The sequence below is a fragment of the Clostridium omnivorum genome (genome assembly GCF_026012015.1).
In the GTDB taxonomy this organism is placed as follows: Bacteria; Bacillota; Clostridia; order Clostridiales; family Clostridiaceae; genus Clostridium_AX; species Clostridium_AX omnivorum.
Genome location: NZ_BRXR01000001.1, coordinates 568,357 through 1,029,729 on the forward strand (window position 1 = coordinate 568,357; position 461,373 = coordinate 1,029,729).

419 protein-coding genes, 6 tRNA genes, 4 pseudogenes, 4 riboswitches and 5 other annotated features (2 of these 438 cut by a window edge) are annotated in these 461,373 nt (G+C 32.4%); of the genes and pseudogenes, 92 read left to right on the plus strand and 337 right to left on the minus strand.

What is annotated here, in order from left to right:
• A protein-coding gene (locus bsdE14_RS02585; protein WP_264848378.1) for an SPFH domain-containing protein crosses the window boundary here: on the minus strand, positions 1–124 show its beginning. The gene continues 818 nt to the left of window position 1, outside the view; only the first 124 of its 942 coding nucleotides appear in the window; it begins with the start codon at positions 122–124; the stop codon falls past the left edge of the window.
• Between the two features lie 35 nt (positions 125–159).
• A complete protein-coding gene (locus bsdE14_RS02590; RefSeq protein ID WP_264848379.1) occupies positions 160–618 on the minus strand; it encodes an NfeD family protein in 459 nt (152 codons plus the stop codon).
• A gap of 320 nt (positions 619–938) precedes the next feature.
• Between bsdE14_RS02590 and bsdE14_RS02595 the strand changes: the two genes are divergently transcribed.
• Positions 939–2,849, plus strand: a complete 1,911-nt coding sequence (locus bsdE14_RS02595) for an NAD(+) synthase (RefSeq protein WP_264848380.1) — start codon at positions 939–941, stop codon at positions 2,847–2,849.
• A 67-nt stretch (positions 2,850–2,916) separates the two neighbouring features.
• On the opposite strand, the gene bsdE14_RS02600 is transcribed toward bsdE14_RS02595, so the two are convergent.
• The 4 genes from bsdE14_RS02600 to bsdE14_RS02615 form a co-directional block, all read right to left on the minus strand.
• Positions 2,917–3,342: a YaaR family protein gene (locus bsdE14_RS02600; protein WP_264848381.1), complete on the minus strand. Its 426-nt coding sequence runs from the start codon at positions 3,340–3,342 to the stop codon at positions 2,917–2,919.
• 142 nt (positions 3,343–3,484) lie between these two features.
• The gene (locus bsdE14_RS02605) at positions 3,485–4,579 is read right to left on the minus strand and encodes a Gfo/Idh/MocA family protein (protein ID WP_264848382.1); all 1,095 of its coding nucleotides are present in this window, start codon (positions 4,577–4,579) and stop codon (positions 3,485–3,487) included.
• A gap of 26 nt (positions 4,580–4,605) precedes the next feature.
• Entirely contained in the window at positions 4,606–5,478 is an 873-nt protein-coding gene (locus bsdE14_RS02610) for an SDR family oxidoreductase (RefSeq protein ID WP_264848383.1), read from the minus strand.
• An 87-nt stretch (positions 5,479–5,565) separates the two neighbouring features.
• Positions 5,566–5,967: a hypothetical protein gene (locus bsdE14_RS02615; RefSeq protein WP_264848384.1), complete on the minus strand. Its 402-nt coding sequence runs from the start codon at positions 5,965–5,967 to the stop codon at positions 5,566–5,568.
• A 329-nt stretch (positions 5,968–6,296) separates the two neighbouring features.
• On the opposite strand from bsdE14_RS02615, the gene bsdE14_RS02620 reads away from it, so the two are divergent.
• Positions 6,297–8,957, plus strand: a complete 2,661-nt coding sequence (locus tag bsdE14_RS02620; protein ID WP_264848385.1) for a cation-translocating P-type ATPase — start codon at positions 6,297–6,299, stop codon at positions 8,955–8,957.
• 70 nt (positions 8,958–9,027) lie between these two features.
• Here the strand turns inward: bsdE14_RS02620 and bsdE14_RS02625 are convergent, their stop codons facing one another.
• The 6 genes from bsdE14_RS02625 to bsdE14_RS02650 all read right to left on the minus strand — a co-directional run bounded on the left by bsdE14_RS02625 (position 9,028) and on the right by bsdE14_RS02650 (position 18,157).
• Entirely contained in the window at positions 9,028–9,525 is a 498-nt protein-coding gene (locus bsdE14_RS02625) for a GAF domain-containing protein (protein ID WP_264848386.1), read from the minus strand.
• A gap of 59 nt (positions 9,526–9,584) precedes the next feature.
• The gene (locus tag bsdE14_RS02630) at positions 9,585–10,427 is read right to left on the minus strand and encodes a ComEC/Rec2 family competence protein (RefSeq protein WP_264848387.1); all 843 of its coding nucleotides are present in this window, start codon (positions 10,425–10,427) and stop codon (positions 9,585–9,587) included.
• A gap of 241 nt (positions 10,428–10,668) precedes the next feature.
• Positions 10,669–15,741, minus strand: coding sequence for a pullulanase X25 domain-containing protein (locus bsdE14_RS02635; protein WP_264848389.1), 5,073 nt, complete (start codon positions 15,739–15,741; stop codon positions 10,669–10,671).
• Positions 15,742–16,036: 295 nt separating this feature from the next.
• A complete protein-coding gene (locus tag bsdE14_RS02640; RefSeq protein ID WP_264848391.1) occupies positions 16,037–17,194 on the minus strand; it encodes an MFS transporter in 1,158 nt (385 codons plus the stop codon).
• 189 nt (positions 17,195–17,383) lie between these two features.
• On the minus strand, positions 17,384–17,590 hold the full coding sequence (locus bsdE14_RS02645; RefSeq protein ID WP_264848392.1) for a DUF350 domain-containing protein: 207 nt from the start codon (positions 17,588–17,590) through the stop codon (positions 17,384–17,386).
• A gap of 57 nt (positions 17,591–17,647) precedes the next feature.
• Positions 17,648–18,157, minus strand: a complete 510-nt coding sequence (locus bsdE14_RS02650; RefSeq protein WP_264848393.1) for a gamma carbonic anhydrase family protein — start codon at positions 18,155–18,157, stop codon at positions 17,648–17,650.
• A gap of 212 nt (positions 18,158–18,369) precedes the next feature.
• Here bsdE14_RS02650 and bsdE14_RS02655 point away from each other — a divergent pair, with 212 nt between their 5' ends.
• Entirely contained in the window at positions 18,370–21,426 is a 3,057-nt protein-coding gene (locus bsdE14_RS02655; RefSeq protein WP_264848395.1) for a vitamin B12-dependent ribonucleotide reductase, read from the plus strand.
• A gap of 207 nt (positions 21,427–21,633) precedes the next feature.
• Here bsdE14_RS02655 and bsdE14_RS02660 read toward each other — a convergent pair whose 3' ends face one another.
• Positions 21,634–22,020: a hypothetical protein gene (locus tag bsdE14_RS02660; protein WP_264848396.1), complete on the minus strand. Its 387-nt coding sequence runs from the start codon at positions 22,018–22,020 to the stop codon at positions 21,634–21,636.
• Between the two features lie 187 nt (positions 22,021–22,207).
• Between bsdE14_RS02660 and bsdE14_RS02665 the strand changes: the two genes are divergently transcribed.
• Complete coding sequence (locus bsdE14_RS02665) at positions 22,208–22,681, plus strand: Lrp/AsnC ligand binding domain-containing protein (RefSeq protein ID WP_264848397.1); 474 nt, start codon at positions 22,208–22,210, stop codon at positions 22,679–22,681.
• A gap of 50 nt (positions 22,682–22,731) precedes the next feature.
• Here the strand turns inward: bsdE14_RS02665 and bsdE14_RS02670 are convergent, their stop codons facing one another.
• Positions 22,732–23,256: a protease complex subunit PrcB family protein gene (locus bsdE14_RS02670; protein WP_264848399.1), complete on the minus strand. Its 525-nt coding sequence runs from the start codon at positions 23,254–23,256 to the stop codon at positions 22,732–22,734.
• A gap of 298 nt (positions 23,257–23,554) precedes the next feature.
• Between bsdE14_RS02670 and bsdE14_RS02675 the strand changes: the two genes are divergently transcribed.
• The 5 genes from bsdE14_RS02675 to bsdE14_RS02695 all read left to right on the plus strand — a co-directional run bounded on the left by bsdE14_RS02675 (position 23,555) and on the right by bsdE14_RS02695 (position 26,881).
• The gene (locus bsdE14_RS02675) at positions 23,555–24,409 is read left to right on the plus strand and encodes a Rossmann-like and DUF2520 domain-containing protein (RefSeq protein WP_264848400.1); all 855 of its coding nucleotides are present in this window, start codon (positions 23,555–23,557) and stop codon (positions 24,407–24,409) included.
• Positions 24,410–24,471: 62 nt separating this feature from the next.
• Entirely contained in the window at positions 24,472–25,299 is an 828-nt protein-coding gene (gene panB / locus bsdE14_RS02680) for a 3-methyl-2-oxobutanoate hydroxymethyltransferase (RefSeq protein WP_264848401.1), read from the plus strand.
• A 30-nt stretch (positions 25,300–25,329) separates the two neighbouring features.
• Positions 25,330–26,169 carry a pantoate--beta-alanine ligase gene (panC, locus tag bsdE14_RS02685; protein ID WP_264848402.1) on the plus strand — a complete coding sequence of 280 codons (840 nt, stop codon included), beginning with the start codon at positions 25,330–25,332 and terminating at the stop codon, positions 26,167–26,169.
• Between the two features lie 34 nt (positions 26,170–26,203).
• The gene (panD, locus tag bsdE14_RS02690) at positions 26,204–26,587 is read left to right on the plus strand and encodes an aspartate 1-decarboxylase (protein WP_264848403.1); all 384 of its coding nucleotides are present in this window, start codon (positions 26,204–26,206) and stop codon (positions 26,585–26,587) included.
• Between the two features lie 72 nt (positions 26,588–26,659).
• Positions 26,660–26,881 carry a DUF378 domain-containing protein gene (locus bsdE14_RS02695; protein WP_264848404.1) on the plus strand — a complete coding sequence of 74 codons (222 nt, stop codon included), beginning with the start codon at positions 26,660–26,662 and terminating at the stop codon, positions 26,879–26,881.
• An 82-nt stretch (positions 26,882–26,963) separates the two neighbouring features.
• Here bsdE14_RS02695 and bsdE14_RS02700 read toward each other — a convergent pair whose 3' ends face one another.
• The 3 genes from bsdE14_RS02700 to bsdE14_RS02710 form a co-directional block, all read right to left on the minus strand.
• Complete coding sequence (locus tag bsdE14_RS02700; protein WP_264848405.1) at positions 26,964–27,482, minus strand: hypothetical protein; 519 nt, start codon at positions 27,480–27,482, stop codon at positions 26,964–26,966.
• An 82-nt stretch (positions 27,483–27,564) separates the two neighbouring features.
• Complete coding sequence (locus bsdE14_RS02705; RefSeq protein WP_264848406.1) at positions 27,565–29,313, minus strand: phosphoenolpyruvate carboxykinase (ATP); 1,749 nt, start codon at positions 29,311–29,313, stop codon at positions 27,565–27,567.
• Positions 29,314–29,667: 354 nt separating this feature from the next.
• The gene (locus bsdE14_RS02710; RefSeq protein WP_264848407.1) at positions 29,668–30,588 is read right to left on the minus strand and encodes a S66 peptidase family protein; all 921 of its coding nucleotides are present in this window, start codon (positions 30,586–30,588) and stop codon (positions 29,668–29,670) included.
• A gap of 248 nt (positions 30,589–30,836) precedes the next feature.
• Between bsdE14_RS02710 and bsdE14_RS02715 the strand changes: the two genes are divergently transcribed.
• Positions 30,837–31,295 (plus strand): ferritin-like domain-containing protein, encoded by a 459-nt coding sequence (locus tag bsdE14_RS02715; protein WP_264848408.1) that lies wholly within the window; start codon positions 30,837–30,839, stop codon positions 31,293–31,295.
• A 187-nt stretch (positions 31,296–31,482) separates the two neighbouring features.
• The gene (locus bsdE14_RS02720; protein ID WP_264848409.1) at positions 31,483–31,671 is read left to right on the plus strand and encodes an H-type small acid-soluble spore protein; all 189 of its coding nucleotides are present in this window, start codon (positions 31,483–31,485) and stop codon (positions 31,669–31,671) included.
• 73 nt (positions 31,672–31,744) lie between these two features.
• Here bsdE14_RS02720 and bsdE14_RS02725 read toward each other — a convergent pair whose 3' ends face one another.
• Positions 31,745–32,035 carry a hypothetical protein gene (locus bsdE14_RS02725; RefSeq protein WP_264848410.1) on the minus strand — a complete coding sequence of 97 codons (291 nt, stop codon included), beginning with the start codon at positions 32,033–32,035 and terminating at the stop codon, positions 31,745–31,747.
• A 165-nt stretch (positions 32,036–32,200) separates the two neighbouring features.
• On the opposite strand from bsdE14_RS02725, the gene bsdE14_RS02730 reads away from it, so the two are divergent.
• The 3 genes from bsdE14_RS02730 (at position 32,201) to bsdE14_RS02740 (ending at position 34,639) form a co-directional block, all read left to right on the plus strand.
• Positions 32,201–32,452: an SHOCT domain-containing protein gene (locus tag bsdE14_RS02730; RefSeq protein ID WP_264848411.1), complete on the plus strand. Its 252-nt coding sequence runs from the start codon at positions 32,201–32,203 to the stop codon at positions 32,450–32,452.
• A 73-nt stretch (positions 32,453–32,525) separates the two neighbouring features.
• A complete protein-coding gene (locus bsdE14_RS02735; protein WP_264848412.1) occupies positions 32,526–33,242 on the plus strand; it encodes a response regulator transcription factor in 717 nt (238 codons plus the stop codon).
• Positions 33,239–34,639, plus strand: a complete 1,401-nt coding sequence (locus tag bsdE14_RS02740) for a HAMP domain-containing sensor histidine kinase (RefSeq protein WP_264848413.1) — start codon at positions 33,239–33,241, stop codon at positions 34,637–34,639. The genes bsdE14_RS02735 and bsdE14_RS02740 overlap by 4 nt, the downstream gene beginning before the upstream one ends.
• A 127-nt stretch (positions 34,640–34,766) precedes the next feature.
• Here the strand turns inward: bsdE14_RS02740 and bsdE14_RS02745 are convergent, their stop codons facing one another.
• Positions 34,767–35,147 carry a hypothetical protein gene (locus bsdE14_RS02745; RefSeq protein WP_264848414.1) on the minus strand — a complete coding sequence of 127 codons (381 nt, stop codon included), beginning with the start codon at positions 35,145–35,147 and terminating at the stop codon, positions 34,767–34,769.
• Positions 35,148–35,389: 242 nt separating this feature from the next.
• Between bsdE14_RS02745 and bsdE14_RS02750 the strand changes: the two genes are divergently transcribed.
• Entirely contained in the window at positions 35,390–37,222 is a 1,833-nt protein-coding gene (locus tag bsdE14_RS02750; protein WP_264848415.1) for an urease accessory protein UreH domain-containing protein, read from the plus strand.
• Positions 37,223–37,673: 451 nt separating this feature from the next.
• On the opposite strand, the gene bsdE14_RS02755 is transcribed toward bsdE14_RS02750, so the two are convergent.
• The 16 genes from bsdE14_RS02755 to bsdE14_RS02830 all read right to left on the minus strand — a co-directional run bounded on the left by bsdE14_RS02755 (position 37,674) and on the right by bsdE14_RS02830 (position 50,913).
• A complete protein-coding gene (locus bsdE14_RS02755) occupies positions 37,674–38,261 on the minus strand; it encodes a TlpA disulfide reductase family protein (RefSeq protein ID WP_264848416.1) in 588 nt (195 codons plus the stop codon).
• Positions 38,262–38,337: 76 nt separating this feature from the next.
• Positions 38,338–39,042, minus strand: a complete 705-nt coding sequence (locus tag bsdE14_RS02760; RefSeq protein ID WP_309298132.1) for a cytochrome c biogenesis CcdA family protein — start codon at positions 39,040–39,042, stop codon at positions 38,338–38,340.
• A 79-nt stretch (positions 39,043–39,121) separates the two neighbouring features.
• Positions 39,122–39,337 carry a heavy-metal-associated domain-containing protein gene (locus bsdE14_RS02765; RefSeq protein WP_264848417.1) on the minus strand — a complete coding sequence of 72 codons (216 nt, stop codon included), beginning with the start codon at positions 39,335–39,337 and terminating at the stop codon, positions 39,122–39,124.
• A 44-nt stretch (positions 39,338–39,381) separates the two neighbouring features.
• Positions 39,382–41,835, minus strand: coding sequence for a heavy metal translocating P-type ATPase (locus bsdE14_RS02770; protein WP_264848419.1), 2,454 nt, complete (start codon positions 41,833–41,835; stop codon positions 39,382–39,384).
• A 112-nt stretch (positions 41,836–41,947) separates the two neighbouring features.
• Positions 41,948–42,214 carry a metal-sensing transcriptional repressor gene (locus tag bsdE14_RS02775; protein WP_264848420.1) on the minus strand — a complete coding sequence of 89 codons (267 nt, stop codon included), beginning with the start codon at positions 42,212–42,214 and terminating at the stop codon, positions 41,948–41,950.
• A gap of 347 nt (positions 42,215–42,561) precedes the next feature.
• Positions 42,562–43,833 carry a CYP152 family fatty-acid peroxygenase CypC gene (gene cypC / locus bsdE14_RS02780; protein WP_264848422.1) on the minus strand — a complete coding sequence of 424 codons (1,272 nt, stop codon included), beginning with the start codon at positions 43,831–43,833 and terminating at the stop codon, positions 42,562–42,564.
• A 39-nt stretch (positions 43,834–43,872) separates the two neighbouring features.
• Complete coding sequence (locus bsdE14_RS02785) at positions 43,873–44,058, minus strand: PA2169 family four-helix-bundle protein (RefSeq protein WP_264848423.1); 186 nt, start codon at positions 44,056–44,058, stop codon at positions 43,873–43,875.
• 15 nt (positions 44,059–44,073) lie between these two features.
• The gene (locus tag bsdE14_RS02790; protein ID WP_264848424.1) at positions 44,074–44,274 is read right to left on the minus strand and encodes a hypothetical protein; all 201 of its coding nucleotides are present in this window, start codon (positions 44,272–44,274) and stop codon (positions 44,074–44,076) included.
• Positions 44,275–44,343: 69 nt separating this feature from the next.
• Entirely contained in the window at positions 44,344–45,066 is a 723-nt protein-coding gene (locus tag bsdE14_RS02795) for a YetF domain-containing protein (RefSeq protein ID WP_264848425.1), read from the minus strand.
• A gap of 16 nt (positions 45,067–45,082) precedes the next feature.
• Positions 45,083–45,781 carry a YetF domain-containing protein gene (locus bsdE14_RS02800; protein ID WP_264848426.1) on the minus strand — a complete coding sequence of 233 codons (699 nt, stop codon included), beginning with the start codon at positions 45,779–45,781 and terminating at the stop codon, positions 45,083–45,085.
• Positions 45,782–46,070: 289 nt separating this feature from the next.
• A complete protein-coding gene (locus tag bsdE14_RS02805; protein ID WP_264848427.1) occupies positions 46,071–46,787 on the minus strand; it encodes a hypothetical protein in 717 nt (238 codons plus the stop codon).
• A gap of 94 nt (positions 46,788–46,881) precedes the next feature.
• Positions 46,882–48,246 carry a sensor histidine kinase gene (locus bsdE14_RS02810; RefSeq protein ID WP_264848428.1) on the minus strand — a complete coding sequence of 455 codons (1,365 nt, stop codon included), beginning with the start codon at positions 48,244–48,246 and terminating at the stop codon, positions 46,882–46,884.
• On the minus strand, positions 48,247–48,933 hold the full coding sequence (locus tag bsdE14_RS02815; protein WP_264848429.1) for a response regulator transcription factor: 687 nt from the start codon (positions 48,931–48,933) through the stop codon (positions 48,247–48,249).
• Between the two features lie 206 nt (positions 48,934–49,139).
• Positions 49,140–50,243 (minus strand): C40 family peptidase, encoded by a 1,104-nt coding sequence (locus tag bsdE14_RS02820; protein ID WP_264848430.1) that lies wholly within the window; start codon positions 50,241–50,243, stop codon positions 49,140–49,142.
• 50 nt (positions 50,244–50,293) lie between these two features.
• Complete coding sequence (locus bsdE14_RS02825) at positions 50,294–50,425, minus strand: FeoB-associated Cys-rich membrane protein (protein WP_264848431.1); 132 nt, start codon at positions 50,423–50,425, stop codon at positions 50,294–50,296.
• 248 nt (positions 50,426–50,673) lie between these two features.
• A complete protein-coding gene (locus bsdE14_RS02830) occupies positions 50,674–50,913 on the minus strand; it encodes a CDGSH iron-sulfur domain-containing protein (RefSeq protein WP_264848432.1) in 240 nt (79 codons plus the stop codon).
• A gap of 381 nt (positions 50,914–51,294) precedes the next feature.
• Here bsdE14_RS02830 and bsdE14_RS02835 point away from each other — a divergent pair, with 381 nt between their 5' ends.
• Positions 51,295–51,816 carry an acetylglutamate kinase gene (locus tag bsdE14_RS02835; RefSeq protein WP_264848433.1) on the plus strand — a complete coding sequence of 174 codons (522 nt, stop codon included), beginning with the start codon at positions 51,295–51,297 and terminating at the stop codon, positions 51,814–51,816.
• Positions 51,817–51,958: 142 nt separating this feature from the next.
• Here the strand turns inward: bsdE14_RS02835 and bsdE14_RS02840 are convergent, their stop codons facing one another.
• Positions 51,959–52,378 carry an HD-GYP domain-containing protein gene (locus bsdE14_RS02840; RefSeq protein WP_264848434.1) on the minus strand — a complete coding sequence of 140 codons (420 nt, stop codon included), beginning with the start codon at positions 52,376–52,378 and terminating at the stop codon, positions 51,959–51,961.
• 192 nt (positions 52,379–52,570) lie between these two features.
• Positions 52,571–52,809 (plus strand) — a binding site (T-box leader).
• 93 nt (positions 52,810–52,902) lie between these two features.
• On the opposite strand from bsdE14_RS02840, the gene bsdE14_RS02845 reads away from it, so the two are divergent.
• Both bsdE14_RS02845 and bsdE14_RS02850 read left to right on the plus strand, forming a co-directional pair.
• The gene (locus bsdE14_RS02845; protein WP_264848435.1) at positions 52,903–54,222 is read left to right on the plus strand and encodes a dicarboxylate/amino acid:cation symporter; all 1,320 of its coding nucleotides are present in this window, start codon (positions 52,903–52,905) and stop codon (positions 54,220–54,222) included.
• Between the two features lie 25 nt (positions 54,223–54,247).
• Complete coding sequence (locus bsdE14_RS02850) at positions 54,248–55,183, plus strand: ATP-grasp domain-containing protein (protein ID WP_264848436.1); 936 nt, start codon at positions 54,248–54,250, stop codon at positions 55,181–55,183.
• 340 nt (positions 55,184–55,523) lie between these two features.
• On the opposite strand, the gene bsdE14_RS02855 is transcribed toward bsdE14_RS02850, so the two are convergent.
• From bsdE14_RS02855 to bsdE14_RS02865, 3 genes are all read right to left on the minus strand, one after another.
• A complete protein-coding gene (locus tag bsdE14_RS02855) occupies positions 55,524–55,922 on the minus strand; it encodes a (2Fe-2S)-binding protein (protein WP_264848437.1) in 399 nt (132 codons plus the stop codon).
• 75 nt (positions 55,923–55,997) lie between these two features.
• Entirely contained in the window at positions 55,998–56,189 is a 192-nt protein-coding gene (locus bsdE14_RS02860; RefSeq protein WP_264848438.1) for a DUF1858 domain-containing protein, read from the minus strand.
• Between the two features lie 95 nt (positions 56,190–56,284).
• On the minus strand, positions 56,285–56,731 hold the full coding sequence (locus tag bsdE14_RS02865) for a MarR family winged helix-turn-helix transcriptional regulator (protein WP_264848439.1): 447 nt from the start codon (positions 56,729–56,731) through the stop codon (positions 56,285–56,287).
• Positions 56,732–57,125: 394 nt separating this feature from the next.
• On the opposite strand from bsdE14_RS02865, the gene bsdE14_RS02870 reads away from it, so the two are divergent.
• Together bsdE14_RS02870 and bsdE14_RS02875 are read left to right on the plus strand one after the other, a co-directional pair.
• Positions 57,126–58,589 (plus strand): FTR1 family protein, encoded by a 1,464-nt coding sequence (locus tag bsdE14_RS02870; RefSeq protein ID WP_264848441.1) that lies wholly within the window; start codon positions 57,126–57,128, stop codon positions 58,587–58,589.
• Positions 58,590–58,615: 26 nt separating this feature from the next.
• Positions 58,616–59,653 (plus strand): hypothetical protein, encoded by a 1,038-nt coding sequence (locus bsdE14_RS02875; protein WP_264848442.1) that lies wholly within the window; start codon positions 58,616–58,618, stop codon positions 59,651–59,653.
• Between the two features lie 98 nt (positions 59,654–59,751).
• Here the strand turns inward: bsdE14_RS02875 and bsdE14_RS02880 are convergent, their stop codons facing one another.
• Positions 59,752–60,558, minus strand: coding sequence for a TIGR00266 family protein (locus bsdE14_RS02880; RefSeq protein ID WP_435382407.1), 807 nt, complete (start codon positions 60,556–60,558; stop codon positions 59,752–59,754).
• 66 nt (positions 60,559–60,624) lie between these two features.
• The gene (locus bsdE14_RS02885) at positions 60,625–61,527 is read right to left on the minus strand and encodes a DMT family transporter (RefSeq protein ID WP_264848443.1); all 903 of its coding nucleotides are present in this window, start codon (positions 61,525–61,527) and stop codon (positions 60,625–60,627) included.
• 264 nt (positions 61,528–61,791) lie between these two features.
• Between bsdE14_RS02885 and namA the strand changes: the two genes are divergently transcribed.
• Positions 61,792–62,829, plus strand: a complete 1,038-nt coding sequence (namA, locus tag bsdE14_RS02890) for an NADPH dehydrogenase NamA (protein WP_264848444.1) — start codon at positions 61,792–61,794, stop codon at positions 62,827–62,829.
• Between the two features lie 57 nt (positions 62,830–62,886).
• Here namA and yfcE read toward each other — a convergent pair whose 3' ends face one another.
• From yfcE to tkt, 12 genes are all read right to left on the minus strand, one after another.
• The gene (yfcE, locus tag bsdE14_RS02895) at positions 62,887–63,432 is read right to left on the minus strand and encodes a phosphodiesterase (RefSeq protein WP_264848445.1); all 546 of its coding nucleotides are present in this window, start codon (positions 63,430–63,432) and stop codon (positions 62,887–62,889) included.
• 174 nt (positions 63,433–63,606) lie between these two features.
• Positions 63,607–64,572: an ABC transporter ATP-binding protein gene (locus bsdE14_RS02900; protein ID WP_264848446.1), complete on the minus strand. Its 966-nt coding sequence runs from the start codon at positions 64,570–64,572 to the stop codon at positions 63,607–63,609.
• Positions 64,573–64,595: 23 nt separating this feature from the next.
• On the minus strand, positions 64,596–65,567 hold the full coding sequence (locus tag bsdE14_RS02905; RefSeq protein ID WP_264848447.1) for an ABC transporter ATP-binding protein: 972 nt from the start codon (positions 65,565–65,567) through the stop codon (positions 64,596–64,598).
• A gap of 22 nt (positions 65,568–65,589) precedes the next feature.
• Positions 65,590–66,507: an oligopeptide ABC transporter permease gene (opp4C, locus tag bsdE14_RS02910; RefSeq protein ID WP_264848448.1), complete on the minus strand. Its 918-nt coding sequence runs from the start codon at positions 66,505–66,507 to the stop codon at positions 65,590–65,592.
• A gap of 12 nt (positions 66,508–66,519) precedes the next feature.
• Positions 66,520–67,482: an ABC transporter permease gene (locus tag bsdE14_RS02915; RefSeq protein WP_264848449.1), complete on the minus strand. Its 963-nt coding sequence runs from the start codon at positions 67,480–67,482 to the stop codon at positions 66,520–66,522.
• A 105-nt stretch (positions 67,483–67,587) separates the two neighbouring features.
• The gene (locus bsdE14_RS02920) at positions 67,588–69,315 is read right to left on the minus strand and encodes an ABC transporter substrate-binding protein (RefSeq protein WP_264848450.1); all 1,728 of its coding nucleotides are present in this window, start codon (positions 69,313–69,315) and stop codon (positions 67,588–67,590) included.
• Between the two features lie 267 nt (positions 69,316–69,582).
• Complete coding sequence (locus bsdE14_RS02925; RefSeq protein WP_264848451.1) at positions 69,583–70,236, minus strand: LuxR C-terminal-related transcriptional regulator; 654 nt, start codon at positions 70,234–70,236, stop codon at positions 69,583–69,585.
• A 30-nt stretch (positions 70,237–70,266) separates the two neighbouring features.
• Complete coding sequence (locus tag bsdE14_RS02930; RefSeq protein ID WP_264848452.1) at positions 70,267–72,069, minus strand: hypothetical protein; 1,803 nt, start codon at positions 72,067–72,069, stop codon at positions 70,267–70,269.
• Between the two features lie 79 nt (positions 72,070–72,148).
• On the minus strand, positions 72,149–73,507 hold the full coding sequence (locus tag bsdE14_RS02935) for a sensor histidine kinase (RefSeq protein ID WP_264848453.1): 1,359 nt from the start codon (positions 73,505–73,507) through the stop codon (positions 72,149–72,151).
• A 40-nt stretch (positions 73,508–73,547) separates the two neighbouring features.
• Positions 73,548–74,198, minus strand: coding sequence for a response regulator transcription factor (locus tag bsdE14_RS02940; protein WP_309298108.1), 651 nt, complete (start codon positions 74,196–74,198; stop codon positions 73,548–73,550).
• 142 nt (positions 74,199–74,340) lie between these two features.
• Positions 74,341–75,402 (minus strand): magnesium/cobalt transporter CorA, encoded by a 1,062-nt coding sequence (corA, locus tag bsdE14_RS02945; RefSeq protein ID WP_264848454.1) that lies wholly within the window; start codon positions 75,400–75,402, stop codon positions 74,341–74,343.
• 116 nt (positions 75,403–75,518) lie between these two features.
• The gene (gene tkt / locus bsdE14_RS02950; RefSeq protein WP_264848455.1) at positions 75,519–77,501 is read right to left on the minus strand and encodes a transketolase; all 1,983 of its coding nucleotides are present in this window, start codon (positions 77,499–77,501) and stop codon (positions 75,519–75,521) included.
• Positions 77,502–77,899: 398 nt separating this feature from the next.
• Here tkt and bsdE14_RS02955 point away from each other — a divergent pair, with 398 nt between their 5' ends.
• Positions 77,900–78,157 (plus strand): YkuS family protein, encoded by a 258-nt coding sequence (locus tag bsdE14_RS02955; protein ID WP_264848456.1) that lies wholly within the window; start codon positions 77,900–77,902, stop codon positions 78,155–78,157.
• 61 nt (positions 78,158–78,218) lie between these two features.
• On the opposite strand, the gene bsdE14_RS02960 is transcribed toward bsdE14_RS02955, so the two are convergent.
• The 3 genes from bsdE14_RS02960 to bsdE14_RS02970 all read right to left on the minus strand — a co-directional run bounded on the left by bsdE14_RS02960 (position 78,219) and on the right by bsdE14_RS02970 (position 81,043).
• Positions 78,219–78,947, minus strand: coding sequence for a class I SAM-dependent methyltransferase (locus tag bsdE14_RS02960; RefSeq protein ID WP_264848457.1), 729 nt, complete (start codon positions 78,945–78,947; stop codon positions 78,219–78,221).
• A gap of 81 nt (positions 78,948–79,028) precedes the next feature.
• Positions 79,029–79,940, minus strand: coding sequence for a ribonuclease Z (locus tag bsdE14_RS02965; protein WP_264848458.1), 912 nt, complete (start codon positions 79,938–79,940; stop codon positions 79,029–79,031).
• Positions 79,941–80,101: 161 nt separating this feature from the next.
• Complete coding sequence (locus bsdE14_RS02970) at positions 80,102–81,043, minus strand: type II CAAX endopeptidase family protein (protein ID WP_264848459.1); 942 nt, start codon at positions 81,041–81,043, stop codon at positions 80,102–80,104.
• 179 nt (positions 81,044–81,222) lie between these two features.
• On the opposite strand from bsdE14_RS02970, the gene bsdE14_RS02975 reads away from it, so the two are divergent.
• Positions 81,223–82,476: a C40 family peptidase gene (locus bsdE14_RS02975; protein ID WP_264848460.1), complete on the plus strand. Its 1,254-nt coding sequence runs from the start codon at positions 81,223–81,225 to the stop codon at positions 82,474–82,476.
• A gap of 82 nt (positions 82,477–82,558) precedes the next feature.
• Here the strand turns inward: bsdE14_RS02975 and bsdE14_RS02980 are convergent, their stop codons facing one another.
• The 20 genes from bsdE14_RS02980 to bsdE14_RS03075 all read right to left on the minus strand — a co-directional run bounded on the left by bsdE14_RS02980 (position 82,559) and on the right by bsdE14_RS03075 (position 103,760).
• Positions 82,559–83,107 (minus strand): hypothetical protein, encoded by a 549-nt coding sequence (locus tag bsdE14_RS02980; protein ID WP_264848461.1) that lies wholly within the window; start codon positions 83,105–83,107, stop codon positions 82,559–82,561.
• A gap of 233 nt (positions 83,108–83,340) precedes the next feature.
• Complete coding sequence (locus tag bsdE14_RS02985) at positions 83,341–84,105, minus strand: ABC transporter permease (RefSeq protein WP_264848462.1); 765 nt, start codon at positions 84,103–84,105, stop codon at positions 83,341–83,343.
• Positions 84,102–85,019, minus strand: a complete 918-nt coding sequence (locus tag bsdE14_RS02990; RefSeq protein ID WP_264848463.1) for an ABC transporter ATP-binding protein — start codon at positions 85,017–85,019, stop codon at positions 84,102–84,104. Before bsdE14_RS02990 ends, bsdE14_RS02985 begins: the two co-directional genes overlap by 4 nt.
• Complete coding sequence (locus bsdE14_RS02995; protein WP_264848464.1) at positions 85,019–85,222, minus strand: PLDc N-terminal domain-containing protein; 204 nt, start codon at positions 85,220–85,222, stop codon at positions 85,019–85,021. The genes bsdE14_RS02990 and bsdE14_RS02995 overlap by 1 nt, the downstream gene beginning before the upstream one ends.
• Entirely contained in the window at positions 85,222–86,340 is a 1,119-nt protein-coding gene (locus bsdE14_RS03000) for a helix-turn-helix domain-containing protein (protein WP_264848465.1), read from the minus strand. The genes bsdE14_RS02995 and bsdE14_RS03000 overlap by 1 nt, the downstream gene beginning before the upstream one ends.
• Positions 86,341–86,563: 223 nt before the next feature.
• Positions 86,564–87,277, minus strand: a complete 714-nt coding sequence (locus bsdE14_RS03005) for a 5'-methylthioadenosine/S-adenosylhomocysteine nucleosidase (protein WP_264848466.1) — start codon at positions 87,275–87,277, stop codon at positions 86,564–86,566.
• 379 nt (positions 87,278–87,656) lie between these two features.
• Positions 87,657–88,586, minus strand: a complete 930-nt coding sequence (locus bsdE14_RS03010; protein ID WP_264848467.1) for an alpha/beta fold hydrolase — start codon at positions 88,584–88,586, stop codon at positions 87,657–87,659.
• 61 nt (positions 88,587–88,647) lie between these two features.
• Positions 88,648–89,295 carry a carbon-nitrogen hydrolase family protein gene (locus tag bsdE14_RS03015; RefSeq protein ID WP_264848468.1) on the minus strand — a complete coding sequence of 216 codons (648 nt, stop codon included), beginning with the start codon at positions 89,293–89,295 and terminating at the stop codon, positions 88,648–88,650.
• A 24-nt stretch (positions 89,296–89,319) separates the two neighbouring features.
• The gene (locus bsdE14_RS03020; RefSeq protein ID WP_264848470.1) at positions 89,320–90,204 is read right to left on the minus strand and encodes a class I SAM-dependent methyltransferase; all 885 of its coding nucleotides are present in this window, start codon (positions 90,202–90,204) and stop codon (positions 89,320–89,322) included.
• 60 nt (positions 90,205–90,264) lie between these two features.
• Positions 90,265–91,092: an MBL fold metallo-hydrolase gene (locus tag bsdE14_RS03025; protein WP_264848472.1), complete on the minus strand. Its 828-nt coding sequence runs from the start codon at positions 91,090–91,092 to the stop codon at positions 90,265–90,267.
• Positions 91,093–91,288: 196 nt separating this feature from the next.
• Complete coding sequence (locus tag bsdE14_RS03030; RefSeq protein ID WP_264848473.1) at positions 91,289–92,092, minus strand: class I SAM-dependent methyltransferase; 804 nt, start codon at positions 92,090–92,092, stop codon at positions 91,289–91,291.
• 182 nt (positions 92,093–92,274) lie between these two features.
• Positions 92,275–94,017 (minus strand): methyl-accepting chemotaxis protein, encoded by a 1,743-nt coding sequence (locus tag bsdE14_RS03035; RefSeq protein ID WP_264848474.1) that lies wholly within the window; start codon positions 94,015–94,017, stop codon positions 92,275–92,277.
• A 25-nt stretch (positions 94,018–94,042) separates the two neighbouring features.
• A complete protein-coding gene (locus bsdE14_RS03040) occupies positions 94,043–95,239 on the minus strand; it encodes an ABC transporter permease (protein WP_264848475.1) in 1,197 nt (398 codons plus the stop codon).
• The gene (locus bsdE14_RS03045) at positions 95,236–95,952 is read right to left on the minus strand and encodes an ABC transporter ATP-binding protein (RefSeq protein ID WP_309298109.1); all 717 of its coding nucleotides are present in this window, start codon (positions 95,950–95,952) and stop codon (positions 95,236–95,238) included. The genes bsdE14_RS03040 and bsdE14_RS03045 overlap by 4 nt, the downstream gene beginning before the upstream one ends.
• A gap of 45 nt (positions 95,953–95,997) precedes the next feature.
• Positions 95,998–97,269 (minus strand): efflux RND transporter periplasmic adaptor subunit, encoded by a 1,272-nt coding sequence (locus tag bsdE14_RS03050; RefSeq protein ID WP_264848476.1) that lies wholly within the window; start codon positions 97,267–97,269, stop codon positions 95,998–96,000.
• 190 nt (positions 97,270–97,459) lie between these two features.
• The gene (locus bsdE14_RS03055; protein ID WP_264848477.1) at positions 97,460–98,851 is read right to left on the minus strand and encodes a sensor histidine kinase; all 1,392 of its coding nucleotides are present in this window, start codon (positions 98,849–98,851) and stop codon (positions 97,460–97,462) included.
• On the minus strand, positions 98,851–99,528 hold the full coding sequence (locus bsdE14_RS03060; protein WP_264848478.1) for a response regulator transcription factor: 678 nt from the start codon (positions 99,526–99,528) through the stop codon (positions 98,851–98,853). Before bsdE14_RS03060 ends, bsdE14_RS03055 begins: the two co-directional genes overlap by 1 nt.
• 124 nt (positions 99,529–99,652) lie before the next feature.
• Entirely contained in the window at positions 99,653–100,282 is a 630-nt protein-coding gene (locus bsdE14_RS03065) for a TetR/AcrR family transcriptional regulator (protein ID WP_264848480.1), read from the minus strand.
• Positions 100,283–100,441: 159 nt separating this feature from the next.
• Positions 100,442–101,365, minus strand: coding sequence for an alpha/beta hydrolase (locus tag bsdE14_RS03070; RefSeq protein WP_264848481.1), 924 nt, complete (start codon positions 101,363–101,365; stop codon positions 100,442–100,444).
• Between the two features lie 49 nt (positions 101,366–101,414).
• Entirely contained in the window at positions 101,415–103,760 is a 2,346-nt protein-coding gene (locus tag bsdE14_RS03075) for an ATP-dependent DNA helicase (protein WP_264848482.1), read from the minus strand.
• 152 nt (positions 103,761–103,912) lie between these two features.
• On the opposite strand from bsdE14_RS03075, the gene bsdE14_RS03080 reads away from it, so the two are divergent.
• On the plus strand, positions 103,913–104,443 hold the full coding sequence (locus bsdE14_RS03080) for a putative ABC transporter permease (protein ID WP_264848483.1): 531 nt from the start codon (positions 103,913–103,915) through the stop codon (positions 104,441–104,443).
• Positions 104,444–104,479: 36 nt separating this feature from the next.
• Here bsdE14_RS03080 and bsdE14_RS03085 read toward each other — a convergent pair whose 3' ends face one another.
• From bsdE14_RS03085 to bsdE14_RS03105, 5 genes are all read right to left on the minus strand, one after another.
• Positions 104,480–105,730, minus strand: coding sequence for a helix-turn-helix domain-containing protein (locus tag bsdE14_RS03085; protein WP_264848484.1), 1,251 nt, complete (start codon positions 105,728–105,730; stop codon positions 104,480–104,482).
• A 20-nt stretch (positions 105,731–105,750) separates the two neighbouring features.
• Positions 105,751–107,055 (minus strand): helix-turn-helix domain-containing protein, encoded by a 1,305-nt coding sequence (locus bsdE14_RS03090; RefSeq protein WP_264848485.1) that lies wholly within the window; start codon positions 107,053–107,055, stop codon positions 105,751–105,753.
• 311 nt (positions 107,056–107,366) lie between these two features.
• Positions 107,367–107,537, minus strand: coding sequence for a YtxH domain-containing protein (locus bsdE14_RS03095; protein WP_264848486.1), 171 nt, complete (start codon positions 107,535–107,537; stop codon positions 107,367–107,369).
• 74 nt (positions 107,538–107,611) lie between these two features.
• Positions 107,612–108,058, minus strand: a complete 447-nt coding sequence (rnhA, locus tag bsdE14_RS03100; protein WP_264848487.1) for a ribonuclease HI — start codon at positions 108,056–108,058, stop codon at positions 107,612–107,614.
• Complete coding sequence (locus bsdE14_RS03105; protein WP_264848488.1) at positions 108,033–109,013, minus strand: YkvA family protein; 981 nt, start codon at positions 109,011–109,013, stop codon at positions 108,033–108,035. The genes rnhA and bsdE14_RS03105 overlap by 26 nt, the downstream gene beginning before the upstream one ends.
• Before the next feature lie 229 nt (positions 109,014–109,242).
• Between bsdE14_RS03105 and bsdE14_RS03110 the strand changes: the two genes are divergently transcribed.
• Entirely contained in the window at positions 109,243–111,009 is a 1,767-nt protein-coding gene (locus bsdE14_RS03110; RefSeq protein ID WP_264848489.1) for an ATP-dependent metallopeptidase FtsH/Yme1/Tma family protein, read from the plus strand.
• A gap of 52 nt (positions 111,010–111,061) precedes the next feature.
• Here the strand turns inward: bsdE14_RS03110 and bsdE14_RS03115 are convergent, their stop codons facing one another.
• From bsdE14_RS03115 to bsdE14_RS03130, 4 genes are all read right to left on the minus strand, one after another.
• Positions 111,062–112,063, minus strand: a complete 1,002-nt coding sequence (locus bsdE14_RS03115) for a rhomboid family intramembrane serine protease (RefSeq protein ID WP_264848490.1) — start codon at positions 112,061–112,063, stop codon at positions 111,062–111,064.
• A gap of 133 nt (positions 112,064–112,196) precedes the next feature.
• Positions 112,197–113,255 (minus strand): HD-GYP domain-containing protein, encoded by a 1,059-nt coding sequence (locus bsdE14_RS03120; protein WP_264848492.1) that lies wholly within the window; start codon positions 113,253–113,255, stop codon positions 112,197–112,199.
• A gap of 143 nt (positions 113,256–113,398) precedes the next feature.
• Positions 113,399–115,192, minus strand: coding sequence for an oligoendopeptidase F (gene pepF / locus bsdE14_RS03125; protein ID WP_264848493.1), 1,794 nt, complete (start codon positions 115,190–115,192; stop codon positions 113,399–113,401).
• Positions 115,193–115,209: 17 nt separating this feature from the next.
• Complete coding sequence (locus bsdE14_RS03130; protein ID WP_264852212.1) at positions 115,210–115,608, minus strand: DUF6762 family protein; 399 nt, start codon at positions 115,606–115,608, stop codon at positions 115,210–115,212.
• A gap of 185 nt (positions 115,609–115,793) precedes the next feature.
• On the opposite strand from bsdE14_RS03130, the gene bsdE14_RS03135 reads away from it, so the two are divergent.
• Positions 115,794–116,147, plus strand: coding sequence for a hypothetical protein (locus bsdE14_RS03135; RefSeq protein WP_264848494.1), 354 nt, complete (start codon positions 115,794–115,796; stop codon positions 116,145–116,147).
• A 22-nt stretch (positions 116,148–116,169) separates the two neighbouring features.
• On the opposite strand, the gene bsdE14_RS03140 is transcribed toward bsdE14_RS03135, so the two are convergent.
• Positions 116,170–117,063 (minus strand): metal ABC transporter substrate-binding protein, encoded by an 894-nt coding sequence (locus bsdE14_RS03140; protein WP_264852213.1) that lies wholly within the window; start codon positions 117,061–117,063, stop codon positions 116,170–116,172.
• A 231-nt stretch (positions 117,064–117,294) separates the two neighbouring features.
• On the opposite strand from bsdE14_RS03140, the gene bsdE14_RS03145 reads away from it, so the two are divergent.
• Both bsdE14_RS03145 and bsdE14_RS03150 read left to right on the plus strand, forming a co-directional pair.
• Positions 117,295–117,942, plus strand: a complete 648-nt coding sequence (locus bsdE14_RS03145; RefSeq protein WP_264848495.1) for a metal ABC transporter ATP-binding protein — start codon at positions 117,295–117,297, stop codon at positions 117,940–117,942.
• Between the two features lie 129 nt (positions 117,943–118,071).
• Positions 118,072–118,869 carry a metal ABC transporter permease gene (locus bsdE14_RS03150; protein ID WP_264848496.1) on the plus strand — a complete coding sequence of 266 codons (798 nt, stop codon included), beginning with the start codon at positions 118,072–118,074 and terminating at the stop codon, positions 118,867–118,869.
• 62 nt (positions 118,870–118,931) lie between these two features.
• Here bsdE14_RS03150 and bsdE14_RS03155 read toward each other — a convergent pair whose 3' ends face one another.
• Complete coding sequence (locus bsdE14_RS03155) at positions 118,932–119,342, minus strand: Fur family transcriptional regulator (RefSeq protein ID WP_264848497.1); 411 nt, start codon at positions 119,340–119,342, stop codon at positions 118,932–118,934.
• A 136-nt stretch (positions 119,343–119,478) separates the two neighbouring features.
• On the opposite strand from bsdE14_RS03155, the gene bsdE14_RS03160 reads away from it, so the two are divergent.
• A complete protein-coding gene (locus tag bsdE14_RS03160; RefSeq protein WP_264848498.1) occupies positions 119,479–121,632 on the plus strand; it encodes a methyl-accepting chemotaxis protein in 2,154 nt (717 codons plus the stop codon).
• Between the two features lie 45 nt (positions 121,633–121,677).
• Here bsdE14_RS03160 and bsdE14_RS03165 read toward each other — a convergent pair whose 3' ends face one another.
• From bsdE14_RS03165 to bsdE14_RS03180, 4 genes are all read right to left on the minus strand, one after another.
• Positions 121,678–122,973 carry a hemolysin family protein gene (locus tag bsdE14_RS03165; RefSeq protein ID WP_264848499.1) on the minus strand — a complete coding sequence of 432 codons (1,296 nt, stop codon included), beginning with the start codon at positions 122,971–122,973 and terminating at the stop codon, positions 121,678–121,680.
• A gap of 148 nt (positions 122,974–123,121) precedes the next feature.
• On the minus strand, positions 123,122–123,679 hold the full coding sequence (locus bsdE14_RS03170) for a manganese efflux pump MntP (protein WP_264848500.1): 558 nt from the start codon (positions 123,677–123,679) through the stop codon (positions 123,122–123,124).
• A gap of 227 nt (positions 123,680–123,906) precedes the next feature.
• Complete coding sequence (locus bsdE14_RS03175) at positions 123,907–124,947, minus strand: inorganic phosphate transporter (RefSeq protein ID WP_264848501.1); 1,041 nt, start codon at positions 124,945–124,947, stop codon at positions 123,907–123,909.
• Positions 124,940–125,563, minus strand: coding sequence for a DUF47 domain-containing protein (locus bsdE14_RS03180; RefSeq protein WP_264848502.1), 624 nt, complete (start codon positions 125,561–125,563; stop codon positions 124,940–124,942). Before bsdE14_RS03180 ends, bsdE14_RS03175 begins: the two co-directional genes overlap by 8 nt.
• A gap of 386 nt (positions 125,564–125,949) precedes the next feature.
• Here bsdE14_RS03180 and bsdE14_RS03185 point away from each other — a divergent pair, with 386 nt between their 5' ends.
• Positions 125,950–126,441 carry a LiaI-LiaF-like domain-containing protein gene (locus tag bsdE14_RS03185; RefSeq protein WP_264848503.1) on the plus strand — a complete coding sequence of 164 codons (492 nt, stop codon included), beginning with the start codon at positions 125,950–125,952 and terminating at the stop codon, positions 126,439–126,441.
• Positions 126,442–126,512: 71 nt separating this feature from the next.
• Here bsdE14_RS03185 and bsdE14_RS03190 read toward each other — a convergent pair whose 3' ends face one another.
• From bsdE14_RS03190 to bsdE14_RS03265, 16 genes and pseudogenes are all read right to left on the minus strand, one after another.
• Positions 126,513–127,391, minus strand: a complete 879-nt coding sequence (locus tag bsdE14_RS03190) for a diacylglycerol/lipid kinase family protein (protein ID WP_264848504.1) — start codon at positions 127,389–127,391, stop codon at positions 126,513–126,515.
• A gap of 164 nt (positions 127,392–127,555) precedes the next feature.
• Complete coding sequence (locus tag bsdE14_RS03195) at positions 127,556–129,544, minus strand: fructose-1,6-bisphosphatase (protein WP_264848505.1); 1,989 nt, start codon at positions 129,542–129,544, stop codon at positions 127,556–127,558.
• Positions 129,545–129,669: 125 nt separating this feature from the next.
• Complete coding sequence (locus bsdE14_RS03200) at positions 129,670–130,884, minus strand: glycosyltransferase family 4 protein (RefSeq protein ID WP_264848506.1); 1,215 nt, start codon at positions 130,882–130,884, stop codon at positions 129,670–129,672.
• Between the two features lie 196 nt (positions 130,885–131,080).
• Entirely contained in the window at positions 131,081–131,896 is an 816-nt protein-coding gene (proC, locus tag bsdE14_RS03205) for a pyrroline-5-carboxylate reductase (RefSeq protein ID WP_264848507.1), read from the minus strand.
• 33 nt (positions 131,897–131,929) lie between these two features.
• Entirely contained in the window at positions 131,930–132,580 is a 651-nt protein-coding gene (gene nth, locus bsdE14_RS03210) for an endonuclease III (protein ID WP_264848508.1), read from the minus strand.
• Positions 132,581–132,787: 207 nt separating this feature from the next.
• Entirely contained in the window at positions 132,788–133,744 is a 957-nt protein-coding gene (locus bsdE14_RS03215; RefSeq protein ID WP_264848509.1) for an L-threonine 3-dehydrogenase, read from the minus strand.
• Between the two features lie 40 nt (positions 133,745–133,784).
• Positions 133,785–134,981 carry a glycine C-acetyltransferase gene (locus bsdE14_RS03220; RefSeq protein ID WP_264848510.1) on the minus strand — a complete coding sequence of 399 codons (1,197 nt, stop codon included), beginning with the start codon at positions 134,979–134,981 and terminating at the stop codon, positions 133,785–133,787.
• A 460-nt stretch (positions 134,982–135,441) separates the two neighbouring features.
• Entirely contained in the window at positions 135,442–136,146 is a 705-nt protein-coding gene (locus tag bsdE14_RS03225; protein WP_264848511.1) for a lysophospholipid acyltransferase family protein, read from the minus strand.
• Between the two features lie 39 nt (positions 136,147–136,185).
• Positions 136,186–137,157 carry a tRNA epoxyqueuosine(34) reductase QueG gene (gene queG / locus bsdE14_RS03230; RefSeq protein WP_264848512.1) on the minus strand — a complete coding sequence of 324 codons (972 nt, stop codon included), beginning with the start codon at positions 137,155–137,157 and terminating at the stop codon, positions 136,186–136,188.
• Positions 137,158–137,274: 117 nt separating this feature from the next.
• The gene (gene epsC, locus bsdE14_RS03235; protein WP_264848513.1) at positions 137,275–137,859 is read right to left on the minus strand and encodes a serine O-acetyltransferase EpsC; all 585 of its coding nucleotides are present in this window, start codon (positions 137,857–137,859) and stop codon (positions 137,275–137,277) included.
• A gap of 97 nt (positions 137,860–137,956) precedes the next feature.
• Entirely contained in the window at positions 137,957–138,868 is a 912-nt protein-coding gene (gene cysK, locus bsdE14_RS03240; RefSeq protein ID WP_264848514.1) for a cysteine synthase A, read from the minus strand.
• Positions 138,869–139,046: 178 nt separating this feature from the next.
• Positions 139,047–139,287, minus strand: a binding site (T-box leader).
• A gap of 123 nt (positions 139,288–139,410) precedes the next feature.
• A pseudogene (locus bsdE14_RS03245) lies at positions 139,411–139,512 on the minus strand (cell wall hydrolase); the annotation flags it as partial.
• Between the two features lie 252 nt (positions 139,513–139,764).
• Positions 139,765–141,162 carry an L-arabinose isomerase gene (gene araA / locus bsdE14_RS03250; RefSeq protein ID WP_264848515.1) on the minus strand — a complete coding sequence of 466 codons (1,398 nt, stop codon included), beginning with the start codon at positions 141,160–141,162 and terminating at the stop codon, positions 139,765–139,767.
• Entirely contained in the window at positions 141,159–141,857 is a 699-nt protein-coding gene (locus tag bsdE14_RS03255; protein WP_264848516.1) for an L-ribulose-5-phosphate 4-epimerase, read from the minus strand. Before bsdE14_RS03255 ends, araA begins: the two co-directional genes overlap by 4 nt.
• Positions 141,851–143,521 (minus strand): ribulokinase, encoded by a 1,671-nt coding sequence (locus tag bsdE14_RS03260; protein WP_264848517.1) that lies wholly within the window; start codon positions 143,519–143,521, stop codon positions 141,851–141,853. Before bsdE14_RS03260 ends, bsdE14_RS03255 begins: the two co-directional genes overlap by 7 nt.
• A gap of 75 nt (positions 143,522–143,596) precedes the next feature.
• On the minus strand, positions 143,597–144,841 hold the full coding sequence (locus bsdE14_RS03265; RefSeq protein WP_264848518.1) for a sn-glycerol-1-phosphate dehydrogenase: 1,245 nt from the start codon (positions 144,839–144,841) through the stop codon (positions 143,597–143,599).
• A 144-nt stretch (positions 144,842–144,985) separates the two neighbouring features.
• On the opposite strand from bsdE14_RS03265, the gene bsdE14_RS03270 reads away from it, so the two are divergent.
• Positions 144,986–145,846, plus strand: coding sequence for an AraC family transcriptional regulator (locus bsdE14_RS03270; RefSeq protein WP_264848519.1), 861 nt, complete (start codon positions 144,986–144,988; stop codon positions 145,844–145,846).
• A 73-nt stretch (positions 145,847–145,919) separates the two neighbouring features.
• On the opposite strand, the gene bsdE14_RS03275 is transcribed toward bsdE14_RS03270, so the two are convergent.
• On the minus strand, positions 145,920–147,806 hold the full coding sequence (locus bsdE14_RS03275; protein WP_264848520.1) for an alpha/beta hydrolase: 1,887 nt from the start codon (positions 147,804–147,806) through the stop codon (positions 145,920–145,922).
• A 336-nt stretch (positions 147,807–148,142) separates the two neighbouring features.
• On the opposite strand from bsdE14_RS03275, the pseudogene bsdE14_RS03280 reads away from it, so the two are divergent.
• Positions 148,143–148,926 (plus strand): annotated as a pseudogene (locus bsdE14_RS03280) (transposase); the annotation flags it as partial.
• A 280-nt stretch (positions 148,927–149,206) separates the two neighbouring features.
• Here bsdE14_RS03280 and sleB read toward each other — a convergent pair.
• From sleB to bsdE14_RS03295, 3 genes are all read right to left on the minus strand, one after another.
• Positions 149,207–149,938 carry a spore cortex-lytic enzyme gene (gene sleB / locus bsdE14_RS03285; RefSeq protein ID WP_264848522.1) on the minus strand — a complete coding sequence of 244 codons (732 nt, stop codon included), beginning with the start codon at positions 149,936–149,938 and terminating at the stop codon, positions 149,207–149,209.
• Positions 149,939–150,171: 233 nt separating this feature from the next.
• Positions 150,172–151,398 (minus strand): Nramp family divalent metal transporter, encoded by a 1,227-nt coding sequence (locus bsdE14_RS03290; protein WP_264848523.1) that lies wholly within the window; start codon positions 151,396–151,398, stop codon positions 150,172–150,174.
• Between the two features lie 15 nt (positions 151,399–151,413).
• Positions 151,414–152,676, minus strand: a complete 1,263-nt coding sequence (locus bsdE14_RS03295) for a magnesium transporter (RefSeq protein ID WP_264848524.1) — start codon at positions 152,674–152,676, stop codon at positions 151,414–151,416.
• A gap of 261 nt (positions 152,677–152,937) precedes the next feature.
• A riboswitch (M-box (ykoK) riboswitch) is annotated at positions 152,938–153,102 on the minus strand.
• A 321-nt stretch (positions 153,103–153,423) separates the two neighbouring features.
• Here bsdE14_RS03295 and bsdE14_RS03300 point away from each other — a divergent pair.
• Positions 153,424–155,346, plus strand: a complete 1,923-nt coding sequence (locus bsdE14_RS03300) for a BMP family ABC transporter substrate-binding protein (RefSeq protein WP_264848525.1) — start codon at positions 153,424–153,426, stop codon at positions 155,344–155,346.
• A gap of 60 nt (positions 155,347–155,406) precedes the next feature.
• Here the strand turns inward: bsdE14_RS03300 and bsdE14_RS03305 are convergent, their stop codons facing one another.
• The 5 genes from bsdE14_RS03305 to bsdE14_RS03325 all read right to left on the minus strand — a co-directional run bounded on the left by bsdE14_RS03305 (position 155,407) and on the right by bsdE14_RS03325 (position 159,053).
• Positions 155,407–155,997: a metallophosphoesterase family protein gene (locus bsdE14_RS03305; RefSeq protein WP_264848526.1), complete on the minus strand. Its 591-nt coding sequence runs from the start codon at positions 155,995–155,997 to the stop codon at positions 155,407–155,409.
• A gap of 106 nt (positions 155,998–156,103) precedes the next feature.
• A complete protein-coding gene (locus bsdE14_RS03310; protein WP_264848527.1) occupies positions 156,104–156,751 on the minus strand; it encodes a hypothetical protein in 648 nt (215 codons plus the stop codon).
• Between the two features lie 66 nt (positions 156,752–156,817).
• Complete coding sequence (locus bsdE14_RS03315) at positions 156,818–157,702, minus strand: YegS/Rv2252/BmrU family lipid kinase (protein ID WP_264848528.1); 885 nt, start codon at positions 157,700–157,702, stop codon at positions 156,818–156,820.
• 109 nt (positions 157,703–157,811) lie between these two features.
• Complete coding sequence (locus tag bsdE14_RS03320) at positions 157,812–158,240, minus strand: CBS domain-containing protein (RefSeq protein ID WP_264848529.1); 429 nt, start codon at positions 158,238–158,240, stop codon at positions 157,812–157,814.
• A gap of 120 nt (positions 158,241–158,360) precedes the next feature.
• Positions 158,361–159,053 (minus strand): TVP38/TMEM64 family protein, encoded by a 693-nt coding sequence (locus bsdE14_RS03325; RefSeq protein ID WP_264848530.1) that lies wholly within the window; start codon positions 159,051–159,053, stop codon positions 158,361–158,363.
• A 280-nt stretch (positions 159,054–159,333) separates the two neighbouring features.
• Between bsdE14_RS03325 and pssA the strand changes: the two genes are divergently transcribed.
• On the plus strand, positions 159,334–159,846 hold the full coding sequence (pssA, locus tag bsdE14_RS03330) for a CDP-diacylglycerol--serine O-phosphatidyltransferase (RefSeq protein ID WP_264848531.1): 513 nt from the start codon (positions 159,334–159,336) through the stop codon (positions 159,844–159,846).
• A 41-nt stretch (positions 159,847–159,887) separates the two neighbouring features.
• Here pssA and bsdE14_RS03335 read toward each other — a convergent pair whose 3' ends face one another.
• From bsdE14_RS03335 to bsdE14_RS03385, 11 genes are all read right to left on the minus strand, one after another.
• Positions 159,888–160,217, minus strand: a complete 330-nt coding sequence (locus bsdE14_RS03335; protein WP_264848532.1) for a hypothetical protein — start codon at positions 160,215–160,217, stop codon at positions 159,888–159,890.
• Between the two features lie 68 nt (positions 160,218–160,285).
• Positions 160,286–161,332, minus strand: coding sequence for a calcium/proton exchanger (cax, locus tag bsdE14_RS03340; protein ID WP_264848533.1), 1,047 nt, complete (start codon positions 161,330–161,332; stop codon positions 160,286–160,288).
• A gap of 136 nt (positions 161,333–161,468) precedes the next feature.
• The gene (sdaAA, locus tag bsdE14_RS03345; RefSeq protein WP_264848534.1) at positions 161,469–162,344 is read right to left on the minus strand and encodes an L-serine ammonia-lyase, iron-sulfur-dependent, subunit alpha; all 876 of its coding nucleotides are present in this window, start codon (positions 162,342–162,344) and stop codon (positions 161,469–161,471) included.
• 12 nt (positions 162,345–162,356) lie between these two features.
• A complete protein-coding gene (gene sdaAB, locus bsdE14_RS03350) occupies positions 162,357–163,034 on the minus strand; it encodes an L-serine ammonia-lyase, iron-sulfur-dependent subunit beta (RefSeq protein WP_264848535.1) in 678 nt (225 codons plus the stop codon).
• Between the two features lie 191 nt (positions 163,035–163,225).
• Entirely contained in the window at positions 163,226–163,432 is a 207-nt protein-coding gene (locus bsdE14_RS03355; RefSeq protein WP_264848536.1) for a DUF1657 domain-containing protein, read from the minus strand.
• 21 nt (positions 163,433–163,453) lie between these two features.
• A complete protein-coding gene (spoVAE, locus tag bsdE14_RS03360) occupies positions 163,454–163,807 on the minus strand; it encodes a stage V sporulation protein AE (protein ID WP_264848537.1) in 354 nt (117 codons plus the stop codon).
• Positions 163,808–163,876: 69 nt separating this feature from the next.
• Positions 163,877–164,878: a stage V sporulation protein AD gene (gene spoVAD / locus bsdE14_RS03365; RefSeq protein ID WP_264848538.1), complete on the minus strand. Its 1,002-nt coding sequence runs from the start codon at positions 164,876–164,878 to the stop codon at positions 163,877–163,879.
• Positions 164,879–165,358: a stage V sporulation protein AC gene (spoVAC, locus tag bsdE14_RS03370; RefSeq protein ID WP_264848539.1), complete on the minus strand. Its 480-nt coding sequence runs from the start codon at positions 165,356–165,358 to the stop codon at positions 164,879–164,881.
• A gap of 17 nt (positions 165,359–165,375) precedes the next feature.
• Positions 165,376–166,236, minus strand: coding sequence for a DUF421 domain-containing protein (locus bsdE14_RS03375; protein ID WP_264848540.1), 861 nt, complete (start codon positions 166,234–166,236; stop codon positions 165,376–165,378).
• A gap of 9 nt (positions 166,237–166,245) precedes the next feature.
• Positions 166,246–166,452, minus strand: a complete 207-nt coding sequence (locus bsdE14_RS03380; RefSeq protein WP_264848541.1) for a DUF1657 domain-containing protein — start codon at positions 166,450–166,452, stop codon at positions 166,246–166,248.
• 157 nt (positions 166,453–166,609) lie between these two features.
• Positions 166,610–168,268: a nucleoside kinase gene (locus bsdE14_RS03385; protein ID WP_264848543.1), complete on the minus strand. Its 1,659-nt coding sequence runs from the start codon at positions 168,266–168,268 to the stop codon at positions 166,610–166,612.
• Positions 168,269–168,449: 181 nt separating this feature from the next.
• Here bsdE14_RS03385 and bsdE14_RS03390 point away from each other — a divergent pair, with 181 nt between their 5' ends.
• The 4 genes from bsdE14_RS03390 (at position 168,450) to bsdE14_RS03405 (ending at position 171,452) form a co-directional block, all read left to right on the plus strand.
• Positions 168,450–169,139, plus strand: a complete 690-nt coding sequence (locus bsdE14_RS03390; protein ID WP_264848544.1) for a DUF421 domain-containing protein — start codon at positions 168,450–168,452, stop codon at positions 169,137–169,139.
• Positions 169,136–169,516, plus strand: coding sequence for a DUF4363 family protein (locus bsdE14_RS03395; RefSeq protein WP_264848545.1), 381 nt, complete (start codon positions 169,136–169,138; stop codon positions 169,514–169,516). Before bsdE14_RS03390 ends, bsdE14_RS03395 begins: the two co-directional genes overlap by 4 nt.
• A 244-nt stretch (positions 169,517–169,760) precedes the next feature.
• Positions 169,761–170,684, plus strand: a complete 924-nt coding sequence (gene fba, locus bsdE14_RS03400) for a class II fructose-1,6-bisphosphate aldolase (RefSeq protein WP_264848546.1) — start codon at positions 169,761–169,763, stop codon at positions 170,682–170,684.
• Between the two features lie 231 nt (positions 170,685–170,915).
• On the plus strand, positions 170,916–171,452 hold the full coding sequence (locus bsdE14_RS03405) for a peroxiredoxin (protein WP_264848547.1): 537 nt from the start codon (positions 170,916–170,918) through the stop codon (positions 171,450–171,452).
• A 65-nt stretch (positions 171,453–171,517) separates the two neighbouring features.
• Here the strand turns inward: bsdE14_RS03405 and bsdE14_RS03410 are convergent, their stop codons facing one another.
• The 3 genes from bsdE14_RS03410 to bsdE14_RS03420 all read right to left on the minus strand — a co-directional run bounded on the left by bsdE14_RS03410 (position 171,518) and on the right by bsdE14_RS03420 (position 174,809).
• Positions 171,518–172,552, minus strand: a complete 1,035-nt coding sequence (locus tag bsdE14_RS03410; RefSeq protein WP_264848548.1) for a nucleoid-associated protein — start codon at positions 172,550–172,552, stop codon at positions 171,518–171,520.
• Positions 172,553–172,670: 118 nt separating this feature from the next.
• A complete protein-coding gene (locus tag bsdE14_RS03415) occupies positions 172,671–174,185 on the minus strand; it encodes an alpha-amylase family glycosyl hydrolase (protein ID WP_264848549.1) in 1,515 nt (504 codons plus the stop codon).
• 126 nt (positions 174,186–174,311) lie between these two features.
• The gene (locus bsdE14_RS03420; RefSeq protein ID WP_264848550.1) at positions 174,312–174,809 is read right to left on the minus strand and encodes a DUF6106 family protein; all 498 of its coding nucleotides are present in this window, start codon (positions 174,807–174,809) and stop codon (positions 174,312–174,314) included.
• Positions 174,810–175,028: 219 nt separating this feature from the next.
• On the opposite strand from bsdE14_RS03420, the gene bsdE14_RS03425 reads away from it, so the two are divergent.
• The 4 genes from bsdE14_RS03425 to bsdE14_RS03440 are packed head-to-tail and all read left to right on the plus strand — an operon-like array spanning position 175,029 to position 177,571.
• Positions 175,029–175,574 (plus strand): class IV adenylate cyclase, encoded by a 546-nt coding sequence (locus bsdE14_RS03425; protein ID WP_264848551.1) that lies wholly within the window; start codon positions 175,029–175,031, stop codon positions 175,572–175,574.
• On the plus strand, positions 175,574–176,449 hold the full coding sequence (locus tag bsdE14_RS03430; RefSeq protein WP_264848552.1) for a DUF5685 family protein: 876 nt from the start codon (positions 175,574–175,576) through the stop codon (positions 176,447–176,449). Before bsdE14_RS03425 ends, bsdE14_RS03430 begins: the two co-directional genes overlap by 1 nt.
• Positions 176,433–177,044: a J domain-containing protein gene (locus bsdE14_RS03435; RefSeq protein ID WP_264848553.1), complete on the plus strand. Its 612-nt coding sequence runs from the start codon at positions 176,433–176,435 to the stop codon at positions 177,042–177,044. Before bsdE14_RS03430 ends, bsdE14_RS03435 begins: the two co-directional genes overlap by 17 nt.
• A gap of 26 nt (positions 177,045–177,070) precedes the next feature.
• Positions 177,071–177,571 (plus strand): hypothetical protein, encoded by a 501-nt coding sequence (locus bsdE14_RS03440; protein WP_264848554.1) that lies wholly within the window; start codon positions 177,071–177,073, stop codon positions 177,569–177,571.
• 24 nt (positions 177,572–177,595) lie between these two features.
• Here bsdE14_RS03440 and galE read toward each other — a convergent pair whose 3' ends face one another.
• Positions 177,596–178,606, minus strand: a complete 1,011-nt coding sequence (gene galE / locus bsdE14_RS03445) for a UDP-glucose 4-epimerase GalE (RefSeq protein ID WP_264848555.1) — start codon at positions 178,604–178,606, stop codon at positions 177,596–177,598.
• A 133-nt stretch (positions 178,607–178,739) separates the two neighbouring features.
• Positions 178,740–179,303, minus strand: coding sequence for a nucleotidyltransferase family protein (locus tag bsdE14_RS03450; protein WP_264848556.1), 564 nt, complete (start codon positions 179,301–179,303; stop codon positions 178,740–178,742).
• Between the two features lie 67 nt (positions 179,304–179,370).
• Here bsdE14_RS03450 and bsdE14_RS03455 point away from each other — a divergent pair, with 67 nt between their 5' ends.
• The gene (locus bsdE14_RS03455) at positions 179,371–180,012 is read left to right on the plus strand and encodes a DUF4397 domain-containing protein (protein ID WP_264848557.1); all 642 of its coding nucleotides are present in this window, start codon (positions 179,371–179,373) and stop codon (positions 180,010–180,012) included.
• Between the two features lie 73 nt (positions 180,013–180,085).
• Here bsdE14_RS03455 and bsdE14_RS03460 read toward each other — a convergent pair whose 3' ends face one another.
• The 6 genes from bsdE14_RS03460 to bsdE14_RS03485 all read right to left on the minus strand — a co-directional run bounded on the left by bsdE14_RS03460 (position 180,086) and on the right by bsdE14_RS03485 (position 193,574).
• A complete protein-coding gene (locus bsdE14_RS03460) occupies positions 180,086–181,153 on the minus strand; it encodes a DMT family transporter (RefSeq protein ID WP_264848558.1) in 1,068 nt (355 codons plus the stop codon).
• Positions 181,154–181,213: 60 nt separating this feature from the next.
• Entirely contained in the window at positions 181,214–181,753 is a 540-nt protein-coding gene (locus tag bsdE14_RS03465) for a 2'-5' RNA ligase family protein (RefSeq protein ID WP_264848559.1), read from the minus strand.
• Between the two features lie 42 nt (positions 181,754–181,795).
• Entirely contained in the window at positions 181,796–182,722 is a 927-nt protein-coding gene (locus tag bsdE14_RS03470) for a GNAT family N-acetyltransferase (RefSeq protein ID WP_264848560.1), read from the minus strand.
• A 12-nt stretch (positions 182,723–182,734) separates the two neighbouring features.
• The gene (locus bsdE14_RS03475) at positions 182,735–183,364 is read right to left on the minus strand and encodes an alpha/beta hydrolase (RefSeq protein ID WP_264848561.1); all 630 of its coding nucleotides are present in this window, start codon (positions 183,362–183,364) and stop codon (positions 182,735–182,737) included.
• 193 nt (positions 183,365–183,557) lie between these two features.
• Positions 183,558–184,562, minus strand: coding sequence for a tryptophan--tRNA ligase (gene trpS, locus bsdE14_RS03480; RefSeq protein WP_264848562.1), 1,005 nt, complete (start codon positions 184,560–184,562; stop codon positions 183,558–183,560).
• Between the two features lie 59 nt (positions 184,563–184,621).
• Positions 184,622–184,855, minus strand: a binding site (T-box leader).
• Positions 184,856–184,928: 73 nt separating this feature from the next.
• Entirely contained in the window at positions 184,929–193,574 is an 8,646-nt protein-coding gene (locus bsdE14_RS03485; RefSeq protein ID WP_264848563.1) for a glycoside hydrolase family 94 protein, read from the minus strand.
• A 188-nt stretch (positions 193,575–193,762) separates the two neighbouring features.
• Positions 193,763–193,980, plus strand: a binding site (T-box leader).
• 53 nt (positions 193,981–194,033) lie between these two features.
• On the opposite strand from bsdE14_RS03485, the gene leuS reads away from it, so the two are divergent.
• On the plus strand, positions 194,034–196,472 hold the full coding sequence (leuS, locus tag bsdE14_RS03490) for a leucine--tRNA ligase (protein WP_264848564.1): 2,439 nt from the start codon (positions 194,034–194,036) through the stop codon (positions 196,470–196,472).
• Between the two features lie 95 nt (positions 196,473–196,567).
• Here leuS and yjbM read toward each other — a convergent pair whose 3' ends face one another.
• Positions 196,568–197,356 (minus strand): GTP diphosphokinase, encoded by a 789-nt coding sequence (gene yjbM / locus bsdE14_RS03495; protein ID WP_264848566.1) that lies wholly within the window; start codon positions 197,354–197,356, stop codon positions 196,568–196,570.
• Between the two features lie 159 nt (positions 197,357–197,515).
• Between yjbM and bsdE14_RS03500 the strand changes: the two genes are divergently transcribed.
• On the plus strand, positions 197,516–198,391 hold the full coding sequence (locus bsdE14_RS03500) for a DUF2225 domain-containing protein (protein WP_264848568.1): 876 nt from the start codon (positions 197,516–197,518) through the stop codon (positions 198,389–198,391).
• Between the two features lie 78 nt (positions 198,392–198,469).
• On the opposite strand, the gene bsdE14_RS03505 is transcribed toward bsdE14_RS03500, so the two are convergent.
• From bsdE14_RS03505 to tyrS, 6 genes are all read right to left on the minus strand, one after another.
• Positions 198,470–200,947, minus strand: a complete 2,478-nt coding sequence (locus bsdE14_RS03505) for a CoA-disulfide reductase (RefSeq protein WP_264848570.1) — start codon at positions 200,945–200,947, stop codon at positions 198,470–198,472.
• Between the two features lie 87 nt (positions 200,948–201,034).
• Complete coding sequence (locus tag bsdE14_RS03510; RefSeq protein ID WP_264848571.1) at positions 201,035–201,316, minus strand: ArsR/SmtB family transcription factor; 282 nt, start codon at positions 201,314–201,316, stop codon at positions 201,035–201,037.
• A gap of 202 nt (positions 201,317–201,518) precedes the next feature.
• On the minus strand, positions 201,519–202,205 hold the full coding sequence (locus tag bsdE14_RS03515) for a metallophosphoesterase (protein WP_264848573.1): 687 nt from the start codon (positions 202,203–202,205) through the stop codon (positions 201,519–201,521).
• A gap of 4 nt (positions 202,206–202,209) precedes the next feature.
• Positions 202,210–202,476, minus strand: coding sequence for an EscU/YscU/HrcU family type III secretion system export apparatus switch protein (locus bsdE14_RS03520; RefSeq protein WP_264848574.1), 267 nt, complete (start codon positions 202,474–202,476; stop codon positions 202,210–202,212).
• Positions 202,477–202,495: 19 nt separating this feature from the next.
• Complete coding sequence (locus bsdE14_RS03525) at positions 202,496–204,793, minus strand: hypothetical protein (RefSeq protein ID WP_264848575.1); 2,298 nt, start codon at positions 204,791–204,793, stop codon at positions 202,496–202,498.
• 105 nt (positions 204,794–204,898) lie between these two features.
• Complete coding sequence (gene tyrS, locus bsdE14_RS03530; RefSeq protein WP_264848576.1) at positions 204,899–206,119, minus strand: tyrosine--tRNA ligase; 1,221 nt, start codon at positions 206,117–206,119, stop codon at positions 204,899–204,901.
• Between the two features lie 208 nt (positions 206,120–206,327).
• Between tyrS and bsdE14_RS03535 the strand changes: the two genes are divergently transcribed.
• Positions 206,328–207,152, plus strand: coding sequence for an RMD1 family protein (locus bsdE14_RS03535; protein ID WP_264848577.1), 825 nt, complete (start codon positions 206,328–206,330; stop codon positions 207,150–207,152).
• A gap of 73 nt (positions 207,153–207,225) precedes the next feature.
• Here bsdE14_RS03535 and bsdE14_RS03540 read toward each other — a convergent pair whose 3' ends face one another.
• The 16 genes and pseudogenes from bsdE14_RS03540 to bsdE14_RS03615 form a co-directional block, all read right to left on the minus strand.
• Positions 207,226–207,642, minus strand: coding sequence for a hypothetical protein (locus bsdE14_RS03540; protein ID WP_264848578.1), 417 nt, complete (start codon positions 207,640–207,642; stop codon positions 207,226–207,228).
• 127 nt (positions 207,643–207,769) lie between these two features.
• Entirely contained in the window at positions 207,770–208,912 is a 1,143-nt protein-coding gene (locus bsdE14_RS03545; RefSeq protein ID WP_264848579.1) for an AlbA family DNA-binding domain-containing protein, read from the minus strand.
• An 85-nt stretch (positions 208,913–208,997) separates the two neighbouring features.
• Entirely contained in the window at positions 208,998–210,083 is a 1,086-nt protein-coding gene (locus bsdE14_RS03550) for a GGDEF domain-containing protein (RefSeq protein ID WP_264848580.1), read from the minus strand.
• 135 nt (positions 210,084–210,218) lie between these two features.
• Positions 210,219–211,397 (minus strand): cation:proton antiporter, encoded by a 1,179-nt coding sequence (locus bsdE14_RS03555; RefSeq protein ID WP_264848581.1) that lies wholly within the window; start codon positions 211,395–211,397, stop codon positions 210,219–210,221.
• Positions 211,398–211,412: 15 nt separating this feature from the next.
• Positions 211,413–213,176, minus strand: coding sequence for a MutS-related protein (locus bsdE14_RS03560; protein ID WP_264848582.1), 1,764 nt, complete (start codon positions 213,174–213,176; stop codon positions 211,413–211,415).
• 64 nt (positions 213,177–213,240) lie between these two features.
• Complete coding sequence (locus bsdE14_RS03565; protein ID WP_264848583.1) at positions 213,241–215,715, minus strand: glutathionylspermidine synthase family protein; 2,475 nt, start codon at positions 215,713–215,715, stop codon at positions 213,241–213,243.
• A gap of 1 nt (position 215,716) precedes the next feature.
• Positions 215,717–216,019, minus strand: a complete 303-nt coding sequence (locus bsdE14_RS03570) for a hypothetical protein (RefSeq protein ID WP_264848584.1) — start codon at positions 216,017–216,019, stop codon at positions 215,717–215,719.
• Positions 216,020–216,046: 27 nt separating this feature from the next.
• A complete protein-coding gene (locus tag bsdE14_RS03575) occupies positions 216,047–216,694 on the minus strand; it encodes a hypothetical protein (RefSeq protein ID WP_264848585.1) in 648 nt (215 codons plus the stop codon).
• Between the two features lie 10 nt (positions 216,695–216,704).
• Positions 216,705–216,875: a hypothetical protein gene (locus bsdE14_RS03580; RefSeq protein WP_264848586.1), complete on the minus strand. Its 171-nt coding sequence runs from the start codon at positions 216,873–216,875 to the stop codon at positions 216,705–216,707.
• Positions 216,876–217,065: 190 nt separating this feature from the next.
• The gene (locus bsdE14_RS03585; protein WP_264848587.1) at positions 217,066–217,242 is read right to left on the minus strand and encodes a hypothetical protein; all 177 of its coding nucleotides are present in this window, start codon (positions 217,240–217,242) and stop codon (positions 217,066–217,068) included.
• A gap of 92 nt (positions 217,243–217,334) precedes the next feature.
• A pseudogene (locus bsdE14_RS03590) lies at positions 217,335–218,303 on the minus strand (ABC transporter ATP-binding protein); the annotation flags it as partial.
• A gap of 18 nt (positions 218,304–218,321) precedes the next feature.
• Positions 218,322–219,344, minus strand: a complete 1,023-nt coding sequence (locus bsdE14_RS03595) for an ABC transporter ATP-binding protein (protein WP_264848589.1) — start codon at positions 219,342–219,344, stop codon at positions 218,322–218,324.
• An 11-nt stretch (positions 219,345–219,355) separates the two neighbouring features.
• On the minus strand, positions 219,356–220,267 hold the full coding sequence (gene opp4C / locus bsdE14_RS03600; protein WP_264848590.1) for an oligopeptide ABC transporter permease: 912 nt from the start codon (positions 220,265–220,267) through the stop codon (positions 219,356–219,358).
• Between the two features lie 15 nt (positions 220,268–220,282).
• Positions 220,283–221,248, minus strand: a complete 966-nt coding sequence (locus bsdE14_RS03605) for an ABC transporter permease (RefSeq protein ID WP_264848591.1) — start codon at positions 221,246–221,248, stop codon at positions 220,283–220,285.
• A gap of 146 nt (positions 221,249–221,394) precedes the next feature.
• Positions 221,395–223,122 carry an ABC transporter substrate-binding protein gene (locus tag bsdE14_RS03610; protein ID WP_264848592.1) on the minus strand — a complete coding sequence of 576 codons (1,728 nt, stop codon included), beginning with the start codon at positions 223,120–223,122 and terminating at the stop codon, positions 221,395–221,397.
• Positions 223,123–223,225: 103 nt separating this feature from the next.
• Entirely contained in the window at positions 223,226–224,497 is a 1,272-nt protein-coding gene (locus bsdE14_RS03615) for an MDR family MFS transporter (protein ID WP_264848593.1), read from the minus strand.
• 233 nt (positions 224,498–224,730) lie between these two features.
• Here bsdE14_RS03615 and bsdE14_RS03620 point away from each other — a divergent pair, with 233 nt between their 5' ends.
• The 3 genes from bsdE14_RS03620 (at position 224,731) to bsdE14_RS03630 (ending at position 226,571) form a co-directional block, all read left to right on the plus strand.
• Entirely contained in the window at positions 224,731–224,949 is a 219-nt protein-coding gene (locus bsdE14_RS03620) for a hypothetical protein (protein ID WP_264848594.1), read from the plus strand.
• Between the two features lie 2 nt (positions 224,950–224,951).
• On the plus strand, positions 224,952–225,263 hold the full coding sequence (locus tag bsdE14_RS03625; protein WP_264848595.1) for a spore coat protein: 312 nt from the start codon (positions 224,952–224,954) through the stop codon (positions 225,261–225,263).
• Positions 225,264–225,437: 174 nt separating this feature from the next.
• Entirely contained in the window at positions 225,438–226,571 is a 1,134-nt protein-coding gene (locus tag bsdE14_RS03630; protein ID WP_264848596.1) for an HD-GYP domain-containing protein, read from the plus strand.
• Between the two features lie 59 nt (positions 226,572–226,630).
• Here bsdE14_RS03630 and bsdE14_RS03635 read toward each other — a convergent pair whose 3' ends face one another.
• Both bsdE14_RS03635 and tsaD read right to left on the minus strand, forming a co-directional pair.
• Positions 226,631–227,923, minus strand: coding sequence for a glycoside hydrolase family 18 protein (locus tag bsdE14_RS03635; RefSeq protein WP_264848598.1), 1,293 nt, complete (start codon positions 227,921–227,923; stop codon positions 226,631–226,633).
• 70 nt (positions 227,924–227,993) lie between these two features.
• Positions 227,994–229,013 carry a tRNA (adenosine(37)-N6)-threonylcarbamoyltransferase complex transferase subunit TsaD gene (gene tsaD / locus bsdE14_RS03640; protein WP_264848599.1) on the minus strand — a complete coding sequence of 340 codons (1,020 nt, stop codon included), beginning with the start codon at positions 229,011–229,013 and terminating at the stop codon, positions 227,994–227,996.
• A 252-nt stretch (positions 229,014–229,265) separates the two neighbouring features.
• On the opposite strand from tsaD, the gene bsdE14_RS03645 reads away from it, so the two are divergent.
• Positions 229,266–229,883 (plus strand): RusA family crossover junction endodeoxyribonuclease, encoded by a 618-nt coding sequence (locus bsdE14_RS03645; RefSeq protein WP_264848600.1) that lies wholly within the window; start codon positions 229,266–229,268, stop codon positions 229,881–229,883.
• A gap of 26 nt (positions 229,884–229,909) precedes the next feature.
• Here bsdE14_RS03645 and bsdE14_RS03650 read toward each other — a convergent pair whose 3' ends face one another.
• A complete protein-coding gene (locus bsdE14_RS03650; RefSeq protein WP_264848601.1) occupies positions 229,910–231,169 on the minus strand; it encodes an NAD(P)/FAD-dependent oxidoreductase in 1,260 nt (419 codons plus the stop codon).
• Positions 231,170–231,454: 285 nt separating this feature from the next.
• Between bsdE14_RS03650 and bsdE14_RS03655 the strand changes: the two genes are divergently transcribed.
• Positions 231,455–231,649 carry an alpha/beta-type small acid-soluble spore protein gene (locus bsdE14_RS03655; protein ID WP_264848602.1) on the plus strand — a complete coding sequence of 65 codons (195 nt, stop codon included), beginning with the start codon at positions 231,455–231,457 and terminating at the stop codon, positions 231,647–231,649.
• A gap of 212 nt (positions 231,650–231,861) precedes the next feature.
• Complete coding sequence (locus bsdE14_RS03660) at positions 231,862–232,047, plus strand: hypothetical protein (protein WP_264848603.1); 186 nt, start codon at positions 231,862–231,864, stop codon at positions 232,045–232,047.
• A 20-nt stretch (positions 232,048–232,067) separates the two neighbouring features.
• On the opposite strand, the gene bsdE14_RS03665 is transcribed toward bsdE14_RS03660, so the two are convergent.
• Both bsdE14_RS03665 and bsdE14_RS03670 read right to left on the minus strand, forming a co-directional pair.
• On the minus strand, positions 232,068–232,223 hold the full coding sequence (locus tag bsdE14_RS03665) for a hypothetical protein (RefSeq protein WP_264848604.1): 156 nt from the start codon (positions 232,221–232,223) through the stop codon (positions 232,068–232,070).
• Positions 232,224–232,274: 51 nt separating this feature from the next.
• Positions 232,275–233,027 (minus strand): MBL fold metallo-hydrolase, encoded by a 753-nt coding sequence (locus bsdE14_RS03670; RefSeq protein ID WP_264848605.1) that lies wholly within the window; start codon positions 233,025–233,027, stop codon positions 232,275–232,277.
• A gap of 142 nt (positions 233,028–233,169) precedes the next feature.
• Between bsdE14_RS03670 and bsdE14_RS03675 the strand changes: the two genes are divergently transcribed.
• Complete coding sequence (locus bsdE14_RS03675) at positions 233,170–233,541, plus strand: VOC family protein (protein WP_264848607.1); 372 nt, start codon at positions 233,170–233,172, stop codon at positions 233,539–233,541.
• Between the two features lie 64 nt (positions 233,542–233,605).
• On the opposite strand, the gene bsdE14_RS03680 is transcribed toward bsdE14_RS03675, so the two are convergent.
• The gene (locus bsdE14_RS03680; RefSeq protein ID WP_264848608.1) at positions 233,606–233,977 is read right to left on the minus strand and encodes a hypothetical protein; all 372 of its coding nucleotides are present in this window, start codon (positions 233,975–233,977) and stop codon (positions 233,606–233,608) included.
• Positions 233,978–234,236: 259 nt separating this feature from the next.
• On the opposite strand from bsdE14_RS03680, the gene bsdE14_RS03685 reads away from it, so the two are divergent.
• Both bsdE14_RS03685 and bsdE14_RS03690 read left to right on the plus strand, forming a co-directional pair.
• Positions 234,237–234,764 (plus strand): hypothetical protein, encoded by a 528-nt coding sequence (locus tag bsdE14_RS03685; RefSeq protein WP_264848609.1) that lies wholly within the window; start codon positions 234,237–234,239, stop codon positions 234,762–234,764.
• Between the two features lie 151 nt (positions 234,765–234,915).
• Positions 234,916–235,278, plus strand: coding sequence for a YndM family protein (locus tag bsdE14_RS03690; protein WP_264848610.1), 363 nt, complete (start codon positions 234,916–234,918; stop codon positions 235,276–235,278).
• A gap of 343 nt (positions 235,279–235,621) precedes the next feature.
• On the opposite strand, the gene bsdE14_RS03695 is transcribed toward bsdE14_RS03690, so the two are convergent.
• The 16 genes from bsdE14_RS03695 to bsdE14_RS03770 form a co-directional block, all read right to left on the minus strand.
• Complete coding sequence (locus tag bsdE14_RS03695) at positions 235,622–237,379, minus strand: HD domain-containing phosphohydrolase (protein ID WP_435382408.1); 1,758 nt, start codon at positions 237,377–237,379, stop codon at positions 235,622–235,624.
• Positions 237,380–237,456: 77 nt separating this feature from the next.
• Positions 237,457–238,092 (minus strand): oxygen-binding di-iron domain-containing protein, encoded by a 636-nt coding sequence (locus tag bsdE14_RS03700; RefSeq protein ID WP_264848612.1) that lies wholly within the window; start codon positions 238,090–238,092, stop codon positions 237,457–237,459.
• A 105-nt stretch (positions 238,093–238,197) separates the two neighbouring features.
• Positions 238,198–238,461 carry a cupin domain-containing protein gene (locus bsdE14_RS03705; RefSeq protein ID WP_264848613.1) on the minus strand — a complete coding sequence of 88 codons (264 nt, stop codon included), beginning with the start codon at positions 238,459–238,461 and terminating at the stop codon, positions 238,198–238,200.
• A gap of 357 nt (positions 238,462–238,818) precedes the next feature.
• A tRNA-Trp gene (locus bsdE14_RS03710) sits at positions 238,819–238,893 on the minus strand.
• Between the two features lie 74 nt (positions 238,894–238,967).
• Entirely contained in the window at positions 238,968–240,044 is a 1,077-nt protein-coding gene (locus bsdE14_RS03715; protein WP_264848614.1) for a DUF871 domain-containing protein, read from the minus strand.
• A 31-nt stretch (positions 240,045–240,075) separates the two neighbouring features.
• On the minus strand, positions 240,076–240,828 hold the full coding sequence (locus bsdE14_RS03720) for a copper homeostasis protein CutC (protein ID WP_264848615.1): 753 nt from the start codon (positions 240,826–240,828) through the stop codon (positions 240,076–240,078).
• Entirely contained in the window at positions 240,821–241,939 is a 1,119-nt protein-coding gene (locus tag bsdE14_RS03725; RefSeq protein WP_264848616.1) for a Sapep family Mn(2+)-dependent dipeptidase, read from the minus strand. Before bsdE14_RS03725 ends, bsdE14_RS03720 begins: the two co-directional genes overlap by 8 nt.
• Positions 241,940–241,947: 8 nt before the next feature.
• Positions 241,948–242,904, minus strand: coding sequence for a glycosylasparaginase (locus bsdE14_RS03730; protein WP_264848617.1), 957 nt, complete (start codon positions 242,902–242,904; stop codon positions 241,948–241,950).
• Positions 242,905–243,037: 133 nt separating this feature from the next.
• A complete protein-coding gene (locus bsdE14_RS03735; RefSeq protein WP_350339554.1) occupies positions 243,038–243,565 on the minus strand; it encodes a GrdB-related putative oxidoreductase in 528 nt (175 codons plus the stop codon).
• A gap of 13 nt (positions 243,566–243,578) precedes the next feature.
• On the minus strand, positions 243,579–244,937 hold the full coding sequence (locus bsdE14_RS03740) for a PTS sugar transporter subunit IIC (RefSeq protein ID WP_264848618.1): 1,359 nt from the start codon (positions 244,935–244,937) through the stop codon (positions 243,579–243,581).
• An 88-nt stretch (positions 244,938–245,025) separates the two neighbouring features.
• Positions 245,026–245,349: a PTS sugar transporter subunit IIB gene (locus tag bsdE14_RS03745; RefSeq protein ID WP_264848619.1), complete on the minus strand. Its 324-nt coding sequence runs from the start codon at positions 245,347–245,349 to the stop codon at positions 245,026–245,028.
• Positions 245,350–245,427: 78 nt separating this feature from the next.
• Positions 245,428–245,754, minus strand: a complete 327-nt coding sequence (locus bsdE14_RS03750; protein WP_264848620.1) for a PTS sugar transporter subunit IIA — start codon at positions 245,752–245,754, stop codon at positions 245,428–245,430.
• A 74-nt stretch (positions 245,755–245,828) separates the two neighbouring features.
• Positions 245,829–246,419, minus strand: coding sequence for an RDD family protein (locus tag bsdE14_RS03755; RefSeq protein WP_264848622.1), 591 nt, complete (start codon positions 246,417–246,419; stop codon positions 245,829–245,831).
• A 20-nt stretch (positions 246,420–246,439) separates the two neighbouring features.
• Complete coding sequence (locus bsdE14_RS03760) at positions 246,440–248,374, minus strand: BglG family transcription antiterminator (protein ID WP_264848623.1); 1,935 nt, start codon at positions 248,372–248,374, stop codon at positions 246,440–246,442.
• Between the two features lie 169 nt (positions 248,375–248,543).
• Complete coding sequence (locus bsdE14_RS03765; protein ID WP_264848624.1) at positions 248,544–249,164, minus strand: CBS domain-containing protein; 621 nt, start codon at positions 249,162–249,164, stop codon at positions 248,544–248,546.
• A 103-nt stretch (positions 249,165–249,267) separates the two neighbouring features.
• Positions 249,268–250,221, minus strand: coding sequence for a metal ABC transporter substrate-binding protein (locus tag bsdE14_RS03770; RefSeq protein WP_264848625.1), 954 nt, complete (start codon positions 250,219–250,221; stop codon positions 249,268–249,270).
• 205 nt (positions 250,222–250,426) lie between these two features.
• On the opposite strand from bsdE14_RS03770, the gene bsdE14_RS03775 reads away from it, so the two are divergent.
• The 4 genes from bsdE14_RS03775 (at position 250,427) to rimI (ending at position 253,413) form a co-directional block, all read left to right on the plus strand.
• Positions 250,427–251,665 carry an HD-GYP domain-containing protein gene (locus tag bsdE14_RS03775; protein ID WP_264848626.1) on the plus strand — a complete coding sequence of 413 codons (1,239 nt, stop codon included), beginning with the start codon at positions 250,427–250,429 and terminating at the stop codon, positions 251,663–251,665.
• 140 nt (positions 251,666–251,805) lie between these two features.
• A complete protein-coding gene (gene tsaE, locus bsdE14_RS03780; protein WP_264848627.1) occupies positions 251,806–252,264 on the plus strand; it encodes a tRNA (adenosine(37)-N6)-threonylcarbamoyltransferase complex ATPase subunit type 1 TsaE in 459 nt (152 codons plus the stop codon).
• Positions 252,261–252,974: a tRNA (adenosine(37)-N6)-threonylcarbamoyltransferase complex dimerization subunit type 1 TsaB gene (gene tsaB, locus bsdE14_RS03785; RefSeq protein ID WP_264848628.1), complete on the plus strand. Its 714-nt coding sequence runs from the start codon at positions 252,261–252,263 to the stop codon at positions 252,972–252,974. Before tsaE ends, tsaB begins: the two co-directional genes overlap by 4 nt.
• A complete protein-coding gene (gene rimI / locus bsdE14_RS03790) occupies positions 252,967–253,413 on the plus strand; it encodes a ribosomal protein S18-alanine N-acetyltransferase (RefSeq protein WP_264848629.1) in 447 nt (148 codons plus the stop codon). The genes tsaB and rimI overlap by 8 nt, the downstream gene beginning before the upstream one ends.
• 33 nt (positions 253,414–253,446) lie before the next feature.
• Here the strand turns inward: rimI and bsdE14_RS03795 are convergent, their stop codons facing one another.
• Positions 253,447–254,082 (minus strand): ECF transporter S component, encoded by a 636-nt coding sequence (locus bsdE14_RS03795; RefSeq protein ID WP_264848630.1) that lies wholly within the window; start codon positions 254,080–254,082, stop codon positions 253,447–253,449.
• A gap of 132 nt (positions 254,083–254,214) precedes the next feature.
• A riboswitch (FMN riboswitch) is annotated at positions 254,215–254,340 on the minus strand.
• Positions 254,341–254,411: 71 nt separating this feature from the next.
• On the minus strand, positions 254,412–256,571 hold the full coding sequence (locus tag bsdE14_RS03800) for a Tex family protein (protein WP_264848631.1): 2,160 nt from the start codon (positions 256,569–256,571) through the stop codon (positions 254,412–254,414).
• A gap of 344 nt (positions 256,572–256,915) precedes the next feature.
• On the opposite strand from bsdE14_RS03800, the gene bsdE14_RS03805 reads away from it, so the two are divergent.
• Entirely contained in the window at positions 256,916–258,250 is a 1,335-nt protein-coding gene (locus bsdE14_RS03805; RefSeq protein ID WP_264848632.1) for a M28 family metallopeptidase, read from the plus strand.
• A gap of 55 nt (positions 258,251–258,305) precedes the next feature.
• On the opposite strand, the gene bsdE14_RS03810 is transcribed toward bsdE14_RS03805, so the two are convergent.
• The 13 genes from bsdE14_RS03810 to recD2 form a co-directional block, all read right to left on the minus strand.
• Complete coding sequence (locus tag bsdE14_RS03810) at positions 258,306–259,301, minus strand: LacI family DNA-binding transcriptional regulator (RefSeq protein WP_264848633.1); 996 nt, start codon at positions 259,299–259,301, stop codon at positions 258,306–258,308.
• 43 nt (positions 259,302–259,344) lie between these two features.
• Positions 259,345–260,274, minus strand: coding sequence for a DMT family transporter (locus tag bsdE14_RS03815; RefSeq protein ID WP_264848634.1), 930 nt, complete (start codon positions 260,272–260,274; stop codon positions 259,345–259,347).
• A 17-nt stretch (positions 260,275–260,291) separates the two neighbouring features.
• The gene (locus bsdE14_RS03820) at positions 260,292–261,977 is read right to left on the minus strand and encodes an amylo-alpha-1,6-glucosidase (protein ID WP_264848635.1); all 1,686 of its coding nucleotides are present in this window, start codon (positions 261,975–261,977) and stop codon (positions 260,292–260,294) included.
• A 32-nt stretch (positions 261,978–262,009) separates the two neighbouring features.
• On the minus strand, positions 262,010–265,108 hold the full coding sequence (gene ebgA, locus bsdE14_RS03825; protein ID WP_264848636.1) for a beta-galactosidase subunit alpha: 3,099 nt from the start codon (positions 265,106–265,108) through the stop codon (positions 262,010–262,012).
• 14 nt (positions 265,109–265,122) lie between these two features.
• The gene (locus bsdE14_RS03830) at positions 265,123–265,947 is read right to left on the minus strand and encodes a carbohydrate ABC transporter permease (protein ID WP_264848638.1); all 825 of its coding nucleotides are present in this window, start codon (positions 265,945–265,947) and stop codon (positions 265,123–265,125) included.
• Complete coding sequence (locus bsdE14_RS03835; RefSeq protein WP_264848639.1) at positions 265,944–266,882, minus strand: carbohydrate ABC transporter permease; 939 nt, start codon at positions 266,880–266,882, stop codon at positions 265,944–265,946. The genes bsdE14_RS03830 and bsdE14_RS03835 overlap by 4 nt, the downstream gene beginning before the upstream one ends.
• Before the next feature lie 67 nt (positions 266,883–266,949).
• The gene (locus tag bsdE14_RS03840; RefSeq protein ID WP_309298110.1) at positions 266,950–268,194 is read right to left on the minus strand and encodes an ABC transporter substrate-binding protein; all 1,245 of its coding nucleotides are present in this window, start codon (positions 268,192–268,194) and stop codon (positions 266,950–266,952) included.
• A 469-nt stretch (positions 268,195–268,663) separates the two neighbouring features.
• A protein-coding gene (gene prfB / locus bsdE14_RS03845) for a peptide chain release factor 2 (RefSeq protein WP_264848641.1) occupies positions 268,664–269,783 on the minus strand; the annotation gives its coding sequence in 2 pieces (ribosomal slippage) (positions 268,664–269,704 and positions 269,706–269,783; 1,119 coding nt in all).
• A 119-nt stretch (positions 269,784–269,902) separates the two neighbouring features.
• A complete protein-coding gene (gene secA, locus bsdE14_RS03850) occupies positions 269,903–272,407 on the minus strand; it encodes a preprotein translocase subunit SecA (protein ID WP_264848642.1) in 2,505 nt (834 codons plus the stop codon).
• A 173-nt stretch (positions 272,408–272,580) separates the two neighbouring features.
• Positions 272,581–273,117 (minus strand): ribosome hibernation-promoting factor, HPF/YfiA family, encoded by a 537-nt coding sequence (gene hpf, locus bsdE14_RS03855; RefSeq protein WP_264848644.1) that lies wholly within the window; start codon positions 273,115–273,117, stop codon positions 272,581–272,583.
• A 618-nt stretch (positions 273,118–273,735) separates the two neighbouring features.
• Complete coding sequence (locus bsdE14_RS03860; protein ID WP_264848646.1) at positions 273,736–274,416, minus strand: ComF family protein; 681 nt, start codon at positions 274,414–274,416, stop codon at positions 273,736–273,738.
• Positions 274,389–275,414, minus strand: coding sequence for a hypothetical protein (locus tag bsdE14_RS03865; RefSeq protein WP_264848647.1), 1,026 nt, complete (start codon positions 275,412–275,414; stop codon positions 274,389–274,391). Before bsdE14_RS03865 ends, bsdE14_RS03860 begins: the two co-directional genes overlap by 28 nt.
• A gap of 3 nt (positions 275,415–275,417) precedes the next feature.
• Positions 275,418–277,670, minus strand: coding sequence for an SF1B family DNA helicase RecD2 (gene recD2 / locus bsdE14_RS03870; protein ID WP_264848648.1), 2,253 nt, complete (start codon positions 277,668–277,670; stop codon positions 275,418–275,420).
• A 267-nt stretch (positions 277,671–277,937) separates the two neighbouring features.
• Between recD2 and nagA the strand changes: the two genes are divergently transcribed.
• Positions 277,938–279,068, plus strand: coding sequence for an N-acetylglucosamine-6-phosphate deacetylase (gene nagA / locus bsdE14_RS03875; protein ID WP_264848649.1), 1,131 nt, complete (start codon positions 277,938–277,940; stop codon positions 279,066–279,068).
• A 49-nt stretch (positions 279,069–279,117) separates the two neighbouring features.
• Here the strand turns inward: nagA and bsdE14_RS03880 are convergent, their stop codons facing one another.
• The 8 genes from bsdE14_RS03880 to bsdE14_RS03915 form a co-directional block, all read right to left on the minus strand.
• Entirely contained in the window at positions 279,118–279,384 is a 267-nt protein-coding gene (locus bsdE14_RS03880; RefSeq protein WP_264848651.1) for a hypothetical protein, read from the minus strand.
• A 154-nt stretch (positions 279,385–279,538) separates the two neighbouring features.
• The gene (gene metK / locus bsdE14_RS03885; RefSeq protein WP_264848652.1) at positions 279,539–280,714 is read right to left on the minus strand and encodes a methionine adenosyltransferase; all 1,176 of its coding nucleotides are present in this window, start codon (positions 280,712–280,714) and stop codon (positions 279,539–279,541) included.
• 72 nt (positions 280,715–280,786) lie between these two features.
• A riboswitch (SAM riboswitch) is annotated at positions 280,787–280,890 on the minus strand.
• 208 nt (positions 280,891–281,098) lie between these two features.
• Positions 281,099–281,184, minus strand: a tRNA-Tyr gene (locus bsdE14_RS03890).
• Between the two features lie 4 nt (positions 281,185–281,188).
• Positions 281,189–281,263 (minus strand) — tRNA-Thr (locus tag bsdE14_RS03895).
• 21 nt (positions 281,264–281,284) lie between these two features.
• Positions 281,285–281,360 (minus strand) — tRNA-Val (locus tag bsdE14_RS03900).
• A 13-nt stretch (positions 281,361–281,373) separates the two neighbouring features.
• A tRNA-Tyr gene (locus bsdE14_RS03905) sits at positions 281,374–281,459 on the minus strand.
• 4 nt (positions 281,460–281,463) lie between these two features.
• A tRNA-Thr gene (locus bsdE14_RS03910) sits at positions 281,464–281,538 on the minus strand.
• Positions 281,539–281,805: 267 nt separating this feature from the next.
• Complete coding sequence (locus tag bsdE14_RS03915) at positions 281,806–282,606, minus strand: hypothetical protein (protein ID WP_264848653.1); 801 nt, start codon at positions 282,604–282,606, stop codon at positions 281,806–281,808.
• A gap of 148 nt (positions 282,607–282,754) precedes the next feature.
• On the opposite strand from bsdE14_RS03915, the gene yyaC reads away from it, so the two are divergent.
• A complete protein-coding gene (gene yyaC / locus bsdE14_RS03920; RefSeq protein WP_264848654.1) occupies positions 282,755–283,285 on the plus strand; it encodes a spore protease YyaC in 531 nt (176 codons plus the stop codon).
• A 36-nt stretch (positions 283,286–283,321) separates the two neighbouring features.
• On the opposite strand, the gene bsdE14_RS03925 is transcribed toward yyaC, so the two are convergent.
• The 20 genes from bsdE14_RS03925 to bsdE14_RS04020 all read right to left on the minus strand — a co-directional run bounded on the left by bsdE14_RS03925 (position 283,322) and on the right by bsdE14_RS04020 (position 301,201).
• Positions 283,322–284,359 carry a rod shape-determining protein gene (locus bsdE14_RS03925; protein ID WP_264848655.1) on the minus strand — a complete coding sequence of 346 codons (1,038 nt, stop codon included), beginning with the start codon at positions 284,357–284,359 and terminating at the stop codon, positions 283,322–283,324.
• 105 nt (positions 284,360–284,464) lie between these two features.
• On the minus strand, positions 284,465–284,719 hold the full coding sequence (gene spoIIID, locus bsdE14_RS03930) for a sporulation transcriptional regulator SpoIIID (RefSeq protein ID WP_264848656.1): 255 nt from the start codon (positions 284,717–284,719) through the stop codon (positions 284,465–284,467).
• Positions 284,720–284,831: 112 nt separating this feature from the next.
• The gene (locus tag bsdE14_RS03935) at positions 284,832–285,551 is read right to left on the minus strand and encodes a M23 family metallopeptidase (RefSeq protein ID WP_264848657.1); all 720 of its coding nucleotides are present in this window, start codon (positions 285,549–285,551) and stop codon (positions 284,832–284,834) included.
• Between the two features lie 208 nt (positions 285,552–285,759).
• Positions 285,760–286,827 carry a stage II sporulation protein D gene (gene spoIID, locus bsdE14_RS03940; RefSeq protein WP_264848658.1) on the minus strand — a complete coding sequence of 356 codons (1,068 nt, stop codon included), beginning with the start codon at positions 286,825–286,827 and terminating at the stop codon, positions 285,760–285,762.
• Between the two features lie 134 nt (positions 286,828–286,961).
• A complete protein-coding gene (gene murA / locus bsdE14_RS03945; protein ID WP_264848659.1) occupies positions 286,962–288,221 on the minus strand; it encodes a UDP-N-acetylglucosamine 1-carboxyvinyltransferase in 1,260 nt (419 codons plus the stop codon).
• A gap of 25 nt (positions 288,222–288,246) precedes the next feature.
• Positions 288,247–288,945, minus strand: coding sequence for a YwmB family TATA-box binding protein (locus bsdE14_RS03950; protein ID WP_264848660.1), 699 nt, complete (start codon positions 288,943–288,945; stop codon positions 288,247–288,249).
• 143 nt (positions 288,946–289,088) lie between these two features.
• Positions 289,089–290,267, minus strand: a complete 1,179-nt coding sequence (locus bsdE14_RS03955; protein WP_264848661.1) for an acetyl-CoA C-acetyltransferase — start codon at positions 290,265–290,267, stop codon at positions 289,089–289,091.
• A gap of 113 nt (positions 290,268–290,380) precedes the next feature.
• Positions 290,381–291,532 (minus strand): non-hydrolyzing UDP-N-acetylglucosamine 2-epimerase, encoded by a 1,152-nt coding sequence (gene wecB, locus bsdE14_RS03960; RefSeq protein ID WP_264848662.1) that lies wholly within the window; start codon positions 291,530–291,532, stop codon positions 290,381–290,383.
• 79 nt (positions 291,533–291,611) lie between these two features.
• Complete coding sequence (locus bsdE14_RS03965) at positions 291,612–292,640, minus strand: MraY family glycosyltransferase (protein WP_264848663.1); 1,029 nt, start codon at positions 292,638–292,640, stop codon at positions 291,612–291,614.
• 52 nt (positions 292,641–292,692) lie between these two features.
• On the minus strand, positions 292,693–293,181 hold the full coding sequence (locus bsdE14_RS03970) for a deoxycytidylate deaminase (RefSeq protein ID WP_264848664.1): 489 nt from the start codon (positions 293,179–293,181) through the stop codon (positions 292,693–292,695).
• Between the two features lie 145 nt (positions 293,182–293,326).
• Positions 293,327–293,956 carry a uracil phosphoribosyltransferase gene (gene upp, locus bsdE14_RS03975; RefSeq protein WP_264848665.1) on the minus strand — a complete coding sequence of 210 codons (630 nt, stop codon included), beginning with the start codon at positions 293,954–293,956 and terminating at the stop codon, positions 293,327–293,329.
• A gap of 11 nt (positions 293,957–293,967) precedes the next feature.
• The gene (rpiB, locus tag bsdE14_RS03980; protein WP_264848666.1) at positions 293,968–294,417 is read right to left on the minus strand and encodes a ribose 5-phosphate isomerase B; all 450 of its coding nucleotides are present in this window, start codon (positions 294,415–294,417) and stop codon (positions 293,968–293,970) included.
• 161 nt (positions 294,418–294,578) lie between these two features.
• On the minus strand, positions 294,579–295,034 hold the full coding sequence (locus bsdE14_RS03985) for a low molecular weight protein arginine phosphatase (RefSeq protein WP_264848667.1): 456 nt from the start codon (positions 295,032–295,034) through the stop codon (positions 294,579–294,581).
• A gap of 56 nt (positions 295,035–295,090) precedes the next feature.
• Positions 295,091–296,140, minus strand: a complete 1,050-nt coding sequence (locus tag bsdE14_RS03990) for an L-threonylcarbamoyladenylate synthase (protein ID WP_264848668.1) — start codon at positions 296,138–296,140, stop codon at positions 295,091–295,093.
• A gap of 36 nt (positions 296,141–296,176) precedes the next feature.
• The gene (locus bsdE14_RS03995) at positions 296,177–296,893 is read right to left on the minus strand and encodes a ZIP family metal transporter (protein ID WP_264852216.1); all 717 of its coding nucleotides are present in this window, start codon (positions 296,891–296,893) and stop codon (positions 296,177–296,179) included.
• 153 nt (positions 296,894–297,046) lie between these two features.
• Entirely contained in the window at positions 297,047–297,622 is a 576-nt protein-coding gene (locus tag bsdE14_RS04000) for a hypothetical protein (RefSeq protein WP_264848669.1), read from the minus strand.
• A gap of 25 nt (positions 297,623–297,647) precedes the next feature.
• Positions 297,648–298,727, minus strand: coding sequence for a peptide chain release factor 1 (gene prfA / locus bsdE14_RS04005; protein WP_264848670.1), 1,080 nt, complete (start codon positions 298,725–298,727; stop codon positions 297,648–297,650).
• Positions 298,728–298,788: 61 nt separating this feature from the next.
• Positions 298,789–299,643 (minus strand): peptide chain release factor N(5)-glutamine methyltransferase, encoded by an 855-nt coding sequence (prmC, locus tag bsdE14_RS04010; RefSeq protein ID WP_264848671.1) that lies wholly within the window; start codon positions 299,641–299,643, stop codon positions 298,789–298,791.
• The gene (locus bsdE14_RS04015; RefSeq protein ID WP_264848672.1) at positions 299,606–300,574 is read right to left on the minus strand and encodes a DUF1385 domain-containing protein; all 969 of its coding nucleotides are present in this window, start codon (positions 300,572–300,574) and stop codon (positions 299,606–299,608) included. Before bsdE14_RS04015 ends, prmC begins: the two co-directional genes overlap by 38 nt.
• A 27-nt stretch (positions 300,575–300,601) precedes the next feature.
• Positions 300,602–301,201, minus strand: a complete 600-nt coding sequence (locus tag bsdE14_RS04020) for a thymidine kinase (RefSeq protein ID WP_264848673.1) — start codon at positions 301,199–301,201, stop codon at positions 300,602–300,604.
• A gap of 269 nt (positions 301,202–301,470) precedes the next feature.
• Here bsdE14_RS04020 and rpmE point away from each other — a divergent pair, with 269 nt between their 5' ends.
• Positions 301,471–301,683: a 50S ribosomal protein L31 gene (gene rpmE / locus bsdE14_RS04025; RefSeq protein ID WP_264848674.1), complete on the plus strand. Its 213-nt coding sequence runs from the start codon at positions 301,471–301,473 to the stop codon at positions 301,681–301,683.
• A gap of 27 nt (positions 301,684–301,710) precedes the next feature.
• On the opposite strand, the gene rho is transcribed toward rpmE, so the two are convergent.
• The 10 genes from rho to bsdE14_RS04075 form a co-directional block, all read right to left on the minus strand.
• Entirely contained in the window at positions 301,711–303,255 is a 1,545-nt protein-coding gene (gene rho, locus bsdE14_RS04030; protein ID WP_264848675.1) for a transcription termination factor Rho, read from the minus strand.
• A 163-nt stretch (positions 303,256–303,418) separates the two neighbouring features.
• Positions 303,419–304,114 carry a Yip1 family protein gene (locus tag bsdE14_RS04035; protein ID WP_264848676.1) on the minus strand — a complete coding sequence of 232 codons (696 nt, stop codon included), beginning with the start codon at positions 304,112–304,114 and terminating at the stop codon, positions 303,419–303,421.
• Between the two features lie 17 nt (positions 304,115–304,131).
• On the minus strand, positions 304,132–305,403 hold the full coding sequence (locus bsdE14_RS04040) for an ABC transporter permease (RefSeq protein WP_264848677.1): 1,272 nt from the start codon (positions 305,401–305,403) through the stop codon (positions 304,132–304,134).
• A 2-nt stretch (positions 305,404–305,405) separates the two neighbouring features.
• Entirely contained in the window at positions 305,406–306,233 is an 828-nt protein-coding gene (locus tag bsdE14_RS04045; RefSeq protein ID WP_264848678.1) for a COG1361 family protein, read from the minus strand.
• Between the two features lie 17 nt (positions 306,234–306,250).
• Positions 306,251–306,922: an ABC transporter ATP-binding protein gene (locus bsdE14_RS04050; protein ID WP_264848679.1), complete on the minus strand. Its 672-nt coding sequence runs from the start codon at positions 306,920–306,922 to the stop codon at positions 306,251–306,253.
• 131 nt (positions 306,923–307,053) lie between these two features.
• Complete coding sequence (locus tag bsdE14_RS04055) at positions 307,054–307,398, minus strand: hypothetical protein (protein WP_264848680.1); 345 nt, start codon at positions 307,396–307,398, stop codon at positions 307,054–307,056.
• 370 nt (positions 307,399–307,768) lie between these two features.
• Positions 307,769–310,789 carry a beta-galactosidase, LacZ type gene (gene lacZ, locus bsdE14_RS04060; protein ID WP_264848681.1) on the minus strand — a complete coding sequence of 1,007 codons (3,021 nt, stop codon included), beginning with the start codon at positions 310,787–310,789 and terminating at the stop codon, positions 307,769–307,771.
• Between the two features lie 101 nt (positions 310,790–310,890).
• Positions 310,891–311,709: a carbohydrate ABC transporter permease gene (locus bsdE14_RS04065; RefSeq protein ID WP_264848682.1), complete on the minus strand. Its 819-nt coding sequence runs from the start codon at positions 311,707–311,709 to the stop codon at positions 310,891–310,893.
• On the minus strand, positions 311,706–312,593 hold the full coding sequence (locus tag bsdE14_RS04070; RefSeq protein ID WP_350339555.1) for a carbohydrate ABC transporter permease: 888 nt from the start codon (positions 312,591–312,593) through the stop codon (positions 311,706–311,708). The genes bsdE14_RS04065 and bsdE14_RS04070 overlap by 4 nt, the downstream gene beginning before the upstream one ends.
• Before the next feature lie 132 nt (positions 312,594–312,725).
• A complete protein-coding gene (locus bsdE14_RS04075; RefSeq protein ID WP_264848683.1) occupies positions 312,726–314,042 on the minus strand; it encodes an ABC transporter substrate-binding protein in 1,317 nt (438 codons plus the stop codon).
• A gap of 289 nt (positions 314,043–314,331) precedes the next feature.
• Here bsdE14_RS04075 and bsdE14_RS04080 point away from each other — a divergent pair, with 289 nt between their 5' ends.
• The gene (locus tag bsdE14_RS04080) at positions 314,332–315,924 is read left to right on the plus strand and encodes a response regulator transcription factor (protein WP_264848684.1); all 1,593 of its coding nucleotides are present in this window, start codon (positions 314,332–314,334) and stop codon (positions 315,922–315,924) included.
• On the plus strand, positions 315,917–317,689 hold the full coding sequence (locus bsdE14_RS04085; protein WP_264848685.1) for a sensor histidine kinase: 1,773 nt from the start codon (positions 315,917–315,919) through the stop codon (positions 317,687–317,689). The genes bsdE14_RS04080 and bsdE14_RS04085 overlap by 8 nt, the downstream gene beginning before the upstream one ends.
• Positions 317,690–317,743: 54 nt before the next feature.
• On the opposite strand, the gene pyrG is transcribed toward bsdE14_RS04085, so the two are convergent.
• The 13 genes from pyrG to ypeB form a co-directional block, all read right to left on the minus strand.
• Positions 317,744–319,345, minus strand: coding sequence for a CTP synthase (gene pyrG / locus bsdE14_RS04090; protein ID WP_264848686.1), 1,602 nt, complete (start codon positions 319,343–319,345; stop codon positions 317,744–317,746).
• A gap of 225 nt (positions 319,346–319,570) precedes the next feature.
• On the minus strand, positions 319,571–319,879 hold the full coding sequence (locus bsdE14_RS04095; RefSeq protein ID WP_264848687.1) for a ribose-5-phosphate isomerase: 309 nt from the start codon (positions 319,877–319,879) through the stop codon (positions 319,571–319,573).
• A gap of 183 nt (positions 319,880–320,062) precedes the next feature.
• The gene (locus bsdE14_RS04100) at positions 320,063–321,433 is read right to left on the minus strand and encodes a sigma-54 interaction domain-containing protein (protein WP_264848688.1); all 1,371 of its coding nucleotides are present in this window, start codon (positions 321,431–321,433) and stop codon (positions 320,063–320,065) included.
• An 18-nt stretch (positions 321,434–321,451) separates the two neighbouring features.
• On the minus strand, positions 321,452–321,865 hold the full coding sequence (locus bsdE14_RS04105) for a YwiB family protein (RefSeq protein ID WP_264848689.1): 414 nt from the start codon (positions 321,863–321,865) through the stop codon (positions 321,452–321,454).
• An 18-nt stretch (positions 321,866–321,883) separates the two neighbouring features.
• Positions 321,884–322,915: a D-alanine--D-alanine ligase family protein gene (locus bsdE14_RS04110; protein WP_264848690.1), complete on the minus strand. Its 1,032-nt coding sequence runs from the start codon at positions 322,913–322,915 to the stop codon at positions 321,884–321,886.
• 200 nt (positions 322,916–323,115) lie between these two features.
• Entirely contained in the window at positions 323,116–324,294 is a 1,179-nt protein-coding gene (locus tag bsdE14_RS04115) for a MalY/PatB family protein (protein WP_264848691.1), read from the minus strand.
• A 10-nt stretch (positions 324,295–324,304) separates the two neighbouring features.
• The gene (locus tag bsdE14_RS04120; protein WP_264848692.1) at positions 324,305–325,375 is read right to left on the minus strand and encodes a M24 family metallopeptidase; all 1,071 of its coding nucleotides are present in this window, start codon (positions 325,373–325,375) and stop codon (positions 324,305–324,307) included.
• A 54-nt stretch (positions 325,376–325,429) separates the two neighbouring features.
• Positions 325,430–326,665 (minus strand): PTS fructose transporter subunit IIC, encoded by a 1,236-nt coding sequence (locus bsdE14_RS04125; protein WP_264848693.1) that lies wholly within the window; start codon positions 326,663–326,665, stop codon positions 325,430–325,432.
• Positions 326,666–326,789: 124 nt separating this feature from the next.
• Positions 326,790–327,107 carry a PTS fructose transporter subunit IIB gene (locus bsdE14_RS04130; RefSeq protein ID WP_264848694.1) on the minus strand — a complete coding sequence of 106 codons (318 nt, stop codon included), beginning with the start codon at positions 327,105–327,107 and terminating at the stop codon, positions 326,790–326,792.
• 25 nt (positions 327,108–327,132) lie between these two features.
• The gene (locus tag bsdE14_RS04135; protein ID WP_264848695.1) at positions 327,133–327,588 is read right to left on the minus strand and encodes a PTS sugar transporter subunit IIA; all 456 of its coding nucleotides are present in this window, start codon (positions 327,586–327,588) and stop codon (positions 327,133–327,135) included.
• A gap of 15 nt (positions 327,589–327,603) precedes the next feature.
• The gene (locus tag bsdE14_RS04140) at positions 327,604–329,505 is read right to left on the minus strand and encodes a BglG family transcription antiterminator (protein ID WP_264848696.1); all 1,902 of its coding nucleotides are present in this window, start codon (positions 329,503–329,505) and stop codon (positions 327,604–327,606) included.
• Between the two features lie 87 nt (positions 329,506–329,592).
• A complete protein-coding gene (locus bsdE14_RS04145; protein WP_264848697.1) occupies positions 329,593–330,960 on the minus strand; it encodes a Sapep family Mn(2+)-dependent dipeptidase in 1,368 nt (455 codons plus the stop codon).
• 267 nt (positions 330,961–331,227) lie between these two features.
• Entirely contained in the window at positions 331,228–332,601 is a 1,374-nt protein-coding gene (gene ypeB / locus bsdE14_RS04150; protein ID WP_264848698.1) for a germination protein YpeB, read from the minus strand.
• Between the two features lie 237 nt (positions 332,602–332,838).
• Between ypeB and bsdE14_RS04155 the strand changes: the two genes are divergently transcribed.
• On the plus strand, positions 332,839–333,963 hold the full coding sequence (locus tag bsdE14_RS04155; RefSeq protein WP_264848699.1) for an MGDG synthase family glycosyltransferase: 1,125 nt from the start codon (positions 332,839–332,841) through the stop codon (positions 333,961–333,963).
• Positions 333,964–333,991: 28 nt separating this feature from the next.
• Here the strand turns inward: bsdE14_RS04155 and spoIIR are convergent, their stop codons facing one another.
• The 10 genes from spoIIR to bsdE14_RS04205 form a co-directional block, all read right to left on the minus strand.
• The gene (gene spoIIR, locus bsdE14_RS04160; RefSeq protein WP_264848700.1) at positions 333,992–334,693 is read right to left on the minus strand and encodes a stage II sporulation protein R; all 702 of its coding nucleotides are present in this window, start codon (positions 334,691–334,693) and stop codon (positions 333,992–333,994) included.
• Positions 334,694–334,765: 72 nt separating this feature from the next.
• Complete coding sequence (locus tag bsdE14_RS04165) at positions 334,766–335,953, minus strand: Ger(x)C family spore germination protein (protein ID WP_264848701.1); 1,188 nt, start codon at positions 335,951–335,953, stop codon at positions 334,766–334,768.
• Complete coding sequence (locus bsdE14_RS04170) at positions 335,943–337,046, minus strand: GerAB/ArcD/ProY family transporter (protein WP_264848702.1); 1,104 nt, start codon at positions 337,044–337,046, stop codon at positions 335,943–335,945. The genes bsdE14_RS04165 and bsdE14_RS04170 overlap by 11 nt, the downstream gene beginning before the upstream one ends.
• Before the next feature lie 208 nt (positions 337,047–337,254).
• Positions 337,255–338,718: a spore germination protein gene (locus bsdE14_RS04175; RefSeq protein WP_264848703.1), complete on the minus strand. Its 1,464-nt coding sequence runs from the start codon at positions 338,716–338,718 to the stop codon at positions 337,255–337,257.
• Positions 338,719–338,846: 128 nt separating this feature from the next.
• Positions 338,847–339,044 (minus strand): CLC_0170 family protein, encoded by a 198-nt coding sequence (locus bsdE14_RS04180; RefSeq protein ID WP_264848704.1) that lies wholly within the window; start codon positions 339,042–339,044, stop codon positions 338,847–338,849.
• A 117-nt stretch (positions 339,045–339,161) separates the two neighbouring features.
• Positions 339,162–340,004, minus strand: coding sequence for a 4-(cytidine 5'-diphospho)-2-C-methyl-D-erythritol kinase (gene ispE / locus bsdE14_RS04185; RefSeq protein ID WP_264848705.1), 843 nt, complete (start codon positions 340,002–340,004; stop codon positions 339,162–339,164).
• Between the two features lie 100 nt (positions 340,005–340,104).
• Positions 340,105–342,729, minus strand: coding sequence for a cyanophycin synthetase (gene cphA / locus bsdE14_RS04190; protein ID WP_264848706.1), 2,625 nt, complete (start codon positions 342,727–342,729; stop codon positions 340,105–340,107).
• Positions 342,710–343,549 carry a cyanophycinase gene (locus bsdE14_RS04195; protein ID WP_264848707.1) on the minus strand — a complete coding sequence of 280 codons (840 nt, stop codon included), beginning with the start codon at positions 343,547–343,549 and terminating at the stop codon, positions 342,710–342,712. The genes cphA and bsdE14_RS04195 overlap by 20 nt, the downstream gene beginning before the upstream one ends.
• 364 nt (positions 343,550–343,913) lie before the next feature.
• A complete protein-coding gene (gene aspS, locus bsdE14_RS04200) occupies positions 343,914–345,203 on the minus strand; it encodes an aspartate--tRNA(Asn) ligase (RefSeq protein ID WP_264848708.1) in 1,290 nt (429 codons plus the stop codon).
• Positions 345,204–345,437: 234 nt separating this feature from the next.
• Positions 345,438–345,663: a binding site (T-box leader), on the minus strand.
• A gap of 63 nt (positions 345,664–345,726) precedes the next feature.
• Positions 345,727–347,028 carry a M18 family aminopeptidase gene (locus bsdE14_RS04205; RefSeq protein WP_264848709.1) on the minus strand — a complete coding sequence of 434 codons (1,302 nt, stop codon included), beginning with the start codon at positions 347,026–347,028 and terminating at the stop codon, positions 345,727–345,729.
• A 215-nt stretch (positions 347,029–347,243) separates the two neighbouring features.
• On the opposite strand from bsdE14_RS04205, the gene bsdE14_RS04210 reads away from it, so the two are divergent.
• On the plus strand, positions 347,244–348,428 hold the full coding sequence (locus bsdE14_RS04210; protein WP_264848710.1) for a cation diffusion facilitator family transporter: 1,185 nt from the start codon (positions 347,244–347,246) through the stop codon (positions 348,426–348,428).
• Between the two features lie 79 nt (positions 348,429–348,507).
• On the opposite strand, the gene bsdE14_RS04215 is transcribed toward bsdE14_RS04210, so the two are convergent.
• Entirely contained in the window at positions 348,508–349,065 is a 558-nt protein-coding gene (locus tag bsdE14_RS04215) for a DUF1003 domain-containing protein (protein WP_264848711.1), read from the minus strand.
• 263 nt (positions 349,066–349,328) lie between these two features.
• Between bsdE14_RS04215 and bsdE14_RS04220 the strand changes: the two genes are divergently transcribed.
• Both bsdE14_RS04220 and bsdE14_RS04225 read left to right on the plus strand, forming a co-directional pair.
• Entirely contained in the window at positions 349,329–349,655 is a 327-nt protein-coding gene (locus bsdE14_RS04220) for a hypothetical protein (protein ID WP_264848712.1), read from the plus strand.
• A gap of 22 nt (positions 349,656–349,677) precedes the next feature.
• Positions 349,678–350,469: an Atg14 domain-containing protein gene (locus bsdE14_RS04225; RefSeq protein ID WP_264848713.1), complete on the plus strand. Its 792-nt coding sequence runs from the start codon at positions 349,678–349,680 to the stop codon at positions 350,467–350,469.
• A gap of 71 nt (positions 350,470–350,540) precedes the next feature.
• Here bsdE14_RS04225 and bsdE14_RS04230 read toward each other — a convergent pair whose 3' ends face one another.
• The 4 genes from bsdE14_RS04230 to bsdE14_RS04245 form a co-directional block, all read right to left on the minus strand.
• The gene (locus tag bsdE14_RS04230) at positions 350,541–351,776 is read right to left on the minus strand and encodes a DUF2705 family protein (protein WP_264848714.1); all 1,236 of its coding nucleotides are present in this window, start codon (positions 351,774–351,776) and stop codon (positions 350,541–350,543) included.
• A 12-nt stretch (positions 351,777–351,788) separates the two neighbouring features.
• A complete protein-coding gene (locus bsdE14_RS04235) occupies positions 351,789–352,964 on the minus strand; it encodes an ABC transporter permease (protein WP_264848715.1) in 1,176 nt (391 codons plus the stop codon).
• The gene (locus bsdE14_RS04240; RefSeq protein ID WP_264848716.1) at positions 352,951–353,874 is read right to left on the minus strand and encodes an ABC transporter ATP-binding protein; all 924 of its coding nucleotides are present in this window, start codon (positions 353,872–353,874) and stop codon (positions 352,951–352,953) included. Before bsdE14_RS04240 ends, bsdE14_RS04235 begins: the two co-directional genes overlap by 14 nt.
• Before the next feature lie 219 nt (positions 353,875–354,093).
• Positions 354,094–355,044, minus strand: a complete 951-nt coding sequence (locus bsdE14_RS04245; protein ID WP_264848717.1) for a TDT family transporter — start codon at positions 355,042–355,044, stop codon at positions 354,094–354,096.
• Between the two features lie 202 nt (positions 355,045–355,246).
• Here bsdE14_RS04245 and bsdE14_RS04250 point away from each other — a divergent pair, with 202 nt between their 5' ends.
• Positions 355,247–355,735 carry a C-GCAxxG-C-C family protein gene (locus tag bsdE14_RS04250; protein ID WP_264848718.1) on the plus strand — a complete coding sequence of 163 codons (489 nt, stop codon included), beginning with the start codon at positions 355,247–355,249 and terminating at the stop codon, positions 355,733–355,735.
• Between the two features lie 125 nt (positions 355,736–355,860).
• On the opposite strand, the gene gnpA is transcribed toward bsdE14_RS04250, so the two are convergent.
• From gnpA to bsdE14_RS04275, 5 genes are all read right to left on the minus strand, one after another.
• A complete protein-coding gene (gene gnpA, locus bsdE14_RS04255; RefSeq protein WP_264848719.1) occupies positions 355,861–358,026 on the minus strand; it encodes a 1,3-beta-galactosyl-N-acetylhexosamine phosphorylase in 2,166 nt (721 codons plus the stop codon).
• 50 nt (positions 358,027–358,076) lie between these two features.
• Positions 358,077–358,241: a DUF6903 family protein gene (locus tag bsdE14_RS04260; protein ID WP_264848720.1), complete on the minus strand. Its 165-nt coding sequence runs from the start codon at positions 358,239–358,241 to the stop codon at positions 358,077–358,079.
• A gap of 5 nt (positions 358,242–358,246) precedes the next feature.
• On the minus strand, positions 358,247–359,128 hold the full coding sequence (locus bsdE14_RS04265) for a carbohydrate ABC transporter permease (protein ID WP_264848721.1): 882 nt from the start codon (positions 359,126–359,128) through the stop codon (positions 358,247–358,249).
• Between the two features lie 80 nt (positions 359,129–359,208).
• Positions 359,209–360,099 (minus strand): carbohydrate ABC transporter permease, encoded by an 891-nt coding sequence (locus bsdE14_RS04270; protein ID WP_264848722.1) that lies wholly within the window; start codon positions 360,097–360,099, stop codon positions 359,209–359,211.
• A 157-nt stretch (positions 360,100–360,256) separates the two neighbouring features.
• The gene (locus bsdE14_RS04275) at positions 360,257–361,621 is read right to left on the minus strand and encodes a carbohydrate ABC transporter substrate-binding protein (protein WP_264848723.1); all 1,365 of its coding nucleotides are present in this window, start codon (positions 361,619–361,621) and stop codon (positions 360,257–360,259) included.
• Between the two features lie 226 nt (positions 361,622–361,847).
• On the opposite strand from bsdE14_RS04275, the gene bsdE14_RS04280 reads away from it, so the two are divergent.
• Entirely contained in the window at positions 361,848–362,711 is an 864-nt protein-coding gene (locus bsdE14_RS04280; RefSeq protein ID WP_264848724.1) for an AraC family transcriptional regulator, read from the plus strand.
• 59 nt (positions 362,712–362,770) lie between these two features.
• Here the strand turns inward: bsdE14_RS04280 and fsa are convergent, their stop codons facing one another.
• The 5 genes from fsa to bsdE14_RS04305 are packed head-to-tail and all read right to left on the minus strand — an operon-like array spanning position 362,771 to position 368,694.
• Positions 362,771–363,418 carry a fructose-6-phosphate aldolase gene (fsa, locus tag bsdE14_RS04285; protein WP_264848725.1) on the minus strand — a complete coding sequence of 216 codons (648 nt, stop codon included), beginning with the start codon at positions 363,416–363,418 and terminating at the stop codon, positions 362,771–362,773.
• 32 nt (positions 363,419–363,450) lie between these two features.
• Positions 363,451–364,125: a DUF4867 family protein gene (locus bsdE14_RS04290; RefSeq protein WP_264848726.1), complete on the minus strand. Its 675-nt coding sequence runs from the start codon at positions 364,123–364,125 to the stop codon at positions 363,451–363,453.
• Positions 364,122–366,122, minus strand: a complete 2,001-nt coding sequence (locus bsdE14_RS04295; RefSeq protein WP_264848727.1) for an alpha-glucosidase — start codon at positions 366,120–366,122, stop codon at positions 364,122–364,124. The genes bsdE14_RS04290 and bsdE14_RS04295 overlap by 4 nt, the downstream gene beginning before the upstream one ends.
• Before the next feature lie 13 nt (positions 366,123–366,135).
• The gene (locus tag bsdE14_RS04300) at positions 366,136–367,452 is read right to left on the minus strand and encodes an L-fucose/L-arabinose isomerase family protein (protein ID WP_264848728.1); all 1,317 of its coding nucleotides are present in this window, start codon (positions 367,450–367,452) and stop codon (positions 366,136–366,138) included.
• A gap of 15 nt (positions 367,453–367,467) precedes the next feature.
• Positions 367,468–368,694, minus strand: a complete 1,227-nt coding sequence (locus bsdE14_RS04305) for an ROK family transcriptional regulator (protein ID WP_264848729.1) — start codon at positions 368,692–368,694, stop codon at positions 367,468–367,470.
• A 319-nt stretch (positions 368,695–369,013) separates the two neighbouring features.
• On the opposite strand from bsdE14_RS04305, the gene bsdE14_RS04310 reads away from it, so the two are divergent.
• The 3 genes from bsdE14_RS04310 to bsdE14_RS04320 are packed head-to-tail and all read left to right on the plus strand — an operon-like array spanning position 369,014 to position 371,383.
• Positions 369,014–369,490 carry an RpiB/LacA/LacB family sugar-phosphate isomerase gene (locus tag bsdE14_RS04310; protein ID WP_264848730.1) on the plus strand — a complete coding sequence of 159 codons (477 nt, stop codon included), beginning with the start codon at positions 369,014–369,016 and terminating at the stop codon, positions 369,488–369,490.
• 18 nt (positions 369,491–369,508) lie between these two features.
• The gene (locus bsdE14_RS04315) at positions 369,509–370,627 is read left to right on the plus strand and encodes an iron-containing alcohol dehydrogenase family protein (protein WP_264848731.1); all 1,119 of its coding nucleotides are present in this window, start codon (positions 369,509–369,511) and stop codon (positions 370,625–370,627) included.
• An 18-nt stretch (positions 370,628–370,645) separates the two neighbouring features.
• Entirely contained in the window at positions 370,646–371,383 is a 738-nt protein-coding gene (locus tag bsdE14_RS04320) for a sulfite exporter TauE/SafE family protein (protein WP_264848732.1), read from the plus strand.
• 47 nt (positions 371,384–371,430) lie between these two features.
• Here bsdE14_RS04320 and bsdE14_RS04325 read toward each other — a convergent pair whose 3' ends face one another.
• From bsdE14_RS04325 to bsdE14_RS04345, 5 genes are all read right to left on the minus strand, one after another.
• On the minus strand, positions 371,431–372,372 hold the full coding sequence (locus bsdE14_RS04325) for a transketolase family protein (protein WP_264848733.1): 942 nt from the start codon (positions 372,370–372,372) through the stop codon (positions 371,431–371,433).
• A gap of 12 nt (positions 372,373–372,384) precedes the next feature.
• Positions 372,385–373,206: a transketolase gene (locus bsdE14_RS04330; protein ID WP_309298111.1), complete on the minus strand. Its 822-nt coding sequence runs from the start codon at positions 373,204–373,206 to the stop codon at positions 372,385–372,387.
• 75 nt (positions 373,207–373,281) lie between these two features.
• Positions 373,282–374,190: a carbohydrate ABC transporter permease gene (locus bsdE14_RS04335; protein WP_264848734.1), complete on the minus strand. Its 909-nt coding sequence runs from the start codon at positions 374,188–374,190 to the stop codon at positions 373,282–373,284.
• A 41-nt stretch (positions 374,191–374,231) separates the two neighbouring features.
• Complete coding sequence (locus bsdE14_RS04340) at positions 374,232–375,092, minus strand: carbohydrate ABC transporter permease (protein WP_264848735.1); 861 nt, start codon at positions 375,090–375,092, stop codon at positions 374,232–374,234.
• A 71-nt stretch (positions 375,093–375,163) separates the two neighbouring features.
• A complete protein-coding gene (locus tag bsdE14_RS04345) occupies positions 375,164–376,453 on the minus strand; it encodes an ABC transporter substrate-binding protein (protein WP_264848736.1) in 1,290 nt (429 codons plus the stop codon).
• A 493-nt stretch (positions 376,454–376,946) separates the two neighbouring features.
• Here bsdE14_RS04345 and bsdE14_RS04350 point away from each other — a divergent pair.
• Positions 376,947–377,231: pseudogene (locus tag bsdE14_RS04350) on the plus strand (P-loop domain-containing protein); the annotation flags it as partial.
• A 150-nt stretch (positions 377,232–377,381) separates the two neighbouring features.
• On the opposite strand, the gene bsdE14_RS04355 reads toward bsdE14_RS04350, so the two are convergent.
• The 9 genes from bsdE14_RS04355 to bsdE14_RS04395 all read right to left on the minus strand — a co-directional run bounded on the left by bsdE14_RS04355 (position 377,382) and on the right by bsdE14_RS04395 (position 388,386).
• Positions 377,382–378,320: a DMT family transporter gene (locus bsdE14_RS04355; protein WP_264848737.1), complete on the minus strand. Its 939-nt coding sequence runs from the start codon at positions 378,318–378,320 to the stop codon at positions 377,382–377,384.
• 40 nt (positions 378,321–378,360) lie between these two features.
• Positions 378,361–379,227 carry an NAD(P)/FAD-dependent oxidoreductase gene (locus tag bsdE14_RS04360; RefSeq protein WP_264848738.1) on the minus strand — a complete coding sequence of 289 codons (867 nt, stop codon included), beginning with the start codon at positions 379,225–379,227 and terminating at the stop codon, positions 378,361–378,363.
• Between the two features lie 137 nt (positions 379,228–379,364).
• The gene (locus bsdE14_RS04365) at positions 379,365–379,829 is read right to left on the minus strand and encodes a hypothetical protein (protein ID WP_264848739.1); all 465 of its coding nucleotides are present in this window, start codon (positions 379,827–379,829) and stop codon (positions 379,365–379,367) included.
• A gap of 92 nt (positions 379,830–379,921) precedes the next feature.
• The gene (locus bsdE14_RS04370; protein WP_264848740.1) at positions 379,922–382,843 is read right to left on the minus strand and encodes an insulinase family protein; all 2,922 of its coding nucleotides are present in this window, start codon (positions 382,841–382,843) and stop codon (positions 379,922–379,924) included.
• 146 nt (positions 382,844–382,989) lie between these two features.
• Positions 382,990–383,304 carry a thioredoxin family protein gene (locus tag bsdE14_RS04375; RefSeq protein WP_264848741.1) on the minus strand — a complete coding sequence of 105 codons (315 nt, stop codon included), beginning with the start codon at positions 383,302–383,304 and terminating at the stop codon, positions 382,990–382,992.
• Between the two features lie 2 nt (positions 383,305–383,306).
• Positions 383,307–384,254, minus strand: a complete 948-nt coding sequence (locus tag bsdE14_RS04380) for a trigger factor (protein WP_264848742.1) — start codon at positions 384,252–384,254, stop codon at positions 383,307–383,309.
• Positions 384,255–384,391: 137 nt separating this feature from the next.
• Complete coding sequence (locus bsdE14_RS04385; RefSeq protein WP_264848743.1) at positions 384,392–386,140, minus strand: ABC transporter ATP-binding protein; 1,749 nt, start codon at positions 386,138–386,140, stop codon at positions 384,392–384,394.
• Positions 386,137–387,900 (minus strand): ABC transporter ATP-binding protein, encoded by a 1,764-nt coding sequence (locus tag bsdE14_RS04390; RefSeq protein WP_264848744.1) that lies wholly within the window; start codon positions 387,898–387,900, stop codon positions 386,137–386,139. The genes bsdE14_RS04385 and bsdE14_RS04390 overlap by 4 nt, the downstream gene beginning before the upstream one ends.
• Positions 387,901–388,071: 171 nt before the next feature.
• The gene (locus bsdE14_RS04395) at positions 388,072–388,386 is read right to left on the minus strand and encodes a thioredoxin family protein (RefSeq protein WP_264848745.1); all 315 of its coding nucleotides are present in this window, start codon (positions 388,384–388,386) and stop codon (positions 388,072–388,074) included.
• A gap of 384 nt (positions 388,387–388,770) precedes the next feature.
• On the opposite strand from bsdE14_RS04395, the gene bsdE14_RS04400 reads away from it, so the two are divergent.
• Complete coding sequence (locus bsdE14_RS04400; protein WP_264848746.1) at positions 388,771–390,156, plus strand: sodium-dependent transporter; 1,386 nt, start codon at positions 388,771–388,773, stop codon at positions 390,154–390,156.
• A gap of 81 nt (positions 390,157–390,237) precedes the next feature.
• Here the strand turns inward: bsdE14_RS04400 and bsdE14_RS04405 are convergent, their stop codons facing one another.
• From bsdE14_RS04405 to bsdE14_RS04430, 6 genes are all read right to left on the minus strand, one after another.
• Positions 390,238–390,984 carry a LytR/AlgR family response regulator transcription factor gene (locus tag bsdE14_RS04405; RefSeq protein WP_264848747.1) on the minus strand — a complete coding sequence of 249 codons (747 nt, stop codon included), beginning with the start codon at positions 390,982–390,984 and terminating at the stop codon, positions 390,238–390,240.
• A gap of 24 nt (positions 390,985–391,008) precedes the next feature.
• Positions 391,009–391,668, minus strand: a complete 660-nt coding sequence (locus bsdE14_RS04410; protein WP_264848748.1) for a sensor histidine kinase — start codon at positions 391,666–391,668, stop codon at positions 391,009–391,011.
• A gap of 972 nt (positions 391,669–392,640) precedes the next feature.
• Positions 392,641–393,921, minus strand: a complete 1,281-nt coding sequence (locus tag bsdE14_RS04415) for an L-cysteine desulfidase family protein (protein ID WP_264848749.1) — start codon at positions 393,919–393,921, stop codon at positions 392,641–392,643.
• A 310-nt stretch (positions 393,922–394,231) separates the two neighbouring features.
• Positions 394,232–395,080, minus strand: coding sequence for a MurR/RpiR family transcriptional regulator (locus bsdE14_RS04420; RefSeq protein ID WP_264848750.1), 849 nt, complete (start codon positions 395,078–395,080; stop codon positions 394,232–394,234).
• 259 nt (positions 395,081–395,339) lie between these two features.
• Positions 395,340–396,251 (minus strand): N-acetylmuramic acid 6-phosphate etherase, encoded by a 912-nt coding sequence (gene murQ, locus bsdE14_RS04425; RefSeq protein ID WP_264848751.1) that lies wholly within the window; start codon positions 396,249–396,251, stop codon positions 395,340–395,342.
• A 302-nt stretch (positions 396,252–396,553) separates the two neighbouring features.
• Positions 396,554–397,243, minus strand: coding sequence for a DUF624 domain-containing protein (locus bsdE14_RS04430; RefSeq protein ID WP_264848752.1), 690 nt, complete (start codon positions 397,241–397,243; stop codon positions 396,554–396,556).
• 241 nt (positions 397,244–397,484) lie between these two features.
• Between bsdE14_RS04430 and bsdE14_RS04435 the strand changes: the two genes are divergently transcribed.
• The 6 genes from bsdE14_RS04435 to bsdE14_RS04460 all read left to right on the plus strand — a co-directional run bounded on the left by bsdE14_RS04435 (position 397,485) and on the right by bsdE14_RS04460 (position 404,172).
• Positions 397,485–398,900, plus strand: a complete 1,416-nt coding sequence (locus tag bsdE14_RS04435; RefSeq protein ID WP_264848753.1) for an ABC transporter substrate-binding protein — start codon at positions 397,485–397,487, stop codon at positions 398,898–398,900.
• A gap of 106 nt (positions 398,901–399,006) precedes the next feature.
• A complete protein-coding gene (locus bsdE14_RS04440) occupies positions 399,007–399,903 on the plus strand; it encodes a carbohydrate ABC transporter permease (RefSeq protein WP_264848754.1) in 897 nt (298 codons plus the stop codon).
• A gap of 21 nt (positions 399,904–399,924) precedes the next feature.
• Complete coding sequence (locus bsdE14_RS04445) at positions 399,925–400,785, plus strand: carbohydrate ABC transporter permease (RefSeq protein WP_264848755.1); 861 nt, start codon at positions 399,925–399,927, stop codon at positions 400,783–400,785.
• Positions 400,786–400,808: 23 nt separating this feature from the next.
• Positions 400,809–401,798, plus strand: a complete 990-nt coding sequence (locus tag bsdE14_RS04450; protein WP_264848756.1) for a GNAT family N-acetyltransferase — start codon at positions 400,809–400,811, stop codon at positions 401,796–401,798.
• Positions 401,799–401,873: 75 nt separating this feature from the next.
• A complete protein-coding gene (nagZ, locus tag bsdE14_RS04455) occupies positions 401,874–403,451 on the plus strand; it encodes a beta-N-acetylhexosaminidase (protein WP_264848757.1) in 1,578 nt (525 codons plus the stop codon).
• 91 nt (positions 403,452–403,542) lie between these two features.
• Positions 403,543–404,172, plus strand: coding sequence for a hypothetical protein (locus tag bsdE14_RS04460; protein WP_264848758.1), 630 nt, complete (start codon positions 403,543–403,545; stop codon positions 404,170–404,172).
• Between the two features lie 154 nt (positions 404,173–404,326).
• Here bsdE14_RS04460 and bsdE14_RS04465 read toward each other — a convergent pair whose 3' ends face one another.
• From bsdE14_RS04465 to bsdE14_RS04515, 11 genes are all read right to left on the minus strand, one after another.
• Positions 404,327–405,517, minus strand: coding sequence for a GNAT family N-acetyltransferase (locus bsdE14_RS04465; protein WP_264848759.1), 1,191 nt, complete (start codon positions 405,515–405,517; stop codon positions 404,327–404,329).
• A gap of 38 nt (positions 405,518–405,555) precedes the next feature.
• Positions 405,556–406,470, minus strand: a complete 915-nt coding sequence (locus bsdE14_RS04470; protein WP_264848760.1) for a BadF/BadG/BcrA/BcrD ATPase family protein — start codon at positions 406,468–406,470, stop codon at positions 405,556–405,558.
• Between the two features lie 67 nt (positions 406,471–406,537).
• Entirely contained in the window at positions 406,538–407,935 is a 1,398-nt protein-coding gene (locus bsdE14_RS04475; protein ID WP_264848761.1) for a glycosyl hydrolase family 18 protein, read from the minus strand.
• A 79-nt stretch (positions 407,936–408,014) separates the two neighbouring features.
• The gene (locus bsdE14_RS04480) at positions 408,015–409,166 is read right to left on the minus strand and encodes an exo-beta-N-acetylmuramidase NamZ family protein (RefSeq protein ID WP_264848762.1); all 1,152 of its coding nucleotides are present in this window, start codon (positions 409,164–409,166) and stop codon (positions 408,015–408,017) included.
• 20 nt (positions 409,167–409,186) lie between these two features.
• Positions 409,187–410,251, minus strand: coding sequence for a serine hydrolase domain-containing protein (locus tag bsdE14_RS04485; RefSeq protein ID WP_264848763.1), 1,065 nt, complete (start codon positions 410,249–410,251; stop codon positions 409,187–409,189).
• A 50-nt stretch (positions 410,252–410,301) separates the two neighbouring features.
• Positions 410,302–411,003, minus strand: a complete 702-nt coding sequence (locus tag bsdE14_RS04490; RefSeq protein WP_264848764.1) for a PIG-L deacetylase family protein — start codon at positions 411,001–411,003, stop codon at positions 410,302–410,304.
• 2 nt (positions 411,004–411,005) lie between these two features.
• Positions 411,006–411,998 carry a GNAT family N-acetyltransferase gene (locus bsdE14_RS04495; RefSeq protein WP_264848765.1) on the minus strand — a complete coding sequence of 331 codons (993 nt, stop codon included), beginning with the start codon at positions 411,996–411,998 and terminating at the stop codon, positions 411,006–411,008.
• Between the two features lie 303 nt (positions 411,999–412,301).
• Positions 412,302–413,870 (minus strand): recombinase family protein, encoded by a 1,569-nt coding sequence (locus tag bsdE14_RS04500; protein WP_264848766.1) that lies wholly within the window; start codon positions 413,868–413,870, stop codon positions 412,302–412,304.
• Positions 413,871–413,970: 100 nt separating this feature from the next.
• On the minus strand, positions 413,971–414,099 hold the full coding sequence (locus bsdE14_RS04505; protein WP_264848767.1) for a hypothetical protein: 129 nt from the start codon (positions 414,097–414,099) through the stop codon (positions 413,971–413,973).
• A 142-nt stretch (positions 414,100–414,241) separates the two neighbouring features.
• Positions 414,242–415,144 carry a Gfo/Idh/MocA family protein gene (locus tag bsdE14_RS04510; protein ID WP_264848768.1) on the minus strand — a complete coding sequence of 301 codons (903 nt, stop codon included), beginning with the start codon at positions 415,142–415,144 and terminating at the stop codon, positions 414,242–414,244.
• A gap of 298 nt (positions 415,145–415,442) precedes the next feature.
• Positions 415,443–415,988 carry a histidine phosphatase family protein gene (locus tag bsdE14_RS04515; protein WP_264848769.1) on the minus strand — a complete coding sequence of 182 codons (546 nt, stop codon included), beginning with the start codon at positions 415,986–415,988 and terminating at the stop codon, positions 415,443–415,445.
• Positions 415,989–416,192: 204 nt separating this feature from the next.
• Between bsdE14_RS04515 and bsdE14_RS04520 the strand changes: the two genes are divergently transcribed.
• Positions 416,193–417,071, plus strand: coding sequence for an ATPase (locus bsdE14_RS04520; protein WP_264848770.1), 879 nt, complete (start codon positions 416,193–416,195; stop codon positions 417,069–417,071).
• A 106-nt stretch (positions 417,072–417,177) separates the two neighbouring features.
• Here bsdE14_RS04520 and bsdE14_RS04525 read toward each other — a convergent pair whose 3' ends face one another.
• From bsdE14_RS04525 to bsdE14_RS04550, 6 genes are all read right to left on the minus strand, one after another.
• On the minus strand, positions 417,178–417,846 hold the full coding sequence (locus tag bsdE14_RS04525) for a hypothetical protein (RefSeq protein ID WP_264848771.1): 669 nt from the start codon (positions 417,844–417,846) through the stop codon (positions 417,178–417,180).
• 55 nt (positions 417,847–417,901) lie between these two features.
• The gene (locus bsdE14_RS04530; protein ID WP_264848772.1) at positions 417,902–418,471 is read right to left on the minus strand and encodes an indolepyruvate oxidoreductase subunit beta; all 570 of its coding nucleotides are present in this window, start codon (positions 418,469–418,471) and stop codon (positions 417,902–417,904) included.
• A gap of 1 nt (position 418,472) precedes the next feature.
• Positions 418,473–420,257 (minus strand): indolepyruvate ferredoxin oxidoreductase subunit alpha, encoded by a 1,785-nt coding sequence (gene iorA / locus bsdE14_RS04535; RefSeq protein WP_264848773.1) that lies wholly within the window; start codon positions 420,255–420,257, stop codon positions 418,473–418,475.
• Between the two features lie 26 nt (positions 420,258–420,283).
• Positions 420,284–421,189: a bifunctional enoyl-CoA hydratase/phosphate acetyltransferase gene (locus tag bsdE14_RS04540; RefSeq protein WP_264848774.1), complete on the minus strand. Its 906-nt coding sequence runs from the start codon at positions 421,187–421,189 to the stop codon at positions 420,284–420,286.
• Positions 421,190–421,363: 174 nt separating this feature from the next.
• Positions 421,364–423,247 (minus strand): sigma 54-interacting transcriptional regulator, encoded by a 1,884-nt coding sequence (locus bsdE14_RS04545; RefSeq protein ID WP_264848775.1) that lies wholly within the window; start codon positions 423,245–423,247, stop codon positions 421,364–421,366.
• 185 nt (positions 423,248–423,432) lie between these two features.
• Positions 423,433–424,695 (minus strand): DNA polymerase Y family protein, encoded by a 1,263-nt coding sequence (locus tag bsdE14_RS04550; RefSeq protein ID WP_264848776.1) that lies wholly within the window; start codon positions 424,693–424,695, stop codon positions 423,433–423,435.
• Between the two features lie 204 nt (positions 424,696–424,899).
• Here bsdE14_RS04550 and bsdE14_RS04555 point away from each other — a divergent pair, with 204 nt between their 5' ends.
• The 3 genes from bsdE14_RS04555 to bsdE14_RS04565 all read left to right on the plus strand — a co-directional run bounded on the left by bsdE14_RS04555 (position 424,900) and on the right by bsdE14_RS04565 (position 427,223).
• Positions 424,900–425,457 (plus strand): beta-class carbonic anhydrase, encoded by a 558-nt coding sequence (locus bsdE14_RS04555; protein WP_264848777.1) that lies wholly within the window; start codon positions 424,900–424,902, stop codon positions 425,455–425,457.
• 175 nt (positions 425,458–425,632) lie between these two features.
• Entirely contained in the window at positions 425,633–426,442 is an 810-nt protein-coding gene (locus tag bsdE14_RS04560) for a DUF2935 domain-containing protein (protein WP_264848778.1), read from the plus strand.
• Positions 426,443–426,554: 112 nt separating this feature from the next.
• The gene (locus bsdE14_RS04565) at positions 426,555–427,223 is read left to right on the plus strand and encodes a TetR/AcrR family transcriptional regulator (RefSeq protein ID WP_264848779.1); all 669 of its coding nucleotides are present in this window, start codon (positions 426,555–426,557) and stop codon (positions 427,221–427,223) included.
• Between the two features lie 84 nt (positions 427,224–427,307).
• Here bsdE14_RS04565 and bsdE14_RS04570 read toward each other — a convergent pair whose 3' ends face one another.
• Positions 427,308–428,204, minus strand: coding sequence for a DMT family transporter (locus bsdE14_RS04570; RefSeq protein WP_264848780.1), 897 nt, complete (start codon positions 428,202–428,204; stop codon positions 427,308–427,310).
• Between the two features lie 242 nt (positions 428,205–428,446).
• The gene (locus bsdE14_RS04575; protein ID WP_264848781.1) at positions 428,447–429,301 is read right to left on the minus strand and encodes a YitT family protein; all 855 of its coding nucleotides are present in this window, start codon (positions 429,299–429,301) and stop codon (positions 428,447–428,449) included.
• A 391-nt stretch (positions 429,302–429,692) separates the two neighbouring features.
• On the opposite strand from bsdE14_RS04575, the gene bsdE14_RS04580 reads away from it, so the two are divergent.
• The 3 genes from bsdE14_RS04580 to bsdE14_RS04590 all read left to right on the plus strand — a co-directional run bounded on the left by bsdE14_RS04580 (position 429,693) and on the right by bsdE14_RS04590 (position 432,617).
• The gene (locus tag bsdE14_RS04580) at positions 429,693–430,487 is read left to right on the plus strand and encodes a hypothetical protein (protein ID WP_264848782.1); all 795 of its coding nucleotides are present in this window, start codon (positions 429,693–429,695) and stop codon (positions 430,485–430,487) included.
• Between the two features lie 238 nt (positions 430,488–430,725).
• Positions 430,726–431,799: an LCP family protein gene (locus tag bsdE14_RS04585; protein WP_264848783.1), complete on the plus strand. Its 1,074-nt coding sequence runs from the start codon at positions 430,726–430,728 to the stop codon at positions 431,797–431,799.
• 158 nt (positions 431,800–431,957) lie between these two features.
• Positions 431,958–432,617 (plus strand): DUF2238 domain-containing protein, encoded by a 660-nt coding sequence (locus tag bsdE14_RS04590; protein WP_264848784.1) that lies wholly within the window; start codon positions 431,958–431,960, stop codon positions 432,615–432,617.
• A 47-nt stretch (positions 432,618–432,664) separates the two neighbouring features.
• Here the strand turns inward: bsdE14_RS04590 and helD are convergent, their stop codons facing one another.
• The 3 genes from helD to crcB (bsdE14_RS04605) form a co-directional block, all read right to left on the minus strand.
• Positions 432,665–434,965 carry an RNA polymerase recycling motor HelD gene (gene helD / locus bsdE14_RS04595; protein WP_264848785.1) on the minus strand — a complete coding sequence of 767 codons (2,301 nt, stop codon included), beginning with the start codon at positions 434,963–434,965 and terminating at the stop codon, positions 432,665–432,667.
• A gap of 52 nt (positions 434,966–435,017) precedes the next feature.
• Complete coding sequence (gene crcB, locus bsdE14_RS04600; protein ID WP_264848786.1) at positions 435,018–435,374, minus strand: fluoride efflux transporter CrcB; 357 nt, start codon at positions 435,372–435,374, stop codon at positions 435,018–435,020.
• A 78-nt stretch (positions 435,375–435,452) separates the two neighbouring features.
• On the minus strand, positions 435,453–435,881 hold the full coding sequence (gene crcB, locus bsdE14_RS04605) for a fluoride efflux transporter CrcB (protein WP_264848787.1): 429 nt from the start codon (positions 435,879–435,881) through the stop codon (positions 435,453–435,455).
• A gap of 293 nt (positions 435,882–436,174) precedes the next feature.
• Here crcB (bsdE14_RS04605) and bsdE14_RS04610 point away from each other — a divergent pair, with 293 nt between their 5' ends.
• Positions 436,175–436,414 (plus strand): hypothetical protein, encoded by a 240-nt coding sequence (locus bsdE14_RS04610; protein ID WP_264848788.1) that lies wholly within the window; start codon positions 436,175–436,177, stop codon positions 436,412–436,414.
• A 134-nt stretch (positions 436,415–436,548) separates the two neighbouring features.
• On the opposite strand, the gene bsdE14_RS04615 is transcribed toward bsdE14_RS04610, so the two are convergent.
• The 12 genes from bsdE14_RS04615 to bsdE14_RS04670 form a co-directional block, all read right to left on the minus strand.
• Complete coding sequence (locus tag bsdE14_RS04615) at positions 436,549–436,761, minus strand: hypothetical protein (protein WP_264848789.1); 213 nt, start codon at positions 436,759–436,761, stop codon at positions 436,549–436,551.
• A 110-nt stretch (positions 436,762–436,871) separates the two neighbouring features.
• Positions 436,872–438,167: a VanW family protein gene (locus bsdE14_RS04620; RefSeq protein ID WP_264848790.1), complete on the minus strand. Its 1,296-nt coding sequence runs from the start codon at positions 438,165–438,167 to the stop codon at positions 436,872–436,874.
• Positions 438,168–438,381: 214 nt separating this feature from the next.
• Entirely contained in the window at positions 438,382–440,556 is a 2,175-nt protein-coding gene (locus tag bsdE14_RS04625) for a heavy metal translocating P-type ATPase (RefSeq protein WP_309298112.1), read from the minus strand.
• A 24-nt stretch (positions 440,557–440,580) separates the two neighbouring features.
• Positions 440,581–440,946: an ArsR/SmtB family transcription factor gene (locus bsdE14_RS04630; RefSeq protein ID WP_264848791.1), complete on the minus strand. Its 366-nt coding sequence runs from the start codon at positions 440,944–440,946 to the stop codon at positions 440,581–440,583.
• Positions 440,947–441,209: 263 nt separating this feature from the next.
• Positions 441,210–441,665 (minus strand): PTS sugar transporter subunit IIA, encoded by a 456-nt coding sequence (locus tag bsdE14_RS04635; protein ID WP_264848792.1) that lies wholly within the window; start codon positions 441,663–441,665, stop codon positions 441,210–441,212.
• Position 441,666: 1 nt separating this feature from the next.
• The gene (locus bsdE14_RS04640; protein ID WP_264848793.1) at positions 441,667–443,625 is read right to left on the minus strand and encodes a BglG family transcription antiterminator; all 1,959 of its coding nucleotides are present in this window, start codon (positions 443,623–443,625) and stop codon (positions 441,667–441,669) included.
• Positions 443,626–443,694: 69 nt separating this feature from the next.
• Positions 443,695–444,009 carry a PTS fructose transporter subunit IIB gene (locus tag bsdE14_RS04645; protein ID WP_264848794.1) on the minus strand — a complete coding sequence of 105 codons (315 nt, stop codon included), beginning with the start codon at positions 444,007–444,009 and terminating at the stop codon, positions 443,695–443,697.
• A 37-nt stretch (positions 444,010–444,046) separates the two neighbouring features.
• The gene (locus tag bsdE14_RS04650; RefSeq protein ID WP_264848795.1) at positions 444,047–445,093 is read right to left on the minus strand and encodes a PTS fructose transporter subunit IIC; all 1,047 of its coding nucleotides are present in this window, start codon (positions 445,091–445,093) and stop codon (positions 444,047–444,049) included.
• A 473-nt stretch (positions 445,094–445,566) separates the two neighbouring features.
• Complete coding sequence (gene rpsA, locus bsdE14_RS04655; protein ID WP_264848796.1) at positions 445,567–446,745, minus strand: 30S ribosomal protein S1; 1,179 nt, start codon at positions 446,743–446,745, stop codon at positions 445,567–445,569.
• A gap of 53 nt (positions 446,746–446,798) precedes the next feature.
• Complete coding sequence (locus bsdE14_RS04660) at positions 446,799–448,940, minus strand: HelD family protein (RefSeq protein ID WP_264848797.1); 2,142 nt, start codon at positions 448,938–448,940, stop codon at positions 446,799–446,801.
• Positions 448,921–450,777, minus strand: a complete 1,857-nt coding sequence (gene ftsH, locus bsdE14_RS04665; RefSeq protein WP_264848798.1) for an ATP-dependent zinc metalloprotease FtsH — start codon at positions 450,775–450,777, stop codon at positions 448,921–448,923. Before ftsH ends, bsdE14_RS04660 begins: the two co-directional genes overlap by 20 nt.
• A 33-nt stretch (positions 450,778–450,810) precedes the next feature.
• Complete coding sequence (locus bsdE14_RS04670; protein ID WP_264848799.1) at positions 450,811–451,899, minus strand: dipeptide epimerase; 1,089 nt, start codon at positions 451,897–451,899, stop codon at positions 450,811–450,813.
• Between the two features lie 366 nt (positions 451,900–452,265).
• On the opposite strand from bsdE14_RS04670, the gene bsdE14_RS04675 reads away from it, so the two are divergent.
• Complete coding sequence (locus bsdE14_RS04675; protein ID WP_264848800.1) at positions 452,266–452,823, plus strand: sigma-70 family RNA polymerase sigma factor; 558 nt, start codon at positions 452,266–452,268, stop codon at positions 452,821–452,823.
• A gap of 64 nt (positions 452,824–452,887) precedes the next feature.
• Here the strand turns inward: bsdE14_RS04675 and bsdE14_RS04680 are convergent, their stop codons facing one another.
• The 6 genes from bsdE14_RS04680 to bsdE14_RS04705 all read right to left on the minus strand — a co-directional run bounded on the left by bsdE14_RS04680 (position 452,888) and on the right by bsdE14_RS04705 (position 457,708).
• Positions 452,888–453,613: a creatininase family protein gene (locus tag bsdE14_RS04680; protein ID WP_264848801.1), complete on the minus strand. Its 726-nt coding sequence runs from the start codon at positions 453,611–453,613 to the stop codon at positions 452,888–452,890.
• Positions 453,614–453,714: 101 nt separating this feature from the next.
• Positions 453,715–454,719, minus strand: a complete 1,005-nt coding sequence (locus bsdE14_RS04685) for an ABC transporter substrate-binding protein (RefSeq protein WP_264848802.1) — start codon at positions 454,717–454,719, stop codon at positions 453,715–453,717.
• Positions 454,716–455,459 carry an ABC transporter permease gene (locus tag bsdE14_RS04690; RefSeq protein WP_264848803.1) on the minus strand — a complete coding sequence of 248 codons (744 nt, stop codon included), beginning with the start codon at positions 455,457–455,459 and terminating at the stop codon, positions 454,716–454,718. The genes bsdE14_RS04685 and bsdE14_RS04690 overlap by 4 nt, the downstream gene beginning before the upstream one ends.
• The gene (locus bsdE14_RS04695; RefSeq protein WP_264848804.1) at positions 455,456–456,208 is read right to left on the minus strand and encodes an ABC transporter ATP-binding protein; all 753 of its coding nucleotides are present in this window, start codon (positions 456,206–456,208) and stop codon (positions 455,456–455,458) included. Before bsdE14_RS04695 ends, bsdE14_RS04690 begins: the two co-directional genes overlap by 4 nt.
• Positions 456,208–456,870, minus strand: a complete 663-nt coding sequence (tenA, locus tag bsdE14_RS04700; protein WP_264848805.1) for a thiaminase II — start codon at positions 456,868–456,870, stop codon at positions 456,208–456,210. Before tenA ends, bsdE14_RS04695 begins: the two co-directional genes overlap by 1 nt.
• A gap of 76 nt (positions 456,871–456,946) precedes the next feature.
• Positions 456,947–457,055: riboswitch (TPP riboswitch) on the minus strand.
• Positions 457,056–457,093: 38 nt separating this feature from the next.
• Positions 457,094–457,708, minus strand: a complete 615-nt coding sequence (locus bsdE14_RS04705; protein WP_264848806.1) for a TetR/AcrR family transcriptional regulator — start codon at positions 457,706–457,708, stop codon at positions 457,094–457,096.
• A 204-nt stretch (positions 457,709–457,912) separates the two neighbouring features.
• Between bsdE14_RS04705 and bsdE14_RS04710 the strand changes: the two genes are divergently transcribed.
• Positions 457,913–458,746, plus strand: a complete 834-nt coding sequence (locus tag bsdE14_RS04710; protein ID WP_264848807.1) for a hypothetical protein — start codon at positions 457,913–457,915, stop codon at positions 458,744–458,746.
• Between the two features lie 63 nt (positions 458,747–458,809).
• Here bsdE14_RS04710 and bsdE14_RS04715 read toward each other — a convergent pair whose 3' ends face one another.
• The 3 genes from bsdE14_RS04715 to bsdE14_RS04725 all read right to left on the minus strand — a co-directional run.
• Positions 458,810–459,673: a YjjW family glycine radical enzyme activase gene (locus tag bsdE14_RS04715; protein ID WP_264848808.1), complete on the minus strand. Its 864-nt coding sequence runs from the start codon at positions 459,671–459,673 to the stop codon at positions 458,810–458,812.
• Positions 459,642–461,168, minus strand: coding sequence for a YjjI family glycine radical enzyme (locus bsdE14_RS04720; RefSeq protein WP_264848809.1), 1,527 nt, complete (start codon positions 461,166–461,168; stop codon positions 459,642–459,644). Before bsdE14_RS04720 ends, bsdE14_RS04715 begins: the two co-directional genes overlap by 32 nt.
• Before the next feature lie 168 nt (positions 461,169–461,336).
• Positions 461,337–461,373, minus strand: the 3' end of a protein-coding gene (locus bsdE14_RS04725) for a DUF6774 domain-containing protein (RefSeq protein WP_264848810.1). The gene runs 176 nt beyond the window's last position; the window shows 37 of its 213 coding nt (coding positions 177–213); the start codon falls outside the window, past its right edge; its stop codon occupies positions 461,337–461,339.

The window sequence follows — 461,373 nt, forward strand, 5'->3', positions numbered from 1 at the left end:
CTCTATGGAACTGACCTAATCTTTCAACTACATAAATTGATCCTGTATTAACTATTTTAATAGATGTTAATACGCCTAAAAGTACTATAAAAAGTATAACTAAGCCTAATATTTTTAAACCCATTTCCCATACCTCCAAAATAATATTAATAAATTCTATTATTGCTCATTTGAATTGTTCTCTAATTGTATTTCATCAGTTTTTTTCACTACAATTTTATTTCCTTCTATACCAACAATTCTCACTCTATCTCCTTTTTTAATAGGTGAACCAGAGTTTTTAACAGTCCAGTATATTCCGTCAATTTTAATTGATGCTTTTTCCATAACATCTTCATCAACACTAAGTTCTCTTCCAATGTAGCTTTCTTCCATTGTAGCGGTTTTCTTAATACTACCTTTCAATGCGTTTTTTGTAAGTGGATAACCTATTGCCATTGAAATTGCACTTACAGCAATAAAGGTTATAAGCTGAACCGTAAAGGAAGCTTGTAATATCAAAGCAATTATTGCAGCTATGCCCCCAACTGTAAACCACACAAATAAAAAGGCACTGGTAGCTATATCAATAACTAAAGCTACTACTGAAATTATTATCCACAAAAATAAATAGCCCATAAATCCCCCTCCCTTCACCACTAATTATATAACATTCTTTAGTAATTTAGTAGTAAAGTAACATATATTGATATAATTACTTTTAAGCTATATCTTGTTTTGTACCCTATGAATATATATTACATTCTTTTTCCTATATATTAAAGTTTAATTTATCATTATATGAGTTAATTTATAACACTTATCATTGAATTTTATACCATACTTCATTTTATCTTAGAATTTCTATTGTTTTCTTTTAATCTCATAACTCAAGTGTTATAATAAATACGAAATATTATCAAATTATAATATATTACTACCGAACTGGAGTGATTATAATGAATTTAATTAGAGTAGCAGCTGCATGCCCAGTAACTAATGTGGCTGACATATGTTTTAATGTGGAAAATATAAAAAAATGTATTGATAAAAGTATAGATGAACAATCCAAGCTAGTGGTTTTCCCTGAACTATGTATAACTTCCTATACTTGTGCTGATTTATTCCTTCATGAGCAGCTCATTGAAGGTTCAATTGAAGCACTAGAACATTTATGCAATTATACTAAAAATAAAGATATTCTAGTTGCCGTTGGTGCTCCTCTGCACCTTAATAATTGCCTTTATAATTGCGCATTTATACTATTCAATGGAAAAATACTTGGTATAGTTCCAAAGAGTTATATCCCTAACTATACCGAATTTTATGAAAAAAGATGGTTTACTAGTGGAATAAATATAATTGACTCCACTGTAGATTTATCTTTTCAAAGTGAAATTCCATTTGGAACAAACTTAATTTTTACCTCTGGAGTTTTTAAATTTGGTTTTGAAGTATGCGAGGACCTTTGGGTAACTATACCTCCAAGCAGCTACTTAAGCCTTATGGGAGCTAATATAATTGGGAATCTTTCTGCCTCTAATGAGGTAGTTAGTAAAGCTGATTATAGAAAAAGCCTTGTGGAATCTCAAAGTGCAAGGTGTATGAGTTCCTATATATATGCATCCTCAGGAGTATTTGAATCCTCTACAGATTTAGTTTTCAGCGGTCATCTGCTCATTGGTGAAAATGGTGGTATATTAACAGAAAATAATAGATTCCAGCGAGAAAATGAAGTTCTCACTTACATAATTGATATTGATAAGCTAAATAGTGAACGACTTAGAAATGTTAGCTTTAGAGAAAGTGTCACTCTTTGTCCTCATAAAGCTAAAATTATAAACTTTAGCTTTTGTAATAGTTCTTTTGGAACCTTTGATAGGTATGTAGCTAAACACCCTTTTGTACCTTCTGGAGAAAAACAAAGGGAAGAACGCTGCAAGGAAATCTTTAATATACAAACTTCTGCACTTGCTAAAAGGCTGGTACATACTGGAGCAAAAAAGGCTGTAATTGGTATTTCCGGCGGACTTGATTCCACTTTAGCATTGCTAGTTGTAGTTAAAACCTTTGATATGCTTAACATACCAAGAGAGAACATAATAACAGTAACAATGCCTGGCTTTGGAACTACAGATAGAACCTATACAAATGCAGTAAGCTTATGTAAAAATCTACACACTGATTTTAGAGAAGTAAATATTGTCGCAGCCTGCCTGCAGCATTTTAAAGATATTAATCACGATGCTCTTATACATGATGTTACTTATGAAAATGTTCAAGCAAGAGAAAGAACCCAAATACTAATGGATATAGCAAATAAAGAAGGTGGGCTATCAATAGGTACAGGTGACTTATCAGAGCTTGCCTTAGGATGGGCTACCTATAACGGGGATCATATGTCTATGTATTCAGTAAATTGCTCTATCCCAAAAACTTTGGTAAGATATCTTGTTAATTACGTAGCAGCTAAAGAAGTAGATGAAGAGACTTCTCATATACTTATAGATATCCTTGACACCCCTGTAAGTCCGGAACTGCTTCCTAAAGATAAAAATGGTGACATAGCTCAAAAAACTGAAGACATAGTAGGGCCATACGAACTTCATGACTTTTTCCTTTATTACTTTATGAGGCAGGGAGCTTCTAATGAAAAAATTCTTTACTTTGCTAAACAAACCTTTAAAGATGATTATGATGATGCTACTATAGAAAAATGGTTTGATAAGTTTGTAAGAAGATTCTTCACTCAACAATTTAAACGTTCAGCATTGCCTGATGGACCTAAGGTTGGTACAGTGAGTGTATCTCCAAGAGGAGATTTAAGAATGCCATCCGATGCCAGCTATAGAACATGGATAAATAATTAAAAGAAATTAATTCACAAAAATTATAAGTAAAAAATCCTCTTGTGCTTATTAATCACAAGAGGATTTTTTACTTATAAATATCAACAACCAAGCCTGAGATTTCATCAATTGTAGCAGCAACTTTCAAGTTGTCCTTCTCCTCAGAGAGCAGCATATCGGTAAGTTCCCTTAACTTATCATCTATAACATCCACTGTCATAAAATATTGAGTCTGCCAAAAACTTATATCTTTTTTTACATCATACATATGTTCAAGCACGGATTTTAAATATTCTCTTATCATATTTTTATACGCATGCACATCTGAATAGCATTTTGTTACAGCAAGCCTATTGCCTTTTTTCTTAATGTCCTCAAGCATCATTTTGAGTTGTTCTTCATTTTTCTTATTTTTTGCAAAGCTGAAGCTTTGAGAAAATTCCTTTTTAGATGTTATGGCCTTCTTATCCTCAGTAGTAACTGGAGTACTTCCTTTAATTCTAGATATCTCCATTAACTCACCCCCAGTACAAAATACTAATTATCCATAAAATATTAATTTTGAAACCTAATAAATCTTATACTTATTATATCGAAAAATAAATAAAATATATACCTTTTTATAAAAAATACCGTGTTTCCACGGTATTGATATACTATATACTATCCACTTCTATAGCTTTATTTGCTGCTGCAGCTTTATAACATGCTTCCACCACTCTTTGTGCCCTTAGTGCATCTTCGAAGGTTGGCATCAATGGATTTTTTTCGTAATCTGCTACAAAATTTGCAAAATTAATCAGACTTGAGGTATGGCAATCTTGAAGAAATCCCAAAGAAGTTTTCTCTCCTGGGTAGTATTTCATTAAATGAGGCATGCTGCTTGCATTCTTTATCTTAGTGCTACCATTTTCAAAATCATATACCTGAATACTGTATGGCTTATGGGATGAAAATCTTATACTCCCTTTGCTGCCATATATTTTAAAAGCAGTCTCTTCTTCAGCCTCTGCAAATATTCTTGATACTTCTAAACTTCCTGTTATCTCATTTTTAAGTTTAAAATCACAGCTTGCTATTTCATCAACCTTAGTTCTATCTTGGAAAAAAATTTTAGCAGCACAATTTACAGTTTCTATCTCCCCTAAAGTATATTCAATCATATCTACCAAGTGTATTCCTAAATCCAGCAGAGCCCCTCCCCCAGATTCTTCAAGAGTTCTCCATGCCCCTTTTTTCTTTGGACTTAAATAACTCTTGTGATAGAGGGTCACTTTAAAATCTATTATTTGTCCTATTGTTCCATCTTCTATTTCCTCTTTAAGCATTCTCAATGCTGGTAAATATCTATAAATTAGTGCTGTAGCATTTTTAATCCCGCTGCAGCTTACATTTGTTGTCATTGCCAAAGCTTTTTCATAGCTAGAGGTAAGAGGCTTTTCACAATAAATTGGCTTGCTATATAATAATGCTTTCATTGTAATTTCTTCATGAGAATCATTTGGAGTACAAATATCAATAAAGTCTATATCCCTATTTTCTAATACCTCATTAATACTTAAGGAATTAATAACACCCTTTGGTACTGATTCGAGTTTTTTTCTTGTAACAATGCTATGTAAATTTAAATTATAGGGAAGGTTAAAATTTAAATTTGCAATATATGCAGCTAAGGCATGTGTCCTTGCTATGCCGCCAAAACCCACTATTGCAAAATTAATTTGTTTTTTAGTACCCATATCTAAATTCATACTTATGTATACCCCCTAATACAGTTTTATCCAATGTTATAATTAAAATCTTTTATGCACTTTTCTATTGCTTCTGAAGTCTCCATAAATTCAATACCAACACTTTTAAATTTTGAATTATCTATTCTTAAATCTCTAGGCTTATCTTTATATCTATCTTCATCCTTTATAATAATTTCATCAATTTTATAACCAAGGCCCATTTTGTCAAGAACTAAGCAGCCAGCCTCATAAGTACTCATATCATTTTCACTGCCTGTATTATATATTCCATATGGAACATCTAAAACAGCTTCAATATTCCTCAAAACATCATATACATAGGTCATACCTCTAAATTCATTACCTGGAAGTCTAAGGCTTTTTCCTTTAAGAGCAGCAGAAATTATATTCCATACTATATTGGAATTTACCTTGCAGCCTCTTTCAGGAAGCCCAAACATCCAAGTTAATCTCATAACCCAAGCTTCTTCTATAATACTCAGAAGTTCCTTTTCTGCTGTAAGTTTGTGCTTTCCATAAACAGTATCAGGCTTTGGAAGGTTTTTATCTTCACTATAAGGCCCTCTCTCTATATTTCCATTATAAAGCTGCTCAGTACTCAAATGTATAAGCTTAGCCTTAATAGAACTACAAGCTTTAGCAATATTTTTAGTTCCCAAAACATTTATATCATAAGATAGCTCTGGATTATCTTCACACTTTTTGGTATCTGCCACAGCTGCTGTGTGGATAACTAAATCTGGTTTGTGGAAATTTAATAGTTCTAAAGCTCTATTTTCATCTCTTATGTCTAGGTCTGCTCTTCTTAAGGGAATTATCTCATATTTACTTTTATAAAATTCATAAAATCTTGAAGCAAAAAAACCATCTGCTCCAGTTAATAATACTTTTTTCATCATATCCTCCTCATTGGTTACATTATAAACACTTAGCTATTAAATTAGTTTAAGTTTCTAAAAAATATTTATATACATTATATCACATTATTCTATGCGATTGACTTCCTCACATATCTTGTTAAAAATCATTTCCCTCTCAGCCTTTATTTTAACTTGTTCTCCAACATTCGGAATAGCTCTGATTTTTTCTGCTCCAGATTGCGGCTTATCATACATTTCTTCATAATCTCCACCATATTTCATATTTATATATTCAATTGAGGAATAGTAAATTACTGCAAACAAAAAAACTGTTAATACAATAGCTCCAAATATTTTTACAGTATGTCCTATTAGTGCTTTTAGTTTGCAGTCTAAAGCGCTTGTATACTGAAATTTATTTATTTTTTTTAACTCTGTTGTCTTTTGCATTAAGCTCTTATACTTAGGAACTTCAACACAATAGGATACATCATTAACATTTATTTTCTTTTCAAAACTACTCAATTTCTCATCCCCTATACACTAAAATCTTTTATATGCTTGCAATCTAATATATGAATATATATTTCTAGATATACATAACTTTAATTGATGAAAAATAAATAAGAACACTTGTTATTTCAAAAATAATATGGTATAATTTATTACATAAAGGGGAGTAGCAAAGCATATAAGCTTCTAGTTGTTCGTCAGTACGGCTTTATGCCCGGGCAATTAGCTCTTGAGGAGTTTGCAAGACCTTTGTTCTATTTTGTATAGAGCAAAGGTCTTTTTTGCATACTTTTTTATGAATGGAAATTATTTAATAAAATTTTATTGGAGAGGTGAAGTAAATGTGGTTCAAAAAAAATTCTGAAGAATTACTCAAAGAGTTTTCAGTTAACCCACAAAACGGTCTTTCCTCAGCGGAAGCAAAAGAAAGATTATCAAAGTATGGAGAAAATAAGCTTGCTACAAAAAAAGGCAAAACCTTATTTCAATTATTTCTTGCTCAGCTAAATGATGTTATGATTTATATTCTTTTAGCAGCAGCCATAGTTTCAGGCTTTGTAGGTGAAATAAGTGATGCTATTATTATTGCAGTGGTAATTTTAATAAATGCAGTAGTAGGAGTTATTCAAGAATCAAAAGCAGAAAAAGCTCTAGAAGCTTTAAAAAAGCTTTCAACTCCAAAGGCTGTTGTAAAGAGAGATGGAGAACTTTTAGAAATTCCTTCAGAAGAAGTTGTACCCGGCGACATTGTAGTAATCGATGCGGGTAGATATGTTCCTTGTGATTTAAGACTTGTAGAAACTGCCAACCTAAAAATTGAAGAATCAGCTCTTACTGGAGAGTCAGTGCCTGTAGACAAGGATGCACAATTAGTGCTTAATGAAGATAATACACCACTAGGTGATCAAAAAAACATGGCCTTTATGTCTACACTGGCTACTTATGGAAGAGGTATTGGAGTAGCAATAGGTACTGGTATGAATACTGAAATTGGTAAAATAGCCAAGATGCTTGATGAAGGAGAGGTTGAACAAACACCACTTCAAAAGAAGCTTGCTCAGCTTGGTAAGGTGCTTGGCTTTGCAGCCTTAGGTATCTGTGCTGTGATGTTCGTTGTTGCTGTTATTCAAAAGAGAGACTTATTTGAAATGTTTTTAACTGCCATAAGCCTTGCAGTAGCAGCTATACCAGAAGGACTTCCTGCTATAGTAACTATTGTACTTGCCATGGGAGTTCAAAAGATGATAAAAGAAAATGCTATAGTTCGAAAACTCCCAGCAGTTGAAACTTTAGGTTCAGTAAATGTTATTTGCTCTGATAAGACAGGAACTCTTACTCAAAATAAAATGACTGTTACAAAGTTTTATTGTGATAACGCATATGGTGATATAAGTTCCTTAAATATTGAAGAACCTGAGCATAAATTACTTATTGAATGCTTAGTTCTTTGTAATGATGCTACTTACTCAGAAGCTTCAAAAACTGGAGATCCAACTGAAATAGCTTTACTTGAAGCTGGTGTTAAGTACAATATATTCAAGGATGAGCTTCAGACTAAACATCGTAGAGTTGATGAAATTCCTTTTGATTCAGACAGGAAGCTAATGACTACCGTTAATACTTATGGTGACCATTGTTATGTCTTAACAAAGGGTGCTATCGATAATCTTCTTAAGATAACTAAAAGTGCATATATAAATGGAGAATTAGTTCCATTAACAGATCAAATTAAAGCTGAAATAATGAATGCCTCAAACTCCATGTCGGATGATGCATTAAGAGTATTAGGAGCAGCTTATAAGCAAATATCTAGTCAACATATTGAAATAGATTCCCTTGAACAAGATCTCGTATTTGTAGGTCTTGTGGGTATGATAGACCCTCCAAGGTTAGAAGTTAAGGACTCCATTGCAGAATGCAAAAAATCAGGAATTAAAACAATAATGATAACTGGCGACCATAAGAACACAGCTTTTGCTATAGCAAAAGAACTAGGTATAGCCTCAGATATGTGTGAAACTATCTCAGGAGTGGAACTTAATGAATTATCTCAAGAGGAGCTAAATAAAAAAGTTAATAATCTAAGAGTATTTGCAAGAGTTTCTCCAGAACACAAGGTTAAAATTGTTAAAGCCTTTAAAGCTAATGGAAATATCGTTTCTATGACTGGTGACGGTGTAAATGATGCTCCATCTTTAAAAGCTGCTGATATTGGCGTTGCTATGGGAATAACAGGTACTGATGTTGCTAAAGGTGCCTCTGATATGGTTTTAACAGATGATAACTTTTCAACTATTGTCTCAGCTATAAAAGAAGGAAGAAACATATACAATAACATTAAAAAGGCAATAATTTTCCTTTTATCCTGCAATACTGGTGAGATTATCTCCTTATTCTTTGCAATATTATTGGGCTGGGCAACACCATTAAAACCTATCCATATTTTATGGGTCAATCTTATTACTGATACATTGCCTGCTTTAGCCTTAGGAGCAGACCCTGGAGATCCTGATGTAATGAAAGAAAAGCCTCGTAATCCTAAGCACAGTCTCTTTGCAGAAGGAGCTGGTGTAAGCTTAATATTGAATGGTATTTTAATAGGTGTGTTAACACTCACTGCCTTTGTAATTGGGGCAAGAGTGTATACTGGAACTACATCATTATTCCCAATCTTCCCAGAAAATATTTCAGAAGCTGCATTAACTCATGCGCAAACTATGGCTTTTGTAGTATTAAGTGTGTCTCAGCTAATTCACGCTCTTAATATGAGACATAGTACAAAATCAATTTTCCAGGTAGGTCTATTTACAAACAAATACCTGATTGGAGCTATAATCATAGGTATATTCCTTCAGGACATAGTAATTACTGTACCTTTCCTAGCTTCAGTATTTAAGGTATTTGATCTTGGATTAAGGGATTGGGGTTTTGTAGGCTTATTGTCCATAGTTCCATTAATAGTTAATGAAATAGTAAAAGTCTTTAAAAGAAGTAAGAAGTAAGAAGTAAAGACGGAATTTCGCCTAAAGCAAAATTCCGTCTTTTTCACTATTCACTATTACCTTTTATCTTTTATATTTCATTCCATGTGATATACTTTATAAGCTTTTCTACAAACTTCACTAAATACTTTTCCTCAAGTTCAGTAAATCTATTTAGCTCTGGACTATCGATATCAAGAACTGCACACACCCTATCATCAACTATTATTGGTACTACAATTTCTGAATTGGATGCTGAGTCGCAAGCAATATGGCCAGGAAAATCATGAACATTTTCTATCCTTTGAACCTTTTTTTCTGCTGCAGCGGTACCACATACACCTTTACCAAATTCAATTCTATTGCATGCAGGAAGCCCTTGGAAAGGTCCCAAAATCAACACTCCATCTCTGTTTATATAAAATCCAGCCCAATTTAATCTATCCATTGCTGCATTAATTATTGCACTAGCATTGCAAAGATTTGCGAGAGAATCCTTTTCAGAGCTCAATTGTCCTTCTAACAAGATTAACATATATTTATATTTTTCTTCAGTTGTCATCTTCTTAAGTACATCTAATTTAAACATATTTACCCCCACTTAATTTATAGAATTAATATACTAAAGCTTTAAAATGATTTGCATTTTCATTTTATCACTTTATGGCTATTAATTTCAATTCCTTTTATATTACTATTATCATTAATTGAACTGCGCTTTATCGTGATATTTCCTTGCTTATCAGTTCTAAATATTACAGTCCCCTGTTTTGCAATTCTGCTTAATATTTCCTTGCTTGGACTTTCGCCTCCATTACAAGTAATAATCGCAACCCTTGGTTTTACTTGTTTTATAAATGCATCACTAGTACTTGTATCTAAACCATGATGACCAATTTTTATAACATCATACCTTGATAGATTATTTGATTTTATAAGTTCCTTTTCTCTTCTCTCTTCTGTATCTCCCATAAAAATATACTTTAAACCACCAATGCTTCCTTCTAAAATAATTGAGTTATTATTTTCTATTTTTTTATCTTCTTTTTCAGGCAACAAAGCCTTTATTTCAATATCGCCATTTTCTATTTTATAGTCTTTGTCTATATAATCAATTTTTATATTTAAGCCCTTTAAACCATCTAAGATTTGTTTTTTCAATTCATTTGTGTGTTTTGGAAGTATAACTCTATTTACATTAATGCTGAGCAAAATTTTTTTAAGTCCCCCATAATGATCATCATGATAATGGGTAATTATAATGTCTTCAATATTCTTTACTCCAATGGAATTTAAATAGTTAATTGATTTTTCTGCAGCTTCACTAGCTCCAGTATCAATTAGATAATTTTTATTTAACCCTTTAATCAAAATACAATCGCTTTGCCCAGTATCTAAAAAATGTACTTCACTGCCTATTTCAGCTGCAGCCGTATTAAAAAAGAAAAATAGAAATATGAATATTAGCACACCTGATACTTTTTTCAACATAATATACCTCCATTCACTGGTCATACTCAGCAACCTAGCCCTGCCAGCTGTTGCCGATGGATGTGTTGGTTAACTTAGTACTTTTACCTCTTCATTTAGTTTTTTTTCTCTTATATTTATTGATAATATTTTCTACTATTTTCACCATTATATTACTGGTAAAACTATGAAAATCAATACAAAAATTAGCTGTAAACCTGCACGAAAAAGCGAGCCTAAATAGACTCGCTTTTAATAAATATTAAGCTTTCTTTCTTCTAGAAGTAAAGGCTCCAGCTGCTATAAGAAGTGTACCTATATACATAAAGTCATTGAATGGTACCCCACCTGTCTTTGGAAGTTCTGTTTCTGTTACAAAATAATCACTGCAGTGGTCAAGTAAAAATTCTACATAGCCATTTTCATCAACCTTAACCTGATTTTGTCCTGATACATTTTCATAAGTATTTTTATCTTTGAAATATCTTCTTAATGTAACAGTTTTTCCTGCCCAATCCTTTCCTAGGAACATTTTAATCTTTGCAGTACCTGGAAGTGGGCCCTCATGATTAAAGGAGAAAACAAATACTTTTTCATCTTTGCCAGTAGCAGCTTTAACTTTTGCAGCTATCTTATCCTTTAAATCCTTTGAAACCTCTTTTAAGGACAAATCCATATCCATTGAAGTACTTATATCCTTACCGTTAAAGGTCCAACTGATGTCGCCAGCATTAAAGGTAATTTCCTTATTCATTCCTTTTATAGCTTCAAAAATGGATTTATCTACTTTTGTATTATCTTTTGCTTCTACCACAACTTTGGTTATATTATTATCTTTAATTGCTTTATTAACATCTTCTGTATTATTAACTACTTGCGTAGTATTATTAACAGGAGCTGTTGGATTTTGTGGCTGAGTTGGCTCCGGCTTTTGAGGCTCTGGCCCATTCGGTTCCTCAGGTTTCAGAGCTTCAGTTACCTTTAAAGTACAGCTTGCTTTAAAGGCCCCATCTAATGTTGTAGCAGTTATTACTGTTTCACCAGTTGTTAATGCCTTCACAGTTCCGTTTGCATCAATCTCTGCCACTGCTTTATTGCTTGAGGACCACTGTACGTTCTTAAGTGTAGCATTTTCTGGAGCTACTACAGCTTTTAATGTTGTACTATCACCAACTTTTAAGGCTGTTTGTGCACTTTCTAAAGTAACTCCTGTTACTCTAACTTTATCCTTAACTAAATAGCTTGGATCATATGCATCCTTTAAAGCTGAAGCATTAATATTTACTTCCTTGTAGTTAGTTACAAGAATTATACCCGATTGCTTAGGAACATTTACAGTAACTTTTCCAGCATTTACAGTATACTTTTCATTGTTGTTTAAAGCATTGGTCAATACTGTTCCATCAGGAATTTCTTTAACATCAAGCTGTAGTGAAGAAATCTCAGAAGTTTTTCTATTTACAGCTATTACTGCACTATCCTTTGAGTCTTTTCTTACATATGCCATAACATCATCTTTATTGCTATCAGTTATTGTAATTGGTGCTATGTCTCCTGTTCTTAAAACTGAATATGCATTTCTTATGTTTGTAAGCTCTGCATACCACTCAACTAAATCCTTATTTCCTTTGCCCCAATAAGTACCTCTTCTGTCATCAGGATCATCAGCACCTGGCATACCCATTTCATCACCATAATAGATTGTTGGTGCCCCAGGATATGTCATTTGGATAAGAGGTATCAGTTTCATTTTTGCTATAGCCTCTAAAGTAGGCTCCTTTGCAATAGCTCTACCAGTAGTATCGTTTTTCTCAATTCCATCAAAGGTTGATATTGCCCTTTGGGTATCATGTGAATCAACTAAGTTCATCATAGCCTCAAATGCTTCCTTTGGATATTGTTCTCTCATAGCTTCTAATTGATTCATTGCATCAACAGCATTTGTAAGTGTCTTGCTATCAGTAGAAGTTCCCTTTACAAAATAAAGCACTGAATTTCTAAATCTATAATTCATTACTGAATCATACATATCTCCAAGTATATATCTTGAAGCATCAGTCCAAATTTCACCTATTATTGCGTTGTCCCCTTCTTCTTTAACAGCAGTTCTAAAATGCTGCCAAGTTTCATCAGAAACTTCATTTGCAACGTCAAGTCTCCATCCGCTAGAGCCATTATTTAACCAATATCTTGATACCGAATTTTGTCCATCAATTACTTCATCAGCCCAAGTTTTAACTTGATATTCTGATCCATTAAATGCTTGAATAACTGGCATACTATCGTATCCCCACCAGCCTTCATATTCATAGTGAACTGGTACAGCATTTCCATCCTTATCTTTTTCTATTACATTATTTTTAATAATAAACCAATCTTTATAATGAAAATCAGTAATTCCTATGGAATTATAATAAGCTACAGTTTGCTTTTCAGCTTCGTCCTGAGTTATATTCTTTTCCTTCATTAAGTCATAAACTTTTTTCCAGTATTGATATCCGCCTAATGGCTTACCTGCTTGTACAAACTTACCATATCTATCAAAGTATATAGAATCGTCTGAAACATGATTAAATACACCATCAAGGATTATGTGCATTCCCCTCTTCTTAGCTTCATTAGATAAGTTTACAAAATCATCTAACTTACCAAGTAATGGGTCTATAGTTTTATAATCAGTTGTATCATATCTATGGTTTGATATAGACTGACCTACTGGATTGAAATATAATATATTTACTCCTAAGGATTGAAGGTAGTCAAGCTTTTTGTTAACACCGACTAAGTCTCCACCATACATTTCATTGCCCCAGTTTCCATCACCTTTAAAACCAGTATAATCGCTCTTTGGAATTTTATTTCCATTTGCATCTAATTTAAAGGAACCATTTGAATTAGTTTCATATTCAAGTGCTGGGTCCTCTGGTGCTTCATACCATTGTGGAAACTCATAAGGCATATTTCCTCTTGCATATTTTTGATTATAATCATTTGTTAAATCTCCATTGAAGAATCTGTCTGGGAATATTTGATATATAACCCCATTCTTGATCCAGTCTGGAGTTTTGAAGTTTTTATCATATACATTCAAGTCATACTGCTTAACTTTTCCTAGGTCATCTGCTATACCTAAGCCAAAATAACCGTCATCATCTCCATAAGCCTTTACCGTAGAACCATTTGAAACTACAAAGTAGTATTTATTCATTCCTAGCTTTGAGAAGGTATATTTTGCAGTCCACTTATCATTACTTTCGTCAAAACTGCCACTCTTCACCATATCAACAACCTTTGTTCCATCTGGTGTCAATAGAATTAGTTTTGCTTGAGATATATCATCCTTTGCAGCCCTTAAATTAAAGGTAACTTCCTTATCAGTAGGTACTGCTCCATAAGGATCTTTATATTCTAAATCTCTTGAATCAAATCTAATAGCATTTATGTTTATTTCTTTACTAGAAGCGTCATTAAATACTATCTCAGTTACTGGATCATAGCTTATAGTAACACTTTTGCTATCTTCTGTAATATTTATAGTTCCAACTGGCATAGCTTTATTATTAACAACTACTGCTAAATCAGCGTAAGTTCCTTTAACTAAATTAACTGTTGCTCTATAAACTCCTGATAGTGTCTCATCTTTTAAAATGGTATTATCAGGTATGCCTTGTCCTTGAAGCTTTGGCTCAAGGAATTTATAGGATATTGAATCTACTATTGCATGGCTGTCATCTGAATAAATAAATTTAACATCCTGTTTACTTGGAACTATTAAAGGGATGTTTGGTCCATCCTTTTTTCTCTCTGCCCCATAATTTTCTGTCCATGATCCCATAGCTACCTTATATTCATAGCTACCTTGTGGAACATCCTTTATTGTTATACTATACATTCCATTGCCATCATATTTTAAAGTTGTCTTGTCTGAACCCGGTGACCAAGCTGCTTCACCTACAACAGTTTGTATTGTTCCAGCAAGTACGACTTTTCTACCAGTATATTCAGGAAACTCAAGCAATGAATTACCATTTGAAGTTTTTGAATTTACAGGGTCTGTAATCCATTTCCCGTCAACTATAAACTTATATTCATAATTTTTAGCTGCATCACCTAATCTTAAGGTTATGGACCAAACACCATCAGCATTTTTAGTCATAGCCTTTTTGCCAGCTTCCCAGTTTGTCATGCTTCCAGCTAGATATACTGCTGCAGCATCTGCATTCTTATAATTGAAGGTAACTGTACCATTACTATTGATAACAGGACTTTTTAATTCTACAGGCGCTGCCTTTAATCCAAGGGCAGTGGCTACTTCATTTGGATTATTAATAGAATCCTTAAGTGTTTTTGCCTTTTTGTCTAAAACAAATACTACATATTTTCCACCCTCTGGAATAGTAATGTTGACATTACCTGTAGAAGGTATTCCCCCACTATCCCAGCTATAATTTTCAATAGCTTTGTATTCATAGCTGCCTGCTTGGTAAAATCCACTATAAATATATTGGCCTTCTCCATTTATATATGAAAACTCATATCCATGCTTATCTACTGTCCAATCATCTTGCCCACCACGAATTGTTCCTATTAAAGAAGCGTTTCCATTAATGCTAGGGTTGTTTATAGAGTCTGTTGCAAATCCTAAAAGTGGATTAGCTACAAATTTTACATCTGCGCCACCTGCTGGTACAGTACAAGCTATATTTCCACCTGAATTTCCAACTTCTCCATTATCCCATGCATGATTAAATGCTACCTTGTATTCAAAACTTCCAGCATTTAAATGAAAAGTCTTGCTGTAGAATCCACCGCCTATGTAATCCATATCAAAGGCTGCATCAGCAGGATTCCAATTCTTTCCCCCAGTTGCTACAAGATCTAGCGAACCAACAACTGTTGCACTAGCTTTAAATTGAGAAGGATCATTTATTGAATCATATACCTTGCCAGAAATAGCATCAACTCTAAAAATAACCTTTCCTGGCGCAGCAACATTTAATACCTTATTTTCACCATTATTACCTAGGGCTTTTGGGTTATCCCATTGACCATTAAAAGCAACCTTATAGTTGTAACCTTTAGCAACTTTAAAGTCAACTGTTAACTCGTAAATGCCTTTACTGTATTCTTTCATAATAGTGCCAGTATTTTTAGGTTCCCAATTCTTACCTAATCCCTGGTCTTCAACAAAATCACCTACTAAAACAGCCATCATATCTGCTGCTGGAAGATTCGTAGGCTCTTCTGCACTAACTTTTATTCCAAACCTAGGAACAAGAGTTACTAGAAATAGAAAAGTAAGCACTAAGCTTAGAGCTTGTCTAAACTTCTTCAATTTTAAAACCCCCTTAATATATTTGTGCACACGTTTGCGTAAAGCGCAAAAAATAATAGGCTTTAGCCAAATTAATTTATGCAACTTTGTGCAATCGTTTGCAATCCTAACAATTTTATTATATTATATTTCCTCAAATTAATCAATGAGGTTTTTGAAATTTTTTGAAAATTAATCTACATATACTATTATTTGCCTATAGTTCCTAATTAATAATAACCCTGAAATTTATTATAAAAAAACAGCTTCTGCAATAAAAAAACAGAAGCTATATACTGTGAATTAATAATATTAATTACTTATTGAGTTTTTCATATTTCTTAAGAAATGCTGCAGTTATTAAAGCTAAAAAAGCAGCCACAGCCATTAATCTAAATAGTGCAAATACACTAAAATGCTCAAGGAATAAACCACCACCAAAATTTCCGATAAACCCGCCTATTCCACCGCCTATAGCTGCATATAATGTTATAGCTGAAGTTCTTAGTTTGGGCTCACTTATTCTATTTATATACTGCATTGTAGCTGTTAAATATAAGGTAAAAGTTATTCCCTGTAATATTTGCACTGCAATTACTCCTATATAGGAACTACAATAAGAATCTAATAGATATCTAAATATATAAATAATCATACTTATAATGTATAAATTCAAATCACCGTATTTTTTTAATAATTTGTTCCCAAAAAAGAAAACCGGCAATTCGCTCATAGCAACAATAAACCAAAGTAGACCAAGTCTTGAAATATCTCCACCTGTTTTTTCAATAAGTACAGCAATATAACTTCCATTTGCACCCAAAGCAATACTAATAAATACTACAGAGGTTATAAAAATAGTGTAGTTTTTATTTTTTAAAAGATATTTTATGTCAGAAATATCAATTTTATTACTTCCATGCTTACCTTCAAACTTTATTGACCTTATGATAAGTATAACAACAACTGAAACAATAAGATAAGTATAAAAGGCCATATCTATACTGGTTTTCTGAATTGCTATTCCAAGTAGAAGTGAAGTTACAGCATATCCTACTGATCCCATGAGCCTAACTTGTCCATATTGCAGGTTTTTATCTATTTCCATAAAATCGTAACAATAAGCATCAGTCACTGGAGACACAGAACTTTGAAACCATATAAATAAAATAATCAGTGTCATAATCATATAATATTGGGAAGCAAAGATAAAACCAAGAGCTGCAATGCTGCTGGCAGTTAAAGTTATCACGATAGTCTTTCGCTTGCTTAGATATTTATCTGTTAGGTAACCCCATATAGGTTGTGCTGCTACTGATATTATAGAATTAAGTGCAAAACCAATTCCTATTTCGGTGTAGCTCAATCCTTTTCCTTTGAAATATACTGCCAGAAATGGATAATAACAAGCCATAGTACCATATATCATTAAGTAAATAAGTTTTAATTTTAGCCCCGCTTTTTCTTCTCTCATATGTGTTACCTCAACTTAATACAAATCTTCTTTACTTTACCATTATAAAGCATATAGAAGTATATATCTACTACTAGAATAGATAGTAGTGAAGAGGTAAGAGTGAAGAGTGAAAAAAGACGGAATTTTGCCAATGGCAAAATTCCGTCTTTACTTCTTACTTCTTACTTCTTACCTATTCTATATGTTCTATGCCGCCACTACTCTTGAAACTATTATTGCTATTCCTATCAATAGTCCTGCAATTAATATACCTACAGCCATATTTCCCTTTTCAAGTTCTTTATTAAAATCTAATGGTATCATTTTATCAAAGATTAAATATCCCAATGCTAGTATAAGTATTCCAAGCAGACCAAATACAGCACTTAAGCCTAAATTATTTAATACAGTCATGTTATAACCCCCTAAGTAATCTTATTATTATAATTATTTCATAATTATGTAAATTATTCAACAATTTCTTTTATATTTTTCTGCAAGCTCAATATATTTTTCCGATGATTGTTTTAAGGATAACTTTTCTTCTTCAGAAAGTTCTCTTACCACCCTAGCTGGCGTACCTAACGCTAATACTCCTGAAGGTATTTTAGTTCTATATGTAACTACACTGCCTGCTCCAATAATAGAGTAATCCCCTACTTCTGCACCGTCTAATACAATAGCACCCATACCAATAAGGCTATAACTTCCAACCTTACAAGCATGAACAATTGCACCATGTCCTATAGTAACATACTCACCTATCACGGTGGGATATTCACTGCTAATATGAACTGTACAATTATCCTGAATGTTAGTTCCATTGCCAACTGTTATACTTTTTCCATCTGCCCTAATTACAGTTCCAAACCAAATACCGCATTGTTCACCTATGAAAACCTCTCCTATTACATCAGCACTTTCTGCTATAAAAGCACTTTCTGAAATTTCTGGTCTTTTATCTTCAAAATTATATATCATGAATAACCTTCTCCTTTTTAGGTATATTATATCAAAATAAAAAAACTTTTTTAAGCTTCTTTCCTTGAGTGTTCATTGTTTGCCGAACTTTTTACAATTTATCTCTTAATATTAATTCTTGATTTGTTTCACATTTTCTTTTATAATACAACATATGGTATTTTATTCTGAATATAATACTACATATAGTGAAAATTAGTGGGGGTAGGACAATGTCACATAATAATATGAAAAACAGCGACAAATCCATTAAAACTATTATTAAGAGATTTTATACCAATGAACTAGAACTAGATAAGGATAAAACCGTCTATGATTTATTTTCATGGAAAAAGGTTGATGTAGTTCTTAAAGATTATAAAACTGGCAAAGTACTTGTGGATATGAAAGATTTAGAATTTCCTGAGAACTATTCACAAAATGCTTGCAATATAATAGCATCAAAATATTTTAGAAGAGCTGGCGTTCCAAATGAACTTGGTTATGAAAACAGTATGAGAATGGTAGCGCACCGTTTAGTAAGCTTTTGGCGTGATGCTCTAGTTGAAGAAGGAATTATAGAAACTGAGGAAGAAAAGAATATTTTTTATGATGAAATGGTCTATGGCCTATTAAATCAAATGTATGCTCCAAATTCTCCTCAATGGTTTAATACAGGACTTGCTCAAAGTTATGGCATCAAGGGTGCTAAGCAAGGAAACTTCTATTACAATGAAGAGCTTAAAGCTGTAGTAGAATGTGAAGATACATATTCAAGAACACAAGCCTCAGCTTGTTTTATATTATCCATAGAAGATAAATTATTAGGTTCTCATTCTATTTCAGATCAATTTGTAGCAGAAACAAAGTTATTCAAAGGCGGTTCTGGTACAGGTACTAATTTCTCAGTTATTAGAGCTAAGGGTGAAAAACTCTCTGGTGGAGGTGTATCCTCTGGGCTAATGAGTTTTCTAAAAGCACTAGATAGAAATGCAGGTGCAATTAAATCTGGCGGAACTACAAGAAGAGCTGCTAAAATGGTTTGTCTAGATGTAGACCATCCTGAAATAATGGATTTTATAACCTGGAAAGCCAAAGAGGAAAATAAAGTTAGGGCGCTTGGAAAAATGGGTTATGATACAGACATAGATGGAGAAGCTTATGAAACAGTTTCTGGACAAAATAGCAATAATTCTATAAGATTCTCTGATGAGTTTATGACAAAAGTTAAGAACCTTAGTGATAACGAAAATGAGGTTATTAAAATAAAAGGTAGAGTGGACAGTAGACTAGACCGTGAAATAAAGGTAAAAGAAATATGGGATGCATTCAATAATTCTGCTTGGCAATGTGCAGATCCAGCCCCTCAATTTGATGATACTTTTAATGCATGGCATACTTGCCCTGCTGGAGAGGATGGAAATTACAATGCTGTACACAATAGAATAAATTCCACAAACCCATGTGGAGAATATGCCTTTTTAAATGATACCTCCTGTAATCTTGCTTCTATAAATATTTATAAGTTCTATAACCATGATAGAAGAAGCTTTGATATAGATGGCTATGTTCATTTAATAGGATTTATTCAATTGGCACTAGAGGCATCTATTTATTGGGGACAATTCCCTACTGAAGATATTGCCAGAAAAACCTACATGTTTAGAACAACAGGTCTAGGTATTTCTAACATAGCTTCATTATTTATGGTTATGGGTTATCCATATAATTCAGAGGAAAGCAGAAATCTAGCTGCTGCATTAGTTGGAATAATGACTGGCCATTCCTATTATGTATCATCACTAATGGCAAAGAAAATTGGAACCTTTGAAAAATATCCTATAAATAAGGATTATATGATGAGAGTAATCAGAAATCATGCTCGAGTAACAGGAGCACTTAATTCTAAATATGAAGATTTAAATTATACTCCAGTAGAAGTAAACCATGAGCTTTTAGGTGCCAACAAGCTTCAAAAGCTAAGTGACATATTAAAATCAGCTTGGATAAATGCATTAGAGTGCGGCAAGGAATACGGATTCAGAAATGCTCAAGTTTCTGTAATTGCTCCAACAGGTACTATTTCCTTTGCTATGGACTGCGTAGCTACTTCTATTGAGCCTTTCTTCAGCCATATAGTGTATAAAAAATTAGTTGGCGGTGGTTTCATGACTGTAGTTAACCCAGTTATAGAGCAGTCGCTTGAAAACCTTGGCTACAGCAGTGAAGAAATTTCAGATATTCTTGCATATGTGCTTAGGATGGAAACAGTATCTGAAGGTGATTTTTCCTATGAAAAAATATTAGATGGCAAAATTGAAGGTGCACCACATTTAAAAGAAGAGCATCTTCCAATATTTGATACTGCTAATGTTTGCGGAACTGGAAAAAGATATATAAGTGCTATGGGCCATGTTAAAATGGTAGCAGCAATAACTCCGCTAATATCTGGAGCTATATCAAAAACTGTAAATGTTCCAAAAACCGCAACTATTGAGGATTTTAAAAATGTAGTTTTAACCTCCTGGGAGCTTGGAATAAAAGGAATAACTCTTTATAGAGATTCATCCAAAGCGGCTCAACCTTTAAATACAAGCTTAACTGCTGAGGACTCTAATGTAGATTTAGATAGTCTTACTTATGCACAACTTTTAGCTAAGGCTAAAGAACTTCAAGCTGAACATCATTATTCCAAGAGGGATAAGCCACTTGGAATTAGATATGGTACCACACATCCTGCTCAAATTGAGGATGTTAAGATATACACAACAGTAAACAGAAGAGAAAACGGCGAAATATCAGAAATATATATAACTACAGATAGAGAAGGTACAATTATAACTGGATTATTAAATTCATTATCTAAATCAATATCAGTTATGCTTCAGTATCATGTACCGCCAAAGGATATAGCAAGAATGCTTAGAGGTCAAAAGTATGAACCCTATGGTTTTGTTCAAAAGCATCCTTATATAAAGTCTGTAAGCTCAATTTCTGACCTTATTAGCAAGATAATTGATATAGAATTAGGTGATTTTTCAAGATGCCAGGTTAAGCCTGACGATTATATAAGCAGCACCGTTGAAAACAGCCCATTTAATCACCATCCAATAAATAGCTCAGCTGTTGAAGCTGAACCTATTAAAGCTTCAGAAGAAAGCAAGAAAGCAGTTGTAGAAGGAGAAAAACTATATGGTGTCTCCTGTCCTAGCTGTTCAGGAACGAGGATGGTTACAAATGGTACTTGCAAAGTATGCTTAGACTGTGGTTCTACTACTGGATGCAGCTAAAAATATAATTTGCTTGTTTAATATTACGTAAGCTGTCAATAATTTAATTCAGGGACTTCAATAAAAAAGATATAATGTGTTTGGCAACAGACATTATATCTTTTTTACTTTTTCTATTATATTTTATGTGATTTCAAATTTATAAAGCAAAACAAAAGTTTGTATATACTCTAAATATAAAAATAGAGATGCCCGTAAAGAGTATCTCTATTGTTCTTTATTATTTTTAATTCTATTAGGCTTTGCTTTAGGTTTTATAACTACGTCCTTTTTATTCTTATCTTTTTTATAAGGCACTATTTTATAATCAGGCTTGTTATTCTTATTTGCTCGACTGCTAGCACCTATTTTAGTCATATCAAAGAACCATAAAAACAACACTATAAAAACAAATGAAAATGCATAATCTAAAATAGTATTTTTATATGTAGTTCCGAAAATGGTTTGTAAAAATAATACTCCAATTGCAATTCCTAATATAATCCACTTGTTAACCTTAAGCTTTGAAAACACGTAGACTCTTAAAACATTGTAGACAATTAAAGCAACTGCAGCATAGACTATAAAAAATAAAATTGTTCTGCCCCAGTTCATCGTATCCCTCCTCTATAGTTTATTACTATAATATTATGATATATTTTTGGAAATATATCAACACAATAAAAATAACATTAAATTTATTGATAATAATTATTGGAAATATTTCTTTTTCTGTTATAATGATTATATGCAAAATAAAGAATAAGTAATTTTAAACAGCTTAATGTTAACGGGAGTGGGAATGGATATGGAATCAAATACAAGTCTTAAATTAGATGACTTAGATTTTCAAATTTTAAACATATTATTTACTGATTCGCGTACACCTTTTTTAGAAATTGCTAGGCAGTGTGATGTTAGTGGCGGAACGATTCATGTGCGAATGAAAAAGATGGAAGACCTAGGAATAATTAAGGGAACTAAACTTATTGTAGACCCATCAAAGCTCGGTTATGATGTGTGCTGTTTTATTGGTATACATCTAGAAAAGGCATCTTGTTTTAATTCTGTTCTTGATGAGATGAAAAAAATAAATGAGATAGTTGAGCTTCATTATACCACTGGAAGCTATTCAATATTAATGAAAGTACTATGTAAAAATATGAGTCACCTCCAAGATTTAATTATGAACAAAATTCAATGTATAGATGGAGTTCAAAGTACAAATACATTTATTTCTCTTTTAAAGCCTATTGATAGAAATCTACAGTTATAAATTATAATATATATTTGTTCTTAGTATTAAAGACCTCATAATGAGGTCTTTTAATATTCCTGCCATTCTTTCTTCATTTCTTCAAAGCTCTCCCCTTTAGTATTCTTTACAACAAAATTAGGAGTAATTTGTGAAGCTTTTATAATTGTATAAGGATAAGTTATCACTTGAGTTACCATTGCATTGGTCTTTGGTCCATATTCTTCTACTGTAATATTTGTGATGCCTTCTATATCTTCAACTGACTTTACTTTAATACTGTAACCGCCTGTTGATCTTTTTCCTAAAAATATTGCTATATAGTAAGTATTATTTTTTTCTTCATAAAAGTATCCCCTATTTGGCATTAGTAATTTAATAGAGTTTGCCATATTAGCTGGAAGTTCATTTTCTCTTGCCTCACTGAATTCAATTTCATTATTAGTTAATCCCTCAGGAATTTCTTTTTTCTTCTCACTATCTTTTTCTATATTCACTGGTGAAGTATTAACTTTATCACTTACTGGCTTACTCCCGCAGCCAGAAATTATAGCAGTGGACATAATTACTGCAAATAAACTTACTATTTTTTTCATACCCTATCTCCTTAACTTTTATCTTTCATTTTATGCTATATCTTAATTTTAACTAAAAATATGAAATTTATAACCAAATTCCAACAAATTTAACAAAACCATAATTTTTTCTCCTCTACTCTTTTCCAATTAGCTGTGATAAAATAACTTTGGGTAGTATCTTTAGGAACTGCACCGAATTGTTTTTTGAATTTATTTAATCTGCTCATATCACGGGAATGAGACAGCTATATCAGCGCAAGTTTAAGCCTCTGTATAGCAGAGGCTATTTTGTTTATTTTATTAAGGTGGTGAGGCTTTGAACATAGGCTTTATAGGAGCCGGAAAGGTTGGTTTTTCATTAGGCAAATATTTTTCTATTAATAGTATAAACTTATCTGGGTATTACAGTAGAAGTTTTACATCCTCTAAACAAGCTGCAGAGTTTACCGATTCTAAGGCTTATGAAAATATAGAGGAATTCTTAAATGCTACAGATATTATTTTTATAACCACTCCCGATGATATGATATTAACTGTTTGGAACGAAATATATAAATATAAATTGCAAAATAAATTCATATGCCACTGTAGTGGTTCACTTTCTTCAAAAATCTTTTCAAACTTAAACAATTCAGGTGCCTTTGGATATTCTATTCACCCTATATATGCATTTTCAGATAGATATAATTCCTATAAAAATTTAAATGAAGCCTTTTTCTCAATTGAAGGCGATGATAAACATATTGATACTATGAAAAATATCTTTAAAGTACTAAAAAACAAATATTTTGTTATAGCTGCTAATAATAAGCCACTATACCATCTTGCCAGCGTAACAGTGTCTAATTTAGTATTATCTCTAATAGATACTGGTTGTGAAGAATTAGTAAGCTGCGGTATAAATGGTGAAGATGCACTAAAAGCACTACTTCCTCTTATAGAAAACAACATAAAAAACATAAGCAAAAATGGTATAATCAATTCCCTTACTGGTCCAGTTGAAAGAGGGGATCTAAATACTATAAAGCATCACGTGGAAATTATTCCATTTGAATTTAGAAATACCTATAGTGAATTATCTTTTAATCTATTAAAGTTATCTGAAAAAAAGCATCATGATAGGGACTATTCCGCATTAAAACAATACTTTAATGAGATAAAAAATCACTGAATAATTTGTGAATATTAGCACGGTAAGTTACTCCGTGCCATTGGTGAAGAGGAGGAGCTAAATTGAAAAATACTGTTGCAACCTTTAAGCAGTCAAAATTAAAGGGTGAAAAACTATCTATGCTTACTGCATATGACTATTCAATGGCAAGACTTATGGATAGCTCAGAAATAAATGGCATACTAGTTGGAGATTCTCTTGGAATGGTTTGTCTAGGATATAAAGACACACTTAGTGTAACCATGGAAGATATGATACACCATACTAAAGCAGTTTCAAGAGGTGTAAAGAATGCTTTAGTTGTTGGCGATATGCCTTTTATGTCTTATCAAACCTCTACTTATGATGCTGTAAAAAATGCAGGCAGACTTATTCAAGAAGGTACAGCTGAAGCGGTAAAGCTAGAAGGTGGAGCTTCAGTAGAAGAGCAAATCAAAGCTATAGTAAAAGCACAGATTCCTGTAATGGGTCATATAGGTCTTACTCCACAATCTATAAATATATTTGGAGGCTTTAAGGTTCAAGGAAAAGATAGCAGTTCAGCAAGACAGATAATAGATGATGCTAAGAAATTAGAAGAAGCAGGTGCTTTTTCTATAGTACTAGAATGTGTACCAGCTGAACTTGCTAGCCGCATTACCGAATCAGTATCAATTCCAACCATTGGAATCGGTGCAGGTCCAGGTTGTGATGGGCAAATATTAGTGTACCAGGATATGCTTGGGATGTTTTCTGATTTAAAGCCTAAGTTTGTAAAAAATTATGCTAATGTTGGTGAAATAATGATAAATGCCTTTAAAAATTACATTGAAGAAGTTAAGCAAGGTGTATTTCCACAAACAGTACACTCATTTTCAATGTCAGAGGGTGAATTAAATAAATTATATTAAAATTTTACTATTTGAAGGGAGATTACTAAAATGCATATTGTTCATACTATTAAAGAAGTAAGAGCTCAAATTAAGCTTTGGAGAAATGAAGGTTTGTCAGTAGGTTACATACCAACTATGGGATTTCTTCATGAAGGTCATGCCAGTCTTATAAAAAAGGCATCAGAAGAAAATGATAGAGTTGTGGTTAGCATATTTGTAAATCCTATACAATTTGGTCCTAATGAAGATTTTGAAAAATACCCTAGAGACCTTAAAAGAGATTCATATATTTGCAGCAGTAATGGAGCCCATCTAATATTTGCTCCAGAACCCTCCGAAATGTATGTACAAAATAATTCTACATTCGTAGATGTAGAAAACATAACTGAAGGTCTATGTGGAGCAAAAAGGCCAGGTCATTTTAAAGGAGTTTGTACAGTTGTATCCAAATTTTTTAATATTATTTCTCCAGACAGAGCCTACTTTGGTGAAAAAGATGCTCAACAGCTTGCAGTTATTAGAAAAATGGTAATAGACTTAAACTTTAATATAGAAATTGTTGGGTGCCCGATAGTCCGAGAACCTGATGGACTTGCTTTGAGTTCAAGAAACACTTATCTATCAGCTGAAGAAAGAAAGGCAGCTCTTATATTGAATAAAAGTCTTAAATTGGCTAAAGCTTCACTTGAAGCAGGTGAAAAAAATCCATCTGAAATCAAAAGAACAATTATTGATGAACTAAGCAAGGAGCCTTTAGCAAAAATAGACTATGTAGAAGTGGTAGATAGTTTATCCTTAAAACCTATAGACTCTATTAATAATAAGATTCTAGTTGCAATAGCTGTTTATATCGGAAAAACCAGATTAATTGATAATTTTTCGTTCTAATAAAAAAATAATGGAAAACTTTAGGGGGATTCACATGCAATTAAATATGTTAAAATGTAAAATTCACAGAGCTACTATTACTGAAGCAAAATTAAACTATGTTGGAAGTATTACTATAGATACTGCGCTAATGGAAAGCTCAGGACTTTTAGAATATGAAAAGGTTCAGATAGTGGACATAAATAACGGAAATAGATTTGAAACTTATGTTATACCAGGGGAAAAAAATAGTGGCATAATATGCCTTAATGGAGCTGCTGCTAGATGTGTTCAGCCTGGAGATAAGATAATAATAATGGCATACTGCCAAATGGATGAAATTGAAGCAAAATCCTATAAACCTACTGTGGTTTTTGTAGATTCTAATAATAAAATAAAAGAAATAACTTTTTATGAAAAACATGGAGAAATAAAATAGAATTCTACTTATAATTTTCTAAAATCTGAAGATACTATTCTTGAATAAATAAATTAAAAGGAGATGTATTCTATGAGAGCATTAGATACAATTGCACTATTGTTAGTAATAATAGGTGCAGTTAATTGGGGATTAATAGGATTTTTCCGTTTTGACTTAGTTGCTGCTCTGTTCGGAGATATGTCAACATTTTCAAGAATAGTATATGCTCTAGTAGGTATTGCAGGTCTTTATGCTATATCCTTCTTAGGAAGAGATAGATATGGTGATAGAGATGTAGAAGTACACAGATAATATCTTAATCTAAAAGTAATAAGCTGCAGCATATTTGCTGCAGCTTATTATTTTTTATAACTTTATAGGCTTAAACTAGCTATCAAAATCTAATTTTGAATCTTTGTCTTTGATATCTATCCCTTTCATTGTATCTTACAGTTAACCTCATAATATAATTTAGCTGCTCCATTTCACTGGATTTAACTCCATAAAGCAATCCTTTATATTTATCTTTATAATACTGAGAGTAATCAATAATTATTTCCTTTTTAATTAGGAATAGCTCTTTTGTTACTTGATCTCCCCATCTCCATCTAAAAGAATCATGCAAACTCTCTAAATCCTTAGAGGTAGCTGCTAAATTATCTATCATCTGTTTTTTTGTGATTTTGTTATTGTTATAATCTTTAGTATATATATCAGCATTCTTTATTATATCTTGAAAGGATACATTCACTTTTGCTTCATATGCTTTATATCTCTTATAGTTTATCTTATCAACATTAAAGTAGAGAAAAATGATGACTAAGATAATGATCGCTAATAAATAAGCTCCTGCTACAAAAGGTAGGCTTTTGTTATTTTTTCGCCTTCTAACGCGATAGCCATATAAAGACAATTTTATCTCTCCACTTATTGCTATATATATATTTATAAAGCAATAAGTTAAAAATAGAACTTATTTATCATTTTATTATTATTTATTTAAAATTTTTTATTATATTAAACAATTTGATTGCTGCATTTTTAGGGCCTTCCTTTTCCTTGCCTTCTATTCCAAGACAAGTTCTTATTTGTCCAACCTTAACCCCAGTATCAAACATAGCTTTAAAGTAATTTTCAATGAGTATATCAGTTTCTTTAATTTTTTGAACAGGTCCAAAAGGATTTGCAAAATAAGATTTTACAAGACCTTTTTCTGAAGTAGTTCCTTTGGCCATTCTGGCACCATCTTTAAATACCTCTATTGCAGCTTCTGGATTATTAAAATATTCTATTTCTTCCATTCCATCAGTTACTTCTTCATAGTTATTTGCGTACAAGAATAAATCTACAGGATATCCTTTAATTATTTCTTTATAAGTAGCAACCGGCATTACAAGTCTAGCATTTGTTTTGTCAGGATTCATAAAGATACTTCTGTCAATTTCCTTAAAGGCATAGCCCTGATCTAAATCATCAAGCCTAACGAATGCACCTATTTCCGTACCATAACCAAACAGCTTGCTGTTTTCATCTAATTTAACTACTCCCATATCATCAAATACTATGGTCATATCACTTATATAATCTTCACTAAGCCCTCTAAATGCCTCAAGGCTTTCGGATTTTCCTGCACCACTATCCCCCATTATTATTACGTTTGCTGACTTTCCATTTTTCATTACTATATTTACCATGGCACCATGTATTGGTAAGTATCCTCTTTTTATCATTATTAAGTTATGAAGAGTAAGTGTCATTTTCTTCATATAGCCAAAATAATCTATAGCATCTCCATAACTAACGAGCCCCATCATTATATCATTCAAAGTATCATCATAAAATACAGTTCTTATATCAGTATTATTATCTCTTGCTCCAAATACAAATACTATGTCAGGTTTAGTGCCTTTATATTCTTCTACCCTTGCCATTTCAAACAAATTGCACAAGGTTACACCGTGAGCCATAAAATCTCTATGAAAATATATATAAGCAAGTAGCGATCCTACCTTAGCAGGATAGCAAAAGAAGTGATCTTTATTAATTGTACAATCTTTAAGTGGATTTTCATAACATTCATTGAATACTCCTGCCCTGGTATTTTTCTTTGGATAAGATATGAAAGGTGGATCTATCATAATTGATCCTATAAAAGGAATGTCCTTCAATGATTCGTAGCCATTAGGAAGTCTCCATCTATTATCATTAACAATAATTCCTGCATTTCCGCCAGCTGGCAGCTGTCTATAAACAGAAGGCTTATAGCCTAATACATTTTCTTCTATTTTTCTATAAAGGCTTAAAATAAGCATGGAAAATTGGTTATTTGCATCAAGAAAACTTGTACTTTCTAGTCCCTCATTCATCCTAGTACTATGAACTATTGAATATCTCTCAAGCTTTCTCCAAAATGAATACAAATCTTCAATAAAATTAATAAAGTAATCCTTATTGCTTAAAAGATTTTCATATTTTGTACCTATCTTTGAAACTTCCTCTGCATTAACTACAGTTAACAATTTAAATAAATTAGTAATATCTTCTACTATAAGTTTGCTTTCACTATGGAAGCTTTCAACTAGGTATTTATAAACGTTTGTGTTTCTGGCTTTTATTCTATCGTAATATGCACTTAATATTCTTTTAAATCCATCACTGTCTAAGAGTTTTTCATTAGTATCACAATATTTAGCTGTGAAGTTTATCATTACTTTCTCATTGCTTAAAGAAAATTCCTTTTTCATTTTTTTCTCCTTTCACTGGTCACACTGGGTAATTTATTCATGCCATTCCCGTCGGCAGGCTAAACATAAAATATCAATTAGACCTTTTATCTACTGTCACAAGAATTAAATCAAAGATCTTATTTCTTTCACTATTATATATTATCATACTTTTGCAACATTGACATACAAAAGTATTCATTTTTTTGTTGGTATTTTATAACTACACAAAAAAATATTAAGCATTGTCCCTTTTAAACAATGCTTAACACTAATATCATTTCCATTATATTATATATAGAATTGAAATATAACTGCAGTATTTTAAAATTATGCTTGCACAACTTAATACTTTTCAGCATATTATAATGAACTTTATTTTACAACAGGTTCAAGTACATCTACACTGCCTTTTCTATAATTGAGTTCAACTCTAGCTCCTATAGGCAGAGTAAGTTTAGGATAAGAATGACCTGACATAAGATTCAACATTACTGGTTTGTTTAGACTCAATATTCTATTTTCAATAACCTGCCAAAGGGTAAATTCATTTTCTTTTTCACCATTTATATCACAATCCGTAAACTGACCAAGAATTATCCCCTTACACTGCTGAAGTTTTCCAGCTAAAAGTAGTTGAGTCAGCATTCTATCTATTCTATAAGGTTCTTCTCCTACTTCTTCTAAAAATAATATCTTATTTTTTGTATCTATTTCATAAGGAGTTCCTAAATTGCTTGTTATTAGACATAGATTCCCACCAACTAATTCACCCTGAACATTTTCTTTTCCATAGCATTCAAGTATAATTGAAGAAGGATTCATAATACTATATGGCTTAAACCCATCTTTTAATGTATTTAATAAGCTCATAAGTGTATTCTTTTCTTGAAGATCACTGCTTAGAGTAGGCCCATGAAAAGTGATAAGACCGCACCTTTGATTTATAGTATTGAGAAGTACTGTAATATCGCTATAACCAATAATTATTTTGGGATGTTTTTTAATTAAGTCGAAGTCAATAAATGGCAAAATTCTCATGCTGCCATATCCGCCGCGGACGCATAAAATCATATCTATGGAATCATCTATAAACATTCTCATTATATCCTCAGCTCTATCTTTATCTCTTCCTGCAAAATATCCCCATTTGTCATAAACATGCTTGCCTTCAGCTATATTAAAGCCTAGATCTGCTATTATTTTCTTGCCATTGTTAATATTTTCTATACTTTCGATGCTAGCTGGTGATATAAGTCCTATAGTATCTCCATTTTTTAATCTTTTACCTATCATATATTGTCCCCTCTAAAAATTATACTCAATTATTTTTATAAGCAATTTTATTAACTTATGCATATTTTCTATTATATTTTTAGACATACTTAAGCTATAGTCACACCTACATTTTAATTTTCATAGTATATATAGGAGTGCTCTTAATTTACAAGGAGGTTAAAGATTTTAATTACCTTTAACAGGCAACTAGCCGGTGGAACCAGCATAATAAGTTGCCCACAGATCCTAGTGATAAGGAGGAAAAAATGTATTATTCACCAAATATGAATTACTACAATAGAGCTATGAACATGCCAAAGGAGGATAATGTTCTGGAGCTTATAAAAGAGGCTATGAAAGATGAAAGACATGACCGTATTAAATACAAAAACATGATGGATATGGCTAAAAGTGAAAAAGTAAGAAAGCAAATAGAGTTTGCTTATAATGATGAAGGAAAACACTACAAGATGTTCCAGAAAATTTACTTTATGCTCACAGGAAAAACTATTGATATACCGGCTCCAAAGGTAGAAGAATATTCTAAACTAATTGATGCAGTTGAAACTAGTATAAACGGAGAATTAGCAGCTGTGGAGCTCTATAGAAAAATTCAGTCCATGCTGCCAAATATGCAATTAAGAGATATGCTATTTGAAATACTTACCGACGAGCAAGAACATGCAGCTAGATTTATATATATTTATTCAATGCTAAAAGATTAACATATTTTATGCGGGCACTTTAGCCCGTTTTTTCATACATATTATAGGTTTATATTATTAATACTATTTATATAAACAATTTTTTAATAAAGAAAGTTAAAGCCTTAAATGAACTTTAACGGACAATCTACTTATGTAAATTGGAATGAATAGATTGCCAAGTGTTTAAACGAAGGGAGAAATTTATATGATAATTGACAGAGCTCTTGAAATACTTAATTCAAAGGATAACATTAGAGTCCTTTATGAAAATGATCCAATTTGGATAGAATCTGTAGACACTGAAAATAGAAAGGCTACTATATCCATAGTTGGTACAGCACAAACTATGGAAGTTCCAATTTCCAGTCTTACAGACACTGGTTCACCTTCTTAAATTTAAACTAAAAAATTATCTTAAAGGAAATAGCACCTAGTCAAATTGACCAGGTGCTGTTCTTTTATTTAAATTAGTTTGATAATTCTTTATTATTAACATCACTATTTTTATTATCACAGCAATTAGCCTTATGATTTCCCCCAAACATCATTGGCAGCATTGCAAGCATCATTATTGGACATAAAAATGGCACTATCTTAGAAATTGCAGTGCTAGCACTAGGACTAACTCTTGATATGATTGGTAATAGTGCTACCATAACTATTGGAAGTCCGCAGCAAATAATCATGTGCAGCATGTGCTTCATTGGGTTATGCTTATGTTCGTTTTGGTTTTTTTTATTATCTTCATGGCAATTCATACTTTTTCCTCCTATATACTTTTCTTAACTAATAACTTAAATAGATTGTATTTCATTCGTATGAAGATTGTATGAAGAAACTAAAGAATTTTTTATCTCCATAATTCCTCCATAATCTATCTATATAATTATTCATATAATAAATTTTTAAAGGAGGAATCATTAATGTTTTGTGGAGGTTTTGGTAGATACGGTTTTGGCCCTTCAGGTTCAATAGGAGCTGGTTGGATGTTTTTAGCTGCAGGATTTAGACTTTTAATATTTATAGGATTAGTTGTGCTAGCTGTTAAATTATTTAAAAAATATGCTAATACATCTTATAATTCTCTTAGAATACTTGATGAAAAATTCGCTTTAGGTGAAATAAGCGAAGAAGAATACTTAAAAAGAAAAAATATTTTAATCAGCAGAAACTAGGGCTTCACCCTAGTTTTTTTAATATTAATAACCTATAATAAATTTATAACTTTTCTAGTAAGAGGTGATACTGGTGAAAGATAAATTTAAAATACTAGTTGTAGATGATGAACAAAGCATAGTTGATGTAGTTAAAGCTTATTTAGAAAAAGATGACTTTGAAGTAATTACCGCTCTGGATGGAGAAACAGCGCTAAATATAATTAATAGTGAAACCATTCATTTAATGATACTAGACTTGATGCTTCCTAAACTATCTGGAGAAGAAGTATGCAGGAGAGTAAGAGCCACTTCTAATTTGCCTATTATAATGCTTACTGCAAAGGCTGATGAAGATGAGAGAATTGAAGGTATATCAATTGGAGCTGATGATTATTTGACTAAGCCCTTTAGCGTACGTGAACTTGTAGTTAGAGTAAGAGCTCTACTAAGAAGAACCTACAGAGATATTACACCTATGGCTGATATTTTAGTATATAACAACGGTGATTTAGAAATAGACATAAAAAAAGTTACTGTAAAAAAACAAGATAAAATTGTAAATTTAACAACTAATGAATTTAAGGTGCTTACAGTGTTACTTACAAACCCTGGTCAAGTATTTTCTAGAGAACAATTAGTAGAAAAGGCTTTTGGAATGGATTATGAAGGCTTTGACAGAACTGTAGACACATATATTAAAAACATACGCCAAAAAATAGAAGATAATCCTAAAGAACCAAGGTACATAATAACTGTATATGGCATGGGTTATAAATTTATTTCAAATTTCGCTGAGGTAGAAATATGAAAATATCATTAATGAAAAAGTTATCTCTAGGTTTTCTTATTGTAGTATTAGCTTCTATTATAATAGCAAGCATTATTTCAAATTATACAATTCAAAGAAAATTTAATAACTACTTAGTTGATGAACATAAGACAAAGGTAGATAATGTAGTAAAAATTATTAATAATTTATACAGTAAATCAAGTAATCTTTCAATAGTAGACACTGATGAAATACAAAGAAACGCTGAACTGCAGGAATTATATATTGAAATTAAGGACATAAATAATAACACCATATATTCATCTGGTAATTCATATTTAAAGCATAACACAATGATGGATAATATGATGGGATCTATGATGGGCAACTTTTCAAGAATGAATATAGGCGAGTATTCCGAAGAAAAATATCCTTTATTATCTAACAATAAAAGTATAGGTACCATAACAGTAGGCTATTACGGAACATCGTATTTATCGTCAGCATCTGTAGCCTTTATAAGCACCTTGAATCATTCCTTTATGTTATCAGCTATAGCAGCTTTAATATTGGGTTTATTTATAAGTATGGTTTTCTCAAAACAACTTTCTAAGCCTCTTGTAAATATAACTGAAACGGCAAATAAAATGAGAGATGGAAACCTAGAAGTTAGAGCAAGTACCGATACAAATACTAAGGAAGTAGCTGAACTATCTCATTCTATAAATTATTTGGCTGAAACCCTTAAAAATCAAGAAATGCTCAGAAAAAGGTTAACCTCTGATATGGCCCATGAATTAAGAACTCCATTAACTACTTTAAAAACACATGTAGAGGCATTTATTGATGGAGTTTGGGAACCTACACCTGAAAAACTAGAAATTTTTTATGATGAAATAGAAAGAATTACCAAAATGGTAGATAATCTTCGTGACCTCTCAAAATTAGAACAAACTAATTTAAATCTGAATAAAAGTAATTTTGATATTTCTAGCGAACTAAAAAAAATTATTAATACCTTCAAACCATTATACTTAGAAAAAAATTATGAATTAAATTGCAGTATAGTTCCAGAACTAAAAGTAATGATGGATAAAGATAAATTCGTACAAATTATAAACAATCTACTTTCAAATTCTTATAAATATTTAAAGCCTAACGGAAAGGTTAACGTAATATTAAAAAAGGAAAACCAAAATATAATTATTCAAGTAATTGATAACGGTATAGGTATACCAGAAAAAGACTTACCATATATCTTTGAACGTTTTTATAGAACTGATTTATCTCGCAATAAAAATACAGGTGGTTCAGGTATAGGCCTTACTATAACTAAAGCTTTTGTTGATGCTCATGGTGGAAAAATAACTGTTAAAAGCAGCATAAATATAGGAACTACATTTACTATTGAATTTCCAAATATAATAACTTTTTAAAATTTAAGGAGTGTAGACAGACTAAAATCTATCTACACTCCTTTTAAAGCATTTCTTCCTTAAATAATAAAAGCATATAGTTCTGCTTTGTACAAAACTATATGCTTTCCTTGCAAGCAATAAAAATTTATCGTACCATAATGGAGTTGTGTATATTAACCATTTCTTGTCTGTTCAAAGAGCCCATCATCTTAGCCATACTGTCATATCCATTGCTCTTCATTATATTTATCATTTTATTATACTGTTCATCAGTAATATTATTCATAAAGTTGCTCATAGCTTTATAATCTCTATTTTCCATAGCTTTAGCGCCTTCTTCGAAGCCATTTTCTTTCATTAGATCTATCATTTTATTGTAAACATCATTATTATTTATGTTATTTTGATACATCATTCCTCTTCCAAACCCAACGTTGTTAATATTATTACCCTTTGCATATGCAACTGTCATTACTCCTACAGCTAATATAGCTGTTATCATTATTACTAATATTTTTTTCTTCATAATATCTCTCCTTCTATATTTGATTTGCTTTCTATGTTTACATTCTACATTGAGATTATGGAGGAATTATGAAGTTTTAAGAAGCTTTTATTGTTTTACTTATTTTTGCATTTGTAATATTCAATTCAGTTGTTTATTTCATTTACGTAATATTTTATTTTCTTTACTTACCTCAATCTTCATAAAATCAACATATCTATTTTATATAATTTTTTCTATAAGTAGATATAGGGAGGAAATTTATGAGTATTAAGAATGAAAAAATTAAAGTATATGAAATGACCTGTACCTCTTGCGAAAATAGAGTTGAAAAAGCCGTAAAAAAGTTAGAAGGCGTATTCAATGCCAAAGCAAGTTATAGTGAACAATTTGTTGAAGTTGAATATGATAACGAATTATGCAGCACAAGCAAAATTAAAGCCGCAATAAATAATGCTGGCTATAGTACCCAGAGTTCAAATGATTATAAATTCATGGGAATCCTTATAATAGTTGCTGCAATAATACTCCTAGGTTTAAAAACTAGCGGCTTTGACATGGAAGCAAAGCTTACTAATGCTTCCTATGCAGTTCTTTTTGTAGTAGGAGTTCTTACATCAATACACTGCGTAGGCATGTGCGGGGGAATTATGCTTTCTCAAAGCTTATCAAAAGAAAGTAATAATAAGCTTGAAGCTATTAAACCATCGCTTTTATATAACTTAGGTAGAGTTATATCCTATACTATTTTAGGCGGTATAGTTGGTGCTCTTGGTTCAGTATTTTCCCTTTCAATAACTGCTAAAGCCATAATGCAAATACTTGCTGGAGCCTTTATGATTATAATGGGCTTTAACATGGCTGGCTTTAGTGCCTTTAGAAAGTTCAGTATAAAGCTGCCTCATTCTGTATGTAGAGTAAAAAATAAATCTGGTTCTCCTTTAATTGTGGGACTTTTAAATGGACTTATGCCATGCGGTCCTCTTCAAACAATGCAGCTTTTTGCTCTTGGAACAGGAAGTGCAGCTAAAGGTGCTTTATCAATGTTTGTTTTTTCTATAGGAACAGTACCTCTTATGCTTACCTTTGGTGCTTTATCAGGCCTTTTAAGCAAAGGCTACACTAAAAAGATACTAAAATTTAGCGGAGTACTTATCATTGTACTAGGATTAATTATGGGAAATAGAGGCTTTGCCTTAGCTGGTGTAAATGTTAATCCACTATCAGCTCTATCTAAAGGTTCAAGCTCCGTATTAGGTGGAGGTACTAGTGCAAATGTTGCTAAAGCTACCATTAAGGATGGAGTTCAAATTATAAACATGACCGCTGACAATAATGGATATACCCCTAATGCTTTTTATGTTCAAAAGGGAATCCCCGTAAAGTGGGTAATCGACGGAAAACAAATTAACTCCTGCAATAATGCAGTTGTTGCTCAATCCTTAAATATACAAAAAAAATTAAAAAGCGGTGAAAATATTATAGAATTTACTCCTGGAGATAAAGATATTAATTTTAGCTGCTGGATGGGTATGATACGTGGTGTAATAAAGGTTGTTGATAAACTAGATACCGTAGATACATCAAAATCTGATCCATCTTTACCACCAGCTAGTACAGGTCCAAGCTGTTGTGCAGGTCCTGTAGCAGATGGGTCAAGCTCTGGTTCCGGTTCTGGCACTACTAGTCAATCAAGTATTTATGGCAACGATATATCAAAAGTTCCTACAGGTACTTTAGTAAACATAGCTCTAAAACTTGGCAATAATTACAATGCCAAATTCAAAGGGACTGGCTATGAGCTACAGCCATTAATCGTTGTAACAGGAAATAGTACTAAGACAAAGCTTACATTCGATTTAAGTGCTTTTGATAATGCTGAAGGAAAATATTCAATTGTAGATGCCACAACAGGAGAAGAGTTGTCCTCCTTTAATGGAAAAAAAGGTATAAATGAAGTTGAATTTAGTCCTAAAAAAGTTGGTGGATATGCTATTGTTAAAGATAATGGAGCTCTAGGTATAATTGAGGTAGTTGATAATTTGAAAAATGCTGATATAGAAAAAATCAGAAATAAATATCTCAATCAGCAATAACTTAATAAAATATTTAAAAAAAGAGAAGTGCTTATAAGCCTTCTCTTTTTTTACTTAACATTCTGTTTTATTTTTATATTAATACATACAGAAATTATAAATTGTAATCTTTCATAAAATCTACATAACTTTATTGTATACTGATTATAGCCAACAGATAATAATACACATAATTCATAATTCACATAATTCATAATTCACAATTCACAAAATGACATTTAATTTAAGTTAGTTCTTAAATAATATTAAGTGAGGTGATAGCATTATCTAAATAATCTATAAGGTTTAATTTATTAATGCCTATTACATCTTTAACAAGGTTAATGTATATACTCTTAATCAATTGTTACGTTACAAAATAATGGTCTATCTCAAAGATAATTTGAGATAGACCATTATTTTAATTATAACGTATAAGTAGATTTTAATTTAACTTTATCTAGAAAATTGATTATTTATTTAATAAACTTACATTGTCTCTCATTTCTTCAATGGACATTGCTCCAACTTTTTTATAAACTATATTACCTTCTTTATCTATAAAAAAAGAAGTTGGTATGGAAACAATATTGTATTTTATAGCAACAGCCTGGTCAGAATCTAATAAAATGTTAAAATTATACTTATTTTTATCAATAAAAGATTTTACAGTTTGTGTATCTTCTCCTAAATTTATACCTAAAATAACTAGGTCAGAATCTTTATTTTCCTGATATAATTTTTCTATGTCAGGCATTTCAGCTCTACAAGGAGGACACCATGTTGCCCAAAAGTTTAACAACACTTTTTTACCTTTAAAATCGCTTAGCGAAACATTTTTACCGTTCAGATCCTTTAATTTAAAATCAATGGCTTTTTCTTTGGTTATGGTTTCTTGGTTTTTTTTATTTATGCTATTTTTTGAATCTTTAACAGATAAAATGCTATTACTAACCGAAGTATTGGAGCCAGTTGTTTTATTCTTATTATAACTTATTACAGTATAAACGCTTATACCGAATAATATAATAATTGCTAAAGTGAAAGCATATTTTTTCATAATATTCTCCTCATTTTAAAGCATTCTTATATTTTGAAACTATTAGCTTTTATTATAAATATAAATAATACTATTATTAAAAATTGAAAAAGTATAGATACGTACTTAATATGTTAACTGTATTTGTAAATACCATAATTCCCATAATTATAAGTAATAAACCACTAATAGCTGAAATAACAGGAGTATATTTTATTATTTTAGTTTTATATATCATAAACCTATCTATTGCCATTGCCGTAAGCATAAAAGGTACTGCTAATCCTAGTGAATAAATACATAAAAGTAATATACCTTTATAGATAGTATCTAAACTGCTGGAATAAATCAATATTGAAGATAATATAGGACCAACACATGGAGTCCATCCTGCTGCAAAAGACATTCCCATAATTATCGAACTAATTTTTTTATTAAAGAAGTTAAAATGCAAAAATTTTTTTTCATAATAAAATAATTTTATTTTCATTATACCTGTGATATGGAATCCAAAAATAACCATTAGGGCTCCACCTATTTTTCTAAAAAAACTTTGATTTTTAATTAATACTTTGGTTAAAGTAGTAGCAGATGCCCCCATAATAATAAAAACAATGGAAAAGCCTAAGACAAATCCTAAAGCTTTATAAAAAGTATACAATTTTGATTCAGCAACTTTATTATCATTTATAGCAGCTCCAGTGAGGTAGCTTATATAAGCTGGTACTAGTGGCAGTACACATGGAGATAAAAAAGAAAGTAGGCCAGCTGAAAAGGCTAAGATTAATGAAATATCACTCAGTTAAACCACCTCCATTATATAGCTAGTGTAAACATTAAAGAGCCTTGATAAAATTTATTCAAGGCTCTTTTAATTAATATTATAGTGTTTCTATTCCTACAACTTCATAACCTGCATCATCTATAGCTGCCTTTATTTTTTCATCATCCACTTCATGAGCAAGCTCAACAATCGCATTCTTTCCTGCTAGGTCAACATTTACAGATTTTACTCCGCATATTTCCTTTAAAGCCTCAGTAACATGATTAACACAATGTCCACAGCTCATTCCTTCAATTAATATTTTCTTTTCCATTATTAATTCCTCCTATATGAAATTATATATAAATATTTATATATTTACTTAATTGGTTTAAATCCTTTAAGTCTTAATGCATTTAATAGAACTGAAACTGAACTAAAACTCATTGCCGTTGCTGCAATTATTGGATTTAGAAGCGGTCCACCAAATATATAAAGAACTCCCATTGCTACTGGTATTCCTAGTGTATTGTAGCCAAAGGCCCAAAATAGATTCTCTTTAATATTTTTTATAGTTTTTTTACTTAATTGGATGGCTGTTGGTACATCCATTAGGTCACTTCTCATAAGAACAATATCTGCAGATTCCATAGCCACATCTGTACCTGATCCTATAGCTATACCAATATCAGCTTGTGCTAGTGCTGGAGCATCATTTATGCCATCCCCAACCATTGCAACCTTCTTACCTTCAGCCTGAAGCTTTTTAACTTCATTAGCTTTATCCTGTGGAAGAACCTCAGCTAATATTCTATCTATACCAACCTGCTTTGCAATTGCTTCAGCAGTTCTCTTATTATCCCCAGTAATCATAGCAACTTCTATACCCATCTTATGGAGCTGTTCGATTGCTTTCTTGCTGTTTTCTTTAACAGTATCTGCAACAGCTACAATACCTGCCATCTTATTGTCTACAGCAATGTACATTGGTGTCTTACCTTCACCAGCTAGCCTATTTGAGGTTTCTTCAAGGTTCTCTAAAGATATATTGCTTTCTGTCATAAGCTTTCTATTTCCCGCTAAAATATCTTTGCCATCTATTTTAACTTCAATTCCATGACCAGGTATTGCCTTAAAGAAATCTATGTTCTTAAATTCTAATCCTTTTTCTTCTGCTCCTTTTACAATAGCTTCTCCAAGCGGATGCTCAGAACCCTTTTCTGCTGAAGCAGCTATTTGTAATAGTTCATCTTCTGACATTCCATTAAGAACAACTATATCAGTAACCTTTGGCTTACCTTCTGTAATTGTACCTGTTTTATCAAACACAATTGTTTTTATCTTATGTGCAGTTTCTAGTGCAACTCCACTTTTTATAAGTACTCCATATTCTGCTCCCTTTCCAGTACCAACCATAATAGCTGTAGGTGTAGCTAACCCTAGAGCACAAGGACAAGCAATTACAAGTACTGATATGAATATTGTAAGAGCAAATACTCCAGTTTCACCTGACATATACCACGCTGCGCCTGAAAGAACAGCAATTGAAATTACTACTGGTACAAAGTATCCTGAAATAATATCAGCAAGCTTCGCTATAGGAGCTTTGGAACCTTGAGCATCCTCCACAAGTTTTATAATCTGTGCTAAAGCTGTGTCTTTACCAACCTTAGTAGCTTTATACTTTATTGTGCCGTTTTTATTTATACTTGCACCAATTATCTTATCTCCCACATTCTTTTCAACTGGTATGCTTTCTCCTGTAAGCATGGATTCATCTACTGAAGTCATACCGTAAGTTACTTCTCCATCTACAGGCATCTTTTCTCCTGGTTTAACTATAATAATATCTCCAACTTCAACTTCATCTATAGATATTTCTAATTCTTTTTCATCTCTTATAATTGTAGCTGTCTTCGGCGCTAGTCCCATGAGCTTTTTAATAGCTTCAGAAGTTTTGCCTTTAGTAACTGACTCTAAATATTTTCCTAGTGTTATAAGTGTAATAATAACTCCTGCAGATTCAAAATATAAATCATAGGCATAATCCACATTGCCGCTAAAAATCTGTACTATAGCAAATATTCCATATAAAAAGGCTGCGGAAGTACCCATTGCAATAAGCGAATCCATGTTAGGACTTCTTCTTATTAATGACTTAAACCCAACTCTGAAAAATCTATTGCCTGCAATCATAACTGGTATAACTAAAACTAACTGAACAATTGCAAAGGTTCTAGGATTTATCATAGGATCAATGATACTAGGAAGACTAAACCCTAACTTTTCCCCTACCATATGCCCCATTGAAATTGTAAGTAAAGGAACTGTGAAGATTAAAGAGATAATAAACTTCTTCCATAATAATTTTATTTCTTTTTCTTTCTTCTCCCTATCTTCATCAACAGTAACTTCATCCTCTAGAGCTTTATACCCAGCCTTTTCTATAGCTTTTTTAATATCTGATATTCTTACTTTTGAAGGTTCATAACTTATACTTAATTTTTCTGTTGCAAAATTAACATTTGATTCAACAACACCATCTAGTTTTTTTGTTACTCTCTCAATTGTTTTTGCACAAGCTGCACAAGTCATTCCATCTATCTTAAAAGTTTTGCTGCTTGACTCTATAATTGCTTTGTAACCTGCTTTTTCAACAGCAGCCTGAATATCTGGAATAGATACTTTGGTTTCATCAAAATTTATATTTAATTTTTCAGTAGCAAAGTTTACACTTGCTTCATTAACTCCTTGAAGCTTTTTGGATGCTCTCTCTACAGCTTTTGCACAAGCTGCACAAGTCATGCCTTCTATTTTAAGACTCTTTTCCAATAATGACACCTCATTTCATTACTTCATATTCGTATTATTTGTTATATTTAAATCACAGCGATAAATTTTATCATCACTATAACTTCAAACTTTATATACTTATACAAAAAATTTATTTTTGTATAAGTTTTTCTAAAATATCTATTATTTCATCTATTTTTTCTTCTCCATTATCATTTTTCACAGCATCTTTTACGCAATGGTGTAAATGCTGCTTTAAAATCATTATGTTTGCTTTCTTAAGAAGTGCCTGTGATGCAATAATCTGGTTAGAAATATCTACACAGTACCTTCCATCTTCCATCATTTTTATAATTCCTTCAATTTGCCCTTTAGCGGTCTTTAATGATGTAAGCGCGCTGGTCTTTTCTTGATTCATAAAATTCCTCCTTTCAATGTAGGATAAATTATTATGATGATATACATATATTATTTATTGCAATAAATTTAATTATAATAATATTTTCATATCCCCCGACCCTACTGGGGTGTTATATAGATAAATAAAAAAGGTTTTTATCTATATTGATTTTATCTATGTACTTATAATAACTGCAAGTTATGAAGATAATATGAAGAAAAAACTTTTAATTATTTTTATGATGTATAAAATGATATTAATAAATACTATAATGCTTATATAAATTCTTCTAAATGTTCATTTAAATATAAAAATCTCTTCAATACAGCATTTTAAACTGGTGAAGAGATTTCTTTGTATTTATTTTAATTTTGGGTTTCAGCTTTAAGCCTTATATTATTCATTATAAATCCACTTTCAGGGAAGGTTGGTATTCTTGCTAAACTAAAACTTAAATCTTGCTTTGGTACTTCATACTCAATTTTATTCACAAGAAAATCCAGGCTAGTTTTCATAATTCCCACTGTTATACCTTCGCCAGGACAGCGGTGTCCCGTTGAACTATTGCCTCCACCTTGTGGTATGAAATCAAACAAGCTATTTTTCCGTTCTTTAAACCTTTCAGGATAAAATTTATCAGGGTTATCCCATACCCGTGTATCTTGATTTGTACCATACAAGTCAAGAATCACTAACATTCCTTGCTTGAATTGATAATCATGCCAGCTAAAATCATTTCGAACTCTCGCACCTATGAAAGGGGCAAATGGATAATAGCGGCGAACCTCCTGTACAAACATTTCATAATAGCTGTTATCTCTTAAAAGCAGCTTATTCTTACACTCTGAATGCTCATGTAGTGCTAAAGCAGAAAAGGTAATAAATGTTGATATAGCAACAATTGGCCTAATCAAGTTAATAAGCTCAATAGCAGCCATTTTGCTATCCATTAGACAGCCATCTTGTTCTCTGTGAAAAGCCATTGTATAGAGTGCCGAATCTTCTTCAACTTTCAGCTTACTGGATCTTACCTCATCAATTATATCTTTTATCCAAGCTTCTATTCTGTTTCTTGCTGTTCTGCCCTTCCAATGTCTGGGGCCGATTGCTGCAAAAGAATCAATCATTGCACTAAAATCCTCTGCTCTATCCTTAACTTCAGATTGTGATAGAGGAACTCCTGCCCACTGGCATGCTGCTTTGCATAAAATTTCCTTTGCTTCATCAAAAAGTATAACTTTCTCAGCATCTTCCCATTTATAAACAGATGCCTCCCAATTTTTCATTGTTAGTTCACTCAACCGTCTTTCATTTAATGTATTTGTTAATGATATGAAAAGCTGCTTTCTGTAACTATGAGTTTCACCGTCCGTAGTCTGAATTGCATTCTCACCTAAAAGTGTCTCTTGGACTCGATTAGGTGCAGCGCCCTTACGTTGAAATAATTCTTGGTTGTAGAATATCCTAGCTGCTTCTTCACCAGTCATACAAATTACTTTTTGGCCTAGCAAATGTGTTTCAAACATATCTACCTGGTAGATTTTAGACCTGTTACTTATAAACAAATATCCTTCTTTCAACAGATCAAATGTATTATCTATACCCTTATCTTGTGCAACACACTTATTTACTAGCATACATTTAACTTCCCTTCTATTCTACTTAGGTTCAATTTATCACTGACCCATCATATTTTTAATTTCTTGCTGCAACTGTGAAATGTTTTTCATTTTTGAATCCCTTAATTGTGTAAAAAGCTGACGTACCTCAGGATTGCTGATTTCCATCATGTACTTATTATACATAGCCTGAAGCATCATTTCATTCTGTAGAGAATCCTGTACATAATCTATAGTTTCCATATAGCACCTCTCCTTTTAAACAATTGAAAACTTTGACATAGTTTCTGATAATGTTTTGAAGTTATTACGTGAACCCTGTTCCATTCCTTTTAACATTTGCTTTATCTTTGGATCATTTATTTCATCCGACATACAAGCATATTTTTTTGCCATACTATCTTCATGAAATTGCATTTCCTTAAAAGCATTGTTCATTATTTCTTGTTCAGTAAGCATTTCTATATTACCTCCTAGTTCTCCTTATTTAGGTTATAATAGCATTAATTGATATATCTTTAATATTACTTATTTTTCTGTGACAACAGAATAGTATAATTCACCACTAGAATCTATCAATGCAGCATAAACATCTCTTAAATTTAAAATACCCTTTTTAAGTAATTCACTTTCAAGCCACTTCTCGTCATATCCTAATTCTGTTAAGTTTTGTTTTATAATTTTTCCCTCATTGATAAGTACGGTTGGATATCCACCACCCATTGTCTCAATGTTTAAATCCTTTGGAGTTACTGGTTGACTATCCGATTTTTTCAGAACACTTACATGACCACTAGTTTCTAATACTACGGCCTCTGCATCACCTATGTTATGAACATCTACATTTCTCATATCAGATAGCAGTAATTCTAATGGAAAAAGAGCTTTTGCCATGTTAGGTCTAAGAATCTTCCCACCTGATACCAAGATTATTGATTTTCCAAAAGCAACTTTTGCAAAGGTTCTATTTTTCACAGCAATATAGGATATAAGATAATGAAGTATATATATGGTAATAATTACAGCGATAGTGTTTAAAAAGCTTATTTTAGGCTCAAATAGTGGTGCTGCGGTTACACCACCCATCATCCAGAAAAATGCAAAGTCATAACCTGCAAACTGACCGCCAGCTCTGTGTGGTAGAATCTTTCCTTCAAGGAATAACAAAAACCCAACAAAAATAGTGCGTATAGCAAATATGAAGGGACTAATTTTTTCAACTGATCCAAATATTTCTTTTAATAGCTCCATTATCATACCTTCTTTATTACATACTCATATAAACAGTTCCATCTGATTCAAGCATAGCTAAAAATACATGTTTTAGATTGATATTGCCCTTTTCTCTTAATTTTGTCATTAGCCAATCGTGGTCTAGCCCCAGTGAATGAAGATTTTTTTCCTCAATCTTTCCGTCATATACAAGAATTGTAGGAATTGCTGATATTTTATGTGGCAAATTCATCTGTTTTCTTGTAAGCGGTAGTGCTTCAGGTTTTTTAATAACATTTATTTTCCCATAGGGCTCTAGTATAACAGTGTCAATTTCCGATAGATTGTGAGCTCCCTTTAGTCTTAATTGTCCTAATAGATTATCTATGGTTATATGACAATCTAACATATTTTCCCTAAGTATTATTCCACCCTTCATAAGAATAGTAGCATGCCTATCAATTGCCCTAGGCCATTTTATATCTAAATAAGATAAAAATACATTTACAAAGGCATATACAAAGATAATTACTATTCCAGATGTAATGGAAGATTCAGAATTTAACATTCTAGTAGCAGCTAAGCTGACTATTCCAGCAGCTACCAAATAGTTATGTCCCGACAATATTCCTACTTGGCGGTGCCCCATCAATCGAGTTGCAATAATTAATGCTATATAAAGGATAACAGCCCTTATCATCAATGCATAGGTCGGTAAGGTTTTACTTCCTTCCCAAAATGAATTCCAATCCAAAGCAAATCCTCCTTATTCCTCAAAAGTACATGAAGGTTATTAATTTTCATGCCTGTTAAATTACCTCTTTGATAATTATTATTCAGCTATCACAGAATATAAATCATATTTAGTATTTAACTCTCCTGAGACTTTATGCAGAAAACTTCTGTACATATAAATAGTTTATTTTTTTAAATAGAGTATGAAAATTTTTATTTATATCAAAAAGTTTTTATAAAAAACAAAACAGATTACCTACTTTTAAGATAATCTGCTTCTTTTTTTAATAATACTCTCTTATCTATATTTATTTTTTTATATCATATATTTTAACTATTTGGTCTGGATTTTCTCCCATTCCCATATTATCTTTACTTGCTTCTCTAAATACCCAACCAGTTCCTTCAAGCTTTTTAACATCAAGTCCTGCTTTTATAAGCGGCTCTGCTTTAAGTACAAATATCATATCAGCATCATTTAATCCTAGCTTTTCTGTCCACTGAACTTCATTTCCTTCTCCTAGAACTAATCTATAGTGCTGCTGTGCTTTATGGTACTTAAGAATGCTTGGGTCTACTTTTAGGAGCCTTCTCATAGAATCCTCAGAACCATTGGAGTTTTCTTTCTTATCACCTACATTATAGATTTTTACTAATCTGTTAGGCAAATCTTGTCCTTCCTCTTTTTCTGCTGGCTTATATAACCATTCATTTTGGTCTAATTTACTTACATCCAAACCAGCCTTAACTAAAGGGTCTGCTAACATAACCATAGCAAAGTCAGCCTTATTAGCGGACATATCCTTGCTCCACTCAAACTTTTCGCCTGTAGGAAGTTTAAATCCCCAATGCTGCAATGCCTTATGGAAACCTTTATTATCAGGATATGCTTTCACAATTTCATTAAAAGCTTTAAGACCATTATCTGCTTCCTTACTTCCTGTCACGGTTCTACTGCATGCTGATAAAGAAATTACTAGAATAGAAGAAGATAATAATGCCACTATTTTTCTGGTGCTTTTCATATAATTACAACTCCTTTAATATTTTTGTATATCTTACAAAAATATAATAATTGATTGTTGTGAAGACTATATGAAGAAAAACCAAATTTATAAATTATTTATTTAGAGTAATCTTAAACTTAGTTCCTTTACCTTCTTTACTTTCAACATCTATACTTCCTGAATGAAGCTGTATTATATTTTTAACAATAGTTAAGCCTATTCCACTTCCTTCAATTTCGTGTCTACTCTTATCTCCTCTATAAAGCCTTTCAAATATAAATGGCAAATCTTCTTCCTTTATTCCGATACCATTATCTTCAACCTCTATAATGATATTTTCATTATTCTTATACATTTTGATAAGCACCTTACCATTACACGTAGTAAATTTTAAAGCATTTGATATTAGATTTATAAAAACCTGTTTTAACTTATCCTTGTCACCAGTAAGACTATAGTCCTGATTTGGCTCAAAATCATAACTGAGCACAATACCTTTATTTTTTGCTGTCATATAATATTCTTCACATATACCTTGAATAAGCTCATCTAAAACCACATTTCCAAAGTTGAGTTTAATACTCTCGGCTTCAAATTCTTTTAGAACATCTAAATTATTTAATAATCTTCCAAACCTAACTACTTCTTCATTTAAATAATTTAGTCTTTCTGTTGAAGCCGGAAAGAGACCATCTATAATGGCTTCTAGATTATTCTGCAGTACATTCAAAGGTGCTCTTATCTCATGAGATATATCAGAAACCAACCGCTTTCTAAGCATATCCTGATATTTAAGCTTTTCTGCTAAAATATTTACACTTTTACGTAGATTTTCTAGTTCCTCAATATTAGACTTTGTGCTAGATTTAGTGTTAAAATTACCTTTTGACAGGCTTACTGACAGATTTGCCACATCCTTAATTGGAATGGAAAACTTTTTAGAAAAATACAAGCTAATCAAGATAATAATAAATAAAGTTATTACCCCGCTAGTTATAATACTCTTATTTATTGATAATTTAAAATTCACGTCTTCGTCGGACAGCAATACAGAGGAGTATTGACCTATATCAACATATCCAACTACTTCTCCGTTAACTTTAATTTCAAATCTTTTAGAGGTATAAATGCCTTTTTCATTAACAACCATAGTATTCAAATGCTGCTTATCTTTAATATCATTTGGATCCATACCCCATATAGATTTTTTATTTTTATCAAGCAATGTTAAGCAATAATTTCCCATATAAGCTTCATGTAATAATTCTGTACCCGAATCATTAGTCCACTTTCCATCCCTTTTATATATTTCTTGAAGAATTGATACAATTCTCTCATATCTCTTGTTTTGAGTGTCTACCATATATTCATTAAACTTACTATTTACAGTTATATTAACAAAGACAGTTATCAATGTAATTGCAATAATTGAGCATATTATTAATAAAACACTTAATTTACTTCTGATTGACTGCATCTATATATCACCACCGAATTTATATCCTACTTTCATAACTGTTATAACATACTTAGGATTTTTTGTATCCTTCTCTATCTTTTTACGTATATTTTTTATATAAACATCTACAGTTCTATCATAGCCTTCAAAATCTATACCGAATACCTTATCTATAAGCTGTTCTCTAGATAATACCTTACCTTTATTTACTAGTAGTGTATATAATATATCAAATTCATTTGGAGTAAAGGACACTTCCTCTCCATTTATTTTTACTGTTCTTTCACCATAATCAACAATTAGCCTTCCATCATTAAATATAGTAGAATCCTTCTCATTTTCTGCATTTACTCTCCTAAAAAGTGCATTCACTCTTGCAGTTAGCTCCCTTGGGCTAAAGGGCTTAACTAAGTATTCGTCTGCTCCTATATTAAGACCCTCTATTCTATCATTTAATGCTCCCTTTGCTGTAAGCATAAAAATATGCACTTCTGAGCTTTTCCTTATTATCTTACAAATATCTTCCCCATTTATATCTGGAAGCATTAAATCAAGTATTATCAATTTAAAATCTATTGTTTTAAAAAGTTCAATTCCTTTAAGTCCTCTTGTAGTACAATACACCTTATACCCTTCTTTTTCTAAATAGGCCTTTAAAACCTCAGATACTCTTTCTTCATCCTCAATTATCAAGATGTTATACATATATTAATACACCTCCCGTATATTTAATAAAACACTAAAATATAGAAAGTAGAATACATTCACTTTTTACTTAATTGAAATAATTATAACAGAATCTTTTAAAAATTATATAAAGATTTTCTCTATCAGCTTCAGTTTATAATTATTTTATATCTTTTATAATAATTTTATAAAAGCAAAAAAACAAGAGACAGAAATCTGCCTCTTTATCTCATAACTCTTCTTGCTGTAATATAGTCTGATCTATCATATGAGGATATTTTAATAACATCACCAGTTCTTGGAGAATGTATATACATACCATTGCCAATATATATCCCCATATGACTTGGGCTTCCACCTTTTCCATAGAACACTAAATCACCTGGTCGAAGCTGATCTCTTGAAACCCCATATCCATCATTTATTTGATCGTAGGTAGTCCTTCCTAGTGATATTCCAAAATGCCTATACACATATTGAGTAAACCCAGAGCAATCAAAGCCTGCTGGTGTAGTTCCTCCCCATAAATATGGTGTTCCTAAAAAATTTGATGCATATGCTACTACAGTATTACTTGATACTGATACTGCACCTCTTGAAGGAGTATACTTAGGTGTTGCATTTCTTATTGATTCAATTTGCTTCATAGTTTCATTAAGCTTTGCTTGCGATTCATTTACAGCGGAAGCATATACTCTTTCTTGGCTTTGAGCCTCTTCAATTAATTTACTTTGATCAACTTTATCTGATTTTAACTTGGACAGTTTTTTATTATTTTCATCATTCAACGAAACTAATTCTTGATTTTTTTTATTTAAATTTTGTTTAACTGCATTTAATTGTTCTTGCTTTTCTTTAATATTTTCAGTAATTTTTTTATCAAGCTGCATTATGCTCCTAACTGCCTCTACTCTCGATATAAAATCACTAAAACCATTAGCCTCAACCAAAACCTGTAGATATGCCGCTGCTCCATTTATGTACATAGCTCGTACTCTTTTATTAAATACATCTTGCTCATTTTTCATATCTTCTTCTGCTTGCTTGTACTGTTTTTCATTAGCTTTAATATCTTCTTGTACCTTCAATATTTGATTTTTATTTTTTGCAATCTGATTCATTACTTCTTCAATTTCATTGTCAAGGTTCTCTATCTTTTGCTCAACTTCAAACCTATTACCTTGTGCTTTTTTTAATTCATTTTTATCTGCTTGTAATTGTTCCTTTTGACTTTGTACTTGTTCTGATGTAGGCTGTGCAAAAACAGGCTTTTGAATAAAAGCTACTAGCACAAACATCACTACAAAGTATTTCAGTACTCTTTTCATCGCCTTCCTCCTAAGCTATTCAATAATATATTGCAATTAAAAGTTAATGCTTATTTAATCTTTCTTCTTGATTCTTTACAATTACCACAAGAGCATGATCCGGCTGATTTACTTCTAAATCTACTAAAAATAATATAAACAGAGAATCCAACCAATGCAGCAGTAATTAATATCTCATACATTTAATTATTCACCTCCAACTATGCACTTAAAATGCTAATTATAAGAAAACATAACTTCGTCTGTTTTACTTTACATGCGTTTGATTTTATCAATTTTATATGTAGATAATATGAAGATTGATAAAAACATGCTAAATTACTGATAGAATTATCAACAAACTTCATCCAATAATTAAAAATGCTAAATACCGAAAGTAAACGCAAAACAGCACCCTGTCAGCTAGACATGGTGCTGTTATTTATTTATATTATAAATTTTTGTGAGAACCATCACAATAAGGCGGATTCTTAGTTTGCTTGCAAGTACAAAGATAAACTGTTTCATCCTTCTCAGCTGTAAATGCTAATGGTTCGAAAGAAGTGCCTTTATGTGATCCGTCACAAAACGGCTGCTTGCCGCTCCTGCCGCATGAACACCAATAATAGGTCTCTCCTTTTTTTACATCGACAGCTATAGGTTCTTTTCCAGCTATTATAGGCTTTTCCATAAACATCTCTCCCTTTAAATTTTCTTATTAATAATTTATAATGATATTTTTCATTTTATTTTGTGTATAAATTCACACTTTATACCGCATATGTATTTGAGGAAGTTATATATGTTATGCAATATTAAAACTCAAAGCTTATATAACTTTAAGTAGCATTATTGCTATTGCAAACATAATATAGTAATAAAATTATAAAAAGTGGTGATAGTTACGTACTTATATGAATCGGATCCCCAGTATAATAATGTTTATCCTTATAATTCTTCAGGTTTTCAAACACCGTGGTACTGTGATGCTAATTTTTTCTGTCCCTTATACAGATACAATTTTCAAAGAAGTATTTCCCCTTCACAAGCAATAAGCAAATCAAAACTAATATTGTCAAATAAAATTCGTGAACTATGGGAACAGCATACTACATGGACTAGAGCTGCCATCGTAAGCCTTGTATTTGGCCTTCCGGACGTAGATTTTGTTACTAATAGGCTCCTTCAAAACCCTGAAGACTTTGGAAATACGTTTAGAGTATACTATGGCAACAAAATTGGTTCAAAACTAAGAGATTTGATAAGAGAACACCTTGTAATTGCCGCGCAGCTTGTCAAAGCAGCTAAGGCAGGAGATAACAAGGCTGAGTCTGAAATTGAAAAGAGATGGTATGCTAATGGTGATGAAATTGCCGCTTTCCTTAGAAGCATAAACCCTTATTGGTCCGAGGAAGATTGGAGAAAGATGTACCGTACACACCTTGGACTTGTTAAATCCGAAGCTGTTATTTTGCTTACTAAAAACTACTCAACTGAAGCTTCTATATATGATAAACTTGAAACTCAGGCATTGGAAATGGCTGATATGATGATACAGGGCATTATTAAGCAATTTCCAGAAAAATTTAAATAAAATGCTAAAAGGACAAACGGCGTTTTACATCGTTTGTCCTTTTGACGAATACGTTATACGGATTCCATTTTAAAGTTATGATATCTAAAAGCTAGACACTAAATGATCTATCTTGGAACATTCGTGTATTATCATTAATTATTTAAGACTTAATATTAAATACATTGTCTATATCCTGAGTTATTTTACTATCAATAAATCCTTCTTCTTTCATCTTGTTCAAAATATCCATTGCTGACCTATGGCTTAAGGCTCTTCTATAGGGCCTTTCCTCAGTCAGCGCTTCATATATATCAAGGCAAGCTATAAGACGAGAATTAAAATCTAATGCTTCTGCTGTCTTTCCAAAAGGGTACCCTTGTCCATTAAGCTTTTCGTGATGATTTGATGCCCACTCTGTAATATCCTCAAAGCCACTAATTTCCTGTAGAGCTTGCCTGGTATAGAAGGAAGTATAAGCTGTTCTCTTTCCATGGTTTGAGGACACGCCCAGTATATCAATCTCTACAAAGTCCAGCGCAAAAGATACAGCTCTTAAAAATTCATTTAAATTAAATAACAATTTATATCCCTCCTAGTATTTCATTGTATTCTACTATCAATCTGTTATCATGATTATAAAATAAAATGATGAAGATTGCATTATAAAAGAGATGGCTATAGTAGCTAGTTTTATAAAGCTGTCAAAAAAAACCTGTTGCTTTTTTAAAATCCTTTAATTATAATCAAATTCAGATATATTTTATATGAATTAATAAATGCTTAGATCAGGAAAAGTAAATTGCAGAAAACAGACAGAGAAAAGTTCCTTGGGTGAGAGAGCTTTATGGCAGAATGCAGTTGAAGTGCCCCTGTGAGCAGTTAACCGAAATTTAGTAGGCTTATCCGGATTTCTCCCGTTATAGAGATATGGTATGTAAGTACCAGATGAAAGATAGGCATTTTTATGCCTAACCAGAGTGGAACCGCGGAAGTCAACCTTCTGCCTCTGAATTTTATTCAGAGGCAGAAGGTTTTTTGTTTTTCTCTGACAGGGCCCGTTTGAGAAAAAACTTGTAATTTAAATAAAAAATTGGAGGAAGAAAAATGAATTTACAATATATTTCCCTGTTAATATCAGCTTCAATCTTAGGTATTTTATTCTTTATGAAGACTAAAAAAAATAATTTTGGAATTAGAGTTTTAACTGCAATGATATTTGGAGTTGCTGTTGGCATAATTCTAAAAAACAACGCTTTAATAATTGAACCTCTTGGAACTATTTATGTTAACCTGATTAAGATGCTCGTTATACCTCTTGTTATGGCATCTTTAATTTCAAGTATAACTACTCTAGACAACACAGAAAAACTTAAAAGAATAAGCTTTAAATCTCTTGGATTTTTAATTGCTACCACAGTGCTTGCTACTGGTATAGGCTTAATTGTTGGAAAGGTAATGAATCTAGGCTCAGGCATGCAGTTTGTAAAGGATGCAGCCTTTAAGGCTAAAGAAGTCCCAAAGTTTTCTTCTGTTATAGTAGACATGTTCCCTATTAACCCAATTAGCGACATGGCAAATGCAAAGATGATTCCTGTTATTATTTTTTCGATATTAGTTGCTGTTGCAATAAATGTGGAGGGTACAAAGCAACCTGAAGCAGTTAAACCTGTTAAAGACTTCATTAGCTCATTCTCAAAAATAATGTTTAGTCTAACAAGGATGATAATAGAACTAACCCCTTATGGAGTATATGGTTTGATGGTGCCTGTAGCAGCTAAATATGGAGTTGCATCACTGCTTCCTTTAGGCAAGTTTATACTGGCTATGTATATAGGCTGCCTTATTCATATAGCTTTAGTTCATGGAAGCCTGATAGCTTTAATTGCCAAGGTTAATCCAATAAAATTCTTTACGAAAATTTCTGAAGCTTTAGTAGTTGCCTTCACAACAAGAAGCAGTTATGGTACATTACCAATAACTATAAGAGTATTAACAGAAAAAGTAAAAGTCTCTGACAGAATAGCCAGCTTTACAGCCTCCCTTGGAGCCTCCATTGGAATGAACGGCGGAGGCGGAGTTTACCCAACTCTTGTAGCAATATTTGTAGCAAGACTATTTAACATTGAGCTTACCTTTGCTCACTATATACTGCTCTTTGTAACAGCAGCAATAAGCTCTATAGGAATTGCAGGAGTACCTGGGGCCGCTACCATATCAGCGACAGTTGTTCTTTCAAGCCTTGGACTTCCAGTAGAAGGTCTAGCTATGATTTTAGGTATTGATGTGGTTGTAGATATGATAAGAACAATGACAAATGTTACAGGTGCTGCAGTAGCCTCAATTCTTGTGGCAAGCACTGAAAATGAACTAGATGTTGATGCCTTTAACAAGAGTGATGTAAAAAATGAGCTAACCGTAGCTTAATATAAAAGAAAGGACTGAATTAAACATGAAAAAAATATATGTTATCCATGAAAATGACCAATGGTTAGTACCACTAAGAAAAGAATTTGAGAAGTTAAACCTTCCCTATGAAGAATGGTTTTTAGCTAAAGGAACACTTGATTTAACCAAAACACCTCCTGAAGGAGTTTTCTATAACAGAATGAGTGCCTCATCCCACACAAGAGATCACCGTTATGCTGCTGAATATACATCAGCTGTACTGGCTTGGCTTGAAGCTCACGGCAGAAGAGTGGTAAACAACAGTAACGCACTAAAGCTTGAGGTAAGCAAGGTGGCTCAATATGTTTCCTTAAATATCTTTGGTATTCGTACACCTAAAACAATTGCCGCAATTGGAAAAGAGGAAATAATTAAAGCCGCAAAAGAATTCGAAGGTGCCTTTATTACTAAACATAACAGAGCAGGAAAAGGTCTTGGAGTACAAAAGTTTGAGAATATTGAAGCTCTTGAAAAGTACGTTTATGGATCAGATTTTGAGGAACCAGTAGATGGAATAACCTTAATCCAACAGTACATTGATTCGCCTGCTCCTTTTATAGTAAGAAATGAATTCATCGGTGGAAAATACTATTACTCAGTACAAGTAAATACTTCAGAAGGCTTCCAGCTTTGTCCTGCTGATGCCTGCCAGGTAGGAGATGCCTTCTGCCCTGCTAGCGAAAGCTCCTCTTCAAAGTTTACTGTACTTGAAGGCTTTGAAAATCCTATTTTTGAAAATTACGAAAAATTTCTTGCTGCAAACGGAATTGAGATTGCAGGCATAGAAATGATAACTGATAGAAAAGGTCAAATATACACATATGATGTAAATACTAACACTAACTATAATTCTGAAGCTGAAAATAAGGCTGGAGTTTCTGGAATGGGTGCAATCGCCAAATTCTTAGGTGAGGAATTGGAAAAATTAAAGACTAATTAAGACTTTTAAATTCATCTAAATCCTATGAAATAATTTTATCTATGAATTTTTATGTACGTCTCCATGAATAAATAGGAGCATTCAAAAATGAAGCACGTGCAAAGTAATAATTACTGATTTTAGATTCTTTAAAAAATCTATAGCTGTATTCACAATAATTAAAAACTCCTGGAGTAGTATTTCAGGAGTTTTTATATGTCATTTACACAATTATTTTAGTTACTCATATATCATTATTAATTTTTTGTTTGCTTTTAACCGTTATTTTTAAAGAACCATAATTCAGAAATATGAATCATGGCCTCTAGCATCTCAATATTATATGTTTTATCTTAAAATATTATTTTTTTAATAAGTAATCAACCAATGCCTTATTACCAGCTATACATCCGCCACATCCTGTACCAACTTTAGTAATAGCTTGTACATCTTCAAAGGACTTAGCTCCATTTTTAACAGCAGCCACTATATCTCCTGCTGTAACCTTAAAACATCCACATACTATTTGGTTTTCATCGATTTTTTTTCTAATTATTAATTCATTTACTAATTTCTTGTTGCCTTCTACACAACGACCGCATCCAGTACCCACTTTTGTAACGGCTTGTACTTCTTCAAAGGACTTAGCTCCATTTTTAACAGCATTTTTTAAATCCTCTTCAGTAACGTTGTAACATCCACACACTACTTTATCCTCTGCTTTAGATTTTATAAATTTTGAAATTATTGATTTAAACATCCTCTTTATCTCCTTATCATATTAAAATAATTAACTGAATTTATCATTAATTTATTTGTTTTATATATCTTAACTTTATTTAACTTGGTTCAATCTCTCAAGTAATTTTTCAACATCAATTCCATGAACCATAGCTGCTTGTTCAATACTTTCAGCTTGTGAAGCAGGGCATCCAATACAACCCATTCCAAAATTCATAAGTACTTGTACAGCTTCTGATCCCATCTTTACGATATCTTTTATTAATGTCTCTTTTTCTACTTTCATTTATATATATCATCTCCTTTACTGATACTAATTAGTTACTTACTAATTAGTTAATTACTAATTAGTAATATTATTTCAAAATAATTGGTGTATATTTATACACCAGATAATTTCTTTAATAAACTTATTAAGTTATTCTTTTCCTCTGTTGTTAGGACACTAAAAATTTCGTTTATATTCTCTACATGTTTAGGAAAAATATCACCTATTAATTGTCTACCTTTTTCTGTAATACTAATTAGGTTAACTCTTCTATCCTTGGGATCAACACATCTTTTAATTAAGTCTTCCTTAGCCAAGTTATCTATAACAACAGTCATATTTCCACCAGTAGCTAATGCTTTCTCGAGTATTTCACAAATTTTTAGATCGCCTTTGTGGTACAGCATTTCAAGTACAGCAAACTGAGAAACCGTTAAACCTCCCTCTTTAATTGTTCTTTGTTCCCTTTTGCGAACTGTCTGGCTAGTTCTGCTTAATGCTATTAGTGTCTTTAAATTTAAATCACTTAATTCACCATAAGATATTTTTTCTTTACCCATACAGATAATATATTACTAATTAGTAATATTGTCAAGTGTCTTAAAATAGACTTTTTGTTCAAGAAAAATTTTAGATATAGCACTTTCATTACCAATAACCTGAATACTGCAGCTTCGAGACAAAAAATATCCTAAGCTGCAATGATACACCAAATCCCTCAATTTTTAATGCATACATATTGGTGCAATTATTTCAAGAACGTAGTGAATATTTTAACAATATACTCCTTCCCTGGAAAAATATTATTATTTATTTTATTAAGCATTCAATCATTTCTTTTTATTTACCTCTTGATTTTCAGTGTTAAACAACTTATAATGAAAACCGTAATCACTCGATAATGATTTTCATTATCTGTGAATTATATAACAAAATTCAATAGGAGTGGTGTCAATGCGTAAATTCTTTTCAGTTTTTCTAGTAACACTTTTACTACTTCCCCTATTTTCAATACAAGTATTAGCTGCCGATGCAAAATCAGAACTAACAAAGGCTAATATTTTCATTGAAAATTCAAAGGAATCCCTGAAAACAGGAGATATTTCTAAAGTCATAGATTCATACAACCAATTCAACGAAGCTTGGGGCGATTTTGAAGATGATATTAAGCAGCAATCTAAACAAGCTTACGGTGATATTGAAAGCAAAATGGGTATGGTCCGTTTTCTATTGTCACAAGATCCTATTCAAAAGGATAAACTTCTTGATGCTTTAGAGGATTTAGAAAAAACTAATAAATTATTTATATCTGATAGCTATAAAAACATTGAACAAAAATCCAATGGAAAAGCAACCACAGTAAAAGACTTAGTTGTACTATTAGAAAAAGCAAAAGGTCAAATTCAAAGTGGCAATTCCATAGCTGCGGCTAAAACCATGGATACCTTTAGCTCATCTTGGCTTGATATTGAAGGTGTGGTTCTAACGCAATCTAAGAAGGTATATGATGATGCAGAGAAAGATATGGTTAGTGCTAAAGCTTATCTTACAGTAAATCCCGTTCAACAGGATAAGGCTATAAAAGTTATAGATAGAATGCATGGATACCTGTCATTGTTAGCCGGTGATACCTCCTACAGTATAGTGGATGTAATTACAATAGTCCTTCGTGAAGGACTAGAAGCTCTTTTAGTAGTAATTGCACTTCTAGGTTTCCTAAAAAAGTCCGGTCAGGAAAATAAAAAACCTTGGATTTATGGCGGTGTAATTATTGGGCTCATAGTAAGTATTACTTTGGCTATAATTGTTAAACTTCTATTTACTTCAGGAACCTTTGGAAACAATAATTTTCTTATCTCAGGATGGACAGGCATATTTGCAGCTGTAATGCTTATATACGTAAGTTATTGGCTACATAGTAAGTCTAGTGTTTCCACACGAAATTCTAGTTTAAAAGAAAAAAGCGCAGAATCTTTAGCAACTGGCAGCTTATTCTCTTTAGGATTCTTGGCCTTCCTGGCAGTTTTTAGAGAAGGAACTGAAACTGTTCTCTTTTACATAGGAATGGCTTCTTCTATAAAATTAACAACTTTATTTTTGGGTATAGCAATTGGGTTCTTCATTCTTGCAGTAATAGCTGTATTAATATTAAAAGTTGGTTTGCGCATTCCAATGAAACCATTCTTCCTTGTGTCTAGTCTTCTAGTTTTCTATTTAGGTTTTAAATTTACAGGCATGGGGATAAACGGGCTTCAGTTAGCTGGAGTTTTACCTGCAACTACTAGTGATGTTATACCAACTATAGCTTCACTTGCCATATACCCTACTTGGCAAGGCTTTATACCTCAAGTCTTACTAATTATTGTAGCAATAGTAGTAACCCTTAAAAATAAAATCAAAACAAAATCAACACTATAACGCAAAACAAATAGGAGGAATTATTTATGAAATTATTAAAAATTTTAGCATTGGCAATAACTCTAAGCAGCATTATTACAGTTACAGGATGCGGCACCCAAAAAGTACAGCAGTCTACACCACAATTAAGCACACAATCATCTTCCACAGATAAAAATACATCCAAGGAAGAAAATAAGGTAACTTCTATCGATGCTGCAAGTCAGAATATGAGGAACCTACTTAAGGACATGAAAACTCAATTAGCTAACAAAGAAGATGCTAAAGTTACTGAAGGTGGCACAAAGCTCGAAGAAGCTTGGAAACAATTTGAAGACAAATTCGAAGAAGACCTTAAGGATAAATATCTAGACCTTTATGTAAAAATAGAAGATCCTTTAGAGATAATTGAAGCTGCTGCTAAGGTAAAACCTCTTGATACAAATGTAATTAACAGCTCTATAGACAGCCTTAATAAAGAATTAGTAGAATTACAAAAAAGAAACGCAACTACAACAGGTATTGAAAACATGAAAGCAGCACTTAAGGAAATGAGTGCTCAGCTAGCCAATAAAGAAGATGATAAAGCAATTAAAACTTCTGATAAGCTAGAAGAAAATTGGAAGTTATTCGAGGATGGAATAAAGGATAATTATAAAGATCTTTACGAAAAAGTAGAAGCTCCTCTAGGAACTATTAAGGCAGCTGTAAAAGTAAAACCACTTGATACAAAGGTCTTATCAAGCGGAATAGCTGAGTTAGATAAAACTTTAGGACAACTTCAAAATGCTATAGCCTTTTCTACTGCTCCACAAGACATGAAAACAGCACTAAAGAAAATAAATAAATTTGTTTCACCACTTAACGAAGAGAAAGTTACAAAATATGCTGATAGATTAGAAAAATATTGGAGCAGCCTTGAAGATACTGTAAAAGCGAAGAATCCTGCTCTATATGAGAAAGTAGAAGGTCCTCTTGGAATAATTGAAGCAGGTGTAAAAGTGAAACCAATTGACGGAAAAGCTATCACTGCTGCAATAGAAGCACTAGATAAAGTATTAACTGAAGTACAAAATCTAAAATAAATATATTTCTATTTGAAAAGCTTAAAACAAGGTAGAGAGTTTTCTACCTTGTTTTTTATTACAAAAAAGACACTTTCAATTCTTTACAGCTATATTATTTAATTACCATCAAACAAATTTCCAAGGCCTCCTAATATACTTCCTTCATCTTTTCTATGCCCATTGAAGGATGCAGCAGATAATACTTTATCTGCAAGTCTGCTAAATGGTAAAGACTGTATCCAAACTGTACCAGGCCCCTGTAAACTAGCAAAAAATAATCCTTCGCCTCCAAAAAAGGCTGTCTTTATTTTACCTACATATTGAATATCATAATTAATATCTTTAGTCATAGCTACAAGGCATCCTGTATCAACTCTTAGTGTTTCACCATACTGAAGCTTTTTTTCAATTATTGTTCCGCCTGCATGCAGAAATGCCAGTCCATCGCCTTCAAGCCTTTGCATTATAAAACCTTCGCCTCCGAAGAATCCTACCCCAAGTTTTTTCCTAAAATCTATACCTATTGATACACCTTTTGCAGCACATAAAAATGCATCCTTTTGGCAAATTATTTTTCCACCTAGAGTACTTAAATCCATAGGTATTATTTTCCCTGGATATGGAGCCGCAAAAGATACTTGCTGCTTACCCTGTTCTGAATTAGTAAATAGTGTCATAAATAAACTTTCTCCTGTGATGACCCTTTTCCCTGCACCAAAAAGTTTACCCATGAGTCCTCCTTGATCAGCTCCAGAACCATCTCCAAAAATGGTTTCCATTTGGATTCCTTGAGTCATCATCATCATTGCCCCAGCTTCAGCAATTACACTTTCCTTAGGATCAAGTTCAATTTCTACAAATTGCATATCATCCCCATAAATTTTAAAATCAATGTCATGCGCATTTATGTATCTACCGTCCATAAAAAGCCTCCCTTTATTATATTATTTTAATGAAATAAAGTATCTCATTATATATTTTATTTCACATTAATTAGATTTATTTGAATGTCTTATAGAAACTTTTAATTGAGATAATAGCATACCACAAAGCATAAGCGAACATCCTAAAAATCCTCTTAAATTAAGACTCTCATTCAGTAGCAATATTCCTCCTATGCACGCAAAAACAGACTCAAAACTTAAAATAATAGCAGCGTGAGAAGGCTTTGCATGTTTTTGTCCTACTGCCTGAAGAGTATAAGCAATCCCAACTGAGCATATGCCGCCATAAAGAAGTGGTATTATTGCCTTGGTTAATCCATACATAGTTATATCTTCTGTTAATAGAGCTATAATCATGCTTAATATAGAGCAGGTGGCAAATTGAATAAAGGATAACTTCACTGCGTCTACCTTTTTTGTAAAATAATCTATAAGTAATATATGAGCAGCCCAAAAAAATGCACCAACTATTTCTAAAAAATCTCCTCTTGAAATAAAGAAACTTTCATTTACACTTAAGAAGTATAAACCAATTACAGCCAGTATTGCACCAATCCAAGTGTTCAATTTAGTATGATGCTTTAGAAACAAACCTAATATAGGCACAAGGACAATATATAAGCCTGTTATAAAGGCTGCTTTTCCAGCTGTAGTTTCATAAATTCCCAATTGCTGCAGCGTAGAAGCTAAAAAAAGTATGCAGCCAGCTATAGCTCCTGCCTTTAGTTCATATTTATAATTAACTTTCTTTTCATGAGTTTGCTTTTCATTCTTCTTAAAATAAATAAGTAAGGGTATTAGCGAAAGACTTCCCATAGCAAATCTAACACCATTAAAAGTAAATGCACCTAAATATTTAGCCCCTACCCTTTGCGCTACAAAGGCAAATCCCCATATTGCAGCCGCCAGAAAAAAGTAAATGTTTGATTTTAATTCCTGCTTATTCACACAAACTCTCCCATCCTTAAATATAAAAAATCTACACTAATAAATAGCCTTCAATAATATTCTATCAGATTAATTGCAGCATTGTCATTCTTAAATTACTTATAATATTTTTTCTTTACTTGTTAGACTTTAATATGAATTCGTCTGAATAATTAAAAATTATACTTCTATCATAAAGGTAAGTATTTTACTCTGAATTCAACAATGCTATACTTAAGATAAACAGACAATAATTCTATTTAAAAAAGGAGGTCAACAACAAACATGTCGAAGTTATTTTGTAGTTATACACTTAAGGATATTGAACTTAAAAATAGAATAGTAATGGCTCCCATGTGCATGGATTCATCAGAAGATGGATACGTTAATGACTGGCACTTTATACATTATGGCACAAGAGCTATTGGTGGCGTAGGGCTTATTATTGTAGAAGCTACCGGAATTGAGCCAGGTGGCAGAATCACTGATAAGGATTTAGGTATTTGGGATGATTCTCAAATTGATGGACTAAAAAAAATAGTTGATAACTGTCATAAAAATGGTTCAAAAATAGGTATACAAATTAATCATTCTGGGAGAAAATCAGAGGTTACTTCACACCCAATAATTGCACCTAGTGCTATAGCCTTTAATGACAGCTATAGGGTTCCTTCTGAAATGACTAAAGCTGATATTAAAACTACTGTTCATCAATTTAAAGCAGCATCAGAGAGAGCTCTTAAAGCAGGCTTTGATTTGCTTGAAATTCATGGAGCTCATGGCTACTTAATAAGTCAGTTTTTATCACCATTAACCAATAAGAGAACTGATGAATATGGTGGAACACCTGAAAACAGAGTAAGATTTCTTAGAGAAGTTATAAGAGAGGTTAAAACTGTGTGGCCAGAAACTAAGCCTCTACTTTTAAGAATCTCTGCTGAAGACTATAATGAAGGCGGAAATAACTCTAAAGTAATGGCACAACTTATAAATCTTATAAAGGCTGAAGGAATTGATATGGTTGATGTGAGCACTGGTGGTGTGGTTCCTGCCAAAATCAATACATACCCTGGATATCAAATTAAGCCTTCTGAAATTATAAAAAACAATTGCGGTATACCAACTATTGCCGGTGGTCTTATTACTGATGCTCTAATGGCGGAGGAAGTATTAAATAATAACAGAGCAGATCTAGTATTTCTTGGCAGAGAGCTTCTCAGAAACCCTTATTGGCCACTAACAGCTGCTAAAATGCTTGATGAAAATATCACTTGGCCTATTCAGTATGAAAGGAGTAAATCAGTTAGAAAAGGCGGATTCTAAATATCAATGTTTAAAGGGAGCTTAATGCTCCCTTTAACTTAAACTTTATATACACCGCTATGATAAATCTAAAGTTTTATATACCTTTCCCTCCAAATCCTTTATAGTAAATGTATTATTCTCAAGTACAGCATATGTATTAGGACTATCCTCTTTTGGAAATGTTATGGAACCAGGGTTTATTATATAAATATCCCCTTTCTTTTCAGCTTTAGGAACATGATAATGTCCATACAAGAACACATCCCCAGGATTAAGCTTTGGAAGATTATCTTCATCAAATATATGACCGTGAGTTAGGAATAAACGCCTGCCATTATACAAAATTATAGAGTAATCCGCCATCATTGGATATTCTAAAACCATTTGATCTACCTCACTATCACAGTTACCTCTTATGGCAATAATTTTATCCGCATATTCATTAAGGAGCTGTGTAACTTCCTTTGTATTGTACTCTGGCGGCAAAGGATTTCTTGCTCCATGATATAACTCATCACCTAATATAACAATAAAATCTGCATTTTCTTTTTTAAAGTTCTCTAAAGCTTTTTTTGTGTAAAATGCTGAACCATGTATATCTGATATAAAAAATAGTTTCATAGTGTTATCCCTCCTTGTTTCTTTTATTATAATTATATATTCACTCATATATTCACATCAATACTTATGCTGCAATTTGGTTGTAACAGAAGCTTAGTACTATTATTTTTAATCAATGCCCATAAAAGTTAAAGTCCAGGATAAACAAATAGTTTAATTCCTGGACTTTAACTTTTATACAATATGACATGCTACAAAATGATCTCCTGCTACTTCTCTATATTCTGGAACTTCACTTGCGCATATTTCTTTAGCATAAGGGCACCTAGTATGGAACTTGCAGCCCTTTGGCGGATTGGCAGGGCTTGGTATATCTCCTTTTAAAATTATTCTATCCCTCTTTAAGGTAGGGTCCGGTATTGGAACTGCTGAAAGTAATGCCTTTGTATAAGGGTGCAGTGGATTTTCATAAAGTTCGTCCTTTCCAGCAAGTTCTACTAAAGATCCCAAATACATAACCCCTACTCTATGACTTATATGCTTTACTACACTTAAATCATGAGATATAAATAAATATGAAAAGCCCATTTTTTGCTGTAAATCACTTAAAAGATTTATGATTTGAGACTGAATTGAAACATCTAGTGCAGATACTGGTTCATCTGCAACTATAAATTCTGGATTCAATATAAGTGCTCTTGCTATACCAATTCTCTGTCTCTGTCCTCCTGAAAATTCATGTGGATATCTTTTTACATGGTATGGTGCTAGGCCACAGAGCTCAATAACCTCCATCACTCTATCAGTAATTTCTTTCTTTGATGCCATACCATGGTCTATAAGAGCCTCACCGATTATTTCACCTACTGTCATTCTTGGATTAAGTGAACTATATGGATCTTGAAAAATTATTTGCATCTTTGGCCTTAATTTTCTTAATTCATCTTTTTTTATTTTAAAAATATCATTATTCTTAAAATATACACTTCCTTCAGTTTTTTCTAAAAGTCTTAAAATGGTTCTTCCAGTAGTGCTTTTTCCACAACCAGACTCTCCAACAAGCCCTAAAGTTTCTCCTTTTCTAAGTGAAAAAGAAACATCATCAACCGCCTTAACATTTCCTACGGTCTTCTGAAATACTCCTGCCTTAATAGGAAAATACTTTTTTAAATGATCTACTCTAAGAATTTCTTCACTCATAATGCTTCCCCCTTCTATAAGTTCTAGCGTTGATAAAGCCAACAAGCTACCTTATGATTATTTCCTACATCTATTAATGGCGGAATCTTTTCAGAGCACATTTTTATATTTTTACTGCACCTGGTACAAAAGTGACAATCATTTGGAAGTCCAATAGGATTTGGTACCTGCCCAGGTATAGAATAAAGTCTTTCTCTATTTTGATTTAAAATTGGCTTTGACTGAAGCAGTCCTAAGGTATAAGGATGCATAGGATTTTTAAATAGTTCAATAACTGGCGCTTCTTCTACTACTTTACCCGCATACATTACAACTACATAATCTGCCATTTCAGCTATTACACCCAAATCATGAGTTATTAACATGATTGAAGTACCTAGCTTTTCTTTTATCTCTTTCATTAAATCTAATATTTGGGCTTGAATTGTAACATCAAGTGCAGTGGTTGGTTCATCAGCTATTAAAAGCTTTGGGTTACATGCCATTGCCATAGCTATCATAACCCTTTGCCTCATACCTCCGCTTAATTCATGTGGATAACATTTTATAATCTCTTCAGCTCTAGGTATTCCAACTAGCTTAAGCATATCAATCGATTTTTTCTCTGCCTGCTGTTTATCTAGTTTTTGGTGAAGTATTATAACCTCACTTATCTGCTGACCTACCGTAAACACCGGATTTAGAGACGTCATAGGTTCTTGAAATATAACTGATATTGCATTTCCTCTAATTTCTCTCATTTCATCTTCACTTATGTTTAAAATACTCTTTCCATCAAAAATTATTTCTCCTCCCACTATTTCACCTGGAGGATTTGGTATGAGTCTCATAAGTGACATTGCTGTTACACTCTTTCCACAGCCTGATTCACCAACTACACCTATAGTTTCTCCTTGCTTTATCTTAAAGCTAACATCATCTACTGCCTTTACAACTCCATCTTCAGTAAAAAAGTGGGTTTTTAAGTTTTTAAATTCAACTAATGTATTACTCATATTACCACCCCATTCTTAAATATTATCTTTTTAGCTTAGGATCTAATGCATCTCTTAATCCATCACCAAATAAATTAATAGCCATAACAGTTAAAAAGATACATATTCCAGGCGGCATCCATATCCAAGGCTGATGTCTTAATACATAAGTATTACTAACAGCCTGAATCATAGTCCCCCAAGACGGTGTTGGTGGTGTAACTCCAAGTCCAAGAAAGCTAAGTGAAGATTCTGTAAGAATTGCTCCAGCTATTCCTAAAGTTGCAGCTACTATTATGGAAGCAAAAGTGTTAGGCAATAGATGTTTGAAAATTTTTCTTCTATCCCTTAGTCCTAGTGCTTCAGCGGCCTGCATAAATTCTTGCTCTCTCAGTGATAATATCTGAGCTCTAACAATACGGCACAATCCAGCCCAGCTTAAAAAGCCAATTATAAGCATAACCACATACATTCTATACTGCGGCGGCACCTTTAAGTCGGACATAACTGCTCCGAGCATTATAAGCAGTGGCAGATGTGGACAGCACATAAACACGTCCACTATTCTCATTATAATTCCATCTACAATTCCTCCATAAAATCCTGATATTGCTCCAAGTATACTTCCAATAAGTACTTCAATCAAAACTGCAACTATACCTACTGAAAGTGATATTCTACCTGCATACATTAGCCTTGTAAATAAGTCTCTTCCAACTTCATCAGTTCCTAAAAAGTGTCTTAAAGAAGGTTCCTTCATAGCATCAGCCAGATGAGTTGTTTCATTCTTATATGGAGAAAGAAACGGGCCAACAAAGGAAAAAAGAATTATAAATATTAATATATAACCTCCTACTACTGCCAGCTTATTTCTCTTTAGTCTCCTCCAAACTACTTTCCATGGGCTTAGAACTTCATCCTTTGACTTTACCTTAGTACCAGCATTAAGCTTAACCTCCATTTTTATCCCCCTCTACTTAAGTCTTATTCTAGGATCTACCAAAGCATAGGTAACATCTGCTATCAAATTACCTAATAATGTAAGTACAGCAAGCAGCATGTTTATGCCCATTAACAGTGGATAATCTCTTCCATATACCGATATTAAGGTTATAGGTCCTATTCCAGGCCAATTGAAAATTTGTTCAGTCATAATAGCTCCTCCAAATAACGCAGGCAGCCACATTCCCAAAATTGTTATAACCGGGATTAAGCCATTTCTAAGTGCATGCTTATAAATAACAACCTTTTCCTTTAATCCCTTTGCTCTTGCTGTCCTTATATAATCTTGCCTTATAACTTCAAGCATACTTGAACGGGTATACCTCATTATTTCCGCCACATTTATAAGTGTTAACACTATAAACGGTAAGAACATGTGGTGCATTACGTCTCCAGCTTTAGCTACCCCTGTTAGTGCACTTCCTGGCGTTGTCATACCTGATACTGGAAATAGTTTTATATCTACAGCAAACCATTTGATAAGCATATAAGCAAAGAAGAAAGCAGGTATGGAAATGCCTACCAAAGCCAAAATAGTAAATAAGTAATCAAATCCAGAATATTGCTTAGTTGCAGATACAACTCCAATAGGAATTGCAATTAAAATACTAACCACAAAAGAAAGCAAGGATAAAATAAAAGAATTCCATATATAAGTATTTATTACTTTTGTGACAGGTTGTTGATATCTAAAAGAATCTCCTAAATTTCCCTTTAAGGCACCTGATGCCCAATAGCCATATTGAACTAATTTTGGTTCATCCAAATGCATTTTATGTCTAAGTTCCTGTTTTGCTTCTGGAGACATCTTTAAGTCTGCGCTGTCAGAAAGTGCATCTCCAGGAGCCATTGCAAAAATTAGAAATATAACCAGCGATACACCTACAAGCACAGGTATCATCTGCAATAATCTTCGAACTATATACTGCCTCATGTTAATACCCCCTATCTTTTTACAAAACCATATGAATGTTAGCTCATATTAATAGTCACTATTTTAAATTGGCCTGGCAAAAGCCAGGCTCAATTAATTTTTAATTTAGTTTGCTAACTCTACTTTTTCTATTCCTACCCACCATTCAATATAAGGAGAAACATTCATATTCTTAACTCTTGAGCTTACAGCCCATAAATCCTTTCTTTGACAAAGGAATAGATATGGAAGATCTTCATTGGCTATCTTATACCACTTTGTATATATTTCCTTTCTCTTTTCTCTGTCTGTTTCTATTGAACCTTGAACAAGTAACTTTTCAGCTTCTTCATTTCTCCAGCCTACACTATTTGAACCACCAAGTGTATCTTGTGCTATAGCAAAAATACCTGAAGGATCTGGGTCAATATCTAGTGACCATCCCATTGAATACATCTCAAATTCTTGCTTATCATAAACCTTCTCTGCCATTGTAGAGAACTCTACTATTTCAGGAATAAGTTCTACACCTACTTTATTCCAGTTTTCTTTTGCCAGTGGCACAAATATATCTGAGAATCTCTTGTTACTGTTAGAAAGCATAAGATGAATTGTAAACTTCTTTCCATCCTTATATCTAAAGCCATCATCTTTTTTAACCCATCCTGCTTCATCAAGGAGTTTATTAGCTTTATCTAAATTTAAATCATATTTATTTACATCTGTGGTATATGCCCAGGATACTACTGTTTGTGGTATATTTATTACTTCTCCATATCCCTTATAAAATGCATCTGTAAAGCCTTTTCTATCCAAGGAATACATAAGAGCTTGACGTACCTTTTGATCCTTAAACATATCTAATCTCATATTCATTCCTATATATGTGTATCCATTGTCTGGAAACAGCTGCATATTTAAGAAGCCAGCATCTTTTATCATTTGGATATTTTCAGGATTTGCAGTTATTAAATCCATATCTGTTCCGCCTGCGCTTAATTCTTGAATATTTGTTTCTGCAGTAGTAACTTTCATTATTATATTTTTAATCTTTGGTTCACCCTTAAAGTATTTTGTATTTTTCTCAAAGTCCACTTCTTGACCCGCTTTATAGCCTGTCAATGTATATGGTCCTGAGCCTATAGGCTTTTGAAATAAATCCTTAAGTTTTTTTATTCCACCTTTTTCAAAGCCATAATACTTTTTAGACATTATGCCGTAGGTAAAGTCAGAAGTGATTGCATTTGCTTTTGGCTGTGAATAGGTAAAAGTAATAGTATTAGGATCCACTACTTTTATTCCTGAAAACTCTTTTGAATCACCTTTATTATATTCTTTATATCCAACTATTTTTTCAACAGCATCCATTCTAGGTCCATCATACTTTGGGTCTGCAATGGATGTATAAGTGAAAGCTACGTCGTCTGCAGTAAGCTCATCACCATTTGAGAATTTAACACCCTTTTTCAAATGGAAGGTGTAAATCTTACCATCCTGGGATATTTCCCACTTTTCAGCTAGGTCTCCCACCGGGTTACCTTTTTCATCATTTAGCATTAATCCATTGAACACAAGCCTATTTACATATTGATCATAAGTGCTGTCTGCATAGATTGGACAGAATTTACCTTTAGGTGCTGTTGTACCTATTATGAACGTATCCTTTCTATTCTTTGCAGCAGCTGGCACAGAGTCAGGTTTTTCTGCCTTAATAACTTCAGTGATTCTTGTCTTTGATTCACTTCCAGCAGATCCTTCATCTGAAGAAGTGGTCTTGCTTCCCCCACTGCACGCTGAAAAAATCAATGTACAAGACAATAGTGCAATTGCAAGAGTTGTTAACTTGCTTTTCATTTTTCTTCCCCCTTCATATTTAATGAGTTCACAATCTTAATAATATGTTGTGAACTTTTTCAGCCCCACACCTATGTTGTTTATAACTATATTTTACTCAACACTGTATTTAAAGGTAAGTTACCATAGTAATCACTTTAGTCATATGACTCTTAATTTAAAATTTTATTCAATTATCAGAAAATTAAATAGCCATACACCTATTTAAAAATCAATAGGTGTATGGCTATTTATATATTTTTAAAAAGGGGACCAAACAAAATTATATTACTGCATTCCAAGCTGTCTAAGATATAAAACCGCCTGAGTTCTATCATTTATTCCAATTTTGCTATATATATTGCTTATATAATTCTTCACAGTACCTTCTGTAATGTAAAAAACTGAAGCAATTCTTTTATTAGATAAACCTTGTACCATGAGTTGGGCAATTTCTTTCTCCCTATCTGATAGATCCATAATGCATATCTTTTCTTTTTCCTGAAGTTTAGAACTTAAATTAAACAGTTTATTTGTAAGCTTTATTGATATACTTAAAGGGAGTGATACATTTCCATTTACGCAGTCCCTTATTGCCTGCATAAAGCTGCAGCTCGGCATATTTTTCAGAAAATAACCTGAAGCCCCTGCCGCTAGTGTCTGAAGTATTATTTCATCATCCTCTATAGTTGTTAAAACAATTATTACAATATCCCTATACCTTTGTTTTAACTGCCTTATTGTCTCTATCTGGAGTTCGCCCTGCATTAGAATATCCATCAAAACCACTTTTGGAGAAATCTGGTCTATAAATCCATGAATAAGTCTTCCGTTTTCACAAGTTCCTACAACGTTAAAGTTTTCCTCCATATTCAGCATTATTTTTAATCCATCTCTTATTATAGCCTGATCATCTGCTAATAAGATACTTATATCACTCATGGTCTTTCTCCTTTCTACTAGGTTAAATATTTATTCTACTTTTTTCAAAAGTACTGGTTCCCAAGAATTTTTATCATTTTTGTTTATCAAAAGGCTGTAAACTGTATCTTTAGCTCCTTCCTTGGTTTTAAGATACACCTTTATTGAGTCAGCTTCTTTAGCATCTACAGCTAAGTTTGCTTTATTCTTATCCCAAAATTGTATCTGCCCAATTTCTATATCTTTATTTTTCAAGCTGCCTTCAAAGAGACCGCCATCCTTTAAAGCTTTAACAAAATTCTCAGTCATAAGCTTCATCTTTTTAAACTCCTCGGAATATGGAAATGTACTAAAGCCTACTACATACCATTTTGCATTTTTATTTACTAGTTCTAAGGCTAAATCTTCTTCCTTACTTCTATTATCATAATCTTTTACATTACACTTCAGCTTAACAGAGGCTGCTTGTTCTCCATTCTCCGTATACCTTTTGTAGTCAATTAAATAAATATCATAGGTATTTTCATTGGTTGCAAGTTGTTCTATTCCTTTTTTGTTCCATACGTTTAAAATATCAAAATATGCCCATTGCTCAGGATTTGATGCATAGCTAAAATACTTTTCTACCATGCTATTATCCTTATCTAGACCCTTTGAAAATTTATAGTATGTATCCACTGCACCCCTTACTGCTTTTAATATTCCCTGCTGTTCACTATCAATATCAATGTTAAGTGATTCTTTTCTTTCTATTCCAAGGGATATAAAATTAACTTTTTCTAAATATTCTCCCCCTATATATCCGCACTTTCCATCTGGCTGCATAGCTATATAGCAGCCGGAAACAGGTAATTGTATCAATGTATTTCCATCTTTATTTGCAATGCATAAAATATAATCATTTTTTTCTATATCACTATCTTTTATTGTGTAAGCCACTCTTCCGTCAGCAATAAACTTACAATCATACACATACTCTTTTGTTATTAATTTTCTATCCTTAGGCTTATTTATATCCGATATTAGGAATAAGCCGTCCTTTTTCTCATTTTGAAGAAGTATAGATTTGCCAAAGGCTTCCCTAAATCTTCCCTGCGGAAAATCTTTAACTATTTCTCCTTTATCATCTACCGCCACAGTCTTAGTAACCATTCCCTGAGAAGTCTGAATACTTTTGGTTCCGTAATAATGGTGCTCATCAAGATTTCCTTTATAGAATAATATTTCTTTTGTTTCATAGGAATTAGCTATCCTCCCAGATTCTATATACCATATGCTGTCGTTTGCTAATAACATATCTTCTAAATAAAGCTTTTTACCGTCAGGAGACCATCCAAAATAATTAATCTCCTTATCTTTCATAAGTGGAGGATTTAAAAGCTCACATTTTATCAAATCATACACAAAGACCTTGCCTTCACCACCAAAGGCAACCATGCTTTCATCCTTATTCCACCTTACTAAAGATATGAACGGCATATTTTCAGAAATAATTTGAGTACTTTTATTTTTTCTGTCAACTTTTTCTAGCCTAACTCTTTCTTTTGGTTCTCCTTTAATAACTGTAGTAGAATTCTTATCCCATATTCTTTTAATAAAAAAAGCTATATTTTCATCTCTGGATATTGCAATTAGCATATTATTATCTATCTTTTCCATTTCATTTATAAGCTTTATTTCAGAAAAAGGATTGATTCCATCAGTTACTACTGCAGGATAAGAATTTACTAAAACATGGCTTTCATCATTTTTTTGCGTTACATATATATGGTTATTTTTTATTTTTTCAGAACAAGATGAAAGCAAGAATATATTTAAAATAATTATTACTAGTTTAAAATATCTTTTTTTCATTCCCCTTCTCCTTATCTAATACTTTACTACGATAAATTTTCAGACAAATAACAGAGTTGTAAAAAAGTTGTAAAAATAATCAAAAAATTATTCTTACAACCGTACCTTGTCCAAGTTCACTTTCTACTTTAAACTCTGCTCCATGTGCCTTTATTATCTCATTACAAATAGATAATCCAAGTCCCATGCCTCCTGCCTTTCTAGCTCTAGATTGATCTACTCTATAAAAAGGCTCAAATATTTTGCTTATATCTTCCTCGGAAATGCCCTTTCCTTCATCTCTTACATATACACAATTTCTTTTGTTGTATATTTCTGCACCAATAGCAATATTTTTTCCAGCACTTGACACATTTAAAGCATTATCCACTAGATTTAGCAGCACTTCTTTAAATAAATCCAGATCAATCTCAAGTTCCAGTTCTCTTCCCTCTCGAGTTATGCTCACATTCTTCTTTACAGCCTTCACTTTCATTATATCCATAACTTCTTCCAGTAAAGGCTGAATATTATATTTTTCAAAGGAAAGTGTATTTTCTCTAAGCAATATCATATTCATCATACTATTTACCATTTTAAGCATTCTCTTACCTTCAGAATTAATATACCCTACTCCTTTTTTTATCATCGCTTCATCATAATTTGTAGTTTCAATAAGCTCTGAATAGCCTATTATGGAGGTTAGTGGAGTTCTTAATTCATGAGTTAGATTATCAATAAATCGCTGTTTGCTTTCACCCTCAAGTTTTAGCGCTTCAATTCTTCTCTCAATTTCATCTGCCATCTTATTGAATTCATTAGCAAGTACTCCAATTTCATCCTTAGATTTTAAATCTACTCTCTCCTTATAATTACCTGAAGATATATTTTGTACTGCTCCACTAAGTGAGCCTATAGGGCTTGTAACGACCTTTCCCATTATTCTAGCTAATGCAGCCACAATTATGAGGCCAAGCATTCCTGCTTGCAAAAAAAACTTATATTCGTTAACTCTCTGCTGTTTTACAGCGGTGATATCTTTAATAAAAGCCAAAACAATTTCTTCCCCATCAGTCTGAATAGTTTCTGTTATAAATATGTAGTACTTTCCTCCATAATTTCTTAAAACATAATTTTTTCCTTCTTTTAGGGCTACCTTAATTTCATCTCTTTGAAATATCATTTCCTTAGGAACATTAGTTGAAAGTAGTCTTAAATCATAACTATAGAGTTCTATAAAGTTGTCTTTAGTCCCAAACATATCAATAATTGTATCCGTAAAGTTTTTAATCTCCATTTTTTCTTTTAAAAGTCTCTTATTAGTGATAAGATACAGTGATATATTTGAACCCACATACTCCTCTTCTTTCAAACTTCTCTCAATCTCGCTTTTTAAAAGATTATTATAACTTCTTTCAGTAACAACAACTGCCACCGTGCTTAAAGATATGATATACACACTAATACATAGCCAAAATATTCTCCATAAAAACTTCATATCATATTTCCAGCCTATACCCAATTTTATATACAGTTTTAATTTTATCTGTGTTTAACTTTGTTCTAAGTCTTTGAACGTGTATATCAACCGTTCTTGTATTTCCTTCATAGTCATATTCCCATACTATTTCAAGTAGTTTTTCTCTAGTTAAAACTATACCTTTATTTTCAATAAATACATTCAGAAGTTCAAATTCCTTAGGTGTAAGTTCTACATCACAGCCATTCTTTAAAACTCTTCTGCTATCTAAAAGAATTTGGACATCATCAAATCCCTTAACTTTCTCTTCCTTTACTATTCTTCGCAGTACTACTTTAGTTCTAGCTATTAATTCCATACCTTCAAAAGGTTTTGTTATATAATCATCTGCCCCCATATTTAATCCAACTACCTTATCTCTCAAGCTGTCCTTAGCTGTAAGAACTATTACCGGTATATCCTTTTGCAGTATCTGTGGCATCAAAGCATATCCATCTATTTTAGGAAGCATAATATCTAATATCACTAAGTCAACTTTTCCTTCATTTATTATTTTTAGACCCTCTTCCCCATCCATAGCTTGAATCACTTCGTAGCCTGCCATGTTAAGATTTATTTTTACAAGTTCAGAAATTGGCTCTTCGTCCTCTATTATAAGTATTTTCTCCAAGATAAATTACCCCCTTAATTTACCCCAAGACTAGTGTAATTTAATACACAAACTAAAATCAGAGTAATACCATTATATTACATTATATATCATTTTTAGAAAATATGATATATAAAAAGACTCCATTTTTAATTTGGAGCCTTTAAAGCCACTTTTTTCTTTTAAAATACCTTAACATTATATAAATTATAATAACAGTTAAAAGCCAAAACACTATATAACCATATCTCCATTTTAATTCTGGCATATTTTCAAAATTCATTCCATAAATCCCCACGAGAAAAGTTAACGGAATAAACATAGTTGAAAATATGGTTAAAACTTTCATTACATCATTAGTTCTATTACTTATACTTGATAGATAAGTGTCCAGCATTCCTGAGACCATATCTCTATAGGATTCAATAATATCAATTACTTGAATAATATGATCGTATACATCCCTAAAATACAAGGAAGTATTTTTATCGAATACTGAAGATTCAGTTCTAGCAAGCGCGCTTACCAATTCCCTTAATGGCCATATAGAGTTATTTAGGAATATCATTTCTCGCTTTAACTTATAGATACTCTGAAGTAATTCTTTCTTTGGATCTTCCATAAGTTCCTGCTCTATATCTTCTGTATTGTCTCCTATTTTCTCAAGTATAATAAAATAACTATCAACAATAGCATCAATCAATCCGTATATTAGATAATCTGCACCAAGTTTTCTCACATTTCCCTTTGCTGTCTCAAGTCTTTCCCTTATTCCATCAAATACATCACCGCCAAATTCTTGAAAAGTAAATACATAGTTATCCACATAAACAAAACTCAATTGCTCAGAACTTATTTCATTATTTTTTTCATTATAATATAGCATTTTTAATACTATGTATATATAGTCATCATAGTCATCCATTTTAGGTCTTTGAGAAGTATTAAGTATATCCTCCAGCATCAATGGATGAAGCTTAAATTCTTTTCCTATCTTTTCAATTATACTTACATCATTTAAGCCTTCAACATTCACCCATTTTACAGTATCTGAATTTCTTAGCTTAAAGCAATCTTCAATGTTATTTAACTTTTTTCTGTGATAAATATCTTTATTATATTCAATTAAAGTTATATCAATTACGTCATTTTTATAATTGCCAGTGTGAATTAAGCTCCCTGGAGCTGTTCCAACTTTTTTTGTATTTTTAACAAGTCTAGCCATACCAATGTCCACCTTTAATAATAAAATGTTGCTTTAATATACAACAATTTTACTGCTTTATAATAGCTTTTTCAAATAAAATTTATAGGCCTTAGGTTTTAACCTAAGGCCTAATATTATTTAACTAAATTTAATGCTTTTTCTACTACATTTTCAGTAGTTATTCCAAATTGTTTAAATAATACACCTGCAGGTGCTGATGCTCCGAAGGTATCAATAGATACTACTTCTCCATCAAGTCCTACATATTTATACCATCCAAAAGAACTAGCAGCTTCTACAGCTAATCTCTTTCTTACTGATTTAGGAAGTATTCTTTCCTTATACTCTTCACCTTGAGCTTCGAATAACTCCCATGAAGGCATACTTACTACTCTAGCATCTACTCCCTTTTCCTTTAATACTTTAGCAGCTTCATAAATAAATTCTACTTCTGAACCTGAAGCCATAAGAATTATATCTGGAGTTTCCTTTTCACTATCTTTTAATATATAAGCTCCCTTTAATGCTTCCTTTGAAGTTTCAGCATATAGTGGAAGATCTTGTCTTGTTAATACTAAAGCTGTTGGACCATCTTTTCTATTAATTGCAGAATACCAACCTGCTGCAGTTTCCTTTGAATCTGCTGGTCTAAATACATGGAAATTTGGTATACTTCTTAAAGAAGCTAATTGTTCAATAGGCTCATGAGTAGGTCCATCTTCTCCAACACCTATACTGTCATGAGTTAATACATAAACTACAGGAAGTTTCATTAGAGCTGAAAGTCTCATAGCTCCCTTCATATAATCTGAGAATACGAAGAAAGTTGATACAAAAGTTCTAAATCCTCCATGAACAGCTATACCATTAGCAATAGCTGCCATAGCATGTTCTCTTACACCAAAGTGCAGATTTAAACCGCTTCTATCTTCAGCAGAAAAGTCTCCCTTATCCTTCATATAAGTTTTGTTTGATGGAGCAAGGTCTGCAGAACCTCCCATTAAGTTTGGAAGTATCTTTGCAAGTCTGTTTATTACTTCTCCTGAGGAAGCTCTTGTAGCCATCTTCTTATCAAACTTCCAAAAGTCTTCATCATTTAACAGATCTACTGGAAGCTCTTCACTATGCCATACTTCCCACTCTTTAGCAAGCTCTGGATATTCATTTTTATAGTTTTCGAACATTTTATTCCATTCAGCTTCTGACTTTTCGCCTTCCGCAATTAAAGAATTCATATGCTCTCTAACTTCCCCAGGTACATGGAATTCTTCATCAAAGTTATATCCTAAAAATTCCTTTGTCTTAGCTATGTTTTCTTTTCCTAAAGGCTCTCCGTGAGCTCCTGATGTTCCAGCCTTTGGTGAACCATAACCTATTTGGGTTTTAACAATAATAATACTTGGTCTCTTTTTATCTGCTTTTGCAGCCTTAATAGCATTTGATATTTCTTCAACATCATTTCCATTTTCTACTGTAAGTACTTGCCAATTATAGGCTTCATATCTCTTTGCAACATCTTCTCTGAAAGAAATGTCTGTATGTCCTTCTATAGAAATCTTATTGCAATCATATAATAGTATAAGTTTATCAAGAGCTAGAGTACCTGCTAATGAACAAGCTTCTCCGCTGATACCTTCCATTAAGCAGCCTTCTCCTGATATTGCATATGTATAATGGTCCACAATGTCATAACCTGGTCTGTTAAACTTCTTAGCTAAATGTGCTTCTGCCATTGCCATACCAACAGCATTTGCAATACCTTGACCTAGAGGTCCAGTTGTAGTTTCAACTCCAACAGTATGACCATATTCTGGGTGACCAGGAGTCTTGCTTCCTTGTTGTCTAAAGTTTTTTAAATCTTCAACTGTAACTCCATATCCAAAAAGGTGAAGTAAGGAATATAAAAGCATTGATCCATGTCCTGCTGATAATACAAATCTATCTCTATCTGCCCACTTTGCGTTGTGTGGATTGTGCTTCATATGCCTTGACCATAGAGTATATCCCATTGGTGCAGCACCAAGTGGTAGTCCAGGATGTCCTGAATTTGCTTTTTGCACTCCTTCAACAGAAAGTATTCTGATTGCACTTACTGATAATTCATCAATTTGTTTCATAAATAATACTCCTTCTCTTTAAATTAATTGTATAGATTTTATTGTCCATAGGACAGTAATAGTTTATACAAATTTAAGACTTTTAACCTTTTGCTGTATTGCATATTTTCGTCGCTTACCTATTATATTATAAACTATTAAAATAATCCAATCTTTATTATATATCAAAAATTTAAAAAAATCCAACTATAGCGCTAGTTTTATCATCTAGGACTCTAATACATTGCTAAATTCCATGTAAAATTATTCTAAGCATAGGTTTTAATATGAAGTAAATAATAAATCTTATACGGAGGTAAAAGTCCTAAATAGACTTTTACGGATAACTTGTCTGTGGGAGCCGACACGAATAAGTTACCCAGTGTTTCCGACGATTATTATTTTAAGGAGGAATAAATATGAAAAGCATAGGAATACAAAAGGGACTAAATACAGTTAAAGACTACCTTCAAAATAGCGGTTATCAAACTTATGAAGTAGATACCACTAATAAAAACAATCCTACTACTCTTAAGAGTTTTGATGCACTAATTGTTACTGGTATGGATGACAACGAAATGGGGTATGACAATACTTCCACAAAAATACCTGTAGTAAATGCTAATGGAATGACTCCAGAAGACGTAAAAAAATTCCTTGATACGAATTTGAAATAAGAAAGAGTTATCCCTAAGAAAACATCTAACATTTTCTTAGGGATAATCTTTTTACTTTGTTTTATTTATTGGCCTTAATCACTAACGCCATTGTTTTATCATTATATTCTTCTCCCTGGAATCCTCCAAATAGTTCTATATTGGAATAGCCAGCTTTTTCAAGCATAGCTATAAGTTCTTCACTTTGAATAGCTAGTAGTTCAACTGAATTCTCTAATTTTTCTTCTTTGCCATCTTTTAAAATTACAAGCTCAGTATTAAAATCAACCTTTGAGCTCTTTTCATTATAAACATAATTTCTTATAAACTTTAAGCCCTTTTCAGCTCTATTAATAGTAGGCAATGAATCTATATTATATTTTATTATTCTATCATAATTTATAATTTGAAGAAGAATTGAACCTTCGTAGTTTAGCATATCATGCATATTTTTAAGCAGCGTTTGAACTTTTTCCCTATTTTCTAAATGCACCAAGGAATTTCCAATGCAGAATATAAAGTCATATTTACTGCCTTGAAAAACTTCTTTAACCTTTGTCATATCAGCAAGAGCAAAATTTACATAAAGCCCGCCTTTGCTTTTAGCAATATTAATCATTTCCTCTCCTAAATCCACTGCATCAACTCTATGCCCCTTTTGTGCTAGTGCAATAGCATAACTTCCAGTACCACAAGCTAAATCCAGTATTTTAGAATTAACCTTTAAATTCTTGCATAAAAACTCTAAGGTATTCTCATCTTTAGGAAATACTACATCATAAACCTTACTTAATTCTTTATAAAATTTCATATAAACCCTCCTGTATTCCTTTTACTACTAAGTATTCCAATATATATTACGAAATAATTTTAATTTTTTGTTCCACTTAATCTACTTTGAAAACATAAGTTTTTTAATCATTCTATCCTGACCAGTCACTGTATTTGAAAAGATTTTTCTTGCATCTTCCAAATAATCCTCTGGACATGCTAGTGCTGGGCTATAATGCGTTAACCATAGCTCATCCACAGTACCTTCCTTTGCTAGCATTGCCGCTTCACTAAAAAGCATATGTTTATTTTGCAATGCCTTATCTAAATTACTATCATCTCCATACATGCCCTCACAAATAAATAGTTCTGAATCTTTTATGAAGTCCACTAATTCATTTATAGGCCTGCTGTCAGTGCAATAACATACTTGGAGCCCTTTTCTTGATTCGCCCAGTACCATATCTGGAGTAAATACATTATCCTCAAATTCAATCTCTTCACCCTTTTGAAGCCTATTCCAAAATTTCATAGGTATTTTTAAACTTTCTGCTTTTTCCCTATTGAATTTTTTAGTTCTTAAGGCTTCAATTTTATAAGCCAAGCACGGTAAAGTATGCTCCACAGGAAGAGTACTTATAGAAAACTCACCTATTCTAATATGTTCAGGCGTATCAGTTGATATCTCTATTAAGTTTAATTCAAATGGCAGCTCTGGACAAATTACCCTTAGCCCATTTACAACATTTTTTAACCCTGGAGGTCCTAGTACATTAAGAGGAGCAGTTCTTCCTGAATTCCCCATAGTTAATAGAAGTCCTGGAAAGCCTATTATATGATCTCCATGATAGTGGGTAAAAGCAACAATATCTATAGCTTTAAAGCCCCACTTAAGCATTTTTAGAGAAACTTGTGTACCTTCTCCACAATCTATAAGCATCATGCTGCCATTAAACGCTGCCATCATAGATGTAAGGTATCTATTAGGTACAGGCATACTTCCCCCACATCCAACAAGTGCTATATCAAGCATAGTTTTTCCCCTTTTCCTGCTTTACGAAATAAATTATATAATCACTTTACTAATTATAACCATATAATAGTCTATTTATTTGCATTGGACAATAAGAAAATAAAAAATACTTCTATATACAAATCTAGAAGTATCTCAATTATCAAGAATATATTTATCATCTATTTTGAATCTATTTTTGTTTCTGCAGAAGTTGGTACTGAAATACTGCCTGACCTTATTAATAATTCAAAGCTTCCCATTGCAAAAAGAAATAAAATAGCTATCGCTAGTGCAATATAAGCATTCCCCTTTTTTCTTTCATTGGGTAAATATTCACCAAAGTATATATCAGTACCCTTAATATTATTTCTTCTAACTCTCCTTAATAAATATACACATAAGCATATTCCCACAAATGCAGCAATATGAAACCAAATAGGAATCTTTGTTATATCCATACTTGTTAAAGCAGAGCTAAACACTATTGCACTGAAATTCATAGCTGCATGTGCACTCATGGATGTGAAAATGGAATCCGTTCTATACACAAGATACCCAAGCACTAACCCCATTATTGTTGCTGAGAATATGCTGCTAACTCCATTTAGAACATGGAATAGTCCAAAAAGTACACCAGCTATTATAAAGCTATACTTTTTGCTGCAGCTTTCGTATGCTCTTTGAACAAATCCTCTAAAAAATAATTCCTCACATAATGGGGCTAAAATTACCATACCTATAAGCATAAGGATACCTTGTAAAGGTGTGGTTGATATCTTTGATAAATCTACACTTAATTTTCCTACCCCTTTATCTAGCCCAGTTGTAATTATTATTGAAATATAGGCAGCAAAAAACCATATTGATATTCCAGATAGTATTCCTAAACCTATATTGCTTTTAGATGTGCTTTTATATCTGTATGTTTCTCTAAATGACCAACCATTAAGCTTACATAATACAGCCACTGGAAGCAAAAGGTATATAAGTTCATTTACCCAAAGATTACCTCCTAGTCCTAATATAGGCTGAAGTATCGCACTTCCTATTGTAATTATTATTACCAACAGTAAGTAAATTATATTAGCTTGCCTAATGCTAGGTGAAACTTGTTTTCTCATATAATACTCCTTTTAATATTGATAGCTGTTATAAATATATTGAACATCACACTGCTATATTACAGCTTTCAAAATATAACAGTGGTTATGACAATTTATACTAAATTTTAACTTAACAAAGACGATAATAAATATTAGGTGTCAAAAAAAGTTAGCATATTAATAATGGGGGTATATTAATGAAATTAAAGAATAAAATAACAGGAGTTGCTTTGTTAATAACTTTAATAATGTCAGTTAATACAACTGTATTTGCTGATCCAACGGTAGATTCTCTAAACAAGCAAAAACAACAGCTGGAGAATCAAAAAAATCAATATAATAAGGATATTAATCAAAACCAATTAAATGCTGACAGCGCCCAAAAAGATATTGAAAATATTAATTTGCAGATTGAGAAACTAGATTCTAAGATAGAAGGACTTAATAGAACTATTAAAGATACAAATGTAAAAATTTCAGCAAAAGAAGCGGATATACAAGTAGCTCAGAAAAATATTGAAATAGCCGAGGCTAATATTGCAAGTGAACAAGAATTATTCGGCAAAAGAATGAGAGCTATGTATATGGACGGTGGTTTTCCTCAATATATTAGTATACTACTATCCTCAAAAAATTTTGGTGACCTTGTTACCAAAGCTGAGAATATTTCATTAATAATTAAGTATGACAATAAAATAATAAAAAACTTATCAGATAATGAGGAAAAACTCAAAGTAGCTCAAATGGATTTAAAAAAAGATAAAGATGAATTATTAGCATATAAACAAGATAATGCAAATAAACTAGCTGAGCTTAAAAGTAATGTGCAGAATCAACAGCAGCTAGTAGCAGAAGCAAAAAGAAGACAAGCTTATTATCTGAGTCAGATAAGCGATTATAAAAATAAAATTGCTGCTGCAGATAAGCAAGTTCAAGATACAGTCAAACAAATGCAAGCATTAGCTTTAGCTCAGGCTAAAAATAATCAACAAAATAATGGAGTAAATATACCAGCAACTTCAAATGCTATAGTGGCATATGCCTATAAATTTTTAGGATGTCCTTATGTCTGGGGAGCTGAAGGCGAAATATTTACTCAAGCTGATATTGATATGTACAAAAACACAAATCATGACGTAAGTGACATGAAAAGTTTAATAGGTAAACAAGCCTTTGATTGCTCTGGTCTTATGCAGTATGTATATGCACACTTTGGAATACATATAGGAAGAACCACATATGAGCAAATAAACAATGGAACCCCTGTAGATAGAAGTAATTTAAAGCCTGGAGATTTAATTTTATTTGGAACTTACAGCGATCCTCATCATGTTGGTATGTATGTAGGAAATAACTGCTATATACAGGCACCTTATAGCGGAGATGTAGTGAGAGTGTCATTATTGACAGATTCAGATGAGTACTTATGTGCTAGAAGAATATTAAATTAGCTTAAACTTATCTAATAATTTTAATGAAACCTTCATTAAAGTATATTTCTTTTAATTATAAGCTTGATAACTATATATCTAATTATATAGTTGTCAAGCTTGAATTTTTATACCTTTTATATTTCAATATAATTTTACTTACAACGAAGGAAGCAATGTATGGAAATGAAAAAGAAAAAGTTAAAAAATGAGCCAATTGATACGGCGGCCTGCTCCATATGTCATATTCATTTCCTTTAGATATTAATGGCTTTAAATAAAATTCTAATATATCATTTGGCAAAACTTCTATAAGTGCCATAAATAACATAAATATTATAGCTACTGCTCCTAATACAATATACATTGATAATTCAACTTTCTTTTCCTCACCATATAAAGCAAAAAATATCCACATACATATAAAAATAGCGCAAGTTATAAACAATACAATTATATATTCATAAAAATCTAATGAACTATTAGTTATTATAAAATATAAAAATAAATAGCTTAACATTGGAACTAGTCCTATTAAGAGTATATAAATAGGAATTCGTAGGTTCTTCTGTTTTACTTTGTCTTTATACTTGTACCAAAAGTAATAAAGAATAACCCCAATAACAACTAATAAAAAACTAATACCCCCCATAAATTATAACTTAATGAGATTGTTTGCTTAATTACCAAATTCTCACTAAGTCTCCCCTCCCTTTTCTTTTTAAAACTAATAAAAATTAATTATTTCAGTTCATTATAGGCTTCTATAAGCCATTCAGCACTTATTACCTACATATATATTATAAGTAATATTTTTACATAAAGCCATATAAAAAATCCGCCATTTTTAGACGGACTTTAGTGCTTCTTTATTAAATTTATATCTTATAAAAGCTTTTTATTAAAAATGACTATGGATAATCCAAGTGAGCATAGAGTAATAATAATCAATATAATTATGGAATTTCTTATATCAGAAAAGGTAAGTGCACCCTGTAATATTTTCATATTACTGCTTGCCAGCTGCAGCGGGTTCCATTTTACTGCTTTAGGAAACAGATTAATGATAAAAAGTACTGCTGTAAAAATAGCTGTAAAAAGCAGGGAACCATAGGTATTTTTAAAACTTATAGCGCCTAGGGTAACAATTAAAATCAGCATTATACCAAATAAGTAAAAGCCAAAAACAGCTAAAGTCAGGTTTGTTGTTTTTCCTTCTGGAAAATAATACAGGGTGTATGCCCATGTAATAAAGAAGCATACCCAGTAACTTATAGTCCATAATACAAGTGCTATAGTATATTTTGCTGCAATAATAGACTTTCGTGATAACCCTTTTGTTACTAGATTCACTAGAGTTCCCTTTTCATATTCATTTGACATCATTCCACTAAAAATAATAACCATTACTATAGATCCCATCTGAGATACATTTTTAAAGAACTGAGTCCATGAGTCTATGTTAGATGGCTCTGGCAACTGAATAGACATCCCTGCAGGCATAAATTCCTTTAGTATATCAGGCATAAACTTAGCACTTAGCGGACTCATAATACCTAAGATTGCAAATACGATTATTAAAATCATTGCCTTATAATTTCTTAAATAATCCATCCATTCTTTCTTTGTAAAAGCAATATATGACCTCATTTAATCGCCTCCATAAAAATATCTTCAAGGCAAGGCTCAACTACTTCAAGTTTCAATGGAGTGATTGAAAGCTTAACTAATAGTGCCATTATCATATTCATGCTTTCCTCAACTTGACTTGTCTTTATATAAATAGAATTGCCTTCCAAATCAACCTTTTTGTCTAATTTCGCTATTGCTTCAGACCTTACGAAAACTTTTAAATCACTATTAGTTGCAAGTGTTAAAACTACAGTATTATCTTGATATTGATGTTTTATGTCATTTAATTTTCCTGATAAAACAATTTCGCCATGATTTAATATTCCAATATGATCGCAAATAGTCTCTACATCACTTAAAATATGAGTGGAAAATATTACAGTAGTGTGCTTTTTAACCTTGAACAAAATATCCAATATTTCTTTTCGTCCAACAGGATCTAATGCTGAAGTAGGTTCATCGCAAATCAAAAGTCTAGGATCATTTAATAGCGCTTGAGCAATTCCAAGACGCTGCTTCATTCCTCTTGAGTAAGTACCTATTCTTTTCTTTACATCTGATAAGCCTACAAGATTTATTAAATCCTCACTTTTCTTTTGAATCAAGTTAGCTGACATATCAGTGATTTCTCCACAGAGCTTCAAGTATTCTTTAGCTGTCATAAAGTTATAATACTCTGGAACATCTGGCAAATAACCAACAAATTGGTTTGCCACTGAGGATCCAAATTTAACTTTACTATTACATATAGTTATCTCACCGGAATCTGCTTCTAATAATCCTAAGGATATCTTCATAGTAGTTGTTTTACCTGCACCATTCTTTCCGATAAAACCATATATGGAGCCTTCCGGTACACTCAAATTCAACCCGTTCAACACTTTATGATTACCAAAGCTTTTATACAGATTAGAAATTGAAAGTATATCCACTACTCCTCACCCTTCCCAAATAGAAAATACAAAATTGGTCCAATGATATTTATACAAACTACTATGATAATCCATATGGGTTTACTGCCTCTGCGCACTGTACTATGCCTTAATATATGAACTAATGCAGTGACCATTAATATTAATTGTAGAATAATTAGTGGTAGTAAAACTGGTAAATACTGAGCAAACTTATCAAGCATTATTTTTCACCTAACTTTCTTTTAATTTTATTTATAAGTTGTTTATACTTTTCATCTTCTCTAATTTCTATAAATGCAGGATTTTCAGCAATCATACTAATAAAATTCTTTTTATTTGTTATTTCATCTTGAGGACTGCTGGTTCCAATACTAATATTATCCTCCAGCCACTCATCTACTTGATTAAAGAATTCATTTCCTTTTAACTTTAATGGGTATTCAAATCCGCAAACTATATCTACATATTGCTCTAATGCATTTAATGCCTTTTCTTTTTCATGATGTATCATATAGCCTTGAGCTGCAACAATATGAATTGCAAAAACCGCATTTGTTAAAACTTGTTGCATCTGAAAGGAGTCAATAATCTGAGTTCCCTGAGAATAAACTTGTTCAAGCAAACTTGGTTCCATCAAATGCAGTGTAAGATAATTTGTTAAAAGTGATAGTGTGTTTATAACATTTTGGTATAGTAATATTTGATTGACCTTATTTGCTTCTGCAATATTTCCCTGCATTTGAAAGGCATTGATAAGAATTAAATCCTCTCCACTGTAAGGATCTAATTTATCATTTAATAAACTTATTACTACTTCACCATTTCCAAGTGCCATTTCTGCTATTGCTTCCATGGTATTAGCTTTTTTTATATCAGATAAATCTTCAGATTCCTCTTTCACTCTACGACTTAATAAAACACATTGCTGAAGAATATCTTTTTTTATCTCCTCTGCATTTGCTAACATAAAATGATTTAACAATAATTGAATCATTGCTAAAAGCAGCGAAAAACAAGAGTAGTATTTTTTAATTGTTTCATTGCATAATTCCATTACTTCATCAAAGGGCTTTGTAGCAAATTCATGTGAGAGCTTATTATATAACCTTTTTATATCTTGCTTTGTAAGCTGAGGGGAATATCCTAGCAGCTCATCCACTGAAACATTAAAATAAGTTGCTAGGTCAGGAAGAAGTAAAATATCAGGATAGCTCAGCCCAGATTCCCATTTTGACACAGAAGCCTTAGAAACTCCAATATATTCTGCCAGCTGTTCCTGAGTTATTCCCTTTTCTTTTCTTTTTTGAACGATACACTTGCTTATATTTAATTCTTTCATCCTTATCACCTCTAATTTTATTTTACACATTACTATATATTCGGTCTATGGATTTATAGTTGATTTTAGTTGAATAAGTTAACCAATAAGAAACTTAATTTAATAAAAAAGCCTTGCTTTAATTTATTAAGCAAGGCTTTTATAATATTAACTTTAGGCTATGTTAAAGAATAATGTTGATATTTTTAAGGAACCTATCAGTTCCTTAAATTTTACAACTTATTTATAATTTTTCTAATATAATGTTTAATACTGTAAATAGATTTTCCAGTGAGTTACCCCAGTTAGTATAAAAATCTTTGTCCATATTTTCATCAGCATTATCAGTAATCACTCTAATGGAGATTCCTACAATATTATTTAGATTTGCAGTTTTAATAACAGAGGATGTTTCCCAATTGCATGCATGTGCTCCTAATTTACTATTCAACATATTTCTAGTTTCTCTATCTTTTATTGTCTTTTCACCACTTGCAATATCTCCGAACTTAATCCTTTGATTAGTGAGGCTTTCTAAACAACTTATAGTTTCATTAAGATATTTAGCGTGTTCATTTGACATATCCTTAAAAATTGTCTTGCTTGTCAAATCATCTTTTAAAGTTTCATAATCCTTAATTTCACAAATATCAAATTCATATACTTCTCTTGCAATAATAATATCGTTGTAGTTGAATTCATCACATAATGAACCAGCACCACCAACATCAATTACTAAATCGCAATGAAACTTGTCGATAACGAGTTGCGTTGCCGATGTACATTGTATTATCCCCGGCCCTGCAAATATAGCAAACACCTCGCATTTATTATACCTTTTAGAGCAAATATTTCTTCCACTCAAAATCATTTCTTTGTCTAAGTTTAGAGTACTTTTACATTTATCATATTCAATTTTACAGGGACAAATAAGTGCTACTCTAGAAAATGATTCCAATAAATCCCCCTCCTCATTATAGTATTCCTTGTTTATAGAAAACTTTTGAATATTAACTGCTTCACTTAATTATATTGAATCCCAAAACAACTTTTAGATATCTAACAAAAATATATAAAAATTGCTGTTCTTTCCTTAAAATCCTCTATTTTGGTCTTAATATATGATGTATGTGACTGTAATATCATGGTGAGCGTGTGAAATCAGTAAAAGTTCTCTTACAGGCTTTAAATATGTAACGTTAATTTCCATTGTACTTGCCGTTTCTTGATACTTCCTCATGTTCACAAAGAGGACAGACTTTTCCCTTTGAAAATCTATTTTCCTTCACATTATTAGTTATATCAGCGGCTACAAAGCCTAACTTTATAATAATTATCTAATTCTCATTAATATCAATCATATATATTTCAGATAATATATCATTAATTGCTTTAATAACAACTTCGGGATTAGTGCGATAAATTGAATGCCTAGAACCTTTTACTTCTATAAACTGTCCCTTTGCAGAATTATTTGCTTCTTCCCTTACCAAACTACTCCATAAGCTTTCAAACTGAACTGCCTCCTCTTGTGGTATTCCCATATCAACATTCCACTTAATACCTAAAGCCTTATCCCGCCCTAATACTATTAGTGGTACATCTAATTGTTTAAAACGCTTTTCAATTTCTTGCCCACTCTGAGACATTAATTCAAGCTCAGATGCCATAGCCGAATACATACCCGGATTAATTTGGAATTCTAAAATACACTTCTGTATTTCTTCTATTAACTCTCTCTGTTCAATCAAAAGTTCAGGTGAAATAATTGTCTTTAGCTCATCTTTACTCTTTTGAGATAAGCCTCTCCAATTATCAATTATTTTGTTCTTAGAAAATGTATTTTTAAAATTTGGTAGCTTATCTCTTAGTTTATCCATTTTATACTCACCCGATGAGTTGGAATCAATTAAAACCATAGCTGCAACCTTTTCTGGAAAAAGGCACGCAAAGTGCTGTACACATAGTCCTCCAAAGGAGTGACCTACTAGGATTATTGGACAATTTATACCTTCTATCTCCAGCAACTCATTGAAATCCACTGCAATTTGTTTTGTTGTTCTCTCTTCTTTTCCCAACGTGCTTTTTCCATAGCCCGACCTATGGTAGGTTAAAACAGTTGCATTTTTACTAATTTCTTCTATAACTTTACTAAAGTCATACCAGGAACATCCCATTCCGGTTTCAATAACAACTATAGGCGCTCCATCACCATGAATACTAACCTGTAACTTTTTTGTTCCTATATCTACCAGCTTCTCAATCATGATTCTATTCCTCTCATTTAAATAATCTATTTTATTACCATTTCAAATGTCTTAAAATAAATTATTTAATCTCAAACTCTTTTGAAGTTAGGTTTACAATTCGAGTTCTTGTATCCGATTTTGAGATATAAATTGCTTCTCCATTACTGTCAATACAATAAGCTATTGGAAGTGATACTCCACAATTTCTATATGATCCATCTGCGTGGCTTGTACCAATTACCATTGTATTGTATGCTTTAGCAATGTTTTGTGCCTCACTTATCCATAGTTCAAACTGTTCATCACTAAACATACCAACACCGATAGGATGTACAATAAAGTCCATATGCTCTTTTACTATTTCTAAATCTCTTCTACCTTTTAGAATTTCCATACATAATAAATATCCTATTTCACATCCATCAATATTAATCGAAGTTGGACCATATAATTTTATATTTTCATCAGGCAGAGTTTTAGCTCTTTCTAACACTATTTCACCTAGATTATTAATTATCAACGCTCTATTCTTGTTATCTCGCTTATATGATGTAGCTATAGCAACTTTATATTTTTTAGCAATTTCTCGAGCACTCACTAGAGCCTTTTCATTTGCTAAATATCCTTCTGGGAAAAATACAAAATCAATATCTTTATTACTTTTTATTTCATTTTCAAGCTGCTCTATTTTATCCTCGTGCAACGGTTGCCCAATTAAAATTTTCACTTTTGTTCCCCCACAATTGTTAATTTACTTTTTACACTCTGCAACAACTACTGAAAACCATTCTCCTTCATATGGTATAAGGTCTGTATCACATTTTTGCCCATTATCTTCTGCTATAGTTATCAGCTCAACATTTTTAAAACTTGCAGCTTCGTGTACATTTTTAAAACCTAAATTAGTAAATACCTTCTCTGCTTCATAAATTTCCTGGGAATTAAACCATTCTTTCATTGCTTTATACCCTTGTGAATTCTCCCTAATATTTGTTCCACAATTCAGCAATGACTTTTCTTCTTTCAAAACTCTCTTAGCTTCAACTACACCTAAAGGTATCTTGTCTAACATATTTGCAATTCCATGAAATGATACAGCTAAATCAATTGAGTTTTCTTTTATAGGTAAATTTGTTGCATCACAAGCTATATAATTAATCTTTAAATTAGGATTTATCTTTTTCACCTTTAGTCTATCATATTTTAATACTTCGAAGCTTAAATCAGCACAAACTACTTGCGCATCAACAGTTATTTTTCTAGCCAGCTCCGTTAGCAGCATTCCTCTTCCTGTTGCTATATCTAGTATTACTTTATTTTCATGATTATTAATTCTATTTATAATAAAGTCTTTTGTCATTTCATTTATTCTTATCATATTTTCAGGTGTACTATCTAATATTTTTTTATCTAAACCCTCATAACCATTTTGTATAAACATCTCTTCCCAGTTATTAGATAAATCTTGTTCCTTTGATCCAAAATTGATAACCCCTTCTTTTATTGCCCAATTATGATTATTATCACAGCATAGCTTTCCATCTATTACTTCTCCATTTTCTTCTTTATTTATTGATAACTTTAATTTTCCTTTACATTCAGGACATATTAAAATATCGGATAAATCTTTATACATAATACCTCCCCCTTATAGTTTTATTTATTCTTTTGGCACATTTAATCTTTTTATTTAGTACTATACTTCAATTATCATTCCTGTTTTTATTTCACTTAGATTGTCCATCTTTTGATTTAAATAGCTATATGCATCTTCTCCAGTACAATGACAAGTGTAATACTTCCCTACCTTGGCACTTTCTAGACACGTTGAAAGCTCATTTAAATACTCCATTGTATTTATTTTCTTAACATCCATCCCCATCAAATGAAATCCACCTATTACTGTTTTTATATTCCCACCAGTAATAATTTTAGCTTTATCAATTATATTAATTATTCCATTATGAGCACATCCGCAAAATAAGCTGTACATATCATTTTCATTAACAAGCAAATTTATTTCATGATCAAAATCATCTTTATTAATAGATTTATCTCCATATTTTTTTAATAATCTATTATTACCCTTTGGTTTTAATTTATTTCCCTTCACATCTCCAAATATAGTAAGCTCATCATCTATTCTTACTGTATCATCTACAAATACTAATCTATTATTGTTCTCTAATTTCTTGTTTAATCCTATACTATACTTAATAAGCCCAAATATCTTTACTAAATGATAGTCAAATGCTCCTTTCCCAATATAAACCTTAGCAGTATTATTTATTTTTAAAAATGTTTCAAGCCCACCTCCATGGTCATAGTGTCCATGAGATATTACTGCTATGTCTATATCCTCAAGGTTTACACCCAGCTTACTAGCATTTCTTGCAAATGTATCGTCTGTTCCAGTATCAAATAAAATTTTGTGATTAGTAGTTTCTATATATAGTGATAAACCATGCTTATTCTTATAATCTTTTGATATAGTTCTATTTTCAAATAATGTTACAACCTTCATAGATATTTTCCTCCTACATATTCTACTGTAAATATATATTCTTTAATTGCATCCCAAATCCTTCAAATTTTGTAAATATATCAATTTCTCACTATTTTATCTCACTTTAATAAACATAGACAATGCAAAAATAACTGAGTTGAAATTCAACTCAGTTATTTTTAGTGTTGTAATTATTAATGCTAATTCTAAAAACCTATATGGTGTCTCCCCAAAGAATTTTGTACTTATCTACCTTATATTTATTAGCTACAATAGTAAAACTGCCTGGAATATGTTTATGATTATCATATCTTGGTGTTTCCACAAGCTGCTCAATAACGAAACCAGCCTTTGCAAACGCCGATACTATTTCTCCCATAGTCCAGTATCTCATTAAACAATCTGGAAACTCTGCTTGCTCACCCTCTGGAAAGTATGATTTATAAGCTACATCGCCATACTTATAATTATCCTCAAAATAGTTTCCCTCAAGTTCTAATTTATCCTCATTAACCTTGATCATTTTTCTTACTGGATGAAAATCATCTAGTACTAATTTTCCACCGTAGTCCAAAATTGTATATAGCATTTTAGCTAATTCCTCTATATCCGAAAAATAATGAAGAATTCCACCTTCTAAATATGCTATATCAAAATAGTATTTCCTACTTTCATAATCGTATTTAGTAAGGTCGGATAGAATATAATTAATGTGCGCTCCGGCCTCTTTTGCAAGCTCAAGTGCGTATCTTTTATTTTCTGGTGAAATATCAACTACTGTTACCTCTGCACCAAGCAGAGCTAATGGTACTGCTTTTCTTCCATTAGAGCCCAATAAATTAGCAATCTTCTTACCTTTAACATTACCTAAATATTCCTTGTGTCTTCTAATATAAACCTCAGGATCTTTGACCATATCCTGAGCTACCTCACAAGGTGTACCTTTAATTTTATTCCAAAATTCATAAGATCTATAAGACCAAGCCTTTTTATTGATTTCACTCATTTTTTCTTGCATCGTACTCCCCCTTGTAAACGTTTTATATAATATAACAAGTAATATATTCTGCACTCAGCCGTCAATTCCTTCATAATGATGAAATTTTTCTTTCATATTTGCATTTACTATAATATTTTATTCTTCATATTACAAAAAAATAACTGAGCTAATCTTAGCCCAGTTACTTAAAGTAATTATAACTATAATTTAAATCCGGAGGTAATTGCACTTAATTTATTAGTCATCTCAGATAGTCTTACAACATTGCTCTCAATCTCATTCATGGTGCTTAACTGCTCCTCTATACTTGCACTAATATTTTCTGTTCCTCCAGCTATTTCACTAGAAGTTACAGCTATATTACTTATAGCTTTTTCAATATCTTTAGTACTTTGAGCTTGTTGTTCATTTGAACTTTCAATATTCTCTATTTCGTTTACTATTTTTTGGATGTTCTCAATTATATTTTTTATACTTTCTCCAACCTCTGAAGCTTTTTCAACTCCTAGAGATACTTTATTCTCAACTTCACTAACTGATTTTACTGCTGAAGCCGACTTCAATTGATTGTCATTAACTAATGTGGCTATTTCTCTTGCTGCGTTGTTGCTTTCATCTGCAAGCTTCCTAATCTCATCAGCCACTACATTAAAGCCCTTTCCTGCTTCTCCAGCACGGGCAGCTTCTATAGCTGCATTTAATGCTAGCAAGTTAGTTTGTTCTGAAATTGATGTTATTATTTTAATTATATCTCCTATCTTCTTTGAAGAATCATTTAACTCATTTATCATTACTGAAACTTCTTTTGAAGAATCAGCTATATCTGTTATTGATGAAACTATTTCTGTTATTTTTTCAGCTCCGCCTTCAGCAGCTTCCTTAGCTATTTTACTATTATTTGTAGTATTTTTACTTGCCTCTGAAGTAGCTTCAGAGAATCTTGCAAACTCAGTTAGGCTCGCTGTAGTTTCTTCTGCAACCGCAGCACCATCTGATGTACTTGAAGCTATTTCTACAACAGTACTAGATATTTCCTCTAATGCATTGGTTGTAGTTTGTGCCGCTCTATCTAGCTCCATTATAGATGTAGTAATTGTATCTGTAGATTGAGCTACCTCTCCTATAATAGAGTGAAGTTTGTCCATAAATATATCAAAGTCACGGCTTAGTTGTCCTATTTCATCCTTACTTTCATATCCTATTCTTTGTGTTAAGTCACCATTGTTATCTGATATTTCTTCAAGCTTTGATGTAACCTTCTTAACAGGAACTATAATTGATCTAATTATAACAACAGATAATGCTAGTATAATTACAGCACATACTCCAAGTATCCCCAATAGAGCCCCTATTGTCTTTTTATAAGTTGTCTCACTATCTGTATAAGTTTGTTTAGCAGCGGCTACATGCTTATTAATTATCTTGTCCAAATCATCAACTAGAGTAGTCTTTGCTTTATCAAAGTTTTGAACGTCGGTTGGAGCTCCTGGTTGTCCTTGCTTACCTGGCTGCCCTTGCGGTTGTCCACTTTGCTGTTGAGCTTGGCGCTCTTCCATAGACTTTATAAACGTGTCCTTTGCTTCAACATAACTTGCATAATCATTTAATACTGTTTTAAATTCTGAGTTATTCTTATAATTTGCCATTTTTTTATCTAAAGTAGCAATGCGATTTGAAATGTTATTTAATACAGTTTGCCTCGAAGTATCATCACTACTATCCATATATGAACTGCCTTGATTACGAATAAAATCAATATCAGACTTAATATTTTCAAGATCTATAATTGGAGTCATTCTGGAATTATTCAGCTCCATAATTTTAGAATTAACGTTAGATATTTGCTTTATAGAGGCAACACCTATAATAAGTAAAAATACCAAAAAACTTAGTGATAATATGCTGATTTTTTGTGCTAATTTAAAGTTCTTAAAAAAATTCATTGTCTTCCTCCCCCGCACGTCTATTTTATTCAAATCTTAGAGCGTCTATTGGATTCAATCTAGAAGCCTTATTTGCAGGATAGATACCAAATACTATTCCTACAGTAATTGAAAATACAAATGCAGCAATTACTACATTATTGGAAATAAGAATAGTCGTACTGAAGAAATGCTGTCCAACATATGCGCCTAAATAGCCAAGCAGAACTCCGATAATTCCTCCAAGCCCGCTAACACTTGCAGCTTCAATTAGAAACTGCATAAGTATTGTCCTTCTCTTTGCTCCAATTGCTTTTCTAGTTCCTATTTCTCTAGTTCTTTCTACCACAGATACAAGCATTATGTTCATTATTCCTATCCCCCCTACAACTAGAGAGATAGCTGCTATTCCAGCAAGCATAGTAGTCATGCTCTTATTAGTAGAAGTAGCAGTTTCTAAAATACTTGTTTGATTCATTACTCTATAGTAATTTCTAGTAGCGTTACTATTAGAAGTATCTGTTATTTTGTATTTCTTATTTAAAAATAGTGTTAGATAAGACATTGCAGTATCAACTTTTTCCTTGCTTTCTGCTTCTATATAGAAAGTCTTAGCATTAGCTGTCTTTAAAAGCCTTTCTCCAGAGGATATTGGAATAATAATTCTATCGTCACTTGAGCCTGATGAGGAAGTACCCTCAGAATTTAGCACTCCTACTATAGAAAACTCTATTCCATTAACATACATGGTATTTCCCACAACATTTGTTGTATCAAAAAGATTTTTTGCAGTCTCAGGTCCTATTACAAGTACATTGTATCTATTATCAATATCCCTTTCAGTAATAAATCTACCGGCACTTACTGTTAACTTTCTTATTTCTGCATAATTTGGGGTTGAAGCCTCTAAAGTAGTTGTATCAGATTTAGTTCCATACTTTATATTTACACTCCCTTGAGATATAGCTGGAGCTATTTCCTTAATACCTGGTTTAGTTTTAAGGTCAGCCAGTTCTTCGTCAGTTATGGTAGGTGTTCTATTTCCCATTATATTTACAGTAATTAAATTTGTACCCAACTTTTCAATTTGATCACTAACCTGCTTTTGAGTTCCCTGCCCCATGCCAACTAATATAATTACAGAGGATATGCCTATTATAATACCCAGCATAGTCAAAAATGATCGCATTTTATTGTTCCATACTGAAGATAAGGCCATTTTAATTAGCTTTGAAAATCTCATGCTTCCACCTCACTTTTGTTTGATGAATCAGAGGTTATCTTTCCGTCTTTAACTGTAACTTCTCTTTTAGCATAAGAAGCTATTTCTCTATCATGGGTAATCATTATTATTGTGTTCCCTTCATTATTTAAATCAGTGAGCATTTTCAGCACTTCTTTTCCTGTTTTACTATCTAATGCACCTGTAGGTTCATCAGCTAATATTATCTGTGGCTCTGTAACTAATGCTCTAGCTATTGCCACTCTCTGCATTTGACCGCCAGAAAGCTCTGTTGGCTTATGTTTTACATGGCTGCTGAGACCTACTTTTTCAATTGCAGCCAATGCCTTTTCTCTAATTTTATTATTAGGATATCCTGAATATAATAAAGGCAGTTCAACATTTTCTAATATATTTAGTTTCGGAAGTAAATTATAATTTTGAAATATAAACCCTATTTTTTTATTTCTTATTTCTGCAAGCCTATTATCACTGCAGTTTGTATCTATACCATCTAAAAAATATTGCCCATTAGTTGGTGTATCTAAGCACCCAATAATATTCATAAGTGTTGATTTTCCAGCACCTGAGGGACCTACGATGGCCACATATTCCCCTTTACGTATGTTTAGATCTACCTCATCAAGCGCTTTAAAGCTGCTGTTTCCCATTTTATAAATTTTATCTATATTAGTCATCTTAATTATTTCTTTATCATTAAAATTCTCTTCCATATACTTCCCTCCTCAAGGCTCTATGATGTTCTAGCGTATTTACAACTAGTTCTTAGTTGACCCACTGCTACCGCTATTTCCATTACTGCTTGAACGAGTTCCTCCGCCATTGTTTCCTCCAGGAGCTCCACCCATGTCTCCAGGGCCTCCACCCATATTGCCTCCGAAGCCACCTAAGTTATTTTTATTGTTATTATTTGTATTGCTGCTTGTTGAAGGCATTTTTATTAGAACCTTTTCACCCTCAGTAAGACCTTCTGTTACCTCAATATAATTTTCAGTTTCAAGTCCAGTCTTTATTGCAACCAATTTACTGTTGCTTGAGCTTACCTGTGCATTATTTCTAGGGGTTCCATTTTGATTATTGCTAGTCTGCTGATTTGATGAATTCTGATTATTATTTGTAGAGTTTGTAGTGCTATTTGTTGCTTCAACCCTAACAAACTTTTGTCCATTATTTTCGACCAAAGCTTCAGCAGGTATTACCAATGCATTTTCTTTACTTTCTACAGCAATAGTTACATTTGCATTCATACCAAGTTTAATTCCAGTAGGATTGCTTACTGCAACTACAACATCATATGTAGTTACATTATTTGAAGTAGTTCCTGTTTGCGCTATAGTCTCAACAGAACCTTCAAAGCTTTTATCTTTAAGAGCATCAAATTTTATAGTTGCCTTTTGACCTGCTTTTATTTTACCAATGTCCAATTCATCAACAGATACTTTTACTTTTATTGAATTCATGTCTACTACAGTTAAAACACTCTTTCCGGATTGTACACTGTCTCCATTACTATTATTTATAGCAGTTATAGTTCCTCCTATTGGAGATGTAACTGTCATCTTACTTAATTGAGTATTAGCATCAGCAAGCTGAGCAGTTGCATCGCTTACGGATAGCTTATCCATCGCTACTTTATTATCATCTACTTTTTCTGCACTTTCATCACTTGTTAATGTGAGGTTTTGCTTAGTTAAGTTATTCTTTGCTGTTGTCACATTTTTTCTAAGATCGTCACTATCTGAAGTAAATAACTTTTGACCTGCAGTAACAGTATCTCCCACTTTAAGGCTCAAGTCTTTTAAATTACCGTTGTTGCTTGGAGACACATCTTTAGTTGTAGCTGCATATGCTGTGCCAGTTCCCTGAACTGTTACTTGTAAGTTCATTTTTCTAACACTTGTATTCAAATACTGAACTGATGCTGCAACTGTTTTCTTTGTGAAAAAGGCATTATAGCCATAGTAGCCACCCACACCAATAACTGCAACAACTACACATGCTATAATTGCTTTAATTAATTTGCTTTTCATTAATTATTCCTCCCTCAATTTAAAATAAAATATAAATATTCCTTTATAATTCTCTTATCTTCTTGCTTTCCATATTTAGAATTATAAATGGAAATTGTAGCATGAGTATCGAAAATTTATGTGAACTTTATGTGATATGGGAAAAATAAAAAACCAGCTTTACTGCTGGTTTTTTATTTAAATAAGCTATTTATTTTATAGGTAATTTAATTATAAAGCTGACGCCCTTTTCTCTATTTACTGCTTTTATATTTCCGCCATAAAAATCAATTATTTTTTTTGATATTGCAAGTCCAAGTCCAAAGTTTCCAGTTTTATCTTTATAAAAATTATCAAAAATACGGTGAATATTTTCAGCCTTTATATTGGGGCCGTCGTTGTATATATCTAATACTGCATAGCCGTCTTGTTCTCTCAAGGTTACAGCTATTTTTTCATTTGCATATCTTAATCCATTTTCTAAAATATTTTCAATTGAAACCTGTATTTTATCAAGATTTCCGTTAATAGCTATTTTATCCATGGAAAGATCCCATTCAATCTTACTATTTACCACTTCAAATCTATTAATAATGTGCATCAATAAATCATACAGGTTAATTGAAGTGCTTTCACTATTATTAGTGAGTACATAATCCAGAGTATTTAAATAAAGTAATTGCTTAATTTTCTTTTCTAGGCTCATGGCCTCATTTCTAATGATTTCAGCAGTTTTCTCAACTGAATCTATATAAACACCATCAATAATTGCATCAGCATGGCTCATAATTACCATAACAGGTGTTTTCAAATCATGGGATATACTCTGTAAAAACATTTTTTCTTCCTCATCGGCATGCTTTAATTCCTTTTGCATGCGATTCATTGAATCTACTAGTCTCCCTATCTCATCTTCATTATTAATGCGCAATGGCTCTTTCCAATCCTTATGAGCTATTCTCATTGTATAGTCTTCTAGTTCCTTAAGAGGCTTAGAAATATAGTTTGCAACCACCTTAGCTGTTATAAAGCCTATTGCTATAAAAACTACACCTATTATTATTATTGTGTACAATATCCCATTATCATTTATAATTGGCAAATAGGATATCAAATAGGACTTTCCAGTGCTATCACTTGGTATCGAACTTATAATAAAAATATACCTTGTATTATTGTGTGTTGCACTAAACTGTTTTTCATTTAGTTTTTCATTATTTATAAAGCTTGTCATCCAAGTTCTTGTTTCAACACTATCATTATCCTTCATATGTGCAGGTAATCCTTCAGGGGGAACATCTGGAAAACCAGGCTTTCTATTTACTTCCTTAAATATAGGATTGCTACTGTCACCTAGGTTTACTGTAAAATGTCGACTTTCTTTCAAATTAGCAAATTCATTTGACCTATTATGTTCATCATAATTATTGTTCTGCAGCAATATATCATGTGCCACTTTTAAATCCTGTGCTTTAGATTTATCACTTATTTGTCTAAAGACAAATAGGTATAATAATGATAGACTGCATATTATTATAAGAATTACAGCCGTAAAAGTGGTCCAGATTCTCATTGTTAATGATTTAAATCTTAGCTTTTTCATTATTTTACCACCAACTTATAACCATATCCATATACAGTATCAATACTTAATGCTGCTAGCTTTCTTCTTAGCCTTCTGATAGTATCATCAACTACACGGTCTGAACCGAAGTAATCTTCACCCCATACACTTACTAAAATCTGTTCTCTTGAAACTAAGTTATTCTTGTTTTCAATAAAATAAGATAATAATTCAAATTCTTTATTTGTAAGCTGAATTTCTTCGCCCTCAAAAAACACCGTTCTCTGCTTTTTGTTAATGATATATCCTTCAATATCAATTACAGATTCCAAAGGCTGACTGCTTTCTTTTCCATATATTCTTTCCATTAGCTTGTTTGTTCTTATTACAAGTTCTCTTGGTAAAAATGGCTTTGATAAGTAATCATCACTGCCAAGTTCCAAACCTACAACTCTGTCCAATTCTTCATTTCTAGCAGACATAAAAATTACAGGAGTGCTTTTATTATTGCTTTTTACAGCTTTAATAATCTCATATCCATCTGTATCCGGAAGCATAATATCAAGTATCCATAAATCCGGCATATCTTTTATTCTTTCTAAAGCAGAACTGCCATTTTCAAAAGTTGTAACTTCGTATCCTTCTCTTTGCAAATACTTTTCAAGTAATATATTTAAGCTCTTCTCATCTTCAACCAAATAAATCCTTCTTGACAAGTTCATCACCTCATTACATCAAAATACGTAATATACTTTACTTTAATCATTATTGTAACACATAACTTTAGAAAAAATATAGAATAAATGTGTGAAAAATATGTGATATAATATGGTGATATTATTACTTTAATAAATTATCACAATAGGTTAAACAAGTTTTTTTAAATACATCAGCAAACCTCTTATCTGCTTCTTCTTTACTGACATTGTAAAAATCAGCCCACTTATCTCCAAGAGTAAAGTAAACTGCTCCAGGTATTAACCCAAAGAAAAATGAATATATCATAATATCCATAGAGTCGTCTATTTTAGCTCCACAGCTTTCCATATTAGCTATCATTTTAGGCAACGAAGGAAGTAAAAGCTTAAATATAGAGGTATCTTCAGAACCACTTTTTAGTGCTTCAATAGTTATTATCCTTAAAATATCTTTTCTTTCTTCAAGATGTTTAAATACTTTATCAAAAAATACTTCAATATCTTCTTTATTAAAGCTTTTAATTTCTTTTAGTACCTTTTCTTTTTTATTCATCGTTTGATTTATATTATCTCTAACAAGCTCTTCTAATAGCTTTTCCTTATTTTCAAAGTAATAATAAAGTAGTGCCTTATTCACCTTTGCTTTTTTAGCTATTTCGTCTACCCTCGCCCCGTCAAAACCCTTTTCTGCAAAAATAGCTTCTGCAGCTTTTAATATCTTTGTTTTTGCTTCCTTACTTTTTTCAGGATCATTTTTTATCTGAATTCTCATAGCTCCTCCATTATATTTTAAACTGACCAGTCAGTTAATTGTATCAAACTTCTCGCTCTTTTTCAATAAGCACTATACTTATTTAGTCATAATTTTTATTTTGTACTATTAAAAAAACGTGATTTGCTCTATATTGAGCTAAAATCACGTTTTTAAATCCTAATGAATTTTTAACCAGTCTATTATATCTCTTGTAACTTCATCTCTATTTAATTCATTTAGCATTTCATGCCTGCCATCCTTATAAAACTTGTAAGAAACATCTTTAATTCCAAGTGCTTTATAGGTATTAATAAGCTGGTTTACAGTTTTTGTATTGCTTCCTACAGGGTCTTTGTCTCCACTAAACAGATATATAGGCAGCTCCTTAGGAATTTTGTTCATATTTTCTATCTTATGATTTTCCTTTAGACCTTTAAGTAAGTCGTAAAAATAACCCGCACTAAAAATTCCTCCACAAAATGGATCAGCTATATATTTATCAACTTCCTTCTCATCCCTGCTAAGCCAATCGAACTCAGTTCTCGAAGGTTTAAAGCACTTATTATAGCCTCCAAAAGATAGATTATTTAATTTAGGACTTTTTGTTTCTGCCCCTTGTTTTTTTACTTCTCTCTTAGCTATCCATGTTGCTAAATTTATTATTGGTCCCATTTTTCCTGCAGTACCTGATAATATTGCTCCATTTAATTGATTACCATATCTATAAATAAAACTTTGAGTGAGAAATGATCCCATACTGTGTCCCATAAGGAATACAGGAAGATTTTCATTTTCATTTCTTATTAAACAATTTAGCTCATATAAGTCTTTTACCATCCAATTGAATCCATCTTCTCCCATATAGCCTACCTTTTCAAGAGTACCTGCAGTTTTACCATGTCCTCTATGATCATTCGCATAAACTATGTACCCCTCTTTTGTCAATGCTTCTGCAAATCTCCTGTATCTTGCGGCAGTTTCAGCCATTCCATGCGCAAGCTGCAAAATCCCCTTGGATGCTTCCAGATTTTCTGGTACCCACTTATAAACAAATAATTCTACTCCCTGCGAATCTTTAAAAGTAAAAACTTCCTCTTTCATACCCATGCCCCCTAAAATATTTATATATTTATATATTTATATTTTTATATTATTTATTACCCCAAAAAATTCTTAGCTGCTGCTTTAGACTTTTCATCTCCTTAATTTTTAAATTAGGAAACCATTCTTTAGGAAACAGACTCTGATAGCTGCGACTTGAAAATCTTTCATCTATTAGCATAATTATACCTTTATCATCTTCAGAGCGTATAACTCTCCCAGCAGCTTGAAGCACTTTATTCATGCCAGGATACATATAGGCATATTCATATCCCATTTCCTTTGTATCATTAAAATAATCTCGTATTATGTCTCTCTCAAGGCATAGCTGTGGCAAACCAACCCCTACTATTATTGCTCCTATTAATCTATCACCTTTTAAATCTACACCCTCTGAAAATATACCTCCCAGAACTCCAAATCCAACAAGAGTAGTCTTTGATTTTTCATCAAAGTTTTTTAAAAATTCTTCTCGCTGTTCCTCTGTCATAGATGGTTCCTGTATAATGGTATTAATATTATCATATCTGGTTTTAAATCTTTCTGAAACCTCACGCATATAACTATAAGATGGAAAAAACACCATATAATTGCCCTGCTTAACTTTTACTGCCCCATTTATATAGTCAGCAATCACATCATAGCTTTTTTCCCTATATGTGAATTTTGTCTTTACATTATCTAATACCATAATAGCTCTATTATCGGTATCAAAAGGCGATGTTAGTCTTATGCTATAATCCTCCAAATCTCCACCTAGAATTGCTTTAAAATATTCCATAGGAGTTAAGGTTGCTGAAAAAAATATAGCGGGATTCCCTTTTTCGATAGATTCCTTTAATAACTTTGATGGATCAAGACAAAATAATTTTATCTTAACATCCTCCTTGGTCTTCTCTACATAGGTTACAAATCTTTCATCATATAATTCAGAGATTCTAAGATAATTTAGCGCATTAAAATACATTTCTAATAATTGTTCATAATTTTCTGTTCCTTCGTTGATTAAAAGCCATTCTTCAGCAATAGTTGTAAATTTTCTAAGTAAACCATAAATTTCTTTATTCTCTTCCTTTGAAATAAAGTGGTCTTCTTCATTGCATTGTTTTTTTGCTTCAATCATGGCTGAATTTATTTTAGTCAGAACATTAGATAATTTTTTATCCTTGTCTTTCATAATTCTTTTCATTTCAAGGATAGGTTTTTTATATATTTCAGCAGAAAACATATCTCTTGCTCTGTCCACAAGGTTGTGAGCTTCATCTATTAAAAAAACGTATTTATCTCCACTCTCAGCAAAAAACCTTTTCAGATTAACTCTTGGATCAAATACATAATTATAATCACATATAACACAGTCTGCAAAAAGACTTAAATCTAAAGAAAATTCAAATGGGCATACCTTGTGTTGTATAGAGTATTTCTCAACTATTTCTCTTGTAATTATATCTTCACACTGTAAAGTCTCCAAAATTGCATCATTAACTCTATCAAAATGTCCCTTGGCATACTCACACTTTTCTGGGTTACAGATAGCCTTTTCCTTAAAGCAAATCTTTTCCTTTGCAGTAAGGGTAATTGTCTTTATTTTTAGTCCTTTATTCTTCATTAATATAACTGCTTCTTCTGCCACTGAACGCGCAATAGTCTTAGCAGTAAGGTAAAATATCTTAGAAACCTTCCCCTCTCCGATGGCTTTTATTGCTGGAAATAAAGTAGATATTGTTTTCCCCGTGCCAGTAGGTGCATTAGCAAAAAGCTTCTTTTCTTCAATTACAGTCTTATATACTGCTACTGCCAATTCCCTTTGACCTTTTCTATAATTTTCAAAAGGAAAGCCCAAACTTTTAATAGCTTCATCCCTGATATTTACCCAGTCCCTGGTGTAATTTGCCCATATTAAATATCTATCTATAAGTCCAAAGAAAAATTCTTCTAGTTCTCCTTTTGTGAAACCTCTTCTTATATATTTAACTTGCTCACTGTCTAAATGAAAATAGCTTAGCTGTACCTCAATTTGTTCTAGTTCCTTTTGATATAGGTATATATACGCATAGCATTTGGCTTGTGCCCAATGCAGCAAATTATAATCATCATTAATAAGTTCAAGAGGATAAGTGGTACTTTTAATCTCATCAATAACTATGTAGTCACCTTCATGAATTATTCCATCTGCTCTTCCTTCTAAATTAAATAAAAATTCCTTATATTCAAATTTATGCTTTAATGCTACTTCTTTTTCGTACTCCTCACCTTTGCTCTTTTGTAGTTTTTGATGAGCCCTTGTTCCTTCCAGTGCTCTGCTGCTTCCTGTAAATCTGCTATCTAAGTTTCCAGCTCTAAGCACAAATTCCACAAGGTTTCGTACAGATATCTTCACTTCTCTGTTTTCCATAAGATCAACCTTTTCTCTTTTCTACTGTATTGCTTTTATTATATCAGAACTTAATATAATAAATCTCACAATATTATCAAAAAATTAATAAACATTTTACAGCATTTAACATAAATATAATCTTAGATAGTAATATTCAGGAGGGGGGGCATATGCATAATTTAAAATTACTAGGTTTTAAGCTCTACAACTTATTATTTTACTTTACGGTCTATTCCTTCTTAGGCTGGGGAATCGAAACCCTTTATATGTCTGTACAAGCAGGTCATTTCATAAAAAGAGGCTTTTTATTTGGCCCCTTTTGTGTAATTTATGGCTTTGGCGCACTAATTCTTATTGTTTTATTAACCCCAAAATGTAAGAATTTTGTCCAGTTCCTATTTGGTTCTATGTTATTAACTACTGCTCTTGAATATATTACAGGTTATGCTTTAGAAAAAATATACAACAAAAAGTGGTGGGATTACAGTGACCTTTTTCTTAACATAAATGGATATATAGCTTTAAAGTGCACCTGCTTTTGGGGTATACTTTCTATTTTCTTAATTTATTTACCTAAACCTCATATTGACAAACTCATTAATGAGATTCCGCTAAGAATAGGTACTATATTTTTCTATATACTTTCTATTTTTTTTATAATAAATGGAGCAGCTTCAATAGTACTTAATTTCTTTAATTAAGTAAAAAAAGATGTAGACTTATGATAAATTCAAAGTCTACATCTTTTTTTCAAGAGTTACAGCAAGATTAAAATATTTAACTGCATCTCTAGTTTGTCCAAGTTTATGGTACATATTTCCCATCTCTATATATCTTTTATATATTTGAATTTTTGTACCAAATTTAAATAGTGCATCAAGGGATAAATTCATATACATCTCAGCGGAAAAAAGATTATTTTGTTTTTGCAAAATTATTGACTTGTAGTAATACCCCGTTTCAATAAACTTCACATCATCTAGTTCAATAGCAAAATTTAGTGCGTTATCACAAATACTCTGAGCTTCTTCTAAAACTCCATTTTCATAAAGTTCGTTAGTTGCCAGCAGCATAAATTCAACTAAATCTTCCTTATCATCATCCGGATATAATTCTAAAGCTCTTTTTATATATTCAATAGCCTTATCCTTCATCCCTACGTCAAACATAGCTGTAGCATAATTATAAATTGCAGTAGCCTTAGGTCTTATATCTGATTTATAAAGCTCATAAGATTTTTGTTCATACATTTCAAATTTACCCTTGTCCATACTTATTGAAAGCATAGCAAGCATATGATAAGCCTCGGCTTTTCTAAAGTCACCTTCCAAATATTGAACTAAATCCTCTAATCTAACAGCTATCTCATAAGCCCTATCATAATTCTCCACCATTATATGACATGCAGCCTCATTATAAGTAGCCTTTGCCAAAATAATAAAATCGCCCTTTTCTTTTGCAGACTTTCTTATATTATTATAGTAGTTAGATGCTTGAGCATACTCTCTAGTCCTAAATAGAAATCTTGCCATATCCATGTAATAAATTAATTCATTATCTTCTTTCTGACACTTTTGAAAATAATCATAATATTGAGAATTAATGGATTGTATCTTCTCATTCATATTATGGTCCAAATAATAGTTGAACAATATGTGCATTAACTGAAAGCAAATATCAGTATAGTTACTGCTTTCGGCATAACCTAAGTTGTATATAACTTTTTCTTCAAAATTGTCCAAGTTTCTATTATTAAGCTGCTCAACATTTTTTTCAAGCTGCTCCCTAATACCTTGACTTAAATAATCAACGTCTAAATTTAGCTTTTTTGCTATTAGTTCTAATATCCATTCTTCAGCCTTTACCTTATCATTTTCAATACAGCTCATTTTTGAAACTGAAACTTTATCGCCGCATATATCCTTTAAGGTATACCCATTGTAAACTCTTGCTCTTTTAATTTTTTCTCCCGTGGATAATATCTCCATGATTCATCACCTATCCGTAGTTAAAAATCTTTTATTACACCAAGTTTCTTAAAAAGCTCCACTCCTTGATTAAGGTATTTTGCTGCCTCTTTATCGTCACCATAATCAACATAGAATTTACCTAAAATAACTGAAATTTCAGCAGCTTCTTTGTTATACTCCATGTTAGTAACAAAATTCAATGCCATCAAAAGAGTATTCTCTGACTCTTTAATATTATCATCTAATATATCTACTCTATATTTTAATAGATAATAATCTACTAGAGCTTTATGATTTCCATTTCCAATGTTATTCATTATATCTTTAAGAACTTCCCTAGAATTTTCAACATCCTTAAGCTTTATATAATTTTCACACAAATTAATAAGTGTCTCCACCAATCTATCATCCTTATTAATTTCTCTTAATTCCTTTGCCTTATTTAAATGTAAAAAGGACTCTTCTAGATTTTCAAATTCATAAAACAATTTCCCCAAATTGTTCTCTATTTCAGCCATATAATTTGCATCATTTAGTTCTTTAAAAACATTCAATGTTTTCTTGGAGTACTTAAGAGCATTATCCATATCTCCTTTTTCTCCACACTCTTTTGCAAGAAGCAGCATTGATTTTGCATATTCCTTTTTCTCATCTAGCTGTCTAAACTTTTCCTTTGCTAAAAATGAATATTTCATAGCCTTATCAATATTTTCTACCTTAAAATAAGTATATGAAATATAATAATATATTTCTCCTAGCAGAAAATCATTTCCAATATCGTTATCTGAGAATACTTTTTCAGCTTGATTAAAATAACTTGAGGCTGACTGATAAGATTTAAGACTTAAAGTAATAATTCCTAGCTTTAGAAATGTATTTATTATATCTTCATAATTATTATGTTTAATAAATATTACATTTGCAGAAAGCAAAGCCTGCTGGGCAGCTGCATTTTCTTCTTTATCCATATATATTATGCCTCTGAGATAAAGATTCTTTGCCTTTTTATATTCCAAATTATATTTTTCAGCATAATGCAGAGCTCTTTCAATATATTGCTCACCTAAATTTAAATCTCCATTTAATATATAAGATTCAGCTAAATTTTCATAATAGGTACATATATTCTCGGCCTGAGTTTCCTCGGATTCCATCAAATATTCTATTGATGTATTAAGTGCAATAGCCAAATATTCAAGCAAATCCATACTTGGATTTGACTTTCCTGATTCTACAAGGCTTATTTGTCCTGGAGTTATTCTATCCCCCGCCAAATCTTTTAGTGTCATATTAAGTTCTTTTCTTTTCCTTTTAATTTTTTCTCCTAAAGACAATATTTCCATACTCACTCTTCCTTTACATAGAACTATAATAATTTATAAACCTAAAAAATAGCTACAAATAATGTCACTCATTATTAAGAGCATGTACAAAATTTTGTAGAAACTTCACCTAATACAATAAATTATTAAATATAATTAATATCTTCACATTTTTTTAATAACATTATAACATAGTTTTTAAGTTTGTTCTAATTTTTCAAGATTAATTTTCTAAATATACTCTAAAATAATTTTATGCGTCATAAAAAAACTCTTTTTTCTAAAAATTGATAAAAAAGGTTCCAGGTTTATACACCTAGAACCTTTGTAATTTATCTCATTTTTCTCATCATGTCGTCCATCATATTTCCAATGGCACCCATCATCATATTGCTTGATCTTCTTATTCTTTTTTTTGTATGTCTATCTAGCTGGGGAGATATTAACATTCCTGCTGCAGCTCCAATCATAGCTCCTGTTGCAATTCCTTTAAAATAACCCATATTCTAAACACTCCTTTCATAATTTATAGTGTTAGAATATGCAATTTTGTATTATTTAAACATTGAAATTACTGTTAACTGATTTCATCCATAGCTTCGTTTGCTAGTGCATCACATCTATTATTATATTGGTTATCTGAGTGACCTTTAACCTTAATAAACTGCACTTTGTGGTATTTTAACTGTTCTAACAACTTTACCCACAATTCTTTATTTTTCACAGGTTCCTTGCTAGAATTCTTCCATCCGTTTCTTTGCCAATTTTCAAGCCACTTTTGATTAATTGCATTTATCACATATGCAGAATCGCTATATAGTTTAACTTCACAAGGTTCTTTTAACATACTCAATGCTTCAATTACCGCAGTTAGTTCCATTATATTATTTGTTGTATCTATGGTAGCTTTTTTAACTTCCTTAGCAACACCGTTGTACATTAAAACTATTCCATATGCACCAATAGAATTTTCCTTGCCATTTCCTCTGCATGCTCCATCAGTGTATATCGTTACATTCTTCATACTCTTTCTCCTCAGGTACATTCTTTTTTCCAAGCTTTTTAATAAAATCTATAAGTTTTCCAACATTTTCACTTCCAACCATCTTGGAAATATAAGCTACACCATTTTTGATAATTTCTATTATATTCTCTTTACCATTCCAATTCTCTAATATTATTTTTTCATCTATTTCATTTATAAGTTTATTCATTACAAAAAAAGCAATAGCAACATCATCAATTTTTCCAATCATAGGTATAAAATCAGGAATTATATCAATTGGTGATGCAAGATAAGCAATTGCACCTCCAATTAAAATCTTTGTATCTATTCTAACCCTTTTATCTCTAAATAATCTCCAAAAAAGTGCAACAATATCTGGAATAATCATTGCATACTCTACTATACTTTTATACTTTTCCGGTACCTTTTCTGTAGCATTGTCTCTAAGTTTTGCATAGTTATCAGAAATTCTATCCATAGCCTTTTTTTCTTCTTTTTTATTTTTCTTGATGCTAGTTACTTCTTTATTAGGAGCATAAATTAAATCCTCCACTTCAGCCTCAATTGTGTTATTTATTGATTTTAAACTTTTTAGTTTAAAGTAAACATAAGGCACAACTTTTGTAATTAAATTTAAATCCAAGGTTACAACATCTTTGTCTACAAATATCCCATTATCAGAAAAATCACTTAGTATCTTTTTTAAAGCAAAGTTCTTAACCGGAGTAAAAATACCTAGTTTTGAAATCTTTATACTAAATATTTTAATATTTATATTATTTTCATATATATTTCCAAAGCCTATTTGGGCTTTAAAAGGAATTTCTACACCTTTTTTATAGCTCCCTTTTACAGTAATAATATCTGCTAACTCTATATCACTTATTATTAATCCTTCAACTTGCACATACTCATCAATGATTTCCATTATATCTGCTGCAGTTAAAACAGCTTTAACTGATGATAACTTCATTATCCCTTCCCCCTATCTTATTCCATGTAGAAGCATACTTAAAGTATATAATAAATCAAAATTAATGCAATAACCATTTCAATTATTAACAGAAATTACTATACCAACTTTTATGATTTTCGTTAGACTATAAATTTAAAACCACTATAATAATATTATGACGGAACAATACAGAAGACTTAGCAATTAATAATTGTTACGCATCTCAAAGGAATACAGGAGGGAAAATATGAAGAAATTAAAGAGCAAATACCTAGCTATTCCTATAATTATAGGAGTTCTATCCTTAGTACTTTTAGTTATTGGAAATATAGCCTTTCAAGATAAAGATTATAAACTCTATGTGGACTTTCAAAGCGATGTAGCTGCTAAAAAAGTATCTACTGTTTATGTAACTAACTCACCTAAAATAAGAGTTAAACTAAAAGATGGTAAGTCCTATGATACTGACAATCCTAGAACTGATAAATTTAAGGAAGAATTACTTAATAAGGGTATAAAAGTTTCTGAACAGTCTCCTACTTACCTCTATGAAGTAATTCCAGCTGCTATGCTTAGTTTTTCAATAGTAACAATAGCTATATTATTAATGAGATCCTCTAAGGTAGCTTCAAAGGGCTTAAGAGGTGTAGACTCGCTTGATGCCACAGCAGTAGATAATGTTCCTTTTACTTTTAATGATGTAGCTGGAAATGAAGAAGCCAAGGAAAGTGTAAAAGATTTAGTAGATTTCCTTAAAAATCCTGATAAATTCACTTCATACGGTGCAAGAATGCCAAAAGGAATTATCTTATATGGTGACCCTGGTACAGGTAAAACCTTACTTGCCAAAGCTGTAGCAGGCGAGGCAAATGTTCCTTTCTATGCTATGTCAGGTTCAGACTTTGTACAAGTATACGTAGGAGTTGGAGCTAGCAGAATAAGACAATTATTCAAAAAAGCAAGAAGCCATGGTAAGGCTGTTATATTTATTGATGAGATTGATGCTATAGGTAAAAAACGTGATAATTCTACCGCTGGAGGTTCTGAAGAAAAGGATCAAACCTTGAATGCATTACTTACAGAAATGTCCGGTTTTAATGAAAAGGAAGGCATAATAGTAATGGCTGCTACAAATAGACTGGATATGCTTGATTCTGCACTACTTAGGCCTGGAAGATTTGATAGGCATATTGAAATTACTCTTCCAGATATTGCTGCTCGTGAAAAGATACTGGTACTTCATTTGAAAAATAAGCCTGTAGGAGAAATCAATATAAAAGAATGGGCACAAAAGACGTCTTACTTTTCCGGTGCGAAAATTGAGAGTTTGGTTAATGAAGCTGCAATACTAGCTTGTAAAGAGGATAGTGGAAGTATTGAGGACAGACATATGGACAAGGCATTCTCAATTGTGCTTGCTGGACATGAAAAAATAAATAGAGATCATATAAAAGATAAGGACAAGCAAATTACTGCTTATCATGAATCAGGGCATGCACTATTATCACTTAAAGTGCTTCCTATGGATAAGCTATCTAAGGTAACTATTATACCAAGTACTAAGGGTGCTGGTGGGTACACATTAAGCATTCCTGAGGACTCTCTGTACCAAAACAAGGATTACCTAAAGAGAAGAATTATGGTACTGCTTGCTGGAAGAGCTGCTGAAGAAATAACATTTGGGCCAGAAAGTATTACTACCGGTGCTTATAATGATTTTCAGCATACCACAAAAATGATATACAATATGGTGACTCAATATGGTATGGGAAATACACTTGGGCTGCTTAATTTATCTGAACTGTCAAGCTCAGTTAATGTAAACCATGAAGCAATAATAGAAGAATGTAAGGACACTATCGACTCACTTTATTCTGAAGTAAGATCAATCTTAACTGAGAATAAAGAACTTTTAGAAAGAATGACGTCTGCTCTGATAGAAAAAGAAACTCTTTTTTATGAGGATATCATAGAACTAACAGCTGATAATAATTCAGTAGTTCAGGTTAGTTAAAAAGTTAAAGCACTGCGGATTTATATATGCAGTGCTTTTATTTATAATAGCTTTACACCTTTTTTCTAAAAAAATTCATATAAATTTCACCTAAGACAACTCCGCTAAGCGCTCCCCCAATATGAGCAAAATTATCTATATTGGCAATACTTAAGCCTATTATCAAGTTAGCTATTAAAGTTGATAACACACTTCTTAAGAAATCCTTTCCTATGTTATTTCTTTCTTTAAAAGCATAAGCCAGCACCGCTCCAAGTAATCCAAAAATGGCACCTGAAGCACCTACAGATAAACCTGTAGAAAAAATATAACTAGCTAAAGAAGCAATAATTCCAGTTACAAAATATATTGTTAAGTATTTGCTTCTGCCATAGATTCTTTCAACCAAAGGTCCTATTGAGTACAATGCATACATATTTAAAGCTATATGTATTATCCCCCCATGAAGAAACATGCATGTAAGTAGTCTAAAATATTGGCCGCTTTCAATGGCCGGATTATACTTTGCTCCAAACTTCACCAAAACATCATCGTTAATATTGAATAAGCTATTTGATAAATAAGCTGTTATGAGAAAAACCAATATATTTATACCAATAAGAATAAAAGTAGCTGTAGACTTTTTTCTCTCTTGATTTTTGGGTCTGTTATAATTTATTACATTAGCTAGTTCATTAATAACTTCATTAACACTCTCATCAAAGTAGGTTATGTAGTTTTTTTGCAAATCAACAATTATAGTTTTTTCTCCATTTTGCTGTAAACTTGCGCTCCAATCACCAGACTCACCAAGTCCTTTAAGATTGTGATCTAATAAAACAACTGTAACTATTTCAACATTATTAAGCCCTTGATTATTCAAATATCTTAGCAAATATACTTTATCAATTTTTTCATGGAATTCTGTAAAAACAATGAGCCTTTTTTGATGTCCTATTTCCTTTATTATTGCCCACTGTGACAATAAACCTTCTATATTTCCTATTTCAAGCAAGTTATATCCGTAATATCTCATCATGCTATCCAAAACTTTCTTTATGTATTTTTCCTGCAATTTTAAGTCCTCCTGCTATTCTCTAGGATAGGTAAACATTATTAATCTCTACGTTCCCTGTATTTCTGTTACATACCATTTTGTTAAGAGGTTTTAATAGTTAAAAAGTTTAAGAACACCTTCATAGGTGTTCTTAAACTACGGATTCCACAACTAAGTTTGTATTTTCTAATAAATTTATTTCATAGAAAGGCACTGGTTCTCTTGATTCTGAATCGTAAAGTACTCTTATTACAGGTCTATCCGGAAAATTCTTATTTTGTTTAATTACGTAGCCTTCTGTAGAATCAGAAAGCTTAACACAACATCCCAATGGATATACGGAGAATGTACTTCTGAAGTCTTGAACATAACCAGTATCAAATAATGTTCCACTGCCAGATAATATTAATTCATAAGCTTCATTAGGACTAAACTTTCCCCTATATACTCTATCGTTACTTACAGCATCATAAACATCGCAAATGGATACTATTTTGCCGTACTTTGATATCTGATTTCCAGTTAGTCCATAGGGGTATCCTCTTCCATCAACCCTTTCGTGATGCTGCTCTACTGCACTAATTACTTCATCAGAAATTCTTATATTTTTTCTTAAAATTTTTCCACCATAAATAGGATGCTTTTTTATCTCAAAATATTCTTCTTCTGTAAGAGGTCCATCCTTATTAATTATAAAGTAGTCAATCTTAGTTTTACCGATATCATGTAATATAGCTCCTACAGCTAGTTCTTTTAGTTTATATGAATCAAAACCTGCAGCTAAGCCTAAAAAAGAAGAAATTATGGACGTATCTAAAGAGTGTATGTAAGTATAATTATCATAGGTTTGTATATCATAAAGACTTTTATTTACATCGCCCATATCAATTATATACTCTACCATTTCTTCTACAACGCTAATAGAATCTTTAACACCTCTTCTATTACATTCACTTACATTCTTAATTATTCTTGACATATTTTTCATTGCGCATTGCTTTAGTTCAGTTAGCTTATTATCTTCAACTAAAACATCATCAAGCCTATGGTCTTCTACATAAACATAAAAAACTCCCAGCTCCTTAAGCTTATCTATATAAACGCCACTAAGTTGTACTCCTGCTCTTAATAGGACTTTTCCATCACTTGATAGTATACTTTTTCCTAGAACTTCGTTTCCACTTAGTCTGTCTAAAAATTCAAGTCTCATAATTCACCTCAATTTACAATTGTACCTAAAACATATTATACTATTATTTATTATAAAATTCATCATAAATTGAGAAATAATTCGTGTAAAATACCATAAACTTTAGATATAGCCAATTTTCGACAGCTAAGTTATTTGTAAAATTACCTATCTAACATATTTAATAATTCTTCAAATCTTCTAATAGTATCTTCCAGCGGCTTTGAAGTAGTCATGTCTACACCAGCATTTCTTAGGATATTAATAGGGTAATCACTTCCACCACTTTTTAAGAAGCCTCTATACTTTTCCACAGCACTGTTTCCATTATTCATTATCATAGTTGCAAAGGAATTGGCTGCAGCATATCCAGTAGCATACTGATAAACGTAAAAATCTGAATAGAAGTGCGGAATTCTTGCCCATTCCATATCTATTTCACTGTCAATGATCATTTCTTCTCCAAAGTATTTCCTATTTAGCTCATGCCATATAGAGCATAAATCGTCACTTGTTAATGGTTTTCCTGTCTCCAAACTCTCATGAGTAATTTTCTCAAACTCAGCAAACATAATTTGCCTAAATACTGTGGTCCTTATCTGCTCGAGCTCCTGGTTTATTAAATATAGCTTCTTCTTTTCATCAGTTTCCTTCTGGATTAAATGATGTATAAGTAAGCATTCATTTGTAGTTGAAGCTACTTCTGCACAAAATAAAGTATAGTCTGAATAAATATATGGCTGATTTTTTCTTGAGTAATAAGAATGAATTGAGTGGCCCATTTCATGTGCAAGGGTTGATACATCATTTAAACTATAATTGTAATTGAGTAATACATATGGCATTGTATCATAACCACCCCAAGAATATGCTCCTCCTCTTTTTCCCTTATTCTCATAAATATCAATCCATCCTTCATCAATGCCTTGCTGGAAAATATTAATATATTCCTGTCCCAAAGGTTTTAAACCTTCTTTTGCTATTAGAGCACCTTTTTCAAACTCAATGTATTCTTTAGGTGAATCAATTATAGGAACATATAAATCATACATATGTATTTCTTCAAGTCCTAACAGCTTCTTTTTTATACCCACATATCTATGAAGTGAATCCAAGTGATTATTAATTGTAGCTATAGAATTATTATACACCTCAAGTGGTATCTCATTTGGTTTCAAAGATGCCTCCAAGGAACTCTTGTACTTTCTGGTCTTTGCATTAAATATAAAATTTTTAATTGATGAAGTTAACGAAGTTGCAAATGTATTTTTATATTTACTATAGGTTCCGAAAAGTGCTTCAAAAGCTTCTTTTCGGACTCTTCTATCCTTAGACCTGATAAATTCAAAGTAGTTACCTTCTGTAAGTTCTACTTCATTATTATCTTCATCCTTAATAATTGGGAAAGTCATATCAGCATCTGCAAGCATGCTAAAAATATTTTCAGGTGCCTCTAAACAATCTGACACAGCTGCCATAAATTCTTCTAACTCCTTACTTAAGGAATGAGGCTTGAATTTAAGTATATCCTTCAACAAAAATTCATATTTTTCAAGTTCTGGAACTTGCTTTATTTCTTTTTCTATCTCATCTTCGGGTAGTGCCAATATTTCAGGTTTAAAAAATGCAGTTATACTCTTAAGTTCTGCCATATATGCATTGATCTTATCGTTTATGGCTTGATAAGTAGAATTCCCCTTATCTTCGTCCGATTTTAAATGAGCATATAGGAAAAGTTTATCGGAAAGTCTTGAAACTTCTTCATCAAACTTAAAAAACTGAAGTAACTTTTCTGCATCTCCGAGTTTTCCAGCATATTCAAAAAGCTTTGGTGCCTCAGCTTTTAATATTTTAAAGTCCTTCTCCCAAGCTTCAACGTTCTCGTATATTTTCTCTATTTTCCATTTGTACTCACCTGGTATCTCGTTTCTACTTTTTAACTTTTTAACTTCTCCCATAATTCTCAATTCCTCTCTTAAATATATTCATTCTCCTTACCTTTAATATTTTCAAAGGTTTTTTCCAGTTCTTCCTTTATTACTACACATGCTAAATTTATTTTTTCTTCCATAACTTCATATTCTTCGTTATAATCAAACTTTAGCACCCATGTTGGATTATATTCATCATCTACCTCTTCTATTACAAACCCTTCCTCAGTAAAGGCTTCTAAATCAATTAAATCATATAATGCGCTGTATTCCCATTCTTCAACGTCTTTATTTGTATCAAAAAACATATTAACCTTATCACCATCATAAAATAATTTTGTAATATATTCTGAACCCTCGCCTACTTGATAACTTCCTAACTCCTTTATAAAATGGTTGTTTTCTTTATCTCTTTCCATTAGCACTAATGAAGAAAAATTCAAAATAATCATCCTTTCCTGATCCAATTTAATTACATACTTATAAATATAATATCTCATAATTACCACAATTAAACAAGAAAATTTCACCAGAAAAAATATAATAACATTTACTATTTTACATTTTTTGGATATTATTTTATTAGAGATAATTTTAGATTTTATAATTAATATAGGAGTGAGTATCAATGTATAAAAAAACAAAGAAATCTAGGCATTTTCCATATAACAAATATTTTGTTTTAATAATATTTTCTATAATCTTTATTGCTGCGGTTTCAATAAAACTAAAATATGATAAAACTAAGTATTCTGATATAAACAACGTAGTATCTAAAAGAGTAACCTCTGGAGTATTTAATTCCTATAAGCTTTATAGCGCAAAAAATCTTAATTTGGCATTCTCAGATGGAAATGTAGCTATTGTTACAGTATCTGGAATACAAAAAAAGTCCCCCCATCGTACAGTAACCTACAAGCTTTATTTAGAAAAAGGAAAAAATGGTGTTTGGAAGGTTAAAAAGTTTTATCCTAACATATAAAAAAGTGTAGAATATCTACACTTTATTTTAAACTATTATATATATTATCTAGATTCTCCCTCATAGCATCCATGTAAGTTTTACTATCTTCTTTACTTTCAATAGTATATATTTTTTGAACTTTTGCATTTACTTCATTAGCAAGAGTTTCTGATACTTTTGGGCTTGCTAATTCTTCAACGAATATAGTTTTGACATTGTTATTCTTAGCATATTCCACTAACTCCTTCAGTTTTGCAGCAGTTGGTTCACCTTCAGCAAATACACCTTCTACGCTTTGCTGATTAAGGCCAAAATCTCTGCAGAGATAAGCAAATGCTGCATGCCCTGTAACAAAACTTTTATTTTGCAGGCTTCCAAGTTTGCTTTTATACTCAGTATAAAGGCTATCTAAAGATTTACTAAACTCTTCATAATTCTTTTCATAATAATCTTTATTCTTTTCATCAACCTTTACTAAAGCATCCTTTATATTTTTTGCCTCAACCTTTGCTTCTTGAAGGCTTAACCATATATGTGGATCATATTGTCCATGCTCTTTTATTACATCTTCACTTGTATTCTTAATTAAGTTACTTCCTTTAGATGCATCTACTACATTAAGATTTTTGTTATCTATTGATGATAGCGACTTATCAACCCAGTTCTCCATACCTAATCCATTATAAACAAAAACTTTTGCTTCAGTAAGCTCTAGTAAATCCTTTACCTTTGGTTCAAAGTCATGTGGTTCTACTCCTTCGGGAACCATTGTTACAACCTGAATTTTATCCTTTCCTACAGCCATAGCAAATTCTCTAAGTGGATTAAAGCTTACTACTACTTTTATCTTATCACCTTTATCACTACTGATAGTGCTTTTTTCCTTTTCATTTGTACTGCAACCTACTAAAGTGCTTAAAACTATTGCAGTCATAAGTAATAACGTTATGAATTTCTTCAATGTGTTTCCTCCCTGTATATTGTTTATGCATTTTGATAAAACTTTAATATTCATTTGCTAAAAAAATTATAATATTATTTTATCCTCTTGCAAATAATTTGCATTTACATATATAATAATATTATCTGTATTTATTTTTGTCAATACTTTACACTTGCTTCGAATTTTAAATTATATTGTTATCTTATGGGAGGATATTTTATAATGTTAGAAATCAATAATTTATATTTTTCATATAATTCTAAAGCTCCCTTAGTACTAGAAAATGTAAGTTTAAGCATACACAAAGGAAGCTATGTATCAATACTTGGAGATAACGGAAGTGGTAAAAGCACTTTAATCAAATTAGTTTTAAAGCTCCTTAAACCTACTTCTGGTAAAATATTAGTTAAAACAAATAATATTGGATATGTTCCTCAAAGAATGGAAAGCTTTAATGCCCAATTTCCAATTACGGTTTCTGAGCTTTTAGGTTGTCACATGAAGATACTTAAAATTAAGGATTCTTCAGCCATTGATAGAAGTCTCCAAATGGTTAATATGCTGGAATATAAAAATACTCTTATTGGAGGCCTTTCTGGAGGGCAGCAGCAAAAAATATTTATAGCTAGAGCATTAATGGGTATGCCTGAACTTCTTATCCTTGATGAACCTTCCACTGGCATTGATATTGAAAGCCAAAAAGAAATCTATGGGATTATTAAAAACTTGAATATGAATCAAAATATTACAGTTGTTTCTGTTGAGCATAATTACAATGCTGCTATTAATAATTCTACTCACATATTTAGAATGGATAAAGATAGTTCAAAGTTATATACCATCGAGGAATATAATAAACTCAATAATTAATAATTATTGTACACCTATAAGGAATACTGGTGACATAACAATTATTGATTATTATGCTTCAATAAGGAATACTGGAGACACAATGATTAATAATTATTGTGCACCCCAGAGAACTACAGGAGGGAAACAATGTTACAATATAGCTTTATGCGAAATGCCTTAATGGCAGGAGTACTTATCTCCATATTATGTCCATCGGTGGGAGTTTTTCTTGTGCTTAAAAGATATTCTATGATGGGCGATACTCTATCGCACGCATCTTTTGCCGGAATCGCTTTAGGGCTTATACTTGGATTTAATCCAGTTATTTGCGCATTCATATTTACTTCAATATGTGGGCTTCTTATAGAATATCTAAGAAATTATTATAGTAAATATGCGGAACTTGCAATGTCTATTGTACTTACATTAAGTGTAGGTATTGCCATTATATTAATAAGTACTGGCAAATCTGGTGCAAATGTCAATTCATTTTTGTTCGGAAGCATCCTTACAGTTACAAAAAGTGACCTATACATAATTGCTCTTTTAAGTGTAATATGCTATATAATGCTTATTACTCTTTACAATAAATTGCTCTATATAACCTTTGATGAACAAGGAGCATACGTGTCAGGTGTAAAAGTTAAACTTATCAATTATCTTTTTACTCTATTAGTTGGAGCTACTATTTCTGTTTCAATACGTGTAATGGGAATTCTCGTAATTTCTTCTATGATTGTTATTCCTGTAGCTACGGCTCTTCAATTAAATAAAGGCTTTAAGAGTACACTAATTTATTCAATTATATTTGGTTTTATGGATATACTTATCGGTCTTATTAGTTCATACTATATTAATAGTGCACCAGGGGGAACAATCGCAGTTACATCCGTAATTATTCTACTACTAGTATTGATTTATAAAAAATTCAAGCATTCAACTTAATAAAAAAGCAGCCTTAATAGTAGGCTGCTTTTTGTCACATTATCAATCAATTAAAATTCCTATTATTTCTTCTTGCATTCTTCACATACACCTTTAATCTTTAACTCATGTTCTGTTAAAGTAAATCCTGTTTTATTTTTAATTATCTCTTCTATTTGCAGCATAGGACATTCTATTTCAATTTCCTTATGACAAAGGCTGCACTCTAAAATGTGTTTGTGAACTTCTTTCTTCAATACGTAGTTATACTTTCCATTTCCCAAGTCAAATTTATCTACAATATTTTTACTTTCAAGCAATTCCAATGTTCTATATATAGTGGACAGATCAACACTAATATTCTCTTCTTTAAATTTTTCATAAATAAAATCTGCACTAACTGCATGCTCAATATTCAGTAATAAATTCAATACTTCTATTCTTGCTTTTGTAACCTTTATATTTTTATTTTTTAAATAAAGCTCACTATTCATAGTTATCACCTTACCCTACATTATACCCCTATTATAACATATTATATAAAAATTCCCCAATTATTTTTATGAATTCTTCTACTAGTTTAATTGCATTTTTTGTATTATAATACAGTAAGGGGAGGGATTATGACACATGAAGAAGAAAATATTAAAAACCAAAGAGAATATTGTAAAAGGAGACAAAAAACCGAAAAAAATTAAGAAAGATAAAAAAATTAAGAGTAATTTGTCATTTAAGAATTCCTTTAAAACTCTTTTTAAAAGAAATACATTATTAAATCGTTTAGTTTCTACTACAACAGCTGTAATAGTTTTTTCTCTTTTATTTTCTGGAATAGTAACTTTTTTTATAACAAAAACTAAGGTTGAACAGGATTTCAAAAATTCTACTACTCAGATAATGAATCAAAATAAAAATTATATTCAATTAGTTAATCAGAGTGTAGAAAGTATATCCATGCAATTATTTTCTAATTCTAATTTTACAAAAATTTTAAACAGTAATTATGACAGTGTTTATGACAGATTTACAGCTAAGACTCAAGTAGAAGACACTCTTAAAAACATAACTAATGCTGGAAACGTTAATCTAGTTAAAAGTATTTATCTATTTAATGACAACGGTTTCTCAACGACCTCCAATGGTACATACTTAAGCGATGATATTCTTAGTCAAGTTAAAAATGAAACTTGGTATAAAGAAGCAATACAAAACAAAGGAAAGTCCTATTGGTCAATTCCTCATAAAGATACTATTGCAAATGATAATACAGTAAATACAATAAGCTTGACAAGGCAATTAATAAGTTCTTTAGATTTTAAGCCTGCAGGAGTAGTTAAAATAAATGTGGATACAGAAGTAATCACATCGGCATTAAAGAATACAAAAGTAGGAAAATCTGGACTCATTATAATAGTAAATAAAGATGGTTATGTAATTTCTCACAAAGATAGTAAATTACTTGGTACTCAACTAAAAGACAGCTATTTTAAAGATATAGCTGCAAAGGATAGTGGAGACTTTAATTATAAAATGGGTTCAACACCTATGTATGGTGTATTTACAACTTCTCCAGACACAGAGTGGAAATATATTGCTCTTGTACCAACTGCAGAGCTATACTCCACAGCTACTAATATTGGACTATTTACATTGTTAATAGCCTTATTATGTATAGTGGTATCCTTCTTTTTCTCATTATTTACTACAATACAAATTACAACACCTATAAACCACATTATAGATATAACAAAGGAATTATCAAAGGGCAATTTCACTATTACATCAAACTCAAATAAAATATTGGAATTAAATGAGTTAAGCGTTAATTTTAATAATATGATTAATAATTTAAAAGGTGCGCTACTCGGAACCTTCCAGCTTGCCAATGAAACAGATGCTGCGGCCAAAGATTTGTTAGAGATTTCTCATGGTATGAATCTGTCTTCTAAAGAAATAAGTGGAGCTGCAGATGAAATAGCTGCAGGTTCTACAGAACAAACTGAAAGCGCAGTTATGTGTGTTGAAGTATCAAACAGCTTTAATTTGGAAATTGAGAGTGCTATAAGCACATTGCAACAGGTTAATGAAGCTACCGACACTTCCACAAATATTATTAATGATAGTACAGTAACAATTAATAACCTTAGGAAAACTTCAAGCAATAACTCTGATGCAATGGACAAAGTTGCAGAGACTATTTCAAATCTAAATAATAATACTAAGGATATTATAACTATACTTAATAAAATTAATGAAATTACTGAACAAACAAATCTATTAGCCCTTAATGCTTCTATAGAAGCAGCTAGAGCCGGAGAAGCAGGTCGTGGATTTGCAGTAGTTGCCAATGAAATAAGAATTCTTGCAGAAGAATCTCAAAAGGCTTCATTAGATATAAAGAAAATAATAGATAATGTTAATTTATCTATTAGTACTTCACTAGATATATCAAATTCAGCTAAAGAAGCATTTAAAGAAGAGCTAGATCAAGTAACTATAACTATAGATTCTTTCGATAGTATCAAAGCTTCCATTAATAAGATACTCTCCTCAATGGAAGAATCGATGTCTTCTATAAAACTTTTAGATAACGGTAAAGAGATACTTGGAAAATACATTAATAATATAGCTGAAATATCTCAAAGAAACACCGCTGCTACAGAAGAAGTTACTGCATCTATTCAAACTCAATCTGTGTCAAATGATGAGATGTATACGTTAGCTCAAAGTTTAAATGAAAAAGCTGAGCATTTAAAGCAACTATTAAACAGATTTACATTTTAATTTTCACAAAACTATAAAGAGAATGGATTAAACCCCCATTCTCTTCTATTTTTCCAATTTAGTTATAAGTATTCTTTTAATTCTTTTATTATCTAATTCTAACACTGTAAATCTATAATTTTCAAGCTCAATGCTTTCTTTTTCCTTTGGAAATCCCCCTAGATAATCCAAAATTAACCCACTAGCCGTATCATAATTTTCCGGATAGTCTGCTTCTAACAATTCATTAAGCTCTGTCATATTTATTCCACCATCAATTTCAAATTCATTTTCTCCTCTTACTGCTATTTCCACCTCGATCTCATCATATTCATCATATATGTTTCCCACAATTTCTTCCAGCATATCTTCTATAGTTACCAGTCCAGCTGTACCTCCGTATTCATCAATTGCTATACTAATATGAACACCCTTCTTTTGCATCTCCTTTAGTAAAACATCTATCTTCTTGTATTCAGTAACAAAAAAAGGTTCCTTTACAAAATCCTTCAGGTTAAATTCTGTGTTATCTTTTTTATAAGCCATGTAGTCAATAATATCTTTTGTATATAATACTCCTATAATGTCATCAATATTTTCTTTATAAACTGGGACTCTTGAATACTTTTCCTCTGTAATTACTTTTAAAACCTCTTCTAGATTGTTTTCCACATCAAGTGCTACTATATCTGGACGAGGAGTCATGATATCACTTACAGTTGTATCATCAAATTGAAAAATGCTATTAATCATATCTGTTTCAGCTTTTTGAAAAATTCCCTGCTCTTCACCTACATTAATCATCATTTTTATTTCTTCTTCAGTTATTTCATCTTCACTATCATTATCGCTTCCTACAATTAGATTCACAAAAAAGTTAGTACTTTTTGTCAGAGTTATAACTAGCGGCTTTGCCATAGTGTCAATAATTTTTATGACTCCTACAGACAAATTAGCAATAGTCTCTGCTTTTCTCAGAGCAAGTCGCTTTGGAATAAGTTCTCCAAACAATAGTGATAAAAAAGAAATAAGAATTGTAATTATTATAAAAGATAACTTTGAACTAAGTTTAACCAATAGTGGAATGTCTGTGGTTATAAGCAGCTTTTCAAAGCTTTTTGATAACCCTACTGCAGCCGACGCTGAGGTAAAAAAGCTGGCTAACGTAACTCCAACTTGTATTGTAGCCAAGAACTTGCTTGGTTCTTTTATTATTTCTAAAAGCTGAATAGATTTTTTATCACCTTCACTAGCTTTTTTCTCTAGTGCTAATTCCTTAACAGAAATTATGCTTATTTCAGCAGCAGCAAAAAAAGCATTTATACTTATTAAAATGATTAAAATGATTATATCTCCAGTCAAGCCTTAATCACCACCGTTAACTAAGTAACAACACCTGTAAGTTAGATGTTTATAGACCTTAGTATTACCATTTTATAAGGCTTTAATGTTGAAAAACAAAAAAATTGCAAATGAATTTAATGAGTAAATTTATTATTTTTCATTGTGTCTATAAAAAGATCATCTTTAGCCCAAATAAAATTAAAATTATACCACCTAAATAATCCGCATATTTGCCAACTGGTTCAATTCTTTTTAAGTATTTGGCAATAAGAAATGCAGTAATAGTCATTACTAGGGTTACTATTCCAATAAAAATTGTGTATTTTAATATAACTAAAGTATTTGTTATATTATCTAATGCAGTAAAACCTATTACCATGGCATCTATACTTACAGAAACCCCAAGTACAATATACATCTTTGGCCTGATTAGAGGGCATTCTCCCTTATTTTCAAAGCCTTCCTTTATCATCATAACACCTACTATAGCAATTACTATTCCTCCTAGTATTTCAGGAACTGCAGCAATATAGGTATTAAATAAAAGCCCCGCATATGCACCTATTAGTGCAAAGAAAAACTGAAAAAATCCAAAAGAAAATGAAAATCCTATTTTATTTTTTCTTTTTACAGCCCCATTAAGACCTATGCAAATAGCTACTCCAAAAGCGTCTAACGATAGAGCTAAGGAAATTAAGAATAACGAATATAAAGATAAATCCATTTTGCTCCCCCTTTTTTTAGCACATTTAGTTTAAAATTAAATACCTATCATCTTTATATTATATATACTTTTTTATTGTTTTTATTCTATTTTTAATTAAGTTTGTCCCCATATAATTAGCTTAAAATAAAAAGTTCACTTAGCAGTGAACTTTTTTCACATAAATAACAGAATAACTTTTAATTTGAGTAATAAAAAAAGAGTAGTTTGCAAACTACCCTTTAATCTTAAAATGCATGAATTAAAAATGTTACTATTCCTCCAATAAGCGCTGTTACTGGAATTGTAAATACCCATGCCCATACTATATTCTTAGCAACTATCCATCTTACGGATGAAAGTCTTTTAGATGCTCCAACTCCCATGATGGAAGTAGAAATTATATGTGTAGTACTTACTGGAGCATGCATCATGGATGCAGTAAATATTACAGCTGCTGCACCTGTCTCAGCTGCAAAACCATTAACCGGTGCAAGTCTTGCCATGTTCATACCCATAGTCTTTATAATCTTCCAACCACCTATTGATGTACCTAAAGCCATTGCTAGTGCACAGGAGAATTTAACCCAGGTAGGTATATAAAAGGATTGAATAAGTCCCCCTGTTGTAAGTGCCATTGCAATTATACCCATAGATTTTTGAGCATCATTCATACCATGGTTTAATGCCATAGCAGCTGCAGAAGCAATCTGAGCCTTTGAAAAAACCTTTGTAACAGTTTTTGGTCTTACACTTCTTAATAGCCACTGAAGAGCTACCATAACTAAAAATCCTACTATAAAGCCTATTACTGGTGAAAGGAAAAGCCATAGTACTACTTTATCCCAAAAGTTATGCCAATTTACTATTGAAAATGCTTTCATAATGGAAATTCCGCCTGCTTGCTTAGCAGTCATTGTCACCTCATAAACCATAGCTGAACCTATAAGGCCGCCTATAAGAGCATGTGATGAGCTACTAGGAATACCAAAGTACCACGTAATAAGATTCCAAATGATTGCTCCAATAAGTGCTGAAATTACAACTTCTTGAGTAACAGATTGTGGAGCCACAATTCCGCTACCTATTGTTTTAGCAACTTCTGTACTTAAAAATGCACCTACAAAGTTTAACACAGCAGACATAAGTATAGCAGCTTGTGGTGTTAGAACTCTTGTAGAAACTGATGTAGCTATAGCATTAGCAGTATCATGGAAACCATTAATAAAATCGAATACTAATGCCAATATAACAACAACTATTGTTATAATTACTGCATAACTAAGCATGTTTCATTACAACTCCTTCAACTGTATTGGCAACTTCCTCACAAGCATCTAGCGTTTGTTCTATAAAATCATAGATTTCATGCCACTTAAATACGTCAAGAGCTGGAGTTTCTCCATTGAATAAAGTTGTTACTGCTCTTCTGAAGATTTGGTCTCCATCATCTTCTAACCTATTTATTTCAATTATTTTTTCTGATAACTTAGTGCTCTTTCTAGCATTCTTTAATTCTTCCATAAGGCTTATTAATTCTTTGCAGGAACTAACAATTAATTTTCCAAGTATTAATGAATCCTTTGTAGCAGTAGATACATTAAACATTACAAATCTATGTGCAGTTGCTTCGATATTGTCAATAATATCATCCATTTGTTTTGCAATTAAGTAAATATCTTCTCTATCTAGGGGTGTTATAAAACTTCTATTAAGCTGTTCTAGTATATCATGAGCTTGTTTGTCCCCTTTATGTTCAATTTCTTCGATTTGTCTAACCTTATTTTGTACATCATCCAGATTATTTAAAAGGTCGTCTAATCTCTCTGCAGCCTCATATATTAGGTGAGCTGTGTCAATAAACATATCGTAAAACTTATCTTCCTTTGGACTAATTCTAGCCATTTTAAAATCCTCCTCTTAATAAAAGACTTTATTTTGTAAAATTTTTGTCATATTACGCACCATTTTTGATTATAACACATTCTTAAAAAAAGTTAAACAGCTTGTAATATACTTAACATAGACTTAACATAGAACGTTTTCAATGTAAAATGCACTACTTTTATTTTAACAAAAATGCACTTAAATTAAACGTCGTTTTTTGTCAAAATAAAAACAATTTTATCTGTAAAGCATCTTATTGCTTAGTTGATTAATCAATATATTTGTTAATATTTTTACTTAATCCATTATACATATTTAACAAAATATACTAAAATATAATTACAATTAATATATATTATGGTAATATATAAATTGTAACAATAATTACTTAAGGAGGGCTAACTTTGAAAAAATCTAATCTCTTTTGGGGTTTACTATTAATTGCTATCGGTATTTTCACACTAATAGACAAAATTTTTAACATACATTGGTTTACTATGAATAACCTATGGCCGCTTTTCATTCTAATTCCTGGATTGATTTTTGAATTCAGTTTCTTTGTTACTAAAAGAGATCCAGGTGTCCTTGTACCAGGAGGTATTTTAACTACAATAGGCTTGCTATTTTTATTTGAAACTTTCACTGATTGGGGTTTTGCAGCATATACTTGGCCTATTTATCCTCTAGCTGTTGCAATAGGTTTATTTCAACTGTACCTTTTTGGAAGAAGACAATCTGGCTTACTAATACCTGTTTTCATATTAGGTGGAGTATCAATTATAGCTTTCTTATCTATGTTTTTAGGCAACATGTTCTATTGGTTAAATTACGGGCTATTATTACCTATAGCTTTAATAATTGTTGGTATACTACTTTTATTTAGAACCTTTTCCTAAGTAACTTAAAGCCAGCAGTAATTTTTACTGCTGGCTTTTTATTTACTAAAGCTACTTCTATTTATAATCAATTAAGGCATAACTACTTTTATACCCTTAGGTATTATTTCAAATTCCACTTCCCTAACTCTTAGAATTTCACCATCTATATTAAGCGATACTTCTTCATCACAGCTAATTTTCACCTTTCTGCCTCTATAAAAAGACACCTCCTTAATTGAGGCATGCTGCCCTTTTATGGCTTTCGGGAATAGTCTTAATATCTTTAATTTATTTACCTCTTCTATTATGCATACATCAAATACTCCATCATCCAATATAGCATCTGGTGTCATTAAAATACCACCACCATAACACTTTCCATTTGCTATTGCAGCCAAAAGAGATTTAATATTTAGCTTTTTTTCATCAATGGTAATATTTAAATGTACAGATTTATATTTAAATACAGTTTCTATTATTCCAAAAATATAAGCTAAACTTCCTCCAACAAAGGGAAGCTTCTTAAAATTAGCAGTATTATATGCTACTTCCGCATCAAAGCCTACAGACGCAATATTAATAAAATATCTATCATTTACTCTTGCTAAATCTAAAAAAACATCCTTTCCATTTATAGCTTGTTCAAGACTTGTAAGTACATCGCTGTACTCATATATATTCCTTGAAAAATCATTTCCTGTTCCACTTGGGATTACGGCAAGAGTGCTATTGCTCCCCACTATTCCGTTTAAAACTTCATTAAGAGTTCCATCTCCACCTACAGAATATACTCTATAATCATCGTTCTTAACATAATTTTTAACTATTTCAGTAGCATGTCCAACTCCTTTTGTTACTTCTACAAAATATTCTTCTTTTTTAACTTCAAGTATTTTTTCTATTTCAGGAATCAAGCTTAAATTCTTCCCTTTTCCAGCAGTAGGATTTATTATAAAAAGATGTTTCATACCTGCACCTCATTTATCTAAAGTTGTACTACATAAATACTGCGACTAATTATATTTTATTATAATTACTATATTTAGTACAGAACAAATGCAGAAATAAAAGAGCTTTGGATTATAATCCAAAGCTAAAAACCATATTTATTATTTAAAAAACTGTGAGCAATCTATCTTTGCTCTTTGATAAGACCTTTTCTATAAGCAGCTAGTAATGCTTCTAAATCCTTTATTTGACTCTTAAGCTCTTCTCCTATATCAGTATCTCCTACTCTTTTTCTTTCAACCACCTGTTCTAAAACCACTGTAGTAGATAGTATATCTGTTTCCTCTTCAATAGCCTTCTGAGTTGACTCAAATGGTTCATGAGAAACTAATAATAATCCATAGGAGTTATATATTAAAGTATATCCAGCTATACCAGTTTGACCTTGATAAGCCCTTGAAAAACCTCCATCTATAACTAGCAGCTTTCCATTAGCCTTAATAGGGCTTTCACCCTTCTTACTTTTAACTGGTACGTGTCCGTTTACTATATGTGAAATATCAGAGCTTAATCCAAACTCTTCTAGTATCTTATTACAGGTTTTTTCATCATCTCTAAATTTGTAATAAGGATTTTTCGTCTCGTTATGACTTTCAACATCATTTATAAAGTATCTTTCAAAGGTGGTCATTCTATTTTTACCAAACAGTGGTGAATTTGGCCCTGTCCATAAGTACCACATTATATCCATACCATAAAGTTTTGCTTTTGGATCTTCCTTGTAAAAGTACCCTTCTCTTGCTAACATCTCCATTCTATCTAAGAAGGTCTTTCCACTGTACTCTTTACCATTACAATTAATCCTGCTAAAACCGCCATCATCATCTAGAGGAATGCAGCCGTGATAAAGCAAATTAGAATTATATCTTAAATATATACTGCCCTTTGCAAATAAAAACCTAACATGTTTTTGCAGCTTATCGCTATTTAAGAAGGAAGACTTTAATTTATCAACAAGGTCTCTTTCTTCTTTCGTAAGCTTATATGGGTCTTTGGGATCTATAGTTGGAAAATTAGTATCATTTAAAGCATAAGTCTTTCCATATATATCTATAGTTCCATCTTTATAATTTATTTTTTCTAATAACAGTCTATCATTCATATTAAACTGAGGTCTTCTTTTAATTATTTCCCCTTCAAGCTTAAATTGTATTATAGCTATTGCCTTATGCATTTGCGCAATAAGCATGTTTTCCTTATCAGTTAATTCAATATTGTCTGGCTTTGGTTTAAAGCTTTCACAAGGGTCATTCTTATAAAACTCAATTGCAAAGGTAGCTAACGGTAGCATATTAATACCATACCCATCTTCTATGGTATCTAAGTTAGCGTATCTAGCAGAAATACGAAGTACTGTTGCCATACATACTTCTGACCCAGCAGCAGCTCCCATCCATAAAATATCATGATTTCCCCATTGTATGTCTACAGAATGATAATTCATAAGTGTATCGAGCACAATATTTGCTCCAGGACCTCTGTCAAATATATCTCCAATTATATGCAGTCTGTCAACAACAAGTCTCTGTATAAGCTTTGACAGTGCAATTATAAATTCATTTGCCCTATCAATTTTAATAATTGTTTTTATTATCTCTCTATAATATTCCTCTTTATCTCTCCTATTTGGATACTCATGGAGCAGCTCTTCAATGATATATGCAAAATCTGGAGGAAGTGCCTTTCTAACCTTAGATCTAGTATATTTAGCTGAAACATGTCTGCATATTTCAATTAATCTATATAGTGTAATCCTATACCAATCCTCTAAGTTAGTCTCATCTTTTAATATTAGGTCTAATTTTTGTTCAGGGTAATATATCAAAGTAGCAAGACTCTTAATTTCCTTTTGACTTAAAGTGGTTCCAAAAATATCTCCTATCTTACGTTTAATAACCCCGGAAGCATTCTTTAATACATGGTTAAATGGTTCATATTCTCCATGTATATCTGTTAAAAAATGTTCTGTTCCTTTAGGTAAATTCATTATAGCTTGTAAATTAATGATTTCAGTACAAGCTGAATGTATAGTTGGGTATTGATTTGATAGTAGTCTCAAATAACGTAAATCCTTTTCTAGATTTTTTTTAAGTCCATTATCTAAAATGTTCATTGTTATCCTCCATATCCCGAAATAGATTACATTATTTATTTCTACATTTATAACAAAAATCCTTCCTATTCTTTATATATACTATACAAATTATATTTTAAACATCAAATGTAATATACTATATATTATCTTCTTACTACGGCATGGCGGATAAAATTTTTTATTTTAACTTCTCTGGGTATTAAATCTACACACTTGCTATAGTTTTTTAGGTATACATTACTTATATTTTGCCCAAAGTTTTCTGCAGAATATTCTTCTGCCATTTTTATAGCTCCGCTGCTAAGTCTTTTTCTTAATTCATTATCATAAAAAATTCTTGTCATATAGGAGGTAAATTCTTGTTCATTTGTATAAGTAAATCCTGTTTCATTGTTTACAATCAATCCATCTACACAGCTATCATACCTGCAAACTACTGGCAATGAACTGGCTAGTGCTTCGATATAAGTCAGTCCCTGAGTTTCACTAGTAGAAGCTGTAGCAAACACTTGCCCAAGCTGATAGTATTTATATGTTTCTTCAGGAGACACCATACCAACAAAACGTATATCTGGCTGTAAATTTAATTTACTTGCTTTTTCTCTAAGTATTTCTAAATATGGACCTCCCCCAACAATTACAAGTTTAAGTTTTTCTATTTTATCTCTTGCTGCCGCAAAATACTCCATTACTTCCTCAATATTTTTCTCTTCTGCTATCCTACCTATATAAACAATAATATTGTCCTCTTCAGTGAGATTCAGTTCTTGAAGCATGGATCTTTTTTCTTCCATTGATACTTTTTTCTTAAATCTACTTATATCTATTCCTGTAGGAACTATAAACATATTAGTTTTGACACCATAGCCTTTAATTACCTTATCAACCTTTTTAGTGGGGACAACAACACCATCCATACTATTAAGCATATATCTAGTAATTGCTGCATTAGTTCTCTTATTTATAAGTTTTCCGTTCATTATATAAGTAAGATAATCCTCATATAGTGTATGATACGTATGAATTTGAGGTATATTTAATTTTTTAGCTATATACTTTGCTGCAAATAGTGTTGAAAATTCAGTCTGAGAATGTATTATATCCGGCTTCCATTCTAATAACTGCTTTATTAAATTTCCTGTAAATGGTATTCTAAATCTTGCATCAGGGTATATTCCTGTTTTTAAAGACTTTAAATAATATACATCTCCATTAATACATTCCTCACCGGTGCTTGATAAAGCCATTATTCTAACATCGTGCCCTTGTCTTTTTAATTCTTTATATAAATTATTTATAGATATTACTACACCATTTATCATTGGATAATATGTATCTGTAGTTATCAACACCTTCATATAAATCTTCCCCCATTCTAATAATGTTCTCAGCCTTTATTTACCATACACTAATATTACTATTGATATCTTAAAATAAATATATATATTTGTTTAAGATTTCCTTAATATTTTTTTATTCCTTATTATTTTAATTATGCAAAAAATCTTCGTGATTTAAACCACGAAGATTAAAAAAATTAGCATTTATTGCTCTTTATTTATTATTATTTGACATTAGCTTGGTTTTATTTGTACAACTTTGCATAGCAGATATTACAGTACCTCTAAAATTATTTTTCTCTAAGGTGTATACAGCCTCTATTGTTGTTCCACCTGGAGAACATACACTATCTTTTAAAGCCCCAGGATGTATTCCTGTTTCCAGCACCATCTTTGCGGCTCCCAATACTGCTTGTGCAGCAAGTTTATAAGCCTTTTCTCTTGGTATTCCATCTAATACTGCCCCATCGGCTAGAGCTTCTATAAACATATAAACATAAGCAGGTGATGAACCACTTACTGCTGGTATAGCATCCATAAGCTTCTCATCTATTAACTCCACCTTGCCAAAGCTCTCAAAAATCGCCAATACTTCTTCAAGATCCCCAGATTTTACATTACTATTGTGACAAATTGCACTCATACCTTCTCCTACTAAGGCTGGGGTATTAGGCATAGTTCTAACTACCTTAATATTCTTTTCAAATGCTTCTTCAATAAATTCTATAGTTATTCCTGCAGCAATAGTTACTATAGTAGCTTCGGGCTTTATTTGATCCTTTATTTGGTTAATTACTGCTGCATACATATTTGGCTTAACAGCAAGTATTATTATATCTGCGTTTTCTGCTACCTCTATGTTATTCTCAGCCGCTTTTATTCCATACCTTTCTGCTATTTCAACTAATTTATTCGAATGAAGATTACTTGCTATAACTTGTTCAGCTTTTACGAGACCTGAGTCTACGATTCCACCGATCATTGCTTGAGCCATATTTCCACAGCCTATAAATCCTATAATTTTATTCATATGAAATTTACCTCCTTTTAAATATGACACTTATTACTTTGCTTTTTTATCCTCTGTAAGACCATTATTAAAATCACAGTAAGGTGCTAATGGACATTCATCGCACTTAGGCTTTCTTGAATTGCATATTTTTCTTCCATGCCAAATTATATAATGATGTGCATCGCTCCACAGCTTTTTAGGAATATTCTTCATAAGCTGCTCTTCAACTTCCTCTGGAGTATTTCCCTTTGCAAGTCCCAATCTATTAGAAACTCTAAACACATGAGTATCCACAGCAATAGCTGGTACCCCATAAGCATTTGAAAGAACTACATTTGCTGTCTTCCTCCCTACTCCCGGAAGTTCAATAAGCTGCTCCATAGTTCTTGGAACTTCTCCATTATACTTTAGTAGCAGCTCTCTAGACGTAGCTAGTATATTTTTGCTTTTATTTTTGTAAAAACCACAACTTTTAATTATTTCTCCCAATTCTTCTTCAGTCAATGCCACCATTTTTTCTGCTGTATTATAATCCTTAAAAAGCACTGAAGTAACTATATTAACTCTTTCATCTGTACATTGGGCACTTAACATTGTAGCAATCAGAAGCTCATAGGGTGAATTAAAATTTAATGCACATTTAGCTCCGCTGTAATTTTGCTGTAAAATTTCCACTGCTTTTTTCATAGTAGCTTTATTCATTTTCTCACCTGCTTACAACTGTTATTATCAATATACTAAAAAAGTATATTTTAATAATATGTTATCATTAATAATCCTAAAATCAATACTCTAGGTTTATCCTACACTAAATAATTATTATTTATTCAATATAGGTTCTTTGTTTCAATATAAATAAAAGGCCTTTGGCAAAACATCATTTTGTCAAAGGCCTTTAAAATATTTATATTATTTTATGTTTAACTTACCACTTAATTTATTTAACATATCAGTAGTCATAGAAGCTAAATCGTATTTTGAACTAAAGCCCCATTCTTGTCTAGCTGCAGTGCAATCTATTGAATCTGGCCATGAATCAGCTATTGCTTGTCTAACTGGGTCTACATTGTAGGAAATTTCGAAGTCTTTTATGTGTTTCTTAATTTCAGCTGCAATTTGTGAAGGCTCAAAGCTCATAGCAGTAATATTAAATGCATTTCTATGCACTAGTTTTGAAGGATCTGCTTCCATTAAAGTAACTATTGCATTAAGAGCATCTGGCATATACATCATATCCATATAAGTTCCTTGTTTAATGAAACTTGAATATTTATGATTCTTTAATGCTTCATAGTATATGTCTACTGCATAGTCAGTAGTTCCTCCTCCAGGAAGAGTTTCATAGGAAATAAGTCCTGGGAAACGAACTCCTCTTGTGTCAACTCCAAACTTTTTGAAGTAATAATCACATAGTAATTCTCCAGAAACCTTTGTAACTCCATACATAGTTTGTGGACGTTGAATAGTATCTTGTGGAGTATTTACGCTTGGAGTAGATGGACCAAATGCACCTATTGAACTAGGTGTAAAGAATGCACAATTAAGTTCTCTAGCAACTTCTAGCGCATTAAATAGTCCTCCCATGTTTATATCCCATGCAAGTACTGGTTTAGCCTCTGCAACAGCAGATAATAGTGCTGCTAAGTGAATTATAGTATCTGCATTATATTGTTTTGCAATTTCAGCCATTCTTTTTGCATCTTTTACATCTAATATTTCAAATGGACCTGACTCAACTGCTACATTTCCATCAATTCTTCTTATATCAGTAGCTATTACATTATCGTTTCCATATATACTTCTCATGTGCATAACAAGTTCAGAACCAATTTGTCCTAATGCACCAGTTACTAGTATTTTTTTCATCGTTAGACCCTCCACACAATTAGTTTAATTTTATTTTTTATTATTTTATTATACCTAATCTTCTTCCTACTGTTGCATATGCTGCTAATGCTTGATCAAGCATTTCCTTTGTATGAGCTGCAGTAGGCATATTTCTAACTCTTGCAGTTCCTAGTGGTACTGTTGGGAACACTATTGATTTTGCATAAACTCCTTCTTTACGAAGCTCTCTACTAAATTCTTGAGCCTTATCAGCATCACCAATTATACATGGAGTAATTGGAGTTTCGCTATGTCCTATATCAAATCCTAAATCTTTAAGGCCTTTCTTTAAGTAGTTTCCATTTTCCCAAACCTTTTTAACAAGCTCATCACTTTCAGTTAAAATGTTAATTGCTTCTATGCAAGCTGCAGCAGCTGCTGGAGTAATTGAAGTTGAGAATAGGAATGGTCTTGCTCTAACTTTTAACCAATCTATTAAATCTTTTGATCCGGCTACATATCCACCCACAACTCCTATAGCTTTAGAAAGTGTTCCTATTTGGAAGTCTATCTTTCCTATTAAGTTATGATGAGTTGCAGATCCACTTCCATCTCCGCCTAATACTCCTGATGCATGTGCATCATCCACGTATGTAATTAGGTCAAATTCTTCTGCTATCTTTACTATTTCTGGCATTAGAGCTATATCTCCGTCCATAGAGAAAACTCCATCAGTTATAACCATTATTTTTTCATACAGACCTGATTCTTTAGCTTCTTTAGCCTTAGCTCTTAAATCTTCCATGTCTGAATGTTCAAATCTTATAATCTTAGCTCCAGAAAGTCTGCAGCCATCAATTATGGAGGCATGATTTAAAGCATCTGATAGTATTGCATCCTTCTTAGTCATAACTGCTGAAATTGCACCCATATTGCAATTAAAACCAGATTGGAATACTATTACTGCTTCTGAATGTTTAAATTTTGCAAGTTTTGCTTCTAATTCATCATGTATATCTAAAGTTCCGTTGATTGTTCTAACTGCTCCAGCTCCAACTCCATACTTCTCAGTTGCCTTAATTCCAGCTTCAATTAGTCTTGGATTTGTAGCAAGTCCTAAATAATTGTTTGAAGAAAGATTTATAAGTCTCTTTCCATTGATCTCAATAACAGGACCATTTGAGCCCTTAATAGTATCAATTTCATTGTATAATCCCTTGCTTCTTAAGTCCTCAAGGTTCTCAGTTAAATATTTTTGTAATGCTTTACTTCCCATGGTATATACCTCCTATATCCATTTAAATAAACAGTACCATAATATTTGGTGCTGATTCTAGACACTTTACTTTGCTAATGAATTATTGTTTACACCTATAGTATATAAAACTGAAGCAAATTTTGCAATAGAAAAAATTAGATGATGGTTATACTTCATTTATTCTTCTATTATCGTTTTCATTTACTAATATTCTATATAAAATAAATTTGCCCTTTTATCTATCTTGCTAATATTTTAAGTTATTTTCTTTAATAGATTAGCACAAAGCACCTATTTTTACTTTACATAATCGGTCATACTATTTGGCAATTTGGTCAACTGATTTTATCATCAACTTTAAGTTATTATTAAATAAGTTATCGCTTCATAGAAGTATTATATCTACACAATAGGTCTTATTATTATCTATAAAACTTTTATCATATATAAAAAACAGCCAAATTAGCTGTTTTCATAATCAATCCTTATATTCACCTTTATATTCCTCAGGAATTAACTTAGCTATTTCCTTCATCATTGTGTTTAAAGCTCTAGTTTCATATTGAACTTTGTCCTCTCCCTGAAGCCTTTTTGGAATTTCCATAGCATCTCCAATAGATACTCCTATTTTAGAATAACTAAACTTTTCCGAAGCCATATCTCCATCCTTTGCAATAGGCAGCAGTTTTTCAGTTCCCCAAATGCCTATTGGTACTATGGGCACCTTCGTAACCTTTGCTATAAGCAAAATTCCTTTCTTTGCTTGTATCATACTACCTGTCCTACTTCTAGTTCCTTCTGGAAATAATAAAATATTACCTCCACCCTTTACTATTTTAATTATTTTTTCAATACCTTCCTTATCGGCGGTATTTGGCCTTACTGGGGTTGTTTTAATTATATTAATACCAAGATTGGTTGTAGCATTCTCGCTTAATTTCACTCCAGCCACAAAAGTGACGTCTTGTGCTTCAAGTACCTTATTTAAAATAAGCGCATCAGAATTACTTAAATGATTGCATATAAAAATAACTGGGCCCTTAATACTTTTTAAATTTTCTCCACCATAAATATTAATATCTGCATATTTTTTTATTATATGATTTAGAACTGCTTTTGACATATACTTCACAAAACTATCAGGCATATAACTGATGAGCTTTGCCATTTTAGGAGATATCACTTATAACTCCACCTTTCTAATGGATTAGCTATGCTTATATTATAGTTTGAAATAATTTAAAAGTCTATTATAATAATCCATTACGTATGGTGAATTTATCTTTCTAAAATCTATATTTTCAACTTTCTTTGACATAAGGTAAATCAAAGCATTCCTCTGCAATATTGCTTTACCTCTCCATCCACAGGAAGTAAGCTTATACTTAGCATTAAAATTTTTATTATCTATATAAACTAATTCTAATAAATTAGGATTTATCATATAGTCATTTGGCTTGAAGAGATTAATATTGGATTTTATTACGCTTTCATTATATGGGCATAACCTTTGACAGCTATCACACCCAAAAAGCCTTCCATTAAGTTTTGAAAACCAAAAATCCTCAATATGCTTTTTTTGGGTTATATAAGATAAACAAATATTAGAATGGCTACTACTTACAGCCTTTGTAGGGCATTGCTTAGCGCAAATGTTACAGTCTCCGCATCCATTTTCTAATGCCTTATCTTCTTCAAAATATAAATCAGTTATAATTTCTCCTAGAAACACGTAAGAACCATACTTTTGGGTTATTAACATATTATTCTTTCCTATGAAGCCAATACCAGAAAGCTTAGCGATATATCTCTCAGGCAATGCATTATTATCCACAAAATAAATTGCCCTTCCTCCTATGCTGTTTATAAAATTACATATTTGTTCAAGATACTTACTTACTACTTTGTGATAATCAGATCCCCAGGTATATTTAGAAAATCCTTCTTCAGAACTTATAATATCATCATAAGAATAAGGAAAAGCAATAGATATTATAGTTTTTCCTTCCTTCATATATAAGAAAGGGTTAACTCTTTTCTCCACATCCTTTTCCTCAAATTCATTTTCCAATTTGTCCAGTTTTCTTTCTAATAAATAAGGCCTAAGTTCTTCAAAAACTCTGCACCTTATAAACCCTAAAGTATCTATTCCAATACTATTACAAAAATCAATAATTGTGTTTTTGCAATCCATATTAAAAATTCCTCTTTCTCAATGAATTATAAAATTTATATAAAATCTTAAAAATTACTATTTTTATCTATTGTACACCTGTTTTTTATCCTTTGTAAAAGAAAATATCGCTATAAGCTATATAACCATATCATTATAAATATGCTTTTGTCTACCTTGATAATCTTTTATTTCAATAATTGTGCGAGCTCTTCTTCCTATAATCTTTGCTGGTATCCCCACTGCTGTAGCCCTAGAAGGCACATTTTCCAATACAACTGCATTAGCTCCAATTTTAGCATCATCCCCTATTGTTATCGGTCCTAATATTTTTGCTCCACTCCCTATTACCACATTATTCCCAACTGTAGGATGCCTTTTTCCCTTTTCCTTTCCAGTTCCACCAAGAGTGACACCATGATATATAGTTACATTATCTCCTATTTCTGCAGTTTCACCAATTACTACTCCCATACCATGATCAATAAATAGTCCCTTTCCTATTTTTGCACCTGGGTGTATCTCAATTCCAGTGAAAAATCTTGCTATTTGGGATATGGCTCTTGCTATAATAAACCATTTGTGCCTATAAAGCACATTTGCAATTCTATGATAAATTATAGCATGTATAGAAGGATATAATAACAATACCTCTACTCTACTCTTTGCAGCAGGATCATTTTTTAAAATGTTATCTATATCGTATTTTAATTTGGCAAACAATTTTATCACCACCCTTTTAAAAATAAATGCACAAGAACAAAATAAATGCCTTTAAGTTATATAGTCAAAGCCTCATTAGTCCTTGTGCTTAGATTAGTTACTCATAAAGTCCCATTGACAAATACTTTTCTCCTCCATCACAAGCAATTGTGACTACTTTAGAACCTTTTCCAAGTTTTTTAGCCATTTTTAAAGCTATAGCTACATTTGCTCCAGAAGATATCCCTATAAGCACGCCTTCTTTGCTAGCAACCAATCTTGCAGTTTCAAATGCCTCTTCTTCTGTAACTGTTACTATGTCATCTATTACATCCTTATTAAAGTTATCAGGCACAAAGCCAGCCCCTATACCTTGTATTTTATGTGGTCCTGGCTCTCCTCCAGATAAAACTGGAGACTTAGCTGGTTCAACTGCGACAACTTTAATTAATTTATTTATTTCCTTAAGTCTCTTTCCAACTCCACTTACAGTTCCACCTGTACCAACTGCTGATACGAATACATCTATATCCTTTAAATCTTCAACTATTTCTTCAGCTGTTGTTTCATAGTGCTTGTTAGGATTTGCGCTATTTATAAACTGCTGTGGAATATATATTCCTTTTCCTTCTTCAGAAATCTCTTGAGCCTTTGCTATTGCTCCTTTCATGCCTTTAGCACCTTCAGTTAAAACAAGCTCAGCTCCGTAAGCCTTAATCATACTTCTTCTTTCTAAACTCATTGTTTCAGGCATTACAATAATTACCTTATAACCCTTTAGTCTTCCTATCATAGATAGAGCAATACCTGTATTCCCGCTAGTAGGCTCTACGATTGTATCTCCAGCCTTTATTATTCCATCCTTTTCAGCCCTCTCAATCATACCAAGAGCAGCTCTATCCTTAACACTTCCTGCTGGATTTTTATTTTCAAGCTTTAAATATACTTCTCCCATATTTTCATCTATTAAGTTGTTAAGTTTAAGAATTGGTGTCTTACCAATCATTTCTAAAGCACTGTTATATATCATTTTCTTTTCTCCTCTCATTTTTTGCTTATATATAAAGTTGATCACTCTTTATATATTTAACATTCATCTAAATTCCATTTTCATTTCTAATTTTTGATAGTATACTATATAACCTGTAAAAAATTAAGCAAATTTTAATATGCCAAGGCAAATAAAAAAACTCCATCTCTTATATATATAAAGAGACGAAGTTGTTACTCCGCGGTTCCACTCTAATTGGACATAAGTCCCACCTTGTTCAAGCACCTGTATGCTCTATCTCTATAACGGGAGAATCCGATGTAACCTACTAGACAAAGGTCTTTCGGTACACTACTCCGAAGGGCACTTCATATAAGCTTCATATAGAAATCCTCTCAGCTGTGGATTTCCTCTCTGGATAATTCCCTTATATTACTTTCCTTCTTCACTGTATTTCCGACTGTTTTACTATGGATTATATATTTATTATATTACATTAATTATTTTTGTCAACTATGTTTCAAATAATTTATCAATTTAATTTAGTAAAATAGGAGCACACAATTGCGTTCCTTAAAATACTATTTACAAAATCTATGATTACCAATAACCTTTATTAAAGGTCGAGACCAAATCCATTGGTTAGTAATCTTTGCTGGATTATAATAGAATACAGCCCCACCGGGTTTTAAACATATGTACTTCCCTAATATGTAGTTTCTATTCGTCATACCAGAGTTTTGCCGCTGACTTCCTTCAGATTCCACTTCACGGTGGACACCCTTGTCTTAAGCTAACGGTTGGCACTATCAACCCCAGTATCGGACTTTCACCGACAAGATTACGCTCATGCCGGGCGCACATGATAATAGCGGTTTCAACACGAAACCGCTATTTAAATCAAAATGTCAGGTGCCAGCCAAGTGACATTTTCCTTACCTAATTAATATAAATTCTGTATCTGTAAGTTTTGCAAACATGGCAATGTCTTCACTTGTAAGGGCAGTAGAGACCACTGTATGATGTCCACCGCCAGCTTCCAGCCATGCTTTTACACCACTTTTGAAGTCCGGTTTAAGTTTCCACATTAGCCTAGCCACAGGGAGTTTTGGCATAGGCTTAGTTTGGCTTACAAGTTCTATTTCTGCACATATGAGCCTGAATCTGTCTCCCATATCCGTCATACATACAGCTACTGCATCTCCCTTAACTCCTTCAAAAACAAGGCGTGCAGGGGGTTCTTTTCCACCTATACCAAGAGGATGTACTTCTATTTGTGGCTTTGTAGCGGCAAATTCCGGGGAAACCTCCAGCATGTGAGCAGCCAGTACAAGCTCCTGTCCTTCTGTTAAGTCGTAGGTATAGTCTTCCATAAACCCAGTTGCTCCTTTTCTTCCTTCAGCCATTTTGTGCATAACTGATGTGAGGCAAGCAGTTTTATAGTCACCCTCTGCACCGAAACCTATTCCTCTTGCCATTTGCCTCTGAACAGCAATGCCTGGTAACTGCTTCAAACCGTATAGATCCTGAAATGTGTCTGTGAATGCAACAATACCGTTATTATCCAAAAATTTGTCCAGAGCAATTTCATATCGAGCCTGAACCTTTACGGATTCTGTATCCTTTTCAGACATATTGTAAAGTAACTTGTACTCATGAAGTTTTTTAGCAACTTCTGCTTCTGTAACAGCATCAGTTAGGGCAACAAGTTCACCGATGCCATAATAGTTGACTTCCCATCCATATTTTATCTGACTTTCAACCCTGTCTCCATCAGTAACAGCAACTTCACGCATATTATTTCCAAACATTGCAGCCTTAAGATTTTTAGAAAATGCCATAGCTTTAGCAACCTGTGCAAATCTTTGTATCTCACTGATGGTGCTTTTGTGCTTATAGTAACCTGCCACAACTTCATGCTTGATTCCAAGCCTAGATAGTATAAATCCAAATTCCCTGTCACCGTGAGCTGATTGATTGAGGTTCATAAAGTCCATGTCAATGGTATCATAGGGCAGTTTTTCATTATATTGTGTATGAAGGTGCAGTAAAGGCTTCGTAAGCAACTGGAGCCCCTTTATCCACATCTTAGCTGGTGAGAAAGTATGCATCCATGTAATGACGCCGATACAATCTTTGTCAACAGTAGCCTTCTGGCACACATCAACGATTTCTTCACTATTTCTAACCGTTGGTTGCCAAACAATTTCTGCGGTGTCACTAAGACACTGGTTAAGATACAAAGCAATATTCTTACTATCTTCAGCAACCTGATCTAATGTTTCTTTCCCATATAAATCTTGACTTCCTGTAATAAAATATAATCTATTCATTTCTTCTCCTTCTGCCCGTAATAAGCGTTTTTTCCGTGTTTGCGTTGGTAATGCTTGTCTAATAGGTACTGATCTATCATTTGGGTACTACCATCAAGGGTAAGCGTGTTAAATGCCATCCTTGCGCTTTCTTCTAGATATGCTGCATTCATCACCGCCGATATACTGTCCAGTCCCCAAATAAATGGTCCGTGGTTTGAGACAAGTATTGCAGGAACCTTCATGACATCCTTGTCTCCCAAGGTTTCAATAATAACCTTACCGGTATTCTTTTCATACTCTTTCTCAACCTCATCCTTAGTCAGTGCACGTGTGCAAGGAATATCCCCATAAAAATAATCTGCATGGGTAGTACCAAAAGCAGTAATCTGCTTTCTGCACTGGGCAAAACTAGTAGCATATCTGCTATGAGTATGTACCACTCCCCCTATTTCCTGATACTTTTTGTATAGCTCCAAATGTGTCGCAAGGTCAGATGAGGGACGTAAGCCACCTTCAATAATATTACCGTCCATATCTACCACTACCATATTGTTAAGTGATAACTTATCATAGTGAACGCCGCTTGGCTTGATTACCACCAGATTACTTTGCCTGTCAATACCACTAACATTTCCCCAAGTAAAGCAAACTAGGCCCAGTTCCTTTAGCAAGAGGTTTGCACTGAGAACTTTCTCCTTGAGCTCTTCTAACATCCTTCCACCTCCGACTTAATTTTTTTAAGGTGCTTCATGACGTTGTTTTCACCTGTACCGAAATAATCATGCAGTGTTAGATATTCTGCATACAGCTTGTCATAAATCGCAACATTTTTTTCAATAGGATAATATACTTTATCTGTCTTACCGATAGCCTTTGCACAATCTACAATGCTATCGTATCCACCTGCAGCCTTTCCTGCAGCCACTGCACCAAACATAGCAGCCCCCAGTGCAGGAGTCTGTGAACAGGCAGAGATTCTTATGGGCCTGTTTGTTACATCAGCATAAATCTGCATCATAAGACTATTTTTTGCCGCTATGCCTCCGCAGGCATACAATTCCTTAATAGGCACCTGCGATTTCTCAAAAGATTCGATTATTACTCTTGTACCATAGGCAGTTGCTTCTATAAGTGCCCTGTAGATTTCCTCAGGTTCAGTTTGAAGTGTCATGCCAAGCAACATACCTGTAAGATCTGTATCAACAAGAATACTACGGTTCCCATTCCACCAATCCAGTGCAATTAGGCCGCTCTGACCTGGTTTCAGCTGTGCCGCTTTGTCCGTTAAGTATTGGTGGACATCGAGGTTCTGTTCAAGGGCTTTTGAAAAGTAGTCCTGCTTTAGGAGGGTATTTACAAACCAGTCAAAATGGTCACCAACACAGCTTTGCCCAGCTTCATACCCAAAATAGCCCTCTATGACACCATCTTCAACTACTCCGCACATCCCTTTGACATATTTCTCTTCACTACCAAGAAGAATGTCACATGTGGATGTCCCCATTATCATTAGCATCTTGCCTTCATCGGTGACTCCCACTGCTGGTAAAGAAACATGGGCATCTACATTACCCACGGCCACTGCTACATTTGTGGTAAGTCCAAGCCGTGATGCCATTTCATCTGTCAGATAACCCTGCCTGCGGCCTATTGGCATTAATTCACCTTTTAATTTTTCTGCAACAATGTTTTCCATTTTGGGATTTAGAGCTTTAAAAAACTCTGTATCAGGGTAGCCATGCTTCTTGCTCCACATTGATTTGTATCCTGCTGTGCAGGTGTTTCTGACCATTTTGCCGCATAATTTCATAGGTATCCAATCTGCAGCTTCCATTAATGCATATGCGCTATCATAGATTTCTGGTGCTTCTTCAACAATCTGCATGATTTTAGGAACAAGCCATTCTGAAGAAATCTTACCTCCATAACGCTTTAAAAAGCTTTCATCACGCCCCGCAGCAATCATATTAAGCCTGTTTGCTTGCTCCTGTGCTGCGTGATGTTTCCAAAGTTTTACGTATGAATGAGGCTCCTCAGAGTATCTGTTAATCATACATAATGGCGTGCCGAATTGGTCTATTGGTAATATTGTACATGCTGTAAAATCAGTGGATATACCAATTACATCATTCTTATCCACACCGCTTTTTGCAATGACGCTGGGTATGGTCTCATATAGTACTTCCAGATAATCAGCAGGGTGTTGCAGCGCCCAATTTTCTGCCAGCTTTTTTCCGCTTGGCAGACACCTGTCCATTACACCGTGTGTATATTTTTTTTCAGCTTGTGAGACAATTTCGCCACTTTTAACATCCACCAGCACTGCCCTGCCGCTTAGGGTTCCATAGTCCACACCAATACTATATTTTTTACTCATATGTTCACCTATCCTTTCATTTATGTTGTTTCATAGAAATCAAGCATTTTCCGTAATCTTTTATTCTAAAAAAGTTTAAGGCACAATTATCTGCTTCATAATCCTTGCTAAAGTCAGTCTGTTTCGTACTAGAGGACAAAGAAAAACTAGTTGATTCTTTTTATTTTCATCAACTCCTATATCCTGCAGACTGCATTTCATACCAAGGCTTTCATAAAAACTTTGTAAAACATCTGGTTTAGGGATTGTATCTATTACCTGGCATATATCGCTCCATTTATCATGAATACTGCTTGGATTCAGCAGCATCAGGCAGTCTGATTTATTCTCTTCCAAAATACCATCTGTTAAGTTCCCAAAAAAAGAAAAAACATTTTCTTTTGTAATAGGCGTGAAGGAATAGTGTATCTTGTCCAAAGCTTTGTATTCGGCAAACCGGTGATATGCCTCAGACATGATGATTGTTCCAACACCTACCTTTTCTCCGTGAAGTGCCGTGCTACTTAGTCCCAGCGGCAAGGGATGCATTTCTATCAAGTGAGATATATGGTGCTCCGCACCAGAAGCTGGCCTGCTGTTTCCAAACACCTGCATAGCCAATCCACTGAGCAGTAAGCCATATATCAACTTTTCGTATGCATCAAAATTTCCTATTAGTATCTCTCTTGAGTAATTATTAATTATTTTCAACACCGATTCCATGGTTTCTGCTATTCTTTCAGTATATTTCTCCCCTATCAAAATATGAGCTATCTTCCAGTCGGCCAAAGCGATATATTTACCTAAAATGTCACCTATACCGCTTTTAGCCAGCCTAATTGGCGCTGCGGCAATGACACTAGTATCCGCCAGAACCAAGGTTGGAGCTACGGCTGGTAGAGTCTTTTTGCTACCGTTCCATGTCATTGCTGCAACATTAGAACAAAATCCATCTACGCTAGCTGCTGTAGGACAGGAAATCAGCTTCAGAGACCTTTTATATGCACAGCATCTGGCAATATCATGTATTGTTCCAGAACCCAAGGCCACAATGACCTTTACATCTGGATTTAATTTGTTCAATACTTCTCCCACAGCTTTTTCATCTGCTTGCAGTCCATCCGCAGCCAGTATAATCTCTTGATAAGCAGAAGGCCTCACAAGGTTATCTGCACAGAAGGTATTTGTATCATACAACGCCATTATGGGACCGTTTATGCCTAATTGCTTTATGTAACTGTCAAATTGAGAAAGGCATCCCTTTTCAATAACCATAAGTTCAGTTGTTATACAGCATCCAACGCCAAAAGCACGTAGCAAATCAGATTGATCAATTAACATGTTATAGCCATCCCTTTCCTTCCCTAATTCTATTAATAATTTATAATAAATTGTTTTACATTGAAAGCATTTTAATTGTTACTTATGGACATTTATTGCCCAATATGCTAACATTATTATATGAATTGGAGGTATTAAAGAAAAATGTTAGCCAAGTATGAAAAACGAAATTACAAAGGAGACGAGCTGACCTGGGTCGGTGTATATAAAAATCTGCACAACATATCACATTGGCACCTTGAGCATGAAATTATAGCTTGCCAGAATGGAAATGCCAGGATAATGATCACCGATAAACTTTTTATCATTCATGAGGGACAGTGCGTTATTTGCCCGGGAAGCAGTGTACATTATGTAGACGCTGACGAGGACTGTATTCTAATGGTCTGCCTTTTTGATAACCGCCTTACAAAAAACATTACTAATAACTATGAGCTCAAGACTCCTGTATATGAGGATAAATATGATACTATTAGCAAACTTGCGGCAATCCATAATGAGCTAATCTCCAAACTTCCATACTATACTGATAAGACAAATTCAATGCTCACTGATCTTGTTATAAACATCTTCAGAGGGGAAGAACTATCAGAAAATGGAACTATAAATCATGATTCTCTAATAAAATATAAAGAACTCCTGAACTGGATTGATAAAAATTTTGAATTTATCTCCTTCAGTGATGCTGCAGGTTTCATGAATCTGTCAGAAACATATTTTTCACGTTATTTTAAAAAAATATCTGGTATGACCTTCTCGCAATATTTAAACACTGTAAAAGTTGAAAAAGCTGTCAATATTCTGTCCACAGAACGCAATATACCTATGACTACTCTCATGAACAAATGCGGTTTCAATACCATTCGAAACTTTAACAGAACCTTTAAAGAAATCACCGGCTACTCTCCTAAACAGCTGCCAAACGGCTTTTCTCTTAATATAAGGTCGTTGCCAACTGTGCAGGACCCCTTTGACCCAACAATTGATTCTTCAATATTGTTGTAATGAGACAATAAACAAAAAGTATATGCCGCCGCACTTATTAATTAGTGAGGCGGCATTAATTATATGGTATAACTTATGAAATTATACTTGTGTTTATACTTACCTGTGTAATAATCATCATTGAGTACAATAAGCTAATTGTAAAGGAACCAAGATATATATTTCCAGTTTCTTTGAAATACTTTCTTGTAATAATTGTAGCAACAGGTACTTGTACAAGGAATGGGAAAAGATTAATAGTACGCATTGCATTATATGGGAATATACCAGTTCTAGCATACGTAAAGTACTGAATGAATATTACAACTGCTATTCCACCAATGTTAGCAATGCAGCTAATAAGTGTTATAAGCCATTCTGGCATACCTTCCACTCTGTTTCCACCATCCACAAGCATGGAGTTAATAAGATAGAAAATTGCAAAAGCAGGGAAATAAGCAATAAGGAACAATACCTTGTCTTTGCTGAATACACGCATTGCAATAAGCCATATACGAAAATCTGTAGTGAAGAAAAAGTCAGCAGTAAATAAAATTAAATATGCAACTCCAAATGTCATCACTGCTAAAAGTAAACTCTTCCAAAGAGCTTTCGGTGAAATTTTAATTCCCCAGCTATCTGTCTTTGCTCCAAATTTTTTACCGAATATGAAGTAGTTAAATAAGAATATTGCAAGAATGCATAATGAAGAAATAACTGCCCAACCTGCAATTTCATTTACAGATCCTTCACCAAACCACTTGGTTACAGTAACTGGTGTAAATGACTGCTTACCAATCCAGTAATGCATAACTGGCATAGCAAGTATACCAGGAATTGCCATACATACTACCCATGAAATCCAATAAACCAGCTTTTTCTTTGTTGTATCTAGTGCTGGTGCAGCAGGTGCTGCATTCTTGGCTTTCAGTTCTGAAAAATATGGTACTGTGTTCATTATCCATTTTGCAAATGGAAATAAGAACAAAAGAACACCAACTAAACCAAGAAAGTTAAAAAACTGTTTCCACTGCCATACCTGATTATTAGGGTCTATTTTTTCATGACCAGCAGGAACACCTAAAGAATCATAGAAGAAGCTAACAGCATCAGCTGCACTTTGTGATGAAAAAATCTCTTGAGGATGGTCTGCAGATATCTGGTAAAAAACTCTGCTGCATTCTTTACCGTTAATCTGGCCTTTATAAATCTTTCCGTTCTCCACAGGCCCTTGAGCACTGCTGTCCACCTGCTTTACAAAATCTAAAGCAGCCTTGCTTTGTAAAATTTTCGCAGGGTCATTATTGACATCCTTTTGTTTAAAGAAGAATTCATCATATTTTCCTGCAATAACACCCCAATTTGCATCTGCTAAAACAGGTTTGTCAACTCCTTTAAAAGTATATGGAATGTATGAAGGATCATATCCTATCTCTAAGCAAGCAGCTATTTTGTTCTTTCCTAGTCCACGAGCTTCTTGCTCAACATAATGCTGCAATGTACTGGTAACAATAGCCGCTCCCATAGAGTGCCCTGCTATACCAATTTTATCAGTATCTACTATATTAAGACTGTTACATACATAGTCTATGACAGAAATCACGTTATTGAATGCTTCAGTAGGTGGCACAACGTCACGAGCAGTTGATGATCCATGACCATAGGCATCAGTTGAAATAACTATATATCCACGACGGGATAGTTCCACCATATTCATGTCCTGCATTTCAAGGTTATGCTGACTTCCATGTTGAACTACTACCATTGGCAGTTTATTTTTGGTACTTGCATCTTTTGGTATATACATTTGACCATTAATTTCATATCCACCGCTGACAACAAGTTTAAAACGACGTACTTTTATTGATGTACCAGAAGTCTGAACCAGAAATGCGCCTATCATACTGATTAACATACATGCCAGCGCAATACAAAGCCAATTTCTGAATGTTAGACGTTTTTTCTTTTTTATTTGTTCCATACTTTACACCCCTTCTAACAATTAGTTAGTTATGATCTAGATTCCCCCAATTTTCTTTACACTGCACCTCCTTTTATTCCGAAAAGCAAGAGTTAAGTATATAGTAACTGTAAATATTAAAAAGTCGTTTCATACTTTACTCAGGTTAATCGATTACACGCACCGGCCGCGCTCTTATTCTTTGCTTATACTAGTACTTTACAACAAAGCATTATGTATTGAAAGCATTTTATTTGTCAATTATGGACATTTATTGTCTTTTATATCAATAAGACCTTAACAAGTTAATATTTTAAGGAATTATTTTAGCCAAAAGTAAGTATATCACGTGCCAGCCAAGTGACAAGTGACATTCAACATTATATCAATCGATTTCTATCCTTTGCGAGGATACTGGATCCGAAATCAAAACTCGGAACATTTGACAGACTGGGGACTTATTATGAAAAACCTTCGTTTGAATATCATCAGCTTCTGCGTTTTATGGATATCCTTGAGGAAAACTACGGCAGTTATCTAGAGCACCTGTTTTTAAACATTGGAAACATCATAAAAAGAAACACCTCTGTATGCTATTTCGATTGTACAAACTATTACTTCGAGGCAGAAGATGAAGACGATGAATATCACGAAGATGTTCAAAAATAAGCAGTTTATTTACTGCTCAGATGAAGGACTTGGTTCTCTTAACATTAGAAAATATAATTCCATGGGTGGCCGAGCATTCATTGTAACGCAGTCCATCAAGAAACTTTCTAACAAGCTGCAGGAAGCTGTCTTTAACGACTATGCTTTCCAAAGGCTTTCCAATGATGCTCCCATAGCGATAAAATTTATGAAGGAGTTCCACCGGTTCGAAAAGGATAATCTAACACTTTATAATGATATTATTTATAAGATACTAGATGCGGACAGTGCTGTGGATGTCGGGCTGTACGAGGAAAAGGTCTTTAAGAACAGAAAGTCCAAGATGGTTAAATCCAAAGCAGTTCTTAAGCAGAAAATTATTGTAACTTTCTCTAGAAAAATGATGGAATACCAGCGTCACATAAGAAACGCGCAGATAGAAAGGGCAAAAAATATACTCTACACCAGAAATGTAGCAGATATAAAATATGGTAGCCAGGTATGTACTTCCCTAAATGGAGTATTTGATTTAGTATTGGATAAAAAATATTATCTCTCAAAAGATCTAAATAAAAAAATTTAAAAATTATCAAAGCAAGATTTTCATACAACATTTTTTAATATAAAAAGAGAAGAAAACCCACTGTTTACAGGAGGTCACTTCTCTTTATCCTTTTACATGTGTCGAAAACGGAATTTTGTCAACTATCCTATAAAAAATTTAACAATTTAATTTAATAAAATAAGAGCACAAATATGTGCTCCATAAAATTTTATTTGCAAAACCTATGATTACCTATTACTTTTATTACTGGTCTTGACCATATCCATTGATTTGTAGTTTTTGCAGGATTATAGTAGAATACGGCTCCACCAGAAGGATCCCAACCATTTAGCGCATCTCTGGCAGCTTTTATTGAACTTGGATATATTTCAGCGTTAATTTGCCCATCTACTATTGCTGTGAATGCTCCTGGCTGATATATAACCCCAGCTACTGTGTTAGGAAACCTTGGATCTCTTACTCTATTCATAATAACTGCCCCTACTGCTACCTGTCCTTCATATGGTTCTCCTCTAGCCTCACCATTTATGAGCCTTGATAAAAGAGTTACATCATTGTTATTAGATTGATACTGTGTATTTCCACCTTGGGCAGCCGCAGCTGTTCCCTCTGAGTACTGTCCTGCATTTATTCCAAGTGCAGTTAATGTTCTATTTCCAGCTATGCCATCCGCGGTTAGGCCATTTGCCGCTTGAAAATTTTTAACACCTAAATAAGTTCCATATCCATACGCTCCATCTAAACTGCCAGTATAATACCCCCATGCCTTTAGTCTTCTTTGAATTTCTACAACAATATTGCCACTGGAGCCATATTTGTATACCACAGCCTTTACAGCTCTATTATAAGGCTCGAAGTAGAAAGTAGTTGCAGCATATGTAATTAAAATAACTGACAGATATAATGCTATTTTTTTAAAGCTAAATACCTTCTTAAACACAAAATCACCTCCTTATATTTTGTATATGAGCACCATTTCCATGGCTCATAATATCTGCAAATATTCCAAACAATTTAGACTCTTTTCTAGTATTAAGGCCTTTTATCATTTTCATATGTATTTTGTGCTTATATAAAAAAAAAATACATCCATTAATACTGAATGTAAAATAAAAGCATAGCTTTATCTTATAAAAAATAAGTTCTACAGTGCCTTAACACTGTAGAACTTATTTACATAAATGTTCCAATAAAAGCGGCAATGGTTAAAATAATTATCAATGCTACTGTACCCTTTGCAATTAAGTTTTGAAGTGTACTGTTCACGTATTCTCCCATAACCTCTTTGTCATTCACTAAATTGAGCATAAATATAAGAACTACCGGACATAATACCCCTGCAATCTGCTGTGTTACTAAAATAATTGATATTAATGATACCTTTGGAATAAGCACCACTACAGCACTTGTAATTATCATAAATAAGAATAAACCAAAGAATACTGGTGCTTCCTTAATTTTGTTATTAAGTCCACTTTCAAAACCAAATGCCTCACATACTGCATAGGAAGTTGACAATGGAATTATACAGCATGCTAAAAATGAAGCTCCAAATAATCCTACTGCAAATAAAATAAATGAATAATTCCCAGCAAGAGGGCCTAGTGCGGATGCAGCATCTTGTGCTGTATCTATAAGGATACCTGCCTTATGTAGTGTTTCTGCAGTACATACCGTTATAAATAGGGCTGTAAGTATTCCCCATACAGTTCCAAGATACACATCTAACTTTTCATATTTATAATCCTTAAGGGATATCCCTTTATCTACTATTGAAGATTGCAGATAAAACTGCATATAAGGAGTAATAGTAGTTCCAACCATTCCAATTAAAGTCAAAAAATAATCCTTTGTCATTGGTGCATTAGGTTTTACAATGCTTAAAGCTACATTGCCCCAATTAGGTTTTACTAAAAAGGCTGTTATGACATAGCTAAAAAAAGTTAACGTGAGGCCTAAAAACACCTTTTCAGCAGTAGAATAGTTTCCTTTAGTCATTATAAACCATATAAAAAATGTAATCATTGGTATTGAAATATATTTACTAATCTTAAATAACTCTAAACTTGCTGCAATTCCAGCAAAGTCACCAATGCAAACTCCAAGATTAGCAATTATAAGAACTAACATAGCAAAGAATGCCCACTTTACACCAAATCTTTCCCTTATCAAATCTGAAAGCCCTTTTCCAGTAACAATGGCCATTCTTGCATTCATTTCTTGAACTACTGCAAGCCCTATACCAATAGCAAACAATCCCCATAGCATGGAGTATCCGTAATGTGCACCAACTACAGAGTAGGTTGTAACCCCTCCAGCATCATTTCCAGCATTTGCAGTTATAAGCCCAGGTCCTAAAATACTTAAAATAAATAAAAACTTGTTCCAATTCTTTTTCATAGGTACACCTTCTCTCTAGCTTACTTTCTTAGAGCTTCTTCTCCATGTAGGCATTAGTACTTCATCAATAATATCGCTCATAATTACTATTCCACATAATTTATCATTTTCATCTACAACAGGAAGAGAAAGAAGGTTATATTTTACTGCCGTTTCTATACTATCTTCTATACTTTCATAATCTCTTACTTTAATTACACTGTCATCCATGATTTCCTTCAGCTTGCTGCTAGGAGGTGCAACTACAAGATTTCTCAACGAAACTACTCCTTGAAGTTTTTCTTTATCATCAATAAGATAAATATAATAAGCAACCTCTGCTTCAGGTTTAAGTTCTCTTAAAAGTTCAATAGTTTCTTGAGTTGAAATATTCACATTGAAGCATATAAAATCCTTATTCATTATGCTTCCCACAGTCTCTTCTTCATACTCCATAAGAGTTCTAACTTCGTCAGCATCTTCTTTTTCAAGATTCATCAATATCTTTTCTGCAGTCTCCTCATCCACTTCATCTAATATATCAGCAATTTCATCATTAGGCATGCTGTCAAGAACTTCTGCTGCCTTTGATTGACTCATTGCTTCCAAAATATCTGCTTGAATCTCTGGCTCAATTTCTTCTAGAGTATCCGCAGCCAAGTTTTCATCAAGACTTTCAAATACTTTATTTCTATAATTAACATCCATTTCTTCAAGAATATCTGCTAAATCCGCTGGGTGCAATTTAGACAGTTTTTTATATGGTACTGCTAATTTCAAATTATCATTAACCATCTCTAAAGATTCAACATTATCCCACATTATAAGGCTGTCTGAAGCTTTTTTATTCATAAAGGAATAGATTCCTTTTAAAGCATTCTCCACGCCTAACCTTCTTCCTAAAGCCATTACTCCTGTATCTACAGCAACTACTCTAAGCTCACCAGCTATTTCGCTTATTCTTAAATCATTGACCCTTACTAGCTTCTTACCATTTATATCTACAATTTGTTTATCCAAAAGATGCTTGGATAGAAGATAGGAATAATCTCTTGGAATTATTTCCTTTGCATCTTTAACTTTTATCTCTATTTTTCCATCAACTTTGTAAAAATTAATATGTCTAAATTCGCAGCTTATCATTTCACTAGCTGTTTTAACTTTATAACCAATTATTTTTGGATATCCATCTTCAGTGGTTACGTAAGCATCCCATAGCTTTCCTAAAACATCTCCATCTTCATCATAAACCTTCTTATAAAGAACTTTGCTTAGAAAAAAACTAACTAATCTTTCCATAATATTCCTCCTTTTTCCGTACAGAGGAAAATCTATCCGTGGAAAGCAATAGGTATTTTTCAATTTGCTTTATACAATTCCACTATCTAGATTGCATGCTTATAAAACGGACAAATGTCCCTCTGTACTGTATTAAATTGTCAATCGTATCTGAGCTCCCACTTTGAGGGCCACCTTCCATTAAACTCACCACCTATAATAAAAATTATTCTCAAAATAGAAACAAAACAAAAAAGAGCATAACAAAGGCTCCTAAAATCAACTGAAATTTTTTCGTTGAGTTTTAGCACTATACAGCTTTAGACATTGTCCAGCTACATTAAGTAAAACCTTAATTCGGTAGTACCTGTTGACCCATTGGCATCTCTCGATGTTTCCGGGCAGTAGCGTATATCCATATAGGAGCCTCACCTAACAAATTATATTCTCTTTACACTATAAATTATATTATAAAATTCTTGAAATGCAACTATATTTCACAAATTTTAATCAAAAATCTTTATTATTTTATATTATTTCAGTATTCTTAGGTATTATACTCTGTTTGCTCTTAAAACATTCTGTTTTTACAGTTTTAGAGTAAACTTATTTCTTTAAGACAAAATGCATTTATCTTCTCATGGTATATTATATATCAAAGAAAATTTATTTTTTATTTTTTTACATTTTGGATATAATTTTTGTATAAATGCCTAATTTTTTTGTGATATACTTTAAATAATATATTGAATTTTTTGAGGTGCAAATATGAAAGAAAATTCTGGTAGAGAATTTTTTGAACAGGCTAGAAAGCTTGGACTTAAAGAATACAACAAAAATATTTCAAGAGGTGAAATTGGTTATCTCACATCTCTTGAAGGAATAGTTAAAAATACAGAAATAGTATCCCATGTTGATTTGGGCTTAATTGAAATACCCTTAAAAAAAATTATTGGAACCTATACGCATTTGAGAAGCTTATCCTTTGCTAAAAACTTTATGCCTATCATAGAAGCAGGTACTGAATTTGAAAAAAAATGGTCTGCACTCTGTGAAGCACATCTGGATGAAGGTATTAAACATTCAATTAAGGTATATGAATATATGAACTTCTTTTACGTGATAGAAGGTAATAAACGGGTAAGTGTTTTGAAATTTTTCGATGCCTATTCAATATCTGCTAAAGTTACTAGACTTATACCTAAAAAGGATGAAGCAAATAAAGATATACGCATTTATTACGAATTCTTAGAGTTTAATAAAATAACGGGTCTCAACTCTATTTGGTTTTCATCAGAGGGCAGCTTTAAAACTTTGCTTCACTATTTGGATCAGTTAGACCCTAATATATCAGACTTTCATGATAAATATAAATATTTTGAAGTATATATATACAATAGTTTTAGAGATATTTACCTAAATGCAGGTGGTGATGAGTTACCTATTACTACCGGTGATGCTTTCTTAGAGTATATTAAAATTTATGGTCTTCCACATAAAATAAATTCAGATGATCTTTCCTCAAGTATGAAAGAATTTATTAAAGAACTGGCAGCCCTAAATAACAGTAAAGAAATAGATATTCTCACGTCTCCATTGGAGAATTCTCAAAACAGGATGCTTTCTACTCTAACCTCTTTAGTTATACCTAAGAAAAAACTAAGAGTTGCATTTGCATATGCAAGAAAAATAGAGAGTTCTGGATGGACTTATGCTCATGAACTAGGAAGGCGGCATATTGAAAAGGTGCTGCGTGATCAAGTATCAACTACTTATGTAGAAAATGTCCCTGAAGATGAAAGAGCATATGACGTATTCGAAATTCTTGCAGAAAGCGGCTATGATATTATCTTCACTACAAGCCCTATTTATTTTAATGCTACTTTAAAATGTTCCTTGGAGTATCCACATGTTAAATTTTTTAACTGCTCTGGAGCAAATCCATATACTCATGTAAGTAACTATTATGGTCGTACTTATGAGCCTAGGTTTTTAACAGGAATTATAGCAGGAGCAATGACTCAAAGGAACATTTTGGGATATGTTGGTACTAGTGTTAATCCTGAAGTTATAAGTTCAATAAATGCCTTTGCTCTTGGAGCAAAAATGGTTAATCCCTATGCTAAAGTCAAGGTAGCGTGGACAAATGAATGGAACAGCAGAATAAAATTCAATGATGCAGGTAATAAACTGATTAAACTAGGTGCAGACATCATTTGCAATAGAACATTAGATGTACCCCATCCAGTATCCACTGACTATGGTGTTTATTCGATGCTCTGCAGCATTGATAAAAAACGTGGAGTTCCTGATAAATATTTAGCTACTCCTATATGGAATTGGGGAATATTCTATGAAAAAATACTTAGAAACATTTTAAACGATACCTTTAAGACCATAGTTGATATGTTTAGTAGTAATTCGCAGCTTATAAACTTTTGGTGGGGCATAGATACTGGTGTGGTAGATATCTTTTACTCTGATGAGGAAGTTCCTAAAGATACTCAAAAGCTAGTAAACCTTTTAAAAACTATGATAATAACAGGTGCTTACCATCCATTTACAGGTCCTATTTTAGATCAGCAAGGAAATATAAGAATAAGCCCAAATGAATCAGCCTCACATGAAGAAATTTTGTCAATGAACTGGTTTGTAGACAATGTTATAGTAGAAGATTACAATAATCAATAATTATTTTTATTTAATCTTATGTAAGTAAGGAGTCTCAAACTGAGACTCCTTATAAATTATTTAATATTCAACAATATAATATTCAAAGGCATTAACTATTTTAGTAGTGCCATGCTGTAGTATTCTTGGTTTTAAACCATAGTTAAGATGCTGATGTCCATGAAAAAAATATTTTGGGGAATACTTGTTAAGCAGATCATTAAAGCACTTAAATCCTATATGACATAAATCTTTACCGTCTCCATATCCATAAGAAGGAGAATGGGTAACTAATATATCAAAGCCTTTATTCCACCATAACTTAGCTTTTAACTTGAATATTCTTTTCTTCATTTCTTTTTCTGTATATTGATAATTTCCTGCAGCATTATATCTCATACTTCCACCGAGCCCAAGTATTCTTACACCTTTATACACTACAAGCTTTCCATCAATGGATTCACAACCCTCAGGCGGACTCTTTAAATATTTTTCATTATGATTTCCCGGAACATAATACAAAGGAGCCTTAATCATTGTAACCAAAAAAGATAGGTAGTCCACTTTAAGATCTCCACAAGAAATTATTAAATCTATATCATTAAATTTATCTGGCTGAAAAAAGTCCCATAAATATGGTGTTTCAACATCAGATACCAGTAAAATCTTCAACTCTATTCCCACTTTCATTTGTTTAATACTTGAAATGGATTTCATAAATATATTAATATTATACCTGTAAAAAGCATATTTACAAAGAAAAAAAGTAGAAATAATTCTACTTTTTTAATCTGCTAATAGCATAATTCAGAGCTAACATCCATATCAAATCACTAATAATAGGACTTGGCAATAATTTTATTCCATTTAGCATTAATAATGCTTCAACAATAGTTATTAATGCAGAAACTATAACCAATATGAGCCCAGGCTTATTAGCATACTTATTGTCTAGCAGCAGTATTGAACCAAACAATATAAGAGTGTTGATTACTATATATAAACCAAACACAATAATTTGCCTGTCTAAATACATATTATAACCAAAGTTTGCATCCAGAACTATATAGCAAGGAAGCTTGTAAAGCATAATTGTATAAGCTGCTAAAAATAAAGGCAGTAAAATAAATATAAAACTAATCTTTATTTTATCATTTCTTGCTAAAATATATAAAATTATAAAAGCTGCCATTGGAAGTGCAATTAAATTTATAAAATATACCGATTTAAGAACATAGAGATATTTTATATTTTTTACAGCAAGCATCACAACAAGAGTTATGTATCGCAAAGTCATAGCTAGTAAAATACCTATACTAAGATATTTTATTTTTAAAGGAGCATACTTGACATTTAATTCTATACCTTTATATAGAATTAGTAATACTACAAGTAGTAAAACCAAGTAAATAAGATATAATTGCATATTCACTCCAAAATAAATTGTTACTACTTATATCTATTATATGAAAATCAAATTTATTCTTATATCTTAATCTTTTATTCCAAGTATATCTAGGCCGCCTTTTACACATTCTATGTGAAGTGGAAAATCAGGACCTCTTTCTCCATCTATATCTGTTACAATATCTTCATTACATATTATATCTAGCTTATCAGTTTTAAAATAGATAAGGTTATGTACATCTTCTAAATGCTCACCCTTTAGCATCTTAATGAATAAGGAAATCATGTCCTTTATCATCCCAGCTTTAATTATAATTACATCGAGATATCCGTCATCTACTATTGACTTATAGGCAAACTTAAGGTTTCCTGCAGTCTGACCGTTAAATATAAGCATTAAATACATCTTGCCATCAAAAGTTCGCTCTTCTGATTTTACTTTTACTTTTAACTTTCTAAAGTTAGGCAGCTGTTCTAGTCCCTTAACATAATAAGCAAGCTTCCCAATTGTATTTTTTAAGTTTACATCAGTTTTTTGAGATACATCTGTAAATAAGCCTGTACTTGCTACATTTACAAAATATTTGTCATTAATTTTACCAATGTCAACAGTTTTTTTGGTGCTTGTCAATATTTGTTCACATGCTCTTTCAATATCCTGTGGCATACCAATAAACTTAGCAAAGTCATTAGCAGTTCCTACTGGTAGTATAGCTACAGGTAACTCTATATTTAATTCCTTCATGTGATTTACAACATTATCCACGGTTCCATCTCCACCAGCTATAAGCACATATGAATAACCTTCATCTATATCTTCAAAAGCCTTGGTTAAACCATATTCCATATTAATTCTATAAGGTATCACCGTATAACCATATTTTTGATGAACCATAATTACTTTGTCTATATCTGCTATAATTGCATTTTCTCCCGAATACGGATTATAAATAAACTTTACCTTATTCATATCAAACTCTCCCATTGAACTATTTAATCATAAATCAATCCTATTATACCACTTTATATGACAAATCCACAAGAATTACTAAATTCTTGTGGATTTAGATTATTTTTTATTAAATATTAGGGCTGCTGGGCTCAGAAATGCTGCTTAGTGCATTTCCTGCATCATCAACAAGCTTTGTTTCAACTGCTAAGTCTCCTAAAGCAACTATTCCAACAATATTTCCATTTTCAACTATAGGAAGTCTTCTTATTTGTCTTTCACTCATTATTCTAGCAGCATCATGAATATCCATATCTAAATTTCCTACTACAGGATTTGATGACATTATATCTCTTACAGTTTGACTGTGGGTATTTCCGCCTTGGGCTACAGATCTAAGAGCTATATCTCTATCAGTAATGATTCCTATGCATTTTTCTCCATCACATACAGGTATAGAACCTACATTGTGTTCATTCATTAGCTGAGCCGCACGTTCAACTGAATCTGTAGAATTTAATGTAGCCACATCTTTAGTCATTATATCTCTTACTTTCATAAAACACCCTCCTTAAACAGTTATCAAAGATTTCTATCCTTCAATTTTCATATTTATTTTTAACAACCAAGGTGTATTTTATGTTAGTATATATTTCATTATAAGAGAAACAAAACCATGTTAAGAAGCTTTTTTATAGCTGCGATATGACATAACTGCAATGAATGCAACTATACATACTGGTGCCACAAATTTAAGTATAGAAGGATGCTGCATGTTATGTCCTACATAGGAATATGCTATCATTTCAGGCAAAATTCCTATTAAAGTACCTAAAATAAAGTCTCTGTACCTCATTTTTGTAAGCCCAGCTGCATAACTAAGAGGATCATAGGGAAATATAGTTGATAATCTCATTAGCAGCATAATTCTAAATCCATGCTGTTCAATACTATTGTCCAGCTTTAGCGCCTTTTCTCCCAGGATCTTTTCTACAAAAGACTTTCCAAGCATACGTGCTAAATAAAAAGCTAAGGTTCCAGCAAAAAAACAGCTTACCATACTTAAAAAAGTAGCTTTTACTGGGCCAAAAATATTGCCCGCCATGATGGAAAGTAATGAAGCCGGAACCACTAACACCACAGGTTTTAATGAATATATAAGAACAAAAACCACCGCTGCAAATGGTCCATAGCTTATTATAAATCTTCTAAGATTATGTACATTAATAATTTTTTTAAAACTGTGTACATTAATAAATCTCATTCCTGGCCTTCGAGTAAAAATAAAAAAGAATATAGCTGCAATAATTAAAATAAATACTATATATTTAAAATATTTACCCTTTAAATCCTTCTTGCTAGTTTTGTCCATCTACTCAATCCTCATCTCTTCAAATATGATTATATTATATTAAACATTGTCTTCATAATACAACAATAAATATAAATTATTTTAAATAAACTTAGTGGATAACGTACTTATAAATATTTTATTAAAAAAACTATTAAATATTCTATAGAAATATGCTATAATATATTAACTGGTCTAATTTATATATAATAAATATCTGTTTAATGCTTAAAATAATCAATAACAGATACTATTCTGCTTTGATTGTATTTAAGCATATAATATTTTAGGAGTGATTTTAATGGCTAAAAGTACTGTGCCGAATCTGTTTACTTTCGCAAATTTAGCATGTGGCATACTTTCTCTTATCATGACATTTAACGGTAACTATACATGGGCTTGTTTATTTATAATTATTGCTGGATTAATAGATAGATATGATGGTAGAGTAGCAAGATTTCTTCAAGTTTCTAGTGACATCGGTAAAGAATTGGATTCATTAGCTGACTTAGTATCTTTTGGAGTAGCACCTTCAATTTTATTATTTAGTCTTTATAATTTTATGAGTTTCGGGATCATAGGATACTTCCTTGTAGTAATATTTCCAATAGCTGGTGCATACAGACTTGCCAGATATAACAGTACACAATTTAACAATATATTTATGGGTGTACCAATAACAATCGCTGGTGTTCTTCTAGCATTATATGGCTTAATAACTATTAATCATAATTTAAATCCTGGACTTACAGTTATTCTTATGTTGCTTTTATCTTATTTAATGATAAGTAAACTTCAAATAAAAAAAATATAAAGAGAAATATATTAAACCTCTGTGTACATTCACAGAGGTTTTTAATCTTCCAATTTTAACTCTTCATCAATTTCAGTTAATATATGTTTTGCTTCTAGCTTACATTTTATAACTTCAGCTTTTACATTACAGTAATCTGTATAAGTACAGGCTGCGCTATCTAGTACGATAATTATTCTGTCTATTATCTCCCCTACTTCTTCTGCTCTTTCTATTGCTTCCTTAACATCCTTTTTTTTTGCTATGGCAATTTTGTTTAATTCATCCGCTCCTCCAATAAGCAATCTATAGGAATTCGTAAGTGAATTTAAAAGCAGCACTAAATTATTCAAATCAGCATAGTATTCTTGAATAAGTTTTCTTCGTCCCACTTAATCACCCTTTAATTTTGATGTCATAATATTTATATTTTGCATTTTAACTATTTATTCTTAAAATACTAGGATATATGATAATATGCCAAGGTAATCATTATATATATTGCAATCAAAATAGCTCCTTCAAGCCAATAGGTTTTACCATCTTGAAATACAAAGAAAGACATCCCTACTGCAATTATACTTATAATAATTTGAAAAGTTGAAAATATAAAGGTCATTGGTACTCCAGAAAAATAAGCAAACATAACTAATAGAGGAGTAACAAATAAAGAGATTTGTATACTTGAACCTATGGCTATTTCAAGACTTAGGTTCACCTTATTTTTTAAGGCACTCATTATCGCAGAAACATTTTCACCAATATTCCCCAGTATAGGTATCAGTATTATTCCTAAAAACTCTTGAGATACATTATAGGTATTTATTAATTCTTTCATACTTGTAATGAGCCTTTCGCTTAAAAAAAATAATATTATGGAGCATAATATTAGGCCGATTACAATAAATTTAGGACTTTTACTTTTATCCTCTCCAAGTTCTTCCTTATCCTCACTAACTATAAAAAGATTGCTATGCGTATAAAGAGAAAAAATAAGACCTAAAACATAAATTAATACTAATACTAAAGAAACCTTTAGGCTTATGGATATCATAACTGAATTTTTAAGATTAGCATACCTATTGAGAGAAGCCATAACTACTAATGCTGACATTGCAAGCAGCAGCATATTGAAATTGGTTCTTGCAACAATCTTGTTAAATTTTTGATCTCTATATTTAATTCCTCCAAAGAATATTGAAATTCCAAGTACTAAAAGCATATTGCTTATTATAGAACCAATTAATGCGGATTTCACCATTGGAATCATACCTAATTGAATGGACCACAAGCCCATCATTAGTTCAGGAAAATTCCCAATGGTGGCCGCTAGAAGACCGCCTTTCTTATCTCCTATATATTGCGATATTTCAGAAGTAAAATCTCCAAGCAAAATAGCTAAGGGAATAACAGCTAGAGAATACAGCACAGTGTTTAAAATATTATATGGTGTGCTTATAAAAGTTAAAATCATAGATAGTATTAAGAACAGATACGTCTTTTTCATAATACACCTGCACATTTTTTATCTTAATCTCTTTAATAATCTATTCATCACCCATTAATATGTTACAGTTACTTTTATGGGCAAAATAAAAGAACCATAATCAGCAGTTTGCCATCATGATTCTTTTTTCTATATTTTATTGCCCTAAAACCTTTTTTCTTATTTCTATCCCGGTTGGAGTTGTAGCGAGTCCACCTAATGCAGTTTCTCTTAACTCACATGGCAGCTGCTTTCCAACTCTATACATAGCATCTACTACCTCATCAAATGGAATTACACTTTTTACTCCAGCCATTGCCATATCTGCTACAGTAAGAGCACTAACTGTTCCTGATGCATTTCGCTTTGCACAAGGAGCCTCAACTAACCCTGCTATTGGGTCGCAAACCAGACCTAATATATTCTTTATTACTATTGCTGCAGCATTAAATGCCATTTGAACTGTACCACCCATCATTTCTACAGTGGCTGCTGCTGCCATCGCTGATGCTGCCCCTACTTCTGCCTGACATCCTCCTTCTGCTCCTGAAATTGTAGCATTTTTAGCTATTAATATTCCTACTCCAGCAGCTGTAAATAGAGCCTGAACTAATTCATCCTCTGATTTATAAAGTTTTTCACCTGCTGTAATTACAGTTGCAGGAAGTACTCCGCATGAACCTGCAGTAGGTGTAGCAACTATTCTTCCCATAGCAGCATTTACCTCTGAACAGGAAATAGCTCTTGCCATTGCTTTCATCATAAAGTTTCCGCATAAGGAATTATCCCTTACAATATATTTTTGAAGTCTATAGGCATCTCCACCTATGATTCCGCTTACAGAAGTAACTTTGTGTCTAAGTCCATACTCTGAAGCTTCTTTCATTATCTTTAAGTTCTTTTTCATCTTGTTCCAAATTTCTTCTCTATCTAAGCCAGTTTCTTTAATTTCTTCTCTAAGCGTATATTCCCAGATAGTTAAATTTTCTTTGCTGCAAATATCAATTAATTCCTTTGCTGTATTCACAAACACTGCTTCTCCCCCCTATATTTCTGTTACAGGATTTACAATTCTAATACTGTTTATCTGCGCTAAACTTGACATCTTACCTACAACAGACTGAGGTATAATATTGTCTGTTTCAAACATCATAGTTGCCTGTTCTCCCTTGCTGCTTCTAAAAACTCTCATAAATGCAATGTTAATATTATTTTCATACATTAAAGTTGTAACTTTAGATACCATTCCCGGAATATCTCTATGCTTTATTAATAGAGTAGGATATTGTCCGGTAAATTCTAATGGATCACCATCAATCTCAGTAATAATAATATTTCCTCCACCAATTGATGAACCCATAATTTCTACAACTGAATCATCATCCTTAGTTATAATAAACTTTACCGTATTAGGGTGAACATCTCCAAGATCTGACCCAATAAATTCTAATTTTACATCTAAACTTTTTGCAATTTCTAATGCATCTCTAAGCCTTTCATCGCATGGATCCATCCCAAGAATACCAGCTGCTAAAGCCCTATCTGTACCATGTCCTTTATAAGTCATTGCAAAAGATCCATGAAGCAAGAATTTAACACTCTTTATGTCATAACCTGCAATAGTTCTAGCTACTTTCCCAAGTCGCGCCGCACCTGCGGTATGTGAACTTGAAGGTCCTATCATTGCAGGTCCAATTATATCAAAGGCACTATATTTTCTCATTATTGCACCACCTTATATAAATTGTATTAATATGTCTATTGTTGTATATTTAACTATATTAATGTGGAAACTTCCCTATAATATAATGTACATGATTATGCACCAATTTGCAAAGGTATTTGCTTACAAAAATAAAAACCTCTGTATGTTGAATACAAAGGTTTCACAAAGAATTTATGGTATTAAATATATTATTTTTGGCTATATTGAGGTTCTTGTTCTTCTATATACTTTTGTCTGCCTTCTAAAACCTTTAAAGCATCATCAAGCTTACATGCTATGTCTTGAAAATCCGCTTTAGCAGTCTTATCTTCTGTTTCAAGAGCAAAAGTTTTCATTGTTGCTGCTGCACTTTGAATTCCAGCAATTGCCTGCTGCATTTGAGTTCCTACTGTCATATTTTTCACCTCCTTTACTAACTAACCCTTAGGTCTAAATACTATTGACGCTATAAATCCAAATATTATAGCTGCAGAAATACCGGCACTAGTTACTTCAAAAATACCAGTAAGTACGCCTATTATTCCATATCTACTTGCTTCCTCTAAAGCTCCCTTTACCAAGGAATTCCCAAAGCTACTTATTGGAATAGATGCACCAGCACCTGCAAATTTAATAAGAGGGTCATATAATCCGATCCCTCCAAGAATCGCACCTATTACTACTAGAGTACAAGTAGTATGAGCAGGTGTAAGCTTAAAAACATCCATCATTAATTGTCCTATAACACATATTCCTCCACCTATAATAAATGCCCATATGAATTTTCCCATTTTACCCTCCTGGATTCCTTATCTGTGCTGATAGACTAACAAGCTTTCAGTGTTTTAATCTTCTTATAGCTACATTTCTATTGATACCGCATGAGCAATACAAGGTATGCTTTCCTTCTGTTGATATGACATAGGTGAAAGCAATGCACCTGTTGCAACTATAAGTACTTTTTTAAGCTCCCCATTTCTTATTCTTTTCATGATATGTCCATAGGTAACAGCAGCGGAACATCCACAGCCGCTTCCTCCCGAAAATACCGGTTGAGTTGGCTTATAAATCATTAGTCCACAATCATTAAATATATCCGGCGGCATATTTACTCCATGCTTTTCTAATAAGTCCCATGCTATTTTATGCCCAACCGCACCTAAATCGCCAGTAGCTATAAAATCATAATAATCAGGTTGTATTTCCAAATCCCTAAAATGTGCTTCTAATGTATCCACCGCTGCAGGAGCCATTGCGCTTCCCATATTAAATGGATCTGATAGTCCCATATCTACAACCTTTCCAATAGTTGCAGAAGTAACCTTTGGTCCAGCTCCATTTCTTGCTATTATCCCAGCCCCTGCACCAGTAACTGTCCACTGAGCGGTAGGTGGCTTTTGCCCTCCATATTCAGTTGGATACCTATACTGTTTTTCAGCAGAGGCATTGTGACTGCATGCCCCGGCTACTACATAATCAGCAGCTCCACTTTCAACTAATATAGAAGCTAACGCAAGTCCTTCCATAGAGCTTGAACATGCACCAAACACTCCAAAGTATGGTATTGCCAATGTTCTAGCAGTAAAGCTACTTGAAATAATCTGATTCATTAAATCCCCGCTTACGAAAAAATTTATATCTTCTTTTTTTATATTGCTCTTTTTTATAGCTGTATCACATGCTTCTTCTAAAAGCTTTTTTTCTGCTTTTTCAAAGCTATTCTGTCCTAGCCAGATATCATCATGAACTATATCAAAATCATTAGCTAATTCTCCTGCTCCCTCAAAGGGTCCGACCACTGCAGAAGATGCTATTATTTTAGGCTGGCTTTTAAATTTCAAAGATTGATGACCTATTCTCATTTACATCCCACCTAACCACTGTAATGTGAGCTTCACTATAGCAACAACAAAAGCTGAAAAAACACCAAATGCTATAACTGAACCAGCAAGCTTAAACATATTTCCTCCTACTCCAAGTACAAAGCCCTCACTTCTATGTTCAATAGCAGCTGAAGCAATTGAATTTGCAAATCCTGTCACAGGAACAGCAGTTCCTGCACCTGCCCATTGTCCAATGTGGTCGTATACTCCCAGTCCAGTTAAAAGCACAGATATTATTATTAAAACTGCAGCAGTAGGATTGCCTGCTGTTTGTTCACTAAAATTAAAATATTTTATAAAAATCATTTGTAGTCCTTGGCCAAAGGTACATATAAGACCTCCAACTAAAAAAGCACGCAAACAATTTACTGCAATTGGTCTTTTAGGTTCTCTTTCTTTCGCAAAAGCTTGATATTCCTGCTGCATTGGAGTCAATTTTTTCTTCTTTTTATCTGACATGGCTATCCTCCAATCATTTATTTAAGTAGATAAGGCTGCAATTTATCCATAACCTGCTTTAATTTTGCTGCATTTTTCCTATACATAGCCTTTGCTTCAGCATTATTGCATTCCATGGAATAAGTTTCAAGGTCAGCTTGACACTTTTCTATGCTTGCATAAAGCAATTCTCTATCCTGAGGCTTAGGCATTTGAATTAAATCATCAAATAAATCTACATATAATTCACCATTTGAATCAACTTGACCTACGAACACATTATCTAACGATACTCCTATATTTGACAGCTGTTCATTAAGCCAACCTTGGCTAAGCCCCAAATTATTTAAAGCTTCATTTATTACACTGCCGTCTAATATAACTGTTTGAGTTTCTATTTTAGGTGATACCTTCTGCCCCATATCCTTTGGACTAAGCGGTTTTTGATCTGACTTTAAAAGAACATTTATATCCCCTGTGTGCTCCATAACAGCAAATTCAACTTCAGATATAGCAAAAATATTTTTATCGCGAAGGCCCTTTAGAAGCTCTCCCCCAGAAAGTTTAACCTGTTTTAAGTTATCCTCCATTACCTTTCCTTCTTTTATTAATATAGTTTCTTTACCATTTATTAAGTCATTTATTTTTTTGCTCTTCATAGCCGCATAATCTAAAGCTATTGGTATTAAGCTCCAAATAAGCAATGCCATTAATCCAAAAGCAAAATTTGTTATTACATTCAAGGATGTCAAACAGGCAATAATAGCAATGACTATATAATTAATTAAATTGAAGGAAGTCATCTTTGAAATATTTTTTTTTCCCATAATTCTAGTAAGGATTAAAGTCAAAAAAAACAGAATTAAAGACCTTAAAAAAATAATTAAAGCACCTTTCATTATTATCACCTATTTCCCTTTATACTGCGGCTCTTGAGATTCCAATGTTTTTACTCGTTTTTCAACATCCTTAACTATCTGATTTGTAGTTTTTAGGGCTTCACTATAAACTGCTTTTGACTCTTTACTCTGGGACTTTATTGAATAAGTCCTTAAGCTTGCTTCTATACTCTTTAAACCATTAAGAGTTTGTTTTACTTGAGAGGCAACTGTCAAATATACCACCTTCTTCTTTTAATCTCGCTTTTTTTAGTTTTACTATTACTTCATAAAAAATTCTTAATTTTTTAAGGAAATTCTTCATAAATTTTCCACATAGCTTTGCAAAAAAAACTGCAGTGCCCTTAAATAAAAATTAAGGCACTGCAGTTTTTTAATATTTGTAAAAGAAACTTCCACCAATAAATTCTCTTAATATTGATATATCAGGCACATATTTTGTATCTACTTCCTTAAAGAAATTTAAGAAGCTCCTTAAGCGTAAAGCCTCGTAATATGCTGGGCTTTCTGGTCCTATTTTATTTAACTCCTCCAAGGCAAACTTTTTAAGTACACATAATTCATACACTAAAGTGGAGTTAAACATAACATCAGCTTCCTCTTGAAATACGAATATATTTTTTTCTTCTCCTCTTCTAATAGATGGCCACATCTTTAAAGTCTGCTCCCCGCCATATCCTCTAGATAAATAGTCTCTCACTATTCTCCTTAGTATCCTAACATCAGTAGTAGCAATTCTATTATGGTCATCTAAGTTTAATTGAGTAAGAGCACTGATGTATATTTTAAATTTATTCTCCTTAGGTATTGAAGTTGTCAGCATTTCATTAAGCCCATGAATACCTTCTATTATTAGAACACCATTCTTCGGAAGCTTTATTTTATCTCCATTCCATTCCCTTGTGCCGCTCTTAAAATTAAAGGTAGGAATATTCACTTCTTCCCCTTTTAAAATTTGCTCTAAATTCCTGTTAAACAGTTCTAAATCAAGAGCATAGATAGATTCAAAATCATATTCTCCATTTTCATCCTTAGGTGTTTTTTCTCTATCAACAAAATAGTCATCTAATGAAATTGGAATAGGTATTAAACCATTAGCTTCCAGTTGAATCCCCAGCCTTCTCGCAAAGGTTGTTTTTCCTGATGAAGATGGTCCAGCTATAAGAACCAGCTTAGTTTCTTTTCTGTCGTTTATCATATCTGCTATATAAGCAATTTTCTTTTCATGGAAGGCCTCTGCAACTCTAATTAGATTCACTATTTCGCCACTTACTACCTTATCATTTAAAGACCCTACATCTCCAACTCCAAGTATATTACCCCATTGTTCCGTTTCATAAAAAATTTTTGAAAGCTTCTTTCTCTCAACAAACTTTGGAATTACTGTTGGATTTTCTTCTGAAGGATGTCTTAGTATAAACCCAGATTGATAGCACATTAGATCAAAATACTTTAATACTCCAGTGGAAAATGCCATTGAACCATAAAAATAATCATATCTGCCATCCAGCTCATATAGCTTTACATTATCTGCTGTGACATGCCTTAAAAGCCCAAGCTTATCTTTCATATTATACCTAGTAAAAATTTCAACAGCTTCATCCTTAGTAACAGATATCTTTTTAATTGGAATATCTCTATCTATAAGCTCCTGCATTCTTATCTTTATTTTCTCTATTTCATCACAATTCAGTGGCGTAGCCTTGTGGATTTCACCAAATATACCCTTACTTAAAGAGTGTTCTAGCGTTATAACGGCTTCAGGATATAAATCCATCACAGCCTTTATGAAAACATATTGTAGAGTTCTTATATAGGTTCTCATCCCCATATTGCTGCTAATATCTACAACTTGAAAAGTTCCTCCACTTTCTAAATTGGAGGTGAGCTCAACGTATTTGTTATCAATTTTACTCAGCACTACTGGTAATTCATTCTCCAAGCTAAATTCCTTTATAATTTCATGTATACACTTACCCTTTTCAACATCAAATTCTCTACCATCCTTTAATAGCAATTTAAATTTTTCCATGGAATAACCCCCTAAAATATCTTTGTCATTAAAAACTTAATAATAACTTGGATATTTATTATTATATTTTTATTTGAAGAAAATTCTACTTTTTTTACTCATAATTTTTATTATTTTTACAAAAAATATACGCTGTATTTATCTTCTTATGGTAAATAGTATTTATTAAAGGAGTGATTTTATGTTTATATCTCTAATTAGAACAATGATACTGTATTTCGTAGTTGTGTTTACAATGAGAATTATGGGAAAACGTCAAATAGGGCAACTGCAGCCTTTTGAGCTTGTAATAGCAATTATGATATCAGAACTTGCCTCACTTCCTATGCAAGATAACAGGATTCCACTGTTTCACGGTGTAATACCAATAATAACCTTATTAGCTCTTCAAGTTATAATATCTGTATTACAGCTGAAAAGTGAGAAGGCTAGAGTAGTTTTTTGCGGCAAACCTAGTATTCTAATTAAAAATGGAATAATAGATATACAGCAGTTAAAAGAGCAAAGATATAATATTAATGACTTAATGGAAGAAATTAGACTACAAGGATATTATAACTTAGAAGACATCCAATATGCCATACTAGAAACAAGTGGTCAACTATCCATAATACCGAAAACAGGCCTAACTTTTCCTTCTAAAGATGATCTAAATATAAAATACTCCCAAGATCAGCTTCCTGTAACTTTAATTTTGGATGGAAATATTAATAAAAACAATTTAAATATTATAGGTAAAAATCAGTCCTGGCTTGAAAGTCAATTAAAAAAGAATAACGTCCCGTCTTCCAGTAGAGTATTCATAGCATTAATAGATTCAAAAGGAAAATTCTATTATCAATTAAAAAATAATGGAGGATCAAATAAATGAAAAAAATAATTATTTCCCTAGGCATTTTTGTAATAATGATTGTCGGGATGATTTTTTCTATTCTATATTTAAATAAGGTATGTAAGGACTTAGAAGATATCACAAGTAATATAGAATCCTATATAAATGAAGATAATATGAAGAAAGCCTATGATACTTCACAAAGTCTAACAAAGAAGTGGAAAAAGTATTCAGAATCTATATCTATTTTTGTAAACCACCAAGAAATTGATAATATTGAGACTGAACTTTCAAAGATACCTCAATATATTAAGGAAGACAGTAAGGATGAAGCACTAGCCAGCGTACGGGTGCTTAATTTTTTCTTGAACCATGTAAAAAACATGGAAAAGATAACTATTCAAAACATTTTTTAATAAACACTTGTATTATTTGTGTAACTTTTATAAAATATATATATAATTAGAATATACTATTTAGCCTATTGTGTTACATTATTGATTACTATTTTAAGTCTTTTTCTAAAGTTTTAAGCAGTGTCAGTTAAATTATGCTAACCTATGAAAAACTTTAGTATAATATAATGTGACACAATTGGATACTGCTGTGTCTGTGTGACCTTCAATATCCATATTATATTTATTGAAAGGTGGAATAAAAATGGCATTAGTTACTACCAAGGAAATGTTTAAAAAAGCCTATAAAGGCGGGTATGCAATTGGAGCATTTAACATTAATGATATGGAAATAATCCAAGGCGTTGTAAATGGAGCTAAAGCTCAAAATTCACCAGTAATATTACAAGTGTCCTCCAGTGCAATTAAATTTGCAGGAGCTAAATATTTAAGGCATATGGTAGAAGCAGCTTCAGAAGAAACTGGTATAGATATAGCTCTTCATCTTGATCATGGTGCTAATCTAGATATAGTTAAGCTTGCTATAGAAAATGGTTTTACATCAGTAATGTTTGATGGTTCACATTATGAATATGAAGAAAATGTTAGATTAACTAAGGAAGTAGTTGAATATGCCCATGCTAGAGGAGTTGTAGTTGAGGCAGAACTTGGACAACTTGCTGGCGTAGAAGATGAGGTTTCTGTTGAACACAGCAAATATACTGATCCGAGTCAAGCTGAAGATTTTGTAAAAAGGACCGGTGTTGATTCTTTAGCTATTGCCATAGGAACAAGCCATGGTGCTTATAAATTCGCTGGAGAAGCTAAATTGAGATTTGATATTCTTGAAGATATCCAAAGTAGATTACCTGGCTTCCCAATAGTTCTTCATGGTGCCTCTGCTGTAGATCCAAAATATGTTGAAATGTGTAATCAATTTGGAGGAAACATAGCAGGAGCTAAGGGAGTACCTTTAGATATGCTTAGAAAAGCTTCATCAATGGCTGTATGTAAAATAAATATGGACACTGATTTAAGGCTTGCAATGACAGGTATTCTTAGAAAGTTCTTAGCAGAGAATCCAAAAGAATTTGACCCTAGAAAATACATGGGTGCTGCAAGAACTGCTATTCAAGAGTTAGTTGAAAACAAAATTAAAGATGTATTAGGCTCTGGAAATACACTTTAAAAGCCTAGAGAGGATAACTTGATTAAGTTATCCTCTTTTTTATTTTACAAATGTATTATCTATAAAATAATTATAAAAAAATGCAAATTAAATATTGACAAAACTGGAAAGCAGCTATACAATTAATACATAATCAATAATAATTATTAATTAATATTGATTATACATACAACTCACATTATATTAATAAAAGATAAATATATTTGTTTAAATAAAAGGAGGATTATTGTAATGGAAAGATTTGTTGGTAAGGCAGCACCAAGTTTTAAAATGACTACAGCAATTGGTGACGGATCAGGTTTTGGAGAAGCAAAACTTGATGATTATAAAGGAAAATGGCTGGTAATGTTCTTCTATCCTCTAGACTTTACATTTGTATGCCCAACAGAAATTACTGGATACAGTAAAAGAGCTGAGGAATTTAAGAAGCTTGGGGCAGATTTATTAGCTGTAAGTATTGATAGTGAACATTCTCATAAAGCATGGATTAATCTTGAAACTGAAAAGGGTGGGCTTGGAAAGATCAATTTTCCAATAGCTTCAGATATTACAAAGAATGTTGCTCGTGACTACGGCGTTCTTATAGAGGAAGAAGGCATAGCTTTAAGAGGCCTATTTATAATTGACCCTGATGGATTAATTAGATATTCTGTAGTTCACGATTTGAATATTGGTAGAAGCGTAGATGAAACTCTTAGAGTACTCCAAGCACTACAGGCAGGTGGATTATGCCCAGTAGATTGGGAACCAGGAGAAGCATTGCTATAATACATTCTAACCCCAATTAGAATATATTAATTTCATTTAAAAAATAAACCGCTTAATATAGCGGTTTATTTTTCTATATAATTTATTACATGTTTTATTACAATATTTATAGATCCATCCCCATTTCTCTGAATTTCCATGCGTTCATTATCGTTATAGGTTTCTTCATTGATATATAAATCTATATCCTTATCTATCTTTAATCTAACCCTCTTAAGTTTCTTCTCAACCCAAGCCTTATCAACGGGTACTTGTTCTTCAACACCATGAGCTGCTACAAATTCAATAAAATCCTGCTTTGTCTGATGTTCCTCTTTAAATAAATCTTCTGAAAGCGCCTTAACATCTATATGTTCATCTTCTTTAAGCCTTTTTTTAATTGTACTTCTAAGTTTTTCAGCACTGTCAGCATCTTCACTAAGCCTATCTCGTGTCCAATTTTCTGCAGCACTTACAAAATTTCTTGTCATATCTCTTTCATTATTAACAACACTACATCCAAGATAACTAGTAATAAAATAATTGGTTCCATATTCCTCTTTATCTTTATTATTTGATTTATCAATAACCATAAGATTAAATTCCTGCTCTTCTCGAATAGGCTTTATAAAAGCACATTTTTGAATCTTTTGAGAACTTACTGGAAGTCCTGTTACTTGTGGAATAATGTTAATATCTATTTTATTATCTTGAAAATCAACACTATGAGTATAATTTTTAATATAATCCAGCTTAAGTATTCCAAGCATTGGTCCAAATTCTGTTGAAATAGAAACAATAAGTAAATCACAGGATGGTATACTTCCTTTTGACTTCATTAGAATAAACATTTGCCTTGAAAGTTCTTTTGAAACTTCTAACAAATTGTTCATTCCATTTAAATATTCCTGAGATAATTCTTTAACAATATTCCGTTCTGGATTGAAACAGGCATATTTTAGTTCTTCATCTTTTAAACATCTTTCTATATGTCTTAGTAAAAACTTGTATGTCTCCTCATTTAGATCTAAATAGAATTCATTTAATAAAGGCTCTTCAGAGCTATTGTCCAATATGTGTAGTACTGCCTCATTTATAGTAATTTCCTTAATGTATTCCAATGCGCTTCACCTTCCACTATAAGCTAAATTCTTAATTAATTTTAATATAAAATTATAAAATGTCAATAAAAATAGCATGATAGTCTTATAAGTAAATAATCCTATCATGCAAACTAATTTATTTTTCTATTATTAATATTTCACCATCTATTAAATTCACATTGCCATTAAATTTAAGTTTTTTATCTTTTCTTTTATTTGAATAAATAACCTTTGCATTTTTTAAATCTATAGATTGCTTCACACTTTTATCCCCTAAATTAATTAGTACATATACGCTATCATTATTTAAGGTTCTTTTAAAGGCAAATACGCTTGCTTCATCTGATTCAATCGTTCCAAAATTTCCATGCTTTAAAACTTCGCTATTATTTCTAATTGCTATCATCTGCTTATAAAAATTTAAAATTGAACCTTTATTTGACTGCTCTATATTTACTGCTACATCGTCAACTACATTATTTATGGGTTCCCAGGATGTATTTTGTGCTTTATCTTTATTATCCCATATAAAAGGTTCTCTTATTTTTTCATCTGGTTTTCCACCCATCATACCAGTTTCTTCTCCATAATATATGAATGGAGTACCAGGCAATGTTAATAAAATGGCTGCTGCCTTTTTCATTTTATCTGAATCACCATTGCATTTGTTAGCTACCCTGTCCATATCATGGTTTGTTAAAAAAGGACTATCTATATAATTTTTATTGAACTTATCGTAGTACTCATAAGCGCTTTTTATCTGTTCAGACACCAAGAGGCCATTTGAACTGTTCACCATGTTTATTATCGCATCTCCTAAAGGAAAGTTAAAAGTAGAGTCTAACCCTTTAAAGTATGGTGCTATAGTTTTTGTATTGCTCCATACTTCCCCTAAAAGTACAGCATTTTTATTCTGAGCTTTTACATAATCATTAAATTCTTTCCACCACTGTACATTCTTATCGCTTTCTTTATAGATGTGCATTGCAGCATCTAGTCTAAACCCATCAACACCCATATCCAAATAAAATTTAGCAACCTTTTTCATTTCATCACGAACAGCACTGTTATCATAGTTTAAATCCGGCATTCCGCTCCAGAAAATAGAATAATAATAGTCATCATTAAGCTTAGTCCATGGAAAAGTATTTATAGAAGACATTTCATTTACATCTGTATTCTTATCTGCCCAAATGTAATAATCCCTAAACTTACTGTTTTTATCCTTAGAAGCTTCTTTAAACCATTGATTTTCTAAGCTTGTGTGGTTCATAACTAAATCCATAAGTACCATAATTCCTTCTTTATGTGCCTCTTTTATTAGCTCTTTAAAATCATCCATAGTTCCATACTCAGGATTAATTTTATAATAATCCGACACATCATATCCGTGATAGGATGGACTAGAATTTATAGGAGTTAGCCATATCCCCTTAACTCCCAAGCCTTTTATGTAATCAAGCTTTTGAGTTATTCCTTTTATATCTCCCTTTCCATCTCCATTACTATCCTTAAAAGACCTAACAAAAATTTCATAAAATACTCTTCCTTCATAGCCATCATTTTGTGCAACCGTTTGCCTTGTGCATCCAAAAAAAAGTGTACTCACAATACACAAAACTAAAAAGTATATTATCTTTTTTATTTTCATATTTATCCCCCATCTTAATTAACCGTTTACTTTATGCTAATACAGGTTTTAATAAGTACATATAGTGTACAAAACTTTTATTGTACACTATATAATTATAAAAAAATATTAGTTTAAATCATTTATTTAGGAACGTTTAATTGCTCTAGGATTGTATTTATAACATAAATTTAGAAACTTTTCATCTGGTACAAACCTTATTTGTACTCTCTCATTCCCGCCTGTAACCATAGCAACATAAATTTGTGTATTAGCAGTGCTTGGATAAAAATTCAATACTTTTTCAGGTTTGTTGGAAAAATCCTTTACGTAGGTGCTGTTTTCAGGTGCTATGAGTTCTACTTCTTTTATATTAAAGCTAATTACTCTAGTTCTCTTTTTCATTTCTAATATTTTATCAATATCTATATCCCCATTTGTAAATTCATATTCATATTCTACAAATAGTTTTTTCTTTAATATAAATAATCCACCAGATAAAGCTAAAAGTAAAAGACTGGGTATAACACTTCCTAAAATCATAGCAAGAAATCCTAAAACTAAAAATACATATACACCACTGTTCGCCATTTTATATTTAGTTGTTTTAAATGTAGTCACTAACTGCTCATAAAAGTTGTCCATGTTTTTCCTCCTAAATACTAGTGCATTTTAACATATATTATAACATATATTTGAGCATTCTTGACCTTTATTTTAGTTAACATAATAACCAAAAATTTAGGTAAATTTTTAGATAAAAAATATATAGCTTAATTTTTTCTTAATTTACAATATATTGTTTAAATTTACTTTTGTCATATGTTATAATAATTACTAATGTAAAACTTAGAGGTGAAGGACATGCAGGAAATCGAAACAAGAATAATTGACATAGATGTAGACGATATAAGAGAAAAACTTCTTAGTCTAGGTACAGAAAAAGTCAAAGTAGAAAACCAAATAAACAATATATTTGATTTTACTGATAAAAGACTTTTATCTAAAAATGGGTATGCAAGAATACGAGAAGTTGAAGATCTTCTTCACGGTTATTCCCATTACTATATGACTACTAAAACCTTAGTAAGCCAGGAAAAGTATAAAATAATGGATGAACACGAAATTGAAATAAGTAATGCTGAAGAAGGTAAAAAGATATTTTTATCTCTTGGCTTAGAACTTATTCAATCTATAAAAAAATACAGAGAAAGTTATAGATATAAAAACACTTTAATTGAAATAGATATTAATGATAAAAGTTTTTGTCCCTTTCCATATATTGAGCTAGAATCAGATAATGAAGAAGAGATAAAAGAGATAGTACACCTGCTTGGTTATTCTATGAAGGATACCACTTCAAAAACAATTTATGAATTATTAGATGATAAGGGAGTTAAAGGCTTGTAATGTTTGGATATGTAACTCCTTGTAAAATGGAACTTAAAGTTAAAGATTTTGAGAAATTTAAAGCATACTACTGCGGTCTATGCAAATCTATAAAGAAAAACTATGGTAATATACCTAGGATGACTTTAAATTATGATATGACCTTTTTAGCTATATTATTGGATTCCTTTCAGGATAAAAAGTGCGAATTTGAAAATCAAGGCTGTGTTGTACACCCCACTGGTAAAAAAGTAGTTATTATAAATAATAATGCTATTGACTATGCAGCCTTTTGTAATGTTTCATTAGCTTATTATAAGCTGCTGGATGATGTATGGGATGACAATTCCATTAAAAGCAAAGCTTATTCCTCTATATTGAAAAGCTATATTGATAAAGTTCCTGTAAACTTAAGCTCACTTCAAATTAAAATTGAAGAAAAGCTAAAGGAACTCTATTTCCTTGAAAAGAATGCCACAGGAAAAAATATCGATGAACTTAGTAATCCTTTTGCAGAACTTACAGGTATAATCCTATCAAGTTTTAATGAAACATATAAAGATAAGCTATATTGGTTAGGCTATAACTTAGGTAAATGGATTTATATTATTGATGCATTTGATGACTTAGAAAAGGATATTCAAAAGAATAAATTTAATGCACTTAATGCTGCATATAATAGCAGTAACCTTCCTTATAATGAATTCTATGATAATATTGAAAGCCGAGTAGATTTTTTGTTAGTTTCCTGTGCTGCAAATTGTTATGAATCATTAGAAGGCATGGATCTTAAAAAGAACGAAGATATTATAAAAAATATATTACAGTTTGGATTAATGGAAAAAATGGACAAAGTTTTTAAAAGGAGTGTAAATGAGTATGAGAAATCCATATGAAATTCTTGAAATTAAAGAAGGTGCCTCAAAGGATGACATAAAAAAGGCATATAGAGAAATGGTTAAAAAATATCATCCTGATCAATACGGTGATAATCCATTAAAAGATTTAGCTGAAGAAAAGCTAAGGGAAGTAAATGAAGCATATGATTATCTTATGAAAAATACTAGTGATAGCTCTAGTTATAGTAATACTAATAGCTATACCAATAATAACTATGATTCAAACAGCAGCACTATATATAACGACATAAGAAGAGATTTACAAAATGGAAATCTAAATGCTGCTGAAGAAAGACTTAATAGGATTACAGTAAGAGATGCAGAGTGGAATTATCTTATGGGAGTATTATATTTAAGAAAAGGCTGGAATGACAATGCATTTAACTATATATCAAATGCATGTAATCTAAACCCTTCAAATAGAGAGTATCAAGATACTTATAATCAGCTTAGAAACAGAAATAATGGTTATAGACAGGCTTATTATACTAGAAATGACAGGGATAATGACTGGTGCAACATATGTGCAACACTATGGTGTGCGGACAGCTTGTGTGAATGCTGTGGAGGAGATTTAATCTCCTGCTGTTAATAATCTGAAAGAATAGGAATGATATTATGAGTAAATCTTCAAATATTGCAAGAGGTGGTCTTTTAACTGCCTTAGGAGTAATTTTTATTTATCTTAGCAACGTAGCTCCAACTAGCAAAATATATTTACTTGGAGTAGCTTCCTGCATTATTCCTTTGTCCATTATATGGACTAATATAAAAAATAGTATTGTAGTATATGGAGCTACCTGTATATTATGCCTTCTTCTTATTGGATTTAAAGGCGGTGTCATAACTTACATTTTGTTTTTTGGATTATACGGCTTTGCAAAATATTATATTGAGAAGCTGAGAAAACTGCCTATAGAGATATTATTAAAGATTCTATTTTTTAATGTTTCCATTGCTTTAATATTTTTAATATATAGAGTTTTCTTCGCAGGGCTTCTAAAAATAAATATAGCAATTCCACTTGCCATATTTATTTTTCAATTTGTATTCTTAGTATACGATTATGCACTAACACTATTTATTAGCTATGTGAATAGACATTATTTAAAAAGCTGATATTCTATGAATATCAGCTTTTTATTAGTATTTAATAATATTTTCTCTTATTTCCCCCCATTTAAGGGCATCCGAAATTCCATCTTCAATGCTTTTTTCAGCTCTCCATCCAAGAAGCTTTAATGCAGTATCTGCATTACAATAGGAACCAGCAACATCCCCTGGTCTCGGATCAGTTTCTTCCTTGTTTATTTTTTGATTATAAACTTTTTCGAAAGCACTAACTAACTCTTTTACTGTTACACCATTTCCTGTTCCAAGATTTATAACTAAATAATGTCCATCTGGATTTTCAGACTTCTTAAAAGCTTCTTCAAAATTCTCTATAGCTTTTACGTGAGCCTTTGCTAAATCCCATACATGGATATAATCTCTAATTCCGGAACCATCACGAGTAGGCCAATTTACTCCAGTAATTTGGAACACTGGATTTCTTCCAAGTGCTGTATCTACAAGCTTTCCAAGCACATGGGATGGAAACTTCACATGTACCCCAGATCTCATATTTGGATCTGCTCCTATTGGATTAAAGTATCTTAAAGCAATCCCTTTCATATCATAAGCATCACAAAAGTCTTTTAATATCATTTCCATCATAAATTTAGTTCTTGCATATGGACTTCTAGGATTCAATGGAGACTTTTCAGTTACCATAAAGTTATCCACATCATCATATATTGATGCTGAGGAGCTAAAAATAATGTTTTTGCAACCTAATCTATTTAAATTTTTAAATAGTTCCAATGACTTCGCTACATTTTCAGTATAATAGCCATATGGATTTGATACTGAATCAGGAACAACAATTAACGCAGCAAAATGAATAGCATGTTTTATGTCTGGATGATCTTTGAATATTCTTTCTAAAATTTCTTTATCTGCTATATCTCCCTTATAAAAAATTCTATTTTTCGTAAATTCTTCTCTACCAGTAACTAGGGAATCCAGTATAACCGGCTCATGCCCTCTGTCTAATAAAGCTGAGCATACTGTACTTCCAATATATCCTGCTCCTCCTGTAACTAGAACCTTCATTTGCTTTCATCCTTTCCAATAAAATAAATTCAAATTAATTTTTTTACATAGTTTATATTTTATACTTATAACAATATTTTGGCAAATGATTATACTTAATTTTACATTTAATACATATATTATTTACCTTTTATCAACATTTGTAGTTAGACTCAATTAGTTTTTCAATTCTCTCTCTGACCTCTATTGGCAGCTCCCTTGTAAGTGCTCTTTTTAATAAATCAATTCTTGTAATTCCATTATCTTTTAAATAATTTTCAATCATAACCACTTTCTTTTCTCTATTAGGTATTACTTGGTACAGAACGTACCAATCTTCTAAAGATGTTAGTGGGATATCCACACCATCAATATCTACTATTCTTGCTATGGAGCTTTTATCAAATATGTATCTATAGCTGCCATCGCAAAAATTTATGGTTAAGCCGGCCATAACATCTACATCACTACCGTTAATAACATATTCATAAAAATATTCTGTAGCGTATTCTTCTACTTTCTCCCGATACTTCTTATTTCCTAGTTCTTTCAATATACAATCCACTTTATCTATATCATTAATATCCACCATAAGATCTATATCATTAGGTCTATCTACTAACCCATACTGATTAAGCATAACAGACGCTCCCACTGCCCACAAGATACCATCTCTATTAAGCCTTTCTCCAATTAGCCTTAAATTCTCAAAAATCATTTAGTTCACCTCTTTTATTTTTATTCATATTATAATACTGATTAACTATTTAAAGGAGTTAAGTATTATGTATCATAGTCCATATGATGATTTTATATCAAATTCCATTAGAGCACCACAACCAAATTCTTATGTCCGATTTTTCAATACCTCACCAAATTCTCCAGCACTATATGTTTATGCAAATGATACTCTTATAGCAAAAAATCTTAACTATAAACAGCTTACTCAATATGTTCCTGCACCAGTTGGCAATTATATTATAAAAGTATATCCTGCAGGCAAAGATACCAATCCTGTGCTTACATCAGAAGTTTATATTCCACCAAATACAATTTTCAATGTAGCTATTGTTGATAAATACCCAAATTTAAGCTTATATACTATTCCAGAGCCAGTCTCTGCTCAAAGCTTTGGAAGGCCATGTATTAGATTTATTAACCTATCCCCTGACTCTCCTGAAATAGATGTTCTTTTATCAAATGGTACTAAAATATTTAATAGTGTAGGCTATAAATTCATCACTGATTACGCGTGTATTCCTTCAGGAAGCTACAGCTTTGGCATTGCACCTGCTAAAACTACAACCCCAGTATTATCAACATCTAATGTTAGTCTTAATCCTAACAGCTACTATACCATTTACGCACTTGGGGAAAGTCCTAAGAATTTTCCTACCGAAGTAATTATAGTGCCTGAACCTAGATAACATAATTTATGTAAAAAAATCATCTGAAGCCCTTTAATTTATAAAATGCAGCTTTAGATGATTTTTTATTGCCTCAATGAGTATGCCTATGGTGAATGTCCGGCATATGCTGGTGCTCATGCTCTATTTCTTTATGTTCATGTACGTGCGAGTGATATCCATTTGCAGGTATTTCACCTGGCAAATGCACATGGTCATGATGATTATCCTCATGGCAGTGTCTGTGTTCATGTATGGTTGCTTCATGTATATGTTTATGACAATGTTCTTCTTTTAACAAAAGAACTGTTCCAAAAATCATTATAGGAAGAGAAACCAAAAACATTACCGTTGGTATTTCTCGTAGTAATATAAATGCCAAAATTACTCCTATAAAAGGTGAAGTTCCAAATAAGGCTGATGTTCTAGCACTGCCTAAATTTCTCATTGCAAGCACAAATAATACTATGCTGAAGCCATAACTAAAGCAACCAAGAAGCATAGCTTTTACTACTGTCTCAATGCTGGGGAACATACTTCCTGTAATAAGCGTTAGTATAAGAGAAAAAAATCCTGCTCCAAATCCTTTGATAGTAACAATAGTAAATGGATTTTTTGAGGAAATGTTTCTAGTAAAATTATTATCTATTCCCCAACATATACACGCTGCTAAAATTCCTAAGGTACCAATAGATAGCCCCCACTGATTACTAAAATCCCATGACAAAATTATACTTGCTGCTGTAATAAATAATATTGCCATTAAACTCCTTTTGCCTATAGCTTCTTTAAATACACCTGCAGCTATTATTGTAGTAGCTATGCTCTCAAAATTGAGCAGCAGAGCAGCAGTTGAAGCTGGTGTTATCTTTAAAGAATACATCAAAATAATAGGAGCTATAACCCCCCCAAAGATTACTGCACCGAGTAGCCATGGATAATCCTTTTTTATTAATGGTGCCTCATTATCTTTATTCTTTTTTATAATTTTTATTGCTAACCTATATAAGATCATACCAACCCCACTACCCAAATATAAAAAAGCGGCAAGTGGAATAGGTTCTATATGACCTAAAAGAATTTTAGAAAGAGGAGCACTAGCACCAAATAGTGCTGCAGCTAATAAAGCTTGTATCATTGAATATGCCTTTGCTTTATTCACATTTATTCTCCTTTCTATGTAAATATATAACTATATAAATATATACCTAGTTATATACTTTTATTCTATATAATTTTCTCCCAGCGGAATGTTTAATTCAATAATGGAATCTTCATTTTCACCAATTATCTCAACACTTATAGTATGCACAGTGGTTTCAAACACTTCATCTATACTGCTAGTTTCTACTACAGCCCTACTAAACTCCTTTATATCACTCATATTACCAACAGTCATATGAGGCATAAATTCAGCATTTTTTAACCATACTGGATAAAACTCTTCCAATATTCCCGTATATATTCTTTTATGCATTAAAACTATATTATTATAACCGTCTCTTATGTTTAAAAATAAGTAGTTTCCAAATGACTTTGAAGGAGTAATTCCACTAAGAGTAACAGAAAATGGCTTAATATCTGAAATCACAGCTTCTATATGCTCTTCTAATTTATCTGTTTCCATATCACTTTCAAATGGAAATACCAAAGTAATATGAGGTCTTACATGTTCTGCAAGTGGATCATACTTTCTTCTTATATCATCAATTATTTTAATATTATCAAAATGCGGAAATATCATTACACAACGTTTTACCATAAACTTTTCCCCCTTCTTTCCTATATATTTATATAGTGTTGCTCATCTACCTAGATATTCTTTTACTGCTTCTAAAAGCTTTTTTGAACTTTCATAGGTTAATAAATCCATAGCATCACTATATTGAACCCATTTATAATCTTCAACTTCCTCTGTTTGGATTTTCACAGGCTCATCTTCAGCTTCTCCAATAAAGTACACTACCTTCTTTAATATATCAATTGATATAAAGTATTCTGTTTCAAGACTAAATCCATCATCTATTTCAATATTAAGTCCTGTTTCTTCATATACTTCTCTTATTGCTGTATCAATTTCACTTTCCTTTTCTTCCACGTGTCCTTTGGGAAATCCCCAATAGCTATTATCTTTACTTTCAATTAATAAAAACTCAGTATGTTCATCTTTCTTCCTATAGATGACTGCACCACATGACTTTTCTTGTTGTAGTCCTTTATCATTTAATATCTCTTCAAACCTATCTTTTGTCATTGTAAATAAAATCTGACTATCAGTATTTGATACAATGTTAAATCCGAAATTCCGGAGTGCCTTTTGTCCTTTTTCATTTATTACATCATCCCAAATAACTTGTCCACCAAAATCAAAAAAATAGTAACCTAAAAGAAGCTGAATTGCTTCCTTTGCATATCCTTTTGATCTATATTTACTTTGAACTTTAACATTAAAATCTGCTTTACCTTCTACTTTATCAAACCTATGAAAGCTTACTTCTCCAACTGGAACATTATCTAAAGTGTAAATTAAGCAATAAAAATTCTTGCCATCAGTTGGGTTCACCATCTTTTCATACCATGCTTTTCTTTTTTCAACGGGAAATGGTACAACTCCACCAACATCCGTCATTGTTTTGATATCAGACCATAATTCTGCTACATAATTTAATTCTTCAAATTTAGGCTTCTTTATATAAACTAAATTTCCACACTTTTTAAAATCAAAATCCATCTGTTCTCTCCTTTACCTATCATGCTTTACAAAGTCAGCGCATATTTTAGTAACATCATTTAATATTTGTATGCTTTTAATATAATCATCTACTTCAAGTGAATGAACTGCCCCTTCAATGATATGTATATCTACATTAGGATTTTCTATATCATCTACATCCTTTCTGCTAAAAAATTTATCATTAGTTCCTACAACAATGCTGCAGCTAGATTTCATAATATACTTCTCTGTATCCTTTATAGGTGTAAGAAACAAATTATTGGCCTTTTTATATCCTATTAGTTCACTAATTTCACCAGCAACAATAGTGCCTAAACTTTTACTTATAAAATATATATTTTCATATGTATTAGCTAAACATGATTGAACAGCTTCGTATGATTCCTTAATAATTCTATCCAAGAAATCATCTAAGGTTTCCTTACTACTATTAAAGCTTCCATATTCTAAGCTAAGTACATCACATCCTGATAATAACGCTACTTTTCTTGCATAGTGCAGTATTGGCCTATCACAGCTATAATCTGAGCCAGGAAATAGAATAACTATTGAATTAGCTTTTGAGGAATGTGTAAAATAAAGATTTTCAATTTCTTGTCCAAAGGAAGATTTCACTTTTATAAAACTCTTATTTATCAATTTAATTCCCCCACTTTTATTTCAAATATCTTAATTTATCTTATCTAACATCTATATGTAATTATACCATTTTACACCATATACTGCTATTTCTATATAATATAAAAACCACAGAATATATGGCCAAAATTCCCCTACATTCTGCGGTTTTCTAAAAAACTATTTTTATTTGTTATTAAGCTAATGATTATTTTTATTTAGACACAGGTATAAATCCAATCTTCTTTTGCATCTTTCTTAAGGTTTTATTTGCTATATAATTGGCTTTTTCTGCACCAGCCTTATATATACTCTCTAAGTATGCTTTATTTGCAACAAGTTCTTTTACCTTGATTTGAATTGGTTCAAGTTCTGCCACTATTGCTTCTGCCACATCTTTTTTAAACTGAGCATATCCTTGACCCTCATATTTTTTCTCTATTTCTTCAAAGGATTCTCCTGTTATGGTGCTTAATATTGTCATTAGATTTTTAACTCCAGGCTGCTCATCAGTATATTTTACAGCTCCTATACTATCAGTTACAGCTCTAGATACCTTTTTTCTAATTACTTCTGGTGGATCCATTATTAAAATAAAGCTATTTGGATTATCATCTGACTTTGACATCTTCTTTGTTGGATCCTGTAAATCCATTATTTTTGCACCTGTTTTTGATATATAAGGATCTGGAACTACAAAAGTTTCACTATAAAGATTGTTAAACCTTTGAGCTAAATCTCTAGCAAGCTCTAAGTGCTGTTTTTGATCGCTGCCTACAGGTACTAAATCAGTTTGATAGAGAAGAATATCCGCAGCCATTAACACTGGATAGTTAAATAATCCTGACGCTATTGATTCTCCATATTTTTGAGATTTGTCCTTATATTGAGTCATTCTTCCCAGTTCTCCCATGTAGCTGTAGCAGTTTAAAAGCCATGCCGCTTCACTGTGAGCAGGTACATGTGATTGTATAAAGATGGTATTCTTTTCAGGGTCAATGCCTGCAGCCATATAGATAGACATAACTTCTAAGGTTCGTGTTCTTAAATCTTTTGGCTCCTGTTTAACTGTAATAGCATGTAAATCCACAACACAAAAGTAGCAATCATATTCCTCCTGTAGTTTTACCCAATTCTTAATGGCTCCCAAATAGTTACCCAAGGTCAGCTGACCTGAAGGCTGAATTCCACTAAATATTACTTTCTTTTTTTCTTCCATATCTATTCCTCCATAAATATTAATATTATTTCACATAAAAAAGCCCTATGGTTATATAACCATAGGGCGTAATTAGCGCTGTGCCACCTAAATTTAAAAAGCTAAAGGCTTCTTCTCATTGCAGATACAAACATATCCTGCCTTTATAACGTAAGGCATACGTGGAAGACTACTATATTTCATCCCCAGTCTCTGAGACCCATTCAGCTTGTGCATAACTGTTGTAATTCCACCATCTACAACTCTCTGAAAGTCTGTTTATAAGCTTACTTGCTTCTCTTCAAAGACAAATATATTTTTTATCATTATAGCACAGCAGCAATATGGTTTCAAGGCTTTTCACAACTTTTCCCAATCATCCCCATTTTATATAATAACCTGAACTTTATAGCTGCCTTGTTCCATATAAGGTATTAAACCTGTTTCCACCACACTTCCATCCAGGTATATACCTTTATTATCCCCTCTTACTACTTCAATATGGTAGGTACTATTTTTATAATTGTACTCCATTTCATATTGTGACCATTCCTCAGGAACGCATGGCTTTATGGTAAATCCCTTTCCTTCAAGCAGCTTTAATCCAAGCATAGCTTCAATTCCAACCCTGTACATCCAGCCTGAAGTTCCTGTGTACCAACTCCAGCCACCTCTTCCTTCGTGAGGTTCCCTTGCATATACATCAGCAGCCATAACGTATGGTTCTACCTTATATCTCTCACAATCCAGATGAGATTTTGTATGGTTTATAGGATTTATCATATGGAATATTTCCCATGCTCTTTTTCCATATCCAAGCTTTGCAAAAGCAAGTATTACCCAAGTAGCTGCATGAGTATACTGCCCGCCATTTTCTCTAACGCCGGCTACGTAGCCTTTTATATAACCAGGTTCCAGCTTAGATTTTTCAAATGGAGGTGTAAGAAGCAGCACCATTCCTTTATCTTCTTTTACAAGATATTTTTCAACTGCTCCCATTGCTTCCTTAGCTCTCGATTCCTTTGCTGCACCAGATATTACAGACCAGCTTTGTGCTAAAGAATCAATTTGACACTCATCATTTTCTATAGAACCAAGTGGCGTACCGTCATCAAAGTAGGCCCTTCTATACCAGCTTCCATCCCAAGCATTTTTCTCCATATTTTCTTTAATGAATGAAGCTGCTTCCCCATATCTTTCTGCTCTTTCCATGTCACCTTTATACTTACATATCTCAATAAAGTTGCTTAGGATATCATATAAAAACCATCCAAGCCATACACTTTCACCCTTCCCTTTGTTTCCTACAGTACTCATACCATCATTCCAGTCACCACTGCCCATCAATGGTATGTTATGTTCACCAAATCTTAAAGATAAGTCTATTGTTTTTATGCAGTGTTCATAAATAGCTCCTGTGACATCTGAAAACCGTGATACTTTATACCTTTCATCCTCTCCTTCTTTAAGAGGCTCTTCCTCCAGGTATACAACCATTTCATCTAGAATGCTATAATCACCTGTATTTTTAATATAGTCTATTGTTACAAAGGGAAGCCATAATAAATCATCAGAAAATCTTGTTCGTATACCGCTGTTTACTACAGGGTGCCACCAGTGCTGAACATCACCTTCAATAAATTGTCTAGAAGCACTATGAAGTATTTGATTCTTTGTAATATCAGGATTCAAAAATCCGATTGCCATTGAATCTTGAAGCTGGTCTCTAAAGCCCATAGCTCCTCCCGATTGATAGAAGGCTGTTCTTGACCAATATCTGCATACTATTGTTTGGTACATAAGCCATCCGTTAAGTAAAATATCCATAGTCTTATCCGGTGTTTTAACTTTAATTGTTCCAAGCAGCTTTTTCCAATAATCCTTTGTATCCACTAATGCTGCATAAACCCTTTCGACGCTGCTGAATCTTTCAGTAATACTATCTATATATCCAATATCTTCATTTGCTCCTAATAGCATTACTACTTGCACCTCTCCACCTACCGGAATACTTATTTTTCCATTTACACACACACAAGGATCATACCCTGCTCCAACATTGTTAGATAGTCTAACCTTTTTTAAAGCTTCAGGTGAAGAAATGCTGCCTCCTCTTCCAATGAACTCCTTCCTATTTCCAGTAAAGCTGCAATCTTCTACTCCCAGCATTGCAAGATAAGTATATGCCTTTCCAAAATGTTCACTATAAGGATTCTGTGCATATATATATTTGTCATTTCTCAAATAGGTAGAAATATACTGTGCAGTTTGCTGAGGAAATACTCCTATAGCCAGTTGTGCAAAGTAAGTAAGGGAAAGCTTTCTATCCTTATCACTATTATTTTTAAGTTTCACAAGGCCTAATTTTAAGCTTTCATTTATAGGTGTAAAATAGGTTACCTCTCCTATTATTCCGTAAGCCTCATGCTTAAAATTAGAATATCCAAAGCCATGTTCTACAACATATTCGCCTCTATCCCTTATTGGATTTGCAGATATACTCCATGTATCTCCACTTATTTCATCACGCAGGTATAACGCTTCAGTTGCATAGTCAGTTATTGGATCATTTCCCCAAGGAGTAAGCTTGTTTTCCCTACTGTTTTTGTACCAGGTATACGAACTTCCACTCTCAGATATATGGAAACCAAATTCTTGGTTAGATATTACATTTATCCAAGGTGCCGGTGTATTTTTGTTTTCCTTTAGGTTTATAACATATTGATTTTCTTCTGTATCAAATCCACCAAACCCATTAAAATATTCCAGTTTTTTACTCTCAAATTTGTAGGGCTTGGTATTATACACCACTTCTTCAGTTCTCAATTCTTCTATATTATCTTTATCATCACTAATATCTTTAATTTGATTTATAATGGATCCATTTTCGCTATCTATAACCAGCCTTGCTATTGCAGTGATAAATTTAATATCTTCTTCTGCCATAGTAGCTTTGCTGTGTATAAATACTCCTCCAGGTTTATTTTGTTTATCCCTTGCATGACTTGAGGAAATTAAATCTCTAATGGAATCAAACAGCGGTTGAACATACAAAGTCTGCTGTAAATTAATAATAACTAAATCTACCTTCAAACCTTTAATGCTCCAGTACTCATGTGCAGTTAAAACCTGCCTTAATAGATCTAAATCCTTTTCCTGTCTTAAAATTAGAAGCAATATTGGTAAATCTCCTGATATCCCGTAAGGCCATAGGGCTGGCTGGGACTTACTAATATTTTTGATGTATTCTTCTCTTGCTCTCATCTGTGTATTCATAAATATTATTCTTGAAGCAATTAGCTGATACAGGTTTGCCTGATTAGATTTTATTCCAAGATATTTCATCTCAACCTGACTTTGAGTCCACGCCAGTTCAAATACTCTATTTACATTTTGCATCTCAATGTATTTTTTAGCCACTTCCATCGCTTCTTCTTTTGATTCTACTACTGCCATTGTATATGCTACTCTGCAAGTTTCTCCAGGAGCAAGCTTTACTCTTCTCCTTATACTAATTATTGGGTCAAGCACAGCTCCTACAGTATTTTTTAACGGTGTATCATCTTCCATTGTAACTGGATCCGATACATCCCTTCCTCTGCCAAGGAAATTGAGTCTGCTAGTCTCATATTGTATGCTTCCTACTAAATTACCTTCTACTGCAGCAGTTTGCATTACATAGTACTTTTTTTGCCCCTTGGCTCTTGGTCTTCTGCTTGCTAAAATACTGCCAGTTTCTTCAATATATTCTGTTTGAATAAACAAATTGCTAAAGGTTGGGTGAACTATATCTGCATTATAAGGTGCTAAGGTAATTTCACAGTAGCTAGTCACTTCTATAACTCTTGTATGTTCACTATGATTAGTTATAGATATTCTTCTAACTTCTGCATTTTCCTCATTAGATACTGCCACTTCTGTATGAGTTATCAAATTCCCATCTTGTCTTTTAAACTCAGCTTTATCTAAAGAAAATATTACTTCATAGCTGTCTCCCTCACTTTTGCAGGGTTCATAAGTGGCACTCCAGTATTCATTTGAATTAATGTTTTTTATATAGAAGAAAAAACCTGTATTATCTAATGTCATGTCCTCTCTCCATCTATATACAGTCATATCCTCCTTTTTACTATATCCGCTGCCGCTATTTGTTATCATAAGTGAGTAACTACCATTGCCAAGTAAATGAGTTTGCGGCATATTAGTTTTTGCTGTACTATAGTTCCTGACTATTATGTTTTGCTTTTGATTTATAAAGTCTATATAATCAAATTCTTGATCTCTATCATAAACTATTTTATTTGGCACTCTTTCTTGAAGAAGCAGCTCTGTAGCTTTAACCCTTGGTATATTATGAAATCTCTGCTGTAGTATATTATTGTTTAACACATTGTCTAATGCCATAATACTCATTCCTTCATGGTGAACCATAAAGCATTTTACTATTGTCATTTTCTTTCCTTTAGGCATTCTTTCTTTTGTGTAATCTACAGCTTCATAAAAACCATATTGACCTTCAAGCCCCTCCTCTGAAAGCTTTTTTAGATTTTCAGAGGCACTCTTAGAATCAATTTGAAGCGATAATATTGTTGAGTATGGGGAAATAACAAGTTCATTTGACAGACCCCTTTTTAGCCCTATACCTGGAACTCCAAAAGCTTTATATTGATAATTTAAAGCTGGATCAAAAGAATAAAAGGCTGACTCCGATATACCCCAAGGCACCTTTTTGTATGCGGCATATTTTTTCTGTCCTTCAACAACAGCTTCATAGGTTTCATTTAGCAGAGTATCAGGAAAGCTTTTCATTATAAGAAGCGGCATAAAATACTCAAACATTGTTCCACTCCAAGACACTAAGCCTTTGCCGCTGCCAATAAGTGTCATTGCTCGCCCAAGCCTGAACCAATGCTTTTGTTCTACATCTCCTTTTGCTATTGCTACAAAACTCGCCTGTCTGCATTCAGATGCCAGTAAATCGTAATAGGAGTTCCCCAAAGTATCCCTTTCTATATCATATCCTATTGCAAACAGTTGTCTTTTTTTATCATACAGCATAGAAAAGTCAGTTTCCTCAGCCATATTACTAAGTCTGTTTTTTAAGCTGTTTATTCTTTCTATAATTTTTACATTTTCACTTTTTCCGTTTTGGAGTAAAATATTAAGTTGTTCAAGCCTTTTTCTTTCTGAGCTTCCAATTTCATAATTTTGAGATATTCTATCAATGTCTCTTATAACATTATCTATGTTATCCCCCATAGACATTAATGAACTAATAGATGCTAAATTTTTAAGTCTGTCTATAACATCCTTCATGCTTTCTTCCATTTCAGAAAGCAGCTCAGTCCAGGGCAATAGAACTTGAAGCAGCTTTAATTCATTCTTAACAAAACACTTTGCTTTTTTATTCCAGTATAACTTTTCTTTATCTTCATTATTTTCAATTTGTAATATTAAGCTCCATATATCGTTAAGTATTCTTTTCCATGCCAACAAATCAACTTCCGAATTTGCTAATCTTTCTATAGTTTCCTTATAAAAATCATTTGTTCCTATTGTCTTTTTAATTTCTTCATTACAAAGTAATAAAGTATCCCTCAGTCCATTATATTTTTTTCTTGTTAGCAATGGTTGTTTTTTATATTCTTCAAGGCTTTCTTCTATAATCCATAAATACCCTACAAGATTGCCGCTATCAACCGTAGATATGTATCTAGGATAAAGTGGTTCCATCTTCGAAGTATCATACCAATTATAAAAATGTCCTTTGTATCTTGTTAAGGACTCCATGCTAGCAAGTATTTTATCAAGTCTATCAGTTAATTGAAGTGTGCCAATATATCCCAGGTCAAAAGCAACTATATTCGAGGTGAGACCCATTGCCATATTTGTAGGTGAAGTTCTTTCCGCGATTCCGTTTGGTGGATCTTCTTGATAGTTATCAGGAGCAAGCCAATTATTCTTACTATCTACGAAATCTTCAAAATATGCCCAAGTTTTTCTTGCCACTTTCCTTAAAAAGTTTACTTGTTCATCTGATAATCTAACTTCCTCTTTTGATCTATCTAAGCTTATATAGTATGCAATGTATGGGCTTATAAACCATAATATACAGGATGGAAGCATAAACAGCGTAATGCTTGTAGATTTAGTGATAGAGAGTCCTATCATTAATAAGGCAATAATACTTCCAGGCCACATTGCCGCCATAAAATTTTGAGTTTTTCTCCCAAGTTTTGCTTCTACATCAGCAGCAGTCTGCCATTCAAGCATATTTTTTTTACTAATAGTCAGTCTGTAAAGCGTTCTTATAATAGCATCCAGCATTAAATATGCTTGATATGGCAAAAAACAAAATATTAGAAAAATCTGCTCTACTACAGTTTTAACACTGCTGATTCTTCCAGAAAGACTAATGCCCTTAATTGGTGAAACCACTGCTTCTGAAACATCAAAAAATATAGGGCACAATATTGCCAAAAATGCTACTATTAACCACTGTTCACTAGTGGGAAGTACGCTGAGAGATAAAATTATTAATATAATTATTGACGGTGCTAATAAGCTTCTTCTAAGGTTATCAAACATCTTCCATTTTGAAATTGCATTGAGTGCTGATTTTTTAAATAGCCATGGTAGAAGCTGCCAGTCTCCTCGAGTCCAACGATGAAGCCTCATGGAACTAGAATTATAGTATGCTGGATATCCGTCAATAAGCTCTATATCCGTTAAAAGTCCAGTTCTAACATAGGAACCTTCTAGCAAATCATGGCTTAAAACTGTATTCTCAGGTATTTCGTCCTTTAAAACTTTCTCAAATACATCCACATCATAAATACCTTTTCCAGTAAATATTCCTTCTCCAAATAAATCTTGATATACATCAGAAACCGCCATAGTATAAACATCTATACCTGTCTCACCAGAAAATATCTTAGAAAATAAAGTTTTATTAGCTTCTAAGGTTCCTACCCCAATCCTTGGCTGCATGAGCCCATAGCCCCTTAGTACCTTTTTACCATTTTCACTTAAATACGGTCTATTTAGAACATGGGACATAGCTCCTATGAGTCTCCGTGCGGAATCCCTAGGAAGCTGTGTATCTGCATCAAGAGTAATTACATACTTTACTTTAGAAAGATTGCTTATGTTGCCACTTATCACATTATAGCTAGTGTTTTTATCCCCTCTAAGTAAGCTATTAAACTCCATAAGCTTACCCCTTTTTCTCTCCCAGCCAAGCCATTTATTTTCCTTTTCATTAAATTGTCTATATCTATTAAAGAAATAAAATATGTCCTTATTTTCAGAAGCATATTTTTGGTTTAGTGCTTTTATTTCTTTTAATGCTGTATTTATTAAATTATTATCACTTTCCTCATGCTCATTATCGCTATCTTTAAAATCCCCTAACAATGCAAAATAAAGATTCTTATCCTCATTTGCAAGATAATAAACTTCCAAATCTTCTATTATATCCGCAACTCTTTTTTCATTATTTAAAAGAGTTGGTATAACAACAATACTAGTAAATTCTTCAGGAATACCCTCTTTTAAAGAAAGCTTTGGTATTATCCTGGGTGTTGAAATATAGTTTATACTCCAATTTAAAATAGAAGTTACAATCTCACTGCAAGGAACCAATATTGCGATAAATGCAATTATATAAAGATATATAGGGTAGCCAATATTAATAAGCATTACTCTGCTTATAACTAATAAGCAGAGCAGTACTGTTAAAATTAGTATTGTGCCAACATAAAAAGTAGTAATATTATTTTTTACATGCTTTTTAACCTTAGAAAACCCGTTTTCTTTATAATTTAAATAATCTTTAAGTTTTTCTTCGCCATTATCAATCAAATAGTATCCTACATGTCTTTTATACACTTCTTCACAATTTCCATCATTTGATTCAGCACATTCTACTGCTTTTTTGGCTACAAAGGCTTCAGTATTATTTACCAGCTTAGCTAACTTTTCTACTTTATGCCTATAATAATCTCTAGATTCAAAATCCATTTTCGAATATATATCAGCTGGATCCTGCTTCAAGGCATTTTCAACATAGCTTAGTCTTTCAAAATTATCTCTCCAATTCATTCCTGTAATTTCTCTAATACTATTTATGGAGTTACCTATTGAAAGTTGAAATCCTGCTTGTTTTTGATGCTCAATATTAATCATCTTTTCTGTATTTGTTTCATTTTTCTCAAGCTTTTCATCAATCCATTTATATAAGCCTGCATTATCAATACCATTATCTCTTAATACTTTTAAAAATCTTTCAGTGAAATATGGACTAAATTTTATATTTTCATTTTCAACTTTTTTAAGTTCTTCAAAAAGTTTGTGTTCATTAAATGCATTTATCAATCGTTCAGCTAGCGCATCACCACGTTTTTTTTCACTTTGTGCATATGCAATCTTATCAGCAACCTTGCTTATATTTTGAATTAAAGCAATGCGCACCATTATTGGCAATGCCCATAGTTCGCCACTAGTAAGTACTGAATGACTTTGATACGCTTCTATAAAGCCTTCCAGTGTGTTTTCATTAACTCTTCCATCGCTATGAGATATTAATTCTATTGCTATGCTATAAACTCTAGGATATCCTTTTAACAGACCATTTTCTATAATAGGAAGACCATTATAATAAGAATTTGGCATGTTTTGCTTAATATCCTTGTATTCTTTTTCAATAAGATAGATATTATCCAGCATCCATTCTGCAGCTGGTACCATATCTCTTCTATTTTTTGCTTCTCTATCTATGTACTCATACGCCTTTAATATGCTTCTATAACTTTTATCCAAACTCTTTATAAGCTTCCTCTTGCTGCTAGTTTTTTTTGAGGCTGAGTGAGTACTAGCAATCTCTATTGCATGTTTCTCCAAACCTTCTTTGCTCATATTAATGATTGGAATATCCTCCATTACATTATATTCATCCTTCTCATTCTTTCTTGTAAACCTATAATAAATCAACACTATAATCAAAAGTAAAGCTGTCAAATATATATAGAGCATTCCAATCCTCTCCTTACTTTCTATAGAAATTTCGACTTTTGTTATTATCTCCTAAGTTAAGTAAAAATATTAGTTAAATTATGCTAGTTTATTTGTTCTTTTTTAAATTGCTAAAGAACAATACATTTATCATTAATACTATAAATATGTTTGACAAAATCTAAAATGTGGCATATAATATAGAAAAATATTTTGCTATGAGAAGGAGCAGTAGTTTCTTTTTCAATTAAAGAGAGCTGTTGGCTGGTGAAAAACAGTGTTGAAAGGATACGAACTCGCCTAGGAGCTTGCTTGGCAAAACCAAGCACGGTAAAAACCGTTACCTTTATGAGTGAGATTTAGGCTTTTTCTGAGGGCTTAAGTCTAATTAGAGTGGTACCGCGGTATGTTATCTTTCGTCTCTATTATGACGAAGGATTTTTTTATTTTTTGTAATAATAATTTTGAGGAGGAAATATAATGGCAAACTATGGAACTGAAGTAGATGAAAAGTGGCAAAAAAAATGGGAAGAAACTAATCTATACAAATTTGATAAAAATAATTTAGAGAAAAAGCTCTATGTTCTTGAAATGTTCTCATATCCTTCAGGCAGCAAACTTCATGCCGGACACTGGTTTAATTATGGTCCAGTAGACTCTTGGGCAAGAATGAAAAGAATGCAGGGCTATAATGTATTCCAGCCAATGGGCTTTGATGCTTTTGGACTTCCAGCAGAGAACTTTGCAATAAAAACAGGTATTCATCCTAAAGACTCTACTATAAAAAATATAGAAACTATGGAAAAACAGCTTAAAGCTATGGGCGCAATGTTCAGTTGGGATAACGAAGTTGTAACCTGTGACCCTGATTATTACAAATGGACTCAATGGGTTTTCTTAAAGCTTTATGAAAAAGGCTTAGCCTATAGAAAAAAAGCTCCTGTAAATTGGTGCCCTAGTTGTAATACAGTACTTGCAAATGAACAGGTTGTAGATGGTCATTGTGAACGCTGCGAAACTGAAGTTACTAAAAAGGATCTTACTCAATGGTTCCTTAAGATAACAGATTATGCAGATGAATTATTAGAAAAACTAGATGATTTAGATTGGCCAGAAAAAACAAAAGCCATGCAAAAGCATTGGATAGGAAAATCTACTGGAGCAGAAGTAACTTTTAATGTAGAAAACTCCGATTTAAGTTTTAATGTATTCACTACAAGAGTGGATACACTATTCGGAGTAACATATGTAGTGTTAGCACCAGAAAATGAACTTGTAGATAAGCTTACAACTGCTGAAAACAAGGCTGCAGTAGATGAGTATAAGGAAAATGCTAAGAAGCAATCTGACATCGAGAGACAATCCTTAACTAGAGAAAAAACTGGTGTATTTACTGGCTCCTATGCTATCAACCCTGTTAACGGAAGAAACGTTCCAATCTGGGTTGGTGATTATGTTCTTAACACTTATGGAACTGGGGCAGTTATGGCCGTACCAGCTCATGATGATAGAGATTTTGCTTTTGCTACAAAATACAATCTTCCAATAGAAAGAGTTATTGCAGGTGGGGATAGTCTTCCATATACTGAATACGGAACCCTTGTAAATAGTGAAGAATTTAATGGTCTATCCACAGAAAAAGCAAAAGAAGCCATTGTGGATAAACTTCAAGCAATGAGCTTAGGTTCTGGAAAAGTAAATTATAGGCTAAGGGATTGGCTTGTTTCAAGACAAAGATACTGGGGAGCCCCTATTCCAGTAGTACACTGTGAAAAATGTGGTATTGTTCCAGTGCCAGAAAATCAGCTTCCAGTTGAACTTCCTTATGATGTTGAATTTGCGCCAGATGGAAAATCACCACTTGCAAAATCTGATAAGTTTATGCATACGACTTGCCCTCACTGCGGCGGTCCTGCTCTTAGAGATCCAGATACTCTCGACACCTTTGTAGATTCTTCCTGGTACTTCTTAAGATATGCAGATAATAAAAACTCAGAAAAAGCTTTTGACAGTGATACAATAAATAGCATGCTTCCTGTTGACAAATATGTAGGTGGACCAGAACATGCTTGTATGCACTTACTTTATGCAAGATTTGTTACCAAAGCACTTAGAGATATGGGATATCTTAATTTTGACGAACCATTCCTTTCTCTTACTCATCAAGGACTAATCCTTGGACCAGATGGACAAAAGATGAGTAAATCCAAAGGAAATACTATATCCCCTGATGACTATATAGTTGAATTCGGTGCAGATGTATTTAGAATGTATTTAATGTTTGGATTTGGATACACTGAAGGCGGTGCTTGGAGCGATGATGGAATCAAAGCAATAGCAAGATTCATAGAAAGAATTGAAAGAATCCTTGAAAATTCAAGAGCAGCTATTAATGATTATAGCAAGGCAAAGAATACAATAGATAAAGCTGAAAAAGAATTAAATTACTGGAGACATTTTGCAATTAGAGGTGTAACAACAGACTCTGAAATACTTCAATTTAATACTGCTATTGCAAGAATGATGGAATTTACAAATTCACTTTCAAAATATCTAAATGAAGATACTATAAATCCTAGCTTCCTAAAAGAAGTATTAATAGATTTTATAAAGCTTTTAGCTCCATTTGCTCCTCACTTCAGCGAAGAACAATGGAATCTTATTGGTATGGACTACTCCATATTTAATCAAAGCTGGCCTGTATTTGATGCATCTGCTCTTATAAAAGATGAAGTAGAAATAGCTATTCAAATAAATGGCAAGATAAAAGCAAGAATAAATGTATCTTCTGATTTAAATGAAGAAGGAATTAAAAAAGCATCCTTAGAAGATAAGGATATAGTAACTGCCCTTGAAGGAAAAACTGTAGCAAAAATCATAGTTATAAAAGGCAGACTTGTTAATATTGTTGCTAAATAAGAAAAAACTCTAGGTTTTATATACCTAGAGTTTTTTGTACCTCACAAGGATGTTTGCTTGTCACAGTGGTGGTTAAACAAACCATCCTTGTGACATTACCTATACTTTTCAAGAGCCTTTTCTGTAGCTTGAAGAAGACTGCTTAGGTCATAAACCTCTCCCTCTTCTATAAGCTTATTCAGCTGCATTTGATATCTTGTAGATTCTGCTCCTTTGCCAATTGATGCAAGAGTGATAATATTATTCATAATGTTAGAAATTAAACTAGACTTAACCTCAAATAGTTTTTGAGCATCTTTAATTTCATCCTTTATTTCTAGCATCAAATAGTCTAAATTAAATGCTGCATCAGCAGCATTTTTAAGCTTTTGCTTTATATCCCCTGGAATCTGATGCTTGTACTTATAGTTTAATGAATGCTCAATAGTTGCCCAAAAGTTCATAGCTAAGGTTCTTATTTGGAATTCTGCTAATATATATTTTTGACCTTCAGCCATATTTACTGGATACTTTATAATCATATGATAACTTCTATAACCACTTTCCTTTACATTAGTAACATAGTCCTTTTCATACATTATCTGCATGTCTTTTCTTTCTCTAACCAATTGAACAACTTTTTCTACGTCATCAACAAATTGGCACATTACTCTGATTCCAGCTATATCCTCCATCTCATATTCAATTCTATCAAGAGGAATATTAAATTTATTAGCTTTTTCTAATATACTTGAAATCTCTTTAACTCTTCCAGTGACAAATTCAATTGGGGAATATTCATTTTTCCTTCTATATTCAGTTCTAATACACCTAAACTTAACTTTCAGTTCTTCTACAGCCTGTTCATAGGGTATTAAAAATGTCTTCCATTCTCTAATCGCCATAAAATTCATCCTTTACAATGAAATACTTCATGTATATTATAATACAAGAAATTATTTTCTTAAATATTAATTATTATATCATATAAAATAATGTTTTCTTTAATTTTTTTTGTTATAATATTAAAAAAGGCATTTAACTAAAGCATAGAAGGTGATGTAATGAATGACAATATTTTTTCAGGACTAGAAGATTTAGGTCTTGGTAAATTAGACGAACTACAACTATTTGGCAAAAAGGAAGAAACTAAAGAAGGTACTACTGAAAAAAAGGAAGAATCTCCTCTAGCGCATCTTTACGATCAAGAAGTGCAATGCCCGGTTTGCGGAAGTAAATTTAAAGTAAGATCGGTTAAATCCTCTTCTTACAGGGTACTTAAGAAGGATAGTGACTTTTTTATCAGATATGGTACTGTAAATCCTTATTTCTATGATGTCTGGCTTTGCAATATATGTGGCTATGCTACTATGAAATCAGACTTCAATAAAATTAGAGGTTTTCAAATCGAGAAAATCCAAAAAAACATTTCTATGAAATGGACAGGCAGAACTTACCCTGAGGTTTATACTATTGATAATGCTATTGAGAGATATAAGCTTGCACTTTATAATTCTGTAGTTATGGAATCTAAAACTTCTAGAAAGGCTATGAATTGTTTAAAGCTTGCTTGGATGTATAGACTTTTAGAAGACGATAAAAATGAGCAGCTATTCCTAGCTCAAGCCCTTTCAGGCTTTTCAGAAGCCTATTCCTCTGAAGATTTCCCGATTTATGGTATGGACAGATTTACTACAGAATATCTAATTGGTGAATTAAACAGATTAGTTGGAAATTATGAAGAATCAAATAAGTGGTATGGTAAAGTAATATTATCCTCTGCTGCACCCCAAAAAATTAAGGATTTAGCTAGAGATCAAAGAGATTTGGCTAAACAAGCTGAAACAGCTTCAGAAGAAGAAATCGGCATGGAAGATGATTTGGCAGTGGATGAAAAGAGTAAAAAATCAGGATTTTTCTCTAAATTCTTTGGCAAATAAAAGTGATACCTAGCTTGCTAGGTACCACTTTTTTCTTTTCTAATTTTAAATTAATCAAAGCATTTATTAAGCTTTATCTTAGATAAATAAATTTACATTTGAATCTTCTGCTTCGCCTAGATAATATCCTACTCCACCTATTTTCACTCCATCAATTAGTTCTTCTTTCTTTAATCCCATAACATCCATAGACATTTGGCAAGCAACTATTTCTATTCCGCTATCAATAGCAGATTGTATTAATTCTTCAAGAGAGGTTACATTTTTATCCTTCATAACCTTTCTAATCATTTTTCCACCCATGCCCATCATATTCATCTTAGAAAGCTTTAGCCTCTTGCTTCCTCTTGGCATCATCATTCCGAACATCTTATCCATAAATCCTTTTTGCACTGATACCTTTTCGTGCTTTCTCAAAATATTAAGTCCCCAGAATGTAAAGAACATAGTAACCTTTTTGCCCATAGAAGCTGCTCCGTTTGCTATAATAAAGGAAGCTATAGCTTTATCTAGATCTCCACTAAAAACCACCATTGTTTTATTGTCCTTTACAGGTGTATAAGCTTGGTTTACTGGAGCTGCTTCAATAGCTGCATTTTTTCTTATAAATGCAGTAATGGTTCCTGCCTGCTTTGAAATATCTACAAGCTCATTATTGGTTCTCTTACTCCAAGCCTTTATATCCTCATAAAAACCAGGATCAGATGCTGTAACCTTTAAAATTTCACCTTCCTTTAAATCATCCATACACATTTTAACCTGCATTAATGGCCCAGGACAGCATAATCCACAAGCATCTAATGCTCTATCAAATTTACCTTTATCTTCAGCCTCTACCTTTACTGTTTGAGTATCTGGATCTATCTTCAGCCCTTTTGATCTATTATCATCATTAGTATCTTTATTAATTGGTTTGAAATTTAACATTGAAGACGTTTTGTATCCGCCAGTTACATTCATAACCTTATATCCATTTTGAGTTAATATTCTATCGGCTACATAACCTCTTAAGCCTACCTGACAGTACTCAACAATGGTTTTATTCTTATCTAATTCTGAAAGTCTATCTCTTAAATCATCTACAGGAATATTTAATGCTCCTTGAAGGTGTCCATTGCTGTATTCCATATCAGTCCTAACATCTAGCAGAATATAGTCATCCTCATTATTTTCATCTATATCCTTCCATGCCACCATATGGCTTCTTCCTTCAAGCACATTTTGCGCTACAAATCCTGCCATATTCACAGGATCTTTTGCAGATGAAAATGGAGGCGCATAGCATAGTTCTAGTTCAGCTAAATCCTGTACCGTTCCACCTAGTCTCATAGTTGTAGCAATTACATCTATTCTCTTATCCACCCCATCAAAACCTATACCTTGTGCGCCTAATATCTTTCCCTCATCATTAAAGATAAGCTTGAGTGACATTGGTGTTGCTCCTGGATAATAAGAAGCATGTGATACTGGATGTACGTATATTGCCTTATAAGGAATATTTAATCTCTTAAGAGTTCTTTCATTTGCTCCTGTGCTTGCAGCTGTAAGTTCAAATACCTTTATAATAGCAGAACCTTGAGTACCTTTAAAGCTTGAGTTTAATCCAGCTACATTATCTGCTGCAATTCTTCCTTGTTTATTAGCTGGCCCAGCTAGTGGTATAGCTGTCTTTTGGCCAGTAACAAAATCAGTTACTTCTATAGCATCTCCTACAGCATAAATGCCTTCCATGTTTGTTTGCATTTTATCATTTACAACTATGTGCCCTCTTGGTCCAATTTCTATTTCACTGTCTTTTAAGAATGTAGTATCAGGAGCAACACCTATAGCCAAAATAACCATATCTGCTGTAACACTATCTCCATTTTTCAATGAAACTTCTACTTGGTCATTCTTTTCTTCAAATTGTTCTACTCCATTATCTAAAATTAACTTAATGCCATTATCCGATAATTCCTTTTCGGCAATTACTACCATATCTGAATCAAAAGGTGCCAATATATGTGGTGCTGCTTCTACAAGAGTGACACTGACGCCTCTCTCTTTAAGATTTTCAGCCATCTCTACTCCTACATAGCCTCCACCTATAACCACAGCTGATTTTGTATTATTGTTATCTACAAACGCCTTTACAGCGTCGGTATCAGGTATATTCCTTAAAGTAAATATTTTTTTACTATCTATTCCCTTAATATTAGGTCTAAGTGCCTTAGCACCAGGAGATAAAATTAAGTAATCATAGTTTTCTTCATAAGTACCCTTGTCTTTACTCTTAACAGTTACCTTTTTATTTTTAGCATCAACTGAAACTACTTCACTGTTTACTCTAACATCTATATTAAATCTTGCCTTCATGTTTTCTGGTGTTTGTACTAATAGCTTGCTTCTCTCTTTTATATTTTCACCTATATAGTAAGGTAACCCACAGTTTGCAAAGGATATATATTGATCCCTTTCAAACATTATTATCTCTGCAGTTTCATCTAATCTTCTAAGTCTAGCAGCAGCAGAAGCTCCCCCTGCTACTCCTCCAACAATCAAAACTTTTTTACTCATTTTTAATAATTCCTCCTTTATTCGCCCCACTAGGGTAACCTATACTTGTTTGTTATTTTACAAACTTATGATTTGATATTTATTAACCTAATCTTCTAATAAGGCATCTATTATTTTTTTAATTTTAGGATTTGTTACTTTATAATTGATTTCAAGTCCGTTTCTTTCACCTTCAATAATCCCTGCAGCTCTTAACTTTTGCAAATGCTGTGAAACAGTGGACTGAGGCACATCTAAGCAATTCTGCATATAAGTAACATTACAGGATCCCTTACTAAGTAAGCCTCTAACAATACACAATCTTACTGGATGAGCTAAAACTTTTAATAATTCTGCAGCGTCATTATATTTTTTATAATCTTTCTCCATGTGGACCTCCTTGAATTCCTTATAGATCCATGAAGATTAATAATCTTCATGGATCCTGGTATTTCTTATCAGTACTTTGTTAATAATTCTACTTTTGTTATCATAACTTATTGTTTAATTTTTAAGCTTATATTATTTATTATTCTATATATTTATATATTACGATATATAAATATATAAGTCAACAGGTTACCCACCTGTTTTAAAAAATTTTGACTGGATCAAAATCTAAATAATCCGCTGAGGTTACGATATATTCTATGCCTTCTTGAACACCTTCAAAAACGCATTTTAAGGATGGCCCATGAAGATGACCATAAATTACCTTTTCAACTTCATATTCTTTAAGAATACTTATAATTTCCGTAGCCTCAAACTTCTCATTTACAGGTGGGTAATGAATCATAACTATAAACTTTTTAAAGCCTGCCTTTTTAGCAGATTCCAGCGAGAGTCTCAATCTTATAAGCTCTCTGCTATATATTTTTTTATCATGCTCCTTAAAATTATCTCCTCCAGGACATATCCAGCCTCTTGTACCACAAATAGCATATTCTTCATAGTTAAAGAAATTATTTTGAATAAATTTCATGTCGCTATATAAATCATTAAGCTTTGTAATACTAGTCCACCAATAATCATGGTTTCCCTTTATCATTATCTTTGTTCCCGGGAGCTCATGAATAAACTCCAATTCCTTAAGCCCTTCTACCATTTTCATGGACCATGAAATATCTCCTGCAATTAAAACAGTATCTTCATCTTTAATTTTAGAAAGCCAATTTTGCTTTATCCTTTCATGATGCATAAACCAATGCTCACCAAATACGTCCATTGGCTTCTCTCCACTTAATGCCAGATGAAGATCAGATATTGCATACAATGCCATATAATCAACCCCTGTCTTTTTTGCTGTCCAAATCCATTACATATGCTATAACACTTGCTACTGCCTCATAAAGTTCACTAGGAATGTACTCTCCAACTTCTACATTGACTAAAAGGTCTGCCAGTTCTTTATTATATACTATTGGAACCTCAGTGTCCTCAGCAACCTCTATAATTTTGTCTGCTATATATCCTACACCAGCAGCAGTAACAATGGGAGCTTCATATCCATTTTCATAATTTAACGCAACAGCTTTTTTTCTGTTTTCCATTTTATCACACCCTAGCCCTTTATACTACTACATTTATTCCATTTAAACTATTTTCTCCAAAAAAGTCTCTGCAATTTACAATATTCATTTCTTTGTCCTTTTTATCAACTACAATCTTTACATTATAACCAATACTTTCAAGTTCATTCTCTAATATAGTCTTACCAGAACTTATTAATTTTACATAAGGTTCTTCACATTTTATTTCAATATCCATTTTGCCATTTGTAACCTTAAAATAAGCATCTACTATCCCCAAATTTACTGTCTCAACACTTGCAGCTAATTTAATATTCTTTGAGTCTAATTTCTTTCCTGACTTTCTATCATCTTTCACTATTAATTTGAAATCATAATTTGTTTCTCTAATATTTAGTGGAACATCCATGTAGTAGTATTGATTACTCATAGTATTGAACACTTTAAAATTATTTAAATGTTCATTTAAATTATCTAGTACTTTTGAAAAGGTTTCAGGTTGTACATTATCTTTTGTTTGTAAAAGTTTTTCTATAACTGTCTTCATTTGTTCAGTTTTCAATTCTATTTGCTGTTTAAAAAGCTGCACAGTTGAATTATCTTCAGCTTGTAATACTTTTTTTTCCATTACCTTTACAAGTGTCTCACTAGTGTTACTGTTTTCCTTAAAAGCTTTACTAAGGCTATCAACATTCTCTTTAGTAAATTCAGCATCATTTTTCAGTATGGTTTTAATTTCATCTTCAGGTATACTTTTTAATTTTGATAAAAAGTCCTTAAGTGTACTTCTTATCTCTTCTGCCTTTTCACTTCCAGGTTCAATGTTTCTCTCCTTCATAAACTTTTGTATAAATTCTTCTGTTTGCAATGCTTCTTTTCCAACTTTCTTAACAAGTTCATTATAAATGCTCATGTTTTCCTTAAAAGCCTTGCTAAAACTATCAATATTTTCTTCAATTAAATCAGTATTATCTGCCAATATCGTTTGAATTTCATCCTCAGATAGACCTTTTGATTTTGATAAAAAGTTTCTAAGTGTGCTTCTTATTTCTTCTGCCCTTTCGCTTCCAGATTCAATATTGTTGCTTTTCATGAACTTTTGTATAATTTCTTTAGCTTGCAATGCTTCTTTGTCAATTTCATTCACAAAAGTTTTGTATACATTGCTGTTTTCTTTAAAAATCTTATTAAAGCCATCAATATTTTCTTGAGTTAAATCAACATTATTTTCTAGTATGGTTTGAACTTCATCCTCAGGCAGAACTTTTAATTTTGATAAAAAATCCTTAAGTGTAATTCTTATCTCCTCTGCCTTTTCACTTTTAGGTTCAATATTCCTCTCTTTTATAAATCTTTGTATAAATTCTTCTGTTTGCAATGCTTCTTTTGCAATTCCATTTACAGGTTTCCTATAAATACTGCTATTTTCATTTGAAACCTTGCTAAAACTATTAATATTTTCTTCAGTTATATCAGCATTATTTTCGCCTATGATTTGGATTTCATCCTCAGACAAACCTTTTGATTTTGGTAAAAAGGCCTTAAGTGTGCTTCTTATCTCTTCTGCCTTTTCACTTCCAGGTTCAATATTCCTCTCGTTCATAAACTTTTGTATAAATTCTTCCGTTTGCAATGCTTCTTTTCCCAATTCCTGAACAAGTGTTTTGTAAATATTACTTTTTTCTTTAAAAATCTTATTAAAGCTATCAATGTTTTCTTCATTTAAATCAATATTATTTTCTAGTAGAGTTAAGATTTCATTCTCAGACAAACCTTTTAATTTACAAAAAAAGCCCTTAAGTGTGCTTCTTATCTCTTCTGCCTTTTCACTTCCAGGTTCAATATTCTTACTTTTCATATATTTTTGAATAAAAGCTTCTTCTTCATCATCATCTTCATTTAATTTATTACTAAATCCAATAAGAGTTTTTATTTTAGATACATTTTCTTTTGTAAGTGGTATTCCGAATTTAACCATTTTTTCTAATAATCCTGAATCCTTGCTGCTTAAGTTCTGTTCTCTAATTATATCTTCTATGGAACTGCCTTCACTATCTTTGTTATCATCTTTTGTATTAATTAATTTAATTAGCAGCTTTCCTTCTTTAAATCCCTCAACCTGAAATCGTAAAAGTCCATTAGGTACAAAATCCACTGGTTCTTCAAGCTCAGCAGGAAACTGCCATCCGTCTAATAGCTTAATGATAACATCCTTATTATTTAAACCAGTTTTTACTATTCTAGCGGAAAAACCTTCGCCTATATCAAAAGAAAGCTTACTTGATATTTTTTTGTTATTATTGTTATACAAACCTGTAACATTATTTACTCCTGCCATAGCTTCACCACCTCAATACTCATCTTATTTAATTATCGTATGATATATATGACAGCTAAAGAAAAAACCCAGAAATTATCTGGGTTTTCTATAAATTATTATAATTTATTCAATAATAATTTTGTTGTAGTTTTTCTTACCTCTTTTAACTAGCATACTTCCTTCAGTAAAGTCTACTTCAGTAACCAGTCTGTTTATATCAGTTATTTTTTCACCATTAACGCTTAGACCACCCTGCTGAATAAGCCTCTTACCTTCTCCCTTTGATGGTAATATTTTAGCAGCAACTAAAACATCTAATATAGAAGAATTAATCATATCTTTGCTTACAGCAGCTGTTGGTACATTACTCATGTCTCCAGCACCAGCAAATAGAGCTTCAGCTGCGGATTTTGCCTTTTCTGCCTCTTCTTCACCATGAATTAATTTTGTTACTTCATAGGCAAGAACTTTCTTTGCTTCATTTATTTCTGAACCTTGTAGTGCTCCAAGTCTTCTTACTTCATCCATTGGCAAGAAAGTTAAAAGTGCTAGACACTTCTCAACATCTGCATCATCAACATTTCTCCAATATTGATAGAAGTCATATGGGGACATTCTATTCTTATCAAGCCATACAGCCCCACTCTCAGTCTTACCCATTTTCTTTCCTTCACTATTAGTAAGTAATGCGCAAGTCATAGCAAAGGCTGGCTTTCCTTCTTTTCTTCTTATAAGATCTGCTCCAGCCAGCATATTAGACCATTGGTCATCCCCGCCTAGCTGCATAACGCAGCCATATCTTCTATTGAGCTCTAAGAAGTCATATCCCTGCATTAGCATATAGTTGAATTCTAAAAAGGATAGTCCTTTTTCAAGTCTTTGTTTAAAGCACTCTGCAGTAAGCATTCTATTAACTGAAAAATGAACTCCTACTTCTCTTAAGAAATCTACGTAATTTAAATCTAAAAGCCAGTCAGCATTATTCGCCATAATAGCTTTTCCATCACTAAAATCAATAAGCTTCGATAACTGTTCTTTTATGCAATTAGCATTATGCTGGATTTCCTCTTTAGTAAGCATTTTTCTCATATCAGTTTTTCCAGATGGATCTCCAACCATAGCAGTTCCACCACCTACTAGTGCAATAGGTCTATGTCCTGCCCTTTGCATATGAGCCATCATCATCATAGCAATAAAGTGTCCAACATGAAGACTGTCTGCTGTTGGATCGAAGCCTATATAAAAAGTTATCTTTTCCTTCTCTAATAATTCTCTTGTTTCTTGTTCATGAGTGAATTGTTTTAAAAATCCACGCTCTTCAAGTACATCTACAACACTTGCCATGTTATTCCTCCTTGTATTCCTCTGGGATATTTACGCATCACTAATTACCATTAATCCCATGTTATTCCAGGCCAATTTTTAAGCTTTTAACCCATTTCTTCTTTATAGTATATAGTTAAACTCATCTTTTATCAATATTTTACTGTATATTATTTGTCTTTTATGATAAAATTTATCTATAAGTACTAAGGAGAAAGGATGTTCAGTAATGCAAAGTTGGGATTTTAAATCACTGGTGCTATGTAATGAAATCAGTCTATCAAAGATTGCGGCTCACTTTGGAATAAACAAAAAGTTTAAATGGGAAGATCCTCTTGTGCTGCATGATAACGGGTTGAAGGGAATTGTTAAGGGAACTGAGAACAAATGGGTTTATATATATGCTTTTGGTTCTATAGTGTTCATCAATATGGAATTTCACGAAATTCAGGATACAATAAAATATTTAAAAGATGTTGATCCAAATTTAAAAAATAGTTTTGCAAATAATTATCAAGATGAATATAGATTGGAAATAGATCCTACATATGATTTTGCTCTATATAATGATTTAATGACCTCAAATGAATTTATGCCTTATCATCTTGATATTATATCAATGATACTGGCAAAATCAACTGCTTTTGATAAAATTGAAGCTGATACCGATAAGCTTTTAGACAGTATTGAAGATGTAATAAATTTTCTTGAAAAAGGTAAATTTAATATGTCTGATGAGCAAATTGCAAAGACTTCTGCTAAAGTTTTAAGATTTAAATACAATACTATATCTAACCTTATGCTTTTAGATAAACCTAGTTCAGCTTGGGACAATGAAGATATTGAAAATTTCTTTATGCTCATGTCTGGTTTGTTCGATTTAAAAGATCGATTCCAAAAGATATCACATAAAACTCAAATACTTCAAGATAGTACTGATGTTTTTGCTTCTTTAACCCATGAAAGAAGAGGAACAAAATTAGAAATAATGGTTATTATTTTAATTTTATTTGAGTTGATTATAGGTATAGCTGAATTTGTTATGAGATTTTAAAAGGCTGCATTATGCAGCCTTTTATTTATATAAAACCCTAGTAATTTTCTAATTTGTCATTGTGTCTCTTACCTTATGCAATAGCTACGTACTCTTTCATAAAATCGGGTACTTCACTTTCCTCATGATTAATGTTTATATATAAGTCGACATTCATTTTTTTAGCTATTTTCTCCATATCAAAAAATAAATGCGCCGCATCTTTCATATCTCCATTGATAATATTAAACAACCCATCAATAAAAATGGTATCAATGTCATAGTCCTCTGAAAGAATACCGCACAAAAAACCGTAGAAACAATTGTTGTCCTTTAAATTGTAGTCCTCTGTAGAAATAAATCTGATTTTTCTATCCAAATCAAAAATATGTCTACTGTCATCATCAATATAAACTACATCTCCCTTGCACTCTAAAGCAATCTCGTTTGCCCTTCCGATTAATGCTTTAGTTTTTCCTGAACCTCTCTTATTGCAGAATACATGAATCATGATAATCACCCTTTCTAACATTTTTTAGGTGCTGTTTCCTACATTATATATTATTCAGAATATTTAATCAATATGACTTGCAGCATTTTTTGAAATGTTCAAAAAATTTTAAATATTTAACAACGTTTTATCTATCAATAGCACCTGGATAAATAACCTTAAACTGGTTATGCTCTAAAGAATTAACAAACATTACTTTGCCCTTATTTTTAAACGCCTTTTTCATCTTTGAAAAGCCTCTTGTTGATTTTATAAATCTCTTTTTTCTGTCAAGAGAAACAAGCTTTTCATAAATCCACATATTTCTTCTTAAGTAATCATGACTATTTGGATCTTTCCCTCTTACTAATATTCCTGGGCTTATAATACTAATACTCTTCTCTGTGACTACCACCTCTATTTCCTTATAAAAAATAGTGTAATCTCTGTAAAGTACTGCATTTTTTACTCCTTCATATATAGCCTCAACTGGGTAATTGTCAGGGAGTATTTTTTTTAATACTTCTTCACTTTTTTCTAAAATAGATATTAAATCACCTTGGATTATTGTTATCTCATCCGTGGATTTATTTACCTTATTAACTATTCTTATCATATTGTGAGGAATATATACATAGTTTGTTTTAGAAAATACTAATAATCCTCCTAGAGTTACAAAATATTCTCCCAACTCCCTATCCTTAGTAACAATTGATGCATTTTCCATAAGTAAAAATCTATTTTCATCATTTACCTCTATACTATGTGAAGAAAAATACTCATCCACAAGTTTAACATCTATACAGTCTAAACTTGCATGGATTATTGGACAAAGCTCTACATTCAGAGCAAGGTTTTCTTGAAGTGCAGAAACTAACTCTTCTTTTCTCATAGTATCGGTTGTAGAACCTCTTCTAATATAAAAGGCTCCATTTTCTCTCATCTGGTAAGGTTTTTGACCTCCATCATAAATTGCTATAACAGCTACATACTTATTTTCAACCTGGACAAATTCCAAGGATATAGGTATTGGAGGCTCACAACGAGAACTTATAATCTGCTGAATTTGCTCTTCGCTAATAGATAAATTTTCTACTCCCACTATTATTTTGGTTTTATCTTCTACTCCAATAATTAGAAACCCTCTCCCACCTCTCGAATTTCCTATTGCTATAATATCTTTAGTCAGTTCTTTTCTTCCACTTTCAGTATCTATATCTATCTTAAGTTTAAAGTCCAGTTTGGGACCTTCTTCTCTTTTAATAAGATTCATTAGTTTCTTCTTATCCATAAAACACTACCCACCCTTACTTTGTATTATACTATGTTTTATTTTAATAAATTATACAATAAAAGACGGTGAAATCACCGTCAAATTATGCACTAACAACCATATTCTTTCCCCATCTTTTAGCATTGTACATCATTGTATCTGCCACATTTAATACCTTGTTTAAATCTCTTATGCCTTCTTCATAATACCCTATTCCAAAACTAGCGCTGAATTTCACCTTAGCTCCATTAGTCTCAAGACTATTTTCATTTATCCTGACCCTAATGTTATTAATTTTCCTATAAATAATTTCATGGTCTTGTACATTATTTATATAGAGTACAATTTCTTCTCCACCATATCTTGCAACTATGTCTTCTTTATTTACAGAATTTGATATTATTCTAGCTGCCTCTATAAGAACATTGTCTCCCACTTGATGGCCGTATAGATCATTAACTCTTTTAAAGTTATCTAAATCAATCATAACTATAGCAAAATCCCCTTCAGGATTTACTTTTATTTTATGTTCTACTAATTCAAAGAAATGTCGTCTATTGTAAATGCCAAGCAGTGGATCCTTTATTGCGGTTTCCTTAAGCTTTTTATATAAAAAGTTATTTTCTAGAGCTATTCCAATCTGATTAGCTATTGCTGTAATATAGGTTACATGTTCGCTATTAAAAAAGTCATAAAGTGAATGTTCTACTATAATATAACCTCTGTAAATTTCACCTATATATACAGGAACACCAATTATAGAGTGTATGCATACCTTTTCTCTTATATTACAAAAAAGAGGTTCTAATGAATTTACAACAATTGGCTCCCCTTTTGCTATATCCTTTAAACCTAATACATCAAACATTTTCTCGCTAGGGTTTGGTACATTAGATGCCTTAATAGCAAGTTTATCACCTTCTAAAAAACATATTGAAGAATAAGTGACTCCGAGAATACCAATAATCATGTCATTAATCATGGCAATGAGGTTTTCATCACTTACCATTGAATTAATATAAGTACTTATTTCTACTATACTTGAGAGTACATCAAGCTTTTTTTCAAGCAAAGTATTTTTTATACTTAAATCTTGCAGGGTCTTCTCCGTATTGCCTTGATAATTTTCATATTCTTTTTTTAATTTTTCGTATTTCTTTTCATAATCATGATTATAATTATTATCCATTTTCCCCACATTCCTTGGTAACTAATGAAAGCTTACATAATTTATTCGTATACCAGTATAATTAACATAAACTAATTCTACACTTTTGAAGAAAATCCTCTTTTTTATTTTACTTTACTATAATTAATTTGAAGCTTAAGTTGTTTGCTTTACTTTATAGGAGAATGCCATTTTAAGTAATATAGGAGTTATTAATGTGGTAACCACAACCACAATAAGGGTTGGAATATATAAGTTTTCTGTTATAATACCTGCCTGGAGCCCTAAATTAGTAGTTATAAGGGCTACTTCACCTCTTGATACCATCCCAGCTCCTATCTGTATTGCTTCTCCATTGGACATTCCATACAGCTTGGCTACTATACCACAGCCAAAAACCTTTCCAAGTACTGCTGTAAGCAATAGAAGTATGGATAATAATAGCATACTTGTATTTATAGATTTAATATTAGTAGCAAGCCCTATGCTAGCAAAAAAAACAGGTGTTAAAAAATAAGAAGAAATATTTTTTACTTTATGCACAATTGTTTCTTTTTTATTAACAGCTGAAATAACTAATCCACAGACATAAGCTCCCGTTATAGCTGCAATGCCTAACTCTTCAGCAATAAATGCAAAGGTTAATCCAAGTGAAATTGCTATTATTGTTAGCATAGAAAAATTTCTCTCTTTTTCTGCAAGTATATTTAATAACCTTGGCAAAAATACAATTACAATTACAGATACAATGCAGAAAATTATCACCTTCACAGAAACCATTAGCATAACTGTACCAATACCTCCAGAACCTCCAGTCTTTGCTGTCTGTGCTAGGCTTAAGACGAAAGATACTATTATCAGCCCAATAATATCATCTATAACTGCTGCTCCTAAAATGTTCATTCCAGCCCTTGTTTTTAATTTTCCCAATTCATTAAGAGTTTCTACTGATATGCTTACACTTGTAGCTGTAAGAATAACACCAATAAAAATATTTTCATAAAAATCACTAAAAAAGCCATACGCACATAGCGTACCAAAAATAAACGGAACTATTACCCCCCCCATAGCTATGAGAAATGATGATAATCCAGCCTTTTTAAGTTCGTTTAGATCTGTCTCCATTCCTGCTAAAAACATAAGCATTACAACTCCTAAATTGGAAAGAAGCTTTAATCCTTCACTATCCTGTACTATATTAAGTACTGAAGGTCCAATCAATACTCCTGCAATTAAGGCCCCAAGAACTGAAGGCATTTTAAATTTATTACTTAGCATTCCTCCAATCTTAGTCGATATTAATATTATTGCTAAATCTAAATAAATCTGATGCATATTTCTTCTCCTTTACTAAACATTTTCCTCGGTAATCTTATCGACTCTACTGTTTGTTCTATCGATAATCTCGCTGGGATATCCTAAATATTTAAGTAATTTTATTGCATTTCTAGTAGGAGATACACCTTTTTTAAGCTTATAGTCAAACTTTAAGCCTTCGTCATCAACATCCTCAGTGAAATAATAGCAACCATAATTATTTACCATCTCAGTAAGTTCTAAATCATGAGTTGCAACTATTACAAGATTGTTATTATCCACAAGATAGTTTAAAATCTCAGCTGATGCACTTATTCTCTCTATTGGATTTGTCCCCCTGAAAATTTCATCTATAATACATAAAGACGGAACCTCTTTATCACAGGATTTAATTATTCTAAGTAATGCTTCTGCTTCTCCTAAGTAGTAGCTTTTTCCTACAAGTAAATTATCGCTTGGACTTATTGAACTAATTACTTTAAAGAAGCTTCCACAGTAACTTTCTGCACAGCAAGTATAAATTGTTTGAGCAAATAGTGCATTCACACCAATAGTTCTAAGAAAAGTCGATTTTCCAGACATATTGGAGCCCGTAAGAACAATTCCACTTTCATCTATTGAAATAGAATTGGGGATTGGCTCCTTTATTAATGGATGTCTTACTCCTTCTACATTTAGGTGCGCTTTTTCGTTATCAAGACATGGTTCTGTATAATTTTTTATACCCTCCCTATAGGATGCTATAGAAAGTAATGCATCTAATTCACCCAAGGTCATAAGCAGTGTCTTTAATTCTTTTCTATAGCTGCTTATACGGTTAATAGCATTATAGTACTGCCTTTCCTTAGAAAGAGTCAGAATATACACATAATCAGCAAACATATCTATTCCTTCAGTACGTCCGATGGAAGAAGTCTTTTTAGCTATTTTTGAGCAAACTTCTGCATTTTCCTTCAGTACATTTATGCATTCCTCAAGCTCCACTGCCTTAATATTAGAAACCTGTTTTGCGGTACTTATGAGTCCCGCAAGATAATTTATACCATCTACATAAGATGATATTTCTTTACCTTTAGTATAGTGTATATATAAATTCACTCCAAATAGCGCAATCAATAGAGTTATACCCAGAGATAAATTGAAAGGCATAATAATCACGGAGACAATTGGCAGTGAAGCAAGCAAATTGAATAATAACCTCATATTGTTCTTAGGAGGTATCTCGCTCCAAATAAGTTCTGCAGCACTATTTTGAGGGTCCCTTCCTAGATTAAAAAGCTTTAATTGTATTTCTTCTCTTACCTCTTTGTTTGCCTTAAATAAATCTATAATAGCTTTTCTCTTTAATAGAATATCGTTTTTAAACGCAGGAGTTCTAAGAATATAATATAGCAGCTGTTCTCCTGGAGTTGTATGAGTTCTATCCAATTCTTCATATATTTTGTCCATTGTTAAGTCTTCCCAGGTTTGATCATCAATATAGAATACATCTTTGTTTTCTCCTTTTACATAGGTAAAAAGAGTTTTAATATTCTTCAGATTCCTTTTTCTATTAACCTGCTTCCCCCACTCAGTCTTTAATACAAGTAAATCCATATATCTTTTATGCTTTGATCTAAAATATAAAGCAGCCAATATCAATATGGCAGTTAAGACAAATCCATAATAAAAAATACTACCTCTCCTTTGTGCAAGCATATAAGAAAAATAGGCAGTTAAGGCTGCAAAAGCTAAGCTAAGCTGGAAACAAGACTTCATTAGTTGTTCATTTCTTTCTAATTCTCTTTTTTCATCCATAATATTTGAAAACTCCTAAGGAGTATTCTTCACTTCCCTTCAATCTTTAGTTTAAAATTTAAATTTATCTTTCAATGTAGGTGGGTAAATAGATCGCCCAGTTATCTGTAACGCGCTCACCAGCCCTTGTATATATGCCCGAAAACTTATCTTCAGTAACATATGCACCTATTATTGGGTACATTATTTCATTACTGCTTCCAATTGTATTATAAACATTTAACCTTATATTATCTATATCTATTCTTTCTTGGAAAATAATATCCTGTTCACTATTATATCCGAATCCATCATCAAAGCTAAATTTAACACTCTGTCCTTCTCTTCCAAAGAAAGGCTTTATGCAATAATCCTCTGTGTTTAACATTTTTTCTGATAGAGTAGTTTTAGGTATATACTTTTCTATGCATTTCTTCTCTTCAACACTATAAAAGTTCTGAGGTATAAGCTCCCATATAAGTGCTAAAAACGCCTTGCTCTGAGTAATAAAAGTTGAAACTGAATTTATGCTTAAAGAATTATTATTAAAGCACTCTACAACCCCGCTGTAATATGTATCTTTCTCCAACCAATCAAGAGGATAATACCTATAAACAGCATCAATCGGTGTTCCATACAAATATAGTTTTCCATTCTCCTCTTTTAGTCCAGATATCTCACCGCTTATAAAATTAAAAGGTAAGTCCTTTATTATATCTAGGATACTGCTTGTATTGTACAAATCCTCATAGTAAATAGTTGAAACGAAACCAACATTCTTTACTAAGTGTTTTCTTTGACAATCCTTAATAATATTAACAAAGCTGCTTCTTATAGCTTCTTTAAAATCTGCATTAGGGTTTGTATATTCATTATAAAACCTTTTATAAATAAGTTCATTTAATACAGTAGCCTCCATGATACCTGCAGGTGTTTCAGAATTAAACTCTAATAACTTCAGTTCTCCAAAGGTATTTATTGCCCAATCAAATCTTCCGATAAAGCATAATGTATCAGTATAATCATTCTTAACTAATTTGGCTATATTATCATTTATTCCTAAAACAGGACAAAGTAATTCTGAATTTTTTTGAACCAAACTCTTTGTTTTCTTAAATATATTAATTATAGCTTTTGTAGCTTCTTCTATTTCATTATACATACTTTTACTAAGAATAATAGAATCCAAAGTAAAGGTTTCTTGAAGATTGCCATATCCTCCAGTATATTGATGCTCAAACATAGCTTTTTCATTAATTTCATTCCAATGCTTAATTCTAAACTCATCATTTAGCTCTAGCAAATTTATACTTGCATCTCTTAATGCAATAGGACTAATCCATATCCTATCATCTCTAGTTAAGTAATCTTCACTCCACCTAGTGCATATTCCAGAAAACTTGCCTAGAGTTAAATATACACCTAAATTACAAAATCCATCTACTTCTTTATAGCCATTTTCTACAGGTCTAATTACTTTTTCTTTTCTTATAGGACAAAATTCTTGTATAAGATGAGGTCTATTACTTTCTATAACATACTGGATTGTCTCTTTCCACTCCTCTTCGCTATGCATACAGCCAATATATACCTCTTCACTATACCTACCATAAATAGACTTTATAACATATTTATCCTTATTTTTATATAATTCATCTATTGAGCTATTATTAAACATGATAGTATAGGGAATAGTATTTCTTATCACTCTCACTTCTTCTTCGGTAATAAAATCAGATTTTTCTAAAACCATTTCCCATAAATATGCAAACAAACTTTTAACTTGGGCAATAATAGCTCTTGGGTCATTAATAATCAAAATTTCATCTTGATCAAAAAGTTCTATTACTTTTTCACTACTGCTTACCTCATAGAAGAACTCTGTAGGAAATTGCCTAAGAATAACATCTACCTTTTTATCAAACACCTTTACTGACTTACCCTCTACATGGAGATTTTTATCTCCTGCAATGATTGTTTCAAAACCTATTTCTTCTAGCCAGTCTGAATAAAGGTATGAAAGATGCAGTTCTTCATAATGACTTGGAGAAACAAGAATTGCCACTATAGGCTTTTTAGGTATATCACTTTTTCTACAATTGTATTCTTCCCATAAGCATAAAAAGCCCTTTTTAAATTCTTCAATGAATTTCTCGTTAGGACTATTTTTCCCGCAGAGCTTATACGAAGCAGCTATTTCCCTCTGAGCACAAGGCTTGTCATAATTGAATTCACTAAAAAAAACTCCACCTGACTCCCTTATAAATGCATCATATCTACACCAAAAAAAGGGCATTAGCTTTCCGTTACTATAAATTATATTATCCTTTAGAGGAAAATCACCCATTTCAAATGGAATACTTTTTTTGTTCTCTACAATATTCTTAAGCAGCCTATTGACTAAATTATCCAATACTTCTGCAGCCTGGACCATACAATTAAATAAAGCTCTATCTATACAAAAAGGAAAAGGTGAATATATTTCCTCTTCCCATTTAGAACTAATCATATAATAATTAAACAGTAGTTCTTCTGAAAGCTCCCTCTGCTTACGTCTCATATTATCCACTCACTCCACTTTTCCCTGAAGAATAGCTGCTAGAACCACTAGAAGGCTTTCCCCAAAAAGAACCTTTTTTTGTGTTTGAAGAGCTTCCCGAACTTCCTCCATAGTAATGATAGCCTGAACTTCCGTTTTGTTCCTCTTCATCATCATTTTTGGGTGTGCAACCCATAAATGCAGAGCTTGTAGCAAACAATACTGCAAATGCCAAGGCTGTTGCCTTATTTTTTCTAGACAAGGTTTTTACCTTTTTTACTTTTTCATTATATTCTAAGACACTGTCTTCTTTATAATCTTCCATAAAACTCCCCCCATTGCCTCAAACTCCCTATAGCTTATAATTGATTCCCTTATATTCAACTTCAATACTATTATGTTTTAGATAATCTAAATAATATGCTATATCTTCTTTTACTTCATCTTTATAGATATATACTACTCTTTTAAATCCTAATTCCTCTAACATATAATGATACGGAAGGTCATCTTCTGTTAATTCATATTGATTATTAAAGTAACATTTAAGTTCATCATCACTGCATTCTTTATATCTATAGTTATCTAGTATAAAAGCAAACCCGCTAGGTTCAATTTTTTCTAATAATTCGCCATAGCCTATAAGCCTAGATATATAATCTTTATCTCCCACAATTCCATAAGGATGTAGTGGATTATTAAAAATTAAAATTGGCTTTATGTTTAAAAGTTTTTGTATGTATAATCCTAGTTTTATTCCCTTTACTGCTGGAATATCAATAAAGTATAACGTAGTTTTAATATCATATTTATCAATAATATCTTCTAATATCTCAAAGCTATCTCCCTCAGTTAATTCTATATCATTTAACTGAAAATCTGGATAATGTTTTAAAGACACAAAATTAGTTGCTCGTAAAAAACATCTGAAAGGTCCTAACCCATCAGCCCACTTATTATATATTTTAAGCAAATCAACTTCTTTTAAATTTTTAGACATTAGCTTCACCTTAATACACTACTGCATAAAGCTTATCTAACATAATTATCTGCGTATAGCCATTTTCATCTAAAATTTGTATATAATTGGTTTCTACATCTAATATTTTTCCTCTTATTGTAGCATCTGGCGTTTCATCCAGCCAAGAACGAATAGTAGTGTAGATATAAATATCCTTCATAATACCCTCCTGTATTCCTCTGTGCTGCACAACAATTGTCAATTGCTATGCTCCTCTATTCCTGTACATTCCTTTAGTTACATATTATTACTATAAATCTTAAACTATGATATTGCAATAATTTTTTAGTAAGCACCTAATTTTCTTACCTAGAGTAAAAAAGGACACCATTAGGTGCCCTTCAAAAATATCAATTTCTCATCCAAACCTTAGTAACAAATAGCATTATTAAGCTCATGATAACTATAGCTCCTATTGCTATTGGAATAAGTATTGAAAATTGAGCAAGCATTATAGCAAAAAGATCTTTAAACCCAAGCTTTTCTTTTTCACTAGTTTCATCCTTTTTCTCATCTAATGTATCCATTTTTTTCTCCTTTCACTGGTCACACTGGGTAGTCTGCCGATTCCCATCGGCAGACTACCCGTAAATGTCCATTTAGGACATTTACCTCCACCTTATAGCAGATGACATGCCACAAAGTGGCTGCTACCTACATCTTTATATTCTGGTATATCATGTCTGCACTTATCCATAACATATGGACATCTAGTATGAAATTTACAACCCTTTGGTGGGTTTGCTGGACTAGGTATATCTCCCTGAAGCAGTATTCTTTCACGCTTTAGGGTTGGGTCTGGAATTGGTACTGCAGAAAGCAGTGCCTTTGTATATGGGTGAAGTGGATTTGCATATAATTCATTTTTGTTTGCTAGTTCCACCATTGATCCTAAGTACATAACTCCTACTCTATGGCTTATATGCTTAACCACGCTTAAATCATGGGATATAAACAAATATGAAAATCCCATCTTTTGCTGTAAATCACACATAAGGTTAATAATTTGCGATTGTATTGAAACATCAAGAGCAGAAACTGGTTCATCTGCAACTATAAAATCAGGATTTAGTATAAGCGCTCTTGCTATTCCAATTCTCTGTCTTTGTCCTCCTGAAAATTCATGAGGGTATCTTTTAATATGGTATCTTGCAAGTCCACAAAGCTCTAATACCTCTAGAACTCTGTTCTTAATTTCACTCTTGGATGCAAGGTTATGATCTTCCAGTGCTTCCCCAATGATTTGTCCTACAGTCATTCTAGGATTCAGGGAACTATAAGGGTCTTGGAAGATAATCTGCATCTCTGGCCTTATATTTCTAAGTTCTTTTTTCTTTAGAGCAAAGATTTCCTTATCCTTAAAATATACCTGTCCCTCTGTCTTATCCAATAGCCTTAGCAAGGTTCTTCCTGTAGTAGACTTTCCGCAGCCAGACTCTCCAACAAGACCTAAGGTTTCACCTTTTTTTATCTCAAAAGAAACGTCATCAACAGCCTTCACATAGCCAACGGTTCTTTGAAGTACCCCTGCTCTTATGGGAAAATATTTTTTCAAGTGTTCTACCTTTACAATATTTTCTGCCATGCTCTCCCTCCTTGTTTTCCTCTAATAAAGCCAGCAGGCTACCTTATGGTTTTCACTTACCTGCTTTAGTCTAGGCTGCTTTTCCTTACATAGCTTTAAGCACTTCTCACATCTTTCGGAGAAGTAACAATTCTCAGGCATTCCTATAGGATTAGGAACCTGACCAGGTATAGAATAAAGTCTTTCCCTATCCTTGTTTAATATTGGTTTCGAATTTAAAAGTCCAACTGTATATGGATGCATTGGATTTTTAAAAAGTTCAATTACTGGTGCTTCTTCCACTACTTTTCCCGCATACATTACTATTACATAGTCTGCCATTTCAGCTATAACTCCTAAATCATGGGTTATAAGCATTATTGAAGTATTAAGCTTATCCTTTAAATTTTTCATTATGTCTAGAATTTGAGCTTGAATAGTTACATCTAGTGCTGTGGTTGGTTCATCCGCAATTAATAGCTTAGGATTACAAGACACTGCCATAGCTATCATTGCTCTCTGTCTCATTCCGCCACTTAGTTCATGAGGATAACTATCAACTACTTCCTCTGCTCTAGGTATACCTACTAGTTTAAGCATCTCTATTGCCTTTTTTCTTGCTTCTACCTTGCTTAAATTCTGGTGAAGTATTATAACCTCTTCTATCTGTTCTCCAATAGTAAATACCGGATTTAAGGAAGTCATTGGCTCTTGGAATATAACTGAAATTTCATTTCCTCTTATTTCTCTCATTTCACTGTCACTTAGATTTAAAACATTTCTACCTTCAAAAAGTATTTCCCCGGCAACTATTCTTCCTGGTGGATTAGGAATAAGCCTCATCAGTGACATTGCAGTTACACTTTTACCGCAGCCTGATTCACCAACTACACCAACAGTTTCTCCTTCCTTTATTTTAAAGCTTACATCGTTTACTGCTTTTACTATTCCATCCTCAGTAAAGAAGTGAGTCTTTAAATTTTTAAATTCTACCAAATCCTTACTTTTCCTCTTTTTTTCCAACTCTTCATTTATATTTTTTTGAAGCTTTTCATTGTTTTCCATAGCTATCCCCCCTATACCTTTAGTTTTGGATCTAATGCATCTCTAAGTCCATCACCAAAAATGTTTATGGATATAACTGTTAAGAATATGCATAGTCCTGGTGGAATCCAAAGCCATGGTTGAGTTTGGAGGATATAAAGATCGTTAACTACTTGAACCATATTGCCCCATGAAGGTGTTGGTGGTGTAACTCCAAGACCTAGGAAGCTTAATGCTGATTCAGTAAGTATTGCTCCGCCTATACCAAGTGTAGCTGTTACTATTATTGAAGCGAAGGTATTTGGAAGTAGATGTCTAAACATCTTTTTTCTATCCTTTAGGCCAAGAGCTTCAGCTGCCTGCATAAATTCCTGCTCCCTTAAGGATAATATTTGTCCTCTTACAATTCTGCAGAGTCCCGGCCAACTCAATACACCAAGAATAAACATAACTACAAACATTCTATATTCCGGTCTAACTTTTAAATCTGACATCAAGGCTCCAAGCATTATTAATATTGGTAAGCTTGGGAAACACATAAAAACATCAACAATTCTCATTATTATGCCATCTACAACACCGCCGTAGTATCCTGCAACTGCCCCAAGAATACTTCCGATTACTATTTCTATAACAACTGCAACAACACCAACTGACAATGATATTCTTCCAGCGTACATTATTCTAGTAAGTACATCTCTTCCAACCGAATCCGTACCTAAAAGGTGCTGTGCTGTTGGTGAGGATGATACATTACCCAGATCTATAGTTTCCATATCATAAGGAGATATCCAAGGTCCAACTATTGACATAAGTACCATGAATATCAAAATAAACAACCCGGTTAAAGCCAGCTTATTTTTCTTAAGCCTTTTCCACGCTATTTTCCACGGGCTTATTATGTCTTCCTTTTTAATCTCATTTACGTTTACATCGGCTTCCACTAATATCCCCCCTTACTACTTAAGTCTTATTCTTGGGTCAACAATTGCATAGGATATATCAGCTATAAGATTACCAAGAAGTGTCAGAAGCGAAAGCAACATAGTAATACCCATCAATAAGTAGTAATCTCTGCCATTTACTGCCTGGAGCTCAATTGGTCCTATACCTGGCCAGTTAAATATAGTTTCTGTCATAATAGCACCCGAGAACAATCCAGGTAGTGAGAAACCCAATATAGTAATTACAGGTATCAAGGCATTTCTAAGTGCATGCTTATATATAACTACCTTCTCTTTTAATCCTTTAGCTCTTGCTGTTCTAACATAATCCTGCCTAATAACCTCCAGCATACTTGAACGAGTATACCTCATTAAACTTGCAACACTGCCCAAGGTTAATACTATAAGAGGTAAAAGCATGTGGTACATTACATCTATAAAATTCTTAAAGCCAGTATAATGCGCTCCTGGAGTATGCATGCCCGAAACCGGAAAAATATGCAAGTCTACCGCAAACCACTTTATGAGCAAAAGCCCAAAGAAGAAGGATGGCATGGAAATACCAATCAATGCAAATACAGTGAAGAATGAATCAAATCCGGAATACTGCTTTGTTGCAGATATAATGCCTATAGGTACTGCTAAGAGCACACTCAAAATAAAGCTAGCTAGTGATAAATAAAAGGAATTCCATATATAATCATTCATAACTTTACTTACAGGTTTCATATAATAGAAGGATTCTCCAAAATATCCTTTTGTAAATACATTCTTAGCCCAGTAGCCATATTGAACATACTTAGGCTCGTCCAAATGCATTTGATGTCTAAGTTCAGCTTTTCTTGCTGCACTAAGCTTAGGGTTCATACTGCCCGATATAGCATCCCCTGGAGCCAGTGAGAATATCAAAAATACTACTAGCGATATTCCAATTAGCACTGGTATCATCTGTAGCAATCTTCTAATGATATACTGCCTCATGATAAACCTCCCCGTATTTTTTATTAATGCATAAGGATTTTTAACCCTTACTTTTTAAAGCTTAATTTTTTTATATGTGAAGGAAAAGAATTTTCATATTCATATATTTACTATGCCCGGCTTAAGCCGGGCATAGAATAAAATTATTAATTAGCTGCTATTTCTGCCTTCCAAACATCATAAGTCCAATCTCTGTATGGGGAAATTTCTATTCCCTTAACCTTTGAACTTACAGCCCACATATCCTTATTTTGGCTTATAAATATATATGGAAGGTCATCATTAGCCATTTTTGTCCATTTCTTGTATATTTCTTTTCTCTTTTCAAGGTCTGTAGTCTTCAAACCCTCTTGAACAAGCTTTTCAGCTTCATCATTTCTCCAGCCTACAGAGTTAAATCCTCCAAGGGTATCCTGAGAAATTGCAAATATTCCTGATGGATCTGGGTCTATAGATAATGACCAAGCCATATTATACATTTCAAATTCCTGCTTATCGTAAACTTTTTCTGATAAAGTTGCAAATTCCATAAGTTCTGGTATAACTTCTACGCCAATAGCCTTCCAATTTTCTTTTACTATAGGAACTAAATTATCTACATATTTACTTCCAGTATATGTTAACCAGTGAATTGTGAATTTCTTACCATCTTTGTATCTCCATCCGTCGTCCTTCTTTACCCATCCTGCTTCATCAAGAAGCTTGTTTGCTTTCTCAGCATTGTAGTCATACTTTTCTATATCTTCTGTATATGCCCAAGACACTGGAGACATTGGAGCGTTACATACATCAGCATATCCTTTATAATAAGAGTCTACAAAACCCTTTCTATTTAAGCCATAAGTTAGAGCTTGACGTACTTTCTTATCCTTGAACATGTCATTTCTTAAATTAAGTCCTATATAGGAGTATCCGTTGTCTGGATAGAATTGAAGATCAAGGAAACCTGCTTCATTTAACATATTTATATTTTCTGGTTTAGCTGCAATTACATCCATATCTGTTCCACCAGATTTAAGCTCTTGAATATTAGTTTGAGAGTTTGTTACCTTCATAATAATATTAGCAATCTTAGGAGCACCTCTAAAGTAGCTGTCATTCTTTTCAAATTCTACTGTCTGACCAGCTTCATAAGCTTTGAACTTGTACGCTCCTGTACCCATTGGCTTTAAGAATAAATCTTTAAGCTTTTGGATTGAACCCTTTTCAAAGCCATAGTAATTCTTTGACATAATTCCATATCCAAAGTCACCAATAATTGCTGGTGCCTTAACATCTGTTAAAGTAAAGGAAATAGTATAATCGTCAATAACCTTTATGCCGCTTACTTCTTTTGCATCACCTTTATTATATTCTTTAAATCCTACTAACTTTTCAGCTGCATCAACTCTTGGTCCATCATATTTAGGATCACATAAAGCAGTATAGGTAAATGCAACGTCTGAAGCCTTTAGTTCAGTTCCATCACTAAACTTAACACCTTTCTTTAAGTGGAAGGTATAAGTCTTATTGTCTTGTGAAATATCCCATTTTTCAGCCAAAAGACCTATTGGATTTCCTTCCTTATCATTGGTCATTAAACCATCAAATACAAGAGATGTTACATAGCTATCATAAACGGAGTCACTATAAATAGGATTAAATTTACCACTAGGAGCCGTTATACCAACAATAAGGGTATCCTTTCTGTCCTTTGAAGTTTGAGGAAGCTTTTCTGGATTTGGAGCCTTTTTAGTCTCCTGAACCTTTTTGTCTACCTTTGCAGTATCACTTTTACCCGGATTATCAATAACTTTTTGTTTTTGACCACAAGATGTAAAAATCATTGTAGCTGTCATTACTGCACTTATTATTAATAGTGCCTTTCTTTTCATATAGTTAATCCCCCTTTCTTGTTTCATATTGTATCTATATTAAGTAAGAAGGATTTTTAGAACAAAAAGTATAAAAAGCTACAAATTGTAGCCTTTTATATTTCTAGTTATTTAACTTTTTTGATTTATCACTCAAATTCAATGCATACATAAGGATTGTTGAAAAAACTGCTAAAATAAACAAAAGAGCCCATGCAGTCTTTATACTTGTTTTTTGAATAAACATCCCCATTAGAAATGGACCAAGTGCAAAACCAGCACCTGTTAATAGTGGAATAACTGAATTAAATCTTCCTCTATGTGTTATTGGAGTATGACTTGCAATATATACACCCGAATTAGTACTACTCAACACCTCACCAGTAGACCAAATTATTGTAGATAATATAAACAATGGATATGTATTTACAAAATACAACATTCCAAATCCTACTGCATATAACGCACCAGAAAGTACCATATTAAAGGTTGTTCTAATTTTTTTTGTAAGATTTGTTATTGGTGTAGTTAAAAATACTACCACCAGAGCATTAGTTGTCATAAGTGTTCCAAAAATTTTGGCTCCATTATCTGGGAAGCATTGATTAACTTGCATAGGTATTATAAATAGATGTTGAGCGTATACGAAGGTATAGATAGTAGTTATTCCAGCAAAAGCTAGAAGTGCTGGCCTTTTAAGCAGTACAGCAAATAGATTTCCCTTTTCTGCCTTCTCATTATGATGAAGCAACTCATTATTATTATCAAATTGTTCAGTATGTGGAATGCTTTCCTCCACAAAAAATCCTATTAAAATCAATGAAACAAAGGTTGATATTGCATTCCCCCAAAATATCCAGCTAATATAGTTTTTATAAAGAAAACCTGCAATTAGAGGACCTACTGCAAGCCCCATATTATTTCCCATATATAATAGTGAAAAAGCATTTCTTCTATTACTTGCATTAGTTAGGTCTGTAGTCATAGCTGTATATGCTGGTGTAGCAGCTGAGGTAAAGAAAAAGGCTAAAAGTAGGAGCCATGGTATTAACATGGATTCCTTCAAAAACCCACAGGGTATTAAAAATAATGCAGCTAAGCCTTGAAATATTATTACAATATGTTTTCTACCAAATTTATCTGATAATTTTCCGCCTAAAAGAGCACCAGGTACAGAAGTTACAGCTGTAAGTAACATGAATTTACCTGCAGTACCAGCCCCAAGCTTCAATTTTTCTGTTAAAAACAATGTAAGAAATGGATATATAAAACTTCCCATGGCATTAACTATTCTTGAAAAAAATATTATATATATACTTCGAGGAAATCCCTCATAAGTACTTAACAGCTTTGGCATTTTCATGTTTCTAATCACATCCTTAATTTTTGTGGCCATTAATAAGTACATGCGACTTTTGCCTTATTAATGTTTCAAGCTGAGCACTATATTTTTGAAAATTTAGTTTGTTGTTAAACTTTACCACAAAAATATGAATTTATCAATTTTTTGAAATATTTTATTGGTTTCCCTACAAGTTTTAATCATTTTTCCAATTAATATACCAGCATATTTATTTTTTATATTTCTAATAATATAAAAGGTTAATTAATTATAAAGGAGGAGAAAAGATGAGAAACCTTACTGAATCTGAAAAAATATCCCTTAGAGAATTACTCCAGATGGAAACAAACTCCCTAGTTAAGGCCGAGGCTAGCAAAGCAATTATAACTGATGAACAGCTAAAAAAAGCTGCTGATGCTGGTATTCTGGCTATGGAAGGCAGAATAAAAGGAATTCAACAATTTATTAATGAAAATTCTGTTATAGATACTGGGGAGGTGCATTAGTAATGGCTTCAATTATGAATACTATTATGGGAACTTCAAATATTCAAATGGATGATAAAACAATAGCTAATGATTCTCTTATGGCATCAAAGGCTGCTGCAGGAGCCTATTTAACAGCTTCTTTGGAAGCAGCTACTCCAGAGCTAAGAACACTTTACACAAGTAGTCTTCAGCAGGTACTTCAAGGTCATGCAGCAATGACTGATTTAGCAGTAGCTAAGAATTGGTATCGAGCATATGATGCACCCGACCAACAGCTTTCTGATGCAGTAAAGCATTCTGAAAACACAATTAGCAATTTGTCTGCAAAATAGATATGCAAAAATGCACCTCTCTAGGTGCATTTTTTATATACTTTATTTTATGTTTTTAACAGACTTTAGAAGGATTTTTAATTATTATATTGAATAATTAAATTACCAATTCAATTATTCTAATACTACTTTTATCTAATATTTTACGTTTTACGTTTAGAGGTGGATTTTACTATGCGGCTTGTACCAATTGAATGTGTCCAAGAAGGCACATATTTAGCCAAAACCATTTATGATAATGATGGGAGGGTTCTTCTAAGAGAAGGTGTTAAACTTACTGATTTATTTATTAGTAGAATAAAATATATAAATATTTTATCTATATATATTCATGATGAATATAGCGACAATGTGATTGAAGACGTTATCAAACCTGAGCTAAGACAAAAGGCAATAAAGACTATTAAAGACACATTTACTAGCTTTGAAAAATATAATATGAATATTTCTTCTAGAAGCATTAATCCTAATAGCAAAAATGATTTTATCAAGGAAAGACAAGGTTATTTTGATTCTATAGGCAAAATTGCAGAGGACATAATGGATGAACTCCTTTCAAAGAAAAATATACTAGTTAATATTGTTGACATAAAGAGCTTGGATAATTATACCTATCAGCATAGCGTAAATGTAGCAGTACTTTCACTAGTTATAGGACTTCAGTTAAAACTGAACACCTATGATTTATATAATCTTTGTATGGGTGCACTTATGCATGATGTTGGTAAAGTTTTTGTTCCTAAGGAAATAATTCAAAAGCATGACAAACTTACAAACAAAGAGTTTGAATTAGTTAAAGAACATTCAAAAGCTGGTTATGATTATTTAAAAGGTAGTGTTGATATTTCAGTACAATCCAGAATTATAGCCCTTCAACACCATGAAAGAGAAAATGGACAAGGTTATCCAGATGGCCGCAAAGGATCTGATATAAATAAGCTATCAAAAATAGTAGCTGTAGCTGATGTGTATGATGCCCTTACCTCGGACAGGCCTCAAAGAAGGGCATTAAGTCCTAATGAAGCTCTCGAGTATATAATGGGCGCTGGTGGAAGCCTCTTTGATTATGAGATAGTTCGCGCCTTCTCCTTAGTTGCCATACCCTATCCAGAAGGGACACTAATTAAACTTAGCAATGGAGATATAGCGGTTGTTCAAGAATTAAATTTAACTTACCCTCTTAGACCAAAAGTTAAGATTGTTAAAAGTATAGATTTTACATCTAAACCACATTTTGTAGATTTGATGAGTACCCTTGATTTAGTAATTCAAGGTGTTCAATATGATATCGGTGAATTTCCTAAATAAGTAATCATTTATACATATTAAAAAGAAGACTGCCGTAAACAGTCTTCTTTTCATTATTTTTATCTTACAACCTTAACTATATTAAACATATCATCTAGTACGGTCCAATTTTGTGCAAAAGGCTGACCTAAGGACCAATAGCTTACACCTCTTAGTCCAAGCTCACTTGCCATCCTGTATTTCGCCTGTACACTTCTAGCATCGTCAAACCAAACCACATGTTGTCTTCCATTTTCATCCGAATAATTAAAGTGCGGTGCTTGAGCCTTTTCATCATATAGTATTGTAGCACCGTATTTAGCCGCTAATTCTACTGCAGCCTGAGGGCTCAAAGCCCTTGCATATTGCCCACCTGGTGTATAAGGCAATGCCCAATCATATCCATACATTGGCATACCCATTAATATTTTTTTAGGCGGCATTACTGATACAGCATAATTAAGTACTTTTCTAACTTCATTTATGGGTGCCACTGGAAGTGGTGGTCCTCCAGACCATCCCCATTCATAAGTCATGAGAACTACAAAATCTACTATTGCTCCGTGTGCCTTATAGTCATGAGCTCCATGCCAGGATCCTTCTTTTATATCATAGGTCTTTGGAGCAAGAGCTGTTGAAACTACATATCCTAAAGGCTTCAAAGCTGCTACTACTTTTCTTAAAAAATTATTATACGCATCTCTATCCTCTGGTGGAAGTCTTTCAAAATCGATATTCACTCCATAATAACCTTTTGTTCTAAGCACATTAATCACATTATTTATAAGTGTCTGCTGCACATTTGCATTAGTTACAATAGTATGTCCTAAATTGGTATCAAAAGCGTCATTTTTAATATTAGACATAGAGAACAGCGGTGCTATTCTAAATCGTTTTGCTTCTCTAAGCACTACATCATCCTTTAGCTCAGATAAACTTCCATCTTCCTTAACTTCATGGCTAAAAGGAGTAATATAAGTCAAATATGCTCCAACATCATCAACTAATTTCGCATCTTCCTCTGTACCTGATGGTTTATTTACATATCCGTTTGTCTCCAAATACCCATAATTTTTTGCTTGTGCTGGTATTGCTATAACTTGACCCGGATTTAATGCAGCAGGATTTGCTATGTTATTTAACTCCATTATACTTGAAGGAGATACATCAAATCTTCTGCTAATGCTATAAATACTGTCTCCAGGCTTAACAACATACTCCCTTGCAACTCCTGGGATAACTAATGCCTGCCCTAGAACAAGGGTCTTTAAATTTTGTATTCCATTTGCGTTAATTATTACGTCCTGGCTTACACCAAATCTCCTAGAAATACTCCATATGGAGTCTCCTTGTCGAACCACATATATTCGCAAGCTATTCACTCCTCATATTTTGTTACTATACCAATATATTCATAATAATATAGAAGAGTGCTTGTTTAATTTATCTTTCTCCCAGCTTTAAATTAGGAATAGCATTCAAGGATAAATCAGCTTTTCTACCCTTTAAGTATTCAAAGTATGCTGCACTTCCAATCATGGCCGCATTGTCAGTACACAATATTGGGGATGGAAATAGTACCTTTATGCCTTTTTTATTTCCTTCACTTATCATTGTCTCCCTTAGCGTAGAATTTGAAGCTACTCCACCTGCAATGGCTATTTTATCAACTTTTTTCATTTCACAAGTTTTCATAGCATTGTCTACTAATACATCAACCAGAGCCTTTTGGAAGGAAGCTGCTACATCTGCCCTATTTATCTCCTGACCAGTCATCTCCATTTTATTTAAATAGTTTAAGACTGCAGATTTTAATCCACTAAAAGAAAAGTCTAGTGATTCATCATGAAAATTAGCCCTTGGAAACTTTATGGCATTTGCATTGCCTTCTTTTGAGAGTTTGTCAATCTTAGGCCCTCCTGGATATCCAAGACCAATTGCTCTAGCCACTTTATCATATGCTTCTCCAGCTGCATCATCTCTTGTTTGACCAATTATTTCAAACTCACCAAAATCTTTCATATATACGATAAAGCTATGCCCTCCAGATACAACTAAACATACAAATGGGGGCTCAAGTTCCTTGTGTTCTATAAAGTTAGCACTAATATGACCTTCTATATGATTTACACCAATAAGGGGCTTTCCAATGGCATAGGCAAGGGATTTTGCATACTGCATTCCTACTAAGAGTGCCCCTACAAGTCCTGGGCCATAGGTAACTCCAACCGCATCTATTTCTTCTAAAGTACACCCTGCTTTATCTAATGCTTCTTGTACTACAAGGCTAATTGCCTCTATATGCTTTCTGGAGGCTACCTCTGGAACTACTCCTCCAAATTTTGTATGAATATCAATTTGGGATGAAATTATATTTGATAATACCTCTCTTCCATTCACTACTACTGCTGCTGCAGTTTCATCACAGCTAGTTTCTATGGCAAGTATTTTAACATCGTTCATTTTTAATACCTCACTTACAAATGCTTTATTAAAACTTATTATTTACAAAGTGTAATCTTAGCAATACTTAAATCTAATTACAGTATTTCATTTGTACTTTTCATCTTATTATACACAAAAATCTATGTTATAATCAAATATATGTTTGTATTATCATAAAGAGGTAAAAGTACTAAATGGACCTTTACGGGGAACTTGCCATGAGAAGCGGCATGTTAAGTTACCCGCTGTGACCATTGAAAGGAAAAATAAATGAGCTACGCAAAAGTTATAGTAAAAGGATCCCCTATTTCAAAATCAAATTTTAAACTTTTTAATTTAAATGGAAGAGCAATACTACCATATAATTCAGGTAAGTATCACGATAGATATGCCTTATATGAGGAAGAAATTGCACTGGAGACAAGAGCTCAAAATCCTAATTTAGTCCTTAGTGAAGCTCTTATTGCTGTACTAAAAGTATATTATAAAAGTAGAAAACGTCATCCAGACACAAATAATATAACTAAGAGTATATTTGACGGAATAGAAAAAAGCGGACTAATTATAAATGATGCTCAAATAAGAAGACTTATTATAGAAGAATTTTATGATGAAAAAAATCCAAGATTTGAACTGGAGTTGTATGGTGAAAGTAGTTACTGCATGAAATATGAAATAATAAAAAAAGCACATAATGATACACCTATAGAGTATGCACCTCCTCCAAATAAAAAAAACCTTTTACCTAACAAAGATAAAAAGTCTTCTACAAAATCTGATGGAACTATCTGTGAAATATGCAATAAGGCAATTGATAAGGCTTCTGCAGTTTCTGCAAACAAAGGTAAGCTAATAATATGCAGGGACTGTTTAAAAAAATTATTTTAAAAGATAGAGCAGTTTTGCTCTATCTTTTAAAATTTTTGAATTTTTATCGTTATGCTTTTACAATTAGGGTATTTATTGAATATTTCTTTATTAATTTTTATATTTTCTGTTTCACCTGGATATAATACTTTTTTATCTTCACATAGTACTTCTTCGTTATCAAAATATATAAGCAGTTTTGAGTCTCTATACACTTCTTTAGGCCTATATACTATATCCAAAAAATCTTCTATATTTATTGGATTAACATATCTAGGAACTGTGTAAGCTATACCTTCTCCAGCTATTAGCTCAGAAGTATTTGAATCAACACTTTTTCCATATAAATAATTGGCAGCATGCTTTCCTGCATTATAACTTTCTATTGTTACACTATCCACCCAATTATGAACATAAATTACGTCACCGCATGCAAATATTCCTTCTACATCTGTCTGCATACTCTCATTTATTTCAGGTCCTTGGGTTTTTGGAGAAAGCTTTATATTTGCTTTTTCTGCCAAGTAATTTTCTGGTATTAGCCCTACAGAGATGAGAAGTGTATCACATGGTATATATTCTTCTGTTCCTTTTATAGGCACCTTATTTTCATCTATCTTTGCTATAGTTATTCCTTCAACCCTATCACTGCCTTTTATCTCTATTATTGCATGGCTTAGTTTTAAAGGAATATTAAAATCCTCTAAACATTGAGATATATTCTTTTTTAAGCCCCTTGGATAAGGCATCATCTCAATAACAGCCTTTACCTTAGCACCTTCTAATGTCATTCGCCTTGCCATTATTAAACCAACATCACCGGAGCCAAGTATAACTACTTGTTTTCCAGGCATATACCCATCCAAATTGACAAACTTTTGAGCTGTTCCAGCTGTATAAACACCAGCTCTTCTAGTCCCAGGAATATTAATTGCACCTCTTGGTCTTTCACAGCAGCCCATAGCTAAAATTATTGCCTTTGCTTGAATTTCCAAAATTCCATCTTGTTCATTAACAGCAGTAATTACCTTCTCACTGCTTAAATCCAATACTGCTGTGCTTAATTTGTATTTTATTTTATATTGTTCTATTTTATCAATAAATCTTTGAGCATATTCCGGTCCTGTTAATTCTTCCTTGAAGGTAAACATTCCAAAACCACTATGTATGCATTGTTTTAGAACACCGCCCAACTGATCCTCTCTTTCAAGAATTAATATATTTTCAATGCCCTGTTCCTTGGCTCCAATTGCAGCTGCCATTCCCGCTGGTCCTCCTCCAATTACAACCAAATCATACTTTTGCATTTTGACCCTCCTATATTCCTCATTCTATGCTGAAAGATTATCACTCTTTCAGTGCTCTGTATTTAAGCTTAATAATTAGCTTTAAATTCATTATAATTATAATCTATATATTATTCTACCATATTTGAATTGTTCAGCAATAAAATATAAATTATGCTCAAAAAAAATTAATTATTTTCAACTTTATTCCAATGAAAAAACATGAAAGCTTGGTCTGTTTTTTATAGGATATAGGCATTTAATTTGGGCAAAATTATAATACAACGATACAAAGGAGGGGTTTAAATGAGTAGAAATAACAGAACACTAATACCACAAGCTAGACATGGTTTAGATAAATTTAAAGTTGAAGTTGCAAGTGAATTAGGTATAAATGATTATGAGTCTATAGATAAGGGTAATTTAACTTCAAGAGAAAATGGTTCCGTAGGGGGAGAAATGGTAAAAAGAATGATTGCTGATTATGAATCAAAACTATAAAAATAATTTAAAAAATTAGAGATTTATGCAGTATATGGAGAATTAGCTTTTCTCATATACTGCATTATATTTTATTATAAAACAAACTAATATTATTATAATGTGAAAAGCGTACATATTTTATTACAACTTTTTTATCCACTTTTACCGTAAGCTTACTAGGTTTATATATCTTTGCTAGTGGAATATTAAATTCAGGAAGGTGATTTTTTATGAATAGCGAAGCTTTGTCAAATATAAGTAAAGTTGTTGAAACTCATAGTTCTGATGAAGCAAATGAACTATTAGGAAAAGGCTGGAGACTTATTAACGTTTATACTGGATCTTTTTCCTACGATGTGTCAGATCAACTTAATATCTACGTATTAGGAAGACCTGATGAATATAGTCCCTTATGATAAAAGAGCCCTTATGGGCTCTATTCCTTTTGAGGTGTATAATAATAATTTGTTACTATTTGTGTAGATATATTTCTATCATCACCATAATAGTTTGAATCTATTTCAACTTCATTTTCCGGATTTAAGCTCTTGGTCTGCTTTCTATCCACTAACTTTTCCATTTTACCTTCCATGCTATCACCTCTCTAAAATTAGGTTCTGCAGCATAGAATTTTTTATACTTTTTAGCTATTAAGTTCTATTCTCATTTCTTGTCCTCGATAATCTAATTTCATTATTTTAGTGGGCAAATTTAGTCTCTCAATATGTTTTGCAAATAATCTAGTTATTTCATAATTATCTCCGAAATGCATTGGAATAAATATCTTAGGATTTACACTTTTTATGAAATATTCTCCTCCTAAGCTATAGCTTTCCTTTAATCTTGGATCTACAGGAAAAAAAGCTATATCACTTTCTATACCTTTTAATTTATCTATTTCCCCCTTAAAGTCCTTTTCTGCTTTTTCATTATAAGCTTTATCTTCATCCCACCAATGCCACCAATTTAAATCACCGGCATGGAATATAGTTATTCCATCAACCTCTATATAAAATGAAACGCCTATATCAGTAGAACCATAGGTTTTTATATGTATACCATCAATAGTCAAGTCAGCATAAGGTTCTACAAAATAAATCTTCTCATCTACATCACATATTTGAATATCACTGCTTAAAATGTAATTTATATCCTGTCTGAAACTTCTCCATTCAAATATAACTGGATTAAAATGATCCTTATGGCTATGAGAGCAAAATACAAAGATTTTTTTATTCTTTTTTAAATCTGCTTCTCCAATAGTACCATTAGATATACTTTTTATATAAGAAGTAGATATATCTATATAGTAATCAAAAATTAATATGTAATTCTTAGTTTCAATAAAATAACCACTATTATACAAATAGTTTATTTTTACATCATAGTTCATCATAAATACACCACCTTGTTTAGTTACATAAATTATTATATCCGAATTTACTTTATTCTCATATTACTTTTTCATTATACTTTATATACCTATACATTTATTCTATAATATAAGATATTAAATAAATTTGAAGGGAGTTAACAATATGAATTTTAAATTTGATCACAATAATATAAATGTTTTTGATCTTGAAAAAAGTGTTTCCTTTTACAAAGAAGCCCTTGGATTTCAAGAAGTAAGAAGATATGTTCCAGAAGACAACAGTTTCATTCTAATTTTCCTAAGTGATGGCTCCACAAATCATAAACTTGAACTAACTTGGTTAAGAGATAGAAATGAACCCTATAATTTGGGCGACAATGAATTCCACTTAGCAGTAAGAGTTGATGACTTTGACGCGGCTTATGAACATCATAAGAAAATGAATTGTATTTGTTATGAAAATAAACCAATGGGTCTTTACTTTATAAATGATCCTGATAAATACTGGATAGAAATACTACCTTCTGCAAAATAAACTTTATATTTAAAACATAAATAATGTCCACGATTGGCTTAAGCTTTTCGTGGACACTCTTAAATTACTCTATATATTTTTCATTCAATAAGTTTTTAACTATTTCATATAAAGCATCAATGTACGCCATATGAGTTCCGGATTTGTACTCTATTTTATTTCCCTTTCCATCATCAAAGGAAATATGAACTGCGAAACTTCCTTGGGATACTATTGGACTTGGAAACTGTCTTGTATAATTATATATTAGTTCAATAAGCTCTCCAATTTTCACTTCAAAACCCAACGCTCTTAGCATGCCTTCTTCATCTTTAATTCCTTTAGCATATTCTTCTTTCATATATTCACTATTAAGACCAGTTACATGGGATAATAAAATAATTCTTTCTTCATAATTAATTTCTTTTAGTTGATCTCCAAATAGATGTTGTTTCATATATATCATCCTTTCATTAATTTCTTATTTATATTCAGATTACATACATTATGAAAAAAAGTCAATATTAACTATGATCATCAAATCCACAACTTTTTTACAGATTCCTGGCAAAGGAAAGTTAGAGATGATGAAAGAAAAAAATTCTTTGAAAATCTATATATTAAAAGGTGAGCTTTTTATTTTGTATATTTCTGTAACTCTTTACAAACTAATTCATATCATATTAATGTATAAATTAGTTTTTGGAGGTTTCTTCATGTATACAGAGGAATACTTAGCTCGTCATAAGAAACATACTTGTCAGGATGAGCACAACTATAATAAATGCAGCAAAATGAACTACAATATCCCTAATAATTGTTGTCCTTATATGCACATGTGCCCCTTAATGCAGCATCAAAATATGTATTATGGATATCAAATGATGCAAGCACCCAAATTTAATACTTCAATAAAAAATAATTTAAACTATCGAGAGGAAGAGTCTGAAAATCTTTTTAGACATCCATTTGACCATATGTCCTATTATTACGATAATGATCATAAAGATTTTGATGATTATGGTGATTATGAACATCATTATGATGACCATGACCATTATGAGGATTATGACAGTAATCATCAGCACTCCTATGATTATTATGAGCATGAACCATATAATTACGAGCATGATTCATATTACAATCAAGCTCCTTTTGTACAATATCCTATTTTCCCTCAACTTCCATATTTTGAAGAGGAGGAAGAGGAAGAAGGAAACGAGCATCACCATAATAATGAATAAACTATACATTTACTAAACCATGTTAGAAAATAAACTAACATGGTTTATTTTTAATTATATATTTTTCCCATTTATTTAAATATGAATTTGTATATTTTCTTTTTTATTTCAAATAATATGGTGTAATATCAATTATAAAGGAGGAAATATCATGAAACATGTATATGCCATTTTAGCTAAATTTATAATCATAGCTATTATTCTTGAAATAACACTAGGCCTTATGACAGATTTAAATTTTAGTGAGGTTCTAATGATTAGTCTATCTGTTACCATTTTGGCCTATCTAATAGGAGATTTGTTCATTTTATCAATTTCTAACAATACAATAGCAACTATAGCTGATATAGGCCTTACCTTTTTAACCATATTAGCATTTAATTATGTATATGGCTACGGCAGGATTTCTTATTTAGATTCAATAGTATCTGCGGTTGTAGTTGGTATAGGAGAATGGTTCTTCCATAAGTATGTTGTACGTCATGTATTCCCAAATCGTGAAGAAATTCATTAATATTTAAATATTAAACAGCTGAATAATTACAGCTGTTTTTTTATGTAAAATTTAATCCCTTTTGAAACTATTGTTGATTAAAGTTTCTAAGCTTTGTTAATAATCATAATGAGGTGATTAAAAGTGAAGAATATAATAAAATTAGACATGCTTATTGGAACAGCCTTAACTACTTTTGGTATTTCTGCAATATGTATTGCAATAACACTATTTAGTATATAAAAACAAAAACCAGCAGAACATTTAATTCTACTGGTTTTTGTTTAGCAGAAGCTGAAGAAACCAAACTCTCAACCAACTTCTTCGAAGCTAGATATAAATTAATTAATCCACTAGCACTAATTTAGGAAAATTGTTTATTCAATACTTTTTCAATGAATATCTTCGTCAGTTTAATATCAAATTGGCTACCTGCATTTCTTTTTAATTCTTCTATTGCAACTTCCTCTGGCAAAGCATTACGATAACTTCTTTCACTGATCATAGCATCATAAGTATCAACTATTGCAATAATCCTTGCTTGAAGTGGAATATTATCACCTTTTAAGCCTTTTGGATATCCCTTTCCATCATATCTTTCGTGGTGAGCTAAAACGTATCCTGCCATTTCTGATAAGTCATTTACTGTACTCAGAATTCTATAGCCTATTTCTGGGTGACGTTTTATTTCTTCCCATTCTTCATCCGTTAATTTTCCCGGCTTATTAAGTATATTTTCTTCCACAGCTACTTTTCCTATATCATGCAATAACCCAACAGTTTTAAGTTCCTTAACCTCATCTTCAGTTAAACCAATAGCCGTTCCCATGCTTTCACATAATTTTGAGACTCTAAGTGAATGCTCTTCTTCTCTTTTATTCTTTTCATGAAGGGTAGAAATTATAGTATTTATAGTTTTTCCTCTCATACTAGGACCTTCAAATAATTTTTTCTTATACATGTAATCTTCAGCTTTTTTTAAGATATCCTGAATATTTTCTTCTTTATTGTCCATTGTTTGATATCCGAAGGAAATAGATATATCAACTGTTCCAACCTTTCCTTCTGATGCTAAAGCTTTAACATTCTTAATAATTTTTTCTGTTTCCATGATACCCGTTTTAGGTAATAAAACTACAAATTCATCACCAGACAGCCTGGCAATAATATGGTCTTTTCTAAACCCCTTTTCCATAACTTGTGCAACCTTTTTTAGGAGCTCATCCCCGGTAGCATGTCCAAAAGAATCATTAACAAGCTTAAGGCCATTAACATCTGCCATAACAATGGTTAAAGGTAAATTCTTTTCCACATCCACTCTAATTAACTGTTCTTCAAAAAACCTTCTATTATATAAACCAGTTAACTGGTCATGATAACTTAAATATTCTAATTCTTCTTTCATTTCTTTTTCAGCTGCAATATTTTTTAATATGGCTAATACTAGTAAACCACCAATTATTATAAGAACTATCAATACAATAATCATACTTTTAAGTATTTTATTTGAGCCTTTGTTAAAATCCGACATGTATGTTCCTGCACAAATTACCCATTTCCAATTAGGATCAACCTCTTGATAGGTAATTTTTTGTGCAATTGTATCCGAATTAGGAACTGTCCACCAATATGTAAGATATCCTCCTCCGCTATTGCCAATCTTTATTTGATTTTGAACTATATAAGATCCATCCTTTTTATCCTGAAAACTCCATACATCTTTACCCTCTAATAATGGGTGTGCAGCTTCATGTCCATCTTGTGTGTATGCTAGTAAATAACCATTTGCTCCTAGATTAATATTTTTATTGATAGGTCTAGTCCCATCTGACCTTTTTTTGCCTAGCATATATTCCCTGACATTTTCCTGCGCCGTATCAAGTGTAATCTTTCCTTCATCCACTAGCCTTTGATTTTCCTTAATTTCTTGTAAGGTCATTTCAACGCTATTCTTTAAAAGAAGTTTTCCACTATCTTCAAGTTGTTGCCTGCTGACTTTAAAACTAATAAGCCCCAATATCAAAATAAGTAATAAGGAAGAGATTAAGATGAGTTCTATTTTAATAGTAAAATTGATTGATTTTACTTCTGTTTTTTTCATGTAAACCCCCAGCTTACTCATTTAATTAATGCTAAATATTAATTACTGATATGATAACACTTTATAAGCTTCAATTGCTTTAATGATTAACTTACCTGTTAAAGTTTAAGACATGGTCCATGCCCAACGGCTACAAACTTTGGTTTCAATCCCACTAAGGCCTTCTGAAGCTTAGCTTTACGCTCTGGATCTGAAACCTGCATAAGACTGATATTATCTATTTCAGTTTGCCAGTCTCCTTCTATTATATCACCATCAGCTTTTCCTAAACGGAACACTAGATCACTGCTGAAAAATATTCTACGCTTGTTTTCTATGAGAAGCAGTCCTTCCCACAGGTGTACTTCTGAAGGATAGCTGATAAATTCAAGTTCAAAATCACCTGAGACAAGTTTTTCACCAGGTTTTTTAACAATTTCATCGTTTGCAATTCCAAACCCACTCAGTTGTCTAGCTGTAACCTCGGAACAGATTGGCTTAGCGTCTGGAAAATGTTTTAACAGCAAAGATAGTCCACCACACTCATCTGATTCAAAATGTGAAATAAATATATATTTCAATGGTTTACCTGAAAGAACAGCTTTTAACTGTGGTATTAATGTTTCCGCCTGCTGAACACTGCCTGTATGAACTAACAGAGGTTCATCACCTAAAAGTAAATATTGATGAAATGAAAGATCAATGGGCGGTATATAACTGCTGAATTGATGTAAATCCTTATAAATAGCTGACATTCTATTTCCTCCCCTTAATATTTTTTAAAATTTATTTCCATAATCATATAAGGCTCAAAAGTTCTAACTACTTGTTAGTTTTAGTTTAGATATGAATAAATGATATTATTCTTCTACTACAGGAATTAAAAATGATGTAACATATAAATTGCTGTCTGAACGAAGCGCATGCATTACCCCTGCAGGAACTATGAATGCCTTTCCAACAGTAAGTTCAACTTCACTGTCTTCAAGCACTCCAAACCCTTCACCTTTAATACAATAGAATATTTCATCATGCTTTGGATGCTTGTGCAGTGCAACCTTCTTTTCTGCAGGAATGTGGTATACATTATTTACGATAGATGATTTAATATTTTCTAAGTTCATTCTTTTACCTCCTAATTGTGGAATTAATATATAAATATACTTGCTATGATATAACATATTTTTTTATTAATATAGTTACCATTGAATAATATATAGACATAGAAATCCTTGAATTTAAAATGTAATTTTAAAAATTTCTAAGTCAATATTAGATTCTTGATCTTTACAACCTTAGTATTTACATTTAAGTTTTTATTTATAATAAAGCAAAGCTTATTAGCTAAGCCCTTATTGGCTTTTCAAGAAATAAATCTATTAGGTGTTCTCTACAATTGCCACTTCATTGTCAAAAACCTTACAATAAAAACTCTATAAAAAGCAAAAGCACTGCAAAATATTCATTTTGCAGTGCTTTTCTGGCAGGGGTACTAGGACTCGAACCTAGGCCAACGGTTTTGGAGACCGCTACTCTGCCAACTGAGCTATACCCCTAAGACAAGATTTATTATATAATAGGGAACTAAAAAAATCAACACTTTTTTTAAATAAATTTTATATATTATTAATTAGTAAAATCCAAAAAGATGTTCTGGTTTCAATAAATCTAACAATATTAATTCCTGATCAGGTATTTTTGCAACAAAGTTTCTTTCCCCATCATTAGGCATATCCCTAGTTACAATCTCCAATTCACCACGATAATAAGACAAATTATCATTAACTATTACTACATCTCCCCTATGAAAATACTTTTCATTATATTTATGGTATGGAATTCGCTTATCTTTATAATCTCCTCGTGTTATACTGCTGCGAACCATAAAGTCTGATGCATCACCTCTCCCAAAGTGAGGATAATTATATATTATATTTTTCTCTTCTTCAGTAGCATTATCTGAAAGGTTCAGCTTAAATGTAATTTTCGTTTTATCTACCTGAGATATTGCTTTTAATTCATCCCCATTAGCATAGGCATTTCCAATTATAATATCATCTATTTTTTTTGTGGCAAGTAAATGTCTTACTTGTAAATCTATAGGCATTCCCCTATGCATTTCGCAGGTAGGGAGTCCATTATATACAGGCCAGGGTCCAAATGTGTTTTCGTTATTACTTGAAACAAATGCAGCAACAGGAAGACCTAACGCCTTATACTTATTAGTAAATTCCATAAATTTATTCCATCCTAGACCTGTATATTTTTGAGGATAAAAATTATGACAAACAACCATATTGTGTATATTTGCACCTCTATCAATCATCAAATCAAGAGCTGTATTACAACTTCCATTAAACTCAATTTGAATGCCGAATTGATTATGAGTTATTGCTATATCCTCCACCTCACCAAAATGTCCATCCAGACGTATAATATCTACCTTCATATCAGCAAATGGTTTTAAATTATATGGTGTAGCTCCTAGTCGTGAAAATACCTCTGGATTAGTATCTACTGCCACTATAAATCCCAGTTCATGTGCCCGCTGCATAAACTTTGTAAATTTTTTAATCATAATCTCTTTTGATTCATTTACCGATAATAAACAAGTAAAAATACGAGTAAAACCATATTTTGCAGCTAATTTCATATAATCATAATCTTTTTCTTCTGTTGAATGTTCTGGATAAACTGATATGCCCATTCTATGCATGACACCATTCCACCTTTCAAAATTATATTCCTTCGTGAACTATTTTTGCTAGCTCTTCAACAAGCTTAGAATCTACAGTATCATATGAAAACTCGTCGATTGCATAAGCATAGCTGACGTGATTTTTAGTAGTAGTATTATCTTTAACCCATGTTTTACAAGAACTATGAATTTGTGTAATGCCTGTATATTCCATAAGCTGTCTAGCATTTTTAGCATTAACCCCACTGCCAGCTAATATTTGAATTTTGTCACCGTATTTTATCTGTAAAGCTTTCAATAATTCTATTCCTTGTTCAGCTTTTGATTCTAGCCCACTAGTAAGAATACGATCAATACCTAAATTGATTAAAGTTTCAACTGCCTCAAAAGGATCATTAACGCAATCAAAAGCTCTATGAAATACTACTTCTTTTTCCTTTCCATATGCTTTAATTGTATCAATTACCTTTTTTGTTTGTTCAATATTAATATTTCCATTATCATCCAAGCATCCAAATGCAATCCCATCAGCCCCATGTTCCATCATATTTTTTACATCTAATAGCAGTATTTCGTAGTATTCTCTCTCGTAGCAAAATCCAGCTCCTCTAGGTCTTGCCATGCAAACAACCTTTAAATCAGTATTCTCTTTCGTCAAAATAAGATTTGCAATACTAGGAGTCAATCCTCCCATATATAAGGCACTATTTAATTCAATTCTATCTGCATTCCCCTTATAGGCCTGCAAGCAGTCATAATAACTTCCACAACATACTTCCAATATTTTATTCATAGCTCTCACCTGCTAACTTTATTAGACTAAGTGCATAGATTTTTGCATTTATCATAATATCTTCAATATCCATCCACTCGTTTGGATTATGTCCTATGCCTTTTTGCCCTGGAAAGCTAGGTCCAAATGGGACAATATTAGGCATTAATTTTGCATATGTGCCTCCTGTAGTAGTTACTGGAGTACCATCTAAACCTGTTACCTCTTCATATGCTTCTTTAAGTTTTCTTACTAAAAAGCAATCTTTTTCAAACCTTACTGGATTATAGTTATGAATCAGTTCTATCGATAAACGTTTTGGCATTTTTGAGTTAACTTGTAATATAATATCCGAAATATTTGTTACAGCAGGATAACTCAAAGTAAAATTAAATATGCATTTATTTTCTTCAAGCTTTAATTCATATCCACGCATCTGCATTTTTCCAAATTCATCATCAGAAAAGTCAATACCTAAGCGCTCCCCATTATCTTTACTCTGAAGAAAATACTTAGTAACAAAATCGAAAAATTCATTTAAATTTGATTTGTTGGCTGATACTTTAAACTTAGCTCTACCTCTCTCACCATATACAACAGGATATTTGCAATCTGGAGTCCAGCCCATAGCTGGCGGATTCTCATTTTTTAAATAGTATTCTATATCTTTCATTCCTGTTTCTTCGTTAGTTCCAAATATAATTCGAATTGGTTTATTAAATGTAACGCTGCACTCCTTACATACATATAGTGCATATAAGCATGCCATAATTGGTCCTTTATTATCTAATATTCCTCTTGAAAATATTCTTCCATTTTTACTGTATCCGCTAAATGGTGGTTCAATCCATCCTTCACCAGGTGGCACTACATCTAAGTGACCTATTACTCCAATATAATCATTTCCTTCTCCAAGCTTAGCATAGCCTGCATATCCATCTATATTTTTTGTTTGAAATCCAAGCTTACCTGCAATCTCTAATGCTTTAATCAAACATTCATTAACCTTTTTACCAAAAGGCATTCCTGGCAACGGCTCTCCTCCAACACTATCTATCTTAACTACTTCTATAATATCTGCAATCATTTGTTCCTTTAGGTCATCTATTTTTTTTAAAACAATATCCTTCATTTTAAATCTCACCTTCTTACTAGCGGTGCAGTTCTTGTTTTCATATAGTTATCCAACCATTCTTCACTAGCTTTTTCATGAATACATTTCCCATTTATATTTTTAGTTATATAAACCACTGGCTCATTGATTTCCGTAGCTACAACAAATGAAAATCCTTCTATATTTGTTGCAACCCCCCATTCCCCTTTGTTATTCATTGCAATTAATGATAAATCTCCCGCTTCTCCTCTTCTTTCCTTAAGCTCTGCGTCCAATGTATTTACAGCAATTTCACAAGCTTCTTGAGGGTGATGTCCCTCTTTCATTAATCGAACAATCTCATATGAAATACATCCTTTCATCAAGTCTTCTCCTAGTCCAGTGGCACTTGCTCCACCTACCTTAGAGTCTACATAGAAACCAGACCCACAAATAGGAGAATCCCCAACTCGTCCCTTTTTCTTCATGAATAGGCCGCTTGTTGAAGTCCCAACAGTGATATTACCATTGCTATCAAGGCATACCATACCTACAGTATCATGTCCACTATACGGCTTAATTTCCTGTTCCTTAATCTCTTTGATACGGTTATAGTAGTGAATCTTAGCTCGCTCTGTTAGCATATTTTTACGTTCAAAACCTTCTTTATGAGCAAATTTTTCTGCTCCTTCAGCTACTAAAACATTATTTACTTTTTCCTTACTTAGCCGTCTTGCAATACTAATTGGGCTAGCAAAATCTTTAATTGCAGCAACAGCTCCGATATCAAAAGTAGAACCATCCATAAACGCAGCATCTAATTCTACTTCCATTTCTTCATTAGGGAGTCCACCATAACCGACAGATTTGTAAAATTCAAAGTTTTCTACTTCTCTAATAGCAATTTCTATTGCATCTCCAGCACATCCTCCATCTTCTAAGACTTTTCTTCCTTTTGTAACTCCTTCAAAGGCCATACGCCAAGTTGCAATCATTCCATACATATTAATTTACTCCTTTATAAATTATATAATAATCTTTTAATAAAACATAACTTACTCTATTTTTATGCTGTACTATTTAAATTTTTAATGCACGATAATGAAAAAACCACTAAAATATTAGTGGTTTTCTACTTTAAAAACAAATCTTATTGGTTAAAGAAGCAACATCCTCTTCATTGACTAAAGCCTTAGCCAATTGACACATATTCTTCAGTGAGTCATTCAATCCTATTCCACCTTTTTTAGGAGTAATTACTATATTTACTTTATCTTTAAAATTAGCAATTGTTTCCTCATTTTCAATAGACATTGCTGCAATAGCCGGAATACTTGTTGTTTTGTTTATATCGTATGCAACCTTAGCTGCCATACATGCATAATCTTTATAATTTAAAGCAGGTCCACACATCACTACATCAGGTTGTAGTTTATTAACCATAGCGCAAAGCTTCCTTGAAACCTCTTCAGGATTAGCTAAATATGTTCCATTTCCACAATAAAGACAAGCTATTATCTTACCATCAATTTCCTTCAAAAACGCCTCCATCATGATTGCTGGTCCTACAGGCTCTCGTTTTGCGCTTAGTGGTACCATTTTATCATCTTTAGTACCTGCCCCGGCTTGAATTTGATCATAAATCATTATGATTTTAATTGACATATGTGATCATCTCCTATAGGTCATCAAATGATAAATTCTCAAAGGAATCATCATCCTCTTCAACTGCTTTAGCTTCTTCATTTATATATTGCTTATCCATAATTTTAATAAAAGGCATATATATGAATACTCCAAGAACTAATAATATAGCTTGCAATAATGCTCCTACCCAATTTGTAGCTAAAAAACCTGAAATAATTATTGGAGTTGTCCAAGGTATATTAACCCCATTACAAATAGGGACTAATTTTAAACTCATAGCAGCATATGAAATAACTATATTCATTGTTGGCACTAGCATAAACGGTATCAGCATAGTAGGGTTTAGTACAATTGGTAAACCAAACACGATTGGCTCATTAATTCCAAAGATACCCGGTACTAAAGCTAATTTTCCTAGTTCCTTTATTCGTTTTGACTTGCAGAATAGTAACATTGCAATTAATAGTGACAAGGTAGATCCACATCCACCAAATGTTGCAAATAAATCTTGGAATTGTTGAGAAATAATATGTCCTTGTCCAACACCTGTTTTAAAGAACTCTAAATTCTCTGCAGTTAATGTTTGAAGTATAGGATTGTATACAGCCCCTACTACAGATCCTCCATTTACTCCAAAGAACCAGAAAAGATGTAAGAAAATATATGCTGTAATCATTGCACCTAAAGTGTCACCTAAATTCATTAGTGGCAGCTGCAAGAATTTAAAGACAATAGTGAAAACATCTGTTTTAAAAAATCCGAAAAATAAATTAATTAGAAAGAATACCGTAATAACTAAACCAGCAGGTATTAACGCTGCGAAGGATTGCACAACTGTCGGTGGAACACCAGCAGGCATTTTAATTATCCAGCCTTTGCGTTCAGCAAAGGAATAAATATGAACCGCTAAAAATGCACTAATAATACCTATAAATATTCCCTTTGCTCCTACCCAGCCAAGTGGAAGACCACCACCTAAAAATACCTGAACTGGATCTGAAATACCCTTAACTTGTACTTTACCAGAAACTCCATAAGGCATAATTAAGAACCAAGCCATAATTGATACTGCAGCACCAAAAATAGGATTTGTTTTCATTTGTTTAGCAAAAGAATATCCTATACCCAGCACAGCAAATATTGCCATTATGGAAAATGTGGCATCAGCTGGCTTTCCAAAATAAGCAGCTAATGTAGAACCGTTAACATTTACTGACTCTAACCAATTTGTCCATGCAGGAATTGGGAAGTTTGCAATTAATAAAAATAATGAACCTACAATTAATAACGGTGTAGATACTAAAAACCCATCACGAATAGCAATTAAATATTTATTCTTACCTATCGATTCAGCTAATGGCATTAATACTTTTTCTAACCACTTAAGCATATTTTCCACCCCTCTCAATTATTAACAATTTAGTATTCACAATGCTATGTCATAAAGTGATTACTAAATTACACAAACATACGAAAAATCATTTTTTTGCTGCTTTTATTAGGTTTATTGCAGCCTTCAAAACCTTTTTAGCATTCATCATACCATAGTCTGTATGGTCGATAACAGCAATTGGTATACCCATAGCTCCAAAATCGTTTACAGTTTTCTCATACAAGTACTTTACTTGTGGTCCAAGTAAAATACAGTCAGGATGAAGTGTTTTAATGATTTCGTCTAACTCATTATGCGGAAAAGCTTTCACTTCAATTGGTAGTGAGTTCTCATTAGCAACATCCTGCATTTTACTCGCTAATATACTTGTAGACATTCCGGCACTACAAAACAAATAGATTTTTTTCATTTTTAACTCTCCTTTCCATAAATAATTAATAAATAGACATTGATAAAAACTGCTTATATGATTAATTGGTTTAAGCAATTATTTCTTATTCTCTAAAGCAACAATCCGTTCATAGGCCTCAATTAATTCATTTGCAATAATCTTGCATGTTTCAACGGACATTAATTGATCTTCTGCATGTAGTAATAATAAGTTTGGACTTACCTTATTATCTTCTGCTTCTTGCTGAATTAATTTAGAATGAACACTATGACCCTCAGTAAAATATGATTCACCTTCATTAATACAAATTTCTGCTTTTTTAAAATCACCTTTCTTAGCTTCTTTAATTGCTTCAATGAAACTATTTTTAGCCATTCCTGCGGCTGATATGATTTGAAAGCATGATAGCTCTAATCCCTCCATAGTTGTCCCTCCTTTCTGTTACTTATAGTATAAGCCTTTAATATCACTATGAACTTCATTCTTCCTTCCTACTATTAGGAAGTACTACTAACACTTAACACTGTGGTATTAGAAATAAAATCATGAATAGCCCTATGATCATTTCTAAATAAAACAAACAATGCTGATAAAATACTTATTGCAATTCCTATATACATAAGTGGGGTAATTAAATTAATATTGCTTACTAGGGACAGAATTTGATGAAAAAGATTGCTTGGAAATATGAGAGCTCCTTCAACTAAAAATATGCCAATTATTTGTCTTAAAAATAAATCCTTAAACCTGACAGTATCACAGCCAGATTTAGCTATCTTAAAATGGCACCATCTTTTACCTAAGGTTTGTCCATTCCATATCACTAAAGGCACAATCATATAGTAAAAAAATGCAAATAATAAACCTAAGCTTCCAGATAAAATTGCATATTGTCTAGGGTACTGAAATAGATTTACGTTCAAATTCTGCGTATCTGTTACCTTCATATATATCATTACCATTGGTAATGACGTAAAAATGCTTCCTAAATACCAATCAACCATATATGCAACAAGGCGCTTCCAGGTTGGCACATCGCAGGAAGCAGCTAGTTTATTTGGATCAAATGATTTTCTTTCTTTTTTCATATCTTCACCTTCTAATAAAATTATTTTAAGACTTGATCTATAAATTCCTTATAGTCATTTACCTCTAACAATCTTGCAAATTGCTCAGTATTAGAAATTACATTACTAAGCCAATCAAAGAAAATCTTTAGTATTTTATAATCGTCTTTATTAATTGCAAATAGGATTACAAGCCTTACATCAAAGCTCCCCCATTTAATTGGTCTATTAAGTATTGCAATACTTAATGCTGATTGTTTTATAAAGGTTTCATTAAGACTATGAGGTGTTGCAAATCCATAATCAAAAGATGTTGCAGACATTTTTTCTCTTTGTAATACACTATTTTCAAAGGATTCATTTACGTATCCCTTTTCATGTAAGTTGTCGCACATTTTTTTTATAAGCTCCTCAGGACTACCTGCATCAACATGTATATAGAAGAACTCTCTCTTAATCAGCTTCAATACTAACAGATTGAAATTATCGTGACATCTAATCTTGTCTAAATTATTTAGTGCTTGGAAAATTTTATTTTCGTCTTCATAATTTACAAATAAAGAGATCTGCTCTGTTAAAATGCGTAAATTATGTTTTAAAGGAAGAGTTGTTAAAATTAGATCAGGCTTTAAAGTAGCAATTGCTGATTTCTCAAAGAAACTCATACATTCGACGATCTCCATACGATCACCAAATCGATTTGTAATTTTCTGTAGACATAAATTAGCTAGACCTTCATCTCGAGGATGAATCATAACCACTTTATACTTATATGAAATATTAGCTCTAGCATAGGCAACTCCTAGGTGTAAAGCTATAAATGCTATTTCATTTTCACTGATATGCATATGAAGCTTTTCCTCTAAGAGTTCACAAACTCTTACCCCCATCTCAAATACTAACGGGTAGTTATGTTTAATTTCTTGTAAGTACAGATTATCAATTTCAATATTCTTCTTACACCTTTCTATTAATGATGTAAGATGCATTTCTAATCCATTCTTAAGTTCATTATCACAACTAAAGTCCACATCAAAGGTTTTATTTATATCATCAAATATCTCTATTAATATACTAGGAATAGAATAATTATTTTGAATTTCTGATAGGTTATTTGTGTATACAGTCCGCTTTTTTCCAAGTAATAATAAAGCAAGTAAAACTACTTCATCCTCAACAACTCTAATTCTTATTTTTGCAGCAACTTTTTCAAAGAATACTTTTGCAATTTTATATTCCAAACTATTTCTTAGTTCATCAGTATTCCGCTCAGTTTTTATATATTTAAATCGAAGAATACGTTCAATTGCGATTCCTATATGCATTATAATCATAGTAAAAGTTAATTCACGAATATGGTAGTTATATTCCTTCAAAGTATCCTCTAAAATATCCTTTACTTGAATCAAATCAAAATCCTTATAAAAAGAAGCAATTTTATTTAAATTTAAAAAGTTACCTTTGATTTCACTTTCCAATAGGTCTCTATAAAGTTTACGTTTTTGTTCTTCTTTTCCTATTAAACTTATATAATTTTTACTTCTAATAAGCTTTAAACTCTCATATGCCTCAATCATCTTCTTTATTTTTTTAATATCATTATCAATTGAATAACCTGATACAAATACTTTATCCTGTAAAAATGTGAGATTAATCTCGTTTCGTTCAAATAACAATTCTTTAATAATATAATTGCATCGTTCTTCTGAAGTCTGAGGAATAGCTTCACAGGTTTCAATATCTAAGCTTTGAAAATTATCTTCATTCATTTTATATCCTAGTCTTATATTGGACTCAATTAACACATCTTCATAAAATTCATTTATATTAGCAATATCACTTCGGATAGTCCGATCTGACACACCTAATACTTTAGCTAATTCTTTACCTATAACCCATCCTCTATTATCATGCATATATAAGATAATTTTTTCTTGCCTCTTATTTAACACCTTATTACCTCTTTCTTTAATCATAATTTCTCTTTTTTATTATATCTCAATATAGTTAATCTTATATTGATTAAATTTCCTAGCACTAGGAAACTAAAATTGGATTTACTCAAACATAGTGTCTATCTTCAATATGTATTTTTTCTTGAACATAAAAAAATAACCCCTTAAAGGAGTTACTTTTTTATTTTAATTATTGAATTTTAAATCCTGCCTCTTTAACCTTTTCCAGTATTCCTTGGAAGTTTTCAGTTCTTATTCTAATTACTATTTCCTTAACCTCTGTAACGCTCTTTGGATCAACTACTACAAAGCTTATAATATCTCCATTATTTTCTGCGATGATTTTTGAAAGCTTTGATACCTGTCCTGGAATATCATAAGCTATAACTGCTAATCTTCTACCTTTGTTTAGTCCAAATAATTCTGTAAACTCATGGAATATTGCATGATGTGTAACAATGCCTTTAAATACATCATTTTCATCAATAACAGCTACAAATGCAATATTTTTTACTTCTAAAAAATGAGCTGCTTTTTCCATTTGATCTAGTGGATGAATTGAAGGTACATCTGTTCTCATTACATCTTTTACTAAAAAGTCAGATAATAAGTACTCTTTATCTAATGATTTTTCAAAGTAGAAGGCATATATTCTATCTTTGGAAATAGAACCATAAAATTTTTCTCCCTCTGCTACCGGAATCGATAAAAAGTTGTTCTCATCTATTATTTCTAACGCCCTCTTAATAGTGTCCTTTGGTGTGATTGTCACTAATTGACTTGTTGGAAGCATTAAATTTTTAACAAACATATAATGTTTTCCTCCTTATACATACATATATCATATTATACATCAAAGCAGAACATAGTTACAAATTATTTGTTTCTTTTCTGCTTATCTTTTAATAATACTTTTACCTGCTTATTCCTCTTTTTTCAACAAGCTGAGATAAACTTTTCAGGTTGGCATCCAATATGTCTAGATACTTTAGATCGTCCCTATATACAATTATATTAACTAGCTGCATATTATATTTATTAATTATATTTTCGTTTGCTTTTATCTTTTCTTCATTATCACATAAAAAAATAATTTTACTCTTATCTTTTAATTCCTTATCTAACTTATCCGCTTGAGACTGTGTATCTTCTTTTGAACTAACTCCATAATTATAAACTTTTACAGCTTTAATTCCTAAATACTTGGTGAAGTAATCCATATCCTCCCCATCTACAACAAAGGTATAATCCCCCAGTTTTCCTGAAACATCCTTTGCCTTTTTTTCATATGGTTCAATGTTTTTTAAGGCATCTGAAAAGTTTTCCTCATAAAAATCTCTGTTTTTTGAATCCTTATCCTGTAGAGCATTTTTGATATTTGAAAGACAAGCTTTGTAATTATCAACATTAAGCCAGTAATATGGATTTTCTTTTATTACAATATCATTAATTTTGGTTTCCTTTTCGTAATTAATAAGTTTTATTCCTCTAGACCCATTTATTATTCCTACTTTGCTCTTTGACAATTTATCCTGAAAATCGGCTATCCATGTTTCAAATCCTGCTCCAGAATATATGAACAAGTCTTTTTTACTTATGTTTCCTATACTATCATCAGTAAACTGGAAATTGTAAATTCCATCACGAGAAGTAAACATAAAGTCCACTAAATGCTTTTCTTTCACTAAATCCTTTACCATATAATATAAATGTTTATCTGTGGTCTCTATATTTAATACAGTTTCCTTTTCCTTTTTTTCATTTGCAGCAGCATTATTTTGTTCAACAGAAATGGGCTTTACTGAACATGCGCTTAATATTATAACTATAAATATCAATGAAAATATATATATAAACTTTGCTTTCAAAGCTTTCACCTCTTAATTTACACCCTATGTATATTCAACTATTATTTTACATAATGTTGTCTTATAATGCAAACATATCTTTATTATGTAAGCAGCTACCTTTAGACCTTCTTCTACATTTAATGCTAAAATAAATAAGTATATTCCACAAATCAAAACTATATGGTAAAATAATGATACAATTTGTATTTACGAGGTACTTATCATGTATATAAGTTTAGAAAAAACTATTAGAGCTATGTCCATAGCCTTAGATTTAGCTGAAATAAGTTCGTCTTTAGATGCCAGTATTCTTAAATCAAATAACGGAGAAACTTATTCAGAACATACATTTTTGCATCATTCAAAAAAAGTTACATATATTTCTCTTGAAATTGGAAAAGTATTGAACTTAACCTCAAGTGAATTAGAAGAATTGTATGTAACTACTTTATTACACGACATTGGAGCTGCCAATAATGTTATTTGCAGCCATTATGCTTCAGAGACAGTTGAAGCTCATTGTGTTTTAGGTGCATCAATAACTAGCCATTTCCCCATATTTAGTAATATCGGTGATACTATACTATATCACCATGAAAATTATAACGGTACAGGACCTATGAAGCTGAAAGGTGATGATATTCCTATACAAAGTCAAATAATTCATCTTGCAGATTTGTTAGAGTTCTCCTACGATGAAAAACTTCCTTCATTTAAGCAAAGGGATAAAATTACAGACATAATTAGTTCTTTAGAAGGTTCTACTTTTTCAAGTACTTTAATTTCCGCTTTTTTAAAGGTATCATCTAAAGATATATTTTGGTTTAACTTAGAAACTATAGCTTCTATGGACTTTATACTAGATAACATTGCTCCTAGTTTGGATATATACATAGATTTAGATCAATTTGAAAACATTGCAGTTATTTTTTCAAGAATAATAGATAGTAAAAGTAAATTTACCGCTTCCCATTCCATTGGCATATCAGAATTGGCCTATAAAGTTTCCTCCTTTATAGGTTATGATGAGGAAAAGTGCAAAAAGATGAGAATCGCTGGTCTTTTACATGATATTGGCAAACTAGCTATACCTTCAAGTATATTAGATAAAAATGATAGTCTTACAAAAGATGAATTTGCTATTATAAAATCACATGTATATTATACAAAAATAATTCTTGATAAAATTGAGGACATACCTTATATAGCTGACTGGGCCTCAAATCATCATGAGAAATTGAACGGAAATGGATATCCCAGGTCCTTGACTGCTGAAGAAATTAGTGAAGAATCAAGAATTATCGGTGTATGTGATATTTATCAAGCTTTAACTGAAGATAGACCATACAGAAAGGGACTTGATAAGGGAAAAGCATTTTCAATACTTGATGGTATGGTTGCTGATAATTTTATATGTGAGAAATCAGTAGAGCTTTTAAAAGAAGCTTTAAATAAGCAATAAAGGTAATCGCTAGATTACCTTTATTGTTTTAAGTTTATTACTTATGTATATAATACAAATAGTTTTAGCATTGCATTTTAAACTTTAATGTTTTAATATAAAATAGATATAAATCAGCTTAAATATAGAGAGGAAATTATATGGAATTTATCGTTGATAGTGTAGATAAAACTTTGTCTTTAGGTAAGCAGCTTGGAAAGCTTGTACAACCAGGTGATATTATATGTTTAAATGGCGACTTAGGTGCAGGTAAAACTCATCTTACAAAAGGAATTGCAGAAGGGCTTGAAATTTATGACCATATTACAAGTCCAACTTTTACAATTGTAAACGAATATTATGGAAGATTAAAACTATATCATTTTGATGTATATAGAGTAAATGATCCTGATGAAATATCTGCTATTGGCTTTGATGAGTATATTTTTAGCGATGGCGTAAGTGTTATAGAGTGGTCAAAATATATTGAGGAATTGATTCCAAATAATCATTTAAGCATCACCATAACAAAGCTGCCAGAACTAGGAGTTAATTATAGAAAAATAACTCTTACTTCCAATGATGTAAGTTATGATTATATAAAGGAGATTAAACTATGATTGTTTTAAGTATAGATTCAGCTACAGAAGCAGCAAGTTGTGCAGTACTTGAAGATAATAAGCTGCTTTCCGAAATAACCTTTAACTTTAAAAAGCAGCACTCTGTTATATTGATGCCCTTAGTTGACAATCTCTTAAAAAATCTTCAACTTGACTTAAAAGATATTGATGGTTTTGTAGTTTCCAAAGGACCTGGTTCTTTTACCGGCCTTAGAATAGGCATGTCTATGATAAAAGGCCTCAGCCAAGGAACCAAAAAACCCTTTGTATCTGTATCATCCTTAGATGCTTTAGCATATAATATGGCATATACCTCCGGCATTATATGTCCTATTATTGATGCACTTAGGGATAATGTTTATACAGCACTGTATAGCTTTAAGGATAACAATTTAGTAAAAGAACAGGATTATACTATAATACATATAGATGAACTAATAAATTTACTTAAAGAAAAGCAGCTACCAGTATGTTTTATAGGCGATGCTGTACCAAAATTTAAAGCTAAGCTAAATGAGTGCCTAGAAAAAGTATCCTTTGCTCCACCGCACTTAAATCTTGTAAGAGCTTCAGCACTAGGAGAACTAGGCTTAAAATTATTAAATCAAGGTAATCAAGATAATTTATATACTTCAGCACCAATCTATCTAAGAAAATCTCAAGCAGAAAGAGAATATGATAAAAAAATGGGGATAGATAGCAATGAATAATGTTGAGATTTGTACCTTAAAAGCAATTCACATTGATGAAATTTCAAAGATAAATTCTTTAAGCTTTCATACACCTTGGAGTAAGGAAGCTATATACAAAGAACTCGATAATAAATTTGCTAGATATGTGGTAGCCATAATGGATGGCAAGGTAATCGGTTATGGTGGAGTTTGGATTATTGTGGATGAGGGCCATATAACTAATATAGCTGTGCACCCAGAATATAGAGGCATTGGAGCAGGCGATATGATTGTAGATTCTATAATAGAAATATGCAGATTAGAGGATGTTGAAGCTGTAACCTTAGAGGTAAGAGAATCTAATATACCAGCCCGCAGACTTTACGAGAAGCATGGATTTATAGCTGAAGCTATAAGAAAAGGCTATTATCAAGACACTAAAGAAGATGCAATAATTATGTGGAATAGACATATATAAAGAGGTTAGATTAATAAAATCTAACCTCTTATTTTATAGTTTTCCTAATTCCTTTTTGTCAGCCCCATTATATACCTCTTCCTGATGAAGTATTGGAGATACTGCTTTATACACTGCTAGTGATACCGCAGAAACTGCAATTCCCTTCAAAAGATTAAATGGTATTATAGACCACAGTATTAAAGTAAATAAATTAATAATCCTTGGATTTAGTTTTGATCCCATTCCAACTACTGCTGCTATTTTAAATCCTAGAACTTTATCATATAATGGAAGGAATAAGTAATAGTTTAATATTCCTGCTGCAATGGACATAACAATACTTCCTATTATTAATGATATAATAGCATTTTTTCTTGTTTTATTTTTAGCATATATACTAGCTGAAGTAATTACAAAAACTGATCCTACTAAAAAGTTTGCAAGTTCACCTATAAGTGCAGTTGAAGTTCCTTTAAAGATAACATGAAGCACATTCTTTAGAAGTTCAATCAATACTCCCGCTACAGGTCCTAGTGCAAACCCACCAATTAGTGCTGGAAGATCACTTAAATCAATCTTTAAAAAGCTTGGAAAGATTGGTAGTGGAAGCTCAAAGAACATTAATATGAATGCTATAGCACTCAAAAGCGAAATTTTGATAAGTGTGTTTAATTTTTTGTCTTTCATAAAATACCCTCCTGTTTTCCTGTACATAACAAATTTATTTTGTTATGCCTACTTGATATTTACATACCTTTCAGGGTACCTAGTACAAATAAAAAACCCTGACACAAAATGTCAGGGCAAAAAAACGTACTAATGTATCTTCTTTCATCCAGACTCTACTGTCGGCTTCGGAATCTAACCGAATCTGCCTTACGGCTCGCGGGCTATACCGCCGGTCGGGATTTCCAATTTCTTGGTCACCCTGCCCTGAAGATTAAATATGTAATTGTTACAACATTATTATAGTACTAATGAAAGCTAATTTCAATAGTCTTGTTATATTTTTATCATTAATTTTTTTTCATTGTTAGTGCTATTCTTTTTCTCTTTTCATCAACCTCTAATACTTTAACCTCTACTATATCTCCAACCTTAACTATATCTAATGGATGCTTTACAAATTTGTCGGCCATCTGGCTCTTGTGCACCAATCCATCTTGGTGTACTCCAATATCAACAAATGCTCCAAAGTCAGCAACATTTCTAACTGTTCCCATAAGAGTCATACCTGGCTTTAACTGTGTTATATCTATTACTCCTGTTTTAAAAATTGGCTTTGGAAGTTCCTCTCTAGGATCCCTTCCAGGCTTTTTAATTTCTTTTATTATATCTTGCAGCGTTAGAATTCCAATATCAAGCCTTTTAGCTAACTCCTCAATACCAATTTCCTGTACTCTAGAATCTATATCCAGTAACTTGCCATTTTTTAAGTCTTCTTCACTATAGCCTAATATGTTCAAAAGCTCTTTTGCAGCATTATAGGATTCAGGATGCACTGCAGTGTTATCAAGGGGTTCTTTGCTTTCCAGTACTCTTAAGAATCCAGCGCATTGTTCAAAGGCTTTGTCCCCAAGCCTCTTAACTTTCAAAAGTTCTTTTCTTGTTTTAAACTTTCCATTTTCTTCTCTATAGGCTACTATATTTTGAGCAATAGTTGAATTAATCCCTGCAATATAAGATAGTAATGATGGAGTAGCTATATTTAAATCCACTCCAACGCTATTAACACAGTCCTCAACTATACCTTTAAGGGATTCATCCAATCTTTTTTGAGCTACATCGTGTTGATACTGCCCAACCCCTATTGATTTAGGATCTATTTTAACAAGCTCTGCTAGTGGGTCTTGGAGTCTTCTTCCTATGGAAATAGCCCCTCTTATAGATACGTTTATATCTGGATATTCCTTTGTAGCAAGCTCAGAAGCTGAGTACACTGAAGCACCAGCTTCACTAACTACAACGTAGTATACATTTCTTCCAGTTTCTTCTTTTACTTCTTTTATAAGTCTAGCAATAACTTCTTCTGATTCTCTGCTTGCTGTTCCATTTCCAAGCGACACAACTTCAACTCCATGTTTATTTACTAACTGTTTAAGCATCTTCAAGGAACCTTCTACATCATTTTGCGGAGCGGTGCAATACACTGTAGCTTGCTCTAAAAACTTTCCTGTATCATCTAAAACTGCAATTTTACAGCCTGTTCTAAAACCAGGGTCAAAGCCAAGTACCACTTTTCCTTTTATAGGAGCCTGCATCAAAAGCGCCTTTAAATTAGCCTTGAATATTTCAATAGCGCCTTCTTCTGCTTTTTCAGTAAGCTCAGATCTTATTTCTCTTTCAATAGATGGGTATATAAGTCTTTTTAACGCATCTTTTACGCTTTCAGCTATATAATAATCTGTATTCTTGTTTTCTTTTAAACACTTTACATTTAAATATTCTATGATTCTTTCATTTTCAACTGTAATTTTTGCAGAAAGTACCTTTTCCTTTTCTCCTCTATTAATAGCTAAAATTCTATGTCCTGGAATTGCTTTTACTGGTTCCTTGTAATCATAGTACATTTCATAAGGTGTAGGCTCCTCACTTGCACCCTTTGTTTCAATTATGCCTTCTCTATGTACAAAACTTCTTATCCATTTTCTATAGTCAGCATTATCAGATATAGTTTCACTTATTATATCCATTGCTCCTTGAAGAGCCTCTTCTTCACTTGCAACAGATTTTTCTTCATTTACAAACTGTTTTGCATATTCAATTATGTCACCTTTAAATTCTCCACTGTATATCGTCTCAGCTAAAGGCCTTAGTCCTTTTTCCTCGGCAATAATTGCTCTAGTCCTCTTTTTAGGTTTGAATGGTCTATATATATCCTCAACCTCTGTTAAGGTATCACATTTCATAACCCCTTCTCTTATCTCTTCAGTAAGCTTTCCCTGTTCTTCAATTATTCTTATTACATCTTGTTTTCTCTCTTCCAAGTTTCTAAGGTATGTTAATCTTTCAAAAAGGCTTCTTAAAACTGCGTCATCTAGCCCTCCGGTCATTTCTTTTCTATATCTAGCTATAAATGGCACTGTATTGCCGGAATCCAAAAGTTCAATTACACTTTCAATCTGTCTTTTACTGACATTTAATTCAATAGATAATCTTTCTACTATATTATTCATAATTCCACTCCTTTTGATATATTGCACTGCTGCTACAATTACCATAAATAATTATATCATATAATAAGTTTTTACATAAGTTTTACAATTTCTTAGATTTTTAATTGTTTATAATTATCTATTCAATACATGTCCCCTAAATTTCTATGCTAAGTTATATTGATTTTATTTGATTCATATTATTTAAAGACATTAGATTTTATTAGGTTGCCACGCACAAGGCTAGGTTACCCAGTGTTTCCACTGAAAGGAGGTAAAAGGTCTAAATGACCTTTTACGGGTAACTTGCCGATGGGAATCGGCATGAATAAGTTATCCAGTTTTTCGACTGAAAGGAGAAATATATGAAAGATAATATTATTAAATTTGTTCTAAGCTTATCATTATTACTATTTTACTATAGTTTTCAATTTACTTTCACAGTTCATAGTTTTAACCATACCAATGTAAAAAATAACATTGAATATTTAGCCTCAGATAATTTCAAGGGGCGATTAGCAGGAACTCTTGAAAATGAAGAAGCCGCAGCTTTTATAAAAAGTGAATTCAAAAACCTAGGACTTATACCCTTTGAAGGTGATTATTATGATCCCTTTAATGCACCATTCCCCAATAGACTTGATCAAGATCCGTTTCTAAAAATATTGGACAAGAATGGTAAGACAATTAAGGATTATAAATACAATGAAGACTATAAGGAAGATATGTTGAACTTTAAAAAGAACAATTTAAAGTTCAGCAAAAAAGATACTATTAAAATGAATAATACCGCTATGCAGATTAATCAAGGTAATGAATCCTTTATTTTCTATGTACCTGAGAACAGTAATCTTTCTTTTAGAAGTTCCTTTATAAGCACAGATTCAAATTCACTATATATAATGATAACTCAAAAGACCTTTGATGAAATTAAAGACTATATATCAAAAGGAAATACAGTTAGCTGCTTTATTCCTTTTGATATTAAGGAAGGAAAGCTAAACAATGTTATTGGATATATTAAAGGAAGTAATCCTAAAGCTGCACCAGTAATAATTAGTGGACATTTTGATCACTTAGGCTCTGATTTAAATGGAACTATTTATAGCGGCGCATTAGATAATGCTTCCGGTATTTCCTTTGTACTTGAATTTGCAAAATATATAAGATCCTTAGGAACGCCAGATAAAAGTATTATTTTTGTAGGGTTCAATGCTGAAGAATTCGGCTGCGTTGGCTCAAGCAAGTTCGTAGACAAGTATAAGGATTCTTTAAAGGGGGCTAAAGTTTATAATTTTGATATGGTTGGAAGTAACAATTCAGTTCCTCTATCCATAATGGCTGGGGAAAAGGATACAATAAATTCAGATTTCATACGTTCTCTAACCTCTACTTTAAGCAGTGAAAATGTAACTTACAGCTGCGTATTTGAAAACTCTAGTGATCATGAAGCTTTTAGAAAGAATAATATAGATGCAATAACCTTTAGTGATGATGATATGACACGAATTCATACTCCTTCTGATAAACCTTCTTTCATAAGTACAAAGTCTATAGATAGATGTTTTTCAGTAGCTTCTGTTGAAATTATTAAACAAGCCTTTGATGGAAATCCAATGCTTATACATTATGAAAATATTCTTATGGTTTCACTTATAAGTATTTTTTTAGTCTTTCTCCTATACAGAAGAACATCTTAAGTATTCTAGATAAAATTTATAAGGCAGTCCCTAAAATTATTTAGGACTGCCCTTTTTAATCAGTTATAGCCTTACAGCTTTCCCTAGTTATAAGCTTTGCAGGTATTACAACCTTTTTACAAACTTCTCTACCAGATGTTAGTCTTTCTAGCATTAAATCTACAGCTGTTTCCCCCATAAATTCAATATGAAGTTTTATCGTTGTTAGTGGAGGCATCATATACTGAGCACTAGAAATATCGTTAAATCCAATAATACTTATATCATCAGGTATTTTTAAATTTTTTTCATATATTGCCTTATAACAACCTATAGCTATTGAGTCATTAGCTACAAAAGCAGCAGTAGGCATAGTTCCATTTTCAAGAACTTCCTTCATCAATTTATAGCCGTCTTTTGGTGTATACTTTCCCACCTTTACAAAGTCATCGTTATACAAGCCTTTTTCTTTCATATACTTGCAGTATGTTTCCTCTCTTAAGTCTGGTAATCTATTACCATTTATATCAAAGTCCATTCCGCCTACATACGCTATATCAGTATGCCCTAAAGAGGATAAGTAGTCTAAAGCTTTTTTTACTGCTTGATGAAAATTAATAACTACAGAATCGAATAAGTCATCATCTGGTGAACTATCAACGAAAACTACTGGCCTTGTAAATTTTTTTATTCTCTCAACGTCATTGGCATTAAAGGTTCCAAGTGCAATAATGCCATCAATGTTCTTTATTTTTTCAAAGTCATCATTTTTTCCAATTCTTATAATATTTGCGCCCTCAGCCATAAGTTTTTTTTCTATTGACACACGTATAGATAGATAGTAAGTATCATCAAGTTCCTCTTCAAGAGAATAGGAATAAAAAAGGCCTATTTTAAACTTTTTTCTATGTTTTTTCCGTTTTGAAGGTGTGTATTCTAGTTCCTCAGCTGTCTCAAATATTCTTTGCCTTGTTTCAGCCGATACATTTAATGTTTCATCATAATTTAGAACTCTTGATACTGTAGCAATTGACACTCCAGCTTTTTCTGCAATATCCTTTATAATAGCCATCTTATTTATCACCTATTCTATAAAAAATTTATATTGTCGTAACTTAATCATTATTAGTATATTCACAGGTTATAGTATTTTTAATTATATTCTCTTCTTTATGCAGCTTATCTTTATGCAAAAAAGATAACTTTGTCTCAGAAATAATAATTGCAGCAAATATCAAAATACATCCTATGGATATTTTTAATGTCATTTGCTCCCCAAGAAACATTACTGAGGCTAAGGAGCCAAATACTGACTCCATAGAAAGTATAATAGCAGCTTTTGTTTCATTTGTAAACTTCTGAGAAACATTCTGTAGAAGGAATGCCAAAGTTGTACTAAAAATACCTAAGTATGACACTGCTAATATTCCTTTTGAATTCAAATGAATATCCGTCTGTCCCATTATAACAATGGATATTAAAGAAAATATAAAGGCGAAGGTTAGTTGTAGTGTAGTTAATAATATAGGATCATATTTTTTCACATACTCACCTACAAAAAATATATGAAAAGCAAATCCTATGGCACATATTAATGTTAGAGCATCGCCCTTATTCATGTTAAAACTCCCATTAAGAGTTAAAACACCTACGCCAACACAAGCAAGCAGTGCTCCTCCTATTCCATATTTATCTATAGGTTTCTTAAATATCAATGTGCCTAAAAATGGCACCATAACCACATTAATTGCAGTTAAAAATGCATTCTTTGATGGTGTAGTATATTGTAGCCCTATAGTTTGAAACGCAAAGGCTATAAAGAGAAAGAAACCTAATATTGCACCAGCTATTATAGAACTTTTATCTATATTTTTAAGCTTTTTTCTATATATTGTGATCATTAGCACTGTTGAAATAAAAAATCTGAGGGTTATAATTTGAAACGGAGTAAGCTTTGAATCTAAAGATAACTGCGATGCTACGAAACCCATACCCCATATAATTGCCACAAATGTTAGGCCTATCTCTCCAAGGTACTTTTTCATTTAAGCTTTTCCTCCAATCATAGATACTCCCTTGCTAGCATTAAAAACACACTGGATGTCCAAGTAAAGGCTGGATCAACTAATCCCTTGCCTGAAAAAGGATCAAAATTCTCAGCCATACCTCCAACTAGGGTTGCATTACAAAAACGTTTTGCATAATCCTTAGCAATTGATGAATACCCATAGGAATTTAATGCATCAATTATTATATACATCACTGGTGCCCATACAGGTCCAAGCCAATAACCATTTTCCTGATATAATGAACTTTTATAGGCTTCTGTGGTTAGCCCAAATACACTTGTAAAATCCTCTTTTAGGCTCTTAACAATATTGTCTCTTATTTCAAGTGGAAGTCTATATCCTATAACAATAGGAAGTCTTAATAAAAGACTATTTCTATATGGTATTTCCTTTTCCTCTAAATCATGTAAAATAGCCGAAAACCCATCTTCTTTCCAAAGGCGTTTTATTAAAAGCTCATACATGTCATCGGCTTCACTTTTCCATCTATCCTTTTCCTCTATTTTCCCTAGTTCTAAGGCCATATCAGATAGAATGTCCATCTGTTTAATAAGATGAGCCGCAAGATCAGGGGATTCAACTGGAATTCCCGAGTGAAAAACAGAAGCATTATCCCATCCTGAATCATTTCCATGATTGTATAATGGTAGAATACCCTTATTTTTTCTTCTATGAACAAGCCAGTATTTTGTAACTTTTGATAAAGACTCATACATTAATTCTACCACTTCTTTTTTATTAAAAAAGTTATTATTTTTTCTTAATATATTAAAAGCCCATGCATGAATTGGCGGCTTGCAGCAGCTAAAGGAACTAAATTTATCGTTTATAAAATCCGGATATATTCCTGAATCATCCTGATTATCAATAAACAATAACAGCTGGTCAAGAGCAAGCTGTGGATGATTTGTGCTTAACATCATGGCATTAAAGCAATTATCCCAGCTCCATATGTTGTACATCCAGTTTTTAGACATATACATAGCATAGCGAGTTAACCTATCTTGAGGATGCACAACGCAAGACCATGTTATATAGCTAGCAAGCTCCCTTGATGAACTATACTCTTCAGGTACCTCCGTCATAGAATTAACCCACTTTTCATAACATTTATCAACTTTCTTTTGCGCCACTTCATAACTTGTAAATTCTTTATTTCTCCATACAGTCTTATAGTTCTCTATAACAAAGTGCATATAGTCACCTTGGGGTTCAACTTCCATTGCTATATTTTCGTTTCCTACTATCTTCCAAGGAGCATTTAACACTACCTTGCCCTCTATTAAGCTAAACATCATTTTAATTTCTTTTGAATAAAAATGATATTCCCATTGGTTAGAATCGAATCTAAGTACATTATCATACCTTGTTTTAACTGCATTAAACCTAAGTCCAATTCCCCTTCCTTCAATATGAACCATATCCTCTTCGCTTATGCAAATATTAATTTGATCACTAGGACTTTCAATACCTGTTAATGTCAGCTTTGTTTCGCTGACATTAACACTATAAGGCACTGATTTTCCTTTTTTTATTACATCTATTTTAAATAGTTTGCTTTCAGATTCATCGCCACCATGAACATCTCTTAAAAGCAATTCTTTTGATTTAGGATCTATAGAAAAAACAAAGTACGAACCATATCTGCTAAAGGGCACTTTACTTATTTCAAGTTCCATACTATCACTCCTTAAATGTTTTTTAATTCAATCTATTCTTCATATACAATTTTACTGTATTTTACTGCATCCATGCTTTTTTCATTATAAAGTGACAGTTCAAATTGAAAATTAAATTCCTCAGGAATTAACTTGTACTTTGGAAGCTGATCCTGACCGCAGCTTGCACTTCCAAGACCATTTTGTCTATAATCAAGGTTTAATACTATAAAATCAGCCTTTTTTATTTCGTGCTGATGTTTTGCTGCTTCTAAGTTTTCTTTTGTATAGTCATGTGCAGTAAACTCAAAGTTCTTGCTTGATTTAACAAAAATACCAGTATCTAAATCATTAAGGCTCATCCAATTTACATCAGTATGATTCCCATTCTCTTGTGGGTACACATATGGAGTATGCATATTTTCCACTTTACTTTTATATATTCCAATTGGGCTTGACAGCTTACTGTCACAATAGGACTCGCCTGGGCCTCTCCCATACCATACTGCTCTGTTGAAATCTTTATTTACGTATAGCTCAAGTCCTATCCTTGGAATTACATTAGGCATATTTAATTCTTTCCTAAAGGGGTGTCCTCCAACATTCAACTTTATATCTCCATTAGAATATATAGTATAATTATATTCAGCCTTAAAAGCCCATCCTTGATTTGGAGGAGCAATATGCACTCCTATTTTTATAAGTACTGATGAATTATCTTTTTCATATTCAATGTATTCTAATACTTCCTGCATCATATGAAGAAAATACTTTTCCTTCCAATCCTTTACAAGGTACATGTCATTATCTATTGGAGCGCGCCAGAAATTTAAGCTTGGTCCTTTCTCTATTACGGTTTTACCTTTATGCTTATATTCTTCTAGGCACCCAAAAACTTTGTTAAATATAATATTAAAATCTCTTCCAGTTATAATAAGCTTCCCACCAATTTCTTGTACATTTAATTGAGTGTTATTAGGACGAGCATACTTATTTGCTTTAAATACTGGAAGCTTAAACTGCTCAAAGGTTATCTCATGTCCGGATTTTCCCCACAGCTCATCTGTATTTAAAACATATTTTACATTTAACCAGTAATCTGTGTTTTCAACTTCATTTTGCATATTAATCGGAATCTTAATTTCCTTCTCTTCTCCAGGATTAATGTCACAAATGTGTATAACTCCAGATTCAACTACATTTTCATCATGGCAAACATTCCAATTTATGTCAACATGTGATAAATCAACAAAATCGTACAAATTTTTAATTTTAATTATTCCATTTTCTAAATCTACAGCATAAGAACTAATAGGCTCAATGACCTTTTTATACTCAAGAAGGCCTGGCGATGGTGTTCTATCAGGAAATATAAGTCCATCTATGCAGAAGTTTCCGTTGTGTGGATAATCACCAAATTCCCCTCCGTAAGCATAGTACTCTACTCCATCATTATTTTTTTGTTTAATGCCATGGTCAAACCATTCCCAAATAAAGCCACCTTGAAGTCTTTTATATTTTCTAAATACATCCTGATGCTCCCTTAAACCACCCGGTCCATTCCCCATGGAATGTCCATATTCACACAGTATATGTGGTTTTTTTCCTTCTATGTCCTTTCCTATTTCTTCAAGACGATTTAGTCTTGTATACATTGTGCTGTATACATCACTAATAATAGCATCGCTATCTCCTTCATAGTGAATAAGTCTTGTATTATCTATACTTCTACATGCCTGAGCCATGGCTAAAAAATTATTTCCAAATCCTGATTCATTACCTAAAGACCACATAATGATTGATGGATGATTCTTATCCCTTTTTACCATCCTCACAGCCCTATCTACATAAGCTTTTTCCCACCTGCTGTTGTTACTTATCCAATTATAATTTCCTGTAAGTTCAAAGCCATGACACTCCAGGTCTGTTTCATCAATTACATAAAGTCCATAAATATCACAAAGTTCATAAAAATAAGGATGATTTGGATAATGTGAAGTTCTCACTGCATTTATATTATGCTGCTTCATTAAAAGCACATCTTGAAGCATACTTTCTTTTGTTACGGTTCTCCCCATTTCAGGGCTAAAATCATGTCTATTAACTCCATTTAGCATTATTGCTTTTCCGTTTATTGTAAAGTTTCCATTCAAAACTTCTATTTTCCTAAAACCTATTTTAAGAGGTACAGCATAAAGTGCTTCATCTTCAGAATTCTCTAGCTCTATTATTAATTTATAAAGGTACGGAGTTTCAGCTGTCCATTTATTGGGGCATATTATCCTTTTCTCCAGTAAAATTTTATTATAATTTTCTTGTTCTATATTAATATCTTTATATTCAAATTCACAAACATTTTCATTGTTCTTATCAAATAGACCACATTTTAACTTAAGTCCATTAATATCAGCAGCACTATAATTTGAACAAAGTATATCAAGCTTTAAGATGGAATCATTGTACGCCTTATCAAAATCAGTTACAACATATATGTCATCAATGCATATATAGGGTTCATTTATTAATTCAACACTTCTAAATATTCCACTAAGCCACCACATATCCTGATCCTCTAGATATGTACCATCTGACCACTGATAAACACATACTGTAATATCATTCTCTCCTTCTTTAACAAAGGATGATATATCAAATTCAGAAGTTATTCTACTTCCTTTACCATATCCTGCTTCCTGGCCATTTATCCATAGATTAAAAGCACTGTCTACCCCGTGAAATCTAACTATTGTACGATTCTTTATCCACTTACTATCAAGCTTAAAACTACGTTTATAAATTCCTGTAGGGTTTTCTGTGGGCACATATGGTGGATTTATAGGAAATGGATAATAAACATCTGTATAATGCATTTTCCCATATCCTTGAAGCTGCCAATTCCCAGGAACCTTAATATCATCCCAACTTGATGTATCATATTCGCCACTATAGAAATTTTCCGGAGATAATTCTGGTGCCCTTAGAAACATAAACTTCCATGATCCATCAAGCTGAATTTCACCATAGCTGTTAGTTTCATCACAGCTAAAGGCACCTTCACTAGATTTATAACCATAAAAATATGCTCTGCTATCTTTTCTGTTTATATGAAGTAAATCTATATTCTCCCACTCTTTCATATCTCTCTTCTGCATAAAATATTCCTCCGTTATTGTTTTATACCACCGCTAATACCTTCTACAATATACTTTTGTGAAAAAGCAAAGACAATAATTGGTGGTATTATCATAATAATTGTAATGGCCATTATAGGTATTATTTGCATAGTATGAACTCCCTTAAAGGATGCGAGCCCAAGTGCTAAAGTATACTTTGTTCTGTCTTGTAAAAAAATAAGAGGTCCAAGATAATCATTCCAAACCAGAAGAATATTAAGCACACCTATAAGAATTAGTGGCGGCCTCATAAGTGGAACAAATATCTTTGTAAAAATTTGAAATTCATTTGCACCATCAATTCTAGCGGCTTCTTCAAAATCTCTTGGAATTCCCATTAAAAACTGCCTTAACAAGAATATATTATAAGCTGATCCGAAAAAAGCAGGAACAATAAGTGGTTTCAACGTATTTATCCATCCAAATGCATTAAATTCCATATATTGAGGAATCATTGTTACATCCCAAGGAATCATCATAGTAGAAAGCAGCAAAATAAATAGTACACCCTTCCCCTTGAATTCATATCTTGCAAAACCATAAGCTACAAGTGAGCATGAAATAAGTTGTCCTATAGTTGTAAACACGGTAACTATTACAGAATTTTTAAAGTACAGATTGAATGGTTGAGAATTCCATGCCTTTATGAAATTATCAAAATGCCATATGCTAGGCAATATCTTTGGTGGAAATGTAAAAGCTTCACCGTCAGTTTTAAAAGCTGTTAAAATCATCCATATGAAAGGAAATAAAAAATAAAGTGTAAATATTCCTAGAAAAATATATGTTATTATCTTTTGCGTTCTGCTCATCTTCATTTCTTATTACCTCCTTTATTACCAGCTACTTCATTTTCGTAAAATACCCATGCTGAAGAAGACTTAAATATAGTAGCTGTCAAAATTAATATTATAATAAACATAAACCATGCATTTGCACTGGCATATCCCAATTTGAATTGTTTAAAGGCATTGTTATATACAAAAAGTCCATAAAAATAGGTTGATTTCATGGGTCCACCATTTGTAAGTAATAATGCTAATGTCAACTGTTGAAGAGCAGTAATTGTTGATGTAATAAGGTTAAATAGAAGTGTTGGAGTAATAAGAGGTAGTGTAATGGAGAAAAAAGAACGTATAGGTGATGCACCATCTATATAGGCAGCTTCATACATATCTTTTGAAATACTGCTTATTGCTGTATAGAATATAAGCATCATTGTTCCAACTCCCCAAGCACTTGCAATAACTATAGCACTAATAGCCCATTTAGGATCTGTAAGCCACTGAGGTCCTTTTATACCTATAAAAGATAAAAGATAATTTAACACTCCATATTGAGAATTTAAAATCCATCCCCAAATAATCGAAATTGCAACTCCCGAAACTACCGTTGGTATATAGAAAATTGTTCTAAATACTTTTACTCCTCTTATAGGACGAGTTATAAGCAGCGCAAGTACAAGCGCTAAAATAAGGTTTAAGGGAACAAATATTAAAGCAAACTTAAGTGTTATAGCAAGGGATTTAAAAAATTGAGGATCTTTTGTAAACATATTTATATAATTTCCAAGTCCCACAAATTGGCGTTTCCCTATAACCGGCCAATTATAAAGACTCATTATTAAAGAAAAAACTAATGGTACCAATGTAAAAATTAGAAACCCTATTATCCATGGTGATATAAAAATATATGGTGTCATTGTTTTTATAAGATTACGCTTTTTTATTCTTACCTGCTTGGTCTGTTCCATATGGAAACCTCCTATATTGAATTTAAAGAATTATCTCGCTGAAAACGAGATAATTCTTTAAAAAGTGCTATTTTACAGCTCCATCAAGTGCTGCTTTAGGATCCTTATAACTGCTTGAATTAAAGACTTGCTCAAATACAAGTGATAGCTTATCTGATAGTTCACTCCATTTATTATATTTAAATGATGATGAAGTATAATCTTTACTTTGATCTAGCATAGTGTAAAATTTTGAATATGTGCTGTCTGTTAAAAGATTTTGAGATTTAGCAACAGATTTTAATACAGGTATTTCATATCCAATACGAGCTTTATTAGCTTCCTCAGAGGTCCAGTATTTTACGAATTTCCATGCAGCATCTTTATTCTTGGATGTTTTTGATATAGAGACTCCTGATGAGCTTACAATACTTATAGATTTTTTTCCTTGCTCAAATGAAGGAAGAGTTACAACACCATAATTTATACCAGCATCTTTTAAAGTGCTTAATGACCATGATCCATTTATAAACATAGCTGCATTTCCACTTTTCATTTCATCTAGCCCAGACTTTTCAGATGCTATTGCAATACCATCTTTCTCCATGCCTTGAAACATATTAAGAGTTTCTATAGCTTTTGTACTATTAAGATTTCCATCTATCTTTCCATCTTTTCCTACATATTGAGTACCATTACTCCATAAGTACATCTCAAAGTCATATGGATCTGGCTTTCCTGAGAAAGCAAAGCCATATACCTTTTTATTCTTATCTGTCAACTTTTTTGCAGTGTCCTTAAGCTCTTGCCATGTCCAACCATCCTTTGGATATGCAACACCAGCTTTATCAAATAGAGCCTTATTGTAGTACACAACATGAGTTGTATATCCTACAGGCATTCCTAAAACTTTTCCATTCAATGAATTGTAGTTCCATAATGTTTCATAGAAGTTATCCTTATAAGCTTGTCCCTCTTTTTCAATATAACTATCCATTGGTTCAAGTGCTCCTCCATACTGAGGATAATTCCACATATACATTATATCTGGAGCATCATTAGCGCCTATTCCCGCAGCTATCTTAGTGTCATAATCATTACCATATCCTTCTAGAGTTACTTTTATGTCCGGATTCTCACTATTAAACTTATCTACTAATTTCTGCTGCATAGCAAGAGTATCATCAGAGTCCCATGATGCGAATCTTAGGTTTACTTTTTGAGTAGATTGTCCTGTGGTTTGACTAGTCGATTTAGTTCCACAGCCTGATAGCATACTTAAAGTCAAAGCCATTGTCATTGCAATTGTTAATACTTTTCTTGTTTTCATCATTTATCCCTCCATTTATAAACCAATTAATTTCTTGTACTAGTACTTTTATGTATTTTACTTTAGAAGCTAATTCACTTTATATTTAATTTTTTAGCAATTGCTGTATTATATAAAACGTTTTCTTTTATTAATAATATACTATTAATTCTAGTAAAAGTCAATTAATTTTACTAGTAAAATTAATTATTTTTTACTAGTAAAATCATAACATCATATAGATTTATCTTTATGATACACATATTACTAACAGATATAATGGCTTAAATCTTATTTTGTAAAGTTATTATGTCATTTTAAAGCTAGTAAAATTTATCATTTTTACTTAATAATGAATAGTCACTAAAAATATAGATAATTATCTATATCATTTCTGATTTTTCACAAAAACAAAAGATGCTGATTTACTTTAGAAAATAGCTTCTATAGTAAGTTAACATCTTTTAATGTGTTTTTATTATTTTAAAAATTATTATTCTTGCAATACCCCACTACTGCTCTGCTTAAGATATTCATTAATAAAGATATCAATTTCTCCATCCATTACTGAATTAATATTACCCATTTCAGTACCTGTTCTGTGATCCTTTACCATAGTATAGGGTTGAAAAACATAAGAACGAATTTGACTTCCCCAGCCAATATCCTTTAACTCTCCAGTTAAATCCTCTACTTTTTCCTTGTGTGCTCTTTCCTTAAGCTCTATAAGTTTAGCTTTAAGCATTTTAAGGGCCATATCTCTGTTATTGTGCTGACTTCTTTCATTTTGACACTGCACAATTATCCCTGTTGGTATATGTGTAATTCTCACCGCTGACTCAGTTTTATTTACATATTGGCCTCCAGCTCCACCCGCTCTATACGTGTCCATTTTTAAGTCATCTGGTCTTATTTCAATATCTTGCTCTTCCGTAAGTTCAGGCAGTACTTCAACAGATGCAAAGGAAGTCTGTCTTTTTCCTGCTGAATTAAATGGAGATATTCTAACCAATCTGTGTATTCCTCTTTCAGCCTTTAAATATCCATATGCAAACTCTCCAATAACCCTTAAAGTAACTGTTTTAATTCCTGCCTCTTCTCCAGAAAGGTAATCTAAAGTTTCTAGTTTAAATCCTTTGCTTTCACACCATCTCGAGTACATTCTTAGCAGCATCTCTGTCCAATCCTGCGCATCCGTACCGCCTACCCCTGCATGTAGAGTAAAAATAGCATTATCCCTATCATACTCACCAGATAGCAGCACTTCAATTTTAAACCTATCTATTTCAATTTCTGCAAAGTTTATTTCCCTTATTATCTCTTTTTGAGTATCAAAATCATCTTCTGATACTAATTCCTTTAGTACTTCTATATCCTCTACAGAACTTTCTAAGCTATTAAACCTATCAAGTTTATCCTTTAATGTCTTAGCTTCTTGAGTTATAGCCTGTGCCATAGCTATTTCATTCCAAAAATCAGGTTCCTGCATTCTATTTTCTAATTCATCAATTTTCTTTTTCAGTCCATCAATGTCAAAGGGACCCCCTAATTTCATCAAGCACTGGTTTTAAACTATCTAATTTACTTACTGCTTCTTCAAACTGTATAAGCATATCACTAATCCTCCAAAAAATATGTATATAAAGCCACCTGTACCACAGAAGCGGTTAAAGGTGGCTTTATTATTATACTATTATACTGCTTAGATAAACAGACATCTATGCATTATTTTTTATGATAATCTTCCGCAGCAGTTCTTATATTTCTTTCCAGAACCACATGGACATGGATCATTTCTTCCTGCCTTCTTTTCCTTAACAACAGGCTGCTTTGGTAATGATTCATCATAATTTGTAGCAGTTTCTACAGCAACTCTCTCTCTTTCAACTGGCTGCTCCATTTGGACATGAAATAAAAATCTTACTGTCTCTTGTTTTATATTGTATATCATTTCATCGAACATTTCGCTGCCTTCAAATTGGTATGCTTGAACAGGATCTTGCTGCTTGTATGCTCTAAGTCCAATACCTTGCTTTAAATGCTCCATATTGTCTATATGATCCATCCACTTTGTATCAACAACTCTTAGAAGTATTACTCTTTCTATTTCTCTTAGCTGTTCTGAGCCGAATTCCTCTTCTTTTGAATCATAAAGATCCTTAGCTAGACTTAGAAGCTTTTCTTTTATCTCATCATTAGTCATGGTTTGAAGCTCTTTTGCAGTTACTGCTCCCTTAGGAAGATAAAGGTCATCCATAAAGTCTACTAATTTTTCAAGTTCTTTTTCAAGTTCTTCTTCGACACCAGAAATATGAGAATTCACAGCAGACACTATTACATCCTTTATCATATCCTGTATTTCAACTTGAATATTTTCGCCTTCGAGAACCTCAGATCTTTGTTTGTAAATAATCTCTCTCTGCTTGTTCATAACATCGTCGTATCCAAGTAAAGTCTTTCTTATGTCAAAGTTATTTCCTTCAACCTTCTTTTGAGCATTTTCTATTGCCCCTGAAACCATCTTACTTTCGATAGCCTCATCTTCTCCAAGGCCTAGTTTATCAACCATTCCCTTTAGCTTATCTGAACCAAATATTCTCATTAGATCATCCTCTAGGGATACATAGAATCTTGATTCTCCAGGGTCACCTTGACGACCAGAACGTCCTCTTAATTGATTATCTATACGTCTTGATTCATGTCTTTCAGTACCAATAATCTTAAGACCACCAAGTTCTACAACATCATCGCCAAGTTTAATATCAGTACCACGGCCTGCCATATTTGTAGCAATTGTTACCATACCTTTTTCGCCAGCATGTGATACAATTTCTGCTTCCTGCTCATGAAATTTAGCATTCAATACCTGATGAGGAGTGCCTTTCCTTTTAAGTAAATCAGAAATCATTTCAGACTTATCTATACTAGTAGTACCTACAAGTACTGGCTGACCCTTCTGATGAGTTTCAACTATTTCTTCAACTATAGCTGTATATTTTCCCTTTGCTGTTTTATACACTAAATCTGGATGGTCCATTCTTACCATTGGCTTGTTAGTAGGAATAACAACAACATCCAATCCATATATTTCTCTAAATTCTGTTTCTTCAGTTAATGCAGTACCTGTCATACCAGATAATTTAGTATACATTCTAAAGTAATTTTGGAAGGTAATTGTAGCTAATGTTTTGGATTCTCTTTCTACTTTTACTCCTTCTTTAGCTTCTATAGCTTGATGTAAACCATCGCTATATCTTCTTCCTTCCATAAGTCTTCCTGTAAATTCATCAACGATTACTACTTCGCCTTCTTTTACTATATAGTCTTTATCTAACTTCATGTGGAAGTTTGCTTTAAGCGCTTGTGATACATGGTGTTGAATTTCAAGATTTTCAGCATCAGAATAGTTTTCTATATGGAAAAAGCTTTCTGCTTTTTTCACTCCATCATCTGTAAGCATAACTGCTCCAGCCTTTTCATCCACGGTAAAATCTTTTTCTTTAACAAGTGTTTTAGCAAAATAGTCTGCTATTTTATAGAATTCAGTAGATTTTTCACCTTCACCAGATATTATAAGAGGAGTTCTTGCTTCATCTATAAGAATAGAGTCAACTTCGTCCACTATAGAAAAGTTTAATGGTCTTTGTACTCTTTCTTCTTTATAAACAACCATGTTGTCTCTTAAGTAATCAAAACCAAATTCATTGTTAGTTCCATAGGTTATATCTGCTCCATAGGCTTCTCTTCTTTGGTCATTATTCAAATCATGCAAAATAACTCCAACCTTAAGGCCTAGGAATTCATAAACTTTACCCATCCACTCTTTATCTCTTTGAGCAAGGTAATCATTTACTGTAACTACATGAACACCCTTGCCTGATAAAGCATTAAGATATGCTGGGAGTGTTGCTACCAATGTTTTACCTTCACCAGTTTTCATTTCAGATATTCTTCCTTGGTGTAATACTATACCACCAATAAGCTGTACCCTATAATGCTTAATACCTAGTACTCTCCATGCAGCTTCCCTACAAACCGCAAATGCTTCTGGAAGAATGTCGTCTAGAGTTTCTCCTTCTTGTATTCTCTTTTTGAATTCCTCAGTCTTACCTCTTAACTCATCATCAGTTAGACTTTGAGTTTGAGAATCCAAAGCTTCTATCCTATCCACAATGGGAAGTATCTTTTTTACTTGTCTTTCACTGTAACTGCCAAATATCTTTTCCAAAACGCTCATAGCTCTTCATCCTCACTATCTTTGTTTATATTTCAAAATTATTAAAATACTTATACCTAATAGATTATATCATCTAATTACTTCAGGTTCAACTTTTAAAAGATGTAATAACTATTTTTTTACAATTTGTCCAAAATTAAAAGGATGTGAGTTTAGCCCACATCCTATATTTTTTAGAATTCTGGTTCTATTAAGCCGTAGTTTCCATCTTTTCTCTTGTAAACTACGTTAACCTCTCCGCTTTCATCATTTGAATAAACGAAAAAGTCATGTCCTAATAATTCCATTTGAAGTACAGCTTCTTCAGGTGACATTGGCTTTATAGCAAATTTCTTAGTCTTTACTATTTCAGGATTTCTTAATTCTTCATCCCTGTACTCATACTGAGGAATATTTTTATATTTTAGAGGTACATTTGTATGATATTTTCTTTCTATCTTTGTTTTATGTTTTCTTATTTGTCTTTCTAATTTATCACTTACGATATCTATAGCTACATACATATCCTCATTGGCTTCTTCACTTCTTAATAAAACTCCATTAAAGTTGATACTTACTTCAATTATTTGTCTTGCCTTTTCAACATTTAGGGTTACAAAAGCCTCCATGTCCTCTTCGAAAAATTTGTCTAATCTTGAAAGCTTTTTATCAATAGCATTCCTTAAGCCTTCAGTAACCTCGATATTTTTGCCTAAGATGTTTAATTTCATAAGCTCAGCCCCTCTCTACCCTTATGGGTTACGAATTATGATCTTTAGTCGTAAACTATGCTTTTTGTTTTAAACATATGCTATATATTATAGTTATTAGTATATGTTTAAATTTACCTTGGTTAGATTTGTTAATACAATTTTATCTTCTTTTTCTGCAAATAACAAGGGCTATAAATTACAATTTACAGAATATTAAATAATTTTATCTTATTCTTCTTAAAGATAGCTTATCCTTATTTATCCTAGCTTCATTTTTTAATATTTTTTGAAGATATTTGTCAAATTATATTATATAGTTCTCTTGTATGATTATATGTAATTTTATTTTTTTTATGTGAGGATATATTTTTATATTTTTTCAAAAAATAAAAATCTTAGTTTTAAAAACTAAGATTTTATTATTAAGTTAGTTGACCTGGTCTTTGACCCCACACTCGCCTGCTGGAGCTTTTGCTACCCGGAATCAACCTCTCACTACTAACTCTCTCGTATAAAACGGCAGGACTTACTTCTAAGCCGCACCATGCTCATTAAAACTTTGTTTAACTTACGTGGATCGTTTTGCCTGCGACTGGCATCGACTTTCAACCACAAACCTAACTTAATATACTTATATTATATCTTAGATTTTGCTGCAGTCAAGACTCTAACTTCATGTGCTCCGCAGTCTGTTAATTCCTTAGCACAATAAAAGGCTGTTGCTCCAGTTGTAATAACATCATCAATTAGCAAAATCTTTTTATTTTTAATTATATTTTTATTCACTACCTTGAAAACACCAATCATGTTTTCCCATCTGCTAGCGCCATCTAGTCCAATTTGATCCTTTGTTTCCATTGTTTTCTTCAGACAATTATATACTGGTTTGTTTTGATTCCTTGCAATAATTTTGGCTAAATGCCTGCACTGATTATATCCTCTTTTTTTCAGGCTAGTTCTGCTAGAAGGCACATATACAATTAAATCGTAATGGAAATTAGCACCTTTCAAAACATCTTCCATATATTGTGCAAGCAATTCTCCGCACTTGAAATCATTTTTATATTTCAATCCCACAATTAACTCCTTAATTATTCCAGAATAGTAAGCTGCACTATAAGTAATAATACTCATGCTATCTCTAACTATGGACATAGATTCAATGCAAAATTTAATTTTTTTTGAACATATATCACAAATACAGCTATCATTATAAGTATCTTTATCACATATGATACATTTATTATCTCCAGCATATATTAATTCTAAAACACATTCACAGATAAATCTTATAAATTTAACAATCCCATTTCCCATGCTTCTTTATTAAAGTACCTTGTTATATCTTTAGCTTTTTCCATATCTGCACTTTCCTCATTAGCTAAAAAAATAACCTCCCCGCTACTTACTTTTTCGGTTCTTCCTACCTTTCCACAAAAATAAACCAAACTTTTATAGTTAAAGCTTTTATCATTGCTAAAATACACCATTACATCTACATCCTTCAGGTCCATATAAATATCCCTGTAGTCATCTGTAACTATAATAGCTTTTTTAATTTTCATAAAGTTTACTAGGATTCTATCATCGCTCTCTTGTTTATCAAAATATAGGATGTTTTTTGCAAGACTCTCTTTAAAGTTGCATAAATATTTATAGACGCATTGTATTCTTTCACTATCTGGTACATAAATTATTACTTTTCTATTTCTTTCTATAGAAAAATTTAAATAATCGTATACCATATATGGAATATCTTTTTTTATGTCAAGTCTTGTTATTATATACCTTGGCTCGGGCATGGGCTTTTTATTATCCCTCACAGGAAGAATTATATCCCTTTGGCTCTTAAATATACTTACTATAGAACTAGCAATTATTTTTCCATTACTCGAAACACATTTGATTAACAAATCCATTATTTCGTAACTGCTATATTCAGGAAAACTTCTGATATCATCATATATGACTAAGTCAAAGGTTTCCATAATTTTAACTGCATTTCTATAATTTGAGATAACCAACCTTGAATTTGAAGAGACAAAAGCCTTTCTAATATAAGTATAGTCTCTAAATTCAGTGTATCTTTTTATATGATTAAGTATTTCAATATTTTCTTCTCTTTCACCAGTAATATATAATATACGTTCCTCACGAGAAACTGCAGCTAAAATCGTTTTTAGAAAAATTATGGATGAACTATATGGTGGCAAAATAATATTTAATATTTTTTCTTTTCCTAAACTCCACTTATATATATTCTCCATCACCTTTTCTTTTTCATATCCAATATTAAGTGTTTTATGGGAAAACATAAATTAATTCACCTCTTTAACACTTGTATCTTCTTTAAAAATATCACTGTCTATAATACTCTTTATTCTCCATTTTAGTCCTGAATATCTCTCAAAACTTCTATTATTCTTAATCATGAAATGCACAGCCTTAATGGAACCAACCAACACCACTAGCTGCTTAGCCCTAGTTATTCCTGTATACAAAAGATTTTTGTTCATAAGTAGTGGAGGCCCCATAAATGCAGGCATAATTACCACTGGAAACTCGCTTCCTTGACTCTTATGGATGGTTATTGCATACGCTAAGTCTAACTCATCTAAATACATATTCTCATAAACAACTTTTCTTTCTTCATCAAATACTACAGATATTGTATCGTTTTCCTCATCAATCTCATCAATATAACCTACATCGCCATTAAATACACCTATTCCCTCATTATCTCCATCTCCTGCAACTCTAGTCCATTTAAGCGAATAGTTATTCTTTATTTGCATGACCTTATCACCAGTTCTGAAAATAAGTTCTCTAAACTGCTTCTCATTCTTAAAATTGGCTTTTGGATTAAGAATAGCTTGAAGTTCTTTATTGAGATTAAGCACTCCAAGAGTCCCTTTACGCATAGGCGTAAGAACTTGTATATGTCTTAACTTATTCCATTCCTTATTAAACTTAGGAAGTCTTTTATTAACTAGGTCTATAACCGTCTTCATTATTTGATTATTATCATCATTATTAATAAAATAAAAATCTTTATTTTTTTCATTTAATAGAGGCATCTCACCATTATTTATTTTGTGAGCATTAACAACAATCATACTCTCCTGAGCCTGCCTAAATATATCCTTTAACCTTACAACTTTAATGCATTTACTTTCAATAATATCCCTTAAAACATTGCCTGGACCAACTGAAGGCAATTGATCTACGTCACCAACGATGATTACCCTAGTTCCTAGACCCACTGCCTTGAGGAGACTATTCATAAGCATTATATCGATCATAGAAGCTTCGTCAATTATCACCACATCACATTCTAAAGGCGAGCCTTCGTCCTTAACAAAATCCATAGAATCATCTTCAGCATAACCAAGCTCTAGTAATCTGTGTATTGTTTTAGATTCTCTACCCGTAGCTTCAGTCATTCTTTTAGCTGCCCTGCCTGTAGGTGCTGCCATGAACACTCTCATACCAGCATTTTCAAAAATATCTATTATGCAGTTAATTATTGTAGTTTTTCCTGTACCAGGGCCGCCAGTAATAACTTCTATACCGTTTTCCACAGCTCCTTTAATTGCTTCAATTTGGGATGGTGCAAATTTTATATTTTTATCCTTTTCAAAATCACAAATTTCCTGTTCTACATTTATATTAAGATTTTCATAATTTGTGAGTGCTAGAGTCAATATTTTTTTAGTAACACTAAGTTCACAATAATAATAAGGTATAGTAAATACGCACTGTTCTCCATCAATAATCTCTACTTTTATTCGCCCATCTACAGTACCATCATAAATATTTTTATTAATGTCCTCCTCAGATACTCCTAAAATACTTTTACCTTCTTTTAAAAGCTTATCTAAAGGCATATACGTATTTCCAAGAGCACAAAATTCATTAATAATAAAATTAACACCGCTTTGTATTCTAAAAGGTGAATTTATTTCTATCCCTAAACTTCTTGCAATTTTATCAGCAGTTTTAAAACCTATACCTGCAATTTCTTCAGATAAAACATATGGATTTTCTTTAACTACATTAATAGAGGTAGCTCCAAATCTTTTATAGATTTTAACACATTGATTAGGGGTAACTCCATAGGTTTGAAGGAAAACCATTATATTTTTAACTTCCCTTTGTCTAGAATAGGATTCAAAAATTATTTCAATCTTTTTCTCTCCTATGCCTTCTATTTCTCTAAGTCTTTCTATATCATTGTCCAATATTTCTAAAGTTTGTTCACCAAACTTCTCAATAATTTTTTTTGCTGTAACAGGTCCTATTCCTGAAATAACCCCAGACGCAAGGTATTTTTCTATTCCAACAATAGAAGTTGGTAATAGTTCCTCACAGCTTTCCACTTTAAATTGCTCGCCAAATTGAGGATGAACAACCCATTGTCCTGTAAGCTTTAAACTTTGCCCTTCATTAATATATGGAATAGTTCCAACTATTGTAACTTTATCACTTTTATCTTTTATGTACGCTACTACGTATCCATTTTCTTCGTTCTGAAAAAGAATTGCTTCTACTGTTCCTTGTATTTCTGGCATAAAATCTCTCCCATATCTAATTTGCATTACTCTCCATAATGCAAAAGATATATAATTTTTATAATAATATATAAAATAATGTAATAAAAAATATTATAATTATAGCATACCCTAATAAAATAAATTTCTCAACTGCTATAATATAACTTGCGTTATTTAATAATTTTTTTAATTCTCATCATTGTTCTTTTCATTTTTATGTGTATTACTTAAGGTTATTGACTTTAAACATTCTTAAATCTAAAATAGAATTCGGAGGGGATTTTCATGTTAATTAAAAATTGTAAAATAATTTTTCATGACAGAATAGAAACTGGTTCTGTTTTAATTGAAAAGGATAAAATAAAAGAAATCAATCCAATAACCCAAATTAATACAGATATAATTGATGCAAAAGGTCTCTATCTCTCACCAGGGTTTATTGATGTGCATATTCATGGTGCCGGTGGCTCAGATACAATGGATGGAACAAGGGAATCTATAAACACAATAGCTAAAACCATAGCAGCTTTTGGAACTACTTCATTTCTTCCTACTACTATGACCTGCAGTATCAATGATATACAAAAAGCTATCGAAGCAGTAGCCGAAGCTAAGGCAGCTGGAACAGATGGTGCTAATGTGTTGGGAGTTCATCTTGAAGGGCCTTTTATTAGCCCATCAATGATTGGTGCTCAAAATCCTAATTTTATACAAACTCCTTCTATTGATACCTTTAAAGAAATGGTTGGAGAACATTTAGATTCAATAACAAGCATTACTATTGCTCCTGAAGTAGAGGGTGCTAAAGAACTTATTGAATACCTAAATCATTTAGGTATTGTAATATCTATAGGTCATTCAAAAGCCACTTATAAGCAGGCACTAGAAGGCATTAAACTTGGCATAGGTCATTCAACTCATCTTTATAATGCTATGACTCCACTGCATCATAGAGAGCCTGGAATAGTAGGTGCAATATTCGATACTGATATAACTACAGAAACCATTTCTGATGGAATTCATATTAGTTATCCTTCACTTAGAGTTGCATATAAGCAAAAAGGAACTGACAAGGTACTTTTAGTAACAGATGCAATGATGGCTTGTGGAATGCCTGAAGGAAAATATGCTTTAGGTGGTCAAGATGTATATGTAAAAGATGGAGCTGCGAGACTTAAAGAAGGTAATTTAGCTGGTTCCATATTAACTTTAGATAAAGCTATTAGAAATGTATATAAAAATTCTACTTTTCAGCTTTATGATATAGTTAAAATGGCAACCTATAATGGAGCAAAGCATTGCAAAGTAGCTGATAAAAAAGGCTTAATAAAAGAAGGCTATGATGCAGATTTAGTACTATTTGACGATGACATAAATATCGAGAAGGTTATAATCGGCGGAAAAATAATTAGATAAACTAACTAATAAATCCCTGTGCTAAAAGGCACAGGGATTTATTATAATCTTATTTTTCATGCACATTAGCCGCAAAGCTTTTATCTAGCATAAAAGCTAAAACCGGAAATACAACAAAGAATACTATGGTAATAAACATACCATTAGGACTTGTTCTAACGATATTAACTAGCTTATTAATAAAACCAATTAATGAAAACAATGACAATAATCCTGCTCCAATTGTAATTGCAAGAAGTGTAAAATAAAGTCTTTTATAGAATACACTAGTAGAATGAATAAAAGCTACAAACTTTAGTTTCCATATATTGTTCATATTATTACCTCTTTCGTTTTTTGTAAATTTAAGTACTACTATTATGTGAAAAAAAGCTAAAATTTATTATTACATAAATTTACTACGCAACAAAAATACCCGCATAGCAGCGGGTATTTGTTTAATTAAGCTCTACTATAACAAAGTTAAGTTTCTAAAGTAATTCCTTAATGGCTTCTACTTTATTAAGTCTTTCCCATGGAAGATCAACGTCTGTTCTTCCAAAATGTCCATATGCAGCTGTTTGTTTGTAGATTGGTCTTCTTAAATCAAGATCTCTAATAATTGCAGCTGGTCTTAGGTCAAATACCTTATTAATTATTTCAACTATCTTGTCATCTGAAACTTTTCCAGTTCCAAAAGTATCAACTTCAACTGAAACCGGCTTAGCAACACCTATAGCATATGCTAATTCAATCTCAAGTTTATCTGCAACACCAGCAGCTACAAGGTTTTTTGCAACCCATCTTGAAGCATAAGCTGCAGATCTATCAACCTTAGTTGGATCCTTTCCTGAGAAAGCTCCACCACCATGTCTTCCATACCCACCGTATGTATCTACGATTATTTTTCTTCCTGTTAATCCAGAATCTCCTTGTGGACCACCTATAACAAATCTTCCTGTAGGATTTATATAGTACTTAGTATTTTCATCTAAAAGCTCTGCTGGAACTATCTTTCTTATAACATGCTCAATCAAGTCTCTTTCAATAGTTTCGCGAGTTACATCTGGATTATGTTGAGTAGAAATAACTACAGTATCTATTCTTACTGCTTTGTCATCTTCATATTCAACAGTAACCTGTGTTTTTCCATCTGGTCTTAGATAATCTAATGTACCATTTTTTCTAACTTCACTTAATCTTCTTGCTAATTTGTGGGCCATAGATATAGCAAGTGGCATATATTCTGGAGTTTCATTTGTTGCAAATCCAAACATCATTCCTTGGTCTCCAGCACCAATTGCTTCAATTTTATCCATATTACCTTTTTTTGATTCAAGCGCTTCGTTAACCCCCATAGCTATATCACCAGATTGCTCATCTATAGATGTTAATATTGCACATGTATCACAGTCAAAACCAAATTTTGCTCTTGTATAGCCAATGTCCTCAATTGTCTTTCTAACAACCTTTGGAATATCAACATAACAATTAGTTGATATTTCTCCCATTACTAGCACCATACCAGTTGTTACTGCTGTTTCACAAGCAACTCTAGCATTTGGATCTTGAGCTAGTATAGCATCTAACACAGAGTCAGAAATTTGGTCGCATATTTTATCTGGATGTCCTTCTGTAACTGATTCAGATGTAAATAATCTTCTCATTTTGTATCTCCTTTCACAATATAAAAATAGAAAAACCTCTTCTACAAGAAGAGGAATGTTGTAAATCACATCCTCCTATCTTGCAGCAATAAACTGCGGAATTGGCACCATAGTGTTTTAATACACCGGTTGCCGGGTTTCATAGGGCCGTTTCCCTCCACCTCTCTGGATAAGAGCATAACATAAAGTATTAAATTCTAAATCATAATAGCATAGTGTTTCATTACTGTCAACACCTATAATTCAAGGAAAGCAATAAAATTCATGTGATTTTCCAAATTCTTTTATTAAATTCCTAATTTTTTTATTTCATATAATATATCAATAAAAACTATTTTTTCAAATATGTATGGACATTAAAAAAAACACCTTTCAGTGTTTTTATGGTGGAGGAGAGTGGATTCGAACCACTGAAGACGTCAGCCAACAGATTTACAGTCTGCCCCCTTTAGCCACTCGGGAACTCCTCCATACTGGAGCTGGCAATAGGAATCGAACCTACAACCTGCTGATTACAAGTCAGCTGCTCTACCGTTGAGCCATGCCAGCATGATATTATTTAGTTTTATGTGGTGGGCACAACAGGGATCGAACCTGTGACCCTCTGCTTGTAAGGCAGATGCTCTCCCAGCTGAGCTATGCGCCCACATTAATTTTTATGGTGGAGGAGAGTGGATTCGAACCACTGAAGACGTCAGCCAACAGATTTACAGTCTGCCCCCTTTAGCCACTCGGGAACTCCTCCATATTGGAGCTGGCAATAGGAATCGAACCTACAACCTGCTGATTACAAGTCAGCTGCTCTACCGTTGAGCCATGCCAGCAATATATTTGATTTTGTCTTAGGCACCGGAGCGCCACTGACAAGGAATAGTATACCTTCATATTGATTTCATTTCAACTATCGCAATACGGCAATATAAAAAACCTTCTCTCTCAAACTCTCAATTATTATGTTTTTCTTCCTCTTACATATCAAACCTTCATTTATTTTAATGTATTTAAACATTATCATTACTATAATAGTCAGCAAATTCACAATTCATGAAACATCTTATGAAAATAAGCTTTAAAGCAATCTTTTAATAGCGCTACTTTTTTTCAACTACTTCCATATTTAAAAACTTTCCTGCTACCTCTTTAATTTTTTCGTAATCCTTGTCGGAAAGCCTATCTCTAAGAAGTTTAACAGCATCAATTACTCCCTGCTCACCATCTTCATTATTTATATATTTGTTAATCTTTTCATAGTCGGATGGCGATAATTTTCTAGCAACAGATAATATTTTTTGCTTATCCGATAAGGTTAATTTATCTTTTATTTCTTCCCTAGATACTTTAAATACTTGGGTATCAGTTTTATCTCCATTATCCACAGACGTGTCAGTTTTATCTCCACCATCTATTGACGTACTATTTTTAGTATCCTTCTCTTTTGATACTTCTTTACTTATTTCCTTTTTAGTATTATTATTCTGTGCATATTTATCATTATAGTAATTTTTCATATCTTCAACTTGACTTTCATGAAGTGCATTTATCTTACTTTTCTTTGCTTCTTCAGAAAGAACTATACCATATTTACTTGAAGCCTTACTATTTTTAGACCCATTACTTTTGTTATTATTATTTTTAATCGGTATCTCTACCTTACCCGTATTAACATCCTTAACCTTTATTTCGGAACTTTGTACTACATCTTTATATGTTACCTTTTGGTTTACTTTATCTCCATTACCTTTTGATAAGAAATTTATTTTTTTTATATTATCTAACAAGCTAATTTTTGTCTCTCTAATGCCTTCTATAGTAAAAACCTCAGGTTTTATCATAGCTGTAACTGTTATAATAGTACAGAATATAATAACTACTGACATTTTAGATTTACTCATAAAAAAACCTCCCTATATACAGGTTATAATTCAAAGCTTTTATAACTTTCTTTCTTTTATACCTATTTCCATTATTGACATATTTTTATAAATTATACTTAATATTTCATACACTGCACTCATATATATTAATGAGGAGGTGTATAACTTGAGTAAAATTAAGGCCAATTATTTGAACCCTTTAGCTTACTATGAAATAGCTTATTTCCTAAAGGATTTTTACAATGAAAACACTGTAATCGTATGTATAGGTACAGATAGATGTATAGGTGATTGTCTAGGCCCTCTTGTAGGCACCATGCTTAAAGAAAGTAGTTTTCCCTTCCCTATCTACGGGACAATTTCTGAACCTATACATGCTTTGAATATTGATAGAAGATTAATAGAAATTAAAAGCTTGCATCCAAAAGCTAGCATTATTGGAATTGATGCCTGCCTTGGTGATACTAACAGTATTGGTGAAATTCAAGCTCGTGATTATCCTATCCACCCTGGCAAAGGGGTAGGAAAATCCTTACCTGATGTTGGTGATGCTTCAATTATAGGGATTGTTGACTCGAGTGAAAGCACAGAACTTTTTACGAATAGAAATATAAGACTTGATTTAATAATGAGCATATCCAAAGTTATAACTCATTCAATTGTTCATGCTTATTATCTTTATTCCACAAATAAATAGTAGGCTCTACAAACTGTAGAGCCTACTAATATAATTTTATTTGTCTATCATACTGATGTCATATCCGTTGTAGCTAATATCAATTTTATCTATGTAATCCAATACCTTGCCTGTACCTCTTGCAACGCAAGAAACTGCTTCATCAGCTATACGTACAGGTACCATGGTGACTTCCTCAATTAGTTTATCTAAACCGTTCAGAAGAGCTCCTCCGCCTGTCATAATAATACCTTTATCAGCTATATCTGCTGCCAGTTCTGGAGGAGTTTTTTCTAATACTGAACGAGTACAATCGGCAATGGCATTAACAGTATCTTTTAATGCTTCTCTCATTTCCTCTGAGGATACCGTAATATTTTTAGGAAGACCTGTAATAAGATCCCTTCCTCTAACTTCCATAAACACTTCAACATCTCTTTTATAAGCTGATCCTATATTTATCTTTAAATCCTCTGCAGTTCTTTCACCAATCATTAGTTTATGCTTTTTCCTAATAAACCTAACAATTGCTTCGTCGAACTTGTCTCCTGCAGTTTTAATAGAAGCTCTAACTACAATTCCACCCAAGGAGATTACTGCAATGTCTGTAGTTCCTCCTCCGATATCTATTACCATATTTCCGCTTGCTCCGGTTATATCAAGATCTGCTCCAATTGCTGCTGCTAAAGGTTCTTCAATAAGATAAACCTTTCTTGCTCCAGCATTAGTTGCAGCATCTCTAACTGCTCTTTTTTCAACTTCTGTAGCCTTACATGGGACACATATTACTACGCTTGGTGCAGACATTCTTCTTTTACCACAGGCCTTTTTTATAAAATGCTTAAGCATAGTTTCAGTAATATCATAATCTGATATAACACCATCCCTTAATGGACGGATTGCTACAATGTTTCCTGGCGTTCTACCTATCATCTGCCAAGCTTCCGCACCAACAGCCCTCACTTTATTGTTAGCCTTGTCTATTGCCACAACTGATGGCTCGTTTAATATTACTCCTTTGCCTTTTATATATACAAGCACAGTGGCTGTTCCTAAATCTATTCCCATATCTGTTCCTACACTAAAAAAACACATTCCTATACACACTCTCCTGCTCTTTGGTGATTGATTTCACATATTGGTAAAAATTGTTTAAATATGAAACAACTTGTCACTCTTTTAATTATAATAGGAATGTATTTAACCTTCAATAGCTTTATACTTTAATTTTGTAGCTTTTCCACCTCTAATGTGCCTTTCTGCCTTGTTGTAGTCTAGAATATGCTTAGCTTCATCTGCAATTTGAGGATTTATTTTAGGTAACCTCTCCGTCATATCCTTGTGTATAGTACTTTTACTTACTCCAAATACTTTTGCTGTTTTTCTTATTGTAGCTTTTGAACGAATAATATAATTTGCTACCTCTAGCACTCTTTCTTCAATGTAGTCTTTCAAAGTGCTACCTCCTTAATCCTTCTATATTTATAAATATGCTATTTTGCATTTTTAAATTACATTCATCAGCCATTTTCCGATGAATATTTCGGAAAATGGCTAACTTTTAATATTAGTATTTTATATACTTGGATGGATCTACGTAATCATTACCTTTCATTACAGCAAAGTGTAAATGATCACCGTATTTTTCATAGGCAGCTCTTACTGTAGTCTTTCCAACTTTACCAATTTGAGCACCTTTTTTAACTTGTTGACCTTTTGTAACTGAAACCTTTGAATCTAAATTGGAGTAAACACTCTTCAATCCATTTTGATGATTGATTATTACTTGCATACCATCTTGTGTACTATTGTTTACTTCTTCAACCTTACCATCCATAACAGCTACTACAGGTTTTCCCACTTCAGCCTTAATATCCATTCCGAAGTTTGGTCTCCATTTTTCAGTGGTATCCCACCATACTGGCGTATCTGAATAAGCTCTTGCCAGTGTACCCACTACAGGCTTTACAAAGCTAGTATCAACAGTTTTAGAAACTTGCTGTACTGCATTTTTTCCATCTTTTTGTACAGTAATACCAGCGGTTCCTGATGTTTTAACCTGAAGTGCTCCAGGATGCTCTGTAGATGATTCATCTGTTAGCTTAGCTACATCAGTAGTCTTATCTTGTTGTGCCTCTTGAGCTACAGGCTGCTTCTTAACTGCTTTTGAATTTCTTGTAGTTACTGCAGCTACAGTTGCAACTATGCAGAGACAAACAAATAAGATTACGTAGAAACCCTCCTTCTTAAAAAAGTTTGATGACTTGCTGAATAGTTTTTTGTCCATACAAACACCTCCTTTTTGTAGTTTGTCCAGAGGATAGTAAAAAATACATATTTTATGAAATTTTATTACTTCTTTTTTCCTTTTTTTCTGACAAATTATGTTATATATTTATAAATTAAAAATGACATGAGTGAAACTCATGTCATTTTTTGCCACATATATATCCTGCGCATAATAATATCATTTATCATAATTATTTTCTATAAAACTATTTAACGGATTTATAACTTTCAATTTTTACACCTTGGTAATAATGCGTGAGTATTTCATCGCACTTGCTTCCCTGTTTAGCCATAGCACCTGCTCCCCACTGACTCATGCCTACATCATGCCCAAACCCCTTACAGGTAATATCTACAGTTTTTGTATTAAAACTAAAAGTAAAATTAGCAGATTTTAGTCCTAACATTTCTCTAAATTGCCTTCCACTAATAGTTATATTACCAATCTTCAATTCTTTTACAGTGCCACCTTCATTATAGCCTTTTATTGAAATCTGACTTTTAAGCTTTTTACTAGATAAAGCTGCTTTTGGAAATTGCTCATTTATTTTATTGGCAAGTTCAGTATAGGTATATTTTTCAACTGTAGTATATCTAGGTGATTCTTTATCCCCATCACTCTTTACACTTTTCAAATATGGTTGACCTGAGCCGAACACAGCTTCAGCATCCTCAGTTTTTCCACCGCTGGTAGAAAAGTAATACGGTTCCATAACTAATTTGCCGTTATAGGTTAATACCTGTCCAATTGTTTCATTCACAGCTTGGGTTACTTTTTTCCAATATTCATCTCTTTGTTTTTCATCAAGAGAATTCATTCTTTCTTCTTTACTCATATAAACCTGACAGTGTGTTGTATCACACAAGTCTGCCCCATTATGTTCTTTAATTTGCGCTCCGCCAAACTGCTTTGTATGTGCAAGTGCATATGTTCGAGCTGCTATTGCTTGGGCTTTTAATGCCTCGATCCCAAAATTTAGTGGCATCTCTGCAGATACAACTCCACGAACATATTCCTCTAGGCTAAGCTCAACTACTTTATTTTCTTTAGTCATATATAATTTAATTTTCAAATTATCCCCGTCTTGAGAATCAATATTTATACTATCTGAGCTTATGCCAAACTTTGGCACGGTATTCTTAGGATCTGTAATATTTGTTTTTCTTCCTGTAAACCCTACAATAAGAATAGTGATCAGAAATAAGAAAATTACAAAAGATACCATTGCAATTATTATTTTTTTTAAAGGTGCAAAAATTATAACTCTCTGCAACTTACCACTCCTTTCTTTAGTAGAAGTATCACATTACAGTTTATTAAAATACTTCTGCAATTATTACTTACTCTTTTCAATAAAAAAATAATAGGAAACAATTAACCTGCTTCCTATTACTTATATATATATGTTTATATTTTTATTCTGTATATTTCTGCACCTAATCTTTTGAACTTTTCTTCAATAGATACGTAGCCTCTATCAATGTGGTATATATCCCCTATTTCAGTTGTGCCTTCTGCTACAAGTCCAGCTAAAATAAGTGCTGCTCCAGCTCTCAAATCTGTTGCCTTTACTTCGGCTCCAGTAAGTCTTTCTACTCCTTCAATAACTGCAGTTCTTCCGTCAATTTTTATATTTGCACCCATTCTTTTTAATTCTTGAGCATGCATAAATCTATTTTCAAATATTGTCTCCGTTATAACGCTAGTTCCCTGAATGCAGCAAAGTAAACTCATCATTTGAGCTTGCATATCTGTAGGAAAACCTGGATATGGCATAGTTTTTATATCTATTGGTTTAAGATTTTTGCTTCCATCTACAATAATTGAATCCTCTGCTATTTCCATGATAACTCCCATTTCAGTCAGCTTCGCAATTACAGGTTTTAAATGTTCTTCATTTGCTCCGTTTATCCTTATTTTACTTTTGCTAATAGCTGCAGCAACCATAAATGTTCCAGCTTCAATTCTATCGTATATAGGCTTATGGGTAGTTCCTTTTAACTTCTTTACACCTATAATTCTTATAGTATCTGTACCAGCTCCTGTTATCTTAGCGCCCATCTTGTTTAAAAATACTGCTAAATCTTCAATTTCAGGTTCTGCAGCGGCATTTTCAATAATAGTTTCACCCTCTGCGGTAACTGCTGCCATCATAATATTCTCAGTAGCACCTACCGAAGGAAAATCTAGATATATTTTGTTACCTATTAGTCTATTTGCTTTAGCTTCTACAAAACCGTGACCTACATTAACCTCTGCACCTAAAGCTGTAAAGCCTTTTAAATGAAGATCTATAGGCCTTGTTCCAATATTACATCCTCCGGGTAATGATATTTTAAACTTACCAAACCTAGCTATCATCGGTCCCATTATAAGAAAGGATGCTCTCATTTTTTTTACTAAATCACTAGATGCTTCACTACAAGTTACATCTGAAGTATCAATAACTATCCTATTACTTTGTTTATCTATACTGATATTACATGAAATACTTTTTAATACATCACAAATGACAAAAACATCTTCAAGCATCGGAGCATTTTCCAAAGTACATTTATCAGCACACAAAATACTAGCAGCAATTATAGGTAGTACTGAATTTTTAGCCGAGCTTACATTTACTTCTCCGCTTAACTTATTCCCACCCTTAACTACTATTTTTTCCATAAATATATCCCCCATTTCATCATTGCTAATAATTTGTTATTATTACGGGCGTACCCATTATCAAGTAGTTTCCAGAAGAATACCTACATACGGCAAAATTAAAGTCCATTAATTTACCATCATTTTTCATTGGTTTATAGTTTTTTGTATATGCTACAGTACTATAACCATTAGATATTTTTACTGTAGCTATATTTTCAGCTTTTTCTTTTCTTAGAAGCCTTACTACATCACTATTCACACTTGATATATCTGAATTTGGAAGCTTAGCTTTTATATACTGAAAAAGTTTCTGATTTTTTGCTTTATTATCTGTAGCATTTTCTATCTTCTCTTTCAACTCCTTCAATCCATTTGCACTATTTTTTTTAGAAATATTAACAGTAACAACATTATGATTATCAAAATTTATACTTTCTATGTACCCATTTGTGTCATCCTTGTTAAATTCTAGACAATACATTTCATTGCCCTTGATTGCATTAATACTTGCCTTTTCATAAAACCCCAGCTTCTTCAATAAATCTACGCATATTTCTTCATTAGTTCCATCTGTCTCAAAGCTAGTTTTAATTCCAAACTCTTCAATTTCACAATTCGTTTCAATTAAAATACTTTGGAATGAATCTATATTATTATCCTGCGGATAAGCATTACCATTAACAAATAAAAAATTTATAATCACCATAAAAAGTAATAAAGTTCTCATTTTTTTCTTCATCATCAATACCCCCTGTTTCTATTTTGATTATTGACAACAGGTGGAAATTTTATTCTTAGAATATAGTATTAATATATAATTTTTCTAAAAAAGTGTGAAAAAAAAAAGAGGGCAAGTTGCCCTCTTTCATAAAGTCATATAATATTTTATCTTTCAACTAGCATAGCAGTTCCCATTCCACCGCCTATGCATAATGTAGCTAAACCTTTCTTAGCTTCTCTCTTCTGCATTTCATGAAGCAGCGTTACTAATATTCTAGCACCTGATGCACCTATTGGATGTCCAAGTGCAATAGCTCCTCCATTAACATTAACTTTTTCCATATCAAAATTAAGATCTTTTGCCACAGCCAAGCTTTGAGCTGCAAATGCTTCATTAGCTTCTATAAGGTCAATATCCTCTATTTTAAGATTAGATTTCTCAAGTGCCTTTTTGGTTGCATAAAATGGTCCGTAGCCCATTATAGAAGGATCTAATGCACCTTGAGCATAATTAACTATCTTAGCTAGTGGTTTTATACCAAGTTCAAGTGCTTTATCTGCACTCATTACGACAAGAGCAGCGGCGCTGTCGTTTAATCCTGATGCATTACCAGCAGTAACAGTACCATCCTTCTTAAATGCAGGTTTTAACTTTGCAAGTTTTTCAACTGTAGTACCTGGTTTTATGTATTCATCAGTATCAAATACTATAGGATCACCTTTTCTTTGAGGAATTACTACAGGAACAATTTCATCCTTGAATCTGCCTTCATTTTGAGCTTTGGCAGCCTTCATTTGAGAATTAGCTGAAAATTCATCTTGCATTTCTCTAGTTATATTCCACTTTTCAGCAATGTTTTCAGCAGTTATTCCCATGTGATATTGGTTAAATGCATCCCATAAACCGTCGTTTATCATACAGTCTACCAAATTGCCATTCCCCATTCTCTGTCCCCATCTAGCATCATTTAATAGATAAGGAGCTCTAGACATATTTTCCATACCGCCAGCGATAACAATATCAACATCCCCAGCTTTTATCATTTGCGCAGCTAGAGCAACAGCTCTAAGTCCTGAACCACATACCTTATTTATAGTCATTGCAGGAACTTCTACTGGAAATCCAGCTTTTATTACTGCTTGCCTTGCAGGATTCTGACCAAGACCTGCCTGAAGTACGTTTCCTAGTATAACTTCATCAACCATTTCCGGTTTTATTCCTGCTCTACTTACTGCTTCTTTAATTACTATTGCACCAAGATCAACTGCTGGAACCTCCTTTAATGCTCCACCAAATGATCCTATTGCAGTTCTTACTGCACTAACTATAACAACTTCCTTCATATAATTACCTCCCCATTTAATATTCCCCATTATTATATTAATTTCTCTAACAATTTTATTATACTATTCAGAAATTTCACATTCAACCACTTTGTTAAAAAAAACACAATTTTTTAATCTATATGAAATTCCTTCCCTCTCTCAGCTTTATGTCCAAAATTATAAAGTATTGCATTAACTATTCTTTCAGAGGCTTTTCCATCACCATAAGGATTAATAGCCTTACTCATACTATTGTATGCTTCTTCATCTCTTATAAGCTTATTTGCCTCTGTAGTTATAAGTTCAATGTCTGTCCCTACTAATTTAACTGTTCCCACTTCAACTGCTTCTGGTCTTTCAGTTACATCTCTTAAAACCAAAACAGGTTTTCCTAAGTGTGGTGCCTCTTCCTGTAGTCCGCCAGAATCAGTCATAATCATATAACATTTATTCATAAGATTATGTGTTTCTTTAGTATCAAGTGGAGGCAACAAATGAACCCTTTCAAGATTTCCTAAATGTTCATAAACCACATCCTTTACTATTGGATTTAAATGTACAAGATAAATTAACTCCACATCTTCATTTTGTTCAACAATATTCTTTAGTGCTTTACATATGTTATCAATTCCTTGACCCCAATTTTCTCTTCTATGTGCGGTAACCATTATTACCTTTTTATTGAAATCGATTTTATTAAGTTCATCAGTACTAAATACATAGTTACCTTTAACTGTATATTTCATTGCATCTATTACTGTATTTCCTGTAATAAAAATATTTTCCTCTTGAACTCCCTCTCTCAAAAGATTTTCTTTAGAACCTTTTGTTGGTGCAAAATGCATGTCAGCAATAGCCCCTGTAAGCTTTCTGTTCATTTCCTCGGGGAAAGGAAAATATTTATCAAAAGTTCTAAGTCCTGCTTCCACATGGCCAACTTTTATCTGCTTATAAAAAGCTGCAAGAGCCCCTGTAAAAGTCGTTGTTGTATCGCCATGCACCAATATTATATCTGGTTTTTCTTCCTCAAAAATTTCTTCAAGTCCTTCAAGTACCCTTGTAGTAATGCCAGTTAAGGTTTGTTTTGTTTTCATAATATTTAAATCAAAATCCGGAGTAATGTTAAAAAGCTCCAAAACTTGATCTAACATTTCCCTATGCTGCGCTGTAACACACACTTTTGATTCAATTTCTTCTCTACTCTCAAGTTCCTTTACTAGTGGAGCCATTTTTACAGCCTCGGGCCTAGTACCAAAAATTGTAATAACTTTTACTTTATTCATGCGTACCTCCTCGTTTTCCTCATTGAATCTCACATTTATCATTTTATTAATATTATTATCCTATTGACTTATATAAAAATTAATCCTTTCGTTTAAAGAATCCAGCTTTCCAAGCTATTATAACGATAAAGAGTATTACAGTTACAAATAAAAAGTAAGATCTTACAGTATCTATTTGCATTGCAATTATAGCTATACCGCCAAGTATTGCACTTATTAAATACATTATAATTACTGCCTGCCTTTGAGTTAATCCCATGTCTAGAAGTCTATGATGCAAATGCCCTCTATCACCTTCCATTATAGGCTTTCCATTTACCTTTCTTCTTATCATAGCAAACAGTGTATCATATATAGGAAGCCCTAATGCTAAAATAGGAACAGTTATTGCAAAAGCAGCCGCAGATTTAATTGCTCCTTCCATAGAAATTGCAGCAAGTAAAAATCCTAAAAGTGCAGCTCCTGTTTCACCCATAAATATAGATGCAGGATTAAAATTATAGGGTAGAAATCCCAGTATAGCTCCAGATAGAATAGCAGTCAAAATAGCTGCTTCAGTCCTATTAAATAATATGGAAATAACAAATATAGTTATAGCTGATATTAATCCTATACCTGCAGCTAAACCATCTAAGCCATCTATAAGATTTAAAGCATTAGTAATACCAATAACCCAAAGTATTGTTAACGGATATGATAGAAATCCTATTCCAAGCGATAAATCAGTTTTATCAAAAGGATTAGTAATATAATTTATTTTTATACCGGAAAACAAAAGGCAGAGTGCCGCTGCAAATTGAAATATTAACTTCTGCCATGGTTTAAGTACTTTAATATCGTCAACAATTCCTTCAATTACTATAATTGTGGTTCCTGCTATAATCCCTAATTGATGTGTTGTTATACTTCCTTTTTTAAATATCAATGTTAATAAAAAGGCTCCATAAATAGCAAGACCGCCCATCAAAGGCATTGCCTTAGTATGTATCCTTCTTTCATCCTTTGGAACACTGACTGCATTAACTTTAAACGCAAGTTTCCTTACAATTGGAGTAAATCCAAAGGACAACACCATTGAAACCAAAAATAACATTATTAAACTATCCATAAGTATTCCTCTCTAAATTTAAATGACATGTATTGTGAAATTTTCTAATCCGCTAGTAAGTGCAGTCTCCCTCTAAGGAATCATCTTCTTCTATCCAATCAGATACTAAAACTGTCCTATAATCTTTTTTGGTATCTCTAATTATTACTTTCTCTATACCGGAGTTGATAATAAACCTTTTACAAAGAGAACATGGTGCTGCGTTGTGTACATATTCACCAGAATTTTGTTCCTTTCCAACTAGATACATTGTAGCGTTTAGCATATCCTGCCTCCTGGCAGATATTATTGCATTTTGCTCAGCATGCACTGATCTGCATAATTCATATCTTGTACCCCTAGGTATATTTAATTCTTCTCTTCTGCAGTACCCTAAATCGCTGCAATTTTTTCTTCCTCTTGGGGCACCTGTATAACCAGTGGCGATTATTTCATCATGTTTTACTATAATTGCTGCAAAATTTCTTCTAAGACAAGTTCCTCTTTCAAGTACTGTTTCACATATATCAAGATAATAATTATGTTTATCAATTCTTTCCATAACTGCTTCACCCCTGTTTATGCTGAATTTGTTTGTATTATTTTTTTACATTTACAATATCTATTTTATAACAAATTGCATATAATTTAAAGCATTAGGCATAAAATTAAAAAAGTCGGTCAAATGCCGACTTTTTATAACCTTTTTATTTTGTTCCAAATAGTCTATCTCCAGCATCTCCAAGACCTGGTACTATATATCCATTCTCATTTAATCTTTCATCTACTGATGCAGTATAAATATCTACATCAGGATGAGCATCCATAACAGCCTTTATACCTTCTGGAGCAGCTATTAAGCACATAAGTTTAATATTTTTAGCTCCTTTTCTCTTTAACAGTTCAATAGCGTCAACTGCTGAACCACCTGTAGCAAGCATAGGGTCTGTAACAATTACGTCTCTTTCTCCTATATCTTGAGGTAATTTACAAAAGTACTCTACTGGTTTTAAAGTTACTTCATCTCTATATAGACCTATATGTCCTACCTTTGCAGCTGGTATAAGCTTTAACATACCGTCTACCATTCCAAGTCCAGCTCTTAATATTGGAACTATAGCCATCTTCTTTCCAGCTAACATTTTACATTTTGTAGTACAAATAGGAGTCTCAATTTCAACCTCTTCTATTTGCATATCTCTAGTTACTTCATAAGCCATAAGCATTGCAACTTCTTCAACTAATTCCCTAAAATCCTTTGAACCTGTATTTTTATCTCTAATAAAAGCCAATTTATGAAGTATAAGTGGATGTGCTATTTGTGTTAATTTACTCATTTTTATTCCCCCTATTTAGTATACTTTTCTTCGATTGCAGATATTTTATTTATTCTTCTTTGGTGTCTGTCGCCTTCAAATTTTGCATTTAAAAATGTTTCCACTATATCTAGTGCTACTCCAACGCCTACTACCCTTGCTCCAAGTGATAGTATATTTGCATCATTGTGCTCTCTGCAAGCATGAGCACTGAAAGTATCACCACAAAGTGCTGCTCTTATCCCAGGTACCTTATTTGCAGCTATGCTTATTCCAATACCTGTACCACACACCAATATTCCATAATCAGACTTCTTTGAAACTACTTGCTCTGCAACCTTTTCAGCAAAATCAGCATAATCACAGGATTCCATGGAATAAGTTCCACAATCCTCAAGTTCTATTCCTTTTTTCTCCAAGTGCTTAATTATCTCTTTTTTAAGCTCTAATCCTGCATGGTCACTTCCTAATGCTATTCTCATACTTTTTTCTCCTTTCACTCGAAACACTGGGCAATCTAACCTCGCCGATTTCCATCGGCAGATTGCCCGTAAAAGGTCATTTAGACCTTTTACCTCCCTTCATTATATGTTAATAGTAATTTTGGACATAGAAAATTACTACAAAAAAGAAGATATTAGTATTATATAATACCCTTATCTTCTTCTATTTTATGCAATAAAGCATCTATTAAATTTTTTAAAGAATCAAAAGTTTTTTGATAAGCAGAAACATCGCCGCCGTAAGGATCAGCAACATCCCCTTTTACGCCGACATACTGTTTTAAAGTGTAAACCTTATTTTTAATATTCGGAAATCTGCCTAATATAATATCTCTCATGTAAGCAGTCATAGTTAATACTAAATCTGCCCCTTCCAGCATTTCCTTAGTTAACTGAACTGCCTCTCTTTTAGAAATATCACAATCCAAATTTTCTTTAACAAGTAAAGCTGAATTCTTAGAGGTCTTACTACCTTTCACAATAGAAAAACCAGCTGAGGAGGCACTAACATCTTCTAGTGTATTTAATTTGTTAAATATGGCTTCTGCCATGCAGCTTCTGCAAGTATTACCAGTACAAACAAAAAGTATCTTCATGCGCTTCCTCCAAATATTTCTAATAATCTTAAAACCTAAATTAATAGTTAATTAAATTAGACATTAATAATATCATAGCCTGCGGATTTTTTAAGTCTGTTCATAACGGCTACACCAAAATCAATCTCTTCAAAGGCTTCAGATATTATTATATCCACCCCTAAATCATCAAAACCTCTTAAAACTTCGAATAAATTTTTACCTATATTGCTAATGTCATTTCTGCTGCCCAAGGATCTTACTATTCCATTTTTATAAAAGTTTACTGTCTCATCTGTAGCCATTATTCCAACGGTTTTATTTTCGTCTATATAATTTTGCACTATTTCATTGATTTTTGCAATAGTTTTTTGCAAATCTCCTTGAACAATTTTAAGTGGAGCTTTTGGTGCATAGTGTCTATACTTCATTCCAGGAGCTTTTGGCTTAAAATCACCTACTGGTTTCTTCATTATTGCAGGATCTATATAAATTTCCGAATTAACTTCCCTTAGCATTTCCAAGGTAATTCCTCCTGGTCTTAAAACACATGGAGGCTCTACAGTACAGTCTACAATAGTAGACTCTAAGCCAACATCACATTTTTCTCCACCCAATATATACTCTATTTTTCCCTCTAAATCTTCAATACATCTCGACACTTCTGTAGGACTTGGTCTACCTGAAACATTGGCTGATGGAGCCGCTATTGGAACTCCTGCTGCCTTTATAAGCTCCCTTGCTACAATATTTGAAGGCATTCTAATTCCTATTGTATTAAGCCCTGCACTTGTAGTATCCGGTATTATTTGAGACTTTTTTAAGATTAGTGTTAATGGTCCAGGCCAAAACTTTTCCATAAGCCTTTTTGCAATCTCTGGTATTTCAGTAGTTAAATACTCTATATTGAAATCAGCAATATGAACTATAAGAGGATTATCCTGCGGCCTTCCTTTTGCTAAAAAAATCTTCTTAACAGCAATATCATCTAGTGCATTTGCTCCAAGGCCGTATACCGTTTCTGTAGGAAAGGCCACTAAGCCCCCATTTCTTATAACTTTGCCGGCATCTTCTATTGCAGTTCTATCTAAATTATCTAAATCTAAAATTACAACCTTTGTTTCCATTTCAATCTACTCCTTAGTTAATAATCCATAAAACTCTTAGATTACATTAGTCATTACAAGTCCTAAGAGAATACCTACCATAATTCCAAGCGTACTAGTTACACCATCCCAAAGCTTTGAAGACTCTGGAAACATCTCTCCACAAACTACATAAATCATTATACCTGAAGCAAAAGCCAAGCACCCGCTCAATACATTTTGTGAAATACTGCCTATGTATGCTCCTATTAAAGTACCTATTGCAGTCGGAAAGGCTGTTAAAAATGCATATAGTAATATTTTACTAACCTTTACCTCTGAAGCCATTAAAGGCGCTGACACTGCTATCCCCTCAGGTATATCGTGTATTGCTATTATAAGGCTCATTTTAAGTCCAAGACCGCTGCCAGCTAAAAAACCACACCCCATAATTACCCCTTCAGGAAAATTGTGAAGCATCAAAGCAAGTGCCGCCATAAAGGCTACCTTTAGATGGGTATTATCATAAACTTTTTTTGCATTTACTATCCTATCTATTATTATAATAGTAATCATTCCAAGTATACAAAAAAACAAGGTGGCTGGAAAGCTCCACTTAGTCATAGCCTCTGGAATTAAGTCAAACACTACTATAGATAGCATAAGCCCCCCTGCAAATCCTATTATAGCTCCGAGTAACCTCTTTGATGGCTTTTTTATTATTACCCCCAAAGAAGCACCAGTCATTGTACCAATCAGTGATACAATACTTCCAAGCAGTACAATTATTAACATGTTCCCATTATCCAATTAGATCACCCCTATTGTAATTTAATAAATCTTCATACAACTTGTACAAAATTGAAGTTCTATAACATTGTATTTATTAAAATAGGAGTAGAGAACCTTTCTGCTAAATTTTATTAGGATTTTTACAAGCAATTATACTTAGGATCTAAATTCCTTAATCTTTTCAATTGCTTCTTCTGTATAAACAGCTGAAACACAAGATTTATATATAGTATCCAACAATTTGTATTTTATAAAACCACCCTTAGTTATAATAAAATAGTAGTATTCTTCTTCAGGATGTTGTTTTTTAAGCTTATAATAATGATGTGCAACATAAGAATTATTTTTTAAAAACTCTTGATCAATAAGCTTTATTTTTTTATTCCTAAACCTAGATGTGGTTAAGAGTATAATATTAAACTGAGTTCCTTCACCTTCAGTATGCACTAGTACTACCTTATTGCATACTAAATTAAACTCAATCTTAAATAACCCCTGTTTTATTTTTATTTTATAGTTATCGTAATCGTATTTTAAGTATCCAGCATTAATAGTTATTACAATTGTAGTTAATATAAGAAGTTCAATGATTGCTAAATATGTTAGAAAAAACACATCAAATTTATTTGCTATAAGTAAAGCAAAAGGTAGAATAAAAAAAATAAAGCACATAGACAGCATAAATCTCTTATAAGACTTGTTTTGCTTTCTAATTGCTTTATTTATATCCATAAGTTCACCCCTGAATAATTATAGATTAATCATTATTTCCCATAGCTTTCATTTTTTCTGCTTGATCTGCTGTTATAAGACCGTGAAGCATTTCATCTATATCACCATCTAAGAAAGAATCGAGTTTATAAAGGGTTAATCCTATTCTATGATCTGTAACTCTTCCTTGTGGATAGTTATAAGTTCTAATTCTTTCACTTCTATCACCAGTACCTACTTGGCTCTTTCTATCTTCAGCTATACCTGCACTTCTTTCAGCTTGTGCCTTTTCATAAAGTCTTGCCATAAGAACTTTCATAGCTTTTTCTTTATTTTTAAGCTGAGACTTTTCATCTTGACAGGATACAACAAGACCAGTTGGTAAGTGAGTTATTCTTACAGCTGAGTCTGTAGTGTTTACACACTGTCCACCGTGACCGGATGCTCTAAACACATCAATTCTTATGTCATTAGGATTGATGTCTACATCTACCTCGTCAACTTCCGGAAGCACTGCTACTGTAGCAGTGGAAGTGTGAATTCTACCACTGGATTCAGTATCAGGTACCCTCTGTACTCTATGAACTCCACTCTCATATTTAAGCTTACTATAAGTTGATTCTCCCCTAACCATAAAAACAACTTCTTTGAATCCACCTATATCTGTTTCATTAGCACTCATAAGCTCAATTTTCCATCTATGTCTTTCTGCATATCTAGTATACATTCTAAAAAGATTTGCTGCAAATAGAGCGGCTTCCTCTCCACCAGCTCCACCTCTAATTTCAATAAATACGTTTTTATCATCGTTTGGATCCTTAGGAAGAAGAAGTATTTTCATTTCTTGCTCCAAGTTTGCAATATCTTCAGTAAGTTGCTTTATTTCCTCTTGGATCATTTCTCTCATCTCTCTGTCATCTTCCATTTGAAGCATTTCTTTGTTTGCTTCAAGATCAGAATTAGCCTTTTTGAAAGCTTTATATTTACCTACTAATATTTCAAGTTCAGCATGTTCCTTACAAAGTTTCTGCCATTCCTTTTGGTCAGCCATAACTGAAGGATCACTTATCTTTATAGAAAGCTCTTCATATTTATTTTCAATGAAATTTAGACGTTCTAATATCATATTATCACTCCGTATATATATTTTCACAATTATTTATTATATCACAAGACTTTTATATTAATCAACTGAGAAATCCAAGAACTACTCTGTCATTTTCTGCTAAGTCCTTGATACATTTTATATGAACAAAACCATTGGCACTTAATATGCTTTGTACTGCCTCTCCTTGGTCATGGCCTATCTCAAAAGCCAATAGTCCTCCCTTTTCCAAAACCTCTAGACTTTGTAATGTTATTTTTCTATAAAATTCTAAACCATCCTCTCCACCCCATAGAGCAATGTAAGGCTCATAATCTTTCACATCTTCCATTAATGTAGGAATTACATCTGTTCTAATATATGGCGGATTTGAAACTATAACCTGAAAACTCTTGTCTTGCATCATAGCATATTGAAGCAGATCACTTTTATAAAACTTTACTTTTTTGTCCACATTTAGTTTTTTAATATTTTCTTCTGTAACCCTTTCAGCACTGTCGGAAATATCAGCACAATCTACTGTAACTTCCTCTAAAAGCTTAGCTATAGAAATACCAATAGCACCAGTGCCACAGCACACATCGCATATTTTATTATAATTATGGTGCTTTGCCTCTCTCAATACTTCCTCTACCAATACTTCTGTGTCAGGTCTAGGGATTAGTACTCCAGGTTCAACGTAAAAATCAAATCCCATAAACTCACAAGCTTTTAAAATATATTTGACAGGCATTTTCTTTTTTCTTAGCTCTATGAAATTTAGAAATTCTTTCACTTTTTGTTCTTCCACTTGAAAATCCCTATTTGTAATTATTGCCATTCTATCTATATTTAAAACTTTTCCTAGAAGAAGTTGAGTATCTAACATATAGCTGTCAATATTTTCATTTTTAAGAATATCATATCCCAGCTTCAACAATTCCTGTATTTTCTTCAATGCTTGCCTCCTCAATTACCTTTTCTACTTCTATTCCCTCAGCAGCTTTAAGTGCTGCAATTGCTACTTCTATCTGGTCAATTTCTGGTTCTTTTGTAGTAAGCTTTTGAAGCATAAGACCTGGATAAGAAAAGAATTTTGCTGCTTTACTATCGCTTTTTCCCATCCATCTTATAATTTCATAAGTTACCCCCGAAACCACAGGCAAGAGAATAACTCTGTATAGAATTCTTTCCCATAATGAATTCCAACCAGTTAAAGAAAATAATATTATACTTACTATCATTACTAAAAACATAAAATTAGTACCACATCTTGGATGCAATCTGCCAAAGCCTTTAGCATTTTCTGGAGTAAGTTCAACTTCATTTTCATAGCAGAATATAGTTTTATGCTCTGCTCCATGGTACTGATATAGTCTATAAATGTCTTTCATCTTTCCTATAGCGTATATATAAACTAAGAAAATCAGCACTCTAATTACTCCTTCAATAATATTAAGTACTATAGTATTTGTTACATTTAATTTTTTAAACAGATTTGCGCTAATATTAGGCAATATAAAAAATAACCCTATAGCTAATATTAAAGAAATGCACAAAGAAGCTGCCATAACTATATCTGAGCTTTTATCTTTAAACACACTCTCAAACCATTTGTCAAACTTGGATGGCTCCTCTTCATCTTCAAAAAATTCTGATGAATAATTTAGTGTTTGTATTCCTACTACTAAGGATTCTATTAAAGAAATAAAACCTCTAATTATTGGCAATCCAAAGAACTTATTTCTTTTGGTATAAGGAACTATATCCTTATTTTCTATTACTATCTCACCGTTTGAAGTTCTTACTGCAGTGGCTACCCCTTTTGAACCTCTCATCATAACTCCTTCAATAACGGCTTGACCCCCTACATTTTTATATTTGCTCATTTCTTCACCCCACAAATTTTCTGTGCTTTATCTTTCTTTTTCATACTCTTCCTTAAATTGAATGTAGCATTTTGGACATAGAGCATGATATTCTACATTGTCCTCTTTATCTATTGCAACTTGTTTTCCTTCAAAAACGTACCTTCCATTTATCATTCTACCATTTAATAGCGCCTTTTTACCGCACTGACATATATTTTTTAACTCTTCAATACTATGAGCTAAGAGCAGCAATCTGGAACTTCCTTCAAACCCGTTCATTTGAAAATCAGTACGCAGTCCATAGCATATTACCGGTATATCTAACTTAACAGCAACATAAAACAATTCATCTATATGCTCTTTTTTAAAGAACTGAGCTTCGTCTACTAATATACAGTCTATAGCTTCTTTTTCAGAAATCCACTTTTGAACTTCTTTAAAAATATCCTGTTTTTCATCTATTAATAAATCTACTTCTCTAGTGACACCAAGTCTTGAAACAACCTTATTTCCACCTTTTGTATCTGTTTTAGGTTTAATAATAATTATTTTCATGCCTCTTTCTTCATAATTATGTGCTACCTGAAGTAAATTAGTTGACTTTCCACAATTCATAGCTCCATATCTAAAATAAAGTTTGCTCATTCCCCTGCTCCTCCTCTAAATAGGCTGCACAACCTATCTTTATAAGCTCTAGCTTACAGCTAATTCGTAGAATCTATCTTTTATTTCTCTTAATATACTTAGTATAATCCTTATACTATTAGTAAACATATAAATAGATTATAACATTACAACTTTACTTTTAAAAGTAAAACCTCCCTAAACTAGTCATTGACTTAATAAAAGGTGTTGTGCTATAATCTAGAGGTTAATAGTGGATATAAGTCCACGATTCGAAAGAGGTGAAAAAGATGAGAGAAGGCATACATCCAGAATACCACAATGATGCTGTGGTAAAGTGTGCATGTGGAAATACTTTTACAACTGGTTCAGTTAACAAAGAACTAAAAGTAGAAATATGCTCTAAATGCCACCCATTCTTCACTGGCCGTCAAAAGATAGTTGACGTTGGCGGAAGAGTTGAGAAGTTCAGAAAGAAGTTCAACCTACAAGAAGAAGAATAATTTTTAAAGAAATAAATGGGAAAGATTTTATCTTTCCCATTTTTCTTTATTATCTCTATTTGACAGCTCAATCTTATTAAACATCTCTAAAAATTCTTCATTGTTTTTTGTCTTTGAAAGTAAGGATATAAGTTTTTCAGTTACACTCTCTGTGCTATTTTCAGAGTAAAGCACCTTTCTAATGTTATATGCAACCTCTTGTTCCTTGCTTGACAGAAGTAAATCTTCTCTTCTTGTACCAGATTTATATATATCAATTGCAGGGAATATTCTTCTCTCTTGAAGCTTTCTATCTAGATGTACTTCCATATTTCCTGTACCTTTGAATTCTTCAAATATCATATCATCCATTCTACTTCCAGTCTCTATTAGAGCAGTAGCTAGTATAGTCAAGCTTCCTCCTTCTTCAATCTTTCTTGCTGCACCAAAAAACTTTTTAGGATTTATAAGTGCACCTGGGTCAAGTCCCCCTGAAAGTGTTCTACCAGTAGGAGTTATGGTTAGATTATAAGCTCTTGATAATCTTGTAATACTATCTAGTAAAATTACTACATCTTGACCTTGCTCAACCATTCTTTTAGCTCTCTCAAGCACCATTTGAGCTACCTTTGTATGGTGATCTGGTTCCTCATCAAAAGTAGAATAAATTACCTCTCCATTAATAGAACGCTGCATATCTGTAACTTCCTCAGGTCTTTCATCTATTAATAGAACAATAAGTTTAATCTCAGGATGATTTCTTGAAATGCTATTTGCAATTTTCTTTAAAAGAGTAGTTTTACCAGCTTTAGGAGGAGCAACAATAATTCCTCTTTGCCCTTTACCGATAGGAGATAGTATATCCATTAATCTTGACGATAAATCAAGTGTGCTTGTTTCAAGCTTTATTCTCTCTTGTGGATATATTGGTGTAAGTGTTTCAAAACGTTTTCTACCTACAGCCCTTTCTGGATTTTCTCCATTAACTCTCTGTACATATAAAAGAGCCTTAAATTTTTCTCCCTCTTTTGGAGTTCTAACTTTCCCTTCTACTTCATCTCCAGTTCTAAGATTAAATCTTCTTATTTGAGATGGGGAAACATATATATCATTAGGACCAGTTAAATAATTGTCGCCTCTTAAAAATCCGTAATTATTATTTTCTACTATTTCCAAAACACCCTTAGCTGTGTCGGACTCATCAATCATTTCTTTAAGCTTTTCTCTTTTTTCCTCAAAAGACGTGGTTTCTGTTTCATTATCTTCAACTTGGTTTTCAAGTTTTACATTATCTATTTTTATATTTTTTGACCTATTTTCATCTTGACCTTCTAATTTTTTATCGTTAACTTCGTTTTCTATAGATTCAAGTTCCGTGTTTCTAGAATTGATTTTTTCTCTTAAAATCACTCCATCTTTCTCTATAGATACAGGAGCCACTTTAGCCGTATCTTTGCTTTCTCTAGCAGCTATATCCTTGAGCATCTCAATAAGTTCCACTTTTTTATGCTTTGAAACATTTTTAATTCCATGTTCCTTAGCCACTTCTCTAAGTTCTACTAGAGTCATGCTTTCATAATCCATGTTCTGCAAAAAAATAACACCTCCACCGTATTCCTTTGTATATGTAAACCATCATGGGGAATAACTAAGAAAATATTTGAAATGTGATACTTTAATCATTATATACCATTTTCAAATTTTAATCCATAATATTTAAAAAACACACGAAACTTATTGTCGTGTGTTTTCATATTTATGCTGTTGGAGCGATTGATTTTAAAGAATTTCCTAGCGAAAGCATTAATAATCCTAATCCTAATGCTAGTACCCAAACTATTAGAACTATGATGATAGCCTTTTTCTTAGAAATCTCAGAAACTTCAGATATTCCAAATACTAATAGTACCATCTGCCATATTCCAAAAAGATTAAGGTTTTTAATCAATACGTCTGTAGCTGTGGCTGCAGCTGCTGCATCTGCTGATGGCTTTTTAGCAATTAACGAATATAAAAGCTGTATTACGCTTCCAATAAGTACGGCTATATAGGAAAGAGAATATATTGATACCATCTGATTATATTTTATATTTCCTTTAAAAAGTTTTACTAATAAATAATAAACAAAAGATGCTATATAAATTACTATATATACTCCTATTACCGCAAATATGGCAATAATCGCCGTAAACACAGGTGAATTGGTTAAGTTTACAGCAATTTGAGCTGCTTCAGCATTTTGAGTACTCTCCATCAATTGTTCTTTACTTATAGCCCCCAACGCTAGTCTTCCAACTATAGTTATTATAAAGTATACTATACCAATTATTAAAAATAATTTTCCATACTTAGGTGTTTCCTTATACTGAGCAAATAACTCTGATGGCTTAACAAAAAACTTTTTTATCTTTTCGCCCAGCGGCATCTTTTCTACTTTTATTTCATTTTCCATTATATTTTACACTCTCCTTAATCCTCTTTTATTGTTGATATTACATCCAGTTTCGCTGCCTTTGAAGCAGGATATATTCCTGAAAGCAAACCTATAGCAGTAGCAAATACGAGTACAAATAATATTAAGCCAAAATCTATACTTATTACATTACTAACTCCAGTAACTCCCTGCTTTGCAAACATGCTTCCAGCAATTGTATTAATAGCACCGTTGATTAGAATTCCTATGGTTATACCTAAAAGACCTCCCATAAAACCTATAGCTGAGGCTTCTCCTATAAATATAGCTTTAACGTCTAAAAGACTTGCTCCAACTACTTTCATTATTCCAATTTCTTTTTTTCTTTCATAAATAGACATATTCATGGTATTTGCTATACCAAAGGCTGCAACTAGTAATGATATTGCCCCTATAGCTCCTACAACCATCTTTACGCCTTTTAAAACTGCGTTAAATCCCTTAGTAATTTCTTCAAAAGACATATAAGTATATCCTAGATCTTTAAGTTTCTTCTTAACGTCCTCTATCTTTTGTGAATCTTCAACAACAATATCAATGCCGCTATAACCTTTTGATTTAATAACATCTTTATTGCTGTTCTTCCATTCTTCAATTTTTCTTACACTATTCACTGGAAGCTTTAGTGAAAAACTATCAGTCAGCCCGCCATTAAATATTCCAACTATTTTTACACCATATACTTTATTTTCTTCTTGTCCATCATCATTAACCTTGGTAACTGTAATATTCATTTTTTTATTAATAAGTGCTTTAACATCTTCATCCTTTACATTATAAGGATTCTTATTGTCTATGATGTAGCCAGCCATTGTCTTCTCAATAATACATTCATCGGAGCTATCTGAAGGAAACTTACCATATAATAATTCATGATTTTTAGAATACTCCTTCATAGAAGTCCCCACTACTGTAGCTGGAATTTTATTTTTTTTATACTCCACCGAATATTCTATAGGATTATACTTAGGAACCGCCTCTCTAACATATTGAAGATTCTTAAGTTCCTTCAATGCATTATCATTAAGTATTTTTTTCTTTTTCTTATCACTTTGATTAGAAAAATCATTCTGAATTACATTAATTGTATTTGCATCACTCATATTGCCAAGCTTACTCATTACAAACTTCTGAAACCCGCTGCCAAGTGAAACCAAAACAAAGATAGCTACACTTCCAATAACAACTCCTGTCATGGTAAGTATAGTTCTTCCTTTTCTCCTCCACATGTTGTTCCAAATATTTTGGATCAAATCAGATAGTTTCATTTTTAACCACCTAGCCCAAGCAGCCTTTTAAAGAAGGTTCCTATAGATGCAAAAAAGCCTTTTTTCTCCTTGCTGGCATCTTTTTTAACCCCATCAGTTGCCTTCACATTAAAATCCTTTGTTATGCTTCCATTTTTATTCATTTCATCCCTATAGGTTAATTCTACTTTTCCATCAATAGCTTCTCCCATAGCCATTTCATACTCATAGCTGTTTTCGTCTCCTGGCTCAAGAGTTCCAAAATACTTTGTTACTTTTTTATCATTAGCAGTAATATTGAGCATAACATCTGAAAGCGTTGCTTTTCCTGAGTTTACAAAGTTTAGCTTAAGCTTATTTTTCTTTTTTATTTTGTCTTCTTCTGTATCTAAAGATGTTATTAAAAGATTTGGTTTATTTGCAAGTACTATTCCAATAATCTTGTTATCTTCAAAATTATTATTGTACTTTTCTTTTCCTGCAATATTCACCACAAGATTATAGGCACCAACCTTAAGTTGAGAGTCCGCCATTAAATTTATGCTTACATCTGAGACCTTTCCTTTTCCTATGGATTCACAAAACATATCATTAGTTTTTCCTACAGGCGAAAAACCAGTTAGAGTATTTTTTCCTTCCATACTTACTAGCTTAACTATTACATTTTCTAAATCTCTTGTTCCTATATCCTTCAGTGTAAAGTTAAGTTTAAATTGCTGCCCAGGTTCTACTATTTCCGGTTCAGTCCACACCTTTTCTACTAAAATTGGTGATGCTAATGCCCGTACTTTAAAATTAGGTATCATTATAAGCATCAAAAATAGTAATATAAACGATACTTTTCTTTTCAAATTGCTCCCCCCATCACTTAGTTTAATATTAATCCATCCACAACTTTAATACTTCTATCTGCATAAGTACATACTTGCTGTGAATGTGTAACAACTAGAAAAGTTATAGAACTTTTTTTATTTAATTCCCTTAGAACTTCCATAACTTCCACACTATTTTTACTATCCAAATTCCCAGTTGGCTCATCGGCTAATATAACCTTAGGACTATTAACCAAAGCCCTAGCGATAGATACTCTTTGCTGCTGTCCCCCTGAAAGCTCTCCAGGTCTGTGCAAGACTCTATCCTTAAGCCCTACTCTTTCCAGCATATCCATAGCTATTTTTCTCCTCTTTTTCTTTTCAACACCTGCAAACATTAGAGGAAGCTCTACGTTTTCCAATGCAGTAAGCTGGGGCATTAGATTATATGCCTGGAAAACAAAGCCCATATGTTTTCTTCTGAATAAAGCTAATTGATTTTGGTTAAGCTTGTCAATTCTTTCCCCACAAATTAATATTTCACCAGTATTGCAGGGCATGAGTCCCCCTAGCACATTTAATAATGTTGATTTTCCTGAACCGGATTCACCTATTATAGTTACAAATTCCCCCCCCTCAACTTGAAGAGAAATGTCCTTTAATATGTCCATATTAACTTTGCCCATATTAAAGCTTTTACAAATGTTTTTAGCTTCTATTAATGACATGACCACCCACCCTTTTTACATTATATTGTTAAATATATACCAATTAATACATTATTTCAAGTTTAATGAAAATATTGTTCATTTTTACATTGAGTTTCAAAAAAATAAATAAGTGAAGTATATAACCTCACTTATATTAATGCATACATTTTTTTATTAACTTCCTTATACTTTTTTACCCTGCTCATTACTACATTCTTCTTTCCAATAAAGAACAATGGCATTCCTAATACTTCACACCCACCTATGAGCATATCTCTTTTTACCAAATCGCCTAAGTTATAGCAATAATAATGTTCTTCACCGCATAGGGGACATTTTAATTTAATACTTACTTCCTTATTTCTAACCAGCTTTACTTCTAAAGAGGGGAAACTACGAGCCAATTTTTCCATTTCAAAAATAGAAAAATCTTCAACATCATACTGTCCATATAAATTTTTTAAAGCAATACAAATATCAGTATTAAATATCATAACTCCACCTCCCTATATTTCTTTTCCATTCAAAGATATCATTAATCTCTAAACACCTTTATATTATAAAAAAGCAAAATAATTTATTATAACTTTTTTGATTTCAGATAAATAATTCTATAAAGTTTATTAAATTCCTTCAAAAAAAATGACCTTTTTTGTCAAATGGCACTATTTTTAATTCGACACTTCCATACTTTAGCATGTAAATGTTATCATAAAAATTGCATCATTAAATTATAAAAAAAGATTATAACTATGCAATTTTATACAAAGTCATAATCTATTTTTTTAACTATAAATATTGAATTTATATCATATTATTGACATAGGTATCATAAATGTCTAAGCACAACAAAATCTATATTTATCAAGCTTCTTTTATTATAAATTCAAAATGTAAATCCTTTGACGAGTCTATAAGGTATTCTTTATGAACTGGAGCTCCCCAGCTGTCATCTCCGCCTACTCCCATCTGCTTAGCAGCTATAGTTATAACTGTATAGTGTGGAATAGGAAGTTCATAATGATGAAGAGCGTTTTGCAATTCAAATGCTGTATAAGGCGAAACTCCAAGCTCATATGGACTTCCTAAGGCAGCTATTTCAATTCCAAAGCCTTTATCGTCCACTATTTTGGCCCACCTTACTCCTATGTGGTTACCGCTTTCCTGAGGTACAACATATTTAGATACATTTTGGTGAACTGATTTTTCATAAACTCCAAGCTTTGCACCATGGCATCGATCAGCATAGTTTTCCTCTGGGCCCATACCATACCACTGAAATTTATTATAATCCGCTGATAATCTCATTGCTACTCCAAATATGGGAAGTTCAGGTAGGCCTTCAGTACCTTTATAGTCACAGCTTACCTTAATTTCTCCATTTCCATATGCAGTATAATCAATTATTACCTTTGTTTCAGGTATTGTTGGCAGAGTGTATGTGTATGATACCGTAATGCTATTTGAATTTTCAATTACATGAACATTAGTGCAGCGCTGAAACATACTAGCATTAAGCCATTGTCCACATCTAAAACCATGACCATTTCCCTTATCATTATCAGTCATAGCTCTCCAATATATTGGCATTGGAACTCTTGTAATCAATTCTTTGCCACCATATCTTAGCGAAACCATTCCACCCTCTTGCTTTGAAAATAAAGCACTAAAATGCCTATTTTTCACACCTATATTTACATCACCATATATAATTTCAGGTTTTCCGAAATCACTAATAGCTCCTTCATCTTCTATTTTATAAACATATTGGTCATAGGCTATAGTATGCCCTTTTTCTGCCCATGCATTACTCTCACCCAGTTTAAAGGAAGCATTTACTGCATATTCACCCACCTTAATCACCTGCGGCATAATAAATTCAACATATTTCTTTTCACCAGCTTTTACAATAACCTCTAAGCAATTCTTGTAAATCTGCTTTCCATTAAAATCAAGAGAATATTCTAAATAATAATTAGAGGTATCTATAAACAGGTTTTTATTTCTTATGAATACTCCTCTTTTATCTACCTTTAGCTCAATATTTTGATAAAGCTTTTTAACTTCCTGTACCTTCGGAGAAGGTGACCTATCTGCATATACTATACCATTTCCACAGAAGTTGTAATCTGTAGGTCTATCATCAAAATCTCCTCCATAAGCCAAAAACTCCTTGCCAAATCTATCTTTTTTTATTATAAATTGATCTATAAAATCCCATATAAACCCGCCTTGATAAAGTTCGTATTTGTCCTCAAGCTCCACGTACTTGTGCATGGCTCCACAGGAGTTCCCCATGGCATGCATATACTCACAGCTTATATAAGGCTTTTCAGGATTATTATTTAAGTATTTTTCTATATCATTAACTTTAGCATACATTCTGCTTTCAATATCACTGGTGTCATTATATCTCCTATCATTAAATACACCTTCATAATGAACTAATCTAGATGCATCCTTCTTTCTAAAGTACTCAGACATTTTGTAAATATTTTCGCCTCCAAAGGATTCATTTCCACAGGACCAGATTAATATTGATGGATGGTTCTTATCCCTTTCAAACATGGAAGCTGCTCTATCTAATACTATATTAGTCCACTGAAAATCACTGTCAGGAATAGCCCAATCCGGCTTGATAGCGCCCATCTTCTGCCAAGAACCATGGGTCTCAAGGTTTGTTTCATCAATTAAATATATACCGTATTCATCGCAGAGTTCATACCAATAGCTTTGATTTGGATAATGACTTGTTCTAACTGCATTTATATTATTTTGTTTTAAAAATTTAATATCCCACAGCATATCTTCTTTAGTAATAGCCCTTCCTCTGCGGCAATTAAATTCATGCCTGTTTATTCCCTTAAACACAATCCTCTTTTCATTTAAATGCATAACTCTATTAATCATTTCAAATTTTCTAAATCCAACTTTTTGCGTAATAACCTCTACAACCTGGCCTCTTTCATTTTTAATATAAATATAAAGAGTATACAGATAAGGTCTTTCGGCGCTCCACAGCTCTATATCATCTACAGACAATTGAAGAGTCATCAAATTAGATATATTCACATTATCTACTGCTGCAACCACAGTGCTATTTTTATCCTGTAATTTTAGGAACATATAATTGTTCATTTCACCTGTGAGCTTTAAATTAACATTTAGCAATGCACTTTTATATTCTTTATCAAGGATTGTACTTACAAAAATATCCTGTACATGTGTTTTAGGAATAGCATACAAATATACTTCTCTAAATATGCCTGAAAAACGCCAAAAATCTTGGTCCTCAAGCCAGCTCCCTGTGGATCTTTTATACACCTCCACGGCCAACTTATTTTCGCCTTGTTTAATAAATGGAGTAAGATCAAACTCTGCTGGAGTAAAGCTATCCTCGCTGTATCCTACAAATTCACCGTTTAACCATAGGTAAAAAGCAGTTTCTACCCCTTGAAAGGAAATATATACAGGCTTATCTTTTAAACTGTCATCAAGAGTAAAATATTTAACATAGCTTCCAACAGGGTTGTATTCTTCAGATACTTGTGGTGGTCTAAGGTAGCTATGCCCATCCCAAGGATACATAGTATTTATATATTGTATTTTATCATAGCCTTGAAGCTGAATATGCCCTGGCACAAAAATATCCTCCCAGGAATTACATTCAAAATCTGTTTTATAAAAGTCTTTTACTCTAGACATAGCATTAAGAGCAAAATTAAACTTCCAATGTCCATTTAAGCTCTGCCTAAGGCACATCTCTCCGTTCTTTTCCTCTTCCAATGTTAAATAAAATTTATGATCGGAATGAGCATCAATTCTATTAACCTTAAAAACTGATGGATCAGAAAGCCATTCTAAACTTGGAGCATCATATCTCATTAACTAAAACCCTCCTAAATTATAATAAAGAGTTAATAGTTAGAACTGAATCTTAACTACTAACTCTTACTAAACGTTTTATTATATATGTTAGTAAAATTTTATCCTTTAACAGAACCTAGCATTCCTTCAACAAACTGCTTTTGCATTAAGAAGAAAACCAGTGCAGTTGGAAGTGTTGTTATTACAATTCCAGCCATTATCATACCATAATCTGGAGTATAGGATGAACTCATAGTTGAAATTATAAGCGGAGCAGTTCTTTTACTTGCAGTTTGTAATGTAATAAGAGGCCACATATAATTATTCCAGCTACTCATGAAAGTAATTATAGCAGCAGCTGCATAGGTAGATTTCATTGTTGGTACAAAAATCTTTATGAAAATTTGGAGCTCATTAAGGCCGTCAATACGCCCTGCTTCTAATATATCCTTAGGAAATGCCTTAGCATTTTGTCTAAAAAAGAATATCATAAACGCAGTTGATAAGCTAGGAATTATTACCGAAGCAGTTGTATTAAGCCCAAAAATCTTAAAATGACTAAACATTCTAAACAACGGTACCATTAATGAAGCAAAAGGAACCATCATAGATAATAATAATATATTGAATATTAAATCTCTAGTCTTGCTTCTATATATCTCAAAACCATATCCCGCTAAAGAGGATATTATAAGTGACAACACTGTTGTTATTAACGCAATCTTTGCAGAATTCCCCAAGGAACTTGCGAAGTTCAAATTATTAGAAAATAAATTTTTAACATTTTCAAACAAATATGTGCCAGGTATAAAGGATCCCCTTGTAACTTCTACAGATTTATTTGTCATACTTATAAGCATCCATATAAATGGAAATATTGAAAAAAATGATGCTACTATTAAAAATAAGTATTTAAGTATATTTATAGTCTTTTTCATTTATTATCACCTGCCACCTTAAATTGAATTAGTGATAATATAACAATCATAGCAACTATTGAATAGGAAACAGCTGCAGCATACCCAAAGTTAGGAGTATATTTAAAGCTCAGATTGTATATATATTGTGAAATAGATGTTGAGGCATTACCAGGTCCTCCTCCTGTTATATTCATTACTTCATCAAATAACTGCAGAGTACCTGAAGTTGAAGTAATAGTTGTAAATAAAATAATAGGCTTTAATAGAGGAACAGTGATATTAAAAAATTGCTTAGCAGCTGAAGCTCCATCTATCTTAGCAGCTTCATACACAGAGGGATCGATATTCTGTAGTCCTGCTAAATAAAATATCATATTATAACCTGTCCAACGCCAAGTTATTGCTATTATAATAGTAACCTTCGCCCATAAAGGACTAGTCATCCACTTTATTGGTTCTGAAACCAAATGTATATTCAATAGAATCTTATTCATGAGCCCATCATTAGCAAATAAGCTTTTAAATATGACAGAATAAGCTACTAGTGATGTTATGCACGGTAAAAATATGGCTGTTCTGAATAATCCTTTAGCTTTTAGATTTTTATCATTTAATAATACAGATATAAAGAGTGCTAACAAAATCATAATTGGAACTTGAACTATTAAATATATCAAAGTATTAAAAACAGCCTTTTTAAAGGTTTCATCTATAAATAGCCTCTTATAATTACTAATTCCTACATAGTGCAGATTACTTCCCGCACCGGATTTTAAGGAAATGATAAAAGCTTGTATCATGGGATAAAATACAAACACAAATATTGCTACAATACTTAGGATAGTAAAAGACCAGCCTAAAATATCATTTCTTCTGCTTAAAGCACCTTTTTTACTACTCAAAGTGTCTATCCCTCCTATTACTTATGAAATATACCTGTAATTTAATAGTAAATCGCTGTTTGACACGAAGCATTACTGTTGCAGTTAAATAATTTTATAGTCAAATAGCGATTTACTTTATTAATATTTAATTTATTTTCCTACTGCAGCTTCTGCTTGTTTTTGAGCATCTTTTAGTGTTGAATCTAAATCTGCATTTTTACTAACTATATTTTGTACAGCTCCAGTCATTATATCTTCAATGCTGTATGTGCTTGAACCATAATTAACAGCTGGTATTTTTGCTGACCAATTTGAAAAGTCTTGTAATACTACTTGTCCGCCATAGAATGCATTTGGCTTTTTATAGTTTTCAGTACTTGAAGCTGCTTTTAATGTACTTACAAGATTAATTTTATCTGATAATGTATTCATAAGATCTGTACTGCTTCCAAAGGTCTTAGCAAGGAAATCTACTGCTAAGTCTGAATCTCCAACTTTATCTAATACATACCAGCTTGAACCACCAAGATTTGAAGCATTAACTGAACTTGAAACAGACCCTAATTTTGGTATTGAGGTTACCGCCCATTTTCCGCTTTGATCCTGTGCTTTCATAACTGAGCTTGAAATCCAGCATCCTGTTGGAACAGAAGCTACATCACCTTTTTGGAACGCTGAAACAAAGTTATCCCAGCCTGTAATTGGCTTAACAATACCTGCACTCATAAGATTTTTCCATGTTTTTATTGATTCCTTTAAAGCTTGATTATCGGCTATATTTATAGTCTTACCATCTTCTTTTACATACCATGAACCAGCTGATTGCATCATTACTCTTATTAATCCTAAATCGCTTGGGTCTAAAGTTAGCATTGATTTTCCTGTCTTCGCCTTAACTGCTTTACCAATCTCTATAAACTTATCCCAGGTTAAGTTATTCATATCTTCTTTCTTATATCCAGCTTGTTCAATTAAATCTGTTCTATAGAATAATGCTGTTACTCCGCTGTCAAAAGGAAGTCCATATAACTTTCCATTTGAACTACATACCTTTACTTTATAGTCCATAAAGTCCTGTGCCTTAACCTTATCAGAAATACTCTTAAAGGAATCTGCATAAGCTGTTAAATAATTCTGTGCTCTATAATCCTCTATAAGTACTATATTAGGTAAACCTTCTTTTGAGTTTGCACTTAGGTTAGTGTTTAATTTTTGAACTATGTCATTTTGAGCCATCTCTACTACATCAACTTCAACATCTGGATGATCTTTTTGATAAATTTTCTTTGCTTCATTTGCTGCTACAATATTGAAGCTTCCATCCCATGCCCAAATTGTTAACTTCTTTTTTGAACTTTGTGATGTATTAGCGTTAGAATTCGAAGTACTATTACTCTTAGAGCATGCTGATAGACCTACAACTAATACTGCACTTAAAACAAGAGCCATTATTTTTTTTGCCTTCATTTTATTTCCCCCTAAAACTTTTTTAAACGTTTACTTACGTTTCTATACTCATTTTATCTGAAATTTCAAAAAACTAATATGATTATATTGCTATAAACTTGTGTAAGTTTAACATAAATATTTATAAGACAAAATAATAATTTTGTACTTTTTTTGTATTTTGGTAATTTTTTAATATATTTTATATCTATGCTCTTTTTAGCTATTTGCATTTGAAATTGTATAGCTATTCTTCTATAATTAATATAAAATAATTAAAATTAATTATATCCAATATATTATTCTATTAATGTTAAAGGATTTGGTATTGATGGACAATCTATGTAAAATTTTAATAGTCGATGATGAATATCTCTTAAGACAGGGTATAAAGCATCTTGTTGACTGGAAAAAAGAAGGTTTTGAAATAGTTGGAGAAGCCTCAAATGGAAAAGAAGCATTAGATTTAATTGAAACTCTGAAGCCACATATAATAATTTGTGATATAGTTATGCCTGTTATGGATGGTATAGCCTTAGTTAATGCGGTGAAGAACACATATCCTGACATTCAAATCATAATTTTAAGCGGATATAGTGATTTTGACTATGTAAAGGAGGCCTTTAAGCTTGGTATAAATGACTATATATTAAAACCAAAGCTAAATCCCGAAGAAGTTATAAAGCTTCTAAAGAATATTGTTAGTAAAATTCCAAATCTAGAGCTTTTAACTGATGGAAGTAACGCCTTAAATATAAATAATGAGCTCAGTAAGCTTATTTCAGGCTTTAATATTTCCTTAACTTCTTCAGAAGCCTCTGAATTTTTCCCCAATGAAAGCTTTATGCTTATGGGTAGTAATATAAAAAATTTGGCTGAAAAAAATTCTATAAGTGTTTTAAGCCTAAAAACTTACTTACGTAAAGCTGTGAAAAATTATTTAAAGGATTTCGTCTTTTATGAAATCGATATCTATAAAGACATTTACTTGATTATTATTAATTTTCAAAAGGAAAGTTATCCAGAAATAATTAGAAACATAGAGAATATGATTACTTATGTTTCATCTAGATATTCAGATATTTATTACGCCTTAGGTGACGTCTTTAATTCCATAGGCTTACTTCAAGATAACTATAATCAAAGTTTAAAACCTATTTTTTTATATAAGTTTTTTTTCAAGGATAAAAAGCTGCTTTCTTATGAAGATTTACCTAAGGATAATTATAAGGTTAAATTTGATTTTAAGTATTATTCTGATCAGATTTACATGCTTAATATACCTGCTGCTATTGATTACTTAAAAAGGTATATATCAAATTGCATAAAAACGTGCTCTTTAAATGAATTAGAGTTAAAAACCCTTTTTCAAAATGCCCTATATAACATAATAAACATACTAGAAGAACTTAATTTTAATGTGGAAGCAATGAATAATTCAAAAATAGAGTATTTTCAAATGATTGATGAAACTACCAGTACAAACGAACTTTTATTACTTTTAGATAATATTGAACAAGAAATAATTCGATTATTATATAATAACTCAATTCCAAAGAGCGATAAAATAATGAACCGAATACTGCAGTATATTTCAAATCACTATAAGGAACAAATTTCCTTAAAAGAAATTGCTGACGAATTCCATTTTAATTATTATTATTTATCATCATATTTTGGCTCTCATATTCCTGAGGGGTTTTCTGAATACCTTAATAAAATTCGTGTAGAAAAAGCTTTAGAACTCTTAAGGAATATAGATATCCCCGTTTCAGAGATAAGCTTTATGGTAGGATACACAGATCCAAGTTATTTTTCCAAGGTATTCAAAAAATTCACAAAGACTACTCCTAGTAAATTCAGAAGAAATATTACTAGTGGAACAAGAGGACATTATGAATAAATTAATTAAAAAATTAAAATCCTTAAGTCTTTTTTTTAAATTAACAGCAATTATACTTATCAGCAGTGTAACAATCTCTGTTATTACAGCTTTTTCAATAATGAAAATTACAAAGACCATATTCATTAATAACTTTAGTATCACAAATTCAAAAATTCTAAAACAAATTCAAAATAACTCTGAAGATTTGAATAATAAAATCACAACAGTGATGAATACCATCAATAATAGTTGGGCTTTTAGGGATTATCTTAGTAAAAACACCCCTGATATACTAGAACAGACTAACATTCTATATAATCTAAAGCAGCACATAAAACCTATTGAAGAAGTTCTAAAGCCTACAGATATCGAATTTTTAGCAATTGGTACAAATAATGCTTCGTATATAAGAACTACCGCTATATTGACTAGATCCAAAGAAGATATTAAAGAAGATGCTATAACAAAAAACACCTTAAAAAATCCTAATAAGCTTTTATTTCAATACAATAGTATAGGCTTTACTAGTTCTACAGATCAAAGCAATGTAATTATAGCTACAAAATTACTAAGTAATGGAAGTACAAAGCAGCCCTTCGGTATACTTTATATACTCATAAATGAGAATGTATTCAGTAAGCTTTATTCTAATTTTCCTACTAAAGGAAACGACATTTTTATGATATCCTCTGAAGGTACTATTGTATCTTCTAATAGAAAAGACCTAATAGGTACAAAAGATGAGACTTTGCTTAATTCAGCAAAAAAAATTAATAATGATAAAGTTAAATATATGAATATTAAGTACAATAAAATAAACTATACTATATTAGCTGATTATATGCCAATATATGACTTTTACCTAGTTAACCGCATTGATACAAAAACAGCACTAGATGAAATGTATAATGTAAATCAAATTGTATTAAGTTGCAGTATAATAATAACCATATCGCTAATTATTCTATTTATAATTACAAGGAAGACTACGAATCCTTTAAGGAAGCTTGTAAAAGAAATGGCAAAAGTAACTGAAGGTAATTTTAAAAATCATATTAATTTGCAAGGCGGCTATGAAATCGAAAAATTAAGCAAGTCATTCAATTTTATGCTGGACGATTTGAATAATTATATTGAAAAACTTTTAGTAGCACAAAAAAAACAAAGGGAAACGGAATTATCCGCTCTTCAAATGCAGATCAATCCACATTTTATATACAATACCCTTGCCTCTATTAAATGGTTAGTTATGATGGGTGATAAGGAAAAAGCTAGTGAAAATATAAACGCATTTATATCCTTGCTGCAAAATACTATAAGTGATAAAAATGAGACTATTACTGTAGAACAAGAAATCGAAAATCTAAAAAACTATGTCTATATCAATGAAACCAGATATGGAGAAAATATAAAAGTCAACTTTCACGTGCTTCCTCAATGTTTAAATTATAGATTACCTAAACTCATTTTACAGCCATTTATTGAAAATGCTTTTTTTCATGCCTTCACTGGTGATAAAGAAGGTCGTATACATGTTTTTATTTCAGAAAAAAATAATACTTTATTTTGTGAAATTGTAGATAACGGGTTAGGTATGGATGAAGAACAAATATCAAAACTATATAATTCCGGTTCATCTAAAAACAAGCATTTTACAGGAATAGGGATTAAGAATGTTGATGACAGAATTAAACTGCTCTATGGTAACGGTTATGGTGTTATTATTAAAAGTGAGTTAGGTGCAGGAACCACTATAAATGTTACTTTACCTTTAATTAAATAAATAGTTCTGAAATAAAAGCCGCTCTATATTCCTATAGAGCGGTTTACTATACTTTTATTTATTTTCTTGAGCAGCTTTTACAAATTCTCTAAATAGTGGGTGAGGTCTATTGGGTCTAGACTTTAATTCTGGATGGAATTGTGCAGCTACAAACCAAGGATGGTCCTTAAGCTCAACTATTTCCACTAATCTTCCATCTGGGCTAGTTCCAGTAATTATTAAACCTGCATCTGTTAGAGGTTTTCTAAATTCATTATTGTACTCATATCTATGTCTGTGTCTCTCATAAACTAATTCATCTCCATAAGCTTCCTCAGCCTTTGAACCTTTTGTCAGTTTACATGGATATAATCCTAGTCTCATAGTTCCGCCCATTTCATCAATATCCTTTTGTTCTGGCATTAAGTCTATTACAGGATATTTAGTTTCTGGATTAATTTCTGAACTATTTGCTTCCTTGTATCCAATCACATTTCTTGAATATTCTATTACAGCACACTGCATTCCAAGGCATATTCCAAGGAAAGGCACTTTATTTTCTCTTGCATATTTAATAGCTTCTATCTTTCCTTCTACTCCTCTATCCCCAAAACCGCCTGGTACAAGAATTCCATCTGCATCCTTTAGCAACTCGGATACATTTGCTTCATTTACATCCATAGCATTAATCCACTTTATCTCTACATTAGAATCATTTGAAAGTCCACCGTGATTCAATGCTTCAACTACTGAAATATATGCATCATGAAGTTCCACATACTTACCAACTAATGCTATAGTGGTTTTTTTAGATAAATTCTTTAGTTTATTTACCATGCTTATCCATTCAGTGTTATCAATATGACTGCAATTTAGTTCCATTTTTTCACATACTAATGTATCTAAGCCTTCTTCATGAAGCATTAATGGTACTTCGTATAAATTTTCTGCATCCAAGTTTTGAATTACTGATCTTCCATCTATATTACAGAAAAGTCCTATTTTACTCTTTAAGTCATCTGAAAGCGGCTTTTCTGAACGGCATACAATTATATCAGGTTGTATACCTATGCTTCTTAGTTCTTTAACAGAGTGCTGGGTTGGTTTAGTTTTAAGTTCTCCTGCCTTTCCTAGATAAGGAACTAGGGTAACATGTATAAAGCAAACATTTTCTCTTCCTACTTCATACTTTATCTGTCTAATTGCTTCAAGGAATGGTTGAGATTCTATATCTCCTACAGTACCACCTATTTCAGTGATAACCACATCAACGTCTCTTTCCTTAGCTACTCTATAAACTCTAGCTTTTATTTCATTAGTTATATGCGGAATTACTTGAACTGTACCTCCAAGATATTCCCCTTTTCTTTCCTTTGATATTACTGACCAATACACCTTTCCAGTTGTAACATTGCTATTTTTACTTAGGTTCTCATCAATAAATCTTTCATAGTGTCCTAAATCCAAATCAGTTTCTGCTCCATCATCAGTTACAAAAACTTCTCCATGCTGATATGGGCTCATTGTTCCTGGATCCACGTTTAGGTAGGGGTCAAACTTTTGAATAGACACTTTAAGGCCTCTATTCTTTAATAATCTTCCTAATGAAGCTGCTGTAATACCTTTTCCTAATGAGGATACTACTCCTCCAGTAACGAATATATATTTTGTACTCATGAAATTCCCACTCTAAATATTAATTTAGAGCAGTTTTCACCCCCTCTATGATATATTTTCCAATTATTTTGAACAAAAAGTGTTGACAAAGAAAAATAAAATTATTATAATAGAAATTACCCTATAAAATAAAATGGCATTTTTGTGTTCAAAAACATACTTTATATAATAGCATAACTTTTATAATTATGCCATACCTTTTTTTGTTTTTTGTCGAAAATATTTTTATCCTGTCCTATTAACTATATCTTCCGCTTCAAAATACTTTTCTCTAAAATCTCTGTTAATAAAAAACTTTTCCTCAGCTTTTTTCAGGCTATAGCTTATACTTTTTTTACTTCCAATAAAAAAATCTTTATGAAGCCTTTCAATATCTGCACATTTGTACTTTTTCATAAGTAAAAACATAAGATATTTGGATTCCCTATCCTTCAATATCTGAAAAAGTTCTTCTCTTTTAATATTTTTATAAGAACATATTACCTCTATAATTTTTTCATATTTATCCTCTTTTATACCAAGATTATCAGACATAATTACCTCTCCCTATACTTCGTCTAGTATCATAAAGATTATTAGACTTTAACATATTTATTTAGTTTAATTATTGTCAAATATTAACACACTTAAACTAGTTAAAATAAAAAGCGGTATAGAATTTGAACGGCACACATCAATTTCAACATTGATAAGTGCCGTTCATTAGTCTAGCCGCTTTTAATCTAACTTCTTCTCCTGAAGCTTTTTTATTTTATATTGCAATGTCTGTCTTGGAATATCTAACAGCTTTGCTGCCTTTGAAATATTGTTTTGTGTTATTACTAAAGCTTCTTTTATATAACTTTCTTCAAGCTCATTTAGTTTTTCTTTTAATGGAATTATTTTATTTAGGTTTACTTCCTGGAGGTTCATTTCATCTAAATCTTCTATATCAATAAAACCAGCAGCCCTTCTATTAAAAATGCCTTCAATATAATTTTCAAGTTCTCTAATATTTCCCTGCCATTCACCAGTTATTATCATATCTAAAGCTAACTTTGTAATTCCCTGTACTTTAGCATGGAACTTATTATTAAATTTATTTATAAAATGATTTACTAAAACAGGAATATCCTCTTTTCTCTTTCTAAGCGGAGGAATATCAATTCTTACAACATTAAGCCTATAATATAAATCTCTTCTAATAGTATTAGAATTTAATAACTCTTCAGGAGGTTCATTTACAGAGGCGATAATTCTTATATCAATCTTTCTTAACTGGTTATCACCTACTCTTCGTAAAGCACCCTCTTGAATTACTCTTAGAAGTTTTGCTTGAAGCTCTAAAGGCATGGAATTTAATTCATCTAAATAAAAAGTCCCGCCATTAGCAAGTTCAAGCAAGCCCCTTTTGTCTTCAGCACCAGTAAAACTTCCTTTAGAAGTACCAAACAATATACCTTCCAGTAAAGTCGATGGTATAGCAGCACAATTTTGAGCAATAAATGGCATATTCCTTCTATTTGAATTATTATGAATAGCCTGTACAAATAATTCTTTTCCTGTACCTGTCTCCCCATAAATCAAAATAGGAGAGGTTGTATTTCCAGCCTTAGCTGCTTTTTCCTTGCATTTTAGAAGTTCTTCACTTTTCCCTATTATGTCAATAAAATCATATTTAGCTGTCCCTTTGTTAGGTTTTGCAGTCTTTACATGATGAATTTCCTCTTTTAATTCTATAACTTCTTCAGAAAGCTTCTTTATGCTTGTTACATCCTTCATAATTTCCATAGCACCTATAAGCTTTTTCCCATCATAGATTGGATGTGAAGAATTAACTGTAGTTAATTCTTCACCCTTATAATTTCTATAAGTTTGAATAGTGTCACTTATTGGCTCTCTATACTTTAAAACTTTTAAAAGAGTACTAGTTTTCTCTGAAAGTGTTGGATATAGATCTAAAAGATACTTTCCAACAGCAGCATCTCTATCAATTCGTTCAATTTCACTAGCCTTTACATTCATAAAAACTATTATACCTTCTTTATCTACAATAAATATGCCTTCTTCAAGCTTATCAAAAATATCATAAGTGATCTCACCAAACATAACTCATCCTCATACATACTAAATTTTAATATTTATATTGAGTATTGTATTTTGACTTGGCTGACCTGAAATACTGAGACTGTAATCCACCATTACATCTCCTCCGTCATCCTTCATTTCAACCTGAAGCCCTTTAGTTTTTGTTTTTAGTTCTAATGTTCCATAAGGTGTATTATATAAATTCACATTTTCTGTATTTGGTCTAAACTCCATTTCAGTATTAGTAGTGCCCTCACGCTTTAAATACATTACATCCTCTGAAATTTTCAATGTAGTTTCTGTTCCTTCCATCCCAGATAACTCTGTTTCATTATAGATAGCATAATAAAAATTGCCTTCTTTATAAAATTCTCCTGGAGTCACTACTTCAATTGCCTCTTCCTCACCACTTGGTTGTTTGCTGGAAACAGATATAATAGCTTTTTTATTCATCTTTATCACTCCAATAGACTAATTGTTATTTCTCTCTACAGCAAGTTCAATAAGATTATTGATAAGTTCTGTATATGGAATTCCAGATGCCTCCCACATCTTTGGATACATACTTATTTTAGTAAAGCCTGGTATTGTATTTACCTCATTTAGATATACTTCCTCGGTATCCTTATCTACTAAGAAATCAACTCTGGCCATACCTGCACAATCCAATATACTATATATTTTTACAGCTAACTTTTTAACATCCTCTAATTTTTCATTACTTAAGGCTGCTGGAATTAATAACTTTGATGCTTCATTTTGATACTTAGCTTCATAATCATAAAATTCCTTTGCGGGTATTATTTCCCCAGGTATTGAAGCCTTTGGATAATCATTGCCTAATACTGCAACTTCTATTTCTCTTGCATTTATAGCTCTCTCAACTAATACCTTTCTATCATATTTTAATGCCATAATTAATCCATTAACTAGCTCTTCTCTGTTATGTGCCTTTGTTATTCCAACTGAAGATCCACTGTTAGATGGTTTTATGAAAACAGGATAATTTAATTTCTTTTCTATAGTATCTATTATCCTTTTTTCATCATCTTTATATTCATGTAAATTTACAACAACATACTCAGCTTGCTTTATATCAAAGTTCTCTAAAAGGTATTTAGTATACACTTTATCCATACAAACTGCAGATGACATTACGGAAGGTCCAACACAAGGAAGATTTAGTAGTTTGCAAAGTCCTTGAATTGTTCCATCTTCACCATATAGACCATGCAGCACAGGAAATACTATATCAACCTCTTTATTAAATAAGAACTTTTGTGCTTCAGGCGTTTTATAATATTCATCTTTCTCCCAAGCTCCACTTTCAATATTATCTATACTTCCAACATACTCATACCACTTTCCGTCCTTAGTGATTCCTATAGGATATATATCAAACTGCTTCTGGTCAATATTTCTTATTACTGAAGCTGCTGATACTCTTGAAACTTCATGTTCTGTTGATTGTCCACCAAATAATACGGCTACTTTCTTTTTCATTTATAATCGCTCCTTATATGCTTCGTTTATTGTCCATAAATAATAGTTTAAATTTTTTTAAAGAAATTATCAACCACTTATAATTAATTTATAGCTTTTATAAGCAATTATGTGAATAACAATTACTAAAAAGTGTATAACTTTCTCATTTTAAAATTTAATATAAAAAAGAAGCATAATATATCTATGCCTCTTTCCCCTTATTCGTCTCCTAGAACTTTTTTCATTCTTTCTAGGGCTTCAATTACATTTCTTCTCTGTGTTCCTAAATTAACTCTTATATATCCCTCTCCATCACTAACAAAATGAGCTCCATTCTCCACAAGCACTCCAACTTTTGTAGCAAGTACACTGGTAACTTCTGCTGAATTCAATTTAGTGCTTTTTATATCTACCCAAACAAGATATGAAGACTCCATTTTCATTACTCTTAAATTAGGTATATTTTTTTCTATATAGCTCTCAAAAAGCTCATAATTTCCTTTTATATACTCATTAACTTCTTTGAGCCACTGCCTGCATTCTTTATATGCCGCAATAAGTCCAATAATTCCAAACACATTAGGAGAAGTTATAGAATTTTTTTCAAGCATTTTTCTAAAAAGCATTCGTATACTATCATCTGGTATTACTGAATATGAGGTTTTAAGCCCACCCAAATTAAAGCCTTTGTTTGGAGATGATAAAAGAATTAAATTGCTCATACAGCTCTCAAGCCTTAGTACTGAATTAAACCTTCCATAGTGTATATGTTCTGCATGTACTTCATCCACAACTAATATGGTATCAGTTTTCTTGCAAAGTCTTGCTATCTCTTCTAGCTCTTCAATACTCCATATTCTTCCCGAGGGGTTATGAGGAGAGCAAAAAAGATATAATTTAGGCCTGTACTGTTCCAATTGACATTTAAGGCTTTGAAAATCTATCTCATATCTGCCATTCACTTCTAGTAGAGAATTATAAATTCTGTTTACTCCTTGCCTGCTTGCAGCCGCATCAAAAGGATCATAAACTGGAGTATTCATAATAATATAATCTCCTGCATTACAAAATGCCTGTATAGCATAATGTATTGTAGATACTGTTCCATAAGAAAGTGTTATCCATTCCTTTTTAATATCAACTCCATGCATTTCCTTCTGCCAATCAATAACAGCCTCATAAAACTCTTCATAGCAATAGGTATAACCAAATACACCTCTTTCAATAGCATCATTAAAGGCCTTTTTCATTTCCCCGGGTATTTTAAAATCCATATCTGCTATCCACATGGGAATATAATCCTTTGGTACATCACCAAAGTTCTTCTCAATAATTTCCCTATTCCATTTTCTGCACTTTTCACTTATCCTATCTGTAACTTCATCAAAATTATACATATCATCACCCCTATAAAGTAATTAGCTCTCTTGAACTGTTAGTCAAAGATACTCCTCCGCCTTTAGTTATTAAAATATCCTCTTCAATTCTTACTCCCCCTACACCAGGCAAATATATACCAGGCTCAATAGTTATTACCATACCTTCAATTAAAACCTCATCACTGTTAGGAGCTACTGCGGGATATTCATGCACTTGAATTCCAAGCCCATGACCTAAATTATGTCCAAAATATTTCCCATATCCCCCTTTTTCAATAATCTCTCTTGCAGTTGAATCCAAGTAGCCTAGAGTTACTCCTGGTTTAGCACCTTTTATTGCTTCCTTACCCGCAAAGTTAACTAGATTATAAATATTAATCAATAATTCTTGGCAAGTTCCTAATGCTACAGTTCTTGTTATATCTGAACAATAATTTTTATACCTAACTCCAAAGTCCATAGTTATAAGTTCGCCACTTTTGATTGTTTTTTCACTAGCCTTGCCATGAGGTAAAGCCCCCCTGATTCCCGAAGCCACAATGGTATCAAAGGATTCCTTTTCACCGCCTCTTTGTTTTATATATCTTACTAATTCATTTTCTACTTCTCTTTCACTAATTCCATCTTTTATAAATCCTACTATATGATTAAATGCATCATCTGCAATTTTACAGGCTGCTTTTATATTTTCAATTTCATCTGCATCCTTAATCATTCTTATTTTTGATAAATCCAATGAAAACAGCTCACATTTCAGCAGCTTGCTAAACTCACTATATAAATCATAGCTAATCTCCTGGCCTTCAAATCCAATTCTTTTAATTCCTTCCTTTAAAATTATAAGGTTTATTATTTTGTATATATTGTTTTCCTTAGACATAAGTACAGGTTCAAATATGCAGCTTTCATTTTTTACCTCTTCATAATATCTAAAATCTACTATTAAATACTGACTCCGTCTAGTTATAAGAATGTATCCAGAACTACTATATAGATTTCCAAGATAAAATTTATTGCTAGGACTGCTAATAAGTATTGCCTCTGTATCATGAACTATAAATTGATTTCTAACTCTTTCAATTCTGCTTTTTAAATCCATATTCTCCTCCTAGAATAAAGAGAACTGATTAAAATCAGTTCTCCAAATATCTAATTATTCATTAACTACAAGCTTACCGTCCTTTATAAGCTTATTTCTATAATATATGTTTACAACTGCTATGAACACTGACCCAACTATTAATCCAGTAATATAAGGAACAATACCTTTAATTAATGGCCAAGCCCATATAGCTGATTCAGGGAACCATTGTACTGCACCTAGTGCAATAGCTGTCATAGAACCAATCATAGCACCAACTACATAAAGAGGTATTGTAAAAGCTGGTCTTTCAAGCGCAAATGGTATAGCGCCTTCTGAAATTCCCATGAATGCTAGGAATATTGCTGTCTTTCCTCCTTGGTAGAATTGCTTGTCATATACTCTTCTGCCTACAAGCTTTTTATCTATTAGTGTTGTTAGCCCAAGTCCAAAGGAAGGTATTACTATTGATAGGCATCTAGCTGTTATTGGTAAAACTTTCTCTGTTGTGAAGCCTAGAGCAACAAATCCAGCAGCTTTATTTACTGGTCCTCCTAAATCAAAAGCAGTTGTTGCTGATAATACTAGAGCATAAACGTATTGACCGGTACTTCCTGCTGCTTGAAGCAAGCTCTTTATAAGGCTATTCACCCATCCGCCAAATGGGGTGATTATAAATACCATTAAAATCATGCAAGCAACAGCAGATATTAGTGGTATTAAAAATGTAGTCTTAAATGCTAGCCAGTTATGAGGCATTTTAATTTTATTATTAAGCCATTTTACAAAATATCCGATTATAAAAGCAATTAATATTGCACCTAGAAAACCTGAAGCAACTGGTGCTTTAGTTATCCATTTACCATCAGCTGAAGCTAGCATAGCTACAGGCTTGTTAGCTACATAACCTCCAATAAATCCTGCTGCAAGTGCAGTTTTCCCACCTATGGAGTTAGCTGTAAATGCTGCAAATAGTGGAATTGCAAAACCAAACAGCGTAAACCCGAAGCTCTCCATTATATTGGCTAATTGAAGAAGAGAAAAACTCATACCGGTATATTTGCCTGAATTTATAGCATCTAATATAGAAATTGAAGGATCTATTTTAAAGAATACGTATGGTATTAGCTGAGATATAGCCCCGATAAGACCTCCCATTATAAGTACTGGAATCATATAGGATATTCCTGTCATTATATGCTTACTAAATTCTGTCCAAGCAGAATTCTTTGTTGATACATTTTTATTTTCATTATTATTATTATTGCTCCCCGTAGTTGAGCCAACTACTTTTTTCTTAACTACCATGTTACCCCTCCACCTATAATATTAAATTTTTATTGTAGATTGTTTTTAAAAAATAGGTTATTATATATATGAGTTTATTTGTTTGCTCCTTGTAATCTTGTTGCAGAGATTTAGGAGCTTTTTTTTATTGAGCTAAATCTTCTTCAATCTCCTCTATCACTCCCTTTGGATTTTTAATAACTTCCTGAAGCCCAACCTCATAAAGTTCATACCCCTCGAATCTTTCCATATCTTGAGGAGTTACTGCAATTGCATGAAGTATTATATCTGCCTCCTTTATATCCTTTGGCGTAAGCTGGTTTTGAATGCCATCAGCTCCTTGAGTTTCAACTTTTACTTCATAACCCATTTCCAGTGCAGCCTTCTTTATTGCCTCAGCTGCCATAAAAGTATGAGCTAATCCCATAGGGCAGGCACATAGTGCTACTAATTTTTTTGACATATCTATTCCTCCTTAAATTTATAGACTAACTATTTAAAGCTTCCTCAACCATTTTATAAATTTCTTCTTCACTAAGAGCATTTACTAGAGCATTCTTAAACTCATCATAAATAAGCTTTCTTGAAAGGCTGGCAAGAAGTTTAATGTGAATATTGTCCTCTTGCTTGTCTGGACTTAGTATACTTATAATAATCTTTACATTCTCCTCATAATCACCACCCCAGTGAACCTGATCTTTTGGTTTTATTACTATTATTGCAGGTTTGCATACAAAACATGATTTTGTATGTGGAATTGCAATTCCAAAGCCAAGATTAGTCTCAAATTCCTGTTCCCTTTCAATAAGCCCTTCGTAAACTCCATTCTCTTCCTTAGTTATTCCAAGCTTTACAGCTAAGCCTGCTATATACTTTAAGTAATCATTTTTATTTTCTAAATCTACATTTATACTTATGTGTTCCCTTGTAAACACTTCACTCATAACTTAATCATCCCTCTATTTCGCATCTAGTATTTCCATAAGCTTATCAAAACTAAAAAGCTTAAGTGCACTTCTTACATCGCCTTCATCTTCAATAAAGTTATATAGATATTTGAATACTGGAAAATTGTAGCTCTCTTTTCTATTAAAACAAACCATGAATATGAGCTGCACCTCCTGTTTATGCCATATTATAGGCTTTTCCAACACTCCTACTCCTATAATGGACTTATATTCTCCATCCAGAATAGTATGTGGTATTGCCACTAAATGACCAATATCAGTAGATGACATATTTTCTCTTTCAAACACTTTTGCAATAACTTCATCATCTATAAAACCTTTGGATTTCATTGCTCTGCCTAAGTTTTCAATTGCCTCTTCACGATTTTCAGCACTAATTTTAAAAAACGCCTCTCTATTAAAAGTATCACGGAGTATTTTTTTTCTCTCATCCTTCTCATTGAATATTTGATTCAGCTCATTAATTATTTCATCTGAAAAGACATTTTCAATATAGAGCACAGGTATTTTAAAATTTCTTTTATCTAATTTTACTGTAGATACTATAAAATCTATATCCTGTTCTAATGCCATATCCAAGTATCTTACAGGATAGGTACCAATTATATTGATATCACTTATTCTTCTTTTAAGTTTTTCAGCCAGCAGTCTAGAAGTTCCTATTCCATAGTGGCAAATTATACATACCTTTTTACCACCCTTATCCTTTGATCTTTCAAAGGCAGCTCCAAAATGCATTGCAATAAATCCAATTTCATCTTCATCTAATGTAACATTAAATTCCTCTTCCAGCTTCTTAGCAACTATAGTAGCTAAATTTGTTTCCATGGGAAACTTGGTCTTTATCTGGCTTAGTAGTGGATTTTTAGCTTTTACCCCTGCTCTAAACCTATTTATATAAATTTTAATATGCATAATAAAAGCATTTATAAAATCTATATCCTTTCTAAAATCAATACCAGTAATTATACTGAGCTCCTGAAGAGTTTCATCAGCAAACTTATTTACTTCGTCATTTGTATCCTTTATTAAAGTTTTCCTTGTATTGTAATTATAGGCCACTATACCGCAGCTGGAGGATACATATTGTATTTCTCTTTCATCAATCACAAGCTTTAAATTATCAGCAACCTTTTCCATAATTTCCTGTATTAGTTCATAGTTTTCTAGCTTAAAGCTGTCCTTAATAGCACTATTACTTATAACTCTCTTATTTCTTATTCTTGATGCTGAAACAATAACTCTAGTAAGTAGTTCATTAAAGTCCTTATCAGAAACAATTACATCATTTTTCTTTAAAGCCTCTGATATTATTTTTTCAATATCCAGTATTTCCTCATCAAGAATATTTTCTATTCTAACTTCAGTAAGAGAATTCTCGTGAATTTTAATGGCATAGTTAAGCATTAAGGATCTTATTTTAATTTCATCACCAGTTATTTTACTGCCATAATGGGGCTTGGATATTATTTTTAAATCGTAATTTTTAAGTATATCCTTTACATTTGTAATAAGTTTATTTGTGCTAGGTATACTTAAGTTCAGCCTATCACTAAGCTCTTCTGCATTTACATATTCATAGTTTAAAAATACACATATGGCCTTTGTTATTCTTCCTTCTAAGGAATCATCCATTTGAAGCCCTTCAAGAAATTTACTTACCTCTTCAGAAATCTTTTTAATTTCTTTAGCAGAACCTTGAAGCTTATATCCAATCCCTTTAACTGAGGATATCTCTACACCAGATTTATTAAGATAATAGTTTAAATCTTTAATATATCTTTTTACAGTCCTTACAGAAACTTCAATGAGCTGACCCAGCTCTACAGCTGTAACATATTCATTTTTTTCGATAAGATATTTAACTATCATAGAATGTTTCTTACTAATCATTTCATCCACCATCCTATATACCTATTGTAAACATTTTCTGCTTAGTTGTGTTTATACACAATGTCCTATTAAGTGCCATAATGTTAATTATAACTTGCATAATTCGTAAAAAGCTTCTGCATAAATTCCTATGGATTTAATAAAAGCATCTTCACTTCCATACTCATTAGCCATATGCGCATTACCTGAAGAGCCATTGGGGAACTCTCCTCCAAATATCACTGAATTCTTCATTTCTGAAGCATAGGTTCCTGCACTAGTTACTCTAACTTTATTTGTAATATCTCCAGTATGCTTTACGTATATATTATATAATTTTTTAACTAGAGGCGAGTTTTCATCAACATAGTTAGGGCTTTTAATATTATTAACATAAATACAATAATCATTTAAACCTTGTTCTATAAAATAATCCTTTATAGCTGCTCTTATCTCTTCAGCTGCAAATAGTTCTGGATATCTCACGCTTAATTGTAGGTTAATTATACCCTTATCTATTTTGATTATTGTAGGCACTATTTTTGTAGTTCCACATTTCCCTCTTATATTTAATCCAAAAATAGTTCCACTTAGGTTGCCTCCTGAAAACAACTTATCAAATTCACAAGACCACTTTTCTTCCATAATACTATTCAAAAGCTTAAAACACTTTTCTATAGGATTATTTGCCCTTTCAGGCTTTGAAGAGTGCCCTCCTATTCCAATTAGCTTTATGCCATCATTGAAGTAGTTGCATTCCAAGCTTTCACTTTTTAAAAGCTCTCTAATTTTATAGCTCTTTTCATCTATATTGCAGTTCTTTATTATAACATAATCTGGTATAGTGTTATGAACTTCCCCACCTAAGACTACTAAATCCTTATTACCAATATTCCCACTAATATTTATTACAGCTGCTCCCATCTCTCCATTAATAACAGGAAATTTAGCATCTGGGGTAAATCCATACGTAGGCCAAGGTTCACTTTCAAAGTAGTGTCTTATACATCTAAATCCATTTTCCTCATTACCACCTGCAACAACCCTTATTCTTCTATTAAGTTTAATATTATTTTCCTTTAAGAGTTTAAGAGCTAAATAGGCCGCTAATACTGGCCCCTTATCATCTATAACCCCTCTGCCTACAAGCTTATCTCCAGTCTTTGAAAGCTTATAAGGGCTACTACTCCAGCCATCTCCTTCAGGCACTACGTCACAGTGACCAAAGGCATATACATATTCTCCTCCGATACCATATTCTATATGAGCTGCAAAACCATCCACATTTTTTGTTACAAATCCATTACTATTTCCTATATTTATAAACCACTTCAGAGCTTTGTCAACACCTTCTCCAAAAGGCCTATTGTCACATATACTTTCTGAGTCATATACAGATTTTATGCTAACCCACTGTTCTAGAAGCTGTAAAAATTCTTCTCGATATTTTTCAGCTTCTATAGAAAAATTCAACATATTTGTCCTCCTTAATTTACTTTAATCAACAAAGAATAAGAAAAATTAAAATCATATAATTAATTTTTGAATTTTATTCTTTTACTTTCAATATATCACTAAGCTATAACATTATCCTTATATCCTTTAACACTAAACATGCAAAAAAAATACTAGATAAAATTTATCTAGTACTTATGTATTTTCATTATATTATGAGAAATTATATACACTATTTTTTCTAAGCAGTAAAGTCATTAGTAATACCTTTTACTCCTGATTTACAATTTACATAGTAAGTTCACCATTAGGGGTATTCATAATTTGGATTATCCTTTGCTCAACCCCATTGCTTGCATTAATATATACTATAAAATTATCCTGTTTATATTTCCCGGAAAATTCATAGCACAAAACCTCAGTGTTAGATTCAGTAGGAACTATAGCAAGCCTTATATTATTAATTGTAAGCCTTTTACTTATTTTGCTCTGTGCAGTTTCACCTGAAATCTTAGGTGCAGTGATTTTTCTATTATCTTCATGAGATACAAGATACTTTTCTGCCTCTATACCAACAATGCTTCCATCATCTAAAGCAATCTTCAATTTAATTTGGTCTGGATAAATTACCACATTATCTTGCTTATATATATAGTTTATTACTACTGTATTATCATATTTTAAATTATAAGAAGGTGACATTCCCTTAAATCCTAAGTTCTCCAAATATTTAGTTCCAATATCAGCTGCCTTTTTAACATCAATGGTAGCATTTCCTACGCTTCTGCTATCAAGTAAATAAACTATCTTTCCACCTTTTTTACTAACCTCACAGGTCACTTTATCAGCTTTAGCATCTCTACCTTTTATTGTTACATAGAATCTGTAGGAATCTATTTTGGAATTATTACCATCAGTTTTAAGTTCAATATTTTGTATCTTATCTTTTCCAATTGCAGCATTTACTACTTCTTTTGCTTGATCAGCAGTTACATCCTTTTCATTATATATTTTTGGTTTTATTTCAAGTATATTATCAGAAAAAGGTCCATCATAGATTAGTGCTGGATATTGAGCCACTTGTTTTTGTATGGTTGTAAACTTTTGTGATACTGCATTTTCACCACCGCTTTTAGCAAATACTCCGCTAGCTTTTTTTCTTATTTCTCCCCATTTAACTTTTCCCTGATTTATATCTGTTAATAAGTTGTTAAGTGACGCCTGTAGATTGTAGGATTCGTTCTTTAATCTATCTAAATTATTATATTCTTCATCAGTTAAATCCCTACCTTCTGCTGAAGCCCTTACCAAGCTGTAGCAAAAATCTCCTACCTGTGCAAGAAATTTACTTGTACCCTCAATGTTTTCTTGAGGTATTGGAAGAGAATGCAGCTTATCATTTGCCATACTACTATGCCTATAAATTTCCTCAAAGGTTATAATCTTTTGTTCTCTAGAACCAGCAATTGCTGATTTTGCTAGATTCAATCTTATATTATCTACAGATGTAATCAATTCGTACATATTCTTGCTGTACTCCCCTTGAAGATAGTTTCTATAATCCATTCTTTCTAATGTCATTAAAACTGCAAAGGTAGTAGAAAAAACTACTATAAGAGTAACTACAATAGTATAAATAATTCTTTTTCTAGTAAATTGCATATTAACCCTCCTGTATTTCTTTCTTTTCTCTTACCACTTTTTTCTTCATTTAGTATCTGTAGTAATATTTTTTATTATTCATGGTTTATAATATATATATAACATTAATTTTTTCTTAAAAAATCAAAAATATGTTTATTAATTCCAAAGTATTATATATAATTAGATTATTGACTAAATGATATATTACAAATGTTTCTAAATAAACTATGTAGCTTAAGTTAAAGGATGGATAAAATGAAGGCATTGATACTCTCAATCTCTGCAGGGGCCGGACACGTTCAGGCCGCAGAAGCAATAAAAAAATATATAATGCTTAACAATCCAAATTCAGAAGTCCAAATATTAGATACTCTAAAGTACATAAATCCCATAATAGACAAGGTAGTTATAGGCAGTTATCTTAAAACCATAAAAACTACTCCTTCATTATTCGGTAAACTTTACGATTATGCCGAAACAGATGATGGTCTTGCTACAGTAAGCAATAAAGTTAATGAACTTCTTGCCTTTAGGATTGCGCCACTTATAAATAAATTTAAGCCTGAAATACTCATTTGCACACACCCATTTCCAGCTGAAATGGTTTCTGTGCTTAAACTAAAAAGAAAAATAGATATACCTGCAATTTCAATATTAACAGATTACGCTCCTCACAGTTTTTGGATTCAACCAGCAATTGATGCTTATATTGTTTCAAATTCTGATATGATTGATGAGATGATTTCCAGAGGTGTTGATAGAGATATAATTCATGACTTAGGTATTCCTGTAAATCCAAGCTTTATCAAACAGCATGATAAGGCTGCAACCATGAACGAATTAGGCTTAAGCCCTGATAAACCCACCCTTTTAATTATGGGTGGAAGTCTAGGAATTGGTAAAATATCAGACATATATAACGAAGTTTTAAAACTGCCTATAGATGTACAGATATTAGTTATTACAGGAAGCAACAAAAAACTTTATAGTGAACTAACTAAACTTAAGGAATCTTCGTTAAAGGATACAAGAATAATAGGTTTTACTGGTAGTGTAAATAAATATATGCAGGCTTGCGACTTATTATTAACTAAACCAGGAGGCCTTACAATAACTGAAGCATTGATATGTGGTATTCCTATAGCAATATTCTCACCTATACCAGGTCAAGAAGAAAAAAATGCTGAATTTCTTTTAAAGCATGGCCTTGCTGTTGACTTAGGTGACGGAAAGAATTGTGCAATTGCAATTGAAAAACTTTTAGCTTGCCCTGATAAATTAAATGAAATAAAAAATAATTGTGCCAAGTTTTCAAAGCCTTGTGCTGGCGATGATATATATAAGCTTTTAGAACAGCTTATTAATAATTCTGCATCATAAAACCCAGTAACTTATATTGTTACTGGGTTTACCTTTTGAACAGCTTATTTGCAAGTTCTACAATCTTAAACTTTATATGAATTTGATTATCCCCTTTTGTCTTTGCCTTCTCTATACTTTCTGTAGTATTAATAGAATTATCAACAGCATTGTATTCCTTCTCCGTTAGAACCGTCTTCATAGTTTTTTCAGTTTCTTTTTTTGATACTTCCCCTTTTGTTATATCAATAAAACACAGTGGAGGAAACATAACACACCACCAATTTTGCCCACTCCCGTTACCAATAATAATTCTGTAAGCTTCATATTCTCCTTGTGGTAGAGTTATGTTTCCATAAGTTTTTACTGGAAACTTTTCATAAGACAGTTCAGTTTTTACACCATATTTATACCCATTTTTACTTATAACTGTCTCAGCTATTTTTCTTATTGCTTCATCATTGTCTTTTAAAATTTTTCTAGACTCATCTATGCTTTTTGAGTTTTTTAGCTTTGGTGTTATATATTCTAAAACCTTATCTCTCACTTTAAGCTTTAATGCTTGATCTTCTGCACTGTCGCTACTCGCAATAACGTGAAATCTTATAAGTTTTTTTTCTAAAGACTTTTGCAGAATTCCGCTATCTGTCTCAGCAGGTTTTTCATCTGAAGCACCTTTAGCAATATTTGTATTAGTGAAAACAACAAACAAAAGCAGTACACACATTAAAGCAGAAATAACTTTTTTCATTTTAATCCCCCATTTCGATCTTCTGTCTTTAATTATGTCCAAGCTGCTTTTAATTATTCACTACATAAATATTTATTTTGAAATTCCTATTCTTCTAGCCTTAACGTCAACATTGGTAACTATGCTTGCATTTTTATATACTTCCTCCCAATTACCCTTTACTTGTTTCCAAAGAGAAGGATTGTGTTTTTCTAAATATTCTCGAAGGCCAATTGGATCCACTCCAAATTCTCTTTGGAGCATCTTTGCTATGATATCACATTCTTGAGTAATAGCCATCCCTAGATCCTTTTCAATTTCACCTAATTTTTCCTTCGAATTTATATCATCATCTATATAATATCCCTTAATCTGACCCTCTAAGGATATATTTATATTAAATTGAAGCTTGTTTTTATCTCCATATAATTTTATCTCTCTTTCTACACCATCTATACTATAATCTAAAGGGTGATTATTTAAATATATTACTTTCTTTCCACCTTTAAGCTTTCCTCTCAGAAGCTCAACATCCGATACTTCAACTGGAGTTAAAAATCCCTTTAAAGCATAATTTTTTATTACTGCAACTCCAGATAAAACTACTTCATTTTTTCCTTTATCCTTCTCCATACTTATCTTTGGTATCAGAGCGCTGCCATTCTCATCTAATAAAACTAGCATTTCGTTTAATGTAAGCGGCAGTATTGTAGCATTCTTCTTACTAGCTTCCATAAGTCCCGATATAAAGGTTTCAATATTTTTTTCAGTGTTAGGCGTATATTTAATAAAGTCCTCAGCCTTACCCTCTGCTACAACAACATTCATCATCTTATTCAAGCTTGGATTTCTATTTAAATAATCAACTATTTCTTTAAAAGTATCTGGTGCTTCTAGTATAGATGAACTTATAACAATAAGTTTCGTATGCCCAAGGAATATGCTTCTGCTGCTTTTTCCTGCTGCTTTTACATCTGCATCTTCCATGGATGAAGCATCTACTACCATAAACTGGTCCTTTGCAGTACCGCTTTTTCCAGGTCCCATTTCACTTATATCTGGAAATCCATAGGTTATACTAAGCTTTTTGTTCTCTATTCTCTCTTGAAAAGGGTCATAAGGCTTTATATTTTTAAGCTGCTCTTTTTCTTTACCAATATCTTTTCCAGCATCTATACCTATAGTTGATATAAATATTTTTTTATCTATTTCAATCCTATCCCAGCAGCCAGAAAAAAGCATGCAACATAAAATTAAAGCTAGTATCCGCTTAAACTTCATCTTGAACTCGCCTCCTTCTTCTTGACCTTCCTAACATTAGAAGCAGCAAAGGAAGTACAATAAAAATAATTAATGAAAATATAGGAGTTACTTTACTTTCAAAAGTATATAATTCAACAATATTATCTGGATACAATGCAATAAGATAAATAAAAGGTACTGCCAGCAATGAAGATACCTTTACATCTCCTAAATTGAATGCATGCTTTAAAGTATCAGCTGCAAAATAGTAAAAATTCACAAAGGTTGTAAAATAGAATATTACCCATATAGCCATAATAATACCTTCCCACCTTTCAATAAAGGCACCTGGTATTACAATTGCTCTTATAAGAGTTATTGTTGGCCATAACAATGTTCTCAAATGTTTTTCTGTAAAAAAAGCCAAACAAAGTATCATTACTATGGTATAAAACAGGGTAATAAATATCATACTCCATTTCATGACCTTTGGAATCTTTTCCTTATTACTTGCAAATGGGAAAATTAAATATGCCATTTCAAAACCAGCAAAACTATAGGTAGAATTAGTTAATGCCACAATATAATTCATAGGCTTATGTGTCATCAAAGGCAAAATATTTGTAAAATCTCCCCCTCTAGTTGCGAAAAATAGCACAAATATTACTGGTATAAACATCAACCAAAAGCATACCTCATTAAATTTAATTAATGCCTTTAGATCTCCTCTAACTAGATAAACCCCGGTAAGAATCATTACTATTAAAATAAACTCTGTTGGTGTATTATTTAACAAATACATTTTTATAACTTCAGAAAATATTCTCATCCCTATTGCCACAGAATAAATAGTATATGTAGCAAAGAAAATTGAAAATATCTTTGACATTATATCTCCAAAGTTATTGTTCAGTATAGAATAAAAATTATTATAATCATTTATTTTTTCTATTTTATAAATAAGATATAGCAAAAAATATGTAATAGCCCCTGAAGCTAAAGTAATAAGCCATCCATCAGTTCCAACCTCGGATGCTAGTCGTGATGGAAAAGCAAATACTCCAACCCCTACAACGGTAACTATGATCGTACTAAATAAACCATAGGAATTTATAAAACTCTTATCTTTCATATAATTTCCTCCTTATCAGTCGGAACACGGGGTAACCTATTCTTGCCGATTCCCATCGGCAGATTACCCGTAAAAGTCCATTTAGGACTTTTACCTCCTTATCAGTCGGAACACGGGGTAACCTATTCTTGCCGATTCCCATCGGCAGGTCACCCGTAAAAGTCCATTTAGGACTTTTACCTCCTTATAAGCCAGAACATGGGATATATTATTTTTGTCTTATTTTATCTTTTGTTTTCATATATTCTGGTCTTTTTTTCATGTTTCTTAGAGGTATTCTTATAAACAAATCTTTAAAATCATGAATATCAGGGCTTATTATTGGGGACAAATATGGAATTCCAAAGCTCTTTAACCTTACTAAGTGTATCAAAAGTAAAATCAACCCAAGCATTATTCCATATAGACCTATAACAGCCGAAAAAATTATCAGCATAAATCTTGCTAATCTAAATGCACTGCTGAGTTCATAGTTTCCTATTATGAAATTGGATATTGATGTTATGGAAATAATGATTATCATAATAGGACTTACTATCCCAGCACTAACTGCCGCTTGACCTATAATTAGGCCTCCCACAATCCCAATTGTTGATCCAATGGCTTTTGGAAGTCTTATTACAGCTTCAATTAAAAAAGCCATGCTAAGCTCCATAATTAAGGTTTCTACAAAGGCTGGGAATGGAACACCTTCTCTTGAAGCAGCTATGGAATACGCCAGCTTTGTAGGAATTATTGCAGTATGAAAGGATGTTACGGCTACATAAAGTGCAGGCAGTATAAGAGATCCAATAATTGCCACAAGCCTTATTAGCCTCATCCAGCTAGCATTTATCCATTTTTGATAATAATCATCAGGTGATTGAAACAAATTAGGCATTACGGCAGGAACTATTATTGCAAATGGTGAATTATCAACCAAAACCGCTATTCTTCCCTCGTACAATGCTGCTGCTACTACATCTGGTCTTTCTGTACTTTGAATTTGAGGAAAAGGAGACCACTGATTATCCTCAATAAGCTGTTCAACATAGCCGCTATCCAATATAGCATCTATTTTAATATCTTCAATTCTACTCATCAATTTATCTAGTGCATCTTCATTAACAATGTCATCTATATATAAAATAGCTACATCAGTTTTTGAGCGAGCTCCTAAACTTTTGGGCTTTATTTTTAATCTTGTATCACGAATCCTTCTTCTTACCAACGCAGTATTAAATCTCATAGTCTCTGTAAAACCATCCCGTCCGCCTCTTATTACTGTTTCCCCAGATGGTTCAGAAACACCTCTTACCGGCCATAAACGAGTAGCAATTATGTATACTCCATCCAATCCATCAATTAGGAGCATAGTTTCACCAGAAAGTACTGCGTCTATACCTTCACTTAGTTTTTTCATTTCCTTCATATCTGATACTGTAAGCAGTCTATCTTTAATTTCATTAACATCAGACATTAAATTCCCTTTAAATATTAAAGTCTCCATAACATAATCATCAAGTAATATCTTATCTGCCATGCCATCAATATATATTAGCACTGCCTTCCAGCTTGCTATGTAAAATTCTCTAAAAACCATATCAGATGCATCTTTAAATAGCTCTTCCTTGATATAAGATAGATTTTCATCAACAGTTGGCATAATTGTATCCCTTATTTCCTCTTTCAAAACCACTCCTCCTTATCAGTCACAGCACGGGGTAATCAATTTGTGCCAACTCTCGTTAGCGGATTACCCGTAAAAATCCATTTAGGATTTTTACCTCCTGCTGAAATTTACTCTTAAAAATATATAAATTACTTCTCAACAAACTTACTTATTATAAATAGTAAAACTGATACTATAATTGATCCCCTTCCAATTATTTTTGCCTTTCTAGCTGTATCCATCATTTCATGCCTTTTAAATGTCTTATAATCCCAAAATCCAACTACAGCACCCGTAATAATCATGAGAATAGTAAAATATAAATCTGTTAAACCGAATATCTTCATATTATCACTCCTGTCTTATTGAATTATTTTTCGCTGTAACTATATAAAATATTCATATATAAAAAAGGCATACTAGCAAGGATTTCAACCCTTATTAGTATGCCAAATTTATAAATTTTAAATAGTTCTTGTTAAAAATACCTCTGTATATTTTGTTTTAAACTTATCATAACATATTTGAGCCCTTAACATATCATCAAAAAAGCCAAATACCGTTGGTCCGCTGCCACTCATAAGTGCTCCCAAAGCACCCATATTAACCATTTCCCTTTTAATATCCCTTAAAATCGAATGTTTTTTTAACGTAACATTTTCTAGTATATTCTTCATATTGTCACTAACAACTTTTAAATTGTTTTGTTCAATTCCACTTATTAATATATCTGTACTTGGATGTCTTTGAACTCTTGATATATCTAGAGCTTGATATACCTCCTTTGTAGATACTCCAAAGTTAGGTTTTACTAAAACTAATATTTGATTTTTGAAGCTCTCAAGAGGGGTTACTATTTCCCCTATACCCTCACATAAAGCTGTACCTCCAATAATACAATAAGGAACATCTGCTCCAATTTTCACACCAAGCTTCATTAACTGCTCTTCAGTAGCTTGTACCTTAAAAATATTATTCATTGCTTTAAGTACTGCAGCCACATCTGTACTTCCTCCAGCAAGTCCTGCAGCAACAGGAATGTTCTTTTTTATATTTATTTCTACTCCTTCTTTTATAGAGTATTCCTCCATAAAGATCTTTGCTGCTTTATAAGTTAAATTTCTCTCATCAACTGGAATATAATGTTTATTGCAGCTTAATTGTATTCCACTTTTAATTTTATTAACTTCTATTAAATCATATAAATCTATCATTTGCATTATCATCTTTAATAAATGATATCCATCTTCTCTTTTCCCCACCACATCCAATGATATATTTATCTTTGCATGAGCTTTAATTAACATAATTATTCCGCCTTCCTATAACATAAGAAATTGTACTATGTTATAGTATATAACAATAAAAAAAATAAAGCTAGAGAAAATTACTAGCTTTATTATAAGCTTATGCCATAACAACATTTTCTTTTAACTTTGCTTTTTCGCTGTCATAATTCTTTACTAATTGGAGTAGAGGCTCATATTTTTCAAAGAAGATAATTATTACATCTCCACTCTCAGCATTATCAATAGCAGCTCTAAGCGCATCCTTTTCTTCTAAAATTATTTCCACTTTTTCATTGTCAAATCCTGAAGAAAGCACGCCTTGCTTTAATAGCTCTGCAACTTCATTATTACTTCTACCTCTTTTATCTTCATCTTCCTTTATATAAATGTAATCAAAGTACTTTGCTGAAATTGAGCCTACCTCCCTGATATCACTGTTGAGTCTATCACCTGGAACCCCAATTACGCCAACAAGTCTGCTATGTTTAAGGTTCACAGCTCCCTTTAAAACTGCTTTATATCCTTCCATATTATGACCATAATCTAGAATCACTGTGGCGCCATTAACACTAAACATATTAAATCGGCCTGGATTTTGTTCATCGTCTCCTCTAAAACTCATTAATCCTTGCTTAATCAATTCATAATCAACACCAAGTCCTATTAGACCTGCACATGCTGCCATAGCATTTTCTATGTTATAAGCCAAGTTTCCCTGCAAGGTTATCAATATATCTTCAACCTTAACTATTGGTGATTTCTTTTCTCTCTCCTCAACATATATTACTCCCTCATCGCTATACACACCAATACCGCCGCTTAAAATATTATTTCTTAGATTCTCATTATTTTTATCCTTAGAAAACATTATTATCTTACTCTTCATTCTTTCTACTATTGTTGTACTCATGTGGTCATCAGCATTTAGCACAACATATCCATTTGGTTTAACCGCTTCACCCACCAATGATTTAACAAATGCAAGCTGTTCCATAGTCTCTATTCCATCTATGCCAAGATGATCCTCAGTTATATTAGTTATTACTGCTACATCAGCTGCATCATAGGCTAATCCCTGCCTTATGATTCCTCCTCTAGCAGTTTCTAATACAGCCGCATCCACATCTTTATTTAAAAGTATAGTCATTGCACTGCTGTAGCCTGTGGTGTCACCCTTGTCAATGCATTTGTTATTAATATATATTCCTCCGGTAGTTGTCATTCCCACATTGTGTCCACCTAAACTTAATACATGACTTATAAGTCTAGTTGTTGTAGTTTTTCCATTTGTGCCAGTTACAGCTATTAAAGGAATGCTGCTAGGACTATCCTTAAACATCATATCCACAATTGCCCCTGCTACATTTCTTGAAGTTCCTTCAAAAGGATAATGGTGCATTCTAATACCTGGAGCTGCATTTATTTCAATTATTGCCCCATCCTTTTCCATAGGAATACCTATATCCATGCAGCATAGATCAATACCACATATATTAAGCCCTATAGCTTTTGCTGCTCTCTTGCATATATCAATATTTTCTTCACAAATTATATCAGTATAGTCAACGGCTATTCCTCCAGTTGATAAGTTGCAGTTTTCTCTAAGTGTTAATTTTTCATTTAGTGGAATTATAGAATTTATATTGTAACCATACTTTTCAATATGTTCTATAAGAGCTTCATCTATTTTAACCTTAGTAAGAGGTTTTTCATGCCCTTTTCCTCTCCGCTCATCCTTGTTCAGTAGATTTATAAGTCTTCTTACTGTACTCTTGCCATCTCCAATAATATATGGTGGTATTCTTTCTGCAACGGCAATTACTTCACCATCTACTATGCACACCCTAAAATCTCTTCCTTTAATGTATCTTTCAATCATTAAATCTGAATAATTTTTAATTAATATATTATAAGCATTAAGTAGTTCCTTTTCATTTTTTATGTTTACAAATACACCTTTCCCTTGGTTGCCATATCTAGGCTTAAGTACAACAGGATATCCTATACTTTCAGCTTTTAAAAGTAAATCAAGGCTATTTAGTATTTTACCACCTCTTGCTACTGGTAGGCATTGATTAAACAATATTTCCTTTGTAAGCAGCTTGTCACATGCTATATCTACAGCTACACCACTAGTATCACTGTCAATTGTTGCTTCAATCATTTTGCCGTATTTTCCGTAGCCTAGCTGAAACATGCTTCTTTCACCAATACGTATTATAGGTATTCCACGTTTTTTAGCCTCGTTATATATAGCTAAAGTACTTGGTCCAAGTTGTTCTTTTGCAAGAGTGTCTTGAATTATCTTATATCTTTCATTAAATTTAATTTCTCTTTTATGTATTAATGCATTAATAATATCTACAGCTAATTTTCCAATTTCTATTGCGGTATTTTTATATTCATATTGATAAATTATATAATACCTGTCACCCTCTATTTCTCTTGATTTTCCATAGGCAGCATCAATGCCCAGCATATTTTGAACTGCAATAATAATATGCTCACAAATATGAGCTAAATAAGTGCCTTCATCTAGCCTTTTTACAAATCCGTTTTCCTCATCAATTCCACATCTGTGCTTATATAGTTCAGGAAGAATCTTTACAAGTTTTTCATTAAATCCTTCTATGTCTTTGCTTGGAGTCTCACAATACCCCTCTAAATCCAGATCCATTCTTACAACCTTTTTATGAGAGTATATGTTTCTGCCTTCAAATATGCTAACATCTACTATCTTCATTTTCCTCTTGTTTATCCTCCTTAATTGGATGCCTTTCACTTAAAGCAAATTTATCTCCACATTTTAGAACATGCATTTTAATATCAAACATTGATAGAACTTCTTCCGGATATTGTTCTGAAACATTTGTATATGAAATAGAGCTTCCATCAATCACATATACTGCTCCTGAACCAATTACTTGAAACTCTGCCTTTGGATTAACCATTATTGCAGTATCTTCATCAATTCCTATACCTAAGCTCTCTGGATTTTCTGCCACTCCTGTAAGAAGTCTTCCAATCCTACCCCTTTGGGCAAAGTGTTGGTCTATTATTACATCTTTTATAAGCCCTAAACCTGGAGACATTTTAAGGGTCCACTTTTTAGGTGATTCCTCATCTTCTCCTGTTATTATCATTGTGTCACTTACCACTGAAGCTCCAGCTGAAGTACCAACAAATACGCATCCATTTTCAACGCTTTGTTTTAAAGCATCATATAGTGGCGTTCCACCTACAAGGCTTGTAATTCTTAGTTGATCCCCTCCAGTAAAGAAAACTAGTGAAGCATTTTTTATAAGTGCTATATTGCTTTCTCTGCAAGCATCATCCCTTTGTGCTATGTCCAATATGTCAATATTTTTAACCCCAAGTTTTTTAAAAATATCTGTATATTCGGCTCCCACCTCTTTAGGAAGCTCTGTTGCAATGGTTGCTATAACAAGCTTTTCATTTTCTTTATCAATTTTGCTGCATACTTCCTTCAGTATTTCTTTTTCTCCTTTTTTGTCCTCAGCTCCACCAATAATTATTAGATTTCCTTTAAGCTTCTCTTCCAAATACAATCACATCCTTATTGCAAGTATCTATTATTCTTACCACCTGCATCACTCTTATACAAAAATTTTTATCATAGTACATAAACTAGTTTGCAGAGTTAACCAGAAAAATATTCATAAAATAAACAGCTTTCAAGCTCAAAAAACTTGAAAGCTGTTTATTTAAAAAATATATCTGTGCTTTTCCTTAATAATTCTATGAAAAGTAAGAGGTAAGAACTAAAAGGTAAGAGTTATGGTGAAAATTCAGCCTTGCTGAATTTTTTCAAGAGCTCTTACTTTTTACCTATTAGTTCTTACTTAAATAATAAATTACAATTTATAAACACTCTAAATTCACTGATATTTTTAACATTGAATAACCCTATGGTGTTAATCTTTCTCTATCTCTAGGGAAGAGACAGGTTTCCCTAATATTCTTTATACCTAATAGCTGAGCTGTAAGTCTTTCAAGTCCTATAGCAAGACCACCATGTGGAGGCATACCATATTTAAATACCTGAAGATAGTCATTAAAGCTCTCTGGATTGAGTCCTTTAGAACTTATGCTTTCAACAAGCTGCTCATAATTGTGTATCCTTTGTCCACCAGTAGTTATCTCAAGTCCTCTAAACAGCAAGTCAAAACTGTGGGTCAGCTTTTCTTCAGCCGGCATGGCATACATTGGTCTCTTACTCCTTGGGTAATGGGTCAAAAATAAAAATTCAGAATTCAAATATTCCTTGGCATATTCACAGATTTGCCTTTCTCCTTCAGGGTCTAAATCATTAACTAATTCAGTTCTATTGTACTTTGTCTTCAATATTTCTACTGCCTCTTCCAACCTTAGACTTGGAATGTTATCTACATATTCAGGTAGCTTTGCTTCTAGCAGATTCAACTCTTTAGAACATTTTTCACTTACTCTGTTTAACATAAACTTTAACAATTTTTCTTCTAATGCCATTATGTCTCTTTCATCTTCAATAAAGCCTAGTTCTAGGTCCAAGCTTACATATTCATTAAGGTGTCTTTGGGTATTATGCTCTTCCGCTCTATATACATGGGCTACTTCAAATACCCTTTCATACCCTGCACCTACAAGCATTTGCTTATAAAATTGTGGGCTCTGCGCTAAATAGGCCTTTTTTTCAAAGTATTGAAGCGGGAACAATTCAGTTCCTCCTTCAGTACCTTCAGCAACTATTTTTGGAGAGAATACTTGAGTAAACCCTTCATTGATCAAAAATTCTTGAAAGCTATGTGCTAATTCAGCTTGAATCTTAAATATAGAATTAGTTTTTATATTTCTTAAGCTTAAAACTCTGTTATTTAAAATAGTGTCCAAATTGCACTCTAACTCTGACTTATTAATCTCAATTGGCAAATCCTCTTTTACATTTGAAATAACATTTAGTGCTCTAACTTCTATCTCTACTTCTTCATCTGCTCCCTGCTTATCTTTAATTAATCCTATAACCTCAACTACACTTTCCTGTTTTAATCCCTTTATATCTATAGCTTTGCAATCTAAAACACACTGTACAATACCCGTTCTATCACGCAGCATAATAAAAGCTATTTTTCCAAGCTTTCTTAACCTATGAATCCATCCTTGTATTTTTACTTCTTTCCCTTTATTTAGGTATAACTCTTCAATTAGTGTTCTCTTCATAATAATTCTCCCTTCCACGGATTGATAAAAATAATAATAAATTATTGTCCTAATCTGGCCAGGCTTAAGACAAAAAGTCCCTATGCAGAAATAACTGCATAGGGACGAACTAGCTCCGCGGTGCCACCCTAGTTAACCAAAATTAGAATTAAACAGAAAATAGGAAGTATATTTATTAAATAGGTACAAAGCTTAAAAGCCTTATATTATAAAATAAAAAAGCTCTCACTCCAATATAGGAGTGAGAGCATAATTCCCACGGTACCATCCTGCTTAACCATAAAGTTGGTTCACTTTATTCCTTTTAACGTTGGAAAGACGGTTTAGCCTACTAACTTAAAAAGCTTTAAGATAAACAATTCAGAGATGTCTTTCAGCCTTGCCTTAATCACCAGGCTTTCACCTTCCCTGGCTCGCTTTTGATTGTACAAATACTTACTCTTCTCATCATAATCATTTGAATATTTGTAATTTTATTTCATTCTAATATATATTATATCCAATGTCAACAATAAATATGAATTTACAACTTATAAAATTCCTCAAAGGATTTTGTTACATAAGTATGGTCCATAACTCCTCCAAGTTCTCTTATTGAATGCATTCCAAAGATTGGAGTTCCCATATCTACACAGCGAATATCCAATTGCGTTGAAGAAATTGGTCCTATAGTTGATCCTCCTGGGGCATCTGAACGATTTACAAACTTTTGAACAGGTACCCCAGCTATCCTGCATATTTCCTCATATACTGCATCGGAATTACTATCTGTAGTATAGCTTTGGTTAGCAGCTACCTTTATAACTGGTCCTTTATTAATTAGAGGTCTATTTATTGGATCAGCCTTTTCAGGATAGTTCGGGTGCACAGCATGAGCTAAATCCCCTGAAATCATAAAGGATTTTGATAAGGCTCTGAAAAAGTCTTCTCTATCTTTTCCTAGCGATAATGCTATTCTTTCTAGCAGTTTAGCAAGTAGTGGTGAATGAGCTCCTTGTTTTGTAGTACTACCTACTTCTTCGTTGTCAAAGCAAGCCATTACATTAGTAGCTTTAACATTCTCAATGTTAGTAAGCGCAGTTATGCCTGCATGTACCATTGCCAAGTCATCTAGTCTTCCTGTAGATATAAATTCATTGTTAAGTCCAACAATGCTTCCCTTCTCAAATTCATATAGGAATAAATCAAAGTCAATTATATCTTTAGCCTCTACCTTAAGCTCTTTAGCTACAGTATTTAAAAGATAATTTCCCTTTTCCATTTCGTCATTAACTAATGAAAGTAGAGGTAGTACATCTTTTTGTCTATTCAGCTCTACGCCTTTATTAACATCTCTATTCATATGTATAGCTAGATTAGGAATTATCATTATAGGTCTGTTTATATTAACAAGCTTATTAACTGGATATAGTGGATTTTCACTTCTAAGTGTAACTCTACCAGCTACTCCTAAAGGTCTATCCATCCAAGTATTTAAAATGGGTCCTCCATAAACCTCAGTATTTAATTTAACATAGGTGTTCTCTGCAACCATTTCAGGATTTGGTTTAATTCTAAAGCTAGGAGAATCAGTATGTGCTCCAATAATTTTAAAGCCCTCTTCTTCAATATTTCCTGTTCCAACAGCAAAAGCGAATATTGCTGAATTATTTTTAGTTACATAATACTTTGAACCTTTTTTAAGGTTCCACTTTTCTTCTTCTTTTAACTCTGAGAAACCTTTTTTATCTAAAATACTTTTTACGCTCTCCACTGCATGAAAAGCTGATGGACTTTCATATATAAAGTCTATTAGTTCCTCTGCAAATTTTAACTCGTCGCTCATTTGTATCCCTCCATATTTCTAATAGATGCTGAACAATTATTAAGCGTTCATATAATTAATTCTTTTTACTCTGCTCCCTAATTATAACATAATAATATCTAATAATGTATAAATTTTCACACAACTCTTAGCATAAAAGATCAAAGTTTGCTATAATCTATATTATATTGAAACATGTGATATAATACTTGTATTGTTAAGTTAGAGGTGTTTTTATGTTTTCAAAATTTTTAGTTTCACGTTTTATAAAAAATAATCAAGATGTTAAAGACGAAGGTGTTAGAGCCTCCTATGGCTTTTTAGCTGGAGTAGTAGGAATAATAATAAACTTACTGCTTTTCGCGGTAAAACTCACTGTAGGCTTAATTTCAAAAAGTATAGCAGTTACAGCAGATGCTTTCAATAATCTATCTGATGCTGCTTCTTCTGTAATTACCATAGTAGGCTTTAAAATGGCTAATAAGCCAGCAGACAAGGAGCATCCTTTCGGTCATGGGAGAATTGAATATATATCAGCCCTTATTGTATCTTTTATGGTACTCCTAGTTGGCCTTCAATTTGTTAAATCCTCCTTTGATAGAATTCTGCACCCTAGCCCTATTATTTTTGAGCTCATTCCCTTTGTACTTCTATTACTTTCAATATTGGCAAAGATATGGCTTAGCAGGTTCAATGGTTTTATTGGAAAAACCATTGATTCAAACGCGTTAAAGGCTTCTTCCTTTGATGCTCTTGGAGATGTATTTACCTCCAGTACTGTAGCATTATCTTTTGTAATATCACGTTTTACTTCTTTTCCTATTGATGGCTATATAGGAATGCTAGTGGCATTATTTATTTTATACTCAGGATTTTCTCTAATCAAAGATACTTTAAGTCCTTTGCTAGGAGAAGCTCCTGACAAAGAGCTTGTAGAAAATATTAAAAAAGGTGTTTTATCTTATGACCATATAAATGGTGTTCATGACTTAGTTATTCATAATTACGGTCCTGGGAGATGTATGGCTTCTATTCACGCTGAGGTTCCCTGCGATATTTCTATTGTGTCTATACATGAGGTTATTGATAAAGCAGAAAGGGAACTCTCTAAAAAGCTGAATATATATTTAGTCATTCATATGGACCCAGTTAACACAAATGATATTGAAATAAATGCAACTAGAAAAGAAGTTGTTAAACTACTAAAACAATTTCCTATAGTAAAATCAATGCATGATTTTAGAGTAGTTGGTGAAGGCGAGAAAAAGAATCTCATATTTGACTTAGTTATCGAACATACAAAAGTATTTTCTACAAAAGATGAAGAAGCATTAAGAAATGACTTCAATAATGCTTTAAAACAGCTTCATCCGTTATATAATTCCGTAATTACAGTAGATAAGAATTATACAGATTTATAGGTATAATTTAAATATGCTTCAAGAAAATAAACCCTAAATAGATACACAAAATCTATATAGGGTTTATTTTATCCTGACCTTATTTTTCACTTTTGTTCTTTAATTCATCAATTGTCTTTAATAATAAATCTTGATTCTTTTTATATTCTTCTTGTCTTTCAATTAGTAAATCTATCTTTTTATGTAGATCTTCAATAATAATTTCTGATTTTAAATTAACTAAATAATCATTTGCAGCTGTCAATCTGTCTTTTTCAGACTGACGATTTTGTGACATCATTATAATAGGTGCTTGAATGGCTGCTAAACAAGATAGCATTAGATTTAAAAATACAAAAGGATATATATCAAATGCTCTATTTTTCAATATAACAGTATTTAATATAATCCATACTACAAGAAACAGACCAAAGCTTATTATAAAGGTCCAGCTTCCACCAAAGGTTGCAATCTTGTCAGCAGTTCTCTGTCCAAGTGTAAGCTTCTCATCATGTGTAACATTTATATTTTTTGAAACCTTGCCATTAATAAGTTCGTGGATTAATTCCTCATCAATATTACAGTTTTCTAAATCATTGTCCTTCTCCAAAATTTCTCGTATCAATTCTTCCTTATTATAATTTTTATTATCTTCCATACCTAATCACTCCTGTTTAATTTCTATTAGTTATTAGTATATTAATACAATTATGATATCATAACCTTAGTAGGAATCAACCATAAAAACTAATTACTATAATATAATCTATTTCTATTAGTAAAAACCCTTCAATTGAAAGACAATAAAATTAATTTTTAAACAAAATATCTGATTATTCTAACACACCCCCCAAAAATCATAATGACTTATCGTATATATAAGCAAACAAACGAAATACATAATGCCGAAAGGAGAAAAAAATGAAGGTTAAGAGATTAATATTCAGTGCATTAATTTCATCTGCATTAGTCTTTTCTGGTTGTTCCAGCAAAGCAGCAAATAGTGCAGCTTCTAATAATACTAAAAACAGCACAACTAGTTCTACATCAGCTTCTGCTAAGCAAACTGAAAATAATTCTTCAACAACGGAAAATCTTAAACCTATAAAACCAAATACAGTACCTCAATTATCTACAGAACAAAAAAAGAAAATTGACTCTAACATGAATTCAGCATTAAAAAACTTAGATAATACTTTAAAGTCAATTCAAGATCCAAGTGATATTAATTTAGATTCAACAAATTAAAAAATATAAGGGAGGATTAACTATGAATAAGAAAAAAATATTAGCATTAACACTATCTGTATTACTATTACTGCCTTCTACTGCTTTTGCAAAGGGAAAGGATAATTCAGAGGGAAAAGGCAATTCTGTAAAGCAAGAAGTGCAAAATAAAAAGAGTGAGGATAAAACTAACGTTCAAAACACCTCTGCATCTACAAATGCTCAGCAGAATAAAGGCAAGGGTGAAGAACATAAGCAAGAAGCTCAAGAAAAGAAAGATGCTAAAAAAGAACAAATTGCTCAATTTAAAACTGATATGAAAGCTAAGCACGAACAAATGAAGCAGCTTAGAACACAAACTATTGCTTTAAGAAAACAAGTTGAGCAAAAGAAAGAACAGCTTTCTTCAATAATAGCAGATCTTGAATCTGGAAAGAAAACACTTTCCGAAGAGATGTTAAATTCCTTACTTGCTTTATCTCAAAATCTTTTAACAGATACTGAAAAAGTTAAGGAAACTGCTGAAATAAACACTGAAGTATCAAATACAGAACAAAAGGTAAAAGGTGCTGATTTTAATAATGCTTTAGCTTCTATGGATAAAGTAATTGCTAAAATGCAATCAAGATTAGATGCTTTAAACAAATTAAATGCTGACCTAGATGCAGCATTAAAGATTGCAAATATGGCCGTTGCACCTGCTCCAACAACTGGAACAGGTAGTACAGATACTTCAACTACTACAACTGGATCAACTACTACTGATACCACTGCACCAACAGGCTCAAGCACCACTAATACTACAACTACTACAACTACAACTAGTGGACAATAACTTTTATAGATATTAATTTTATATATAAAAAAGGAAGCTTATAATTATGAGCTTCCTTTTTGTATTAAAAACTAAGCTAAAATATCCTTCCTTACAAAAATAATATGACTTACTGAATAACATACTACTATCCAGATTAAAAGTACTAGTACTGAAAATCTAAAGTCTATAAAATTAATAGCTAAACTTTCATTTATTTTTCCAGTAACAATATCAAGTCCATCATACTGAGATGTGAATAAGAATGCCAGTACCTTATCAAATATAGTAGCTGGTTTAACTCTATACATTGCTTTAGCATTAACCTTTAATAATATTGCTGCATAGCTAAAAGCAATTAATACTAGACCAGCTCCAGTTGAATTGCTGCTATTTTGTATTGCAGTTGAACATAGAAAACAAAAAGAAATACATGCAGTAATAGCTAATATTTGAAGTATTAGAATCTTTAATAAAACAGTTCCTTGAGAAAGCAATATTCCACTGCTCAGAACTGGGTTTACTGCACTTTTTAGCTCTTGTATATTCCCTGGCGCAACTATATCATATTTAATTCCTGCAACTATAGGAAGCGACGGATCTCCAAAGCCAAAGATTAAGCCTATAAAAATAAACATTATTAATTCTAGTAATAATATTATTACATTTACTATAACTACGCATACAATAAATTTTGATAGAATTATCTTCCACCTCTCTATAGGTTTGGTTGCTAATAACTTTATTGTGGCTGGCTTGTTTTCTCCAGAAACCACGTCTAAAACCATTATACTCACTATAATTAGGAGTCCAATAGTGGAAAAAATCCTTATCAAGTCTGGCATAATATTGAAGCTGCTTATCTTTTTATTATAATCATAAGGTATATTTTTATTTAAATAGTACTGTTTCAGCATAATATTTGATAATTCCTGAAACTTCCCCATAGGAGGCATACCATCGTTTTTTTCCAAATTATATTTAGAATATTGTATATCTTCTTTTACCCTTTGCTGCCAAGGTATACTTTCATCGGCTGTCCTTTTAAGTATTGCTAATCTTCCTTTCATATCATTAATTATTTTAGTATACCCATTAGATACAGCTGTGGAAGCACCCTTATCATTCTCCAAATTGCCTTGTTCTTCCAAAGTTTTAATATATTTTTCAGTTGCTTTTATTTCATTTTCCACTCCATTATATTGGGATGCTGATAATACTGCAGCACCTAAGCAGAACATACAACATAATATCAATATTATTAAAGCTATAAGAAACTTCTTTCTTCTTATGAACTTTTGAAATTCAATTTGAATTAATCTAATCATTCATCCCACTCCTTATGCAACAATATCTTTTCTATTAAAATATAGATAGGATATTAATAGAAAAATAGCACTCCATATTAGAAGTATTAAAACTGCTAAATTGGGGTTTAAATTAGTAGTTTCTAAACTTAAATTTAAATTACCTTCAATTATACCAATTCCGTCAGCATAAGTAGTAAATAAATAAGGATATATTTTCGAAAGAGATGACTGTGGAAGAATAAATGTAACAATATTTAACACAAAAATGCTAATAGTGCTAGTCATCAGGCTTAATACGTTATTGGAATACATAGTTGAAATGAATACTCCAAAAGCTACTTCAGTAAAAATGAAAATAACCTGAATTATAAGTAAATCTAAAAGATACCTATATGTAGGAATAATAAAAGAACTATTAACCACTGCGCTTACTTTATCCAATATATCAATTCTATATTTTGTTCCAATATTCATGGGATAAAGTGGATTTCCTACATTAAAGAAAATACCTAATATAATAAATGCAAGTACCTCTAATAATATCAAAGTTCCGCAGCAAATAATAAATGAACTTAAAAACTTAGAAATTAGAATTTTACCTCTTGTAATTGGTTTGGTTAAAAGCATTTTGATAGTAGAATAATGTATCTCACCACTTATCTGATCATAGCAAATAATAAGCACTAATATGGGTAAAAATATAATATTTATAAATCCAATAATATTTTTCATGTTAGCAAAAGCACTTATTTTATAAGGCTTTTGTGGCATTATATTATTATTTATTAAATGTTCATTTACTTTAATCTGAGAATTTACATTCTCTACTTCATTATAATTTAATGCTATTTCTGCATTCTGCTTATCCTTTTTTAAAGATTCATTTTTCTTTTTAAGCTTTTCTTTCCAATTATAATTAGGACTTACTAGTTCCTCCTGCAGCTCTTTATTTTCTTCCTCAAGCTTTTTAATTTTAGCCTCATAATCCTTTTTTAAATCTTGCGACAATCCTTCTTCTCTAACTTTTACTCTATAGTCTACAAGAAGCTTTTCATTGTTTTTAATTTTTATTTCTGGTCTTTCATTTTGTGCACTATTATATATTGCAAACATTTGTATTATTATTAAAACTAACATAGCAATAATAGCTAATAGATATTTCTTACTTTTAATAATTTTGTATATCTCAACCTTAAATAGATTCATGTTTTTCGCCTCCTGCAATTTCCATAAACCTATCTTCAAGATTTTGATGTACCCTACTAATGTCAAGTATTTCAATTCCTTTTGTACTCAAAATTGTTATGAGCATTGAATAGTGTTCTTTTTCTATATCTACTAAAATTTTATTTTCATCTTTATTTATGCTTTTTACAAATTCCATTTCTTTAAGCACATTTATAGTTTTTTCTGAATCTGAAACCTTAAGCATTACTTTTTCTGAACTTTTCACACTTATGTCCTTAGTATTTTCTATAGACTTAATTAATCCATTATCAATAAATGCAACTCTGTCACAAAGCTGTTCAACCTCTGCTAATATATGAGAAGAAACAAAAACTGCTGTATTATGTTCTTTTGCTAGGTTTTTTACTATATTTCTAAAATCAACTATTCCTATAGGATCCAGTCCATTAGTTGGTTCATCCAAAATTAAAAGCTTTGGTTTTGGTAATAGTGCTTGACCTAAACCAAGCCTCTGCTTCATACCTAAGGAGTATTTTTTAACCTTATCATCAATTCTATTTTTAAGTCCAATAATCTCGATTACTTCATCAATTCTCTTTTTATCCACATTTCCATATAGCTTAGCAAAAATATTTAGATTTTCTCTCCCTGTAAAATCCAAATACATATCTGGATTTTCAACTATACACCCTACCGAACTTACAGCTTTTACAAACTGTTTTTGAACATCATATCCATTAATATATATATTACCGCTGCTAGGCTTTATTAAGCCTACAATCATTCTTATAGTAGTAGTCTTCCCAGCACCGTTAGCCCCTAAAAATCCATAGATTTCTCCCTCTTTAACGTCAAAGCTTATACCTTTGATTATTTCAATTTTACCAAAAGATTTATGTATATTTTTAAGTTCAAGAACTGAGTTCATTATATTCCCCCCTCAAAATATAATTAGTTACTATAAACCTATAAGTAAAATTTTATCATTTATTCATCTTTATGTAAAACAATCATTTTAACTTTTATATCTGATTTAAAATTAATTGAATACTTATTGAAATGTATCATAATTTTTTATCATAAAAAATTATAGCTCCTAAGTACTTATTTACCTTTTAAGTACCTAGAAGCTATTAACTCATAAAATTTATTTTGCTTCACCTTTTATATTTTGTGCTACTGTATTATCTGGCAGTAAAAATAATATATATCTAATTAATACATATATTACAATAGCTACTCCTATTACTTCTTGAATTTTAACTAAATAGCCTAAGGCTGAAATAGGTTGTTTAGTCTTAATTAAAAATCCATTGGTAGCCTTTATAGAAATTCCACTTATTATTAGTGGAAAAGTAAATGCTGAATAGCTTGGGTAAAACTTTAATTTTAAAAGCTTTGGCAGCAATACAAGAGCTATTACATACATAACAATTGATAAAATCATTAAGAACCATACTATTGTCATTGATTTTGACTCAAAAGAATTCATATATCCTGCCAGTAAAAGACTAGCTGGTGCCGAAAATATAATGAGTGTTGGCAATGCTGGTTCTGGCATTTCTTTAACCTTGATAACTCTATATGAAACAATAAATAATAGTATTAAATAAGTTATAAAACCAAACCAAAATGACACTTTGCCTAAACCTGCTAATTTAAAAGCTGGTGCTGTAACGCTTGCAACTACAATACCAACATAAACAATAAACCAGGATGGAAACACTTGTTTAATTTTAAAGTTTACAACATACTTTTTTGTAAACCACAATATTAAAATGACGTGAAGTATAAAACCTATAAACCACACTATTAATGATAAGGCTGCAGCATAAGGCTTTAGGTATGTAGCTAATATCATTATTGCCATAGAAAAAGTAGGAAATACACTACCTATTAAAGGATTATTTAGACTCTCTTTTACTTCTTTAGGGTACATTGCAATTTTTGCAAGCATAAAAATAAATAGTACTGATGAAATTACTCCTAGTGTATTACGGTATACATTTCCATAGGACTGAATTAGATTACCTGCCGCCGCTAGTCCTAACATTAGACCTGCTATAGGCACTGGGTATTTCTTTAAAAATCCATTCATCACAACAACTCTCCTCAACTTATAATCATTATAGCTGTACAATTCCGCTAATAGTATATCATATACACTCATAACTTCATTATAGATTTTTCAAATAGACAACCATTTATCTATTGGATTTATCTATTGGTAAACTCAGCTTTTATAATATATATTAATTTTAGATATTAAATAGCTTATACATATTATGGGGGTAAATAAAATGACTTTAGTAAATACAAAGGATTTTTCAAAAGAAGAACTTCTTGATAGAGTTCAGGCAGATGCAGAACAGCTTTTTAGAAGCGGTACTTATTTTTGCAGTGAAGCAGTTGTTCAAACAATAAATGAACTTTTAGGAAAACCTTTTGACCCAAGTGTTGTTAAATTAGCAAGCGGCTTTCCAATAGGAATGGGAAAAGCAGGCTGCCTTTGCGGTGCTGTTTCAGGTGGGCAAATGGCTTTAGGCATGGTTTATGGCAGAGTAGAAGGTGAACCAATGCAAGATAAAATGTTTCAGCTTTCCAAAGGTCTTCATGACTACATTAAAGAGGAATATAAATCAACCTGCTGCAGAGTTATAACTAAAGAATGGACCGGAGACAACTTTGCTAGCCCAGAAAGAAAAAAACACTGTGTAACAATAACAGGAAAAGTTGCTAGATGGGTTGCTGAGCAGTTAATCGACGATGGAAAAATTGAAACTAAATAAATATATTAATAGTCAAATATATAAATATTTATATATATAACCATATAAATATATTAAAGTTTATAATAACGAAGCTCCTAGGTACTCGCATTTTCAGTACTTAGGAGCTTATTAATTTAAAATATCTATATTGTCATCCATTTAATTTCATAAGGTTTTAGTTCTATATCTTTATAATTGTCTTTATCAACATATATTGTTGTGTTTTGTACCTGGTTGGAATTGTTTATTATAGCTGCATTGCCAGCTTCAGGATATGCTGAGCATTCGGTATTATTGTTTGAGGTATACCAATTATAAATTTCTTTTTCCTTAGAAGCAGACCAGTATATAGCTCTATACAAAATTCTCACGTTTTCTGGTGTATAAGGCAGTCCAGAAATATATACAGCTCTTCCTCTCCCAAATTCATTCACTGAGAGATTTATATCTCCTCTATTCATAGAAAGGATTGTAGCATTGTCCAAAACTCTATAGATATCGCTCATGCCTTCACCAAAATCAATATCCTTTTCCTTATCTTCTAAAATGAAGTGTTTGCCTTGAAACTCCTCATCATGTCTGGTATAGCTCAAAGTAAAGCCAACTTCCCTATCCACTCCTAATACGTCTGCAAGCTGGAAGTACCTTCCTTGATGTAGATAAGCTGTAGGTTCCCCTATTCCAATGAAACCTCCGCCATTGTAGACCCATTCTCTAATTTTTCCTGTAACCTGTTCATCAAGCCAGTAGTTTCCTCCAGACCAAGCAGTTCCAGCATCTCCGGCATTTATTATTACTCCTATATCACTTGAAATCCCCTTCTTTTTAATATCCTCAAAGCTTATGAATTCAACGTCCACAGGCATACCACTTAAACATTCTATTACTCCAACATAAGAATAAATTTTCTTATACCAGAGGGCATGCGCTACCATATTGGTTTGCCAGCTTCTAAGCTTACCCCAGGCATTTAATATAGCAACCTTAAATTTTGGAGTATATGGTTTTGTTCCTTGGATTCTATTATGAATTTCTCTAAATTCCTCTGTTATTTCTGCTACCTTATCTACAAAGTCTGGAAACTTTAGTGCAAGACTCAAATATCCGCCATAACCCATTCTATCAACTGGATTTCTAAGGATTGCCCTTCTTGCCTGAACCCAGTTTTCTACTGCTTCCTTAGTTGGATTTCCACCTTCATGGAAGGTGTCTGGAAAGAAGTAAGGTAAAAATCTGCCTTCAGTATATTTAACATGAGGAATATCAGCTATCATTCTAAGTGTAGCCCCGCTGCCTACCGAGCCTACCACTGCATCCAAACCTATATTTTTAAAGTAAGCTCCATAAGGTTCTGTTCCAATCCAATTATCACCCAAAAACATCATTGCTTCTTTTCCATTTTCATGGCAAAGGTCTACTAGTTTTCTAGCATTTTCTGTTACAAACTGCTGAATAAAATCCATCCAATCTAAAAAATTCTTTGATGGAATTCTAAATGGGGAATTATAATATCCTTCATCTACAAAATCTTCTGCTCTAAGCTTATAGCCCCTTACCCTTTCAAATTCATCAATTGCCTCAGGACTTACACTTGCACTGTAACCAAACCAATCAACATATTTTTCCTTCGCCTTATCATTATAAGCAATTGTAAAATGATAAAAGAAGGTAGTAAATCTAACTACGTCTACACTTGGGTTGTCCCTTAGCCAGTTTTCCAAATAGCTGAATATATGCTCTCTAGTTTCTTTATGAAATGCATCATAGGCTACATGCTGTGGTGTTGTCCAATTATTAGTTAAGTGATTATACATATGAGTTGTATCCCATATTTGCCTTGCCAAAAAACTAACTGTATATCTATGCCATTTTTTTGCACCATTAATTATTACCGTTTTCTTTACTTCATTAAATTCCCACAATTTATTATCAACTACCTCACCAGTAGTTCTATCCACAACTTCCCAATATCTTTTCCAATCATGTTCCTTATCTATTTCAAATTGTCTGTTAAAGTATCCATCCAATATATGAATTTCTAATACATTTGACAATGCAATATTATGCTTTGACATTAAATACTGCATTTGCAGTTGATCCATATGACCTCTTGCAAAGGCTTGATCATTTCTAATAGTTAAGTAGGTTGTATATACCTTAACTGCCATATCCATCAATTCCTTAGAAAGCTCTGTGCCATCACTATTTCTTATGGCATCTGCCCCCCATTTATTTATCATCTCTTGTACTACTTTATCTATACCCACCTCTACAGGTAATGTAACTCTCTTATTATTTGATGTCTCCATTCTATGCCTCCTACTACTGATATAGTCTTAATTACATCAATTTTATAAACTTAAATATATTTCTTATTATAAATATATAGGTTCAAAACAAGGCCAATAAGGCCAGCTAACATAATCAACAATCCAAAGTAACCTTTTATAATTTGTCCTTTTACTATTAAAAAAACTGACAAGATAAAAATCAACAACATAATAAAAGCTTTTATTTTATTCATTTCTATTACTCCTTTATCCCACCAAGAGTCATTCCTTGAGTTAACTGCTTCTGTACTAACATATATAAAATTAAAGTTGGAAGCATAACTAATACTAAGCCTGCATACATTTGTCCATAATTAGCTGCCGCCCTTTGAGATTGCATCAAATTGATTAATCCCACTGGCAGAGTCTTAGATGTACCTGGCATTAAGGTTAAAGCAATAATATATTCGTTCCAGAAGGATAAAAAGTTAAATAATATTACTGTTATTATGCTTGGTTTTGCCATAGGAATCATAATACTGAACATTGTTTTAAAATATCCAGCTCCATCTATAAAAGCTGCTTCCTCATAGGTTTTTGGAATTGTCTTGAAAAAGTTTGATACTAAATATATAGTAAATGGAACTGCAGTAGAAGCATAAACTAAAGCTAAAATAAAAATATTATCTAGAAATACTCCCTTATCAAATACTTTCATTAATTGTTCATCCCATTTTAGCAGCATTAAAAATATTGGAACTACAATATAATTTACATTTATAAATAGTCCAGCCATAAACAATGTATTTATAAACTTTTTACCTTTAAAATCAAATCTAGCTAAAACATAGGAAGCTGGAATTGATATAGCTAGCAGTAATACTATGGCTATTGCAGTTACAAATACTGAGTTTAGGAAATATTGTCCCATCTTTGCCTTTTCGATTGCATCTATGAAATTCTGAAAATAAAATTCCTTTGGCAAAGCCCATGGATTAGTATAAAATTCAGAATTCTGTTTTATTGATGCTAGCGTAACCCAAAGCACTGGAATTATTATGCTTATAGCCAGTGTTATAAGGGCAACATAAATAAATAACTTATAAATTTTATCTGCATTCATTGTGTTATTTTTTTTCATAAAATACATCCTTTCACTTGGTACAATAAGCAGCTTAAACTAAATTATTATCTTACCTGCTGCCGTAAAAGGTTATTTTCCTAATACTGCAGTACTTCACGTTCTGTGACCTTATTAATAATTCCTGACAGTATAAATGAAAATAAGAAAACAACAACTCCGATAGCCATACCATAACCATAGCTTGCATTATCATAGGCTTGCTTGTACATATAACTTAAAAACACCTCTGATGCGCCATCCGGACCTCCAGTTGTCATTACCTTTACAAACAAAAAGCTTAAATTAATAGAACTTATTACGAAGAAGGTTAGAGATGTTCTAATAGTGTCCCAAACCAATGGTAGTGTAATATCAAAAAACTGTCTTACTTTTCCTGCTCCATCCAGCTCTGCAGCCTCGTACAAATGAACAGGGATTGAACTCATACTGGACATATAAATTACCATGTAATAACCTATAGCCTGCCAAACCATTGCCCCGGTAATAGAATAAATTACTATTCTTTGATTTCCGAGATACTGAACATTTTCCCAGTTCTTTAGATTAAAAATCTTGAATAAACCATTTAAAAGTCCTTGACTTGGATCGTATATTGCTGAAAATATAGCTGATATTACTGCAACAGATAAAATGTTGGGAATATAAAATATTACTCTAAAAAAGTTTTCACCCTTGATGTCTTCTCTTACAAGAATTGATGCGAATAATATGGCAAGGGTCATAGTAATAATTGTGACTATAACAATTATAAAAATTGTATTTTGAAAGGATCTTAAAAATTTTTCATCCTTCATTAATAGTTTAAAATTGTTTAAACCTACAAAGGTTCTTTTTGAAGATAGTCCTCCCCACTTGTATAATGCCATTTGAAATACGCTTAAAGTTGGGTATAGCATAAAAATGGTGAACAGAGTAAGTGCTGGGGCTAGGCAAATAACTATAAATCTTTTAAGCCCTTTGTTATTCAAATTTGTCCCTCCCTATAAGCTATATAGTTTCATTTTTAATCTATAATTTCACAGTTTATATAATCACTAGTAGTGTTATATTCAACATAATAATTTGTTTATAAACATTATGGTGGACACTTTATCCACCATAATGTTTATATATATTGTATATTAACTATTTTGCTGCATTTGCTTTTTTTATCTTGGCTGCTGCATCAACAACAGCCTTTTGCCATTGCTCTACTGTCTTATTGCCTGTAACAACTGAGTTAACAGTTCCAAAAAGAATTCCGTCAGCACCTGTTAAGTCAACTCCCTCAACTGGAGCAGCTGCTGCAAATCCTCCCATAGCTGGCTTTGCACCATTATCATATATTGAGTAAAATAACTTGTTTGGGTCATCAGCTTTCATAATCTTTGAAGCTCCAATTATTGGCTGCACTGCGCCAGACTTTTCATATATTATCTTTGTAGCCTCATCAGAATACATATAAGCCATAAACTTTTTAGCTAAATCCACATTCTTTGCACCTTCTGGTATATACATTTGTTCGAAGAAGGTATATGAATAAGAGTCTCCATTAGCTGTTACCTTTGGTAGAGCTGTGAAGCCCCATTCAAATCCATTTGCTCTAGGAGCGTTTTTCATTTCTCCTGGCAGCCATGTTCCATTAGGTACAAATAGTGCTTTGTTATCAAGTATTAATTGCTGATTCTTTGTAAATCCTTCTTTGTTAGCTTGAGCAACTGTATCAGGGTGAGTATATTTAGCAAGCTTTCCAACTAATTCAAAAGCTTTAGTAGCTTCTGGACCTGACCATGCTGTATCATCATATTTCATAGCCGCATTAAATAAACCTGATCCTCCAACTTCATTAAGAAGTGCATAGAAGAATGCATCAAAGTATCCAGTTGTTGGATATGTAAACAATGAAATACCATCCCTCTTAGCTGTTTCTCCAAGTGCTAAGAACTCGTCCCAAGTTTGTGGCAGTTTATACTTCTTGCCATCTCCTATAAGAGCCTTATTATAGAAAAGTCCACAAGGGCCATAGAATAATGGTGCCAGGTATGTCTTTCCATCTCCATAAGGTTTTGTTATTAGTGTATCTGTGAATCCTGGTATTATTTTATCTTTAACTTTAACATTTTCTCCAGGTACTTGCATATCAAATACATCGGATATATCCTTTATAGCCTTTTCTTTAACTAGAGTATCTGTTAATTTACCTTCAGCTCCAACTGATAAGTAAATTAAATCTGGAGCATTCTTAGCTTGAATTTGAGGTCTTAAAACATCTGCAATATTCTTTTCCAAAGTTAATTCAACTTTAACTCCAGGATTAGCAGCTTCAAATTTTGAAGCAAGCTCCTTCCAATGATCTACTCCGTAACCACCATTTAAACCAGCTATCTTTAATACTTTTCCTTCCGCTGGTTTTGTTGAACTAGTTGTTGTCTTTGATGTACACCCTGCTAGTGAAACAAGTAAACAAAGTGAAGTTGACAAGGTTACTAATCTCTTCATATTAATTTTCATTTTTATTCCCCCTTCTATAAACGTTGACCATATCTTAAGTATAGAGTATAATGTAAACCTCTTCTATCAGAATATTGCTTGTTTTTTTAGATATATTGATTTGATTTGTATAAAATAAAGCAATATAATTAAATTATTGATATACTATTAATGTAATCTAAGTTATAGTGATAATTTCAAACAACATCTCCTAAAATCCACATTATTCCAGCATTAAGGAGGAATCATGTCAAACACTTTATTTGAATTCAAAAACAATGAAAAAAATGAAGTAACTAGAATGGATATAAAATTTCTTTATATTTCAAATGCTAAATATGAAGACGATTGGCATAGTACTATGCATACCCATTCTTTCACTGAGCTATTTTATGTGGTACATGGAAGCGGCAGTTTTAAAATAGAACAAAGCCAGTTTACCGTGAGAGAAAATGATTTAGTTATTATAAACCCACATGTAGCCCATACAGAATGCTCAAAAGATTCAAACCCTCTAGAATATATTGTTATTGGTTTAGATGGATTATCCCTTATGATTGAAGACTCTGATGAAGATTCTAAAAGCTTAAGGCCATACAGTCTATACAATTATACCAAATATAGACATGAAGTTTTATCCTATATGAATAATCTTTTATATGAGGTTGAGCAAAAGGATAAGTATTACGAAGCAATTTGCCAAAGTCTTTTAGAAGCTTTAATTTTTAATGTTAAAAGAAGGACAACCTCAAATTTAATACTCTCTCCAACAAAAGAGATTAATAGGGAATGTGCTTCTATAAAAAACTATATAGATGTTCATTATTCCTCTGATTTGAATTTAGATTACTTAGCTTCAGTTACCCATATGAATAAATATTATTTAATACATGTTTTTAAAAAATTTATGGGAACTTCCCCCATAGACTATCTAATTGAAAAAAGAATAGCAGTGTCAAAAACCTTATTGGAAACCACTGCATGTTCAATGGAACAAATATCTGATATAGTTGGCTTTTCAAGTCAATCATATTTTAATCAAACCTTCAAAAAAAGGGTTGGAATGAGTCCAACTAAGTATAGAAATCAATATAGCTCAAAAAAGAGATAGATTAAAAAATATCCCCAGCTTTTAGAAAGCTGGGGATATTTTTTAATCTATGCACAAATCTATTTACTTATAGTTTTGTTGTAATCACTTAAGAATTTCTCTATACCTGCATCAGTCAATGGATGCTTAACCATTTGAGTTATAACTTTATAAGGTATGGTTGCAATATGTGCTCCTGCCTTTGCACAATCGAGTACATGCATAGGATGTCTTATACTTGCTGCTATAATCTCAGTTTCTATACCATAATAATCAAAAATTTGAGCTAAGTCTTCAATAACCTGAATACCGCCATTTCCTATATCATCTAGTCTTCCCATAAATGGGCTTACAAAGCTTGCTCCAGCTTTAGCAGCAAGAAGTCCTTGCTGAGCGGAAAATATAAGTGTTACATTAGTTTTTATTCCTTCTTTATGAAGTATATTTACAGCTTTTAGTCCTTCTTCACACATTGGTATTTTAATTACAACATTTTTATGTAATTTAGCTAATTCTCTTGCTTCTTTAACCATTTCATCTGCTATAAGACTTATAACCTCAGCGCTTATAGGTCCATCTACAATATTGCAAATATCAGTTATAACATCCTTTAAAGCTAAACCCTCTTTTGCTATTAAAGAAGGGTTTGTAGTAACTCCATCAATAACCCCTAGGGCCGCAGCTCTTTCAATTTCATCTACATTAGCTGTATCAATAAAAAACTTCATTTTCCTACCTCCATTTTTTTAATTATTTTTAGCTAAAATTTTATCTCAATATTTTCACCAGTTATGCCGGCATAAACCCCTTTATCCACTAAAACTTTTCTCTCAGGGTGAGCCAAAAGCCACTTATTTTTTGCTGTAAGAAGTCTTTCTTCAAAAGGAAGCTCTCCGTTATGATTATTATCTAAAGGAAGGTTTGTCCCTCTAGGCAGCACTACTACACATTTGAAGCCTTCAGGCTGAACCTTACAGGGTGCAAAATGAAGGGTTGTGCCGTACAATTCTACCACTGTTTCTCTGCCTAGATAAAAAGCTTCTATTTTATCTGAATCATAGGTATTATTATTAATGTCCTCAACTTTTCCAAGCAATAGCACCAAATCAGTAACTGCTGCATCTATTTCACTGCCCTTATGGTACTCAAGTCCATTGAGCTTTGAATTAACTCCATTGCAGTATCCAATCTGTATAGGCATTTCACCATAAAAATTTTTTTCTATATCCTTAGCTGATTCCATTGACTCCATTGCTTCCACAGATGCTACATAAATATTTCCTTCACTTGGTATATACGTGTTTTTTTCCATATAGTCAAATAAATTATTAAAATCCAGCTCTTTTATTACTCTTCCATACTTTTTAAAATTATCACTGTTTATATCATATAACTTTATATTTGGATTTTTCACCTTTAGCTTTTCATAGCTCATATTTTACCCACCTCACTAAAGAGCTTGGAATATTCACTTTGCTTTCGGTAGAATATTGGAGGATATCCTTCCTTTGCTTCTACCTCTATTTCACCACCAGTAAATTCTTCTCCAGTCCAAATATGCACCCAATTATCTTTAGGAAGATATACGTTCCATTTTTCCACACCTTCTTTATATACAGGAGCTGCTAGTATATCTCTTCCGTAAAGATATTCATATTGAAGGTTGTAGCAGGTTTCATCCTCTTCATAGTGCAAGAATACTGGTCTCATTACAGGTATTCCTTTATCGGAATTTTCCTTAACTAATGCTTTAGTATATGGTGAAAGTTTATTAAATACCTTTCCCATTCTAGCTAAATGCATTAATGTATCCACATCGCTATCAAACTGCCAATTATCATCAGGTCTGTTTCCTTCATGGGTTCTCATCATTGGAGTGAACGCGGAAAAATCTATCCATCTCTTCATAAGTTCCTTTGTTCTCTTCATATGATAAAGGGTAGTATATCCTCCAATATCACTGTGATGAAGTCCCACACCGCACATTCCTAGTGAAAGTGCTGCAGGAATTACTGAAGCAAGTCCATCATCAAGACTCCAATTAACATTTTGATCTCCCGCCCACATCATAGTTGAGTATTTTTGACTTCCTGTAAAGCCTGCTCTCATAAAGAAGAATACTTCTCCTAGCTTACCTCTCTCTTCTACTGCTTCATAGTTTAACCTTGCCCAAAGTGCAGGCCATTTATTATGTAGCAGCTCCGCACTTTCTCCGCTGTAAAGTACTGCATCAGTAGGTAAATATTCTCCAAAGTCAGCCATCCAGCCAGCGAGTCCAAAGTCAATTAAATTAACCTTAATAACATTTTTATACCATTCAAAAGCCTTCGGATTGGTTAAATCAACAACTCCGGCATAAAAGCATCCCATATCAATAAGGTAATCTTCACCTATATGATTTTTAACTATATATCCCTTACCGCTAGCTTCCTTAAATAAATTGCCTTCTATAGCTAGATAAGGATTTGCATATCCTAAAAACTTTATTCCTTCTGCTGATAATTTTTTAATTTCAGTGTCAAGCCCTGGATACATTTCTTCATTCCACTGCCAATTCCACATAAGTCTTTTTCCAAAAGGAGTTATTCTCTTTCCTTCCCAATCCTGAGCCCAAATTCCCGCAACTGGCATTCCAAGCTCCTTTGCCTTTTTAACCTTATCAAGACATGTCTCAGTTCCTCCTTGGATTCCAAGTATAACACCATCATAAATCCATTCTGGGAGCTCTGCCTGTCTGCCTAAAAGAGCTGTTATGTCTTCTAAAAGTTCAAGAAAACTATCCTTCCTGCTGATAATAAATTTATCTGGAACATGCCAAAATTCAAGCTCATGGTAATTATTTTCCTTAAAATTAAAGTTCATATAGGAGCTTTCATCTGTATGAAAGAAGTATTTTCTTGAAGACACAAAAGTGGGCTCAGGGAAAAAGGTTGAATAATAATCTCCACCTGCTTTATCCTCCACATCGGCTAGAAAGGTTTCATAGGTCTGCTTGTTTCTTCCTACACCTTGCTCTGAAACCCAAAGCGGAAAATTCTTACCTCTCAAGTTGAAATAGCTAAATTGTTCTCCAAGTCCGTAAACCTTTTCTTCTTTCTCGGCATAAAGTCTTATCCAAACTCTATTGATTGCTTCATCATTTGTATTTAGCTTACAAATAAGCCTTCCAGCTTCCTCGTAAAAGTCTAACTGAAGCATCTTATAACCTTCAGTATACATTGTAAGCTTTACATTATCATCATTTTCTAACTTATAGTTAATAAGAGGAATCCTTTCAAAAATATTTTCTTCTATTTTAAAGTTTCCTCTATACATGTCGTAGGTGGCATGTCCCTTTCCTACAAAAATAAAGGGATTTTCTTCAGTATGTTCAATAACAACTTCATTTTTATAATTTAAAGTAAATCCATTAGAATGCTCTATAAGTTTCATTAATGTTCCCACCTTATCTTATAATTTCCCATCCTTTAATACTTGCAAAGATTTCAAAAGGTCTAATATAATCTCCATATACCATGGAAACATGGTGAGCTACTCCAGTATAGATAACCTTATTAACTACATCTGTAACTGAATTTTCAAATATAACTTTTGCATAAGTTCCTGCCAATTGTTTTTCCATTGGAACTGCTTTACCCTTTTGCATAAATAATCTAATTTTACCTTGTGCAGAATCTATTCTTGAGAAGGTTACTTCTCCTTCCTTCATTACAAAGCCTGCTGTAACTCCTCTTCCGCCTGCAAAGTATGTATCAAGACTTCTTACACATTTTCCGTCCCATAAGTTGCAAGGTGCCACACCACAATGCCACATCAAAGCAAAGTTTCCAGCAAAATCTACTTGAGATAAATCTGCTAAGAATGGAGTTTCTCCACCTATTGCTCTTTGAGCTATCATTGAAAGTGTACCTTCTATATCCCCTTCACAGCCTAATATGTAATCTTCTGATTGCAGTAAAGACATAGCAGCACAAGGTGAAACTCCAAAGGTAGCTGCAAATTCTGGCCAGCATCTTATAGCAAGTCCAGTTAATCCCTTAGTATCTACAAACTTTTTAAGCTTTGCTGCAAGTTCTGCCACTTTATTTAATTGGTATTCATTGATATCAGAGGAATCAAAATTATTTTTTAGTTTAGTTAACTTATCATTGATTTCTTCCTCTGACACCTTTGTATCAAAAATTTCGCTAAGTTCAAAGTGATCTAATATTAAGCCCATCTCATTAAAGCTATTTAGCTCATCAATACCTAAATTGAAAAATCCATGTGCTCTAAAGCCTGCAATGCCTATATAAGCATTTTTCAAGGCTGCATCTATTCTAATTGCATTAATCCAATTTTCATCTATAGTATCTCCAACTGATGCATAATACTGTCTGTTTCCACTCTTATATAGATTTGAAGCATTTAGATTAACTCCACAAACTGAATTTAATCTTATTTTGCCACCATTATAAGGAAGCTCATTTAATCCCCATAGATATATTGGCTTTTTGATTTCTTTATTAAGTTCTAGTACAAGGTGTCCTAAATGGAAAGTTCCGCTAATTACAACTAGCCCGTCTACATTTTTAGAAGCAAGATAATCTGCCGCCTTTCTTGCATCTTCTACAGAAATAACTAAGTCGTCAATAAAGCTATAAGTAACCTGCTCAATATTCTTTAAATCCTCTTTAATTTTCCCATAAATCTCTGCAGCTGCAGCAAAGTCATAGGTGTCCCTAGCTAAACAAACTACACCTATTTTTACATGTTGTTTCATTAGTAATTCCCCCTTCTAAATTATTGCACCTGTTTTATAAAAAAACTCTCGCAGAGCAAGAGCTACTGCACCAATAAAATTACTTTTATTATTTAGTACACTTAAATCTATTATCTTATCCCATTCTATATCTACAAATAAATTATTAAGATGTTCCTTTAGCTTGTTTACTATAAAGTCATATTTGAATACTTCGCCATAAAGAACAACTCTGTGAGGATCATAAAGGCTTACTGAGTTTCCAATAACTACAGCTGTAAAGTACAGAGCCTTATCAAAAAGTTCTCCCTCTGTTTTTCCTCCCATTTCAGCTGCCTTTGCAATAAGTCTGAGGCTTAGATTATCAATATCCCCTGAAGCTAATTCATATAATATTGGAGTAGCTTCCTTGCTAAAGGAAGGAGATATTTCTTCTATAAGTGCCTTTTGAGAAACTAAGGTTTCAAGGCACCCATGCCTGCCGCAGCTGCACTTTTTACCATTATAATCTACAATTGAGTGACCTATTTCACCTGGAGAGTTATAGCTGCCATTGTATAATTCATTGTTTATTATTAAAGCTGCTCCTATACCTGGACCATATTTAATAAACATCATATTATCTACATTTGCCTTAGAATTGTAATCGAGTTCTCCTAGGGCTAGTGTTCTAACATTGTTGCCTACAACTACAGGAATACCCAAATGCTTTTCTAATATCTTCTTTATAGGAACACTTTTTTTCCAAAGTCCAAAGGCTTGCTTGCTTATTCCCTGCTCATCTTCTACATGACCAACAATTCCAACCCCTACACCTAAGATATCTTCTTTGAGAATATTTTCTTTCCAAAGCATATTCATACAGTAAGAGGCTACATTTTCTAAAAACTCTTCAGGTATTTTAACTTCACCAATTGGAAATCTCTTAAATACCTTTGTTTCACATTTAATATTAGAAACCCCAATATTTATATAATCTGACTCAATATTTATGCCTATCACATATTTAAAGTCATAGTTAATGTCAATTAGTACTTTTTTTCTGCCGCTTCTTTTATCCTCTTCTTCAAGCTGACCAACTTCTTGAATTACACCTTCTTTAACTAAATCATTAACGATTATGGTTATTGCTGCAGGAGTTAAGTTAAGCTTCTTAGCAATATCAGCTCTAGAAATTGCCCCATAGTTCTTTAAAATATTTAAAATTGATTGACGATTTTGCAACTTAACAGTTGCCATATTTTTTCCTGTTGTAGTATCCATAAAAACCACCTATTCATAATAATTAGTTTATTAAATAACTCTATACCCTTTATTATAAACCTTTAGTTAAAATTTGTAACTTTTTTCATAAAATTCTTCTTTATCTAGTGATAAATATATAGTAAATAAGATATATTTAATTTGTTTAATTAATATTTCATAAATTAATTATAACATTTAATTAATGTAATTAATAGTGTTTTCAATATTTTTTTAATTTTTTATTTTTATTAGAAGGAGTTTTTAAATAAATGTCCAATATATTAGTTAATGCATTTAATTAATATACTATATAAATTATTTAATGGAGGTATTAACTATGAAAATTGTATTAGGTTCAGACAAATCCGGATTTCCACTTAAGGAGGCAATTAAGAAGTATCTTACTGAAAAAGGTCATGACATAGTAGATGTAGGTACTCAAGACATGGAGCACGGTATGCCATACTTTAAAGTAGCTCCTTTGGCAGCAGAACTTGTAGCAAGCAAAGAATGCGAAAAGGGAATTTTAATATGCGGTACTGGAATGGGAATGGCAATAGTAGCAAATAAATTCCCTGGCATATATGCATCAGTTGTAGAAAGTGTATATGGTGCAAAAATGTGCAGAGCAATAAATAATGCTAACATTCTTACTATGGGAGGATGGATTATCGCTGAAAACATGGGAATAGAAATGGTAAACGCCTTCCTAGAAACTGAATTTACCCAAGACCTTGAAGAATGGAGAAAAGATTTTTTAAAGAACGCTTATAAGGAAGTAGGCCAAATTGAAGATAATATTTTCAATAAATAATTTGGACGAGGTGATAAAATGAATTGGAATTACTCACAACCTGTTAAAATAATCTTTGGAAACAATAAAATAGAAGAGCTTCATGATATTTTTAACAGCTTAGGTCTAAAAAAAGGTATTCTAATATGCGATCCTATTTTTAAGAGTAATGGGTTAATGGACAAAATATTAGATTTTTCAGCTGGTCTTTTAGTAGAAACATTTTATGACATCACTCCAAATCCTACAGTGGACAGTGTAGATTCCTGTGCAGCAATAATGAGAGAAAAAAATATTGAGTTTGCTGTTGCACTAGGCGGAGGAAGTTCCTTAGACTGTGCAAAAGCTGCATGTTCAGTTTGCAAAACCCCTTACTCCATAGCAGATTTTCACAGCGGCAGCAAAAGGCTTGGCAGTGAACACATACCACTTATAGCTATACCTACTACCTCTGGAACAGGAAGCGAGGTTACTCCTGTTGCAGTTTTATCAAACCCTCACAGTGGAGTAAAAGCACCCCTTGTAAGTGATAACTTTTTTCCAAGCCACGCAATAATTGACCCAGCTCTAACCTTGACTGTTCCTGCACAAGTAACCGCTTCTACAGGTATGGATGTTCTATCTCATGCTCTAGAGGCATTTTGGAGTTTAAACCATCAGCCTATCTGTGATGCTTTAGCATTACATGCTGCCAAATTGGTGTTTAAATATCTGCCTATTGCCTATGCTGATGGAAGCAACCTAGAAGCTAGGGAAAAAATGAGTGAAGCTTCATTAATAGCTGGTCTAGCCTTTGGATTACCAAAAACAGCTGGTTCACATGCTTGCTCCTTCCCTTTGACCAACCTTTATCACATTCCCCACGGAGAAGCTTGTGCCTTCACTCTTGATGCTTTTACAAAAATAAATGCTGAAGCAGAAGATGGCAGACTACATGAATTTGCAAGAGCAGCAGGCTTTGAAAATGCTTATAAAATGGCGGATACCATATCAGAAATGAAGAAAGCCATGAAACTTAAAATCACACTCAAAGACGCAGGAATTCCAGAGGATAATCTTGAGGAACTATCGAGACTAAGCCAGCATCCAAACATGTTAAATAACCCTGTAAAAATGAATGTAGAAAGTATTTTAAAAATGTATGAAAGCTTAATATAATAATAGGAGATTAATATAATGGTTGATCTTAATATAGTTCAGTTCCTTTTATTTGGGGTGGTAGTGCTTGCCACCCATTTTCTAGAAGGAATAACGGGCTTTGGCTGTACTGCCCTTGCCCTTCCTTTTGGAATAATGATTGTAGGAATTAAACTCTCTGTACCAACCTTAATAATCCTTGCATGGATCTTAGCACTATATATTGTTATTATTGACTTTAAAAATATAGTTTGGAAGGAATATATAAGGATTGTAACCTTTGTTGGTATTGGACTTCCTATAGGAATGCTAATCTACTCTTACCTGCCTGAAACATTACTAAAAAAATTGTTAGGTGGCTTTATGATACTAGTAGCCTTAAGAGGTTTGTATCTTTCACTAGGCGGAACTTCAAAACTAAAATTAAATCCTATTGTACTTAATATTATTTTATTTGTTGGCGGAATAGTACATGGAGCATTTGGTACTGGAGGGCCTTTTATAATAATATATGCAGCAAACGCCATTCCAAAAAAAAGTAACTTTAGAGCTACTCTATGCACCCTATGGTTTACCTTGAATAGTATTATAATAGTTAAAAACTTCGCTTCTCACGCAATGACTAGAAATGTATTTATGCTGCTACTGGTATCTATACCATTCCTACTAGCAGGAATGGTACTAGGCAATAAAGCTCATAATAAAGTAGATGATAAACTATTCACCATTCTAGTTTACGCAGTACTTTTACTTTCAGGAATATTTATGTTTCTATAAAATTAAGGACGGTTCTTCTAAAAGAACCGTCCTTTTACTTATCTATATTATCTCTTTTTAGCAACAACTTCTTTTGCTGCATTTGCAATATCCTGTGCTGTCATCTTATATTTTTTCTTTAAGTAATCCATCATTGCAACTTCGCCAAAGTGATCCTGTACTCCAATAGCCTTAAGTGGCACTGGGCATTCTTCTATAAGCACCTCTGCAACTGCTGCCTTAAGTCCTCCAACTACATTATGATTTTCACAAGTAACTACTGCACCTGTCTTTTTAGCTGAGGCTACTATGGTTTCTCTGTCTATTGGCTTTATAGTATGGATGTTAATTACTTCAGCGTCTATTCCTTCTGACTTTAAAATTTCTACCGCATCTAAAGCTTCTTTTACCATTATACCAGTTGCAAATAATGTGACATCTTTTCCTTCTTTAATGACATCAGCTTTGAAAAGATTGAACTCATAATTCTCATGGAATACTATTGGAGCTGCTTTTCTAAATAACCTTATATAAACTGGACCATCATGCTCAATAATTTGTGGAAGCGCCTTTTTAAGCTGCACAGCATCTACAGGCTCAAATATTGTCATTGTAGGTATACTTCTTAATACTCCCATATCTTCCATGCTCATATGAGTACCGCCGTTTAATTCTGCGGTTATTCCTGGGTCTGAACCGATTATTTTTACATTTCTTTTTGCATAAGCTATTGATATAGTAATTTGATCACAAATTCTTCTTGTAGCAAAAGGAGTAAAAGATCCAATGAAAGGTATAAAACCGTAAGAAGCCATACCTGCTGCTACAGCTGCCATATTTTGTTCTGCAATACCAACATCAAATGCTCTTTCTGGAAACTTATCTCTTAAACTTAGTGTACCATTTGCTCTTGCTAAATCTGAATCTATAACAACAATTCTCTCATCCTTTTCCATTATCTTTCCTAATTCATCAGCAAGTACTTGTCTTACTTCAATATTGCTATTCATATCCATTACCCCCTATTCTAATTCCTTGAGTGCTTGGTTTTTTTGCTCTGCACTTATTGGCATATTATGATTTTTAACTCCTGCTGCTTCTACAAAGGAAACTCCTTTTCCCTTAATTGTATTTAATATAATCATACTTGGAGCATCCTCTTGCTTTTTTGCTCTTTCTATAGCATTATAGATTTCTTCAACATCGTGGCCATTAACAGAAAAAGTATTCCAACCAAAGGCTCTCCATTTTGCTTCAACACTCTCAAGTCCCATAACTTCATCAACAGTTCCATCTATTTGAAGTTTGTTACTATCTGTAAAAGCAATAAGATTATTAAGCTTAAAGTGAGCTGCGCTCATAGCTGCCTCCCAAACCTCACCTTCCTGACTTTCTCCATCGCCTACTATTGAATACACATAAGCATTATCCTTCTTTATTTTAGAAGCTTTTGCTATACCTACTGCACAGGATATTCCTTGTCCTAAAGATCCTGCAGTCATATCTATTCCTGGTGTTCTATTCATATCACAGTGACTTGGAAGTCTTGTTTCAGGCTTATTTAGAGTTAGCAGCCACTCTTTAGGAAAGAACCCTTTATCAGCTAAAACAGCATAGAGAGCTGGGCCTGCATGTCCTTTAGAAAGAACTAATCTATCCCTTCCCTCCATGGTCGGATTTTCCGGATTTATGTTCATAACCTTGTGGTATAGCACTACTAAGCATTCAACCACTGATAAGCACCCACCTACATGGCCTACACCTAGATTACCTATCTCATCCATGATTAAATAACGAGTATATTTGCTCTTATCCTCTAAAAAATTTCTTTCATCAATATTCATTGTGTTTTCCTCCTTTATATTAATTAAACCTTTTAACTAATCCGTGTTTAAAAAAGTGCGTTAAAGACTAGCAACCTAGCCCTTAACAGCACCAGCGGTGAGACCCGATATAATTTGATCTTGGAATAATATATACCCTAATATGCTAGGTATAATACTAATAATTATAGCTGCATACATAGAAACATAGTCAGTTGTAAATTGGTTTGTAAAATATCTTATACCTATTTGCACCGTTCTTACCTCTTGTGAAGAAGTTAGAAGCATTGCATAGATAAACTCATTCCAGCAGTAAATAAATTCAAAGGTAGCTGCAGTTACTAAGCCTGTTTTAGACATTGGTAATACAATCTTAAAAAATCTTTGAAAGAAGTTACAGCCATCCACTATACCGGCTTCTTCTAATTCGCCAGGTATATTATTCATAAATCCTCTAACTATTGAAATCGATAGTGGAAGCCCTACTGCTGCATACACTAAAATAAGACCAAATCTTGTGTTATAAACACCAAGTTTATTTACTACTAAAAAGTAAGGTACCATTAATGCATTTATAGGTACTAGTATACCTATAGTAAAAGTATTAAAAATTACTTCCTTACCTTTAAACTCAAATCTAGCAACTACGTAAGACGCCATTGCTGCAACTATTATATTTAATACTGTTGCAACTAAACTAACTATAATAGAGTTCATAAAAAGTGTTGCCAGCCCTGAAACCTGAAAGGCGTTTATGTAATTTTGAATTTGCCATTTGGCCGGAAGTGCAAAAGGATCTCCCATAAGCTCAGTGTTAGTTTTTAACGATGATATAACTAACCAAACCATTGGCACCAATGTATATAGTAGAATGAAAATTAATACTATCCACATAAAAACTTTATAGGAAATACTTAACCTCTTAACACTACCCTCACTGCCTAGATCTTTTGTTTTTCTAATTCTAGGTTTATTAGATTTATTTAAAATCGCTTTATTTTCCATGCAAAGATCACCTGCCTAATATATTTTTTTAGGACCTCATTTTATGCCTTAAAGACCTTTCTTACAGTTACAATAACTATTGAACCTACAAGAATTAACACAACGCCTGCTGCATTTGCAAGCCCATAGTTCATGTTACCAAACTCTTTAAAAATATAGAGTACCATTACTGAGGTATTATTATCAGGTCCTCCATTAGTCATCAGGTATACATTTTCAAATTGTCTTAAACCATAAATTAATGCAAGAGTTAGACAAGTAGTAATTGATCCTTTAATAAGTGGCAGAGTTATGTATAAATCCTGCTTAAATGTACTTGCTCCATCAATTTCAGCAGCTTCATAATAACTTTCTGGAATTGAAGAAATATCAGCCATAATAATTACCATAAAGTAACCTATGTAAAATAGCCAATAAATTATCATAACAGGAAATGCAGTATTCATATCTCCTAGCCAGTTTTTTTGTAAATTTCCAAGGCCTATTGCTTTTAACAAAGCATTTAAAGCACCATACTCACTGTTAAAAATAGCTAGCCACATCATAGCAAGTGCAAGTCCAGAAATTATATTAGGAAAATAGAAAATTGTTCTAAATATTTTCCAACCACGTGGTTTCTTTGATAATAACATCGCTACTATAATAGCTAGAGGAACTTGTATGAAGCCTCCAGCTAAAGCCCAAATTACGTTGTTTTTTATGGATTTCAAGAATACATCATCAGTGAAAAGAAATTTATAATTTTTTAAGCCTACAAATTCTCTAGCTCCAACTCCATCCCATTTTGTAAAGCTAGTAAAAGCTACGTACCCAACAGGATAAATGAAAAATGTAACAAATAACACTATGGCTGGTATAAGAAACAATGCCATTCCGATCTTATCCAACCGAGATTTTTTCATAGCCCCACCCCTTCGTCATAAGGTGCGGACAAGGAAATTCTTCCTTGTCCACATTTTAAATTTAATAGTTGCTATTTTGCATCTGCCTTTTTTAATTGATCAATAAATTGTTCTGGAGTCTTCTTCCCTGCTACTAAAGCTGATAGTGCTTGTGGAAATTCTGTACCTACAGCAGGCTTAACCATAAGTTGGAAGTGTGGAACAACATAAGGTGCCTTACTAAGCTGATCATTAATTTGACCTTGAAGCTTTTCAACATTTGAATTTGAGTCTGACTTAACAACGAACATAGCACCAGAAGCTTGTGAAAGTTTAGCTACATTATCCTTTTGAGTTAAATACTTTAAGAACTTAACTACTGCATCTTCCTTTGCTTTATCAGTTTGTTTAGCCGCACCGATTATTGACTGAACAAATCCAATATATCCACCTGCTTCACCTTTTCCGCCTTCATATGTAGGTGCTGGTGCAACGCTAACAGAATCATACATTTTGTTAACACCTTCATTTTTAATTCTTCCAATAAACCAAGGCCCATTCATAAGCATAGCAGTTCTTTCATTAAGGAAATGTCCTGCTGCTACTGCTGCTCCAGCTCCTACAGCATCTTTTGTTGTATACTGGAACATCTTTTGCATTTCTTTAGCTGCTTCTAAAAATGCTGGATCGTTTAAACCTCTAGAATAAACATCTTTTCCACCTATAGCAACAACTAATTGAGAATACCAAAGCATAGAAGTCCATGCATTTTCACCTGTCATTTGGGACATTGGAGTAATTCCAGCTGCTTTTAACTTATCACACATAGCGTAAAATTCTGTATAAGTTTTTGGGAATTCTTTATATCCAGCCTTTTCTAATAGTTTTCCATTGTACATTACTGGAGCAACTCCGTATTCATAAGGTATAGCCATGATCTTATTATCTTGAGTTACTTCATTTAGTGAATTTCCTACAAAATCATTTTTCCATCCATCGTTCATGTACTTAGTAAAGTCCATTAATTTCCCTGACTTCATATAAGTCTTAGCAACTTCTCCTCCCTTAAATACGAATAAATCAGGAAGTGAGTTAGTAGCTACTGTAGTTTTCATCTTGTCTTCATAAGCATTGTAATCAGCAATTTCTTCTACAGTAATTTTAATTTTTCCTGCGTTGTCAGTATTGAACTTGTCGATAAGTTCTTTCATTGTAGGAGCTTTTGAATCCTTTCCTACCCAGAAAGATGCAAATTTAAGTTCAACTTCCTTTTGCTGTGAGGTGTTAGTGGATTGACTCTTTCCACATCCTACAAACATACCCGCAGATACAACAGCTGCTAATGAGACCGCCACGATTTTAGAAATTGTTTTTCTTTTCATACATTTCCCCCCAATTTTATATAACTATTTATAAAAATATATCGCCATATATAATGTCCCTAAGTTATGTTTGGTAAAGGTTTACAATGAGTTGAAAATAATTCCATTAACTGCTAAAAATATTTCAAAGCTTTCTCAAGCTATTAATTAACACGTTTAATTTATTTATATTTTCATTTTATTCCATTCTAATAGCATTGTCAATATATTATTTTATTTCACTTTATTATTTATAGAAATCTGCAACATATTAAACAATAAATATCCAGCTTCATACATAATAACCTTTAATTTTACAAGCTAATCACCAAGCTTTAAGGATATAGCCACATCACTAAACTGAATAATATCACAGCACACTTAGCAAAAATCAAAACTATTGAGCCATATTTAGCATATTAATTAAACAAAATAATTAATATCAATATTGCATTCACAACATGCTATGCACCTGCATATTATATACTGATATGTAAATTAGGAGTGTGGCATTATGAACGGCAAAATTGTTGACGTATTTCCAGGAGGCAATACCTCCAAGGGCTTTTATTCATTTTACAGGTATATTCTAGGTCAAGATGAAGCAAGAAGAATAATCTGTATAAAAGGAGGTCCAGGAACAGGAAAATCTTCACTTATGAAGAAAATTGCAAAAACCTTCAATGAAAAGGGCTATGATATAGAAAGGCATCACTGTTCCTCCGATAATAACTCACTAGACGGAGTCGTAATCAAAGGTTTAAATGTTGCTATACTTGATGGAACCGCACCACATGTAGCGGTATCGTAAACATAAAAACTTATAGAAGTGTTATTTTAATCATTAAATATTTTAGTGAATTTAAAAAAACAGGAGTTAAAACTCCTGTCTTCATTTAAAACCTTTTACTTGATTCTTAAATTGTTGCGTATAATATTCTTTTATCCTTTAGATATGTGCCATTAGATATGCATGTAATTCTGGCAAAATTGATGATAGTGATCCTATAAGTATAAATAGAATACCAATAAGCATATTAAATGGTATAATTTCATGTAATAAAATCAGAGCAAGAATTGGTGCCAAAATAGGTTTTATGAAAAATACCAATGAAGTTATTTGTGCAGATGTCTCTTCCAAAGCTTTGAAGTAACAAGCATATCCTATCCCTGTATTAACAATAAATATATAAAGTAATATAGGTAGTAATTTTATTGAATATCCTGTAAATAAAGGAATGTTTGTGAATACAGGGAGCCCAATTAAACTAAAATAATTTGCAATAAAGCTATTATGACTTAATGCAATTAATACTAACATTTCTAAACTTCCAAATATAAATCCAAAGCAAGTAACTGTTACTCCTCCGTATTTTTCACACATTCTTTTTCCTAAAACCCCATATAAAGCAAAGGTTAGTGTTGAAGTAATTGTTAGTATAATACCTAATACACTAAGCTTCGTATTTAATGGATTTATAATAATCAAAGTACCGATTATTTCAAGAATCAATGAAAGAATATTGTTTTTATTTATAACTTCTCCTGTAAGAAAAAAAGCTAAAATTGTAACAAAAACTGGATTGCAGCTAAATAGAACAGCAACTACTGATGCTTTTGTAGTTTGTACTGCCAATTGATATAAGCCCATACTTATAACTATACCTAAAAATCCTAGAAAGGCAAAATAGACTAAATCATTCTTTACAGATATATGTTTTTCTCTCAGCGACTTATGAGTAAATGGAACTAAAAACAAACCGCCTATAAAAAATCTAGTAAAGGTAAGCTGTATTGGATTAAATACACCAGCCACAAGTTTCAGTACAATTTCCAAGGTACTGAAAATAATTGCTGTTAAAACAACATATATATAACCTTTTTTCAAATTACCCTCCAATATTTAAATAGTATCTGCATACAAAGGATCAATATCTATTATTTGAATCTAAATATGATACAGCACTTAACGCCGCAACCAAACCTTCACCAGCTGCCTTCATATATTGATAAGGCTTTCCAATACAATCTCCTGCTGCAAAACAACCTTTAATATTAGTTTTCATACTTCTATCCACTTTTATATGTCCTTCCTCCATTAAGAGTCCAGGAACTAATTGAGCAGGGGATATGCTATCTTTAAGTACAAACACCCCATCTGTATAAATTTCCTTTGATTTCAAGATGAGTTTTTCTACTTTGTTATCTCCTATTATTTCAATTGGCTTGTCCTTTACAACTTCTATGTTTTTCCTCAAATTGTAATTACCCTCATACATGGGTATATAATATAGTTTACTAGCTAGTTCACTTACATAATTTGCTTCTTCCTCAGCTTCCTTATTATATCCAATAACAGTAACTATTCTATCTTTGTATAAAGGAGCATCACAAGTTGCACAGTATCCTACACCTCTTCCAAGAAACTCTTCTTCTCCACTTATTGGCTTTGTATATTCTATTCCTGTTGCAATTACAATAGATTTTGCTTCATAGCATATTTCATTTACCATAAGAGCAAAATAATCCCCCATAGAATAGATTTCATTTACTCTTTCATTAGTAACGTTTATATCAAATTTTTCTATATGGTTTTGAAAATTATCTTTCAATTGTTCCCCAGTTATATCATGAAAGCCTAGATAATTATTTATCTTTGAAGCCTTTATTAATTTACTACTTAAATCCTTATTGCCAAATAATATTATACTTTTGTTTCTTATTTTAGCATTAATTGCAGCAGATAAACCTGCTGGTCCACTTCCTATAATAGCTATATCATATCTATTTTCCATTTTCTATCTCCTTATTCTTATAGTTTATTACATTAAAGAACTAGGCTATAAGTTTGCAGGAACTCACAGCCTAGTCTTACCATTTAGATAATAAAAGTATATATACTATAATATTACCACTATCCTTTATAGCTTTATTATTTTAGATCCTTGAATATTTTTATAATTTTATCTTTGTCAGGATGCTTGCCATAGTCCATAATTACTAGGTTATTATTTATTATAGCATCCACTTCCATAGGACTACTCTGTAAATCCAGCTTCATCTTCTCTGATTCTTTTGCCATTTTTATATTGTTTACTGCTACTGGCTGTTTGCTTTTTAAGTCCATGATATATACTCCAATACCAGTACCATTTATCTTATATTCGTATCCTTCTTTTTCTCCGATACAACCAGCCATAGCATCTCCCTTTTCAACTTTAAGACCCTCTTTTTTTAAGGCATCTACAAATGTATCAAAAGTAAAATTTTTAACCTCGGCTGAAGTACCTGTCTTCGCAGTATCTGTTGTCTTAGTATCTGCACTAGTATTGCTTGTACATCCCACCATAGAAATAAGCATTATAGCAACAATAATTGTACTTAATATTTTTTTCATAAAAAACCCTCCAAATATTTATTAATAATTAATATAATTCTTTATTTCATAGATTTTTTTAAGGCTTCCTGCACAACCTTAATCATTTTTCCTTATGAGAAAAGATTCTTAACTTTATCAAAAACATGCTTTTCAGATTCTATTTTTTCTTCATTTCCCACTGTACATATATTCCTTTGCTTTAAAACAGCTTTCATAAGAGAAGAAAGTGATATTAACGTATTTTTTGTAGTTCCAAGCACTTCATCTCTTTCCTTCTGGATATCTTTTTCAGTAATTCCCGACATATAACAGCTAAAAGAATGAGCACCCTTAGAATAAGGAGTCATAGGCATATCAAGCTCCTTGACTGCTCCAATTATATAACGTACAATATCCTTTTCATCAATATCGAGATTCCTTAAAAATTCAGGTATATGCTCATATACTTCATATGTCTTAGCGAGATTTGAATCTCTGTAAGACACAATATAAGCATTTCCACTTTCCATAAAGTTGATAAAACAACCATATGCACCGCCTTTTTCTCTAATGTTCAGCCACAAATAATCGTAGCTTAAAAGAACCTTTAGAACCTTTAGAGCGCCAGTATATAAAAATTCACTTTTATAATTTCCAGACTGTGCTACATATTGTACAGAGGATGCCATTTTAAATCCTTCATTAAGCCTTACAGGTACAAATTTAAAAGGCTCTTCTTGTATTTCATCAGTGTAAAGTTTTGTTTTAAAGCTAATTACTTGCTCTTCCAAATCTTTATAACCTTCTGCTTCAGAGGTATAGCTTATAGTCATATTCTCCTGTCTAAATATATATTTCATAAGTTCTTTCAGATTTTTAGCAATAAGCTCCTTTTTATTTTCAAAGTCCTTTTCCATATCTTCTATAAAGTGATAGAAGTATATTCCGCTTACCATCTCCTCATAATACGAAATAGCTGAATTATATGAAAGGCTTCTTAGCACAGCTGCCATATGACTGGAGTTTTGAAGCCAAGATTGAAGCTGAGACTTTATATCAGAAATAATCTCATAAAGCCTTTTGCTATTGTCCATTTTGGAAGTACCAATTATCTCAGATATTACTTCAAAAGCAAAACCAAGCTTTTCATACAAAACTTTAGTATTTATCTCAAATGCGGCCTTAAAGCCATCCTTTTCTTTGGAATTAGGATAAAACTTAAGATATGCACTAATTCCCCCAGTATTCATATTTATAATATTCGAAAGCTGTAAATAGTTATGTTTTTCAGTATTAACAGCACCTAAAACCTGTCTCATTATTCCCATATAAGGGATAAGCACAGAAGGAATATTTTTAATATCAAAGGACAATTTTAGATATCCTATTCCATTTGTAAAAATATCATGGTGTACTATAGTCATTCCTTCTAATTTGCGAATGTTTTGGTACAGAGGCTGTGCCTTAGGGTTTATATCTTCTACAGAAAGCATAGGTATGGCCTCAATATCTTCTCTTTTTGAGGATGAATTCTGATATTCTTTAAGCTTAAGGGTGTTATCTATAAGCTGTTCTATTTCCTTTTCTGAAAGGCTTTTTTTGTATAAATCAAGCTTTTCTTTCAGTTCTTTTTCTTTTTTTGCCATAAGTCCCTTTTGCGGAATCACCTGAACAAGAGAACTGTGAGGATTGTTTAGGATATACTTTTCAATCAAACTCTCAAAATATCCTTCATGAACCTTTTTCTTAAGATTTATAAATACTTTATTGAATTTGAGATGCTCAAAAGGATGTTTGTCATCATACAACCAGCTATTATATACTTGATATGCATATGCCAGTCCTTTAGGCGTTCTTCCGAAATCTGCCTCTTTATATTGGAATTCAAACATATTTATAGCAGCATTAAGAGTATCTCTATCAATTCCATTTTTCACAATTTCCTTGAGAGTCTCTTTTATTGTATTTGAAAAGCACACCTTACTTTCTTGGTTACTATTTCTAGCTATAATGCTAAATGTAGGCTGTTGTATGGAGGAGCCATAATCTCCCTCAACCGCCTTAGCTATTCCTTTATCCAATATAGCTTGTTTAAGTTTCGCACCGTTAGCACCTAAAATAGAGTAATTTAATATATCAAAAGCGATGGCAAGCTCATTATCACTTGAGTCTCCTATTACTACATTGTAGGAAAGATAAGTATTATCTTTTTCAAACTCATCATCTCCAATAGGATAATAAAGAGTAGATTCAGACATAGCATTAAAAGGAGCCTGTATAGGTATTTCTGAGTCTATGTTTGCCTTTTCATATTTGCTTAAGTAGTTTTCATCAAGCCATTTGAGTCTTTCTTCAATATCCATATCTCCATATAGATAAATATAGCTATTTGAAGGGTGGTAATATCTACTATGAAAGTCCAAAACCTCTTCATAGCTTAAATCTGTAATAAAATCCGGATCTCCACCTGAAACATGAGAATAAGGTGTATTGGGGAGTAGCGACTTTAGATTTTCTCGATAAAGTGCTGAATCTGGAGATGAAAAAACACCTTTCATCTCGTTATAAACTACTCCGTTATACATTAAATCAGAGTCGCGGGAATTTAGTTGATAGTTCCATCCCTCTTGAAGAAATATTTCTTTGCTTTCGTAAATATTTGTTCTAAACACAGCATCTGTATATACACTCATCAAATTTATAAAATCGCTGTCATTGCAGCTTGCAATAGGATAAATTGTCTTATCCGGAAATGTCATTGCATTTAAAAAGGTATTCATAGAGCCTTTATTAAGTTCAACAAAGGTACTTTTAGCAGGATATTTCTTAGAACCGCATAGCACAGAGTGCTCCAAAATATGTGGAATGCCCTTGCTGTTTTCTGGTGGAGTTCTAAATCCTATTGAAAACACTTTATTTTCATCATCACAGGAAATAACAACTATTCTAGCTCCTGTTTTTATATGCTCAATTAAATAGGCTTCTGCCTTCAACTCCTCTATTGTCTGCTTTTCATGTATTTTATAAGCTTTTAGCTCATGTAGATCTTTCATATTGCACCTCCTTTAGGTAATTTTTGAATAAAACAACAAATATTCTTTATTTAAAATGATAATCTATTTTCATAAGCACTAATTGATAACAGATTATCTAAATAATTCAAATTAAACCTATAAATACACTCTAATAACTTCTTTTATTAATATAAAAATTCTCCTATTTTACTCTTTACTTCTTTCTCCGACAAAACGCCTGTATGCCTTTCAATCATTTCTCCATTATTCATAAAAAACACCGTAGGCACCCCAAATATTTTATTTTTCTTTGCTAATTTAGGATATTTTGTAGTATTCACCTTCACAATATTTACAAAAGGGAGCTCATATTCTATTTCAACTAAAATCTCTGAAAACGTCTTGCAAGGCACACAAGTTTCGGAAAAGAAATCTACAATAACAAATCCTTCTTTGATAAGCTCACCATAATTTTCAGCTGTTGCTAATTGAGTTGCCATAATTATACCTCCTGATATCTTTCCCTATAGTATTCTCTTATTATATTTCTGTAATGGCCTGTATAATGACCTGTTTCATAATACTCAAACGTCATTGCTTTATAAGCATCTTCTGGTTTAATATGATACATTTTACAAAAGTCCTCTGTGTCTTTATCATATTTCTCCTGTGATACTTTATAACCATCCTTTTCTGCATTTTTAATTCCAAGAAGAAGCACAGGTAGTTGGTCTTTTGATAAACCATTTACCATCTTTAAGAACTCATCATAGCTTCTGACAGGTATCTTTCCATTAAAATCCTCAGGTGTCATTTTTTCAAGAGTCAAGCCTTCAAGCTCACAAAACACTCTTGCCTTATGAATTTCAAGTTCACTTAAATATTGTATGTCCTCTTCATTAATATCAAACTTACTCTTTGCAATAACCTGATTTATAACATTTTCTATGAGCTTATAAGATTTATTATCAATGGCTTTATTTTTTTCGTCTTTATAAAGTTGTTCAAGATATTCCGTTAAAGATTTCACGCTAGTTATATTATCAATTTTCTCTTTCTGAACCATCTCATCCGTCAAATCAGGCAGCACACTTCTTTTCACATTTATTACATCAATACTGACCCGCTCATTATCTGCACCAATAGTTTTATTTTCACCTATTTTCATTCCTATAAGTGCCATTTCTATTTCCCTTTTAAAAAGCCCCAGACCTGCATTTATACTTACATTTTCCTTGTTAAATTTAGGATTTATACTTTTCAAAGAACATACTACAATATCTCCTTCTTTTACTTCCTTCACTTCTTGAACTATTTTGTTCTTTTTCCTTATACGAAGGATTTCCTTTTCAATAAACTTTTTATCAACCTCATATGTAAAATCTTCTCCTGATACATCCGCTTCTCTAAAATCAAATTCCTTTATTACTCTTGACTTTAAGTCTTTCATATAAATATCTCCTTATATATATTAATTTCTGCCTTTATTACATAAATGCTTATCACAACGTACTAAAGACCAAGATGGAAATTTGAAATTCCATGCAGCTATTTTTCTCAATATAAAATAACTGCACAGATTTTCATTTATTTTATATGTTGAAGGGCTATAAATTTTTGGAAGCTTGGGCTTACTGAAAGAGCCTCCTCGTAGCTTCCTTCAGCTTCAACAGAGCCATCTTTTACAACTACTATATGATCTGCATCCTTCACTAAATCCATATCATGACTTATCATTATGGTAGTTCGACCCTCCATAAGGTTTCTTATGGCCTTAATTACATCTTGGCGACATATTATGTCAAGGCTGCTTGTAGTTTCATCCAATAGCAGGTAATCTGGATCCTTCATTATTACTCTGGCAATGGCAATTCTCTGCTTCTCTCCGCCTGACATTTTGGAATTAACTTGGCTGACATAGGTATCAAAGCCGTCCTCAAGCTCCATTATAAAATCATAAGCGTTGGCAAGCTTTGCAGCCCTTATTATCTCTTCCTCAGAATAGTCATGATTTGTCCCATATGCTATATTATCCCTTATAGTTCCTGATATAAGATGGCTGTTTTGAGAAACATAGCCTATAGATGCTCTCCATTCATCAAGCTTAATATCTAAAATACTATCATTACCAAAGCATACTTCTCCTTGCTGAGGATTATAAAACCTTTCAATAAGCTTGAATATGGTAGTCTTACCGCTTCCATTTGAACCTAATACCACAGTCTTCTTATTCTTTGGTATAGTAAAATCAATGCCATGAAGAATAGCATTTTCGTTATCATAGGAAAATACAACATCTTTAAAATTTATATCCTCATCGGGCCTATTCATAGAGATTTTCCCATCTGTAACTTCATTTTCAAGCTCCATAAGGGCAGCTATCTTAGCCGTAGCGCCATGTGAACCCTTAATATTCTGCCACTGTGTAACTATTTCAAAAAAGGAAGGAAGAAGTATTGATGAGTAAGAATAGAAATCCACCAAGCCACTTATCTCCATCTGTCCCCTTCTTACATAAAGGGCTCCTCCTGCAAAAACAATTATCATAATGGCATATTGAGTAATATACCCGATAGGAACCTGCAGTGAACCAAGCACTGCACTTACTAAATCGGCCTTGTATTTTTCCTGACTAGCCTTAATTCCAGCTTCATATTCTTCATTTTCCATACTTGTTGATTTAATATAGTAAACATTGGATAATCTTTCCCCAAAATAACTTGTTATTAATGATATAGCACTTTGAACGATTAAATTAATCTTATAGGAGAATTTTCCTATTATAGCAATGACTATTAAGGCTACAGGAGCTACAAACAAAATTAATTTTGCTAAATCAGAATATATTTCATTCATCTTTGTATATGCAATAATGAGTCCATAACATGACGCAAAGAATGATATAACACTTGCAGGAGCTGATACGGCCTTTTCTGCATCAGAGGTTATACGGGAAACAAAACTCTGTGGATCTTCCTTATCATATTCAGCCACTGGCATTCTCAAAAGTTTTGCCCATACTTTTTTTCTAATATTTCTATTGGTAATCATGCTGCAAAAGCCCCAAACAAGATTGTACGTCAAGCTAACCAAGGCAGCTGCTACAGTCCAAAATAGGAAGCCCTTAAGGAAACCTGCCTTTGCTATATCACCTTTATTTATAGCAGCTGTGTAGGGTACAATCATGAGGTTAACCTTTGTTATTCCGAAGCCCATAATCGCTGTGGCTATAAAAAGATGCCATGGCATATTTACTTTTGTATAGAACTTCAAAAAAGCTTTCCATGAAGTTTTAGCCTTTTTAGTATTTTTATTTGCATTTTCTATTTTTCTCATGCTGATATTTCGCCTCCCATCATGCTCCTATAAAAGCTATTGGTTGCAAGCAATTCCATATGTGTACCAGAAGAAATACTTCCATCCAAGTTAAATACTACAATGTGATCCGCATCAAGGATAGCCTGCTCATCATGAGCAACCACTATGGCTGTACGATTTATTTTAAGATTGTTTATGCCTTTCATAACCTCAGCTGTTGCCTCAGCATCAAGGTTTGATGTAGGTTCATCAAGTATAAGAATAGATGGCTTTGATAATAAAGCCCTTGCAATGGTAATCCTCTGCCTCTGACCTCCAGAAAGCCTTGAACCAAACTGTCCAACCTGAGTATCATAGCCCTCAGGCTGCTTCATTATAAATTCATGCGCATTAGCAACTTCTGCAGCTTGTTTCAACTCTTCATCTGTTACCTCTCTTTTAACACCATAAAGTATATTTTCCTTAATAGTACCTGACATCATAGGGATATCCTGAGTAACATAAGAAACCTGGCTTCGCCAGTTTTTTAAATTGAATTCTTGAATATCAACTTCACCTTTTGTAATTCTGCCTTTAGATGGTGCATAAAACCTTTCAATAAGCTTAAGAGCAGTAGTCTTTCCTACACCACTTGGACCTACTATTGCCGTAGTCTTATTATAAGGTATTGTAAAGGATACATTCTCCAATATAGAATTATCTTCATAAGCAAATGTCACATTTTCAAATACAATATCCCCTGTTTCAACTACCTCTGTCTTATATGGTAGAAAGCCCTCTTCAGGCTCTTCAAGCACCTTAGCTACTCTGAATAAAGACCCTTGAGTAGCCTTAATCTGCTCCCATACTCCCTGTTTTGCGTTTACATCGTTAAGAATTCTTGTTGCAAACTGATAAAAAGCATACCAAGTTGCAGCATTAAGTATTCCTTTATTAATAAATTGTATACCAACAAATATTAAAGTTACTTGCTTTCCTATTTCCACTATAGTGCCAATAGGATTTTTAGCAAGGTTTAAATACAATTGCAATCTATTTGCCTTGTACAGCCCTTCTATAGCATTATTTCCTCTTTGACTCTCATAGTTCTCTTTGTTAAATGATTTTATAACAGGAACAGACATAATCAGTTCGCTTAAAAACCGAGTTAAATTGGATATTTCATCACGGACTCTTATCTGTATCCTTAAGGTAATACGCCCAAGTACTATGGCCAGTATAACCACTACAGGTATAAGTCCAAGCATAATATATACAAGCGCTCTATTATATAAGGATATCTGCTTAAGGGTAATATATATTGTGTACAAGCCTATAAGTTCCGATACTACTACTTTCATAATAAAAGTTCTGAGATTTTCAGTATCTGATGTTATACGACTTATCATACTATTGGCTGGAATCTTGTCAAAAAAACTCATAGGAAGCTGTAATGTCTTTTTCCATAAAACATTTCTAAAATTACGGTCTATTTTAGCATTAACTACCTGTTCTACAAAACTAGTTATTTGTCCAAGAGTACTGGTAAGAATACTGTACACAATAATCATAGTCACTAATTGAGCACTTACATTACCTGCAAAAAGCTCTCCTGTTTTACTTGGAACAAGTAAGTATATCTTTGAGGAAACCATGCTGATTATAGCAAATACAACAATTCCAAGTATGGGAAGATTTGCTTTCAAGCAGAGATTAAAGAATGTTTTCCAAATTCCTCTATTCACATTTTTTTTAGGAGTTTTTTCAATTGTTTTATTAGTATTTTTTTCAATCTCCAAATTCGCCCCTCCTTGATTTACATAAAATTGAAACACTATTAATGTAACACTAATACTAATTAGCTTATATTTGTATTTTACATGAGTTGTCCAACTGTACCTAGAATTGTACCAATTATTGAACTGCTTATCTAATTTCTATCTTTTAGTTTGTTTCAACTATATCATTTACTAATAAAGATATTGTCCTATTTTCTCTTTTACTTGATCCAAACTCATAAAACCAAGATGTCTTTCTAGTACCTTTCCATCTTTCATAAATAGTATGGTTGGTACCGCTGCAACATTATTTCTTACTGCAATATCTCGATTATGTGTAGTATTAACCTTTACAACGTTTACAAAATCAACATCATAACTTAATTCATCTATAACCTTTGAAAACATTTTGCATGGATTACAATTTTCTCCATACAAATCAACAATTACAAATCCCTCCTTCACCATTTCATCATAATTATTTTCATTGGCTTCTCTTACTGACATCCCTATTGCCCCTCTCCATTTATTACATTAATCTAGTATCTAACAATCTTTACATTGTCTAATTTAACTTTATTATTATCCCCCGTTTTTTTCAACGCTGTTTGCTTATTCTTGTATTCAAGTGGCTTATTCTGTACATTTTTTAGTTGTTTCTATGCTTCATAATTTTTAAAAATACAAATATCATTTTCTGCTTATATATAACATTAATCAATAATATGTTCTTCAAAAAATCCAAAATTGACATCAAGAACACCAAAATAGTACCAAACCATTGAATATTGTAGAAGCATTTAGTAGTGTTAAATACATTACCTATCATAGAAGTATAGGTCCTAAGCATTATTCACTTTTACTATGATATCTTGAAAGGAGTGTATTAAAATGACCGAATTGAACACAGAACACACTAAAAAAAGAGAAACTTTTTCTACAGGGCTTGCAGTATTTTTTGCAACCCTAGGCTCAGCTGTAGGCTTAGGAAACATATGGAAATTTCCATATGTTGTTGGCTCAAATGGTGGCGGCGCCTTCCTCTTCATTTACTTTATCTGCGTAATCTTTGTAGGTATTCCTGTTATGGTATGTGAACTGTATATTGGTAGAAAAACGAGAAGTAATGCCGTAGGTGCCTTCGAAAAATTGAAACCTAAAACTGCTTGGAAGGGCATAGGGCTAATGGGTATCATAACATCTTTTCTTATCATGTTTTTCTATAGCGATGTTTCTGGTTGGGTTTATTCTTATGTATTTAAAGCAATCACAGGGCAGTTAAGCGGAGTCACCCCTGCTACAGCGAATACTATTTTCGAGAAAACTTCAGTAGGATTAGTCTCTCCAATTGTTTGGCAAGGGATTGTATTTATAGTAGTGGCAGCAATTCTAATTGCAGGAGTTCAAAATGGAATCGAAAGAATTACAAAATCTTTACTTCCAGTATTATTTGTTCTAATTATTATCTGCGATATAAGGGCATTTACACTTCCTGGTGTAAGAAATGGACTAAAATTTTTGTACTATGCAGATTTTACAAAGATAAATGGAGGGGTAATACTAGCTGCTCTTGGTCTCGCATTCTTTAAATTATCTTTAGGAATGGGAACAATGATTACTTATGGAAGCTATTTCACAGATAATAATAATTTGCTTCATACCCCTATTAAAGTTGCTATATCGGATGTTGTAGTTTCACTTTTAGCAGGTATGGCAATTTTCCCAGTAGTTTTTACTTTTAAAATGGAACCTAGCGCAGGTCCTGGACTTTTGTTTACAACAATACCATTAGTATTTTCTAAAATTCCATTTGGCGGCATACTTCTTGCATGCTTTTTCATTCTAACCTCCATTGCTGCTACAACTGCAATGATTTCTTTAGTTGAAGTTCCTGTAGCTTATTTTTCAGAAGAAAAGAATATGAAAAGAACAAATGCAGTGCTTTTAACCGTTATAATTATGTTTATTATTGGTATCCTTGCAACACTTTCAGCTAGCTCTAAAAGTTTACTTGGATATATAAAAATATTCGGATTTGGATTCTTTGACTTATTTGACAAGCTATCATCTAATATTCTAATGCCAGTAGGTGGACTATTAACCACAATATTTGTAGGATACTTTATACGAAAGGAAGATTTTAAGAATGAAGTCATGAACAATGGCGCCTTATCTAATGATAGTAAATTTAACTTACTCTATATAGTAATACGTTATATATCTCCAATTCTTTTAGTAATTGTATTTTTAAGCAGCCTTGGTATAATAAAATTCTAAATAATTAATACTATTAAATTATAAAAAATAGGCAGAAGTAAGTGGATATTCCATCACACTAGCCTGCCTATTTTCACTTCACTATAAATAAAATTCCATTTCTTTATTCTTTAATAATTCCTTTAGTTCATTATACTTTTCTCTACTTATCGGGATAGATTCTTTAACCCCTTCAAGCTGAGCAATATAAGCTCTTGTAAATTCATCTGAGCTTATTCTCTTAATTTTATTAATAGGAATTAGAAAAGATTGATGACAGCGAAAAAATCCGTAGTTTCTAAAAATACTTTCTAACTTTTGAACAGAGTCACGGGAATTATAAACAGCACAATTATTACAAACTATGTATACCTTTCTGCCTTTCTTTTCTATATATAATATATCCTTTACAGCAATTATTTCAAGACCACCTTCAACATGAATGCCAATCTTTATTTCTTTGTCAACCTTTTCATTTAGTTTTAAACTTTTCACCCTTGATAATGATTCTTCCAATCTAATTATATTTATTGGTTTTGTAAGAAAATCAACTGGTTGAAACTCATAACCTTTAAGAGCAAAACCCACATGACCAGTTAAAAAAATTATCTTTATATATGGATATACTGAGCGAATATGCTTTGCAAGGTCAAAACCATTTATATCTTTTATTTCTATATCAAGAAAAATTAAATCCACCTTTTTTTCATTATTTTGCAAAAATTTTATAGCATCTGAACCAGTTGTAGCCTCAGCAACAACATCAATATATTTAAACATATTTAATGATGATTTTAAATCTTCTAAACATATATCCTCATCATCAACCAATAAGACTTTTAGCTGCATACACATCATCTCCTATTACCAAATTTATAATCCATTAGGAATTTGAGCAATAAAGTGAATTATATCCCCTTCAATTTCAGTATAAACAACACCATTATACTTTTCTACAATTTTCTTTACTGTGCTGAGTCCAATACCTTCATGAGATTTCTTTGTAGAATAACCTGAGTTAAAAATATCTTTGAGTGCTTTATTATTCTCATAAATCTTGTTTGATACCCTGAAAACACTATTTCCACTTCGTTTTAAAATCATGACCTCAATCCAAGCTGAATCATCTAAATGCTGTTCAACTTCATCTATAGCATTTTGTATTAAATTTCCTAAGATTTTATTTGTTTCATAAACTGTACAACGTAATTTATCTAAATTATAATATATAACAATCTGAAGCTGTATTCCCTTTCTAGCTGCTATTTCTCTAAATGTATTAAGTAGTGCCCCTACGGCAGGATTTTGTAAGGATAAAATTTCATTAAATGACTGTGCCTCTTTTACCATTACATTAATATATTCACTACAATCCTTATACTTTTCATTTCTTAGCATTCCTGAAATAGCTTGCAAATGGAAATTAAAATCATGGCGCTGGGATCGAATTATATCTGTTAAAGCAAGCAGTTCCTTTTGATATTCTTTATCAATTAAAGCTTCCACATTTTTCATATCATAAAAAGCTATCATTCTTATAAAAATAATAAATATAATAAAAAAAACAATTGAAAACAATGTTATATATTTTTGCGATAATAAAGAAAAGGTAGTCATATTATAATTTATATAAATTAACCATAGTACCATAGCTATGAGTACAAAAAAAATTAAGAATATATGAAAGTATTCTTTTTTAGTTTGCTTTTTTTCCATAATCGAATATAATAACCAATCTTTTGGAAATAAAGATAGCTTTTTATAGTATAGAGGAAGAGTAATTAGAATACAAACCACTGTAATAATTAAGCTAACATAGATACAATTTATATATATTGAAAAGCATAAGAAAATCTGCTCAATAATAATTTGAAGCATATATTTAAAAATAATAGAGAGTAATACTCCTATAAACGTGTGATAATAGGAAATATCCAATAGTATTTTTATGATTGGAAGAATTAAAATATATATAAGAATTACGTACTTGTTATTATCATTTAATAGTAAATAATAACAAAACCCAATTGACAAAACAATATAATTTAATGTGGTAATATGATTTGATTTTATATCCCGTACCAATAAAAGTCCAAGCATAAGAGTAATATTTATAGAGCAAGCAAATACTGTTGCATTTATAATATTTAAATACGTAATTTCCATACTACCCCACCTTTTATTAGAATTCCACATTTCTGCCAAAAAAGTTTATTCCAGTTCTTTAATGCAGAACTACCATTAATGCAAATATTCCATTTTATTATAAAACAATCGTAATAGTTTTTCACTATTTATTTGTGAATTAAGTAATTCGAATAGTTTATCATAAAATACAAAAATGATAACCATAGGAAGCCATTTACAGATAAAATTTTCACACACACGTTAAAATAAAAAAGAGCTCATTCAGGATTCAAATTTCAAATCCTGAACAAGCATAGTAAGAGAGATGACAAATTGAATTAAGTCAATTTTCTAAATGCATAATTTACTAAATCTCTTTTATTTCTTTTCACCTATCATAATATTTATAATCTCTTTATCAGTTTGTCCCATTCCATCCTTTGCAAGGCGCCCAATATTTGCAATAGTTTCTTCCACACCTTTTGTTACAATACCGTCTCCACCGTAGAACTCCTGTCCAGATTGATACATGTTATAGCCCAAAATTCCTGCATCCACTGCAGCCGCTATTTTTGCTGCACAGGAGGCTTTAGCACCATCACATATTATGCCAGATACAATTGCCAGTGCATTAACAATAGTATGAGCTATTTCTTTATACCCTCCACCATGTAAATATGCTATAGCAGCTCCACTGCCACAGCCAGCACTTACGGCACCACAATATGCAGATAATCTTCCTATTCCAGTTTTTTGATGAATGGTTATCAAGTTTGATAATACAAGTGCTCTATATAGCTTCTCCTCTGATACCTGCAATTCCTTAGCATACTCAATAACAGGAAGGGAAGCTGTCATTCCCTGATTTCCACTGCCTGAAACAATGACTACAGGAAGTTCACAACCGCTCATTCTAGCATCTGAGCCTGCAGCTGCCTTTGCCTTTGCTCTTGTTTTTACATTATTATCATTGTTTGAAAGTAAAACCTTACCTATATTGGCTCCATAGCTATTTTTAAGCCCTTCCTCGGATATCTTTGAATTATATTCTATTTGCCTTCTAATTACTTCACTAACATCTTCTATTGCAACAGTATTTGCAAAATCAATAATATCCTCAACATTTAACAGCTTCTTATCCGTAAGTCCTTCTTTTAGCACTTCTGCTTCTTTTTCAAATAGCACTTTTTTATCTTTCTCTATATATACAATATTTGTATGATGATTAGCAATACGTACAACAGCATAGGAATCCTTGTAGTATACGTTTACCTCAATATAAAAAATGAATTGATTATTTGCTAGGTTCACTTTAATTAGGTTTTTTTCAAGATAAGCCTTTATAATTGTTTTTTCTTTCTCAGTTACAGTAGAAAGTACCTCCAGCCTTTTTTCTGAATTCCCTGCAATAATTCCAGCTGCTGCTGCAGCTTCAATTCCTTTTAAACTATTAGTATTTGGTACAACAACACTTTTTACATTTTTTATTATATTAGCACTTGCATAAACAACGACTCTTTCAGGTAAACTGCCAAGTACTTCTCTTGCCTTTGCTGAAGCATAGGCAATTGCAATTGGTTCTGTACACCCCATTGCAGGTACCAATTCTTCTTTTAGAATCTGAACATAGCTTTTATACTTAATATCTGTTTTTTCCAAGATATGTTTTCCCTCCATTCAATATATGGTTATTTTATCTTAAGCTAATTCTATTTATAACATACATCTGCTAATTCTAATTTAATATCAAATTTATATTTTTTCAATATATCTTTCTTATTTTGGTAGTTTTAATGTCTATATAGTTCATTTTGAAGCAAAAAACACACGCTTACTTACAATACAGATTTTAGATGATATGAGAATTGACCATAGAATCCTATGAAGAAATATTATTTTTCTCATTTCAATAAAAAAAGAGCCCATTCAGGATGCTGGTTTCTAAAGCCCTGAACAAGCTCTCTATTAATTACTTTAACTTTAAGTCCTCAACCATTTGTCTAGTTTCCTTTAAGTATCTGTCAATCCTTGAAAAGTCGTTCTTTGCTACTCCTATAAATAATATGTCAACTAATGTGAGCTGAGCTATTCTAGATGATATTGCGCCTATTCTTAGATCCTTTTCAATACTTGGAACTTGAAGATTTATATCAGCTATATCACTTATAGGATTTGTACCATACTTTGTTATAGAAATACACTTTGCTCCTTTTTCCTTTGCCTTTGATATGGATTTATACACTTCTTTTGTCTTTCCTCCAAAGGAAATAGCTATAGCTACGTCCTTAGGTTCGATGAGTGCAGCCATTGATAGCTGCATATGGCTATCAGGATGCATATGTGCGTTTCTGTTTATTCTCATAAGCTTTGATTGAAAATCCATTGCTATTAATGCTGAAGAACCTACTCCAAACAAGTATATATTTTTTGCCTTTTGAATAGCCTCTACTGCTTCTTTCACCTTTTTTTCGTCTAATAATTCAAGTGTGTCCTCAATAGACTTTATATTTTTCTTGCCAGTTTTAATTATAACCTCTTTGATGGTATCTTTGGTATCGATATAATCATAATCAACTTCCTCAACCTTTTCCTCTGCATCATTTTTTGCAAGAGCAATCTTAAATTCTGGAAAGCCTTCAAACCCTATTTTTCGAACAAATCTTATAACGCTAGCTCCACTTGTTCCTGAAAGTGACGCTAGCTCATATGCTGAAAGCTTATATATTTCGCTAGTATTATTTAATATATATTCAGCAATTTTCTTTTCTGATTCAGTCATGTTTTCATAGCTCTGTTTAATTATTAGTGAGCAATTCATATTCTCTCTCCTTTAATTAGGTTTAAATCTGAATTTACCCGCATATCCCAAATAATTCAACAGAAGGATCTCCCTAGAAGATATGCTATTGCCAAATATTACACTTTAGATTTTAGTACAAATAGATTCTTCGTACTTTTTTCAGAACTAAGATATCTTTATATTATATCTATTTATCATTTATTACTGTGGTAAATTCATTAATAATTATATCATATTTTGTCTTAGGAAAAAGAAGCTATGTAAATAATTTGTCATATTAAATTTGTGTAACACTCTCCAAAGCTCTAGATATGAAACCTTTATTAATAGAAAGCAGCTCTGATGCTTCTTCTTTTGAAAGACCAGATTTAATCATCATAATTGAAAGCTTTACATCGTATTCATTTTCCACTAATACTTTTTCAGCTTCTTCTCTGCTTACACCAGTTGCTTCAACTACAAGCCTTTTCGCTCTTTCTAACAGTTTTTCATTACTCGCCTTTACATCTACCATAAGATTATGGTACACCTTACCAAGCTTAATCATAGAACCAGTTGTAAGTATGTTCAGTACCATTTTTTGAGCTGTACCTGACTTCATTCTTGTGGAGCCGGATACCACTTCTGGGCCAACCACAGGTGCTATAGAAATCTTAGCAATCTTTGATATTTCAGAGTCTGGATTACAGGTTACAGCTACTGTGGTTGCACCAATACTATTGGCATAGTTAAGTCCGCCAATAACATAAGGAGTTCTTCCACTGGCCGCTATACCAACTAAAACATCATTACAGGTAAATTTAATGTTTCTTAAATCCTCTGCACACAGCTCCAGGTTATCCTCTGCACCTTCCTGTGCCTTAAAAATAGCCTCTTTTCCCCCTGCAATTATTCCCTGAACCATTTCATATGAAACACCATAAGTTGGCGGGCATTCAGCTGCATCAAGTACTCCAAGTCTTCCACTAGTACCTGCCCCTACATAAATCAGTCTTCCACCCTTCTCAAAGGCCTGTACTATAGTATCCACAGCCTTTGCTATTTGTGGTAATTCCTTTTCTACTGCAAAGGCAACCTTTTTATCCTCTTCATTTATCATGGCTACCATTTCCAAAGTTGAAACCTTGTCTATATTATTGGTAGACTGATTAACCTTCTCAGTAACTAAATTATCTAAATTGGTTCTCATTGCGTCACCTCTATTTTACTTAATGTTATATTTATATTAACATGTCCGAAATTCTATTTCAATATCCATTGAATAAATTTAAATTTTATTTCACATGTAATTTTTTTCTAAATTTCATTAAGATGCGCTTCTATGCCAAATAAGACATACCTTTACTCCCTTTCTAGTTGAAAATGAAAAAGAGGATATCTATTTTTTTAGACACCCTCGTATATTTATATTGAATCATCCTGCATCAAATGCTATGAAGATACAGTTAGTTGTCACTATATTAATTTAATCTTTTGTTCAAATAGTCATGTTTAATTTGAGCTTGGCTTAATTTTCTCTTCTATTTCTTTTAATATATCTTTCTCATAGTACATAATTACATAGCACACCAGACTGGATATTACAAAAACAACAAAAACACTGACTAAATTCATTAAAAGATAACCTAAAGCAAGTACTGACATTACAAGTATAGTAATCTTAAAATTTCTAACTGAATAATAAATAGAAAGTTTTACAGCATCCTTTATACTTATATAAAACCGACATATTATTGGAAATACATAGGTGCTAATAATTAGAGGAATAAATAAGCCCGAAAATAATAAAGGCTTTACTATATAGCTCGTACTAGTTTTGTATTTGATAATTGATAAATCATAAGATACAAAGGTTAAAATTATTGCTAAAAAAAATGACAAGCTTAAAGCTTGCAGGAAATTAACCTTATAAGCTTTGAAATAATCCTTTATTGCATCAACATCCTTCTCCCTAATTAATTTTCCCATAACACTTAATAAAGCAGTTATAGCTGGACCTTCTAATGAAAGTGATATTACAAAAAATATTATACCCTCCGTAAAAAGTTTATCACCATAAGCTAGTATAGTTAAAATTAAAAAAATACTGCAAATTGAAAAGCAAAAAGCACCAGCAATAAAGTACCAAATATAACCCGTAATAGTATAGAGCGGGTTGTCAGTAAAGTCTTCTTTTGCCATGATATACACCTCTCTCTATATAATATAGTTTAATTATAATATAAGTTTTAAAAAATAAAATGTAAACCTTTGAAATTTTTTTACATCTTTTAAGTAAAATGTTGAAATATTTATTTATTAGGTGTAATATAATGTTATTAGAAATAAATGAATATTTAAAAAAATGTATAATATAAACGTTAACATAAATATTAATGTTTTCGTTTTTGTTATAAAATATATATGCATAGAGGGGGATAATATGAAAAACGTAAAAAAACTAATTGCATTGGCTATGTGTTCTACACTAGTTATTTCTAGTTTGGTAGGATGCAGCAGCAAAACCAATCAAACTTCAGCAGGAAACTCAACAAAAGAAGATACTATTACTGCTCTTCTTCCACCAGTTTCTCCAAATTACCAAAAGAACTTTTCTCAGATGGAGGCTGACTTCCATGCAAAGTATCCTAATCTAACACTTAAAATTGAAGCTGCAAGCTGGGAAGATATGACCCAGAAGCTAGATGTTCAAGTAAATGCAGGAACCCCACCAGATATTGCTTTTATGGGATCAGATGGAATATCTAAATACGTTCAAAGCGGCGTACTTTTAGATATAAGTAAAATTGCTACATCTGATATGATTAATGACTTTGAACCAGGTCCTTTAGCTTATATGAAAAATGGAAAAGGACTTTACGGTTTCCCAGCATATATGGAAATTCACGCTATAGGAGGAAACAAGCAATACTTAGAAGCTGCAGGCATCGACTGGAAATCAATTCAGAAGAATGGTTGGACATTTGACCAATTCAGGGAAGCTATTAAAAAAGGTGTTGTTAAAAGTGGCGACAAAACATCCCGTTATGGATTTGTATTTGCTTGCTCAGGCGTTACAGCTAAAGACTATTTAAACATTCTTGTAAAAGAAGCTGGAATGCCATCTCCATTTACTAAAGATTTAAAATATGCATATACAAGTAAGAATTACTTACAAGTACTACAAGGAATAAGAGCTTTAATAGATGACGGATCAATGCCTAAGGAATTAAGCTCAGTAACAGCTGGTATGCGTTGGAACATGTTCTTAACAGGCCAAACAATGATTACCGGTAAGGGACTTGCAGTATTCGAAAATTCTGCAAATGCTAACAACAAGAAACTTGATGCCAAAGATGCAAGCGCTGTAAAGAACAGTATTAAAGTAGATTATGTAGTTCTTCCAGTTCCTACTTTTGGTAACAATAAGCAGCAAGCTACACCAGCAGTAGACGGATATGTAGCATTTAGAGGAAAGAAAGCTCCAACAGATGAACATATGGCAAACATAGCTAAAGCAGCATACTTCTTAGCTTCTGGAAAAGTTGCAGCACAAACAAATAATGATTTATTTGTAGCTCAGATTACAAAGAGCTCAGCTGAAGCAGCAAAGAGCATGAAAGTAGAAAGAAGTGCAGAAAATGCAGCAGCTGTTGATACTTTATTAAAACAAGCTGTAGAAGCTCGTCCTGACATTACTACAGATTTAGGCGATAAAAATATCAAAATTGAAAATCAAGTTATAGTTCCAAAACTTCAAGCACTTCTATCAGGTGAAATTACACCTCAACAAATGTATGATGCAGTAAAAGCAGCAGCAGTTCAAGCATTTGGAGAAGACGGCATAGTTAAAGATTAAGAAATACTTTAAATATATCTCACCTAATTTATTAGGTGGGGTATATTTTTAAGAATACTAAGTAAAAACAATAAAATGTTTAAATGCAATTAATTAGGAGGGACTTATGGAGATTTCAACTAAAAAAAAGAAAAAAGTAAAAGGAGACAGCCTTTGGGGATATGCATTTATAGCTGTTGCATTAATTGTTTTTTGTATGTTTACACTATATCCAGTAATTAGTGCACTTATTATTAGTTTTCAAAAGTATAGGCCCTTAGGTCCCGAGTGGATTGGCTTTGCTAATTATAAGAGTTTGCTTAAGGACACTTTATTTGCAAAATCTATAAAAAATACAATAGTTTATACAGTATGCTCAGTACCTGTATCACTTATTATTTCCTTTACAGTTGCTATACTTATATACCCCTTTAAAAAATGGATACAGACAATGTTTAAGGCTATTTATTATCTTCCTGCAATAGCATCAGGAGTTGCCTTATCAGTTGTATGGCTTTGGATATACGATCCTCTTCCAGAGGGTTTATTTAATAAACTTATAGGCTTATTTGGAATTCACAACCAAAACTGGCTTGGGTCAAGCAAGACTGCAATGTTATCCTTGCTTATAATGAGTTGGCTTTCCAGCCATGGAACAAGTATTATAATATATATTGCAGCACTACTTGGTATACCTGACAGCTATTTTGAAGCAGCTGAATTAGATGGAGCAACTTTCTTTAGCAAGTTAAGATATATAGTTATACCCCTTGTTAAGCCAACTACTTTGTTTTTACTAGTTACCGGTATTATTGGTTCCTTCCAAGTATTTATGAATTCATACATGATGACAGGAGGCGGACCTGATAATGCAACTACAATGGTTGGATTATTGATATTTAATAATGCATTTGTATATTCAAACTTTGGAGCAGCTGCAGCACAGTCTTTAGTACTGGCATTTATTATTGTAATTATTTCTATAATACAGTTTAAGTTTCTTGGCAGTGATGTGCAATATTAATCATGAGGGAGGATACTATAAATGGCACTATACAGTACTTATCAGAAAAATAAAACCGGCTTTGTATTAAAAAGATCATTATCAATAATTGTTCTATTGATATTTGCTTTGTTTACTATATTTCCTATATATTTTATGGTTATTTCATCTTTTGGAGACCCAGTGGAAGCCGGTGCAACAAGCATGTCCTTGCTTCCTCAAAAGTTTACATTAGCTTCTTATAAGTTCTTTTTCCAGTTTAGTCCATATTCTCTAAGATGGATAATAAATTCACTAATTGTAGCTTCAATAATTACTATTTCTAATGTTATCTTCTCTGGAATGGCTGGATACGCATTTTCTAAGATAAACTTTAAAGGTAAAAATGCTATATTTTATCTGCTTCTTTGCTCAATGATGATACCTTATCAAGTTGTTCAGGTTCCACTGTATATTCTTGTAGTTAATGTGTTCCATTTGTCAAATACTTATGCAGCTTTGGTACTACCTGACTTATGTACAATTTATAATATATTTTTGGCAAAGCAGTTTATGTCCTCTATACCATATGAGATTATTGAAAGTGCTAAAATCGAAGGCTGCAATCAATTCCAAATATATACAAAGATTATAGCTCCTATTTCTAAGACAATATTAGCTGTAATGGCTATACTTACATTTATGGGCAGCTGGAATGCTTTCTTCTGGCCTTTCCTTGTTACTAGTAATACTGCAATGCAAACTATTCAAGTAGGACTAAAAAGCTTCCGTTTTGCCAATACAACTTATTTATCACCTATGATGGCAGGAGCTACAATTTCAGCACTTCCTATGTTTATATTATTTTTCACTCTTCAAAAGTACTTCCTAGAAGGAGTAGTAGTTGGTGCTGTTAAAGGCTAATAAAATAATAAAGGAGTATGGATATGGAGTTAAGTTATAGAATAATAGCTGAAGAAGAATATTTTAAAGTAATAGAATTGTGGAATAGGAACATGGGAATTCTTTTCCCTATGGATGAAAAACTATTCTATGGCAATTTAGAAATGGATAAGAATTACAATCAACAGTGTATTTTAGGGGCTTTTGCTGATGCTGAACTGGCTGCATTTATAATATATAAGAAACATACTTCTAATATAGGTTTGATGCCGCCTGCAAAAAAAATGATCAATATTAATTCAATAGCAGTAGATTTTAAATACAGAAACAAGGGAATTGGAAGCAAACTATTAAGTTTATGTGAGGACGAACTAAAAAATGAAGGAGTAACCAGCATAGTTATAGGAAGGGATACCTTTCATTTCTTTCCTGGAGCTCCTACGGAATATATACAGTCTATTGAGTTCTTAAAAAGAAGAGGCTTTGAAGAAGAAAATATAGACAGCGACATGGTATGCGACTTAAAAAACATAGACCTTGAAGAAATAATTATTAAAAAAAACTTAGTAATTAACAGAGATGAAAGATTCGAATTTACTGAGCTTACTGAAAAATATAAGGAAAGTTTAATGGAATTCTTAAAAAAAACATTCCCTGGCAGATGGTATGGGGATATGGATCTTTTCTTTAAGTATGGAATGGAATATAAGGATATTATTATAGTTTTAGATAGAGAAAAGGACAAGGTTGTAGGTTTCAGCCATGTCTTTGACAAATCTTCAAAAGTAATTGGACCTGGAATCTATTGGAGAGAACTGCTTGGCAATAATTATGGCGGTTTAGGGCCAATAGGTGTTGATGCAGATTATAGAAAATTAGGTCTTGGACTTACTCTCCTGTATAGATGTCTTGAAATACAAAAAAAACGTGGAGTAAGCAAGATGTGCATTGATTGGACAGATCTTCTAGATTTTTACGGTATATTTAATTTTATGCCATGGAAAAGTTACTTACATATGACTAAAAAAATTTAATTTTTACAATTAATTAAGCAGGTGTTATGCCTGCTTAAAATATAAGTATAATATTATTACAAGGAGGTTTTTATTTTGAATATAAAAAATATGTCACTAGAACAAAAGATAGGTCAGATGTTCATTGTAGGTTTTGAATCTCCTTACGTTGATGAACACATAACTAAAGTTATTAAAGAATGTCATCTTGGCAATATAATTTACTTTTCAAGAAATATAAAGGATTCAAAACAGCTATTCGAAATGAATAAAGAACTTCAAAAAATGGCATTAAGTGAAAATAATGCTCCTTTGTTTATATCCATAGATCAGGAAGGAGGAATGGTTACAAGAATACCTAAGGGTGCAACCTTCTTCCCAGGAAATATGGCTCTATCTGCTGGAGGAACTTCAGAGGATGCTTATAAACAAGGCTGTTACTGCGGTGAAGAGCTTAATGTACTTGGAATAAACATGAATTTAGCTCCAGTTTTAGATGTAAATATCAATTCTGATAATCCAGTTATAGGTGTTAGAAGTTATGGAGAAGATCCTAAAAGAGTTTCAGCATTTGGAACTTCCTACATCAAAGGCCTTCAAGAGAGTGGAATTATAGCAACTGGAAAACATTTTCCTGGTCATGGTGATACAAGTACGGACTCCCATTTGGACTTAAGCAGCGTTCCTCATGATAAAAAAAGACTGGATCAGGTGGAATTATATCCATTTAAGAAAGCTATAGAAAGCGGAATTAATGCCATAATGTCAGCACATGTTGTGTTCCCTGCTTATGAAAGTGAAAACCTTCCAGCTACCTTATCTAAAAAAGTGCTTACAGGCCTTTTAAAAAATACCCTTGGGTTTAATGGCTTAATATTAACAGACTGCATGGAAATGAAAGCAATTGACACCTATTTCGGTACAGAAAAGGCTGCTGTTATGGCTGTAGAGGCTGGCGCTGATTTAATCTGCATTTCGCATTCCTTGAATAAACAAGTACAGGCTTATAATAACCTACTTGATGCAGTTAAAACTGGCAGAATAAGCGAAGAAAGAATAGATGAATCTGTAAGTAGAATAATTAGTATTAAGAATAAGCTTAAAATTGATAAATTTTTAAATTCTTCCTTTGAAGAAATTGAAACCATATTAAACAATGAAACTCATAAGGAATTTGCACAAAAAATAAGTGAGCAGAGCATAACCCTTGTAAAAAATCAACAAATGCTGCCACTTAAAAATACCGAAAAGATTTTAACTATTTCAACAAACGCAATATCAACAACTGGTGCTGATGATTCTCTATCAGAAAGAAGTATTGCAAAAGTTATTGGCAACGGCTTCAAAAACTTTTATAATGAGGTTATAGATATAAAGCCCACTGCAATACAGGTTGAGCATATTAAAGAAATAGCTACAAGCTTTGACAAGATTATAGTATTTACCTATAATGCACATCTTTATAGGGAGCAAGCAGAGCTTGTAAGCAAGATTTATGACATAAATAAGAACCTGATAGTGATTTCCATGAGAAATCCTTATGACATTAAAGCATTTAGCTATGTTCCTTGTTATGCTGCAGCCTATGAATACACTCCAATATCATTAAACAGCCTGATAAAGCTCCTAAAGGGCGACATCAAAGGATCTGGCAAGCTTCCAGTGAGCTTATAAAATAAGGGCTTATTAACATTAATTTGCAGCAACACATCTAAAAAAATATTTATAATATTTATCAGCATAATACTAAAGCGGAGGTTTTAACTTGAATAGAATAAAAGATTTGCCACTTAAAGAAAAACTAGAGAATATTTGGTACTATTATAAATGGTATATACTTGCAGGTGTTTTTTTAGTTTTATCAGTATCAATATTAATAAGTTCATTTTTAACTAGAGAAAACTATGTATTTAACGTCAGTATTGTGGGCTACTATGAAAATTTAAATAAGGATGAAGTAACTAATTTTCAAAAGGAAGTAACTAAACTAGTTGTTCCTGCATCACGTAAAAATACTTCTGCCTTAATAGATTTATATCAAGCCAAAAATACTAACAGCAAATACAAGGATTTAGAACCCTCCGCTGTAGAGAAGCTGTCTGTAAAAATGGCAGCCAAAGATGTAGATATTTTAATTATTAACAAGGATGATTTTGATTTCTTCATGAAACAGGGCACGTTTTTTAGTCTTGATTATTTAAATCTAGACTCCAATGATAAAAACAGCAAACTTATTAAATCAAATTCTTCTGTTTATGGGGTAAGTGTTGAAGGCAACAAGCTACTAAATAAAATTGGATACGATACAAAAGATAAATTCATAGGTATTTTAGCAAATTCAAAGGATAAGAAAAACTCAGAAGAAGTGCTAAATTGGATACTTAAGTATGACTAAAATATAACAAAAAACATGTAAAGGAGCTATATCAAGCTTGGCAAATCAATGCATGCAGCACATTTTATATACTACAGCAGTGATTTTAAAATAGCTTTATTTTGATATAGCTCCTTTAGTCATATAATCTTTAAATCGATTGTACTAATAATAATTAAAAACTTTCATTTAAATATATCAGCTTCCTTTTAAAATAGTTTGAAAGAAGATCACGGTTTCCTGTTATCTTTAAATCCTCACTCCAAATTAAATCTTCCAAGGAAGCATATCCTGTAATAAGCTGAGTTAGTGTCTGTATGCTGCAGCTTAAATCCGGCGAACAAACCTTCTTTACTACTTTAACGCCTTCTTTATTCCAGCTAACTTCAAAGCATCCATTGTTCCATTCTAAAAAGTTATCTACCACCTGAAAGGCTAGAGTTCCTTCACCTTCTGGGCAGCCTTTAAGTTTTAATACTTCCTCCAAATCTACTATTCTGCACATTCCAAGATTATATAATTCCGTTTTTACACAGGAGGAATCAGGAAAAAGAAGGCTTAAATTATAAAATTCAGTAGTTTCCCATATGAAATCCCTGTAATTCGGTACAAAATCCCCGAGGAAACTTAAAATTCCTATAAATGCTTCATTATTCAGCCATACAAGTTCTTTTACAAGCATGTCAGCACCTAAGTCCTGTCTCTTCCGGCACTTAAAAGTTATATAGCCCTGTGGCTCTTCTTTTGAATCATACCATACATAAGTATAAATGTTATTCATGTAAGGATCCTCACCAATGTGGTGCTTCCATAAGATATCACTTCTCAGCACTGCTAAATTTCTCTCTGCAACAAAACAGCCATAAATTCGTCTTATATAACTGTCATCAGTACCTGGAATATATAACTTAAGCTTACCACTGTTTGTAAAATGCTTAAAGGATGCAAGAGGAATAATATATTTTACTTTTCCCGCACTTGTTTCATAGCCGTACTTTCTATAATATTCACTTGAGAATGGATAGAGAAAGGAGAGCCACTGCTTGTTTTCTCTCATTTCCCTAAAGCAGTACTGAAAAAGCTTTCGTATATATCCCTTATTTCTCTCCTCGGGAAGGGTAACCACTCCACCGATTCCAGCCATAGCTGTGGTTTTGCCTTCAAAGCTGATTTTAAAGGAAGATACCTCCATAGCTGCGCACATCTTGTTGTCATCATTGAAAAAAGCTCTAAAGGTCTCATAGCCATTATAAAATTTTTCAGGTTCCTTATAAGCATCACTAAAATCCTTGCTCCATCTAAAAGCTATAGAAAGTATCTTCATTGCATCAATGTGTTCTTCAGGTTTAATTTTTCTAACTTCCATACCTACCTCCACACTAATTCTAAATATCCTTCAAGTACTTAGCCGTTAATTGCCATTAAAACTGCTCCATAGGCTGCATCATTTTTCATATTCACAACTTCAACAAGTGGATAATTTTTGCTCATCAATCTCTTGAATTCAGAGGATACCCTTTGGTTTTTCTCTATAACGCTGCCGTTAACTGCTAGAACTGTCTTTTTATTATTTAAATTCAGGCTATCTAAAACAGCTTTACTTACTAAGAAAAGCTCATAGGCTGCTTTTTCAAGTATTTCCTCTGCAGCAATATCCCCTTGCTTATAAGCCTCATCTACAAGCTTTGCAAGTGAAGCTATTTCACTTTTCCCTGCGCCACTTCTATAAACATAATCTATAAGCTCAGTGGAATTTTTAAGTTTTAAATGATTTAAAATTAAATCTGTCATAAGTGTACTTTCCTCAATGCCGTCAAAGGCCTTAGCTATTCTGTTTATAGCACTAATTCCTATATAATAGCCACTGCCTTCATCTCCTATGATATGTCCCCATCCGCCTGCTCTTTTTGTTTCACCATTAGTATTTCTGCCATAGCAAATGGAACCTGTGCCTGAAATTAAAATTACACCTTCAGCTCCGCCAACTCCTCCATAAAGAGCAGTTACAGCATCATTGGTTATAATTGTTTTGCCTTTAAAGCCAGTACTTCTGATTATTTCTTCCATAATAGCTTTGTCGGAAGGCCTGTCAACTCCAGCAGTACCTATGCATATTATCTCTATATCCTCTAGGGACAGCTGTGCTTTTATCAATGTATCATTTAAAAGCTCCTTCAGCATGTTCAAAACAGCTTCCTTTCCCATTGAATTGATATTGCATGGTCCTCCTTCCATAGTTAAGATTACATTTTCATTTTTATCTGCAAGCTTTAGAGCAGTTTTTGTTCCGCCTCCGTCGATTCCTATAACATAACACATATTACCTACTCCTTATTAAAATTTATTTTTTCAATCTATTAGTATTTTTAAGTAAACAGACTTATTGTTACTTTAGATTCTTAATAACTTTCCAGGTCTCATAAGTTTCATGGGTAAGCATCCATGCAGCAGCACCTGGAAGATTATACTTTTTAACCAAATCCATTCTCATTTTCACAGATACTTCGTCCTCAATCCAAATAAAATGCATATCTTCAGCCTCGTCATTATAAATTAACTTGTTCTGTTTTGAATAATCATCAAATATAAGTACTGAATCGTCTATTTTATTTTTCATTTCCTTCATATTTATGGGCACAACCTCTACTGTCTTGTACATTTCCTCGTTTGGGCTTAGCAGTCTGCATATATTCTTTTTTATATAAGCTTCCTGCATACAAACCCTTATTTTATAATAATCGCCACTGTCACCTAGATAATCTAATACATCCCCAGGGTTAATTGTTATTTTTTCCGATGTATCTTTTGGCTGTAAATATCCAAAAATTCCTTCCCATTCCACAACTACTACAGATTTTGATTCAGGTTTAATCTTTGTAACTTTCCAATCTCTGCTGTAAAATGGAATTCCTAAAATTAGCTTTTCTTTTGGAATGCCCATGTTTAACAGCTCTGTTATCCCTTCTTCCACCCAAGGAAAAGAAGCTGTAGAGCCTGGAACTATATCCAACCTCCCATTTTCATCATAGGCCATAAAGCATATATAATCCACATGCTTCGAAAGCTCTTTTCTGTCATAGCACTTTCCCCAAGCATCAGAATCAGATTCTCTTGTTATATCAATGGAGACAACAAAGTTATACCATTTAAGCTCTACTGAGAGCTTCTCCACATACCTATTATATACCTTCTTACACTTGCTGCCGAAGCCTTCGAAATCTATATTGATCCCATCCAAATCATATTCCAAAGCATACTTAACTATTTCATCTATTTCCTTATTCACTAAGCTTTCATTTGTGTATACAGTATAATTTCTGCCTGCATTAAAGTCTGCAATCAGACCCCATACCTCATAGCCATGATTATGGGCAATTCTTACATATTCTCTATCGCACTTTTCCATAACCTTTATACTGTCTTTACTATTTGCATCACCTGCCCTTGTGAACCAGGTAGGCGATATCACATCTAAGCCCTGCTCCATGCAATTCTTATTTATATATTTGCTATAATGCTCTTTATTTTCCCCCTTGCCCTGAATAGAATCCCAAGCTATCATTATTTTTTGAGGGCCGTCATTATTAACTGCCCTAGCATGATCTTTGGTTACAAAGCCATATTTGCTGCCAAATCTTATTTTATAAAAGCTGCTGTCCTCCTCATAAACCCTATAGATTTTACCCGGCATTGCTTTTCTCTCATCCCTGATTCTACTTTTATTAAGCAAAAGCCATGTTTCTTCAGTTATTTCTATATACTTGCACCCAGTTGAAGCACCCATATTGTTAACTCTCCTTTCAACTAGAGCTATAAATAAAATTGTTTAATCATAATCTAACTTGTAATGAATATATTAACTTTTAGTATATATGATAATTTTCCTTTAGTTTTTTAAACTCTTCACTTTCTTTTCTCCACTTTTCAATAAAGCCTTCAGCTTCATATTTCCTATTTCTTACTTCATCCGAACCTGAAAGAAAATCAATAAAGTGATGTGACCCTTCCTTAAATGGAGGCAGCCATTGAAATTTTTCTCTATCCATATCCACAACTTCATATAGAAGGTGTATTCCAACCTCTATAGCTTTAACCTTTTTCTTATCAGTAATATGGATCTGTACCCCCCTGCACAGCTCTCCTTTATGCTTTGAGAAGGTAGGCTCAAAATACATAGGTCTAAAAAGCACACCCTCTAAGCCTTTGCTGTTCATTATATCCGAGAGCTTATATGCATCCAGCCAAGGTGCTCCAATAGTTTCAAAAGGTCTTGTGGTTCCTCTTCCTTCAGAAATATTCGTTCCTTCAAAAAGGCAGGTTCCATTATATAGCACTGCTGTGTTTACTGTAGGAATATTAGGGCTGGGGTTAACCCATAATAAATCTGTATCATCATAATAAGCCTCCCTATTCCAGCCTTCAAGCTTAACCACCTCTAAATCACAGTTTATATTAAATTCCTTATTCATGAATATTGCCAATTCCCCTATAGTCAATCCATATCTTGAAGGTATTGGGTACATTCCTACGAAGGATTTAAATTCTACATCAAGTATATTTCCCTCTACACACTTTCCTCCAATTACATTTGGTCTATCCAAAACTACAAAGCTTTTATGGTTTTCTGCGCAGCTTTCCATGCAGTAAGCCATGGTATAAAGAAATGTATAGTATCTAGACCCCACATCCTGAAGGTCTAATACTAAAACGTCAATATCTTTTAATATCTCAGGTGAAGGCTTCTTGTTCTTGCCATAAAGACTGAATACGGTTATACCTGTAGCTTCATCTATGTATGTATCCACTGACGCTCCAGCCTGAAGATTCCCCCTTATTCCATGCTCAGGTGAATAAAGAGCAGTAAGATTAAAGTTCTCATTTAATATATCTATGGTAGATCTAAGGCTCTTATTAACTCCCGTAGGACAGCTAACAAGCCCTAATCTCTTCCCCTTAAAAAGATGACTATATTTTTCTATCACATCTATACCATTTTTAACAATTAGCTTTTCCATATTATCACCCCAATGTTCTACTATTCTACTGCAGACATAACTGCATTATGAAATAATCTTCGAAATCGTATTATATTATCATTTTCCCTTGTTGGATGTACCCTGTTGGTTAAAAGTATAATATACACATCATTTTCTATATCTGTCCAAATGGAAGTACCTGTGAAGCCTGTATGTCCAAAAGCCTTTGGCGATATAATATCACCGCCTGAAGATAATATCCTGCCTTTAACACTCCATCCCAAGGCTCTGTTTTCCTCAAGTCCCTCAGTATAATTTTGTATCATAGCCTTAAAGGCTGCCCTAGAAATTAACTGCTTGTTTTTATAATTTCCTTCATTAATAAGCATGGAAGCAAACTTAGTCATATCCTCAATGTTTGAGAATAAACCTGCATGACCTGAGATTCCACCAAAAAACCTTCCATTTTCGTCGTGACATACACCTATTAAAGTTTTTCCGCTTTCTAAATCTATCTCGGTGGCGGCAACATTGCTACTGTTAGGTTTAAAACAAGTATTGTTCATTTCTAAGGGCTCGAACACATGCTTTCTACATAGATTATCTAGAGAATCTTGTCCAACCTTTTCAAGAATATATTTAAGCAGAATAAAGCCATAGTCGCTGTATACTACTCTTGTCCCAGGTTTATATATAAGCTTTTCCTTAGATATAAACCTTACTGCATCCTGAAAATCACTGCAATGCTTGTAAAGAGATCCAAAGGCAGGTAAGCCACTGGTATGAGTCAAAAGATTAAAGAGGGTTATATTCTCTTTTTTTTCATCCTTAAAAAATTCTACATACTGACTTACCTTGTCAAATACTGAAATCAGCCCTTTTTCTAAAAATATCATAAACAAGGTATTGGTAGCTACCACTTTAGTTAAAGACGCCATATCAAACAAGGTGTCCCTCTCCATAGGCAGCTTCTCAGGAATTAAGCATCTATTTCCATAATGCTGAATTTTATATATTCCACTCTTATGTCCTACAGCTGCAGCAGCACCTGGAAAATAGTCCTTTGAAATACCTTCTTCTATCAGGCTAAAAGCATAATCTAATCTATCAATATTAATTGGCATGAAAACACCGCCTTTTATTTAATTTAGGCTAATTCTGTAACAATTATAGATTAAAAGGATTCTTTTATCTGTTTAATTGCAAGTGGGTCTACTGCAAAGGCCTGTGCTCTTTCTTTTCTTGCTTCACAACCTCTTACCTTGCTTAAAGCGTCATAATATTCATAATACTTAAAGGAAGTACTGTTTGTAACAAACCATATCTTCTTTAAGGCTTCCATCCATAAATGGTAGCCCTTTGAAATATCTATGAATGTATAAGGCTTGAATTCGTGGGAGTCTTCCCAGTTTTCAGCAAAATATGGACCTGCTGCAAAATGTCTTGGGTTTTTCCTCTCAAAACCAGCTATTCCTGCATAAAACTGAGCATCCATAACAATTCTGCTGGTTGCAGCATGATCTTTATGCATACTATTTTTCCAGTGAGTTATAAGAATATCTGGCTTATGCTCTCTTATTAAATCCGCAACCTTAAATCTTGGCTCATCTGTATCCGGAAGCTCTCCGTCCTTATAATCAAGGACTATGCTTTTCCCTCCCAGCATCTCAGCAAATTCTCTAGCTTCTCTTATTTTCTGCTCGGCATATTGCTCTACTGTTAAATGAGGAGGGTTTCCTTTTTCACCTGGTGTCATATTAACTATTGTAATTTTATCTCCCATTACTGAATGCTGAGCAAGGACTCCCCCCGCAGTTAGCTCCATGTCACCAACATGGGCTCCAATTGCCATTATATGAAGTTGTTTTCTTTCCATTGTTATATCTCCTTTCTCATTACTGCCCAGGTTTTTACAACATTAAAACCTGCAGCATCATACATTCTTTTTGCGTTATTTGTAGCTCCTGTGAATAAAGACATAAAGCCTGCACCTTCTTTTTTAAAGCTTTCACAAAGCATAAAGAATAGCAGCTTTCCTATTCCGCCTCCCTGATGCTTTGAATCAACTCCAATTCCAGAGAACTTGCCTCTTCCGCTTGGCTCTATTTCTACAGGTCCTGCAAATCCGCAAATCTCACCCTTATCTGAAGCTACTACTATTGGAAATGGCTTTTCAAGAGCAATATTATCCTCTATCTCTTTTCTCCATAGTTCATTCTTTAGATCATCATATAAAGCATCAAAGCCATAATGCTTGCTTTCATCATAATATTCTATAGTTATCCCTTTTTCCTTTAACTGAGAGAGTTTATTAAGAGATTTTTCATCAAGTTCAAATTTTGCAAGATCCATATACATGGAAACTTCCATTGTTCTTAACATGTAGCCATGCTTCTTAAAAAATTCAAAAGCATAGCTGTCTGCATCAACTCCAGGTGCATTTGGATGATCATGCTTGTTATTTGAACCAGGAATATACCATTCTAGATTTATGGGATTAAAGAATATTATTTGTATCATTTTCTTTCCACTGCCTATAAGAAACTCCTCAACAGCTTTTAAAAGCATGCTTCCATAGCCTTTATTTCTATATTGTCTGTTCACTAATACAAAGGTCAAATACCCAGGGGTATTTTCAAAGCTTTCACCTGGAAGGAATTCCTTCTTAAACAGTCCATTTGCAAAGCCTATTATCTTTCCGTCTTCTATGCCAACAAAGGTTCCTTCATAACTGAAGTTAAGGTTATTAATAAATTTATCTCTAAAGCTTTCTTCAGTGAAAGGCTTGTACGGCATTTCATTGCTGCAGGACTTATTCCAAAGCTCCACAACTCCTTTAATATAAGAATCACAAAATCTTTTAATCTCCATTTTAATACCTCCTTGAGTTTCTGAAGATTGCCAACTTCCATACTGCTTTTGTTTTTCTGCAGCTAGTGTTAGCTCTTATAAATGTATAATATACCCTAGAGTAAAAGTTTTCAACATTTAATTTCACATTTTTATATATATTCTGAAACTTTTTTTCATGACTATTTATTGCTTAATTTTAACTTGCTAAGGACACCACCTTCTCCTGTATTCAATTTTGCTTTTGGTATCTATTTTATCTCTATAGAAACAGTAAAGCCCTAATTACTAAAATTCACTTTTTAGCAATTAGCGGCTTCTGCTTCAAAAATTCCAAAATATATTTATCTCTCTATTCCCAGTGTTCTTATCCATTTCCCCTACCTCAATATAATCTATTAGCTCATTTACCATCGCATGGGTTAAACCTATGCAATTTGTAAACTTTCTAATTAACTCTTCCTTACCTTCTGTTCTATTCTCTTTCCCTTCAAATTCTTCTTTTCGTTTTTCTAACTCTTCAGCTAAATGAGTAAACTCCTGTTCCTCATTGTAAAACAAGTCATTTAACTCCTTGAACTGTTTTTCTGTTATATTTCCCTTAATCTTATCAAGATAGAGACTTTTTATAGCTTCTCTTCTGCTCTTAATATCCTCTTTTAGCTTCTTTATTTTATTTTCAATACCATGAATCTCATTTGCTTTTGAAGCTTCTAGTACTATTTGAGAACATAGCTTATTCATATCACACAAAGTATTAATATGATTTTTAATCCTAGTACTCACAATATCCTCAAGCTCATCAATTCTAACAGAATGACTTGTGCATAACTTTTCCTTGCCTGAAACTGAATACAGCTTACACCTTAAGTAGCTGTACTTTTCGCTGCTGTTAAACTTATTCATGGAGCTTTTACAATCCATGCATCTGATTTTCCCCGCAAATATATGTGTTTTACCTATTCCAGTGCTTCTAACCTTTGAAGCAATTCTTCTCTGAACCTCTTCAAAGGCTTTCTTATCAATTATAGCTTCGTGTGCATCTTCAAAAATAATCCAGTGAACCTTATCAATTGATCTGACTTTTTTTGATTTATAACTCATCTTTGCCCTTTTATGCTGAACCATATTGCCTATATACATTTCATTTTTTAATATACGCTTCACAGTAGTTTTATTCCAAAGTTCATATGTTTCTTTTGCTGATGGGTTAATATAATTTAAACCTTTAATCTTCTTATATTTTGTTGGGCTAGGTATTTTTCTTTCATTTAAAATATTAGCTATACGCTGCGTGCCATTTCCCTGCATATATAAATTAAAGATATGCCTTACTACCTCAGCAGCTTCTTCATCTAATAACAACTTATTATTATCATTTGGATCCTTTATATAACCAAAGCAAGCAAAAGACCCAATAAATTTTCCTGTATGCTGCTTCATTCTAAATACTGATTTTATTGACTCACTAATATCTTCACAGTACCACTCGTTTATAAGTCCATTTATCTGTCTGGACTTTTTATTGTGCTTATCAAGAGTATCTACTCCATCTACTACTGTTACAAATCTAATGCCCCATTCAACAAACTTGTTATGGAGGTACTTCTCTACAAGCTCCATATCTCTTGTAAATCTCGATTGTGATTTGCAGAGAATAATTTGAAACTTACCATTTTCAGCATCCTTTAGCATCCTATTGAACTCAGGTCTCTCACCATCAAGTCCTGAGTAATCATCATCACTGTAAATGCTATATATATCCCACTCTTTATCAAGAGCGTATCTTGTTAATAAATTTTTTTGATTTTGTATACTTTCACTGTCCTCTGTTGAATTCTTTTTATTGCGATCCTCATCTGATAATCTACAATATATAGCTACCTTATACATTATTAATTATATACTCCCCTTATATTGCTTAAAGAAGTATAACTAACTAACTTGTTTAATCTGAAGAACAAGCTAGTTAATTTTATCTAAGGTAGTTTTTCTATTTTCTCTCATTGGCTTCTGATTTTATTATACTTATTATCAGGTTTTCAAGAACTTCCTTTTTCTTCTCTTGAAGTTCATTTTTAAAAAACTCATTTACAGTTACTTTTCCTTTTTTCTTTTTCATACCAGCACCTCTAGGTAATACATATGGATTATACTTCATATATATTCTTCTAATGCCTGTACAATTTCTTCATAAATTTAATAATATTTTTTATCTACGGTTGTTGACTTAATCTTCTTCTTTCTTCAATATATCCATATTCCTACTCACCTATTATTTCAATAATCTTCTCACAAATTTCATGGCTTACCATGGAATCCTCAATACTTGGCTCTGGCTTATTCCCATTCTCAACACAATCAATAAAGTACTGTACTATCTGATAAAAGCCTCTCTTGTACAGTGTAGGCTTCCAATCATCAAATTTTTCAAAATTATTATCCATGCCACTAAAATGAGTACACTCTACCATATCCTGTACTACATACTTATTACCTTCCACCATATACTCAACCTTTTCTTCCGTTACACCATTATTTCTATTCATTATCCCAATTGCAGTGCAATTATCTCCAATTAGTTGAATAATAACGCTATATAAAAAGTTTTCTTTTTTAACATATTGAACTTTTACATCCTTAATCTCTTTTCCCATCAAGAATCTAATGGTATCCACCACATGAATAAAGTCATCCATGATAAATCGCCTTGTTTCTCCTGGAAGGATATATCTATTCTTTTGCATTATAATAATATCAGCATCCCCATAATCTCTTAAACTTTTATACATTGGTGCAAACCTTCTATTAAAGCCTACCATTGCAATAACACTTTTCGCCTTAGCTAATTCAACTAGCCTCTTAGTTTCTTCTATTTCTAAAGAAATTGGTTTATCTATATATACATGAATTCCATTATTAATTAACTTTTCTGCTATCTGTACATGCGCACAGGTAGCAGCGTGAATAAAGGCAGCATCTATATTTTTATTCATAAGCTCTTCTACTGTCTGTACATATTCATTGATTCTATATTTTTTTGAAACCTTCTTCAATATTTCTATATTTCTAGTACAAAATACTATTTCAACATTATCCATTTCAGTTATAACTGGTAAGTAAGCCTTTTGAGCAATATCTCCAAGTCCAATAATTCCTATTCTCATTTATCCCATCTCCTTAAGCTTATTAATACTATAATACCATAACATTCTTCTATGAATACATTGGTAAACCTTAATGGCTTATGATTAAATTGGTTTTAAAACATAGCTTCTTCATACATAACTTAAAAATTAAAATTAAGTTCCCTTGTCTTGCTATTGTAGTTAGAAGAAAAGAAAAAAATGCCCATATACAGGATTTCTTCCATAGCATATGGACATTATTTTTTATCAATCATTTTAAAATAACCTATAAATTATATTTAGTATAATAACCTTTTTTGCTTATACTCTCTTCTAATTACCTAGACAAATTCGCTAAGTCTTCCAGAGACAGCTTAGTGATGATTTCATACCCTTTACCTCGTCCCAACGGCTTAATAATTACTGTCCCCATATCTGGAATTTGGCCCAAGCCAATTCCCTGTGGAAAACTGTGGGAAATAATTACCTTATTACTTCCTTGAGAGGGACTGACTTCTAATTGAGATTGAAGGTAATCTAATATTCTTTTCTGTTCTATACTGGGCAAATTTCCACTTAACCTATAGATTTGAAAAAGAAATGGATCAATTTGTATATTGGCTCTTCCAAAAGCTAACTGGCCCGTTTCTATGGCTCTGCAAAGTGGGCTGGTTAAAGTAGGGTAACTAATAGGAATCCCCAGCATGCGAAATAGTTGTCCATAATAAATCGCCTGCCTTCTTCCAACTTCAGAAAGATTTCTTTGAGTATTACAGTCATAGAAATTGAAATTAGGCTGATCCTCTCCAACTGTTGCTTCCCCATGCTTAGCATATAATATATATCCTCCACTTCTAAGCAAATTAAATAATGAACTATTCAAAGTAATTTCTCCTTTTACTCATGCTATTTATATCACTACCAATATACGGTACTTACTTTAAATTGTTCAAGTTTATAAGCAATATTTGAATAGTAAAATTGGCAAGCTGCTTCTCTGTTCACCAATACATATTGATAAGCATATTTTAAATTAATGAGTATCTATAACGCATAATTCTAATTTAAAAACCTATTTAATTTAGTAATGAAAAACTTAGACATAGCCTACTTCTTCAAAATCTGTGTTTATGACACCGCACCACATGTAGTGGATCCTGTTAATCCTGGTGCAGTAGATGAAATTCTAAACATGGGACAGTGCTGGAAGGAAGAGGGCTTCAAGCAATATAGAAAAAATATCATTGATATCAATAAGGAGGTTGGGAGAACCTTTAGAAGAGCTTATAGGTATATAGGCGCTGCAAAATTAGTGCATGATGACTGGAGCAACTTCAATAGCGAAGCTCTAAACCTTTCAAAGTTAAATAAACTAAAAGAAGAACTAAAGGATAAGATTTTAAACACTCCAGTATCTACTAGCGGTTTTGACAGACATCTTTTTGCTACAGCATTTACTCCCGAAGGAATTGTCACTTTTGTAGATACTCTTTATCCTGATTATAAAGATGTTTATGTTTTAAACGGCGGCCCTGGAACTGGGAAAACTGACATACTTGATTATATTTCAAAGGAAGCCTTAAAAAGAGGCTATTATGTAGAAATATATCACGATCCATTAATTCCAGATAGAATAGAACACATATTTATTCCTGAACTAAGCACAGCTATTCTTACTTCCAATGAAATTAATCAAAAACAATTTAATGGCTACCAAATCTATATGGATAATGTATTAAATCCTTATGTATTAAATAAAAATAGAGAAGAAATAAAACACTCCTCAGAAGCTTTCTACCAATTATTAAATAAAGGACTTGAAATTATTTCCCATGCAAAACAGCTTCATGACCAAATGGAGACATATTATATTCCTAACATGGATTTTGACAAGGTCAATGAAGTAAGCGACACAGTTATAAACAAAATTTTAGAGTATGAAAAAGAATATCTAGAAAAGAAGTAACAAAAAAATTAAATGGGTTATCTCAAAATAGAGAGTATTCTCTATAAGGAGATAGCCCTTTTAAATTATCTGCGTCTATTAACTGTAATCCCAAGCAACACTTACATCATATAGCTGCTTGAATTTTAGTTGGCTTTTCTTTTTTAGCCAATGCAAGAAGAAGTCCTAGTGCTATAGATAAAAATGCTGAAACAAGAACCCTATACTGTGAAGGAATCAAGAAAACAATAGTATGAGCTGGTATCCAGAAAAATGGACAGGTTTTTAGCCAGCTAAACTCAACAAGAGAGTTCCAATCATTTTTGGTTATAAGTTCTTTAAGTGTCACCTTGCCTCCCTTTGTATCGTATTTCTCATCTATATACATATCAGTAAATCTGTGAAACACCATCATCATTGGCCCAAAGGTTACATTCATAATAGCACTTCCAAAGAAGGCCTGGGCTAAGTTTGAGCCCTTAAATGGAAGTCTACCTGCTGCTTGAGCTGCTGCAGCCCCTCCCATAAATACTGTAAATACAAGGGTTACCATCATACCAATAATCCCCCATATTAAAGCCTTATAGAATACACCCTTAGGTATAACCCATTCCCCTTTTAAAACTCTTATGCCAAGCAAATCTCCCATGCTTGCAAGTATGGCAAATTTTACGAAACCGCCTGTGTAAGGATGAGCATCTGTTACGGTTATAAATGCAACTCTTGAAGCTGGAATAACTAATATAAGTATCCACACCAACAGCCCTGCTCCCCAAAACAAATCACCTTTTTTCATCTTGACCCTCCTGTATTTCTATTCTGCCCATAACAATTAATAATTGTTATACATCCTAAACTAAAGCCATTCCCGTTTCAATTGCCTTTAAATTTAATTCAACAAATTGAGGTTTAACGTTGTCTTTAATAATCTTTTCCCAATCTATAGACTGAAGTCCCATTGCTTTTATAATTGTTCCTAGAAGGATTACGTTCATAACCTTTGAATTGCCAAGCTCTTGTGCCTTTCCAGCTGCATCTATAGCTGTTGTTTGAACCTTGCTTGAAAGCTCCCCTATTACGTCAGATGGATAATCAGCTTTTCCAGAAAGTATCGGCATTGAGTTTATCTCAAAGTCATTTACTACAACCTTTCCATTTGGTTTTAAATACTTAAGCCATCTTAGAGCTTCCATTTTTTCAAAAGAAACCAATATATCTGCTCCTCCAATTTCTATAACTGGAGATTCTACTTTATCACCATATCTTACTTGGGAGGAAACAGAACCTCCTCTTTGAGACATGCCATGAATTTCACTCATCTTTACATCGTAGCCAGCTTCCATAAGACCAGTTGTGAGAAGCTTGCTTGCTAAAATTGTTCCCTGACCGCCTACTCCAACTAATAAAATACTTTTAACCATTTTACGCTTCCACCTTTCCTATAGCCTTTACTGGGCATACTTGAAGACAAACTTCGCAGCCAACACAAGAATCTGGATTAATACTTGACTTCTTTGAAGCCTTATCAAAGGATAGTGCTGGACAGCCTGTTCTTATACAAGCTTTGCAGCCTATACACTTTTCAATGTCTACCTTGCACTTTTTTGTAAATACACCCTTGAATTCTTCCTTGTCTTCATAGGATAATTTCTTTAAAACGCATGGCCATCTTGTAATTATTACCGAAGGCTCATCCAGGCTTAGTGCCCAATCAAGAGCATTTTTAACTGCCGCAAGGTTGTTTGGATCTATTGATACAACGTGTTTAATACCACAGGCTTTAACTAAGGCTTCAATATTTACCTCAGTAGTTTCCTTTCCCTGAAGAGTATAGCCTGTACCTGGGTTTTCCTGATGTCCTGTCATACCTGTAATACGGTTGTCCAATATAACATTGACAGTATTGCTTCTATTATAAACTACGTCAAGCAATGAATTTATGCCTGTATGGAAGAAGGTTGAATCTCCAAGTATGGATACAACTCTCATCTTATTATCTTCTTTCATGTTAAATACCTGCTGAGCTCCATGCCCTGCACTAATGCTTGCACCCATGCAGATATTAAAATCCATTGCATTATATGGTTCTGCAAAACCAAGAGTGTAACATCCTATGTCACCTGATACCATTACATTCTTTCTCTTTCCAAGCTCATAGAAGAAACCTCTATGAGGGCAACCTGCACATAGTGTTGGAGGTCTTGAAACAACCTTGCTTTCATCAAAGCCTATTGTAGGGTTTGTTTCTCCAAAAACTGCCTTCCTTATAACATCTGGAGTCATTTCACCATATGGAGGGAAGAAATTATTTCCATAGCAATCAAAGCCCAAAATTCTTACCTGCTCTTCTATATACGAATCATTTTCTTCTATTACATAAATTTTTTCAACCTGGCTTGCAAACTCTTTAATCTTCTCAGTTGGCAGAGGGTTAGTAAAACCTAGCTTTAAATAGGATACTGAATCTCCAAACACCTCTTTAGCAAAAACAAAAGATGCTCCTGAAGCTATTACTCCAACCTTCTTTTCATTCCATTCAATATAATTCAAAGCACTGTTATTTGAATAATCTAACAGGCATTTTGTTCTTTCTTCTACTTTTACTCTCATCTTTCTAGCAAAGTCAGGGACAGTCACATATTTCTTAATATCTTTAACATAATTCTTTATGCCAATCTCTTGTCTTTCACCACAGTCAACTATTCCCTTAGAATGGCAGACTCTAGTTGTCATTCTAAGTAATACTGGAGTATCAAACTTTTCGCTTATTTCAAAGGCCATTTTCATCATGTCTTTTGACTCTTGGCTATCTGAGGGCTCAAGCATTGGTATTTTTGCAAATTTAGCATAATTTCTATTATCCTGTTCGTTTTGTGAGGAGAACTGTCCTGGTTCATCAGCAGTTATTAGTACCATTCCACCATTAACCCCCGTGTAAGCAAACGTAAACAAAGGATCTGCGGCAACGTTTACTCCTACGTGCTTCATGGCAGCAAATGATCTAGCTCCAGCAATAGATGCACCTATAGCCGCTTCCGCAGCAACTTTTTCATTTGGAGCCCATTCTGCTAAAATATCTTCCTTATATAATGCTGTGTTTTCTAGTATTTCTGTACTTGGTGTTCCCGGATAAGCAGAAGCGTACTTTACTCCTGCTTCCCAAGCACCGCGTGCTATTGCTTCATTGCCTGTAAATAATTTTTTCATAATTAATCTTCCTTTCACTTTTTATACTATTTCACTGCTGATGCAGACAAAACTAAGGATAAATATTTTTCTTCTGCTGTTGAGCCTCTTGAAGTAAGTACAATTGGAACCTTTGCTCCAACAATAAATCCTGCCATTTTAGCTCCTGCAGAATATACAAGGGACTTTCCTAAAATATTACCAGCTGTAATGTTTGGAACTATCAGTATGTCTGCATCCCCAGTTACTGGACTCTTAAAACCTTTTATATCTGCAGATTCCTTGCTCATAGTTAAATCGTAGGATATAGGTCCTTCAACTATGCAGTTTTTTATTTCTCCATTTTCATTCATCTTTTTCAGTAAATCCGCATCTACAGCCTCAGGCATTTTGGGATTTACTGTTTCCACTGCAGCAAGCACAGCTACCTTTGGCTCATCATACCCCATTGCAATAAAGGTATTTACTGCATTCTCAATTATCTGTTTCTTTTCCTCAAGATTTGGATACATCATCATTCCTCCATCAGTTACTGCAAGCAGCTTATGATAGGTAGGTAACTCATGAATAACTACATGGGACATAACATTTCCTGTTCTTAGCCCCTTTTCCTTATTTACTACTGCTTTTAAAATGTCTGCAGTCTGAATTTTACCCTTCATTATAAAATCAGCCTTTTCACTATTTATAAGTTCAACGGCCTTTGCAGCAGCTGCTGCATCATCATTAACCTCAATAATTGCTTCTTCAGATAAGTCCTCCTGCAGTCTTTCAATTACTTCTTTTATCTTTTGTTTATCCCCTATTAGAATAGGCTCAACTATGTTATCTTTCTTTGCTCTAAAGACAGCCTCAAGAGTGTGCTCATCCTGAGCAGCAACTACTGCTACCTTTTTCTTTGAATCCAAATTTTGAACCTTTTTAATTAAATCCTCAAATGTTCTAAATTCCATGTGGCTCCTCCTTCTAATACTACATATCCAAATATTCTACTACTCCCTTTATTAGAGCAATTATTGTGCCAAAAAAATACAGGCTTAAAACCTGTATTCTCCTTAATTTATTTTCTATATGCTTCCAATGTTGTTATCTTTAGTTAACATCATGTTCATTAAAGTTAACATAATCTACTTTCCCTTTTTCCACAAAGCTGTTCTGCTTATCCCCAGCTGTTTTGCAATTTCAGATTTACTCATGCCATTGCTTGCAAGCATTTCAATTACTTTGTTCTCTACTAATTTATTTATCTCTTTTAAATCAATAACTTTGCCTTGTGATAAATTGTAACCTTCCTCTATAAATGCAGCATCCTTCTTAATAAGTTCACTATCATCAATGCTTATTTCTTTAAAAAGCATATATCTTTGAACCATATTCTTAAGTTCCCTTACGTTCCCTGGCCAGTTATAATTGACGATTTTCTTCTCAACTTCTTTTTGAAGTTCTACACTCTCACTTGTCTGTGATAATTCCTCCAGATAATGTGTAAACAGAGGCACAATATCCTTTTTTCTTTCCCTTAAGGGTGGAATTTTCAATTCCAAAATACTTATCCTATAAAATAAATCGCTTCTAAAGCTTCCTGCCTGTACTTTTTGCTTTAGTTCCTCATTAGCTGCCGCAATGACTCTTACATCCAAAGGTATAACATAGTCAGATCCAATTCTCATAACTTCCTTTTCTTCCAAAACACGAAGGAGCTTTGCCTGAAGATTTAAAGACATGCTGTTAATCTCATCAAGAAAGATAGTCCCACCATGAGCAAGCTCAAAAAGCCCAGGCTTCCCACCTTTTCTTGCCCCAGTAAAAGCCCCTTCTTCGTAACCAAAAAGTTCGCTTTCTAGTAAACTCTCAGAAATAGCTGCACAATTTACAGCAACGAAGGGTTCACTACTTCTGCTGCTTATATTATGAATGCTTTGAGCCACCATCTCTTTGCCTGTCCCACTTTCACCATATATCATAACAGTAAAGTCAGTAAAACCAGTTTTTACTGCTTTTGAAATCACATCCTTCATAACAGGATCTTCAGCTATAATATCCTGAAATCTATATTTAGCCACTAAACCTTTTTTGTTAAGCTCATAACGAATTTTCTTTTCCAAGTTTTGCAGCTTAGTAATATCCTGAAATGAACATATAACCCCATTCACTTGACCTTCTACTACCAAAATAGACGTATTTGCTGTAACAATAATATTCTTAAGCTTTCTTATCTCATTGTATCTATTGGTCTTATTTTTTAATACCTCCAACATAAAGCCAAGCTCGGGCAAAACTTCAGTCACTTTTTTATTATTAATCTGTTTTAGGTTATACCTTAAAAGCTCCTTTGCCCTTTCATTAAATATAATGATTTTACCTCCGTTATCTATTGCAATTACAGCATCGTGAACTCCATCCAATACAGTGCCTAAAACCTCATTTCTGTACTTTTGTTCCTGTAGATTATCTATTAGCTCCCTAGCATAGGCAATACCCTCATTAATGGACTCCTTGCTGGCCCCTATGCTTACACTGCTCATTCCTAATTTTCGAGCATAACTGCAGGGTATACCTCCGCCAACAATTGTGACCTTATCATACCTATCCATATATTTACTTACTTTTATCTCTATTTCAGAGGCGGAATGAAATCTTTCAACTAAAATATCTTTCTGAACAAGATTCTGCCATTCATCACAATTAAAATATTCCAAATCTGAAATTAATAAAACTATATCTTTTTTATATTTGTCAGCTCTTTTTATAGCTTGAACTATATCCATGGTAGTTATCTTCAAATGTATTACTGGGATGCTTACCTTACCAACGGTATGTCTGTAACCGCCACTTCTTGCAATAATGGCCTTAGCACCCTTACTCTCCAAAGCCTTACCTTGTTCCTCAATCATAAGAGGATCTAATATATCTATTATTATTTCTCCTGAAGCTACTTCTTCTGGAAACAGCTCTATTATACTGTCTTTAAGTTCTATATCTGAAGCAATTATTCCAATCTTTCTGTCCATAATAGAATTCTCCTTAAGCTTTTTCTAATTTATAAAGCATATAATAATATTTTAATAAAAAAACACTATTATAACAATAAATTGTAATAATGTTTTTTATATACACTAGCTAAGGGTAGTTAAACCACATTTCTACAATTCTCTGGAATGAGCATAGCTATTTCCATATTTCTGTAAGTAGGCAGTTATAAAATACTGCTCATGGCTGGAAAATCCTCTTCTCCTACACCACCTGTAAGAGGCTTGATTCCTGAGTGTAAAAATGTTGCTCTTATAATTGATTTTGAGCCAAATCTCATTCTGATGCTATCAATTGCTGCATCTAATGCTCTGTTTTTTTCATTATCCTTTTCTTCAAATAAAGTTATTTGGCAAAACTCATTTGTACATAATTCTGACACCCTAACACCTATATGCCTTAGACTCTCCCCTTTCCAAAGCTCATCGAATAATTCACATGCAACCTCAGCTATCTTTTTAGTACAATCTGTATAATAATACAGTTTTCTCTGCCTTCCACAGCTGTAAAAATCATCAGTTTTAAAATGTACTGATACTAAACTGCAGTAATTACCTGAGTCCCTAAGCCTCATACTAACGGTTTCACTTAATGACAGAATAATTTTGTGAGCTTCTTTTCTATTATCAACATCAAAGGCTATGGTTGTAGAATTTCCTATACCTTTCATATCAATATGACTGGATTTTCTTACTTCCGAATACTCTATTCCATTAGCATAATTCCATATCATTACACCATGACTTTTAAGAGAAACTTTTAAAACCTCTAAATCAAAGGTTGCTAACTCCCCAATAGTCTCTATGTTTAGCTTATGTAGTTTAGGAGCAGTAGCTCTGCCAACCATAAATAGGTCTTCCACTGGCAATGGCCACATCTTTTCCTTTATTTCGTTTGGGAACAAGGTAATTACTGCATCTGGTTTTTTTATATCAGATGCAACCTTAGCAAGAAGCTTATTATTTGAAACTCCAATACTTACTGTGAAGCCTAACTCATTTTTTATCCTATTTTTAATTATGTAGGCTAATTCTAAAAAGTCAGGATATATATTGTCCATTCCTGTAAAATCTAAAAAACATTCATCTACTGAAAACCGCTGTACTATTGGTGTATATTCCTTTAAAATATCCATCATAGCATTGCTGCATCTCATATATAAATCGTATTGTGGAGGTACTATAAAAAGGTCTGGACATTTTTGTAATGCTGAATATAAGGTTTCACCTGTTTGTATTTTAAATTTTTTAGCTGGAATGGATTTTGCTAAAACAATCCCATGTCTGCTTATAGGATCACCGCCCACCACAGAAGGTATTTTTCTAATATCAAGACTATCTCCATGTTGCAGCCTATCAATTGCAGACCAGGATAAAAAAGCAGAATTGGCATCAATGTGAAATATAACCCGTTTGTCATTATTTTTCATCTACTTCATTCCTTTTCCATTATATATACAATTATATAAGAACTTGTGTTCGTATGTCAATTCTATTATATGTTTTTCTACTAATGCTTATGTATAAAAAATAGCAGCAAAAAGTTATATAATATAAGTATCTGTTTTTAATTTGTTACCTCTATCCGTTATGCTATAATTAGTTTAAATTTATAGAACTATATGGAGGTTGTTATGAGTAAATTACAAGAAATATTAGAGTATAATAAGTACTTTGTAGAGAATAAAGAATATGATAAATATAGAACTTCAAAGGTTCCAAATAAAAAGTTAGTAATTTTATCTTGTATGGATACCAGACTTACTGAGCTTCTTCCTAAGGCGCTAAATCTAAAAAATGGAGATGTTAAGCTTATTAAAAACGCAGGTGCTTCTATAATGCATCCCTTTGGCAGTATTATAAGGAGCATTGTGGTTGCGGTTTATGAATTTCAAGCAGATGAGGTTTTAGTAATTGGACACCATGACTGCGGCATGAGCAATTTAAATGTGGATAGTATCATAGAAAAAGCAGTGGACCGTGGTATTTCAACTGATGTAATAACCACTTTATCTAATGCAGGCATTGATATAAAAAAATGGCTGCATGGTTTTGATTCTGTAGAAGAATCAATTAGAGAAAGTGTTCAAATGATAAAAAATCATCCTTTAATGCCTAAGGATATAAAAATTCACGGTTTAATAATAAACCCAGAAACCGGCAAGCTGGATGTTATTGTGAACGGATATTAAAAAATGCCTATCTAGGAACTTTTCTTAGATAGGCATTTTATGTTATAAAAATATTATCTCTCTTTGATTTGTAGAAATTCTTTCCATCATAATGCGTAGCTGACCAACTATTTGTAGTAACATATGCAAAGTTAACAACATATCATATAAAAGATGAATTTTTAGGAGGTTACCATTGGAATTTAATAGTATTGAAGAACTAACTCTTTTTGAGCATCACTTTTGGCTCCAAATTCTAGGAGATCATTCCCGCTTTATTCTAAATGCACTTTCACCAAAAGAAGTTACTTTTATTCGTCAAGCTGAAGCCTTTATCGATATCTTCGACAATTTGCTAGAAAAGTCTCGTATGCAGCTTTCACCAGAAGAGCTTTCTATGTTAAATAAGGATGCTTATTCGGCTGCAGTTGAAATTAGAAAATTTAAGCTTCATCTTCTTTCTGAGCATATTAAAGGTAAAATAACTATTTCTCTTCCACCAACCTTCATTAATCATATGCTTAATGAATTAGATTCATATTTATGTATTTTATCGTCCTTACTTAGAGGAAAAGCTATCAAATCTAAGGATATTGAACTTCATCTCCTATGGCTCCCTGACGGCTCTGGTCATGCCTCAACTATAGCCAGCCAGCTTGATATGACAGAAAAAGAATTAATCAAGTTAAGCAAAGAGTATTCAGTGGAATTTGATAATCTATATCTAAAAACAATAGAATTTAATGGCTATACAAGAACAGGAATTTATGATTTTCCTGCACTAAAAAAACTTGATACTGATGCTGATGAAATAATGACCTGTTTCAAGGATTTCCTAGATAATCTTAAGAAAGAAATAATAGAAAAGAAAGTTCTTGGAACTCTTTCTCCACTAGCAGCAGATCACATGTCCAGAGAAGAATGCTATTATCTTACTAAACTTTCCATGGTTTCCGAAGCTAAAGCACCAGAATGTGATCCTGCAAAGCCTAGAGTAGAATCTTAAAAGTATCTATAACATAGTTATTTTCCCAACTCTTATTAGGTTTGAATTATAAATATACAATATGCTATAATATCATAAGATAACTTACCTATTGAATAGAGTGGAGATTTCTATGAATAATAAAGAGATTCAAAGAAAAAGAATGTTAACTTATTTTATTGAAGCAGCTAAAAAAATTATTGAAGAAGAAGGGCTTGAAGCGGTAACTATAAGAAAAGTAGCAGACCTAGCGGGCTACAATAGTGCTACCCTATACAACTACTTTGAGAACTTAAACCATTTGATATTTTTTGCCTCAATGAAATATTTAAATGAATATGCTGAAAGTCTACTTAACTTTACTATTAACTCTAAGGATTCACTAGAAAGATATTTAAATGTCTGGAAGTGCTTTTGTTATCATTCCTTTAATCGACCAGAAATATATTACAATATCTTTTTTGGAGAATTTTCAAACAGCAGGCTTGATGTATCTATACGAACTTATTACTCTATATTCCCAGAAGAGCTAAGTGAAGAAGCTAGAAGGGTTTTCCCTATGTTGCTTGAGGATGACTTTAATATCAGGGATTTGGCTTATTTAATGCCTGCTGTTTCTGAGGGCCTTATTAAAGAAGAACACGTTGAAGAAATAAGCGAAATGTGTATACTAGTTTATGAAGGCATGCTGTCTCGAATGCTTAAGAATCCAAAACCTTATAATATAGAAGATGCTGTAGCTAAAACTATGAAATATATCAATAAAACTATTCAGTATTATATAAAAGATAACGTTGAATAACATAAAAATAAGAAGCTTAGTAAAACTTAAGCTTCTTATTTTTTGAAATATGTCATCTAATATAAAGGAAACTTTCTAAAAATATTATTTTTTATGCTCCATTTGTGAGCTGTGTTTTGAATAACCCTTGGTAAGTAATAATACTGATGCAAAAATTAATAAACATCCTACTATAATTTTGAAGGATACAGCCTCTTTATATATTATTACCCCTAATATAAAACTTACTATTGGTTCAAAGGTGCTTAAAATAGAAGCATTTGAGGAACCTATAATCTTTATTCCCTTTTGAAAAAAAGTAATAGCAATTACTGTAGATATTAAGGCTATTAAAAATGCAGCTATATAACACCTTATATTTAAATTGAAGTCAATTTGACCAGAAAAAGTTCCCACCGCAAGCAGCATAAAGGCTGCTATAACCGAGAGATAAAAAGTTAGAACAAAACTATCTATATTTTTCATTTCACTATGCTCTACACCTGTAATATAAATTGAATACAATATTCCAGAGAATAAAGCATAAAATACTCCTACAAAGTTAAAAGATACTTGTCCATTATATATAAGAAAAAGTATGCCTATAGTTGAAACTGTTAGTGCTATTACCTTTTCCTTGAAAACTTTCTCCTTAAAAAATACTATTGAAATTAATGTAACTATTATGGGATATATAAAATGCAGTGTAGTTGCAATTCCTACAGAAATATAATTATAAGATAAAAATAAAGTTAATGTTGTAAAGGTATAGGCTAATCCCCCAATTATAAGTACATGCTTTAATTGAGTTTTGTTAAGTTTCAGGCTTTTCTTCTTGTACAACAGCATAGGTAAAATAATAATCCATGCAAACATGAATCTTAAAATTACCAATGTAATTGAATTAATTCCATATTTATAAGCCCATTTGGCAAATATGGGCATTAGGCCAAATGCTGCTGAAGAGCCTAAGGCGTAAATCATCCCTATTCTCTTTTTCATATTCTTCTCCCATAGCACAGTTTATAGTATCTATATTACCGCAAAACAGATGACAAAACATACTAGTACGCTTTTAAGCTTATATCATTTTTGCTAATTTTAGTATATCATAACTAAGATTTAATATCAATCTAATTTACAATATAATCATGATTATACTACTGATATTTTTAAGCCATATGTAATTACATATACCTGTTTTGTAAATTCATTTTCAAACTAATTGCTTTTTCTGATTAATACTAATGTATAGCTTTTTTAAGATACCTTTTTCCAGCTAATTCAACATTACCAATAGTAACTAAAGCATCTTTATCAAAGTCCTGAACAATATCTTTAAGCTTTGCTATTTCCAGCCTGGATACAATAATATAAATTACATTGGTTGAATCACCTTTGTAACCACCTTTGCCATCTAGCAGAGTAACTCCTCTTCCAAGTCTATCTATTAAGGCTTCCGTTATATCCTTATGCTTTTCCGAAACAATCATAACTGCCTTTGCTTCATCTAAACCTTCCACCGTTATATCAATTACTTTAAAGGCAATAAAATATGCTATTAATGAATACATAGCTCTATCCCAGCCAAATACAAAACCTGCGCTGCTTAAAATAAATAAGTTAAAAAACATTACAATTTCGCCAATAGAGAAACTTACTTTTTTATCTAATATTATTGCAATAATTTCAGTTCCATCTAAAGAGCCACCATTTCTAATAATTAATCCTACTCCTATACCCAATATTATTCCTCCAAAAACCGTTGCAAGCAGAACATCATTGGTTAAACCCGGAACAGCATGAAGATAGGAAACTCCTAGCGAAAGACATACAACTGAGAATAAGGTAGATAATGTAAAAGTTTTTCCGATTTGTTTATATCCAATTATAAAGAAAGGTATGTTAAGTATAAACGTGAATAACCCGAGAGGTAATTTAGTAATATGACTTGCCATAATTGATATGCCAACTATTCCTCCATCAATTATGTTATTTGGTATTAAAAATATTTCAAGTCCAACAGATGCAAGTACAGCACCCAGTATCATAAAAAGTATTTTGCTAATTTTTGAATAAATCCTTTTATTTTTTGCCATAGCTTCACTCCCTTTATAATTAATATTTTAATTAGATGAATCCTAAATTATCAAACAAACTTAGCTTTTCATAACTACATATATAGTTTTAGAAACTCACTAATAACTAAACTTTTATAACTTCACTAATAATTATATCACAAAAAATTAAATTTTATATTTATACCCTAGTATTTTTAACAAAATGTTAAAAATATTACACATTTATTATAAGTTGTTTATTAAAATTATTCTAGAGAACTTATAATTTATTCTGAAGCAAATTATAAGCTATTCTCACATAATTTAACATCCAACATTTACATTCCCATATAAGTAGACTTATTCTAAAATATATGTATAATGTATAAGTGTACAAGCCGTGGAAAAGTATATAAAAAAGGAGATCAATATGAAAAAAAACTTCATAGCATATGCTGCTATATCACTTGGCATAATGCTTTCATTTACACTTTTAACAAGGCACATTAATAATACATCAATAGTGGACAAGCAACCTTCAAATAGAATTACAACTTCAATATATGATGAAGATAGAACCTTACGAAAATCAGACTTTATAATAGCTACGCAATCAGAAAACAGTAATACTGCATATGATATGGATTTGGCTCTTAATTCTGCACAAGATGGTAAAAAAGTTATTTCTTCAAATAAAAGTCTATCTAGAGGTACTTCAACACTTCCTAGTGTGCAAACAAATAAAGATACATATACTTCAAAAGTTAAGCTAGTAGACTGGTGGAAAGGTGGAAGCAGTATTTTTTCAATAGGTACTACAGCACAGGTTAAAGACCTTTATACTGGTAAAACCTTCAATGTTACAAGAACCATGGGGACAAATCACGCTGACTGTGAAACACCTACAAAAGAGGATACTAATATCATGAAGAGTATTTGGGGAGGATTTTCTTGGGATAGGCGCCCAATAATTCTTACTATAAATGGTGAAAGATACGCAGCTTCCATGAGTGCCATGCCTCATGCAGGAATTGATTCTGCTCCAGCTTATGACTATATTAAAAATCGTTCTGGAGGTTATGGTTCTGGTGAGAACCTAGATGTAATTAAAGGTAATGGTATGGATGGTCATTTTGATATTCATTTTTTAAATAGTACAAGGCATAAGGATAATAAAAAGGATCCTGAGCATCAAGCTGCTATTTTAAAAGCTGCTGGAAAGTAAAACTAATATATTTTATTGCAATTTTTATTTAAACATCTTCTTTGAAAGAAGATGTTTTTTTGTCCATAAATTTTATATAAAACTTTAAAAAAGAAATTTAAGTAAATGTGAAAAATATTTACAACCATCTTCTTCTAATATAAATATACTTGTGTTGAAGCATAATATTTAGAAAGAACCATATAGTTTATTATAAAAAATGTTCTTTATATAATTTGAGATATTGAAGGTGATTATTTTGAGTTCTCCTCTAAATTCTAAAAGTAAGAAACTAAAAATTGCCTTATGTATTATATCATCCATAGTTATTGTAGTTTTATCAGTACTTGCATATCTATATAATTCACTTGGGAAGTTCAATACTGTAAAACTCCCTTCATCAAATGAAGAACTAGGAATAGGAAAAGTTGTTTCTGATGATAGTAAGGAAGAAACTATTGAAAATAATGAATATTTAAACGGAGGTACAATTACAGGCTATGAATCAGACAATTCTATACTAAATATTGCTCTATTTGGAATAGATACTGGACGTGAAAAAACCGACCCTCCTCATTCGGATTCTATAATTATTGCAACAATTGATAAACAACATAATAAAATAAAGCTTACGTCTATAATGAGGGATACCTATGTTAATGTAAGCAGGCATGGAAGAACAAAAATTAATGAAGCCTATACCTATGGAGGATCTCTACTAGCTATAAAAACTCTTAACGAAAATTTTGGACTTGATATCAAAAATTATGTAACTGTAAATTTCTTCAGTCTAGAAAAAATAATAGATGTATTAGGTGGAGTTGAAATTACCATTAAAGATTATGAAACAGATGAAATCAATAAATGGATAATGGAGGTTGCTGACCTTGAAGGAAAAAGTCCCCCTATTATATGGGAGCCTGGAACTTATAGGTTAAACGGTCTTCAAGCAGTGGCCTATTCTAGGATGAGGAAGGTCGGAGGTGGCGACTTTGAGAGATCTGAAAGGCAGCGTAGAGTCTTAACTGAGCTTTTTAAGGAACTTCAAAGTAAGGGCATTTATAAGTATCCTACTATTGCTTCAGAAGTGTTTCCATTAATAGAAACTAGTCTTACTAAATCAGATATCATAAATGCTGGTGCATTTATTGTTAGTTCAGGTATTTCAAATATAGAACAACAAAGATTCCCTTTAGATGGATATTGCAAAGGTGAAATAATTAATTCTACATGGTATCTTGTCCCAAAACCCAATTTATCAGTTACTTCTAAGCAGCTTAGGGATTATATATACGAAGACATAAAGCCAAAATCTAAGAAGCCATTATTCTAGCACAATAGCAGCTAGGAAATTTACCTTATTTCCTAGTTATTATTGTGCATTTATTTTGCAGTTCCTTAGTATATTTATAAATATGTATTATTTCATTCTGTAGTGTTTAACCATAAAAATATCTTAAAATAAATCTTTTATGATCTGGAGGTGATTATTTGAAACAGTTAAAGAGTATAAGTGCACTTAGTCTTATTTCTAATTTAATACGCTTGCTGCTTGTACTATCTATGTTTCTTAGTTTTATAAGTGAAAATTATTTTAACATGTTTTTGGGTACTGTAACTCTATTTTTAACCTATCTTCCCTTTATCATTGCAAAGAAAAACCATATAATTCTTCCATCCATATTTCAAATAATTATATTGCTTTTTATATTTGCCGCTAATTATTTGGGTGAACTTAATCAATTTTATGATAAGTTTTGGTGGTGGGATATTATGCTTCATACTCTTTCAGGTATTATTATTGGTTTTATTGGCTTTATGCTAATTTATATTTTAAATAAGGAAAAGAAGGTTAATGTAAATTTAAGTCCTGGCTTTATGGTTCTATTCGCCTTTTGCTTTGCAGTAAGTATGGGTGCCTTGTGGGAAATATATGAGTTTTCAGTGGACTCGCTCTTTGGATTGCACACTCAAAATGGAAGCTTAACAGATACAATGACGGATTTAATAGTAGATACACTAGGCGCTCTTTTGGCTTCATTCTACGGCTATATGTATGAAAAATACAGAAAGAACAATTTTTTCAGGAGGTTTATCATACTATTTTTAAGGGATAATCCTGATTTGCCTAAGGATGAAACTAACATGTAAAAACACGCTCCTTGAGGATTTATTTATCTCAAGGAGCGTGCTTTATTTTAACCTGATATTAATTTTGATGGTTCATCTTTATAGAATACATATTCCATGTGTAAAGCTCTAGTAAGCGCTACATATAACAGCTTTTTATCTAATTCATCATCTCTATAATTTTCATCATCACAGTTATAGATAACGCTGCAGTCAAATTCTAAGCCTTTTGTCATATAGGAAGGTATTATTATATTCTTTAAATTAAGCTTTTTATCAGTATCATTCACCACTTCCCATTTATACTCACTGCCTTCACTGAGTATTTTTTCAACCTGTTTGCACTGACTGTAGGTCTTACATATGATTGCTGTATTCTTTTTCCCAGCTTTTTCAACTTCTTTTACTATTTCATCAACCTTTTTTCTAAACTCTGCAGCACCAGTATACTTTATAAGCTCAGGCTCCATGCCATGCCTTAAAACTGGTTTTGCTGGTTTTAAACTATTACTCTGCTTTTTCAGTACCCTGTTTGCAAAGCTAACAATTTCCACAGTTGAACGATAGCTTTGAGTTAATGCGACATATTCACCATACTCATTGTAAACCTCCTCAATGAGCTTCTGCCAATCATTTATTCCCTTATAGAAATATATACTCTGTCCTACATCTCCAACTATAGTAAAAGAATCATTTATTACTACATTTCTAAGCATATAAAGTTCTAACATACTGTAATCTTGTGCTTCATCTATTACTATATGCTTATATTTATGTTTTTCATCTATTCCTTCAATCTTATACTTGAGATACATCATAGGTGCTAAATCATCACTGTCAATTATACTATTTTCAAAATTCTTGTTTAGTTCTTCCCTCATGTACTCTGCTAGAGCTTCAGGAATTTTATTTGATGAAAGCATATCAAATAATTCCTCATTATTAAATAATTCAAGATATAACTTCCTTACATCATCATAATCCCAGTTGCTAAAGTAATTCTTTAAAACTTGCTTAGCATTTATATTCAGAGCTTCCTTCTTTTTATCCCTCTCATCATACATTTTTGTGAGTATATTTCTTTTTTCTTCTGCATCCGTTACTGTTGCTCTAATTTTTTTCATCTGGAACTCGTAATCAGAATCTATTTCCTCACTAATTTGTGCAAGCTTACTCTTAAGCTTTCCATTAAAGTATCTTTTCATTTCATCTTTTCTTTTTGAAATAGGAAGATGAACTAAGTTTTTAGAAAACAATGTTTTTATTTCTGTAGCCCTAAATAATCTATATCCATCAACTTCTATATCTTCATAATTCAGTCCATTAATTTCAATATACTTTGCATATCTATCAAGTATAGTTCTAAATACAAGACTTCCTTTTACTTTGCTGCTGTTGGTTTTATATTTAACATCAGGATCCTCAATATTTTCAATAATATGAGCAAGCTTTTTATCCTTAGTTAAAACCTCTGATTTTATTCCTAGTATGTCTAATGCCAATCCTTCGAAGGTCTTTTGTGGAACCTTATCAACCCCTAAGTTTGGAAGAACCTCAGATATGTAATCAAGAAACAAGGCATTAGGTGCTACCACCAAGATATCCTGACCAGTAAGTCTCTCTTGGTACTTATATATAAGATATGCAAGCCTATGTAAAGCTATTGTTGTTTTCCCTGATCCTGCAGAACCTTGAACTATAAGAGCTTTATTTTTTTCAGCTCTTATAATTTCATTTTGCTCTTTTTGAATAGTAGCAACTATATCCTTTAGCTTACTACTTACCCCCTGCTCTAGATTTATCTTTAAGAATTCATCATCAAGGGCAGTGCCTTCAATCTCTTCAGCAGCTCCCCTTAATATTATCTGATTTATTCCTTCATCAAAGGCATCTTCAAGTTTTGACCCTCTAATCATGAACTTTCTTTTAAGGGATAGTTCTCCTTCTATTATTCCTGCTGGTGCATGGTATGTACTCTTTCCCTGAGTTCCACTATAATATAGGTCCGCAATAGGTGCTCTCCAGTCTATAACTATTTCATCTCCTGAAGTTTCATCAGATAACCCTATTTTCCCAATATAAAAATTCTCCGTATCTCTTCTATACTCTCTAAAATCTATCCTTGCAAAATATGGCTGACCCTTGACTTCTTTATAGTTTTTCAAATTCTTAGTTGTCATTTCATAAAGTCTTTGAGCCGCCTCCAGCTCATAGCTATAGCTGCCTCTTGCCTGTTTCTTCAGCTCTGATACCTTAGCTTTTTGAGTTTTATAGTCAATCTCCATATTGTCGATTCTGCTTTTTAGCCAATCATTGGTGTCTTTAAGTTTAGCCTTTTCTTCTTCAAACTCTTTTTTTTCTATATGCATAACAACCCTCCCAATATGAATTAAAAAGAACCCTTAGGGCCCTCTTCTAAACTTATAAACCTTTACCTATAGTTGAACCTATGATATATCCTATTACTCCTAATATCAAAGAACCAAGTATATAAGTAAATGCATTTAATATCTTTTTACCATTAAATAAATTAAAACCTTCGTACATAAAGGTAGAAAAAGTAGTATATGCTCCTAAAAATCCATCTGCTAAAAGCATATACAAATTATTATTGACTCCAATTGTACTAACTATGCCAAGCAGTAATGCTCCTGTTATGTTGATAATAAAAGTTCCAATTGGAAAGCTGGTTTTGAATTTGTCTGATATAAGCTTGCCTAGTTGATATCTTGTAAGGCTTCCCATTGCCCCACCGAGTCCTACTAAAATATACTCCATATTATATCCTCCGTAATCCACAATGCTTAAATGTTTATCTAAATTTAGTGTACTCACAAAAATTAAGCTACATTATAATTACGAAGCTTCACTTTCCTCTTCACTAGAAGACTTTCGTTTTATTATTAGTGAGATAACTTTTCTTGCGGTTATAACTCCAAAATAAGCAGAAAAAAGTCCTATGATTGTGGATAGAATAATGTAACTTAATCCTAAGGAATACATTTCTTTATTAATTAGACTAACGGTTTCCTTGCACATAGTTGAAAAAGTAGTATAGGCACCTAAAAATCCTGCAGCAATCCCAATCCTTATATCTTCATCAAAATCCCATACCTCATAAGCAGTAGTCAAAACTAAAGCTAAAATGAAGCTTCCGGTTATGTTAATTATAAATGTATTTAATGGAAAACTTGTTTGAAAACCTATAAAGTGTGAATTTTTAATTATAAATCTAGATATAGCTCCAAGAATTCCACCTAAAGCTATAAATAAATATTTTCGCATAGAGATTCATCATCTCCTCATTTATTAATATTGTTTTTAAATAATAGACTGATTCTTACATGCAAAAAACTCCTACAAATACATTTGTCCATTTGCAGGAGTAATTATCTAAAAGTTTTAAAATAACTTGCCAATTAGTCAGGCTCAAATATTATAACATAAATAGAAATACATAGCAATAATAAAATATATAAAGTTTCACTAATCACAATTTCATTATTCCAGAATATACTGTAATTATCAGCAAAGGTTAAAAAGTTAGTTCATACATAATTATAAAAGGAGGTACCCAGATGAGCAAACAACATGAACAATATACTTATAATAACCTAGGTGGCTTTGGCAGCAGTAAACCTACCCTACCAAACCTTATTGTATTAATACTTATACTGCTGCAATTCGGCAGAAACTTCAATTTTGGTTCTAGTGAATTTGGTAGAGAAGCAGTTGATAACGGTATACTATTTATAATAGCTCTATTCTACCTAAGCTGCTGCAATCCTTGTAGAACAAATAATTTTAGCTGCTGCTAAAATAGTCTACCCTACTATATACAGAAGCTAAACAAAACCCCTACTTCGCGTAGGGGTTTTAAATTTAAAATATATAGTTGCAAAATCAGCATATGTACATCCATACACTGTGCTTATTATCTATTCATAATATTTTATTTACCCTTCTTATTTTCTTTGGAAGCTTTATTTATATTCTCTAAACTTGCTTCTTGAGCTGCTATTGTAGTTAAAATACTTCCTACTGCTATTATAAAGTTTCCAAGTACATTTACTTCGTCTGCTGTCCTTCCTTCAGCAATTGCTATAGCTATTGCCGTAGCTGCTATTGAAAGTTCGTTGGGGCTAAGAGAATTTATATCTGACATATCCCCCCCTCCTCGAATTTTAATTCTCACTCAAAAACATAAACTTACAAATCTCTTGTTATAATATATTAAATAAGAGGAGATATTGTGCACTAAAAAATATATAACACTTATTTATATGAGTCTGTATATAGCAAATCCTTGGAAATCTGCTTATTATTTTCATAAGTTACTCTATATACATTTACTTTTTTTCCTATAATCTCATTAACCAAATCATAATTTCTTTTTGTAAGTTCAGAATTAGAATAGATATTGAAGGTTATTTCTTTATTCTTAACTACTGCTTCTATATAAATAGGATATTTAAGAGTATTTTTAAACTTGTAATCTAAATTTCCATAATCTACAGTAGCATCCATTCCCAAGCCTACATAGGATGATGGAATAGTATGCTTAGCTCTTTCTGTTGAAGGTATGTTTGCCCTAGCCACAGCATTATACAAGGTTGTAGATACCTGGCAGACCCCTCCTCCAAAATCATCAATAAACTTATCCCCTACTATTACATGGGCCTCTTTATATCCCTTTGAAGGAGTTCTCTTACCAACTACATCGTTGAAGCTAAATTCCTCCCCAGGCATTAAAACTTTTCCATTTATAGCGTTTGCAGCAAGATTGATATTTGTAGACCTATTGTAATTTGATGTAGCAAAATTTGTTGTAAAGGTGGAAATCTTTGCATCAATTGCCTTAAGATTTTCTTCTGTTACCTTTGCTTTAATCTCGTTCATCTTGCCATTAATAATGGTGTTATCCTTAAATGGCAGTTTAATGTTACTTATAATCGCATTTTTTAAATTATCTTTATCAAGTGCCAAACCGCTAATTTCTTTTATTACATTAAAGCTTCCAGTATTACTTCTAGAAATAGCTGCATCAATTGGCTTTTTATTATTTTTCTTTTCTATATCAGCAATAGTATTATTTATAACATCACTGCTGTATTGAATATTTAACTTTAAATATGAATTCTTAGAATGTTTAATAGCTCTATATCTCTGGAAGATGGTTGTCCCTCTATTAATTTCAAATGCCTTATCTACAACATTTTGAATGTCGTATTTTAAATCTAATTTAGATAAATTAATTACATAATCATTATTATTTACTTTTATTGTGATATTAGATTTGATATTTTCAGCATCAAAGGTTTTGTTTAATAACTTAATAGCTTCTTCTTTAGTCTTTCCTCCGACATCAACATTCTCAACACTAATTTCAGGATAAATTAAACTGCTATATTTTTTAACCTTAAAATATATATAAGATGTCACTATAAAATAGACTATTATAATAAACATAAATAAGACAAAAACTAATCTTCCTTTTCTAAGGCGTTTTTTCTTTCTTTTTACTCTTCTACGAGATTCCATGCCTTCGGAAACTCTATGGACTTCCTCCATTGTAAATACCCCCTTCTACACTTATTAAAAAACAATATTACTTCTAATACCATACTACAGTATTTATGTTACATATTATTTACAAATTTTGGACAAATTTATTACAAAATAGTTACATATCACAAGAAATCTAAGTATTTATAAAAAAAGCACTCTGTATGACAGACACAATCTATTTTTGTGTTCAACTTACAGAGTACTGTTTATCCATTATTTAAAGCTTATTAACCTTTAAGGCTCTCATAGCATTTAATACCGCTATTAGTGCTACCCCTACATCTCCAAATACAGCTTCCCACATGGTTGCTATACCAAATGCTCCGAGAATTAATATTATAATCTTTACTCCTAGTGCAAACACTATATTCTCCATAACAATTCTTCTTGTCTTCTTTGCTATTTTTATTGCCTGGGCTATCTTGAATGGCTCATCTGTCATAATTACTACATCCGCAGCTTCTATAGCTGCATCAGAGCCCACGCCTCCCATAGCTATACCTATATCTGCTCTTGCAAGTACAGGTGCATCATTTATACCATCACCAACAAATACTAGCTTTCCTTTTGAGGACTTTTCACTATCTAGCTGTTCCAGCTTTTCCACTTTTTCTTGTGGAAGCAATTCTGAATATACCCCATCAAGTTCTAAATCCTCAGCAACCTTTTCACCTACTGCTTTGTTGTCACCAGTAAGCATTATTGTCCTTTTTACACCTGCTAACTTAAGTAATTTTATAGCTTCTTTCGAATCTTCCTTAATTTCATCAGCTATTACAATATACCCAGCATAATTACTATCCACAGCAATGTGCACCACAGTTCCAATTGAATCAACTTTTTTATAAACTATGCCGCTTCTTTCCATCAGCTTATTATTTCCTGCTAAAACCTTTTTACCTTCTACCTCTACTGAAATTCCATTACCAGATATCTCATTGTAATTTCTAATACTCTCTTTGTTTATTTCCTTACTATATGCTTTAACAATAGAAGCTGCAATTGGATGATTTGAAAAGCTTTCTGCATAAGCTGCTATCCCTAGCAATTCTTCCTTATTAAACTTATCTTCTGCATTTATTTCAGTTACTTTAAATACACCCTTTGTTAATGTACCGGTTTTATCAAATACAACCATTTCAACGTTATTGAGCGCTTCAAGATAATTTCCGCCTTTAACTAGAATTCCCTGCTTAGAAGCTCCGCCTATTCCTCCAAAGAAGCCAAGTGGTATTGATACTACCAATGCACATGGGCATGACACAACTAAAAATACTAATGCTCTATATATACTCTGCGAGAATGTTATTCCATTTATAAATAGAGGCGGAATAAAGGCCAGTACTAATGCTGATATAACTACCACTGGGGTATAATACCTTGCAAACTTAGTTATAAAATTTTCAGTTGGCGCCTTCTTACTGCCAGCATTTTGAACTAAATCTAATATCTTTGCTACTGTAGACTCTCCAAATACCTTAGATACTTCAATAGTTAATACTCCATTTTTATTTATGAAGCCTCCAAGTATTTCATCTCCTGTCTTTATTTCTCTAGGTACTGATTCACCTGTCAAAGCCGAAGTATCAACCATTGACTCACCTTGAACTATCTTACCATCTAATGGTACTTTTTCTCCAGGCTTTACTACAATTATATCTCCAACTTTTACTGCTTCAGGTGAAACTCTCTTTATATCTTCACCTATCTTTAGATTTGCAAAATCAGGTCTAATATCCATCAAAGCTGAAATAGATTTTCTTGAACGGTTTACTGCCAGGTCCTGGAACATCTCTCCAATTTGGTAGAAAAGCATAACAGCCACACCTTCTGGAAATTCGCCTACAGAAAATGCTCCAATTGTGGCTAACGTCATTAAAAAGTTTTCATCAAAAACCTGACCTCTCCCAATATTTTTAAGAGCTCTAAGCAGTACTTCTCCACCTACTAATATATAGCTCACTAAGAATAGTATAAGCTCTGGCCAAAAGGAAAATTTAAATATCATTGCTACCGCATATATTACCGCTCCTGCACCAAGTCTTATATATTCAGCTTTATTGCTTTCTCCATGGTCATCACTGTGTTTATGCTCATGTTCACCTTCCGCTTCATGATAATGCTCCTCCACCTTTGGAATAGAACTAATATTGCTCTCTTTTTCCTTTACAATTACATGACCTTCTATTTGCTTTACTATAGCTTTAGCAGAACTAATCAACTCATCTACCTTATGAGGCTGTTCTATTTCCATTGTAAGCGTCTTAGTAACAAAATTAATTGAGGCAGCTTCTACGCCTTCAAGTTCATTTATCTTTCTTTCCATTTTTGCTGCACAATTTGCACATCCTAATCCTTCTAAAACAAATTCTTTTTTTATACTAGCACTCATTTTTATCCCCCCTATTTGCCTTTTTTATTTTTCACCTATATGTAGCAGTCCTTGATCGATTATATGATTTACATGATCATCATCAAGGGAATAATAAACAACTTTTCCTTCCTTCCTATACTTTACAAGCCTTGCCTGCTTCAATACTCTAAGCTGGTGTGAAATGGCCGATTGAGTCATACCTAAAAGAGCTGCCATATCACATACGCACATCTCTGCTTGAAATAATATGCTTAGGATTTTTATTCTTGTAGCATCTCCAAATACCTTAAACAATTCAGCCAAATCATAAAAGGTCTCTTCACTATACATATTATCTTTAACCTTATTAACTATATCTTCATGTATTACATTACAATTACAACTTTCTATAAAAGCTTTATCTTCCATAAATCTCATTCTCCCCGATAACAATATTTTTATAAATGAACATATGAGTAACTGTTCATATATTTATTATATGCTCTTCGACCTAATTATGTCAATAAATAATAAAAGATTTAATTATGTTTATGCAATCTATCTGCATATCCTCTAGATTTATTCGACTTTGTTTCATAATAAAAACAGGAGCATAAAATTACTTTTATACTCCTACTTCTCTTTCCTATACACACTAACTTTTTAATTAGAGTTATATTAACAAACTAAAACTAAGCATTGTTTGGGTTTATGTTTTCTAAGGCCCTTAAAACATCTTCATTACTGACAGCACATTTTATTGTTTGTACAAAATTATCATCCATAAGCCTTCTTGATAGCTGCGATAATATTTTTAAATGCAGATTATCTACATTTTCTTCTGGTACTCCTAATAAAAAGATCATTTCCACCAAGTTACCATCTAATGATTCCCACTCTAATGGCGTTTTAAGCTTTCCGAAAACAATTACTGCTTCCTTTACACCACTAGATTTTCCGTGAGGTATTGCTATTCCATTTCCCACTCCTGTGGAGTACTCATTTTCTCTTGCCATAACACTATCTACATATTGTTCTAAAGAGTAAAGTTTACCACTACTATCAGCTTTCATTGCAAGCTTTCTTATAGCATCTGCTTTGCTGTCTGCCTGTAATTCTAGTATAATTAACTCTTTATTTATAAACATCTTACTTCACCTCTAACAGCCTTTTGATTTCTGCTGTACTGTCTGCCTTTCTTATATTTTCTAAAAACATTACTGAATCTACTTTATTATATAGTCTTCTAAAGATACCCTTTGCTTTACTTAAATCAGTCTTGCTGATTCCTATAAGAAAAATCACATCAACCATTCCACCCGACCACTCAATTGGACTTTCTAAAATAACAATTCCAATTTTAGACTGAATTACATGTTCTGAAAAGCCATGGGGAATAGCTACACCGTTTCCAACTTCTGTAGGACCAAGGCTTTCTCTTTTAAATACATCTGTAATAAAACTTTGATCCACATACCCTTTTGAATAAAACTTATTGCACATAGAAGTTATAACTTCTGCTTTTGTTCTATAGCTAGCCTTTATCTCAACCAATTCATCATTAATGAAATCTATCATATCTTCTGTTTTTTTTCTTGATTTGTTTTTTAAGCTGTTGATTAGTAAATCTAATCTTTTTATATCATTTTGAGTCAGAAGTGGACTTATATTTATAACTGGCTTATCAGATTCAATAGCAACAGTAGATATAATTAAGTCTATATCTTTATACTCTACTTCCTTTAGAGCAGTAAGCGAAATTATATCCTTTATTTCTATATCTTTAAAATGCTTTTCAAGCTTTGCAGCAAGTAATTGAGCGGTGCCAATCCCACTTGTGCATACAACTAATGCACTAAATGGTTTCTTTTGTCTTTCTATAGCAGCTCCAAGATGCAATGCTATATACCCTATCTCTTCTTCTGATATCCTTATTCCTAAATACTTTTCAAAGATTCCGCTAGTCATCCATGCTAGCCCATATAGCTCTGGATAGGTCTCTTTTATTTCCTTTAATATTGGGTTTCTCAAAGTTAAATCATACTTAAGCCTGTTAATTGTTGGTCTTAAATGCAATATAAGTCCATTTAACAACTGCTTATCCTCATTTAAATTAATATTAAGAGTTTGCTGGGCCATATTTATAATCTCATAGGCAATACTCACCGATAAATCATCATTTTCTAGATTCATATTTTCATCTATTGTTTTACTCTGCTGCATCTTTGCCCCAAGAATATGAAGTAATATATAACCAATTTCACATTCTCCCTGTTTAACTTTAAATGTGCTCTCAATATCTGCAGCTATATCTTCTGCAATAATATATTCACTTTTTTTCTTCAGGCCTTCCATAACCTCACTTGAAAGTGTTATATCCTTATTGCTCTTTAATCTTTTAATAGAAATAGCAATGTGAATTATTAAACTTATAAAAGCATCATCAGAAAAATTAAAATTTAATTTTTCCTCCGCCTCTGTTAATATTCTTTCAAGCTGCTTATAATCCAAATTAATTAATTCTTTAAGCTTCACCATTGTCTTATAATCAATTCTTCCGCTGTAATCGTCATAAAGCAGTTCTCTTAGTTCATCGTTTTCTTTATTCACTGAAACTAAACCTACAACAGCATTTCTCCAATCTTCTTCCCTTCCTACTATCTCAATTCCATAGTTAGTCTTTTTTAGCAGCTTCAAATTATAATTTTCAAGCCAAGTTTCTACTTCATCAATGTCCTTATGAATAGTTACCCTGCTAACAAAAAGTTCTTCAGCCAGCTCTTTAATAGTAATATTCTCATCACTCATAAACAATCTTTTTAAAATATAATATTTTCTATCCTCAGGTGAGTATGGCTCAATAATTTTTTTACCTTTCAAACATTCCTTTTGCAGCTCTAATCTATTAATCTCAGTGCCTTCAATACATATTCCTACTCCTTGCTTTTTTGTAAGTATTAAACCTTTTTTAATTATTAATTCTTCAACTTTTTCCATATCATTTCTTATTGTCTTATTTGATACTTTAAGTTTATTTGCTATATCATTTATAGTGATTGGCTCCTTGTTATCAAGAAGTAAGTTAATAATATTGAATATTCTATCCATTAAATCACTAGCTCCTTTTTTAATGCAATTAGGCTGTCTATAAATTAACAGCCTAATTTAATCATGGCATTATTTATTTTCACACAATTTTATAGCTTCTTCTATTATTGCCTTGGCATTTTTGATTGCCTTTTGAGCTTCAGCCTTAAAAATTGGTTTTCCTTTAAATCTACTTTCTTCTTTAACAGCTACATCTGCTGCAAATATTACTAAATCAGCTGCACTTGCCTCTTTTAAAGTAATTTTATTTTCTATACCAATAGAACCTTGTGTTTCAACTTTTATTTCGTGTCCTAAACTTCTTGCTGCCTTTTCTAAAGCCTCAGCTGCCATATAAGTATGTGCTATACCAGTAGGACATGCAGTTACTGCTAAAATTTTCATCTTATTCACCTCTTTACATTAAAAATTACTTACTTAGTTACATACCAAGACTACTTGTCTCTTCCATTTCTTCTGATACAGGCTTTTTCAACGCATTAACCATAACAGAAGTTACTGTTATTCCAGCAATTACAGCTATTACAAACCATATCCTGTTATCCACAACTGGCAATACTATAGGGCCACCATGTGGTGCATGATCCCCAACCTTTCCTATAGCTGCTATTGCTCCTCCTACTGCAGAGCCAGTCATTATAGATGGAATTACTCTTAAAGGATCTGCTGCTGCAAATGGTATTGCACCCTCTGTTATACCTATTAATCCCATTGCGAGAGCTCCTTTTCCTGCATCCTTTTCTGTTCTAGTATATTTGTTTGGTGCTAGAAGTGTTGCTACTCCCATTCCTAATGGTGGTATACATATAGCTGCAGCAACTGGACCCATTACTGTATATATTCCTTCACCTATCATTGCAGCTCCAAACATAAATGCAACCTTGTTTACTGGCCCTCCCATATCAAATGCTATCATTGCGGCCATTAATATGGCTAGTAATATTGAATTACCTGAACTCATGGACTTTAATCCATTAGTCATGGATGTCATTAAACTGCTTATTGGATTACCTAAAACATATATCATCAAAGCTCCAACTATTAATGAAGATAGTATAGGTATTACGAATATAGGCATTATTGGTTTCAAGTTTTTATTTACTTTCCAGCTTTTTATCCACCTAGCCACATATCCAGCAATGAAGCCTGCTACTATTCCGCCTAAAAAACCTGCCTTTATGTTGTTTGAAAGAACACCACCAACTAAACCTGGTGCTATACCTGGCCTATCAGCTATAGCATATGCTATAAATCCAGCTAGCACAGGTACCATCATTGAAAATGCTGCTGAACCAACATCCATCATATTTTTAAGTATTGGATTTGTAACTACAGCTCCTTTTCCAGGCTGTACTCCACTTAATGCTATAGAAAAAGCTATTAGGACTCCACCTATAACAACTATTGGTATCATATATGATACACCAGTCATCAAGTACTCTCTTATTCTCTTCAATTCATCTTTCATTTTATTTCCCCCATTTATTTTTATTTTTCCATGTCAAGATAAAAAGAAAGCTTTGTATAAAAGTCATCTGAAATCGTTTACCCTAAAAAACTAAAATAAGCCCCATTCAAGTATTTATTAATGTATTAGTTGCAATAAATAATTATGGCTAGTATAAATATATTTAAATAAATTCCACCCCCACAAATTTACTTTAGAATTTTACTAGTATAATTCTATTTACTAATTACTGTCTTTTCTAATTTAATTATATGCCTCAAGCCTTGCAATTACAACGGCTTGAGCCGTAACACTTTATTACCTATTGATGTGGTAAAACTTTACCAATTGGTAATATAAATGTACTTAGTGCTTATTCATTCAAGCTATGCTGCTTTGAAACAGGCGCTTTTTATGCAATAAAATAAACCACTTGCACAGCAAGTGGTTATTACTTATTTCCGGAACTGAAAAATGCTCCAAAATAATAAATCCTATTCTTCAAATTTAAAATTTTTTAACTTATCCTTAAATAAATCTGCAAGTGTTGCCATTGAACTCTCCTCATCATTAAACTGAGAGTAATCCTCTTGTGGCTTTTCTACAGCTTCCTTTATACTTAGGCTCATCTTATGTTCTTTTGTATCTATGGAAAGTACTTTTACCTTTACCTTATCCCCTACTTTTAACACTGAAGCTGGTTTAGCTATTCTCTCTTCTGAAATTTCACTAATGTGCACTAGACCTTCAATTCCTGGAGCTATTTCTACAAATGCTCCAAAGTCAAGAAGTCTTACTACTGTTCCTTCTACTGTAGAACCTACACTATATTTTTCCGTTATAGTATTCCATGGGTCTTCACTTATTTCCTTAAGTCCAAGGGATATTCTTCCCTTTTCTTTATCAAAGTCAAGCACATATACTTCAACTTTATCGCCTACAGATACTATTTCAGCAGGATCTACTATCCTCTTCCAGGATAAATCTTGGTTATGAATAAGTCCATCTACTCCGCCTAAATCAACAAAAGCTCCAAATCTTGCAAGTCTTGTTACAGTTCCAGTCCTCTTTTCACCTTTTTTAATACTGTTCCAAAGTTCTTGCTTCTTTGCTTCTTTAGCTTCCTTTGCAACTTCTTTTCCAGAAAGTATAACTTTATTTTTATCCTTGTCAAGCTCAATAATCTTTACTTCTAAGTCTTTACCTACAAAACTGTTTATGTCTTCGACAAAGCCAGCAGCTAATTGAGACGCTGGTATGAAAGCTCTTATCCCTTTTATGTATGCTACTGCTCCACCTTTAACTGCTTCCTTAACTTTTACAGTTACACTTTTTCCTTCACTTTGAAGCTCAGAAAGTTCATCCCAAACCTTAACTGCATCTGCTCTCTTTTTAGAAAGTTCTACATTTCCTTCACCATCGTTAACATTTATAATATAAACATAAAGTTCATCTCCAGCATTTATTATATCCTTTGGATTAACAGCTGGATCATCAGATAATTCAGCTCTATCAATTATTCCATCAGCCATATAGCCAATGTTAACAAATACCTCACTGTCAGAAACTGATATTACAGTTCCCTTTACAATATCACCTGAATTAATTCTTTTTAAGCTTCCTTCAATTGCCTCCATCATTTCCTTCATGGAGCTATCTTGAAAATTATCCATTGCAAAAACCTCACCTTCTGTGTTATTAAAACCCTACATTATATATTTTAATACTAAAGCTTAAATACATGCAACTCATGAAGTGCTCTAGTAGCCATTACGTATAATAGTTTATTATCCTTTAGTTCATTTGATGGTTCAACCAAAAGTACCGCGTCAAATTCCAGTCCCTTTGCGAAATACGATGGAATTACTACTGAGCCAGAATTATATATTATATCTTCGTTATCTAAAATTTTTACATAATTCTTATTTCTAATTGCTTTTCCTACCCTTTCAGTTTCATCCATATCTCTGCAAATCACAGCAATACTTTCATAACCCTTCTCATTTAATTCTTCTATAGTCTTTTCTAGGATGTCAGCTAACTCCTCAATATCTTTTGCCTTATGTTCCCTTACAGGTTCACCATTTCTAACTAGTGGGACTATACTTTCTTCCTTTAGATATCCATTAGCATATTCCATGATTTCTCTTGTAGAACGATAACTCTTGTATAGATTATAGTGTTCAACCTTCATACTAGGCAGATAATTATTTAGCTTAAGCATTGCAACTTCACCTTTTAGAGGAATAAGCCTTTGATTACTATCACCAACTACAGTCATAGAACTGCACTTAGTAAGTTCCTTTACTGCTATAAACTGTATAGGACTGTAATCTTGTGCTTCATCGATAACCACATGTTTTATCTCTCTATCAAGTTTTAATCCTTCAAGTTTAACCTTTAAGTATAATATTGGTGCTAAATCATCAATTGTAAGTTCCTTTTCAGAGTTAAACTTATTGTATATTGCCAAAACATTGTTGCTATCAAGCCAAGTCAATTCCCTTTTAGCCCTCATTACCTCTTCAATAGCTTCTCTTATTTTAAGCTTTCTAATATAGTTCAAATGCCCTTCTTCAACTTCCAGTTCAGTTTTAGACAGCTTTGCCACTGCATCTTTGTATTCCTTTTGAATTTTTCTTACTTCTTCATCTCTAAAGTCCCTTAGCTTTGAATAGATAATTCTCTTTACCTTCTTACTTCTTCTGAAAAGAGGCATATCTTTATAATAGTTATAAAATAAATCCTTTAAGTCATCCTCTGATTGAACAACTTTATCAAAGAATTTCACCTCTGAAATATTAAAGTACTCCTCATCCAGCTTATTAACAAGATCATTGAGTTCCTCTAAATAATCTTCTGATGTCTTATGAAGTACATCTTCAATAAATTTCTTATCTCCACTTAAAATTCTTTCCATATATTCTGATATATTCATTACACCTTTTAAGCCTATAATTTCAAGTGCTAAGTCAGTAAAGGTAGTCTGTTTTACACCTACTTCTCCAAGACTAGGGAGCACAGTAGATATATACTCCATAAAAATACTGTTTGGCCCTAAGATAAGTACCTTATCCTGAAGAGTTTCTCTATAGTTATATAGAAGGTATGCTACCCTATGCAGAGCAATTGTGGTTTTACCGCTTCCTGCCACTCCATTTACTACTACAGTTTTTTCGCGAGGCTCTCTTATTATTCTATCCTGCTCTTCCTGGATTGTCATTATGATATCTCTAAGCTTATCATTGGCACTCTTACTGAGCACCATCTGAAGAATATCATCCTTAACATCGAGAGCAGAATCAAACATACCTGATAGCTTAGCTTTTTTAATTATATATTGTCTCTTTTTTAAAATGTCCACATCAATTTTTCCAGCTGGAGCTCTATAACTGCTCTCACCTAAGCTGCTGGTATAAAACAATGCGGATACTGGCGCTCTCCAGTCTACTATCACAGGCTCATAACTTCCCTCTGGTGTAAGCCCAAATCTACCAATGTATATCTTTTCTTCATCAAAGTCTTCTTCCTTGAAATCCACTCTTCCAAAGTATGGAGCCTTTGCAAGTACATTAAGTTCTTTTATTTTTCTATCTACAGTCTTAAAAGCTTCTTCCTTTACAAATCTTTCATGGTCAAAATACTCAATAAGCTTATCCTCATCGTCTCTGTACTCTTCTAATTGCTTTTCTCTATAGTCGAGAATATACTCAGTAATAAGCTTTCTCTTTTCTATAAATCTAAGCATTTCGTCATTAATTTCGCCTAAAACCTGCTCCAGCTTTTCTTTTTCTAGGTTAAATTCAATTTCTTTTTCTAGACTATATTCAAACTCTTTTTCAAGCTCATTATTGTCCACTAACATCATCCTTTTCTGTAGTATTCTCAGGTTCTAATTCTATACCCTGATATTCTTTAACAAGTTCCATGAACTCATCACCCATAATGGTTTCCTTCTCAAGAAGCTTTTCGGCAATCTTAGTTAAAAGGTCTCTATTTTCAAGTAGAGTATTCTTAGCGTTCTCATGGGCAGTTTTTATTAAATGCAGCACCTCTTCGTCCGCCATTGCAGCAGTCTTATCACTGCAATTTTGAACAGCTCTCCCGTCTAGATATCTATTTGATACAGATTCAATTCCCATCATATCAAACTTATCTGACATTCCATAAATAGTTACCATATTTCTTGCTGTCTGAGTTGCTTTTTCAATATCATTTGAAGCGCCAGTAGACACTATATTAAACTCTATTTCTTCAGCAGCTCTTCCGCCTAAAAGTATGGTTATCTCATTTATCATTTCTTCCTTTGTCACAAGATATTTTTCTTCCTCAGGAAGCTGCATGGTGTAACCTAGAGCCCCCATAGTTCTTGGAACTATAGTGATTTTATGAACAGGATCGGTATTCTTTAAAAGCGCCGCAACTAAAGCATGACCTACTTCGTGGAAGGCAACAATTTTCTTCTCCTTAGCAGATAAAATTCTGTCCTTCTTCTCCTTACCAGCTATTATTACCTCAATTGCTTCCTCTAAGTCCTCTTGTTCAACTACTTTTCTGTTATTTTTTACTGCTCTTAGTGCAGCTTCATTTACCATATTAGCTAAATCAGCACCTACAGCACCTGGAGTAGCCTTGGCTATAGACGTAAGATCAATTTCATCAGATACTTTTACATCCTTAATATGAACCTTTAAAATATCTTCTCTTCCTTTTAAATCAGGTCTATCTACAATAACTCTTCTATCAAATCTTCCAGGTCTTAACAGTGCCTTATCAAGTATTTCAGGTCTATTAGTAGCCCCTAATATTACTACCCCTTTAGAGGAATCAAAGCCATCCATTTCAGCTAAAAGCTGATTTAATGTCTGCTCTCTTTCATCATTTCCTCCGATATTTCCATCTCTACTCTTACCTATAGCATCGATTTCATCTATAAATATTATACATGGTGCCTTTTCTTCTGCTTGCTTAAATAAATCTCTAACCCTAGCAGCACCCATTCCTACAAACATTTCTACAAAGTCTGAACCTGATATTGAGAAAAATGGCACATGTGCTTCTCCAGCTACAGCCTTTGCCAAAAGCGTTTTACCAGTTCCTGGAGGACCTACTAGAAGGGCTCCCTTTGGCAGCTTAGCTCCTATTTCTGCATACTTCTTAGGGTTATGCAGAAAGTCAACAATTTCAACTAAGGAATCCTTAGCCTCCTCTTGTCCTGCTACATCTACAAAGGTTTTTCCTGTTTCGTTTTCCGCATACAATTTAGCAGTATTTTTACCAAAAGACATTACTCCACTGCCAAACTTTTTATCCATTTTTCCAAAAATTAGCCTTCCAATTAAAGTGAAAAGTATTATTGGAAATACCCAGTTCCAGAAAAAAGATTTTATAGGATTATTATTTTCCACAGGAGCACCAAAAGTTACTCCTGAACTTCTCAAAGTTTCAACTAGCTGTGGATCATTTAAGTTTGCAGTATATAAAACCTTTTTCCCAGATCCTGCATCTGCTTTTGGTATAATTACTATTTTATCAGTTGCAACTTGAACTTCTTCTATCTGTTTTTCATTAAGCATCTTTAAAAATTCATTGTATTTTATTGGCTGAGTTCTCATATCTACTAGCATATAGTTTATTATAAGTATGACTATAGCTACACCTATAGCGTAATATGCTGCATACTTAAACTTTTTATTGTCAAACATTTTTTTCTCCTTTCACTCGAAACACTGGGTAACTTATATTTCCTTCCAACCTGCAACCTCAGATATTCCAAGTCCAGGAGCATCTGAAAGTAAAATACTATTCCCACAAAAGCCAGCACCACCAACAATTGGGTCCTGAGCCATAAGCAGTACAGTATCTAAATCATATTTTGTTACATTTTTCTTTGCAGCAGAAAAACTTGCTGCAGCGGTTATTCCAACTTTGCTTTCCATCATGCAGCCTACCATACACTCTACTTCCATAGCTTCAGCTATACTGCATATCTTAAGTGCATTATATATTCCACCGCACTTCATGAGCTTTATATTGATTAAATCTGCAGCTTTCATATTTATTATTTTAATAGCTTCTCTTGGACTAAATACAGCTTCATCCGCAAGAATATCTGTCTCAACATTATCTGTAACAAATTTGAGCCCTTCTATATCCCAGGCAATAACCGGCTGTTCTACTAGCTCAATATTTAGATTCATATCCTCATATCTTCTAATAATTCTAACAGCTTCTTTTGGCTTCCATCCTTGGTTAGCATCCACTCTAATTTTAATATCACTGCCTACAGCTTCTCTTATTGCTTTTACTCTTTCTATATCTAGAGCTTCATTTGTACCTACTTTGACCTTTAAATGCCTATATCCCTCTTCTACAGCCTGAATCGAATCTCGAACCATCTCCTCTGGAGAATTCACACTAATTGTAATATCTGTATCAATAGTTTTTCTATACCCTCCAAGAAGCCTGTACAAAGGTATATTATACTGCTTGCAAAATAGGTCGTATAGTGCTATATCTACAGCAGCTTTAGCACTGCTGTTTCTTATCATGCTGTTATTTAGCACATTCATTATATGCTCAAAATCCTCAATGTTAAGCCCTATAAGCTTTGGTTTGATTACACTTTTTATGGCACCTGCTATAGATTCTTCAATATCGCCAGTTATAACTGCAGTTGGGGGGGCACTTCCAAAGCCAATTGCTCCTTCTTCAGTAATTATCTTAATAATTACTTCTTCAGCTACAGTAACGGTTCTAAGTGAAGTTTTAAAGGGCTTCTTCAGTGGTATCTGTATCTTTCCAACTTGAATATCTTTAATTTTCATAAATTAATCCCCCTATTTAAACACATTTTCCTCGTTTATAAATACATATTCTATAAATAATAATTATAAACCAAAAACCTTCATCTATATAGACAATTAATAAATAATTTTAAATTAATTATAATTTTATACACATGTAAAAATAAACCATGTGCCTTAAAAATTAGTATTTTTAACTTAGTCAAAAAATTTTTTTACTTATATACGAACATAAGTTCGATATTTGTATATCTATTGCCTTTCCTTCAAATTTTATACCGTCTTATTCCTCCCGTAAAAATATGTTTATATATATTCTTATTGTAACATGTAATTGCCGGATTAAATGGAGCGCTCCTAAATTAAATATAAAGGAGAGATTAAAAAATGGACTTAGAAGCTTTAGTTTTAGAGGCAAAACGTGGCAATAAGGATGCCCTTGAAGAAATACTTAGTAGATTTAAAGGATTTATAATCAAAACTATAAGAGGTATTTATATTAGCGGCTATGAACCCGAGGATTTGCTGCAAATAGGGTATATGACCTTAATAAAAGCTGTACAAAAATATGAGTCCTATAATAATAGCAGCTTTGTTTCCTATGCAACTAGTGCAATAAAAAATAACTTTTATTATGAAATAAGACAAAAGAGTAAAATCCATTCCGAGAGCAGTCTCAACCTAGAAACTGAGGATGGTTTAATGATAATGGATAACTTATGTTCAGAGGAAAATATTGAAGAAACAATAATGCTTGAAGAGGATAAGCGTAAACTTATGGCTGCACTATCTATTTTAACAGAGGATGAAAGTGATTTTATACAATTTGTATATTTCCATGGCGGCAAGATTAAGGAATATTCTGATTTGCATAATATAAAATATGTAACACTTATAAAGAAAAAAGAAAGAATTCTAAAAAAATTAAGACTGCTATTAGCATAGACTAAGAGCACTACAGATTCTAAGTAATTAAATCAGTAGTGCTCTTAAACTATAAAAATAAAATTTATTCTTCAGTATAGTACTTTTCATCCTTCATTGCATGAACAACCTGAATTATCTTATCAACTAACAACTTAAATATTTTTTCTCCCTTTTCTCTAGTAGCAAGAGTGGCGTCCCCAGATAGTGCATTTTCATAAATCACCTTACCCCTATCCTTAAAGTAAACTCTAAAGGTAGGTCTTTTAGTATTTTTCATAGCTTTATCCATCTGCACTAGCTTTTCATCATAATATAAAATGGCTGAAGTCTCATCTTCTCCGGCATGCCCTTGTCCCTCTGTTACAGTCAATATTTCCTTTGAAAAATCCAACCACCAATTAATTATGGTCACGTCAATTCCTAAGGTCATTAACCTCTCTGAAGTTAGGTTTAATGCATTTATATTTCCCCCATGGCCATTTAAAAATATTACTTTCTTTATGCCATTGTCAGCCATGCTTTTAGCAACATAGAATAAGTATTCTGCTAATACCTGAGATGGCACGTGTATGGTTCCTGGATATACTGATAAGTCAAAGCTTTGACCATATGGCACCTCTGGTGCTATCCAAATTTCACCACCAATTTTCTTCTCTAGAAGTTCACAAAACAATCTAGGTGAAAATACATCTGTACCTAAAGGCAAGTGATGTCCATGAGCTTCAACAGAACCTATAGGTATTATTACTACCTGAGACTTTGATAAATTACTTTTAAAATCATCTGAAGTATAATTAACCATGTACATATATATCCCTCCCTATATCCACATTATAGCAAAGCCTGTATTATTATTCTATAAACAGAATCCCCATGAATTTAAAATTATGGAGATTCAAAATTATCTATTTACTTTAATATATCTACATAAAAGTCTTCGGCTTTAACCTTTTCTTTAAGAAGCCCTTTTTGACCAAGCCACTCTATGTTGTCCTCCCAAACCTTCTTATCTTGGGATAAAAATGGTTTATCCTTTAGCTCCATTTTAGGTAGCAATGTTTCAACACTTTTCTTTTCTACTTCTTCTATAAGTGGAAAATTATCTTTCTGCTGATTCTTCATAAGAATTGCTAATGCCTTATCTGGATTTTGCTTCATAAATTCAAAACCCTTTTGTGAGGCTCTCATAAACTTCTTTAACACTTCTGGCTTTTGCTTTATAGTATTGTCACTAGCAACAAATATTAGCTCATAGTAATTAGGCACACCATATTTTGATGGATCAAAATAATTTACTTCATGCCCTTCATGCTGCATAACAGGTACTTCATGGTTAATAAGCCCACCAGTAGTAGCATCAACTTTTTTAGTTATCATGGATGAAAGCAAGTCAAAACCTACATCTACAAACTTTACTGAGTTTGGATCTCCTCCATCCTTAGCAACCATGGTTTTAACATAATCCACATTTAAAGGATTTCCTGAATACCCTACAGTCTTTCCTGATAGGTCCTTTGGGGAATTAATATTTTTTTCCTTTATTGAAATAATAACATTTAAAGGTGATTGTACTATAGAACCTATAGCCTTTATAGGAACTTTTTCATTTGATCGTGCCATAATGACATCAGGTTGATAGTATATACCCACCTCTGCTTTACCTGCTGCTGGAAGTGTAAGTGGATCAGTAGGGTTTGCTGGAAACTTAATATTTACCTTCAATCCTTCCTCTTTATAATATCCATTTTCAATAGCAGCATATATAAAGCTATGTACTGCATTTGGATACCAGTCAAGCACTAGATCCATTTCTTCCAGCTTGTCTGCACTGGCAGCTGCTTGCTTTTTTGAGCAGCCTACAGCTGCAAACATAAAAACAACTAATAATAATGATAAGTATCTAAATTTTTTCATACTTCATTCCTCCATTTAACAATTTTATTTTCTATTAAATTAATTATAGCTACTAAGATTATAGCTACTATAGACAACAATACAATTGGAGCAAATACTCCTGCTCCGTCAAGCTGAATCATCATTCTCTTGCTAAAATAACCAAGCCCTTCTTGAGCTCCAAGCCATTCACTGATTGCAGCTCCAATTACACTAAGTGGAACAGCTACCTTTAATGCCGAAAAGAAATATGGCAGAGAGGATGGAAACTTTAGCTTGCAAAATATTTGAACTTTACTTGCTCCATATGTAATTAAAAGTTCCTCCATCTCCCGTTTAGTAGAGCGTAATCCATCATATACATTCACAGTGATTGGAAAGAAGGTTATAAGGATTGTAACTATAACCTTACTCCAAATGCTATATCCGAACCACAGCACAAATATTGGAGCCAATGCCGTAACAGGAATAGTCTGTGTAACTACTACAATTGGATATATTGCCCTTTCAATACTGCTGTTTAAGCTCATAGCCACTGCTAGCGCTACACCTAAAATAATAGAAATAGCAAGTCCAAAAAGTGTTATAATCATAGTTGCTGGAAGATGCACTAAAAATAAATCTTTTCTTAAAAGCCACATTTTTTCTACAATTTTTGAAGGAGATGGTAATATGTACATAGCATTTATATATCTGGCCAACATCTCCCAGGCAATAATTAAAAGGGAACCTAAGATTATTGATGATGTATACTTTTTCATAATTCTACCCTCTGTTTTAACTCATTTATTAATTCTTCCTTTATGCTGAGTATGTCCTTATTACTTAGCATATGCCTATCTCTTGGATAGCTCATTGGAATATTTATTTCTTTCAATTTACTTATTGGCTTTTCAGATATAGCATATATTTTATTTGATAAAAACAGTGCTTCTTCTACATCGTGAGTAATGAACAATATTGTCTTTTTAAGCTTGCAATATTGTGCTTGCAGCCACTCCTGCATATTTAATTTGGTTATAGCATCTAGAGCACTAAATGGCTCATCTAAAAGTAAAATATCAGCACCAGTTATAAGTGTCCTAATAAATGAAACCCTCTGTCTCATTCCTCCTGACAAATCCTTTGGATATTTATGCTTGTATTCATTAAAGCCAAAGGAATCTAAAAGCTCACCAGCCTTTGCTATAGCTTCCTTAGCTTTAACTCCTCTTACTTCTAAAGGTAAAGATACATTCTGAGCTATGGTCCTCCATGAAATCAATAAATCCTTTTGGGGCATGTACCCGATATGTCCCTTCAAATCACTTACTTGTTTATCCTCTAAAAAGATACTTCCACTCTCTGCCTTTTCCAGTCCGCAAATAAGTCTAAAAATAGTACTCTTTCCACAGCCGCTAGGTCCAACTATGCTCACAAATTCACCCTTATTTACAGTAAAATTCAAATCCTTTATAAGTAATTTTGACTCATTTCTATATTTAAAGTCTACATTGCAAAAGCTAAGCATTAATTCATCCCCTTGTTATATGACATATCCCAAAACATGTATTCATACCTGCTTGTATTAATAAATATTTCCTCTAGCTTTTTAAGTTCACTTTCACACATATTTTCAGCAAGGCTGTTCACTAAATCAACAATCCACTTAGTACTTTCTTCATATTCTTTAGATACATAACCTTTAATCCATTCTCCATAAAATTCATGTTCAGCAGCTCCAGGGATTCTGTTTAAGTACTTACCAATCTCTAGGTAGCTCCACATACATGCAAGCAGTGCTGCTGCAACATCAGCCAAGGACCCCATTTGAGATACTGCCAGCATATAGTGAGTATAAGAAATGTTAGTTAGAGATGCTTTTGCAGCTGCTACCTCCTCTTGTGTAATATTAAGCCTTTTCATATAAGATCGATGAATGCTCATTTCGCCATTCAATATAGCATCTACAGACTTTGCAAACCCCTTCATAACCTCTTCACTGTCAGCCTTTACAACCCCTAGCGCGTATATTTTTGCATAATCTAAAAGATAAAGATAATCCTGAATCATATAGTATTTAAACCTATCAATTTCTAAAGTTCCATTGCCTATACCTTTTATAAATGGATGCTCATAATATGTACCCCAAATATCCTTAACCTTCTCAAATAATCTATCAGTAAACTTCATTTGATACTCCCCTTCCTGTTTTAAAGCAAAATAAAAAGGCACAAACCTGATAAGAGATTTGTACCTTTAACTTTCTGCATACAAAAAAACCTCTTCCTACGCTGGTATTATCCAGATCAGGTTAAAGGGTCTAAGAATTTCGTTCTTACTCTCAGCTGGCAACACCAGCCCCCCTGGGATTTTATACTTACTTTATTCAATTAAATCTTACAGCCCTATATTACTACATTATTCCTATATGGTCAAGCTTATCTAAATAGTCCATAAATGATGGTATCCCTACTTTTAAAATGTGGTGATAAACCTCTGCAAGCTCCTCATCATCAGTTATATTAGAATTAAGCAGCAGCTGCATAACTATACCATCTATAGCACCAATAAGTAGCGAAGCAAAAGCCCTATTATATTTATTATCATGCTTTCCATACATATTTTCAATTAGCTCTACAGTATGATCTATCCATTCCTTATATTTAAACTTAAACTTTTCAGTAAGCTCTATATTTCCAAGCATAGCCTCCTGAGCGAGATAGAACTGCACTCGGTTTTCATCATTTTTATTAAATCTCTTAGCTATATTTTCATAAATTTCTTCTATTAGTTCATCTCTGCTTTGCTTTTTGCTATGAGACTTTTCTGCAATTCTTGAGGCCTCAGAAAGGCTTTTATCCATCACATCATATAATATATCTTCTTTGCTTTTATAATAATGATAAATAGCACCAGTGCTCATACCTGCCTCTTCAGCTATAGTCCTAATAGTAGCACCAGTTATTCCATTTTTGCATATAACATTTTTCGCTGCCTCTATAATTTTCTGCTTTCCTTCAGTAGACATGAGTACACCACTCCAATTCTATTACTAACTTAGATTATATCACAAAAGATTAATTGATTATATTCTCAGAAAATTCACGCCAAACATTTACACCTTATTACATTTATGCTATATTAGTATTATACCGAACAGTCGTTATGTTTTTAGTAATGCTTCTAATTTAAGTGGATTAGCATAACGGTTTAATAAAAAGGGGGCTTTTTTATGAACATTCCTGTATGGCAATATGTTTTATCTATGGGGGGATATTTTGCATTATTGCTGCTAATTGTAGAAGGTATGCGAAAATACTACAAGTTTGCAAATTGGTTTTGGATTGCAACTCTTCTTACCATTCCACTTTGGCTAATGGGTGGAATAGTAGGCTGGTTCCGCTGGGCGAAAACCCTTAGCGTTATACTACCTACCATTGTTGTAGGTCTTGCTAGAGTTTCAAATTATGAAAAGCGTAAAGGCAAGCTATGGGAATTTCTTCAGAAAAACTGGATTTTATGGTTTTTCTACGGAATACTATTCCTAAATATAATGGAAGCTACTATTAAAGATTTAACTTTAGGCAATATCTTTAATTCACTCTGTGGTTTCTTGCTATGTGTTACTATGCCTTTTCCAAAAAAGTTCTGGAAGATTTCCGAAGAAAAGTATGGTGACCTAATATGCTATACTACAGTAGCCTGGAATCTCTTATATACAACCTGGAATCTCTGTTTTGTATATTCTGAATCACCAGTATATTTTGCTAGCTCTGTATGCATACTTGCAGCAGCGGAAATATATCCTCTTATTAAAAAGAGGCCTGAGCTCTACATAACTGCCCGTGTTTACACATTAGCAACTCATATTTTAATTCGTGCCTGCTGGAGCAGCCTGTTCCCTGCACTTATGGATGCCTCTGCTTGGCATAATGATACTGTAATGAAATATTGGGGAATAGTTAATTGTATACTTATAATTCCATATGTATTCTGGTATATGTGGCAGCTTCATGCAGGAAAAGCTGATGTTAGCTTTAGAAGAGGTAAAGTAGAATCAGTATAAATAATTTAAGTCCCCCGTGATTTAAAAAGCACGAGGGACTTATTATTTAAAGTGTTTTTAAAATTAAATAATTAATTCAATATTTTTAACGCCTATATCCTTTACCTTTTCAGCAAGTTGTCTCACATAAGCTTCTGAGGGTATCTTTGCTTTTATCTTATCCTTTTCAGCATCACTAAGTCCTGCAGCATGGACCCTTATGAGTTTATAAATAACCTCGGGATAATCCTTAAGTATGTTTGCAACTGTAGTTACAGTGTTTTCAATATCCATATAATCTTCAATAAGTACAGTTCTTACCTCATATACTTTATCCATACTCAAAAGATATTTTAAATTTTCTATATTATTTTTAAGTTTTGTTTCACAGAGGCTCTGGATTTTATCCACAGCTTTTATATCTACCATGAACTTGTCTGTGACTTTTATAAGCTCAGCTATTTCATCTTTATCAAAAAAGCCATTTGTATCAACAAAGCAGGTAAGCCCTAAAGGCCTTACCATTTTGAATAATTCAGTTATAAAATCTGCTCTTAATGTAGGCTCACCGCCTGAAACTGTAATGCCTCTTATAAAGAGCTTATATTCATCAATAATGTTGTATAACTCCTGAGCACTATATAAAGTTGTCCTTGGAGAAGAATTAAAGCGGCAGGTTCTAATACACTGATCACACTCTGCACAAACTTTTTCCTCAAAATTCACCTTTCCATCAATGTTTTTTATTGCTTTTGTTGGACACTTAATCACGCATTCACCGCAATTAATGCAGTGATTTATAGTCTCTGGGTTATGACAATAAACACATCTTATATTGCACCCCTGAAAAAATATTGCTAATCTGTTTCCTGGTCCATCCACATTGGAAAAAGGTATAATTCTGTTTACAACAGCCTTATTCTCCATCTTTTCTAACTCTTCTCTCAAATACATGAGCCCTGTCATTTGATCCAAAGCCTAATATATCTGTATCCCTAAGCATTGCCTGGCCTTGTCCAGCCTTCATAGCATCACTCTTTTTTACTAAGTAGCCCGTAACTCTAATTAGGTCTGTGTTATTAAGGTAGGTTGTAATGTACCTAGCTCCAGAAGCAAAAGCTCCCTCTATTATATCAAGCACAGCATCTAATTTATTTAAGTAGGTTTGGTCTAGAGCAAATAAATCTCCAGTGCCTGAGATGAAATACTCATGGAAAGGTGCTGCTTGTTTAATATGCACTGGCAGAATAGGCTCATCCCCTATTGCTATTCTATGAGCTGGAGTATTATCATAATCCTCTGCACTCAAACTTGCACCTACTTGAGCATGCATAAGGTATCTATCATTAGTTCTCTCACAGTATACAGCTTCATGGGTATTTGCAATACCATCTACAACCTTTAGTATGCTGTGTCCTATTTCATCACCGCGCTTTGAAGTACCAAATCTCTCATTTAACCCTTCAAGCTTTAAAATATAATTTACTGCATCAGCAAGTCCAACAATTCCAAACATTGCTGTGAAGTTTTCTCTCTTTATGAAGCCCTCTTTTACAAGAAATGATGTTTCAAAGAAATTTGACTTTTCAACAAGAAACTTTATTCTCTTATCTATCATAGTAGCCATAGCATTAGTCACCTTCGGCAGCCTGTGATTTAATAATTCCTCTAGTGACTTAACACCTTTTACAATTGTTCCGAGTCTTAGTCTTGGAAGAGTATAGGCCCCGCCGCCGTGAGGAAGTGCATTGTAGCAGCTTACTATTCTGTGATCCCCTACATCATGACAATACTTTTTATCATTACTGAAGGATGGTTTTGACACCTTTAAGCATGCCTCAGCAGCCTTTAACGCAAAGTCCCTTGGTGTAATATCTTTATCATATCTTATAGTCATATTAGGTGTAGGATTTTCAAGCTCCATTACCGCTTTCAATATAAGCTCGCCTGCTTTGGTCTTTTCAGGTCCTATATCTGCATGACAGAAGGAATCTGCTATAGTCTTGTCCACATGATTTAAAAACCTTTTGATTTTTATATAATCCTTCACTTCATCTGTTATAAATGGATCTATTAGCTTATCAAGATCACCTATAAATACAGGAAAGGAAGTTATTGAAGGTACATGGCTGTATAGAATTAAGAGACTATCAAGCAGTTCGTCCAAGTCCTCAGGAGGCTTTATATCTAAAAATTCACAGCCTTTAGATAATAGTACATAGTAGTCTGGAACAATATATCTAGGACTGTATATTGCATATCCTTCATTTAAATCGCAAATCATTTCATTTTCAATATACATCATTTCTTCATCAGTATAGCCAAGTATATCTCTAGGATCTAAGAGCCTCCCTGCTACGCCTGCAAGATTAACAAGCTTTTGTTGATAAGTTAAACCTTTACTCGTTGCAATGTCTAAAATATCGCTCATATTTGATCTCATATAAACAACTCCTAACCACTAATAATATGATAAAAGTTATTTGATAAAAAACAAATAACTTTTACTCTTAATATATATATTTTACATCAGCATAGTATATTAAACAAGCATCTTTATAAACTATAGTTTAACTTATAAATTTATGTTTACGTAAATTTAGCCTTTATTCTATTCCTTATCATTTGTATTATTCTTTTCTTCTTGA

Bases quoted from the DNA above. Each gene is read 5' to 3' on its own strand.
- bsdE14_RS02590 (WP_264848379.1), bottom strand. From the start codon at position 618: ATGGGCTATTTATTTTTGTGGATAATAATTTCAGTAGTAGCTTTAGTT.
- bsdE14_RS02595 (WP_264848380.1), top strand. From the start codon at position 939: ATGAATTTAATTAGAGTAGCAGCTGCATGCCCAGTAACTAATGTGGCT.
- bsdE14_RS02600 (WP_264848381.1), bottom strand. From the start codon at position 3,342: ATGGAGATATCTAGAATTAAAGGAAGTACTCCAGTTACTACTGAGGAT.
- bsdE14_RS02605 (WP_264848382.1), bottom strand. From the start codon at position 4,579: ATGAATTTAGATATGGGTACTAAAAAACAAATTAATTTTGCAATAGTG.
- bsdE14_RS02610 (WP_264848383.1), bottom strand. From the start codon at position 5,478: ATGAAAAAAGTATTATTAACTGGAGCAGATGGTTTTTTTGCTTCAAGA.
- bsdE14_RS02620 (WP_264848385.1), top strand. From the start codon at position 6,297: ATGTGGTTCAAAAAAAATTCTGAAGAATTACTCAAAGAGTTTTCAGTT.
- bsdE14_RS02625 (WP_264848386.1), bottom strand. From the start codon at position 9,525: ATGTTTAAATTAGATGTACTTAAGAAGATGACAACTGAAGAAAAATAT.
- bsdE14_RS02630 (WP_264848387.1), bottom strand. From the start codon at position 10,427: ATGTTGAAAAAAGTATCAGGTGTGCTAATATTCATATTTCTATTTTTC.
- bsdE14_RS02640 (WP_264848391.1), bottom strand. From the start codon at position 17,194: ATGAGAGAAGAAAAAGCGGGGCTAAAATTAAAACTTATTTACTTAATG.
- bsdE14_RS02645 (WP_264848392.1), bottom strand. From the start codon at position 17,590: ATGACTGTATTAAATAATTTAGGCTTAAGTGCTGTATTTGGTCTGCTT.
- bsdE14_RS02650 (WP_264848393.1), bottom strand. From the start codon at position 18,157: ATGATATATAATTTTGAAGATAAAAGACCAGAAATTTCAGAAAGTGCT.
- bsdE14_RS02655 (WP_264848395.1), top strand. From the start codon at position 18,370: ATGTCACATAATAATATGAAAAACAGCGACAAATCCATTAAAACTATT.
- bsdE14_RS02660 (WP_264848396.1), bottom strand. From the start codon at position 22,020: ATGAACTGGGGCAGAACAATTTTATTTTTTATAGTCTATGCTGCAGTT.
- bsdE14_RS02665 (WP_264848397.1), top strand. From the start codon at position 22,208: ATGGATATGGAATCAAATACAAGTCTTAAATTAGATGACTTAGATTTT.
- bsdE14_RS02670 (WP_264848399.1), bottom strand. From the start codon at position 23,256: ATGAAAAAAATAGTAAGTTTATTTGCAGTAATTATGTCCACTGCTATA.
- panC (WP_264848402.1), top strand. From the start codon at position 25,330: ATGCATATTGTTCATACTATTAAAGAAGTAAGAGCTCAAATTAAGCTT.
- panD (WP_264848403.1), top strand. From the start codon at position 26,204: ATGCAATTAAATATGTTAAAATGTAAAATTCACAGAGCTACTATTACT.
- bsdE14_RS02695 (WP_264848404.1), top strand. From the start codon at position 26,660: ATGAGAGCATTAGATACAATTGCACTATTGTTAGTAATAATAGGTGCA.
- bsdE14_RS02705 (WP_264848406.1), bottom strand. From the start codon at position 29,313: ATGAAAAAGGAATTTTCTTTAAGCAATGAGAAAGTAATGATAAACTTC.
- bsdE14_RS02710 (WP_264848407.1), bottom strand. From the start codon at position 30,588: ATGATAGGTAAAAGATTAAAAAATGGAGATACTATAGGACTTATATCA.
- bsdE14_RS02715 (WP_264848408.1), top strand. From the start codon at position 30,837: ATGTATTATTCACCAAATATGAATTACTACAATAGAGCTATGAACATG.
- bsdE14_RS02720 (WP_264848409.1), top strand. From the start codon at position 31,483: ATGATAATTGACAGAGCTCTTGAAATACTTAATTCAAAGGATAACATT.
- bsdE14_RS02725 (WP_264848410.1), bottom strand. From the start codon at position 32,035: ATGAATTGCCATGAAGATAATAAAAAAAACCAAAACGAACATAAGCAT.
- bsdE14_RS02730 (WP_264848411.1), top strand. From the start codon at position 32,201: ATGTTTTGTGGAGGTTTTGGTAGATACGGTTTTGGCCCTTCAGGTTCA.
- bsdE14_RS02740 (WP_264848413.1), top strand. From the start codon at position 33,239: ATGAAAATATCATTAATGAAAAAGTTATCTCTAGGTTTTCTTATTGTA.
- bsdE14_RS02745 (WP_264848414.1), bottom strand. From the start codon at position 35,147: ATGAAGAAAAAAATATTAGTAATAATGATAACAGCTATATTAGCTGTA.
- bsdE14_RS02750 (WP_264848415.1), top strand. From the start codon at position 35,390: ATGAGTATTAAGAATGAAAAAATTAAAGTATATGAAATGACCTGTACC.
- bsdE14_RS02755 (WP_264848416.1), bottom strand. From the start codon at position 38,261: ATGAAAAAATATGCTTTCACTTTAGCAATTATTATATTATTCGGTATA.
- bsdE14_RS02765 (WP_264848417.1), bottom strand. From the start codon at position 39,337: ATGGAAAAGAAAATATTAATTGAAGGAATGAGCTGTGGACATTGTGTT.
- bsdE14_RS02775 (WP_264848420.1), bottom strand. From the start codon at position 42,214: ATGAATCAAGAAAAGACCAGCGCGCTTACATCATTAAAGACCGCTAAA.
- cypC (WP_264848422.1), bottom strand. From the start codon at position 43,833: ATGCTAGTAAATAAGTGTGTTGCACAAGATAAGGGTATAGATAATACA.
- bsdE14_RS02785 (WP_264848423.1), bottom strand. From the start codon at position 44,058: ATGGAAACTATAGATTATGTACAGGATTCTCTACAGAATGAAATGATG.
- bsdE14_RS02790 (WP_264848424.1), bottom strand. From the start codon at position 44,274: ATGCTTACTGAACAAGAAATAATGAACAATGCTTTTAAGGAAATGCAA.
- bsdE14_RS02795 (WP_264848425.1), bottom strand. From the start codon at position 45,066: ATGGAGCTATTAAAAGAAATATTTGGATCAGTTGAAAAAATTAGTCCC.
- bsdE14_RS02805 (WP_264848427.1), bottom strand. From the start codon at position 46,787: ATGAAAAGCACCAGAAAAATAGTGGCATTATTATCTTCTTCTATTCTA.
- bsdE14_RS02810 (WP_264848428.1), bottom strand. From the start codon at position 48,246: ATGCAGTCAATCAGAAGTAAATTAAGTGTTTTATTAATAATATGCTCA.
- bsdE14_RS02815 (WP_264848429.1), bottom strand. From the start codon at position 48,933: ATGTATAACATCTTGATAATTGAGGATGAAGAAAGAGTATCTGAGGTT.
- bsdE14_RS02820 (WP_264848430.1), bottom strand. From the start codon at position 50,243: ATGAAAAGAGTACTGAAATACTTTGTAGTGATGTTTGTGCTAGTAGCT.
- bsdE14_RS02825 (WP_264848431.1), bottom strand. From the start codon at position 50,425: ATGTATGAGATATTAATTACTGCTGCATTGGTTGGATTCTCTGTTTAT.
- bsdE14_RS02830 (WP_264848432.1), bottom strand. From the start codon at position 50,913: ATGGAAAAGCCTATAATAGCTGGAAAAGAACCTATAGCTGTCGATGTA.
- bsdE14_RS02845 (WP_264848435.1), top strand. From the start codon at position 52,903: ATGAATTTACAATATATTTCCCTGTTAATATCAGCTTCAATCTTAGGT.
- bsdE14_RS02850 (WP_264848436.1), top strand. From the start codon at position 54,248: ATGAAAAAAATATATGTTATCCATGAAAATGACCAATGGTTAGTACCA.
- bsdE14_RS02855 (WP_264848437.1), bottom strand. From the start codon at position 55,922: ATGTTTAAATCAATAATTTCAAAATTTATAAAATCTAAAGCAGAGGAT.
- bsdE14_RS02860 (WP_264848438.1), bottom strand. From the start codon at position 56,189: ATGAAAGTAGAAAAAGAGACATTAATAAAAGATATCGTAAAGATGGGA.
- bsdE14_RS02865 (WP_264848439.1), bottom strand. From the start codon at position 56,731: ATGGGTAAAGAAAAAATATCTTATGGTGAATTAAGTGATTTAAATTTA.
- bsdE14_RS02870 (WP_264848441.1), top strand. From the start codon at position 57,126: ATGCGTAAATTCTTTTCAGTTTTTCTAGTAACACTTTTACTACTTCCC.
- bsdE14_RS02875 (WP_264848442.1), top strand. From the start codon at position 58,616: ATGAAATTATTAAAAATTTTAGCATTGGCAATAACTCTAAGCAGCATT.
- bsdE14_RS02880 (WP_435382407.1), bottom strand. From the start codon at position 60,558: ATGGACGGTAGATACATAAATGCGCATGACATTGATTTTAAAATTTAT.
- namA (WP_264848444.1), top strand. From the start codon at position 61,792: ATGTCGAAGTTATTTTGTAGTTATACACTTAAGGATATTGAACTTAAA.
- yfcE (WP_264848445.1), bottom strand. From the start codon at position 63,432: ATGAAACTATTTTTTATATCAGATATACATGGTTCAGCATTTTACACA.
- bsdE14_RS02900 (WP_264848446.1), bottom strand. From the start codon at position 64,572: ATGAGTGAAGAAATTCTTAGAGTAGATCATTTAAAAAAGTATTTTCCT.
- bsdE14_RS02905 (WP_264848447.1), bottom strand. From the start codon at position 65,567: ATGAGTAATACATTAGTTGAATTTAAAAACTTAAAAACCCACTTTTTT.
- opp4C (WP_264848448.1), bottom strand. From the start codon at position 66,507: ATGGAGGTTAAGCTTAATGCTGGTACTAAGGTAAAGTCAAAGGATGAA.
- bsdE14_RS02915 (WP_264848449.1), bottom strand. From the start codon at position 67,482: ATGAGGCAGTATATAGTTCGAAGATTATTGCAGATGATACCTGTGCTT.
- bsdE14_RS02920 (WP_264848450.1), bottom strand. From the start codon at position 69,315: ATGAAAAGCAAGTTAACAACTCTTGCAATTGCACTATTGTCTTGTACA.
- bsdE14_RS02925 (WP_264848451.1), bottom strand. From the start codon at position 70,236: ATGAGTGATATAAGTATCTTATTAGCAGATGATCAGGCTATAATAAGA.
- bsdE14_RS02930 (WP_264848452.1), bottom strand. From the start codon at position 72,069: ATGAAAAAAAGATATTTTAAACTAGTAATAATTATTTTAAATATATTC.
- corA (WP_264848454.1), bottom strand. From the start codon at position 75,402: ATGGCTAGACTTGTTAAAAATACAAAAAAAGTTGGAACAGCTCCAGGG.
- tkt (WP_264848455.1), bottom strand. From the start codon at position 77,501: ATGAAACAAATTGATGAATTATCAGTAAGTGCAATCAGAATACTTTCT.
- bsdE14_RS02955 (WP_264848456.1), top strand. From the start codon at position 77,900: ATGAAAAGCATAGGAATACAAAAGGGACTAAATACAGTTAAAGACTAC.
- bsdE14_RS02960 (WP_264848457.1), bottom strand. From the start codon at position 78,947: ATGAAATTTTATAAAGAATTAAGTAAGGTTTATGATGTAGTATTTCCT.
- bsdE14_RS02965 (WP_264848458.1), bottom strand. From the start codon at position 79,940: ATGCTTGATATAGCACTTGTTGGATGTGGGGGAAGTATGCCTGTACCT.
- bsdE14_RS02970 (WP_264848459.1), bottom strand. From the start codon at position 81,043: ATGAGAAAACAAGTTTCACCTAGCATTAGGCAAGCTAATATAATTTAC.
- bsdE14_RS02975 (WP_264848460.1), top strand. From the start codon at position 81,223: ATGAAATTAAAGAATAAAATAACAGGAGTTGCTTTGTTAATAACTTTA.
- bsdE14_RS02980 (WP_264848461.1), bottom strand. From the start codon at position 83,107: ATGGGGGGTATTAGTTTTTTATTAGTTGTTATTGGGGTTATTCTTTAT.
- bsdE14_RS02985 (WP_264848462.1), bottom strand. From the start codon at position 84,105: ATGAGGTCATATATTGCTTTTACAAAGAAAGAATGGATGGATTATTTA.
- bsdE14_RS02995 (WP_264848464.1), bottom strand. From the start codon at position 85,222: ATGCTTGATAAGTTTGCTCAGTATTTACCAGTTTTACTACCACTAATT.
- bsdE14_RS03000 (WP_264848465.1), bottom strand. From the start codon at position 86,340: ATGAAAGAATTAAATATAAGCAAGTGTATCGTTCAAAAAAGAAAAGAA.
- bsdE14_RS03010 (WP_264848467.1), bottom strand. From the start codon at position 88,586: ATGATTGAGAAGCTGGTAGATATAGGAACAAAAAAGTTACAGGTTAGT.
- bsdE14_RS03020 (WP_264848470.1), bottom strand. From the start codon at position 90,204: ATGTATAAAGATTTATCCGATATTTTAATATGTCCTGAATGTAAAGGA.
- bsdE14_RS03025 (WP_264848472.1), bottom strand. From the start codon at position 91,092: ATGAAGGTTGTAACATTATTTGAAAATAGAACTATATCAAAAGATTAT.
- bsdE14_RS03030 (WP_264848473.1), bottom strand. From the start codon at position 92,092: ATGCAAGAAAAAATGAGTGAAATCAATAAAAAGGCTTGGTCTTATAGA.
- bsdE14_RS03035 (WP_264848474.1), bottom strand. From the start codon at position 94,017: ATGAATTTTTTTAAGAACTTTAAATTAGCACAAAAAATCAGCATATTA.
- bsdE14_RS03040 (WP_264848475.1), bottom strand. From the start codon at position 95,239: ATGAGATTTTCAAAGCTAATTAAAATGGCCTTATCTTCAGTATGGAAC.
- bsdE14_RS03045 (WP_309298109.1), bottom strand. From the start codon at position 95,952: ATGGAAGAGAATTTTAATGATAAAGAAATAATTAAGATGACTAATATA.
- bsdE14_RS03050 (WP_264848476.1), bottom strand. From the start codon at position 97,269: ATGAAAAGCAAATTAATTAAAGCAATTATAGCATGTGTAGTTGTTGCA.
- bsdE14_RS03055 (WP_264848477.1), bottom strand. From the start codon at position 98,851: ATGAAAAAGCTAAGATTTAAATCATTAACAATGAGAATCTGGACCACT.
- bsdE14_RS03065 (WP_264848480.1), bottom strand. From the start codon at position 100,282: ATGAGAATTCAGATAAAAAATGATCCTGAAAAAAGTAAGGAAGCAAAA.
- bsdE14_RS03070 (WP_264848481.1), bottom strand. From the start codon at position 101,365: ATGAAAGAGGAAGTTTTTACTTTTAAAGATTCGCAGGGAGTAGAATTA.
- bsdE14_RS03075 (WP_264848482.1), bottom strand. From the start codon at position 103,760: ATGGAAAACAGAGAAGTGAAGATATCTGTACGAAACCTTGTGGAATTT.
- bsdE14_RS03080 (WP_264848483.1), top strand. From the start codon at position 103,913: ATGCATAATTTAAAATTACTAGGTTTTAAGCTCTACAACTTATTATTT.
- bsdE14_RS03085 (WP_264848484.1), bottom strand. From the start codon at position 105,730: ATGGAGATATTATCCACGGGAGAAAAAATTAAAAGAGCAAGAGTTTAC.
- bsdE14_RS03090 (WP_264848485.1), bottom strand. From the start codon at position 107,055: ATGGAAATATTGTCTTTAGGAGAAAAAATTAAAAGGAAAAGAAAAGAA.
- bsdE14_RS03095 (WP_264848486.1), bottom strand. From the start codon at position 107,537: ATGGGTTATTTTAAAGGAATTGCAACAGGAGCTATGATTGGAGCTGCA.
- rnhA (WP_264848487.1), bottom strand. From the start codon at position 108,058: ATGAAGAATGTAACGATATACACTGATGGAGCATGCAGAGGAAATGGC.
- bsdE14_RS03105 (WP_264848488.1), bottom strand. From the start codon at position 109,013: ATGAAGTTATCATCAGTTAAAGCTGTTTTAACTGCAGCAGATATAATG.
- bsdE14_RS03110 (WP_264848489.1), top strand. From the start codon at position 109,243: ATGAAGAAATTAAAGAGCAAATACCTAGCTATTCCTATAATTATAGGA.
- bsdE14_RS03120 (WP_264848492.1), bottom strand. From the start codon at position 113,255: ATGAGACTTGAATTTTTAGACAGACTAAGTGGAAACGAAGTTCTAGGA.
- pepF (WP_264848493.1), bottom strand. From the start codon at position 115,192: ATGGGAGAAGTTAAAAAGTTAAAAAGTAGAAACGAGATACCAGGTGAG.
- bsdE14_RS03135 (WP_264848494.1), top strand. From the start codon at position 115,794: ATGTATAAAAAAACAAAGAAATCTAGGCATTTTCCATATAACAAATAT.
- bsdE14_RS03140 (WP_264852213.1), bottom strand. From the start codon at position 117,063: ATGACTGCAATAGTTTTAAGCACTTTAGTAGGTTGCAGTACAAATGAA.
- bsdE14_RS03145 (WP_264848495.1), top strand. From the start codon at position 117,295: ATGTTAGAAATCAATAATTTATATTTTTCATATAATTCTAAAGCTCCC.
- bsdE14_RS03150 (WP_264848496.1), top strand. From the start codon at position 118,072: ATGTTACAATATAGCTTTATGCGAAATGCCTTAATGGCAGGAGTACTT.
- bsdE14_RS03155 (WP_264848497.1), bottom strand. From the start codon at position 119,342: ATGAATAGTGAGCTTTATTTAAAAAATAAAAATATAAAGGTTACAAAA.
- bsdE14_RS03160 (WP_264848498.1), top strand. From the start codon at position 119,479: ATGAAGAAGAAAATATTAAAAACCAAAGAGAATATTGTAAAAGGAGAC.
- bsdE14_RS03170 (WP_264848500.1), bottom strand. From the start codon at position 123,679: ATGGATTTATCTTTATATTCGTTATTCTTAATTTCCTTAGCTCTATCG.
- bsdE14_RS03175 (WP_264848501.1), bottom strand. From the start codon at position 124,947: ATGCTTAGTTATGCAGTAATTATAACAATAGTTGTTGTTATATTGGCA.
- bsdE14_RS03180 (WP_264848502.1), bottom strand. From the start codon at position 125,563: ATGGCTAGAATTAGTCCAAAGGAAGATAAGTTTTACGATATGTTTATT.
- bsdE14_RS03190 (WP_264848504.1), bottom strand. From the start codon at position 127,391: ATGAAACATCTTTTTATAATAAATCCTACTGCTGGAAAAGGGAAGAAT.
- bsdE14_RS03195 (WP_264848505.1), bottom strand. From the start codon at position 129,544: ATGAACATTTTAGATAATGGACTTAAAAAAAATCTAGAAAAGGATTTA.
- bsdE14_RS03200 (WP_264848506.1), bottom strand. From the start codon at position 130,884: ATGAAGGTGTTGATAACTACAGATACATATTATCCAATGATAAATGGT.
- proC (WP_264848507.1), bottom strand. From the start codon at position 131,896: ATGAATAAAATTATAGGATTTATAGGCTGTGGAAATATGGCTCAAGCA.
- nth (WP_264848508.1), bottom strand. From the start codon at position 132,580: ATGAATAAAGCTACTATGAAAAAAGCAGTGGAAATTTTACAGCAAAAT.
- bsdE14_RS03215 (WP_264848509.1), bottom strand. From the start codon at position 133,744: ATGAAAAAAATACTAGTAACTGGTGCATTAGGACAAATTGGTTCTGAA.
- bsdE14_RS03220 (WP_264848510.1), bottom strand. From the start codon at position 134,981: ATGGGAAGTAAAGCATTACAAAAATATTTAACTGAGAACCTTGAGGAC.
- queG (WP_264848512.1), bottom strand. From the start codon at position 137,157: ATGGATTGCAAAAACACAATTATTGATTTTTGTAATAGTATTGGAATA.
- cysK (WP_264848514.1), bottom strand. From the start codon at position 138,868: ATGATATATAACAGTGCTTTAGAAATGATTGGTAAGACACCAATTCTT.
- araA (WP_264848515.1), bottom strand. From the start codon at position 141,162: ATGAATAGATTATATTTTATTACAGGAAGTCAAGATTTATATGGGAAA.
- bsdE14_RS03255 (WP_264848516.1), bottom strand. From the start codon at position 141,857: ATGTTAGAAGAGCTCAAGGAGAAAGTTCTCAGTGCAAACCTCTTGCTA.
- bsdE14_RS03260 (WP_264848517.1), bottom strand. From the start codon at position 143,521: ATGAGTAAAAAATATAGTATTGGTGTGGACTATGGAACCCTAAGCGGC.
- bsdE14_RS03265 (WP_264848518.1), bottom strand. From the start codon at position 144,841: ATGTTAATTGATCAATCTGATTTGCTACGTGCTTTTGGCGTTGGATGC.
- bsdE14_RS03270 (WP_264848519.1), top strand. From the start codon at position 144,986: ATGTTAGCCAAGTATGAAAAACGAAATTACAAAGGAGACGAGCTGACC.
- bsdE14_RS03275 (WP_264848520.1), bottom strand. From the start codon at position 147,806: ATGGAACAAATAAAAAAGAAAAAACGTCTAACATTCAGAAATTGGCTT.
- bsdE14_RS03290 (WP_264848523.1), bottom strand. From the start codon at position 151,398: ATGAAAAAGAATTGGAACAAGTTTTTATTTATTTTAAGTATTTTAGGA.
- bsdE14_RS03295 (WP_264848524.1), bottom strand. From the start codon at position 152,676: ATGGAAAGATTAGTTAGTTTTTTTCTAAGCAAAGTTCTTTATAAGAAG.
- bsdE14_RS03300 (WP_264848525.1), top strand. From the start codon at position 153,424: ATGAAAGAAAATTCTGGTAGAGAATTTTTTGAACAGGCTAGAAAGCTT.
- bsdE14_RS03310 (WP_264848527.1), bottom strand. From the start codon at position 156,751: ATGCAATTATATCTTATTTACTTGGTTTTACTACTTGTAGTATTACTA.
- bsdE14_RS03315 (WP_264848528.1), bottom strand. From the start codon at position 157,702: ATGAATAAGGTAAAGTTTATTTATAATCCGTATTCGGGAGAAAATGCA.
- bsdE14_RS03320 (WP_264848529.1), bottom strand. From the start codon at position 158,240: ATGAAAGTAAGAGATATAATGACTAAAGATGTGGCTACATTAAATTCT.
- bsdE14_RS03325 (WP_264848530.1), bottom strand. From the start codon at position 159,053: ATGGACAAAACTAGCAAGAAGGATTTAAAGGGTAAATATTTTAAATAT.
- pssA (WP_264848531.1), top strand. From the start codon at position 159,334: ATGGCTAAAAGTACTGTGCCGAATCTGTTTACTTTCGCAAATTTAGCA.
- cax (WP_264848533.1), bottom strand. From the start codon at position 161,332: ATGAAAAAGACGTATCTGTTCTTAATACTATCTATGATTTTAACTTTT.
- sdaAB (WP_264848535.1), bottom strand. From the start codon at position 163,034: ATGAGAAAATATAGTGCCTTTGATATAATTGGACCTGCAATGATAGGA.
- bsdE14_RS03355 (WP_264848536.1), bottom strand. From the start codon at position 163,432: ATGACAGTAGGAACTCAAATGCAGCAGGCAATTGCTGGAATTCAAAGT.
- spoVAE (WP_264848537.1), bottom strand. From the start codon at position 163,807: ATGGGAAAATTCATATGGGCATTTATTATAGGTGGAGGAATATGTGTT.
- spoVAD (WP_264848538.1), bottom strand. From the start codon at position 164,878: ATGAGAATAGGTCATCAATCTTTGAAATTTAAAAGCCAGCCTAAAATA.
- spoVAC (WP_264848539.1), bottom strand. From the start codon at position 165,358: ATGTCAGATAAAAAGAAGAAAAAATTGACTCCAATGCAGCAGGAATAT.
- bsdE14_RS03375 (WP_264848540.1), bottom strand. From the start codon at position 166,236: ATGAAAGGTGCTTTAATTATTTTTTTAAGGTCTTTAATTCTGTTTTTT.
- bsdE14_RS03385 (WP_264848543.1), bottom strand. From the start codon at position 168,268: ATGGAAAAATTTAAATTGCTATTAAAGGATGGTAGAGAATTTGATGTT.
- bsdE14_RS03390 (WP_264848544.1), top strand. From the start codon at position 168,450: ATGTTTATATCTCTAATTAGAACAATGATACTGTATTTCGTAGTTGTG.
- bsdE14_RS03395 (WP_264848545.1), top strand. From the start codon at position 169,136: ATGAAAAAAATAATTATTTCCCTAGGCATTTTTGTAATAATGATTGTC.
- fba (WP_264848546.1), top strand. From the start codon at position 169,761: ATGGCATTAGTTACTACCAAGGAAATGTTTAAAAAAGCCTATAAAGGC.
- bsdE14_RS03405 (WP_264848547.1), top strand. From the start codon at position 170,916: ATGGAAAGATTTGTTGGTAAGGCAGCACCAAGTTTTAAAATGACTACA.
- bsdE14_RS03415 (WP_264848549.1), bottom strand. From the start codon at position 174,185: ATGAAAATAAAAAAGATAATATACTTTTTAGTTTTGTGTATTGTGAGT.
- bsdE14_RS03420 (WP_264848550.1), bottom strand. From the start codon at position 174,809: ATGGACAACTTTTATGAGCAGTTAGTGACTACATTTAAAACAACTAAA.
- bsdE14_RS03425 (WP_264848551.1), top strand. From the start codon at position 175,029: ATGCAGGAAATCGAAACAAGAATAATTGACATAGATGTAGACGATATA.
- bsdE14_RS03430 (WP_264848552.1), top strand. From the start codon at position 175,574: ATGTTTGGATATGTAACTCCTTGTAAAATGGAACTTAAAGTTAAAGAT.
- bsdE14_RS03435 (WP_264848553.1), top strand. From the start codon at position 176,433: ATGAGAAATCCATATGAAATTCTTGAAATTAAAGAAGGTGCCTCAAAG.
- bsdE14_RS03440 (WP_264848554.1), top strand. From the start codon at position 177,071: ATGAGTAAATCTTCAAATATTGCAAGAGGTGGTCTTTTAACTGCCTTA.
- galE (WP_264848555.1), bottom strand. From the start codon at position 178,606: ATGAAGGTTCTAGTTACAGGAGGAGCAGGATATATTGGAAGTACAGTA.
- bsdE14_RS03450 (WP_264848556.1), bottom strand. From the start codon at position 179,303: ATGATTTTTGAGAATTTAAGGCTAATTGGAGAAAGGCTTAATAGAGAT.
- bsdE14_RS03455 (WP_264848557.1), top strand. From the start codon at position 179,371: ATGTATCATAGTCCATATGATGATTTTATATCAAATTCCATTAGAGCA.
- bsdE14_RS03465 (WP_264848559.1), bottom strand. From the start codon at position 181,753: ATGGTAAAACGTTGTGTAATGATATTTCCGCATTTTGATAATATTAAA.
- bsdE14_RS03470 (WP_264848560.1), bottom strand. From the start codon at position 182,722: ATGGATTTTGATTTTAAAAAGTGTGGAAATTTAGTTTATATAAAGAAG.
- trpS (WP_264848562.1), bottom strand. From the start codon at position 184,562: ATGGAAGAAAAAAAGAAAGTAATATTTAGTGGAATTCAGCCTTCAGGT.
- bsdE14_RS03485 (WP_264848563.1), bottom strand. From the start codon at position 193,574: ATGCTCTATATATATTTGACAGCTTTACTTTTGATTATAGTGTTGATT.
- leuS (WP_264848564.1), top strand. From the start codon at position 194,034: ATGGCAAACTATGGAACTGAAGTAGATGAAAAGTGGCAAAAAAAATGG.
- yjbM (WP_264848566.1), bottom strand. From the start codon at position 197,356: ATGGCGATTAGAGAATGGAAGACATTTTTAATACCCTATGAACAGGCT.
- bsdE14_RS03500 (WP_264848568.1), top strand. From the start codon at position 197,516: ATGAATGACAATATTTTTTCAGGACTAGAAGATTTAGGTCTTGGTAAA.
- bsdE14_RS03505 (WP_264848570.1), bottom strand. From the start codon at position 200,947: ATGAGTAAAAAAGTTTTGATTGTTGGAGGAGTAGCAGGGGGAGCTTCT.
- bsdE14_RS03510 (WP_264848571.1), bottom strand. From the start codon at position 201,316: ATGGAGAAAGATTATAAAAAATATAATGACGCTGCAGAATTATTAAAA.
- bsdE14_RS03515 (WP_264848573.1), bottom strand. From the start codon at position 202,205: ATGGCATTGTATGCAATATCTGATCTTCATCTGGCATTAAGTGGAGAG.
- bsdE14_RS03520 (WP_264848574.1), bottom strand. From the start codon at position 202,476: ATGGAAAACAGAAAAAAAGCTGTTGCGTTAAATTATGAAAATGGATAT.
- bsdE14_RS03525 (WP_264848575.1), bottom strand. From the start codon at position 204,793: ATGGCAGGAGTAAATAATGTTACAGGTTTGTATAACAATAATAACAAA.
- tyrS (WP_264848576.1), bottom strand. From the start codon at position 206,119: ATGGCAAGTGTTGTAGATGTACTTGAAGAGCGTGGATTTTTAAAACAA.
- bsdE14_RS03535 (WP_264848577.1), top strand. From the start codon at position 206,328: ATGCAAAGTTGGGATTTTAAATCACTGGTGCTATGTAATGAAATCAGT.
- bsdE14_RS03540 (WP_264848578.1), bottom strand. From the start codon at position 207,642: ATGATTCATGTATTCTGCAATAAGAGAGGTTCAGGAAAAACTAAAGCA.
- bsdE14_RS03545 (WP_264848579.1), bottom strand. From the start codon at position 208,912: ATGGATAAGAAGAAACTAATGAATCTTATTAAAAGAGAAGAAGGTCCC.
- bsdE14_RS03550 (WP_264848580.1), bottom strand. From the start codon at position 210,083: ATGGATAATAATTATAATCATGATTATGAAAAGAAATACGAAAAATTA.
- bsdE14_RS03555 (WP_264848581.1), bottom strand. From the start codon at position 211,397: ATGCATCAGATTTATTTAGATTTAGCAATAATATTAATATCGACTAAG.
- bsdE14_RS03560 (WP_264848582.1), bottom strand. From the start codon at position 213,176: ATGGATGAAAAAAGAGAATTAGAAAGAAATGAACAACTAATGAAGTCT.
- bsdE14_RS03565 (WP_264848583.1), bottom strand. From the start codon at position 215,715: ATGAGACGTAAGCAGAGGGAGCTTTCAGAAGAACTACTGTTTAATTAT.
- bsdE14_RS03570 (WP_264848584.1), bottom strand. From the start codon at position 216,019: ATGGAAGATTATAAAGAAGACAGTGTCTTAGAATATAATGAAAAAGTA.
- bsdE14_RS03575 (WP_264848585.1), bottom strand. From the start codon at position 216,694: ATGTCTAAAAATTTAAAAGAAGTTGATTTGCTTAAAATATATAATAAG.
- bsdE14_RS03580 (WP_264848586.1), bottom strand. From the start codon at position 216,875: ATGAAGGATATTTATATCTACACTACTATTCGTTCTTGGCTGGATGAA.
- bsdE14_RS03585 (WP_264848587.1), bottom strand. From the start codon at position 217,242: ATGGATACATTAGATGAGAAAAAGGATGAAACTAGTGAAAAAGAAAAG.
- bsdE14_RS03595 (WP_264848589.1), bottom strand. From the start codon at position 219,344: ATGGAAAACAATGAAAAGCTTCAAAAAAATATAAATGAAGAGTTGGAA.
- bsdE14_RS03605 (WP_264848591.1), bottom strand. From the start codon at position 221,248: ATGAGGCAGTATATCATTAGAAGATTGCTACAGATGATACCAGTGCTA.
- bsdE14_RS03610 (WP_264848592.1), bottom strand. From the start codon at position 223,122: ATGAAAAGAAAGGCACTATTAATAATAAGTGCAGTAATGACAGCTACA.
- bsdE14_RS03615 (WP_264848593.1), bottom strand. From the start codon at position 224,497: ATGGCCACAAAAATTAAGGATGTGATTAGAAACATGAAAATGCCAAAG.
- bsdE14_RS03620 (WP_264848594.1), top strand. From the start codon at position 224,731: ATGAGAAACCTTACTGAATCTGAAAAAATATCCCTTAGAGAATTACTC.
- bsdE14_RS03625 (WP_264848595.1), top strand. From the start codon at position 224,952: ATGGCTTCAATTATGAATACTATTATGGGAACTTCAAATATTCAAATG.
- bsdE14_RS03630 (WP_264848596.1), top strand. From the start codon at position 225,438: ATGCGGCTTGTACCAATTGAATGTGTCCAAGAAGGCACATATTTAGCC.
- tsaD (WP_264848599.1), bottom strand. From the start codon at position 229,013: ATGAACGATGTTAAAATACTTGCCATAGAAACTAGCTGTGATGAAACT.
- bsdE14_RS03645 (WP_264848600.1), top strand. From the start codon at position 229,266: ATGAGCTACGCAAAAGTTATAGTAAAAGGATCCCCTATTTCAAAATCA.
- bsdE14_RS03650 (WP_264848601.1), bottom strand. From the start codon at position 231,169: ATGCAAAAGTATGATTTGGTTGTAATTGGAGGAGGACCAGCGGGAATG.
- bsdE14_RS03655 (WP_264848602.1), top strand. From the start codon at position 231,455: ATGAGTAGAAATAACAGAACACTAATACCACAAGCTAGACATGGTTTA.
- bsdE14_RS03660 (WP_264848603.1), top strand. From the start codon at position 231,862: ATGAATAGCGAAGCTTTGTCAAATATAAGTAAAGTTGTTGAAACTCAT.
- bsdE14_RS03665 (WP_264848604.1), bottom strand. From the start codon at position 232,223: ATGGAAGGTAAAATGGAAAAGTTAGTGGATAGAAAGCAGACCAAGAGC.
- bsdE14_RS03670 (WP_264848605.1), bottom strand. From the start codon at position 233,027: ATGATGAACTATGATGTAAAAATAAACTATTTGTATAATAGTGGTTAT.
- bsdE14_RS03675 (WP_264848607.1), top strand. From the start codon at position 233,170: ATGAATTTTAAATTTGATCACAATAATATAAATGTTTTTGATCTTGAA.
- bsdE14_RS03680 (WP_264848608.1), bottom strand. From the start codon at position 233,977: ATGAAACAACATCTATTTGGAGATCAACTAAAAGAAATTAATTATGAA.
- bsdE14_RS03685 (WP_264848609.1), top strand. From the start codon at position 234,237: ATGTATACAGAGGAATACTTAGCTCGTCATAAGAAACATACTTGTCAG.
- bsdE14_RS03690 (WP_264848610.1), top strand. From the start codon at position 234,916: ATGAAACATGTATATGCCATTTTAGCTAAATTTATAATCATAGCTATT.
- bsdE14_RS03695 (WP_435382408.1), bottom strand. From the start codon at position 237,379: ATGAGTAAGCTGGGGGTTTACATGAAAAAAACAGAAGTAAAATCAATC.
- bsdE14_RS03700 (WP_264848612.1), bottom strand. From the start codon at position 238,092: ATGTCAGCTATTTATAAGGATTTACATCAATTCAGCAGTTATATACCG.
- bsdE14_RS03705 (WP_264848613.1), bottom strand. From the start codon at position 238,461: ATGAACTTAGAAAATATTAAATCATCTATCGTAAATAATGTATACCAC.
- bsdE14_RS03715 (WP_264848614.1), bottom strand. From the start codon at position 240,044: ATGGGCATATCAGTTTATCCAGAACATTCAACAGAAGAAAAAGATTAT.
- bsdE14_RS03720 (WP_264848615.1), bottom strand. From the start codon at position 240,828: ATGAATAAAATATTGGAAGTATGTTGTGGAAGTTATTATGACTGCTTG.
- bsdE14_RS03725 (WP_264848616.1), bottom strand. From the start codon at position 241,939: ATGAAGGATATTGTTTTAAAAAAAATAGATGACCTAAAGGAACAAATG.
- bsdE14_RS03730 (WP_264848617.1), bottom strand. From the start codon at position 242,904: ATGTATGGAATGATTGCAACTTGGCGTATGGCCTTTGAAGGAGTTACA.
- bsdE14_RS03735 (WP_350339554.1), bottom strand. From the start codon at position 243,565: ATGTCAATTAAAATCATAATGATTTATGATCAAATTCAAGCCGGGGCA.
- bsdE14_RS03740 (WP_264848618.1), bottom strand. From the start codon at position 244,937: ATGCTTAAGTGGTTAGAAAAAGTATTAATGCCATTAGCTGAATCGATA.
- bsdE14_RS03745 (WP_264848619.1), bottom strand. From the start codon at position 245,349: ATGAAAAAAATCTATTTGTTTTGTAGTGCCGGAATGTCTACAAGTATA.
- bsdE14_RS03750 (WP_264848620.1), bottom strand. From the start codon at position 245,754: ATGGAGGGATTAGAGCTATCATGCTTTCAAATCATATCAGCCGCAGGA.
- bsdE14_RS03755 (WP_264848622.1), bottom strand. From the start codon at position 246,419: ATGAAAAAAGAAAGAAAATCATTTGATCCAAATAAACTAGCTGCTTCC.
- bsdE14_RS03760 (WP_264848623.1), bottom strand. From the start codon at position 248,374: ATGATTAAAGAAAGAGGTAATAAGGTGTTAAATAAGAGGCAAGAAAAA.
- bsdE14_RS03765 (WP_264848624.1), bottom strand. From the start codon at position 249,164: ATGTTTGTTAAAAATTTAATGCTTCCAACAAGTCAATTAGTGACAATC.
- bsdE14_RS03775 (WP_264848626.1), top strand. From the start codon at position 250,427: ATGTATATAAGTTTAGAAAAAACTATTAGAGCTATGTCCATAGCCTTA.
- tsaE (WP_264848627.1), top strand. From the start codon at position 251,806: ATGGAATTTATCGTTGATAGTGTAGATAAAACTTTGTCTTTAGGTAAG.
- tsaB (WP_264848628.1), top strand. From the start codon at position 252,261: ATGATTGTTTTAAGTATAGATTCAGCTACAGAAGCAGCAAGTTGTGCA.
- rimI (WP_264848629.1), top strand. From the start codon at position 252,967: ATGAATAATGTTGAGATTTGTACCTTAAAAGCAATTCACATTGATGAA.
- bsdE14_RS03795 (WP_264848630.1), bottom strand. From the start codon at position 254,082: ATGAAAGACAAAAAATTAAACACACTTATCAAAATTTCGCTTTTGAGT.
- bsdE14_RS03800 (WP_264848631.1), bottom strand. From the start codon at position 256,571: ATGAATAATATAGTAGAAAGATTATCTATTGAATTAAATGTCAGTAAA.
- bsdE14_RS03805 (WP_264848632.1), top strand. From the start codon at position 256,916: ATGAAAGATAATATTATTAAATTTGTTCTAAGCTTATCATTATTACTA.
- bsdE14_RS03810 (WP_264848633.1), bottom strand. From the start codon at position 259,301: ATGGCTATTATAAAGGATATTGCAGAAAAAGCTGGAGTGTCAATTGCT.
- bsdE14_RS03815 (WP_264848634.1), bottom strand. From the start codon at position 260,274: ATGAAAAAGTACCTTGGAGAGATAGGCCTAACATTTGTGGCAATTATA.
- bsdE14_RS03820 (WP_264848635.1), bottom strand. From the start codon at position 261,977: ATGGAACTTGAAATAAGTAAAGTGCCCTTTAGCAGATATGGTTCGTAC.
- ebgA (WP_264848636.1), bottom strand. From the start codon at position 265,108: ATGCAGAAGAGAGATATGAAAGAGTGGGAGAATATAGATTTACTTCAT.
- bsdE14_RS03830 (WP_264848638.1), bottom strand. From the start codon at position 265,947: ATGAAGATGAGCAGAACGCAAAAGATAATAACATATATTTTTCTAGGA.
- bsdE14_RS03835 (WP_264848639.1), bottom strand. From the start codon at position 266,882: ATGGAACAGACCAAGCAGGTAAGAATAAAAAAGCGTAATCTTATAAAA.
- bsdE14_RS03840 (WP_309298110.1), bottom strand. From the start codon at position 268,194: ATGATGAAAACAAGAAAAGTATTAACAATTGCAATGACAATGGCTTTG.
- secA (WP_264848642.1), bottom strand. From the start codon at position 272,407: ATGAGCGTTTTGGAAAAGATATTTGGCAGTTACAGTGAAAGACAAGTA.
- hpf (WP_264848644.1), bottom strand. From the start codon at position 273,117: ATGAAATTAAACATCTTAGGCAAAAATATCGAGGTTACTGAAGGCTTA.
- bsdE14_RS03860 (WP_264848646.1), bottom strand. From the start codon at position 274,416: ATGGGAAATGGGATTGTTAAATTTATAAGATTTATCTGTGAATGTGTT.
- bsdE14_RS03865 (WP_264848647.1), bottom strand. From the start codon at position 275,414: ATGTTTTCCCATAAAACACTTAATATTGGATATGAAAAAGAAAAGGTG.
- recD2 (WP_264848648.1), bottom strand. From the start codon at position 277,670: ATGCCAGAAATACAAGGAACAGTAGAAGCAATTCTTTTTCAGAACGAA.
- nagA (WP_264848649.1), top strand. From the start codon at position 277,938: ATGTTAATTAAAAATTGTAAAATAATTTTTCATGACAGAATAGAAACT.
- bsdE14_RS03880 (WP_264848651.1), bottom strand. From the start codon at position 279,384: ATGAACAATATATGGAAACTAAAGTTTGTAGCTTTTATTCATTCTACT.
- metK (WP_264848652.1), bottom strand. From the start codon at position 280,714: ATGAGAAGATTATTTACATCTGAATCAGTTACAGAAGGACATCCAGAT.
- bsdE14_RS03915 (WP_264848653.1), bottom strand. From the start codon at position 282,606: ATGAGTAAATCTAAAATGTCAGTAGTTATTATATTCTGTACTATTATA.
- bsdE14_RS03925 (WP_264848655.1), bottom strand. From the start codon at position 284,359: ATGTGTTTTTTTAGTGTAGGAACAGATATGGGAATAGATTTAGGAACA.
- bsdE14_RS03935 (WP_264848657.1), bottom strand. From the start codon at position 285,551: ATGGACAAAAAACTATTCAGCAAGTCATCAAACTTTTTTAAGAAGGAG.
- murA (WP_264848659.1), bottom strand. From the start codon at position 288,221: ATGGAAAAAATAGTAGTTAAGGGTGGGAATAAGTTAAGCGGAGAAGTA.
- bsdE14_RS03950 (WP_264848660.1), bottom strand. From the start codon at position 288,945: ATGATGAAGAAAAAAATGAGAACTTTATTACTTTTTATGGTGATTATA.
- bsdE14_RS03955 (WP_264848661.1), bottom strand. From the start codon at position 290,267: ATGAAGGAAGTTGTTATAGTTAGTGCAGTAAGAACTGCAATAGGATCA.
- wecB (WP_264848662.1), bottom strand. From the start codon at position 291,532: ATGAATAAAGTAAAAGTTATTACAATTTTTGGTACTAGGCCCGAGGCT.
- bsdE14_RS03965 (WP_264848663.1), bottom strand. From the start codon at position 292,640: ATGGATAGTTTAATAATGTTATTTTTGGTTTCAATGGTGTTGTCCTTT.
- bsdE14_RS03970 (WP_264848664.1), bottom strand. From the start codon at position 293,181: ATGGAAAGAATTGATAAACATAATTATTATCTTGATATATGTGAAACA.
- upp (WP_264848665.1), bottom strand. From the start codon at position 293,956: ATGAGTAAATTAACACAAATAGCACATCCACTTATACTTCATAAATTG.
- rpiB (WP_264848666.1), bottom strand. From the start codon at position 294,417: ATGAGAATAGCATTAGGAAGTGACCATGCAGGATTAGAGCTTAAAAAA.
- bsdE14_RS03985 (WP_264848667.1), bottom strand. From the start codon at position 295,034: ATGAAGATACTTTTTGTTTGTACTGGTAATACTTGCAGAAGCTGCATG.
- bsdE14_RS03990 (WP_264848668.1), bottom strand. From the start codon at position 296,140: ATGGAAACAAAGGTTGTAATTTTAGATTTAGATAATTTAGATAGAACT.
- bsdE14_RS03995 (WP_264852216.1), bottom strand. From the start codon at position 296,893: ATGTTAATAATTGTACTGCTTGGAAGTATTGTATCACTGATTGGTACA.
- bsdE14_RS04000 (WP_264848669.1), bottom strand. From the start codon at position 297,622: ATGGATATAAATAAAGCAATTAGAAAGCAAAACAAGTCTTATAAGAGA.
- prfA (WP_264848670.1), bottom strand. From the start codon at position 298,727: ATGATATTAGAACGTCTAAATTTCATTGAAAATAAATATGAAGAGCTT.
- bsdE14_RS04015 (WP_264848672.1), bottom strand. From the start codon at position 300,574: ATGAGCAAATATAAAAATGTAGGGGGTCAAGCCGTTATTGAAGGAGTT.
- bsdE14_RS04020 (WP_264848673.1), bottom strand. From the start codon at position 301,201: ATGAGCAAACTTTATTTTAGATATGGAGCTATGAATTGTGGAAAGTCA.
- rpmE (WP_264848674.1), top strand. From the start codon at position 301,471: ATGAGAGAAGGCATACATCCAGAATACCACAATGATGCTGTGGTAAAG.
- bsdE14_RS04035 (WP_264848676.1), bottom strand. From the start codon at position 304,114: ATGGAAAATGAAATAAAAGTAGAAAAGATGCCGCTGGGCGAAAAGATA.
- bsdE14_RS04040 (WP_264848677.1), bottom strand. From the start codon at position 305,403: ATGAAACTATCTGATTTGATCCAAAATATTTGGAACAACATGTGGAGG.
- bsdE14_RS04050 (WP_264848679.1), bottom strand. From the start codon at position 306,922: ATGTCATTAATAGAAGCTAAAAACATTTGTAAAAGCTTTAATATGGGC.
- bsdE14_RS04055 (WP_264848680.1), bottom strand. From the start codon at position 307,398: ATGATATTTAATACTGATATTTGTATTGCTTTAAAAAATTTATATGGA.
- lacZ (WP_264848681.1), bottom strand. From the start codon at position 310,789: ATGAGATATGATGCTCCAAGTTTAGAATGGCTTTCTGATCCATCAGTT.
- bsdE14_RS04065 (WP_264848682.1), bottom strand. From the start codon at position 311,709: ATGAAAAAGACTATAAATATACTTAAATACTTATTTTTAATAGTAGCA.
- bsdE14_RS04075 (WP_264848683.1), bottom strand. From the start codon at position 314,042: ATGAAGGCAAAAAAAATAATGGCTCTTGTTTTAAGTGCAGTATTAGTT.
- bsdE14_RS04080 (WP_264848684.1), top strand. From the start codon at position 314,332: ATGTTAAAGGATTTGGTATTGATGGACAATCTATGTAAAATTTTAATA.
- bsdE14_RS04085 (WP_264848685.1), top strand. From the start codon at position 315,917: ATGAATAAATTAATTAAAAAATTAAAATCCTTAAGTCTTTTTTTTAAA.
- pyrG (WP_264848686.1), bottom strand. From the start codon at position 319,345: ATGAGTACAAAATATATATTCGTTACTGGAGGAGTAGTATCCTCATTA.
- bsdE14_RS04095 (WP_264848687.1), bottom strand. From the start codon at position 319,879: ATGTCTGATAATCTTGGTATAAAAGAGGATAAATATGAAAAAATTATA.
- bsdE14_RS04100 (WP_264848688.1), bottom strand. From the start codon at position 321,433: ATGTTTGGTGAGATCACTTATGATATTTTTGATAAGCTTGAAGAAGGC.
- bsdE14_RS04105 (WP_264848689.1), bottom strand. From the start codon at position 321,865: ATGAATAAAAAAGCTATTATATCTGTTTCCAGCAAACAACCAAGTGGT.
- bsdE14_RS04110 (WP_264848690.1), bottom strand. From the start codon at position 322,915: ATGAAAAAGAAAGTAGCCGTATTATTTGGTGGACAATCAACAGAACAT.
- bsdE14_RS04115 (WP_264848691.1), bottom strand. From the start codon at position 324,294: ATGTATAATTTTGATGAAGTTACAGATAGGATAAGTGAAAAGTGCAGA.
- bsdE14_RS04120 (WP_264848692.1), bottom strand. From the start codon at position 325,375: ATGGATTTAAAAAGCAGAATTGAAAGAGTTAGAAATCAATTTATAGTT.
- bsdE14_RS04125 (WP_264848693.1), bottom strand. From the start codon at position 326,665: ATGGTAGTTAAGAAAAAAGTAGTTGGCTCAACTACGGGGAGCAATAAT.
- bsdE14_RS04130 (WP_264848694.1), bottom strand. From the start codon at position 327,107: ATGTCAAAAAAATTAGTAGCACTATGTGCCTGCCCTATGGGATTAGCT.
- bsdE14_RS04135 (WP_264848695.1), bottom strand. From the start codon at position 327,588: ATGAGTGAAGTGTTTACAAGGGAACACATAAGTATAAATGTAGATTTA.
- bsdE14_RS04140 (WP_264848696.1), bottom strand. From the start codon at position 329,505: ATGATTAGTAAGAAACATTCTATGATAGTTAAATATCTTATCGAAAAA.
- bsdE14_RS04145 (WP_264848697.1), bottom strand. From the start codon at position 330,960: ATGTTGAATTTTTCTATAGAAGCTGAAAAATATCGAGAAGAATTTTTA.
- ypeB (WP_264848698.1), bottom strand. From the start codon at position 332,601: ATGCAATTTACTAGAAAAAGAATTATTTATACTATTGTAGTTACTCTT.
- bsdE14_RS04155 (WP_264848699.1), top strand. From the start codon at position 332,839: ATGAAGGCATTGATACTCTCAATCTCTGCAGGGGCCGGACACGTTCAG.
- spoIIR (WP_264848700.1), bottom strand. From the start codon at position 334,693: ATGAAAAAAGTTATTTCTGCTTTAATGTGTGTACTGCTTTTGTTTGTT.
- bsdE14_RS04165 (WP_264848701.1), bottom strand. From the start codon at position 335,953: ATGAAGTTTAAGCGGATACTAGCTTTAATTTTATGTTGCATGCTTTTT.
- bsdE14_RS04170 (WP_264848702.1), bottom strand. From the start codon at position 337,046: ATGAAAGATAAGAGTTTTATAAATTCCTATGGTTTATTTAGTACGATC.
- bsdE14_RS04180 (WP_264848704.1), bottom strand. From the start codon at position 339,044: ATGAAGATATTCGGTTTAACAGATTTATATTTTACTATTCTCATGATT.
- ispE (WP_264848705.1), bottom strand. From the start codon at position 340,004: ATGTTAATTAAAGCTCATGCAAAGATAAATATATCATTGGATGTGGTG.
- cphA (WP_264848706.1), bottom strand. From the start codon at position 342,729: ATGAAGATAGTAGATGTTAGCATATTTGAAGGCAGAAACATATACTCT.
- aspS (WP_264848708.1), bottom strand. From the start codon at position 345,203: ATGAAGAGAACACTAATTGAAGAGTTATACCTAAATAAAGGGAAAGAA.
- bsdE14_RS04205 (WP_264848709.1), bottom strand. From the start codon at position 347,028: ATGAGCGACGAGTTAAAATTTGCAGAGGAACTAATAGACTTTATATAT.
- bsdE14_RS04210 (WP_264848710.1), top strand. From the start codon at position 347,244: ATGTTTTCAAAATTTTTAGTTTCACGTTTTATAAAAAATAATCAAGAT.
- bsdE14_RS04215 (WP_264848711.1), bottom strand. From the start codon at position 349,065: ATGGAAGATAATAAAAATTATAATAAGGAAGAATTGATACGAGAAATT.
- bsdE14_RS04220 (WP_264848712.1), top strand. From the start codon at position 349,329: ATGAAGGTTAAGAGATTAATATTCAGTGCATTAATTTCATCTGCATTA.
- bsdE14_RS04225 (WP_264848713.1), top strand. From the start codon at position 349,678: ATGAATAAGAAAAAAATATTAGCATTAACACTATCTGTATTACTATTA.
- bsdE14_RS04230 (WP_264848714.1), bottom strand. From the start codon at position 351,776: ATGATTAGATTAATTCAAATTGAATTTCAAAAGTTCATAAGAAGAAAG.
- bsdE14_RS04235 (WP_264848715.1), bottom strand. From the start codon at position 352,964: ATGAATCTATTTAAGGTTGAGATATACAAAATTATTAAAAGTAAGAAA.
- bsdE14_RS04240 (WP_264848716.1), bottom strand. From the start codon at position 353,874: ATGAACTCAGTTCTTGAACTTAAAAATATACATAAATCTTTTGGTAAA.
- bsdE14_RS04245 (WP_264848717.1), bottom strand. From the start codon at position 355,044: ATGAATGGATTTTTAAAGAAATACCCAGTGCCTATAGCAGGTCTAATG.
- bsdE14_RS04250 (WP_264848718.1), top strand. From the start codon at position 355,247: ATGACTTTAGTAAATACAAAGGATTTTTCAAAAGAAGAACTTCTTGAT.
- gnpA (WP_264848719.1), bottom strand. From the start codon at position 358,026: ATGGAGACATCAAATAATAAGAGAGTTACATTACCTGTAGAGGTGGGT.
- bsdE14_RS04260 (WP_264848720.1), bottom strand. From the start codon at position 358,241: ATGAATAAAATAAAAGCTTTTATTATGTTGTTGATTTTTATCTTGTCA.
- bsdE14_RS04265 (WP_264848721.1), bottom strand. From the start codon at position 359,128: ATGAAAAAAAATAACACAATGAATGCAGATAAAATTTATAAGTTATTT.
- bsdE14_RS04275 (WP_264848723.1), bottom strand. From the start codon at position 361,621: ATGAAAATTAATATGAAGAGATTAGTAACCTTGTCAACTTCACTTTGT.
- bsdE14_RS04280 (WP_264848724.1), top strand. From the start codon at position 361,848: ATGTCAAACACTTTATTTGAATTCAAAAACAATGAAAAAAATGAAGTA.
- fsa (WP_264848725.1), bottom strand. From the start codon at position 363,418: ATGAAGTTTTTTATTGATACAGCTAATGTAGATGAAATTGAAAGAGCT.
- bsdE14_RS04290 (WP_264848726.1), bottom strand. From the start codon at position 364,125: ATGAGCTATGAAAAGCTAAAGGTGAAAAATCCAAATATAAAGTTATAT.
- bsdE14_RS04295 (WP_264848727.1), bottom strand. From the start codon at position 366,122: ATGAAACTTATAGAGCATTCTAATGGATTTACTTTAAATTATAAAAAT.
- bsdE14_RS04300 (WP_264848728.1), bottom strand. From the start codon at position 367,452: ATGAAACAACATGTAAAAATAGGTGTAGTTTGTTTAGCTAGGGACACC.
- bsdE14_RS04305 (WP_264848729.1), bottom strand. From the start codon at position 368,694: ATGGATACTACAACAGGAAAAAATATGGCAACTGTTAAGTTGCAAAAT.
- bsdE14_RS04310 (WP_264848730.1), top strand. From the start codon at position 369,014: ATGAAAATTGTATTAGGTTCAGACAAATCCGGATTTCCACTTAAGGAG.
- bsdE14_RS04315 (WP_264848731.1), top strand. From the start codon at position 369,509: ATGAATTGGAATTACTCACAACCTGTTAAAATAATCTTTGGAAACAAT.
- bsdE14_RS04320 (WP_264848732.1), top strand. From the start codon at position 370,646: ATGGTTGATCTTAATATAGTTCAGTTCCTTTTATTTGGGGTGGTAGTG.
- bsdE14_RS04325 (WP_264848733.1), bottom strand. From the start codon at position 372,372: ATGAATAGCAATATTGAAGTAAGACAAGTACTTGCTGATGAATTAGGA.
- bsdE14_RS04330 (WP_309298111.1), bottom strand. From the start codon at position 373,206: ATGAATATTGATGAAAGAAATTTTTTAGAGGATAAGAGCAAATATACT.
- bsdE14_RS04335 (WP_264848734.1), bottom strand. From the start codon at position 374,190: ATGGAAAATAAAGCGATTTTAAATAAATCTAATAAACCTAGAATTAGA.
- bsdE14_RS04340 (WP_264848735.1), bottom strand. From the start codon at position 375,092: ATGAAAAAATCTCGGTTGGATAAGATCGGAATGGCATTGTTTCTTATA.
- bsdE14_RS04345 (WP_264848736.1), bottom strand. From the start codon at position 376,453: ATGAAAAGAAAAACAATTTCTAAAATCGTGGCGGTCTCATTAGCAGCT.
- bsdE14_RS04360 (WP_264848738.1), bottom strand. From the start codon at position 379,227: ATGGAAAATAGATATGATATAGCTATTATAGGAAGTGGACCAGCAGGT.
- bsdE14_RS04365 (WP_264848739.1), bottom strand. From the start codon at position 379,829: ATGAAAAAAATATTAAGTACAATTATTGTTGCTATAATGCTTATTTCT.
- bsdE14_RS04370 (WP_264848740.1), bottom strand. From the start codon at position 382,843: ATGAAAGATCTACATGAGCTAAAAGCTTATAAAATACATGAAAAGCAG.
- bsdE14_RS04375 (WP_264848741.1), bottom strand. From the start codon at position 383,304: ATGGCAACTCAATTAGCAACAGCTGAAAATTATGGTGAGCTTATCAAA.
- bsdE14_RS04380 (WP_264848742.1), bottom strand. From the start codon at position 384,254: ATGAAAGACTTAAAGTCAAGAGTAATAAAGGAATTTGATTTTAGAGAA.
- bsdE14_RS04385 (WP_264848743.1), bottom strand. From the start codon at position 386,140: ATGAGAAAAATAGAAAATGCAAATAAAAATACTAAAAAGGCTAAAACT.
- bsdE14_RS04395 (WP_264848745.1), bottom strand. From the start codon at position 388,386: ATGTCAGTAAGAGAAGCCAATGAAAATAATTATGATGAAATGGTGAAG.
- bsdE14_RS04400 (WP_264848746.1), top strand. From the start codon at position 388,771: ATGACCGAATTGAACACAGAACACACTAAAAAAAGAGAAACTTTTTCT.
- bsdE14_RS04405 (WP_264848747.1), bottom strand. From the start codon at position 390,984: ATGCAGCTAAAAGTCTTATTGGTTGATGATGAGGATATATGTTTAGAA.
- bsdE14_RS04410 (WP_264848748.1), bottom strand. From the start codon at position 391,668: ATGATAGCTTTTTATGATATGAAAAATGTGGAAGCTTTAATTGATAAA.
- bsdE14_RS04420 (WP_264848750.1), bottom strand. From the start codon at position 395,080: ATGAATTGCTCACTAATAATTAAACAGAGCTATGAAAACATGACTGAA.
- murQ (WP_264848751.1), bottom strand. From the start codon at position 396,251: ATGAGAACCAATTTAGATAATTTAGTTACTGAGAAGGTTAATCAGTCT.
- bsdE14_RS04430 (WP_264848752.1), bottom strand. From the start codon at position 397,243: ATGGCAAAAGAAGACTTTACTGACAACCCGCTCTATACTATTACGGGT.
- bsdE14_RS04435 (WP_264848753.1), top strand. From the start codon at position 397,485: ATGAAAAACGTAAAAAAACTAATTGCATTGGCTATGTGTTCTACACTA.
- bsdE14_RS04440 (WP_264848754.1), top strand. From the start codon at position 399,007: ATGGAGATTTCAACTAAAAAAAAGAAAAAAGTAAAAGGAGACAGCCTT.
- bsdE14_RS04445 (WP_264848755.1), top strand. From the start codon at position 399,925: ATGGCACTATACAGTACTTATCAGAAAAATAAAACCGGCTTTGTATTA.
- bsdE14_RS04450 (WP_264848756.1), top strand. From the start codon at position 400,809: ATGGAGTTAAGTTATAGAATAATAGCTGAAGAAGAATATTTTAAAGTA.
- bsdE14_RS04465 (WP_264848759.1), bottom strand. From the start codon at position 405,517: ATGGAAGTTAGAAAAATTAAACCTGAAGAACACATTGATGCAATGAAG.
- bsdE14_RS04470 (WP_264848760.1), bottom strand. From the start codon at position 406,470: ATGTGTTATGTTATAGGAATCGACGGAGGCGGAACAAAAACTGCTCTA.
- bsdE14_RS04475 (WP_264848761.1), bottom strand. From the start codon at position 407,935: ATGGGTGCTTCAACTGGGTGCAAGTATATAGAAATAACTGAAGAAACA.
- bsdE14_RS04480 (WP_264848762.1), bottom strand. From the start codon at position 409,166: ATGGAAAAGCTAATTGTTAAAAATGGTATAGATGTGATAGAAAAATAT.
- bsdE14_RS04485 (WP_264848763.1), bottom strand. From the start codon at position 410,251: ATGCCAATTAATATTGATAGATTAGATTATGCTTTTAGCCTGATAGAA.
- bsdE14_RS04490 (WP_264848764.1), bottom strand. From the start codon at position 411,003: ATGGAAAGAAAACAACTTCATATAATGGCAATTGGAGCCCATGTTGGT.
- bsdE14_RS04495 (WP_264848765.1), bottom strand. From the start codon at position 411,998: ATGGAGATTAAAAGATTTTGTGATTCTTATATTAAAGGAGTTGTGGAG.
- bsdE14_RS04500 (WP_264848766.1), bottom strand. From the start codon at position 413,870: ATGTATAAGGTAGCTATATATTGTAGATTATCAGATGAGGATCGCAAT.
- bsdE14_RS04505 (WP_264848767.1), bottom strand. From the start codon at position 414,099: ATGAAAAAGAAAAAAGGAAAAGTAACTGTAAATGAGTTTTTTAAAAAT.
- bsdE14_RS04510 (WP_264848768.1), bottom strand. From the start codon at position 415,144: ATGAGAATAGGAATTATTGGACTTGGAGATATTGCTCAAAAGGCTTAC.
- bsdE14_RS04520 (WP_264848770.1), top strand. From the start codon at position 416,193: ATGAAAAACTTAGACATAGCCTACTTCTTCAAAATCTGTGTTTATGAC.
- bsdE14_RS04525 (WP_264848771.1), bottom strand. From the start codon at position 417,846: ATGAAAAAAGGTGATTTGTTTTGGGGAGCAGGGCTGTTGGTGTGGATA.
- bsdE14_RS04530 (WP_264848772.1), bottom strand. From the start codon at position 418,471: ATGGTTAAAAGTATTTTATTAGTTGGAGTAGGCGGTCAGGGAACAATT.
- iorA (WP_264848773.1), bottom strand. From the start codon at position 420,257: ATGAAAAAATTATTTACAGGCAATGAAGCAATAGCACGCGGTGCTTGG.
- bsdE14_RS04540 (WP_264848774.1), bottom strand. From the start codon at position 421,189: ATGGAATTTAGAACATTTGAGGATTTAATTAAAAAGGTTCAAAATTTG.
- bsdE14_RS04545 (WP_264848775.1), bottom strand. From the start codon at position 423,247: ATGGACAGAAAGATTGGAATAATTGCTTCAGATATAGAACTTAAAGAC.
- bsdE14_RS04550 (WP_264848776.1), bottom strand. From the start codon at position 424,695: ATGAAAAATAATGACAAACGGGTTATATTTCACATTGATGCCAATTCT.
- bsdE14_RS04555 (WP_264848777.1), top strand. From the start codon at position 424,900: ATGAGTAAATTACAAGAAATATTAGAGTATAATAAGTACTTTGTAGAG.
- bsdE14_RS04565 (WP_264848779.1), top strand. From the start codon at position 426,555: ATGAATAATAAAGAGATTCAAAGAAAAAGAATGTTAACTTATTTTATT.
- bsdE14_RS04570 (WP_264848780.1), bottom strand. From the start codon at position 428,204: ATGAAAAAGAGAATAGGGATGATTTACGCCTTAGGCTCTTCAGCAGCA.
- bsdE14_RS04575 (WP_264848781.1), bottom strand. From the start codon at position 429,301: ATGGCAAAAAATAAAAGGATTTATTCAAAAATTAGCAAAATACTTTTT.
- bsdE14_RS04580 (WP_264848782.1), top strand. From the start codon at position 429,693: ATGAAAAAAAACTTCATAGCATATGCTGCTATATCACTTGGCATAATG.
- helD (WP_264848785.1), bottom strand. From the start codon at position 434,965: ATGCATATAGAAAAAAAAGAGTTTGAAGAAGAAAAGGCTAAACTTAAA.
- crcB (WP_264848786.1), bottom strand. From the start codon at position 435,374: ATGGAGTATATTTTAGTAGGACTCGGTGGGGCAATGGGAAGCCTTACA.
- crcB (WP_264848787.1), bottom strand. From the start codon at position 435,881: ATGCGAAAATATTTATTTATAGCTTTAGGTGGAATTCTTGGAGCTATA.
- bsdE14_RS04610 (WP_264848788.1), top strand. From the start codon at position 436,175: ATGAGCAAACAACATGAACAATATACTTATAATAACCTAGGTGGCTTT.
- bsdE14_RS04615 (WP_264848789.1), bottom strand. From the start codon at position 436,761: ATGTCAGATATAAATTCTCTTAGCCCCAACGAACTTTCAATAGCAGCT.
- bsdE14_RS04620 (WP_264848790.1), bottom strand. From the start codon at position 438,167: ATGGAGGAAGTCCATAGAGTTTCCGAAGGCATGGAATCTCGTAGAAGA.
- bsdE14_RS04625 (WP_309298112.1), bottom strand. From the start codon at position 440,556: ATGAGTGCTAGTATAAAAAAAGAATTTGTTTTAGAAGGATTAGGATGT.
- bsdE14_RS04630 (WP_264848791.1), bottom strand. From the start codon at position 440,946: ATGGAAGATAAAGCTTTTATAGAAAGTTGTAATTGTAATGTAATACAT.
- bsdE14_RS04635 (WP_264848792.1), bottom strand. From the start codon at position 441,665: ATGTTTATAAATAAAGAGTTAATTATACTAGAATTACAGGCAGACAGC.
- bsdE14_RS04640 (WP_264848793.1), bottom strand. From the start codon at position 443,625: ATGGATAGAATATTCAATATTATTAACTTACTTCTTGATAACAAGGAG.
- bsdE14_RS04645 (WP_264848794.1), bottom strand. From the start codon at position 444,009: ATGAAAATTTTAGCAGTAACTGCATGTCCTACTGGTATAGCACATACT.
- bsdE14_RS04650 (WP_264848795.1), bottom strand. From the start codon at position 445,093: ATGAAAGATGAATTGAAGAGAATAAGAGAGTACTTGATGACTGGTGTA.
- rpsA (WP_264848796.1), bottom strand. From the start codon at position 446,745: ATGGATAATTTTCAAGATAGCTCCATGAAGGAAATGATGGAGGCAATT.
- bsdE14_RS04660 (WP_264848797.1), bottom strand. From the start codon at position 448,940: ATGATGTTAGTGGACAATAATGAGCTTGAAAAAGAGTTTGAATATAGT.
- ftsH (WP_264848798.1), bottom strand. From the start codon at position 450,777: ATGTTTGACAATAAAAAGTTTAAGTATGCAGCATATTACGCTATAGGT.
- bsdE14_RS04670 (WP_264848799.1), bottom strand. From the start codon at position 451,899: ATGAAAATTAAAGATATTCAAGTTGGAAAGATACAGATACCACTGAAG.
- bsdE14_RS04675 (WP_264848800.1), top strand. From the start codon at position 452,266: ATGGACTTAGAAGCTTTAGTTTTAGAGGCAAAACGTGGCAATAAGGAT.
- bsdE14_RS04680 (WP_264848801.1), bottom strand. From the start codon at position 453,613: ATGTACATGGTTAATTATACTTCAGATGATTTTAAAAGTAATTTATCA.
- bsdE14_RS04685 (WP_264848802.1), bottom strand. From the start codon at position 454,719: ATGAAAAAATTTAGATACTTATCATTATTATTAGTTGTTTTTATGTTT.
- bsdE14_RS04690 (WP_264848803.1), bottom strand. From the start codon at position 455,459: ATGAAAAAGTATACATCATCAATAATCTTAGGTTCCCTTTTAATTATT.
- bsdE14_RS04695 (WP_264848804.1), bottom strand. From the start codon at position 456,208: ATGCTTAGCTTTTGCAATGTAGACTTTAAATATAGAAATGAGTCAAAA.
- tenA (WP_264848805.1), bottom strand. From the start codon at position 456,870: ATGAAGTTTACTGATAGATTATTTGAGAAGGTTAAGGATATTTGGGGT.
- bsdE14_RS04705 (WP_264848806.1), bottom strand. From the start codon at position 457,708: ATGTCTACTGAAGGAAAGCAGAAAATTATAGAGGCAGCGAAAAATGTT.
- bsdE14_RS04710 (WP_264848807.1), top strand. From the start codon at position 457,913: ATGAACATTCCTGTATGGCAATATGTTTTATCTATGGGGGGATATTTT.
- bsdE14_RS04720 (WP_264848809.1), bottom strand. From the start codon at position 461,168: ATGAGATCAAATATGAGCGATATTTTAGACATTGCAACGAGTAAAGGT.